A 448579-nucleotide genomic window follows, 5' to 3' on the forward strand; every position below is an offset into this window, starting at 1 on the left:
AGACGGTGCATCGTGCACGACCGGACGTGGAAACCATTTCCTGGGCGGTCCCCGAACTTGATACCGACACGAATTGAACGGCTGCTGCCTTACCTCTTCCTGCTGGCCCTGCTTTGCATCGCGCTCGCTTTTCGTCCGCTACTGCCGGTCGATGAGACGCGCTATCTCAGCGTCGCCTGGGAGATGTATCTCGGTGGACATGTCTTCGTACCGACGATGAACTTTGCGCCCTATCTGCAGAAGCCGCCGCTGTTGTTCTGGCTCATCGATCTCTCTTGGAACATCTTCGGTGTGAGCCGCGCGGCGGCGATGCTCGTCATCTTCGCCGCCTCGTCGCTGGTCATCTGGCTGACGACGCTTCTGGCCAAAACCCTGTTTCCCGAGCGCCCGGACATCGCCAGCCGCATCCCCTGGCTGGTGGCCGGCAGCACCGTCTTTGTCATCTATTCGACCCTGATCCTGTTCGACATGCTTTTGACGGCCTGCGTGGTCGCCGCACTGCTGTCGTTGCTGGTCTTCGCCAGGACCGGCAACCGGTGGCAGGCGGTGCTGGCGGGTCTGTTCATCGGGCTCGGCGTGCTGGCCAAAGGCCCGGTCGTGCTCATTCACATCGGCACGCCCGTCCTGCTCTATCCCCTCTGGCGTGACCGGCGAGCCGGCCTTGCCCCTTTGCAGTTCTTTGCCGGAGCCGGCCTGGCAATTCTCGCCGCCCTTGTCCCGGTCGCCATATGGCTGGCGCCCGCGACCATCCTGACCAAGGGCAGTTTCGTCTACGACCTCGTCTGGAACCAGTCGGCGGGTCGGGTTACCGGAAGCCTGCACAATTCGCATGGCCGGCCGTTTTACTTTTACCTGATGCTGTTGCCGCTCATGTTCGTGCCCTGGGCCTTTATCCCCCCGGTGTGGCGGCTGAGGCCGGTTGCCCGGATACGCAGCCTGATCGACACCAAATCCCCGGATCTGCGTGCCCTGCGCCTGCTGTCGTTCTCGTTCATTGCGGTGCTGCTGGTCTTCAGCGCCATATCCGGCAAGCAGCCGCACTATGTCGTGCCGGCACTACCGTTCGCGACCATTCTGCTGGGCTACTTCATGGCCGAGATTTCAGTCGCCAGGCTGAGGGCGACGGCCTTTGTCATGCTTGCCCTTTTCGCCATCGGCCACGCCGCCGCCTCGGCGACCGTGTTCAAACGCTACGATCTCACGTCGCTGGCGAGCTTCATCGACGAACGAAAGGACGCGGACTGGGCCGTCGCTTACGATTATCAGGGCGAGGTCGGTTTCCTTGGGCGAATAGAGAAGCCATTCGAGAACGCCGACAAGCCTGAGGAATGGCTCAAGTCTCATCCCGGCGGCTACGTCATCGAAAAGCAATCGAAAGATCCGGGCACATCCGAACAGATCGCCTTCCGGCAGCCGGTGGAACGCGGCTATCTGGTCGTCCTGAAGGGACAGCACTGAACGTTTCGTCGGACGCCTATCCCAGCGGCTTCTCGAAGATCAGCGCCGGCAACCCCGAACCGCCGCCGCAATCGGCGGTGCTGCCGGCCGGCAAAAATCCCTTCGAACGGTAGAAGGCGATGGCCGGCACGTTGGCCTCTTCCACCTCGACGCGCAACCTGTTCGCCTCGGGAAAGCTGGCTTCGACCTCGTCCAGCAAGGCCTGGCCGATGCCTTGCCGCTGGCAGGCCGGCAGTACATAGAGCTGGTTCAGCAGCACGATCTTCGTATCCGTCGTTGCGGCGGCAAAAGCCATGCCGCCGATACGCTTGCCGTCATCGGCGACCAGGAATTCCGAGTTCGGCCTTGTCAGCCGCGCCTTGAGCGAGGCGATCGAATGCCAGTCGTCGGTAATTTCGGTCACCCGCTCGGCGCCATAGATCGTGTCGTACGTTGCGTGCCAGGTTTCGACCAGCAGCGCGCGGACAGCGGCAAGGTCACGTTCGCTGGCGGTGCGGACGAACATTGTTCTATTCGATACCGAGCTTGGCCTTGACCAGATCGTTAACCGCTTGCGGGTTGGCCTTGCCGCCGGTGGCCTTCATCACCTGGCCGACGAACCAGCCGGCCATGGTCGGCTTGGCGCGAGCCTGCTCGACCTTGTCGGGGTTGGCGGCGATGACTTCGTCGACCGCCTTCTCGATGGCGCCGGTGTCGGTGACCTGCTTCATGCCGCGGCTTTCCACCAGCTGGCGCGGATCGCCGCCCTCGTTCCAAACGATCTCGAACAGATCCTTGGCGATCTTGCCGGAGATGGTGCCTTCCTTGATCAGGTCGATCACGGCACCGAGCTGCTCCGGTGTTACAGGAGCATTTTCAATGTCCTTGCCGGCCTTGTTAAGCTGGCCGAGCAGGTCATTGATGACCCAGTTGGCGGCAAGCTTGCCGTCGCGGCCCGAGGCCACCTGCTCGAAATAGTCGGCGATCGGCTTTTCCGACACCAGGATCGAGGCGTCGTATGTCGACAGGCCAAGTGAGGAGATCAGGCGCGCCTTCTTGTCGTCGGGCAGTTCCGGCAACTCCTTGGCCAGCGCGTCGACATAGGCCTGGTCGAACTCCAGCGGCAAAAGGTCGGGATCGGGGAAGTAGCGGTAGTCATGCGCCTCTTCCTTGCTGCGCATCGAGCGCGTCTCGCCTTTGACGGCGTCGAACAGCCTGGTTTCCTGGTCGATCTTGCCGCCATCCTCGAGGATGGCGATCTGGCGGCGCGCCTCGAACTCGATGGCCTGGCCGATGAAGCGGATCGAGTTGACGTTCTTGATCTCACAGCGCGTACCGAATTCGCCGCCGGGCCTGCGAACGGAGACGTTGACGTCGGCGCGCATCGAACCTTCGTCCATGTTGCCGTCGCAAGTGCCGAGATAGCGCACGATGGTGCGCAGCTTGGTGACATACGCCTTGGCCTCGTCGGCCGAGCGCATGTCGGGCTTGGAGACAATCTCCATCAGCGCCACGCCGGAGCGGTTGAGATCGACATAGGACATGGTGGGATGCTGATCGTGCATCGACTTGCCGGCGTCCTGCTCCAGGTGCAGGCGCTCGATGCCGATCTCGATGTCCTCGAACTCGCCCTGCCGGTCGGGACCGACCGAAATGACGATCGTGCCTTCGCCTACGATCGGCTGCTTGAACTGCGATATCTGGTAGCCCTGCGGCAGGTCGGGATAGAAATAGTTTTTCCGGTCGAACACCGACTTGTGGTTGATCTGCGCCTTCAATCCGAGGCCGGTGCGGATCGCCTGCTTGACGCATTCCTCATTGATGACCGGCAGCATGCCGGGCATGGCCGCGTCGACCAGGCTGACATTGGCGTTGGGCGCCGCGCCGAAAGTCGTCGACGCCCCGGAAAACAGCTTTGCTTCCGAGGTCACCTGCGCGTGAACCTCGAGGCCGATGATGATCTCCCAATCGCCGGTGGCGCCGGGGATAAAACGTTTGGCGTCGGGCGTGCGGGTATCGATAAGGGTCATGGTGGCCTGCGCTTTTGGCTCGCGAAAACTTCGATTTTCGTGATTTGGGTAATCGGTCTTCGCTAGTGCAAACCGCTTCGCGAGACAAGCGCCCAAAGCAGCGCAGAGCAGCGGGCTGGCCTTTTCAGCCGCTTTCGGCCGCTCGGCACCGATAGAATGAACGCCGCCGGCCGGTATTCCGGTCGGCGGTCTTTTCGTCAGGTCAGGCCGTTGCGATATAGGCCCTGATTTCGTCGGCCTCGCGCTCGACATCCTCGATGCGGCGCTTGACCACGTCGCCGATCGACACGATGCCGTCGAGCAGCCCATCCTTTTCCACCGGCAGATGGCGGAAACGGCCTTTGGTCATGATCTCCATCACCTCGTTGACCGTGTGGTTCTCGTTGCAGATCTTCACTTTCGGCGTCATCGCCGAGCGTACCGTTATATCAAGTGCGGCAGCGCCTTCCCTGGCAACGACCCGCACGATGTCACGCTCGGAAAGGATGCCGACGATCTTGCGATCGCCATTGGTGATGACCAGTGCACCGATCTTGTGGTCGGCCAGGATTCGAATGGCTTCGCTGAGCTTTACATTCGGCCCGAGCGTGAACACGTCATGGCCTTTTCTCTCGAGAATTGCCTTAACCGTCATGGCGTCCTCCTCCTCCTGCTTGGCTAGCCAGCTCCCGCCCTGACCGGCTTCACATAAGAGTGAACATCGTGCGCCGTGATCGGTTGCTTTTCAAGTGTGCCAGTGGGGTGTGCCAGTGGGGTGCGCCAATAGAGTGCGCTAGTCGGGGGTGCGCTGGTCGTCGGGGATCTCCCATTCAGGCGCCCGCCAACGCCGGTCGAACCAGCGCAACCCGAAGAAGCCTGCGACGAGGCCGCCAATGTGCGCTTCCCAGGCGATCTGGCCGGGTTCTCCGAGCCCGAGACCGTAAAGGCCGGTGGCGAGATTGATGACCATCCAGGCGCCGAGAAAATTGACGACGCCGCGCATGCGCAAAACGATTGCGATCGGCAGCACGGGGCCGGCAAAGGCCGCCCTGCCGGAGGAGCGGTCGGTACGGAACCCGAAACGCGCCGCAGCACCCATCATGCCCGATATCGCTCCGGAAGCGCCGACCAGCGGCGCTTCGCCGTATGGATGGACCGCCCAGAACAGCACCACCGCGGCCAGCCCGGTGGCGGCGAAAAACAAGGCGAACCAGAACCAGCCGAGACGGTTGGCCAGCGGCGACCCGAAGGCGGCCAGCGCAACCATGTTGATGGCAATGTGGGCAACGCCGCCATGCATGAAGGCATAGGTGAAAGGACGGGTGAAGAGGAACCAGTCGAAACCGTATTGGCCGGTGTAGAGGACCGGAATGAAGGCGCCATCGGTGAGCAATGTTATCTGCTGCTCTTCGGTCAGCACATATTGCTGCAGCAGGAAGACGGCGACGCAGATGCCGATCACCGCCAGCACCACCGGTGGCAGGTTGAACACCGGCTCGCGGCGCGGCGGCGGCGCCTCCGCGGTCTGTTCGGTCTCCAGGGGGCCGGCCGGTTCGCTCATATGCACTGATCCAGGGATTTGCGTGTGGCGAGCATCTAGGCCATGCCCGGACAAATCACAAACTACGAATCACAAAGCGCGAATCACAAACCGCGAATCAAAAAGAAGCCGTCCAAGGTTTCCCTTGAACGGCTGGTCGAGCCCCCTGCTCCCCTAAAACTATTGACCGAAGTGCTGTTGGTCGTCGCGAAACGACCGCTTCTGGAGTGGTTTTGGTGTGCCATGGCGAGCCTGTGCGCGCAACGTAAACCACTTGTTAACCTTAACGTCCCCGACCCGTGAACAAGTCTTAACGACGCTGGCACGCATCCTGCTCCGGAACGCATGTAGGTCATCGGAGGGCGCCCTTTCTGTTCACCGATGGGACCATCAGACGGCAGAATGCGCGGAGTTTCATAGCATGAACCAGAACGGATCAATCGCGCTGTTCCATTATTGGAATCGCCTGCGTCATGGACGTCCTGCCCCAAAGCGTTCGGAAGTCGAACCGGCCGACATCAAGGCGCTTTTGGCCGACACCTTCATCCTGGAAAGGGATACGCGCGGCGAAGCGGTGTTCCGGCTCGCCGGCACCAGGCTTTGCGCCGGCTACGGCCGCGAGCTCAAGGGATTTTCGTTCCCCTCGCTTTGGCGTGACAAGGACCAGCGGCTGGTGTCGCGCCTCATTCATGGCGTTTTCGAGCAGAAATCCGTTGTGCTGATCACTTACGAGGGGTTCAGCCGCAGCGGCCGGTCCAACCACTTCGAACTGCTTGCGCTGCCGCTCGATGGCGGCGTCGAGAACCCGCGCTGCCTCGGCGTCATCAGCGCCGTGGAAAAGCCGTTCTGGCTGGGCGCCGATCCGATCACCGACGCGCTGATCGACGCCATCCGCGTCATCGCTCCCGACAAGGAACCGATGTTCCTGAAAAACCGTCCGGAAATATCCGTTCCTTCGCTGGCTCCCACCGAACTCGAAGCGGCGGAGACCATCTCGGCGCTCGGTCGGTCGCGCCGTATCCGCCACCTCGTCGTGTTCGACGGCGGGCGCGAGCAATAGTCTCCAAGCCGGCGCTAATCTTAACTATCGGCGACCCACTTTTCTCCTTTGTTAACCTGCTTGGCTGTAGTTTTGGCCGAGATTCCACGCACGACGCGGGAATGCCAACGGGGTGTAGGCAGTCATGAGGTCAGCGGCGGTCGAATACGCACCGTCCCGCGCCGAAAGGCGTAATTTTCAGCGCGTCCGGGTCAAGATCTACGGGCGCTTCATGCTGGAGGACCGCACCGAGCACCCCTGCCAGGTCGTCGATATGTCGCCGGGCAATGTCGCGTTGCGCACCGAGCGCGTCGGCATGCCGGGCGAAAAAATCATTGCCTATATCGATCATATCGGCCGCATCGAGGGCGTGGTGACGCGCACCTCGCAGGACGGCTTCGCCATGACCGTCATTGCTTCGGATCGCAAGAAGGACAAGCTTGCCGCGCAGTTGACCTGGCTCGCCAACAAGCATGAACTCGACCTGCCGGAAGACCGCCGCCACGAACGCGTGGCGCCGCGCAATCCGACAAGCGTGCTGCAGCTCACCGACGGGCGCCAGTATCAGTGCCGCATCATCGACCTGTCGCTGTCGGGCGCGGCGGTCGAGATCGACGTCAAGCCGGCGCTCGGCATCCAGGTGATGCTGGGCACCATGCGTGGCCAGGTGGTGCGTCATTTCGAGGATGGCGTCGCCATCGAATTCGCCGTCATCCAGCGCCCGGAAACGCTCGATTCCGAGTTCAACGCCCCGCGCGCCTGAACGATCGGCAACAGGCAGCAAAAACGAACCGGCCCTGCGCGGCCGGTTTTTTGTTGCCGGCGTTCCGCCTGCCTCTCCAGCTTGTAGCGGCACGCAGCAAATCCACGGCTCCACCCGGAAATCCGCGCCCCGACACCGCGGTTTTACGCCGAGACCTGAACGATTTTATTTTAAAATAGGTCAAATTTTACGCGTATTCTATTGAGCTTTTACTCAATGTCTACTTCGGGTTTTTGCGTCAAATAAATCCAGCGCTGTCATTGTCTCCTCAAACGGGAGACTGACCAATGGCGAAGATTTGGGGCAAGCTGTTGCTCTTGGCAATGGCGATGCAGCTTTCCGCTTGGGGAACGGCGCAAGCAGCAGGACCGGCCTACATGCACACTGGCGGCCGCACGACACAGCCGGTCGGTCACTACGAATTCTGCCAGAAGCTGCCGCAGGAGTGCGCTCAGCGCACGCCGAAGCAGGCACCGGTCGAACTGACCCGCAAGCTGTGGGCGGCGATCGTCGACGTCAACAATTCTGTCAACACCCGGATCGTGCCGCGCACCGATATGGAAATGTGGGGCAAGGAAGAGGTCTGGTCCTATCCCGACAGCGGCTTCGGCGACTGCGAGGACTATGCGCTGGAGAAGCGCCGCGAATTGATGGCGCTTGGCGTTCCCGCCGGCAATCTCTTGATGACCGTAGCGCGCCAACAAAATGGCGACGGCCATGCGGTGCTGACCGTGCGCACCAGCCTCGGCGAGTTCATCCTCGACAATCTGGAGTCCAAGGTGCTGTCCTGGACCGACACCGACTACACCTACCTGAAGCGCCAGTCCGACCAGAATTCCGGCGTGTGGGTGACGATCAACGACGGCCGCGCCGACGCGGTTGCCAGCGTCCGCTAAAACGCCATCACAGAGGTCAAGCACATCGAATAATGCGACGTGCCTAACGAGAAAGCCCGGTCGAGTCCCCACCCTCCCCGTCCCCAACGACCGGGTTTTAAGGAGCCGGCCCCGTCCCCGGGCCGGCTCCACCATTTCAGACCATGATCCCGAGCCGAAGGACCGCGTCAGCGAAAGCGAGAAACGATTTTTGCTGCGCTGACCTGCCGTTCGGAAAAGATCAACGTCAAACATTAATAGAGTTCAGGCCTTCTTCAGCCCGGCCTTGAAGCGCTTGCCATTGGCGACATAGTGCGCGGCCGAGACGCGCAGCCTGGCAACCGCGGCATCGTCCAGCGTCCTGATCACCCGCGCGGGCGAGCCGACGATCAGGCAATTGTTGGGGAACTCCTTGCCCTCGGTGACCAGTGCGCCGGCGCCGACCAGCGAGTTCTTGCCGATCCTGGCGCCGTTGAGCACTATGGCGCCCATGCCGATCAGGCTGTTGTCGCCGATCGTGCAGCCATGCAGCAAGGCGCGGTGGCCGATCGTGCAGCCCTGCCCGATCGTCAGGGGAAAACCGGGATCGGTGTGCATCACCGTATGTTCCTGGACATTGCTGTCGGCGCCGATGACGATCGCCTCGTTGTCGCCGCGGATGACCACGCCAAACCAGAAGCCGGCATTGCGACCGACGCTGATGTCGCCGATCAACGTAGCGTCCGGCGCGATCCAGTTGCTGTCGGGATCCTCGAAACGGGGCGCTTTTCCGTCGATTGCATAGGTCGGCATTTGCAGTCTCCGATTCGTCGCAGGCCGGGACAAACCCTAGAACAATCCTAGGAAAACCGCGTAGCGGTTTCCCCCAGCAATTGCCTCAAGGCAAATACCGCGCCAGCGATTCCACCAAAAGCTGAAGCGCACCAGGAGAGCCAATGCCCCAGGAGGCAATGGCGATCAGCACGATGCCCAGCGTCAGCGCCCAGGCGATCACCGTGCAGCCGCAGGACATCAGCATCAGCGTGGAAATGCGGCCCTCGCGCCGCGCATCGAGCGCATCGTTGGCGAGCATGAACGGCCCGGCGCAAGCGGTCGTGGCCAGCGAGCGCAGGATGTACGCCGGCGACACATAAGGCTCGGCAAAGGCAAGCCGGCGGCCCGCCGCCAGTTCCATCACGGACCCAGCGAGCCCGCAGGCGGTGAGCCCGACGGCAAAAGCGAAGAGAACGGGTAGCAGCAGGCTCATCTTTACCTTCCGTTTACCATGAAATCGCACAGTCGCGTCCAGCGCAGCAAGAGCCATGCCGCGGCATGTGTGCCGCCTAGGGACAGAGGGCGGCCACTATGGGGATTGCGATGAAGCAGGCAGGGACCGCAGAAGAGTTCAACGTCGTCGATTCCGTGCTGATGAAGCGGGTGTTCTATGCTTTTGCCGCACTGGCGCTGCTGTCGCTGGCGATCAGCCTTGGCGGAAAATGGTTCGGCCGCTCGATCGCCATGGCCGGCTACACCGACGACATCACGGTCCACAGGGTAGTGATCGGCAACAATGTCATTGCCGTGCCGGCCAACGCCATCCGCTTCCTGCAGGCGCGGCGCGACGGCATCGCTTCGCGCCTCGACCTCTATCTGCGCTATCCCCAGATGGACGGCTACAGCGAAGCCGCCCGCGACGATTTCAACCACACGGGGGCCGCCAAAAACATCATCTTCCTGTCGTTTGAACCGCAGATGATGTCGCGCGACATGAGCGGCCGTTTCGCGCCGATCTATAGCGCGCTCATCAGCCAGCCCGGCGCGCCCGGCCCCGGCGGCACGACGATTTACGGTTTTACGGAAAAATCAGGCTATCTCAACGAGGTGCTCGCGGTCGCCGGCCGGGCCGGCAAGGACCCGTTCGTCGCCCGCTGCCTGAGCGGACCGAGCGCCGAGGAATCGCTGGCGCCCTGCGAGCGGGACATCCAGGTCGGCGACAGCCTCAGCCTGACCTACCGCTTTCCCCGGGAGTTGCTGGGCAACTGGCCGGCGCTTGACGCCGCTATCGTCGCCGAGGCCACGCGCGTCCTGAAGACCGGGCGCTAGCCTGCCTCTGTTCGGGCGAAGCGAAGCGGCGCAGAAATTTACGAACGTTGGCGGGACAGCACCCCCCTCTGTCCTGCCGGACATCTCCCCCGCAAGGGGGAGATTACGCCCCCATCACTGCTTTCGCCAATTATCGAGGTTGCAGAAGAAGAGCCGAGGAACTGCCGATCTCCCCCCCTTGCGGGGGAGATGTCCGGCAGGACAGAGGGGGGTGGGAAGGATCGCCGAGGCTTGCTCTTCATCTCCCCACTTCGTTGGAGATAGGCAACTCCGATCCCCAGTTCCGCGATCAGGCCAGATCGATGTCGAGGATCGCCATCGAGAAATTATAGTCGCCGTCGTCCTCGTCCTTGAAGACGATGCCGAGGAACTCGTCGCCGACATAGACCTCGGCCGAATCTTCCTTGCGCGGCCGCGCCTTCACCTCGAGTTTGGGATTCTGGAAGACGCGCTTGAAATAGGCGTCCAGCTTTCTGATTTCGTCCGGCTTCAAAAGTCTTCTCCGATCGTCGGGCTTGCTCGTTGGAACGCGCTTCTGGCACGTCGACAATGGCGATGTAAAGGCAAGCCGGCTGGATAGAACGCGAACCCTGGGGCCGGATGATTTCAGGTCGAATCCAAATCCGCCTCTAAATCAAGGAGGTAGAGCATGATGTCGTCCGAAAACCGCCTCACACTTTTCGGCATCATGCTCCAGAGGCAATGGCGCCGGCAACCGGACTTCAGTCCGGCGCGCCGGGTGTTGCAAATCAGATGTCGAAGCTGACGACCTGATCCATCGACTGCGACGGCAAAAGCTGGTCCATCTGCCGCGAAGGCTGGTCGCAGCCGGTCTCGCCGACGACGCGGGCCGGTACGCCGGCAACCGTCTTGTTGTGCGGCACCGGCGACAGCACGACCGAGCCTGCCGCGATCTTCGAGCAATGGCCGATCTCGATATTGCCGAGAATCTTGGCGCCGGCGCCGATCAGCACGCCGTAACGGATCTTGGGGTGACGGTCGCCGCCGGCTTTGCCGGTGCCGCCCAGCGTCACGCCATGGAGGATCGACACATCGTCCTCGATCACCGCCGTCTCGCCCACGACGAGGCCGGTGGCGTGGTCGATGAAGATGCCCTTGCCGATGCGGGCGGCCGGGTTGATGTCGGTCTGGAACACCGAGGACGAGCGGCTCTGCAGATAGAGCGCGAAATCCTTGCGGCCCTGATTCCACAGCCAATGGGCCAGCCTGTGCGTCTGGATCGCATGGAAACCCTTGAAATAGAGCACCGGCATGATGAAGCGGTCGCAGGCCGGATCGCGGTCGTAATAGGCCTGGATGTCGACACGCACGATCGACGACCATTCCTTGTCGTCGGCCAGCATCGACTTGAACGTCTGGCGGATGAGGTCGGAGCCGATGTCCTGATGCGCGAGCCGCTCGGCGAGCCGATGGATGACAGCTTCCTCCAGGCTCTCCTGGTTGAGGATGGTCGAATAGAGGAACGCCGCCAGAAGCGGGTCGCGGTTGACCGCTTCCATCGCCTCGTCGCGGACCGAACGCCAGATCGGATCGACCGGCTGGACCATTGTGGGGCGGGAAATGCTGATGCTGTTCATCGACGTCTTGTCCTGCGTCCTGGCCGCTTGCCTATTCTCCGGCGGCACATATAAGCCAGATCATAGCACGATTGAACTCAATTTTCCTTAGTGCTCGGTGAAATGGATTTGGTTCACGGAAATTCAAGCCGCCATGGAAAACGAACCCTTGATCGACGCTCCGCTGAAACGCGCGCTCTCCGCGCTCTATCAAGCTCCGGATCGCCACTATCACAACCTCGCCCATATCGAGGCGTTGCTGGCGCTGGCGGACGAATATCGAGCATCGCTGCATGATTCCGGCGCCGTCGAAGCCGCAATCTGGTTCCATGACGCCATCTATGACAGCCGCGCCAAGGACAACGAGGCCAGGAGTGCGGCACTTGCGCAGGACAAACTTGCCGCCCGCACCGATCCGGAGCGCCTCGGCCGCATAGCGGCGATGATCGTCGCCACCGCCACGCATGAACTGCCCAGCCTTCAACCACGGTGCCTTGCCGATGAGAACGCCCTCCGCGACGCAGCGCTTTTCCTCGACATGGACCTGGCGATACTGGGTGCGTCAGCCGACGCTTTCGACGCCTATGAACAAGCGGTCCGCCGCGAATATGGCTGGGTCGAGGAGCCGATGTGGCGCGCCGGCCGCGGCGCGATTCTCAAGACTTTCCTCGCGCGCCAGCATATTTTTCACACGCAGGAATTCCGCCAGAGGTTCGAGCCCCAGGCCAGGCAAAACCTGGCGCGGTCTCTAGAAACGCTCAAATCCTAATCCGGAAATGTCTCCATGCGCTGCGCATAGGCTTTGAACCCGGCGCGCCTGTAGACCGATTGCGCAGCCGGATGGTCGTATGTGTCGGTATGAAGCCAGACCCTTTGCGGCGCGTGCGACCAGATGGCGCGAAGCGCCTGGTCGAGCAGGAACGGCCCAAGCCTGCGACCCTGGAAGACGGGGACCAGCCCGAAATGGGTTAGCTCGACCTCAGGCTGGCCGACGCCGTTGAATTCGCACAGACCAGCCGCTTCGCCCTCGACGCGCAGCACATGGATATGTGTCGAGGGCAGCGCCAGCAGGCGCTCGAGGTCTTCCGCCGGCATGCGCAGCCGCTGGTCCCACTGCACCGGCTCGCCGACAGCGCGGTAGAGGCTGATAGGCGGCCACATCAAGTGTTTCACGCGCCACCGTGGCGCCCGATAGCGGGCAGTCGAAAGCCGGCGCCGAATTCGGTTCGCGCATGTCCATATAGGTGACGAGAAGGTCAACCAAAGCGGCACCGCCTCCGGCTGCAAGCCAGACGAAGATCGATCACCTGAAGGCGCCAACGGACTTGGTGGCCGCCCAAACAAAGAACAGGCCGATCACCAACGACAGCCCGTTGAGGATGATACCGACGATGCCGAGGACACGATTGTCGTTTGAACGTCCCAGTGCCATCAAGCCAAAAACCACGCCGGTGATGTGCGCCAGCGGCGCCGCAACGAGAAACACCAGCAGAAAAACCCCGCCGAGGACGTTTTGAGCGGCCAGCGACGCCTCGCCTGGCATCAACGCCAGCGTGACCACCGCCGCAAAATCCATTGCGAACGCCAGCAGGGCCAGGATCACCGAGCGTTTGCCCAAGCTGCTCCGCCCCGCCACGCCGGGCATTGCTATCGTGCTTCTTCCCCATCCGGCCATTACTCGTCCCCGATCAGGTGAAAGCGCCGATCGTCGATGCCATTGCCACAAGCAGCAGGAAGCCAACCGCCAGGGAGCCGCCGTTGAGCAGGATGCCGACGACCCCAAGCACGCGGCTATCGTTCGAACGCACCAGCGCCATCAGTCCGAAAATCAATCCGGCAATATGCGCCAACGGCCCTGCCAGCAGGAAAACCGCCATGAAGAAACCCGTGGCGATGTTCTGGGCACGCTCGGATGCGTGGGTCGGAAGCGCCACCATTGTGGTCAGCGCCATCACACCGGCACCGAAGGCGAGCAGCGCCAGGATGACGGAACGCTTGCCGAACTTGCTTGTCACGACGGCGCCCGGCAGAGCGTCGGCGCTTCTTCCCCATTGTGCCATTGTTTGCCACCCCTCGCCGGCCGCCCAATCCATATCGCCCGAAAATCGCTTACCGGTTAAAGCGGATTTTCGGCATAAAACTCCAAAACCCGCTGCTTGAAGGTCTTGTCGCCCACAGCCAGCATATGGTCGCGGCCGTCTATGTGAAACACCTTGGCGTTCGGCATCAGCGCGGCGAGCTCGTCGGGCGAGCCGCCGATATCGTCTGTCGTCCCGACCGCAATCAGCGTTGGTTGGGCGATGCGCGTCATGTCGTCTTCGCTGAGCAGTTCGCGCGACGTGGCGATGCAGGCGGCCAGCGCGCGGCGGTCGCTGCGCGTCTGATCGGCAAAGGCGCGAAACGAGCGACCGCGCGGATGGCTGGTGGCGGCCGGATCGTTGGCCAGCAGCGCCTCGGCGATCGGATCCCAGTCGCCGACGCCGTCGACCATGCCGATCCCGAGCCCGCCGAAGACAAGCGTCGCCACCTTGTCGGGATCCGACAGTGCCAGGAACGCCGCGATGCGCGCGCCCATCGAATAGCCCATGACATGCGCGCGGCCGATGCCAAGATGGTCGAGCAGGGCCGCCGCGTCCGAGCCCATCTTGGCCGGGGTGTAGTCGGCCTCGTCATAGCTTTTCGACGACGAGCCGTGGCCGCGATTGTCGAAGGCGATGGCGCGATAGCCGGCATCGTTCAGCGTCTTGAACCAGCCGGGCGATACCCAGTTGACATAGTGGCTGGAGGCAAAGCCGTGGATCATCAGCACCGGATCGCCCGCCCCCGACGCCGGCTGGCGGTCGAGGAAGGCGAAGTCGAACCCGTCATGGGAGAAGAATTGCATCGGGAGCGGCTCAGCCGGCGCCGGGCGTGGGCGCGTTGCCCTTGTCCGATGGCGGCATGCCGGGGCCGGACACCGTGCCGACGGCCGGATGGCGCAGCAGATCGCCATAGTCGATGCCGTTTTTGGCGGCGGTGCCGGCCTTGAGCTCCAGCACGAAGCGCACTGGCACACCCGGCGAGATGACTGCATCGGACAATGGAGTGCCGTGCTTGACGGCCCGGACCTTGCCGTCCTGTCCAACAAAGATCAGGTCGAGCGGCATCGGCGTGTTGTGCATCCAGAAGCCGACCTGCTTCTGCATCTCGAAGACGAACAGCATGCCATGATTGTCGGCCATATCCTGGCGATACATCAGGCCGGCCTCGCGTTCCGAGTCGGTGTCGGCGACTTCGATCGAAAAGGATTTATCGCCCCCTTTCGTCGCCACGACCAAGGGTGTCGGATCGACGGGAAGGATCATCGCCTGACCGCCGGCGATCGTCTGCTGGGATGCGGTCGGCTGCCCGGAATAGAAGTAAGCGCCTGCGGCTACCGCAACGATGACGCAGAGCGCGCCCGCTGTCAGCCAGTTCCTGTACGCCATTGGAAATCCTCGACCAAAGACCATGATCCCTAAAAGTGGTCTCAGGTATTCGGATAAGATCGTGGTGAAACCAAGAAAAACGCCGTCCTGACTTCCTCAGGAAGGCTCGCGTCCTAATGCGCGACCGGCAAGGTGCCCATATCAGGGTGAATCTCGGCAGCCATGAGGCCCTTGTCACCGCGTCCGAAACGCACCAGCACGACCTGTCCGGGCCTGAGCTCGGTGATGCCATAGCGGCGCAGCGTCTCCATATGGACGAAGATATCCTCGGTGCCCTCGCCGCGCGTCAGAAAGCCGAAGCCCTTGGTGCGGTTGAACCACTTAACCAGCGCCCGCTCGAGCCCGCTTTCCGGCGTCACCGCCACATGGGTGCGCTGTTCCTGCATCTCGGCCGGATGGACCGCGGTGGCGGTGTCCATGGACAGCACCCGGAAAGCCTGCAAACCACGGTCGCCATGCTTGACAAGGCACACGACACGCGCGCCCTCCAATGCCGTCTGAAAACCGTCCTTTCGAAGGCAGGTGACATGGAGGAGGATGTCGCCCGAGGAACCGTCATCGGGTAGTATGAAACCGTAGCCCTTGGCCACGTCGAACCATTTGATGGCGCCGGCGATTTCGACAAGGTCGGCGCTATCGCCGCCACTGTCGCGCTTCAGGGCGTCGTCAAGGTTCTCATCCCGCCTCGTGAAAGAGGCCTTATCCCCCATAAGAACGCCCCCTTTTTTTCAAGAAAACCGCAAGTGATTCTTGACATTAGATTAACACCGCCGCTTCCGGGGTGTGCAAGACCTGCCGTGCCTTTTTTCACGGTTGAATACAGGAATAGCTGACTTGTTGTTTGCCGGCGTCGCTGCCGGCTGCAATGGCGATCCGTCAAGGCCGTCAACCGGTCGGCAATTTGCATCGGATTTTGCCGAAATCGGCAACCACTTGTGGTCGGACGCTTTTGTCAGAGCAACCTGATTTTCCAAAAACCGGTGATCACTTTTCCAGTCCGATGCTCGTTGCCCTCCGACGGGGTGGACCTTATGTTGCCTCGCAACCCAAACATCCCCGAGGAAATCCCATGCGCTACCTCCACACAATGGTCCGTGTCGCCGACGTCGATGTCTCGCTCGATTTCTACTGCAACAAGCTCGGCCTGAAGGAAGTGCGCCGCTACGAAAACGAGCAGGGCCGCTTCACGCTGATCTTCCTCGCCGCCTCCGAGGATGTAGAAAGCGGCATCACTGAGAAGGCGCCGCTGATCGAACTGACCTACAATTGGGATCCGGAGGAGTACAAGGGCGGCCGCAATTTCGGCCATCTCGCCTATGAGGTCGACGACATCTACGCCACCTGCCAGCATCTGATGGACAATGGCGTCGTCATCAACCGGCCGCCGCGCGACGGCAACATGGCCTTCGTCAAGTCGCCGGACGGCATCTCCTTCGAACTGCTGCAGAAGGGCCCGGCCAAACCCAAGGCCGAGCCGTGGGCATCGATGCCGAACACCGGCACCTGGTAGCGATCACGCCATCTTGAGCGAGGCGGCCGCGCCGACAAGCCGGCCGCCTTTGCCATTTCGAGCAACGGCACCTATTTACCTGCCTGTCGCGCCAGCCAAACAGAGCCAGTGCCTCATCCAGGAGAATTCATTTATGCCGACCAGCCGTGCCGATGTCACCACCGCATATGCCAGCCGCTATTTGCAGCAGCTATGCAAGCACTGGGCGCACAAATTTCCCGTCGAGTTCGATCCAAACCACGGCACCATCGATCTGTCGCTCGGCCGCACGGTTCTCGATGCCGATGCGGCAGCGCTGCATATCACGGTGTCGACGGATGAAAGTGGATCGCTGGAGCGCATGGAGAGCGTCGTTGCCGATCACATCAAGCGCTTCGCCTTCCGCGAGGAGCTGACTTTCGAGTGGAAGCAGGCTCCGGCGACCTGATCTGCTGTCAGCCGCAACGCCGAACGCCGGAAGCTGCCAGCCCCGGACAACGTTATGGCGTCACTTGGTTGCGACGCCATCTGAATTGTCGGAACGACGGATCGATCAGAACTTGTAGTTCAGGCCGATCTTGATCGTATGGGCGTCGATCTTCACCCTTGCGTCGTTGCCCTCGATATCTGTCAAACGGACCTTGCCGAAGTCGAAGTACTGGTATTCCAGCTTCGTGGTCCATTTGTCGGCGAAGGCCCATTCGACACCGCCACCGATCGTATAGCCGAAGCGGCCTCCGCTCCTCGATGCGCTGCTGTCCGGGTCGGGCACCCCGTCAAAATCGAAAGTATCGCCATAACTCAATTTGTAGTGAGTCGCCGCCGCGCCGCCCCTGGCGTAGATCAGCAGCCTGTCGGTGGCGTAGCCCAGACGTGCCGTCAGATCGCCATAGCCGCCCAGTTTCGCCGATCCGAAATTGTCCGGCTCTTCGACGATAGTCCTGTCGCCCTCGATGCCGAGATAGCCCAGATCGGCTTCGACGCCATAGACGAATGCTCCGGACTGCCAGTTGTAACCGGCCTGAACGCCGCCGAGGAAGCCGTCGGTATCGACGTCATGGGTCTGACCAAGCTCCTCGTCGAAGAAGGAATCCGTCTGGTCGACCGCGTCACCGCGTCCCCAGCCATAGCCGGCGTTGATGCCGACATAGCCACCCGACCAGACAAACCCTGCCGGTACGGTCTCAATCACGTCGGCGGCGAACGTCGCGCCGCAAGCCGAAATCAGGAAAGTGGATGCGAGAAGCAGACGTTTCATGAAACTCCCCAATGCAGTCGGAAAGAGCATAGCACAGACATGCAATATTCATTAAGCTGCCCAGGCCGGAAAATCGGAAATTGTTGCAGAAAACAACTGTTTAGCCGAGACTTAATTAGCATCGCAACCGCAACGCAGATCTAAGCGATTCAAAGCGAACGCGCCATCTGCAGCAGCGCCAGCACCGACCGCCAGTTGCGCGCGGTGCCGGGCACTTTCAGCACGCGCGGGATGAGATTGGCGAACACCGATTTGCCGAGCCCGTCCGGCGCCTTGAGGTAGAGCACGTCGTCCCTGACCTCGAAGCTTTCCGGGCCGGTGCATTTTTCGGCAAGCCTGGCGATCTCGTCCGCCGTCGGCTGGCGCTCCAGCGTGTAGGCGTGAAGCTTGGTCGGATCGCCGGCGACTTCCGGATAAGGATTCTCCTTCACCAACCGTTCGAACCAGGAGAGATCGCGCACCATGATGCACGAGTGAAAGCCCCATTTTTTCTCGAACGCCATTTCGATCTGTTTCGCCAGCGTGGCGGCGTCGCCCTTCTTGGTCCGGAACACGACATTGCCGCTCTGCACATAACTGGCGACATCGGTGAAGCCTAGCGCCTCGAATAACGCCCGCAACTCCGCCATCTGGACGATGCGGTTGCCGCCGACATTGATGCCGGAAAACAGCGCGACGAAGACCACCCTTCGCTCTTCGAGCTTCGGGTGGCAGGCTGTACCGCTCATATGATGAACCCGGCCAGGGTCTCGTTGTCGGTGATGTCCTGATAGTGGACGCCCTCGGCCTCGAAATTCGCCTTCAGCAAATCGAAGTTTCGCCGATCCCTGGTTTCGATGCCAATAAGCACAGAGCCGAAATTGCGCGCCGATTTCTTCAGATATTCGAAGCGGGCAATGTCGTCGTCGGGACCGAGCAGTTCCAGGAAGTCGCGCAGCGCGCCCGGCCGCTGCGGAAAGCGGATGATAAAATATTTCTTCAGCCCCTCGAAGCGCAGCGCCCGCTCCTTCACGTCGGGCAGCCGCTCGAAATCGAAATTGCCGCCCGACACCACCGCGACGATGGTCTTGCCGCGGATTTCCTTGCGCGAAAAATCCTTCAACGCGTCGATCGCCAAGGCACCGGCCGGCTCCAGCACCACACCTTCGATGTTGAGCATCTCGATCATGGTGGCGCAGAGCCGGTTCTCAGGGATCAGCCGCACCGCCTGAGCGGCGAACTCCTTGAGGTGGCGCAACGGCTCGCGGCCGATCTCGGCCACCGCCGCGCCGTCGACGAAATTGTCGACATTGGCGAGCCGGACGCGCTTGCCGCTGGCGAGGCTCTGATGCAGGCTCGGCGCACCGGCCGGTTCGCAAAAGACGTAGCGCGCGTCACGTTGCTGATCGGCGAAATAGTGCGTCACCCCCGCGGCCAGGCCACCGCCGCCGACCGGCAGCATGATGATGTCGGGCATGCGCGCGCCTGGCATCTGGTCGGCGATCTCATAGGCGACCGTCGCCTGCCCCTCGATAATATCCTTGTGGTCGAAGGGCGGCACCATATGCGCGCCGGAACTTTCGGTGAATTCGAAGGCGGCGCGGTAGCAGTCGTCGAAGAAGTCGCCGACCAGCCTGATCTCGACGAAATCGCCGCCGAACAGCCGCGTCTTGTCGATCTTTTGCTGCGGCGTCGTCACCGGCATGAAGACCACGCCCTTCTTGCCGAAATGGCGGCAGACGAAGGCAAAGCCTTGCGCATGGTTGCCGGCCGAGGCGCAGACAAACAGCTCGGCCTCGTTGCCTGCGGCCAGTGCCTTGCGGAAAAAGTTGAAGGCGCCGCGGATCTTGTAGGAGCGCACCGGCGAAAGATCCTCGCGCTTCAAGAGCACCCGAGCCCCCGTCTTCTTCGACAAATAGTCGTTTTCCTGCAGCGGCGTTTCGGGAAAGATCTCGCGGATCGCGGCTGCGGCGGTGGCGACACGGGAGGAGAAACTGTTCATGGCGCCGTCACCTCTGGATCGAATGGTTCGAAGGCGAAGCCTATTGCACAATTCGCCGTTTGCAGCCACCGATGCGGCGCGGCCGCTTTGGCGCGCCAGCAGGAAATCCATTGGAGCCATCTTCATGCCTGTTTCGGCTGTCGCCCTGAAGACCGTAGACCTTCCTGAATTCGGCGAGCCAACAGTGATGCCGCTAGTTCAGCGGCGGACCTACGAAGCGCGCATCGAGGCTCTGCTGGCGCGCGGCGCCGAGGCCGGGCTCGACGCCTTTGCCGTCTATGGCGACCGCGAGCACGCGGCCAATGTCGCCTATCTCAGTGGTTACGATCCGCGTTTCGAGGAGACGCTGCTGGTCATCGTTCCCGGCAGCCAGCCAAAGCTTCTCGTCGGCAATGAGGGTTGGGGCTATGCCGAAATCTGCGACGGGCCTTACGAGCGCGTCCTTTACCAGACCTTCTCGCTGCCGGCGCAGCCACGCGACCGCTCGGCCTCTCTATCCGACACGCTTGCCGCCTGCGGCCTGAAGGCCGGCCAGAAGATCGGCGCAATCGGCTGGAAGCCGTTCGGCCCCGGCGATGGCGGCTTTGGCGAGACGACGCTCGACCTGCCGTCCTTCATCGCCGATACGCTGCGCACACTGGCCGGCGACAGAGGCGCGGTGGTCAACGCCGCCAACCTGTTGATGAACCCGTCCGACGGCCTACGCGCCATCAACGAGGCAGACCAATTGGCGTCCTTCGAATTCGCCGCGACCTTTTCCTCGCAGGGCCTGCGCAACGTGCTTAGGAATATCGAGCCCGGCATGAGCGAATTGCAGGCCGCGCGGCTGATGGGGATCAACGGCCTGCCCCTGTGCTGCCACCCGATGCTGTCCGCCGGCAGGCGTGCGCCCTACGGCTTGCCTAGCCCGCGCCTCGACATCATCAAGCGCGGCGATCCCGTCACCATGGCCTATGGCATCCAGGGCTCGCTCAACGCCCGCGCCGGCTTCCTGGTCGAGAGCGCGGCCGAACTGCCGCGCGAGATAAGCGACTATGTCGAACAGCTGGTAGCGCCCTATTTCGCCGCCGTCGTCGACTGGTACGAGACCATCGGCATAGGCGTTGCCGGCGGAGCGCTTTGGAAAGCCGTGCATGACCGCATAGGCGACCCGTTCTTCGGCGTCTCGCTCAATCCCGGCCATCTCGTCCATATCGACGAATGGATGCATTCGCCGGTGTTTTCCGGCTCGGACATCAAGCTGCAATCGGGCATGGCGCTGCAGGTCGACATCATTCCGGCGACCGGAACCAGCTATTTCACCACCAACATCGAAGACGGTATCGCGCTTGCCGATGAGTCCCTGCGCGAGGAGATCGCGGCCCGCTATCCCGAGGCATGGCGCCGCATCGAGGCGCGCCGCGCCTTCATGGGCGATGTGCTCGGCATCAGGCTCAAGCCCGAGGTATTGCCCTTCTCCAACATCCCTGCGTTCCTGCCGCCATTCTGGCTTTCGCGCAACAGTGCGATGACCGTGGCTCGACGCTGACCACATTTCGGCTGGACACGACTTACTTCTGCCGCACTCTCACTGTCCGGGAGGTGCCGCGGGGGTATATGGGCCTTTTGGCCGGAGTGGAATTTTTGACGTGCGTTTGAAGACGATTTGCATTCTTGCACTTGCCCTGTTGATCGCCGGCTGCGGCGGCCGCAAAACCGAGGAACTGCTCGGCAGCGCCGTCATGTCCACGCCGGTGACCGAAATCTCAGGCAATCACTCGATCTTCATTGCCACCACACGCAAGAAATCCGACGATCCCAACAAAGTTTTCGACGGCGAACGCTCGGCGACGCTGAACTACGCCCGCGTCACCGTCACCGTTCCCGGCACCCACCAGACCGGCCAGATCGAGCGCCGCTCGCGCGGCAGGTCCAACGACCCGGCGAAGTACTTCATGGCCTCCGAGGTCGTCGGCTACGATGCGCAGCCGAAATTCTCCAGTGCGCTCAATGCCGACATCGCCGCGCGCGGCGGCCGCGTCATGGTCTTCGTGCATGGCTACAACACCGGCTTCGACGACGCGGTCTACCGCCTGACCCAGATCGTCCACGATTCCGGCTATCCCGGCACGCCGGTGCTGTTTTCCTGGGCATCGGGCGCCAGAACCACCGACTATGTCTATGACAAGGAAAGCGCCAGCGCCGCCCGCGATCAGCTGGAGGTGACATTGCGCATGCTGCAGCAGTCCGGCGCGCGGCGCATCGACATCGTCGCCCACTCGCTCGGAACCTGGGTGACCATGGAAACGCTGCGCCAGATGGCCATCACCGGCGACCGCGATCTCGGCGGCAAGCTCGGCGATGTCGTGCTGGCCTCTCCCGACATCGACGTCGACGTCTTCAAGAGCCAGATGCGCCGCTACGGCAAGCCGGACAAGCCGTTCATCCTGCTGCTCTCCGACGACGACCGGGCGCTGCGGCTCTCAGGCCTGATCGCCGGCTCGCGGCCACGCGTCGGCGACTACAAGGATGCCGCCGACCTCGCCGCTTATGGCGTCACCGTGGTCGACCTCTCCAAGGTCAAGGGAGGCGACAGCTTCAACCACACCAAATTCGCCGACAATCCCGAACTGGTGAAGATGATCGGCCAGCGGCTGCGCGAGGATGACGGCTTTGCCAGCGACCAGACGGTGACCGACCGTATCAGCGCGCTCGGACAATAAGGCTGTCGCCTTGCGGCGACCGTCGCTGCGTGAGGTCGCGAATGCCGCTCGGCCCGATCACTTTCAACTGGACCGGGCCGGTCTCTGCCTCTACGACATTGAAATCGGCGCCAATGCGCCAGCGGGAGCCCGCGTGAACGAGCGTTGGAAGACTGTCCTGGTCCTTGCGTTCGCGCTCGCTGCCGCCGGCTGCGTCGGCCCGAACACCCATGACCTGTTGAACGAGACGACGGTTTCGGTGCCTGCCTCCGACATCGCGGCCACCCACGAAATCTTCGTCGCCACCACCCGCAAGCAGGCGACCAAGGACCCACGCCAGGTGTTCGATGGCGATCGCTCGCTGACCACCAGCTACGCCCGCGTCGACGTCACCGTGCCGAAGGTCCACCAGGTCGGCGCCATCGAGCGCGCCAAGGGCTCGGCAAATTCGAACCCGGCCAAGCAATTCACCGCCACCGACGTCGTCCACTATGGCGACGCCTCGCAATTCGCCAAGGCCGTCGGCGCCAACATCGCCATGAATGGCGACCGCGCGCTGGTCTTCGTCCACGGCTTCAACAACGGCTTCGACGATGGGGTCTACCGGCTGACGCAGATCGCCCACGACACCGAATATCCGGGTACGCCGATCTTGTTTTCGTGGGCTTCGAGCGGCAAGACCACGGGCTATATCTACGACAAGGACAGCGCCAACGCCGCGCGCGACGACCTCGAGGCGACGCTCAGGATGCTCGCCAAGACACGGGTCAAGAGCATCGACATCATCGCGCATTCGATGGGAACCTGGGTGACGATGGAAGCGCTGCGCCAGCTGGCGATCACCGGCGACCGCGATCTCGACGGCAAGCTCGGCCGTGTCGTCCTGGCATCGCCCGATATCGATGTCGACGTCTTTAAGAAGCAGATGATCCGCTACGGCAAGCCCGACAGGCCGTTCGTCATCCTGCTTTCCGCCGACGACCGTGCTCTGCGATTGTCCAGCCTGATATCCGGCGACAAGCCGCGCGTCGGCGACTACGGCAACGCCGCCGACATCGCCAGCTACGGCGTCGTCGTGGCCGACCTCAGCCAGATCAAGGGCGGCGACCGCCTGAACCACGCCAAATTCGCCGACAACCCGTTCCTGGTGCAATTGCTCGGTGACCGTCTGCGCGCTCCAGCCGGCCTGGCATCGGACGAACCCACGCAGGGCCAGATCGACAATCTCGGCCGAGGCCTCGGCAAGGCAGTCGGATCCGTCGCCGAGATCATCATCACCACGCCATTCAAGGTGCTGACCATCGCCACCGGCGGATGAGAGCCAAGCACCGGGGCTGATCTCAGATAAAAAGATCGACCTTCTGGAACGTCGTCACGTCGATCAGGCCGACATCGGAAATCCTGAGCTCCGGAATGACGACCAGCGCCAGCAGCGAGTGCTGCATATAGGCGTTGTTGAGCGAGCAGCCCATCTTGCGCATTGCTTCGGTCAGTTTCTCGGCCTTGGCCGCCACGATTTCGGCGCGCTCGTCCGACATCAGCCCGGCGATCGGCATTTCGACCAGCGCAAGCTCCTTGCCCTTCGAAAACAGCACCACGCCGCCACCGACCTCGCCCAGCCGGTTGACGGCCAGCGCCATGTCTTCCTTGTTGGTGCCGACGCAGATGATGTGGTGGGCATCATGTGCGACGCTCGACGCCATGGCGCAGTCGCCCATATAGCCGAAGCCGGAGACGAAGGCATTGGTGACGCCTCCGGTGCCGCGGTGGCGCTCGACCAGCGCGATCTGGCAGATGTCGTTGCGGCGGTCCATGGCGACCAGCCCGTCCTCGACCGGCAGGTCGGCCTCCAGCGCCCGCGTCGGCGCCTGGTTTTCGATCACGCCGATGACCCGCACCCGCACCTCGTTGGCGCCCTTGGGCGCCGCAATGTCGAAATCGCCTGGCTTCAGCTTCTTGCCGAGCTTGACGGTGTTCTTCGCCGATTTGGGGTAATCGTAGGCCGGAATGTCGATCTCGAGCTTGCCGCCCTTGGCCAGCCTGATACCGCGGCCATAGACCTCGTCGATGGTCATGGCGGCAAGATCGGAGACGATCAGCAGATCGGCCAGCCGTCCCGGCGCGATCGAGCCGATCTCGCGCTCCAGCTTGAAATGCTGGGCGGTATTCAGCGTCGCCATCTGGATCGCCGTCACCGGCTTCAATCCCTGTTGGATGGCGTGGCGGACCACCCGGTCCATATGGCCTTCATGCACCAGCGTGCCGGAATGGCTGTCGTCGGTGCACAGGATGAAGTTGCGCGGGTCGAGACCGCTCTCGGTCACCGCCTTGATCTGCGAGGCAACATCGTACCAGGCCGAGCCCAGCCGCAGCATTGCCTTCATGCCCTGGCGCACACGGGCGATTGCGTCCTCGGCGCGCGTGCCTTCATGGTCGTCCTCCGGCCCGCCGGCGACATAGCCATGGAACGGCAGGCCGAGATCGCGCGACGCATAGTGGCCGCCGACCGTCTTGCCGGCCTTGATCGTTGCGGCGATCTCGCCCGACATGACCGGATCATTGGCGATGACGCCGGGGAAATTCATGACTTCGCCGAGCCCGATGATGTTTTCCCAGGTCATCGCTTCCGCGACATCGGCGACCGTCAGTTCTGCCCCGGCATGCTCCAGCCCCGGCGCGGACGGCACGCAGGACGGCATCTGGACATGGATGTTGATCGGCATGGCGACGGCCTCGTCATGCATCAGCCGCACGCCGGGCAGACCCAGCACATTGGCGATCTCGTGCGGATCGATGAACATGGAGGTGGTGCCGTGCGGGATGACGGCGCGGCAGAACTCGGTCACCGTCACCATGCCGCTCTCGACATGCATATGCGCGTCGCACAGGCCGGGCACGAGATAGCGGCCGCCGGCATCGACCACCTTGGTGCCCTGGCCGATCGCATGGCTGGCATTCGGCCCGCAATAGGCGAAGCGGCCGCCTGAGATTGCGATGTCGGTGCCGGCTATGATTTCGCCGGAATGCACGTTCACCCAGCGGCCGTTTCGGATGACGAGGTCGGCCGGCTTGCGCCCCGTTGCGACGTCGACCAGATGCGTCGCCATCTCGGTCCAGGGCTTGGGTTTCGTCGCCGACGGCTGCTTGGCCATGAAAGACTCCTGTTTGCCCGACTGTGCCAAGCCGGCAAGGTTTTGGCCAGCGATCACGGACGAAATCCGCTTGATGAGAATTCGCCCGGGCGGATGCGCCGCACCTGCTCACCCCGAGGGCAGGCATCAGCGGTGCGGTCATTCAGTTTGGCTTGTGCCGCCACTTATGCTATCATTCTGGCTATGGTGCTGATTTGCGCCGACGACCCGCCGCGAGGCGGGTTTTTGTTGTGATGAGCCCGAAACTCCTGAGGTGAAGTCATGATCCGGTTCCTGAAAGCATTCGCCTTCGTCACCCTGTTCCTGATCTCGTCCGGCTTTGCATCCGCCGAGGAGCGTTGGCAGACCTTGCCGGAGCCGGCGGCGATGCCCAAACCGGATCAGAGCGGATATGCGCCGGTCAACGGCATTCAGATGTACTATGCCGTTTTCGGCGCCGGTGATCCGATTCTCCTGATCCATGGGGGCCTTGGCCATGGCGACATCTGGGCAAGCCAGGTGGCGACGATGTCCAAGACGCACATGGTGATCATTGCCGACAGCCGCGGCCATGGCCGTTCTACCCGCACCGAGCAAGCTTACGGCTATGACCTCATGGCGTCGGACTATCTTGCGCTGCTCGACTATCTCAAGATCGACAAGACCGCTCTTGTCGGCTGGAGCGACGGCGGCATTATCGGCATCGACATCGCGCTGCATCATCCGGAGCGGCTGACACGGCTCTTTGCGCAGGCCGCCAACGTCACCACCGATGGCGTCGATCCGGGTGTGCTGACCAACAAGACCTTTGCCGCCTACATCGACCGCTCGGGCCGCGACTACAAGAAACTGGCGAAGACTCCCGACCAGTACGGTGCCTTCGTGGCGCAGATCAGCCACATGTGGGAGTCGGAGCCGGCCTGGACCAAGGAACAGCTCGGCAAGATAACCACGCCGACCGCGATCGTTGCCGGCGACCATGACGAGGCGATCAAGCGCGAACACACCGAATACATGGCCTCCGTCATTCCGGGCGCCAAGCTCATCATCCTGCCCAACGCCAGTCATTTCGCCATGCTGCAGGCGCCGGACGAATATAGCCAGGCGGCGCTGGACTTCATCGACGCCAAATAGCGCCCCCAGCTGAGCACCCAGCGCAGCAACGGGTACATTCCGATTGTTGAACAATGGGTTCCGTTTTGCGGCGAATAGGATTACCTTCCGGCAAGACGCCTTCTGAACCGCCTTTTCGGAGAACTCGATGCGCTGTCTGACCATTGCCAGTGCCGGATTTCTGATTGCTCTGGCCGGGCCGGCATTCGCCGCCGACCCGATGGCGGTGCCGATGACCGAACCAGGCTTCGACTGGACCGGCTACTATGCCGGCCTGCAGGCCGGCTACGGCTGGGGCCAGTCCGACATATCAGTGACGGAAGGCGCGCCGTTTTCCATCGCGCCCGACATTGACGGCGGTTTCGTCGGGGGCCATGTCGCCGGCCTGTGGCAGTTCGACCAGGCAGTGCTCGGCGCCGAGGCGGAGCTCAATTATTCCGCCGTCGACGGTACGGCCGTATCAGGCCTTGGAAGCACATTCCGCACGGACATCAAGTGGTTCGGATCTGTCGACGCCAAAGCGGGCTTCGCCATGGACCGCGTGCTGGTCTACGGCGTCGGCGGCGTCGCCTTTGCCGGCATCGAAACTTCGCAAGTCGCGGGCGCGTCGTTCGCCGGCACACGCACGAATGTCGGCTGGACCTTGGGCGCCGGCGTCGACTATGCGCTGACCGACAAATTCATCGTCGGCGCGCAATATCGCTATTATGATTTCGGCTCCGAGCACTATGACGTAGCGGAACCCTTCAACGATCGCGATCAGGATGTGAAGCTGAACGCGGTCGGTATCAATCTCAGCTACAAATTCTGAGCCTTCTCGGCGACTGAGATTTTGGCAACAACCAACTGTTTTGCCATCACGAACCACCTTTCATGAGTCCGACACTCGGCAAAAGATGGCTTGACGGGTTTTCGCTGGCGTCTGAAAAGGGCTGGCCTGCGGACGTGGCGGAATTGGTAGACGCAAGGGACTTAAAATCCCTCGATCTCTGATCGTACGGGTTCGATTCCCGTCGTCCGCACCATTTGAAATGCTTAGGATTTGTTCTGTAAGAACTCACTGGCTACCATAGAAAAGGCTGACGCGGGTAGCAACTGAAGAGGTTTAACACTCTTGCTGGAATACCTGCTGCAACACTCCTGTCGGTAGCGACCGACCGCGCGGGCCAGGTCAAGGCACTCCCTTAGGAGCCGGCTGGGGCCGCAGCGGCCTTAACCCGGTGGGCATGCTCCGTCGCGATTTTAAGAAGAGTTGCGGCCGTTTCCTGTGGCGTCCAACCTTGCGCTTCTGACGCAGTCACCAAGGCCGCAAACGCGGCTTCTAATGCGACTTCACAGTTCACCCCACGGTCTGGGCTATCCTCTGGCAATATCGGGGGTTCGACGGATTGGGACATGGTGACTTCTTTCAAAGGGGAAAACCCGCCGCCCCAGCCTTTGCCACTTGAAAATTTCAGCAAAGGATCATTCCAGCTATCAGCAGCGTGATTAGAACTGACAACGGCACGGCCAGAAGACCGACCAACTCAACATTTCTTGTGTTTTGTCGCTTGTCCATCTTCGTCGCCCGCATGTCGTTGGCTTTGGCATCTTGCCGTCAACGTGCAGCTGTTGGAACCAACCACAAGTGCCGCTGATCGGAGATTCAGTCGGTGCTGCATATTAGCAACACATTGTGGAACGATCGGGCGGCATCAGCCAATTGCTTTTGAATGCGCTTGCACTTGCTTCGTACGATTCCGTACAGTTTCCCCCATAGGGGAGGCGGCCGATGGACCATGACGAGGAAGGCTACAGCATTGACGCCTTCGATTTCGATGTGGTGTGCGAGACCTTCAGGAGATCCGTTCGGGAGTTGAACCTGGCTGAAGAGCATTGGGTAGACCACGCGAAGGCGCTGCTACGGGAATTCACCGACAGCGCACCTGATGACGACATGATTAGCCGGATCGTCGGGCGCTAGTGGCCTATACAGCGGTAGTTGGTTAGAATCGTACCCCGGTCCTGCCACGGAAACCTTTTCCAAGGTTTGCCGCGTCATAGAGGCATCACAGAAGCTCCTGGAACAGATTGCCCAGCGCGGAGGGCCCTATAACGAAAAAGCTCGCCACCGTGAGGCAGCGGGCAGTTTTGGGAGAAACAGAAATGGGAACAATGGACCCCCGAATTGCCAACGGGCCATCGCCAATGCCGTCAGAGAGCCCTGCCTGGACGTGTGGCGTCCTGTCCGGCCCTCGCCATTGATTTCGTCGGCAAGCTTGTCTTTGGCCTCGTGATAGGTCTTGAAGTTGGCATCGGGATGGCAATCGCCGGCTGCCAAGGAGGCCGGCCGCTGGCCGACCCATCAGTTAGGCGTCCGTAGCCAGAGCGTTATAAAGCAGCAAACACGCCAGGATAGGAACGGCGCTGCCTAGCAGCTGGTCTGCCGTGAGGCCGGAAAAATAGACAAGATGAAACGTCACCATCGCTCTACCAATCACGGTTCGGAACACTGCCGAATTAACCGTTGGCCGACGCTAATGTTCCGCTCTGGACTCACTACCGCTTTGGAAGAATCCTGCATCAGCGCCCCGCCGACCTTGATCTCAACGTCCGTGCCACAAGGCTTTCCTTCGTTCGCATGGTTCGCAGAGATTAGCACGATCGCATACTCTCATCTCATCCGGCGTCGTCTCCCTCACAAAGCAGCGCCGGTAAGGCTCGGCGACCTTCTTGTTTGTCCGTGTGCCAAAGGAGGTCGCCGGGCCTGCCGCTGCTCATCTTTGCTGGTGGTTGCTCCTGATGGCTGCGCTTGGCGCCGTCGCCCTACTGCTACCTGCGGGGTAAGGCCGGCGAGCCCTCTTGTCAGGCAGTCCGGCATGTAGGATTATAGTCCTCGTTGCGGCGACCCCTCAATGGAGAGCGCCAATGGCCAGAACCAAACCTTCGGAACAACTTTCCCGGGCTGAAATCGAGCGCTTCCTGGCGGCAGCCGAAGCGCTGCACAAGAGCATCGTCGGGCCGCTCCTGGCGTACCACGGCGAGCACTACAAGCTCTACGTAAGGTCCATGGACCCCTGTTGAAGTCGATCGAGACCATCACCGGCCAGAGGGCGAAGTTCATCCAGTGGAACGGGACAGGACCGGCACAGCCCCGGGACAAGCCTCCGGGCTAAGTCTCCTCCCGGAAATCCAGCAGCTTGGCATGGCGAAGCTTCTCCTCGCCCTTTAGGAACCGCACGCGGCCGACCAGGCCCGGCTTTAGCCATTCGGCCTTGTCACTCTTGAGCCCTTTCGGCGCCGGCCCGCCAATCTTGCCTTGCACGCGGTCCCATAGGCGCTGGCGCTTGTCCGCCTTGAAGGTGACGAAGGCGCCGCCGGCATAGTGGCCTTTGTCGGCCATCAGCACCATGGCAGGCTTGCCGGCCTCGCGCTGCACGCCGATGATGTCCATCTCCTTTTCGGCATAGCACTTGATCTTGCGCCAGTTCGTCGTCGGACCCGACCGATACTTGCTGCCCTTCCGCTTTGAAACGATACCTTCAAGCCCAGCCTGGTCGACCAGGTGAAAGACGGCGTCGCCAGTGCCCGGCATCGCTTCGCTGAACTGAATTCGGCCGCCGTCCGGGATCAACGCCCGGAGTATCTCGCGACGGTCTTCCACCGGCGTGTTCCGCAAGTCATGCCCGTTCAGGTGCAAGAGGTCGAATGCTAGCAGATACAGATCGCGCGAAGGCTTGCGGCTGGTCGCGGCTGATTGATGCGCATGGAAGTCGGATAGGCCAGCCTCATTGATCGTAATGGTCTCGCCGTCGATGATGAAGTCTTTCGCCTCGATCGCTTCCGCCTCACCGGCAAGTTGGATGTAGCGGCCCGTCCAATCATAACCGTTCTTGGTGATCAGCCGAATCCCGTCATCATCCTTGATGACCTGGGTGCGGTAGCCATCGAATTTGATCTCATGAATCCAATCATCGCCCATCGGCGGCGTGTCGACCAGTTCGGGTTCCATGGGCTTGATGAATTTCAGACGCATGCACTGACTCTCAGAACTGCGACTTCAATTAGCAATTGCTAAATTAGTTCCGGAACATTTTAGACGAATTGGATGTTTGAAGGGCTATGAAGATCGAAGCCGACCAATGCCGGGCAGCGCTGACGCTCATCCGGCGCACAATGGAAGAGCACTGTCCTCCTGGCGTGCTGCCGAGCGAAGAGATGGTCAATGGGCTCTATGGTCCGGAACTGATCCATGAGGCGGAAGCCATTGCCGCCGGCATCGTCGCAACCATTGACCAGCTGCAATTGCCCGTGATGAAACCGCCGTCCCCTAGTATCAAATAGAGACCGACACAGGGAAGGTCGCTTGGCCGCGCGATCGTGGGCTCGCAACGACCGGCGAGGCGATGCCGGCCTCACCAAGGGTTACAGCCCCTCGACCAGCAGCGAAGGCGGCTCGCGGCAGTGCAACGCCCGAAGTGTTTCGAGACGACGATGTCCACCGAGCGTAGCCAGCGCGCGTTGTGCTGCACAAGGACCGAGGCAGCGGCACGGCCGCCCGGGCTACTCCAAAGGCGGCTCTTCGCTCTGTGGAGCCAAAACGGTGATATCCATCCTGGCGATTGTCGATGCGGCGCGCCCCTGGGCGCCAGAATCCGTGTCGCCACTTTCTGCCGCCATTGCCTTGGCGCGATGTCCTACGCTGTCTGCGCTTTTGCCTGGCGCAAATCCTTCGCCCGGTTCTGTCTTTGCGGGTTTCGGTCGAGTTTCAGCTGCCTGCCGATGTTGGTTTCCAATCGCCGAGACCATTGATACCTCCCCTTGATGAGGCCGCGACTGTACCTGTCAAGGCTGTAGCGAGGCTGATCACTTAAGTGGTCGGGTTGCGCCCGCTCGTAGTGGCCCTCCGATCACTGGGCTCTCGATGCCTTGGCGCTCGCGGACGTCTGGTCGGGTGGGAAGTTCAAACTCAGCCGCCCTTTGCGGCACCGGTTTCGCCCGACAACTAGGAACGATTTCGGCCGCCATGTGTTACGCAATCATGAATCTCGCGGATCCCGGATCAACAATGGCAACCGATCTTTTCACGATGCAACTCGCTGATGCTCAGCAGCGCATCAAACAGACCGAGTTCGCGCTGGTACTCAGCGAGAAAATGGTGGCTGAGAACCTCGCTTTATCCAGCAGGATACGATCGGCGAGGCGCCGAGTCCTGAAGACCGGAGGGCCTCTGGCGACAGTCGACTCAACAAGCTGAAAGAGTTCTTCAAATGATCTCGACCCAGTCCGGACGTGGGAGAGCTTGCCGGTAACCTTAGCGGTAATCGGCCGAGTCGCAGCAGGAAGCGCGCTGAAAACTTGCTCCATGAAGACTGCGGCGTCGCTATGAATCTCGCCTTTGTGTTGCCGAATCCGATCTGCGCAAAGGCGCGTGGTCGAGACCAGGCAGCGGCTCACGAAGATTGATCCCAGCAGGGCAAATTGACCGCTACGGCTCAGTTGAGGCAGCACTTCGAAATCACGGCTATTGACCTGCTGAGCTATCAGTTTCCCTCGATCTCTAATCGTATGGGTTCTCCGCACCATCCTTCGCTCTTCGAGCTTCGGGGTGGCAGGCCACCCAGTAGCCGTCAAACGTCGAGATAGCCGGCGGCGACCAGCGTTGCCTTATATCGCCGGGCAAATCGGCTGGGCAAACGACTGAGGTAAGCTGACGCGCCAATATCCCAATGCGCGCCCAGTTCGCGGTCGAAGGCAGCCGGGTCGAATTGCAGCAAGCCGCTGCGTGGGTAGACCGTGAATTCTCCGAAGATCGGCTCCCCCTCCTCCTCGTAGAAATCGACACGCACCATGTCGAACTCGCTGCCGAGCGCCTCGGCTGCCTCGATCATCCGCGCCAGGCTCTTGGGAGGGGGAATTTCCAGGCTCGAGTCGATCGCGCCCTGGGCAATGTTCAGCGGGCGCCAATCGCGATCCAGGTGGGCGGTATTCTTGACCGTGGAACGGAAGGCGACGACGACGATGTAGGCGACGCGGCCAGCCAGCACACAGAATTTGTAGTCGACCGGGTCATAGCCCTGGTCCTTGCCCACAAGTGCTTCGACGAAAACCCGCCGCTCTATGTGCGCATAGCTGCGCTCCAGCTTCCGGGCGCCATAGGTTTGGCCAAGGTATTCCGTCATCTCGGCAATGATCGCCTCCCGGTCGGCGTTGGCCGGATCGCGAACGATGACATTCATGGCGCAACCGTGGTTGCATTTGACGGCGTAGGGGATTTTTAGGTCATCGAAGGGGATCTGGCGCGGATCGTCGCCCTGCCACAGCACCTCAGGGATGGCGAGCCCGGGAAGCCGCTCCCTGACGATTTCCTTGGACTTGAGCTTGTCGAGAAGACCGGTAAAGCGAGGATCGTCATCGAAAATCTTGCGCCAGTGGATCTTTTCCGTGAACGTCACCGGGGCTGCAAAATTCGGCAGATGCCGCATCCGCTCAAGGAAACGCTGGGTCAACCGGCGGTAGCGGACAAGCAGCGCGGCGTTCAGCAACAGGAGAGATGCCCGCGCGCTGTTTCGCTTCAGCCATGCCTTTGCGCCACGCGCCATTCCGGTGTCCTTGCAACCTGCGCAACTTCATCCGCGAAGTGGACGTGCCACCCTGCCCGCAGCAGTGAGGCACGTCGAGCTTCGCCGAGCTAGCCCTTCATCGGGTACAGTTTCAAATGCTGGATCAGGATGATCGTCTTGGCGTCGATGATGCGGCCGTCTGAAATGCCGGCCAGCGCTTCATCAAGAGGCATTTCCAGAACCTCGATGTCCTCGCCCTCGTCGGCCGCGCCGCCGCCGGCCGAGATGCGGTCGGCGGGTGAATAGCGCGCCACAAAGAACCACAGCCGTTCGGTGACGCTGCCTGGGCTCATATAGGGGGAAAACAGCCGCTCGATGTTCTGTAAGCGATAGCCGAGCTCTTCCTCGGCCTCCTTGAGGATGGCGGTTTCGGGATCGTTTTTGTCGAGCAGGCCGGCGCAGGCCTCGATCAGCGGTTCGCGGTGGCCGGTGACGTAGGCGGGGTAGCGGAACTGCCGCACCAGAAGCACCGTCTGACGCTCGGGATCGAAAGGCAGGATCACCGCGCCGTCGCCACGGTCGTAGGTCTGGCGAATCTGCGTCTCCCACTGCCCGTCGCGCCGGCGATAATCGAGGACGGTCTTCTTCAGAACCGCCCAGTCGTCGGACAGGACTTCCTCCGAGCGGATGCGGATACGATCTTCCATGATGAGCTCCAAGCTGTCGGCGCCATGGCGTAACCGCGAACGGTTTTGCGCGCAACCGAAACGGCGAAGCTTTCACCGCCTCGTGTCTGGTGCCGGCAACTGCCATCGCCTAAATAGCTGCAGTCCCTCTCCGGAGTTTTTTGATGACCGCAGCGCTTTTCCAGCCGATCGCCCTCGATGGCCTGACCTTTCCGAATCGTATCGCGGTGGCGCCGATGTGCCAGTATTCCGCCGAAGACGGCTCGGCCAGCGACTGGCATCTCTATCACTGGATGAACCTGGCGATGTCGGGCGCCGGCATGGTCACCGTCGAGATGACCGACGTCGAACGGCGCGGCCGCATCACCCATGGCTGCCTCGGCCTCTATTCCGACGACAACGAGGCGGCCGCCCGGCGCACGCTGGATGCAGCAAGGCGCGTCGCCGCGCCGGAAACGAAATTCGGTATTCAGCTTGCCCATGCCGGCCGCAAGGCATCCAACCGAAAGCCCTGGGAGGGCGGCGGCCCATTGCAGCCGGGCGAGGATCCCTGGCAGACCGTCTCAGCCTCGGCCATCGCCTATGACACCGGCTGGAATGTGCCGCATGCGCTGGAGGAAGATGAAATCCTGCAGCTTGTCGAGCGCTTCACTCAAGCCGCGAGGCGGGCCGAGCGCGCCGGCTTCGACTTCCTCGAGCTGCACGCCGCGCACGGCTATCTGATCTTCCAGTTCCTGTCGCCGCTTTCCAACCAGCGCACCGACCGCTGGGGCGGCTCGCTGGAAAACCGCATGCGTTTCCTCATCGAGATCGCCAAATCGGTGAGGAAGGCAGTTCCAAACCTGATGCTTGGCGCCCGCCTGTCGGTGAAGGACTGGGTCGATGGCGGTTTCGAGGTCGACGAGGCGATCGAGGTGGCCAAAGCCTTGAAGGCGCTTAATGTTGCCTATATCTGCTGTTCGAGCGGCGGCAATTCGCCGTTGCAGAAGCTGCCGACCGGCGCCGGCTATCAGGTGCATCTGGCCGAAGCGGTGCGCAAGGGCGCCGGCATCCCGACACGGGCTGTCGGCCTGATCGACGATCCCTCGCAGGCAGAGGCGATCGTCGCCGACGGCCGCGCCGACATGGTGGCGCTGGCCCGCGCCTTCCTCGCCGATCCGCGCTGGGGCTGGCGCGCCGCCGCCACCTTCAGCGAAAAAATCCATCCCGCGCCGCAGCTTGCCCGCTCGGTGACGACGATGCAGCATTGGACGAAGGGCTGAACAGGCAGCGCCGACGGATGCGCCAAACGCATCTGCTGGACAGATTGCCGCAGCTTCGCTTTAATCCGCCCGCTATAGTCCCTGGGGGCAGGCCGCCTTGGCGGCCGGATTGGGAGCAAAGTCCATGGCATCAAGGGCAATCTATCCGGCGGCAGCCGCTCTGGTGGTCGCACTGTCGTTCGCCGCGTCGTCTCCGGTCGGCGCGCAATATTGCGAAGGCACGGTGCACGGCCTGTCCAGGCACTACGATCTGGATTCCGGCAGCGGGTTTCTCGCCGTGCGCGCACGGCCGAACTCGTCGTCGCGCATGATCGGGCAGTTGTTCAACGGCGACCACACGGAGATTTTCGACCGCCGGGGCAACTGGTACCAGGTCGAAATCGGCGGACGGACCGGCTGGGCCAACGCCCACTGGCTGCGCAACGACTGCGGTTACTGAGACCAACGATTGCGGTTGGTGAGACGTTTGGGCGCAGGCTGACGGCCACTTTTGCAACCATATTGGCTGCTTTGCGTTGCGGCCATCATGGATAACAAACCTTTTGAAACCCCGGTCGTGGTCGAACTCGGCCATGTCGGCAAATATCGCCAGATCCGCAGCACCCAGGAAGCGGCGGAGTGTCTGATGACGGTGTGGCCGCTCAATCGCGGCCCGCGCCATCGTGATGCTCTCGACACTTGCCTCAAAGTGCTGGAAGGTTATCGTTCGACGGCCGATGCACGCAGGGCCTTGATCGAAGCGGCCAAGGAATCGGAAGTGCTGGTTCCCGAAGACCGGCTGCCAGACGCCAAGTTGCATTGAAGCCCAAATTGCAATGAAAAACGGGCCGCATTGAGCGGACGGACGAACCGGAGGATTTCATGGCGAAGCTGACTTACAAGATCGTCGAGCATGACGGGGGCTGGGCCTACAAGGTCGGTTCGACATTCTCGGAGACATTCCCGACCCACCAGGATGCGCTGCGCGCCGCCGAGATCGCCTCGGCCGAACAGCAGATCGCCGGCGCCACGGACGGCATCCAGTATGAGGATGCCGAAGGCAAGTGGCACGACGAACTGGCCGACGGCCGCGACCGGCCGCAGACTGAAGTTTCCGACTGATCCTTGCCCCTCAGCTTTCGCTGCCGGCCGTGGATGCTCGCCTAAGCAATTCCCTTGGGAATTGCGTCAAAACAAACAGGCGGGACATCCTGCCGGTCAGTCGAAGCCGTGGCTTGATCACTTGCCGCAATATTGATCGTTCACGTTGGGCCTCACATTTCCGAAGGGTCCTGACGGGTCGGAGGCGCACGGCCCCGTAGCGCCGCCATAGCCTTGGCTGCCGTCGGCATTGATGCTGCCGGTGGTGGTCTGGTCGACGGTCGATGACTGGTCGTTCCCGAACGGCCACCAGCTGTGATGGTTGGAATACGTGCCGTCCGATGACTGCGCCATCGCCGATGTGGCAAGACCGATCGTCAGCACGGATGCTGCAAAGACTTTCCTGTACATTGAATTACTGCGTATCCGCCGCCTTGGGTGCGACACGGGGTAAACCGGATATCAGCCGAATGGTTCAGTGAAATTGTTGTGAGGCTGTGGTGAGGTCTTGGCGGCGAATGCCCGCTCGGCAATGCGCTTGATGAAGGCGATGACGCGGTCCGGCTCGACGAATTGCGGCATGTGGCCGAGGCCTTCGACCGCCTCGAAATCGAGGCCTTCGATCCTGTCCTTCATCGGCTCCCCATGTATGCGCATGGCGATGACGCGATCGGCTGTCCCGAAGAAAATCCCGGCCGGCATGGCGATCTCTTCATAGCGCTCTTCGATGCGGCCAAGATCCTGTTCGACCGCTACGAAATCGGTGGAGGTTGCATGGAAATGGCTTGGCCTCAGCCCGAGCCATCCGCCGCCATCGATCATGTAGTCGGCGGGAACGGCCTGCGGCGCGAAGATGAACTCCAGTGTCTGCCGCGCATATCTGAGGCTTGTCGGTATCGCGACGGTGTAGGCCATGATCCAGCGCCAAAGCCGCGAACGGATATAGAGCAGGCCCGCTTTCTCGCGGGCGCCGGCTTCCAGATGCGTCAGCGGCGCCAGCAAAGCGATGCCGGAAATCGCGCCGGGATGCTCCAAGGCCAGGGTCAGCGCGACGGCGCCCCCCAGCGAGTGCCCGACCACGAGCGGCCTTTCCAGCCCGAGTGTTTCGATGAAGCGCCTGATGATCTCGACCTGTTCAGGCAGACGGCCGGTGGCTCCTCGCGCGCGAACAGAATAGCCCGATCCCGGCCGGTCGAGTGCAATGAGGCGGTAGCCAGGGCCAAAGCGCTCAAACAGCGTGTGGCGAAACTGGTGGAGTTGCGCGCCAAGTCCGTGCACGAACAGGATCGGCCGTCCCTCGCCCGTTTCGACATAATGGATGCGGCTGCCGTCGATCTCGACGAAGTTTCCGCTGGCCGGCACCAGCCTTTCGGCCTTGGCGGCAATCCAGAGCGTAGCGGCCACCAGACAGGCCACGATGACGAGAGCCAGCACGGACAGGCCGGCGACAAGCCAAAGCAGAATCGATACCAGCATGTTTTCACCCGGGAAGCGGACCGGCGCGCACCATCACCCACTGACGAACGCTCGGCAAGGCAGATGGCGGCTTGTGTCGGCATTGCCGCCAGTTCGATGGCGCGCTATCTCAGGCGACCTTCTTTCTGCCTCAGGCGACCTTGTCTGCCAACGGGCCTGTTTGCCGGAGCCTTCCATGCCTGAAATCGTCACTGCCGCCATGCTTGTCATCGGCGACGAGATTCTGTCCGGCCGCACCAAGGATAAAAATATCGGCCACCTCGCCGACATCATGACGGCCATCGGCATCGACCTGAAGGAAGTGCGCATCGTTCCCGACGAGGAGGACGAGATTGTCGCTGCGGTGAATGCCGTACGCGCCCGCTACACCTATGTCTTTACCACCGGTGGCATCGGCCCGACGCATGACGACATCACCGCCGATTCCGTTTCCAAGGCTTTTGGGGTGCCGTGCGAATACGACGCCAAGGCCTATGCCATGCTGGGCGAGAGCTATGCCGCGCGCGGCATCGAATACACCGAGGCCCGCAAGCGCATGGCGCGCATGCCGCGCGGCGCCGACCATATCGACAATCCGGTCTCCGTCGCGCCCGGCTTTCGCATCGGCAACGTCCATGTCATGGCCGGCGTGCCGGCGATTTTCCAGGCCATGCTCGACAATGTCGTGCCGACGCTGAAGGCCGGCACCAAGATGCTGTCGGCCACCGTCCATTGCCCGTTCGGCGAAGGCCTGATCGGCGGTCCCCTGGGCGACATCCAGAAGGCGCATCCCGACACCATCATCGGCTCCTATCCGAAATATGGCGACGGCAAATTCTGGACGGAGCTGGTGGTCCGCGCCCGCAGCCAGGAGGCGCTGGATTCGGCACGCAAGGACGTCGAGGCGATGGTGGCCGGCTTCACCGCCGCCAATTGACCCTGGGTTCGCGGACCATCGCCGGGCCGGAACCAAGCACCGCACTCCCACGTTTTCCCTCGGGCGCAGCACGCGCTGGCAGATTTGAGGGATTTCGCATGCGCTTCAAGACCATCGTCGCCATATTGCAGAACGAACAGGACGCCGAACGCGTGCTCGACTGCGCCATCCCGCTTGCCGACCGGTTCGAGAGCCATCTCATCGGCATCCATGCCGAAGCGCTGCCCGTTCCCTACACCTCGGCAACCGGCTTCCCCGACACTGAGTTCCTGCAGGTCTCCGCCGACATGAACCGCGAGCGCGCCGAGAAATTGCAGGCGCTTTTCGTTGGGCGGATCGAGAATTCCGGCCTTTCCTTCGAATGGCGCAGCCTCGAGAGCTTTTCCGGCGACAGCGCGCTGACGGGTATTTCCAGCGTGCGCGCCGCCGATCTGATTATTGCCGCGCAGCGCGAGACCGGGGGCGACACGAGCGCCGATGTCGACACGCTGGTTTACGATGCCGGCCGGCCAGTGCTGGTGGTGCCGCATGAGGGGCCGTTGGTCACCACATTCAAACATGTGCTGCTGGCCTGGAACGGCAGCAAGGAGGCGGCGCGTGCCGCCTTCGACGCGCTGCCCTTCATCATCGAGGCCGAGAAAACCGACATTCTGGTCATCGATCCGCCGGATACGCTGGATGACAACCCGGAAGCCGCCGGCGCCGAGATCGCCGCGGCACTCTCCAGGCATGGCGCAACGGTCAGCGTGTCGGTGCAAAAATCGGGTAATGCTTCGGTCGATGACGTCATCCAGACCCGGATCGCCGAGACCGGAGCCGACCTTCTGGTGCTCGGCGCCTACAGCCATTCCTGGCTGCGTCAGCTTTTGTTCGGCGGCGTCACGCGCACCGTGTTGCGCAGCGTGCCGGTTGCGGCCTTTTTGTCGCGGTAACTCCACAGACTGGCCCCGCCCTTGCCAATGCCCTGACTTTCCAGTTAATTCCGCGCGCATTCCACAATGGTGCGCGCGGAGTGCAGAATGTCCCTTCCCGAAAAAGCCTTTCCGGTCTCCTGGGACCAGTTCCACCGCGATGCCCGGGCGCTCGCCTGGCGGCTTGCCGGCGCCAACAAGGGACAGTGGAAGGCCATCGTCTGCATCACCCGTGGCGGCCTGGTTCCCGCCGCCATCATCTCGCGCGAACTCGGAATACGCGTCATCGAGACGGTCTGCGTCGCCTCTTATCACGACTACACCAGCCAGGGGCAGTTGCAGGTGCTGAAGGAGATCACCCCGGCGCTGCTCGCCGATGATGGCGCGGGCGTGCTGATCATCGACGACCTCACCGACACCGGCAAGACGGCAGGCATCGTGCGCGCCATGATGCCCAAGGCGCATTTCGCCACCGTCTACGCCAAGCCGAAAGGCAGGCCGCTGGTCGACACCTTTATCACCGAAGTCAGTCAGGACACCTGGATCTACTTTCCCTGGGACATGGGTTTTACCTACCAGAAGCCGATCGCCGACGATCACGCAGGCTGATTCGCGCCAGCCCCATTTCTGCCCAGACGGCCAAACCCGCCCCGTTTGCTATGAAAACAGGCACTGGAAGGGACAATATTCTGTCGAATCGACAGCTGTTGGCGGAGTTTGACGGGTCGGTGTGAGGTTTTTTACTTTTAAGACTTACACTTGTCGGTAAGATTCATACGGCGGCTAACGATTCTGAGGGCTGGGGTAGCTTTCACTGATGCTGACGACACCGGCGACACACGACCATCTGGCTGAAAGGGTCCGCAAGCTCTTCGGCACTTCGCCTTGTCGCCTGCAGGTTGCCGCTTTGCCATGGCGCAATAACGAAGACGGCGTCGAGATCATGCTGATCACCAGCCGAGACACCGGGCGTTGGGTGCTGCCGAAGGGCTGGCCCGAGGCCAGGGAGCCGCTCTGCGAGGCAGCGGCGCGCGAGGCGGGCGAGGAAGCCGGATTGCGTGGCAAGATTTCGCTTTTCGAGGCCGGTCGTTACTTCTACGCCAAGGCCCTCGCGTCCGGCGAGGAAGTCCCTTGCGAAGTGCTGGTGTTTCCGCTGCAGGTCGAGCACGTTGCCGACCGCTGGAAGGAAAAGCGCGCGCGCACCCGCAAATGGGTCAATGGGGCCGAGGCCGTACGCATGGTCAACGAGCCGGACCTCTGCCAGATCATCGCCCATTTCTGCGCCGATCCCGACAAGTTCGTCGTTAGAGCCTAGCTCACAGCCACCGCTGCATAGTCCTGCGCGCCCGCACCGGTTCTTGCCCCGATTCCGGGCTCGGTGCTTCGCTCCGCGCGCCAGCAATCCGACACTATAAATCCCTCCCCTTCAGGCCAAGCTTAGCCACAGCTTGACATGCAGGCATTTACCTGCATATTGTGTCTTCAAGATGAGTGAGACCGATGGACGCCGACAAGGTTTTCAAAGCGCTGGGCGACCCGACCCGCAGAATGCTGCTCGATCTTCTGTGTGAGAAGAACGGCCAGACGCTCGGCGAGCTTTGCGAAAATCTCGACATGGCGAGGCAATCCGCCACGCAGCACATCGATCTGCTGGAAGCGGCCAATCTGATCAGCACGGTCAAGCGTGGCCGCGAGAAGCTGCATTTCATCAACCCCGTGCCGCTGCACGAAGTCTACGAGCGGTGGGTGCGAAAATTCGAACGGCAGCGGCTGAGCCTGCTGCACGACCTGAAACAAGAACTCGAAGGAGACGACCAATGACCCGGGAAACCACCAGTTTTGTCTACGTGACCTACATCAGATCGACGCCACAAAAGGTGTTCGAAGCCATCACCAGGCCCGATATCGCCAAGCGCTACTGGGGCCACGAAAACGTCTCCGACTGGAAGCCCGGCTCGAAATGGGAACACATCCGCGCCAATGACGAACGGACCGTCGAACTCGTTGGCAAGGTCGTCGAAATCTCGCCGCCGACCCGCCTGGTCATGAGCTGGGCCAACGCCTCGCAGGCCGACGATCCCACCAAGCACAGCCGGGTGACGTTCGCCATCGAGGAATACGACACCATGGTCAAGCTGACCGTCAGCCATGACGAGCTCGAAGCCGGCAGCGGCATGGCCAAGGGCATCAGCCAGGGCTGGCCGGCCGTGCTGTCCAGCATGAAATCCTTCCTCGAAACCGGCACAGGCATCGACCTGTTCGCCAAGCCGAAATCGGCCTGAAGCAATCTGACAGCGGGAGAACGACAATGACCAGGCACTATACCGGCGGCTGCGCCTGCGGCGCGATCCGCTATGAGGCCAGCGGCGAGCCGATCTTTCAGAACCACTGCCAATGCCTCGATTGCCAGAAGCGCAGCGGTACTGGCCATTGTTCCTATGTGACCTTCGGCCGGCGCGCTGACGTAAAGATCACCGGCGAGCCGAGCACATGGCGGATGATCGCCGACAGCGGCAATGAAAAAGCCCAGGCCTTTTGCCCGACCTGCGGCACGCCGGTCTACGTAACGTTCGTCGCCATGCCGGAGGTGACGGCGATCCAGGCCACGAGCCTCGACGATCCCGGCCAGTTCGACCCGCAGGCGGTCACCTACACCGTGCGCGGCCACGTCTGGGACACGATCGACCCAGCGCTTCAGCCATTCGAGCGAATGCCTGGATGAACCAAGCAGAGCCCTATCCCTCGGATAGGGCTCTGCGTTCAGCTCAGATCACCAGGCCCTTGGTCAGTTCCAGCGCCTGCCGCTCGAACAGGCGGCGGTAGATGCCGCCCTTCAGCCGGATCAGCTCGTCATGCGAGCCTTCCTCGACGATCTTGCCACGGTCGAACACGAGCAGCCTGTCCAGCGCCCGCACCGTCGACAGACGGTGCGCGATGACCAGCGTCGTGCGGCCAACCATCAGCCGCTCCATCGCCTGCTGGATCAGCACTTCCGATTCCGAATCGAGGCTCGATGTCGCCTCGTCCAGGATCAGGATGCGCGCATCCGCCAGGAAGGCGCGCGCGATCGCCACCCGCTGGCGCTCGCCGCCCGACAGTTTCACGCCCCGTTCACCGACCAGCGTGCCGTAGCCCTTCGGCAGGCCGGTGATGAAGTCGTGCGCGCTGGCGAGCTTGGCGGCATGCTCGATCTCGGCCTGCGTGGCGTCCGGTCGGGCATAGGCGATGTTTTCCGCCAGCGAGCGGTGGAACAGGATGGGCTCCTGCTGGACGATGGCAATCTGCGCGCGCAGCGACGCCTGTGCAACCTGCGAGATGTCTTGGCCATCGATAAGGATCCTGCCGCCGCTGACATCATAGAGACGCTGGATCAGCTTCACGAAGGTCGTCTTGCCCGAGCCGGAATGACCGACCAGTCCGACCCGCTCGCCCGCCGCTATCTCCACCGAAAAGTCGCGGTAGAGCGGCAGGCGATGGCTGCCATAGTGGAAGGTGACGTTATCGAAGGCGATGTGGCCATGCGTGATCCGGATCGGCTTGGCGCCGGGCCGGTCCTCGATGCCGAGCGGTTGCGACTGGAAATCGACCAGTTCCTCCATGTCGTTGACCGAACGCTGCAAATTGCGGATATGCGTGCCGATGTCCCTGAGGTAGCCCTGCAGCACGAAGAACGAGGTCAGCACGAAGGCGACATCGCCCGCACTTGCCTGGCCCCAGGCCCACAGCATCAGCGACAGGCCGATTACTGCCGTCCGCAGCACCAGCAACATGGCGCCTTGCGTCGTGCCGTTGATGGTGCCGCGCACCCAGGTGCGGCTGGTCCGCGCGCGCCATTTGGCGACGACCTTGGCAAGACGCGTCTCCTCGCGCGTCTCGGCACCGAAACCCTTGACCACGGCATTGCAGCTCACCGCATCGGCAAGCGAGCCGCCAAGCCGCGTATCCCAGCTGTTGGCGAGCCGTGCCGCGGGCGCGACATAGCCGAGCGACAGCAGCGCCGTCACCGTGATGAACAGCAGCGAGCCGACTGCCACGACCAGCCCCATCAGTGGCCAGAACCAGCCGAGCAGCAACGTCGAGCCGACCAGCATGGCGACCGACGGCAACAACGCAATCAGGATGGTGTCATTGAGCAGGTCGAGAGCCCACATGCCGCGCGTGACCTTGCGCACCGTCGATCCGGCAAAGCTATTGGCGTGCCAGTCGGTTGAGAAGCGTTGCACGCGATGGAACGCGTCGGCGGCGATGTCGGCCATCATCTTCAGCGTCAGCTCGACAATGCCCATGAAAGCCAGGTTGCGCAGCACCACGCCGGTCATCGCCAAAGCGATGAGCGCGAAGAACGCCGCCATTGCCGCATTCCACGCGACATCGTCAGCCAACGCACTGCTGGCGACGGCGTCGACCAGCCGGCCGGAATAGAGCGGCGTCAACACGTCCGCTATGGTCGACAGCAGGAAGCTGCCCATGATCAGCGAAAGCCGCCACGGCTGGCGCCGCCAGTGGCTGAGCGTGAAGCCAAGAACGCTGCGAAAGGCGCTTGCACGCAGATCGATTCGAAAACGAGCCATGATGTCATCCGGGCGCAAATCTGCCCGGTCCCGGTAAGGTCTGAAAATTGAAAACCGCGCTGGGCAATTCGCCCGGGGCTGCGGAGGTTCGGCATGGGTGGCGGCGCGCCCCGGGTTGTCGGGTGGCGACCGGCATCGGCAGAAGCCTGTACTCGACCCGGCATCGGTGCGAAGGGCAAACCTTCGCCGGACGCCAGGTGAGACCTAGGCTTCGCGGCCTCGCATTACCATGTGAAATACTGCCATTCAGACCTCCCGCAAGACACTTGCGGAGCGGTCCTTATAGAGACGCCATGAAGGATCGCCAAGGCCGGGCACGTGGCAAAGCGTAACTGGTCCAACCAGTGAGGTTATTTTGCAACAACAGCGGGTCAACCCCTCGCTATGCCTCATTCCGGGTTGCGATCGAGGCGCATGTAGCGGCCGTCGGTCGATGCCTTGAAGCCCAGCTTCTCATAAAGGCCATGCGCGTCACTGGTCGACAGGCTCCAGTGCGAGACCGTGTTGAGTTCAGGGTGGTTGATGAGCGCCCGCACCAGTTGCGTGCCAATGCCTTGGCCGCGATGCTGCGGCCAGATGATGATGTCGGCGAGATAGGCAAACACCGTACGGTCGGTGATGGCCCGGCCAAAACCGACTTGGTTCCTATCGATATAGGCCGCGGTGCAGAACGAGTTGCCAAAGGCGCGGCGATGAAAGTCATCGCTGCGGCCGGCGCCCCAATAACTCGCCATCAACAGATCGGAGGTCGCCCGGAAATCGATCCGTGACATGTCGAAGCTGATTTCACAGTCGGGCATGGTGCCTCGCAAAGAATGGAGGGCGGCCGAATTCAGTCCGGCCGGTGATTTGGCTGCCCACGTGGCGCGCTTATGGCACCACGAGATAGGCCTTCTGGTCGGCGATCGCGATGGTCACGTCGGTGCCGGAATTGAACTCGACGAAATCGAGCTCCATCCCGTCGCTGAAGATGACGCCGCCCCTGCTCTGCCGCGAAGAAACCACCAGCGGCCGGTCGCGGGTGATGACGCCATGCACAAGCGACACGCCGGTCGTGTTGCTCGGAAACGGTTCGCGCACCGAAAAGAACAGCTGTTCGGCTTCGCGGTCATAGCCTTGCGGCGGCACGGTCGGCACGGAGTTGTCACCATAGGCCGCGGCCAGTCCCGCGGCGCCCGCCATCACCGAGCGCAGCCAGCCGGTAGAGCCGGCGCCCGTGGAGATGATAATGCCGCTCGACGACTGGCGCTCGGTCCTGCCGCCATAGGTCAATTCGTAGCGCGCCGAGACATGCGTCGAGGCGCCAACGAACAGATCGTTGAAGGCGATCAGCCGGCGTCCGTCATTGGAGCGCGCTTCGGCCATCACCACCGCCTGGCGCTTCGCCTTGCCGGCGATCGTCAGGCCGAGGACCTTTTCGGTATCGTCGGCATTCCACGGCAGCAACACGCCGTCGAAAAGCGCCGGGTCCGGGTTGATGCCGATCAGCGGCTGGTACGGGAGGTACTTCGCGGTGTTGGACACCAGCCCGTCCTGACCGAGCGCGATCACCGCGTCGGAGCCGAATTCGAACTGCGGTACCAGTTCGCGGTCGAGCCGCAACTGTTTGAGGCCTTGGGGAAGCGAACCCATCACCCGGTCGAGCGCCTGGTGATAGACGTCATGCGCCGCCTTGACCGGGTCGAAATCCATGCCGGCCTGCCGGAGATAAAAGCGCGCCTGTCCCTGCGTGTTGAAGCGCGTCGTCAGCTCCTCCAGCTCGCTCTTGCGGGTGACGACGATCACCCGGTCGATCGGCCTGCCGCTCTGGTCGCTTGCCACCCGTGCTTGCCTTTCAGGACCCGGCTTTCGGCGTGGGAAGCTGGCTGAGCGCGCTGGTGAGCATGTCAGGCGTGATCGACAGATTGCCGACCGAACCGCCCTTTTCCGCCCAGGCCTTGAAGGCCATCGCCGTCAGCACGTGGGCGGGCGCCGACGAATAGACGGTCAGTTCCAGCTGCTGCGCCTTGGCTTGCGCCTCGGCAAGCGTCAGCTTGTTGCGCGCTTCGGTGTCGACCAGCAGCTTGTTGCGTTCGGCAAGCTCGATTTCGGTCGCCAGTTCGCTCTGCTTGATCTCGCGCTCCTTCTCCACGCCCCAGGCACGGCGCCCATAGATCGCCGCATCGGCCTGGCGCTGCAGCGCCTCGCGATATTCGGTCTGGAGCGCCTTGCGGATCTCCGGCGTCGGCTGGACCGAGGTGATGTGGACCTCCTCGATCGACAGGCCGGCGGTTGCCGCAATCGGATCGTTGCGCAGGAGTTCGGCGAGATTGCCGCCGAGCTTGGTCACCTCGGCCAGCGCCTGCTCCAGCGTCATGCTCGAAACCACCGCGCGGGCGCGGCTCTGTATCGCAAGCACCAGGCGCTCGGCGATCTTCTCCCGGCCGTCGCCGACGACGTCGGCACGGCTGAGCTTGGCGCTGAAATCAAAACCTTCGGCTGCCTTGAGTGGATCGATGATGCGGTAGCTGACCGACCCCTGGATTGCCAGATCCTGGAAATTCGCCGTCGTCTCGGTGGAGATGAAAGGGTTGTCGAGCGACGTCACCGGCACCATGGCGATGGTGGTGCCGAACGTCCCGTACCAGAAGGAGATGCCGCGCCCCTGCTCACGGACCTTGCCGTTCTTGAAGCGCAGGATGTGATATTCAGGCGTTCCCTTGAAATAGCTGAAAAACATGAAAGCCCCAAGGTTCTCTAATTAAACGAAGTTCAGCCGCGATCCCTGAAACGGTTGGTGATGGGATAGCGGCGGTCGCGGCCAAAATTCTTCCGGGTGATCTTCACACCCGGCGCCGCTTGCCGGCGTTTGTACTCGGCAATGTAGAGCAAATGTTCGACGCGCGTCACCGTCGCCCGGTCGTGGCCGCGCGCGACGATGTCGTCGACGCCCATTTCGTTCTCGACCAGGCATTCCAGAATGTCGTCCAGCACCGGATAGGGCGGCAGCGAATCCTGGTCGGTCTGGTTCTCGCGCAATTCCGCCGACGGCGCCTTGTCGATGATATTCCTGGGGATCACCTCGCCTGAGGGACCGAGCGCGCCCGGCGGCACATGGCTGTTGCGCCAGCGCGACAGCGCATAGACCTGCATCTTGTAGAGGTCTTTTATCGGGTTGAAGCCGCCATTCATGTCGCCATAAAGCGTGGCGTAGCCCACCGACATCTCGCTCTTGTTGCCCGTGGTGACGACCATCGAGCCGAACTTGTTGGAAATCGCCATCAGGATCGTGCCGCGCGCGCGGCTCTGTAGATTCTCTTCGGTGATGCCTTCCTTGGTGCCTTCAAAAAGCTGCGCCAGCGTGTGTAGGAAACCCTCGACCGGTTCGAAGATCGGCACGATGTCATAGCGGCAGCCAAGCGCACGGGCGCAATCCTCGGCATCCTTCAGCGAATCCTCCGAGGTATAGCGGTAGGGCATCATCACCGCCCGCAGCCGCTCCTCGCCGAGCGCATCGACGGCCAATGCGGCGCAGATCGCCGAATCGATGCCGCCGGAGAGACCCAGCACGACGTTCTTGAAGCCGTTTTTATTGACGTAGTCGCGCAGGCCGAGCATGCAGGCGCGGTAGTCCGCCTCCTCGCGCTCGGGGATTTTCGACATCGGCCCTTCCGAGCAGACCCAGCCGTCGAACTCTTCTGCGTTTTGCGCGCCTGCGGCGACGCGGTTGCGCTTCCAGGTGGTGACGTCGACAGTTTCCTCGAACTGGCTCATCTGGAAGGCGAGCGTCTTGTCGGCGCCGATGGCAAAAGAGGCGCCGTCGAAGATCAGCTCGTCCTGGCCGCCGATCTGATTGGCATAGATCATCGGCAAACCGGTCTCGATGACCTGGCGGATAACGACCTGATGGCGCACGTCCATCTTGGCGCGGTAGTAGGGCGAGCCGTTCGGCACCAGCAGGATTTCCGCGCCGCTCTCGGCCAAGGTTTCACAGATGCCGACGTCGCCCCAGATGTCCTCGCAGATCGGAATTCCGATGCGCACACCACGGAAGTTGACGGGTCCCTGAGCCTCGGGCCCGGCCTGGAAGACGCGCTTCTCGTCGAACTCGCCATAGTTTGGCAAATCGAGCTTGTAGCGCTCGGCGAGGATCTTGCCGCCATCGGCGACGATGATCGAATTGTGGGTGCCGCTCTTGCGCTTCAGCGGCGTGCCGATGATGACGCCCGGCCCGCCATCGGAGGTATCCGCGGCGAAATCCTGAGCGGCCTTCTCGCAAACCTTGAGGAAGGCCGGCTTCAGCACCAGATCCTCCGGCGGATAACCGGCAAGGAAAAGCTCGGTGTAGAGCACGATGTCGGCGCCCTGGCGGGCGGCATCCGCCCTCGCCTCGCGCGCCTTGGCAAGGTTGCCGGCGACATCGCCGACCGTCGGGTTGAGCTGGGCAACGGCGATGCGCAGAATATCGGGTGCGGTCTTCTGGGTCATCTGTGCGGTTTAGCGCGGCAAATTTGCCCGAGCAATGGCGTTCGTTTGGACCAATTCGGTGATCAGTCGTCGCCCATATATTCGCGCAGCGATTGCGGCGAATGGTTCTCTCCGATCGACATCGCCAGAATGCGCGAAATGTGCCGGCGCGGCAGGCCGGTTTCCTGCGCCCATTTGTTGATCTGCGCCTGAATCCTGTCGAGATCCCTCTTCGACGTCGGGCTTTCCGCAATGTCGAGGCCGGCGTCACGCAAAGCCGCAACCATATCGGCCGAGATGACGAAGGCGTCCCATTGCAGCCAGCGCAGGAAATACTGGCCGGTGTTGCCGCCAAGCCGGCTGCCATGCTTGCCGAGATACGCCATCAGCCCGACCTGGTCGTCGTCAGGCCACTCCGCGAGGAATTTGCCGAAACCGCCATGTTCCTTCGACACACGCTCAACGAAGGCGGCGTTGTCGCGGACGGATTTGATCTTCTGCGGGTTGCGCACAATGCGTTGATCAGCCGTCAGGTCGTACCAGAAGTCATCAGGTTGAAACAACAGCCGTTTCGGCTCGAAATGGAGAAAGGCTTCCTCGAAGCCCGGCCATTTCTGTTCGATGACGCGCCAGACGAAGCCGGCGGCAAACACCCGCTCGGCCATCGTCGACAGGATGCGATCGTCCGTAATGTCGGCAACGGCAGCATTGTCAGGCGCCGGCCCGAGCAGCGAGGTCAGCACCGCGTCGCCGCCTTTGCGTTTTGCAGCACGGGCGCGAATCTTCGCGAAATCGGGCATCCTGCATCCTCGCGCCGCGCTTTTGACGAAACGCCATCTTCCTATATGCAAACGAGGCTGCCAAGCCGACGCTTTTCCTATGGAGACATCCATGCACAAAACCGTGCCAGAACTGGCCAACCGCTGGCTGAAGCGAACGCCGGAGGGCCTCAGCGAGCTCGAGCGGCGGGTGTTGCAGAGCACTGTCGACCGCAAGCCCATCTCGCAGGATATCAACGACAGCCTCACCGGCCTTCAGGGCGCCGGCGACCGGATCGCCGATGCCATTGCCCGCATCGGCGGCTCGTGGACGTTCATCCTGTCCTTCATTGCTTTCCTGGTGCTGTGGATCGGCGCCAATTGGTGGCTGCTCGGGCGAGACTCGTTCGACCCCTACCCCTTCATCTTCCTCAACCTGGTGCTGTCGATGATCGCCGCCTTGCAGGCGCCGGTGATCATGATGTCGCAGAACCGACAGGCCGCGCGCGACCGCATCGACGCCGCGCATGACTATGAGGTCAACCTCAAGGCCGAGATCGAGATCATGGCTCTGCATGAAAAGCTGGACGAACTGCGCCACAGCCAGATCATCTGCGTGCGCGAGGACATCGCGCGCCTGGCCGAACAGGTGAACCGCATAGACGAAAAACTGTCGGGCCGGCAAACCTCTCAATGACCGGGATCGTCCATCACCTCATCAAGCAATATGGGTTGATCGCGGTTTTCCTGGGCTGTGTCGCCGAAGGCGAAAGTGCGGCCATCCTCGGCGGCTTCTTCGCCCATCAGCATGTCTTCATCCTCTGGAAGGCTTTCCTCGCGGCCGCCATTGGCGCCTTCGTCGGCGACACGTTTTTCTTCATTCTCGGCCGCAGCTTTGCCGACCATCCCAGGGTGCTGAAACTGAAGGCGAGGCCCGGCTTCAACCACGCCTACCGTCTCGTCTCGTCCCATCCCAACATCTTCGTCCTGTCCAACCGCTACATCTATGGCCTGCGCCTGGTCGGCGGCATCGCGGCCGGTTTCGCCAGCATTTCGGTAGCGCGCTTCGTTATCCTCAACGCGGTGTCGTCGCTGGTCTGGGCGGCTTTGTTCTGCGGCGTCGGCTACGTCTTCGGCCTCGGGGCCGAGCAGATGATCGGCAAGGCACTGCTCCATCACGAACGGCTGCTGATCGCGCTTGCCATAGGTCTGGCTTTCGCCATCCTTGCCTGGCTCATCGCCCGCACCGTCGCCGGCAAGGAGCGCGCCAAGGACGCCCGCGACAGCGAAACCACATCGTAAGGTTCAGTCGTCGTCCTCGACCAGAGCCCGGTCGCCGCGATCGAGGATCAGCGGGATGATGAGATCTTCCTCGTCGGCCAGATGCCGCTTCAGCGTGGCGATCAGCCGGCTGTTCTCGTCCGCATAGGCGTCGGCGGCGAAGCGCTGCCTGTCCTCGCTCTCCTCGAGCGTGCGGATGAAGGCGTTCGCCGTCTCGGCGTTGCGCTCCAGCCCCTCATGAATGGTGTGATGGTCGGCATCGAGGATTTCGAAGCCGCGCTTCAGGCGCGGCTCCGCCTTGGCGAAAGCCGGGAAATATTGGTAGTCCTCGACATTGTGGTGGCCGTCGAGATTGCCGAGAAAGTGGTTCAGCCGCGGCGCGAACCAGCGCGCGAAATCCGGCGCCGTCAGCCTGCCTTCGCGATAGTCGCCAATGCCGGTGGTGAGCATGCCGCCCAGCTCTCGGAACATGTCGTGCCGCTGCAGCCACATGTTTGCCATGCCGTGGATGTTGGCGTGGCCCTGCCATGTCTCGCGCGGATATTTTTCCGCCAGCCAGCGCAGGTCTTCCGGCAGGCCGGCTCTTTCAAGCAGCAGAAAATTGGCTTCCACGACGTCAGTCTCCTTTGGTGACTAACATATGGGAGCGTTCAGATCAGATCGGTAGTCCCGTGATGCGCTCGATGAGGGCGATTCCCCAGACGCCGGCGACGATAATAACCGAAATCAGCACCGCCAGCGAGCCGCAGTCCTTGGCGAGCTGGATGTCGACGTTGAACTCGCGACTGAAGGCATCGCAGGCTGCCTCGATGCCGGTGTTCAGCACTTCGACCATGATGAGCAGCAGCACCGCGCCGATCAACAGCGCGTAGCCGCGCCACGAGACCGAGACGAACCAGCCGAGCGGCAGCGCCAGCACCAGCAGCATCAGTTCCTGCTGAAATGCCCTTTCGCTGGCGGCGAGCTTGCGAAAGGCTCGCACAGAATTGAAGTAAGCACCGATCAGCCGCTGCATGCCGCATCCCCTTCGAATCACCGGCAGGGGATATCGCAATGGCTGGATCAAGGGAATAAGGCAGCCGCCGCAAAATCACTCCTCCGCAACCTTGATCGGCGGCGTCGACTTCTCGAACTGCGGCAGTCCATCGTCGATCGTATAGTAATCGCCCTTGTCGCCGACAAAGATGTGGCATTGGCCTTCGAGCCCGGTCGGGTTGTCGAACGATCCGGCCAGAACCGAGACATAGGCATCCTGACCCGGCTTCCAGAACAGCACCGAGCCGCAGATCTTGCAAAAGCCGCGCTTGGCAAAGGAAGACGATTCGTACCAGCTGATGTTGTCGGCGCCGGTTATCGTGATGTCGCCGTCGGCGACGTTGGTCGCGGCGTAAAAATGCCCGCTCTGCTTGCGGCACTGCGAACAGTGGCAATAAATGACTCCGCGCAACGGCCCTCGCGTCTGGAAACGCACGGCTCCACACAGGCAAGATCCGCTGTGGTTGTTGCTCATCCCTGCCTCCACCAGCCATCGTTCACGGCTTCGCCGCTGGCCGAGAGGATTTCAGTTTTGCCGCAGCCGGGCACCGGCAAATGCGACATGGGGTGGGCGTGTTCGGACCTGACCTCAGGATCTTTGCAAACCATTTCTGCAGCCTGCGGTAGAACGGACGCGTTACCTGGCGGCACATTAAGGAAACTTTAGCGCCGGCGCATCTATGGTCGTTGCCAAGCGAATGTCGCGATTGGGGACGTGTCTTTCGCAGGATGATCCGAAATACGGCTGGCACTCTCCGGTCGGCGGCATCTCGCACGGTCTGCGATGGTTCCCAGAGGCAGAGTGAACAGAACATGCAGCCGGCAGCCGTCCAGACCGACCGAAACAGCGACATTGCAACAGCCGTTGTGGCGACCATGCGTCAGCTCGGTGTGCTTGGCCTGCCGCGCAATTACGAAATCTTCTACGAAGCACTGAAAGGCACCAACCGCGAACTCGGCCTGGCCGTCGTCGCGCTCGGCAACCAGCCGACGCAGGACGATCTCGACCGCATCGGCCGCGCTTTCTTTGCACAGCATCACGGTCCCGGCATTGTCGAGCAGGCGCGCGACGTGCTGGCCAGGGAACTCGAGGACATCGCCTTGCTGCTGCGCAGCGAACGTAGCCATATCGAGAAATACGGCAAGATCCTCGATGAGACATCGAGTGGCCTCGCCAACCGCAGCCTGCTTTCGCAGGATCTGCTGCAGAAGGTCGCCAGCGCCATGGCGGCGGCCACCAACTCGACCCTCGACCACGGCAAGCAGGTTGCAACCACGCTGAGCGACAAGACGGCGGAACTGGAGAGCGTCAAGTCGAAGCTTGAGGAGTACAAGCGGCTCGCCGACACCGACCCCTTGACCCATATCTGGAACCGCCGCGCCTTCGACAAGCAAATCACGGCGATTTACACCTCCAACAAGGGGATCCTGTTCAACGCCCTGATCCTTGCCGACATCGACCATTTCAAGGGTGTCAACGATCGCTACGGCCACCCGGTCGGCGACAAGATCATCCAGATCGTCGCTGAAATCTTCCAGACCAGCATCCGTGAAGACATGTTCGTTGCCCGCACCGGCGGCGAGGAATTCGCGCTGATCGTCGAGGGCGCCAGCGAGGATACCACTTACGAGATCGCCGAACGCATCCGCGTGCTGATCGAACAGACGCCGTTCACCAGCAGCCAGACCGGCGCCAATTACGGCACGGTGACCGTTTCCATGGGCATCTGCATGGCTTCCGAAGCGGAAAGCCCGGAGGATCTTTACACCAAGGCGGACCGGGCGCTCTACCGCTCCAAGGTTGGCGGGCGCAACCGCGTCACCCGGCACTCGACAATGGCCGGCCGCACCGGCAAGAACTGGCTGCTATACAAGAAAGACTGACGCTTCGGCGTGCAGCCAATTCCCGGGCACAGGCAAATTTATCGGATCCCGCCTCTTTCCATATGAATTTCAGTGGACTATATTTTCCATGGAAAGAGAGAGGCCATGTCTGTTACACAACCCAATGCTGCCGCCCCTGATCTGACCGCGAAGGCGGCCGAAAACGCGGTTCTGACCAAGGCCACGCTGCGCGCCGCCGAACTCTTGGATATAACCGCCAGGGTGCTTGCGTCGATCATCGGCGTCTCGGAAGCCACGGTTTCACGCATGCGCAGGCAGGAATTCCTGCTGGAGCGCGGCACCAAGCCGTTCGAACTCGCGGTGCTGTTCGTGCGGCTGTTCCGTTCGCTCGATGCCATTGTCGGCGGTGACGAGACGATAGCCCGGGCATGGCTGAAGAACGCCAACACGGCTTTCGATGGCAGCCCGCTTGAAAAGATCCTCACCATTACCGGGCTTGTCGATGTCATTGCCTATCTGGACTCCCGACGCGCTCTCGTCTGAAGCCGTCCGGCTCGACGGCAAATACTGGCGCATGGTCGAGGCGCAGCACAGGGTCTCGACGCTGAAAGTCGTCGACACGCTGGATGAACAGGCGCTGCTTGAGGATCTGATCGAGGAAACCAAGCCGCAAATCCCCATGGAGTGCCGGCATCTCCACTACCTCCTGGCGACGCCGTTCCGCTACGGGTCGATCTATCCGTACGGCTCGCGCTTCCGCCGCGCTGGCCGCACCCTGGGTGTCTACTATGCCGCGGAGACGATCATGGCGGCGGTCGCCGAAATGACCTTCTACCGCTTGTTGTTCTTCGCCGATTCGCCCGACACGCCATGGCCGCATGACGCCGCGGAATACACCGCTTTCGCTGCAGCGATCCGCACCGACAAAGCTGTCGACCTGACGCGGCCGCCGCTCGACCGCGATGAGGCTGAGTGGACGCATCCGACCGACTACGCCGCCTGCCAGGCGATTGCCGATGTCGCTCGCGAGGTCGGGCTGGCGGCGATCCGCTACCGCTCGGCGCGCGATCCGAAGGGCACCAATGTAGCGCTGCTGACATGCCGCGGTTTTGCCAAGGCCAAGCCGCTGGAGCCGCATACCTGGCGCATCCGGCTCGGCTCGTTCGGCGTCCAGGCCATCTCAGAATTTCCGGAGAAGCGGATCGAGTTTTCCAGAACTGCCTTTGCCAACGATCCCCGGCTCAACGGATTGCGCTGGGAACGCGGGCGTTGATCAAAACGAAAAAGCGCCGGATTTCTCCGGCGCTTATTATTTCAGTTTCTGAAAACAGGCTCTCAGCCGTTCACGGCCTGCTTGTGCTGGATCGGATGGGTTTTCTTCAAGAGGTCGGACACCAGGAACGCCAGCTCGATCGCCTGGTCGGCGTTAAGGCGTGGGTCGCAATGGGTGTGGTAGCGATCCTGCAGTTCCTCTGCGGTGATGGCACGGGCGCCGCCGGTGCATTCGGTGACGTTCTTGCCGGTCATCTCGACATGGATGCCGCCCGGATGCGTGCCTTCGGCGCGATGCACCTCGAAGAAGGTCTGCACTTCCTTGAGGATGCGGTCGAACGGCCGCGTCTTGTAGCCGGCGGCCTCGATCGTGTTGCCGTGCATCGGATCGGACGACCAGACGACGCTGCGGCCTTCCTTCTGCACCGCGCGCACCAGCTTCGGCAGATGGTCGGCGACCTTGTCGGAGCCGAAGCGGGCGATCAGCGTCAGCCGGCCCGGCTCGTTCTCCGGATTGAGCAGGTCGATCAGCTCCAGCAAGCCGTCCGCCGTCAGCGACGGACCGCATTTGAGGCCGAGCGGGTTCTTGATGCCGCGGCAATATTCGACATGCGCATGGTCGGGCTGGCGGGTACGGTCGCCGATCCAGATCATGTGGCCCGACGTTGCGTACCAGTCGCCCGAGGTCGAATCGACGCGGGTCAGTGCTTCTTCATAGCCAAGCAGCAGCGCTTCGTGGCTGGTGTAGAAGTCGGTCTCGCGCAGCGCGTAATTGGTCTCGGAGGTGATGCCGACGGCCTTCATGAAGTCCATCGTCTCGGTGATGCGGTTGGCGAGCATGCCATACTTCTCGCCTTGCGGGCTGTCGGAGACGAAGCCCAGCATCCAGCGATGCACATTCTCCAGGCTGGCGTAGCCGCCTTGGGCGAAGGCACGCAGCAGGTTAAGCGTCGCCGCCGACTGGCGGTAGGCCATTTCCTGGCGGGCCGGGTCGGGAATGCGCGACTTCGGGTCGAACTCGATGCCGTTGATGATGTCGCCACGGTAGCTTGGCAGCGTCACCTCGCCCTTGGTCTCATTGTCAGACGAGCGCGGTTTGGCGAACTGGCCGGCGACACGGCCGACCTTCACCACCGGCTGCGCGCCGGCAAAGGTCAGCACCACCGACATCTGCAGGAAGACGCGGAAGAAGTCGCGGATGTTGTCGGCGCCATGTTCGGCGAAACTCTCGGCGCAATCACCGCCCTGCAGAAGGAATGCGTCGCCGGCAGCGACAGCCGCAAGCTGCTTCTTCAGCTTGCGCGCCTCACCGGCAAAAACCAGCGGCGGAAAGGTGGCGAGCTGGGCTTCCGTGTTCTTCAGCGCGGCAAGGTCCGGATAAGCAGGAACCTGCTTGATCGGCTTTGCTCTCCAAGAATTCGGCGACCATTTCGTCATCGCTGCACCCAAACGCTCTTTCCAGCAGGCTTTTGCCCGCCATTCCCGCCCCATATGGGGATGGCGGCTCCATACACGAAGCCGATTTCCTATTCTAGACCGGAATTCAAGCGCTGGCGAATGATGGGGAGCGCCATGCCGCGACCCACTTTGGCTTCTTATCTTCGCGACGGCTGTGCAATATCGCTTGGTGCCAGAATCGATCCTCACCGATCTAGTCGCGCCGGTCATCGTCCGCTGCGCAACAATTCTCCATGGAGTCCCTATGTCCGTGTCCGCCTACCTTGACCGCGTGCGCCGCGAGCAAGGCCTGTTTACGATCGAAGAGGTGGTTGGCCTGTCCGAGCGCGGCAACGTGATCTACGACCCCTACTCCACGCTGATTTCCGCAGGCGCCGTCATCGGGCGAGGCAACGTCTTCTTCCCCGGCGTCTACCTGTTCTGCACCGACGGTGGCGCGCTGGAGATCGGCGACGCCAACATTTTCCACGCCAACACACTGTTCGAAGCATCCGCCGGCGCAATCCGCGTCGGCTCACGCAACCAGTTTGGCGAAGGCGGTTTTACTGCAAAGGCCAACAGGCCGGGAGCCTCGATCGTGATCGGCGATCGAGGCCGCTATCTCAACGGCGCGGCGGTCTTCGGCGAAACGGTGCTGGGTTCAGGCAGCCAGCTTCTCGGTGCAATCACAGTCGACAGTTGCCGGCTGGAACCGGGCGGCAGTTTTCGTGAGCCCGACCCCGACCGCCGGGCCGGATTGCTGAAAGGCGCCGGCGCCGCGCGCGGCTTCACCGTGCCTGCCGGGCACGTCATCGTCGGCGCCGGCACGTTCTCGGCATCCGACCTGCAGTTGCAGTCGAATTTCCATCCGAAAGTCTAGGCGGCCACCAGCCGCGCCAGCTGGGTCATGACGACAGCCGAGCCCGCCAGACGCTTCTCGGCTGTCGGCCAGTCGCGGATGAAGACCACGCTGTGGTCGGCCCTGATCTTGGCCAGCGAGCCCTGTTCGCCGATGTACTTGACCAGCCCGACCGGGTTGGAAAACTCGCGCTTGCGGAAATGGATGACGACGCCCTTGGGGCCGGCATCGAGCTTTTCGACATTGGCCCTGCGGCAGAGTGCCTTGATGAAGACGATCTTGAGCAGATGCTTCACTTCCTCCGGCAGCGGGCCGAAGCGGTCGATCAGCTCGGCGCCGAAAGCATCGATCTCCTCGGTGTTTTCGAGATCGCCAAGGCGGCGGTAGAGCGCCAGCCTGAGCTGAAGGTCCGGCACGTAGCTTTCCGGGATCATGACAGCCGTGCCGACAGCGATCTGCGGCGACCAGCCGCCGTCCTGGACCTCGCCGGAGTCCTTCACCTCGGCCACCGCCTCTTCCAGCATCTGCTGGTAAAGCTCGAAGCCGACCTCCTTGATGTGTCCGGATTGTTCTTCGCCGAGTAGATTGCCGGCGCCCCTGATGTCGAGGTCGTGGCTGGCGAGCTGGAACCCGGCGCCAAGCGTGTCCAGCGACTGCAGCACCTTCAGCCGGCGCTCGGCCGTGTCGGTGAGCTTGCGGTTGGCCGGCAGCGTGAACAACGCATATGCCCGCACCTTGGAACGGCCGACGCGGCCGCGCAGCTGGTAGAGCTGCGACAGGCCGAACATATCGGCGCGATGGATGATCAGCGTGTTGGCGGTCGGAATGTCGAGCCCGGATTCGACGATGGTGGTCGACAACAGCACGTCGTACTGGCCGTCATAGAAGGCGTTCATGATGTCGTCGAGTTCGCCCGGCGGCATCTGGCCATGGGCCACCGCCACCTTCAGCTCGGGGACGGATTCGCGCAGGAAATCATGGATTTCGGCGAGATCGCTGATACGCGGCACGACATAGAAGGAATGGCCGCCGCGATAGCGTTCGCGCAGCAGCGTCTCGCGGATGACCAGCGGATCGAAGGGCGAGATGAAGGTGCGCACCGCCATGCGGTCGACCGGCGGCGTGGCGATCAGCGACAGTTCGCGCACGCCGGTCAAGGCAAGCTGCAGCGTGCGCGGGATCGGCGTCGCCGACAGCGTCAGCACGTGGACGTCGATCTTGAGGTCCTTCAGCCGTTCCTTGTGCTTGACGCCAAAATGCTGCTCCTCGTCGATGATCAGCAGGCCGAGATTCTTGAACGAGATCGCCGACCCGAGCAGTGCATGGGTGCCGATGACGATGTCGACCTGCCCCTCGGCGATGGCTTTCTTGGTTTCCGCCAGTTCCTTGGCGCCGACCAGCCGCGAGGCCTGGCCGACGCGGATCGGCAGGCCGGAGAAGCGCTGCGAAAAGGTCTTGAAATGCTGGCGCGACAACAGCGTCGTCGGCACCACGACCGCGACCTGGAACCCTTCCATCGCCGCGATGAAGGCGGCGCGCAACGCCACTTCGGTCTTGCCGAAGCCGACATCGCCGCAGATCAGCCGGTCCATCGGCTTGCCGGCGCCGAGATCGTCCACGACGGCATCGATCGCGCCCTGCTGGTCGTCGGTCTCCTCATAGGGAAAGCGCGCCGAGAATTCGCCGTAAAGCCCTTCCGCCGGCATCATGGGCGGCGCGGTACGCATCTGGCGCTCGGCGGCAATGCGGATCAACTGTCCGGCCATGTCGAGCAGGCGCTTCTTCAGCCGCGCCTTGCGCGACTGCCAGGCGCCGCCGCCGAGCTTGTCCAGCGTCGCCTCGGCTGTGTCAGAGCCGTAGCGCGACAGAAGCTCGATGTTTTCCACCGGCAGGAACAGCCGGTCGTCGCCGGCATAGTGGATTTCGAGGCAATCATGCGGCGCGCCGACCGCCTCGATGGTGCGCAGGCCGATGAAACGGCCAATGCCGTGATCAGCATGGACGACGATGTCGCCCGCCGACAACGACGACGCCTCGGCAATGAAATCCGACGCGCGCTTCTTGCGCTTCGAGCGCCGGATCAGCCGGTCGCCCAGAATATCCTGTTCGGCGACGACGACCAGTTGTTCGGTCTCGAAGCCGGATTCCAGCGGCAGCACCGCAAGCGCCGCCTGGCCCGGCTCGAGTTTTTCCGCCTCGGCCAACGTCGCCACCGGCACCAGATTGCCGAGATGATGCTCGGCCAGGATCTGGCCGAGCCGATCGAGCGATCCTTCGGTCCAACCGGCGACGATGACCCGCCGGCGTGCCGCGCGCTCGTCGGCAATATGCTTCACCACGACGTCGAAGACGTTGGCGTTGGGGTCGGCACGTTCCTCGGCGAAGCTGCGGCCGTGGCGCGAACCGCCATGGAACACCTTTTTGGCCCCGACATCGGGCGCGTCGAAGGCGGTGAAGTCGATGGCTTCGCGCGGTCCGAGGGACGCTACGAGGTTTTCCGGTGAGAGATAGAGCAGGTCCGGCGCCACCGGCTTGTAGGGCACGGCGTCCTTCAAGGCGGCGTCGGCCTGTTTGCGGCGCGCTTCGTAGTGGTCGAGGATCAGCGTGTGACGCTCAGCCAGCGCTTCGTGCGCCAGATGGTCGAAGATGACAGGCGCATCCGGCAGATAATCAAACACTGTCTCCAGCCGCTCGTAGAACAGCGGCAGCCAGTGCTCCATGCCGGCAAAGCGCCGCCCTTCGCTCACCGCCGCATAAAGGCCGTCGTCGCGCTGCGGCGCGCCAAAGGCTTCGATATAGGAGCGGCGGAAGCGGCTGATGGTTTCGGGGGTCAGCGCCACTTCACTCATCGCCTGCAGCGCCATCGACTTGCGCTGGCCGGTGGTGCGCTGCGTGGCGGCGTCGAAGACGCGGATCGATTCCAGCGTGTCGCCGAAGAAATCGAGCCGCAGTGCTTCCGTCCAGCCGGGTGCGTAGAGGTCGAGGATGCCGCCGCGCACGGCGAATTCGCCGATACCGCGCACCGTCGGCACCCGCTCGAAGCCGGAAATCTCCAGCCGGGACACCAGCGCGTTCATGTCGATCTGGTTGCCGGGCTTTGCGTGGAAAGTCTGCGCTTCGACCAGATCGGCCGGCGGAATGCGCTGCAGCAGCGCATTGGCAGTGGTCAGGATGACCGCGCGATGCGGCTTTTTTGCCAGCGCGATCATCGCCGTCAGGGCGTCGAGCCGCTTGGCAGCGGCATCGGAGCCTGGCGAAACGCGGTCATAGGGCAGGCAATCCCAGGCCGGCAACTCCAGCACCGGCAGGCCGGGGGCGGCAAAGGTCAGCGCCTCGATGATCGACGGCAGGCGCTGGCCGTCGCGCGCCACGAACAGCACCGGTTTGTCAGGCGCAATCTCATGGATCGCCTGCACCAGCGCAAAGGCTTCGTAGCCATCGGCAACGCCGTCGACGATGAACTGGCCGGCACGGCCTTTCGGCAGACCGATTTTGGGAATGAGGCTCATGGTTGCACGTTTAAAATGTCATGGTCCGGCGCGATGCCAGGATCTTTTGCAGGACGGCACAGTCGATATTCCTGGGAACCGGGCGTTCGCCGGTGACCATGGGCAGGAATTCGGTGTCGGGAATGTCGAGCAGCCTTTCATATTGGTCGATTTCATCGCCGGTCAAGGCGCCGATCTCGTTGTCGGCAAACGTACCGAGGATAAGGTCCATCTCGCGCATCCCGCGATGCCAGGAGCGGAACAACAGCTTGCGGCGCCTGATATCCAGCCCCTCGCTTGATCGTTTCGTCCCGGTCATCGTGCCGCATCCTTGCTTGGTGCGGCGCATATAGCGTGGATAGAGGGCGGTGTCAGCCTTGCAACGCACGGGTGGGCGGCTAAACATCCCGGGTGTGAAGAACACTCCTGACAACGCTGGTGCCGGACACCGCCCGCACTTCACCCTCCCCCTTGTGGGGAGGGTCGGCGAGCACGCTTCGCAAAGCGAAGCGGGTGAGACGGGGTGGGGGTGCGGCGCTGACCTACCGACTTCCTCGAAAGTTAGACGCGCACCTACCCCCACCCCGCTCCGCTTCGCGGATCGACCCTCCCCACAGGGGGGAGGGTAAAGGCATGCGCCCCTCCCTCCTCGACCCTCTCTTCGTCCCCATCACTTCGCTTGCCGGCGTCGGCCCCAAGGTTGGCGCTCTGATCGAGAAGGTGGTGGCGGCCGATCTCGGCGAACGGCCGGCGCGCGCGGGCGACCTGTTGTTCGTGCTGCCGCACACCGTCATCGACCGTCGCAATCGTCCCGGCATCGCGCTTGCGCCGGCCGGCGCCATCGTCACGCTCGACGTGCGCATCGACCGCCACCAGCCGCCGCCGCGCGGCAACCGGTCGGTGCCTTACCGCGTCTATGCCCATGACGACACCGGCGAGATCGGCCTGATCTTCTTCCACGCCCATGCCGCCTATCTCGAAAAGGCGATGCCGGTGGGCGAGCATGTCGTCGTCTCCGGCCGCATGGAGTGGTTCAACGGCCGCCCGACCATGGTCCATCCCGACCATATCGCCCTGGTGAGCGAGGCGGAAACACTGCCGCTGGTCGAACCGGTCTATCCGCTGACCGCCGGCCTGTCGGGCAAGGTGCTGCGCCGCGCCATCGGCCAGGCGCTCGGCCGGCTGCCGGAATTGCCGGAATGGCAGGACGGCGCCTTCATGCGCAAGCAGACTTTCCCCGCCTTCGCCGACGCGCTCGCCCGCATCCACTATCCCGCGGACCCGATCGATGTCGCCATCGAGGGGGTGGCATGGCGCCGCCTTGCCTATGACGAGCTTCTCGCCGGCCAGGTCTCGCTGGCATTGGTGCGGGCAAAAGTGCGCCGCCTGTCGGGCCGGCCGCTCATCGGCGACGGTCGCATCGTCGAGAAACTGCGCGCAGCCCTGCCGTATTCATTGACCGGCAGCCAGGAATTCGCGCTTGCCGAAATCAATGCCGATCTGGCCGACCCCGAGCGCATGCTGCGCCTGCTGCAAGGCGATGTCGGCTCCGGCAAGACGGTGGTGGCGCTGCTGGCCATGGGGCGCGCAGTCGAGGCCGGCGGCCAGGCGGCCTTGATGGCGCCGACCGAAATCCTGGCGCGCCAGCATCTGGCGACAATCACGCCGCTGGCCGAACAGGCCGGCCTGCGCGTCGCTATCCTGACCGGCCGCGAAAAGGGCCGCGAACGCACTGAAACGCTATCAGGTCTCGCCAGCGGCGAGATCGACATCGTCGTCGGCACCCATGCGCTGTTCCAGGAAACGGTGACCTATCACGACCTCGTCTTTGCCGTGGTCGACGAGCAACACCGCTTCGGCGTCCACCAGCGGCTTGCCATCACCGCCAAGGGCGACGCCCCCGACATGCTGGTGATGACGGCGACGCCGATCCCGCGCACTCTGGTGCTGACCGCCTTCGGCGACATGGACGTCTCCAAGCTGACGGAAAAGCCGGTTGGCCGCCAGCCGATCCGCACCGTCACGCTGCCACTGGAACGGCTGGACGAACTGGTCGGTCGCATGCTGGACGCGGTTGCCGACGGCCAGAAGATCTACTGGATCTGCCCGCTGGTCGAGGAATCCGAAGAGATCAAGTTGATGTCGGCCGAGGACCGTTTTGCCTCGCTGCAGCCCTTGTTCGGCGATCGAATCGGCCTCGTCCACGGCCGCATGAAGGGCGCCGAAAAGGACCAGGCGATGCGCGCGTTCAAGGCCGGCGAAACCTGCATCCTGATCGCCACCACCGTCATCGAGGTCGGCGTCGACGTGCCGGACGCCACCATCATGGTCATCGAGCATGCCGAACGTTTTGGCCTGGCGCAACTGCACCAGTTGCGCGGCCGCGTCGGCCGCGGCGACAAGCCTTCTTCCTGCGTGCTGCTCTACAAGGACCCGCTCGGCGAAACGGCCAAGCGCCGGCTGTCGGTGATGCGCGAGACCGAGGACGGGTTCCTGATCGCCGAAGAGGATCTGAAGCTGCGCGGCGAAGGCGAATTGCTCGGCACCCGCCAGTCCGGCACGCCGGGCTTCCAGGTGGCGCGCATCGAGGTGCACGCCGACTTGCTCGAAGCAGCCCGCGACGATGCAAGGCTGATCCTGTCGCGTGATCCGGAACTACAGTCTGAGCGCGGCGAGGCGCTGCGGCTGCTGCTCTATTTGTTCGGCCGCGACGAGGCCGTGCGGCTCTTGCGTGCCGGCTGAGCCAAAGCACCAAGCGGCGGGTTGGCGAGATCTCCGTCGATCGGCTGGCCGTTCATCGTCACCATCTTCGGCTTGACTTCGGGCGCCACCAGCCCGGCCGAGACGATCAGCCTGGCGCCGTCCTCAATCGTCATGTCGAGCAGCACGATGTCGGATTTCGGCACGTACATCAGGAAACCGGTGGTAGGGTTCGGCGTGCACGGCATGAACACGGCGATCATCGGGTCGCCTGCATGGTCGAGCTTCTGGTTGATCTCGGTTTCCTTTTCACTGGCGACGAACACCAGCGACCAGACGCCTTTTCGCGGATATTCGACCAGCCCGACCTGGCGGAACATATCACCCTTGTTCGACAGCACCGTCTGGAAAATCTGCTTCAGCGAACCGTAGATGCCGCGCACCAGCGGCATACGGCCAAGCAGCCGTTCGCCGAAATTGACGATCGCGCGGCCGACGATGTTGGCGGTCATGAAGCCGATCAGCGTGATCAGCACGAGCGCCACGATCAGGCCGAAGCCGGGCACCGGAAACGGCAAATAGGTGTCGGGGCTGTAGCGCGCCGGAATGTACGGCTTCACCCAGGAATCGACCCAGCCGACGAACGACCAGGCGATATAGGCGGTGATCGCCAGCGGCGCGCAGACGATAAAGCCTGTGAGGAAATAGTTCCTCAGCCGGGTCATGCCGGAAGTTCTGGGAGCATCGGACATGGTTCACCGGGGGCGCGGGTTGCAGCGCCACACTAGTGAAGCGGACGGCGCTTTGGAACTGCGAAGTTTTTTAGACCCCCGATGAGCGCCGACTACTCCACCGTCACCGATTTCGCCAGATTGCGCGGCTGGTCGACGTCTGTCCCCATAAAGACGGCGGCGTAGTAGGCCAGCATCTGGATCGGCAGCGCATAGATGATCGGCGAGATGATTTCCGGCACGTCGGGCAGGATGATCGTCTCCATCGTCTTGACGCTGACCTGCGCCGCGCCCTTGGCGTCGGTGATCAGGATGATCTTGCCGCCGCGCGCCGCCACTTCCTGCATGTTCGACACGGTCTTTTCGAAGATACGGTCATGCGGCGCGATGACGATGACCGGCATGTTCTCGTCGATCAGCGCGATAGGCCCATGCTTCAGCTCGCCCGCGGCGTAGCCCTCGGCGTGGATGTAGGAGATTTCCTTGAGTTTCAGTGCGCCTTCCATGGCCAGCGGGAAATTGGTGTCGCGGCCGAGATAGAGCACGTCCTTGTAGCGCGAGATTTCGCGCGCGATGCGCTCGATCTGCTCCTCGAGCTTGAGCACCTGGTTGGCGTAGCGAGGCGCCTCCGAAAGAGCGCGTACCAGCGTCTTTTCCTCGTCCTTCGAGATCGTGCCGCGGGCCACGCCGGCGCGCACCGCCAGCGAGGCCAGCACCGAAAGCTGGCAGGTGAAAGCCTTGGTCGAGGCTACACCGATCTCCGGGCCGGCCAAGGTCGGCAGCACGACATCGGATTCGCGCGCCATGGTCGATTCGCGCACATTGACGATGGCGCCGATCTTCATGCCCGCCTTGCGGCAATAGCGCAGCGAGGCCAGCGTGTCGGCGGTTTCGCCGGACTGCGAAATGAAGAAGGCCGCGTCATCAGCCGATAGCGGCATTTCGCGGTAGCGGAACTCCGAGGCGACATCGATGTCGACCGGCAGCCGCGCATAGCGCTCGAACCAGTATTTGCTGATCAACCCCGCGAGATAGGCGGTGCCGCAGGCCGAGATCGCCAGCCGGCCGATCTTGGCGAAGTCGAACGGCAGCTCCAGCGGCTTCGACACGCCGGAGACGAAATCGACATAATGCGCCAGCGTGTGCGAGATCACTTCCGGCTGTTCATGGATTTCCTTTTCCATGAAATGGCGGCGGTTGCCCTTGTCGACCATGAAGCTGGTCGACAGCGATTGCTGGCGCTTGCGGGCAACCTCTTTGCCGTCGATGTCGAAAATGGTGACGCCATCGCGGCGCACCACCGCCCAGTCGCCGTCTTCGAGATAGGTGATGGAATTGGTGAACGGGGCGAGCGCAATGGCGTCGGAGCCCAGAAACATCTCGCCATCGCCATGGCCGACGGCCAGAGGCGGACCATTGCGGGCGCCGACGATGAGGTCCTCGTCGCCGGTGAACATGATGGCCAGCGCAAAGGCGCCTTCCAGCCGCTTCAGCGCCTGATGCGCGGCCTCGATCGGCTTCAGCCCCTTGGCCAGTTCGCGCGCCACCAGATGCGCTACGACCTCGGTGTCGGTCTGCGACGAGAAGGAATAGCCGTCGCGGATCAGCTCATCGCGCAACTCGGCGAAATTCTCGATGATGCCGTTGTGAACGATGGCGACGCCGTTGGAAAAATGCGGATGGGCGTTGGTCTCGTTGGGCACGCCATGTGTGGCCCAGCGCGTGTGGCCGATGCCGATCGTGCCATCGAGCGGCTCGTCCTTCAGCCGGCGTTCGAGGTTGATCAGCTTGCCTTCGGCGCGGCGGCGGCCAAGCCGGCCATGCTCGATCGTGGCGACACCGGCCGAGTCATAGCCGCGATATTCCAGCCGCTTCAGCGCATCGACGATGAGCGGCGCGACCTGGCTCTGGCCGACAATTCCGACGATACCGCACATATGCCTGCCCCCAATTCCCGCTGGAAAACCAGTCCCGATGGAAAACCAGCGCTATCTAGGGATTGCCGGCCCGCCGCGAAAGTCACTTTGCGTTTCGTCTGCTGTAACGGAACGCTTCTCAACCCGATGCACTATGACACACCGCTCTTGCAATCCGGTTACCGCAATTCCTCGGTTCAATTGCTTCGGCGGTTAATGGTCGGTGCCGGCCTTTTTCTTCGCCGCTGCGGCAGACGCGAAGCGCTCGCGCAATTCCTTGCCCTTGCCGGGAATGGTCTTCTGGCGGGCGCGGCCGAAGGCCAGCGCATCGTCCGGCACGCTTTCGGTTATGACGCTACCCGAGGCGATGTAGCCGCCCTTGCCGATCGCAACCGGCGCCACCAGCGACGAGTTCGAACCGATGAAGGCGCCCTCGCCGATGTCGGTGAAAAACTTCGAGTAGCCGTCATAGTTGCAGGTAATGGTGCCGGCGCCGATATTGGCTCCCGCGCCCACACGGGCATCGCCGATATAAGTCAGATGATTGACCTTGGCGCCCTCCTCGATGACCGCCTGCTTGACCTCGCAGAAATTGCCGACCTTGGCCTTGTTGCGAAGATCGGCACCCGGCCGCAGCCGCGCGAACGGCCCGACAACGCAGTTGGAGGCAATGGTGGCGCCTTCGATGTGGCTGAAAGCGTGAATCTTGGCGCCGGTTGCAATTTTCACGCCCGGTCCGAACCAGACATTGGGCTCGACGATCGTATCGGCGCCGATTTCGGTGTCATGCGAGAAATACACGGTTTCCGGCGCGATCAGCGTTACGCCCGACCGCATGGCCTCGTAGCGCCGGCGCACCTGCCAGATGCCTTCGGCCTGCGCCAGTTCGGCTCGGTTGTTGATGCCGAGCGCACTCTCGAAGCTGGTTTCGGTGGCAACGACATCGAGCCCTTTCGCACTGGCGATCTCGACGATGTCGGTGAGATAGAACTCGCCCTTGGCGTTCTTGTTGCCAACCTGGTCGAGCAGGTCGAGCGCATGCTTGCCCGCCACCGCCATCATGCCGGCATTACAGAAGCCGATCTTCTTTTCCTCGGCGGAGCAGTCCTTCTCCTCGCGGATGGCGGTGAGCTTGCCGCCCTTTTCGATCAGCCGGCCATAGCCGGTCGGGCTGGGCGGGCGGAAGCCGATCACCACAACAGCCGCGCCATCGGCAAGCTTTTGCCGCGCGGTCACCAGGGCTTCAGCATCGATCAGCGGCGTGTCGCCGAACATCACGAGAATGTCGTCATAACCCGTTGATATTGCACCGCGTGCGGCCAGCACCGCATGCGCGGTGCCGAGCCGCTTCTCCTGCACGAACGTCTCGGCCTTGGGCGCGAACTTCGCCGCTGCCTTGCGCATATCCTCGGCGCCATGGCCGATCACCAGCGCCTGGCTGCGGGCGCCGGCGGCCTCTGCCGCCCTCACCACATGGGCGACCATCGGCAGTCCGGCGATCTGGTGCAGCACCTTCGGCGTCGCGCTCTTCATGCGCGTGCCTTCACCGGCGGCGAGGATGACGGACAGGCAGGATCTCTGGCTCATGGAAGGACAACCATCTGAAAAGGGATCAGGAATCCGAGAGTGGTAGCATCTGGCGCATGCTGCACCAATGCGGTTAAATTCCGGTGAGGTGATGAGGCAGTTCACTCTCGATCAGCGGATCGCTACCCCAGCCGGCCCAGCACCGGAAAATTCTCGAGCAGCCAGTAGGACACCGTCTGCACGCCGCCGGTGAGGAAGAACACGCCGGCGACGACCAGCAGCGCGCCGATGACTTTTTCGACGCGGCCGAGATGGACGCGGAACCTGCCGAGGAAGCGCATGAAGGCGCCGGAGAACAGGGCAGCAATCAGGAACGGAATGCCGAGGCCAAGCGAATAGGCGGCAAGCAGAAGAGCGCCTTCGCCCACCGTCTCGCGGCCGCCGGCCAAGGTCAGGATCGGCCCCAGCACCGGGCCGATGCACGGCGTCCAGCCAAAGGCGAAGGCCAGCCCCATGACATAGGCGGCGACCATGCTGGCAGGCTTGCCCTGCGATTGAAAGCGCGCCTCGCGCGACAAAAGCGGGATGCGCAAGATGCCGAGGAAATTCAGCCCCATCAGGATGATCAGCACGCCGGCAGCCATCGCCAGCGGTTCCTGCCAGACGCGCAGCCAGTGGCCGATGGTCGAGGCGCCGGCGCCGAGCGCCACGAATACGGTGGAGAAACCGAGTACGAAGGCGAGCGAGGAATAGATGAGCGCGCCGCGGGCGCCGGCCTTGGCCGTGACGCCGGCATCGCCACCCCGAAAGTCGTCAACCGACACACCGGCCATGTAGCAGAGATAGGGCGGCACCAGCGGCAGCACGCAAGGCGACAGGAACGAGATCGCCCCCGCCCCGACCGCGCTGACATAGCCGATGTCCAATGGCATTCCAGAACTCCAGATTCCCTAGCGCCGATATAGCGGTGCAAAACCGTGTTCGCCAATCACCATCGTGTGGCATTTGGCTACAGATACGGTTCGGCGGACGGATTGTTACCGGCCAATCCCAAGTTGACCAAGCGGGGGAAGAAATGCCCCTCGCCGAGCGTTCACACAGCGAAGCCGCGATTTCTGCGCGCTTCGTCGGATCACCAGGGAGATTTCCATGAAAAGCATCACTGTCGGCCTGGCCGCCCTTCTGCTCAGCACCGCCGCATCCTTCGCCGCCGAAGCGTGGAAGGAAGCCGAAGTCGGTGGCACCAAGATCTACACCGATGCCAATGGCATGACGCTCTATACCTATGACAAGGACGAGAAGGGCAAGACCAACTGCTATGACAAATGCGCCACCAACTGGCCGCCGCTGAAGGCCGAGGATGGCGCCAAGGCGGACGACGAATGGACCATCGTCGAACGCACCGACGGCACCAAGATGTGGGCCTATGACGGCAAGCCGGTCTACACCTTCATCAAGGACAAGAAGGCCGGTGACATCACCGGCGACGGCGTCGGCGAAGTCTGGCACATCGTCAAGGCCGACTGATCGTCCGAACCTCTATCCCGCACCCCATCGGCGGGACTCGGCTGGCCGCCGGCTCCAAGCGACCCGGCGACCAGTTCGGCATTTACGGGCAGCACGAACTGGTCGCGGCGCCTTTCCCGGTGGCTCGAAACACGAACCCTCCCAGACAAAAATTTTGTGATCTTCTCCATACACTCTAAGAGTGTATTGCGGCACACGCCTCCGCATTTTGGCCGCTTGCCCTTGACCGATCGCAAAAGCGCGGCCATGTGAGCGACCAATTGAATGCGTCACGCAGCGGAATTCTTCTGCCGCCCCACAGCTGATATGAGACCTCATGGACGTCGTCGTCGTCGAATCGCCGGCCAAGGCAAAGACAATCAACAAGTATCTCGGCAAGAACTTCAAGGTTCTGGCCTCGTTCGGCCATGTCCGCGATCTGCCGGCCAAGGATGGTTCGGTGCGTCCCGACGAGGATTTCGCCATGTCCTGGGCGGTCGACACCGCGTCCGGAAAGCGTCTCACCGACATCGCCAACGCGGTCAAGGATGCCGATGGCCTGATCCTCGCCACCGATCCGGATCGCGAGGGCGAAGCCATTTCCTGGCACGTGCTGGAGGTGCTCAAGCAGAAGCGCGTGTTGAAGGACAAGCCGGTCAGCCGCGTCGTCTTCAATGCCATAACCAAGTCGTCGGTGCTGGAAGCGATGGCCAATCCGCGCCAGATCGATGCACCATTGGTCGATGCCTATCTGGCTCGCCGCGCACTCGATTATCTCGTCGGCTTCACGCTGTCGCCGGTGCTGTGGCGCAAATTGCCGGGCGCCCGTTCGGCCGGCCGCGTCCAGTCGGTGGCGCTGCGCCTGGTCTGCGACCGCGAATCCGAGATCGAGCGCTTCATCCGCGAGGAATACTGGCAGATCGCTGCCCTCCTCGGCACGCCACGTAACGACAGCTTCGAGGCGCGGCTGACCGCGTTCGAGCGCAAGAAGCTGCAGAAGCTCGACATCGCCAGCAAGGCGCAGGCCGACGATATCAAGGGCATGCTCGAAGGCGCGACCTTCAAGGCTCTGTCGGTGGAAGCCAAGCCGACGCGGCGCAATCCTGGCCCGCCCTTCACCACTTCGACGCTGCAGCAGGCGGCATCGTCGGGCCTCGGCTTTTCGGCGACGCGCACCATGCAAGTGGCGCAGCGCCTCTATGAAGGCATGGAGATCGGCGGCGAGACCACCGGCCTGATCACCTATATGCGAACCGACGGCGTGCAGATGGCGCCGGAGGCGATCGACGCCGCCCGCGACACCATCGCCAAGGAATTCGGCCCACGATACCTCCCGGAAAAGCCGCGCCAGTACACAGCCAAGGCTAAGAATGCCCAGGAAGCGCACGAGGCGGTCCGCCCGACCGATTTCATGCGCACGCCGGCTTCGGTCAGGCAGTATCTCGATTCCGACCAGCTGCGGCTTTACGAATTGATCTGGAAGCGCGCCATCGCCAGCCAGATGCAGTCGGCCGAGATCGAGCGTACCACGGTCGAAATCGAGGCGGTCAATGGCGCTCGCACCGCGGAGCTTCGCGCCGTCGGTTCCGTCGTTCGCTTCGACGGCTTCATCGCCGCCTACACCGACCAGAAGGACGACGACGCCGAAGACGAGGAAAACCGTCGTCTGCCCGAGATCCGTGCCGGCGAGCAGCTGGCCCGTCAGGCGATCAATGCCACCCAGCACACCACCGAGCCGCCGCCGCGCTACTCCGAGGCGTCGCTGATCAAGAAGCTGGAAGAGCTCGGCATCGGCCGTCCGTCGACCTACACCGCGATCCTGAAGACGTTGGAAGACCGTGACTACGTCACCATCGACAAGCGCCGGCTGGTGCCGCAGGCCAAGGGCCGGCTGCTGTCGGCTTTCCTCGAAAGCTTCTTCGAGCGCTATGTCGAATATGACTTCACGGCCTCACTCGAGGAAAAGCTTGACGAGATTTCCGACGGCAAGCTCGCCTGGAAGGACGTGCTGCGCGACTTCTGGAAAGATTTTTCCGGCGCCGTCGCCGACATCAAGGAACTGCGCGTCACCGACGTGCTCGATGCGCTGAACGAGGAACTGGCGCCGCTGGTGTTCCCCGCGCGGGAGGATGGCTCGAATCCCCGCATCTGCCCGAAATGCGGCTCCGGCAATCTGTCGCTGAAACTCGGCAAGTTCGGCGCCTTCGTCGGCTGCTCCAACTATCCGGAATGTTCCTTTACCCGCCAACTCGGCGACGCAGCCAACCCGAATGGCGAGAATGGCGGGGGCGAGGACGGCACCAAGGTGCTCGGCAAGGACCCCTACACGGCAGAGGAAATCACGCTGCGCTCAGGCCGCTTCGGTCCTTATATCCAGCGCGGCGACGGCAAGGAAGCCAAGCGCTCCAGCCTGCCCAAGGGCTGGACGCCTGATTCCATCGACCATGAGAAGGCCCTGGCGCTGCTGTCGCTGCCGCGCGACATCGGCAAGCATCCCGAGTCCGGCAAGATGATCTCCGCCGGGCTTGGCCGCTATGGTCCGTTCGTTTTGCACGATGGCACCTATGCCAATGTCGACAGCATAGAGGATGTGTTCTCGATCGGCCTCAACCGCGCTGTCACCGTGATCGCCGAGAAGCAGCTGAAGGGCAAGGGCGGCCGCAATGGCGGCACCGCGGCGGCGCTGAAGGAACTCGGCGACCATCCCGATGGCGGCGGCAAGATCGTCGTGCGCGATGGCAAATACGGGCCCTATGTCAACTACGGCAAGGTCAACGCGACACTGCCCAAGGGCAAGGATCCGCAGTCGGTGACCGTCGAGGACGCGGTGGCGCTGATTGCCGAGAAGGAAGCCAAGGGCGGCGGCAAGAAGCCGTTCCGCAAGGCGGCAGCCGCCAAGGCCCCCACAGCCAAGAAAACCACTGCCAAAACAACCACTGGCAAGAAAACCACAGCCAAGAAGTCGGCGACCAAGAAGCCGGCGGCGAAGAAAAAGGGATAGCAGAGTGGCGCGCAGGATCACCGGTAGAAGCCACGGCGATCCGCGCACCGCCGACACGAGGGCCAAGGTCAAGGACGACTACAGGCCGTCGCGTGACGAAATCCTGCGCTACATCGCCGAGAACCCCGACCGCGCGGGAAAACGCGACATCGCAAAGGCGTTTGCCTTGCGCGGCGACGACCGCATTTGGCTGAAGGACATCCTGCGCGACCTGCAGGACGAAGGCATCCTGACCAAGGAGCGCAAACGGCTGGCCCGTGTCGGCGCCTTGTCACATGTCGCCGTACTCGACATTTTTGGCCGCGATGGCGACGGCATCCTGCTGGCGCATCCTGCCGAGCCCGTAGGCACCGGCGAACCGCCCGTCGTCTCGATCCGCGTCTCGCGCGGCGGCAATGGCCCGCAGCCGGGCATCGGCGACCGTGTGCTGGCCAAGACCTTCCCGACCGACGAGGCGACCGGGCCTGCCTATACGGGCCGCGTAATGAAGATTTTCGAGAAGCGGACAGATGCCGTGCTGGGCGTCTTCCGTATCCTGAGGGACGGCACCTTCCGAATCGAGCCGGTCGAACGTCGCCAGCCCGAACTGATCGTCGACAAGGAATTCCAGAACGGCGCCAGGAACGGCGACCTTGTCGAGGTCGAGCCGGCGCGGGCCTCCCGGTATGGTTTGCCGCGCGCAAAAGTGCTGGCGGTGCTGGGCTCGCTGACCAGCGAAAAGGCGGTCTCGATGATCGCCATCCACGCGCACGACATTCCGCATATCTTCCCGGCCGACGTCATCGCCGAATCCGAGGCGGTAAAACCGGCGACGCTTGCTCACCGCGAGGACTGGCGCGACCTGCCGCTGGTGACCATCGACCCGGCCGACGCCAAGGACCATGACGACGCCGTCTTCGCCACGCCCGACCTCGACGAGAAGAACCCCGGCGGCGTGATCGCCACGGTGGCGATCGCCGATGTTGCAGCCTATGTCCGCTATGGCACCGCACTCGATCGCGAGGCGCTGAAACGCGGCAATTCTGTCTATTTCCCCGACCGCGTCGTGCCGATGCTGCCAGAGCGCATCTCCAACGACCTGTGCTCGCTGCGCGAAGGCCAGGACCGTCCCGCGCTTGCCGTGCGCATGATTTTTGCCGCCGATGGCCGCAAGCTGCGTCACACCTTCCACCGCGTCATGATGAAATCGGCGGCAAAGCTCGCCTATCCGCAGGCCCAGGCCGCGATAGACGGCCTTCCTGACGACAAGACCGGCCCGATCCTCGATACGGTGCTGAAGCCGCTGTGGGACGCCTACGCCATCCTCAAGCGCGGCCGCGATGGCCGCCAGCCGCTCGAGCTTGATCTGCCGGAGCGCAAGATCCTGCTCAAGCCGGACGGCACCGTCGACCGCGTCATCGTCCCGGAGCGGCTCGACGCCCACAAGCTGATCGAAGAATTCATGATCCAGGCCAATGTCGCCGCCGCCGAAACGCTGGAAGCGAAGAAGCAGGCGCTGGTCTACCGCGTCCACGATGCGCCGTCGCTGGCCAAGCAGGAATCGCTGCGCGAATTCCTGCAAACGCTCGGCCTGTCGCTGGCGCGCGGCGCGCAGATGCGGCCCGCCCAGTTCAACGGCATTCTCGAGCGCGTGCGTGGCGCCGACAATGAGGGGCTGGTCAACGAAGTGGTGCTGCGCTCGCAGAGTCAGGCCGAATATTCGCCCAAGAACATCGGCCATTTCGGGCTCAACCTGAAGCGCTACGCGCATTTCACCTCGCCGATCCGCCGTTATGCCGATCTGATTGTGCATCGCGGATTGATTGCCGCGTTGGGGCTTGGTCCCGGCGGCTTGACGCAGGATGAGGAGACGCGGCTGGAAGACGTGGCCGTGCTGATCTCCGGCACGGAGCGCCGCGCCATGGCCGCCGAGCGCGACACGGTCGACCGGCTGATCGCCGCCTATCTCGCCGAGCGCATCGACGACCGCTTCGACGCCCGCATTTCCGGCGTCACCAAATCCGGACTATTTGTCCAATTGCCGCAGTTTGGCGCAGATGGTTTCATCCCGGTGTCAAGTCTGGATGGCGATTACTATATATACGACGAAAGCGCGCGATCGCTATTCGGAGAACGCACCGGCAAGGGCTATCAGCTTGCCGACCGCGTCGAGGTTCGCCTGATCGAGGTGGCGCCTATGGCCGGCGCGATGCGTTTCGAGATGCTGACCGACCCGAAGCCCCTGCCCGGCTCCAAACGGTCGTTTCACAAGGCAAAAGGCCGCGCCCGCGCGTCGCAATCGCGCCCGGGGTCGCGCGGCAGGAGACGATAATGGCAAGCGAAATGGGAATCCAGAAGCAGGTTTTCGGCGGCGAACATCATTCGGGCCGAGTCGCCCGCCCGCTGTGGACGGCGATGAAGCGCGGCGCCCTTGGCCGCTGCCCGCATTGCGGCGAAGGCAGGTTGTTCGCCGGCTTCACCAAGAGCGTCGACAAATGCGCCGTGTGCGGTGAGGAGTTCCACCACCACCGTGCCGACGACTTGCCCGCTTATCTCGTCATCGTCATTGTCGGCCACATCGTTCTCGGCGCCTTCATGGGCGTCGAGGCGACGTCGACGCTCTCCATGTGGCAGCACATCGCCATTTGGGTGCCGTTGACCATCGTGCTGTCGGTCGCTCTGCTGCAACCGGTCAAGGGCGCCGTCATCGGACTGCAATGGGCGCTCTATATGCACGGCTTCGGCGGCGAAAAAGACGGCACCGAGCCGCATCCCGGAACCTAGTTTGCGTCAGGGCAATGTCGCCTGGCGCAACATGCCGACCGTGAAAGGCCACTTTCGTTTGCCAGAAGTTTCCGCTAGGTCCTGCGCATGGAAGGTATGACCAAGGCGGAAGTCAGCAGGATGGACCGTGGCGCGGCCGCCCACAGCGGCCTGCCCATACGCCCGCGCGATGCCGCCACCCTGATCCTGCTCGACCGCGAGGGCGACGAGATTCTGGTGCTGATGGGACGGCGCCATGCAGGCCACGCCTTCATGCCCGGCAAGTTCGTCTTTCCCGGCGGCCGCACCGATTCGGCCGACAGCCGCATTGCCGCTGCCACCCCATTGCTCCCGGAGGAAGAAGCCAGGCTGACCGCCGGCGTCGGCCGCATCAGCCCGTCGCGGGCCCGTGCCATCGCGCTCTCGGCCATCCGCGAGACTTATGAGGAAGCCGGCCTGCTCATCGGCCGCAAAGGCTCGTTCGCAACCGACAAGCGCGACTGGCAGGGCTTTGTCGAGCACGGCGTCCAGCCTTCGCTGGCGCCGCTGCGCTTCATCGCCCGCGCCATCACCCCGCCCAATCGCGTGCGTCGTTTCGACACCCGCTTCTTCAGCGCCTGGCGCAGCGATGTCGCCGTGGAACTGCCGGGTGGCGGCCCGACCAATGAGCTGGAAGAACTAGTCTGGCTGCCGCTCGCCAAGGCCAGAGAGGCCGATATCCCCGACATCACCCGAACGATCTTGCAGGAGCTGGAGACGCGGCTTGCCGGCGATCCACGCCTGCGACCCGGTGGGTCCGTGCCGTTCTACCGGCTTATCCGCAACCGCTTCGTTCGCGAAATTCTTTAGAACAATTCCAGGAAAAGTGTGACGCGGTTTTCCGTCCGGAATTACGCAATATCAAACAGACAGAGTATTCAGGCATCGCATGACGGTCGATACCCAGCAAGAGGGCGACGAGCGCGTACATTGGCTACCGATGATCGCCGCGATCTCGTCGATCAGCGTCGTCGGCATCGCCATAGGCCTCGGCATGCCGCTGCTCAGCGTTATTCTCGAGAGCCGCGGCCACTCGGCATCGATGATCGGCCTCAACACCGCGGTCGCCGGCCTTGCCTCGATCGCCGGCGCCCCGCTGGCCACGCCGCTGGCGATGCGCTTCGGCGTCGCATGGACGATGATCGCCATGATCGCCGCCGGCGCGCTCGCCTTTGTCGGCTTCCACTTCGCGCCGGACTTCTGGATGTGGTTCCCACTACGCGTCGTGCTGCACATCGCGCTGACGGTGCTGTTCATCCTGTCGGAATTCTGGATCAGCACCTCGGCGCCGCCGCGCCGGCGCGGCCTGGTGCTCGGCATCTACGCCACAGTGCTGTCGCTCGGCTTCGCCGCCGGGCCATGGATCTTCGCCCATATCGGCAGCACCGGCTTCTTGCCGTTTGGCGTCATCATCGTCCTGGTCGCGCTGGCCGCAATCCCGGTGCTGGCCGCACGGAATGAAAGTCCCACAATCGTGGTTGACGGCGAAACCAGCAACTTCCTGCGCTACATCTGGCTGGTGCCGACAGCGACCGCCGCCGTGCTGGTGTTCGGCGCCGTCGAGACCGGCGGCTTTGCGCTGTTCCCCGTCTATGGCAACCGCATCGGCTATTCCGAGGCGGATGCAGCCCTCCTGCTCACCATGATCGGCCTCGGCAACGTGCTGTTGCAGATCCCTATCGGCATGATCAGCGACCGCGTCTCAGACCGCCGCTATCTGCTTTTGGCCTGTGCCACGGTCGGACTTGCCGGCACCATCTTCATGCCGTTCTTCGCCGGCAATTGGCACCTGATGGCGGCGCTTCTGTTTGTCTGGGGCGGCGTGGTGGCCGCCATGTACACGATCGGCCTTGCCCATCTGGGCTCGCAGCTCTCCGGCCATGAACTGGCCTCGGCCAATGCCGCCTTCGTGCTCTGCTACGGCGTCGGCATGGTGCTTGGCCCGCAGGCGATCGGCATCGGCATGGATGCCTTCGGGCCCTCCGGCTTCGGCTGGTCGCTCGGCCTGTTCTTTGCCGCCTATATCGCCTTGGTCAGCGCCAGGCTGGTCCGCAAGATCTGGTAGCCTGTCCGTCGCCAGCCTGCGCAATCCTGACGGGATGTCGCCGCTGCTGACAGAACCGTGTCAGGAGACCTCAGCTAAAAGGGTGTCCCAAAAAACCCGAGTTTGAGGATACGGCGATGATCGACAGCGGCTTTGAAACCACATCTCTGCGCATGACGCTTCTGCTGCTTGTCAGCTTCCAGGCCCCGGCAGCCGATGTCGACCGCATCATGGACGCCGTGGTCGCGATCGCGCCGCTGGCGATGGGAAAATACGATCGCAACGCCTATCAAACGGCGCACGGCATCGAACGCTACCGGCCGCTGGAAGGTGCAGCCGCCGGCGTCGAAACCGAACTGCGCCGCCGCCCCGGCACCGTCGAGGTCTCGTTCGAGTTGCCCGACGACCAGGCGCTCGCCGCCCGCGTCGTCGAGGCGATTTTCCAGGCGCATTCCTACCAGGAGCCGGTGATCCGCATCCAGCCAATCCTCGCCAGCCGCTCCAAGGGCCTGGACGACCGCGCCAATCCGAATCGCCGGTGGAACACCACCGGGGACTGGAAGAAAGCGCTTCCAGTTAAGGAAGAAGCCTAGAAATCCGGCCCCGCAGAGGGCGAGCAACAGCGACCTTACCTTCTCTCCTTGTGGGGTGAGAAGCGGCCTCGTAGCGGACGAAAAGCCAATTGCTTGGCTTTTCAAGATTCGAACGCCCTGAGCCTCAGCCTCCATCGAGCCGGTGATAAAACCGGACAACCATGTGCTACCTAATCCGGACAACTCATGTGCTTACGACATGGCAAGGCGTCGGGCTTGACTTTCCGGGCACGTTCTTTATGTGTCGCGCCAAGTTTCCCGCGTCCGGGTGTTTTCCCCCGCTCCAGCGGCCAGAACCCCACGAACATAACGGACTGATACAATGGCCAAAGCCGCAAACATCAAGATCAAGCTTCTGTCGACCGCCGACACCGGTTTCTTCTACGTGACCAGCAAGAACAGCCGTACCAAGACCGACAAGCTGTCGTTCCGCAAATACGACCCGGTCGCCAAGAAGCATGTCGAGTTCAAGGAAACCAAGATCAAGTAATCTGGTTTTCATACGCTCTGTCAAAAGCGCCGCCCCTTCGGGCGGCGTTTTTGATTCAAGGTCCCGAAAGCCAGAACCCTCCGCTGTTTGGCGCGAAGTGCTCATCTCATTTTTTGGCAAAAAAGGGGGCCGGTCGGCGTATGGCAGCGGTACGAGGAGGCCACTATGTGCCAGCGCCGGCCGGCCGACCCCACGGACCCAGGAGATGCGGCGGACCTGAGCATCATGGGGTATTCGGCGAAGCGATGCGGCTGTCTACCCTCGTGCCCGCATCGCCCTTGTTCTTGCACCGCACATTTGCGCAACAATGTTTGAAAATCAATAGTTTCTTAACCAAGCCTGCCGAATCGCTTGGATTAAGGTAAATTCCTAACCGTGTCCGATTGACTGCATAATCGGTGGTCTAGCCTACGCTGCCTTGGCGACGACCCGGTTGCGGCCGCCACTTTTGGCTTCGTAGAGCGCCACATCGGCACGTTTCATCAACGCCGCGACCGTGTCCGCGCCCTTCAGAACCGATGACACGCCGACGCTGACCGTGACTTCGATCGCCTTGCCTTCAGGGCCGATGGCAAAGGGCAGCTGGGCGATTTCGGCGCGAATGCGCTCGGCAACCTTCTCCGCCACCGCGCCGTCCGTGTCCGGCATCACAACGACGAATTCCTCGCCGCCGAAGCGGCAGGCAAGGTCGATGCCCCTGACGTTCTTGCGCAGCCGCCTTGCGAACTCGCGCAGCACATCGTCGCCGCCATCATGGCCATGCGAGTCATTTACGGTCTTGAAGCGGTCGAGATCGGTGATCATCACCGACAGAGGCCGCCGCCGCGCCACGGCGCGGTCGAACAGCGTCTGCAGATGACTGTCGAGGTAGCGGCGGTTGTGCAGCCCGGTCAATGCGTCGGTCACCGCCATCTCGATGGTCTGGGCGACGCTGGCGCGCAGCTGATCGTTATAGCGCTTGCGCCGCACCTGGGTACGCAGCCGCGCCGTCAGCTCCTGCTGGTCGATCGGCCGCATCAGATAGTCGTTGATGCCGAGTTCGAGGCCTCTGATGATGCGGCCCTCCTCGCCTTCGTCAGCAATCAGGATGATCGGCAGGAAGCGGGTGCGGTCGAGCGAACGCAATTGCGAACACAACCGCAGCGGATCGAAATCGGTAAAACCGGTCGAGATCAGCACGCACTCATAGGGCGCCTCGGCGGCCTGGAAGAAGCCGGCATGCGGATCGGTGGCAATGTCGAGCTCGGCGCTGCCGCGCAGCATGTTCTGGATGCGCTCAACCGACGATTTGCGCTCGTCGATCAACAGCACCTTCGGCGTGGCGTCCTCCGACGCGAAGCTGCGGCTCAACAGCGCCTCGATGCCGATGTTGCGGGTGGTCGATGCGCGCAGCCGCAGTTCGTCGGTCAGCGACTTCAGCCTGACCAGGCTCTTCACCCGCGTCATCAGTTGCAGATCGTTGACCGGCTTGGTGAGAAAGTCGTCGGCGCCTGCCTCGAGGCCGCGCACCCGGTCGGCAACATGGCCCAGCGCGGTCACCATGACCACCGGTATATGCGCGGTCGCCGGATCGCTTTTCAGCCGCTTGCAGACCTCGAACCCGTCCATGCCGGGCATCATCACGTCGAGCAGCACGACATCGACCTTGCCGTTTTCGCAGGTCTCGATCGCGTCCGGCCCGTTGGAGGCCGTCAACACCTCGAAATATTCGGCCAGCAGCCGAACCTCGAGAAGTTTGACATTGGCAGGGATGTCGTCGACGACGAGGATCCGCGCGGTCATGTCACAAGGCTCCGGCTGAAGGCATCAGGCATCACCGAGATAGGATTTGATGGTCTCGATGAAACGCGGCACCGAGATCGGCTTGGAGATGTAGGCCTCGCAACCGCCCTGGCGAATGCGTTCCTCGTCGCCCTTCATGGCGAAGGCGGTGACGGCGATGACCGGAATGGAATGGAGGTCGTCGTCCTCCTTCAGCCATTTCGTCACTTCCAGCCCCGACACTTCGGGCAGCTGGATGTCCATCAGGATCAGGTCGGGCCTGTGCTGGCGCGCCAGATCGAGCGCCTCGAGCCCGTTGCGCGTGCGCACCGTTTCATAACCGCTGGCTTCGATGAGGTCGCGAAAGAGCTTCATATTGAGCTCGTTGTCCTCGACGATCATGACCTTCTTAGGCATCGATTTCCCGTCCCGGCCAGGCTTCTGCCCGAAGCCCTGCCGCTATGCGCCCTTGTCGAAGCACACCAAACCCTCGCCCACTCTTAAGGCAATATGATTGACGAAACGGAAACCCGAAGCGGCAAAAGCCATTCGGATTCCACCTCGAAAACCACATTGGATCGGGGCTGTGGCTTGCCGCAGGCGACGCTTGCGATTACTGCGGAAAAGAGACTCATTTCCGCAACGAGAAAGTAGTGATGGCAAACGCAGCGTCAATGCGCGAGGAAGCGGAAACCATTGCCGTGAAGGCACTGGGCTTCGTCGCCGCCGACCCCGAACTCCTGCCGCGCTTCCTGGCCCTCACCGGCATCGAGGCGTCCGCCATCCGCCGCGCCGCGGCCGAACCGGGATTCCTTGCCGGCGTGCTGCAGTTCATGCTTGCCCACGAGCCGACCTTGCTGCGCTTTGCCGAGGAAACCGACACGCCCCCGGCCGCCATCGGCAAGGCGTTGCGGGCGCTGCCTCTTGGCGGCGACGACCATGAGCATTCGATATGAGCGACGATCCCGAGACGGCACGCCAGATCGCCGAACTTGCAGCCGACGACCGGCCTCTGCTGATCCTCGATGTCGACGATGTCGTGCTCGAATTCATCCGGCCGTTTCCGCATTTCCTGAAATCGCGCGGCTTCGGCCTGACCCTGGCCTCCTTCCGTCTCACCGGCAACATTGCCGAAACGGCGAGCGGCCGGCTGATCGAACAGCCGGAGGTGACGGCACTTCTCGGAGATTTCTTCGATACGCAGGCCGACTGGCAGAGCGTTACCGACGGTGCCGAACAAGCGCTTGCCAGCCTCAGCGACCGCGTCGAGATCGTCCTTTTGACCGCCATGCCGCACCGGCATCGCGCCGCCCGCCGCGCCCATCTCGATGCGCTCGGTCTGCCCTATCCGCTATTGACCACCGAAATGGCCAAGGGACCAGCGGTGGCCAAATTGCGTGGTAGCAGAGGCCGGCCGGTAGCCTTTGTCGACGACCAGCCCGCCAACCTCATCTCGGCACGCAACTCGGTTGCCGACGCCCATCTCTTCCACCTGATGGCCGACAATTCGCTGCGCGCCTTCCTGCCGCCGGTGCCGGACGACATCATCTCCGTCGAGGACTGGCACGAGGCCGCGCCAAAGATTGCTAGCGCGCTGGGACTCTGAGTTAGCCGCCCCCGAGGTCAGTGCTCAAGGCTTCGTTGCTGTCCCAGGGATCGCATCCGGATCGGCGTTGTCTTCCCCGACCGGATCAGGCCCCTTCAGCATCGCGCCGTTGACCGTCACCGACCCATCATGCCTGGCGTTGATCACCCATTCGATACGGCCGTCCGGCAGCGTCTTGGCGAATCCCTTAATCGCAAGCGCCCCTGTGAAAGCCTGCGAGGCCTCCGGGTCAGATTTAGCCGCCGCCTGCAAGGTTTCAACGATCTTGTCGTAGCCGGTTACGTTGACGGTCACGCTCGCATCCGGCTTCTTGCCGGGGAACGTCATTTCGCCCTCCATGGCGACCTCGATGTCGCCGTTCTTCACCGTGCTGTGCCCGAGAACGAATTTTGGTATCTTGGCCAGGAAATTGGCGGAAATCTCGTCGCCGAAATCTGGCGGCAGCGGTGGATCCTTGCTGAAATCGAGGGTGTCGATGGTTTTCCTGGCCATACTGTCGAGATCGATGTTGGCGCCGCCGAAATTCAGGTCGAGATCCGTCGGCAGCAACGCAACGGTCCAACTGGGCAGCATCTGCTGCGGTATTGTCAGGCCGGAAACCTTGAATGCGTAGCTGATCTTGCCGTCCTTGCTGATGCCGTCCATGCCGACAACGGTGTTCAGCTGCGCCGCGCCGAAATTGCCGGCATATGTTTCAATGGCAAGGTTTTTGAATGCGTAGGTCCCATCGATCCGTTCCCATAGCGGCAGCGCACCGAGCAGAAGCGTTTTGAACTCTGCTTGATCGGCCTTCAGCCGGGCCTCGTCCTCATGGGCGACGGCGAACGCCAAAAGATCCAGAAGCGGCTTGGTCTGAATGGCCTTAGCGGTCACGTTCACAGCGAGCTCCGGTGCCCGGAGCGCTGCGATTGACCGGTCATCGATTTTGACCGTTTCGACGAAGTCCGCCATCGCCTGTGTGAAATTAAGATCGACGCCGCCGTTGGCCGACTTCCTGGCGTCAATTTTGGAAGAGCCCAGCCCCACGCTCAAATCGGTCAATTGACTGACTTGGCGCGACGTCATCGTCATGCCCGCAATCGAACTGGTGCCGCTGGTAAATGCCGCCAGTTCCGGGTCATAGACGCCCGTGAACTTGCCATCCTTGACAACGATTTGCCCGGTGTTCAGGCCATTTGGGCCATTTACCTCGATGGACCCAGTCGTAGAGAAATCCGAGGCGACATCCCAGCCTCCGTCGCTGCGCGGTTTGACCCGCAGCGTGACGGGCGGGAAATCGAACCGCTTCAGATCCTGCTTCGGCATCTTCGCCACAAGCGCCTTCACATCGAAGGTGATCTTGTAGGCACCCTCCTCGGCTGAGATCTTCAAAATGCCTTCATTGAGCGCCTGTTTGCCGACATAGCGAGAGAGCTCATCGGAAAGTTGCTTGGCACCTTGGGCATCGACAGCCTGGCCAAAGGCAGGAGCGCTGAGGGCGAGAAGGAAAGCAAGCGGCAAGACACGGTTCACAAAATTCTCCATTTGACCAAAAAGGAACGCTTCGTTCGTCTGCTATGACACCAACCTACAGCTTCCACAGGACATCAACAAACGCCGACGGGTAATTGACTACAACACCAGCCGCATCAGCGGCCGTCCGGCCTTGCGTTCGACAAGCCGCTCGAAGCCGGCCTTTTCAAACACACGCGACGAGCCGACGAACAGCCCGATCGAACGCGAATCGCGCGACACGTCGATCGGACACGCCTCGACCAGCCGCGCCTTGTTCTGGCGGGCAAAAGCGATGCCGCCCTCGACCAGGCGGTGGCTGACGCCCCGGCCGCGCGCGCTGGCGCGGATGAAGAAGCAGGAGATGGCCCAGACGCCGGGATCTACGGCGTCGGTTGGATCGACCGGCGCCGAGCCCCGGCCCCGATTGTTCCATTCGGGCACGTCGGCGCGTGGACCGATCTGCATCCAGCCGACCGCCTGGCCGTCCTCGAAGGCCAAAAGCCCCGGCGGCGGCCCGGCCTCGATACGCGCCTTGATATGATCCTTGTTGCGCTGCTTGTCGCTGGCCCGTCGGACCGCCGGCGCCATCCGGAAATGCGTGCACCAGCAGCCGTAACAGGCGCCCTGCTTGCCGAAAAGATCCTCGAAATCCGCCCATAGGTCAGGCGCCAGCGGCGCTATGGTGGTGCTCATGAGTTCTCTCCCGGCTAACCGCTTGTGGCGGCTTCCGTCCTGACGTACCATTGCATCTGTTCTCTTTATGTTCGCAGCGATGGCGGCCCCTGTCAACAATCCCGAGCACGGTTTTTGCCGCGACTGCCTGACCTTTCAGCGCAGCGATACCAGGCGCTGTGAGCGTTGCGGCAGCCCTCGACTCACCCGCCATCCCGAGCTCTACCAGCTGCATCTGGCGCATATCGATTGCGACGCCTTCTATGCGGCGATCGAAAAGCGCGACAATCCGGCGCTGAAGGACAAGCCGCTGATCATCGGCGGCGGCAAGCGCGGCGTCGTTTCCACCGCCTGCTACATCGCCCGCATCCAGGGGGTGCGCTCGGCAATGCCGATGTTCAAGGCGCTCGAAGCCTGTCCGGAAGCGGTCGTCATCCCGCCCAATATGGAGAAATACGTCCGCGTCGGCCGCGATGTCCGCGCCTTGATGCAGGCGCTCACGCCGCTGGTCGAACCGCTCTCCATCGATGAGGCGTTTCTCGACCTTGCCGGCACCGAGCGCCTGCACGGCATGCCGCCGGCGGTGGTGCTGGCGCGCTTTGCGCAGACCGTCGAAAAGGAAATCGGCATCACCGTTTCGGCCGGCCTTTCCTACTGCAAGTTCCTGGCCAAGGTTGCCTCCGATTTCCGCAAGCCGCGCGGCTTTTCGGTGATCGGCGAAGCCGAGGCGCTGGGTTTCCTGGCCGAACAGCCGGTGACGCTGATCTGGGGCGTCGGCAAGGCTTTTGCCGCAACGCTCGAACGCGACGGCATCCGCAGCATCGCCCAGTTGCAGCGCATGGAGCGCGCCGATCTTATGCGCCGCTATGGCGTGATGGGCACCCGGCTCTACCATCTCTCGCGCGGCCAGGACGACCGCCGTGTCGATCCCGACCAGGATGCGAAAAGTGTGTCGGCCGAAACCACTTTCGACACCGACATAGCTGAAATGGGCGAACTGGTTCCAGTGCTGAGGGGATTGTCGGAAAAGGTCTCGGCGCGGCTGAAGAAGTCAGGCATTGCCGGGCGCACCGTGGTGCTGAAGCTGAAGACGCAGGATTTCAAGCTGCGTACCCGCAACCGCCAGCTCGGCGACCCGACCCGGCTGGCCGACCGCATTTTCCAGACCGGGCTCGAGCTGTTGCGCAAGGAGGCGGACGGGACAAAGTACCGGCTGCTTGGCATCGGTGTCAGCGATCTCTCGGATGACGAGAAGGCCGATCCGCCCGATCTCGTCGACGTCGGCTCGCGCAAGCGCGCCATGGCCGAAAGCGCCATCGATACGCTGCGCGACAAGTTCGGCAAGAAGGCGGTGGAAACCGGCTACACCTTCGGTAAAGGACGCAACGCCAACCCGCCGGAGCCGATCGAGGAGTGAGACGGCTTAGATACGCTTGAGATCGATGCGGCTCGTCACCACGTTCTTGCCGGTTTTCGGATCGACGTCGGTAACGGTCAACCGCATTCCGTCGCCGCTGGTTTTCTCGACCGTCAACCGCGCCTTGCGATCGCCATTGACCTCCGCCGCCCAGCGAATGCCGAGACTGATCGCGTTGCCGGAACGGCTGCCGGCGAGCTGTGCCGGCCCGGTGCGCGACCCGACATAGACGCCTGTATACTTCGCCCCGCGGGCCTTCAGATTGGCGCTGATGGCGCGCGTCACCACGACAAGACCACGGCAATTGCCGTCAAGCGACAATGAGCTCGAGGTCGCGTCGGAATTGAAGGTGCAGGACACATTCACCGTCGGTGCGTCGGTGGTGACCTTGACTGTCCCCTTGCCGGAGAAATTCCCTTGCAAGGAGCTGAGAAAATTCGCCTCGTCGGCATGGGCCGCGGCGCTTGCAGTTAGCAGGCAGCCGGCTAGCAGAAACCGCGCGAATGATTTCATCGGAATCTCTTCCCCGTTGATGTTGAAGAAACGATGCGTCCAGCAATTGGCCAATACCGGGAACCAACGCCTGCCGTTTCGTCAGGTTCCACTTCCAGCATGGCTGTTTTCGCAACGGTCTGGCCCAGTCGAATGCGTCGCCTAACGGTTGCGATAGAAGTCCCGGCTTGCGACATAGCGCCTATGGCACCTTCCCCATCGATCCCCAAAGCCGCGTTCTGGATGGCGCTGTCGATCGCCTCGTTTCTGGCGATGTCAGTCGCCGGCCGCGCAACCACCGCCGAGCTCAACGTCTTCCAGGTGCTGGAACTGCGCTCGGTGATCGGCTTCTTCATCCTGTTGCCGCTGGTGATGATGAGCGGCGGATTCGCTGCAATGCGCACGCAGCGCCCGTTGGCCCATATCGCTCGCAATGTCATCCACTATACGGGCCAGGCCGCATGGCTCTATGCGCTGACGCTGATCCCGCTTGCGGTGCTCATATCGGTCGAATTCACCACGCCGATCTGGACCGCGATCCTGGCGGTGGCGTTTCTTGGCGAAAGGCTCTCCCGCCCGAAAATTGCGGCGGTCGTGCTTGGCCTGATCGGCGTGGTGGTCATCGTTCGCCCCGGCGTCGGCTCCATGGATCCGGGTCACCTCGTCGTTCTCGGCGCGGCCGTGTGCTTTGGCGTATCGGTGGTGTTGGTCAAGTCGCTGACCCGCACGGACAGCGTCGTGCGCATCATCTTCTGGATGCTGATCATCCAGTCGGTGGTCGGCCTGATCCCGGCGCTTTATGAATGGCGCAACCCACCGCTCGAACTCTGGCCATGGATTCTGCTGATTGCCTTCACCGGCATGTCGTCGCATTTCTGCATGGCGCGTGCCCTCACCTATGCCGACGCTACGGTGATTTCACCGATGGATTTCCTGCGCGTGCCACTGTCGGCGCTGATCGGCTGGCTGCTCTACAGCGAACAGATCGACATCTTTACAGCCGGCGGCGCCCTGCTGATCCTGATGGGCAACCTGCTCAACCTGCAGCGCAAGGCGCCAAAGCCGGCCGAGGTCGCGGCCTCGTAGCGGTCGGTCAATTCCCCTCATCTGGTATGTTGAGAAGATGCCCGCAGGCCTTGCAGTGCACGGCGTCCGGCTCGTGCCGTTGCAGTCCGCACTGCGGACAGGGAAAGAACACCTTGGCGGGTCGAAAAATCGCCGTCGCCAGTCTGACGAACAGCGAGATGCCGATGATCATGGTGGCGATCGCGGTCAGCTTGCCGGCGATCCCCGGCAGCACGATGTCGCCGAAACCGGTCGTCGTCACCGTGGCAACGGTGAAATACAGCGCATCAATGTAGTTTTCGAGGCCGGCGCCGGTGCGGAAGAAGAAGGTGTAGACGAAGCCGGTGATGACGAACAGGAACGTCAACAGGTTGATGACCGCGTGGCTCGCCTCGCGCCAGGGCCTTAAGCCACGCATTTCGAAATGCTGCCACAGCGACCCGCTGCGCGACAGCGACCACAGCCGCAGGATTCGCAGGAACGCCAGATTTGCCAGCGCCGTCGGCATCAGCAGCGTCAAAAGGATGAAGACATCGACCCAGGATGTCGGCTGTTTCATCAGCCGCAACATGTCGTTGGAGGCTAACAGTCGGGCAATCAGGTCGGCGGCGACCAGCGCCGCGACGGTATAGTCGAGCCACAGGAATGACGGCTTGTCCTGGAGCACCGGCGTGGCAACGAAGAAGGCGATGATGGCGAGGTCGATGATGACCGCCACCAGTTGAAACCGGAACGCCGCCGGCGTGCGTCCGTGATAGAGCTTGCGCAGCCTGTCACGCAGCCGCGCGATGGCAGAGCTTTGCTGCGATCCGTCCTTCTCGGCTGCTTTCATCACCAAGTGCGTAACGGTCCCAGGCGGGGCCGTCTAGAGCATGATCCCAAAAAGTGGGTGCCGGTTTTTGGAAAAGATCCCGTTCCAACAAAGGGTTAGATCATGATGAGATTTCAACCGAATCTCATCATGATCTAGTGGGCCCGGTGATCGTCAGCCCTCCACCACCTTGCCGTCCGGCCCGACGAGGCGCCAGGCCGAGGCGGTGTCGTAGACGAACCGCTCCTCCGCAATCCGGTCACCACGCCAGCGCTGCAGGGCCACCTCTTCCAGCCGGCGCACGGTGCCGGCCTTGTCGACACGGTCGAAGGTCCAGCGGATGGCGACATTGTCGCCATCGACCAGGAATGTCTGGACAGGATGGGTGTGCATCTTCTCGATCCGGTCGAGTGCTGCCTGCTCATGCGCCATCAGTGTTTCCTTGCCGCGCCGCGGGACGCCGAGATTTTCCTGCATGGTGGCATCGTCATGGTAGAAGTCGGCGATCGCTTTGACGTGGCTGCCTTCGACCACCTCCTTGAGGAAGGCTTCGACGCGTTCGCGGCTGGGCATGATTGTGCGTTCCTTTGAAGTTTCTGCTCAACGCATGTGGTTCAAAGGAAGGTCAGGTCAACCACGCCCCGCACGCTGGCCCTATCGGCTGCAATGTCAGGCCCAGAGCATCTTTATGCCGTCATGCACTGGCCGACGTCGATGCGATTGCCGTGTATATCAGCGCAGCCTAGACGAGCTCGACTTCGACCACACCCGGCACCGCGCGCATGGCCGACGCGATCTGCGGCGAGATGCGGTAGCGATTGGGCAATTCGATCTCGATCTCACCTTGCCCGGCTTCCTTGATCAGCACGAAGCTGACCTGGCCCTCGCCCTTTACCGCCAGTTGGCCGGCCAGCATGCCGATCGGAGCCGCATCGCGCACGAAGATGCGCAGCGCCTTCTGGATACGGCTGGCCTCATCCTCCAGCGACTGCACCGTCTGGATGCGCAGATTGACCCCTTCGGGCCTATCCTCGGCCGAAACGGTGATCACCACCGAACGTCCGGGCTCGAGCAGATCGCGATACTGCGCCAACCCTTCCGAAAACAGCACGGCTTCATATTGGCCAGATGTGTCGGAAAAGGCGATGACGCCCATCTTGTTGCCGGTTCGGGTCTTGCGCTCCTGCTTGGTGGTGACGGTGCCGGCGAGCCGGCCCGCGGCGGCACCGCGTTTGACCGCAGCCGAGAACTCGCCCCAGTTTTGCACGCGCATCTTCTGCAGGGCCGCCTTGTACTCGTCGAGCGGATGCGCCGAAAGATAGAAGCCGACGACCTGGAATTCGCGGTGCAGCCGGTCGGCGGCAAGCCACGGATCGGTCTGCGGCAAATTGAGCGCCTGCTGTTGCGCGCCGAGCGACGCGCCGAAAATGTCGTGCTGGCCCGAAATGGCATTCTGCTGCGCCAGAGAAGCCAGCCCCATCATCCGTTCGACGCCGGCCATCATCTGGGCGCGGTCGTGGCCGAAGCAGTCGAGCGCGCCGGCCATGATCAGGCTTTCGAAGACGCGCTTGCCGACGATCTTGGGATCGACCCTTTCACAGAAATCGGCGAGATTCTTGAACGGCTTTTCGCCGCGCATGGCGACGATGTGCTCGACCGCAGCGTCGCCGACGCCCTTGAGGGCCGCCAGCGAATAGTAAATGCGGTTCTCGCCGACCTCGAAATTGCGGAAGCTGGTCATCACCGACGGCGCCACCACCTCGATGCCGAGACGCAGCGCATCCTGGCGGAAATCGGCGAGTTTGTCGGTGTTGCCCATGTCGAGCGTCATCGACGCCGCCAGGAACTCGACGGGGTAATGCGCCTTGAGATAGGCGGTCTGGTAGGACACGACGGCGTAGGCGGCCGCGTGCGATTTGTTGAAGCCGTAGTCGGCGAACTTGGCCAGAAGGTCGAAGATGAAGTCGGCCTGCGGCTTGCCGACGCCGCGTTCGACCGCACCAGTGACGAAGCGCTCGCGCTGCTTGTCCATTTCGGCGCGGATCTTCTTGCCCATGGCGCGGCGCAGCAGGTCGGCTTCGCCGAGCGAATACCCCGACAGCTCCTGCGCGATCTGCATCACCTGTTCCTGGTAGACGATGACGCCTTGCGTCTCCTTCACCAGATGGTCGATTTTGGGATGGATCGAGGCCATCTCCTCTTCGCCATGCTTTCTGGCGTTGTAGGTCGGGATGTTCTCCATCGGGCCGGGGCGGTAGAGCGCCACCAGCGCGATGATGTCCTCGATACAGTCGGGCCGCATGCCGATCAGCGCCTTGCGCATACCGGCACTTTCCACCTGGAACACACCGACCACTTCGCCGCGCGACAGCATGGCGTAGGTTTCAGGGTCGTCGAGCGGGATCGTCGCCAGGTCGATCTCGATGCCGCGCCGGCGGATCAGCTTCACTGCCGTCTCCAGCACGGTCAGCGTCTTCAGGCCGAGGAAGTCGAACTTCACCAGCCCGGCCTGTTCGACATATTTCATGTTGAACTGGGTGACCGGCATGTCGGAGCGCGGATCGCGGTACATCGGCACCAGTTCCGACAAGGGCCGGTCGCCGATGACGATGCCGGCGGCGTGCGTCGAAGCGTGGCGGTAGAGCCCTTCCAGCTTTTGCGCCATATCGAGCAGCGTCTGCACGATTGGCTCCTTCTCGGCCTCCTCGGCAAAGCGCGGCTCGTTGGCGATGGCATCCGCCAGCTTGACCGGATTGGCGGGGTTCTGCGGCACCATTTTGGAGAGCTTGTCGACTTGGCCGTAAGGCATTTGCAGCACGCGGCCGACGTCGCGCAGCACCGCGCGCGCCTGCAGCGTACCGAAGGTGATGATCTGCCCAACCTGGTCGCGGCCATATTTCTGCTGGACGTAGCGGATGACCTCTTCGCGCCGGTCCTGGCAGAAGTCGATGTCGAAGTCGGGCATCGACACGCGGTCGGGGTTGAGGAAGCGCTCGAACAGCAGCGAGAAGCGCAGCGGATCGATGTCGGTGATGGTCGTGGAATAAGCGACCAGCGATCCGGCGCCCGAACCACGGCCCGGCCCGACCGGAATGCCTTGCGCCTTGGCCCATTTGATGAAGTCGGCGACGATCAGGAAATAGCCGGGAAACTTCATCTTCTCGATGATGGAGAGTTCGAAATCGAGCCGCTCGCGGTATTGTTCGACCGTGTAGCCGGAAGTGGGCCCATGCGCAGCCAGCCGCGCCTCCAGCCCCTCATGCGCCTGCCGGCGTAGCTCATCGGCCTCCGCTTTCAGCGCCACCTCATTGTCGGCGACATCGCCGCCGGTAAAGCGTGGCAGGATCGGATTGCGGGTCTTGGGATAATAGGAACAGCGCAGCGCGATCTCGACGGTGTTGTCGATCGCTTCCGGCAGGTCGGTGAACAGCCGCGCCATATCGGCCTGGCTGCGCAGGAAATTGTCCGATGTCAGGCGGCGGCGGTTGTCGGCGGCAACGACGGACCCTTCGGCAATGGCGATCAGCGCGTCATGCGCTTCATAGTCGTCGCGGGCGGCGAAGAACGCCTCATTGGTGGCGACCAGCGGCAGATCATGGATATAGGCAAGGTCGACCGATGATTTCTCGATGGCGCGGTCATAACCGGAAACACGGTCCAGTTCGACATAGAGCCGGTCGCCGAACAGCGCCTTGAGTGCCAGAAGCCGCGTCTCGGCAAGATCTCGGCGATCCTCCTTCAGCGCCCGGCCGATCGGGCCGCGCGGCCCGCCGCTGAGGCAGATCAGGCCATCGCTATGGCCTTCCAGCATTGCTGACGTCAGATGCACGGGCTCGCCCGGCGGCGTCTCCAGATAGACCTGGCTGACCAGCCTGACCAGGTTGCTATAGCCAACCTCGGTGGCGGCGAGCAGCACCACGGCGTTCATCTCCGGCCCGTGGCGGCGGCGGTCGCGCTGTGCGTCACTGGTCTCGCCGGAAAAGGCGAGATCGATCTGGCAGCCGATGATCGGCTGGATGCCCTCTTTCACCGCTTTCTGGGCAAATTCCAGCGCGCCGAACAGATTGTTGGTGTCGGTGACGGCGATTGCCGGGCACTCGTCCTTGACGGCATGGGCGACGACAGCGGCGACCTGCAAGGCTCCCTCGAGCAGCGAATACGCCGAATGCACGCGCAGATGGATGAACCGCCGCGCCGGTGCCTCAGGGCGCGCAGCAGCGAGCGCTGCTTCGCGCTTCAGGGGATCGCGTGGAAGTTTGTCATCCGCCATGATGTATCAAATTGCTCGAAGGGCTTTGAGTCGATGGAGATGTATTGTCCCGGACCGGGCGATGCCAGTCCAGCACAAATGACCACCGACCACAGGCTTCCGTACCCAGCCGCACGGCTCAGAGATTGTTCGAAATTCGCTCTGGCGAGTCATATGATGGTGGTTTCGAGAACCGGAGCGCAGCGGCCATTGGTCCGTGAGCACGGGAAGCGCAGAAACCGCCTTCAGATGGCCGCCGGAGTAGAATTTCCAAACAATCTCTAGGCGAACTCCATGATCACCGCATCCACAGCCAGGCTGTCACCCGGCTTGGCGTTGAGCTTCGACACGACAAGATCGCGGTCGGCGCGCAACACGTTTTCCATCTTCATCGCCTCGACCACGGCCAGCGTCTCGCCGGCCTTGACCTCCTGCCCCTCGGCAACCGCGATCGACACCACCAGGCCCGGCATCGGGCAAAGCAGCATCTTGGACGTGTCCGGCGCCACCTTTTCCGGCATCAGCCTTTCCAGTTCAGCCGTTCGCGGCAGCATGGCGCGCGCCGTCACCGACATGCCCTTCCAGGCGATGCGCAGGCCGTTCGGCAGCGGCCTGATCTGCGCCGTGACCTTGCGGGCACCGACAGTGCCGCGCCAGATGAGGTCGCCCGGCCGCCAGTCGGACGCCACGGTCAGCGCTTTGCCGCCATCGACCGACAGATCGATTTCCATCGGAATGGAGATCATGCCCTCGATGATCGAAGCCTGGAGATAGTCGTCGCCGAGCTTCACCACCCAATCGCGCTTGAGTGCGCCCGAATGCGGCGCCAGCCGCCCGCCCAGCCGGTCAAGCCGATCGCGGCGCAGAAGCTCGACCGCGGTGGCGATCGCCGCCAGCACTGCCTTTTCATCGCCATTGGGCACGATCGGCGCGAAGCCGTCAGGATATTCCTCGGCGATGAAGCCCGTCGATATCCGCCCCTCGCGCCAGCGCGGATGCTGCATCAGCGCCGCCAGGAACGGGATGTTGTGCTCGATGCCGTCGACGACGAAACTGTCCAGCGCTTCCGACATGGCATCGATGGCCTCGATACGCGTGGGCGCCCAGGTGCAGAGTTTTGCCACCATCGGATCATAGAACATCGAAATCTCGGAGCCTTCGGTGACGCCGGTGTCGTTGCGGATGAAGACATCGCCGAACTTGCCCTCCTCCGGCGGCCGGTAGCGCGTCAACCGGCCGATCGAGGGCAGGAAATTGCGATAGGGATCCTCGGCATAGAGCCGGCTTTCCACCGCCCAGCCGTTCAGCTTGACGTCGCTCTGCTCGATCGCCAGCTTCTCGCCGGCGGCGACACGGATCATCTGCTCGACCAGGTCGATGCCGGTAACAAGCTCCGTCACCGGATGCTCGACCTGCAATCGTGTATTCATTTCAAGGAAATAGAAGTTCTTTTCAGCATCGACGATGAACTCGACGGTGCCGGCGCTCTGGTAGTCGACCGCCTTGGCCAGCGCCACGGCCTGCTCGCCCATGGCCTTGCGCGTCCTGGCATCGAGGAATGGCGACGGCGCCTCTTCCGCAACCTTCTGGTTCCGGCGCTGGATCGAGCATTCGCGCTCGCCGAGATAGAGGGCGGTGCCATGCGCGTCGGCCAGCACCTGGATTTCGATATGACGCGGATCGACGACGAACTTTTCGATGAAGACGCGGTCGTCGCCGAACGAGCTTTTCGCCTCCGAGCGCGCCCGGTCGAAGCCGTCGCGCACTTCCGACTGGCTCCAGGCAATGCGCATGCCTTTACCGCCGCCGCCGGCCGAGGCCTTGATCATCACGGGATAGCCGATCTCGCCGGCGATCTTTTCGGCATGGTCGGCATTTTCGATGACACCAAGCCAGCCGGGAACCGTCGACACCTCAGCGGCCTTGGCGAACTTCTTCGATTCGATCTTGTCGCCCATCGCCTTGATAGCCTTGGGTTTCGGACCGATGAAGACAATGCCCTCAGCCTCAAGCGCTTCGCAGAAGGCGGCCCGCTCCGACAGAAATCCGTAGCCGGGATGCACGGCCTGCGCGCCCGTCTCCTTGCAGGCGGCGATGATCTTTTCAGGCAGAAGATAGCTTTGCGCGGCAGGCGATGGGCCGATATGCACGGCTTCGTCGGCCATTTCGACGTGCACGGCGTCGCGATCGGCGTCGGAATAGACCGCTACGGTGGCAATCCCCATCCTGCGCGCCGTCTTGATGACGCGGCAAGCAATCTCGCCGCGATTGGCGATCAGGATTTTCGTGAACATCGAAGGCGTTTCCTCGGTCTTTCGTCCTTCTTATGGGCTTCGGCAGCCGGGCTCAAGCACCGCCGGCAGCGCACCCATCAAGACACTCCCTGCCCGCCAGGGCCGTGCCGAGGGGCGAAGGTTGGGCTCGCCGACGACTGGGCCAAGATTTGCGCCATATTTGGTCGCCAAATCGGGTTGAAACAGTATAAAAACCCTGAAAGCCTGAAGACCAATCGCCTTGGGAGGAATTGCCTAATGAAAACCCGCGCCGCTGTCGCTGTCGCCGCCGGAAAGCCGTTGGAAATCATGGAGGTCGACCTCGACGGACCGCGCGAAGGCGAGGTGCTGGTCGAGATCAAGGCGACCGGCATCTGCCACACCGACGAGTTCACCCTGTCGGGCGCCGATCCCGAAGGCCTGTTTCCGGCAATCCTCGGCCATGAAGGCGCTGGCGTTGTCGTCGATGTCGGCAAGGGCGTCACCTCGGTCAAGAAGGGCGACCACGTCATCCCGCTCTACACGCCGGAATGCCGGCAGTGCCCATCCTGCCTGTCGCGCAAGACCAATTTGTGCACCGCCATCCGCGCCACGCAGGGCCAAGGCTTGATGCCCGATGGCTCCTCGCGCTTCTCGATCGGCAAGGACAAGATCTTCCACTATATGGGCTGCTCGACCTTCTCCAATTTCACCGTTTTGCCCGAGATCGCCGTCGCCAAGGTCAACCCGGACGCGCCCTTCGACAAAATCTGCTACATTGGTTGCGGCGTCACCACCGGCATCGGCGCGGTCATCAACACCGCGAAGGTCGAGCAAGGCGCGACTGCTGTCGTCTTTGGTCTCGGTGGCATCGGCCTCAACGTCATCCAGGGCCTGAAGCTCGCCGGCGCTGACATGATCATCGGTGTCGACCTCAACAACGACAAGAAGGCATGGGGCGAGCGCTTCGGCATGACGCATTTCGTCAATCCGAAGGAGATCGACGGCGACATCGTTCCTCACCTCGTCAACTTGACCAAGCGCGGCGCCGACCAGATCGGCGGCGCCGACTACACATTCGACTGCACCGGCAACACCAAGGTGATGCGCCAGGCGCTGGAAGCCTCGCATCGCGGCTGGGGCAAGTCGGTCGTCATCGGCGTGGCCGGCGCCGGCCAGGAGATTTCGACCCGGCCATTCCAGCTGGTCACCGGCCGCACCTGGATGGGCACCGCCTTCGGCGGCGCACGCGGCCGCACCGACGTGCCAAAAATCGTCGACTGGTACATGGACGGCAAGATCCAGATCGACCCGATGATCACCCATTTGCTGAAGCTGGAAGACATCAACAAGGGCTTCGACCTTATGCATGAGGGCAAGTCGATCAGGAGCGTCGTCGTTTATTGAGGAGAAGAAGCCGCCGACCGAAGGGCCAGCGACTGTAGTTGCATGGGTTCAACAAGGGAGGAAGATAATGCCTGAGAAACTGCATCCGAAAATCGACAATGGCCTGCCGAAGGAAAGCGCAAGCTTTGCCGGCGGCACGCTGGTCTGTGCCTGCACCAGCAAGCCGGTGAAGGTGAAGGTCAAGGGCCAGATCGCCCACAACCATGCCTGTGGCTGCACCAAATGCTGGAAGCCAGACGGCGCGGTGTTCTCGGTCGTGGCGGTCGCCGGCACCGGCGATGTCACCGTGACCGAGAATGGCGACAAGCTGAAGGTGGCCGACCCCTCGGCGCTGATCCAGCGCCATGCCTGCACCGGCTGCGGCGTCCACATGCACGGGCCGGTCGAACGCGACCATCCGTTCAAGGGCCTGTCCTTCATCCATCCCGAACGTTTCGAGGAAGACGGCTGGTCGCCGCCGGGCTTCACCGCTTTCGTCTCGTCGATCATCGAATCCGGCGTCGACCCGAAGCGGATGGACGGCATCCGCGGCCAGTTGAAGTCGATCGGCCTAGAACCCTATGACTGTCTCAACCCCGGCCTGATGGACTATATCGCCACCTGGACCGCGAAGAAGTCGGGCGCGCTGCCAGCCTGACAAGCCAAGATTTCTGGCATGGGGCCGGATAACATGCCGGCCCCATGTTCGTTTTGGAGAGACAATGCCCGCACCCGCCATATACGTCGACGCCGACGCCTGCCCGGTGAAAGCCGAGGTCGAGAAGGTCGCCGAGCGCCATGGTGTCGTCGTCACCTACGTCTCCAATGGCGGCCTGCGCCCGTCGCGCGATCCGATGATCCGCAACATCGTGGTGTCCAAGAGCGCCGACGCCGCCGACGACTGGATCGTCGACAATGCCAAGGCCAACGACATCGTGATCACAGCCGACATCCCGCTTGCCGCCCGCACAGTCGCGCTCGGCGCCCATGTGCTCGGGCCGACCGGACGCCCATTCACGCCGGAGACCATCGGCATGGCGGTGGCTATGCGCGATTTGAAACAGCATCTGCGCGAAACCGGCGAGAGCAAGGGCTACAATGCCAGCTTTGCGCCACAGGATCGCTCGCGTTTTCTCGGCGAACTCGACCGCATCTTGCGGCGGGCTCTGAAATCCGTCACACCCGACCAGACGTGAAGCATCATCCGAGGTCGGGCTATGGCCGACACATCGCCGAATAACCCCTTGCAGCGGCACAAGCAGTTCTTTGTGTCGCTAGCCGTCGGTCTGGTCGTATTTGCCGCGGTATTGCCTTTGATTGGATCGCTCCCCGTCTTCACGCGGCTTGCCTATTCGATCTCGATTGCCGCCGATTCCTTCTTCGTCGTCTTCATCGCGCTCGTCATCGCCAAGATGCCGCTGCTGTCCGGCCGCTATCTCAGCAAGAACGCGCGCGAACTGGACCTCCCAGTGCTGGGCATCTTTGCCATCACGCTCGGCATCGTCGCCATGGCCATTGTCCTGCTGTTCCTTTTGATCAATCACAAGGATCGCGACCCCATCGAACTCGGCTTCGCCATGCTGTCGATCCCGCTTGGCTGGTTCACCATCCATGCCATGGCCGCCCTCCACTATGCGCATGTCTACTGGATGGACGGCGACGCGATCGATGCCGAAACCAAGAAGAAGATACCGGTCGGCGGCCTCGATTTTCCCGGCAGCAAACGGCCGGACGGTTGGGACTTTCTCTATTTCGCGACGGTGATCGGCATGACCGCGCAGACCGCCGACACCGCGATCACGACCTCGCATATGCGCCGCGTGGTGCTTGTCCATTCGATCCTGTCGTTCTTCTTCAACGCCGTCATCGTCGCCGCCGTCGTCAATCTCGCGGTGAGCCTCGGCAATTGAGTATCCGTGCCCGCGATAAACCCGTGCCCGTAATAAAAACGTGACCGCATGAAACATCGCTTTCGATAGCGACGTATTGGGAGGACAAGGACGAGCGCGGCCATCCCAGGATCGCGCAGCCGGAGGCGAGGAAAAGATGGAAACCATTACCATGAGTCAGCCCGGCGCAGGCGTCGATGCCGCCTCAACGAAGGATGCGACGCTGATCTACCGGCAATCGCGCTGGACCCGCCTGACGCACTGGCTGTGGGCGATCTCGCTGTTCTTCATGCTTTTGTCCGGCCTGCAGATCTTCAATGCCCGGCCGCAGCTCTACATCGGCAAGCAATCCGGCTTCGAGTACAACAACACCGTCTTTGCCATCGGCGCCGAAAACACCGCCACCGGCCCGCGCGGCTATACCGAAATCTTCGGCCATCGCTTCGACACCACAGGCGTGCTCGGCTGGTCGGGCCCGGCCGGGCAGCAAACGTCGCGTGCCTTCCCGTCCTGGGCGACAATCCCGTCCTATTACGATCTCGGCACCGCCCGCGTCGTGCATTTCTTCTTCGCCTGGATACTGACAACCACCTTGGTCGTCTGGCTGGTCGCCAGCCTGGTCAACGGCCATCTGCGCCGCGATCTGGCGCCGCGCCTTGACGATCTCAAGCGGCTGCCGCAGGACATCATCGAGCACGCCAAGCTCAGGTTCCACCACACACGCGAATACAACACGCTGCAGAAAATGGCCTATGGCGGCGTACTGTTCGTGCTGTTGCCACTCATGATCATCACCGGCCTTGCCATGTCGCCGAGCATGAACTCGGTGCTGCCCTGGCTCAACGAACTGCTCGGCGGAAGGCAGACGGCGCGCACCATCCATTTCACGGTGATGGTGCTGCTGGTCGGCTTTTTCATCGTCCATATGATGATGATCCTCGCCGCCGGCCCGATCAACGAACTGCGCTCGATCATCACCGGCTGGTACCGCACCGATCCGCCAAGGCATGGCGACACCGAGAGGAGTGCGTGAGATGGCCAAATTCCAGATCAGCCGCCGAAAGTTCCTGACGGGCGCCGGCCTCGGCGTTTCCGGCATCATGTTGTCGGGCTGCGATGCCTTCGACAGCCAGCTCGGCATGGGCGACGGCCTGCGCAGTTTCCTCGAAAACGCCAATGGCCTGACCTACCGCGCGCAACGCTGGCTTGCCGGCCGCGATGCTCTGGCGCCGGAATTCACCGAGGCCGACATCCGCCAGCCGCAGCGGCCGAACGGCGTCACCGCGCCCGACGATGACACCTACAAGGGCCTGCTCGCCAACAATTTCGCCGACTGGCGGCTGGAGGTAACGGGCCTGGTCGAAAAGCCGCTGTCGCTCAGCCGCGAGCAGTTGGAGAACATGCCGAGCCGCACGCAGATCACCCGCCACGACTGTGTCGAAGGCTGGAGCTGCATCGCCAAATGGACCGGCACCCCGCTGTCGCTGGTGCTCGACCAGGCTGTGGTCAAGCCGCAGGCCCGCTATGTCATGTTCCACTGCCTCGATACGATCGATCGCAGCCTCTCCGGGGAAATCAAATATTACGGCACCATCGACCTGATCGATGCCCGCCACCCGCAGACGATCCTCGCCTACGGCCTCAACGGCAAGCCGCTGCCGGTCGAAAACGGCGCGCCGCTGCGCGTGCGCGTCGAACGACAGCTCGGCTACAAGATGCCGAAGTATCTCTACAAGATCGAGCTCGTCGACAGTTTTGCCAATATCGGCGGCGGCCGCGGCGGCTATTGGGAAGACAATGGCTATGACTGGTATGGCGGGATTTGATGGCCTCGCATTCTGACCGAGCACGATCTGACTCCGACCGAACCGAGCTTGCCTGAGGAAGCCGGTTTCGAGCGCGTGGCCGAACTTGGCGATTGGCCTGAAGACACTCCAATATCGTCCTCTGCAAAACGGTCGCAGAAAACGGCGCGGCTTAAGCAACCTTGTCGAGCAGCGGCTTGAGCGCCGGATGTATCTCGGGCGAGGCGAGTTTGATCAGCGTCAGCAGCGCGCGTTCATTGTCACGCAGCGGGCGGTCGGTGCCGATGCGATCGGCCAGCCATTTCGCCTCGCTGGCGTCGATCGTCTCGGCGCGGCGCGCGAGTGCCTCGGCGGCACGGTTCTTCGACTCCCATTCGGCCTCGATATCGCCGGGCGAACGATAGGCTTCCATGATGCCGGCCAGTCCGCCCGACACCATGCGGCTGAAGAAGCCACCAATTTCGGGCTCGGCCTGGTCCAAGAAACTGTCACGACGCAGCGCCACATCGCGCGTCGGCGCTTCGTAGCCGGCCGAACACATGACGAAATTGGCGAGCGCCTTGACGAACAGGTCGTTCCAGGACGGGTCGTTGTGGGCCGCTGCGGTCTGCTCGTTGATCTGGAACAGCACCTCGGCCTCAACCCGTGTGATGGCAATGTTACCGTCGCCGCCATAGGCATGGAGAATGCGGCGCAACAGATCGACCTCTGCCTTGGCGACCAGCCCGGGGACCAGCGCGCCGCCGAGCATCAGTGGTCCCTTGCCGTCGACCACCGCGTTGGCGACCTGCTCGAGCGCATAGGCGGAGAGCCGGCCGGGCGATGATTTCGCCCTTTCCAGCACATGCACCAGCAGCTCCAGTTCGGTCACACTGTCGACCATTCCGTTGCGCGAGATGGTCTGGATCAGCCAACCGGCATTGTCTTCAGAGATATAGCCTGCCGGCTTTTCCTGGTAGACGATGTAGTCGGTAACGGCCTCGACGAAGAATTCAGGCCATTGCGGGCATTTGTCCGTCGCTGTCGCATCGAGCGCGAACAGTGCTTCAGCCTCGCCGCGCGTCACCACGCCGTCAGCGAACACTTCGCGACGCAGCATGACCACATCTTCCGCCGTGATGCGGTCCTTCGAGGCCAGCCCCACCACCGGCGCGCTCCCGATCCGTTCGCCCATCTGTCAATCCCCATCCGCCGTGCCCAACGCAATTGCCGGCCAAACCGTCAGCCCAGAATATCGCCATTGTCTTGAAAAACCGGCAAACGGCGTGGTTAGCGAAGACTGTAAAGACGACGCGCTTTACGTGTCGCTGGCAGGTGACAAGGTGTCGCCGACAAGCTATGGATGGCGCGTCGAGGGCTTAAGTTTTGAGTCCTACCTGTTTGCGGGAGAGAGCAGCGCGAGCTGCCGCCGAAGGGGAAATCGCCCGAAATCTCTCAGGCAAAAGAACCGTAGACGGGAAAGACACTCTGGAAAGTCGGGGCTTGCCCCCGCGCCGAAGGTGTAAGCGTCGCCGACAGAGTTCCGGTTGCGCGAGTCTCTCAGGCTTCAGACAGAGGGGCACGGACTGGTCGCCAGCAGCGGCCGATTGCGTGCGACTCTGGAGATGACATGACGGGCGACGACACCAAACACCTTCCTCTCGAAGATCTGCACGCCGGCGCACGCTTTGGCGCCTTTGCGGGCTGGTCGATGCCGCTGACCTATCCGGCCGGCGTGATGAAGGAGCACCTTCACACCCGCGAACATGCCGGCCTGTTCGACATTTCGCATATGAAGCTGTTCGCTGTCAGCGGACCGGGCGCTGCGGCACTGCTCAACCGCGCCAGTCCGCTCGATGCCGGCGCGCTTGAGATTTCACAGTCCAAATATAGTTTCTTCCTCAACGAGGCCGCCGGGATCATCGACGATCTGATCGTCACCCGGCTCGGCGCCGAGCGCTTCATGGTGGTCGCCAACGCCGGGAATGCGGTCGAGGACGAGAAGCATTTGCGTGCGCTGGCCGCGGACTTCGACGTCAAAGTCGATGCGCTCGACCGCGTCTTCCTGGCGATCCAGGGGCCGGAAGCCTGGGCTGCCTTGTCCCGCGCCGGCATCGAGACCGGCTCGCTCTTGTTCATGCATGGCATCGAGCCGAAGCAAAACTGGTTCATGAGCCGCTCCGGCTACACCGGCGAGGACGGCTTCGAGATCGGCCTGCCGGAGGCGGATGCGCGCGCTCTGGTCACGAAACTGCTCGAGGACGAGCGTGTGTTGTGGATCGGCCTTGCTGCCCGCGACTCGCTGCGGTTGGAGGCCGGCCTGTGCCTGCACGGCCAGGACATCACGCCGGAGATCGATCCGGCGAGTGCCGGCCTGATGTGGGCGATCCCCAAAGATCTCCGCGCCGGCGGGTCCTTCATCGGCGCCGATGCGCTGCGGTCCATCCTGGAGCGCGGGCCGTCGCAAAAGCGCGTCGGCCTGAAGCCGGACGGCCGCCAGCCGGTGCGCGCCGGCGCTGCTTTGTTCGATGCCGACGGCGATCCGGCCGGCTACGTGACATCAGGCGGCTTCGGCCCGTCGGCCGGCCATCCCGTCGCCATGGGCTATGTGTCAACGGCCTTGGCCAAGCCGGGCACGAAACTGTTCGCCGACGTTCGCGGGACGAAAATCCCGGTCGATATCAGTTCCTTGCCCTTCACTCCTCATCGCTACCGCAAAGGATAATTCCGATGGCAAAAACCTATTTCACACAAGATCACGAATGGCTGAGCGTCGAGGGAGGCATCGCCACCGTCGGGATAACCGACTATGCGCAGGAACAGCTTGGCGATCTCGTCTTCGTCGAACTGCCTCAAATCGGCACCAAACTCAGTAAGGGCGACACCGCCGTGGTCGTCGAATCCGTCAAGGCGGCATCCGATGTTTATGCGCCGGTTGATGGCGAGATCACCGACGCCAACGGCGCGCTGTCCTCGGACCCGTCGCTGGTCAACTCCGCTGCGACCGGCGACGGCTGGCTGTGGAAGATGAAGCTCGCCGACGAAGGCCAACTCGCAGGCCTCATGAATGAGGCCGCCTACAAAGCCCATATCGGTTGACATCAGGACCTATTGCCATGAGCGCAGCACTTACCCCCTTCTCGGCCCGCCACATCGGTCCTGATGTAAACGACGTCAGAGCCATGCTTGCCGTGATCGGCGTTCCCTCCGTCGAGACGCTGATCAGCCAGGCCGTGCCGCAGTCGATCCGCCTCGATCTGCCGCTAGCCCTTCCCGCGCCGGCGAGCGAAGCCGAAGCGCTGGCCGAATTGGCTGCGACCATGGCAAAAAACAGGGTGCTGAAGAGCTTCATCGGCGCCGGCTATCACGGCGTCCATGTGCCGCCGGTCATCCAGCGCAACCTGTTCGAGAACCCGGCCTGGTACACCGCCTATACGCCCTACCAGGCCGAGATCAGCCAGGGCCGCCTGGAAATGCTGTTCAACTTCCAGACCTTGGTCACCGAATTGACCGGCCTGCCGGTGGCTTCGGCCTCCCTGCTCGACGAAGCGACGGCGGTGGCCGAAGCGGTCGGCATCGCGCTGCGCCATCACCGCGACAAGCGCACCAAGGTGGCGCTGGCCGGCACGCCGCATCCGCAGACGCTGGACGTCGTGCGCACCCGCGCCGAGCCGCTCGGCATCGAGATCGATGGCGAGACCATCGACGACAACACCGCCGCCCTGCTGGTCTCCTGGCCGGACACGTTTGGCGTCTACGGCGATCACAAGGCGGCGATCGAGAAGGCTCGCGCCACCGGCGCCGTGGTCGTCTTCATCGCCGATCCGCTTGCGCTCACGCTGACCGAAGCGCCGGCCAGGCTTGGCGCCGACATCGCCGTCGGCCCGATGCAGCGCTTTGGCGTGCCGATGGGCTTTGGCGGCCCGCACGCCGCCTATTGCGCCGTCTCCGACAAGCTGACCCGGCTGATGCCCGGCCGCCTCGTCGGCCAGTCGATCGACAGCAAGGGCCGTCCCGGCTATCGCCTCGCCCTGCAGACGCGCGAACAGCATATCCGCCGCGACAAGGCGACCTCCAACATCTGCACCGCGCAGGCGCTGCTTGCCAACATGGCGACCGCATACGCGATCTGGCACGGGCCTACTGGTTTGCAGGCGATCGCAGCCCGAATTCATGAGCTCGCCAACGGCCTCGCAGCAGGCCTGAAAACCGCTGGTGTTTCCGTGCTCGGCTCAAGCCGTTTCGACACGGTGACGGCCGAAGTGAAGGGCAAGGCAGCTTCGATCGCCGCTGCCGCTGAAAAAGGTGGCCGGCTGCTGCGCGTCATCGATGCCGACCGCATCAGCATCGCCTTCGACGAAACCTCGACCGAGGCGGATCTCGAGGCTATCGCCGCCCTGTTCGGCGCCAAGTCCGGCGCTACTGAGGCCGGCGCGATGCCCGGCAAGCCGCGCGGCAAGGAGTTTCTGACCCAGCCGGTTTTCCGCGAAAACCACTCCGAGACCGACATGATGCGCCTGCTGCGCAGGCTAGCCGACAAGGATTTGGCGCTCGACCGCACCATGATCCCGCTGGGCTCCTGCACCATGAAGCTGAACGCGGCGGCCGAAATGATGCCGGTCAGCTGGCCTGTTGTCGCCAACCTCCATCCCTTCGCGCCGGCCAGCCATTCGGCCGGCTATCGCGCCATGGTCGGCGAGCTGGAAGGCTGGCTGGCGCAGATCACCGGCTTCGACGCCGTCAGCCTGCAGCCCAATGCCGGCAGCCAAGGCGAATATGCCGGCCTGCTCGCCATCCGCGCCTATCACCGTTCGCGTGGCGAAGGCCATCGCACCATCTGCCTGATCCCCCAGTCCGCGCATGGCACCAATCCCGCGAGTGCGGCGATGGCCGGCATGAGCGTCGTCGTCGTGCGCTGTCTGGAGGACGGCAATATCGACATGGACGATATGCGAGCCAAGGCCAACGAGCATTCCAAGAATCTCGCAGCTCTGATGTTCACCTATCCCTCGACGCACGGCGTCTACGAGGAAGGCGCGCGCCACCTGTGCGCTCTCATCCACGAGCATGGCGGCCAGGTCTATTTCGACGGCGCCAACCTTAACGCGCTGGTCGCGCTGGCGCGGCCCGCCGATATCGGCGCCGATGTCTGCCACATGAACCTGCACAAGACCTTCTGCATCCCGCATGGCGGCGGCGGTCCGGGCGTCGGTCCGATCGGCGTCAGGGCGCATCTGAAACCCTATCTGCCGGGTCATGTCACCGAAGGTTCGGCGCATGCCGTGTCGGCCGCACCGTTCGGCAGCGCTTCCATCCTGCCGATCACCTGGATGTACATCCGCATGATGGGCGCCGCCGGCCTGAAGCAGGCGACGGAGACGGCGATCATCTCGGCCAATTATGTGGCGACGCGGCTCGCGCCGCACTTCCCGCTTCTCTACAAGGGCAGGCACGATCGCATCGCGCATGAATGCATCCTCGACACGCGCGTGCTCAAGGAGAGCGCCGGCATCAGCGTCGACGATATCGCCAAGCGGCTGATCGACTACGGTTTTCACGCGCCGACCATGTCGTTCCCTGTCGCCGGCACGCTGATGGTCGAGCCGACCGAATCCGAGCCCAAGCGCGAACTCGACCGGTTCTGCGAGGCGATGATCGCTATCGCCGGCGAGGCAGCGAAAGTGGCGAAGGGCGAATGGCCGCTCGAGGACAACCCGCTGGTCAATGCCCCGCACACGGCGGCCGAAACCCTTGCCGGCCAGTGGACTCACCCCTATTCGCGGCTGGAAGCGGCCTACCCCGCCGGCGATGTCGACAAAGCGGCCAAATACTGGCCGCCGGTCTCGCGCATCGACAATGTCGCCGGCGACCGCAACCTCGTCTGCTCCTGCCCGCCGCTGTCGGAATATCTCGGCGCCGCCGAATGACACTCTGGCCTGTCAGGCTGAACGCAAGGCCGGCCCATCGGCCTTGCTTACCCGGTTCAGCACAAGCACGCGGTTCCGCCCCGCGTGCTTGGCCGCGTAAAGCGCTTTGTCGGCCTCGGCCAGGACGTCCTCGAGGCTGCTGCCGTCTTCCTTGCCAAAGCCGATGCCGCCGCTGACGCTGCTGCGCAACGGCCCGCGCGGCGTCGGCACCACTTCCGTGCCGAAAGCGACGCCGATCTTGCTGGCGAGGTCATGGGCCTTGTCTTGCGGCATCCGCGACATGACCAGCGCGAACTCCTCGCCGCCCAGCCGAAAGGCGTCGACGCCAACCCGATCATATTTCTTGATGATTGCCGCGAAGCGGCACAGGACCCGGTCGCCGACCGGATGGCCGTAGACATCGTTGGTCCGTTTGAAATGATCGAGGTCGAACATGGCGATCGACATGAACGGACCGAAGACGCGCTCGCCATAGAGCGAGTTCAAGGCACGCCGGTTCATCAGCCCGGTCAACGGGTCGGTCAGAGTCTCGGCCTTCAGTTCGATCTGTGCCTGAAGATGATGCAGCGACAGCGTCAGCGCGCCGAGAGCCGTCATGCAGGCGACCGCCACGACCGAATTCAACCGCTCGGCCCAATTGTCGGGTGCGACGCCGAGCACCCACTGGCCCTTAACCAGAAGCACGGCGCCGCAGAGCCCGAAGGATACGCCGCAGACGCCGCTTAGCGCCGAAACGACCAGCAGAATGCCGCGATCCTGACCGCCCTTGATCCAGAACATCACCCCGATCGAGGCGAGCAGCACTGTTACCGTCGTATAGGTGAGGATGAAGCCGACACCATCGAAACCGAGATAGGTCACGCCGGCGCAGACAGCCATCGCAAGCAGGGCCGGCAGGACAGCGCGACTGTAGTTGCGCACACCGAGATATTGCATGGCCGAAAGTGAAAGCGCCAGGAAACCGAGGCTGAGCAGCGCCAACGCTGCCTGACAAAGCAACGGAGTGGGCTCCCTCGTGTAGCGCCAGAAGACGATGACGTGGGCGACAAGGACGAGAATGCCGCACGCCACCGTCAGCACGAAGCGTGCACGCGGCGCCGTGAACCAGATCACAAACATGGTGACGCTCAGGCATGTGCCCGACAGCGCAGCCGCCAGCAATAGCGAACTGAAATCCAGCATGGATGAGCGGCAACCTTTGGGATCCTCGATTTGTGGCGCATCATAGGCATGCAACCGGCCGGAGATACCGTTTTCGGCCGGTTTTCAAAGCAACCTGCCGACAGGGTTTACAAAGCGTCGACTGCCGTCCCCGCGAAGAGTCTCAGCCCTTGTTGAGCAGCGCCAGATTGGCGTTGATCACGCTCGGGTCGGCCATTCCGGCCCTTGCTTCCATGAGCAGCGCCCTCGCCTTCTTCTTGTTGCCGCGCAGCAGCTGCGAATAGCCCATATTGTTGACAATCTGCGGCTTGCGCCCGGCAACCTTCAAAAGCTGGTCGTAGGCGCGGTCGGCGAAGTCGAAGCGGCCGAGTTCGTCATAGGAGGCGGCAAGCCCCATCCATCCCTCGGCACTGTCGGCCTTCAGTTCCACGGCCTTGCGGAAATGCTGTTCGGCAAGGCCGTAATTGGCCTCGCGGAACTGCGCCTTGCCTTGCGCAAGGTCGGAGGTGCTGACGTCTTTTGCCACCGGTTGGATCGACGTGGTCTTGGTCTTATCGACGTTCTCAGTCGTACAGCCGCTGACCATCAAGACGGCCGCTAGCGCGGCCATTGCCGTGAAAATTCTGTGACGCATGCCCCTGGCCCCAATCGCCCGATTTACCGGGTCGTTCTTCAGGAGGCAGACTACAACAGGGCAATTAAACTTCAGTGCTGAAACGCCCCTAAAATTTGGTTTCGGGCACACCAGCCATTAACCAGCCGAGGGCTAGTCCGGCTCCATCGACTTGAGCCCCGCCGGAAACTGATAGCGGCTGCCGTCATAGCGCAGCCGGTAGGTTCGTTTCATGGACCTTCCGGGATGGGACTGGCACTCGCCGTTCTTGTCGACAGACGGATTGTCGGTGTCCAACCGCTCGAACACTGTGATGTCGTGATAGCCGTGATGTCTCGCCGGGCTCATCGCCAGGCTGACCCGGCTGGATTGAAAGGATCCTGCGCAATTGGTGTCGCCTTCGCCGCCAAAACCGGCCACGATGATGCCGTCGAGCACCAGGCGCAGATCACCGCCGTCAAGGGCATAGAGCCGCAGGTCGGTTTCGCTGAAGGGATTGGGCCGCGAATGGCTCGCCATTTGGATGCGCAGGCCAAAGCCGGTGACACCGGGCGCCAGGCCATAGCGGCCGGTATCGAATTCGACCTTGTTGATGGCGATGGCATCATCGGTCATCAGCCCGGGCTGGAGCAGGCGCTGGCGCACCTGCCTGGTCTTCCTGTCGACGACCAGAAGGTCGACATCGCCGACATGCCCGTCGTCGCTGGATTGGCTGCTGTCGATGAGCGGCACCGCGACCAGCAACAGATCGTCATGGGCAGGCCATATCTTGCAGACGAGGCCAAACGGCGTATCCGGGAGCGTCACGGCGATGCTGGTATGGGGTTCGAGCGTGAACGAGGCGCCGTCTGCGCTCTTTTGGGCCCTGGGATAGGCCTGTTGCACCAGGGCGGCAGCATCGCCGCAATCGTCGGCCGCGGCCGAGGCCGGCGACAGACTGGTGGCGGCCAGGCCGAGGAAAGCGGTGCACAAGACTATTCGCATGGACGGCTCACTCATTTTGCTTTGCGGATTTTGCCGAAGGAGAGCGACCGAACCGGCCGGGTTTCGACATCCAGATGAAGCGTAGTTGGAGTGAGTAACCGCAAGAAGCCGCCGGGCAATCCCCTAGGTATCTACTGAACCGCCGTCATTTTGACGATGATCGGGATGACGGCGATCATCAGCACCACCGGCAGGATGCACACCACCACCGGCACCGACATCTTGGCCGGCAAGGCATGTGCCTTCTCCTCGGCCAGCGACATGCGCTTGTGGCGCATTTCGTCGGAGAACACGCGCAGCGCCCCGGCAAGGCTGGTGCCGAGTTCCTTCGACTGCTGCAAAAGCGTGGCGAAGGAGCGCACCTCGTCCAAGCTGAGGCGGTCGGCGAGCGCCTTCAAGGCATCGTCGAGGCTGCGGCCGGCCCTGAGTTCCAGCGACACCAGCTGCAGGTTTTGGCTCAGCGACGGATAGGTCTTGGCCAGTTCCTTCGAGACCCGCTCGATGCCTGCCTCCATGCTCATGCCCGCATCGGAGCAGACGATCATCAAATCCATGAAGTCGGGAAAGCCGTTGCGGTATTCGCGCATCTTTTCCCGCACCTTCTGGCTGAGCACCAGGCCGGGCACGAAATAGCCGGCGGCTCCCGACAGGATGATGAAGGTCCAGCGGCTGGTCGCGGTGGAATCGGCGCTGCCCATCCAATGGTTGACCAGGAACGCGCCGATCGTTGCGCCCACCAGGCAGGCGAAGCGGATCAGGAAGAATGTGCCGATCGCGCGCGGCTCCATATAGCCCGCCTGGATCAGCTTCATACGCAACCGGGCGACATTTTCCGGATCGCTCTTGGCGTAGAATTCCTGCGCCCGCTTCACCGCCTTCTCGCGCACGACGCTCTGGTTCTTCTTCGGCGCCGCCTCGGCCTGTTGGGGAGTCTTGCTGTCGTCGATCTTGAGCCGGCGCTTGAGATCGTTGCGGTCGCCTTTGGCTACCACGAGCGGCCATGCCACCGCGCTGCCACCCAACACCAGCAGCAGCGCGGCTACCGGCATCAGCGACGTCGGCGCCAGCGATGCAAGAAACTGGATCATCTGCTCCATCTCAGAACCGGAAGTTCGACATCTTGAACATGATGATGTTGCCCAGCATCAGCCATGTCACGGAACCGCCCAGCAGATACCACGTCTTCGGTACATCCCAGACGCTCTGATAGAATTGCGGCATCATCACCATGATGGTGGCGAACAGCAGTGCCGGCACCGCCGTCAGGATATAGGCCGACATACGACCCTCAGTCGAAATGGCGCGCACCTTGCGGCGCAGCTTGCCGCGTTCGCGGATCGTCGTCGACAGCCCGTCGAGGATCTCGCGCAGATTGCCGCCCGAACTCGTCTGGATGGAAACCGCGGTGACGAACAGCGGCAGATCCTCTTGGCCGACGCGGTCGAACAGTGAATTCAGCGCAGAAACCAGGTCGGAACCATAAGTCACCTCGTCGGAGATAACGCCGAATTCGGTGCCGATCGGATCGGACATCTCGCGCGACACCATCGAGATCGCCACCGGAACCGGATGCCCGGCCTTCAAGCCGCGCGTGATCAATTCCAGCGCCTCCGGCAACTGCACGCCGAAACGCTTCACCCGCCGGGCACGCTTGGAACGCAGCACAATCACCGGCAGCAGCGCTGTCAGCACCACAAACAGCAAAATGGCGAGCAACAGCGGCAGCCCGTACCAGAGCGCGACGAGCATCATCGCGAGCGCGACGCCCGTCGTCATCGTCAGGAATTTCGGCAACGGCATCACCATGCCAGACTGCGTGCGCAGCGCGCGAAAACGGTCGGGCGAGAAGAATGACGTGCCGGAATCGAGGCCGCGTTCCTTGCGCAGCTGAATCAGCACCTGTTCCTGGCTGATCTTGTTTTCCTGCAGCTTCATGCGCCGGTTGATGGCCAGGCGCTTGTCGCTGCGGCCGGCATAGAGCAGATAGCAGCCTTCGGCGATCATGATGCCGGTCAGCGCTGCCGCGGCATAAACGACATAGATCGGGCTGAAATTCTCGAACACCCGGCTACTCCTGCGGCCGGCCGGGTTCGAAATATTTGCCGGGGAATTCAATGCCCATATTGCGCAGGTCCTCGAGGAAACGCGGGCGAATGCCGGTCGCCTCGTAGTGACCGAGGATCTTGCCGTCGGCCTCCATGCCAGTGCGCACGAAGCGGAATATCTCCTGCATCTGGATGACGTCCCCTTCCATGCCGGTCACCTCGGCGACGCTGGTCACCTTGCGCTTGCCGTCCGACAGTCGCGTCAGCTGGACGATAAGGTCGAGCGCGCTGGCGATCTGGCTGCGGATCGACTGCACCGTCATCGGCATGCCGGTCATGCCCAGCATCTGCTCGAGGCGCGAAATGGCGTCGCGCGGCGTGTTGGCGTGGATGGTCGCCATCGAGCCTTCATGGCCGGTGTTCATCGCCTGCAGCATGTCGAAGGCCTCCTCGCCGCGGCACTCGCCGAGGATGACGCGGTCAGGGCGCATGCGCAGCGCGTTCTTGACCAGGTCGCGCTGCTTCAGCTCGCCATGACCTTCGATGTTGGCGGGGCGCGTTTCCATGCGCGCGACATGCGGCTGCTGCAGCTGCAGTTCGGCCGCGTCCTCGATGGTGATCAACCGTTCGTCTTCCGGAATGAAGGCTGACAATGCGTTGAGCATCGTCGTCTTGCCGGTGCCGGTGCCGCCCGAGATGATGGTCGTCTTGCGGGCGTGGACTGCCGCCGCCAGCACCTCGGCCATATTCTGGGTGATGGCGCCGAACTCGACCAGCTTGTGCAGGCCGAGCTTGTTCTTTGAAAACTTGCGGATCGACACCAGCGGCCCGTCGACGGCGACCGGGCGAATGGCGGCGTTGAAGCGCGAGCCGTCGAGCATGCGGGCATCGACCATCGGTTGCGATTCGTCGACCCGGCGGCCGACGGCGGCGACGATCTTGTTGACGATGCGCAACAGATGCGCCTCGTCCTTGAACGGGATATGGACCTGCTGCAGCTTGCCCCGTTTTTCGACGAAGCAGTTCTGGTGGCCGTTGATCAGGATGTCGTTGATGTCGGGGTCCTTGAGCAGCGGTTCCAGCGGGCCGAGGCCGACCATCTCATCGACGATGTCATCGACCAGCGCTTCAAGTTCGACGGTGTTGATCGCCATACGCTCCTGGCGGGTCTTTTCCGACACGAACTCCTGCACCTGCCGGCGCATCTCATCCTTGGGCAGGCGCTCCAGCGCGACCAGGTTGATTTCCTCGAGCAGCAGCCGGTGGATGCGCACGCGGGCATCGAGCACCTTGTTGGCGCTTTTTCCCGGTGTTGTCTCCGGCTTCGGCGGCAAGGCCTTGCGGTTCGTCGGGATGACCACGGCGTGATGCGCGACCGGCGCCGCCTCGGCCGGTTTCAGCGCGCGGACGTCACGGTTCTGCAGGGTCGAGAAGCGGCTGGTCATCCGGCTTTCCTCTTCAGGAGGCCCCTGCCGATGCCGAACAGCGAGCGCGATTTCTCCGGCGTCACCACGGCTTCTTCCGGCAGGATGATCCTCTTCAGATCGTTGACGACATTGGCGTTCGGGTCGATCTCATGCAGCGGCACGCCGCGGTCGACCGCTTCACGCACAAGCCGGTAATTGTTGGAGATGCCGCCGACGAAATGCTCGCCCAGGATTTCCTGGACATCCGCCTGCTTGATGCCGTTGTCGAACATCTTCTGCTCGAAACGGTTGACGATCACGTTCGGCTTCACTTCCTTGCCTGCCGTCTCGTAGACCGCCTGGATCAGCCGCTGTGTATGGCGCAGGCATGGCACCGTCATTTCAGCGACGATGTAGAGCTTGTTGGAGCCGAGCAGCACCGTCTCCGTCCACGGAAACCAGGTGCGCGGCATGTCGATGACGACGTTGTCGAAATAGGCCGAGACGAGATCGAGCATGCGCACCACGACATCGGTCTTGAACGAGCGCATTTCCGACGGATGCGTTGGCGCCGCCAGCACGCAGAGCCCGCTCGCATGCTTGGACAGCATCACGTCCAGCAGCTGACGGTCGAGGCGCTCGGGCTGGTTCTCGATTTCGGTGATGTCGAAGCGCGGCTCGAGGTCGAGATATTCGGCGCAGGCGCCTTGCTGGAAGTTGAGGTCGACCACGCAGGTCGACGCGCCGCGCGTCACCGAATGATGCAGCTGGAAGGCGGTCTGCAGCGCCAGCGTCGTGGTGCCGACGCCGCCGGCGGCCGGCATGAAGGTATAGATCTGCGACTCGGTGTTTTCCTCGCGCCCCGGCCCTTGCAGCGCGCGCACGACCGACCGCACCAGATCGGCGGTGGTGATCGGCTTGACCAGGAAATCGGCGACCTGGAGCTGCACCAGGATACGCACCGCGGCTGCGTTGAATTCCTGGGTGACGACGACCACCGGAACGCGGCCTTCAAGCCGGCGCATGATGCGCTGCAGCGACTCGATCTCTTCCAGCTTTGCCGCATCCATGTCGACGATGAGCGCGCCGAAATCGGCTTCCTGGACCTCGCCGCGCAGTTCGGTAATGTTCTTCTCAACGGTAGAAAGCTGGATCACCTCCGAAGCCGCGAACGCGGTGCGCGTATCCTGCACAAAGGTCCGGTCGCTGGACACCAGCAGGATTTTCTTGGTCTTTATGCCGCTTGCCATTTTGTCAGCCTGTCAGGTCATTCCCGGTCAAATCACCGGGCAAATCAATCGGTTGTCGCTGTCGGTTGCACTGCCTTGGCGGCAGCAGCCTGGTCGGCGGCGTTGACCGCCGCCTCACTGCGCTGCGCCGGCACCAGCAGCCTGGTGTTCTGGACGCCGTATTTCCAGGGATCGACCATCTGCATGGCCGTATTGGCGGCCTGTGCGTTGCCGGCCGCCATCGTCGGTCCCTCGGAGCGGATATAGTCGTCGCTGGTGCAGCCGCTGGCGAGGCCGGCGAGCAGCAGGGCGATGCATGGTTCCACGCGCATGGCTTCAATCCTTCGGCAGGTCGAGGAAATGCCCGACGGTGGTGACCGCGGCCGGCTGTGCCGTACTGCCGCTGGCCATTGCCACTGCACGATTGGCGTCGGACGATTTCACTTCCTCGGTGTTGTTTAGGAAATAGTCGACATTGCTGGCCGGCTGCGTGCCGTCGGTCGGCTCGAGCAGCTTCTTCGACGGATCGACCGGCTTGACCAGATAGGGGGTGACGATGATCACCAGATCGGTCTCGCGCCGCTGATATGATTTGGAGGAGAACAGCGAGCCGAGCACCGGCAGCTTGCCGAGGCCGGGAAGACGCGACGTGGTGATGTCGTTCTGTGACTGCAGCAGGCCGGCGATCATGAAGCTCTGGCCGTTCTTCAGGTCGACCGATGTCCTGGCGCGGCGCACGATAAAGCCCGGCACCGAGATATTGCCGATATTGTAGGAGGCCGAAGCATCGATCGAGGACACTTCCGGCGCGATGTCAAGGCTGACCAGCCCGTCCTTGAGAACCGTCGGCGTGAAGTCGAGGCTGACGCCGTATTTCTTGTAGCTGACGGAAATCTTGCCATTGTCCTCGGAGACCGGGATCGGGAACTCGCCGCCGGCGAGGAAGCTTGCCGTCTGGCCCGAGCGGGCGATCAGGTTCGGCTCTGCCAGCCGCCGGGCAAGGCCACGTTCCTCCAGCGCCTTGATGGCGACGTCGATCGACAGGCCGTTGGACAGCAGCCGGCCGATGATCTCGCCATTGCCGGCTCCCGGCACCGAGCCCGGCTCGATGGTGACGTCGCGCCCGCCAATGCCGTAAGCAAAATTGGCGCTGTATTTGGCGCCGAGATCCTGTCCGGCCTGGCGATTGATCTCGACGAAGCGGACGTTGAGCTGAACCTGCTGCGAGGACGAGATGTTGACCGAATTGATCACTTCCTCATTGCCGGAGAAGCGGCTGGCGATCTTGCTTGCCTTCTCGGCGGCGACCGCGTCATCGGCCTCGCCCGACAGCACGACGCGGCCATTGGCCGAGCCGACCTTGATCTTGGCGTCCGGCACGCTGGCGCGAATGGTGCTGGCCAGCTGGTCGGTGTCCAGCGTCACCTCGATGTCTACGGTGCCGACCAGCTGCTTGTTCTCGTCGAACAGCGCGATGCCGGTGGTGCCGAGATTGTTGCCCAGCACATAGAAGGATTTGTCGGTCAGCGGATTGACGTTGGCGATCTCCGGATCGCCGATGACGATCTGGTAGAAGGCGGCATTGGTCATGACCGTCTTCGGCTTGCCCTTGGCCACCTTGATCGACGCATTCGTTGTCGACGAGACATGGACTATATCGTTGTCGGCCTTGGCTGGCGCGCTGAGGCCGAGCATTACGGCCGCGGCAAGGCAAGCCCCCACCGCAAGCGCCCGCATTGGGCGCAGCCCTTTCGTCGTCTGAAATGCATGAAGTCCCGACATCTGTCCCGTCCTTCGCCCGGTTCCCACCGGCAGTTATTGCTGGTCCCGCGCAGGAACCTGGTATTCTTCGACCTGCGTGCCGCGCGTCACGATGATCGTCTTGAATTTCGGCTTCTCAGGCTCCTTGGTCGCGGCAGTGAACAGCGCGCCGGCAGCGGCCTGGACGCCGGAGGCGACCGATCCGCCGAAGGACGAGATGGTGGTGACGCCGTCCTTGGCGGCACCACCGTCGGCGGCCGAGCGGAGCGACAGCGACAAGGTGCCGACGGTGCGGGCAAGCGCCACTTTCTGCGCGCCTTCGGTCGTCACCTCGATGGTCACGGAATTGGCGATCTGCGGTGTGGTCTGGCGCTCGTCGGCGCCCTGCCCCACGGTCAGCACCTTGGCGTCGGAGACGACGATCTCGGAGGTAACGGTCGATCCGGCAGCGCCCTGCGCGTTCTTGGCCACTTCCTGGATTTCGCCCGCATCGCGTGTCAGCACCACGTCGACCCGGTCGCCCGGCATGACGAAGCCGCCGACACCGGCGATCTCGTCGGTGCGGATTGTCACCGCCCGCATGCCGGGCGTCATCATGTTGGACAGCGTCGCGCGGCCGTTCGGCCCCGACAATTTGCTGATCAGCACCGGCTCGTTGATCTCGATCGGCGACAATACCACGCGGCTGCCTTCGGCGAGCAATGCATTGACTGTGGTGAACGCGCCCTGCGGCACCGAATCCTCGGACCATGGGATTTCGCTGAGCTGCGCCCGGTCAAGCTCCATGCCGTAACGCAGCGGCGCGTTGGCCACCACGATGGTCTTGAAGACAACCTTGGGGACGGCGGGCGCCGGGATCGACGCCGTTTTCTCTTCGGCATCGGCCTTGGCCTGGCTTTTCACCCAGAAATCCGCGGCAAAGATTGAAATCGCGCCGAAGACGGCAGCGATGCCAATCATCGTTATGGCCTTGCCCCTCACAACCAACCCCTGACTCTCGTGGTCTTTTGTTTTGTTGGGGCGACGCTAGGCCGCTTTGTTAAAGATTCAGGAATCCCAGCGGCTCCGCACGGACCTATTTCCGCCGGCTTGGTTATCGAAAGGTTTTAGGATAAGAAGGGGTTAAATCCCCGAACGTAACAGGAACTTCCGTCGCTTGGCGCCGAAAAGCGTGGCAGTATCGACGGGTGATTCGCGGCACCGGATTCTATGGCAGGCATGGACGACAACAACGATCTTTTCGGCAATCTGGAAAAGCAGCCCCAACCGGCTCGGACACCTTCGCGCCCGGCCGACCCGCTGGTGCAGGCCACGAAGCGTCCTGCCGCGACCAAGGACGGCAGCGAGGGCTATAGCGCCGCCGACATCGAGGTGCTGGAGGGGCTGGAGCCGGTGCGGCGCCGTCCCGGCATGTATATTGGCGGCACCGACGACAAGGCGATGCACCATCTGTTTGCCGAGGTCATCGATAATTCGATGGACGAGGCGGTCGCCGGCCATGCCACTTTCATCGATGTCGAGCTGTCGGCCGACGGGTTTCTGACCGTCACCGACAATGGCCGCGGCATTCCGGTCGATCCGCATCCGAAATTCAAGAAGCCGGCGCTCGAAGTCATTATGACGACGCTGCATTCGGGCGGCAAGTTCGATAGCAAGGTTTATGAGACCTCCGGCGGTCTGCACGGTGTCGGCGTCTCGGTCGTCAATGCGCTGTCGGACCATCTCGAAGTCGAGGTCGCGCGCGGTCGCCAGCTTTACCGCCAAAGGTTCTCGCGCGGCGTTCCGGTGAGCGGGCTGGAGCAGCTCGGCGAAGTGCACAACCGGCGCGGCACCAAAATCCGCTTCCATCCCGACGAGCAGATTTTCGGCAAGGGCGCCGCCTTCGAGCCGGCACGGCTCTATCGCATGACCCGCTCGAAAGCCTATCTGTTCGGCGGCGTCGAGATCCGCTGGAGCTGCGACCCATCGCTGATCAAGGAAAAGGACCAGACGCCGGCCAAGGCGGAGTTCCATTTCCCCGGCGGCTTGAAGGACTATCTCAAGGCATCGCTCGGCGATGATTTCCAGGTGACCCGCGAAATCTTCGCCGGCAAGAGCGAGAAGCAGGGCGGCCACGGCTCGCTGGAATGGGCGGTGACCTGGTTCGGCGGTGACGGCTTCGTCAACTCCTACTGCAACACCATCCCGACTGGCGAGGGCGGCACGCATGAGGCCGGCTTTCGCAATGTGCTGACGCGCGGGCTTCGCGCCTATGCCGACTTGGTCGGCAACAAGCGCGCCTCGATCGTCACCTCCGAAGACGTCATGATCTCGGCGGCCGGCATGCTGTCGGTTTTCATCCGCGAGCCGGAATTCGTCGGCCAGACCAAGGACAGGCTGGCAACGATTGAAGCCATTCGCATTGTCGAGACCGCCATCCGCGATCCCTTCGACCACTGGCTGGCCGACAATCCGCAGGAAGCCTCCAAGCTGCTGGAATGGGTGATTGCGCGCGCCGACGAGCGGGTGCGCCGGCGCCAGGAAAAGGAAGTGTCGCGCAAGAATGCGGTGCGCAAGCTGCGCCTTCCCGGCAAGCTCGCCGACTGCACGCAGAATGCCGCCGCGGGCGCCGAACTGTTCATCGTCGAAGGCGACTCGGCCGGCGGCTCGGCCAAGCAGGCGCGCGACCGCGCCAGCCAGGCGGTGCTGCCGCTGCGCGGAAAGATCCTCAACGTCGCCAGCGCCGGCAACGACAAGCTAGCCGCCAACCAGCAGATTTCGGACCTGATTCAGGCGCTCGGTTGCGGCACGCGCTCGAAATACCGCGACGAGGATTTGCGCTACGACCGCGTGATCATCATGACCGACGCCGACGTCGACGGCGCTCACATAGCCTCGCTGCTGATCACCTTCTTCTACCAGGAAATGCCGAACCTGGTGAACGGCGGCCATCTCTATCTGGCGGTGCCGCCGCTCTATTCGATCCGGCAAGGCGGCAAGGTTGCCTATGCTAGGGACGATGCGCACAAGGACGAGCTGTTGCGCACCGAATTCACCGGCCGCGCCAAGGTCGAGATCGGCCGCTTCAAGGGCCTGGGCGAGATGATGGCCGCGCAGCTCAAGGAAACCACCATGGACCCGAGGAAGCGCACGCTGCTCAGGGTCGATGTTATCGACGCCGTGGCGGCGACCAAGGATGCTGTCGACGCGCTGATGGGCACCAAGCCGGAAGCCCGCTTCCGCTTCATCCAGGAACGCGCCGAATTCGCCGCGACGGAAGTGCTGGATATCTGAGCGCCGGCCAACTCTTCGTTTTGACGCAGTTCCGGGCGGAAAACCGTTTCACACTTTTCCTGGAACTGCTCTAGCCTGCGCTTCCGATACGGAGACCAGCTTGTGATCTGGGCGCGGCTGAAGAGCGACTTCGAAACCAGTTTGGCGGGCCTGACGCAGCCGACGCGCTCGGATTGGATTTTCGCCCTGCGCACGGTTTCGGCCGGTCTGATCGCGCTTCTCGCCGCTTACGCGCTAAAACTCGACCACCCGCAATGGGCGATGATGACGGTCTTCATCGTCGCCCAGCCGGTCGCCGGCATGGTGCTGGCGAAAGGTTTTTACCGGCTGCTCGGCACGCTGGCCGGTGGACTTGCGGCGATCGGCATCACCTCGGTTTTCGGCACCAATCCTTGGCTGCTGGTCACGGCGCTGTCCGTCTGGATTGGGCTGTGCACGCTGGTTTCGTCGCTGCTGCGCAATCCGGAAGCCTATGGCGCCGCACTTGCCGGCTATACCGCGATGATCATTGGGCTGCCGGCTTTCGGCCAGCCGCACGTGGTCGTCGATCTCGCTGTCGCGCGCTGCGCCGAGATCGTGCTCGGCATCGTCTGCGCCGGCCTGACCAGCCGGCTGATCCTGCCCAAGCTGGCCGCTGATGCCATCATCTCCAGGTTGAAGCGCAGCATCCTCGACCTCGCAACCTATGCAGGCGGCGCTTTTTCCGGCGGCGACCCGGCGACGCTGGCCGGCCTGCACCGCAAGCTGATCAGCGACGCCCAGATGCTGGCCGAGATGCGCACCTATGCTCGGCTCGAAGCACCGAGCTTCGCCACCCGCGCCCATCCGGTCCGCCTCACCATCGGTCAGCTTCTGTCGGCGCTGTCGGCGGCACGCGCGCTGCATTCGCATGCCGCGCCGAAAAGCGCAGCCCTCATTCCGGTGCGCTCCGAACTGCAGTCGCTGGTCAGCGAGCTGGCAGCCACGCCGGAGGCGCTGGACGACACGTCGCCCTGGGTGACGCGGCTCGACGCCATCGCCGGCAAGGCCCGGCAAATGCCCGACGCCTCGACCGATCAGGGCGACGACAGGGTCGGCACCATAACCCGCCTCACCATCGCCGCCGATTTCGCCGAAGCCTTCAAGCAGGTGCTGCGCGGCCTCGACGCCCTGCGCGCACCGGTGACGCGCCCTATCCGGAGCAACAGGCAGCCGCCTGCGCTGGTGGTGCACCGCGATTATCCCGGGGCTTCGCGCAATGCCATACGCGCCGCCCTTGCCACGTTGGCGGTCGCCGCCTTCTGGCTGACGACGAAATGGTCCGATGCGGCCGGCACCGTCATCCTCGTTGCCGTCGTCTCCAGTCTTTTCGCCGCGCGGCCTGATCCGGTGCGGGTGTCCTGGGGCTTCTTCAAGGGAACGCTGCTGGCTTTGCCCTTTGCCTTCCTTGTCGGCCAGGTCGCGCTGCCTGCCCTGCCCGGCTTCGGCTGGTTCACGCTGTTTGTCGTGCCGATCCTGGTACCGACGGCGCTGGGCATGGCCAATCCACGCACCGTCGGCGTGGCGACGGCGTTTGCAATCAATTTCCTCGCCTTCCTCAGCCCGCATCAGGCGATGACCTATGCCCCAGGCCCGTTCTTCGCCGGCTCGGCGTCGGTGCTGGTCGGCATCCTGCTGGCCATCGGCGTCTTCATCGTGGTGCTGCCGGTGGATCCATGGCGCGCGGCCAACCGCATCGTGCGCGCCATGCGCGAGGATCTGGCGCGGCTGTGTCTGCACGAGCGCGTACCGCGGCGTTCGGCCTTCGAGAGTCTGGCCTATGACCGCATCAACCAGCTGATGCCGCTCTTGCAAAATGCCGGCAGGAAGGGCGATGCGATCTTGGGCGGCGGGGTCGCCGCCGTTGCCGTCGGCCTCGAAATCCTGCGCCTGCGCGCCGCGCAGCAGAGCCCGTCCACTCCTTCCGACACCGCGCTCTCGATTGCCAATTTCCTGCGCGGCCTGGCGCGTGAACTGCTCTTTCGCGCACCCGGCGATCCGCAGACAGCAACTGTCACTGTGGCCCGGCAATATGCAGCCGGCCTCTCAGAGCGCAGCGGTAGTGCCGACACGCTGCAGATCGCAGCCTCGCTGCGCATCATCGCCGCCGCGATCGAGGATTTCCCGGATTTCTTCACCAGGGACCGTGGCTAGGGCGTCAGGCCGCGGCTATCGCCAGCGCATGCCCGCGCGCGTTTTCCCGCAGCGCGTCGAGATGGATCGACTTGACCAGGCCGGCGAGATCGCCCTCAGTGGATTGACCTCCGAGTTCCTTCAGCATCAGCCAGCTGACTTCCTGCACGCCGGCGAGGCGCTTGCCGTTGGCGACTTCGCGCCAGATCTTGAGCGCGCGCAGGATGATGCCATGGGTGGAAGCGGCAAGGCCGGCGCTGCGGAACAGCGCCTGCAACGCAACGTCCTGGCCGCCGGCGAGCAAGGCCCGCACCCGCTGCTCCGACTGCTGGCTGAGCGCGACCAGGGCCGAGCCGAAAAAGTCGACCTTGCCGTGGGCAATGGCACGGATGATGAAACTTGCGGTCAGGTCGCCGCGCAGGCGCAGATGTTCGATGAGTGCCGCATGTTCCTCCGCGCGCGTGCCTTCGACCAGCCGCACCGAAGCCTTGACGCAAGCATCGCGCGTGACCCGCTCCGCTCTGGCCGCCCCCATCAGCGCCATCACCAGCGGCGAAGCCTTCAGCGTTTCGCCGAGCTTGACCAGTAGCATGTGCCGGCAGTCGGCCGGCAGCCGCACATCCGTGACCATTGCCTCGCGCAAATGAGCGATATGGCCATGCCGCTCGGCCATGCGGCGGAAGCTGAGCGACGCGATATCGGCGCCGTCATTGGCGAGCAGCGCCGCACACGCTTCCGGTTCGCCGATCTCGGCGATTGCCGCGGCAACCGCCATCGAAACGACCGGCCGGTCGGCGATCAGTTTTTGCGTCGCCTTGTGCCCGGCCGCGACGCGGTCGATCAGGTCGGCGTCCGTCAGCAGCGGGGAGCGCGCCAGCACCAGGGCTGCCACTTCCGGCTGATCGGAGGCAAGCGCGCTGATGATCTGCAGCGGCGCGTGATGGCTCATCGACAGCGCTTCGGCCATAGCCAGCCGCACCTTCGACGAGGCGTCGTCGAGCAGCAGCGTCAGCGCCGCTTCGGCCGCGCAACGGTCTTCGAAAGGCAGGTCGGAATTGACGTAGGCGCGGGCCAGCGCGCTCGCCGCCGCGGCGCGCTCCGAAACTCTCGCGGTGTAGATCCATTTGAGAAAATGCGAGACAACCATACTGCCTGCTACGCCCCTTGCCGGAAAGCTTCCGGCCCCAGGAATGACCCTAGGCAGAAATGGTTTACGAACGGTTCACCATGTTTATTAACTGGCTTGCGGGTGGCATGGGCAGCGCCTATCAACCGTCAGGCAGCGGAGGAGAAAAACGATGCCCGGGCTTTATCTCGAAGAGTTCGTCGTCGGACATGTCTTTCGGCACACGCTGCGCAAGACCGTCACCGAAAGCGATAACATGCTGTTCTCGGTGATGACGCTGAACCCGCAGCCGCTGCACATCGACTTCGACTTCGCCGCCAAGAGCGAATGGGGCAGACCGCTGGTCAATTCGCTGTTCACGCTCGGCCTGATGATCGGCATTTCCGTCAATGACATCACCGTCGGCACCACAATTGCCAATCTCGGCATGAGGGAGACGGTGTTTCCGCACCCGGTCTTCCACGGCGACACCATCCGTGTCGAAACGACGGTGCTCTCAGTCAGGGACTCGAAATCCAAGCCGGACCGCGGCATCGTCGAGTTCGAGCATCACGCCTACAATCAGAACGATGTGCTCGTTGCCAAATGCACCCGCCAGGCGATGATGATGAAAAAGGCGGCCTGATGCGCTCGCTGCTGTTTGTTCCCGGCGATTCCGAAAAGAAGCTGGACAAAGGCTTTGGCGCCGGCGCCGACGTGGTCATCGTCGATCTCGAGGATTCCGTGGCGCCACAAAACAAGGCGGCGGCACGCGACATCGCGGCACGCTTTATCACCGGCAATCGGCAGCAGACAAGCTCCGCCATCTATATCCGCGTCAACGATCTCTCGACCGGATTGACCGACGATGATCTGGCCGCGCTGGTTCCTGCAAAGCCCGACGGCATCATGCTGCCGAAGTCGAACAGCGGCCAGGATGTTCAGCAGCTATCCGTAAAGCTCCGCGTGCATGAGGCCGAAAACGGATTGCCGGATGGCGCGATCAAGATCCTGCCGATCATCACCGAGACGGCTGCCGGTTTGCTGGCCGCCGCGACCTACGCCGGGGCAAGCGCCCGGCTTGCCGGCCTCACCTGGGGTGCCGAAGATCTGTCCGCGGCGATCGGTGCGCGGGCTGCGCGCGACGACAACGGTCGATACACCGATGTCTTCCGCCTTGCCCGCACCATGACCATCCTCGCCGCCGGCGCGGCCGAAGTCGCGGCGATCGACACGGTCTTCCCCGCCTTTCGCGACATGGCCGTCTTCGAAGCCGAATGCACGGAGGCCGAGCGTGACGGCTTTACCGGCAAGATGGCGATCCATCCGGCGCAAGTGCCGGTCATCAACGCCGCCTTCACACCGTCGGCGGAGGCAGTGCAACGCTCGCAGGCCATCGTCGCGGCCTTCGAGGCGGCCGGAAATCCTGGCGTGGTCGGCATTGACGGCAAGATGTATGACCGGCCGCATCTCAGGCTCGCCGAGCGGCTTCTGGCTCGCGCCAAGGCAGCCGGGTTTTAGTCCCGCGCCAGCACGATGACCCGGTCCTCCGGCAGATAGGCCAGCGCTTGCGACTTCAACGGGTTGACGGTGATGCCGCCCAGAGCCCGCTCATCATTCTGCGCAGCGCGAACGCGCCTATGCCCGATGGCGATCTCGCCGCGCAGACGCGCCGATTCCGCGATCGTCCAGAACGTCACCGGATGGTCGATGGCGACATAGTCGCCGACCGGACGCATGTAGATTTCGGAGCCCTCCTCGTCGAGCAGATCATCGAAGATCGCGGCGAGATGCTGGTTCTCCGATGCCTGCGCCAGCATCAGGCTGACCAGCCGGTTGCTGACGACGAAATCATCGGCCTTAGTCACCGCCGCCAGCTCGCGGTTGCGCACGTCGATCATCTCGCTGACGATCGAGATGTGCGTGCCGGCATCGTCTGCGATTTTGCGCAGATGCAGCAGCGTCACCAGCGTGCGCGTATCGGCGGGCTGCGCTGCCATGGTCTCGCTGTAGCCGAGGACGAGCACGTGGTCGTAGGAAGGCACGTCCAGGCTTGCCAGTGCTGTGCTGCTCGACGTGTCGGTGATGCGGCAGGAAACCGACAGATTGTCGCCGACGACCGGCAGTCCGGCAACTTCCTGCTCGAGGCCCGGCGTATCGGCGGCGATGGTCAGGATTGACCCAGGTGCGACGTAGCGCGACAGTTCATAGGTTATGATCGGACCGCGCCGGTTCCAGCCAAGGATCAGCGTGCGCTCCGGCTTCGCCTCGATGGGCTGATGGCGAAGGATTGCCGCGGCATCGATCTTGGCTCCGGCGCTTCCCAGCTTGATGGCGGCATCGTCCTCGGCAATGATGATGGCGCGCATGTCCTTGCCGATTACCAGCTCCGACGGCGGGTTGAGATTGACGCGCCCCTGCTGGTCGCAGAGCCCGATCAGCGTGCAATGCTCATACGCCATCACTGCCTCGCCGAAGGTCTTGCCGGTGAGATCAGGCTGCTCGGTCGTGTAGATTTCGCAGCCGTCGAAATCGAGCAGCTCCGAATAAACGCCGCTGAGACCCGACTGCCGGCTCGAATGCACGACGATGCGTGAGATCAGCTGGTCGGCCAGGACAAGCTGCACCTCCGCCCCGCCGACGACGCGGGCGACCTCGGCGTTCTTTCCGTCGCGGATCTCGGCGGCGATGTTATAGGGCGCCGTGCGCCGGTTCGGGTCGTTGGCCAGCGCCAGCACCGTCTTGATCACCTGCGAATCCGGATCGTCGCCGTCCGGCGACAGCACGATGATCGAGCGCGAGGTCTGCGGGTTGACGATGGCCAGATCGTAGAGGTCGGTCGGGTCGCCGCTGCGGCAGATGATGCGTGTATTGCCCAGTCTGCCGACTTTGGCGGCGATCTCGTCCTCCATCGCCACCTTGTCCATATTGGCCATGACGACAATGCGCGGATGGCGGCGGCTGGCATTGGCAATGACGAGTTCGGAGATGACGTCGAAGATCGACGGCGACCAGTTGAGGATGATGGTGTGGTCGCTCTCCAGCACCCGCGAACGGCCCTTGCGCAATTCATCGAGCTTGCTGTCGACGCCGGCGCTGAGCACGCCGATGAGGGCCGACACGACGAAGATGCCGGCGAGCGTGACAAAGAGCATGACGAGACGAAAGGCCCAGCCGGTGTCGCCGCCCATCGTGCCGGAATCGAGCGTGCGCATCAGCGATTCCCAGAATGCTTCGAAGAAGTTCAGTGGTTCGCCGCCCTCCGGCGCGATGCGGGTCACCGCAAGAAAAGCCGCGGCGGCGATGATGATCAGCAGCGAAGCGACGGCGAGCCAGCCGATCAGCGCGATCGGCCCGGCCGCCATGCTCTTGTCAAACCCATAGCGCAGCCGGGTTCGCAGCGAGTCTCGTTTCTTCATGTCGCCGGCGACCCCCAAAAAAATCCCCATGGTCGATGCGCCAACCCCCAACGCATCGCCGAAGCCGCTGTCTTAGCCTGTGTTTAAATAAAGGGGAATCGCTTTCGGGTGTCAGCCGTTCCACGGCCCAGTATAATCGGCATAGAGCTTTGCCGGATCGGGCCGCGGCCGTTCCGGCGCCGGGCCCTGGTAGGAGCCGACATGGATGAAGCCGACGACGCGCTCCTGCGGCGCCAGCCCCAGGATCGCCCTGCCCTCCGCGACGTCGGAATACCAGTTGCTGATCATGTTGGTGCCATAGCCCAGCGCGTTGGCCGCGATCATCAGGTTCAGCGCCGCCATGCCGCCGGACAGGAACATTTCCCATTGCGGGATTTTTGGATTGTCCTTCGGAACCGACACCACGCCGATCACCAGCGGCGCGCGGGAAAACCGCGCAAGCTCCTGGTTGCGGCGGTTTTCCGGCAGCGGCCCTTCGCGCTGTTCGGCGAGCGCCGCCAGCTTCCTGCCGATCTCGAATCGCGCCTCGCCGCGATAAAGGATGAAGCGCCACGGCTCCAGTCGGCCGTGATCGGGCACACGGCTTGCAGCCGCGATCATGGTCGCGATATCGGCATCGCTGGGCGCCGGTTCCTTCAATTCAGGAATCGGTGCGGAGTTTCGGGTCAGCAGGAAGTCGATGATCGGCGACGCCATGGGGCCAGGTCTCCTAAAGCACTCGATTTTGAGCTGAAGCGCGCCATTGCGGGTGGGGCGGCTCGTGCATTGGCGCGGACGCGCCGAACGAAAGAGCCGTTGCCAAGGCGGATCGGACTCTTAAGCCTTGAAATTGCCACCGCCTTGGGCTTCAACGCAAGGCATGTTTGAGGGGACATCGCGCCTTTTCCTGATTTGGCTCGCCGTAGCGCTGTTTGCGCCGGCCTCGATGGCCATGGCGCAGAATGCCGACGGCATCGGCAATCTGAAACTTCCCGATATTTCGAGCTATGCGACGCCCAAGGGCGAGACGCCGCTGGCGCTCAGTGGCGGCGGCGCCATAACGCTGTCGGCGCAGTTGACCGACAAGGGCGCCGACATCACGCGCGGCATCGTCTGGCGCGTCTTCAAGCCCGAGGCCGCCGGCGACGGCAAGCTGCCGATGGTGGCTTCCGCGCGTGGCGGCAGCGCTGTGTTCCAGCTCGAGCCCGGCAGCTATCTGGTCCACGCCTCCTACGGACGCGCCGGCGCCACCAAGCGCATCACCGTCGGCAAGGACGCCAGGCGCGAAAGCCTGGTGCTCGATGCCGGCGGCCTCAAGCTCGACGCGGTGCTGTCGGGCGGCGTGCGTATTCCGCCGAAAAAACTGCGCTTCTCCATTTATGAGGGCACCGCCGAGGCCAATGGCGACCGCGCTTTGATCATTCCCGATGTCGAGCCGAACAGCGTCGTGCGGCTCAACGCCGGCGTTTATCATGTCGTCTCCACCTATGGCGCGGTCAATGCCGTCATTCGCTCCGACATCCGCGTCGAGGCCGGCAAGCTGACCGAAGCCACCGTCGAGCATCGCGCGGCGGAGGAGACCATGAAGCTGGTGCGCGAGACCGGCGGCGAGGCCATCGCCGATACATCCTGGTCGCTGCTCAACGAATCCGGCGACCCGATCAAGGAGGCCGTCGGCGCCTTCGCCTCGATGGTCTTGGCCGAAGGCCAATACACCATCATCGCCAAGAACCGCGACCGCATCTACCAGAAGGATTTCACCGTCGTTGCCGGACAGAACCAGGAGATCGAGGTCCTGGCCACCGAGGCGTCGGCCATCGATCCCGAGGAAGGCGCCGACTGACCGGCGCGCCCATTGGCTCGGTTTGGCTCTCAGTTGAAGTGGTAGTTCAGGGCTACGTCAGGCGGCCTTGTGCAGGCGGCGCTGCAGGAAGTGGACCCGGCCGCGCGGCGCGTCGGGCGCTAGATCGAAGACGCCGCGATGAAGGCGATCAAGCAAGGTCTTGCGGTCGCGCAATGGCTCCAACTCATCCCAGCTCAGCACATCGCCGACGCGCACGTCGATCGTCTTGCCGGACAGCCGCGCGAATTCGCGGATGAGCATTGAAAGGCGCAACGTCAGCGACGCCTTGCCGACGAATTTCGCCAGCCTTCCTTCGCGCTCCCCCATGTTCATCGGGCCGCTGACCAGATGGAACAGCCGGCCGTTCTGCCCGGAAAAATGCATTGGCACCACCGACGCCTTGGCGTCCTGCACGAGGCGCGCTGGAAACATCTTCCACGGCAGGTCGCGCGCCCGGCCAAAGCCTTTCGGCGCGGTGGCGACGCCGCCGGCCGGAAATACCACGATGGTGACGCCTTCCCTGAGCAGCCGCACCGCCTCGTGGCGTACCGCCAAGTTGTTCTTCACCGCGTCCTTGGTCTCGGAAAAGTCGATCGGCAGCGAGTACGGTTCCATTTCGCGGACCTTCAGCAGATCCTTGTGGATCATGACGCGGAACGGACGCCCGAGCTGCTCGACGAGCGACAGCACGGCAATGCCGTCGCCAATGCCGAACGGGTGGTTGGCGACGATCACCAGCGGGGTGTCCGGCAGCCCCGCCGGCGGCCACCGATCGGTGCTGCGCACCTCGACGTCGATCAGCTCCAGCATGCGGCTGAACACGCGCTCGCCGGTCGGCGCCACCTGGCGGCCCAGAAATCATAGAGCGCGGCATACCGGTCGCGCCCCGACAGACCTTCAATGGAATGGATGAACCAGCGCGTCAGCGCCGGCTGGCTCGCATTGGCGTAGGAGAGTTCGGGAAACGGCCTTTCCCGTATCTTCAGCTTGAGCATGGGGGCTCGTTACAAGGTTGGCGTGACAGGCATGTGAAAATGGCGGTGGATCGCTCCACCGCCATTTCTCCGAAATATTGATTGCTCAGGCCGCGCTGCGCCTTCGGTCGGGCGAAACAGCCTCGTCGGAAAGCAGCTTCAGCGCGTCGGCCAGCTTGAGCGATTCCTGATCGCGCGAGCCAAGCCGGCGGATGTTGACCGTCTCCTCCTCCGCCTCGCGCTTGCCGCAGACGAGGATCACAGGAACCTTGGCCAGCGAATGCTCACGCACCTTGTAGTTGATCTTCTCGTTGCGCAGATCCGGTTCGGCCAAATGTCCTGCCGCCTTCAACTGTGCGACAACCTTTCGCGCATAGTCGTCAGCATCCGAGGTGATCGTCGCCACAACCACCTGCAGCGGCGCGAACCACAGCGGGAAATGGCCGGAATAATGCTCGATCAGGATGCCGAGAAAGCGTTCCATCGAACCGCAGATGGCGCGATGCACCATCACCGGCTGCTTCTTTTCCGAATCCGAACCGATGTAGAAGGCGCCAAAGCGTTCCGGCAGATTGAAGTCGACCTGCGTGGTGCCGCACTGCCATTCGCGGCCGATCGCGTCCTTCAGCACATATTCGAATTTCGGCCCGTAGAAAGCGCCCTCGCCCGGATTGATCGAGGTCTTGATGCGGTTTCCCGAGCGCGTCCTGATTGTATCCAGCACGTTGCCCATGATCGCCTCGGCATGATCCCAGGCCTCGTCGGTGCCGACGCGCTTATCCGGCCGCGTCGACAGCTTCACGCTGACATCGTCGAAGCCGAAATCGGCGTACGTCGACAGGATTAGATCGTTGATGCGCAGGCATTCCGCGGCCAGCTGCTCCTCGGTGCAGAAGATGTGCGCATCGTCCTGCGTGAAGCCGCGCACGCGCATCAGCCCGTGCAAGGCGCCGGACGGTTCGTAACGATGCACATTGCCGAATTCCGCAAGCTTTACGGGCAGATCGCGATAGGATTTCAACCCATGCTTGAATATCTGCACGTGGCCCGGACAATTCATCGGCTTTAGCGCGAACACGCGGTCGTCGTCGGTGTCGTCGCCGGCCACCGTCACCTTGAACATGGCATCGCGATACCAGCCCCAGTGGCCCGACGTCTCCCACAGGCTCTTGTCGAGAACCTGCGGTGCGTTGACCTCCTGGTAGCCTTGCTCGTCGAGGCGGCGGCGCATGTAGTTGACCAGATTCTGGAACATCTTCCAGCCCTTGGCGTGCCAGAAGACGACGCCCGGCCCCTCTTCCTGGAAATGGAACAGGTCCATCTCGCGGCCGAGTTTGCGGTGGTCGCGCTTCTCTGCCTCTTCCAGCATCGTCTGGTAGGCATCGAGTTCAGCTTGCTCGGCCCAGGCCGTGCCGTAGATGCGGGTCAGCATCGGGTTGTTCGAATCGCCTCGCCAATAGGCGCCGGCCACCTTCATCAGCTTGAACGCGTTGCCGATCTGGCCGGTCGAGGCCATGTGTGGGCCGCGGCAGAGATCGAACCAGTCACCCTGGGAATAGATCTTGAGATCCTGGTCTTCGGGAATGGCGTCGATCAGCTCGAGCTTGTAGCGCTCGCCCTTCTCGGCAAAGACCTTTTTCGCCTTGTCGCGCGACCAGACTTCCTTGGTGAACGGCTTGTTACGCGCAATGATCTCGCGCATCTTCTTTTCGATCACCGGGAAATCGTCAGGCGTGAACGGCTCGTTGCGGGCGAAGTCGTAATAGAATCCGTTCTCGATCACCGGCCCGATGGTCACTTGCGTTCCCGGCCACAGTTCCTGCACGGCCTCCGCCAGCACGTGTGCTGCATCATGACGGATGAGCTCCAGCGCGCGCGGATCGCTGCGGGTGATGATCTCGACCTTGCCGGACTTGCCAAGCGGGTCGGAAAGATCGCGAACGGTGCCGTCGATGGCATAGGCGACAGCCTTCTTGGCCAGCGACTTCGAGATCGATTCGGCGAGGCCCGCACCGGTCATCGCCGCGTCATAGTCGCGGACGGAGCCATCGGGAAATGTCAGGGAAACGGAATTCAGCATCGGGTATCTCCTATCCAGTCCCGCAAACGAGCGCGGGTGGTCGTGGTGTGAAGCCGGAGGCATCCGGCAGCCGGCGGGTTTTAGAGGCAGCACGGTGTGAGGTAAAGAGCGCTGGTAGTGTGTCAGTTTGAATTCCAGTTGGAACGTTGCCATTGGCCTCCCCGATCGGAACGACCAAGGACCGCCACTTTGCAGCCGTTCAAGGCTAGCGCGAGCTTTCACTCACTCGCGCAGGCCTGCCTTGCGCAAGTTCTCGCGAAGATGTTCCAAGTCACCTGAGTTCTTGTATGGCGCCATGTCCGAGGTCGTTCTCATCGTGATTGTGGCTCGCGGCTCCAGCTGCAAAATGTGCTCGATGACCTGCTGCGCTTCGTCTTCGCTCCCTAAAGCCGCGTAGCTCGCTGCCAGGTATAAGTGTTGGTATACGGTGTCGAGGGTTCGTAGACCTTCCAACGCCGCGATCGCTTCACGATATCTGCGAACGTCGTAGTAAATCTGGCCAATCTGTAGGATGTACCACTCGGGGTAGTGAGGGTTGAGACGCATGGCTTTTTGCGCCGTCTCAAGGCCTTCCTGTGCCCTCCCACAATAGCTTAGGCAGGAACCGTAATCCAACAGCACGTCGGCGTCATTTGGATTAAGCTCAAGGGCGCGTTGATACTCAACGATAGCGCGTTCGTATTGTCCGCAAAATAGGCAGTGCCCTGCGAGCGCATAGTGCCCCCATGCCTCGGCGTCGTCCCGTTCGATCGCCAAATTGGCGTATTTCAGGCCACATGCCAGTGAAGCCTCGGGATTCGCGCTCCAACCGTCGCTTGCGTCGATCATGTGCGTCCAAGCGAGCTTCGCAAACGCCTTTCCGAACTTCGGATCGAGTTCGCCCGCCTTCTCAAAGAGTTCCCGAGCACGCAAGTTGTCTTGTTTTGTGTAGCGGTTGAGAGACTCCATGCCGCGCACGAAATAGTCCAGCGCCTCAAAATTCCGCGTCCCCGCGACTTCCGGGCGCTCTTGCCACGCCTTTAACAGTCGGCCTCCGTACGCTGTGGCTAAACTGCCGATTATTCTTTCAGTGACATCGTCCTGCACGGCAAAGATGTCCTCGATGCCTCGGTCGTAGCGCTCTGCCCAAAGGTGCCGCCCAGTCTTGCCGTCAATGAGCTGGGCGGTAATCCGGACCCGGTCCTTCGACCTCTGTACACTGCCCTCCAAGATATAGCGGGCACCCAGCTCTCGGCTGGCATCCTGTATCTTCGTGGCTTTGCCCTTGTAAGCAAACGTCGAATTACTGGCGATGACGGAAAGATCGCGAAACCGAGACAATCCGGTGATGACGTTCTCTGTGATCCCATCCGCAAAGTAGTCCTGCTGACGGTCGTCGCTCATATTGACGAACGGCAGCAAAGCGATGGATGGCTTATCAGCAAGCGACGCCGGCGAAGTGGGGGCCGCTTCGGGACCGTCGAGGCGCACCGCATAACCTCGCACGGGGCGTTCAATATTTTTAAGTATCTGCTCACCAATGTCGTCGAATTGCAGTTCAAGCCGGTTTCCGAGGTGATCTCGCACCGTGCCCGAAACCATAACACCTCCAACAGGAGCGATGCCTTCGAGCCTTGTCGCCACGTTCACGCCGTCACCCAACAGATCGTCATCCTCGACGATTACGTCACCGAGGTTGATCCCAACGCGGAATTGTATTCTTCGGTCCTCGGACAGTTTTGCGCTGCGACCCGACATGGCACGCTGCATAGCAACGGCACAAGCCACGGCGTTCACGACACTTGGAAACTCGGCGAGGATGCCGTCGCCAGTCGTTTTGAAGATGCGACCTTGGTGCTCGGCCATATTTGGGTCGATAAGGTGGGCCCGTATCTCCTTCAGTTGGGCAAGTGTGCCGGCCTCGTCGCTGCCCATCAGGCGCGTATACCCCACCACATCAGCGGCCAGAATTGCGGCAAGACGGCGTTGGACGCGTCCTTCGGTCATGTGGTGCATTGCTTTCAAGAGCAACAGGACCGGGATTGTAAGGGCGACGGCCGACAGAGTCCACGAGCCGGAACGTCGACTGATACATTTCCGCAGCGGTCATTGGCACAGCCGTTTGTCGCGGCAACTCACTTCACCAGCTGCGTCAAATCCTTCAGGAACGCCGCGCGTGTCGCCAAGCCCTTCGGTGTGTCGATCGGTTTGGTATCGACGACCAGCCGGGCGAAGACGATCCGCCGGCCGCCCTTTTCGGCCCAGCCGACGAACCAGCCCAGCGAGCGCTTGTCCTTGCTGTTCCCCAGCCTGGTGCTGCCGGTCTTGCCCTGCACCGTCCAGCCGTCGGCCTGAAAACTCGGCAGGATGGCTCGGGTCATCTCGTGCGCCTTGGCAGAAACCGCATCTTGCCGGCGAGCAGCTGGCGCAGGAAGGCTGTCTGTTCGATCGGCGATATCTCAAGCGAGCAATTTATCCAGGATTGCGTGAGCCCGTTGTCCTTGCCGACATCGCCCGAGACATCCATGTTGCCGTAGCCGAATTTCGAGACGTAGCCGGCAAAGCTTTTTGCGCCGAGCCGTCGCACGATTTCGCGCGAATACCACACGATCGAGTCTCGCTCCCAGATCGTCGGGTCGACGGTTTTGTGGTCGCGCTTCACAGCGTTGAACTCAGGCTTGTAGTCCCAACTCGGCGTATGCGCGTCGCTAAGAATACCGGCGTCGTAGCCGATCAGCGCCAACGGCACCTTGAAAGTAGACGCCGGGCTGAAGCGCTGGTCGCAAACACCATTCTGGTGGAGCGTCTGGCCGCTTGTCGCGTCCTGGATCAGCGTGCATTCGACATCGCCAAGCGGAGCCGATTGCGCCCGCATCGGAAATCCCAGAAACCAGGCCAGCAGGAAGAGGACCGCGGCAATGATGAAGGGGTGGGTTTCGATCCGACGCATGTGGGCTCTCCTGGGAATAACAGGAGGCGCTTAGCGAAGTGTCTTGGCTCGATTTTGACTCAAATGCGCAGTCTTTGTGCAGCCCGTTGTTAACCTTACCGGATTGTAAAGAATGCCGCGCTGGCGATCTGGATCAGGGACCAGCGCGCCCGCCGTCAGGCCTCGCCGCGCTTCCTGCCGATCTGCCAATAACGCCATGGCATGAACCAGACATAGCGCTGATCGAGTACCTCCGGCACGCGATCGATGCCATGCGAACCGAAAGGGCCGCAGCGCAGCACGCGGAACAGCCCCATGAAGCCGCCGGCCCACAGACCATGGCGGGCGATCGCCTCATGCGCGTATTCGGAACAGGTCGGCAGATGCCGGCAGGAATTGCCGACAAATCCGGACAGCGTCAGTTGATAGAGGCGCACCAGCGACGTGCCGAAAATGCGGCCGGGTGTTTTGCGCCAGGGACCGGGCCAGTTGCGCCCGCGCCGGGTCCGTCCGGCGGCATGCACATGCCGATGCTGGTCGCCCACCGCAGTCTCTTTCCGAACGCGACCCGAAACCGGCTTCCGGGTCAGCTTGCGTTTCCAAACCGATAGATGTGAGCTTCGGCCGGCAAACGCAATCCTCTTCACTCGCCTCTTTGTCGGCTTCGGGGTCGCGAGCGGCGAAAGGGATGCCGCTCCGCTGGAGCCGCCCAGCGGGTGGCCGGCCTTTGCTCGGTGCGCTGCACATGATGCCGCCTGTCGCCATGCCACTGAAATGTCGCGATCCGCATCACATCGCAAAAGATCTTCAGTAACTGGATCATGGCGCATCTCCTTTGAGGCGGATTAGACGCCCGCTGGCCTTCGCCTTCAAACGAGTATAATTTCCGGTTCGGATAACTTCGGGTTATGCGAAATGAAGCGCGGACGGTTGCCCCTGACGGCGTTGCGAAGTTTCGAGGCAGCCGGCCGGCAATTGAGCTTTAGCCGGGCCGCCGAGGAGCTGTTCGTCTCCCAGGCCGCCATCAGCCGGCAGATCCGCGAACTCGAGCAGTTCCTGCGCCAGCCCTTGTTCCACCGTCATCACCGTCGCGTCGAGTTGACCGAGGCCGGCCAGCGCCTGCTCGATCAGTTGGTCAGGAGTTTCGATGACATCGACAGGCTGGTTTCGGACCTGGTGGCTGCCCCGGCGCAGTCGGTGGTCCGCGTCAGTGTCGAGCCGTCGCTGGCCTCGGTATGGCTGTTGCCGCGGCTCAACCGCTTCAGCCAATTGCGGCCCGATATCGACGTTTCCCTCGAAGTCGACCCAAGGCCGATCGAGTTCCGCAGCGATCAGCCCGAACTCGCCTTGCGCTTCAGCGCGCGCGCCACCTCATGGCCGCGCAGCGAGGCCGAATGGCTCGCCTCGACCGTCGATTCACCGGTCCTGTCGCCGGCATTGCTGGCATCGGGCCCTGCCCTCGAAAAGCCGCTCGACCTTGCCCGCTACACGCTGTTGCACGAGGAGAATCGTCAAGGCTGGGCGCGCTGGTTCGAGGCAGCCGGCGTGGCAGCCGACACCATTCCGGCGCGCGGCCCTATGCTGGCGGATGTGTCGCTGTCGAAGCAGGCGGCCCTGCTCGGCCACGGCGTGGCGCTGGGCGACCTCTTGCAGATCGGCGAAGAGATTGCATCCGGCGCGCTGATCAAGCCGTTCGACATCGACGTCGCATCGGGCGCCTACTGGCTGGTGGCCAGGAGTTTGAAGGACCTGCCGGAGCCGGCTAAGGCGTTTGCAGACTGGGTGAGAAGCGAATTCGCCGAAAGCAGACGGGCGCAGCAAACCAAGGCATGAGCCCGGTTACGTGAGAAGCTCCTCGACGTGTTCAGCGCCCAATTTTGACAATTCACCGGCTGTTGGAGGAGCCGTCATGTACCAACATCACCGCTTGTTCGGCGCGTTTCTTCTCGATCTGACCGATGGCATCGACGACCGCATCGAAGGTCAGCATGGTCGAGGCATGGCGCGCCTTGTAGTCGCGCACCGGCTCCAGATATCTCAGATCGGCAAAGCGGCCTTGCGGCGGCGCGCCGTTTTCCTTGAGCATCTTCAGCATGGTGTCGCGCACCGCCCGCAATTCGTCGGCGCTGGCGCCGATGACATGTTGAGCCATGATCGAGGACGAGGCCTGGCCGAGGGCGCAGGCCTTCACGTCATGCGAGAAATCGGTGACGACGCCATTGTCCATCTTGAGGTCGATGGTCACCGTCGAGCCGCACAATTTGGAATGGGCCTTGGCCGTCGCATCCGGATGATCGAGCCGGCCTATGCGGGCGATGTTTCCGGCAAAACCCAGAATTTTCGCATTGTAGACGTCGTCAACCATATTTTTCCAATCCGTCGCCGCCAAGCGAACAGCGATTGCCGCTGTGGCGTCTTTCATTCGCTGCGCACGACCATATATAATGCTGGCAGTCGGGTATCGACAAGGCAACGCAAAGCCGCCGTCCTTGCCCGTTTCGTTCACGCCGCTTGCGGGCTGGAAACAGGGCGAGTTTTCAGCACCCGAAAGGTCGTGGTCCGTTCAACTCGTTCCTTCTGAGAGAGGAACTACGGGAGACGCCTTTATGGATGCCGTCATCAAGAAAATCATGCCCCCTTCCGACTATCTGGACAAGCCGGTCACCGACAGGCCGAGCGAAGCCGAGGTCGAGGCCGCCGTGCGCACGCTGTTGCGCTGGACCGGCGACAATCCGGACCGCGAGGGCCTGATCGACACGCCCAAGCGCGTCACCAAGGCCTTTCTCGAAATGTTCAACGGCTATGACATGTGCCCGGCCGAAGAACTCGGCCGCACCTTCGAGGAAGTCGCCGGCTATGACGATCTCGTCATCGTCAGGGACATCCAGTTCCACTCGCATTGCGAGCACCACATGGTGCCGATCATCGGCAAGGCGCATGTCGGCTACCTCCCGGACGGCAAGGTCGTCGGCCTGTCCAAGATTGCCCGTGTGGTCGATATCTTCGCCCATCGCCTGCAGACGCAGGAGGCCATGACTGCACAGATCGCCGGCGTCATCCAGGACGTGCTCAATCCGCGCGGTGTCGCAGTCATGATCGAGGCCGAGCATATGTGCATGGCCATGCGCGGCATCCGCAAGCAGGGCTCCACCACGCTGACCTCGACCTTCACCGGCGTATTCAAGGACACGCCCGAGGAACAGGTCCGTTTCGTCACCATGGTGCGCGGCCTCGGGGCGTAAGCCGCTCGCCGCCATCGCTAGATCAAGGACCGGCGATGTCGGCACTAACATTTCCCAAGGCTCCATCGGACAAGAAGGCTCTCGAAGAAGGCGCGGTGTTTTCCCCGCGCTTCGATGCTGCCGGGCTGGTCACCGTCGTCGTCACCGACGCCGCTGACGGTATGCTGCTGATGGTCGCGCATATGAATGCCGAGGCGCTGGCGCTGACGCTCGAAACCGGCATCGCGCACTACTGGTCGCGCTCGCGCAACGCGCTGTGGAAGAAGGGCGAAACATCAGGCAATTTTCAGACCGTCGTCGAGGTGCTCACGGATTGTGACCAGGACGCCATATGGTTGCGCGTCAAAGTGTTGGGCCACGACGCAACTTGTCACACCGGCCGGCGTTCATGTTTTTATCGGACGGTGGGGCTAATCGGCGGCAAGGCAACGCTTGCCGACGATGGCAGCACGCCGCTGTTCGATGCGGAAAAAACGTATCGGAAGCCCGCGTGAACCATTCAACAGTCGCAAACCACTCATATTCACTATTCTCAAACGTCCTTCCTGTAGAACGGACGCGGGACAAGGGAGATCATGATGCTCGAGTGGGCGTCATTGCGTAGCAGACCGGACGTGCGGGAGGCCAATGGCCCCTCATCGTCCGGCGGCGTGCCTGACCCGCAACCCGCGGGCAAGACAGGCATTTCGCTCGCGCTGGGCGGCGGCTGCGCACGCGGCTGGGCGCACATTGGCGTGCTGCGCGCGCTCGACGAAGCCGGCATCGAAGTCTCGATGATCGCCGGCACCTCGATCGGCGCGCTGGTTGGCGGCTGCTATCTCGCCGGCAAGCTGGACGAACTCGAGGAGTTCGCCCGCAGCCTGACCAAGCGGCGCATCTTCGGCCTGCTCGATCTCAATCTGCGCGGCAGCGGCCTGTTCGGCGGCATGAAACTGGACGTCAGGCTGCGCGAGCACATGGCAGGCATCCGCTTCGAGGATCTGACAAAACCCTTCGTCGCCGTTGGCGCCGAAATTCGCACCGGCCATGAGATCTGGCTGTCCAGCGGTTCCCTGATCACCGCGATGCGCGCTTCCTATGCGCTGCCCGGCGTGTTCGAACCGGTGAATTGCAACGGCCGCATCCTGGTCGACGGCGCGCTGGTCAACCCGGTTCCGGTTTCGGTCTGCCGCGCCTACGAGCAGCCGCTGGTCGTCGCGGTCAACCTTCACTACGATCTGTTCGGCCGCGCCGCCGTCATCAAGCACAGCGCCGGGGAACTGCTCATCGAGAAGGACGCGCCCCGTCCAGGCCAGGCCGACCCGAACCACCAGCCGCACCAGAGCCGTCTCGGCATCACCGGCGTCATGGTCGAAGCCTTCAACATCATCCAGGACCGGATTTCACGCGCAAGGCTGGCGGGCGATCCGCCCGACATGTCGCTGCAACCGAAACTCAGCCATATCGGCTTGACCGAATTCCACCGCGCGGATGAGGCGATCAGCGTCGGTTACCAGGCGACGATCGCGCAGATCAGCGAGTTGAAGCGGCTGCAGACGGTTCTGGCTTAAACCAATTCGGCAATGTCAGGCTTTGGCCGCATCGGTGATGCGGAACTGCACCGTACGGTTGCCGTTCCAATAATTCCCCGACAGCGAGCCGGCGACATGGATCGTGTTGCCCCTGTTCTTGAACAGGAATTCGCCCAGCGCGGTATCGACGGATCGAAAGGCGATGCCCTGGATGCGGCCGCCGCTTTCCGACTGCAGATCAGCCCGGATGTGGTTGGTGCCGACGGCCCGCGCGTCGGCCAGCCGATGGCGCGGCAGCGCGAACACCGGCGCGACATGGCCGGCGCCGAAAGGCCCGGCCTTTTCCAGTGCATCGAGCAAAGCAATCGTCGCGCCCTCGGCGGCGAGCGCGCCGTCGACGGCCAGACTTTCTTCGTCCTGCAGCCGGAACACTTCGGCCGCCGCGCGCTCCTCAAAGAAAGCACGGAGTTCGCCGAGCTTGGCGCGTTCCACCGTGATGCCGGCGGCCATGCCGTGGCCGCCGCCCTTGACGATCAGCCCGGCATCGGCGGCTGCGCGCACCAGCCGTCCGAGATCGAAGCCCGACACCGAACGGCCAGAGCCGGTGCCGATGCCATTGGCGTTGAAGGCGATGGCGAAGGCCGGCCGCCGCGCATGGTCCTTCAGCCGCGAGGCGATCAAGCCGACAATGCCAGGATGCCAATTGGTGCTGGCGGTGACGATGATGGCCGGCCCGTTGCCGCCGGCAAGTTCGGCGTCAGCCTCGGCGCGCGCCGCTGCCAGCATCTCCAGCTCCATCTGCTGGCGTTCCTGGTTGAGCCGGTCGAGTGTCTCGGCAATGGTCCCGGCCTCAACCGGATCGTCGGTGGCGAGCAGCCGGCTGCCAAGTGCTGCATCGCCGATGCGGCCGCCGGCATTGATGCGCGGCCCAATCAGATAGGCGAGATGAAAGGTGCTTATCGGCTCACCGATGCGGGACACCCGCGCCAGTGCGGCGAGCCCCTCATTCTTCTGCTGCCGCGCCATCTGTAGTCCCTTGACGACGAAAGCGCGGTTCACGCCGATGAGCGGCACCACATCGCAAACCGTGGCCAGCGCCGCCAAGTCGAGCAACGACAACAGGTCCGGTGGCGCTGCGTCGGGCAATCGGCTGCGCAGGACCCTCGCCGTCTGCACCAGAGTAAGGAAGACGACACCGGCGGCGCACAGATGGCCTTGCCCGGATAGGTCGTCCTCGCGATTGGGATTGACGACTGCGGTCGCCTCCGGCAGCGGGCCGCCGACCTGATGGTGGTCGAGCACCACCACATCGGCGCCTGCGGCCTTGGCGGCATCAATGGAGACAGCGCTGTTGGTGCCGCAATCGACGGTGACGATCAGCGTCGCGCCGCGCGAGACCAGTTCGCGCATAGCCTCCGGATTGGGGCCGTAGCCCTCGAAGATGCGGTCGGGAATGTAGATCTCCGAAGGCACCGAGAAATGCGTCAGGAAGCGCTTGAGCAACGCCGAAGAGGCGGCGCCGTCGACATCGTAGTCGCCGAAGATTGCCACCTTCTCCTTGGCCATGACCGCTTCGGCGATGCGGGTCGCAGCCTTGCCCATGTCGGTCAGCGAAGCCGGATCCGGCAACAGGTTGCGAATCGTCGGATCGAGGAAGCGCTCGGCCTGGTCGGCGGTGACGCCGCGCCCGGCGAGCACGCGAGCCACAATGTCGGGCACGCCGTGGCCCTGCGCTATGGCAAGCGCGGTCATGTCCTGCCGCTCGCTCAACCGGTGTTCCCAGGAAACACCGGTCGCCGACTGCCTGATATCGAGGAAGAGGCGTTTGTCGCCCGTCATAGGAGGCGTAATCTATAGATTGTCATTTCCGGCAATATGCGACGGCTAAACAGGAAAGTCTCAAAACTTTTCCACATCCTGGTGACGCGCCTTGATCTCGCGGCTCACGCCTCCGCCAGAGCCCGATGATGATTGGTGGGTTCGACCTGAAATCTCAATCCGGCTCCAAATCAAAGAGATAGAGCATTATGGCGTCTGAACCACTTTTCAGCAGGAATATCAAATCGGTTAAGGAGAAAAATGACTTGGCCTAACCAGCGCGCTCAATGCGGATAACCTGCGGCTTGTCTGTGAGGTGGCCGTCCTTGGTGATGCCGTCGACAGCCTTGCGCACCGCTGCTTCCGTCGTCTCGTGGGTGACCAGGATCACCGTCTTTTGCGCGTCCGTCTCGCCGCTGACGGCATGCTGGACGATCGATTCCAGCGAAATGTCGTTGTCCGCCATGCGCTTGGCGATCGCGGCGAAGACGCCGATGCGGTCGTGCACGGTCAGCCGGATGAAATAGCCGCCGGCATGGCTGCGCATCTGCGCCTTCTTGTAGGGGCGCAGTTCCTTGGCCGGCAGGCCGAACACCGGACCGTGCTGGAAGCCCGGCCGGCTCTTTGCGATGTCGGCGATATCGCCGACCACGGCGGACGCGGTGGCGTTGCCGCCGGCGCCCGGGCCGGAGAGCAGCAGTTCGCCCAAAATGTCGGTTTCGATGGCCACCGCATTGGTAACGCCATGCACCTGTGCGATCACCGACGCGGTCGGCACCATGGTCGGGTGCACGCGCTGCTCGATGCCGCTGTCGGTGCGCTGCGCGACACCGAGCAGTTTTATCCGGTAGCCGAGATCGGCGGCAGCGCGGATATCGGCCTGGCTGATATTGGAAATGCCTTCCATGTAGATGTCGTTGGCGGCGATCTTGGTGCCGAAGGCCAGGCTGGTCAGGATCGACAATTTATGCGCCGTGTCATGGCCCTCGATATCGAAAGTCGGATCGGCTTCGGCGTAGCCCAGCCGTTGCGCGTCCTTCAGGCACTCGTCGAAGGAGATGCCCTCGGCCTCCATGCGGGTCAGGATGTAGTTGCAGGTGCCGTTGAGGATGCCGAAAACGCGAGTGACCGAATTGCCGGCCATCGCCTCGCGCATCGTCTTGATGACCGGGATGCCGCCGGCAACTGCCGCCTCGTAGTTGAGCAGCACGCCCTTCTTCTCGGCGATTTCGGCAAGCGCCACGCCGTGCTTGGCCAACAGCGCCTTGTTGGCGGTGACGACATGACGTCCGGCTTCAAGTGCTGCCTTGACCGACGCGCGCGCTGCCCCTTCGTCGCCGCCGATCAGTTCGACGAAGACGTCGATATCGGCGGCCTGCGCCATCTTGATCGGATCGTCGAACCATTTGGCGGCGCTGAGGTCGACGCCACGGTCGCGCTTGGGATCGCGCGCGGAAACGGTCGTGACGATGACATCGCGTCCGCACTGGCGCGTCAGCTCCGCTGCCTTGTCGCGCAGCACGCGCGCCACCGAGGCGCCAACCGTACCCAGACCCGCAATTCCAACACGCAACGCTTCAGCCATGCCCGGCGACGCCCCTCAAAAAATCTACTCGAATAAGATGTGCGGCGACTTTAGCGATGCGCGGCGAGCGGCACCACATTGTTCGGCTGCTTGGCGCTGGACGCCAGGAAGCGCTTGATGTTGCGCGCCGCCTGCCGGATCCGGTGCTCGTTCTCGACCAGCGCGATGCGGACATGATCGTCGCCATGCTCGCCAAAGCCGATGCCCGGCGCCACCGCCACGTCGGCGTGCTCGATCAGGAGCTTGGAAAACTCAAGCGAGCCGAGATGCTTGAACGGCTCCGGGATCGGCGCCCAGGCGAACATCGAGGCAGCCGGTGCCGGAATGGTCCAGCCGGCGCGGCTGAAGGCGTCGACCATGACGTCGCGGCGCTTCAAATAGACCTCGCGCACTTCGGCGATGTCGGCGCCGTCGCCATTCAGCGCATGCGCCGCCGCCACCTGGATCGGCGTGAAGGCGCCGTAGTCGAGATAGGACTTCACCCGCGTCAACGCCGAGATCAGCCGCTCATTGCCGACGGCAAAGCCCATGCGCCAGCCGGGCATGGAGAAGGTCTTCGACATCGAGGTGAACTCGACGCAGACATCGATGGCGCCCGGCACTTGCAGCACCGAAGGCGGCGGATTGCCGTCGAAATAGATCTCCGAATAGGCAAGGTCCGACAGGATGATGATGTCGTTCTTCTTGGCGAAGGCGACCACGTCCTTGTAGAAATCGAGCGAGGCGACCAGCGCCGTCGGGTTCGACGGATAGTTGAGGATCAATGCCAGTGGCTTCGGGATCGAATGACGGACACCGCGCTCGAGCGCCGGGATGAAGCCGTCATCCGGCTCGACCTGCAGCGAACGGATGACGCCGCCCGACATGATGAAGCCGAAAGCATGGATCGGATAGGTCGGGTTGGGGCACAGGATCACGTCGCCCGGCGCGGTGATCGCCTGCGCCATATTGGCGAAGCCTTCCTTCGAACCGAGCGTCGCCACCACCTGCGTGTCGGGATTGAGCTTCACGCCGAAACGGCGCTGATAATAGGCGGCCTGGGCGCGGCGCAGACCTGGGATGCCGCGCGAGGAGGAATAGCGATGCGTGCGCGGATCGCGCACCACTTCGCACAATTTGTCGACGATCGCCTTCGGCGTCGGCAGGTCCGGATTGCCCATGCCAAGGTCGATAATGTCGGCGCCGCGCGAACGGGCGCTGGCCTTCAGCCGGTTGACCTGCTCGAACACGTAGGGCGGAAGCCGGCGGACCTTGTGAAATTCTTCCATGTCAGTTCCAGACGATTTAAGATTGGCTTCAGCACAGTTGGCTTGGCTAGGCGCCCTTGGCAAAGACCGCTTTCGGCGCGCGATATAGCCTTATTTGCAGGTAGGGTCGAGGGCGGGATCGCATTTGGCTTCGATCTGCTTCAGCGTGTCCTTGCCATGGTTCTTCGCCAGCGAATTCAGCGCCGCCGGGCTGGTGGACGGGGCACCGCCGCCGCCCTTGGCCACTTGCCCCTGCTGTTCGCCCTTCAACTGGGCAAGCTTGGCCTGCGTCTCCTCAGGGGTGAGCTGCTTTGCCGCCACCTGCGGCGGGATGTTGAGATTGGGATAAGAGCCGGTGTCCTGCGCGCCCTGGGTCAGGCCGACATTCATCCCGTTGCCGGTGTTGGCGCTCGTGCAGCCACTTGCCGCCAGCAGCCCTGGCGCCAGACAGGCGATTGCAACCGCGACGCGGCAAAAGCGGCCTGCCCCCGAAAAAATGGTCTTGCCGGTGTTAATCGTCATATTGTTTTCCTGGCAGCCGGGGTACAGCGCATTGGACCCGGTCAGATGTCCCATGATAATATGTCAAGAAAACGCCTCGGGAGGAACCCCGCGAGCCATGTCCAAAACACCTGATTCGAGCAAAGCGGAAGATGATCAATCTTCGACCGTCGAGCAATATCTGGTGAAAGACCCGGAACGCTTCGCGTTGAACATGGCGCGCATGGTCGAACAGGCCGGCAAAGCCGCCTCCGCCTGGGCCGAGCCGCGCGAAAAAGGCGAGGTGCGCGATCATGTCGCCGAACCCGTGGTCGACATGGTCAAAACCTTTTCCAAGCTCAGCGAATATTGGCTGGCCGACCCGCAACGCGCGCTGGAAGCGCAGACGCGACTGTTCGCCGGCTACATGACGGTCTGGGGCAACGCCATCCAGAAGGTTAGCCCGAATGCTGAAGCGCCGGACGATGCGGTCAAGCCCGAGCGCGGCGACAAGCGTTTTCAAGACCCCGAATGGGGTCGCAACGCTTTCTTCGATTTCCTCAAACAGGCCTATCTCGTCACCTCGCGCTGGGCAGCCGACCTGGTCGAGCACGCCGAAGGCCTCGACGACCACACCCGCCACAAGGCGAGCTTCTACGTCAAGCAGGTGTCCAATGCCATCTCGCCGTCGAACTTCATCCTGACCAATCCGGAGCTGTTTCGAGAAACCGTCGCCTCGAATGGAGAAAACCTGGTGCGCGGCATGAAGATGCTGGCCGAAGACATCGCCGCCGGCAAGGGCGACCTGAAGCTGAGACAAGCTGACTATTCGCCCTTCGAGATCGGCAAGAACGTCGCGACATCTCCCGGCAAGGTGGTCGGCCGCAGCGATGTCGCCGAAATCATCCAGTACGATCCGACGACGGAGACGGTGCTCAAGCGCCCGCTGCTGATCTGCCCGCCCTGGATCAACAAGTTCTACATCCTCGATCTCAACCCGCAAAAGTCCTTCATCCGCTGGGCGATCGAGCAAGGCCATACCGTGTTCGTCATCTCCTGGATCAATCCCGACGAGCGGCACGGCGCCAAGGGCTGGGAAGCTTACATACGGGAAGGCCTGCAATACGGCCTCGACATGATCGAGAAGGCGACCGGCGAGAAAGAGGTCAACGCCATCGGCTATTGCGTCGGCGGCACGCTGCTGGCGGCCGCACTCGCACTGCTGGCACAGGAAGGCGACAACCGCATCAAATCGGCGACCTTCTTCACCACGCAGGTCGACTTCACCCATGCCGGCGACCTGAAAGTCTTCGTCGATGAGGACCAGGTGGCAGCGGTCGAGAAATCGATGAACGAAAAGGGCTACCTCGACGGCACCAAGATGGCGACCGCCTTCAACATGCTGCGCTCGGGCGACCTGATCTGGCCTTATGTCATCAACAATTACATGCGCGGCAAGGATCCCCTGCCCTTCGACCTGCTCTACTGGAACGCCGATTCCACCCGCATGGCGGCTGCAAACCACTCCTTCTACCTGCGCAACTGTTATCTCGAGAACAATCTGACTCGTGGCGTGATGGAACTCGCCGGCCGCACTGTGTCGCTGGCCGACGTCACCATCCCGGTTTACAACCTGGCGTCGAAGGAAGATCACATCGCGCCGGCCCTTTCGGTGTTTCTCGGCTCGCAATATTTCGGCGGCGACGTCGAGTTTGTGATGGCTGGTTCCGGCCACATTGCCGGTGTGGTCAACCCGCCGGCAGCCAAGAAATACCAGTACTGGACCGGCGGCAAACCGACAGGCGATTTTGGCCAGTGGCTCGCCTCGGCGGTGGAGCATCCCGGCTCCTGGTGGACGCACTGGCAGCACTGGATCGAAACCCAGGACGACACCCTCGTTCCGGCCCGCAAACCGGGCAAGCATATGAAAACCCTGGGTGATGCCCCCGGCACCTATGTGAAGGTGCGCGTGTAACGGCCGGCCCTTTTGCAGGTGCCTGTGTGTAACGGAATGTAATGTCTGGTGAGTTGACTGGCCGGCAAAACGGGGCGAAATGGTGTCGTCAACCTTCAAGAAGCCTCAATTGGCCTCCAACGAGCAAATAATTCAGAGGCTTGCAGAATTGACACAAGTCTCGTTTCCGGTTTGGGAACACAAGGTTATTGGATGTGAACGTTTCGACGCCGCACCAATAGCAGGCCGACCGGACACCGAGGGGGAATTTAGTTTTGAAATCAGTAGGATCGCGTCTCGCGGGGAGAGAAGGTCGCACTATAGCGGCAGCGCTTTTCTCCGTGCTTCTGGCGTCCTGCACCTCCGCCAGCGACCCCACAATGTCCGTCGGCATGCCTGGCTACAACGCGACCGCTTCTGACATCGCCGCGGCTTCCGGCGCCAGCCCTGCGGCGCCGGGCGATTCGACCGTGCAGGTCACATCCACCGGGCCGCAGATGATGATGACGGCAGCGGGCGATGCGACACTGCCCGAGCAGGTCGCCTATGTGCCGGTGGCCAAGCCCGGCACCGGCTTCCCGGTCAATGTTCCCGCCGGCTCCGAAACCATTGTCGGCCAGACGCCGCAGTCGCTGCAGCAGTCAGCACAGACCGCGGCCGCAACGGACGCCGTGGCGCAGAAGATCGCCGCCGCCGATGCCGGCGTGATCGCACCGAAACCGACTGCCGCGGCACCCGCGCCCGGCGAGGTCTACGTGACCGCCGCGCCCCAGCAGATCGACACGCCGAAGAAGGGCTTCCTGGCCTCACTGTTCAGCACCACGCCAACCTCGGCGGCACCTGCTCCGCTGGTCAACTCGCGCTCGGGCGAACAGCCTGCGGTTGCTGCCCAGAAGGCCGCCCCGGCAAAGCCGATCATCACGTTGGCCTCAGCCAGTTCGGCCGACAAGCCCTTGCAGCTTGCCTCGCTTGGCAACGAGAGCAACCACATCACCGGCAGCGATGCCTTGCCCGGCGTGCGCCAGACGGCGTTGTTCGAGATCAAGCGCAAATCCGGCCTCGACGACGAAAGCGACGTCGATCTGAACGAGGACGAGGGTTCGGGCGGCGCCTATCAGGTGGCTTCCGCCGCCGGCCTCGCCCGGCTGGCGCCCAACGGCCTGTTGAAGCAAAACGAGAGCGTCGACGTCGCCTGCCTGAAGCCGTCGCTGGTGCGTGTGCTGAAGACCATCGAAGGCCATTACGGCCGCAAGATGATGGTCACATCAGGCTACCGCGACCCGGCACGCAACCGGCGCGCCAACGGCGCCAAGAATTCGCTGCACATGTATTGCGCCGCCGCCGACATCCAGGTTCCCGGCGTCTCCAAATGGGAACTGGCGAGCTACATCCGAACCATGCCCGGCCGCGGCGGCGTCGGCACCTACTGCCATACCGAATCCGTTCACGTCGACGTCGGCCCCGAGCGCGACTGGAACTGGCGCTGCCGCCGGCGGGGGTAGCATCCCCATTCGGCAAACGGGCCGAGGGGCTGTTAGCAGCCCGCCGTTTTTTCCGATTAGCTATCAGCGACGTTCGAGATTAGCCGAGGCACCCGCGACTTCGTCATCCTATGGCGAAGCAAGGACCGCAGCGACGCAGCGCAGACGCGAGGATGACGACTGCGCAGCGCATTCGTCCAAAGATGTGCAACGACGCGAGGCCAGAAAACCTGCGCTTGCTCACCAAACTGGCCGTTTTCGCCCCTCTTGAAAAAAGTTTCCGCATCTGGCGGCTGATGGGTTGCCGGTTGGCAACAACGCAATTATAAGCCGCTTCGTCTGAGCGCGCCCATCGTCTAGCGGTTAGGACACCGCCCTTTCACGGCGGTAACAGGGGTTCGATTCCCCTTGGGCGTACCAGATCTTTCAGGAAAACAATAAGCCTCGCGGCAGCCGCCGAACTAGCAGCGGCTGGAACGGTGGCGCGGCGAATCGGTTGAAACGGCGAACAGCGGCTGCCGTGCCGAGGTTTCCCTCGGCGCCTGCTCGCGGCAATCTCCGGCCACTCACCCCTGGTCGTGCGCTACCTGCGGCCAGCGCTGTAACGCCGCGTGACCACCCTCGGTCAGCGCGTAGACGCCGCGCTCGGCCCTGGCGAACCAGCCATAGACATTGTCCAATAGGATGCTGGGCGCGCGCGGCGAAATCGCTTTCAGATCGCGCGGGCGTTTCGGCCCGTCGGTCATGGCTGCGGCGCAGGCCAGCGCATCCTGCCGGTAGACGGTCATGATCGGGGCGCGCGAACCACCGCCGACCACCGGATCGCCGCGCCGGCGACGGTGTTCCTCCATCAGCCGCGAGCGCCGCTTCGGATCGCGACGCGGCGGCAGAGCCGCCGGGCTGAGCAGCACTTCGACCTCCCCCTTGCCGCTGACAGCCAGAAGCCCGAAGCCGAGCCGCCGGCACAGCGCGCGAAAACGGCGGTCGTGCTCGCGGCCTTTGCCACGCGCCGACATGCGCGCGGCCAGCCACACTTCGTCGCATGCCGCGGCGCGATCGACACCTTGCAGCACCAGTTCGAGGTTGAACTGCAATTTCAGTTCGCAGATGACCAGCACAGGCGGCTCGCCGTCGCGCACCGCCACGATATCGCAGTGCCCGACTTCGCCCTTGACCGTGAATTCCAGGCTCTCGAGAAACCGCTTCACCGGGATGTAGAGAGACGTTTCCTGCATCGCGCAGGCATAGCCGATTCGGATCGGGTCGGCACAGGGATCGCCGAGAGGCCGACGCCTTGCGCTAAACCGCGTCGATCCCACCATCTGCAAAAGCCATCCGTCAGGCAGGTCTCCGGCATGATAGTCCCGCCATAGCGCTCGACGATTTCCTTGGCGATGACCGACGTCGCCAGGGCCGAGCGCGACCAGTATTTCATCGCCTGTCTCGCGTTCAACAAGGCGCTCGCCGTGGCTGGGACGGCACGATCGACAGCGCAAGGCCCGAGATTCGTCGACGCCAAGACCGGTCCACGGTTGGCCACACAATGACGAGCGCGTGTGTGCTCTGTATGAGGCTAGGGGCGGGTGCGCGTCCGGCGCTGCCCCGGTGCGGCATCGTCCGCCTTGAAATGCATCTCGTCCTGGACCGCGGCAAAAAACCGGCGGACATCGTTGGCCGCCGAAGCCGCATCGCAGCCGGCCGCGACCGCCTTGTCGAGGAGTTCGCGCGCCGTGGCCTTCCAGAACGACGTGGCCGTGTCGCCGTGCAGTCTGCCCAGCCTTGCGGCGACCTCGCGCACCAGCACGGTCTGCCGATCTAGCGGGAAGGTACGCACATTGGCTGAAGACATGTTCTGCACCATGAAACCGACGCAACGAATCAGACGCTGCTCTATGGCTCATGCCTAGCTGTGAAGTCGGAAACGGAACCTTAACGCCGCGGAGTCCGCGCCGATTGGAACGAGTCGGTTGGCCGGCCTCCAGGCCAAGCAGAACTCTAGACCCTCAGGCCCCTCGCCTCGCCGGCGCGCTTGGCCGTAACCATCATATCCCTGGCCAGCAGGCCACTGACCCGGCAAAACGCCATGAAGGCGCGCCAGGCGTCCTCAGTCCTGACCACATCCACCGTGGCCCCGAAGCAGGCATTGAACGCCGCTTCATAGACCTTGCCCTGTCGCTTCCTTGGCCAGTCATGCAGGATATCCAGCGCCTGTTCGACGCTGTATATTTCCTCTACCGGCAGCCCGGGCGCGGGCGCGATGCGCACCGGCACCTCGAATTGCAATCTGTCCATTCTATATCTCCCGAACTGGCGTCGACCACAGCAACGCCGTTCGTCGTCAAAAGTTGCTTTGGCTGCTTTTGCGCGAAAATGTGTCGTCAGTGCGATCTCGGCATTCGGAGGAGATCGCGCACCTGGATGTCATCTGAGCGGTCGCGCAAGCCAGGAATATCGCCAGTATCAGTCCATTGCCGGCAGTTCTTCCTTGAACCTTGCGGCTTGCAGTGCCAAATCTGAGGAAATTTTCTAACGGGCTGATATGCGCCGCCCGCTTACAGGCAAACGGACACTATGGTAACCTATCTCGACGCCGCCACGGCACCCCTCAGGAACACCGGCCAGATCCGCCTCTACGGCGAAGAAGGATTTGCCGGCATGCGCAAGGCCTGCGATCTCACCGCGCGCTGCCTTGATGAACTGGTGCCGATGGTCCAGCCGGGTGTCACCACCGAGACCATCGACCGTTTCGTCTTCGAATTCGGCATGGACCAAGGCGCGCTACCGGCGACGCTCAACTACCGCGGCTACACCAAATCGTCCTGCACCTCGATCAACCACGTCGTCTGCCACGGCATTCCAGACAACAAGCCGTTGAAGGATGGCGACATCGTCAACATCGACGTCACCTACATCCTCGACGGCTGGCACGGCGATTCCTCGCGCATGTATCCCGTCGGCACCATCAAGCGCGCCGCCGAACGCCTGCTTGAAGTCACTCATGAGTGCCTGATGCGCGGAATCGCGGCGGTCCGGCCCGGCGCCCGCACCGGCGCCATCGGCGCCGCCATCCAGACCTATGCCGAGGCAGAGCGCTGCTCGGTGGTGCGCGATTTCTGCGGCCACGGCGTTGGCCAGCTGTTCCACGACGCACCCAACATCCTGCACTATGGCACCGCCTCGGAAGGCGTCGAGATGCGGCCGGGCATGATCTTCACCATCGAGCCCATGATCAATCTTGGCCGGCCGCATGTGAAAGTGCTGTCGGACGGCTGGACGGCGGTGACGCGCGACCGCTCGCTGTCGGCGCAGTACGAACACACGATCGGCGTCACCGAAACTGGCTGCGAGATTTTCACCCTGTCGCCAAACAAGCTCGACCGCCCCGGCCTGCCGCCGGTCAGCTGAAAACAAGATCGCCTCAAGCCGCAGCTTTGAGGCGCCGTCGCCGAAAAAACTCGACCGCGCGCTGCTTACCGCTCTAATCTGCCGTCGAAGCCTCGGGGAGTGTGGGGGATGGATGGGGAACAGCGGTGACGACGAACGGGGGTTCTTCTCCGAGCGGTGGCTTGAACCACCGGCGAAGGACAAGGCACCAAGAGACAAATCGACGGAGAAGCCACACTATCACGGCCATCGCGACCGTTTGCGCGAGCGCTTCGTTGCCGGCGGCGCAGACGCCCTGCCCGACTACGAACTTCTCGAACTGCTGCTGTTTCGCCTGATCCCGCGCGTCGACACCAAGCCGATCGCCAAGGCGCTCTTGGCGCGCTTCGGCACTTTTGGCGAAGTGCTTGGCGCACCGGTGGCGCTGCTGCAGGAGGTGAAGGGCATCGGCCCCGCCGTGGCGGTCGACCTGAAGGTGATTGCCGCTGCCGCGCAGCGCATGGCGCGGACCGAGGTTCGCGACCGCGAGGTGCTGTCCAACTGGACGCAGCTTCTTGCGTACTGCCGCTCGGCGATGGCGTTCGAGAACCGCGAACATTTCCGCATCCTGTTCCTCGACAAGAAGAACGTGCTGATCGCCGACGAGGTACAGCAGGTCGGCACCGTGGACCACACGCCGGTCTATCCGCGCGAAGTGATCAAGCGCGCGCTGGAACTATCGGCCAGCGCCGTCATCCTGGTGCATAATCACCCATCAGGTGATCCGACACCATCGCGTGCGGACATCGAAATGACCAAGCAGATCATCGACAGCGCCAAGCCGCTCGGCATCGCCGTCCACGACCACATCATCATCGGCAAGAAAGGCAACGCCTCGATGAAGGGCCTGCTGCTGATCTGAGCCTGATGGGCGCCGGTGCCGTCATCCCAAACGCCACCGCTCGCGAGCCAATCAGCAACATTCCGCTTTGGCTCAAATGCCCACGCTTGCGGTGTAGAAGTGATATTGCGACGGAAGCGCCCGCTTCGGCGACAATGTCGTAGACCCGCGAATACGAAGCAGCCACAGCCATTGCAGGAGATCTATTCAATGACGCTCGAATGCATAAATCCAAATGATCTGCCGATTCCGGAAATGTACTCCCAGGTCGTCGTTGCAACAGGAAGCAAGCTGGTGTTCGTCTCGGGCCAGCAGCCAGAAGACATACACGGCAAGCTCGTTGGCCATGGTGATTTCGCAGTCCAGGCGCGCCTGGCGTTCGGGAATCTCGGCCGAGCGCTTGCTGCCGCCGGCGCTCGGCCCGAGCAAGTCTGCAAGATCACGATCTACATCGTCGATTACAAACGCGACGAACACGTGCCGATCATCGAAGCGGCCCAGATCGAGCTGTTCGGCGATCACAAGCCGGCAAACGTAGTGGTCGGGATAGCGGTGATGTCTCCCGGCTACCTGATAGAGATCGATGCGATCGCGGTCATCGACCCGTAGGCCAAGCGAGGACGCGTCAAGTCGCCCAAACAAATCCCGGAACTCGCTGCGAGATTGCCACGACCTTGATCTCTCCATCCATCCACGATCACATCGTCATCGGCAGGAATTGCGATGTCTCGATGAAGAGCCTGCTGCTCACCTGATCAACGTCGGAAACAGGAAACACGCAATGCCCCAGCCCGGCGACGAACCATGGGCGTTCGACAAGCAACGCGCAGCCTCCTGGTCATCGACATGCAAAGCGACTTCGTCGATGAGGGCGCCGTCATGGAAGTGGCCATGGCCCGCCATCGCATTCCGGCGATGCGGCAGGTGGTCGAGCTTTGCCGCGCGCAAGGCGTCCGGTTATCTACACCCAGCATGTGCTCAGCGACCATTTCGATATCTCGCCGCTGGAAACCGGCTATCAGCCGAAGCTGAAAACCAAAGGAATGCGGGAAAGCAGCGCCGGCGCCGAAATCGTCGCCGCGCTTGCGCCCTTGCCTGGGGATGTCGTCATCAAGAAGCACCGCTACGATACCTTCCACAACACGCAGTTCGAGACGGTGTTGCGTAACATCCGTGGCGCAGGCCGGGTCGACACGGTGATCATCATCGGCACCGTGACCAGCATCTGCTGCGAATCCACCGCGCGGAGCGCCTTCATGCGCGACTACAAGGTGGCTTTCATCAGCGACGCCAATGGCGGACTGGACGAGCCATCGCACAATGCAACCCTCGACATCATAGGCAAGGTGTTCGGGCGCGTGATGACCGTCGCAGAGCTTGGGAGCTTGTTGCGGAGTTGAGCCCGCGCGTCAGCTGGCGTGCGTCTCGAGCCTACCGCCGCCGAGCCTGCCCTCAAGAAGGTCGCGCCGCTGCTGCAATTCGCCGGAGACGAATTTTGTGAAGGCGTGGACGCGCGCCGTGCGGCGCAAATCGTCGTGCACCAGCACCCACAGCGCCGAGCCAATCTCCTCGATCAGCCCTCCGACCCTTACAAGCCCGGGCAGGCTGTCGCCGAGATAACAGGGCAGCGCCGCAACCCCGATACCGGCGCCCGCCGCATACGACATCGTCACCAGGGAATCGGCGCGCATGGCGATCTCGACATCGGGCAGCGACGACCGCATCCAGCGGGCGACGCCGGTGTTGGCTAGGCTGTCGTCGGGCGCGATCCAGCGCAGCGCACCCAATCTCGGCTCCGGGGGTAGCGTTTCGGCATAGGAACGTGTCGCGTAGGCGGCGAAGGCGACGCCCGAAATGCGCCGGCCGACCAGGATTTCCTGCGGTTGCGACACCGGCCTGATCGCCACGTCTGCATCCCTTTGCGTCAGGTTGGCGATGGAATTCTGCGTCATCGCCTCGACCCGTATGCCGGGATGGAGCTTATGAAACGCCGCCAGGATCGGCGGCAGCACCGACGCCATCAGCGTATCGGTGGTGGTGACCCGCAACCTGCCTTCGAACCTGAGATCCTGCCCCGACAGTTTGCGCGCCAGTTCATTGACCGTCTCGGCCATTGTGCGTGCCGCGCCCAGCAGTTCCTCGCCGCCCGCGGTGAGGGCATAGCCAGTCGGCAGCCGATCGAAAAGGCGGATACCCAGCCGCGCCTCGAAGGCGTTGACGCGCCGCAGCACAGTCGTGTGGTTCACGCCCAGGATCCGAGCCGCCGCCGCCAGCGAAGCGCCATCGGCGACGGCCAGCACCATGCGCAGATCTTCCCAGTCGATATCGCGTGAGCTGTGCATTCTTGCAGAAAGATAAAAGAAAGCGCTGCGCTCTGCGAGTCAAAATGACCGCTTCGCTGTGCAAAAACGCAGAGCAAGCGGGCGAATCGGCATGTCGATCTGCGCATGCACGCACGCCATATGGAGTCCGACGACAAAAGAAACAGTCGCGGAGAAGAGCCATGGCGCCGATAGAACTCTACACCTGCCAGACACCCAACGGGCACAAGGCCTCGATCATGCTGGAAGAGGTCGGCCTGCCCTACTCGGTCCGCTTGGTCGACATCGAAAGGGGCGACCAGACCAAGCCTGATTTCCTGGCGCTCAATCCCAACAACAAGATCCCGGTGATCGTCGACCGGGACGCCGGCCGCACGGTCTTCGAATCCGGCGCCATCCTACACTACCTGGCGCGACGGTCGGGCAAGCTTCAGCCGGTGGGCGCGCAGGAGGCGGACGATACGCTGACCTGGACCTTGTTCCAGGCGGCCCATGTCGGCCCGACGCTTGGCCAATTGTGGAATTACAAAATCTTCGCGCCGGAAAAAATCCCTTACGTGATCGAGCGTTTTGAGCGCGAAACCGGACGTGTCTTCCGCGTTCTCGATAGCCGGCTAAAGCACCATGAGCACATTGTCGGCAAAAGCTACGGCATCGCCGATGTGATGACATGGCCATGGATCAACGCGGCCGTCACCAGGCTCAGCCTCAGCCTCGATGACGCGCCAGACCTGGCGCGTTGGTATGCCGCCATAGGCCGACGCTCCGCAGTTGTCAGAGGCATTGCCGTTCCCGCCCTGCCCGAAGCATCGGCTGCCGCTTAGATCATGATGAGATTTGGTTGAAATCTCATCATGATCTAACCCTTTGTTGGAGCATGATCTTTTCCAAAAACCGGCACCCACTTTTTGGGATCATGCCCTAGCCGCCGCACCCCGCATTCAAGGAATACGATCGTGGAAATCCTCTTCATCCCTCTGGCGCTTGCCGCCGGTGGCCTGCTCGCAGTGCAGGCTGGCGCCAACGCCCAACTTTCAAAGGCGGTCGGCTCACCCTTTGCCGCGACCACGCTTCAGCTCGCGGTCGGCGCCATCGTGCTGTTGTCGATCACGGCCCTCACCGGAACGACACCGGCTCTGCTTGCCGTTCGGCAAGCCGAATGGTGGCATGCGATCGGCGGCATGGCTTCGGCCTTCTACGTTGTTTCTACCATTCTTCTGTTCCCTCGCCTTGGCGCCGTCGTGTCCGTCGGGCTCTTCATCGCTGGGCAGATGCTTGCATCCTTCGCCCTCGACACGTTCGGCTGGCTCGGGATCCCCGAAGCCGGACTGCGAGCCGGGCCTGCCTTCGGCATGCTCGTCTTGCTTGCCGGGGCTGCCCTCATCGTTCTGGGACAGAAGGGCGCGGCCGACAATACCGCATCCTCAAGACCAGGGTGGATCGGACTGGCGCTGCTGGCAGGCGCCGTGCTTCCGGTGCAAGGCGCTGTAAACGCCTTGCTTCGGCACGACCTTGGCGGCGCGCCGTTTGCGGTCGGCACCATCTCGTTCCTGGTGGCGATGCTGGCCATGGCCGCGGTGCTTCTGATCGCGCTTGCCCTGACGAAGACGCCCCGCCCTCGCCTCGCCGGCTTGTCGTCGATGCCCTGGTGGGGCTGGCTCGGAGGTTTTGCCGGCGCCACCTATGTCACGACCGTGTTCACCGCCATCCCCGTCATCGGAGCGGCAGCTGCCGTCAGCCTGACGGTGGCCGGCCAGCAGGTCGCCGGCATCTTCGTCGACACCTTCGGCTGGTTCCGCCTGCCGCAGCGGCTTGTCTCCGGCATGCGGCTCGCCGGCGTCGTGCTGCTTTTGGCCGGCTGCATCATCATCAAGGCGCTTTGATCCCGCTGGAACAAGGCAAGCCGAATCAAACCAGCCCCTGCCCTCCCTGATTTGGGGGGTCAGGTGTCGCTCCGGCGTCACCAACGAAGCAAGGTCCGGGCGCCGCAGAAGCAATTTTTCGCTCCTTCCACAACCGGCTCTAGAATTTCGATCGCAAATCACGCATGATGCACTTGGTATTTTCCCGGGACGGCTTCGCGCCCCCTGAAATACCGGGAGGAACGGGACATGCCCATAGTGGTTGTACTCGTTTTGATCGTCGTGGGCTCGGTGTTGTTCCACTTCCTGAGCCCATGGTGGTGGACTCCGATTGCCTCGAATTGGGACTATATCGACAACACCATCATCATCACCTTTTGGATTACCGGCGTCGTCTTCGCCGCAGTCGTCCTATTCATGGCCTATTGCGTTTTCCGCTTCCGTCACCGCGAAGGCAACCAGGCGGCCTACGAACCGGAGAACAAGCGGCTCGAATGGTGGCTGACGATCGTCACCGGAGTGGGTGTTACCGCCATGCTGGTTCCCGGCCTGTTTGTCTGGAGCCGGTTCGTCAACGTTCCAAGCGACGCAACCGTGGTCGAAGTCGTCGGCCAGCAATGGCAGTGGAGCTTCCGCTTGCCCGGCAAGGACGGCAAACTCGGCACATCCGACACCCGCGACGTCACCGCTGAAAATCCGCTGGGCGTGATCGCCAAGGATCCCAGCGGCCAGGACGACGTCGTGGTCGAAGCGGCCGACCTGCATCTGCCGGTCGGCAAGCCGGTCAAGATGCTGCTGCGCTCGATCGATGTGTTGCACGATTTCTACGTTCCGGAATTCCGCGCCAAGATGGACATGATACCGGGCTCGGTCACCTATTTCTGGTTCACCCCCACCAAGACCGGGACCTTCCAGGTTCTGTGCGCCGAACTGTGCGGCCAGGGGCACCCGATGATGCATGGCATCGTCATGGTCGATACCGAGCAGGACTATGTGGCCTGGCTCGACCAGCAGCAGACGTTCGCGCAGTTGTCGGCGCCGCAGCAGACGGGCTCGGTGGAACAGGCGCCGGGCAACGCGACGGCGTCAGCTCTAGAAGTTGCGGCAAAACTCGAAACTGTCGGGTCCCGCTGAAGGGCACGGAGGTGCTCCGCCTATGGTCGATATCACGCCTGCAGATGCCGTCCCGCCCGCCGAAGTCGCGGAAATGGAGCTTTACCATCCGCACAGCTGGTGGACGAAGTATGTCTTCTCGCAGGACGCCAAGGTCATCGCCATCCAGTATTCGGCGACCGCAACGGCCATCGGCCTGGTCGCGCTGGTGCTGTCCTGGCTGATGCGGCTGCAGCTCGGCTTCCCCGGCACGTTCGATTTCATCACCCCCGAGGCCTACTACCAGTTCATCACCATGCACGGCATGATCATGGTGATCTACCTGCTCACGGCACTCTTCCTCGGCGGCTTCGGCAACTACCTGATCCCGCTGATGGTCGGCGCCCGCGACATGGTCTTTCCCTATGTCAACATGCTGAGCTACTGGATCTACCTCCTTGCCGTGCTGGTGCTGGTGTCGAGCTTCTTTGCGCCCGGCGGACCGACCGGCGCCGGGTGGACGCTCTATCCGCCGCAAGCCATCATGACCGGCACACCTGGCGGCCAGGAATGGGGCATCATCCTGATGCTCGTCTCGCTGATCCTGTTCATCATCGGCTTCACCATGGGCGGTCTGAACTATGTCGTGACGGTGCTGCAGGCCCGCACGCGCGGCATGACGATGATGCGCCTGCCGCTGACCGTCTGGGGCATCTTCACCGCCACCGTCATGGCGCTGCTCGCCTTTCCGGCGCTGTTCGTCGCCTGCGTGATGATGCTGCTTGACCGCGCGCTTGGAACCTCCTTCTTCATGCCCGCGGTCGTCGAGATGGGGGAACAACTACAGCACAATGGCGGCAGCCCGATCCTGTTCCAGCATCTGTTCTGGTTCTTCGGCCACCCGGAAGTCTACATCGTGGCGCTGCCGGCCTTCGGCATCGTCTCCGATCTGATCAGCACGCATGCGCGCAAGAACATTTTTGGCTACCGGATGATGGTCTGGGCCATCGTTGGCATCGGCGCGCTGAGCTTCGTGGTCTGGGCGCACCACATGTATGTCAGCGGCATGCACCCCTATTTCGGCTTCTTCTTCGCCACCACGACACTGATCATCGCCATCCCGACGGCGATCAAGGTCTACAATTGGGTGCTGACGCTGTGGCGGGGCGACATCCATCTCACCATACCGATGCTGTTTGCCATGGCTTTCATCGTCACCTTCGTCAATGGCGGGTTGACCGGGCTGTTTCTCGGCAACGTCGTCGTCGACGTCCCGCTGTCGGACACGATGTTCGTCGTCGCCCACTTCCATATGGTCATGGGTGTTGCTCCGATCGTCGTCATCTTCGGCGCGATCTACCACTGGTACCCGAAGGTCACCGGCCGGATGCTGAACGAGACGCTCGGCCGGTTCCATTTCTGGGTCACATTTCTCGGCGCCTACCTGATCTTCTTTCCCATGCATTACATCGGCCTGATGGGCGTGCCGCGGCGCTATGCCGAACTGACCGACGTGACGGTCATGACGGAGTCGGCGCATCACCTGAACTCGTTCATCAGCATCATGGCGTTTATCGTCGGCTTCGCCCAGATCGTTTTCCTGTTCAATCTTATCTGGAGCATCCGCCATGGGCGCGAGGCCGGTGGCAATCCATGGCGGGCCACGACACTCGAATGGCAAACGCCGCAGACACCACCCGCGCATGGCAATTTCGGCAAGGATCTGCCGATCGTCTATCGCTGGGCCTATGACTACAGCGTGCCGGGCGCCAAGGAGGACTTCATTCCGCAAAACATGCCGGGCACGTTCGGCCCCTCCAGGGAGCCAGCATGAGCGTCATCCTGGTCTTCCTTCTCGTGATCGCCGGCTTTGCCGGCTGGTGGCTCTCGCATCAGCGGCTGATGGCGAAACCATGGCTCGAGCAAGGTGTGGCAGGAGATTTTGTCGCCTTCGACCGATCGAGCCTGCCGACCGCCAAGATCGGCCTCGGTGTCTTCCTCGCCGTGGTCGGCTGCCTGTTTGCGCTGTTCACCAGCGCCTACTTCATGCGTATGGCGCTGTCGGACTGGCAGCCGCTGCCCATCCCACGCCTGCTCTGGCTCAACACCGGCATGCTGGTGCTGAGCAGCATCGCGCTGCAATGCGCCTCGATCGCGGCGCGCAAGCGCCAGATGGACACGGTCAGGCTCGGCCTTGCCGCGGCTGGGCTCACCGCGATCGCCTTCCTCATCGGGCAGCTCATGGCATGGCGGGACCTGACCGCCGATGGCTATTTTCTGGCCTCCAATCCGGCCAACAGTTTTTTCTACCTGATAACCGGGATGCACGGCCTGCATATCGTGGGAGGGCTGGTGGGCCTGGGCAGGACAACCGCCGGCGCCTGGAACGGGGCACGGCCGGAACGGCTTCGCCTCAGCGTCGAATTATGCGCCATGTACTGGCATTTCCTGCTTTTCGTCTGGCTCGCCATCTTCGCTCTTTTAGCCGGCTGGGCCGCGACGTTCATCGATATTTGCCGGCAGTTGCTGACCTAGGAGGTCGAGGAGCATGGCAGAAACGACACTGACGCATACCGGCCAAACGGAGACGCGGCCCGCAGGCTGGCAAGGCATCGCCGCCGATTGGTCCTCGGATCAGCGCGCGTTCAAGAACGTGTCCTGGGGCAAGGCCATGATGTGGATCTTCCTGCTCAGCGACACCTTCATCTTCGGCTGCTTCCTGCTCTCCTACATGACAGCGCGCGTTTCCACGCGCGTGCCGTGGCCCAATCCGAGCGAGGTCTTTGCGCTTCGCATCGGCGGTTCGGACATTCCACTGATCCTGATTGCCATCATGACCTTCGTGCTGATATCGAGCAGCGGAACGATGGCCATGGCGGTCAATTTCGGCTATCGCCGCGACCGCCGCAAAACCGCAATCCTCATGCTTCTGACGGCAGCGCTAGGAGCCACCTTCGTCGGCATGCAAGCCTTCGAATGGACCAAGCTGATCACCGAAGGGGTACGGCCGTGGGGCAATCCCTGGGGCGCGGCACAATTCGGCTCGACTTTCTTCATGATCACCGGCTTCCACGGCACGCATGTGACGATCGGGGTGATCTTCCTCATCATCGTGGCACGAAAGGTCTGGCGTGGAGACTACGACGTCGGTCGCCCCGGCTTCTTCACCAGCCGCAGGGGTCGCTACGAGAACGTCGAAATCATGGGGCTCTACTGGCATTTCGTCGACCTGGTCTGGGTGTTCATTTTCGCATTCTTCTATCTTTGGTGAGAGGCTGACATGGCTGAAGCAACCGCAAACGGCCTCGGGCAACACGCGCTGCACTCTGATCATGCGCATGAAGGGTCATCGACCGGCGTCGCGGAGATTCATCAGGAACATCCAATCAAGCTCTATCTGGTGGTCTGGGCATGGCTGTTCATCCTCAGCGCCTGCTCCTACATGGTCGATTATCTCGGCATCCACGGCTATCTCAGATGGTCTCTGATCCTGATCTTCATGATCCTCAAGGCCGGGCTGATCGTCGCCGTGTTCATGCACATGGCCTGGGAGCGGCTGGCGCTGACCTATGCGATCATCCTGCCGCCGCTTCTGATATTGGTGTTCGTGGCGATGATGCTCTTCGAAGCGGACTACACGCTTCTCACCCGGTTGTCCTTCTTCGGACCGGGGCCCTGACGCACAGTCTTCATCTCCGGTCAAAGACCGGAGATGAAGCTTCCCATCAGCTGATCTGCGGGGTCAGAGGCCGACCCGCGTCGGGGACGATGGCGGCTCCACAACCTTGCGGTAGACATGCCAGGTGGCGTGACCCAGGATCGGCAGCACGACCGCCAGCCCGGCAAACACCGGCAGCGAGCCTATGATCAGGGCGACGGCGACAATCAGTCCCCAGAAAGCCATGGGGATCGGGTTCGCCAGCACCGCTCGCACCGACGTGTGGATGGCTTCGTAGGCGCCGACATCGCGGTCGAGCAGCAATGGGAAGGCGACAACCGTCGTGCACAACACCACCGCGGCGAAGACGAAGCCGATGGCGTGCCCCAGGACAATTAGAGACCAGCCGCGTCCGGTGGCAAATATTTCATTGATGAAGCCCGAAATCGATGCAGGCGGAGCCGGGCCGAAGAGATATTCGTAGAACACCTGCGCCGCCAAAAGCCAGGCGATGAAGATTGCAACCAGCATGATCCCGACTGCGGCGATGGCTGGCAGGGCCGGAGAATTCCTGACCTCGAAAGCGTGCGTCCAGGAGGTGTCGAGCCCGGCTTCTCGTCTGCGGCTGATCTCGTAAAGGCCGATCGCCGCGAATGGACCGATAAGCGCAAAGCCGGACACCAGCGGAAACAACATCGGCAACGCATTGGCACCCGAAGTCCAGGCAGCGAGCACCACGCCGACAAGCGGATAGATCAGGCAGAGAAAGACGATGTGCGACGGTTTGACCATAAAATCGTCAACACCGCGCTTGAGCGCATCGAAAAGATCGGAAACACTGATTTTTCGGATTTTGGTGTGTTCCAGCGTTTCGCTGGCGCCTGCAATCACGTGAAAACTTGTCATGCCCGTTCCTCCAGACCAGGTCCGGCAAGGTCGCGGTTTCACGGTGCTGCCGTTCTGCATGACTGGCCACGCGAACCGCGACCTGCACCGCAATCAATATACTCCATTGACTGGAGCTTGTCGCCCGTTCTTACAAAAGGCTCCCGGAAGGCGAGGTTTCCGAACACAGCGTCATGCCGTCATCCTCCGGCTGACATGAACGCGCGTATCGCGATGGTATCGGCAAGCAGCACGGCAAAGATCGCGAAAAGATAGAAGATCGAATAGGCAAACAGCGCCTTGGCCGGCTTCATCTCCTTGTCGAGGATGACCAGGGCGTTCCAGGCATGCCAGATGAAACCCGCGCCCAATGCAGCCGAAACAATCCCATAGACCCCGCTCGTAAATCCGAACGCCCAGGGCAGCACTCCGATCGGTGCCAGGAGCAGTGAATAGGCGAAGATCTGCCTTCTGGTCGAGGCCTGGCCGGCCACGTTCGGCATCATCGGGATGCCGGCAGCGGCATAGTCGCCGGCCTTGAACAGTGCGAGCGCCCAGAAATGCGGCGGCGTCCACAGGAAAATGATCAGGAACAGGATGAGGCTTTCAATGCCGATGGCGCCGGTGGCCGCCGCCCAGCCGATCATCGGAGGAAGGGCACCCGCCGCGCCGCCGATGACGATGTTCTGCGGTGTCGAGCGCTTCAGCCACATCGTATAGATGACGACGTAGAAAAAGATGGTGAAGGCCAGCAGTGACGCGGCAAGCCAGCCCACCAGCACGCCGAGCGTCATGACCGAAAGTGCGGAAAGCACCAGGCCGAAGCCGAGCGCTTCGCCGGCCGTGACGCGGCCCGACGGAACCGGCCGCTTTGACGTGCGCGACATCAGCGCGTCGATGTCGGCGTCGTACCACATGTTGAGCGCGCCGGCCGCTCCCGCTCCAACCGCAATCGCACCTATGGCGATCACGGCGATGACCGGGTTCATCGCGCCGGGCGCCACCATCAGACCGACGAAGGCGGTAAACACGGCAAGGGCCATGACCCGAGGCTTCAAGAGCGCAAAGAAATCACTGGCCGTCGCTTCCGAGAGGCGGACGCCGGTATCCTTGAGGCTTTCCTTGACCGACATTTGAGACGACCATCGATGGAAACCGGGCAGCCTAGAGCAATTCCAGGAAAGTGTATGGGGTTTTCCGCCCGGAATTGCGTAAGAACAAAGAGATCGAGCGGATCGCCGTTTCCGTGAAACGGTGAAACGCTCTGGCCGGCCGAAGAGCCAGGTTACGGGGAAAATTGCTTCAGATAGGCGATGACGTTGGCGACGTCCTCGTCCTTCTTGAGGCCGGGAAACGCCATCTTCGTCCCTTTGACCATTGCCTTGGGGTCGTGAAGATACGTCGTCAGTGTCGGCTCATCCCATTTGACGCCGGATGTGCCGGCCGCGATCATGGCTTCGGAATATTTAAAATCCGGATGCGTGCCGGCCGTCCGGCCGATAACGCCATGCAACGAAGGGCCTATCTTGTTGGTGTCTTGGTCTGCGACGTGGCAGACCTTGCATTTAGTGAAGACCTTCTCGCCCGCCGCGGCGTCCTGTGCCCGCGATGGATTGGCGATGAAAGTTGCAACGGAAACGACGGCGAAAAACGCAACCAAGCGCATGGCATTCCTCCCTGATCGTCAAATTTTCCTCAGACGGTCTGCACATGCCGGTAGCACCAGCATGCGCCCTGCACGGCAGAATAGATTCTCCGCTCCTCCCCAGATGGAATTGCGCCACCTGTGTACCACAGAATCTGGCCGGTAGGTAGAACAGGTCGACCGTACAAAGGTTCAGGTGGGCTGCGGTGGCTCAAGGCACATCCGCCACAACGAAAAAGGCCGCCTCGAGGGCGGCCTTTTCTGATCTTGTCGTCAGACGCTTATTCGGCGTCCTTGGCGGCCTTCTTCTTCGGGGCTGCCTTCTTCTTCGGCTCTTCCGCGTCGTCGGCCTTTTCAGCCTTGTCGGCCTTCTTGGCAGCGGCCTTCTTCGCCGGCTTGGCCTTGGCGGTATCGCCCTCTTCGTCGTCAGCCATCAGCTCTTCCTTGCTGACCTTGACGTCGGTGACCGAGATCTGGCTGAGCAGATGGTCGACGACCTTCTCCTCGAACATCGGCGCGCGCAGCGTGTTCAGGGCTTCCGGATTGCTGCGATAGAACTCGAAGGCTTCCTGCTGCTGGTTGGCCGGGTAGCGGCGCACCTGCTCGAACAGGCCGCGCTGCAGTTCCTCGTCGGAAACGGTGACGCCGGCCTTCTCGCCGATCTCGGCCAAAACCAGGCCGAGACGCACGCGGCGCTCGGCAAGCCGCAGATATTCGGCGCGTGCCTCTTCTTCCGTCGTCTCCTCGTCGGCGAAGGTACGGCCGGCGGCTTCGAGATCGCGGTTGACCTGGGTCCAGATGTTGTTGAACTCGGCATCGACGAGCTTCGACGGCGCCTCGAACGAATAGGCCGCGTCAAGCTGGTCGAGCAGCTGGCGCTTGACCTTCTGGCGCGTCATCGAGCCGAACTGGTTCTCGATCTGGCCGCGCACCACGTCGCGCAGGCGCTCCAGCGATTCCAGGCCGAGGTTCTTGGCCATCTCGTCGTTGATTTCCAGCGCGCCGGGCTTGGACACTTCCTTGACGGTGACGTCGAAGGTGGCTTCCTTGCCGGCCAGATGCGCGGCCTGGTAGTTTTCCGGGAAAGTGACCGTGACCTGCTTCTCGTCGCCGGCCTTGGCGCCGATCAGTTGGTCCTCGAAGCCCGGAATGAATTCCTTGGACCCCAGAACCAGCGGCTGGTCGGTGCCGGCGCCGCCGGAAAAGGCCTCGCCGTCGATCTTGCCGACATAGTCGATCGAAACGCGATCGCCTTCGGCGGCCTTGCCGGTCTTCGGCTCGAAGCTTCGCGCCGATTCGGCAACGCGCTGGACCTGCTCGTCGATCTCGCTGTCCGGCACTTCGAATACCTGGCGCGTCACCTTGATGTCGGAGAAATCCTTGATCTCGATCGCCGGGATGACCTCGTAGTTGAGGCGGAATTCGAAGTCGGCGCCGCCCGCCAGGATCTTCTCGGCCTCCTTCTCGTCTTCCGTCATGATCACTTCAGGCTGCATGGCGGCCTTTTCGCCGCGCCCCGTGATGATCGAACGGGTCGAATCGTTGAGGATCTCGTTGACCACTTCGGCCATGAACGACTTGCCGTAGACCTTGCGCAAATGCTGCACAGGCACCTTGCCGGGACGGAAGCCGTTGATGCGGACCTTGTTCCTGGCGTCGGACAGCCGCGCCATCAGCTTGGCTTCCATATCACCGGCCGGCACGGTGATCTTGATCTCGCGCTTGAGACCGGAGTTGAGCGTTTCGGTGACCTGCATCGTAAAACCTTTATCTTCACCAAAGAGGCTGCCACGGCGTCTTGCCGTTCACAGCCTGCCGGTACAATCTTGCCGGGAATGGCTTTTGGTACGGAACCTGGCGATTTGACCGAAATTACGGCTCAAATTCTTCCAAACTGCGTTCCAAGATGTGAATAAGTTCTTGTTTTTCCTACTTCTTATCACATTCTGCAGAAGCGGATCGGCGCGTTCCCGTCACATTTGACACGCCTTTTGTCACAGGCGAGGCCAATTTTCAACCATCTTCGCGTTGCAGCGAATTGACGCCATTTTCGCTCCGACATTGACAGAATGATGGCTACATGGGATTGCCGACAAATGCGGATGTGGCGGAACTGGTAGACGCCCTGGATTTAGGTTCCAGTGCCGAAAGGCGTGGGGGTTCGAGTCCCTTCATCCGCACCACCCTTCGCTCTATCGAGCTTCGGGTGGCAGGCCACCCAGGAGCTTGATGTAGCGAAGAGTGTCCTCCGAAGCCGTGGCGTAGGAGGACTGGCGGCGACGGCCTACACTTCAAACACTTGACCGGTAAACCACTCCGCCAATTTCGCCAGCTCCGGCCCCAGCACCCGGTCGGCGTCGACCGGCGGCACGATCTTCCTGATATCCGCGACAAAATCCTGCAATGCCGGCGGCGCGGCGCGTTCAGTCACGTACAGGGCCTGCGAGGCGATCATGGCCAGCATGGCCATCGCCGCGTCGAGGCAGCGGCCGGCCGTCGCTTCCTTGGTCCAGGCGAAGAATGCGGTGGTGGCGACGTCATCCTGGCCGGCGCCGGCCGATTCGGTGCCCGGAATGAAGGTGCGCTGCGCCGCGAGTTTGGCCTGTTCGAGATAACCGGTGATCGCCATCGGCACATAGCCGACATTGCCATGACCATCGCTGTCGGCCCAATGCCGCCCGGTCATCAACAGGTCGGGCAGCAGCGAGACCTTGCCGTTCAGCAGCTTTGAGGCGTGGCGGTCGCAGAGCAGGCAGAGATCGGCCCAGATCGCCGCCAGATCGTCGAGCGCCGGCGTCGCTATGGCATTGTGATAGCCGCCGGTCGAGATGCAGCGCCCCAGCGGGTGCGCCGCGTCGGGCGGGATATAGACTGGATTGTCCGAGATCGAGGCCAGCGAGACGGTCGCCGCCTGCTCGGCGCCGGCCAGCGTCCTATGCGCATGGCCGAGTACGCGCGGCACGATGCGGTAGCTGACCGGCGCCTGATAATTGCGCCGTCCATCCCCGGCGCCGACCAGAAACTGCCGCAACCCTTGCAAGGCGGCCGCTTCGTGTTCGTCGCCCCAGAGCCCGTCGAGCGCGGCATCATAATGCTCGAGCGGCGCGCGAAACGCTTCGATCGACAGCGCGAACACCTTGTGCGCCATGGCGAGGCGACGACGCGCGGCAAGTGCTGCGTCCGCCACCAGTGCCGCCGCGCAAGGCGAGCCGTTGATCAGCGATCCCCGCTCCTTCACCTCAAGCTCAAGGCTGGCGGTAAGCGCAGCAAACAGCGGATAGAGCGCCAGGATCTCGCCGGCGCCACCCTGCCCTTGCGACGGCACCACCGGCATCAGGCCGCCGTCGAGCATCGCCGCAACGGCTAGCGCGATGCGCGGCGTGGTGGCGGCATTGCCTTCGATGAAATTGGTCAGCCGTGCCAGCACGATCGCCCGGACCACGCGCTCGGGCAACGGCTCCCCGAAGGATGTGGCGGCGGCATACGCTTTGATGCGCGCATGGCGGTCGCGCTCGTCAAGTTCGAGCTTGCGGCTTGCCAGCTCGCCCATCGCGGTGGTGACGCCGTAGATGACCGGCGGCGGATCGGACTCAATGAGTTTCAGGAACGAGGCGCGGCATTCGGCAATGCGTTGCAAGGCCTTGTCGCCGATTTCGACCGTGTCGTTTCTCCAGGCGACGCGCAAAACGGCATCGAGATTGATATCTTCGCGCGTCGTCACCGTAATCGGCATTGTCTTCGCCCGTCTGGTTTGCATGAGGGCGAAGCGATCGATCGTTGCCGAAATCCATGCCCTGGGGTAATGTCTTCTAGTAGAGCGGTTCCTCAAACAATGTCTTGTCGCCGTCCATCAGCGCTTTGATCTGTGCCTGGCCACTGGCGGCGAGCGCGATGCGCACGCCGAATGGCCGCACCCGCATGTCGTTCTGGATCGCCATGCCCTGGCCCTCAGGTAGGTAGAAGCGGTCGATGCCGTATTGCGGTGCGATCGTGGATTCAGGATCAAGCGTCCAGCCCGGCGCGACCTGGCCGACAATATCGGCTTCGTCGGCGGTCGCCGGCGTCGGAGCCCTGCCGAACCAGGCCGTGGTCGCATGCCAATAGCCGTCGGCGCCCGGCTTCAGCCGGACCACGATCGGCGTGTTCTCGCTCACGAGCTGGCCGGCAGGGATGTTGGCGATCAGCTTCACCGGCAAGCGCGATATTTCATAGCCGAGGATAATATAGTCGCCCCGCAGCAGATCGCGCGGATCGACCGGCTCGACTTTCAGCAAGACCTCCTTGCCGTTGCGCAGGATCGCCGCGCGGCCGGCGATGATCCAGCTCAGGAAGCCGATCTGGACGAGCGCCAGGACCAGCGCCGAGATGACAAGTTTCTTTCCCGACATCATGCTGCCGCTCCTTCCGGGGCCTTCATGCGTTTTTCCACACGGATGATGACGAGAGCCAGGATGCCGAACAGCACTGCGGCAGCCAGGAAGAAGCCGGCCGTGCCGAGCATCGTCTGCAAGGTCACGACATAGATAATGGCGAGCTCGAAGGCAAAGCCGGCATAGGCAACCCAGCGCAGCCCCCTGCTCTCGCGCCCGCCCAGCATGATCGCCGCGGCAATGCCGGCCAGTGCGATGACCGACGCAATGGCAAAGCCGTTGCTGAAGGCGTTGTCATCGCCCAGTTCGATCTGCATCATCGCCAGCCCGGTGAGAAAGCCGATCAAGGCGTGCAAAGGCAACCGCCCGCCGAGCTGCAAGATCCGGTCGGCCGGCCCAGCGGCGAAGATCGAAACCGCAAACAGCAGCGCCGACACCACGACGAGAGGAATAGCCAGGGCGAGCGTGTTCTGGTCCAGGCCGCGCACCGCGATATAGAAAATGACCGAGAGAATGATCAGGTGGCGTGCCGGCTGGCTGCGCGTCCACAACGAGACGACAAAAAGCACCGGCGCCATGATAACGAAGAAATCCGGAAATACGGGGCGGTCATAAAAGTCGAACGCGCGCACGAACAGCCAGGCAACGGATATGCCGACGGCAGCGACCGTCAGCAGGTTCGAGCGCAACGCCACCGCGGCTAATGCAGTGCCGATGCCCCAGGTGACGATGGCCGAGGCTTCGTCACCCGTGAGATGGTACATCTGGCCGATCAGCGCGATCGATCCGCCGAAGGCCGCGGCGGCCACGATCCACAACGCCTCGCCGATCGCCGCATGGTCGCGCATCTTCAACACCGCGCCGCCGACATAGCCGGCGAGAATGACGGCAAACAGCGCCGCGACCCGCACCAGCCGCGGGATCGCGTCCCAGTTGGCGGCGACGAAGAGCAGGATCGCGGCGCCGAACAGCAGCGCTGCCATCATGGCCAATATAGTGCCGAAGCTCAGCGATTTGCGCTCGTTTGCGTCGATGTCGCACTTAAGCGCATCGGCCGTCTTGGCGTCGATCAGGCCGGCCTGCAGCCACCGCCCGATATCGGCCCTCGCCCGCGACGAATAGCTCGCCATGCCGCTTCTCCCCCAGATTGGTCTTTCTGACAGCCGATCCGCTCAAATCGTTGACGCAACGTCATTTTCCGATTCGGGTCTCTTCATGACGAAGCGTGAATGCGCGTTAATGTTGCATTGCACAATTTGCATTGCTGCCATGCGCCAACAGCACTTTTAAATCGATATAACCCAGCCTATTTACTGTTCGTACACAAACGGAATGATCCGAAGAAAGACGAAACGAGCACTACCATGAACCTGATCCGCAACTACCGCAACTGGCGCCGCTACCGGGACACCGTCTCCGAGCTGAGCCGCCTGTCGAACCGTGAACTGACCGACCTCGGCATCAGCCGCAGCGACATCCACTACGTCGCCCGCAAGGCGGTCTAATCCTCTTCGGATCGCAAATGGTCCGAACCAGTTTTGAAAAAGAGAACGACAATGAACCTGATCCGCAACTATCGTAACTGGCGCGTTTACCGCGACACCGTTACCGAGCTGGGTCGCCTTTCGAACCGTCAGCTCCATGATCTCGGCATCGTCCGTGACGAGATCAAGATCATCGCCCGCAGGGCGACGATCTAACAAGAATTTCGCCAGGGTCGACCTCCTCCCCGACCCTGACGGATACGGTCAGCCTTCACCTCCTCCCGAGGGTTGACCACCAAAACGGCGCCCGCCGCACCTCCTCCCGCGGCGGGCGCTGTTTCCAAAGCGAACGCAGTTCGTCTTTCCGAAGCGAACGCTAGTTCGTCTTCAAAGTGAACGCAGTTCCTCTTCCAGGGATTTCGCCTCCCTCGATCCGGCGAAAAGAATTTCGTCAAAGCCGACCTCCTCCCCGGCGATGGCGAATACGGCCGATCCCCACCTCCTCCCGAGGATCGGCCCCAAAAACGACACCCGCCGCACCTCCTCCCGCGGCGGGTGTTGTTGTTTTTGGGGCAGGTTTGCGGCTGTGCTTGCGGTCGATCGAGGCGCTTTGCGCCGCCATCCAAGCGTCGCCGCGGACATAAGAAACTCGAGCTCCGTCGTTGCACGACAATGACCCACGCTCGCACCGGCCAATTGCAAACGGCGCGCCAAGCGATTATTCCGGCGCTCATGAGCAAAAATCCTATCCACATCGTCGGCGGCGGCCTCGCCGGCTCCGAAGCCGCCTGGCAGGCAGCACAAGCCGGTGTTCCCGTCATTTTGCATGAGATGCGCCCGGTGCGCGGCACCGATGCGCACAAGACCGATGGGCTTGCCGAACTTGTCTGTTCCAATTCCTTCCGCTCCGACGATGCCGAGAACAACGCCGTCGGCCTGCTGCATGCCGAAATGCGGCTGGCCGGCTCGCTGATCATGAGTGCCGGCGACGCCAACCAGGTGCCGGCAGGCGGCGCGCTGGCCGTGGATCGCGACGGTTTCTCCGACGCGGTGACGAAAAAGCTTGAAGCGCACCCGCTGATCACCATCGAGCGCGAGGAAGTGCCGGGCCTGCCGCCGGCGGAATGGGACCAGGCGATCATCGCCACGGGACCGCTGACCGCACCTTCGCTCGCCCAGTCGATCGCCGAGGCGACCGGCGCCGACGCACTGGCCTTCTTCGACGCGATTGCCCCGATCATCCATTTCGACACGATCGACATGGACACCTGCTGGTTCCAGTCGCGCTACGACAAGGTTGGGCCCGGCGGCACCGGCAAGGATTACATCAACTGCCCGATGGACAAGGACCAGTATCTCGCCTTCGTACAGGCGCTGGTCGACGGCCACAAGACCGAATTCAAGCAGTGGGAAGGCACGCCCTATTTCGACGGCTGCCTGCCGATCGAAATCATGGCCGAGCGCGGCGTTGAGACGCTGCGCTACGGGCCGATGAAGCCGATGGGGCTGACCAATGCCCACAATCCGACGGTAAAAGCCTATGCCGTGGTGCAGCTGCGCCAGGACAATGCGCTGGGCACGCTCTACAACATGGTCGGTTTCCAGACCAAGCTGAAGCATGCCGAGCAGGTGCGCGTGTTCCGCACCATTCCGGGCCTGGAAAACGCCGACTTCGCGCGCCTCGGCGGCCTGCACCGCAACACCTACATCAACTCGCCGACCTTGCTCGACGCTTCCCTGCAGCTGAAATCGCGGCCCGGCCTGCGCTTTGCCGGCCAGATCACCGGCTGCGAGGGCTATGTCGAGAGCGCGGCGATCGGCCTGCTCGCCGGCCGCTTCGCCGCCGCCGAGCGTCTCGGCCACGCGCCGTCCCTGCCGCCGCTCACCACCGCCTTCGGCGCCCTGCTCAACCACATCACCGGCGGCCACATCGTCTCAGACGACGAGCCGGGCAAACGCTCGTTCCAGCCGATGAACGTCAATTTCGGCCTGTTCCCGCCGGTGGAAGCACCGAAGACCGAAGGCAAACGCCTGCGCGGCAAGGACAAGACGGTGGCCAAGCGCCACGCGATCACCTCACGCGCGCGGGCAGATTGTCGGGAGTGGCTAGGGCTGCCGGCGCAAACAGCGGAAGCTGCTGAATAGCCAAGTCTCAGAGTCCTAACGCGATTGACGTTTACGTCAACTCGCTGGCCATCCCCGCGTTGCGCGCCTGAGCAACAGCCAATGCCGGCGCAGAGCCGAAAGCCGGGCTGCGCCACCAAGCGGCGAGCGGCCATTGCCCATCTTGCCGAGATAGGCGCTGGTCAGCGCCAGCGGCAGGAACGCCGGGCGCAGCGTTTCCGGAAGTGCGGACGCCCCTTGCTCGAAAGCGCGGAGATGCTCCTGCGCCAATGCAATCATCGCAGCCACCGCGCGCTGAGCGCCGGGGCCGCCGTCGCCGCTGACGAACTCCTCCGGCGACGAGCCGGCCGCGGCAAGGATATCCGCCGGCACGAAGCATTGCCCGCGTCGGCGATGCAGCGGCAACAGCAGCAACAGGCCGGTCATCGCCTGGGCGCAGCCGGCCCTGCCCGCCAGTTCGGCAAAGCGCGGCGCCTCATTGGGATCGAGCACCATCGCCGCCAGCTGGATCAGCGCGGCCGCCGTCTCGCCGCAATAGCCCTCGAGATCGGTGCGCGACGGCATCGGATCGTCATAGAGGTCGAAGATGCGGGCCTCGAGCATGTTGTCGAAGGCAGTTTTGGGCAGGCCATGGGCAGAAATCGTCGCCTTCAGCGCATCGGCGAGCGGGTTGCCTGTGGCTGCGGCTTCAGCAGCGATGACATCGCGCCACCATTGCAGCCTCACTTCGCCCGGCAATGCCTCGTGGATGCGGTCTCGGACAGACGCAATCTCGGCATTGAAGGCGTAAAGCGAAAACAGCGCCGCGCGCTTGTCGGCCGGTGCATAGAGTGCGCTGACATAGCGGTCATGGTCGCCGGCGCGCACCGCCTCCATGACGATGTCAGCTGTATCGGTCACGTCAGTCGACGGCGATGAGCGCCGCGGCCACGGCGCGGTCTTCGGCAAGCAGAACATTGTAGGTCCGCACCGCTGCCCCCGTCGACATCGGGTCGGAGCCAATGCCAGCCGCCTTCAGCGCCGCCCGAAGTGCTGCCGGCAAGGGCCGCAAATCCTTGCCTGTGCCGACCAGCAGGATCTCGACCTTGTCGGCCTCGGCCAGCAGCAGGTCGAAATCCGCCGCCGTCAGGGCCAGCGGATCGGCCGGCTCCCAGCCATGGATGCCGGAGGGCAGGCAAAGAAGCGAGCCGCGATGCGACATGTCGGCGAAGCGGAAGCCGCCATTGCCGTAGGCTTCGATCGGCGCCCGTCCGGGGAAATGCGCCTCGCGAATGACGATGCCTTTTGCCACCAGCGCGGCCGTCAGGTCGCCATGGCCTTGCCGCCACCAACCGGCTTCTCCTCATCGGCGCTCGCTCCCTGCGGCCTGAGCCTGAACAGGATCAGCAAGGGCGCTGCGATGAAGATCGACGAATAGGTGCCGAAGACGACGCCGAACAGCATCGCCATGGTGAACGAGCGGATCACCTCGCCGCCGAACAACACCAGCGCCAGCAGCGCCAGGATGGTCGTCACCGAAGTCAGCGTCGTTCTCGAAAGCGTCTCGTTGATGGCGTTGTTCAACAATTGCGGGAGCGGCATTCGTTTGTATTTTCGCAAATCTTCTCGAACACGGTCATAGACGACGATCGTGTCATTGAGCGAATAGCCGATAATGGTCAGGATCGCAGCCAGCGAAGACTGGTTGAATTCGAGCCCGGTGATGACGAAGAAGCCCAGCGTCATCACCACATCGTGCACCGTCGCCACGATCGCGCCGACCGCGAACTGCCATTCGAAGCGGAACCAGACATAGACCAGGATGCCGATCAGCGCGATGATCATGGCGATCGTGCCTTGCTTGGCCAGCTCGCCCGAAACCGTCGGGCCCACCACCTCGACGCGGCGAAAATCGTAATTGTCCTGGAGCTCGCCGCGCACCTTGTCGATGACGGTCTGCTCGGCGTTCTCGCCGCCATCCTGGGTGCCGACGCGGATCAGCACGTCGTTCGGCGCGCCGAATTGCTGGACCTGCACTTCACCGATGTTTAGCTCCGACAGCCGGCTTCTGATATCGCCAATATCGGCGTCGCCTTGCTTGGACTGCACCTCGATGATCGAGCCGCCCTTGAAGTCGATGCCGTAGTTGATGTCGATGGTCAGGAATCCGATAACCGACGCGATCGACAGCAGGCTGGACAGTGCGAAGGTCCAGCGGCGGATGCCCATGAACGGGATTTTCGTGCCGGCCGGAACGAAGGTCACCGGCGCACGCGGCAATTCCTTCGGACGCGCGCGGCGCAGCCAGATCGACACCAGCAGACGGGTGAAGGTGAAGGCGGTGAACACCGTGGTCAGGATGCCGATGGCATAGGTGATGGCGAAGCCCTTGACCGGTCCGGTGCCGAGATAGAACAGCACGACCGTGGCAATCAGCGACGTCACGTTGGAATCCACGATGGTCGCCAACGCCTTGGTGAAGCCGGTGTCGATCGACTGGATGACCGAACGGCCGGCCCGTCGCTCCTCGCGGATGCGCTCATAGATCAGCACGTTGGAATCGACCGCCATGCCGATGGTCAGCACGATACCGGCAATGCCGGGCAAGGTCAGCGTCGCGCCAAGCAGCGACAAGACCCCGACGATCATCGCCACGTGCACGGCGAGCGCAATGTTGGCGAGGAAGCCGAGAAGTCCGTACGCGACGAACATGAAGGCGACGACGAGAATGGAGCCGATGATGCCGGCGACCTTGCCGGCATGGATCGAATCCTGGCCGAGGCCCGGGCCCACCGTGCGTTCTTCGATCACGGTCAGCTTTGCCGGCAACGCACCGGCGCGCAGCAGCACGGCGAGGTCGTTGGCGCTTTCGGCGGTGAAATTGCCTGAAATCTGGCCGCTGCCGCCGAGGATCGGTTCGCGGATCACCGGCGCCGAAATCACCTGATTGTCGAGGATGATGGCGAACGGCTTGCCGACATTCTGCTGCGTCGCCTGGCCGAACCGTGTCGCACCGCGCGAGTTGAAGACGAACGAAACCACTGGCTCGTTGTTTCGGGAATCATAAGTTGCGGTGGCCTTGGCAAGATCCTCGCCGGACACGATGACGCGATTTTCCACCAGATACGGAACCGGCGGATCGTCCTGCGAATAAAGCACCGAGGAGCCTGCTGGCGGGCGGCCGTTCAGCGCATCCTGCACCGACATCGAGGTATCGACCATCTGGAAGGTCATCTTGGCGGTCTGGCCGATGATCTCCTTCAGCCTTTGCGGATCCTGCAGGCCCGGCACCTGGACGAGCACACGATCGTCGCCCTGGCGCTGCACGATCGGCTCGGTGGTGCCGAGTTCGTTGACGCGGCGCTCGACGACTTCGATCGACTGCGCCAATGCGGCCGAGGTGCGGTATTTGATGCCGGCGTCGGTGACGGTGAATTTGAGCAGCCCGGCTTCGGAATCATCCAGGGACATCTCCTGGATGGAGCCACCGGTGAACAGGCCGGCGGCGACCGGATCGGTCAGCGGCTTAAGCGCCGCCTTGGCGGCATTGATCTGGGTTGGATCGGTGATGCGCACTTGTACGGTCCTGCCGGTGCCGCCAAGGCCGGTATAGCCCACCTTGGCATCGCGCAGCAGCGTGCGGATCTCGTCGCGCGTCGTTTCCAGCTGCGCCTTGACGAGATCATTCTGGTCCATCTGCAAGAGGATGTGCGAACCGCCCTGCAGATCGAGACCAAGCGTCATCTGCCGCTTCGGCACCCAGTTGGGCAATTGCGCCAATGTGCTGGCCGGGAAGAGATTTGGCGCGGCAAGGATGAATGTGACGGCCACGGCGATCCAGATCAGGATCATCTTCAGGCGCGAAAAATACAGCATATGGCGTTGTCCGTCAGGGCGTACTGGCGGATCGTTCCGCCGACAATTCGGTTATTTCTTGGCGTTCTTATTTGCCACCGGCTCGCCCTTAACCCGCACTTCGCCGATTGTCGAGCGCGCTGAGGTCAATTTGGCGCTGCCGCCGGCAGCGGTTTCGGCGTCAATCGCCTCTGTCGGTTCCCATTCTAATTCTGATCACCGCCGGGCGCTATCGTGCGCTACTCGACTATTTTCAATTGTGCAGGCATCGGTCCGGAACGCAAAAGCAAGGCCAGATCATCGGCGTTCTCCTTTGTAAGGTTGCCCGATATCTGGCCGCGGCCGTTAAGAATTGGCTCGCGGACGACTGGCACCGAAAGCACTTGGTTGTCGAGGATCATCGCAAATAGCTTGCCGACATTCTGCGAGGTCGCCTGCGCAACGCGTGCCGTGGCCCTGGAATCGAAAGTGAACGAAACCGCCGGCTCATTTGTGACGGAGTTGGGAGTCGCCTGAGCATTGACAATGTCGTCACTGGAAACGATCGTTCGGCTCTCAACCAGATAGGGAACCGGTGGATCGTCCTTCGAATAAACCACCACCGAGCCAGCGGGCGTCCGGCCATTGATCGCATCAGCGACCGGCATCGACTCATCAACCCACTGAAAAGTCAGCATTCCGGTTCGGGTGAGAATTCTCCTCAGCCTTTGCAAATCCGCAACGCCCGAGGTCCGGACCAGCATACCGTCTTCGCCCTCTGGCCGCACTACTGGGTCGGCAATACCAAGATCACGCAGGCGATTCTTAATGACCACGATCGACTGCGCAAGCGCGATCGACATCCGATACTTGATGCCTGTGTCTGTTACCGTGAACTTGAGCAACGCTGCTCCGGTATCATCCAGGATCACTTCCTGAACCGGACCAGCGCTGCCAAGGACAGGATCAGTCACCGCCTCCAATGCCATCTTGGCCGCGCCGACCTGAGCGGCGTCGGTGATATGCACCTGAACGGCCCGACCCAACTTAGCAAGACCAGTATAGCCGATCCTTGCATCGCGCAGCAGCGTCCTGATTTCGTCACGCGTCGCCTCCAACCGGCGATCGATCACATCGGTCGCGTCCAATCGAAGCAGCACGTCCGCGCCGGCAGCGTGAAGACTGGGCGCGTCGACGAGCATTGTGGCCATAGCAAGCCAGATCAGGATCATTTTCAGGCGCGAAAAATGGACCATACGCCGTCTTTTGTCAGAGCTCTGCCCGCGGATCGCTCCGCTTGGGAAACTGGCTTACTTCTTGGTGTTCTGGTTGGCCACCGGCTCGCCCTTGACCCGAACATCGGCGATCGTCGAGCGCAGCGCCGTCACCTTGGTGCCGCCGCCAAGGTCGATCTCAAGCTCATTGTCGTCGATCACCTTGGTCACCTTGCCGACGAAGCCGCCGCCGGTGATGACCGTGTCGCCACGGCGCACGGCCGAGATCATCTCCTGGCGTTTCTTCAACTGGGCGCGCTGCGGCCGGATGATGAGGAAATACATGATCACGAAGATCAGAACGAACGGGAGTATCATGCCGATATCCCCGAACGGACCAAGCGGAGTTCCGGTAGCTTGGGCGTATGCCGGTGTGACGAACATCAAGAACTCCTGGTTACGAAGAAGGCCGTAGGGCGGCCTCGCCAAATTTGGCCGGAATATAGTGGGTAAAGTTACCAATGCAACTGCGCGGCCGGGCTTTCAGCTGCTTTTCCGGCCGGTTGACCCGTGTTAGAGCATGCTCCCGGAATACGGGCGTGGTTTTCGCAAAAGATCATGCCCAAACAAAAGCTTGGAACCCGTTTCTATCTCGCCCGGATCAAGACGATTTCGGCCCCTACGCACGTTCGTGCGGAAACATAAAAGACGAGACATGACCGACAGCACCATCGAAGCCCTGAACCAAAAGCTCGACCGCCTGATCGAGGCGGTCACCCGCCTCGCCCCGCCGCCGGTGCCGCAAACCGATCTTGCGGTTGCCGATTGCTTCGTCTGGCAGGCCGACCCCGGCTATCTCGAGCCGGTGCGCAAGGTCAACCGCGTCGACATCGGCCTGATCCGCGGCGTCGACCGCGTGCGCGACATTCTGGTCGAAAACACGGAACGCTTCGCCGCCGGCCATGCCGCCAACAATGTGTTGTTGTGGGGTGCGCGCGGCATGGGCAAATCCTCGCTGGTCAAGGCGGTGCATGCGCAGATCAACGCCCAGGCCAAATCCGACCTGCCGCTCAAGCTGATCGAGATCCATCGCGAGGATATCGACACGCTGCCCAGGCTGATGGGCCTGCTGAAGGCGGCGCCGTTTCGCTTCATCCTGTTTTGCGACGACCTCTCCTTCGACCATGACGACACCTCCTACAAGTCGCTGAAGGCAGCCCTTGAAGGCGGCGTCGAGGGCCGCCCGGCCAATGTCATCTTCTACGCCACGTCGAACCGCCGGCACCTGTTGCCGCGCGACATGATCGACAATGAGCGCTCGACCGCCATCAACCCGTCCGAGGCGGTCGAGGAAAAGGTTTCGCTGTCCGACCGTTTCGGCCTGTGGCTCGGCTTCCACAAATGTTCGCAGGACGAATATCTCGACATGGTCAACGGCTATGCCAGCCATCACGGGCTCACTATCGACCCGGAGCAGCTGCGCGCCGAGGCGCTGGAATGGGCAACGACGCGCGGCAGCCGCTCGGGCCGCGTCGCCTGGCAATTCACCCAGGATCTGGCCGGCCGGCTCGGCAAGCCGCTGAACGACTGATTGATTTCCGTCAGGTCACTGAAAAAGCCCGCCCCTTGCGGAGCGGGCTGAGCCGGCGGGCCGGACTGGAGGTCAGACGGCCTGCAAAACGTTTATTGTTCTATTCGCCCGACTATTCGAGATAGCCAGAGGGGTCGACCGGTGCCGAGTTCTTGCGCACTTCGAAGTGCAGTTTCGGGGAGTCGGTGGTGCCGCTCATGCCCGACAGCGCGATTTCCTGGCCGCGCTTGACCTTCTGGCCGCGCTGCACCTCGATCGACCTGGCGTGGCCATAGACGGTGACCAGCCCGTTTTCGTGGCGCACCAGCACCGTATTGCCGAATTCCTTGAGGCCGTCGCCGGCATAGATGACCACGCCGTTCTCGGCCGCCTTGACCGGCGTCCCCTCAGGCACGGCGATGTCGACACCATCCTTGCCGCCACCAAAATTGGAGATGACGCGGCCACGCACCGGCCAACGCATCTTGCCGATGCCGGTGGCATCGGGCGCAACAGCATCGTCGTCCTCGGCCTGCTGGATAACCTTGGCGTCCTTCTTCGGCGGCGTGTAGGTGGCGAGTGTCTCCGTCGGCTTTGCCGCCGGTTGGGTGGTCGCGGTCGTCACCGGATCAACTTTGGCCGGCTTGGCGCTGGCGACCGTTGCGGTGCCACCTGCCGGAACCTTCAGCGTCTGGCCGATCTTGAGCAGGCCGTCCTGCATGCCGTTCGCCTGCTTCAGCGCCACGACGCCAACGCCGGTCTTCCTGGCGATGGAGGACATGGTGTCGCCCGACTGGACCGTGTAGGTGCCCGCGCCGGCCTTTGGCGCGGCCGAGGCCGTCTGCGCCGGCTTGTCGGTCTTCGGCTTGTTCGCTGCCGAAGCGTCAACCTGCGCGGCGGACTTGCCGTCCTTGAGTTTCGGCTGCTGCGGCAGCACGGCGACCTTTTCCGGCGCCGGCGCCTTGGGGCTGTTTGCCGGCTTGCCGTCGGCAAGTTTCGGCTCTGTCCCCTTGCTTGAATAGGCATAGGCCGGGATGACCAGTTTCTGACCGGTCTTCAGCCCCTTGGTGGCGCTCAAGCCGTTGACCTTCATGATCACGTCGGCGGGCACATGATAGCGATGAGCGATGCCGGAAATGGTCTCGCCGTCGCTGACCACGATCTCGGTCCCATGCGGTGTACCAGCCGCAACTGGTTTCGGATCGGAGTCACCGGCATTCTTGAACGGCCTCGCCGGCTGGACGGTGCCGGTAGTCGTTCTGTCGACATGCGGTGCCGGTGCAAGCGCCGGCGCGGAAGCGGTGCGCATCGGAGCAGCTTTGGGCGCGCTCGGCGGCGGCAGCTGCTGGACGGTGACCGGCTCCAGGCTGGAGCGGCTGACCGACTGGTTATGGCTGCCATCGACAGGTGCCGCAGCGATCGGCTCGGCCGCCACATCGCCCGGATAGGGCTGCGCAGTGCTCTGCTTGTCGATGATGGCGCGCTGATTGTTGGTCGAGGAGGTGAAGACGTCGTCGACACCATTGAACCGCGAGACTTGGGAACTACACCCCGCCGCCACTCCGGCTAGCATGAGGACAGCGCAGCCCCGCGACAGAGTACGCCCGTTTGCCTTCAAAACACTGAATTGCATCGCACTAACCCGCACAGACCCGGTACACACTGGTCATGATTAAAGCGCGTTAATGTTACTGGCGGGTTAACCCCATAGAATCAGACGCAAATTTTCTTAAAACATTTTCGAATGCGCCGAAGCTGCGTTGATTCAGATCGGCCCGAGTCGAAAATGACAGGTTCTGAGAACCGGCCTACGCCGGCCGTAGCCTTCATAGAGCGGAGGCATTTATGACGGCTTCGGCCGGCGAAGGCCGGAGCGGAGCGTACTCAAACACGTGAGCACCGGAAGCGCAGGAACCTGGCATTTGCAGGCCGGCCTCACCTGAATATCAGTTCACCTAAATAACCGCCGCGACGCTGCGCAGGATCGGCTGCAGGCGCACGGTGCCGATATCCTCGCGCTCGAAGCGGCTGCCGACCTTGGTCAGCTTGGCCAGCACCTGCTCGCCCTCCTCCGGCCCGATCGGGGCAATGACGATGCCGCCGCTCGACAATTGGTCGAGCAGGAAGCGCGGCAGGCTGTCGAAAGCCGCCCAGGCTACGATGCGGTCGAACGGCGCTTCGTTGGCAAGGCCGGTGGAACCATCGGCCTGGCGCACGATGACATTGCCGATGCCGAGCGCCTCGAAGCGTTGCCTGGCCTGCTCGGCCAGCGTCTTGTAGCGGTCGACGCTGACGATGCGAGCCGCGAGCCGCGACATCACCGCTGCCGTGTAGCCCGAGCCGGTGCCGATCTCGAGCACCCGATTGCCGGGCTCTATTGCCAGGGCCGCAATCACCGCCGCCTGCAGGTCGGCGCCCTCGATCGCCTCGCCGCACTCGATCGGCAGCATCCCGTCCGACCAGGCGATCGAATGGAACTGGCCGTTGAGGAAGCCGCGCCGCGGCGTCGCCTCGAAGGCTGCGATCAGCGCCTTCGGCACCGCGCCTTGGCCGCGCAGGCGCAGCAGGAAAGCGGCAAAACCCTCGCGATCGTCGAGCGGCAAGTTCATGCCAGAACCTTCTTCATGCGAACACCTTATTCAGACAGCGCCTTGGTCAGTTGGTCACGGATTTCATGCGCGGTCAGGTCGAGCTGCAGCGGCGTCACCGACACGAGCCGGTTGCGCAGAGCATGGAGATCGGTGCCTTGCTTGCCCTCGACCGGCTCGCGGCCGAAGCGCAGCCAGTAATAAGGCAGGCCGCGCCCGTCGCGGCGCTCGTCGACCCACAGGCTGTGCACCAGCTTGCCTTGCGACGTCACGACGGTGCCGGCGACCTCGTCAGGCAGGCAGTTGGGAAAGTTGACGTTGAGCAGCACGCCGTCCGGCAGCGGCATGGCGACGAGCTTTTTCAGCAGCGCCGGCGCCAGCACCTCGGTGGTCTCATAGGGAACGACGCGGTCCTCGCCGACATAGGAATAACCCTGGCTGAGTGCGATCGAGCGGATGCCGAGCAGCGCGCCTTCCATGGCGCCGGCGACGGTGCCGGAATAGGTGACGTCGTCGGCGATGTTGGCGCCGGAATTGACACCGGACAGGATCAGGTCCGGCGCGCCAGGCAGGATCTTCTTGACGCCCATGATGACGCAGTCGGTCGGCGTGCCGCGCACGGCGTAGTGTTTCTCGCCGATCTTGCGCAGCCGGAGCGGCTCCGAGATCGACAGCGAGTGCGCGTAGCCGGACTGGTCCTGCTCCGGCGCCACGACCCAGACATCGTCCGACAGCGTGCGGGCGATGCGTTCGAGCGACGCCAGGCCCTCGGCATGGATGCCGTCATCATTGGTCAGAAGGATGCGCATTACTTCGATTCGATCTTCGCCAGACCGCCCATATAAGGCCGCAGCACTTCAGGAATGGTTACGCTGCCATCCTCATTCTGGTAGTTTTCGATGACGGCAATCAGCGCACGGCCGACAGCGGTGCCCGAACCGTTCAGCGTGTGCACAAAGCGGTTGCCCTTGCCATCCCGGTCCTTGTAGCGGGCATCCATGCGCCTGGCCTGGAAGTCGCCGCAGACCGAGCAGGACGAGATTTCGCGATAGGCGTTCTGGCCGGGCAGCCAGACCTCGATGTCGTAGGTCTTGCGCGCGCCAAACCCCATGTCGCCCGTGCACAGGACCATGGTGCGGAACGGCAGCTCCAGTCGCTTCAGCACCTCTTCCGCGCACTGCGTCATCCGCTCGTGCTCGGCGAGCGAAGACTCCTGGTCGGTGACCGAGACCAGCTCGACCTTGTAGAACTGGTGCTGGCGCAACATGCCGCGCGTGTCGCGGCCGGCGGAGCCCGCTTCCGAGCGGAAGCACGGCGTCAGCGCCGTATAGCGCAGCGGCAGCTTTTCATGGGCCGTGATTTCTTCGCGCACCAGGTTGGTGAGCGGGACCTCGGCGGTTGGAATCAACCCGAGCCGGCCATCGCCATGCTGCACGAAGAACAGGTCGTCCTCGAATTTCGGCAGCTGGTTGGTCCCGAAAAGCACTTCGTCGCGCACCATCAGTGGCGGGATGACTTCTTCATAGCCATGCTCGGTCGTGTGCAGATCGAGCATGAACTGGCCGATGGCGCGCTCCATCCGCGCCAGCCCGCTCTTCAGCACGGTGAAGCGTGATCCCGACAGCTTTGCCGCCCGCTCGAAATCCATCATGCCGAGCGCTTCGCCGATCTCGAAATGCTCCTTCACCCAGTTCGGCCGGGTCGGCACCTCGCCGACGATATGCTTGACGACATTGTCGTGCTCGTCCTTGCCGACCGGCACGTCGTCGAGCGGCACATTCGGCAGCACCGCCAGCGCATCGTTCAGCGTCTTGTCGAGCTCGCGCTCGCGCGCCTCGCCATTCTGGATGAAGGTCTTGATATCGCCGACTTCGGCCTTGAGCTTTTCGGCAAGTGCCGTGTCGCCCGAACGCATGGCGTTGCCGATCTCCTTCGAGGCGGCGTTGCGGCGTTCCTGCTTGGTCTGCAGCTCGGTGACGTGCTCGCGCCGCGCTTCGTCCTTCTTGATCAGCTCATCGACCGTGGACTGCGCCTCGTCAGCCGACCACGAGCGCTTGGCCAGCGCCTCGACAAGGGCCTTCGGGTTGTCGCGAATCCATTTGATATCAAGCATGGTTGGTCGTCCTCGAGCTAAGGCCTGAGGGCGTAAACCGCATCCTTCATCGATGCAAGATGGCGGCTGTCGCGTTTTTCCGCTAACGCGGATACCCGAACGCGACAGCCTATGAACGAGCCTGCTTTGAGGACGCGTCCGCCGCCTTTTCGGCCACGGCTTCGGCGGCTTCCTGCTTCTCGCGCGCCAGCTTCTGCTTGACCTGATCGCGCTCGATCAGCCGGGCCGCCCAGATCGACACCTCGTAGAGCAGGATGGTCGGGATGGCCAAACCGATCTGGCTCATCGGATCAGGCGGCGTCAGCACCGCCGCGACGACGAAGGCGATGACGATCGCCCATTTGCGCTTCTCGGCCAGCGCCTTCGACGACAGCATGCCGACGCGCGTCATCAGGCTGGTCACCACCGGCAGCTGGAACACCAGGCCGAAGGAGAAGATCAGCGTCATGATCAGGCTGAGATATTCCGACACTTTCGGCAGCAGCGAAATCTGCACCTGGTCGTCGGTGCCGGCCTGCTGCATGGCGAGGAAGAACCACATCACCATCGGCGTGAAGAAGAAATAGACCAGCGACGCTCCCATCAGGAACAGGATCGGCGATGCGATAAGGAACGGCAGGAAGGCGTTGCGTTCGTTCTTGTAGAGGCCTGGCGCGATGAATTTGTAGATCTGCGTGGCGATCAGCGGAAAGGCGATGACCATGCCGCCGAACATGGCGAGCTTGACCTGGGTGAAGAAGAATTCCTGCGGCGCCGTATAGATCAGCTCGACCTTGTGCGGATCGAGCCCGGCCCACTGCGTGGCCCACTTGAACGGAACGACCAAAAGATTGAACAGCTTCTTGGCAAAGAAGAAGCAGACGAGGAAGGCGACGAAGAAACCGCCGATCGACCAGATCAGCCGCCGGCGCAGTTCGATCAGATGCTCCATCAGCGGAGCCGACGACTTCTCGATCTCGTCCTTTTCGCTGTCCGTAATGCTCACTTGGCGGCCCCCGCCGTCTTCTTGGACGCGGGCTTCGTGGCCGGCGCAGGCTTCGGCTCAGCCTTTGCGACTGCCTTCGGTGCAGCAGCGTGCTTGGTGGCGGCTTTTCCAGGTGCAGCCTTGGCGGGCGCCGCTGACTGCTTGGCCGCAACCTTCGCCGCAGGCGCCGGCTTTGCCGGTGCTGCCTTGGCTGCCGCTGTTTTGGTTGCCGGGGCCTTTGATATCGCAGCCCCCTTGGCGCGCGCGTTTCGTGGCGCTGCTGTTGCTGCAGCCGGTGTCACCACCGCCTGATCGGTCATCGCCGGAAGGATCGGCGCCGCCGGCGCTGTTTCCGGTCCGTTGACACCCGGCATCACCGTCGCGCCGTTCTTGAGCGGCTCGGCCGGCTGTGGTGTTTCTGCCGCGGGCGTTGAGGGGTCGACGGCGGGCTTCGGCTTCATCACCGCATCGACGCCGGAGCGAACCTCGGCTGCCGCCTGTTCGAACGGATTGAGCTGCTTGCGGATTTCGGCCGCCGGATTGAGGCCGCGCAGCGTATCGACAGACTTCTTGACGTCGTCGAGCTCGGCTTCCTTCAACGCCTCGTTGAACTGCTTCTGGAAGTCGGAGGCCATGGCACGCAGCTTCGCCGTCGTGCGGCCGAAGGTGCGCAGCATATTGGGCAAATCCTTGGGTCCGACGACCACGATCATGACGATCGCGATCACCAGCATTTCGGTCCAGCCGACTTCAAACATGGCAATCAGTTCCGACTAGTGCTTGTCGCCCAAAAGTGCGAAGCGGTTTTGGGACAACGACTTGCACAAAAGCAACAACCTTCGGCTCAGCTCTTGCTGGCCTTTTCCTTCACTGCCGAAACGGTCTCGTCCGGGCGGTGCTCGACGGTGCGCTTGTCTTCGGCGGTATCGTCGTCGGCCATGCCCTTCTTGAAGCTTTTGATGCCCTTGGCCATGTCGCCCATCAGCTCGGGTATCTTGCCGCGGCCGAACACCAGCAGCACGATCACCAGCACGATCATCCAGTGCCAAATCGAAAATGAACCCATTGTAACTCTCTCTCGAATGTTTTCCCTGGCGATGATCTATGCGTTTTCGCGTTGGGATTCAAACACAACAGCGACAAAGTTTATGAAGGCGCGGTTTATGTCACGCATTTTCGGCAAAGCTGCCCGCTACCAATCGGCGCATCTACCGCAGCAATGCAGCTTTTTGACAGCGGCTTGCGGTCAATCTTCCGTGACGCGCGGCGTCAGCAGGCCGAGTTCCTCGAGATCGATGTCGGTCAACGCATCCTCGTCCTCGGTCAGCGCGTCCGGATCGGCCGGCGGCAACGGGATGGCGAAATTCGACGGCATGCGGCCGGAGAGCAGCCCTGCCCCCTTCAGTTCGTCCATCCCGGGAAGATCGCGGATCTCCTCCAGTGCGAAATGGTCGAGGAAAGTGTCTGTCGTGCCGTAGGTGACGGGACGGCCGGGCGTGCGGCGGCGGCCGCGCATGCGCACCCATTCCGTTTCGAGCAGCGTATCCAGCGTGCCCTTCGAGGTCTCGACGCCTCTGATGTCCTCGATCTCGGCGCGCGTCACCGGCTGGTGGTAGGCGATGATCGCCAGCACTTCGAGCGCCGCGCGCGACAGCTTGCGCTGCTGCACCGTATCGCGGCTCATCAGGAAGGCGAGATCGCCGGCGGTACGGAAAGCCCAGGCATCGCCGACCCGGACCAGATTGACGCCGCGCCGCGCATAGATCTGCTGCAGCTCAGCCATGGCAGCGGCAATGCTGATGCCGTCGGGCAATCTGGCTGCGAGCTGCTTTTCGCTGACCGGCTCGGCGCTGGCGAACACGATCGCCTCGGCCATGCGTATGGCTTCGGCCATGTGCAGCCGTTCGCCAGGATTCAGAAGCAGGGTATCAGTCGGGTCCTGGGCGATAATGCCCTCCTCGGTCTCTTCTTCAACCATGAACGGAATGACCGAAGCGTTGGCGCGTTCGCTCATGATGCTACCTCGACTGACTTAATTGGCTGCGCGCGGCCGCGCAGATAGAGCGGCGCGAACACCTGGTCCTGCCGCATCTCGATGCTGCCTTCGCGCACCAGTTCCAGCGACGCCGCAAACGAGCTGGCAATCGCGGTACGCCGTTCGTCCGGGCTGGTCAGGTAATTGATCAGATAGCTGTCCAGCGCCGTCCAGTCGCGCAGCGAGCCGATCAGCCGGGTCAGGATATCGCGCGCATCCTTGAGCGACCACACGCCACGCCGGGCAATTGTCACATTGGTGATCGCCTGTTTCTGGCGCTGCTGCGCATAGGCGGTGAGCAAATCGTAGAGCGAGGCCGAATAGGCGTTACGCTTCTCGACGATGACCATTTCAGGCATGCCGCGTGCAAACACGTCGCGGCCGAGCCGGTTGCGGTTGACCAGCCTTGCCGAGGCGTCGCGCATGGCCTCCAGACGCTTCAGCCGGAACTGCAGCACGGCGGCCAGTTCCTCGCCGCTTTCGCCTTCCTCGCCGGGCTGCTTGGGGATGAGGAGCTTCGACTTGAGGAAGGCCAGCCACGCCGCCATCACCAGGTAGTCGGCGGCAAGCTCAAGCCTTAGCGCCCTCGCCGTCTCGACGAAGGTCAGATACTGCTCGACCAGCGCCAAGATGGAAATCCGCGACAGATCGACCTTTTGGTTGCGGGCGAGATGCAGCAAGAGGTCGAGCGGACCTTCGAACCCGGCGACGTCGACGACAAGCGACGGGTCGCCGGTGACCCGTGAATCGTCGTTCTCGGCCCACAGACGGTCCATCGGTGCGGCCTTCGCAGCCTTGCTGTCCAATGTCTCCGCCACTTGTTCCTTTACCTCTGGTTAGAGCATGATGCCGAAAAGTGTGAAGCGGTTTTCGGACGACATCATGCTCTCTCTATCTAATTTAGAGACGGATTCAGATTTCAGGTCGAACAGACCTGAAATCATCCGTCTCTAGGCCACCGCATCGAAATAGGTGGCAAACTCGGCGCGTATCTCGGTTTCGTCGGCCCGGTCGCGATCCCTTATATAGGTCAGCGCCCGCTTGGCGCGCTCCAGCGATGTCCCTTCAAGTCCCGTGGTTCGCGATGCGATGCCCGCCATCTCCTCGAAAACGCCATTGCAGTGAAGGACCAGATCGCAGCCCGCCGCAAGGATCGAGGCCGCCTTTGTCGGGAAATCCCCAGAAAGTGCCTTCATCGAGGTGTCGTCGCTCATCAACAGCCCGTCGAAGCCGATCTCGCGGCGGATGATCTCGTCGATGACCTTACCTGACGTGGTCGCCGGGTTGTTCGGATCGATGGCGCTATAGACGACATGCGCCGTCATCGCCATCGGCAGATGGCTAAGCTCGCGGAAAGGGGCGAAATCATGCCGCTGCAGGTCGCTCAGCGAGGCATCGACCACAGGCAGTTCGAAATGCGTGTCGGCAAAGGCGCGCCCGTGACCCGGAATGTGCTTCATGACCGGCAGCACGCCGCCCGACATCAGCCCTTCCGCCGCCGCGCGGCCGAGTTCGATGACCGGGCGCGGCTCCTTGCCATAGGCGCGCGCGCCGATGACGTCGCTGGCGCCCTCGATCGGCACGTCCAGCACCGGCAGGCAATCGGCAGAGATACCGTAGCGTAACAGGTCGAAGGCGTGCAGCCGCGCCATCAGCCAGGCAGCGCGGGTGCCGGCATCATGGTCCTTGCGCCACAATGCACCGAGCGCGCCGCCGGCGGGATAGTTCGGCGCCAGCGGCGGCCGCAGGCGCTGCACCCGGCCACCTTCCTGGTCGATGAACACCAGCGCATCGGGGCGCCCGATACAGTCGCGCATTTCGGCGACCAGATCGCGGATCTGCTCGGTTTCGCCGATGTTGCGCGCAAACAGGATGAAGCCCCACGGGCATTCATTGCGATAGAAACGGATTTCCTCGCGGGTCAGCGATTTCCCGGCACAGCCGAGGATCATGGATTTTGATTCGGTCATTCCACCAGTTTAGGGCTTCGCGCCGGCAAAGGGAATCTCCCCGGACGGCAAGCGCCTCAACCTCTCGCCCATCCACATGAAAAAGCCGGCGCGACCCTTGGGAACGCACCGGCTCTGATAATTGGATCCGGCCTTATCGAGACACGAAGCAGTTGCCGCCGGCAGCCTTGTAGCTGGTGCACAGATTGATCGCATCGTTGCGCGATTGCGCAGGCACCCGGACACGGTAGAAGGTGCCCTTGCCGGCGATCTCCGCCTTGACGATGTTGGCGGTGCGACCGGCGAGCACATTTCCATAGCGGCGCTGCAGGTCGGCGTAGTTGGCCTGGGCGCTTTCGACCGTCGGCTGCGAAGCGATCTGCATCGACCACGAACCGCCCGATGTCGAAGCCGTCGCCGGGATGGAGGCAACCTGGTCGGGCTTGACCTCGCCGACCACGTCGACCGGCTGGTCGGACGGGCGCTGCGGCGCTACGGCAACCGTCTGCGGCGTGTTGGCGGACTGGGTCTCAGCCTTCGGCGTGACCGCCGGCTTTACCGGCTTGACCGGCTTGGCGGTCTCGGCACTTGCCTGGTCGCTATTTGCCTGATCGGCAGGCGCCACGGTGCCGGTCTGCTCGGCATCGGCCGAAGGGGCGACGTGCTGCGGCGCCGGGTCAAGCGGCTCAGTCGCCGCAACCTGTGGCGCGGCCGGCGTCGAGTCCTCGCGGGCCACCAACGAGCCGTCGGGCTTGACCACCATGGTCCGCACCTTGCGCGGGGCAACGGCGACCGTATCGGGGTTCTTGTCGGCTTCCTGCAGCACCTGCGCGATGCGGTCCTCGGACTTTGGCGCCGGCGCGACAGCCGCGTCGGGGTTGCCGGCAGCTTCGGGGTTGCCGGCAGCGTCGGGGCCTGGGGCAGCGCCGGTATCGTCGGGCGACAGATCGACGACGCGGCTTTCAGGCTCCTGCGCCTTCACATCGACCGGCTCTTCGGTGTTGGTGACCAGCTTCTCCTGAACCGGCTCGGCCGGCTTGGTGCCTTTGGCGACCGCATCATAAACCTTGTTGTCCTGGTTCGGCACCACGGCGCCGCCCGGATTTTCGGGCTTGACCTTGATCGGCCTGTTGTCGGCTTTGACAATGACGGGCGCATCGCTGCCGCCCTTGCCGCCGTACGACAAGGCGAAGGCGCCAAGACCGCCGGCAATCGCCACCGCAGCAACGACCCCCGCGACCAGCAGGCCGCTCCTGCGCGGCCGTGCGGCTTCCTGCTCGGCGAGGCCCGGCACCGCCATCGCCTCGTCCAGATCCGGATCGTAGTCGAGTTCATCGACCGCGAAATCGTCGGCCTGCGAAACCGGCTGACTGCCGGGCAGATCGTCCATGTCAAAGCCGCCGGCGGCATCGGCGTGGTGAGCTTGCGTGGCTGCAAGCACTTCGGCTGGCCGCGCTGCATAGGCGCGCTGGTCGAGCTCGTGGCCCGAGCTGAAGCCGGAACTGTAGGAATCGTCATCATAGCCGGCACTGCGTGCGGCAGTGGGCGATGCCACTTCCACCGCGTTCATCTCGTTGAGCATGCCGGCGAATTCGGCGTCGATGTCGTCATAGGCGGCCGGCTCGTCTTGCTCGAAGCTGAGTTCTGGAATGTCGAGATCGTCGGCAATCGCCACGACACGCTCCGGCACATCGACCGTCTCGACATCCGGCATCTCGTCATAGGCCTGAGGCGGCGCCTGGCGCGATGGCGTCGGCGCGACATAGGCAGCAGCTGCAACCGGCTGGTCGCGATAGCTTGGCGCTGCCGCCGGCGGCATGGACGGCTTTTCTGCAAAAGAAGGTTGCGGCTGCGCTGCAAAGGAAGGCTGGGCCGGGGTGGGAGTCACGCGGCTCCACGAACGCGCCGGCTCCGGCGGCGTCGAGCGCCAATCGCCAGCGACCGGTGCTGCCGTATCGTCATGACCGAGATCGATGCCCTTGGCCAGCGCCGCGTCGAAGGCGTGATCATCGAACTCGATCTCGGGCACATGGCCTTCAAGTTCGCCGGCAAGCAGATCGTCGAAATCGGCATCGTCCGCCTGGGCCTCCTGAGGAGCAGGCGCGTGTTCGTCTAGGTCCCAGTCGAGATTATCGACCGGAGCGACCGGCGTCGCGACGGACTGCTGCACCGGGGCAACCGGCTCATAAGTCCTGGTGGGCTCGATGGCGGCAGCCCTGGTGGGCTCGGTGACCACCGGAATCGGGGCGACTGGCGCCGGGCGTGGTGTGGTCATGGCGCCAAGCAGCGCGTTGAGTTCATCTTCCAACGTCCGTTCGTCAGCGACCGGAGCGGCCGGGGTCGCCATATTGGTAGGCGCCACATAGGCTGGTGCGACCGGAGCTAGCTGAACCGGAGCGGGTGCGGTCTCGGCCACCGGCTCGTGATCGGCAAGCGCATCATCGATGCTCAGATCGAAATCGTCGAATGCTTCGTGCGCAGTCTCATGAGAGGGGCTGGCCTCCACGGTCCAGGCCGGCGTCTCGTCCACTTCCGGCGCATCCATCTCAACCGGCGCGCTGGCCTGCAGATCGCTGACATCCAGATCGCGCTCTTCCGGATCCTCGGCCTCAACAGGCTGAGCCTCGAAAGCCTGAGGCTCGAAATGCTCGGCTGCAAAATCCTGGGCTGCAAAATCCTGAGCTGCAAAGTCCATGTCGACATCGGCCATCGCGTCATCGAAATGACCCGCAAAATCCTCGTCGGCAACAGTGTGGTCGGCGGCGCCGACGGCGTCGAAGGTATGGATCGGCGCCTCGGCTACTGGCGCGGCATACTGGTCCTGCGCCGGCGCAGGACCGTCCAGCGTCAGCTCGTCTTCCAGCGACATCGAGACGGCGACGGGCGCAGCAGCAACCTGCGCGACATCTGCGGCATGGGCGACGGTCGCGCCGTCATCGAGCAGCAACCCCTGCTCGAGCGAAGCGGCAAGGTCGTCATCCATCGGCAGGTCGTCTTCGAGCGGCGACACGTTTTCCAGCGAGCTGGCGACGGCATTGTCGAAATCATCGTCGAATGCAGCTTCGTCGAATGCGGGCTCGGCAAACGAAGGTTCGGCAAACGAGGGTTCAACGGGAGCAGCCGCAGCCTGCGGGGCAGCGCCGAAATCCAGATCGGCGGCATCGTCGAAGACGAAATCATATTCCAGCGAAGCAGCCAGCGCATCGTCCATCGCGGCATCGGTGGTTTCGAAAGCCGGCTCGCGAATCTCGGCAGCAGGTTCGTAGGGTTCAGCGGCAGGCTGGTGAACCTCGGGAGCTGGCTGGCTGGCCTCCATGGAACCGACTTCATCGCCGAATTCGCCCATCAACTCCTTCTCGAGGTCGATGTCGAAATCGCCCTCGTCCGCAGCCGTCTCGACGGCTGGCGCCTGCGGCTTGACCGGCTGGCGCGGATCGAAACCCATGATCCTGGTCAGTTCAGCGAACGGATCATCTTCGGCGATGTCGTTGTTGTCGGCTACTCTCAGCTGGGTTCTGTCTGCCATTATTGTTCCCGAACTCGCACTCATTCGGACGCCATGGACGTCGCGTAGGGTTGGCCCTTACCAGCGCAATGTGGGCAAATGGTGACAGGTGTTTTGGTTAAACCTAACGCATCTCAGTGGGCGCATCAGCCCCAATCAGCGTCAGGCCGGAGGTCAAAACATCCGAAACAGCCTGCACCAGCCCTAGTCTGGCATGAGTCAATTGTCGGTCGTTAACCTTAACAAAACGTAAGTCGGCATTCTCGGTGCCCCGATTCCAGTGTCCATGGAAGCTGGAAGCCAGATCGTAGAGGTAGAATGCCAGCCGGTGCGGCTCCAGCGCAAGGGCCGCAGATTCGACCAGCCGGGGATATTCAGCCAGCTTCCGGATCAGGCCGATCTCGCCCTCATCGGTGAGCGACGCCGAGGCCGCGGCCAGGCTGTTGCGGTCGAAATTGGCCTCGCCCAGTTGCTCGCTCGCCTGCCGGAACACCGAATGACAGCGCGCCGAAGCGTACTGCACGTAGAACACGGGATTGTCCTTGGACTGTTCGGTGACCTTGGCGAAATCGAAGTCGAGCGGCGCGTCGCTCTTGCGGTAGAGCATCATGAAGCGGATCGCATCGCGGCCCACCTCCTCCACCGCTTCGCGCAAGGTCACGAAGTCGCCCGACCGCTTCGACATCCGAACCGGTTCGCCATCGCGAAACAGCTTCACCAGATTGCACAGCAGCACCGTGAGTTGCAGCTTCAGATCATCGCCTGCAATCGCCCGCGCCAGCGCTTCCAGCCGCTTGACGTAGCCGCCATGGTCGGCGCCCAGCACATAGATCAGGCCGACGAAACCGCGGTCGACCTTGTCCTTGAGATAGGCGACGTCGGCGGCGAAATAGGTGAACGAGCCGTCGGACTTGACCAGCGCCCGGTCCATGTCGTCGCCGACCGCCGTCGAGCGAAACAGCGTCTGCTCGCGGTCTTCCCAGTCGTCCGGCTTCTCGCCCTTGGGCGGCGGTAGCTTGCCCTTGTAGATATGGCCTTTCAGCGTCAGATCGTTGATCGCCGAGCGGATTTTTTTGGCATTGTCGGCATGCAGCGTGCGCTCGGAGAAGAAAACGTCGTGATGCACATTGAGCAACGCCAGATCCTCGCGGATCATCACCATCATGGCGTCGATCGTGCGGTCCTTGACGATTGCCAGCGACTCATCGTCGGGCATCTGCAAGAGCTTGCGGCCAAATTCGGCAGCCAGCGCCTGACCGACCGGCACAAGGTAATCGCCGGGATAGAGGCCGGCCGGTATCTCGCCAATGTCGTCGCCCAGCGCTTCGCGGTAGCGCAGGAAGGCCGAACGCCCGAGCACGTCGATCTGCGCGCCGGCGTCGTTGATGATGTATTCCTTGGTGACGTCATAGCCGGCGAAGGCCATCAGATTGGCGAGCGTGTCGCCGACAACCGCGCCCCGGCAATGGCCGACATGCATCGGCCCGGTCGGATTGGCCGAGACATATTCGACATTGGTCTTCTTGCCGCCACCAATGGTCGAGCGGCCGTAGTTTTGCCCCTCGCCGAGCACCGCGGTCAGATGTGCCTGCCAGAAAGCGTCCTTGAGCCGGAGATTGACGAAGCCGGGACCGGCGACGTCGGCTTCGGCAACATCGGCGTCGCTGCGCAGCACTTCCACCAGCCGCTCGGCCAGCGCCCGCGGGTTGTGCCCTGTCGGCTTGGCCAGTACCATCGCCGCATTGGTGGCGAGATCGCCATGGCTGGCGTCGCGCGGCGGCTCGACGGCGATGCGCGACAGGTCGGGCGAAACGCCATTACTGTCTTTCAAATCAAGCGCTTCGACGGCTTTTGTGATTCGCGCGCTGAAATCGGCGAAGATGTTCATGGGTCTTGCTCTGGCGGACTGTGCAGGGGAACCGGCTCATTGGCCGGCAAATCGCGCCCGCCCTAGCTTAAATCGGGCGTATGGTCAAACAGACGGCGGTGTTCCTTCAAGGCGTAGGTATCCGTCATCCCCGCCAGGAAATCGGCGACGCTGCGCGCCTTGATGCGGTCCTCCGCCCGGTCGAGCCCCTCCCGCCAGCCGTCCGGCATGGCGCGCGGATCGGCGAAATAGACATCGAACAGGTCGCGCACGATCTGCTCGGCCTCAGTGCGAACGCGCATCACCTCGTCATGCCGGTAGAGATGCTTGTAAAGAAAGGTCTTCAAATCCTTCTCGGTCGCCGCCATGTCTGCGGAAAAGGTCACCATCGTCTCGCCCGCCGCCCGCACCGCTTCGGCGCTGTCAGGCTTGATGCGCTCCAGATTGGCGGTGGTGGAAACAATGACGTCCTCGACCATCATCGTGATCTGCCGGCGCATCAGCTCATGGCCGGTGCGCACATCGTCCAGGCCCGGATAGCGCGCGCGCACGCTTGCCAGGATCGATCCCGGCAGCGCCACCGTTTCCAGCATGTCCAAGGTCAGGAAGCCGGAGCGCAGGCCGTCGTCGATGTCATGGGTGTTGTAGGCGATATCGTCGGCGATCGCAGCACATTGCGCCTCGATGCCGGCGAAATGGTCGAGTTCGAGGTTGTGCAACTCGGAATAGTCGCGGATCGCCTGCGGCACCGGGCCTTTGAGCCCTTTTCCCTTGGCGTCGGTCAGCGGGCCATTGTGCTTCACCAGGCCTTCCAGCGTTTCCCAGGTCAGGTTCAGCCCGTCGAACTCGGCATAACGCCGCTCCAGCCGCGTCACCACGCGCAGCGACTGCGCATTGTGGTCGAAGCCGCCCCATTGGGCCATCCGCTCGTTCAGCGCGTCCTCGCCGGTATGGCCGAACGGCGTGTGACCGAAATCGTGCACCAAGGCGACCGCCTCGGCCAGATCCTCGTCGCCGCGCAACGCTCGCGCCAGAGCCCGCGCAATCTGCGCCACCTCGATCGAATGCGTCAGCCGGGTGCGATAGTGGTCGCCTTCATGGGCGACGAACACCTGCGTCTTGTGCTTCAGGCGGCGGAAGGCAGTCGAATGAATGATACGGTCGCGGTCGCGCTGGAATGGCGTGCGAGTCGGGCTCTCGACCTCGTCATAGAGCCGCCCGCGCGACCTGGCTGGGTCGCTGGCATAGGCCGCGCGCGGCCGATAGCCGAACCCAATGTCGCCAAGCTCATTTGTCATGGCTGATGCCGCCGCAGTTGACTTGCCCCTTCCCGCTTCATACCTATCATGTGAAACCGAAAGCAAGGTGACGCCCATGGGCGCTGATGCCAAGACTGCCATGAAAGTCGAGATGACCGAGTCCGCCGCCAGGCGGATCGCGAAAATCGTCTCTGGCGAGGCCGGCAAGACGGCGTTGCGCGTCTCCGTAGAGGGCGGCGGCTGCTCCGGCTTTTCCTACAAGTTCGACCTGGTCGATACGCGCAATGACGATGACGTCGCCATCGAAAAGGACGGCGCCACCGTGCTGATCGACGATTTGTCGCTGGTCTATATGGGCGGCTCGGTGATCGACTTCGTCGACGATCTGATGGGCCAGTCGTTCCAGATCCGCAACCCCAATGCAGTCGCCTCCTGCGGCTGCGGCACCAGTTTCTCCATCTAGGCAGATGTCCGGCGTCGGCGCGGTCCGTCAGGTCGCACTGTCGGCCGGGCGCGACCTCGACGTCACGCTAGCCTTCTGGCACGATGTGCTCGGCCTCAGCGTTCATGCCCGCTACGATCCGCCGGGCATCGCCTTCATCATGGCCGGTGATATCAGGTTGCTGTTCACCGATGGCGTTCCGGCCGGCACCGTCTATCTCGATATAGCCGGGCTCGAAGCCTTCCACGCCGAGGCGAAAGCGTCCGGCGTTCCCTTCACCGCACCGCCGGCGCTCGTCCACAACGACACCGAAGGCACGTTCGGAACGGCAGGGGAAAGCGAGTGGATGGCCTTTCTAAAGGACCCGGCAGGCAATACGATCGGGCTTGTCGAACGTCTTTCGCCCGAACATCCCTGAGGCCGCCCATGAAAATCGTCACCTGGAACATAAACGGCATTCGCGCCCGCATCGGCAACCTCACCCACTGGCTGAGCGAAAGCCAGCCCGACATCGTCTGCCTGCAGGAGATCAAGTCGGTCGACGAGCAGTTCCCGCGCGCCGAGATCGAGGCGCTTGGCTACAACGTGGAAACCCATGGCCAGAAGGGCTTTAACGGCGTCGCCCTGCTGTCGAAGCTTCCCTTCGACGAGGTTATCAGGGGCCTGCCCGGTGATGACACCGACGAGCAGGCGCGCTTCATCGAGGGCGTGTTCTCGACCGACCAGGGCGCGCTGCGCGTCGCCTCGCTCTATCTGCCCAACGGCAATCCCATCGATGACGAGAAGAAATTTCCCTACAAGCTGGCCTGGATGGAGCGGCTGCATCGCTGGGCCGAGCAGCGGCTGCTTCTGGAGGAGGCGCTGGTGCTGGCCGGCGACTACAATGTCATCCCCGAGCCGATCGATGCGCGCTTCCCCGAGAACTGGCTTGGCGATGCGCTGTTCCAGCCGCAGACCCGGCAAGCCTTCCGGCGACTGAAGAATCTCGGCTTTACCGAGGCGGTGCGCGCCGTCACCGATGCGGCCGACGTCTACACCTTCTGGGACTACCAGGCCGGCGCCTGGCAGAAGAACAACGGCATCCGCATCGACCATCTGCTGTTGTCGCCCGAAGCGGCCAACCGCTTTTCCTCGGCCTCGATCGAAAAGCATGTGCGCGCCTGGGAAAAGCCTTCCGATCATGTGCCGGTGGCGATCGATCTGGCGCTGCTGCCGGCCTGATATCAGCCGAAACCCTGATATCGCCACAATCGCGCCATTCAGTCAGAGATCAGCATGGCGGCTGGGGTTCCATGGCACTACGATTCCTCTTTTGCCCGATCGGCCTGGCATTTGCCATGGCCTCCCCTGCAGCGGCACTTGCCGACCAGCAGTGCCTGGCCAATGGCAAGTCCTACCAGGTCGGCCAGGTCACCTGCCTGACGGTTTCAGACAAGAGCCATATGGCCCGCTGCGACCTGGTGCTCAACAACACCTCATGGACCAAGATCGGCGACAGCTGCCCCGACAGCACGATGAAGCCGCATCTGCACGTCACGCCGATCTCGATGCCGGTACACAGAGCGGCGCCGGCGGAACTCACCGAGAACTGATGGATGTGAGCTAATCTCCCCCCTTGAGGGGGAGATGGCCGGCAAGCCAGAGGGGGGCGCGAAGAAACGCGACCTTTCGGTCAAACAAGCTCACCCTCTCAGTCCAACCCGGGCAAACTTTAGTCAACTGAAATGCCAGCGGGACAGCGCCCCCCTCTGTCCTGCCGGGCATCTCCCCCTCAAGGGGGGAGATTGGCAATTTCACTGGTCGCCGCCGCCCTTGGTCAGGATGTCGTCGGCAAGCGAAATGGCAGTGCGACGGTCGGCTTCGCCGGCGGCGGCAAATGCCTCTTCCTGCATGCCGCGGATCCACGGCTGGTCGCTCGGCGAGGCGCGTTCGAGCGCGGCGGTCATCATGGCCAGACCGCGCACGATCTTGCCGCTCTGGAACAGAAGATTGCCGAGCGTCGCCTGGGCGCCGGCATGGCCCTTTTCGGCAGCGAGTTGGAACCAGCGGCCGGCCTGCTTGACGCTGGCCTTGACGCCGCCCTCGCCCTTCAAAAACATCTGGCCCATCTCGAACTGGGCGTTCGGGTTGCGGTAATTGGCGGCCGCGCGCATGTAATATTCCTGCGCCGCGACCTCGTTTTCCTCGACCGGGCTGCCGGGGATACCTGTCCGGAGATAGTCGCCCAGCGCCACCAGCGCGTCGGAGACATAGCTTTCCTCCGGCGATCCCGGCTCGACATCCTGATCGACGATCTCGGAGAAGAATTTGAAGGCCGCATAGTCGTCGCGCGTCACGCCGTCGCCTTCGGCGTACATGCGCGCGAGCTTCCAGGTGGCGCCGATCTGGCCGTTCTCGGCGGCGTATTTATAGGCCTCGACCGCCTGTTCCTTGTGGCCGCTCTTGTAAGCGGAGAAGCCGAACTGGAACACGGCCCATGGGCTCGATTGCGGCTTCACGCCGGTCTTGTCGTCGAACACCTTGTCGTCGAAGGCCATGGCCTGGCCCACGGCGCCAAAGATCGCAACAGCGACCAGTGCCGGAAGGACAGACGACCTCAACAACTCAGATATCCGCATAGCAATGTGTTTCTTTGGCACCGCCCGGATGGGTGACCGCGCCGTCGCGGGCAGGCCCTACCGTCTGTGCGTATTTCCAGATCGCGCCCGACTGATAGTCGGTCGTGCGCGCCTTCCAGGCCTTCGCCCGCGTTGCCAGTTCGGCCTCGGACAAATCGACCTCGATCGTGCCTTTGGTTGCATCGATCGAAATCACATCGCCGTCTTTCAAGAGCCCGATCGGGCCGCCCACGGCAGCTTCGGGCCCGACATGGCCGATGCAGAAACCGCGCGTCGCGCCCGAAAAACGACCGTCGGTGATGAGGGCGACCTTGCCGCCCATGCCCTGGCCGTAGAGCGCCGCCGTCGTCGACAGCATCTCGCGCATGCCCGGGCCGCCGCGCGGACCTTCGTAACGGATGACGAGAACCTCGCCTTCCCGGTAGTTGCGGTGCGTGACCGCCTCGAAACATTCCTCTTCCGAATCGAAACAGCGTGCCGGACCTGAGAATTTCAGCTCCGTCATGCCCGCGACCTTCACGATCGCGCCTTCGGGGGCAAGGTTGCCCTTCAAGCCCACGACACCGCCGGTTTGGGTGATTGGTCGGTTGGCGGGACGGACCACATCCTGGCTATCATTCCAGGCAACATGCTCCATGTTTTCGGCCAAAGTACGGCCAGTCACGGTCATGCAGTCGCCATGGAGATAGCCGTGGTCGAGCAGCGTCTTCATCAACAGCGGAATGCCGCCGGCCTCGAACATGTCCTTGGCGACATATTTGCCGCCCGGCTTGAGGTCGGCGATGTAGGGCGTCTTCTCGAAAATCGCGGCAACGTCGAACAGGTCGAACTTGATGCCTGCCTCATGCGCGATCGCCGGCAGGTGCAAAGCCGCATTGGTCGAGCCGCCGGTGGCCGAAACCACGGTCGCCGCATTCTCCAGCGCCTTCAGCGTGACGACGTCGCGCGGCCGGATGTTCTTGGCGATCAGCTCCATGATCTTTTCGCCGGAGGCGAAATTGAAGCGGTCGCGCATCTCGTAAGGCGCCGGCGCGCCGCAGGAGTACGGCAGCGCCAGGCCGATCGCCTCGGCGACGGTGGCCATGGTGTTGGCTGTGAACTGGGCCCCGCAGGAGCCGGCGGACGGACACGCCGCCTGCTCGATCTCGAGCAGTTCGGCATCGCTGACCGTCCCGACCGAATGCTGGCCGACTGCTTCGAACACGTCCTGCACAGTGATCTGGCGGCCGCGATAGGAGCCCGGCAGGATCGAGCCGCCATAGATGAAGATCGACGGCACGTTGAGCCGCACCATGGCCATCATCATGCCGGGCAGCGACTTGTCGCAGCCGGCAAGGCCGACCAGCGCATCGTAGCAATGGCCGCGCATGGTGAGTTCGACCGAATCGGCAATGACATCGCGCGACACCAGCGACGACTTCATGCCCTGGTGCCCCATGGCGATGCCGTCGGTGACGGTGATGGTGCAGAATTCGCGCGGCGTGCCGTTTGCGGCCGCCACACCTTTCTTGACCACTTGCGCCTGGCGCATCAGCGAGATGTTGCAAGGCGCCGCCTCGTTCCAGCAGGAGGCAACGCCGACCAGCGGCTGCGCGATCTCGGCCGCAGACAGGCCCATGGCATAGAGATACGAACGGTGCGGCGCACGCGCCGGACCGACGGTCACATGGCGGCTAGGCAGCTTGGCCTTGGAAATGACTCTGGCGTCCATACTCTTCCTTGCCGCGGGCGGTGCGGCCTGCCCCATGGCCGAGCCTTCTGGCGCGTGTCCCGAGACGAATTCGAGGTGCGCCGGGTTTATGGCGGGAAATGGGCAATTTGGTCGAGCGGGACCGTAGCGCGGGGGTTGGCCGGGAACTGTTGCCAAAACGCCACAATCGCGAGAGGCGACGCCGGTGCGGCGTATCTGCAACGCCAACTCTCGCCGGCAAGGCTCGACGCGGTGCCCGCATAAGAAAAAGGCCGGGGAATGCCCGGCCTTTTTCTTTTCAACTTGAAAGGCTTACCACTTCACCTTCAACGAAGTCGAAATGGCCGACACAAGATCGTTGCCGAAGTCAGCGGTGTAGTCCGTACCATAGGTGACGCCATCGTCGCCCACGACTGGATGGATCGACCCGCTGGTAAGCACGCCCAGCGCCCCACCAAGACGAACCTCGATGTTCTGGGTCGCCGTGTAAGCCACGCCACCGCTAACCGTCCAGGTGTCCGTCTGGGCGCTCAGTCCGGTGGAGGTTCCGCGATCCCAGGTCAGAACGGCGGCGCCGCTCCACTGATCATTGAATTTGTGGCCGATACCGCCGGAGACCGTCCAGCCGTCCCGGTAGAGCAGATCAAGTGAAGTAGCGCGGGTCGGGCCGGTCGTGGTGCAAGCACCCGGGGCGGCGGTCGGGCAGAATGGAATGCTTTGCAATACGCTCCAATTGACCCACTTAATGGATCCAAACGCGAGCCAACCCGGAGCAATACCTGACTGGAGCTTGAGTTCCAGAGACTCAGGCACCTCCGAAGAACCGCTTACGTCGGTTATGCGACCCAAAATTGGATTGCTGGGGTCGAGGAATCCGGGAACCTGTGTCAGATCGAGCGTCCCCGAGAGGTTGTCGAGCTTGACGGCTGAATTGTAGACCAGGCTGGCGCGCAGCGCGATGTCAGGAATTTCATAGGCGGCACCGACGCGCCATCCCCAGCCGTCTCCTTCGAGGTCAAGGCGCCCAACGCCTGTACCCAAAAATGCGGGAAGCGGAGCGACCAGCTGCTCCTTGAAGCCCGAGACGTCCTCATGGAACACGCCGCCGATGAAACGAAACTGACCTTTGCCGAGGTTCACCTTGTACGAGCAGGTTCCGCCAACGGCCTCGCTCTCGACCTTGGTTACGATATTGCCGTTCGCGCCGGCCCAGTTGACGCCGGGATTGCTGTACGCACCGATCGGTTGGCCATAGTCGACAAGACAATCGACCGGGCCTATACCAGCCTTGATACCCACGCTCGGCACCCAATAGCTTTCGGTATCGCGGGCGCTGTTGGAAAGGCCCAGCGCGTTAAGGGGGCCGTCAGCCGGATTCGTGTCCACCACATTCTTGAGGTCGCGTTGCGGCATCACATAGGTGCCGGTAACCTCGCCGGCGACCTGCGCAGGATCGAACAGCAGATCGATGTCATAGCCGCCGCGCTCCAGGCCGCCGGCATGCACGGAACCGATCAGGCCCAGCGAAAAACACCCCGCCCCCAGCAGTGTTTTAAAACGCAGATTGTTCATGGATATCCTCCCCGAAATACTAGTGGGTCAAGCTAGAACCAATTCGGGTTAACGGCGCAACAATGAATTCACATAGCGTACATGTACACCTGAGCCGGCTGCCTTTCCGGCACAGCGGCTGGTTCCGAAGCAAGGCCGAAAAACGGCTTTCCGGGGGCAGATCAGCGAAAGAATTCTGTGAAATCCGTCACAAAAAGCTCAAAAACAAGCCCTTTCGGAGCTATTTGGCCCGATTGTTACATTATGGCAACAATGGGGCTGAAACTTTCCGTTTACGTCAATATTAACCTTACGGAATGCCTGTTGTTCGGGCAAAAGAACCGCCGCCAAGCACTTGCCGGCGCCTTGCGAATCCAGCGCTCAATCAGCGTCGCGCACCCTGGTCAACGCCACCGAAAGCTTCTCCTGCTGATCGCGGTATTCGTCGAGTTTTTCGCGCTCGGCCGCGACGATCTCTTCCGGCGCGCTGGCGACGAACCGTTCATTCGACAGCTTCTTGTGCAACCGCGCGATTTCCTCGGTCACCTTGGCCAGTTCTTTCTGCAGCCGCGCCGCCTCGGCGGAGAGATCGATCAGGCTGCCGAGCGGCAGGCAGATCGTCGCCTCGTTGACCACGATCTGGGCCGAGCCCTTGGGTGCCGCGTCCTGCAGCGAGATATCGCCGACCCGCGCCAGCCGCTTGATGGCGGACGCATGGCGGTCGAGCCTCTGCCGGGTCTCGACGCTGGCGCCAACCACCACCAACGGTGCGATCGCCGCCGGCGGCACGTTCATTTCGGAGCGCACTGAGCGGATGCCGGACACCAGATCGACCAGCCAGTTGATGTCGGCGGCCGCGTCCGCGTCCTCGAAGTCCGGCGACGGCCAGGCGGCGTGGCAAAGCAGCGTTGCGCGCGTCCGGCCCTCGCCCGCCGTCTGCGCCCACAACTCCTCGGTCATGAACGGCATCATCGGGTGAAGCAGCTTGTAGATCTCGTCGAGCACGAAGGCGACGCAGGCGCGGCTTTCGGCTTTGGCCGCCTCGTCAGTGCCCATGAACACCGGCTTGAGCAGTTCGAGATACCAGTCGCAAAACAGGTTCCAGACGAAGCGGTAGGCAGCCCCTGCCGCCTCGTTGAAGCGGTATGAGGTGATGCCCTCGGTGATCGCGTGCGACGCCCGGGTCAATTCGGTCAGGATCCAGCGGTTGACCGGCAACTTGGCGTCGTTCAGCCAAAAATCGTCATTGCGCGCGACCTCGTTCATCTCGGCAAAGCGTGTCGCGTTCCACAGCTTGGTACCGAAATTGCGGTAGCCGGCGATGCGCGCCGGATCGAGTTTCACGTCGCGCCCCTGCGCCGCCATGACCGTTAGCGTGAAGCGCAGTGCATCGGCGCCAAACTCGTCGATGAGGTCGAGCGGATCGATGACGTTGCCTTTCGACTTCGACATCTTCTGCCCGTTCTTGTCGCGCACCAGCGCATGCACATAGACGGTGTGGAACGGCTCCTCGTGCATGAAATGCAGGCCCATCATCATCATCCGGGCGACCCAGAAGAAGATGATGTCGAAACCGGTCACCAGCACGTCGGTCTGGTAATAGGTCTTCAGCTCCGGCGTGTGATCCGGCCAGCCCAGTGTCGAGAACGGCCACAGTGCGGACGAGAACCAGGTGTCGAGCACATCCTCGTCGCGGCTCAGGATTTCGCCCGGCTTGAAGGTCTCGAGCTTCTCCTCGACCCAGGCCTTCCACGGGCCTTCCAGCGCCAGATAATATTCAATCGCGGCGCCCAGCGCCTCTTCCTCGGTCTTCTCGACGAAGACGCGGCCGTCCGGCCCGTACCAGGCCGGGATCTGATGACCCCACCACAGCTGGCGTGAAATACACCAGGGCTGAATGTTCTCCATCCAGTCGAAATAGGTCTTTTCCCAGTTCTTCGGCACGAAGTTGGTACGGCCTTCGCGCACCGATGCGATCGCCGGCTTGGCCAGCTCGGCGGCGTTTGCATACCACTGCTCGGTCAGAAACGGCTCGATCGGCACGCCGCCGCGGTCGCCATGCGGCACGGCGTGGCGATGCGGCTCGATCTTGTCGAGGAAACCGCCGGCCTCCATCAGCTCGACGATTTTCTTGCGCGCGACGAAACGGTCGAGACCGTCGAGCTCATCCCAGACGGCCTGGCGCTCCGGCGTCACGTCGAGCCCGGCGAGGAAATCCTCATTATCCCTGAGCGTTATTGCCGCCTCGATGGTCAGGATGTTGATCGCCGGCAGCTTGTGGCGCTTGCCGACTTCGAAATCGTTGAAGTCGTGCGCCGGCGTGATCTTGACCGCGCCGGAGCCCTTTTCGGGATCGGAATACTCGTCAGCCACAACCGGAATTTTCCGGCCGACGATCGGCAACACGACATTCTTGCCGACCAGATGCCGGTAGCGCTCGTCGTCCGGGTGCACGGCGACTGCCGTATCGCCCAGCATCGTCTCGGGCCGTGTCGTCGCCACGGTGATGAATGTCCCAGGATTTTCCGGATCGAAAATCTCGCCCTCGATCGGATAGCGGAAGTGCCAGAGATTGCCATTGACCTCCTGCGGCTCGACCTCCAGGTCGGAGATCGCCGTCAACAGCTTCGGGTCCCAGTTCACAAGGCGCTTGTCCTTGTAGATCAGCCCTTCCTTGTAGAGGCTGACAAAAACTTCGAGCACGGCCTTGGACAGGCCTTCATCCATGGTGAAGCGTTCGCGCGACCAGTCCGCCGAGGCGCCGAGCCGCTTCAGCTGGTTGAAAATGGCGCCGCCGGACTCGGCCTTCCACTCCCAGACCTTCTCGATGAACTCCTCGCGGGTGAGATCGCGGCGATGGATCTGTTTCTCCATCAGCTGGCGCTCGACCACCATCTGCGTGGCGATGCCGGCATGGTCCATGCCCGGCTGCCACAGCACGTTCTTGCCGCGCATGCGCTCAAAGCGCACGAGTATGTCCTGCAGCGTGTTGTTGAGTGCGTGGCCCATATGCAGCGAGCCGGTGACGTTGGGCGGCGGGATGACGATGGTAAAGGCCTCGGCCCCCTCTTCCGCACCTGCGCCGGCGCGAAATGCGTCCGCCTCTTCCCAGATTTTGGCGATCTTGGGTTCGACGGTCTTGGCGTCGTAGGTCTTTTCAAGCATGGGAAAGTGGTCCGCGCGGTCGGGAGTTTTGCTGACCCGGTGTAAATCGGAAGGTTTTGGCCGAGTCAACCGCGAGGGCTGCCTCAGTCCTTCAACGCAGATAGGCGGGGCCCTGGTCATTTCAACGGGAAGGCCATGCCCGCACCTTCATCGTCAGCGATCCCGACGGGAAGCTGATCGCATTCGCGACATCAGCCGGACGCTGGCCTGCAGCGAGAAAGCGCCGCCCGAAGGCGGCGCTTTAATCAGGAACGGGCTGTGGTGATGCCTATTGCGCGCCGCGCGCGACGCGCTCGATTTCTTCGCGTACCAGGCGCTCGACCAGCGTCGGCAGGTTGTTGTCCAGCCAATCCTGCAGCATCGGCCGTAGCATCTCCTCGGCCATCTCGTCGAAGGTCTTCTTGCTGCGGCTGGCGAAGGCTTCGGAGAGCTCGCCGAAGGCGGCTGCGACTTGCCGTCCCGTATGTTCCGAAACGATCGCCGGCCGAACCGGAATTGTATCGGCCGGGCGCGCGTGCTCGCTGCGCGAAGGATGAGGCTCGAAAGCCGGCTCGGCAGCGAGATCGTCTTCGAAAGCCTCGACCTCCGCGATTGCTGCCTGCCGATTTTCAGTCTCTGGCTGCCTGATCTCGGGCCGCCGTACTGTCTCAGCCGGTTTTGCCTGATTGCCAACGGCCGCGATTTCGCGGCGCCAATCCGTGACGATCGAGTCGGTGGTTTCCGTCTTTGCCCGCACTGCAGCTTCTGCCCCGACGGCGGGGGCAGGTTCACTGGCTATCCTGGCGCTCACTTCCGCCAGGGTCATCGGAGCATGCGCGGGTGGCGCGGCGGTCGTGGCATTTGCCGCAATGGCCGGCTTCACTGGCGACGGCTCGGAGCGCGGCTCCAGCCGCGCAACCACCGGCTCGGCCAGTTGGGCCTGCACCTCGGCCAGCGTCACCGGCTTCTTGCTTTCGGTCGAGCTGTGCAATTCGCTGCGGAAGGCCTCGACATCCGAAACAGGCCCGGCGGCCGGCACAAGGTCCTGTCGCAACTCATCGGCGTCGCCCTTGCGGCCGGTGTCGCTGTCTTCGATGATCCTCCTGATGGAAGCCAGTATTTCTTCCATGGAAGGTTCGCGCTGTGCGCTGCTTGCCGTCGCCATCGTCACATCCGCCGCCCCCGCGCATGATCCCGAAAATCGATCTTCGATTTTCGAAGAGGATCAGGCGCAAAATCAAAGTTCTACAGCCTCCTTTGCGCATCCATCGGACGCGTGGCGCTGCAGTGACCCGTTCCTGGATTCCTGTCCGGCAAAGCCGGATACGAATCATGGCGACAGCGTAGCCGACGGATCGCCATCCGAGAATCCCCAATCTCGGAAGACGCCGGATTTCAACAATTTAGGCTACAAAAGACAAACGCCGCGCATCCTTGGGAAGCGCGGCGCTACGATACTTTCAATCTTTTGAGCCGCCCAGGTGGGCTCAACGACCGTCCGGCGTACGCAGCCCGATCCATTTGTCCTTGACGGCTCTGTAGTGCTCTTCAGGCTTGTACTTCACCACATTCAACGCCAGGCGATCGGCCGACAGGCGGCCCATTGCCGAAAGGATGGCGTAGCTCGCTACAACCACATCGCGCTCGGAGCTGGCGAGGTCGATCTTTGCCGAGATGACGGCGTTCTGGGCGTTCAACACGTCGAGCGTGGTGCGCTGTCCGACATTGCGCTCCTCGATGACGCCGTTGAGTGCCAACTGTGCGGCCGCGATCACCTGCCGATTAGCGTCGACGCTTTCCCGCGCTGCAATGTATTGCGTCCATGCCGAGGTCACGGCCTGGCGCACCGAGTCACGGCTGACATCCACCTCGATGCGAGCCTGGCTGAGCGATTCCTTCGACTGACGAACGAGTGCGGAGGTACGGCCGCCCGAATAGATCGGAACGGTCAGCGTCGCGCCGACGGTGGCGGCATTGGAGTCGCCGTCCGAATTCCCCGCGCCAGGTACGGTATTTTGATAGGCATGGGAAAGGCCGGCACTGGCAGTCAACTGCGGCAGCAACGCACCTTCCTGCGTCTTTACATCAAATCCCGCTGCATCGACGGAATGTAGGGCGGCCAGGATGGCCGGATGCTCGTTCGATGCAATACCGATCGCCGCCTCGAGACTCCTCGGCAACAGCTTCGCCAACGGCGACGCAGCCTTGAGCTTGCCCGGCTCGTCACCGACGATCTGATGATAGGTTGCTGCACTGGCCAGAGCCTGCGCACGGGCAGCACTCAATTGCGCCACCGCGGCCGAACGCGACGCGTCGGCCTGCGCCACATCGGTGCGCGTGCCCTCGCCGACCTCGAAGCGCGAGCGCGCCGCGCGTGCTTGCTCGGTCAGGAACTGAAGGTTCTGTTCGGTCAGCACCGCCACCTGGCGGTCGCGAATCACGTCCATATAGGCGCTCGCCGCGTTGAACAGCGTGTTCTCTTCGGTGTTGCGCAGGCCCTCGACCGAGGCCCTCACCTGCGCAGCGGCCGACGCGACCCTGTTCTTGGTCTGAAAGCCGTCGAACAGCGTCTGATCAATCCGAACGCCGAAGCTGCCGGTGGTCAATGCCAGGCTCGCGTTCCTGCCGTTTAGGTGCCTGGAGGTGTAATCGATATCAGCCGAACCAGTGATCACCGGGCGATAGCCCGACTTGGCGATCGCCACGCCCTCATCGGTGACGCGCACGCCGGCACGGGCCGAATTCAGCGAGGAATTGTTCTGGTAGGCCTTGGAAAGCGCGCCGAGAATGGTTTCCGCCGAGGCGGCTATCGGCGAAAGCGCTGTCGCGGAAATGAGGACGGTAACAAACAGACTCTTGGCTAAGGACGGCACTTTATATCCCTCATTCGTTTTGCACGGGAACCACGCCACGCCAGCCCATTCCTAGAGATGGGCCAGCGCCGCGTCGATGTATCGTTCCCCCGCTGACAGCCTCCCGAAACCCCGGTTAACCAATCAGCAACGATTGTTCAATCACAAGCCAACATGACAGAGTCTTTGCTGCAAGGCAAAATCACTTAGAACTCGAAGGCATGAATGCGTTCAAATCCGGGTAGTGGCTTAATTGCCGCATTAAATGCCCGTCTTCCGGTTACAACCCCCCCTGCATTGAAAAAGAGCCGGGCTACGCCCGCATTGCCCTGCCCTTCCACAGCCACCAGCCGGCCGCCTTCGGCAAGCTGGTCAAGCAGCGCCGCAGGCACTTTCTCGACGCTGCCGCCGATGACAATCACATTGTAGGGCGCCTTGGCGGCATGACCTTCCGGCAGTGGGCCGGTGACCACGGTGACGTTATCGCAGCCCTGCGCCGAAAGCGCCGCTTTGGCTGCTTCCGCCAGTGTGGTATCGCTTTCCAGCGCCACGACGGATTTGGCCAGCCTGGACAGCAGCGCCGCGGAATAACCGGTGCCGCAGCCGACATCGAGCACCGAATCGCCGGCGTCGATCTCGGCCAACTGCAAAAGCTTGGCCAGTGGCGACGGCTCCATGAGGTAGCGCGCACCGCTGCCATCGGCGCCGTCGGAGATGCGGATATCCTCGTCGATATAGGCGAGAGCCTGTTGGCCGGCCCCGACAAAGGCCTCGCGCGGCACGGCAAGCATGGCATCGAGCAATGCTGCGTCGGTCACATCGGTGGTGCGGACCTGGCCGTCGACCATCTTGACGCGAAGTTCGGAGAAATCAGCGCTCATGTCCCAACCAATCCGTCAAAAGCCAATGCGCTGAATGCGCTTGTCGCGCCGACACTGCGGCGCATTCGAACTCAAGCCCCCGGCATGCGGGAGTTGAAGCGATTGGAGGCCTCGCCCGGAATCGAACCGGGGTGCAAGGATTTGCAGTCCTCTGCGTAACCACTCCGCCACGAGGCCTCATCGCTCCCGGCGAGCGAACTCAATATGGTGGCAGCGAAAGGTCGTCAAGCGTCCGCGCGGCATTCCGGCGCGCTTTCCTCATCAGCCGCCGCAACGTGGTTCCCGAGCGATTTCAGCGCTTGGCGCACCGGCATATTGGCCGCTCCTCAAGCATGGCTGCGCGACCGGCGAAACTCGAACCCGCAGCTTTACGCAGCGGGTGCAAACTGGCTTTCACCGTAAACGCGCGGCTGACACCAGGGGCTGCCGTTCTCAAGGAGATATTCGAGGGGAAGGTCTGCGGGGGGGGTGGAAGCGAAGCGTCCACTGAACCGGGACCGCGCGCCATCGCTTTCAATTTGGCCGGCGACGCCGTTCCCACCAGACGACGAACCGGCGCCGCAGGCGGCGCACCGCGGCAAATTCGTAGGAAAGCACCAAAAGGCCGAGCGGAATCATCCAGAAGCCGAGAATCGGCAGGAAACCGAGAAGGCCGAAAAACACCAGCATGATACCGATGGCGATCCTCAGCCCGCGCGAGCGCGGCATGGTGAACTCGCGCCCGAACACCGAGATTTTCCGCGCCGGTGCCTGGTTTTCGTCTGCTGCAGTCATGTCGAAAGTCGATCCGGTTGCCTTCGATAAAGCCATATGCGCTAAAGGCTGCAATCGCCTTTCAGGTTCCGCCGACCAAGGTCCGACGGCGCCCAAGACGGCTCATATGTGGTGTCATCCGGCGATTGCCAGAAACCATTGGGTGAAAATGCGCTAAAAAATGCGAAATGCTTCTTTGCAAAGCCGAAAAGGGTTTGCTATAGGCTGCGCCACTCACATGAGAGCCTCTATTCCCCGGTAGCTCAGTGGTAGAGCAACCGGCTGTTAACCGGTTGGTCGCTGGTTCGAATCCGGCCCGGGGAGCCAATCTTCTCAAAGACTTAGTGATATTCGAGGCTCGGCAGATTTGCCGATTAAAGCGTCAGGGCAACGCCTGGGGCAACAACTCAATGCCTGTCCGCCGGGCAGAGGCCAATGACCGGTCATGTCTCAGAAGAATTCGGGCTCATTTATGCCGTTGCGGTCTGAGGCAATGCTGGCCGAGATCGGGAGAATTCTGGCGCTTTGGTCCTATGTTGAACAAAAGTTCGATTTGTTGGTCATGAGCGAGGGCGTGTTCAAAGGCGTGAGCTCGGGCAAGGTCGACGACCGGGTGTCCACAGCGATGAGGACCCGCATAGAAGACAAGGTGCGGGACGTTCGTGCCGCCTTGTCGCGGGGAAATCAAAGCGCGGGCTAACCGTCAGCATGGTCGAACGCACCTTTCAAATGATGAGCGATCTCAAAGAAACGCGCGACATGCTGGCGCATGGAGTTTTGAATTTTTCCCTGTCAGCAAACGGGCCAGTGGCGGACCGGATGCAAGTGCTGCACATGAGATTTAAGACACCCAAAAACATTCTAAATCCCGTCGAGAAAGAAATCGGCCTGGAGGCGCTTCGCAAAACCTCTGCCGAATTAGAGATACTTTTTTGGGCGTTTTTCGATCTCCACATGGGAACGAAGCCATTTGAAAAAGGCTCAGCATCATACGACGCAAGTCGGTCGCCACCCTCTACTCGCCCCAAGTAAAAGCCCGCCACCGTGCCAGCGGGCCCATATAAGCAGGGTGCTTAATTTCAGGCGCTTTCGCGCGCGCGTCCGCCACCTTCACCGCCGCCCCATATGAAGCCGGGCCAGTCACAGTCTACCGCGTCTTGCTCAAGCTCGTTACCGTCGTGCGGCTCGTCGTTGATGTCGCCGCCGTGCTCGTTCTCCTCCTCGCGCTCGCCGTCCTGGGCGTGCAATTCCAATTGGCTGCCATATCCCATCCGAGGCTTTCCTCGAGATCAGGATCCGGGCTCATGGCGTCGAGCAGGTCGATCAGTCGCTCTATCGTGGTTGCTATCCCCAGGCGGTCGTTTTCCGCCACGGTGAGGAAGATTGCCCCGTCTTCACGGCGCATTTCAGGTTGATGGATGGTCATGATGTAGGCTCTCTGGTTTCGGCTTCTCACGGCCGGTTGCCAGTGGACAGCACTGGCGCCGGGAGGGTGAGAACATGGCCAGAGACCATGCGCGAACGGCCTTTCCCTTTCGGGTCTTGTATAGCCGCCGCTCTCCCGGCATAGTGCTGCCGTTCGCTCCGACGGCTAAGTCGGCTCGTTCTACCCGTTGGCAATATCGATCCTTGGAGGGATCGCCCCGCCAACGCTCTGGGTGCAGATGGCCCGGCAGGGCCATTCGCGGGAGTTCTCACGCTCCGCCGGTGATGATGCGCCGACACCTTTAAAAACTCAAGCACACCCTTGCGGGGGCGAAGCTTGCGCGCGATGCTTCAGCCATGAAAGCGATGCTTTGTTTGTTGGTGATGGGTGCGACGATCTGCACCGCGGGCGCCGAAACTACTAAGCGGGAGGCGTTCGAAGCCTGCCTTGGCGCCGGGATCGACCGGTTCAAAGGCCTCTGCGAGCCGGCCGACCTACTGGCCAGGGCAATCCTCTTCGAGTGCAACCCGCAACTCACCGACCTCCTGATATCGATGCCGCTGGGGCCTAGCAATGATAGAGTCGCTTTGGCAGAGAAGCACCGGCGGGACAAAACCGAAGAGGTCTTAACCCTCTTGCTAGAGCACCGGCTACAACATCCCTGTCGGTAGCAACAGTCCGCGAAAAGGGGAATTATCCCATGGTCGATGATGTATATCTGCAAGCCTACCGAGACGGCGGCTTGAATGCCGTCAACGATCTTCTCAAGGAGCATTTCCCGACCGACCGCGATCGGGTGATGGTCATGGAGGGTCTTCAGGACACCGGCTATTGGGCGATCACCTGGCATGAGAAGAAACACCCGAACGGCGGAATGTACCGCGATTTCGGACGTGTGAAGGCGTACCTCGGCGACGGGGACGAATAGGATTATCCGGCCGCTTCATGCCCTTTGGCGCCGGCTCCTATCGGCCGATATGCCTTCGCAATTGCCTTAAAGGGGCAGTCCAACGCCAACTCTTCGAGCGCTTGAGCGCCTCCATCTCCATCTTCATAGCGTCCCTTTCAATCGCGAGAGCCTGTACTTCTACCGCAAGCGCCTCGGCTCGGCCGTCATCTGGGGCAGCGGGGGGAGGAGGTGGTGTGGGCGGCGAGTCGGGTGTAGCCAGGTTTTCGAGACGGTCGAGCGCAAGTCGGTTCACGGCGTCGGCTGCGGCTTCCCGAATGAGCGCGGTCCAGCCATCGGGATCGACACACATGATGTCCCAGAAGACCTTTTGTTCCAGGTGTCCTGTCGGAATGGCGACCCGTAGCGGCGCCGGAAACCAGATCGACGTCTCACACGCTTTGATGAAGCCCGTCAGCCTCGCGAATCCGGAGTCTCTGAGGTTTTTCCACTTAGCGGAGAAATGCAGGCACGTAGGAAGGCGAAGGTAGCGCACGGCGGCGAAGCCCTTTGTGAGCACGATCCGACGCCAGATCTCCCAGTCTCCCGCCCCGTTCACATCTTCTGGCCACACCGTCCGCTCTGCAAGAGCGCTGGCGCGATATACGACGCCTGAGGCCGCTATCGTGTTCCCTCTCGCCATGAATTGGCGCCGCTCTTCGGGAAAAAACAGGTTGGTAAGATCAGGACCGCAAATGCCGTCGGTCGAGACCCAGAGGACCTGGCCGTAGACAAGTGCCACCGACGGATCGACGAACTGGCCGCGCATGAGTGCAAGATGATCCGGCATCATCAGGTCATCGTCGGCGGCGAAGGCTATCAATTCCCCGCGTGACGATCGAAGCGCCAGATTTCGATTGGCATAGCCAAAGTGAGGCGCCTTGGGGAAATCAAACCAACGAATGCGCGGGTCGGAAAAGCTTTTCACGACCGCTTCGGTCTCCGGTGCTGCACCGTCGCCAACGACCAGAAGCTCGAACGATTGCTCCGTCTGCGCCAGCACCGACTGGATCGCATAGGCAAGAGAGTCGGGACGATTATGGGTCGGCATCAGAACGCTGAAGAGCGGCGGAGCGTCGTCTACCATCCCTTGAGGCCGCCAAAGTCGACCGGGATCAAATCGGTATCCAGCGGCAGCCGGTATTTGTCGGGATTGGCGTGGTCATATTGCATTGTAGGAAAATTGATTGCTCTAACGTCCCTCGCGCCGATGTTGTGGTCCGCGTGCCAGACGAATCTGGGGATGTTCATCAGGCGTGGTCGGGCTGAAGACAGAACAATCCGAAATACCTGTCCGCAGGTGCTCGACTCGGGCCTTGGGTCATACAGGACGACCTCCATCTCGCCATCGACAACGAAGTATCGATCCTCGTGAAGCTTATGCAGCGCCCAACCCTTCACCGTTCTCGGTCGTATGGTAAACATGTAGCAAAAAACAAGCGGATCGGGATGCCAATTCCAGCGAGGGTCGTAGACCTCGGTGACGCTTCCCCTGTCGTCGAGGTGAGCGGTCATGTCGTGAAACGTCACGCCGTCGGGGACCTTGCCGATCGGCTCGCCGGATCGAACCGTCTCCTGATCCTTCTGGGCCCCTGCCAATGTCTTATCGAGAATGCTCTGCGTCATAGGACTCATCCAATCTAACTAGCTTTGGCAGCGCTCCTCATGCCCTTCTTTTAACTGTCTTTCAACGGCAGCGTGGAAGGCCACGCAATCAAAGAGGACGGCACTGTAGCCAATTTCTCCGATTGGAGAGTGGAGCGGAACTGCCGTTTGACTTTCGGTTCGACGACATCACCCGGCTGCGCCAACCGCTACCGGCGTCTTGCTATACCGCAAGCGCAAGGCCCTTGCGCTTGCGGTAGCCGTCATAAACACGCTGGGTCACGCCCTTCATGGTCGGGCCGTCGGCAGGATGGTTGGAGTAGCCGCGTTCGTGCACCAGCACGAGGTCAAGGCTTTGCTTCTCGCTAGAAACAGCCATGCGAGTTCCTTTCCGCCAACTGGCGGGCTGGACGAAGCGCGCGCGAGCAAATATCAGACGGCCGGGCGGGGTATTACTTTGCGGAGGAAAGAGAAATATCGACAAAACCAGCATGTCGATAATTGAAATCGGGCCGTTCTTCAGCCCGATCGCTCCGAGGGCGGACGGCTGGGATACGACAATAGTGGACTTCCAGGACGGCGATGCTTTGCGCGAGATGGCCCGTGGTCACACGGCCGAAGTCATCCGCAACAAGGTTGACGAGATTGAAAATGTCGACATCGTCTGGACCGGCCAGCCCTTGGACGAAGCCGCCCTGGCCGTCCGGTCGGATGGTTTTGATTGCCTCATCGCCAGCCACGTGATCGAGCATACGCCGGACCTTATTCGCTTCCTGCAGCAATGCTCCCGCCTGTTGAAGCCGGACGGCATCATTTCGCTGGCCGTTCCCGATATGCGAAAATGCTTCGACCTGCTCAAGTCTCCCACCAGCCTGCGCGAAATTCTCACCGCCTACCGGGAAGGCCGCATCAGGCATTCACCGGAAGCGCTGTTTGAGGGGCGATGCTCGGCGGCGACACGCGGCGGAAAGTCGGCGTGGATCAAAGGCGATCACTCGCCGCTCGGCTACGCCCACAGCCTTGAAGCGGCATGGACGGAATATCAGGGCGACCTTAAAGGCGACATGTCCGACAGCAGGCCCTATGTCGACAACCACGCATGGTTCTTCACGCCGGCGATGTTCGAGCTGGCGATTTTCGAGTTGAACGCGCTCAAGCTTGTCAACTTTAAGATCGCCTTTCATCGAAGAGAATATCGGTTCGGAGTTCGTGGTGCAGCTGCGCCGCAGCGACACCCATGCGGCGCTTTCCAACGACGCCCTAAACGCCGTCCGCATCAAGCTCGCTCTGCGGCATCACGCGCAATTCGATGCCGAAGTCGGGCCGGATTATCGCGAAATCCAGCCGGTGAAGATCGAGCGGGAAATCGTCAAGGTGCCGGCCGCCAGAGACACCATCCCCACGCGGGAACTGCTTAGCCTGCTGGCAACACGCATCCGGCGCAGGGTCGGCCTGGACTAGTTGATCAGGCCGTGCGTCCGCAGAGCGTCTTCTAGCGTCTATTTCGGGTTCATCGGGAACCAGGCGTCGAGGTTTTCCCCGGCTGCCTTGCAAACCGGATGGCACGTTCCGGGTTCTCCCGGATCGCCTTCGAAATCGCGTCGACGCTTCGAATTTTGCCCTTCACTGGGGTCAGTGTGTCAGCACCGCCGAGCGCCTGGGCGAACATGTCGACAAGCTCCTGCCGGCGGCGCCACTCGCGCGTGCGGCGGTCCAGCATGCCTTGAGCAAGGCCGCCATACTTGCGGGCGATGTCAGGCGCTTGAGCGGGGTTGATGGCTAGCACTTTCGTTGCCTTTGCCTTGCCCCAGATGAATTATCGACGCAGACGATGCGGCAAGAATGGCTGGTTTGCAAGGGTTTCACGCGTGCGAACAACCGGTTTGAAGCCGGATGGGCGCTAGTGTGCGCTCTTTTCTGACGCTTAGCAGCGGGTGAGAAAAAGTCGCGTTCCGAGCAGGAGCATTGGGCGGTTTTCTCAGAACTCAGTTTCAATGCAAACAGGGGCAATGAGGAGCCTCGCGCGCGCGGCGTTTAGCGCTGACAGGAAGACGCGGGGCCTGAGGCCCCACACCCCCACTCGTTCCGCTTCGCGGACGGTTATGCTGCCGTTGGCGGCGGCGCTCCATGATTGGGCATGGAATGGTCGATAGTGCTGGCAACGGCTGCCGAGTATCGACGGATTTCCATATCGACTTGGCGGCAGGGAATACCGACAGCGCGAAGCTGGGCTCGCAGGCCTTTGACGTGCTCGCTCCAGAACTTGCGGCCGGCGATATAGTGGAGGGTGCAGAGTTCGTGGGCGGTGGCGCGGATAAGGACGGCGCGGCGATCGGCGGGGAATGCCACTATCTGGCCGGTCTTCCTTGCTGGCTGCTTGAAAAGGTCGAGTTGTGTCATGCGTCACCCGAGCAAGATGGCTGTATTAGCGGGACCACTGTGGTCTCGCCTGCGGAGGGGTGCGGGAAAGGTCCATGCGGGACCACTGTGGTCCAGGAGACCAGCGCCGGCATGCGGGACCACTGTGGTCCTCATGGCTCCTCACCTCTCGCTGTAAACTTTGGATTGAAGGGCGTCGGCAGCGCCAACCGAAGCGTCCGCACTTCGTTGATGCCACCACCCGGGATTTTGTGCCGCCACCGGCTCACGATGAACAGGCCGAGCCGCTCGTACAGGCCTATCTCGCGGGATGTCGTTTTGATTGAGCAGCCTCCTCCCATCTTGGCAAATTCGAAATTCGTGCCGCTGATGGTCCCGGCCTTCATGTTGAGGTGCTGTCGGACGAAGGCCAGCAACCGAAAGCTGATGTTCTCGGCGTGAACGATTTGCAGGGCGCAGTGGTGCCAGTCGGCGAAAGCCTCCTCGCATTCCTTGAACGTGGATCCCCACCTCATGTGGATGGCAGCGCTGCGCTGGATCTTCTTCCGCTAGCCGGTCCACCGCGGATTGCTGGCGTCGGCGCCGGGGATGAATGGGCTGGGCTGGACGGTCACGCATCCCCCCTCGGGGCCGGCAAGGCTGCAGTGATCAACTGCCGCTCGCGTGCCTGTATATCGCGGTCTTCATGGAACTGGTGAACGTCGAACAGGTCGATGATATGTGACCGCAAGATATGAGCGATGTTGTCGGGCGACAGCGCCTCGAGTTGGCATGTCTCACCCTCCCATCGCGCGGTGCGGCTGTCGGTCTTCTTGGGCGGCGGTAGGCAGCGAATAGCGAAACATTTGGTCAGCAGTCAGGGCGATGCGCTTGAGGTCGACTGTCACAGATTTGCCGCTCGGGTCATAGTCGCCCAGGTGCAGGATCACCGTCGGCTTTGCGATCTCGCATATTCGATCGGCCAGATCCTTCTTCGCGGTGAGACTGTCGAAGCCGCCTGAGGAATACGCTTGCACCGAGAATTCTCGGCTGACCTTGAAGAGCTGCGACAGCATGCCGCCGGCCTTGCACCAGACCTCGACGTGGAGGTTTTGATTGGCGAGCATGTTCCGATGGTAGTTTTCGCCGAGCACCGCACATGGCGCAGGAAATGGTTCTGGTCGTCAAAATGGTCCATGCGGTGCGTGACCACGCCATCGTCGCGGATCGCATTGAACGGGATCACCCGGCCGCGGCGCGCGTTGCCGATATGGTCGATCAGCTTCGAGTAAAACGACTCATCCTTCGGATAACCGTAGGCGCCGACCAGCCGATAAAAGACATGGCGGATCGTGAGCGGCCAGTGTTCCCGGTATTCGGTGAGAACCATGTCGACCGCATCGAGCAGCGCCAGCGTCTTGGTCTGCGGCTGGTAGTTGGCGATGTAGCCCTTCGGTCGGCCAGTTTTACGGCTAGGCGTAATTTCGCTCATGTGGCGCGGGCCCGCCGCAGGTTCGCTTCCCTGATCGCTTCGATCGCTTCAGCAGCGGTCAGGCCGAACGCCTGCTTCAGGTGGGGGATAATTGGCCGGCTGATGCGCTCCCGGCTGTCAGATCGCAGCCAGGCTGCAGCCTCATCGATAGCGGCGCTATGTTCGTGATCAGTGGTCATTAGGCCACCGCGTCTCGCTGGTCGACGCGGGCCTTCACCCAAGCATCTAACTCAGCCTCGACAAAGGCGCGCCGACGGGGCGAAAGGAACACCGGCTTAGGAAACCGGTGCTCCTTGATCATGCGGTCGATGTAATTTCGAGAGTACACGATCCCCTTGGAGGGGAGTTCACTGAAGGCGATAAGAGTTTGCATTGGAGTGCCTTACGTTGCTTACGAAGGCCTCCTAAGATATGCATTTTCTTCCGGACGGATACACCTAAATGTAGTGTTTCTTGGCGTTTAAATTGACGCGTCGTATTAGGCCTGGCCGACGGTGGCAAACGTCAGTGCTGACTCTCTTTGATCTTTTTCCGATATGCGATCACCTGCTTCTCGATAGTCTCTCGCTCCATCGGAGTGCCAAGGACCATCGACACGCCAGCCTCTATGAATTCATAGCGGGGCTGCCGGTGCTGGCCGATATTCTGATGTCCGATTGGGGAATTTTCATCGCTTGGCACCATAGCCGCACAAAACCCTGTACCGTCGCAATCCTCTCACGATGTTCGTTGGTCACCCGTCGGCCCTCAAGATAGCTGCGGTGCACACTGTCAAAAAGCTCGGCAAGATGTGCATGGACGCGCTTGGCGACGTCGATATCAGCTTGGGAAAACTCCGGCGGCATCAGAGCCGAAGCCAGTTCCTCGTCTGAATTGAGATGCCGAACGGGCATCTCGTCCCAAACTCCCTGATTGGTCACGACCTCAGGGTTGAGCCGGGGGGAGGTCATCCCGTCCGCCCACACGTCGAGGAGCCTGTCCGTCGTGATAATCGCTTCGCGATATTCAGCGAATCGGGAAGTGCGCTCGGCCACAAGTTTGGGGTCGAGACGTTCCGCCAATTCCTCGTAGCGGAAAACAATGTCCTGCAGACGCACCAGCAACCAGTCATCGTCGGGAGGGATGAAACCGCTTGAGGCAAGCAGTTCTGACAGCTTGCCGACCTGGCGCTGCGAAATGGTCGTGCCGGAAATCACACCCTTGATCGTCATTTGCCCACCTTCATAGCAACGACATTGCTGGCCGTCTCGCGGCCCGTCAGCGCCAGAAGGGCGCCCTCCCAACGCGTCAGGGCGTCTCGCTTCACCTTGAGGCGGTCAGACTGGTTGTACGTCCTGACGAGCGCCGTAGGCACATGCCCGATGACAGCCTCGGCAACCTCGTCCATCACGTCGAGCTCGGACAGCCGGGTGCGAACCGTCCGGCGGATGTCATGATTGACCCACGCCGGCAGCTTGGCCTCTTGATCGTCTTTCCGAAGCGCTGCGAGCATGGCGGCGTCAATCCGAAGCTTGACCTTATGGCCGATCGTCACCGGTCCCGCGCCGTCGAGAGAACAAAGCTTCTTCGGTGAGAGGCACAACGTGATCGCGGCCGGACTTGAAGCGCGCCGCCGGCACAGTCAGCGTCTTGCGGTCCACGTCGACTTCGGACCAAGACGCCTGGGCGATATCGTTGAGGCGCTGGCCGGTCAGCAGCAGCAGCCGATAGACGGCGCTGTAGACGTCGCCAGCGGCCGTGGCAGTCCAGAGCGCCCCAATCTCAGCATCGGTCAGGACGCGGTCCCTTGATCCCTTCTCGCCGATGGTGGTGCGCACCTTCTTTGCCCGGAAGGGTGAGGCGGTGATCAGGTCGTCATCGACACACCAGCCGAAGAACGTCCCGATCTTCTGGGCGATGTTGAGCGCCTGCCGCTGCGCGCCGCGCGCATAGATCGGTTCGACCACTTCCATGATGTCGGCATTGGTGAGGGTGGCGACGTCCCTGCCCTTCCACTTCGGCAGGCATTCCCGGTTGAGGTCGCGCTCGTCCTCGTCGGCCTTGCGGATGCCATCGCGGCGCCGGGCTTTGATGAACCGTTCAAGGATGGTTTCGAAAGACCGGTCACGGCTCTCTGTCGCTGCCCTCGCCGCCGCCTGCCGCTCCTCGTCAGCCTGGACCTTCGGGTCAATGCCGCGATCAATGAGCGCTGCCCACTGCCTCGCCTTGGTGCGTGCCGCTTCAAGCGACATGACGTCGTACTCTCCCAGCGCGCGGCGGCTGGCTGAGTTGCAACACCGAAACGGGCGATGTAGACAAAGCTGACTTGTCCGGCCTTAAGCTTTGAACCGTTGGACGGCTCCTTGTCGGTTACGCGGACGCCCATGCTCGGGACTTGGGCATCCATGATCACGTATCGCTTGCCAGGAGCAGCCGGCTTCAAAGCCTTCAGGCGGTTGTCGGTCAGGTTCTCGCGGGGCATTAGGGCTCTCCGGGGCAACGTCGGGGCAACAGGATGCAACTGCTGCCTATGTTGCCCTGTGTGCTCTAATGTGCAACAGGAAAGCTGAAACCGTTATGGAACAAGGGGTTTTTCAGGAGTGGAACAACCGGTATATGGCGCTGGTGGGCTATCCCGAGAGCGGCTGTTAACCGGTTGGTCTCTGGTTCGAATCCGGCCCCGGGAGCCACCGCCTTTTCTAAGCCGTGGTGCGATCTTGTACACTACAGCGCCATTGTCCGTGCACGTCGGTCCGCTTCGGTTCTGCCAGAACGGCTGGTAAACAGCTACGAAGCCGATCGAAGGCAGTTTTGTGGGCATCGCGCCCCTGCCCTCGCTCGAGGCAGCCTGATAACGCCCGATATCATCTATGAAAATACCAAATCGGGAGGACGTTGGTGCAAACCAAGAAGATCATCAATGACGGCAACCGCGCCGTCGACGAGATGCTGGAAGGCATCCTGGCAGCGCATCCCCGCCACCTTAAAGCCGTTGACGGCAGCCCGCGCTCGATCATCGCCCGCGATGGACCGCGCCAAGGCAAGGTAGGCCTCGTCATTGGTGGCGGCTCGGGCCACGAGCCGAGTTTTCTCGGCTTCGTCGGCAAGGGGCTGGCCGACGCGGCGGCCATCGGCAATGTCTTCGCCTCTCCGCCGCCCGACCCGATCCTCGAATGCGCCAAGGCGGCGAGCGGCGGCGCCGGTGTGCTGTTCATGTACGGCAACTATGCCGGCGACGTCATGAATTTCGACATGGCGGCCGAAATGGCAGCAATGGACGACATCGAGGTGCGCACGGTGCTGAGCACGGACGACGTCGCTTCCGCGCCCGTTGGCGACAGGCACAAGCGGCGCGGTGTCGCCGGCAACTTCTTCATCTTCAAGGCGGCAGGCGCTGCCTGCGACCGGATGTTGTCTTTCGATGAATGCGAACGCATTGCCGGGAAGGCCAACGACCACACATTCACCATGGGCGTCGCATTGGCGCCCTGTTCGTTGCCACAAACCCGCCGGCCGAATTTCGAAATCGGACCCGACGAGATGGAGATCGGCATGGGCATCCATGGTGAACCCGGCATCGCACGCGGAAAACTCAAAACGGCCGACGAGATCACTGACGAAATGCTGGACAGGATTCTGGCCGAGATGGCGCCGGCACGCGGCGAGAAGGTCGCCGTGCTGGTCAATTCGCTGGGTTCGACACCGCTGATGGAACTCTACATCATGAACCGGCGCGTGAAGCAGCGGCTTGACGATATCGGTGTATCCATTCACGCAAGCTGGGTCGGCAATTACTGCACCTCGCTCGAAATGGCCGGCGCTTCGATTACGCTGCACCACCTCGACGACGAGTTGCAAACGATGCTCGACCACCCTTGCGACTGCGCCATGTTTCGCGCCGGGTAAACTTGGCGAACGGCAAGGAACCAGAGATGACGACAATCGACACCACGCGCCTTGCCGCGATGTTCGCGGCCATCGCCGACGCTATGTCAGCCGACCGGGACCGGTTGTGCGCGCTCGACGGGGTGATCGGCGATGCCGACCACGGCATTGCGATGGAGCTTGGATTTTCCGCGGCACGCGATGCGGTGGCCGCATTGGATACCGGCACCACCGATCCGACCATCTTGCTGAACGCGGCGGCGAAGTCGTTCCTCAACGCCGTCGGCGCCTCCTCGGGCCCGCTCTATGCCACTGCGTTCATGCGCGGCGCGGCCGCCGTCAAGGGCAAGGCGACGCTCGACGACTCCGACGCGGTCGCTATGTTCCAAGCGATGGCCAGAGGCATTCAGGATCGCGGCAAGGCCGAGCCTGGTGAAAAGACGATGATCGATGCGTGGGCGCCGGCCGCGACGGCTGCGGGCGAGGCCCTGGCCGCCGGCAAGGGGCTGGCCGGCAGCCTCGCGGCTGCAGCCGAGGCGGCAAAGGCCGGCGCGGAGGCGACCAAGACGATGATCGCCACCAAGGGCCGGGCCTCCCGCCTCGGCGAACGCTCGCTTGGCCACATGGATCCAGGCGCGGCGTCCGCCGTAACCGTCATCGAGGCGATGCGGATCGCCTTGACCGGCTAGGTCGGGAGCGAATCCTCAGCGCTTCGCGTCGAGCTTGTCGACAGCCTGCACATTGGCGGCAGAGGGACCGTTCGGATCGAACTCCGAGGCCAGCCAGGCGTCGGCGATCGATTTGGCCAGTTCGGGGCCGATGACGCGCGCACCCATGGTGATGATCTGGGCATTGTTGGATTTCGCAGCGCGTTCCGCCGAATAGGTGTCGTGGGTTAGCGCGGCACGGATTCCGGGCACCTTGTTGGCCGAGATGCTGACGCCGATGCCGGTGCCGCAAAACAGGATGGCGCGGTCGTAATTGCCGTCGACAATTTCGTGGCCGACCGCAGCGGCAATATCGGCGTAGAATCCGGCCTGGCTGAGATCGACGACCTGCAGTTCTGGCTTGGTGGCGAGATGCTTGGCGATGACATCGAGCAGCGGCTTGCCGGCGCTGTCGGCTCCGAGTGCGATCTTCATGGCAATTAACTCCTTCGTTTTCGTGGTCAGCGCGCGATGGCGGCCGACGCCTTTTTGAGAATGTCGATATAGCCTTCCGCTTGCCATGCCGAGCGGCCGATGAACAGCCCATCGATATGCGGCTGGCCAATCAGTTCGGCCGCGTTGCCGGGATTGACGCTGCCGCCGTAGAGCACAAGCGGGGCGGTCGGCAACCGGGTTGCTGCGATCTGCTTGATCAGCGCCTGCTGCTTGTCGGCATAGTCGGCGCTGGCCGGAATGCCTTTCTCGCCGATCGCCCACACCGGTTCATAGGCAAAGAGTATCTCTGCCGACAACTCATTGTTTGCGAGACCCTGCAGCGCGCCCAAAACCTGCGCGGTCAGAATTGTGTCGGCGCGGCCGCCCTCGCGCTCCGCCAGCGTCTCGCCGACACAAATCAAGGGTACGAAGCCGTGCTTGACTGCCGCTGCGGTTTTCAGTCCCACGGTCTTGTCCGTTTCGCCAAAATGCTCACGACGCTCGCTATGGCCGAGTTCGATCAGGTCGAGCCCGCAATCCCTCAGCATCACCGGCGAAATCTCGCCCGTCCAGGCACCGGCATCGGCCCAATGCATGTTCTGGGCGCCAACCTTGACGCGGGTGTTGGCGAGCGCCGCCTTGACCTGCCGCACCGCGGTGAAGGGCGGAATGACGAAAGGCTGTATCGCCGGATCGAAGCCGGGCACGAAGGCAGCCAATGCCTCGGCGAACTGCAGCGCCTCCGCCAGCGTCTTGTTCATTTTCCAGCTCGTGCCGACCCAATATGGGGCCATTCTTCTCTCCTTCGATCCGAAATTCGGATGATGCGTGTTTCCGGCCAGCGCGCCGGCCTACGGGCCGGCGCTTTCCCTCAAGCGCGAGGCTTGAGACTGTCGCGGCCGCTGTCGATGTAAGGCGCCCAGAAATCCACCGACTCGCGGATCATGGCAATAACTTGATGATCGACCGGTTCCCTCTCCCGGAAGGAAAGTTCAAGGCAGATCTCATTGTCGGTTCCGCCACCCACCCGCACGGCGTCGAGCAGCTTCTGCGGGAGGATGCGGCCATCCTTGTTGTAGGCGGCGGTGAACGGCCAGTGTCCGCCCTTGTTCATCGACGACTGCTTGATGTGGATGATCGGCGATTGCAACGGGAACGCTTTCGCCCAGGCATAGGGATCAGTGTCGTCAGGATTGGGCGAGGTCACGTCGCCATGGTCGATGTCGACCATCATCTGCATCGGGATCGGCAGCTTGGCCGCATCGATGGCGCCCTGCAATTCGACGCAGCTTTCGATCGTGTGGCCAAACTCGCGGCCGACCGACATCGGTTCCCAGAAAAGGTAGGTCAGGCCCGCCGCCTTGGCGTGCTCGGCCACTTCGCGCCAGCATTCGAGCGCGATGTCGAGAAGCGCCGCGCGCCGCTGCGGATCGTCAAAATCCTTGTAGGTGAATATGGCGAACTGCGTGCCCATGCCCGACGCGCCGAGTTCGGCGGAGATGTCGGCGAAGGTCTTGAACCAATCGACATAATAGCGGCGCACATCCGCGTCCGGATGGCCGAAATGATTGAGCCGGCCATAGGGACCGGTCATACCCGAAGTGATCCGCACGCCGGTTCGCGCCAGGGCGCTGTTGAACAGGCGAACGAACTTGGCGATCGTTGCCGCCGGCCAGCCCGGATTGACGAATTCATGCGTCAGCTGCACGTCGCGGATGCCGATGCCATAGGCAATGGCGTCGATCAGATCGTCGGGATCGGCGAAGCGATTGACCAGCGGGTTGGTGTTCAGCGAAAGCGTGAAGGCCATCAGTTCACCGCCTCCATTGTCTTTGTGCACCAGTCTTCGAATGTTTTCCGCTCGGCCGCATTGATATGCAGCCCGTGTTTGGTCCGGCGTTCGAGAACGTCGGCGGCGGTCATCGCCCATTCGGTCTCGAACAGGAAGACAGCTTCGAGCTCATAGAAATCCGGGCCGAAACGCCGGCCGAGATCGGCTTCGCCTTTTACGCCTTTCAGCAAGGCGCGCGTGCGCGTGCCATAGCTGCGGGCATAGTGCTTCACCAGCGACGGGCTAAGCCACGAAAACTCGGCATGCAGATCGCCCAGGAACTGCTCGAAATCCGCATTCGGCAGGTCGCCTCCCGGCAGGGGAATTTTGGCCGTCCAGGCCTTCTTCATGGTCGGAAAGAAGGGCTGGATCTTTTCCAGCGCATGTTCGGACAGTTTGCGGAAGGTGGTGATCTTGCCGCCGAACACAGAAAGCAGCGGCGCGCCACCGTTCGGGGCGTCGAGTTCGAAGATGTAGTCGCGCGTCACCGCGCTTGGATTGTCGGCATTGTCGTCATAGAGCGGACGCACGCCCGAGAAGCTGTAGACCACGTCTTGCGCGGTGAGCTGTCGCTTGAAGTAGCGATTGACCACCTTGATCAGATAATCGATTTCGCTGGCCTCGGCCGCCACTTCTTCGGGCCGGCCCTCGTAGGGAAGGTCCGTCGTGCCGATCAGCGCCAGATCGTTCTCATACGGGTTGACGAAGATCACCCGCTTGTCATTGTTCTGGATCAGATAGGCTTGCCGTCCATCCCAGAATTTCGGCACGACGATATGGCTGCCTTTCACCAGGCGAACGTTGCGGGCGGAATTCTGCCCGGCCACGCGGCTGACGATGTCATTCACCCACGGCCCGGCCGCGTTGACCAGCCCGCGTGCGCGGACCCTCGTCACAGCACCGGTGCGGCCATCCTGCATGTCGATCGACCACAGGCCGCCTTCACGCCTGGCAGCAATACAGGCGGTGCGGGTGAACACCTTTGCGCCGCGCTGTTTGGCATCCAGCGCGTTGAGCAACACCAGCCGTGCATCATCGACCCAGCAGTCCGAATATTCGAAGCCGCGCTTGAATTCGTCCTTGATCGGCGCCCCTTCCGGCGCTGTTCTCAAATTCAGTGTCCTCGTTCCCGGCAGCCGCTTGCGGCCGCCAAGATGGTCGTAGAGAAACAGCCCGAGCCGCACCAGCCATGCCGGCCTGTCCTCGGGGCTGTGCGGCAGCACGAAGCGCATCGGCCAGATGATGTGCGGCGCCGCCACAAGCAGCACCTCGCGTTCGATCAGCGCTTCGCGCACCAGCCGGAACTCGTAATATTCGAGGTAGCGCAGGCCGCCATGCACTAGCTTGCCGGAACGCGAACTGGTGCCTTGCGCCAGATCGTCCTTCTCGCACAGGATAACCGACAGCCCGCGACCGGCCGCATCGCGCGCGATGCCGGCGCCGTTGACGCCGCCGCCGATGACGAAGAGATCGACAATATCCGACGTATCACTCAAGGCTTTGCTCCTCTGCGGTGCGCCATGCCCTTCCATACCGGCCGCAGCGCATGGCGCGCCGCGACGAAGGATGGAAACAGCGCATCGTAGGTTTGGGAAAGCGCCTCGTCATAGGCATCGCATTCGCCCAGAAGCGGTGTCACCCATTCGGCGCAGCAATCATCCATCGAGCGATAGACGCCAAGCCCGACCGCGGCCATCATCGCCGCACCCGCGGCGCCGGCTTCCTGGCGGCTGCTGGTCCTGACCTGCGCGCGGGTCGCCGCGGCGATGATGCGGCGCAGCGACGGGCTGCGCGCCGCACCGCCCGACAGACGGATTTCGCCGGGCATGCTGCCCATCGCCTGGTAGCAATCGCGTGCCGCAAACGCCAATCCCTCGAGAACCGCGCGCGCCAGATCGCCAAAACCGTGCTTGACCGAGAGGCCGATGAAGCCCGCGCGTGCGTCGGGGTCGACGAACGGTCCGCGTTCGCCGGCAAGCGAGATGTAGGGCTGATAGACCAGCGACCCCGGTTCCGATCCTTCGACCCAGACATCGAGCGCTTTCAGCAATTCGTCGCGCGAAGGCTTGGCGCCGCTGGCGGTCAGCACGTCGCGCACCAGGCCAAGCAGCCAGTCGATGTTGAGCGTCGCCGCCATGTTGGATTGCAGTTGCGCATACGCGCCAGGAACCGGCATGGCGATCGTGTAGCCTGATGCATCGTCGTTGAGAACGACGTCGTCGGCAGTGCGCGCCAGGCGTGTGTGGATGCCGGTCGAGCCGATGACCGTGCAGCCGACATTGCCGCTTGGATCATAGAGGCCGGCGCCAAGCGCGGTGCTGACCATGTCGACATAGCCCAGCACCACCGGCGTGCCCTCAAGCAGGCCGGTCTCATTTGCTGCCGACGCAGAAAGCGGATGATGGTCGGTCGTGCCTTCGAGCATGGGCGGCAGTAGGCGGCGGTGCGACGTCAGATCGAGAATGTCGAGCACCTCGTCGGAATAGCTGCGCAAGCGGAAATCGCCGAAGGTGAAGGTGCCTTCCGAGGGATCGGTGGCACGCTCGCCGGTCATCTTGAAATAGAGCCAGTCCTTGCAGTGAAAGGCAATGGCGGCCCGCTCAAGGATTTCTGGGCTGTTCCTCTTCAGCCAGCTTAACTGAGCGCCCTGCTGGCAGGCGTTGAGCCCGGTGGCGGTGATCTCGAACCGCGTGCGATCCCGGGGATCGCCGCGCATCTCGTCCACCAGATGTCCGGCGCGCGCATCGAGCCAGAGCCAGGCGCGCCCGACCGGCATGCCGTCGCCATCGATCAGCCAGGTACCGTCGCCCTGCCCGGTGATTGCGACGGCCGCGGTTCGCCGCGCGAGGTCGGGAACTTTCGTCGCCAGTTCGCGAACGGTCTGCGCCATGTCGCGCCAGGTCTGATCAAGGTCCTGTTCGGCGCCGCCGCCTTCCAGCGTGACGAAGCTGTTGGTCACCGACGCCATGGCAAGCTGCCGCCCCGACAGACCGAAAGCGACCGATTTGATCACGGACGTTCCCGCGTCGATCCCGATCAGCAGGTCTTTCATGCCGCAAGTTCCGGATGATTATGGAGGCAATTCACAGGAGCAGTCTTTGTTGTCTGGAGCCGTGGAAGAGGCAGGGAGTGTCCGCAAGGACACCCCCTGTGCAGGCTTTTATTCCGACAGCACGAAGGGTGCGGTGTACTTGTCCACATTGTCCTTGGTGATGAGCAGGCAATCGAACAGTTGCTTCTCGCTGGTGGCGCCGGTAGCGCCCGACTTGATGAACGAGTCGGCCTGCTGCACGGCCTTGGCCGAGAAGATGGCCACCGGCTGAAGCACGGTGTACTGCAGTTCGCCGGACTTGATGGCCGCAACCGCATCCGGGGAGCCGTCAAAGCCGCCGACCTTGATGCCGGCCAGCTTGCCGGCTTCCTTCAGCGCCGCAACCGCGCCAAGCGCCATTTCGTCGTTGCCGCTGATCACCGCGATGATGTCGGGATTGGCCTGCAGCATGCTCTGCATCTTGTCGTGTCCCTGGGTACGATCCCAGTTGGCGACCTGCGAAGCGGCCTTTTCGAGATCCGGATACTGGCTCAGCACAGTCGCGTAGCCGTTCGAGCGCGTGGCGGCGTTGTTGTCCGACGGGGCGCCGAGCAGTTCGACATACTTGCCCTTTTCACCGACCGCCTGCACCCACTGCTGGGCACCGAGAGCCGCACCCTGCGCGTTGTTGGAGACGAGCTGTCCCTTGGCGAGGCCTTCCTGGTTGATCTCGGCATTGACGAGGAAAACCGGGATGTTGGCGGCAATCGCCTTCTTCACCGCGCCGACCGAACCATCGGCATTGGCCGGGTCGAGGATGATCGCCACCGACTTGTTGGTGATGGCGGTGTCGATCAGATTGCTTTCGGTATTGGTGTCGCCCTTGTGGGCGGCGACGTTGGCTGTATAGCCAAGCTTTTCGGCTTCGGCCTTGGCGACGTTGCCTTCGGTCAGCCAGTAGGGGTTGGCCGGATCGTTGACGATGATCGAGATCAGGCCCGCGGCCGATGCGGCTGCGCTAAACCCGACCACCATCGCGGCGGCAAGCAAACTTCTAAGCACGATTTTCATGTACATTCCTCCAATGATTTTACGCGGTCTTGCTGCCAGTCAGCTGGCAGTCTTCCCTTGGGCAGGATTGGCCGGTTCGGCCTTCCCCCGTTTCTGAGAAGTCGGTTGGCCGCCCGTCGAAGCTGGAAGCTTGCTACGGCGGCGATACTGAACGGCATTGAGGAGCACGGCGAGCACGATGACGGCGCCGGTGAACACTGTCTGCCAGTAGGATGAGATGCCGATGATCACCAGACCATCGGACAGGAAGCCGATGACGAAGGCTCCGAGCAAGGTGCCGCGAATGTTGCCGCGCCCGCCGGTGAGTGCGGCGCCGCCGATGACCACGGCGGCGATGGCCGTCAGTTCGTAGGTGGTGCCGGCGGTCGGCCCGGCCGAGGTCAGCTGCGAGGACAGGATCAGGCCGGCAATGGCGGCGCAGATGCCCGACAGCACATAGACCGAAATCTGCACGGTCTTGACCGGAACGCCGGAGAGTTCGGCGGCGCGCTCATTGCCGCCCGAGGCGTAGAGCCAGCGTCCAAAGGCGGTGCGGTTCAGGACGATGCTGCCGATCAGCGCGATGACCGCCAGCACCACCACGCCGGTCGGCACGCCGAACAGGCGGTTGAAGCCGAGAGCATCGAAACCGGTGTTGCCCAACTCCGGCTTGCCGCCGAGATTGTTGTAGGTCAGGCCGCTGGTCATCAGCAGTGCCAGGCCGCGCGCCATGTACATGACGCCGAGCGTGGCGACGAAGGCCGGAACCTTGAACCGCGCGATCAGCACGCCGTTGATAAGCCCGACGGCCGCACCCAGCATGCAGGCCAGCACCGCGACCACCCAGACCGGCGGATAGAGAACGACGCCGAGCCAGGTCAGCGTCACGCCTTGCATCAGAAAACCGGCGACGACGCCGGCAAGCCCGAGCGTCGACCCCACCGACAGGTCGATGCCGCCATTGAGGATGACGAGCAGCATGCCGATGGCGAGAATCCCGAAGATGGCGACATGCGAAGCCATGGTCAGGAAATTCGCCACCGAGAGGTAGTAGGGCGACAGGATCGAGAAGACGACAATGATGACGATCAGGGCAAAGAAGGCCCGGCCTTCGAGCAGCAGCTTGGCCACGTCGAAGCCCTCTCCGCCCGCATTGGGGCTGGACTGTTTGCTGGCCTGGCTGACATCGCTCATGGGTCGGGGCTCCGGAAATTCTGTGGTCAGGCGACCACGGCTTCGCCGGAGGCGGCCATGATCTGCTCTTTGGTGGCGTTGGCGCCGAATTCGGCTGAAATCTTGCCGCGCCGCATGACGACGATGCGGTGGGCGATGCTGAGGCACTCATTGACCTCCGAGGTCGAGAAGACGACCGCCAGGCCTTGCGCGGCACGCTCGCTGAGCAAGCGAAAGACTTCGGCCTTCGCGCCGACGTCGATGCCGCGGCTCGGCTCGTCGAGAAGGATGACCTTGGGATTCGTCGTCAGCATCTTGCCTATGACGACCTTCTGCTGGTTGCCGCCCGACAGCGATCCGATCATGGCGTTGCCGCCCGCGGTCTTGATGGTCACCTTGCGGATCGAATCGTCGATCAGTGCGCGTTCCCTCGGCCGCGAAAGGAAGAGCCCCTTGGCGAATGCCTCGATGCTGGCAAGCGACAGGTTGCGGCCGACGGTCATGGTCTGAACCAGGCCATCGCGCTGGCGATCCTCGGGGACCAGAACCAGACCTCGGGCGATGCGCTGGGCAATGGTCAGTCCCGAAACGTCCTCACCCTCCAGCAGCGCCCGCCCGCCCGCCATGGGCACACGGCCGGCGACGGCCTCCAGCAATTCCGTGCGGCCCGCGCCCATCAGCCCGTAGATGCAGACGATCTCGCCCGCTTTGACATCCAGCGACAGATGATCGACGACGTAGCCTGAACCCGAAGCGTCGGTGACGCTGACATCCACGATCGACAGCGCCACCGCGCCGAACTCGTGGCCGGTCGGCGGCGAGCCGAGATCGAAATTCTCGCCCACCATGTTGCGGACGATCCATTCGAGGTCGATGTCCTTGGCCTCGGCCGTTGCCGTGATCGCCCCGTCACGCAGCACGACGGCGTAGTCGGTGATCTGCAGCGCCTCTTCGAGGTGATGCGAGATGTAGACGATGGAGACACCGCGGCTGGTCAGATCGCGGATCACCTTGAACAGCACCTCCACCTCGGTCGCACTGAGTGCGGAGGTCGGCTCGTCCATGATCAGGATGCGGGAATCGACCGACAGCGCGCGTGCGATCTCGACGATCTGTTGCTGCCCCAGGCGCAGGTCCTCGACCAGGGTCATCGGATCGATGTCTTCTTCGAGGTCGGCCATCAGCGCCCGCGCCTGGCGCGCCTCCTCGGCGAAGTCGAGGCCGGTTCTGGTGCGCAGTTCGCGGCCCATGAAGATGTTGTCGCGAACGCTCAGATTCGGCGCCAGGCTGAGCTCCTGGTGGATGATCGAAATGCCGCGATCGCGCGCGTCCGAAGACGAGGCAAAGCTGACGAGATTGCCGTCGAGCACGATGTCGCCGGATGTCGGCGTCACCACGCCGGACAGGATCTTCATCAGCGTCGATTTGCCGGCGCCATTCTCTCCGAACAGGGTGGTGACCTTGCCGCGATGGATGTCGAAGTTGACGCCCTTGAGCGCGTGGACGCCGCCATACGACATGACGACATTGCGCGCCGAAAGCACGGCATCGCCAGTCGCGGGTTCTGTGCCGGCAGCCATTGTCATTTGACGTCCAGCCTCACCGGTGTGACCAGCCAGCTCTTCGGATTGACCAGCTTGAAGACGCCGACCACCGCTATTGTCTTGCCGGTCAAGGCACTGGTATCGACTTTCGCCAGCACCTCCTTCTTCATCTCGTTGTTCAGCGCCGAGCCGGCGTCCTGATACTCGATCTGGTTGGTGAACTGACCAAAGGTGATCTTGCCGGTGGCGTCGCGAAGCTCGGTTCCGTTGATCGCCGGCCCAGTCTGTACGCGGACGGTCAACGTGTCCGGCAAACCGTCGACGGCGACCTTGTAGATGCCCGATTTTCCCTCGCCGACGACGCCGGTGAACTTGACCGAGATGACCGGTCCGACTCCCGCCGGCACGCCATATTCCTTTTCGGCCGTCGCCCTGTCCTTGGCGATCGCCGCCGCCACCGTCGCGGCGTCGGCGGCACGCGCTTCGACATCGGCCTGCACCTTGGGAAATTCAGACTTGCCGTAGTCGGCGGCCGAAAACACCGCGTTGCGAACATCGCCGGCAGAGCCGATCTTGATCACCTTGGTATCGAGCGCCATGGCGCCGAGCAGAACCACAACCGCAGCGCCGGCAAGCACCCGGCGCAGGCCGGGCGAAGCTTGCCGGGCGGTGGCCTTCGCGCTCATGATGCAACCACCAGCGGTGCGGATTGTCCGTTGTCACGCATTCGAAGTTCCTCCGTTCACGCAGCGCTTCGCGGTCCCGGCTGCATCGTCGAGCTCGACCAGCGCGCGGGCCGTGCATTCGTCGGTGATCAGGCCGCTGAGATAACGGCTTTCGAGTACTGCCTTGATGGCGCGCACCTTCACCTTGCCGCCGGCGACGGCAACGATCCTGCGGCCCTTCAACTGATCGCGCGGAAGCGCCAGTATTCTTTCCGACAGCGCCGTTTCGACCGGACGCCCCTTGTCGTCGAAGAAATGCGCCAGCAATTCACCAACGCCGCCGTCACGCTTGACCTCGTCGATTTCGGAAGGCTCGATCATGCCGGTGGCGACCAGCGACGCCTCCCGCTCGGCCGTGCCTATTCCGACGAACATCAGGTCGGACCGGCTGGCGAGAGCGAACACATCGCTGATGCCGCGCTGGCCAAGCAGCACTTCGCGGTCCTCGGCGGTATTGGCGACAAAAGGCACCGGCATGACGAAAGCCTGCGCGCCGGTCCGCTCTGCCAGGCGATGCATGACGTCGTGCGGGTTGGCGGCGAATTTGCGCGTCACGCCGCCAAGCAGCGAGACGAAACGGATGTGAGCAGCAGTTGCGCGCGTCAGATATTCGACGCTGGCGGCAAGCGTGCGGCCATGGCCGACGCCGATCAGCATGTCTTCGCCGCGATCGATTTCGCGCTTCAGGAACTGGGCGCCGGCAATGCCCAGCCCCTTGAGCGGCAGTTCGTCCTGATCGAGATCGGGAACCACCTCGCAATAGTGGAGCCCATAGGCGGCGATCAGGCGCTGTTCCAGGTCGACGCATTCGGCGACGTCGCCGTCGATGAAGACCCTGACCAGACCTTCATGGTTGGCCTTGGTGATCAGCCTATGCGCCTTGAGGCTGGTCAGGCCAAGCCGCTTGGCCACCTGGGCCTGGGTCAGACCACCGGCATAGTGCAGCCAGGCCGCGCGCGTGGCGAGGCTGGATTCATGGTCGCGGTTTGCGCTTCCGCCGGAATTCAAGCCATCCCCTCCCCAGGGTGATAATATTATCTTTGTGTGCAAAAATTTTCATACCTTTGCACCGCTGTCAATCCCTCCGCAGATGGTTGCCTCAGCCGACGTTCGGCAGCCAACGCGAGCCTATTAGAAGGTAAGCATACAATATGACCATACGGTAGTGTTAATTTAACGTCAATTTGTGTTACCGTATCCAGTGACGGCATGAGCCCGTAGGCGCCGGCAAATCCCAATCCGGGTGCAAAATGGGAAGGTTGATGCACAGGGCGCAACAAGGGCAAATCGATCGGATTGCCTCAGGAAAAGCTATCGGCGTCAGCGATCAAGCGATCAGTCCAGCCGCATCAGGTTCCTGCCCTCGAGCTCGACAACAGCGGCTTCGACCTCCCGCGTGAGGCGCTCGGTGCTCCACGCCAACGCCCGCCCCGCGATCGCGGCAATCTCCTGCAGGTCGCGGCTCGTCAACGAGCCGCCTATCGCCAACGTGCTGCGGCGCATAACGACATCGGCCAGATGTTCGACGAACTCGTTGCGCGCGATGTAGTCGATTTCCGCCTTGCCGTAGCCGCCGGAGTCCGGCAGGCAACCCTCATCATCCGACCCGTGCCTGGCGATCTCAACGGCTCTGGTCCCGTAGCGCGACAGCAATTGATCAAGGCGCCCTTCCCCGGCGCCCGTTGCCTGCTGTGCCTCAGCCAGCCAGTCCGCGCGCGCGGCGGCATTGGCCGGAAAATCCCGCCCACCGCCGATCGGCATCGACTGAGTCGACATCTTGCGGCTGCGCTGCAAGCGCTTGAGTACGGTATCAGTGACTTCCTCGGCAAAGCCGCGGAACGTCGTCCATTTGCCGCCGACCAGCGAAATGACTGCAAAGGGCCTGTTGCCGTCCGGCTCGGCAACGGGCGCCGAATGATCGCGGCTGATCAGTCCGGGCGTCGCTGCTTCAGACGTCGGCAGCGGCCGGATGCCGCTATAGGCGTAGACGATCTGGTCGCGCTCGAACGCCATGCCCGGCAGCAGCGTTCGCACGCTGTCGAGCAGATAGTCGACTTCTTCGGGTTCGCAGCGGACCGCGTCCGGATTGTCGGCCTTGATGTCGGTCGAGCCGACCAGCGCCAGGCCGAGATAGTCGTAGACCAGGCAGATGCGGCCGTCATCGGCCTCGAAATAGAGCATGCGCCCGGCGAGGCTTTTGACCAGTTCGTCATGCCTTAACAGGATATGCGAGCCCTTGGTGCCGCCGATCATCTTCGATGGAGCACCAAGCAGCGCGTTGACGTCGTCGATCCACGGACCGGCGGCGTTCACCACCAGCTTCGGCCGCACCGAAAAGGCCGCGCCGTTTTCCGGCTGGAAGGTGAGCACGCCATTGGCTGAAGCCGCCAGTGTCGTGTAGTTGGCACCGGCAGACGCCGCGTGAGCCTGCAAGCCGTCGAGGATCAGTTCCAGCACCAGCCTTTCCGGGTGACTTATCTTGGCGTCGTAGTAGGTGCCGGTGGCGACGATCGCCGGATTGAGCGCCGGCATCTCAACAAGCGCCTGCCGCCGCCCGACCATGCGGTGGCGCGGCATGACCTGGTTTCGTGAACCGTAGAAATCGTAGATCATCAAGCCGATCTTGATCAGTATGGCGCCGCGGCTGCGCGGCGCGCTGGTCGAGCCGAACAGCGTTCGCAACGCCGCGAGCATGCCCTTGCTCCACGAGAAGATCGGGATGACGGTCGGCAGCGGGCTGACATAGTGCGGCGCGTTTTGAAGAAGCAGATTGCGTTCGAGCGTCGACTGCGCCACCAGCCCGAACTCGCCGGTCTCGAGATATTTCAAGCCGCCGTGGATGAGCCTCGACGGCGCGGCACTGGTGCCCGAGCCGAAATCCGCCTTTTCGACGATCAGGCAGCTGACACCTTGCGCGCACAGATCGCGAAACAGCCCAGCCCCGTTGATGCCGGCGCCAAGAATGACGACGTCGACTTCGCCGGTCCCGGCCATCGCGGCGAGACGCCCTGCGGGATTGTCCGCCCCGGCTCCATCTGCTGGGTTCATGGCGCCTTCGTCTTGACGATGCGCAACTTCACCCCCGCCCGTTCGAGGCTCTGCGCCTGCGCATCGCCCAGGCCCTCGGTCACCAGCACGGCGTCGAAACTGGTCAGATCGTCGAAGACATGCAGCGCGATCCGGTCGAATTTTGCGTGGTCGACCAAAAGGATGCGCTTCACGGAGGCGGTCATCATCGCCTGCTTGACCCGCACGACATTCGGATCCTGGATGAAAGCAGTGGTTCCGGTGACGGCCGAAGCCGAACAGATCAGCACATTGGCGCGCAACTGCGCCACGGCGTTCTCGCAGACAATGCCGATATAGGCATTGTAAGTGGGATGATACTGGCCGCCGAGGCAGATGAAATCGATATCGTCCACATTGATCAATTGGCCCGCCGTCGAGACGCTGTTGGAAATGACGGTCAGCGGCTTGACGTCGAGCAGCAGCGTCGCGACCGCGTTTGCCGTCGATGAATCGTCCAGCATCACCACCTGGCCGGCCTCGATATAATCCAGTGCCGCCCGCGCCAGTGCATCCTTCTCGGCTCGATTGACGGTCACCCGGTAGCGGAAAGCGCTCTCGTAGAGGCCGGAAGGCTGGACCGTCACCGCACCGTGCAGCTTGCGCAGCACGCCCTGCTGCGCCAGCCGGTCGATATGCCGGTGGATGGTCATGCGCGACACGCCGAAATGCTCGACCAGATCATCGATGCGCACCTGGCCGAGCTTGATCACATAATCGGCGATCTCTTCGCGTCGTTCGTCGGCCTTGATCATGCGTTTACCCCCGCCAGCCTTTCGATATCAGGCCAATGCGACTTCAGCTGCTCGGCTATGCGGCAGTAGAGCGAAAACCGCTCATTGAACACAGCACTGGAGGCGGGCACGGTTTGGTACGTCCGCTCCGTCATGCCGACCTGCCTGGCGCCCTCTTGCGGCGTCTTGAACAAGCCGACCGCAGCACCTGCGCAAAGCGCGGCACCGAGGGCCGCGGTCTCATCCGTCGAGGTGACGGTGACCGGGGCGTTCAGCACGTCGGCAAACATCTGGACGAAAGCAGGATTGCGCGAACCGCCGCCGGTCAGGCGGATCTCGCTGACGGCAAAGCCGTCGCGCAAAGCCTCGACATGGGTGCGGTGATTGAAGGCGATGCCTTCCAGAACCGCCTTCAGCATGTCGCCGCGATTGTGCCAGCCATGCAGGCCGACAAAGCTGCCGCTGGCCAAATCGCCATAGGGAGAGCCGAACAGATAGGGATGAAACAGGATGGTCGAAGGCTTCTTCAACGCCGCGTCGATCTCTCCCGCCAGCAATTCGTGGAGCGAGCCGCCATCCGCGTTTGTCCTGTCTTGCTCCAAGCGACAGAAAGTGTCGAGAAACCAGTCGTAGTTCGCGGTCGAGGCCGGCGAGATCGACATGTTGTTCCAACGCCCCGCATCGATGGCGTTGCGGCAGAACCAACGTCGGTCGACGCGCGGTTGCGAAGAGACGACTTCGTTGATGGAATACGTGCCGGCGACGATGGCGAGCACGCCGTCTTCATGGCCGCCCATGCCAAGCGCCGAGGCGGCCACGTCGTGCAGGCCGCAGGCGACCGGTGTTCCCCTGCGAAGGCCGGTCCTTTCGGCGGCATCGGCTGTGACTTGACCGGCGATGTCAGCGGAATGCGCCACCGGCGGCAGCGCGTTGAACAGATCCTCCAACCCGAAGATGCGCATCGCTTCAGGCGCATAGGCTTGCGTGCGAAAATCCGTGAATGAAGTGCTGGCCTCCGTGCGGTCGGTCCCGATCGTGCCGGTCAGGCAAAAGCGCAGCCAGTCCTTGCAGGCCAGCACATGGCCGATGCGGCCATAGCGATCAGGATCGTTCTGCTTAAGCCACGCCAGCAGCGCCGACGGCGCCGAAACATGCGGCGTCTGGCCTGTCGTCGCCAGTGCATCGGTGAAAACGGTACCGGCGGACCACCTTTCGACAATGTCGCCGGCGCGGCTGTCGAGCGACAGGATGCCTGGTCCCAAAGGCTGACGATCATGATCGAGCAGATAGAGACCATCGCCATGCGCGGTCGCCGCCACCGCCTTGATGTCTTCCGCCGGCCTGCCGGAGAGCGCGATCGCCTCCTTGATGGCGTCGGCTGTTGCTTGCCACAGGCCTGACATGTCGCGCTCCACCCAGCGCGCGTGGGGCATCGATTGCGGCACCCGGCGACGGGCCACGGACAATTGCGTGCCGTCGGCATCGAAGATGACCGCCTTGGTGACCGTGAGGCCGTTATCGATTCCGAGCAGGCTGGGCATGATCACCGCCTCTTTCAGCAACTGGCGATTGCTACAGGGCGATCCTGCAGTCTGATGCAAGGGCGAAACACATGGCGACAACCCCGATTGAGCAAGGGGGACAAACGGCAAAAGCACCTCGCCGCAACAAAGAACTCATATCTTTATGTGAATTTAACGTCAACATACGCGACAAAAAGGCTTCGGCGCCAGGGAGCCACGGATGGATCTCGCGGTTGCCAGGCGACGCGTAATCAGCTGCTAAGGCCGTCACGGATGGCGCTGAAATAGCGGTCGGTTCCAACCTGCCCGCCCTTGAGTGCCACCTCCAGCCCATCGATCGCCTTGACGCGCGAGTGAGCGACGCAAAGCGGCGAGCCCGGCGACACCGGCAACGGCATCCGCACGGTCAGCGCATCGACACCCATCTGGCCGAGCGCGTGGCTCGACGTATCGCCGCCGGCAACGACCACGCGCTGCAACTTCTGCTCGATGGTCAGCGCGCGAAGCAGTTCGCCGAGGCCCCGCCCGAGCTTGTGGCGGGCGCCTTCCTGGCGGTCGATTTCGCCCCCCCTATCGGCCGCGGGTCCAAGGGCCGTGTAGAGAACGACGCTGCGCCCGGCTTCCAGACTGGCGCGACCGGCTGCCGTCGCGCGTGCGATCGCATCTCCGGAAGCTTCGGAGATCAGTTCGACGGGATCGACCTCGATGCCATCGAAGCCGTCGGTCAAAGCGTGCCGGATCTGTCGTTCGGTCGTCGGCGAACAACTGCCCGAGACGACCGCGATCCGGTCGGCGGCACCCGGCGGCGAAAATTCTGGTTCAGCTCTGACTGTCCCGTTCGACACCCATTCGGCCAGCAGCGCATATTCGATCCCCGACGAGCCGACGACGAACGAACCGCCCGGCTTGCGGGCGCGCCATATCTCCTTGCCGGCAAGCGCCTGCGTCTCGAGGCTGTCGACATCGACAAGTACGATGTCGGTGCCCTCGGCGAGCAAGCGATCGAAGGCCTCCGAGCGCGCCGCCGACTGCAACGTCGCGAGGTCGACCAGCCCCGATGTGAGCTCCGTCTGCCGCGACAGATGGATCAGCAGGTCGGATTCATCCATCGGCGTCGTCGGGTGGCGGCTCATCACCGGATGGCGGTCGATGCGGAAATACTTTTCACGATAGGCCGCGAACAAATGACCGAAGGCCGTGTAACGCTTGAGCTGCGGCGCCCCGACCAGCAGCGGCACGCTGTCCTGCGCGAAGACCGAACGGCCGATCTCGATGGCGCGACCGATGCTGCCGATGGTCGGGCTGGAATCGAAGGTGGAGCAGACCTTGTAGTGACAGATCGCGGCATTCAGCGTCTTCAGCCAAGCGAAGGCATCGCTCAGATGCGTGTTCATCCATTGCGGCGTCTCGCTGCGGCTGGTGCCGGCCAGGCCAATGGCGCGGCAATGGCTGAACTGCTCAACCATGGCCGCGTCCGGCTGGCGCATAAATAGCACGGTCGGCACGCCGCCGAGTTCGAGCGCTTCCATGACGTCGGTCGAGCCGGTGAGGTCGTCGCCATAATAGCTGAGAAGCAGGTCTTGCATTGCTTCAGGCCGCTTTGCCGTCGCCGAATTTTTCGATCGACCGCGCCAGCTCCGGATGGCTCAAGGCGAAATCCGCCAGCGGAATGCCGTCGACCGCCGCCTGCCAGGCTTGCTGCACGGCACGCACCCCGGCGCCCGGTCCATCCGGATGGCTGACGATGCCGCCGCCGCACAGATAGAGCAGATCGACCGTCCGGCCGGTCCGTTCATAGGTCTCGGGCGCTTGCCCGCCCCATTGGCCGGAGCCCGCCACAGGCAAGGCGCAATCCTCAGGGGCAAAAATCGGCGTCGTCACCGCCTTGAAGGACTCGACGAAAGACGCGTCCGGCTCCCAGTATTTCGATTGGATGCCGTTGATCTGGAACTGGTCGACGCCGAGCAGCCGCCAGAACTGTTGCCAGACCTTGAAGTTCATACCGAGGCCGGGATGGCGGGTGAGGATGTCCCAGCCGTTGCGATGAGCGTGAAGCACCAGGCTGGAGCGTTTTCTCAAGAAGGCCAGGCCACCGAAACCGACGGAGTTGATGTTGACCACGGCGCAATTTCCGCCGGCCTTGGCCACCAGATCGTGATTGCGCATCATCTCGTCCGGGTCGGCATGCGAGATGCCGAAGGCGTACATCACCTTCTTGCCGGTCCTCTGCTCGTGGTCGAGGATCAGCGGCATGATTGCCTTTACCCGCTCCGCCAGCGGCGAATAGGCTGGGCTCATCAGCTTCTCATCGTCCTTGATGAAATCGACACCGGCGGCGATCAGCTCGCCCACCATCGCGGCGGTTTCGGGGGGCCGCAGCCCCAGCGCCGGCTTGACGATGGTGCCGATGATCGGCCGATCCGTGACACCTGTCAGCCTGCGGCTGCCGGCGACGCCGAATTGCGGACCTGGATGCGCGCCGCGGAATTGCTCCGGCAGCTTCATGTCGACAACGCGAATGCCGGTTAGGCCCTTGATCGAATAGGCGCCGCCGATGGCAATGGTCATCAGAGCCGACAGGTCGTGGCCGATGGCATCGAATGGAAAGGCGATGTCGACATCCGCGCGCTTGAACGGCCCGTTACCGGCCTCGGGAATGGAGGGGCGAAGTGCGTCCGGCAGGTGCCGAATGGCCAGGACACGCGCGGCCACCCGGGCTTTCAGTTCCTCGGTCTCGCCGGGCAGCGCGACGAAGGTTCCAGACGACTGGTCGCTGGCGATCTTGGCTGCCAGCGTCTCGATGCTGCCTGATGTCTCGATGCGGTAGGTGAGCGTGATCATGGTTCGTTGTCTGAGGCCGCAGGGGGTTCGAAAAGAGTTCCTTGATCGTCGGAATCTGGTATAATGAGTACATAAGCTTTGCAAGCAATATCCTGTCTGGCGGCTATGGGCGATCGGGGCGACAGCCATTCCGGGAACAGCTGCGGCAGTGTTAGATAGACACAGGTCAAGGGAGTGATTCGCGACGATGAACCGTTCGGAGCCGATCGTCCGGCGCAAACTTTCCGACGAAGTGTTTTTGCGGCTGAAGCGCCTGATCACCAGCGGAGAATTGACGCCGGGCGACGACATGCCGTCGGAGCGCGAGTTGATGGAGCGCTTCGAGGTCGGCCGTCCCGCGATCCGCGAGGCGATGCAGGCGCTGAGCAATATGGGCCTCGTCGCGATCTCGCATGGGGAACGCGCCAAGGTGCTGCAGCTGACCGCCAAGTCGATCATCAAGCAGGTCGATGGCGCAGCCAAGATCATCCTGTCGTCGTCGAAGGACACGTTGGAACACCTGAAAACGGCGCGCATCTTCTTCGAGCGCGGTATGGTCAGGGAAGCCGCCGAAAACGCCACTGCCGAGGACGTTGAGCAGCTGCGGGCCACAATTGCCGAACAGCGTGGCTTTCGCGGCGATTCCGAGGCTTTCATTTCAGCCGACATGAAGTTTCACACCCAGATCGCGGCCATTTCAGGCAACCCGATCTATATCGCCGTCAGCGAGGCGATGCTCGGTTGGCTGAAGGAATATCACACCGAAATGCTGATCTGGACCGGCAAGGAACAGTTCACGCTGACCGAGCATGAAGAGATCATCGGCCGCATCGAGAAGAAGGATGCCGACGGCGCCGAGAAGGCGATGATCAAGCACCTCGAGCGCTCGCGCGCGCTTTATGTGATGAACTCCGGCAACTGATTTCAGCCGATCCGCGTGATCGCGTAAGGGGTCATCACCAGTTGGCCTCGGCCAAACGCTGAGATGTCGACCGTCACGTCGTCCGCCGTCAGGTTCGCCAGCCACGCCACGGTCTTGCCCGAAGCGGAGCGGCCGGCCAGCGCCAGCACCTTGGTCTCGTCGCTCGTTTTCGTCGCCACATACGTAAGGCCGGCCAGTTCGCAAAGCCCCTTGATGGCATCGAAGATCGGCCGAGGCGATCCTTCCGCGACGGGTTCGCCGGATGCTGCGAGCACGCCGAAAGGCCCGGCGAAGCCGGACAGCGTGAGCAGTTCCAGCCCGGCCGGCGCGACACGCGCGGCATAGCCGATCGCCCATGCGGCTGCGAACAGGCCGGCATGGCGAGGGTCGCGATCGGCCATGGCGATGCGCTGGCCCCCGGGATTGCCCTTGGTCGCGCCGCCATAGGGGTTCTGGCGCATGGCGATCGTCGATGGACCGATGCGGTAAGGCTTTTCCCCGAAGATCGCCCGCGCCGACGCGGTGATGAAGGGCAGCGCCTCCAGCGACTGCATGACGCTGAGATCGTCGGCGGCGTGCACGATCGGGCACGTGCAGTGGGTGACGAAATCGAGTTGGCCCGCCGGCACGCGCTTGCGGTTGAGCTCGGTGAAATAGCTGAACATGCCGCCGCCGAGCCGGATATCGGGAAAGGCGCGACAGGCCGCGGCATAGACGTCTTCGAGCGGCGGACAGTCCGGCCACGCGCTGCCCGGCGGTGTCGACTGCCGGTCAACCGAAGGCGAGACGGCAATGGCCGAAAGCTTCAACCCGGCTTGACGCACCATGTCGGCAACGCCTGACAGCTCGGCATCGAGGTCGCCCGCGCAGGCAACGACGCATTCCAGCGTCGTCTGCACCGGATAGGCGGCGGTGAGCCTTGCATAAGACTGCAATGCTTCGACGCCGTGACCGCGCGTCGGATCGTAGTGGAAGACAAGTTGCTGCGGGCCGAGCTCGGTCAATGTCGAAAGATTTGCGAGCGCTGCTTCGACCTCATCCGGGTAGATGATCACGCCGAGATCCGGCAGCCTCTGCCCGGTCTCGCCGAGTTCGACGCTGACCGGTTCGGCGGCAGATGCTGCGGCCGGCATTCCCCCCTCGCCGGTGATGCGCAGGCTGACCGTCTGGCTTACAGTTTGGCCGGCCGGCAGCACATAGGGCCAAGGCAACGCCAGTGGCCGCACATAGGTCTTGTAGGACGCGTCCGACCAGTTACGCTGGTCCTCCATCTCGAAAGTGTCGCCCCCCATCCGGCATTCGGCAGTGATGCCCGGCCGGACCTCATGGGTGATCGCGCGCAAATCCTTGAAAGGCTGCCAGGGATCGATCAGCAGTGGCAGTTTCGTCGCCACCACGCTGCCGTCGGTATGCTCGACCGTGACCGGGCTGCCGGCGAGGCCGGCGATCGGATGCAGGACGCAAAAACCGCAGCGATTGGTCTCGAAATCGCTTTCAGGGACCGCGCTGACGTCGAACACTAGGTGACCGTTGGCGGAGCCCTTGATCGTAGCGCGAAAGTCGAGCCGGCTTCCGCCCGGTGCTAAGCAAGTTGCGGAGTAGCTGACGGAGCAGCTGTCGGCGTCCTGATCGACGGCAAGTTCCGTCAGCGCCGGTTCATAGGTGCCCCAGTCGCGGTCGCGCACGATGTAGGCGATGGCGCGCAGCACTTCGATGCCGCCGTAACGGATGGTGCGCAGGCTGCCGTTGACAAAGTCGGCGCTGAGCAAGCCCGCACTCAGCCTAACCGGCTCGGCCTCGACCACGCGTGTGCCGTATAGGAGGAAGGCGTCGGCTGTCATGTCAGCAAGCCATCCAGGTGGACAGGTTCGTGGCTCGCGGCGCCCAGATAGGCCGCCTCGACCAGCGCGAATGTCTTGAGATTGTCGGCGCCCGAGGTCGCCGGCTCGGTTCCCTTTGCCAGGCAGTCGACCCAGTGCTGCTGGATGGCGACGACGCTCTCCTGGATGTTGTGCCATGGGCGCGATGCCCAGGCGAGTACGGGCGGCGAAACGTCGGTAATCTTCGTGCCGCTCCTGCCGGTGACGGTGAGCCGATATCCCTGCGCCAAGCGGATCGTGCCGTCGCTGCCGTCGATCTCGATCAGCGTTTCGGGAAACGGTTCGGTGGCGAGCTTCGTCGCGTAGCTACAGTCGACCACTGACGTCGCCCCGCTCTTGTGGTCCATCAGCATCGTCGCGACATCTTCGCCCGCGATGCCGGGGTTGATGCGCGCGGTTCGCGTCGTGATCGTCGACACGTCGCCCAGTAGAAAACGGGCGATGTCGAGACTGTGGATACCGAGATCCTCGATGATGAAGCGCTTTCCCTTGGCGAGATAGGGCTGGCCGGAAAACACGTCATAGGCAGAGCGGAAGGAGATGCGCCCGAAGAACGGCGTGCCGATCTCGCCGCTGTCGAGCACGGCACGCACCGCCTGGATCGCCGACTGCCAACGAAAATTCTCATGCACCATCAACGGTACGCCGGCTTCCACGCAGGCCCTCACCATCGCCTTGGCGTCGGCAAGCGTCGGCGCGAACGGCTTTTGGCAAATCACCGGCACACGGTGCAGCGCCGCCATCTCGACCAGCGGACGATGGCTGGGAACGGTGGTGGCGATATCGACGAAGTCGAGGCTTTCGCTTGCAAACATCTCTGCCGCGTCGGTGTAGCGCTTCGCAATGCCGAACTGGTCGCCGATGATGCGCAGCCGCTCCGGGTCGCGGTCGCAAATGGCGACCATCGCGGCGCCTTCAATGTCGCGCCAGGCATGCATCTGGTTGATGGCAAAGAAGCCGCAGCCGATGAGCCCTCCCCGCAACTCCGCCATGCTCAGCCTGCCTTTGCCATCTGCATCAGCGTCACCCGGCTCTGCAGCCGGCGCTGCGCTTGGTCGACGACGACGGCGACGATGATGACAAGGCCCTTGATCACCATCTGCCAGAAGGAACTCACGCCCATCATCACCAACCCGTCCGAAAGAATGCCGATGACGAAGGCGCCGACAATGGTGCCGCCGATCGTGCCGCGCCCACCCGACATCGAGGTGCCGCCGAGCACTGCCGCCGCGATGGCGTTGAGCTCGAAACTTTCGCCCGTTGCCGGGTGCGAGGCCATCAGTTCCGACGAGATGATCAGGCCGACGATCGCCGCGCAGAAGCCGGAGAACATGTAGACGAACATTTTCACCATGTTGACACGAACGCCCGAAATTCGCGACGCCCGCTCATTGCCGCCGACGGCGAAGATGTGGCGGCCGAGCGGCGTGTATTTGGCGAGATAGGCCGCAGCCAGCGCGACGACGATCAGGATCCAGATCGCCACAGGCAGGCCAAGCAGCCGCCCGGCGCCGAGGAAACCAAACCCGGTGGTGCCGAGCTCCGGCTTGCCGACCAGGTTGGGGAAGGTGCGGCCGTCCGACGACAGCAACGCCAGGCCGCGCGCGACATAGAGCACGCCGAGCGTGGCGATGAACGGCGCGACGTTCAGCCTGGTGATCAGCAGTCCGTTGACAGCGCCGATCAATATGCCGACCGCCAGCGTGATCAGCGCGATCTCGACGACGTTGAAATAGATGGTGTAGCCGAATTGCAGGTCGATGCCGTTCAGCACGAGGTAGCCGGCGACCATGCCACACAGACCGACGATCGAGCCGACCGACAGGTCGATGCCGCCGGTGATGATGACGAAGGTCATGCCCATGGCGAGGAAGGCGTTCAGCGCCACATGTTTCGACATCAGGATCAGGTTGGCGGTCGACAGGAAATTCGGCGCCGCGATCGAAAAGAAGATCAAGACGGCGATCAGCGCGATGAACGTCCTCGCCTTCATCAGCGTCAGCAGCAGCGAGCCGCTCGAGACGGAGGAGACAGCCGCCTTGGCCGGGATGTCAGTCATGGGCGCTTTTCTCCGTGTGCGGGGTCGGTCCGTGGCCAAGTGCCGAGGCGGCGACAAGGGCTGCCTCCGTCGCCTCGGAGCGATCGAACATGCCCGTCAGTTTTCCATTGCTCATCACCGCGATGCGATCGGACAGCGCCATCACCTCATCGAGATCCGAGGTGGCGAACAGAATACCGAGCCCATCGCGCGATAGTTTGCGCATGGTGCGGAAGACGTCGGCCTTGGCGCCGACATCGATGCCACGGCTGGGCTCATCCATCAGCAGCACCTTCGGCCCGGTGAGCAGCGCCTTGCCGATCACCACCTTTTGCTGGTTGCCGCCCGACAGCGATGAGACCTCCTGCGCCGGGTCGGCGACCTTGATCGCCAGTTCCCGCACCATCTGCGTCACCGCCTGCTTCTCGTGGCCGCCGCGAATGTGAAACAGGCGGACAAAACGCGACAGGCTGGCCAGTGTCAGATTGCTCGCGACGGACAGGATCGAGACTAGCCCTTCGCGTTGGCGGTCTTCGGGGATCAGCGCCAGCCCGCGCCGGATACGCCGCGTCGTGTCGCGCTCCTTGACCTTTTTGCCGGCGATGAAGATCGCGCCGGTAGCCTGGCCATGGCGGCCCATGATGCAGTCGAACAGCTCGCTCCGCCCGGCGCCCATCAGGCCGTATATGCCGAGGATCTCGCCGGCGCGCAGCGACAGCGAGACGTGATCGACCGCCAGCCCGCCGGTCGCGCGCGGCAGGCAGATGTCCTCGGCGCGGAATATCTCTTCGCCGGGAACATGGCCGTCGGCCTTGGCGAAATCCTTGGCGTCGGAGCCGATCATCTGCCGCACGATCCACCGGGTGTCGACGTTTTTCATCTCCTCCTGGCCGGTGATGTGCCCATCGCGCAGCACGGTGATGTAGTCGCCGATGCGGATCAGTTCTTCCAGCCGGTGCGAGATGTAGACGATCGCCACGCCGCGCGCCTTGAGGTCGGCGATCACCTTGAACAGGATCTCGACTTCCGCCGCACTGAGCGCCGAGGTCGGCTCGTCCATGATCAGGATGCGCGCATCGAGCGAAACCGCCTTGGCGATCTCGACCAGCTGCTGCTGGCCGATGCGCAGATCCTCGACCAGCATGTCGGGCCTTATCCCGGCCTGCAGGCGTTCGAGAAATTGCGCCGCGCGACGCTCCTGCTCCTTGCGGTCGATCTTGCGGAACCGGTTGGTGATCTCGCGCGTGGCGAAGATGTTCTCGGCGACGGTCATATTGCCAAACAGGTTCAGCTCCTGGAACACCATGCCGATGCCGCGGTTCACCGCGTCGCCCGATGACGAGAAGGAGACCTCCTCCCCTTCCAGGAGGATCCGGCCGAGCGTCGGCTGTTCGACGCCGGCGATAATCTTCATCAGCGTCGATTTGCCGGCGCCGTTTTCGCCGACCAGCACATTGACGGCGCCCTTGCGCACCTCGAAATTCGCGCGCTTGACCGCGACGGTGCCGGAATAGACCTTGGAGACGTCCTCCAGTTTCAGGATGACATCGTGAGCAACCGCAGCGCTCATGGCTTCCGCCCGATTTCTGCCTCCGCCGGCGTCACCAGCGGCAGGTCCTGGCCGCTCTCGAGCGTATAGGCGCCGAGAACCTTGGCGGTCCGGCCTTCCAGCGCGTCACGCGGCAGTTTGGCAAACAGGGCCTTGACGGCATAGGCGTTGAACGCCTTGCCGAACTGGGCAAAGTCGATCTGATTGGTAAAATCGTTGAACTGGATGAAATCGAGGCTGTCGCGCAGCGCGGTTCCCCGCATCGCCGGTCCGATTTGCACCCGCGCATCGGCCTTGCCGTCGCCGTCGACATCGACATCCATGGTCGCTGCCCGCGACTGCGTGTTGGCGGCGATGATCTTGCCCTCGACGCGAACCGCGAAGGTCCAGGGCGAATTCGCCTGCTTGTTCGGATTGCCATATTTGGCGCCGGCGGAAGCAGGATCGGTTTTTGCCAGAGCGTGGACTTGCACAAACGGCCCGGCTTTCTGCTGGAGGTAAGGCACGACCTTCGCCGCCCATATCTCCTCGACCATCTTGTCCGGGTTGAAGACGGCGGCATTGCCGCTGTCCCCCGAAGGGGTCGGGAGGATCTTGCAGGCGGTCAAGCTGATGCCGAGTATCACGGCAAGGATCGGCCAGATCGGCTTGTTGTTCAGCATGATGGCTTGTTGAGCATGTGATCAATACCCACGGAAAAGGGCGACGAGGGACGACCCTTGGGTCGCCCCTCGCTGTTCATGTCACGCCGGCTCAGTTGGTCAGCGCAAACGTTTCCAGCTTGGCAGCATTGTCGCCATTGACCAGAACGCAGTCCATCAGCTGCTTTTCCTTGGCCGGCGACTTCTTGTTCTTGATGAAGTCGTTGGCCTGCTCGACCGCCATCTGCGCCTGCGCATAAGCCGGCTGCAGCACGGTTGCCTTGATGCCGCCCGCGGTGATGGAGTCGCGCACGTCATTCGACCCGTCGAAGCCGACGACGATGACGTCCTTGCGGTTTGCCGCGACCAGCGCCGCATAGGCGCCCATCGCCATCGTGTCATTGCCGGAGATGACGCCCTTGATATCCGGGTTGGCCTGGAGGATCGATTCCATCTTGGAATACGCTTCCGTCTGGCTCCAGTTTGCCGACTGCTGGGCGACCATCTTCAGATCCGGATAATCGTCGATGACGTCGTGATAGCCCTTCGAGCGAATGCCGGCATTGGTATCGGATTCCTTGCCGACCAGCTCGACGAAATTGCCCTTCTCGCCCATCAGCTTGACGAATTCCTGCGCACCGAGCTGGGCGCCCTGGTAGTTGTTGGAGACGATCTGCGCCACGGCGACGCCGGTGGCATTGATCTCGCGATCGATCAGGAACGACGGCACGCCCGCGTCCTTGGCCTTCTGCACGGCAGCGACAGTGGCGTCGGCGCCGGCATTGTCGAGGATGATCGCCTTGGCGCCACGGCCGATCGCGGTGTCGATCAATTCGGATTGCTTGTTGGCATCGTCGTCATGGACGAGGACAAGCGCTTCGTAGCCGAGTTCCTTGGCCTTGGCTTCGGCGCCGACGGCTTCCGCCTTGAAGAACGGATTGTCGTGCGAGGGCGTGATGATGGCAATGAGGTCGGCTGCATAGGCGGGTACCGCCGTGCCAAGCGCCAGCATGCCGGCGAACGCCGCAAGTGTCATTCTGCGTGTGAGTTTCATGATGTCCTCCTGTTTGAAAAAATTGCCTTGATCGATCAAGGCCTCTGCATTCGAATTCGTCGCGCAACGCGGGCCGCCGATCGGTTCAGGCTGAATGCCGTTGCCGGCTTCCCAAACGATCTCCCCCGCCGTCCCTCCACTTGCCCAGGCTTCGTACTTCCCGCGAACCCTTGCCCAAGCCATCAACAGCTAAGCCAACTGGTATGATGAGTCAATCACTAATTGAGGTGACATGTGCCCACTGAGCAAAGTATCTGGGCGTCATGGCGGGTGTGTCGAGCCATCGAGGCGCTCCGGCAAGCGCCCGACTCGGCCTGTCTCAGGTAATGCGCCGAATGCTCGCGGCGATCTCTTCCGGCTCGAACACCCGCTTCCAGTCGTCGCGCATCAGCACCGGCTTGCCGAATTCGATCGCCTTGTTGCAGGCATCCGAGAATACGCCCTTGGTCTCGCCGAAAATCACGGCGCCGAGCACGTTCATGTGGCCGAGCAGGAAGTCGAGCGCCGCCTGTTGGTCGACGCCACGCGCGACGACCTCGTCGACGGCTTCCTTCATGACGACAAGCAGTGACGCGCACACCGTCTCCGATAGACCGGGCTCCAGCAGCGCCATCTGTTCGACAGTTACACGGTGCGAGCGCATGACCGGCGCCCAGATGATTTTCGCGACCGCCTCGCCCTTGGCGTAATCCGCTTCCGGTCCCTGCATCAGCGCGCTGACCATATGCTGCTTGGCCTTGACGCCGCCAAAATAGTCCTTCTTGGCCGCCATGTCGGTCTCGTCGTTGAAGATCGGCGGATGACAGGGATGGGTGACGAAATAGGTCAGGTCCGGCCGGTTGGGCAGATGGCCGGCGAAGGGTGCGGCCGCATCGAGCACTATCACCATTGTGCCCGGCGCCAGTTTGCTCTCGATATCAGCCGCCACCTTGCCGATATGCGTGTCGGGAACGGCCAGGATGACGATGTCCGCCCCGTCCAGCGCCGCATCGGCACTGACCGCGTCAAAGCCCAGTCCGGTCTTCAGCCGCTCGCGGCCGGCCTCGCTCACCTCGACATGGCGTACCGTGTAGGGCGATCCGCGAAAATTGGTCGATAGGCGGTACCCCATTTTGCCGCCGGCACCGAGTAGCGCAATCGTTGTCATCTATCCCTACTCCCGCTTTAAACGACGGCCGCGCCGATCGTCATGTTATTAACTGGTATAATCACCTTACCACGAATTAAGGAGTTGAACAGGGCTTTGATGAGGCCATGCGGTCGTCTGTTTGGCATTCCGCTCGCCGTGGCGGGCCTATAGCTGCCTGGGTCCCTGGTCTTCCCAGCCCGAAAACTATCCCTGCGCTGCGACTCCTGGTAGCGCCTTCAGGATCCAGTCACGCGCCGGCGTCCTTCTTCAACCAAATGAAACCGGTAGCGATCGCGTATGAACTCGTTGAAAAATTGCCCTTTCGAGAAGGCGGCCCGGAACGCCGCATAGGTCTCGGGCTCGACCTCCTCGTAGTCGTAGCGGGCTCCGCTCGGGACGAACCAGACCGAGAGGATTTTCGTCGACGGGTCGTAGTGGGTATTGCGGATGGCAGTGGACGGCATGTCGAAAATCCCGCTTCGTCCCCAAATCTTCTCCAAATCCTGCTTCGAACATGCGTAATGCCGCAACGATGCGGAGGTTCCGACAGGGAGGCGCACCACAACGCCGAAAATCTTGCCCGGGTGGCGAGGCTTCCTATCTCTCCGTCAGATGGCACAGACGAAATCCAGCACAACAGCATATGCCAGCCAGGGCGATCTCTTCGGCGCGGCCGACACGCTGCCGGAAGGATTTTCTTACCGGCCTAGCCTGATCACAACGGACGAAGAGGCGGAACTGGTCCGTCACCTCAATGAACTGTCCTTCAAGCCGTTCGATTTCCACGGCCACCTTGCCAACCGGCAGGTCGCCGGCTTCGGCTGGCGCTACGACTACGACCGGCGCCAGGTCGTCGAAGCGCCGCCCATCCCGAAATTCCTGCTGCCGCTTCGCGACAAGGTCGCGGATTTTGCCGGCAGGCAGGCCACGGAATTCGCGCAAGTGCTCATCAACGAGTATCGGCCGGGCGCGGGCATAGGTTGGCATCGCGACAAGCCGCATTTCGATCTCGTCGCCGGCGTCTCCCTGCTGGCGCCCTGCAGCTTTCGGCTGCGCCGAAAAAACGGCTCGAAATGGGATCGCAAGACGATCGAGGTTCAGCCGAGATCTGTCTATCTCATTGACGGCCCGGCGCGCCACGAGTGGGAGCACAGCATTCCTCCGGTCGCCGGGCACCGCTATTCGATCACGCTGCGCACTCTGAAATAGGCCACACTCCAAGCCACGCAGCAGCCGCTCTGGAAGACCGAGCGCAGTTGTGCTTCGACCGCACATGAGCGTGGATCGCAGCAGAGTTTTGGTTACCCGCGCAGCGCTCTTCCTGTGGGCATGCCTGTCCTGCGTTCTGGCTCTGCAGTGGCTCGTCGACCTTGGCATGGTCGGCTTTCCCGACGGATACATAACGCCCTATGCCCGAGCAACGAGCACGCTGTTGCATGTCCTTGTCTGGGCATGCCTGGCTCAAAGTCTCTACTTCGCTTGCCGAGCCTTGTTTGGCAAACGCTTCGAGCCTGCTCCTCTCTTCCTGCAAATCCTGATCGCCGCCGCACTGACTGTCGTGCCGGTATTCATCGTAAAACACTGTCCGCGGTCCCAGGTATGCAGCAACATCTATGAAGCGCTCACGAATACGATGATGGACGACGGCACCGGCGGATGACGTTGTGTCTCCAGTAACTGACGAGAGATAGAAGTTTGGCGTCGCGCCCGCGCGGTGGCGGTAAAACCTGGAGGAACCATGCGAAAGATCCTGGCATCGATGCTGCTGTTCGCGGCGGCGCTATCTGCAAACCCCGCTCGGGCGCTGGACAGTACCATCCCGCCGGTTGTCGTCACACCGCTTGCCGATCGCAGCCAGACGGCGTCCGGCCAGCCGATCGTGCTGCCGCAGAAAAATGTCCAGGTCCTGGTTTCAACCTATGACATTGCGGTCGGCGCCACTCTGCCGGTGCACAAGCACCCGTTTGCCCGCTACGCCTATGTCGAGGCCGGGACACTCAAAGTGACGAATGTCGAGACCGGCAACAGCAACACCTACAAGACGGGCGATTTCATCATCGAGATGATCGGCCAGTGGCACCAGGCCACCAACATCGGCGACGGCCCGGTCAAGCTGCTGGTCATCGACCAGGTCGAACAAGGCGCCAAGAACACGGTGCTGCGCCAGTAATTGCGGATCGGCCGGGTTGCCGGGCTGGCCCAAGCAGCGACTGGCTGTTCCGGCTTCCCCACCAACCGAGCCGATGCTAGGGCTGGCCGTCATGCAATCATGAAGGATCGCCCCTTGGCCGGAAATGCTCGCCCCCTGATCGAAATCTGCGTCGAAGGCATCGATGGACTGCTGGCTGCGCAGGCCGCCGGCGCCGACCGGGTCGAGCTCTGCGCCAGCCTGGTCGAAGGCGGCATCACGCCCAGCCTCGGCACGGTGCGCGCCGCACTCGAGAGCGCGACAATTCCCTTCCATGTCATCGTGCGGCCGCGCGGCGGCGATTTCCTCTACAGCGAGGCCGAATACAGCTCGATGCTCGCCGATGTCGCAGCGCTTCGTGACCTCGGCGTCGCCGGCGTCGTTGTCGGTTGCCTCAATGCCGACGGCACCATCGATGAAACCCGCATGGGCGCGCTGGTCCATGCCGCCGGTCCGCTCGCCGTCACCTGCCACCGCGCCTTCGACATGACCCGCGACCCGGCCGAGGCGCTGGAAGCGCTGATCCGCTGCAAGGTCGGCCGCGTGCTGACCAGCGGCCAGAGGGACACCGCGGTGGAAGGCGCCGGCCTGTTGGCGGATCTCGTCCGCCAGGCCGACGGCCGCATCATCATCCTCGGCTGCGGCGCGCTGGACCCCGAAAACATCGCCGGGGTGCTGGCATCAACCGGGCTGACGGAACTGCATTTCGCCGCGCTCAAGGACGTACCGAGCGCCATGGCCTACCGCAACCCGCAAGTCGGCATGGGCGGCGGCGATCTGGACCGCGAATACCGCACCACAATCACCGATGGGGCGCTGGTTGCCGCGACGATTGCGGCGGCCAGAGCATGATGAGCGAAGCCGTGACTGGGCCGTCGCCGATCAGCCGTGTCTCGCCTCAGGACGAAGCGGCCATCCTCGCACTCAACAACGAGCACGCCGCCGAACTGTCATGGCTCGAGCCCGAACGGCTGTCTTTCCTGCTTGGCGAAGCGTTTTACATCAGGCGCATCGGCACGCTCGAAGCCTTCATCATGACCTTCGACCAGAATGCGGCCTACGACAGCCCGAATTTCCTCTGGTTCCGCGAGCGCTATCCACGCTTCGTCTATGTCGACCGCGTCGTCGTCGCGGCGCAAGCGCGCGGCCGCGGCCATGCCCGCCGGCTCTACGAGGATCTGTTCGGGGAAGTCGCACGCGCGGGCCACAGCATCGTCACCTGCGAGGTCAATGTCGAACCGCCCAATCCGGCTTCGGACGCCTTCCATGCGGCGCTTGGCTTTGCCGAGGTCGGTGACGCGGTGATCCATGGCGGCAAGAAGGCGGTGCGCTACTACCTCAAGGAGATCGCCGGCTGATGGGTCGCTGGCTGATGATCGGCAAGCAGATCGCCACGGCGGCATAAGATTAGGAGTCCGTAGCCCTCACCAATTCCGGTTCAGCCAGGCCCGCGCGGGCTTCTCGACCAGATAGTAGCTGCATAATGCACAGGCGAAGACAGCCGCCAGCATCGGGATCGGCGCACTGCCCTGCTCGGCGACGAATTTGTAGAAGGGCTGTTGCCAGAGATAGAGCGAGTACGACCACAGCCCGATCATCACCATCGGCCTGGATGAAAGCAGGCCGGTCAGATGCCAGCTGCTGGTGTCCAGCGTATTGACGGCAAGCGCCAGCAAGGGCACCGCCAGGAGATAGTGGACCGGCGTCGGCACCGGATCGAGGAACAGCAGAATGGCGGCGGCCGCCGACACCAGACTGACATAGGGACCCTTCAGGAATGCCGGCAGCCGGTCATCGTGCCTGAGCAGGCAGATCGATGCCGACAGCAGGATCGAGGCGATATGCACGTCGGTGCGCCAATAGCTGTGCTCGTAATCCATGCCGAGCACCCAGTACGAAATGGCGCCATTGGCCATCGCCAGCAGCGACAGCGTCACCAGCAGCCGCACGACATTGCCCCGCCCGGTCACCGCCACGCTGATCAGCGCCAGGATGATGTAGGCGTGCTCTTCCACGCATAGCGACCACATGTGGTCGAGCGCGCCGGCGCGGGTGATGAGAATTCCGGCATAGTTGTAGGTGAATGTCAGCGCCGTCAGCGCCGCCTTCCATTTGAAGGCGATAAAGGTGCCGGAGAGCCCGATCATGGCTGATGTCACGAACACCAGCAGCGCGGGATAGATGCGCGAAAAGCGGCGCTTGAAGAATTTTTTCAGCGGAAAGCGTTCGATGAACAGTATCTCGCCCATCAGCCGGCCTGAGAGCACGAAGAAGAACTCGACGCCGAGCACGCCGAGATTGATCCCGGGAACGGGGAAGAAATGGCCGATCAGCACCAGTGCGATCGAAAGCCCGCGCCAGCCGTCGAGATAGGCCAGTCTTGCTCTAGCATTCTGGTCGGCTGCCGTCCGCGGCAAGGCAACGGACGCTGCGGAAATGTCGGCCATGCCGATCCTCTACGACGCAAGATCTTGGCGCAGCTCACACCGCCGCGCGCAGAATCCACCCCGTGTTCCGCCTAGCTATACATATTGCAGTGCAATATCAGATTGTGCAAGTGCGAGAATGGGGCTGGGCAATCCCTTGGGAAGTATGCGCCTGTTCTTGCACGGGAATTACCTGAAACAACGGATTTGCGCGTGGCAGCGAACCCGCCTGGGCAGTTACAGCCCGCCGCAGACGAACAAAGGGGCCGCGATGGCCCCTTTCCTCGTCAGTAGCTTTATGATGTCAGGCGTTGGCTGCCGCCACCGCGCGCTTGGCCATCACGGCGATCAAATTGGCACGGTATTCGGCCGAAGCGTGGAGGTCGGTCATCAAATTCTTCGCCGGCACTTTCACGCCGTCGAGCGCCGATGCGGCAAAATTCTTCGCCAGTGCGGCTTCGATCTCCTTCGAGCGGAACACGCCGTCATCGCCGGCACCGGTAACGGCAACGCTGACCCCGTCCTTGCCCTTGGCCACGAACACGCCGACGATCGCATAGCGCGAGGCCGGGTTGCGGAATTTTTCGTAAGCAGCCTTGGCCGGCGCGGTAAAACTCACCGCGGTGATGATCTCGCCTTCTTTCAGCGCCGTTTCGAACAGGCCGGTGAAGAATTTCGCGGCTGAAATCTCGCGCTTGTTGGTGACGATGGTGGCGCCCAGCGCCAAGAGCGCCGCCGGATAATCGGCGGCTGGGTCGTTGTTGGCGACCGAGCCGCCGATCGTGCCCTTGTGGCGCACCGCCGGATCGCCAATCAGCGACGCAAGGTGCGCAAGCGCCGGACAGGCCTTCCGCAGCTTCTCGTCATTGGCGACGTCGTAATGGGTTGTGGCGGCGCCGATGGTGACGGTCTTGCCCGACACCTTGACGCCTTGCAGCTCCTTGATCCGCGACAGGTCGATCAGGTCGGAGGGTGCGGCGAGCCGCGTCTTCATCGCCGGGATCAGCGTCATGCCGCCTGACAAAAGCCTGGCGTCGCCGCTCTTCACCAGCTTGGCGGCGTCGGCGACCGAGGCGGCGCGGTGGTAGTTGACTGCGTACATGGGATCCTCCCCTGAAGTGGTTAGGCACTAGTGAGTAGGGAATAGGGACGCTGTCATCTCCGGTAATGCCAATTCCCTACTCACTACTCCCTACTCACTCATTTCTTCGCCCTAATCGCCGCCCACACCGTCGACGGCGAGGCCGGCATGGCGATGTCCACAATCCCCAAAGCGTCGGTGATGGCGTTGATGACCGCCGGCGGCGAGCCGATGGCGCCGGCCTCGCCACAGCCCTTGATGCCGAGCGGATTGCTCGGACACGGCGTGTTCGACGTCGAGACCTTGAATGACGGCAGGTCGTCCGCGCGCGGCATGGTGTAGTCCATGTAGCTCGCCGTCAGCAGCTGCCCGCTATCGTCATAGTGCGCGCCTTCCAGCAGCGCCTGGCCGATGCCCTGGGCGATGCCGCCATGCACCTGACCCTCGACGATCATCGGGTTGATGATGTTGCCGAAATCGTCCGCCGCGACGAACTGGACGATCTCGGTCGTGCCGGTTTCCGGATCGATCTCGACCTCGCAGATGTAGCAGCCCGCCGGGAAAGTGAAGTTCGCCGGATCGTAGAAGGCTGTTTCCTTCAGTCCCGGCTCCATGCCTGCCGGCAGATTGTGAGCGGTGTAGGCGGCAAGCGCCACCTGGAACCAGGGCAGGCTCTTGTCGGTGCCGGCAACCTTGACCTCGCCATTCTCGATGACGATGTCGCCCTCGTCGGCCTCGAGCAGATGGGCGGCGATTTTCTTGGCCTTGGCCTCGACCTTGTCGAGCGCCTTGGCAATTGCCGACATGCCGACCGCACCCGAGCGCGAGCCGTAGGTGCCCATACCCATCTGCACCTTGTCGGTATCTCCATGGACGATCGAGACCGAGTCCAGTGGCACGCCAAAACGCTGGTTGACGAGTTGCGCGAAGGTCGTCTCATGGCCCTGGCCATGGCTGTGCGAGCCGGTCAGCACCTCGATCGTGCCGACGGCATTGACCCGCACTTCGGCCGATTCCCACAGACCGACGCCGGCGCCGAGCGAACCGACCGCCGCCGACGGCGCGATGCCGCAGGCCTCGATATAGCAGCTCATGCCGATGCCGCGCAGTCTGCCCTGGCTGGCGGCCGCCGCTTTGCGCTTGGCAAAGCCGGCATAGTCGGACGCCTGTGTCGCCGCATCGAGCGAAGCGCCGTAATCGCCGGCGTCATAATTCATGATGACCGGCGTCTGGTGCGGAAACTCGGTGATGAAATTGATGCGCCGCAACTCCGCCGGCGAGACCCCAAGTTCACGCGCGGCCGTCTCCATTGTCCGTTCGAGCAGATACGTGGCTTCTGGCCGCCCTGCCCCGCGATAGGCGTCGACGGGTGCCGTGTTGGTGTAGACGGTGCGCACATTGGCGTGGATCGTCGGGATGTTGTACTGGCCCGACAGCAGCGTCGCGTAGAGATAGGTCGGCACGCAAGACGAGAACAGCGACATGTAGGCGCCGAGATTGGCGATGGTGTCTACCTTGAAGCCGGTGATCTTGTTGTTCTTGTCGAACGCCATTTCGACCGTCGAGACATGGTCGCGGCCATGCGCGTCGGTGAGAAAGCTTTCGGTACGGTCGGCAACCCATTTGACCGGCACGCCGGTCTTCTTCGACGCCCAAAGGCAGACGATCTCTTCGGGATAGATGTAGATCTTCGAGCCGAAGCCGCCGCCGACATCGGGCGCAATGACGCGCAGCTTGTTTTCCGGAGCGACATTGTAGAAGGCGCTCATCACTAGCCGCGCGACATGCGGGTTCTGCGACGTCGTCCAGCAGGTAAAATGGTCCTCGGCCTTGTCGTAATGGCCAAGGGCCGCGCGCGGCTCCATGGCGTTGGGAACCAGCCGGTTGTTGACGATCTTCATGCGGGTGACATGGGCCGCCGCCTGGATCGCTGCGTCGGTCGCCTTGGCGTCGCCGATCTCCCAGTCGAAGATCAGATTGTCCTCGGCATCGGCATGGACCTGCGGCGCACCTTTTTGCAGCGCCTTGGTGGCATCGACCACCGCCTTCAATTCCTTGTAGGTGATCTCGACCGCTTCGGCCGCGTCGCGGGCCTGGCCCTTGGTTTCCGCCACCACGATGACGACCGCATCGCCGACATAGCGCACCTTGTCGACCGCCAGCGGCGACCACGCGCCCATCTTCATCGGCGAGCCGTCCTTGGAATGGATCATCCAGCCGCAGATCAGGTTGCCGATGCCGTCGGCCTTGAGCTCCTTGCCGGTCAAGACGCCGATGACGCCGGGCATCGCCTGCGCTCGTCTGACGTCGATCTTCCTGATCTGAGCATGCGCGTGCGGGCTGCGCACGAAAGCGGCATGCTTCATGCCGGGAACCACCATGTCGTCGACATAGCGGCCGGCGCCGGTGATGAAGCGTTTGTCTTCCTTGCGCAGGACCCGAGCGCCGATACCTTCAATGCCCATAGGAATTCCTCCGGAATAGCGAATAGTGAGTGGCGAATAGTGATTAGTGAGTAGGGAATTGTGCTCGGAGCGGTTCGGCTAAACCGACTACTCGCTACTCCCTATTCGCTACTCGCTTCTTTCTTACGCTGCCTGTTTCGCCCTGCCCTTCGGCACCTTCGCCATAGTCTGCGATGCGGCGAGGATCGCCTTGACGATGTTGTGGTAGCCGGTGCAGCGGCAGATGTTGCCTTCGAGCTCGGCGCGCACCGTCGCCTCGTCAAGGCCTTCGGGATGGCGCGCGATCATGTCGGTCGCCGTCATGATCATGCCCGGCGTGCAGAAGCCGCATTGCAGCCCATGATGTTCCTTGAACGCGGCCTGCATCGGATGCAGGTCGCCGCCATTGGCAAGCCCTTCGATCGTCACCACGGTCGACCCGGAGGCCTGCACGGCCAGCATCGAACAGGACTTCACCGCCTTGCCGTCGACATGCACGACGCAGGCGCCGCATTGAGAGGTGTCACAACCGACATGCGTTCCGGTGAGACCAAGATTTTCGCGCAGGAAATGAACCAGAAGCGTTCGGTCCTCGGCAGCGCCGCTGATCCGTTTTCCGTTCACGACAAACGAAACGTCCGACATGCATCCTCCCTGGGTATCGACCTTGGTAGTCATGCTGCCGATGCGGCTTTGGCGCTCGGCCATGCGCTATTGGTACACTGCAAAAAGCGCAAAAAACACACGGCGCTCATTGTACTTTCGGTCATGGAGAAAACGAAAATCATGGGCCTGTCCGCCCCATTGCCAAAGAGCGAATAGGGGGCAACAATGCCCTCGACGCCAACGCGCCGAGAGACATAAAACGGGCGCGCGCAGGAAGCGTCGGAGGATATCGGGAGGAAGCCTCTGGCCAGTTCACGGACGAGCTATGCATCCGGTCTGTCGGCGCTCACCACCGACGAGCCCGACGCCGATGCATTCGCCCTGGCGGTCGCCGTCGAGGCCGCATCCATCGATGCCGGCTTTGCCCTGCTGTTCTTCTCCCAGAGCCTGTTTGACGCGAGCGTCCTTTCGCAAGGGCTGAAGACCCACGCGCCGACGCTGGCCTACGCCGCCTGCTCGACCGCCGGCGAGATCACCCCCCAGGGCCTGGAGGAAGGCCATGTGCTGGCGCTGCTCTTTCCCTCCGCGTCGTTTTCGGCGGTCAGCACCATGGTCGACAATCTCTCCTCGTCGGGAATGGACAGGATCACTGATGAAGTCGAGGGCTTGCGGCGGTTGCTGCGCGGACGCACCGGCAGTTGCCATGCCAAAAGCACCTTCGCGCTCTGCTTCATCGACGGCCTGTCCTTTGCCGAGGAAGCTGTAACCTCGGCCATCCATTGGGGGCTGGACGACATCCCGCTGATCGGCGGTTCGGCGGGCGACGATTTGAAATTCGAAACCACCAGGCTGATTTCGAACGGCAAGGTTGCGTCCGACAGCGCCATCATTGTGCTGATCGCCACCGAGATCCCGTTCCATGTCTTCAAGACCGACAATTTCATCCCAACCGACGAGAAGCTGGTGGTGACGGCATCCGATCCGGACCACCGCACCGTGCGCGAATTCAACGCCACCAACGCGGCTGAGGAATATGCAGCCTCGGTCGGCATCGTTGCGCAGAACCTGACGCCGATGAGCTTCGCCTCGCACCCGGTGGTGGTGAAAGTGGGCGGCGAATATTACTGCCGCTCGATCCAGAAGATGCATGCCGACGGTTCCCTGTCTTTCTTTTGCGCCATAGACGACGGCGTCGTGCTGTCCATCGCCCAGCCCAAGGACATGGTGGAATCCACGCGCGCCGCACTGCGCGACGTCGAGCAACGGCTCGGCGGCATCGACATGATCCTCGGCTTCGATTGCGTGCTGCGCCGGCTCGACGCCCGCAACCGCCAGGTGTTCCGCGACATTTCGGAGCTCTACCGGGTCAACAATGTCATCGGCTTCGGCACCTATGGCGAACAGTACCGTTCGATGCATCTGAACCAAACCTTCACCGGCATCGCCTTCGGCGAACGCCAGGCGGCGGAATAGCGCATGCCGCTCAGGGACATCAACGACGTCGACAGGCTGAAGAAGATCAACGCCGCTCTGGTCAGCCGCGTCGAGCGCTCGATGGACCAGCAGGGCAACGCCTTCTCGCTGTTCCAGACCGCAATTTCACTGGAAAACCGCGTGCGCATGCGCACCGAGGAACTACACTCGACCTTGCGCCGGCTGGAACAGTCGAACATCGACCTCAGCGCCGCCAAGGAAAACGCCGAGCTGGCAAACCTGTCCAAGACCAGGTTCCTGGCCGCCGCCAGCCATGACGTGCTGCAGCCGCTGAACGCCGCCCACCTCTCGGTCTCGGCACTGGCCGAAGTGCAGACCAGCGACGAGGGCAAGAAACTCGTCCGTCAGGTCGAGCGCTCGCTGGAGACGATGGAAGACCTGTTGCGCACGCTGCTCGACATTTCCAAGCTCGACGCCGGCGTGGTCCAGCCCGACATTGGCGACGTCAATCTGGAGACGCTGTTTTCCTCGCTGCGATCGGATTTCCTGCCCGTGGCCGAGATGAAGGGGCTGGCGCTGAAGTTCCGCCCGGTCAGCGCCGTGGTGCGTTCGGACCGCACGCTCTTGCGCCGCATCCTGCAAAACATCCTGTCCAATGCGCTGCGCTATACCCCTTCGGGCGGCGTGCTTGTCGGCACAAGGCATCGCGGCGATAGCATCCGCATCGATGTCGCCGACACCGGCTGCGGCATTCCCGACGACCAGCGCGAGGCGGTGTTCGAGGAGTTCCATCGCGGCTCCGCCATTCCAGCCGACACCGGAATCTCCGGCGGCGGGCTGGGCCTGGGCCTTGCCATCGTGCGGCGCATGGCCGCCGCGCTCGGTCATCCCGTGACGTTCTCCTCGAGGGTTGGGCGCGGCACCATCTTCCACATCGACGTGCCGGTCGGCATCGGCGCCAGCGCCGACGCCATCGCCAGCCTTGCCGAAATGGAGCGGCCGCGCGGCTACGGCCTGTTCGGCACCAAGGTGCTGCTGGTCGAAAACGACGCCGACGTGCTGCAGGCGATGACTTTCCTGCTCGAGCGCTGGCAGTGCCTGGTGCGCGCCGCGACCTCGACCGAGGCTGCGCTCAGCCTGCTTGGCGACACCGACTGGGTGCCCGACATCGTCATTGCCGACCAGCATCTCGACGACGGCGACCTCGGCACCGCCACCATCGCCGAAGTCCGCGATTATCTCGGCCGCGCCGTGCCGGCGCTGATCGTCACCGCCGACGGATCGGAGGCCGTCGCCAAAGCCGCCCGCGCCGCCGGCATCGAACTGATGCGCAAGCCGCTGAAACCGGCGCAGCTAAGGGCGCTGCTGGCGCATTTGCTGGCTTAGAACCAACTGTGCAAATCGGAAAATCTGGACGCCGAGGCAGCTGGCGAAGGAGAAAGTGCACAGTCACCATAGCTCAAGTGCAGGTAGCTCAATGATAGTGATAAGACATATTTATAGCAGGGACCTTTTGGTTGAAGGAAAAATCTTGGACCTTTGGGATTTGCCAAGCCAGTCCAACATTCATGTGAACATTCGGGTAACTATCGGCTTTGAGGAAAACAATTTTGAGGAGGTTTTTGATTCTGCAATTATCACCGGAAGTCTAGTTAAAGAACTAATCGACGACTCTGCCATCGCGCCGTATGGCGGAAAGGTCTTTAAATACAAGGAATTCGAACCTGTTTCTATAAAATCGGATATCTATCGAAAGATATTTAGCCGCGACAGAATTGATTTTCGAGATAGTATCTCTGAGCTTTCAAAGATCATGGAATGGGATTTCGAAGGGATGTAAACTATCCCTCTGGTGTAAGAGTTTCGAATTACGGTGCGAACTACGGTGATTTTCTAGGCGCCCCTCAAAACCCCGCCTGATCCCGAAACAGCTCCGCATTGTCCAGCTTCGACACCTCGATCACCGCTTGCGTGCGGCTGTAGACGTTGAGCTTGCGCAGGATCTCCGAGACATGCGCCTTGACCGTGGTCTCGCCGACCTGCAGCTCATAGGCGATCTGCTTGTTGAGCAGGCCCTGGCGCAGCATCTGCAGCACGCGCAACTGCTGCGGCGTCAGTTTCGCCAGCCGCTGCACCATGTCGGCGCGGTCGGTGCTGTCGGCGTCCGGCGGCTGGCCTTCGTAGTTTTCCGGCACATAGATCGCGCCCTCCATCACCGAACGGATGGCGGCGGCGAGATCGCTCTTGCGCGCCGATTTCGGGATAAAGCCGGCCGCGCCATAGGACAGCGCCTCGGAGATGATCTTCGGCTCCTCATAACCCGACACGACGACCACCGGCAGCCGCGGATGGCGGGTCCTGAGCTGCAGCAGCCCGTCGAAACCATGGACATCGGGCATGTTGAGATCGAGCAGCGCCAGATCGAACGGTTTTATCCCACCCAGAAGATCGAGTGCCTCGGCGATCGAGCGCGCCTCCACCGTGTCGACTTCCGGATAGGCCATCTGCACGGCGCTGTGCAGCGCCTCGCGAAACAGCGGATGGTCGTCGATGATCAGAAACCGGGCGCGATCGTTGATTGCGGTCATGGTGTTCGTTTCAGTTCTCCGTGGGCACGATACTCCCGCTGGTATGGCCAGCTTATTGGCAAATAGTCTATCGCCATCTTAACCCCCGGAGGCGAAGCCGACTTTATCCGACAATCAAGGCGCAGCCGATGCTTTTGCTGGCGCTGACGCCTTGCCCGGCCGTCCAAATCGGTCGAATGTGCCGGCAACAACCCAGGCAGAGACCCCGCATGACAGACTTCGTCCTTCCCTTGCCCGCAACACCATCGGTCGCCATAGAAGGCTCTGCCGAGCGCTTTGCGGTGCGCCGCATCTTCTGCGTCGGCCGCAACTACGCCGCGCACGCCCGCGAACTCGGCAATGACGAACGCGACCCGCCCTTCTTCTTCACCAAGCCGGCCGATGCGGTGGTCGATAGCGGCACCACGGTCCCCTACCCGCCTTTGACCAAAAACCTGCACCATGAGATCGAGCTGGTGGCGGCGATCGGCAAGGCCGGCTTCCGCATCCCCCGCGCTGAAGCCCTCGAGCATGTCTGGGGCTACGGCGTCGGCATCGACCTCACCCGCCGCGACCTGCAGGACGAGGCCAAGAAAGCCGCGCGGCCCTGGGACTGGTCGAAGGCCTTCGACCGATCGGCGCCCTGCGGCCCGTTGGTATCAGCCGCCAAATCCGGCCACACGCAAAAGGGCCGCATCTGGCTCGCCGTCGACGGCACGGTGAAACAGGAGGGCGACCTCGCCGAACTGATCTGGCCGATCGCCGATATCGTTTCGATCTGCAGCAGTGCGGTTGTACTACAACCGGGCGACCTGATCTTCACCGGCACGCCGGCCGGCGTCGGCGCGGTGGCGCCGGGACAGATGATGACCGGCGGTGTCGACGGGATCGGCACCATCGAGATCACTGTCGGCCAAGATTCGATCAGCCAAAATTCCACCGGCAAGCCGTGATCCGATGAGCGACCTCGTCCTCCACAACTACTACCGCTCCTCCACTTCCTACCGCGTCCGCATTGCGCTCGAGATGAAGGGGCTGGGCTACGATTACGTGCCGCATCATCTGCGTCATGGCGACCATCTGGAGCCGGCTTACCTGGCGGTCAATCCGCAGGGGCTGGTGCCGGCGCTGATCCTGGGCGACGGCACGCTTTTGACGCAGTCGCTGGCGATCATCGAATATCTCGACGAGACCCACCCCGAACCGCCGCTGCTGCCGAAGGACGCGCTCGGCCGGGCGCGCGTGCGAATGCTGGCGCAGATGATCGCCTGCGACATCCACCCGGTGAACAATCTGCGCGTGCTGACCTCGCTGCGCACTTTGTTCGGCGCCGGCGACCAGGATGTCATCCACTGGTTTCGCCACTGGGTGAACGAAGGGTTCCAGCCGCTTGAAAAGATTCTGGCTTCATCGGATGAGACCGGCACATTTAGCCATGGCGACGCACCGGGCCTCGCCGACATCTGCCTGGTCGCCCAGATCGCCAGCAACGCCCGCTTCGGCGTCGACCTGACACCCTACCCCGAGATCTCGCGCATCCACGCCGCCTGCATGGCGCTGCCGGCCTTTCAGAAGGCGGCGCCGGAGAATCAGATAGATGCCGAATAGGCTCACAATGCCGGAGCAGAGCACGGGGAGTTGCCGATGAAAGCCGTCGTCTTCGAAAAATTCGGTGAGACGCCGAGAATCCTGACCGTGCCGGATCCGAAACCGGCTGCCGACGGCGTCGTCATCAAGGTCGAGGCGACCGGGCTCTGCCGTAGCGACTGGCATGGCTGGATGGGTCATGATGACGGCATCACGCTGCCGCATGTGCCGGGCCATGAACTGGCCGGCATCGTCGTCGCCGTCGGCAAGCAGGTGACCCGCTGGAAGGCCGGCGAACGCGTCACCGTGCCGTTCTGCGTCGGCTGCGGCCGCTGCTTCGAATGCAATTCGGGCAATCATCAGGTCTGCGAACAACAAACGCAGCCGGGATTCACCGCCTGGGGATCGTTTGCCGAATATGTCGCCATCGAGCATGCCGACACCAATCTCGTGCGCCTGCCCGAGGAGATGGAGTTCGCCACCGCCGCCAGCCTCGGCTGCCGCTTCGTCACCTCGTTTCGCGCCATTGTCGACCAGGGCCGGGTGACGCCGGGGGAATGGGTGGCGGTGCATGGCTGCGGCGGCGTCGGCCTGTCGGCGATCATGATCGCCAGTTCCATGGGCGCCAATGTCATCGCCATCGACCTCACCGACGAGAAACTGGACTTCGCCAAAAAGATCGGCTCCGTGGCGACCATCAACGCCTCGACCACGCCGAACGTGGTCAAGGCGGTCAAGCAGATCACCAATGGCGGGGCGCATATGTCTATGGACGCGCTCGGCCACCCCACGACATCCTTCAACTCGATTGCCAATCTGCGCCGGCGCGGCCGCCACGTGCAGGTCGGCCTGATGCTGGGCGAACATGCCCGCCCGCAAGTGCCGATGGACAAGGTGATCGCCTTCGAGCTGGAAATCCTCGGCAGCCACGGCATGCAGGCCTACCGCTACCCCGCCATGATGGAGATGATCCGCACCGGCAAGCTCAAGCCCGAACTGCTGGTCGGCAACAAGATCAGCCTTGACGAGGCGCCGGCGGCGCTGATGGCGATGGGCGGTTTCGAGGGGATTGGCATTGGGGTGGTGACGAAGTTTTAGGAGCGGAGTCGCCCTCCACCACCAAACTCCTAGCGTGCAAATTTCTTCGCCCCGAACACGCATGCCACCACGCCGAGCGTGACGACAATCATCAGCGGGCTGACCTGCTCGTGCAGCAGCGACGCTGCCAGCGCCAGGCCGAAAAAGGGCTGCAGTAGCTGCAACTGCCCGACGGCAGCGATGCCGCCTTGGGCGAGGCCGCGGTACCAGAACACGAAGCCGATCAGCATGCTGAACAGCGAGACATAGGCGAGACCCGCCCAGGCGCCGGAGCCGACGCCGGCGAAGGACGACGGCAGCGTCGCAAAGGTCAGCACCAGCATGATCGGCAGCGAGATCGCCAGCGCCCAGCAGATCACCTGCCAGCCGCCCAGCCTGCGCGACAATGCCGCCCCCTCGGCATAGCCCAGCCCGCAGACGATGATGGCAGCCAGCATCAAGCCGTCGCCGATCGGTGATGCTGTTACGCCTTGGGAGAAGGCAAAACCGCCGACAAGCGCGCTGCCGATGCAGGAGAACAGCCAGAAGGCCGGGCGCGGACGCTCGCCACCGCGCAGCACGCCGAAGATCGCGGTGGCCAGCGGCAGCAGGCCGACGAAGATGATGGAGTGGGCGGAGGTGACGTGCTTAAGCGCCAGCGCTGTCAGCAAGGGAAAGCCGACAACCACGCCAAGCGCCACGATGACCAGCGACAGAAAATCGCTGCGCTCCGGGCGCTTCTGCCGAAAAAGCATCAGCATGGCGAGACCGAGCAGTCCGGCAATCGCGGCGCGGGCCGAGGTCAGGAATATCGGATCGAAATCGGCCACGGCCACCCGCGTTGCCGGCAGCGAGCCTGAGAAGATCAGCACGCCGACGAATCCGTTCAGCCAGCCGCTCGCGGTCTTGTCCATTCCAGGCTCCATTGCTTTCGCCCTCTATCGGGCAAGTGCCTATGGTGCAGCCAGAGACAATGCAGTACAATTCCGCAAAACTGTAATGGCTGATTGAGCAATACAGATGACTGGTCTCGTTTTGGAAGTCGACACCGCACGCACTGTTGCCCCGACCACTCTGGTCGAAACTGTCATGGCGACCATCCGCCAGCGGATTGCCGCGCGCAGCCTGACGCCGGGCGCGCGGCTGCCTTCGATCCGCGCCTTCGCCAAAGCCATGCAGGTGTCCAAGTCGACCGTGGTCGAAGCCTATGAGCGGCTCGCTGCCGAAGGCGCGATACGCTCACGGCCGGGCTCGGGTTTCTATGCCGCCGGATCGCTGGCGCCACTGTCGCTGGCCGAGATCGGCCCGCGGCTCGACCGCGCTGTCGATCCGCTTTGGGTTTCGCGCCAGTCGCTGGAAGCCGGCGACGACATGCTGAAACCCGGCTGCGGCTGGATGCCGGCCTCATGGATGCCGCAGGCGGCCTTGCGCCGGGCGCTGCGCACCGTTGCGCGCGCCGACGATGTCGACCTTGCCGATTACGGCACGCCGCTCGGTCTGCCGCCGCTGCGGCAATTGCTGGCGCGGCGCATGGAAGGGCACGGCATCGAGGTCTCGCCCGAACAGATCATGCTGACGGAATCGGGCACGCAGGCCATCGATCTCCTGTGCCGCTTCCTGATCGGGCCCGGCGACACCGTGCTGGTCGACGACCCCTGCTATTTCAATTTTCACGCGCTGCTGCGCGCCCACCGCGCCAAGGTCGTCAGCGTGCCCTACACGCCATCCGGGCCGGATATCGAGCTGTTCGCCCAGGCACTGGCCGAGCACAAGCCGCGCCTCTACATCACCAATTCCGCCATCCACAACCCGACCGGCGCGATCCTGTCGCCGGTCACCGCGCACCGGCTGCTGAAGCTCGCCGACCAGTCGGACCTGACCATCATCGAGGACGATATCTTCGCCGATTTCGAGCACAGCCCAGCGCCTCGGCTGGCGGCGTTCGACGGCCTCAACCGCGTCGTCCATATCGGTAGCTTCTCCAAGACGCTATCGGCATCGGTGCGCTGCGGCTTCATCGCGGCACCGCGCGACTGGATCGAGCAACTCACCGACCTCAAGATTGCCACCACCTTCGGCGGCGGCCGGCTGGCGGCCGAACTGGTGCTGACGCTGCTTAGGGATGGCAGCTACCGCAAGCACATGGATCTGCTGCGCGCGCGCCTTTCCCGCGCCATGGGCGAGACGGGCGCGCGCCTGAAGGCGATCGGCATCGCGCCCTGGATCGACCAGCCCGCCGGACTGTTCCTGTGGTGCAGCCTGCCGGATGGCGTGGACGCAGCCGAAATCGCCCGCCGCGCGCTGGCCGACAACATCGTATTGGCGCCCGGCAACGCATTCAGCCTGTCGGGAACCGCCAGCCGCTTCCTGCGCTTCAACGTTGCCCAGTGCCAGGACGAGCGGATTTTCAGGGTGCTCAAGGGGGCAATGGCGCGCTGAGGGCTCAGCGGGAGGCCGCGCAGACCTCCCGAACGCAATCTCGCAGCCAGCGTTGCGCCGGATCGGCATCGAGCCGTGGATGCCAGAGCATCGAGATGGTGACCTCCACCGTGGCGACCGGCAGCAGAAAGCTGACCATGCCGGCGCGTGCGCCTTGCGTGTGCCGTTCGGGCACGCTGGCAATAAGGTCCGAAGCGCGCGCCATGGAGAGTGCAGCCGAAAAGCCGGAGACCATGCACGCCACGGTTCGCTGCAGGCCGAGCAGCGCCAAAGTCTGATCGATCGGCCCTCTTTCCCGACCCCGCCGTGAAACGCTGATGTGGCGGCCGGCCGCGTAGCGTTCAGGCGTTACCGCGCCTTCACTCAAAGGGTGGCCGGCTCGCACAGCACCGACGAAGCGGTCGCGAAACAGCGCCTGTATCAGCACTTCAGGTCCGGCCTCGCCGGCAACGCCGATTTCGAGGTCGATGTCCGCGTCGCGCAGCGAGGCGACATCCTTGTCGGATTTGGGCCTAAAGCGCAGCCGCGCGCCCGGCGCCTCGGCCTGGATGCGGGCGACAAGACGCGGCCCGAATTCCTCGACGAACCCTTCATTGGTGCGCAGCGTGAAGATCTGGTTCAGCTTCGCGAGATCGAGCAGCCTGGCGGGACGCAATAGCGTTTCCGCTTCCTGGACGACACGGCCGGCCTGCTGCCGCAATGCCTCCGCGCGCGGCGTCGGGACCAGGCCGCGGCCGGCGCGGACCAGCAGCGGGTCGCCGGTCGCTTCGCGCAGCCGCGCCAGGGTGCGACTCATCGCCGAAGGGCTGAGCCGCAGCCGGGTTGCCGCGCGAGCCACGCTACCTTCGGTCAGCAGGACGTCGAGAGCGAACAGCAGATTGAGGTCGGGCGATGCCATCGGCGGATTGTAGCACATGCCATGGCGTTTGGCGCACGAATAAGATGCAAATGCTGCGCCTTCCGCCATTCCGCCCCGACGACTAGATCTCGGTTGCGGGACTGACAAGGAGGAAATCGCCATGGCAACTGCCGAGCAGAACGAGTGCGCATCGGCGCCGCAGAAAACCCGGTCCGCAGGCCTGGCCCACTCTCCTGTCTTGGCATTGGCCAGCCTGTCGCTCGCCACGCTGCTGTCCTCGCTTGGAACCAGCATTGCCAGCGTTGGACTGCCTTCCCTCATGCAGGCGTTCGGTGCGTCCTTCCAGTCCGTGCAATGGGTGGTTCTCGCCTATCTGCTCGCCATCACCGCCCTGATCGTCAGCGCCGGGCGCCTGGCTGACATGGTCGGCCGCCGGCCGTTGCTGCTCGGGGGCATCGCGCTGTTCACACTGGCCTCGGTGCTCTGCGGCCTGGCGCCGACGCTCTGGCTGCTGATCGCGGCGCGCGCCGTGCAAGGGCTGGGTGCCGCGCTGATGATGGCGCTGACGCTGGCCTTTGTCGCGGAGACCGTGACCAGGGAGAGAACCGGCAGCGCCATGGGCCTGCTCGGCGCCATGTCGGCAATCGGCACGACGCTCGGCCCCTCGCTTGGCGGCTTGCTGATCGCCGGCTTCGGCTGGCGGGCGATCTTCCTCGTCAATGTGCCGCTCGGCCTCCCGACCTTTGCCCTCGCCTCGCTGGCCCTGCCTGCCCGCGGCAAGGCTGCGGGCGTTCAAGGCGGGTTCGACGCGATCGGGACGGTCTTGCTAGGCCTGACGCTGGCCGCCTATGCATTGGCCATGACGCTCGGCCGCGGCCATTTCGGCGCCCTCAACATCGGCCTCCTGGTGGCCGCCGGCATCGGCGTCGTTCTGTTCGGCGTTGCGCAGACGAAGGCGAAAAGTCCCTTGATCCGGCTTGCCCGGTTGTACGACATCCGGCTCAGCGCCAGCCTCGCCGCGAACCTCGTTGTCGCCACCGTGATGATGGCGACCCTGGTGGTCGCTCCGTTCTATTTGTCGCGAGGGCTGGGGCTCAATGCTGCGATGGTCGGCGTGGTCCTGTCGACAGGTCCGCTGGTCTCCGCGCTCTCGGCGCTCGTCGCCGGCCGCCTCACCGATCGCTTCGGCGCGCACAGGATGATGGTCGTCGGACTGTTCAGTCTTGCCGTCGGAACCTCATTGTTGTCGCTCGCCGCAACAAAACTCGGCATTGCCAGCTATATCGTGCCGATCGCCGTCACCTGCTTCGGGTACGCCCTGTTCCAGACATCCAACAATGCCGCCGCCATGAGCGGTGTCGCTGCCGGCGAGCGCGGCGTGGTGTCCGGCCTGCTCAATCTGTTGCGCAATCTCGGCCTGATCACCGGCGCATCGCTTATGGGCGCCATTTTTGCGGCTGCCTCGACGGGAGAACGGCAAAGCCAGGACATGCTGACCTCAGCGGCAGCCGCCCACGGGATGCAGGTTACCTTTCAGACGGCAACGGTCCTGGCGGTGGCTGCGCTGTTGCTGGCACTGCTCTCGACCCGCGCCGGCGGCATGGCTGTCGGTGCGGCAACAGCCATCATGACCGAAGATGGGGAGCTTACGCTCCCGCCCGCTTGCGCCGCTCATAAAGCATGACCAGCGTTTCGGCGGTCAGAGCCGGCCTCTGTTCGCCCTCGATCTCGACAGTGTTGGCGGCCTTCATCAGATACTGGCCCGGCCCCTTGTCCTCCACCGACAACAGCGTCGTGCGCAGCCGGATGCGTGCGCCGACCCTGACAGGCGCCAAGAACCGCACCTTGTCGAAGCCGTAATTGAAGGCGGCTTGCGTGTTTTCGGGGACGATGCCCATACCCAGCGCCAGCGCGCCGATGATCGACAGCGTCAGATAGCCATGCGCGATCGTGGTGCGAAATGGGCTCTGCCGCTTCGCCCGCTCCGGATCGACGTGGATCCACTGATGGTCGCCTGTGCATTCGGCAAACTGGTTGATGCGGTTCTGGTCGACGGTCGTCCATTCCGACACGCCGAGCTCCTGCCCGGCCATCGCCCTTAACTGCTCGAAGGTCGGCGGCGTTTTCGGCCGTAGTTCCGTCATTCCTGCTTTCCCGGTGGCTCCCAGTGCCTCGGACCACGAACGGACGGCTCCTGTCAATTCGCCCGTTGCGATTCCGTTCCGCCATTTTCCGCCAAACAGCGTCCCTCGTCCATGCTCATGCGCCGCAACCGGCCCACTCCTCTCATGGTTGCGTTGAGAGTCACTTCTTGTCATAGCCCGAGCGGATTTCCTCCATCGCTTCCTTGATGCGGCTGCGCAGGATTTCGATCGATTCGGTGCCGGATTTCTTGACCAGCTCGGCCACTTCGCCGGCATTTTTCAGGGCGGCTTCGAAGGATTTCCTGGCGAACTCCGCCTGTTTTGTCATCAGTTCCTGGGGATTGCCCGGCGCCTTGTAGCTCTGCGCCATGTCGCTGACTTCACGCAGCGTGTCCTGCAGCATCTCGCGCTGTCTGGACAACAATGAGGTCGCGCCGGCAGCTCCCGCCCGCGCCGATCTTTCCAGGGCCTCGAGGTTCTTGCGATGATGCGCGAGGATCGCCTCGACATTCGGCACCTTCAGGTCACGGCCGAACCGGCTGAACATGTCAAGGAACGAATCGGAGTCGGGTTGTTTGGCCATTGCTCGTGCTCCCCAGTTGTCGCAAATGCTGAACCTCGAGCAATTCCAGGAAAAGTGTGAAACGGTTTTCCGTCAGGAATTGCGTCAAAACAAAGAGTTAGAGCAGGTCGCCGTTTCCTTGAAACGGTGAACTGTTCTGTTCTGGACAATAGCACTCGCGCGCCGTGTGTCCATTCGGACGCCCAAGCAATTCAGCGGCAAATGCAGCATCAGCCAGCGAGAAACAGCCTCTCCGCCGTGTAGAGCACGAGACCGGCCAGGCCGCCAATAATCATGCCATTGAAGCGGATATATTGCAGGTCCCTGCCGATGTTCATCTCGATCAGCCTCGTCAGCTGGGCAAGGTCCCAGCGCTTGACCTGATCGGCGATGAACGTCGACACACCGCTCTTCTGGCTCTCCACGAACGACGACAGCGCCACGACAAAGCCCTGGTTCATGTCGGCCCTGATCTGCGGATCGCCTGAGAGATGGCGGCCGACCTCGACGAACATGTTGGCGAGATGCGCGCGAACAATCGAATTCTCCGCCTTGGCGTCCTGTTCGATGAACAGGCTGAGGCTCTGCCACATGTCGCCGGCGAGCGACTTCACTTCCGGCCGCGCCAGGAAATCGCGCTTCAGCTTCTCGGCCCGTTTGGCGTATTGCTTCGAGGTTCTGAGCCGCTCGATGAAGCTGTGCGCGAAACGGTCGAATTCGGCGCGCATCGGATGGTCGGGATCGGCCCGCACCTCGTCAAGCAGCGAACCGGCGGAAGCGACGATCTTTTTCAGCAGATAGGCGTCGGCTCTGAACAGGTTGAACAGCGACGGCAATTCCTCGCGGATTTTCTCGCGCATGGTCGCCAGCGCCTCTTCATCGTTCAGGAACCGGCCGATCACCCTGGTGAATTCGTCGAAGAGTTTCTGGTGGCGGCGGTCGTCGGTCAGTGCCGACAGCAATTCGGCCGCGAGCGGCGCCAGCGGCACCTTGTCGATCTGCTCCAGCATGCGGCTGGTGACGAAGCTCCGCAGGCCGGATTGCTCGATCGCCGCAAGCGTCTGCGGGACCAGCCGTACGACGAAGCGCGACAGGCCGGCAGAGCGTTCGGCGTCAGTCAGCCAGTCGGCGACGAGTGCTGCAAAATCGACCTCGGCCAGCTTTTCCCGCACCGGCCCGGGCGCCAGAAAATTGACCTCGATGAAGCGGCCCAGATTATCGGCGATGCGGTTCTGGTTCGCTGGGATGATGGCGGTGTGCGGGATCGGCAGGCCCAGCGGCCGCTTGAACAGCGCCACCACCGCGTACCAGTCGGCCAGGCCGCCAATGGTCGCCGCCTCGGCGAAGGCCGCCACGAAGCCCAGCCACGGATACTTGGCCTCGAACGATTTGGCCACGGCAAAAACCACGACGCAAAGCACCAGCGCAGCCGTGGCGAGGAACTTTGTCCGCCGCAACGCGAAAAGCTTGGCGCCCGTCTCGGCATCAAAACCGCCAGGCGCCAGGGACGAAGCCGATTGGGACATGATACGCCGCTCCTCATCGATCTCTTGGCTATCTGGCATGGGCTATTTAGGGGGTGTTTGGGCCCGTAGCATGATCGGATGGGCCGATTTCGTCCGGGAATTGCCGGTTTCGCACGCAAAGTTGACAAGAATGTTCATCTATCATGCAATCCCAGTCTGGAATTGTTCCAAGGTATAGGCCATATTCCGATCAGGCCAGTGTGGGCGAATCCGAAACTCCGGGTGAGAAAGCTGCACCAGCACAATCTAAAATCTGGTGCAGTTCCAGCGCGCCAGCACTCGGTGAGGAATGAAATGCGGCTGACGCGCCAGACCAACTACGCCATGCGCATCCTGATGTATTGCGCCGCCAACAACGATCGCCTGAGCCGCATCCCCGAGATTGCGGCCGCCTATTCGGTGTCGGAGCTTTTCCTGTTCAAGATCCTGCAGCCGCTGGTCGAGCATGGCCTGGTCGAGACAGTGCGCGGCAGGAATGGCGGCGTGAGGATCGGCCGCCCCGCCGAGCAGATCAGCCTGTTCGACGTCGTACGGGTGACAGAAGAGAGCTTTGCCATGGCCGAATGCTTCGAGAACGATGCCGCCGAATGCCCGCTGGTCGACAGCTGCCAGCTGAATTCGGCGCTGCGCGAGGCGCTCAACGCCTTCTTTGCCGTACTCTCCCGCTACACCATCGCCGATATGGTGGCGGCGCGCCCGAATGTGCGTCATTTGCTCGGCATCGACATGCTGGTCCAGCGAGCACCGGCCGCCTGAGTTTTCTAGTGCATGTCGCTCAAAAGTGGCCCCGGTTTTGAGACAACGACATGCATAAAGACAAAGACCTAAAGCGCGTCGCCTGAGTCCGTTCAAACGCGACGCGCTTTTAGGCGGCTGACTGCGGCAAGACGAACGGCATGCTCGCCGCCGGCAACACACCGACCCTTAGCCGACAATCGAACACCTTTTCGATCAGATCGTCGCTCAGCACCTCCTGCGGTGAACCGTCGGCGGCGAGCCGGCCGCGATGCATCACGAAAATCCGGTCGGCATACATGGCCGTCAGATTGAGGTCGTGCAGGATGGCGATCACACCGCCGCCGCGCCGGGCGAAATCGCGGGCGATGTTCATGATGATCAGCTGGTGCTTGATATCGAGGCTGGAGACCGGCTCGTCGAGATAGAGATAGCGCGGCTTGCCGTCGAGCACCGGCGCCCAGACCTGGCACAGCACGCGCGCCAGTTGCACGCGCTGTTGTTCGCCGCCCGAAAGCTCCTGATAGAAGCGGCCGGCAAAGCCGTCGAGGTCGACCCGCACCAGCGCCCGCTCGGGCAGACGATCATCTTCGCCCGGCAGAACGCCGGAACGGCCGCCGATAAGGCCGAGCCTGACCACTTCGTGCACGGTGAAGGGAAAGGACAGCGTCGCGGCCTGCGGCAGCACGGCACGCACGGTCGCGGCCTCCACCGGCTTCATCGCGGAGAGGTCGCGCCCGTTGACGGCCACTGTCCCCGCAAACGCCAGATCGCCCGACAACGCCTTCAAAAACGTCGTCTTGCCCGAGCCGTTGGGTCCGACGATTGCCGCAATTTCGCCCGGCCGCGCGACGAAATCGACATTGGCAACAATGCGCTTGCCGCCGATCGCCACCGAGACATCGCGTGCTTCGATCATGCCGCCTCACAAGTCGATTACGCCGCGCTTGCGCAGCAGGATCCAGAGGAAGAACGGCGCGCCGGCGATCGCCGTGACGATGCCGATTGGCAATTCGGCCGGCGCCACGATGACGCGGGCAACTGCGTCGGCAAGAAGCAGCATCGAGGCGCCGAGCAGCGCCGATGCGAGCAAAAGATAGCGATTGTCCGGACCGATCAGCAGCCGCAGCAGATGCGGCACGACGATGCCGACAAAACCGATGCCTCCGCTGACTGCGACAGAGGCGCCGACCGCTGCCGAGACGCCGACGATCGCGGTGTATTTCAGCCGCTGTACCGGGATGCCGAGATGTCCGGCCGTCGCCTCGCCGAGCGCCAGGGCGTTGAGGCCTTTGGCCAGGAACGGCATTGCCGCAAGCGCCAGGATGATAATCGGACCGACGGAAGCGATCTTCGGCCAGGTCGCGCCGCCCAGCGAGCCCAGTTGCCAGAAGGTCAGGTCGCGCAACTGCCGGTCGTCGGCCATGAAAATCAGGATACCGGTCAGCGCCATGGCAAGGGCTGCGAGCGCAATGCCGGCAAGCAGCATGGTAGCGACCGATGTGCGCCCCTGCCGCGTGGCGACGCGGTAGAGCACCAGCGTGACCGCAAGGCCGCCGCAGAAAGCGGCGAGCGGCAAGGCCAGCCCGCCGAGCGCCAGAGTGAGCGGCGCCAGCCACGTCGTGCCGAGCACGATGACGGCGACCGCGCCGAGGCTCGACCCGGCGGAAACGCCGATCAGGCCGGGATCGGCGAGCGGGTTGCGAAACAGGCCTTGCATGACCGCACCCGATACGGCCAGTGCCGCCCCGATGAGCACACCGAGCAGTACGCGCGGCATGCGGATATCGTAGACGATCAACCGGTCGCGGGCACCAAGCGCGGCGTCGTCCGGCGTGGCGCCGGTCAGCCAGTCACGAATGACACCAACGGCCGATGCATCGGAAGCGCCCGACCTCAGCGACAGGAACATCGAAAGGGCAAGCGCCACACACAGGAGCACAATAACCAGGCGAGCGCGCCCGGAACGATCGCCCTCGGCCACCTTGCCCGCCGCGCCGGCGATCGACTGATCCACCATCGGCTCAGTCCGTGACCTGGCTGCCATAGAGCGAGGCGGCCAGATCGTGGATGGCATCGGCCGTGCGCGGCCCGAAGCCGAGGAGATAGCTGCCATCCATCAGGGTCAGCTTGCGGCCTTCGCCCGCCGGCGTCGAAGTGATCGACGGGATGGCGAACAGCTCGGCCTCCGCAATCGGCGGGCCGGCATTCTTCATGGCCAGGATCACGTCCGGCCTGGCAGTGACGATCGCCTCGTCGGACATCTGCTTGTAGCCGGAAAAACCTTCGACCGCATTGACGGCACCGGCGAGCTTGATGATGCCGTCACCGGCGGTGTCGGTGCCGGCGGCCAGGATCTTGCCGCCCTGGATCGACAGCACGAACAGGATGCGCTTGCGCTGCTTGATCGACGCCGTCTGCTTCTCGGCCGCCTTCAGCTTGGCGTCGGTCTCAGCCACCAGCGTCTCGGCCTTGGCGTCGACGCCAAGCGCCTTGCCGACGATGCGGATCTTTTCCAGGATGCCGTCATGGCTGTAATGCTCGGGCACGTCGATGAACGGAACGCTCGACTTTTTCAGCACATCGACCGCTTCCTTCGGCCCACTGCCATGCAGCGCCAGAATGCCCGAAGGATTGACCGACAACACGCCTTCCGGCGACAGCTGGCGCATATAGCCGACGTCGGGCAGCGCGACCGCGGCGGCGGGGTAGCGGCTGGTCGAATCGCGGGCGACGAGATGACCTTCCTCGCCAAGCGCGTAGACGATCTCGGTGATCGAACCGCCGATCGCCACGATCCGCGACGTGTCGGCCAACACGGCCACGTTCTCGCTGGCCGGCACTGGGGCGGCAATAAACAGCGACAGGCCCATGGCCGCGGCAAGCGTCCTGAACAGTGAAATCATCGTCGTTTCCTCAGGCTGCGGTCGGGCTTGGAATGCGCGGCAGGTTCTCGGCAAGGAACCGCCAGTCGTCGCGCTCGCCCTCGCCTTCACGGCGCTTGCCGAAGAACTGGATGATCATCTTGCCGTCGGCGCCATAGGCTTCGAGCGAGGTGACATGACCGTCCTTGGTCGGTTTGCGCACCGCCCACACCTCCTGGATGTGGTCGGTGCGCAGATGCAAATGGAAGGTCTCGTCCATGACGTTGATCCACGGCCCCATCGGCTTGATCGACTTGACCGGGCCGGAATGGATCTGGATGCAGCCTCGGTTTCCGACAAAACACATGATCGGCATGCCGTCGGCGGCGGCATGGTGGAACATGGCGCCGATGGCGTCATTGTCGAGCAGCCAGGCATAGTCCTGGCCGACCATGCGCACGGCCTGGCGGCGGCTGAGCTTCAGCGCTTTCAACATGCCAAAGAACTGGTGGACGTCGGTCAGCCGGCTCCAGCGGTCGCGCAGATCATCGATGTCTGCGGCAATGCCCGACGTCTCCGCGTCGTCGTCGGCCAGGCCTGCGATAGACACGGTCGCCTCCTGGTTCGGCGATTCGAGTGCGGCCACGAGCTTCTGGTAGGCATAGAGATTGGACGCCGGCCGCAGATGCACCTTGTGCACCGCATCGCCGGCCGCGTCGAAGAATTGCAGGCTGCGGCGGATGTCGCCACCGTCGCGCTTTTCCACGGCAAAGCCATGCGCCCAGACCTTTGGAAAGATACGCAGGTCGATGTTTTCGCCCAGCACCATGGCATTGTGCGCGCCTGTGACAACCTTGTCGTAGACGCCGATCTTCTCGTGCACCGCGCTTTCGTTGCGGGTCAGCGCCATCACTTCGCCGACGGCGTCGAGGCCGGTCAGAAGATCGTTGACCCTGGGCTCGACGCGCACGACACCGTCGCCGCAATGCGCGGCCACCAGCTCGGCTTCGGAAATACCGAGCTCGGCGGCAAGATCGCGCTCGCGCGCTTTCGGATTGTCTGCCCGCGCTCGCCGGATTTCATGCGGTGCGGGTTTTACGCGCTGGTCCATGTCCTGCTTACCTGTCCTGCCTGGCGTTTTGGCCTGCCTGGCTGTTTCGTCACTTGTTGAGGATGAGCTTGCCCTGGCGGGTGATCTTCAGCCGATAGAGCGCCCCATGGTGCTCGATGCCGATCTCGTGCTCGCCCTGGAACAGCGTGTTGGAGGACAGCGTCCGCACCGCCAGCGGCACCCGGTCGAAGCGGGTCGGCGTCTCCTCGGAACGGCGGACGCGGTAACGGAAGTCGTTGGGATTGTGGGTGTTCATCTCTTTCGATCCCTTTCCTGTGCCGGGCAACTGGCTAGCGTTGTAAAAATGCCGATTCATTTCTTGACTCGAATAATCATGTTTATTAGTCAGTGCAATACCGGACAAACATTTAAGACGCCGGACAGAATGAAAAATGCCAGCGAGCACCAAGCCAGCCAGCATCGAACCTGGAATTTTGGAGTTGGGGCATGGGCTTGGGAAATTGTGGACGACTGGGTCTGGCGAACGCCGATCCGGTGCATCGGCCTATGGCAAAGGCAATGGCAGCCTTGCTTGCGGGGGCAGCGACGATCGCGCTGCTGACATCGCCGGCCAGCGCTCAGCAGGCTGCTCAGCCGGCCGCTGACCAGGCCGACCAGACCAGGAAAACCGAAGACACCAAGCCGGCGCCCGCCGGCGCGACCCTGCTGGACAAGATCCTCGTCATCAGCCGCACCGGCGACACGGCAATCGAATCGCTGGCCTCAGCCAGCCATGTCGACCAGGAACAGCTCGACCGCCGCATGGCGACGACGCCGAACGAAATGCTGCTCGGTGTGCCTGGTGTCGCCGTGCAGGCCGATGCGCGACGCGTCAGCTCCAGCATCAACATCCGCGGCCTGCAGGATTTCGGTCGCGTCGCCGTCATCGTCGACGGCGCCAGGCAGAATTTCCAGCGCTCAGACCACGGCACGCAGTCGACCTTCTATGTCGATCCCGAGCTCATCAAATCCGTTGACGTCATTCGCGGACCGACCGCCAACACCTACGGCTCCGGCGCCATTGGCGGCGTCGTCTTCTTCGACACCAAGGATGCGGTGGATTTCCTCAGACCGGGCGAAACCTGGGCCGGCTCCGTCACCGGGCGCTATGAAAGCAACGGCAAGGGCTGGACCGCCAGCGCCAGCGGCGCCTACAAATTCAACGACGATTTGGATGTGCTGGGCAACATCGTCTACCGCGACTACGGCGACTACAAGAATGGCAGCGGCGACACCGTCGCCGGTACCGGTTTCGACGTGCTGAGCGGCCTGCTCAAGACCACAATCCGCCCGAGCGAGAACAGCGAATTGAAGCTCGGCTGGGTCGGATCGAGCGACGGCTGGACGGAAACCAGCGGCGGCGTGCCGGCCAACGACGTCGACCTGAAGTCGAACACCTTCACCGCCCGCTACAACATCACTGACGACGCCAAGAGCTGGCTCGACCTCCACATCAACGCCTCCTACAACAAGACCAATCTCGACCTCACCACGCTGGTCCCGCAGAACCGCTTCGATCCGTCGACCGGCCTTCCCGTGCTGCTGCCCGTCGGTTCGACCTCGACCTTCGACGTTGGCACGGCCGGCGTCGACATCTGGAACACGTCGCGCTTCGAAACAGCCGGTGTTGCGCACGAATTGACCTATGGCGGCGACTGGGTGGGTGACGATGTCGAGACCGGCGGCACCGCCGGCGGCGACAGCTTCTACACCCCATCGGGCAAGCGTAGTGTTTCGGGCGCCTACATCCAGGACAAGCTCACCTGGGACTGGCTCGAGGTCATTGCCGGGCTGCGTTACGACAATTACAGCCTCGAAGACAGCACCCACGAAACGTCAGGTGATCGTCTGTCGCCGCGCATCACCGTTGGTGTCACGCCCTTCGAAAGCGCCAGCCTGGCGGGCCTGCAGTTCTATGGCACCTACGCGGAAGGCTACCGCTCGCCGTCGCTGACCGAAACGCTGATCAGCGGCAACCATCCGGCGGGCGTCACCTTCCCGTTCCTGCCCAATCCGAACCTGCGGCCAGAAACCGGCAAGACGACCGAGTTCGGCGTCAACTACAAGCTGAACGACCTTATCGAGGCCGGCGACGCGTTCCGGCTCAAGGCCGGCTACTTCCACAACGATGTCGACGACTACATCGAAGGCGTCACGCTGTCGGCATTCGACCCGACCAGCGGCTGCCCGTTCGGCCCCGGGATTCCGATCTGCTTCCAGTACCAGAACGTCGCCCAGGCCAAGATCAACGGCTTCGAACTGGAAAGCGTCTACGATGCCGCCTGGGGTTATGCCGGGCTGTCGGCCTCGATCATCAACGGCCACACCATCTCCGATGAAGGCGAGCGGGCCGACCTTGCCACCATCCCGTCGTCGCAGGTCACCGGGCAGCTCGGCTTCCGTTTCCTTCAGGACAAGCTGACCGTCGGCGGCGAGGTGCAGTACAACGGCAAGCCGAAGGGCAACCCCGTGGCCAAGGATTATACTCTGGTCAACGCCTTCGCCAGTTACCAGGCCACCGACAATCTGAAGGTGGACTTCCGCGCCGACAATTTGTTCGACGTCAAATACACCAACCCGCTGAACGGCGGCACCACCGCCGTCATCTATGAACCCGGCATCACGCTGAAGCTGGCCGCAACCATGCGCTTTGGAGGCTGACACCCATGACAAGTTTGACGGCATCGCTTCGGCTCCTGACCTCGACGTTGGCGATGTCGCTTGGCTTGGCGCCGGCGTGGGCTCAGTCCGCGCCGGCTCCGCAACTCAGCCTCGAGCTCAATGCCGTGCAGCCCTCGGACAAGGGTTGCCTGCTGACCTTCGTCGTCAACAATGCGCTCGGCGCCGATCTGTCCAAGGCGGCTTTCGAAATCGCGCTGTTCAACGAGGCCGGCGTGGTCGGCCGCCTGAGCGTGCTCGACTTCAAGGACCTGCCGGCCGGCAAGACCAAGGTGATCCGCTTCGACCTCGCCGGCACCGACTGCACCAAACTCAGCCGCGTGCTGATCAACAGCGCCACCGAATGCGCCGGCGTCGAACCGGGCGCCTGCATGCGCGGCCTGAAGACGCAGACCGAGACCGGTATCGCATTCGGCGTTTGAGGTGGGTCTGCATCCCGCCTTCCTGCACGACAATGCGACACGACCCGTCGCAGCTCCGCCGTCATGGCCGGCAACCGATCTTGATTTGACAATCCCACCCCGCTCGCGGCAGGTCTCGCCGCGAACCATGCAGGACATCACCCCCCTCCCCGACGCCGGCAACGAACCGGCGATTACGATGGACGAGCTCGCACAGCCGGCAGCCGCGGACCGCAAATGGACTGTGGCGATCGTCGCGTCCTGCCTGCTCCATGCCGCTGCCGCAGCGGCGTTCTTCATCGGACCCGCAGGGACATTCGATTCCAGTAACGCGATACAATCCGAAGGCACCGACCAATCGGGCGCCGAGGTGGTCGGCAGCGCCTTGGACAGCCAGGCTCCCGACGCGGTCGATGTTACCCTGGTAACCGATCCGCAGCCGGCCAAGCCCGAGGCCGTTCGACCCGTGCCGCCGACCGAGGCGCCTCAACCGGTAAAGGAGCCGGCGGCGCCCAAGCCTGCGCCGGAAGCCGCCGAACAGGCGACCGCCGCGCCAGATACACTGACGGCCGCCATCCCGAATGATCAAACTGTCGCCCCAAGCGCTGAGACGTCGACTCCGCCAGGGGTTCAAACGCAAAGTTCAGAGGCACCGCCCGCCGACGAGCCCGCCGTTGATTTGCCTGCTGCCAAACCACCAGTCCCGAGCCCGCGGCCGACCCCTCCAGCTGGATCTGGAGATACCCGCGGTGCGGCAGATGGCGAAGAACGCGACGCACCGGCGGTTGCCAGCAAGGGTAAAAACCAGGACGCGGCTGGCAATGCGATGGAATCTCGTTACGGCGGTGAAATTCAAAAGAAGCTTGCCCGCGCTAACCGGCGCGTTTCGAAGGAAATTCAAGCTAAGGCTCGCAACAATGCCAGGGTCTATTTCGTCGTCATGGCTGACGGCAGCGTCAGCGACTTGCAGCTTGTCGAAAGTTCAGGGTCTGCCGAACTAGACCAATTCGCTTTGAAACTGGTGCGCCAGCAAGCCCCGTTCCCGCCCATTCCACCCGAGATCGGATTATCAAGTTGGGTGTTCAGGGCGCGGATCGGTCCGTTTTAACCAGCTCGCAGACCTTCGCCAAATGTCATCGTCCACCAATTCAAGAGGAAGCCCAATGTACATCGCCATGAACCGCTTCAAGGTCCAGAACGGCTCCGAGACCGCCTTCGAGGATGTCTGGAAGAACCGCGATTCCAGCCTTTCGGAAATGAAAGGCTTCAGAGAGTTCCACTTGCTGCGCGGCCCGGTCAACGAGGCCGAGGGTTACACGCTGTTTGCCTCGCACACGGTGTGGGCAAGCCATGAGGATTTCGTCGCCTGGACCAAATCCGAGAATTTTCGCGCCGCCCACCGCAACACCGGCACCTCGAAGGTGCATTATCTCGGCCATCCGCAGTTCGAAGGCTTTTCGGTCGTCGAAGGGGCCTGATTGAGATTTCACCCGTCGACGAGATCTGACGACGGGCAGATGCCCTCATGTTCCGGTTGAATTCCGGCCGCCCAGTCGCCGAAGCCGCTGGGCAATGTGCAGGCGCAGCCGCCGCCAGGGCTGTCCGCGTGTCAGGTAGCGCGCCAACCGCGGATCACCGGCCAGCTCCGGGAACTGGCGCACATGCTGCGTCAGGAATGCAGGTATGAAATTGCGCCCGTTGAGATCGCTGAGCCAGGCAGAATTCGCCAGCAAATAGTCTGCGGCATCCGCCGCCAACACGCTCCTGTAGCTCCTGTATGCAGGCGTTTGCCGCACATTGCCGCCGGCAAAGGCAGTTCCGGTGGACAGGTTGGAGCCATGCAGGCGATAGAGGCCGAGACCTTCTGACAGGATGAGGCTGCCGCCGGCCTGGTGCGCGAGTGTCGCCGTCAGATAATCGGTCCCGACCTTGGCCTTGAACGGGAAGGACAATACCGGTTCCAGCGCGCCACGCCGGTACATGATCGCCGAGCATGGCGACCACAGCCAGCCCGTCACCGCAGGTGCGAAATAGGTTACCGGATGCTCCGATGCATAGGCGATCCCAGGCGCCATGCCGGCAAGCCGGCCACCGGGCGCGATGGCGACGCCACTCCGATCCGGTCCGGACCGCGGTTTGCGCAAGGCAAGGAAGGTGCCGCCCAGCAAGGTGCCGCCGCCATCGACAAGGAACACATCGGAACTCGACAGTGCGGCCGAATGCGTCGTGTTGAGGTGGGCGGACAGATGCGCCAGGAGAAAATCCGGCAGCCACACGTCATCGGAATCCAGAAACGCGACGAAAGGCGCGTCGGTTGCGGCAAAGCCGTCGCGGAATCCGGCGATCTGCCCGCCATTCTCCGTGCGCGCCATCAGGCGCAGGCGCGGGTCGTCTATATCCCTTAGGAGCTGGCGGACTTGGTCGGCCGAGCCGTCCGTCGAGGCATCGTCGACGATGACGCATTCCCAATTCCGGTAGGTCTGCGCAAGCACCGAGCGGATCGCCTGTTCGACGTACGGCCGATAGTTGAAGCAGGTGATGACCACCGCCACCCGCGGCAGCTCAAACGGCCGGGACGTGTCTTCCATCTGTTCCGCTGCCCCGCTCGAGTTGCTCTCTGTCCCTTGCGCATACCCTTGCAACCCGACGCAGGCAAGCGAGCCGCGAAAAGCCCCCTAGGCCGCCGCGAGCAGGCTGGCATTGCCGCCGGCAGCCGTGGTGTCGACGCAGACAGCGCCTTCATGCGCATAGGCCGCCGGGTTGAGCACCTCGCTGACCAGCGGCACGATCGGCCCGCTGCGGTCGGCAATGACCTTGCGCACGATCCGCGCCGCCTCGGGCCTGCCCGAGAAGGCGACGACATCGACGCGCAGCGAACGCGCTTCGACTGGGTCTGGCCGACCGTCTATGGCCGCCAGCGGCAACCCCTTGCCGGTCAGCGCCGACAGTGCTGCCGGCGCGCCCGGCGCCACGGCCAGCACCGCATTGCCGGCGGCCAGCGCCTGGATCGTCTGGGCAAGCAGCGTGTCGGCGTCCGGACCGAGGCACAGCACCCGGCCACGCGGCGACAGCGACAGCGTGTTGGCCTCGCCGGTCGGTCCGGGCAGGTCGACCTGGCCGAAATCGATGGCGGCTGCAGCGCCGATCGCTGCAGCGCCCTTGCCGCGCAAATGCTTTCTCAAAATGGCGATGCGGTCCGGCCTCGTCGACCAGCCGCCAAGCGTCGGATCGGGCAGATTGTCGGCGAGTTCGGTCGCAGTCACCTTGTGGCCCTCGGCAATCTCCGTGCCCGCCTCCGGCCCCTTGCGGAACCGCCGGAGATAGTGCGGCCCGCCGGCCTTCGGCCCGGTGCCCGAAAGCCCCTCGCCGCCAAAGGGCTGCGAGCCGACGACGGCGCCGATCTGGTTGCGGTTGACATAGATGTTGCCGGCATGGATGCCGTCGACGAAATGCTGGACGCGGCCTTCGATGCGGGTGTGCAGGCCGAAGGTCAGGCCATAGCCTTTGCGGTTGATGGCGGCGATGACGGCGTCGATCCCGTCGGCGTCGAAGCTGGCGACATGCAGCACCGGACCGAACACTTCGCGCTCCATCTCCTCGATGCCTTTGACCCGGAACACATGCGGCGCAACGAAGCGGCCATCTTTGGGTGCTTCGAGCTTGGCGATCAGCCGGCCCTGCAGCCCCATTTTGGTGCAATACTCGCGGATCGAGTTCTGCGCCTCGTCATCGATGACCGGCCCAACATCGGTCGAAATCTGCCAGGGATCGCCGATGGTGAGCGCTTCCATGGCGCCCTTCAGCATCTCCAGCATCTTCTTCTCGACATCCTTCTGCACGTAAAGCACGCGCAGCGCCGAGCAGCGCTGGCCCGCACTCTGGAAGGCGGACGCCAGGATGTCGCGCACCGCCTGTTCGGGCAGTGCTGTGGAATCGACAATCATGGCATTGAGACCGCCGGTCTCGGCGATCAGCATGGCGTCGGGCGCAGCTGTCTCGGCCAGTTGCTTCTCGATCAGCTTTGCAACCTCGGTCGAGCCGGTGAAGCAGACGCCGGCAATGCGCGGATCCGCGGTCAGCGGTCCGCCGACCGACGGGCCGTCGCCCGGCAGAAGCTGGATCACATCTTCCGGCACGCCGGCCTCGCGCAGCAGCTCGACGGCGCGGAAGGCGATCAGCGGCGTCTGTTCGGCTGGCTTGGCGATGACGGAATTGCCGGTGACGAGCGCTGCCGCGATCTGGCCGGTGAAGATGGCGAGCGGGAAATTCCACGGCGAAATGCACACGATCGCGCCGCGCGCCTCGGTGCCCGCTTCGTTGTTGGCCGCTTCGGCAGCGTAGTAACGCAGGAAGTCGACGGCTTCGCGCACTTCAGCCACGCCGTCGGCCAGCGACTTGCCGGCTTCCCTTGTAGCCAGCGCGAAAAACTCGACCGCATTGGCCTCATAGAGGTCGGCGGCGCGGTTGAGGATGGCGGCGCGCTCGGCGACGGGACGCTTCGCCCAGGCCGGCTGCGCTTCCACAGCAAAGCGCACCGCGGTCGCGACCTGCTTGGCAGCGGCTTCGGCGACCGTGCCGACGATCTCGGCAGGCTTTGCCGGATTGACCACCGGGCGCTGCTTGCCGTAGCCGGCGGCGCGCGTGATCGGCTTGGCATGCCAGCGCTCGGGCCCGGCAAAGGCCGCCTTGGCCTTGTCGATCGCCGCCAGCGTCACCGGATCGGTGATGTCGAACCCCTTCGAGTTGCGCCGACCAGCGCCGAAGATCGTCGCAGGACGAGCGATTGCCGGATTGGCGGCGGGGCCCTGGCTCTCGACCGTCTCGAGCGGATCGCGCGCAATATCCTCCGGCTCGACGTCCTCGTCGGTGAGCTGATGGACGAAGGAGGAGTTGGCGCCATTCTCCAGCAGGCGGCGAACCAGATAGGCCAAGAGGTCGGAGTGCGCGCCGACCGGCGCATAGATGCGGCAGCGCGTGCCTTCGGCCCGGCGCACCGTCTCATGCAGCGCTTCGCCCATGCCGTGCAGGCGCTGGAATTCGAAAGCGTCACGGTTGTCAGCCATCGACAGGATGGCGGCGACGGTATGGGCATTGTGCGTGGCGAATTGCGGATAGATGCGGTCGGTCATCGACAGCAACTTCCTGGCGCAGGCCATGTAGGAAACATCGGTGTTGGCCTTGCGGGTGAAGACGGGGTAGCCGGAAAGCCCGAGCGTCTGTGCCCGCTTGATCTCGGTGTCCCAATAGGCGCCCTTGACCAGCCGCACCATGATGTTGCGGTCGTACTTTTCCGCCAGCGCATAGAGCCAGTCGATGGTGAAGGCCGCGCGCGGGCCGTAGGCCTGGACGACGACGCCAAAGCCATTCCAGCCGGCAAGCTCCGGCTCGGACAACACACGCTCGATGACGTCGAGCGACAGGTCGAGCCGGTCGGCCTCCTCGGCGTCGATGTTGAGGCCCATGCGCGAATGGCGTGCGGCCAGCGCCAGCGACAGCAGGCGCTCGGCCATCACCGGCAGCATCTTTTCCTTCTGTGCCTCTTCGTAGCGCGGATGCAGCGCCGACAGTTTGACCGAGATGCCGTGGTTCTGGCGGATATCGGGACCGTTGGAGCCCGAATCGAGCGAGGAGATCGCATCGGCATAGGCCTTGAGGTAGCGCAGCGCGTCGGCCTCGGTGCGGGCCGCCTCGCCCAGCATGTCGAAGGAATAGAGATAACCTTTCTGGATCATCGACTTGCCGCGCTTGACGGCTTCCGCAATGGTGCGGCCGAGCACGAACTGCTCGCCCATTTCGCGCATGGCGGCGGCGACCGCCTTGCGGATCACCGGTTCGCCCAGTCGGCGAACCATCGAGCGCAGCGTGCCTTCAATGCCGCCCTCGCCTTCGTCGAGCACACGGCCGGTCAGCATCAGCGCCCAGGTCGAGGCGTTGACGAAGATCGAGCTCGAACCGCCCGAATGCGCCGACCAGTCATGCGGTGCGATCTTGTCGGCGATCAGGTCGTCCATAGTCTCGGTGTCAGGCACGCGCAGCAGTGCCTCGGCCAGGCACATCAGCGCCACTCCTTCCTTGGTGGAGAGGCCGTAGGCCGAGAGAAAAACCTCCATCAGCCGCGGGTCGGACGAGCCGCGCACCGCGCGCACCAGATCCGCGGCACGGGCCGAGACGGCTTTGCGGTCATCGGCCGAAAGTTCTGTCGCGGCAGCCAAGCGCTTCACAGCCGCGTCTTCGTCGGGCAGGTAGTTGGCGCGGATCTGCTGGCGGATGGTGTCGAGCGGCATGGCGGTCCTGCGGAGCAAGCATCTGGGAGCGGGCCGGCGGTCGCCGGACCGAATGGCGCAAGCTAGCACAGAGCCGCATTTTCGGCCGGTCCAAAGAAATCGACATGGCAGGCCGAATAATCTATCATTGCGGCTCAATTGTTATCAGATGGGCTGTGATATCCGTGACAGAAGACCAATTGGACCGCATCGACAGAAACATCCTGTCGGCGCTGGCGCGCGACGGGCGGCTGTCCATGTCGGAACTGGCCGGCAAGGTCGGCCTGTCGAAGACGCCCGTGCAGGCGCGGGTGAAGCGCCTGGAGAAGGACGGCTATATCAGGGGCTATCAGGCGATCATCGATCGCGAGCGCATGGGCGAAGGCCATGTCGCCTTCGTCCAGGTCAAACTGTCGGACACGCGCTCGGCCGCGCTCGATGCTTTCAACCGTGCGGTGCAGGCCGTGCCGGAGATCGAGCAGTGCCACATGATGGCGTCGAGCTTCGATTATCTCCTGAAAGTCCGTACCACCGACATCGCCGCCTATCGCCGCGTGCTCGGCGAGCGCATCTCGGCACTGCCGCATGTTGCGCAGACCTCGACCTTCGTGGCCATGGAGACGGTGAAGGATCGCTAGCTCACTCCGACAGCGTCTTCAAAAACGCCACCAGCGCCGCGCGTTCGCGATCCGACAGTTGCAACGGGTGCACTTCGGAGGTGCCTTCAACGGCCGCCTCCGCCTTCGCGTAGTGCGCCACCACCTCCTCCAGCGAGGAAAACTGTCCGGCATGCATATAGGGCGGCCGCGTTGCCGCGCCCCGCAGCGACGGCGTCTTGTAGGCGCGCATCAGTTCGGGTGCTGCCTTGACGATGAAGCGCAGCTCGCCGCAGGCGCCGGCGTCGCCATCGCGGAAGGCGCCGAAGCAGTTGAATGGGTCGGCCTGAACCTGGGCCACCGCATCGAAACGGCCGCGATCCAATGGCAAATCCCTGACCGGCGGCACGCCGGTGTTGTGGAAAGCGTTGTCGGTGAAGCGCGGGCCGTTATGGCAGGTGACGCAATTGGCCTTGCCGATGAACAGTTTCAGCCCGAGCATCTCCTCCTGCGAAAAGGCATCGTCGGCTTTCGGCTTGGCGCCTGACACAAGATCGATGGCAAAGCGGTCAAAGCGCGTCTGTGCCGGTTCGATCGACCGTTCGAAGGCGGCGATCGCCTTGCCGATGTTGGAAAAGACGCGGTTGACGTCGTCCATTTGGGCCGCGGTCATTGCCTTCCACGCCGCCTGCTCGGCCTCACTGCCGAGCGGGCTGGCGTTGGCCGGCACGGCGGAAAGATCCGGCAGTGGCCCGAAGATGCGCTCATAGCGCTCGCCGAACCGCTTCTGGATGTAATGCGCGAAGGCCGCGCGGTTCCCCGCCTGCTCAAGCGGGTTTTCCAGCGGCGTCAGCGCCTGCGCCCACAGGCTGTCGCGCCGTCCATCCCAGAAGAACCACGGATTGCGGGCAATGCCGGCCAGCGGCATCGAGCGCCTGTTGGTTCGGCCAACGCCGACGGATTGCGGCAGGTCATCCTGGAATTGCCGGTCGATCTTGTGGCAGGTCGAGCAGGATACGTTCCCGTCACGGCTCATGCCCTGGTCGAAGAACAGAGTGGAGCCCAGGGCGGCGGCGGCTGGCACGTCGGCGAAGCGGTTGGTGGTGTCGGGTTTGAGCGCCGGCAAGGTGTTCAGCGCCAGCGAGGCGATGGTCTTCTTCTCGGCATCGGAAAAATCCGGTTTGCCGCAGCCGGCAACGAGCACGACCGCCGCCAATGCCAGAAGGCGCAACAGGCGGCTCATTCGCTCACAGCACCACGTTGAAGACGACCGTGTCGGAACCGGCCGCCGCCGAAATGGCGAAGCGCAACTGCCACACGCCGCTCATGGTGAATTTGAGCCCCTCGATCCGGTAGCGCCCCTCGCCAAGATAGTCGGTCGCCTGCGGACTGGTCGGCAAGCCGTGATTGTGCTGCGGTATGCCGCCGGACACCGAGATCGCCGCACCTTCCACGGAATCGCCGTTGACCGTCTTCAGGGTCAGCAACCAGGATTGCAGTTCGCCTTGCCGGATAACGCCGCGTTCCGGCTGAATGCTGGCGACAAACAAGCCGTTCGCCGTCTTCTTCGAGCGCGAAATATCCGGGCCCGGCGCCGACTGCGGCGCGGTCAGATAGACGATCGCCAATATGCCAGCCAGCAAGGCGGCCAGACCAACGCCCGCAAGAAGATAACGCCATATCGATGCCAAACCGGTTCCTCTTCTGGGCATAACGTCTCGGGAAGCAATTCGCGTCCCCGCTTCTGTGGGAAAACGCTTCTGGCGCAAAAAACCGCCGCCGCCAAGCATGGCGCTGCCGGCCGCAAAAAGCTACAGCAGCGAACTGATCCGGAGACAGATACATGGCAGCAGACGGCGTCGCTTCGATCGGTGAATGCATGCTCGAACTGTCCGGCCAGGCCGGGCCGAACTGGCGCATGGGCTTTGCCGGCGACACGTTCAACACGCTGTGGGCGCTGCATGCGCTGAGCGGCGAGCGGCCGGCGACCTATGTCTCGGCCTTCGGCGACGATCCCTTCTCGCAGGGCCAGATTTCGTTCTTCGCCGAAAACGGCATCGGCATCGGCGCCAGCCCGGTCATCCCAGGCGCGCGGCCCGGCCTCTACGCCATCACCTTGACCGGCGCCGAACGCGCCTTCACCTATTGGCGCAGCGACGCGGCGGCCAGGCGGCTTGCCTCGGACCCGGCCGCCTTGGCAAAAAGCCTTGAAAACCAGGCGCTTGTGTATTTTTCCGGAATCACTTTGGCAATTCTGGATGCCGCCGCGCGCAAGACGTTGCTGGCGGAAGTGGCCAAGGCGCGGGCTGCCGGTTCGCTCGTCGCCTTCGACCCCAACTACCGGCCGCGCCTGTGGCAGAGCCGCGAGGAGGCGCAAGCCGCGATCCTCGACGCGCTTGCCGTCGCCGACATCGCGCTGCCGACCTTTCCCGACGAGCAGATGCTGTTTGGCGACTCGGCACCGCAAGCGACCGCCGAACGGTTCGGAAAACTCGTCGGCGAAGTCGTCGTCAAGAATGGCGAGAAGCCCGCGCTGATCGCCACTGGCGGAGCCCTGCAGCCGGTTCCGGCCCAGCATGTCGCCACCCCGGTCGACACCACCGGCGCCGGCGATTCCTTCAATGGCGGCTATCTCGCCGCCCGGCTGGCCGGCCATGCCCCGGCGGATGCCGTGCAGCGCGCGCATCGCGTCGCCGCCACAGTCGTCCAGGTGCGAGGCGCGCTGGCGCCGTTCGAGGTTCTAAGAACCGCTTTCGAGGGCTAAGACCTTAGGGAAGCCTGAAACGATATTCCGTCACCTGATGATAGATTTGGCCCGGCCACAGCGTGGCCTGTGGGAAATAGGGCCGGTTCGGCGCGTCGGGCCACGTCTGCGCTTCCAGGCAAAAGCCGGAAAACGCCTTGTAGCGCCGTCCGTCCAGGCCGCCCGAGGTCGGCGCGACGTACTGGCCAGTGTAAAGCTGCAGGCCCGGCTCGGTGGTCCAGACTTCCATCTCGACGCCGGAATTGGCGCCTTGCGCCCACGCCACCTGGTGAAGCGGGCCCCGGGCTGACGCCAGGCAGAAATTGACGTCGTAGGGAAGCTGCTCGCCTTCCGTTTCCATGCGCAGCGGCCGCGCCTGGCGGAAGTCGAAGGGCGTGCCGTCGACAGGTTTGACGACGCCGGTCGGGATCATCTCGCCATCGACAGGCGTATAGGCGCCGGCGTTCAGCATCAGCCGGTGGTCGAGAATGTCGCCGGCGCCGCCATCGTCGAGATTGAAATAGGAATGCTGCGCCAGATTGCACAGCGTCGGCTCCTCGCAAGTGGCGGTCAGTTCCATCGAGAGCGTGCCGGGGATCTTCAGCCGGTAGGTGCAGGTGACGTCGAGCGCGCCGGGAAAGCCCATCGTGCCCTCGGGATCGTGCAGGGTCAGCGTGACAAAATCCCGGCCGTGCAGCGAAACCGTCCACGGCCGGTGGAAGAAGCCCTCCGAGCCGCCATGCAGCGTGTGCTTGCCGAGGAAATTGCGCTCAGTCTGGTAGCGCTGGCCGGCAATGGTGAAGCGGCCGTCGCGGATGCGGTTGGCATAGCGGCCGACGACCGCGCCGAAGAAGGCCCGGTCGGTCTCGTAAGGTTCGAAGCGGTCGTAGCCCAGCACCAGCGGCGCATCGTGGCCGGCGAGCCGCAGATCCTGGATGATTGCGCCGAGCCCGATGATGTTGGCGCTGACGCCGCCGCCCCGGATGGTGAAACGGCGAACGGGTTCGCCTGCCTGCGTCGTGCCGAAGACTTCGCCGTCCTTCATCGCTATGTCCAAATGCTAATTCGTCGATCTATCGACTTAGAGCAATTCCAGGAAAAGTGTGAAACGGTTTTCCGTCCGGAATTGCAAAAACAAAGAACTGGAGCGGTTCGGCGTTTCCGTGAAACGCTGAACCGCTCCAGTCCGGCTGAATGTCGTCTGGCAAGGGCCGGCCCGCGCCCTGCCCTGCCCGTCAATGATTTAGAGGCCGAGACCCCCGATGCAGACATATTTGGTGTCGAGATAGTCCTCGATGCCCTGATGTCCGCCTTCCTTGCCGAGGCCCGATTCCTTGACGCCGCCGAACGGCGCTTCCGGCGTGGTGATCAGGCCTTCATTGACGCCGACCATGCCGTATTTCAGGCCTTCCATGACCCGGAAGGCGCGGCCGAGATCGCCGGTATAGAAATAGGCGGCCAGGCCGAACTCGGTGTCGTTGGCGAGTGCAATGGCTTCCTCCTCGGTCTCGAACTTGAACACCGGGGCGATCGGGCCAAAAATCTCTTCCTTCATGAAGCGCATGTCAGGCTTCGCATCGGCGATGACGGTCGGCTGGAAGAATGAGCCGCCAAGCGCGTGGCGCTTGCCGCCGGCAACGACCTTGCCGCCCTTCGACGTGGCGTCGGCGATGAATTCCTCTACCTTCTCGACCGCCTTCACGTCGATCAGCGGTCCCTGCTGCACGCCCTCTTCCAGGCCCGAGCCAACCTTCAGCGCATTGCTGGCAGCGGCCAGCTTCTCGACAAACTTGTCGTAGATGCCGGCCTGCACCAGGAAGCGGTTGGTGCACACGCAGGTCTGGCCTGAATTGCGGTATTTGGCGGTGATGGCGCCGGCGACGGCGCGATCGAGGTCGGCATCGTCGAAGACCAGGAACGGCGCATTGCCGCCGAGTTCCATCGAGACCTTCTTGACGGTGACGGACGACTTCTGAATCAGCAGCTTGCCGATCTCGGTCGAGCCGGTGAAGGTGATCTTCGACACCAGCGGATTGGCGCAGATCTCGTCGCCGATTTCGCCGGCAGCACCCGTCAGGATGTTGATGACGCCCTTGGGGAAGCCGACTTCCTCGGCGAGCGCGCCCCATGCAAGGCCGGAATACGGCGTCTGCGAGGCCGGCTTGACCACGGCGGTGCAGCCGGCGGCAAGCGCGGGGCCAAGCTTGCGGGCAAGCATTGAGGAGGGGAAATTCCACGGCGTGATGGCGGCAATGACGCCGACCGGCTCCTTGGTCACCAGGATGCGGCGATCGCCCCATGGCGATGGCACGACATCGCCATAGGTGCGGCGGCCTTCCTCGGCAAACCACATGATATAGGCGGCGGCCGAACCGATCTCGCCCTTGGATTCGGCGAGCGACTTGCCCTGCTCGATGGTGAGCAGTTCGGCCAGCACATCCTGATTGTCCATCATCGCGTCATGCAGCTTGCGCAACAGCTTCGAGCGCTCAAGCGCGGTCGTCTTGCGCCAGGTCTTGAAGGCTTCGCTTGCGGCTTCGATGGCGCGGCGGGTTTCCGCCTTGCCCGACTTCGGCACGGTGCCGATCTTGAGACCGGTGGCCGGGTTGTTGACGTCGACCGTCTGGCCGCTGTCGGCCTGCACCCATTCGCCGTTGATGAGATTGGCCTGGCGCATGAAATGGCTGGTTTTCTGCAGCATGGTCTAGCCTCCGTTCGGCGCACTGACGGGCCGGTTTCCTGGATCTCTTGAACGAGCGTGCACAATGGCGGCGGAGCCGACACGCTGAAGCCACTGCTCTTTACCTAGGGCAAGCCCGGCAAGCAATTGCAAGATGGCATATAGGCTTTGGGCCAGCCCAACGCCAGAGAAAATTCACATGTAAATTAGTTTGGGCCGCAGCCTTGTCAAAGACCAGCCTTGCCAAAGACCAGCCTTACAGAAGACCAAGCCTACCCAAAGACATGCACCACCACCGTCAGCCAAAAGGCGGTTGTAACAACCGCGCTTGCCGTGGCGATGGTCATCTGGTTCGACGCCAGCGCCTGGCCGGTGTTGAACTGCACGGCGATGAGATAGGAATTGATGCCGGACGGCAGCGCCGCCACCACGACCGCCACTTTGGCCGTCAAGGGCGGCAGGCCAAACAGCCAGACCAGGCCGAGCACCAGCGCCGGCATCAGGAACAGTTTCAGCGTCGACAGCGCCAGCGCCGGTCGGATGTTACCGGAAATGCCGAAACGGCGCAGGCTGAGCCCCATGGCGAACAGCGCCACCGGCCCGGCGGTGTTAGCCAGCGCATCGGCCAGTCGCATGGCAAGGTTCGGCAGCGGCGCGCCGGTGAGGCGCCATGCCAGCCCGGCCAGGATGCCGATGATCAACGGATTGGTGAACAGTCTTCTCAGAAAGCTCTGGATGATGCGCAGCGGGTGTACGGGCTCGCTGCCGCCGCGGCCAAATATCTCGAACATGATGATCGAAGCCATCATCATGGTCGGCAGATGCACGGAAACGAGCAGCGACAGCACTTCGAATCCGCTGGACCCGAATACGCCGAGAACGAAGGGAATGCCCAGCAACACCACATTCGAGAAGGATGACGACACTCCACCGACGATGCCGGTGCGCGCGTCCCGCCCAAAGATCCGTGTCGTCACCAGATGGCCGGCGGCCCATGTCATTGCAACCGCCGCGAAATAAGCACCCCACAGCGACCAGGGCGCCACGCCGTGGAAATCGGAATTCACCATCGTCCGAAACAGCAGCAGCGGCATCGCGACGTTGATGGCGAATTCGGAGATGCCGTCCCCGCTGGCCGGTTTCAGATAGCCGGTGAGCCCGGTGACATAGCCGAGCGCGACGAGGCTGAAGACGAAAAGAACGGTTTCGGTGAGCGGAGACATTTTTCAGGGATAGGCGAGCCCGGATTCCAGCGCAATCGCCATGATCTTCAGAAACCGCTCCTCGATCCGCCCGGCGCCTGAATTTGATCATGGTCGGGTGGCAGCGCTATACAGGTTTGGGATCATCAGGGCGGATAGACAGCGAATGGGTGCGACGCCGAAACAGCGTCATTTCAGACAGGGGTGGCTGGCGGGTTTCGTCGCTATGCTGCTTTGCCTTGCCGTATCTGTGGCTCAGGCCGCCGAGACCAAAAGCCTCAAGGGCGTTGCGCTGATCATCGGCCAGTCGAAATACGAACACATCGCAGCCCTTGCCAACCCGGCCAACGACGCCCGCGACATGGCCAAGATGCTGACCGATCTCGGCTTCGACGCCCGCAACGTCACCGATCGCGATGCCGCCAAGCTGAAGCGCGATCTCGATCGGTTTGTCGAGGATGCCGACGGCGCCGACGTCGCCTTCATCTATTATTCCGGTCACGGCATCGAGGCGGGCGGCGAGAACTATCTGGTGCCGGTCGACGCCGACGTCTCGTCGCTGAAAAATGCCGGTGAGGCGCTGGTGCCGATTTCAGCCGTCATGGACGAGCTGAAAAAGACCGTGCCGGTGACGATCGTGCTGCTTGACGCCTGCCGCACCAACCCGTTTCCGCCGGACGCGGTCGTGCGACGCGGGCCGACGGCTTCCGCCGAGCCTGTCGGCGCCGGCGGGCTGGAACCGGTCCGCGGCGCCAAGGCGCTTGCCAGTGCCTCAGTGGATGATGCCAGCCTGGGAACCGTGGTCGGCTTCGCCGCCGAGCCGGGCCGACCGGCGCTCGATGGCGCCGCCGGCGAAAACAGCCCCTACGCCGCCGCCCTGCTGCGCCACCTCACGGCGATGAAAGGCACCGAGTTCGGCTCGGTCATGCGCATGGTCACCGAGGAAGTCTATCTCGACACCAAGGCAAAGCAGCGCCCCTGGGTCAGCGAGAGCCTGCGCCGCCTGCTCTATTTCGGCGTCGCGCCGCCGGAACCGACCGGCGACGACGGGCTGATCACCGGTGAGAGGCGGCAATTGCTGCTGACCATTTCCGACCTGCCCGATCCCAAACGGGCTCAGGTGGAATTGGCTTCTCTGCAGGACGGCGTGCCCCTTGACGCTCTCTACGGCGTGCTCAAGGCGCTCGGCACGGAAAAGATCCCGGAGGATCCGAACGACCTGCAGAAGGTGCTGGACGGCCAGGCCGAGCGTTTGAAGAAGATGATGGCCGAACGCGCCGCATTACGCACCGACGATCCCGAGATCAGTCGCCTGGTCGCATCCGCCGACAAGGCCATAGGCCAGGGCGCGATGGTGACGGCGCGCAAATTCCTCGACGACGCGGTCGGCCGGATCGAGGAAAACAGCGGTGCGGTCGACGAGGCCGAGGACCTGCTCCGGCAAAAGCGCATCGCCGACGCCGCCATCTATGCCAAACGCGCCGACGCCGCCGCGCTGGTCTTCGACTACAAATCCGCCGCCAACGACTATGCCAAGGCGTATTCGCTGGTCGAGAAGTGGGACGAAAAGCTGCGCTGGAACTACAAGAACCAGGAGGCCGAGGCGTTGAACGCTCATGGCTACGCCACCGGCGACCTCGATGCGCTGCAGCACTCCATCGAGGCCTATCGCACCATCTTGAACTTCATCCCCAACGGCGAACAGAATCGCGACTGGGCAATCACCCGCAACAACATGGCGGTGGTGCTGCAGACCATTGGAGAGCGCGAAACCGAGACTGCGCATCTCGAAGAAGCAGCGGTGATTTTCCGCGATTCGCTGGTGGTGTTCGAGCGCGAGAAGGACGACCGCAACTGGGCCGCGGCGCAGAACAACCTGGCCAACGTGCTTCTGAAGATCGGCGAACGCGAGAGCGACCCGAAGCGTCTCAATGAAGCGGTGGCGGCGACGCGCGCCACCATTGAGAAGCGTCCGCGCGACAAGCTGCCGTTGGACTGGGCCGGTTCGCAGAACAATCTAGGCCTCGCGCTCTATGCACTCTCCGAGCGTGAGCCTGCCGGCGAGCATCTCACCCAGGCGGAAGCAGCCTACCGGCTGGCGCTTGAGGAATACACACGCGAGAAAGCACCCGTGGAATGGGCGATGGTCGAGAACAATCTCGGCAACACGCTTGTAACGCTTGGCATCCAGCTCAACGACAAGGCGAAGATCAACGAGGCGGCCGACGCGTTTCGCGCCGCGCTGGAAGTGCGAACCCGCGAAACTTTCCCGGTGTCCTGGGCGACCAGCCGCCTCAACCTGGGCAATGCGCTGAGCGGTATCGCCCGCTTCGATATGGGCACGGCTACGCTGGAAGAAGCTGCAGCTGCCTATAACGACGCTCTGACAGTGTTTACCCGCAAGCGCTTCCCGATGGACTGGGCGTCAGCCCAGAACAATCTTGGATCGATCTATCAGACCCTTGGTCAGCGCACCCGTGATGCGGCCAAGCTGGAACAGTCGGCGGCAGCCTTCCAGGCGGCACGGCAGGTCTATGTCAGGCGGAAGTTCCCGCAGGACTGGGCGATGAGCTACTACAATCTCGGCAACACGCTGCAGCTTCTCGGCGGCGTCACCGACAAGCCCGAGCATTACAGCGAGGCGGTCGACGCCTACGGCAATGCGTTGCGCGAGTACAAGCGCGAGACGAACCCGCGGCAATGGGCAATGGCCCAGGCCGGCCTGGGCTCGACGCTGCACTGGTTGAGCATGAGCAATGGCGATGCCAAGACGCTGCAGGATTCGATTGCGGCGCGGCGGGCAGCGCTCGAAATACTCACCATCGAGGCCGCGCCGGTCGACTGGGCCAACGCTCAAAATGGCATCGGTATGAGCCTGCTCAATCTCGGCAATCTCCAGCGGACCGACAAATATCTCAACGACGCCGAAGCGGCGTTCACGGCGGCGCTGAAGGTGTTTACGCGCGAAAGTCAGCCGCTGCAGTGGGCCTTCGAGCAGAACAATATCGGCGACGTCCACTGGAACCGCGCCAGCTATGGCGCGGGCAAGCCGGAATATCTCAAGGCGATCGAATTCTTCGAGAACGCCAAGCAGGGCTTCACCGAAGCCGGCTACACGATCCCTATCCCGCTCACCGATCAGAAGATCGAGCTGGCGAAGAAGCAAATGGCGAAAATGTGAAGCGAACCGAGGGTTCGCCTTTCGCTTGTCTTTGTGCCGGCTTTCCGATCCCTATATCAGAATGACCGGAGCGGCATCCGGCTCCCGGAAAAGGTTTCGATGATTCGATTTGTGCTGTCGCTGTTCCTGCTTGCTGTTCCCGCCGTCGCCCACGCGACCGACGCCGGCTGGGCGCTGCTGCGTGACGGCGGCCATGTCGTGCTGCTTCGCCACGCGCTGGTCACCGGTACCACCGACCCCGCCAATTTCGTCATCGACAACTGCGCCACCCAGGTCAATCTATCGGCGCGCGGCAAGCAGCAGGCGAGCAAGATCGGCGCGCTGTTCGGCGCCCGTGCCGCCCCCATCGAGCGGGTGCTGTCCAGCCGCTACTGCCGCTGCCTTGACACCGCCCGCATCGCCTTCGAGGCAGAGCCGGAGCTTTTTGCGCCGCTCGACCTCCTGAGGAGCGATCCGACCGAGAAGGCCGCGCAGCTCGACGCGGTGATGAAGGAAATCCGCGCCTACACCGGTTCCGACAATCTGGTCATGGTCACGCATCTCGAAAACATCGTCGCGCTGACCGGCGTCTCGCCGCGCGAGGGCGAAGCGGTGGTGGTCGAGCCGCAGGGCGATGGCTTGCGCGTGCTCGGCCGCGTCACGTTCTGAGAAAGCCAGTGGTCAAGCTCCGTGAAAACTAAGCTGACGTGACGTCAACTGGAAGGGCCGCCGGCTTGTCGGGCGGCCCTTCTTGTCTTCACGGGAGGGCCATCCCATCTGCGCCCCGCGCATCAGGCCTTTTCCTGCCGGGAAAAACCGATTAGACAGCGCCCAAACCAGATGCGGACAGATTCCGCCCGCAACCGAAGGAAGAGCCCTTGTCCACCACGTTCGACAAAGTCGCCAAGATCATTGCCGACACCAGCGAGATCGATATCGACACCATCACTCCCGAGAGCCACACGATCGACGATCTCGGCATCGACAGTCTCGATTTCCTCGATATCGTCTTTGCCATCGACAAGGAATTCGGCATCAAGGTGCCGCTGGAAAAGTGGACCCAGGAAGTCAATGACGGCAAGGCTTCGACCGACGATTACTTCGTCATGAAGAACCTGTGCGCCAAGATCGACGCGCTGGTCGCCGCCAAGACCGCCTGATATCGGCTGGCGCGCGGCCTTGACGGGCTGCGCCGCCTGACCCACAAAGCCGCTCATGAGCAGCCCTCGCGACGTCGTCATCACCGGTATCGGCCTTGTCTCCTCGCTGGGAGAGGGTCCGGATACCCACTGGCAGAAGCTGGCGCAGCCGGGCCTGCAGCCGGTGCTCGAATCCGCGCGCTTTGCGCCCTACACCGTGCATCCCCTGCCGGAGATCGACTGGAACCTGCAGATCGCCAAGCGCGGCGACCAGCGGCAGATGGAAACCTGGCAGAGGCTGGGCACCTATGCCGCCGGCATGGCGCTGGACGACGCCGGCATCAAGGGCAATGACGATCTCTGCACGACGATGGACATGGTGGTGGCCGCCGGCGGCGGCGAGCGGGACGAGGCGGTCGATGCCGCCATCCTCGCAGCGTCCGAGAGCCGCAACGACCGCGACGTGCTGCTCAACGAGAAACTGACCACCGAATTGCGGCCGACCCTTTTCCTGGCCCAGCTCTCCAATCTGCTCGCCGGCAACATCTCCATCGTCCACAAGGTGACGGGGTCGTCGAGGACCTTCATGGGCGAGGAAGGTGCCGGCGTCGCCGCCGTCGAGACCGCCGCCGCGCGCATCCGCTCCGGACAGTCGACGCACATACTGGTCGGCGGCGCCTTCCAGACCGAACATTCCGACATGCTGCTCGGCTATGAGCTGGCCGGTTATCTGCATCGCGGCCCATGGAAGCCCGTCTGGCAGAGACAGGGCGCCGAGGGCGGCGGCCTGGTCTCCGGCTCCGGTGGCGCCTTCCTGGTGCTGGAGCAGCGCGAACACGCGCAAAGCCGTGGACGGAAAATCTATGCCGAGCTCGGACCGGTCGTCTCAGGCCGCGCCCGGCGCTCGCGCGGCGAGCTTGACGCCGAGATCGCGGCATTGCTCAAACAGGCGGCTCTCCCGAACGGCAAGTTGCTGGCCCTGTCGGGCGCCTCCGGGGCGCATACCGCAACTTCAGCCGAAAAGTCAGCGCTGGATGCCAATCCGGCGATATCGGCGCGCGGCTTCGCCACGCTGACCGGGCATATGAAGGAAGCGCAGTTTCCATTCGCGGTCGCCCTCGCCGCCCTGGCCGTCGACCGCAAGGCCGCCTACCCCGTATTCGACGCCGCGGCCGAGAAGCCGTTCGAAGGCATTCCCGAAACCGTGCTCGCAACGGCGATCGGCTATCACCAATTCGAGGGCATGGCGCTGGTCAACGCTGCTTGAAGCAGCGCTGCGCGATCATGCTGCAAAGTTAAGAGGTTCCGGATGGCCAATCTCAGAGATCACATGGGCAGGCCGATCGTCGCCGTCACCGGCATCGGCGTGGTAACCTCGCTCGGCGTCGGCAAGGCAGACAATTGGGCGGCACTGACCTCCGGCAAATCGGGCATCCACCCGATCACCCGCTTTCCCGTCGACCACCTCAACACCCGCATCTCCGGCATGGTCGATTTCCTCGACTCAAGCTCGAAAGGCGCCAGCCTGCTGACCTACGAACTGGCCGAAACCGCCGCGAATGAGGCGGTGGCCGAATCCGGCCTCGATTCCTCTGATTTCGGTGGCCCGCTCTTCCTCGCCTCGCCGCCGGTCGAACTCGACTGGCAGGATCGCTTCGCGCTCTACAATTCCGACGGCGCCGGCGCCGGCGCCGAAAGGCTGCTCAGGGTGGCGCGCGGGCTGAAGGAAACAGATACGTTCGCAAGCACGCAGTTCGGCGCGATCGCCGACCGGCTGGCCGACCGCTTTGGCACGCGCGGCCTGCCGATCACGCTGTCGACGGCCTGCGCTTCGGGCGCCACCGCCATCCAGCTCGGCGTCGAAGCGATCCGCCGCGGCGAATGCGACCGGGCGCTGTCCATCGGCGCCGACGGTTCGGCAACCGCCGAGGCGCTGATCCGCTTTTCGTTGCTCTCGGCGCTGTCGACCCACAATGACATCCCTGAAAAGGCGTCAAAACCCTTCTCCAAGGACCGCGACGGCTTTGTGCTGGCCGAAGGCTCCGGCGCTCTTGTGCTGGAATCGCTTGAGGCAGCCCTTGCCCGGGGCGCCAGCGTTCTCGGCATCCTGCGCGGCTGCGGTGAAAAGGCCGACGATTTCCATCGCACCCGTTCCAAGCCCGACGGTTCCCCGGCGATCGCAGCAGTGCGCGCCGCCCTTGCGGATGCCGGCCTGAGCAAGGACGAGATCGACTACGTCAACGCTCACGGCACCTCGACGCCGGAAAACGACAAGATGGAGCATCTGTCGCTGTCGACCGTGTTCGGCGATCGCATCGGCTCGATGCCGGTCTCGTCCAACAAGTCGATGATCGGCCACACGCTGTCGGCGGCCGGCGCCGTCGAAGCAGCGTTTTCGCTGATGACCATGCGCGAAAGCGTCATTCCGCCGACCATCAACTACGACAATCCCGACCCGGCAATCGTGCTCGACGTGGTGCCCAACAAGAAGCGCAATGCCGAAGTCGGCACCGTGCTGTCGAACTCGTTCGGCTTCGGCGGCCAGAACACCTGCCTTGTCATGGCGCGGGAACCGGTCTAAGCGACCTTTTTCAGCCAGACTGAACTGACAGGCTCCATGCGCGCACTGCAACTTATCGAGGACCGCCGTCTTGAAACGGTGGACCTGCCGCCCCCGCCGCCCCCCGCATTGGGCGAAGTCACGCTGCGCATCAAGGCGGTGGCGCTGAACCATATCGACGTCTGGGGCTGGCGTGGCATGGCCTTCGCCAAGCGTAAGCTGCCGCTGGTCGTCGGCGCCGAAGCCTCCGGCGAGGTCGAAGCTGTCGGCCCCGGCGTCTCCAGCCTGCTGCCCGGACAATTGGTGTCGATCTACGGCGCGCGCACCTGCGGCCTTTGCCGCGCCTGCCGCGAAGGCCGTGACAATCTCTGCGAACATGTCTCGGGCGTCCACGGCTTCCATCTCGACGGCTTTGCGCAGGAGAAGATCAACCTGCCGGCGCGCCTGCTGGTCCCGGCCCCTCCAGGCGTGACCGATGTCGGCGCTGCCGTCGCCCCCGTTACCTTCGGCACCGTCGAGCACATGCTGTTCGACAATGCCAAGCTGCAGCCCGGCGAGACCATCCTCATCCATGCCGGCGGCTCCGGCATCGGCTCGGCGGCGATCCAGCTGGCCAGGCGCATGGGTTGCACCATCATCACCACGGTCGGTTCCAACGACAAGATCGACAAGGCCAAGGCCCTCGGCGCCGACCATGTCATCAACTACCGCGACGATCGTTTCGAAGGCGTCGTGCGCAAGCTCACCAGGAAGAAGGGCGTCGACGTCGTCTTCGAACATGTCGGCGCCGACACCTTTGCCGCCTCGATGCTGTGCCTCAAGCGCGGCGGCCGCCTGGTCACCTGCGGCTCGACCTCCGGCGTGTCGACGCAGATCAATCTGATGCAGCTGTTCCAGCAGCAGCTGAAGCTGCTTGGGTCCTTCGGCTGCCGCATGGAGAACATGGCCAACGCCATGCAGAAGATGGCGGCGGGACAGGTCGCACCTGTCATCGACACCGAAGTCGGCTTCGACGGCATCGACGCCGCGTTGAAGCGCATGGAAGGCCGCGACGTGTTCGGCAAGATCATCCTGCGCGTTTCCTAGGACTATGGTCGGCAAGGTGTTCAAGAAAGCCCGCCGGGACTTCATGTTCCGCTATGGCCGAAGACTGCGCCAGATGGAGCACTGGCTGGTGGCGCGCGTGGCGATGACGATCATCTCGCTGCTGCGCCTCTTACCCGCGGACAGGGCGCTCAATTTCGCGGACCGGGCGGCCCGGCGCATCGGTCCGTGGGTCGGGCGCCACCGTGTCGCCATCAACAATCTGCGCCTTGCCTATCCCGAGAAGAGCGATGGCGAGATCGAGGCCATCGCCTCCGACATGTGGGGCAACATGGCCCGGCTCGCCGCCGAATACATCTTTCTTGACGCCCTCTTCGACTATGATCCGAACGCAGCGACGCCCGGCCGCGTCGAAGTTGGCGGCGCCGATCATTTCCATCAGATTGCCGGCGAGGACAAACCGCATATCCTGTTCACCGGCCATCTCGGCAATTTTGAATTGCTGCCGGTCGCGGCCGCGACGTTCGGCATGAAGATCACGGCGCTGTTTCGTCCCCCGAACAATCCTTACCTCGCCGACTATATCCATTCGACGCGGCGTTCGAGCATGGGCGCCTTGCTGCCGTCTTCGACCGGCGCCTCCTTCGCGCTGGCGTCGATTCTGGAGAAAGGCGGCAATATCGGCGTTTTAGTCGACCAGAAATTCTCCAGCGGGCTGGAGACGATCTTCTTTAATCGCCCATGCCAGAGCAATCCGGTTCTGGGCATGCTCGCCCGTCACTATGATTGCGACGTCTATCCGGCGCGATGTGTGCGGCTGCCAGGCAACCGCTTCCGCCTCGAGATCGAGGACAAGCTGACCTTGCCGCGCAATGGAAGCGGCAGCGTCGATGTCGCGGCCACCACCCAACTGCTCGCCGACGTGGTCGAGCGCTGGGTGCGCGAGGATCCGGGACAGTGGATGTGGTTCCACAAAAGGTGGGAAATCTCGGGCCGGCGTCGGCGCCGGCGCGGACAGGCCAACGCCACCGGCCAGCGGCAGCGTCAATCCTAAGGCGTCGATAGCCTCAGTTCGTAACAACGATCCGCGTATTGCCGAAGCCGACTTCGCGCACCATCGCATAGAACATCGCGGCATTGGCGGTGTGCAGTCGCACGCAGCCATGCGATGCCGGACGCCCCAGCTGCCTGACCGCGCCGGTGCCGTGGATGGCGTAGCCGCCATGGAAGAACACCGAGTAAGGCATTGGCGACATGTGGTATTTCTTCGAATACCACATCCGCGCCGTGCGTTGCGGCCGATAGGTGCCGCGCGGCGTGAAATAGCCACTGCGGGCGGTCGACACGCTCCAGCGATAAAGCACCTGGCCGTATTGGCTGACGGTCATGGTCTGCGACGAGACGTCGATGCTGGCCACCAGCGAGGCAGCCCTGCTTTCGATGGACGTGCCGAACAGCATCGCAGCAAAAGCAGCTGCCATGAGAACGATTTTAGTCATGAGATCAAACCCCTTTGATGCCCCTTGCCTGCCCTGTCATCACGCGGTTTTTCATCTTTTTAACGACAGGTGAGTGATCTAACACACACTCCTTGATAAATTCGCCAATCTAAAGCAGCGAATTTGAACGATTTTCCCGCCATAGTTGCCGCTGCGACACGAAGTTTCGGCGCCAGTGCCGCGATGCTTGCAAAACCACCCCCTTGCCTGCTCAAATCCGGGAATGAACGAACGACTCTTCAAAGCGATAGACGCCCGTGTTGATAACCTGGTCGCACTGACCGTCGACCTGATCGGCTTCCCGACCATCAACCCACCTGGCGAAGCCTATCGCCCCTGCGCCGAATATATCGGGGCGCGCCTAGGCAGGCTTGGCTTCGAAACCGAATTCATCCGCGCCGAAGGCACGCCCGGCGATACCGACCGCTATCCCCGCGTCAATGTCGTCGCCCGCTTCGACGGCCGCTCGCCTGGGGCCTGTGTCCATTTCAACTCGCACATCGATGTGGTCGAAGCCGGCGAAGGCTGGAGCGTCGATCCCTTTGCCGGCGTGGTGAAGGACGGCAAGGTCTACGGCCGCGGCGCCTGCGACATGAAAGGGGGCATGGCCGCCTCGATCATCGCGGCGGAAGCCTTCATGGAGGTTTTCCCCGACTTTCCCGGCGCCATCGAAATTTCCGGCACCGTCGATGAAGAGTCCGGCGGCTTCGGCGGCGTCGCCCATCTGGCGAAGCTTGGCTATTTCTCGAAACCCAAGGTCGACCACGTCATCATCCCCGAGCCGCTGAACAAGGACCGCATCTGCCTTGGCCATCGCGGCGTCTGGTGGGCGGAGATCGAGACCAAGGGCGAGATCGCGCATGGCTCGATGCCGTTCCTCGGCGACAATGCCGTGCGCCACATGGGCGCCGTGCTGCAGGCCTTCGAGGATGAACTTTTTCCGGCGCTCGACCGCAAGGTGACGCGCATGCCTGTCGTGCCCGAAGGCGCAAAGCGCTCGACCATGAACATCAACTCGATCCATGGCGGCCAGACCGAGGATTTCCGCCCCGGCCTGCCCTCACCCAACGTGCCCGACGCTTGCCGGCTGACCATCGACCGCCGCTTCCTGCTCGAGGAGGACCTTGCCACGGTCAAGAGCGAGGTGACCGATATCCTCGACCGGCTGAAGCGCGAGCGCAAAAAGTTCGACTACGAGATTCGCGACCTGATGGAGGTGCTGCCGCTGATGACCGAGCGCGACGCGCCGGTGGTCAAGGCGGTGGCGCAAGGCATCATGGCGATCTTCGACCGTGAGCCGGATTATGTCATTTCACCAGGCACTTACGACCAGAAGCACATCGCCCGCATCGGCCACATCTATGATTGCATCGCCTATGGCCCGGGCATTTTGGACCTCGCCCACCGGCCCGACGAATGGGTCGGTATCTCTGATATGGTGGAGTCGGCCAAGGTGATGGCGATCGGGCTGAATGTGCTGCTCAGGGGCACGGCCGCGGACTGAACCATCGGCTTCGCTGAAAAAACATTCCTCCCCGCGCCGCTGCGGAGCACGAAACGCAATTTACTCCACCTCGAAATCACGCTTCTATCGCATCAGGGTTCGAGCATTTGGGAGTTGCACGATGAAATTGTGGAAAACCATTCTTGCCGCCACGGTGCTGGCACTGGCCGGCAGTCAGGCATTTGCCGCACGCACCGACCTGGTGATCGGCATTCCGCTCGAGCCGCCGCATCTCGATCCGACCGCCGGTGCTGCCGCGGCGATCGACGAAGTGCTCTACGCCAACGTCTTCGAGGGCCTGACCCGCATCGGCCCGAATGGCGAAGTGCTGCCCGACCTTGCCGAGAGCTGGGCCATTTCCGACGATGGCAAGGTCTACACCTTCAAGCTGCACACCGGCGTCAAATTCCATGACGGCAGCGATTTCGACGCCGGCGACGTGAAGTTCTCGCTCGACCGCGCCCGTGCCGACAATTCCGTGAACGCGCAAAAGGCCCTGTTCGCCGCCATCGATACGGCCGAAGTCGTCGATCCGACAACGGTCAAGGTGACGCTGAAGAACCCGCAGGGGTCGTTCCTCTACAATCTGGGCTGGGGCGACGCGGTGATCGTGGCGCCGGAGAGCGCCGACACCAACAAGGAAAAGCCCATCGGCACCGGCCCGTTCAAATTCCAGAGCTGGGCCAAGGGCTCGTCGATCACGCTGGTGAAATCGGACACTTACTGGGGCGCCCCGGTGTTCCTCGACAAGGCCGAGTTCCGCATCGTTCCCGACGCCGCTGCCGCCGTGCCGGCGCTGCTCTCCGGCGACATCCAGGCTTTCCCTTTCTTCGATCCCGACAGCGTCGCGCAGGTCAAGGACGATCCGCGCTTCAAGGTGGTGATCGGCTCGACTGAGGGCGAGACCATTCTGGCGATCAACAACAAGAAGCCGCCTTTCGACAAGCTCGAGGTGCGGCAGGCAATTGCCTTCGCGCTCGACCGCAAGGCGATCATCGACGGCGCCTCGGCCGGCCTCGGCGTGCCGATCGGCTCGCACATGTCGCCCGCCAGCAAGGCCTATGTCGACCTCACCGGCCTGTACCCGCACAATGTCGAGAAGGCCAAGGAGTTGCTGAAGCAGGCCGGCTTCGAAAACGGCATCAAGGCGACGCTGAAACTGCCGCCGCCCTCCTATGCCCGGCTTGGCGGCGAGATCATCGCCTCGCAGCTGCGCGATGTCGGCATCGACCTCGAAATCATCCCGGTCGAATGGGCGCAGTGGCTGGACCAGGTGTTCACCAAGAAGGATTACGACCTGACCATCGTCTCTCACACGGAGCCCAACGACATCGATATCTACTCGCGCAAGGATTATTACTTCAACTACGACAATCCGGCCTTCGACAAGATCATCGCCGAGCTGAACCTCACCTCCGACGACGCCAAGCGCAACACGCTGCTCGGCGAAGCACAGAAGATCCTGGCCGACGACGCCGTGGTGGGGTTCCTCTATGAACTGCCGAAGGTCGGCGTCTGGGACGCCAAGCTGCAGGGCCTGTGGGAAAACGCCCCGATCCAGGCGAATGACCTGACCAAGGTGAAGTGGGCGAATTGAGGCGGCGCCCGACAGGCAACAGTGTGCATTCCTTCACACCCCCCACTGTGCTACCGGACATCTCCCCCTCAAGGGGGGAGATTGCGCTCTCATCTCTGCTTTCGCCAATTGCCAGCGCCGCAAAGGAAAGCCCGGCGCTGAAACTGCTGATCTCCCCCCTTGCGGGGGGTGAGGAGTGGTCCGCGCAGCGGACGGAAAGCCAACTGCTTGGCTTTCCGAACAACGAACGCCCGAAGCGACAGCGAAGGGCCGGGTCCGGCAGGACAGAGGGGGGTGTGACAGAACGCTGCCTTTGCTCAGTCATCGCACTTGGCAACGCACCATTCCCTCCACCATGACCGCCTACCTCCTCCAACGCCTCTCCATTGCCGTCGCCACCTTGATCCTGGCCTCGATGGTCGTCTTCGCCGTGCTCGAAATCCTGCCCGGCGACCCGGCGCGGCTGATGCTGGGCCTCAACGCCAGCGCCGAGCAGGTCGAACTCCTGCGCAACCAGATGGGCCTCAACGCGCCGCTTCTCCTGCGCTACCTCCATTGGGTCGGCGGTCTGCTCAGCCTCGATTTCGGCCGCTCCTACACTTATTCGGTGCCGGTCATCGACCTTGTCCGCGAGCGCATGGCGGTTTCCCTGCCGCTGGCGCTAATCGCGCTGGCGCTGTCCACCATCATTGCCATCCCGGTCGGGCTCTATTCCGCCAGCCGGCGCGGCCGGGCCGGCGATACGATCGCTATGGGCGCCGCCCAGCTTGGCGTTGCCATCCCGAACTTCTGGTTCGCGCTGATGTTGATCTACCTCTTTGCCGTCTGGCTGCGGCTGGTGCCGGCCGGCGGGTTTCCCGGCTGGAGCGCCGGTGTCTGGCCGGCGCTGAAATCGCTGCTGCTGCCGGCCGTAGCACTTGCGCTGCCGCAGGCGGCGATCCTGGCGCGCGTTGCCCGCTCCGCGCTGCTCGAGGTGCTGAACGAGGATTATATCCGCACCGCCCGCGCCAAGGGCCTGCCCTATCGTGCCGTGCTGTGGCGGCACGCGCTGCGCAACGCGATGATCCCGGTTCTGACCATTCTGGGCCTGCAATTCGCCTTCCTGCTCGCCGGCACCATCATCATCGAGAACGTCTTTTATCTCCCCGGCCTCGGACGGCTGGTGTTCCAGGCGATCACTCAGCGCGACCTGATCGTCGTCGAAAGCATCGTCATGCTGCTGGTCGTCGCCGTCATTGCCGTTAACCTCGTCGTCGACGTCTCCTACGCCATCGTCGATCCGCGCCTTCGAGGCCGGCAATGACGCTGCACATCGACATCCCGCAGGAGACGTTGGGCAGCATTCTGGCCAAGGCCTTCCGCAACCGCTCCTTCCTCATCGGCTTCGCCATCACGGTGCTGGTGGCTGCAATCGCGATCATCTCCTACGTCTGGACGCCCTACGACGTGACCAAACTGGTGATCTCGGACAAGACGCTGGCGCCTTCTTCGGCGCACTGGTTCGGCACCGATCATTTCGGCCGCGACATCCTGTCGATGATCATGGTCGGCGCCCGCAACTCGATTGCCGTGGCGCTGGTCGCGGTCGGCATCGGCATGGGCGTCGGCGTGCCGCTCGGCGCCTTCGCCGCGGCGCGCGGCGGGTTTGTCGACGAGGCGCTGATGCGGCTGAACGACCTCGTCTTCGCCTTCCCGGCGCTGCTGTCGGCGATCATGATCACCGCCATCTTCGGACCGGGCGCAATCATCGCCATCATCGCCATCGGCATCTTCAACATCCCGGTGTTTGCGCGCGTCGCCCGCGCCGGCGCGCTGGCGATCTGGCCACGCGAGTTCATTCTCGCCGCGCGCGCCGCCGGCAAGAGCAAGACGCAGATTACAATCGAGCACGTGCTGCCCAACATCGCCACGCTGCTTCTGGTGCAAGGCACCATCCAGTTCGCGCTCGGCATTTTGGCCGAAGCCGGTCTCTCCTATGTCGGCCTCGGCGCCCAGCCGCCAATGCCGAGCTGGGGCCGCATGCTGTTCGACGCCCAGACGCGCATGGTGCTGGCGCCGTGGATGGCGATCTTCCCCGGCATGGCCATCGTCGTCACCGTGCTTGGGCTCAATCTGCTCGGCGACGGCATCGCCGACATACTCGACCCGAAATCGCGGCGGCAGCGATGAACCTGCTGCAGATCGAGAACCTGTCGCTGGCGATCGGCGACACGTCGATCCTCAAAGGGGTCGACCTCTCCGTCGCGCCCGGCGAGGTGATGGGCCTGGTCGGAGAATCCGGCTCGGGCAAATCGATGACGGCGCTGACCATCATGCAGCTTCTGCCGCATGCTGCGCGCGCCACCGGCCGCGTGACCTTCGACGGCATCGACATCCTCGCGGCCACAGAGGACCAGATGTGCGCGCTGCGCGGCGACGACATCGGCATGGTGTTCCAGGAACCGATGACGGCGCTCAATCCGGTAAAAACCATCGGCGAGCAGGTCGCCGAAGGCATACGCTGGCACACCAGGGCAAGCCGTGCCGACGCCGAAGACCGCGCGTGCAAAATGCTCGACCGCGTTGGCCTGCCGGAGGCCAAATTCCCGCTGTCGCGCTATCCGCACGAACTGTCGGGCGGCCAGCGCCAGCGCGTCGTCATCGCCATTGCCTGTGCATTGAAACCCAAGCTGCTCATCGCCGACGAACCGACCACGGCGCTCGACGTGGTGCTGCAGGCGCAGATCCTCGATCTGCTGCGCGGCCTTGTCAGCGAAAACCGCATGGGCCTGCTTCTGATCTCGCACGACCTCGCCGTCGTCACCGAGATGGCCGACCGCATCACCATCCTGCGCCACGGCGAGGTGATGGAAGCCGGCGACACCGCACGCACGCTGTCGGAACAGCTGCATCCCTACACGCGCCAGCTGGCGCTGGCCTCCATGCACGTGCCCGCGCGCGCCAAGGTTCACGCCACCGGCCAGGGCAAACCGCTGCTTGAGGTCGAAGGCGTGACACGGGACTATCCGGGCCGGCGCACCTCCCTGTTCAAGTCAGCGGCTCCGATCCGCGCCGTCGACGACGTGTCCTTGTCGCTGGCGCCGGGCCAATCGGTGGCGCTGGTCGGCCGCTCCGGCTGCGGCAAGTCAACGCTTGCCCGCATGATCCTGGCGCTCGACAAATCGACATCGGGAACGATCCGCTTTCGCGGCGAGACCATCACCGGCAAAAGCGAGGCGGAGCTCAAAGCCGCGCGGCGCGACATGCAGGTGGTTTTCCAGGATCCCTACGGCTCTTTCGACCCGCGCCAGAAGGTCGAGAAACTGGTCGCCGAGCCGCTGCATGTACTGGAAAAGAAGCCGACACCGGCTGAGCGGCGCGAGATGGTGGCGCATGCGCTGCACGAGGTCGGCCTCGGCACCAGCGACATGGACAAATATCCGCATGAGTTTTCCGGCGGCCAGCGCCAGCGCCTGTCGATCGCCCGCGCCATCATCACCAGGCCGAAGCTGGTCGTCGCCGACGAGCCGGTCTCGGCGCTCGACGTCTCGATCCGCGCCCAGATCCTCGATCTGTTCGCAGAGCTCAACCAGAAGCTCGGCATCGGCTACCTCTTCATCACCCACGATTTGACCGTCGCCCGCGCCATCACCGATGAGGTGCTGGTCATGCATGACGGCAGGATCGTCGAGCGCGGCAAGACCGGTGACGTGCTCGATCATCCGCAGTCGGAGGCGGCCAGGGCGCTGGTCGCGGCTGCGCCCGATCTGCATCGGGCGATCGCTCACCGTATGCAGGAACAGGGGTGAGTGACCGGTTCGCGCAGCGAATTCATCGTGCCAGTGGCACGATGAAAGGTCACGAACGCTGGGACGCTGCGAAGCAGCGGGGACCCGGCTGGGCGGCCGTTGCCCCTGGTCTGCCTCACTCCTCCGGCTTCACCACATCGACCGGGCTGATGTCGAGCAAATCGAGCGTGCGGCGCAACAGCCGCACTTCGCTCTCGGCCAGTTTGGAATCGGCTTTGGCGATCTCCGCCATGTGGAGCGCCAGCAACTTGCGCCGTTCGACATCGAGATCGCGGAACAGCGCCATGGCTTGCGAACCGTTGGTCTCGTAGCCGAAATCATTGAGATATTCGATGACCGCGTCGATGCTGGTTTCCGGGATGCCGAAGGCGTCCTTGCAGATACGCCGGAAGGCGACCATTTCGCTCTCCGAAACCGAGCCGTCGGCCAGGATCATGCGAAACAGCATCAAGAGTTCCGCCGACAGCACCGGGTCGTCGGCAACCTTGCGCACACCGGGGTCACCATCGAAGATCGAGCGTATCTGGTCGAGCAATGCCATCACCAACAGTGTCCCCTTTTCCGCGTCCGCCCAGCGCACATGACCCAAAACTGCGCAGCGGTACTGAGATAATGACATGCACCACAGGAAATCCAAGCGCAACGCGCTTGGATGGACGTAGCGCGGAATCGGCCTTGCGCAAACCGGATGGCCATGAGAAGGCGCGGCATCACCTTTCCCGCCGGAATGTTCAGAAATCCCGATGCTCGACCTCGCTACCCAGACCGTCATCATGCTTGCCTTCGCCGCCTTTGCAGCCGGCTTTGTCGATTCGATAGCCGGCGGCGGCGGGCTGATCACCATCCCGGCCCTGCTGCTTGCCGGCTTCCCGCCGGTCGCAGCACTTGGAACCAACAAGCTGCAGGGCATTTTCGGCACCGCTTCGGCGACCATCCACTACGCCATGAATGGCCATGTCGATCTGCGCCGACAGCTGCCATCGGCGCTTCTGGCCCTTGCCGGCAGTGCCGTCGGCGCCTTGCTGGCGGCATTCGTGCCGGGTGATCTCCTGCGGGCGCTGCTGCCGCTGCTTTTAATCGCCATCGCGATCTACTTCGCCGTGAAACCCAACATGAACGATGTCGACCGCGCCGAGCGCCTGTCGCCCTTCCTGTTCGGGCTGGTCATCGCCCCTTTGGTCGGCTTCTATGACGGGCTGTTCGGGCCGGGAGCCGGCTCCTTCTACATGCTGGCCTTCGTCAGCCTCGCCGGCTTCGGCGTGCTCAAGGCTACGGCACACACCAAGCTGCTCAATTTCGCCTCCAACATCGGCGGCTTCATCGTCTTTGCGGTCGCCGGCGTCGTCTACTGGAAGATCGGGCTGATGATGGGCGTCGCCCAGTTCCTCGGCGCCCGGCTCGGCGCCAGCCTTGCCATCCGCATCGGCGCCCGGCTGATCAAGCCGCTGCTGGTGATCATCTGCCTGGCTCTGGCGGTGAAGCTGCTGGCCGACCCGGCGAACCCATTGCGCCAGCTGATTGGTGTATAAGCCTCACGCCTGATAGAGTGCCGTTGTACGAATCATGTTGGAGGGACCACACATGAATCTTAGTGCACCCACTCAGCTTGTTTTCATCATATCCCTTGTCATCGCCATCATCGGCGTGCTCGCCGCGCTCGGCGTTCTTGCGTTCATTCCTCTGGCTGCGGTGTGGATTGTCCTCATCGCATACATCGTGCTTGCCGCCGCCTGCCTGATGCGCGGCGCCTAGGCGCCCGCGACTTCTGCAATTCGAAGCGCCCGGTCAAAAGCCGGGCGCTTTTGCTTTGGATGCATGGTCTGTTAGGCTCTTCCGAGCGGAAGGATGACCATGAAGCAACGGACGCGCAGACCCGAGGATGACGAAACGGTGGATGGTCCTACCTTGCTAACCCAAAAATCGCATCGCACTCAAGATGGCGCTCCAGCTCGGCGGCGATCTCATCCAGCGCTTTTTCCACCTCCGCGCGATAGTCGATGCCGCCGCCTTTCACGCCGAGGCTTTCCAGGAATCTCGCCCGGAAAGCGTCGGCGGAAAACAGGCCGTGCAGATAGGTGCCAAAAACCTTGCCGTCGGCGGAAATGGCACCGTCGTCAATGCCGTTGATCACAGCCGACGGCCGCGCCATGTCCGGCCCGGTGGTGCGGCCGAGATGGATTTCGTAGCCCTCGAGCGCGAGGCCGAACGGGACTGAGCGGGCGCTGACATTGCGCACCGTCTTTTCCGGCTCCATCACCGTCTCGATGTCGAGCAGGCCGAGTCCCTCGGCCTCGGTGACGCTGCCCTCGATGCCATCGGGATCGCGCACCAGGCGGCCGAGCATCTGGAAGCCGCCGCAAATGCCGACGATATGGCCGCCGCGTTTGCGGTGCGCGAGGAGATCGCGATCCCAGCCATTCTCGCGGAATTTCATGAGATCCCCGATCGTCGATTTGGAACCGGGAATGACCACCAGGCCGGCATCCTCCGGCAAGCGCTGCCCAGGCGGCACGAACACCACTTCGACCTGCGGCTCGGCCTTGAGCGGGTCGAGGTCGTCGAAATTGGCGATGCGGCCAAGCATCGGCACCGCGACCTTCAACGCCCGCTTCTCACCCGACGCTAGGCGTTCGAGCACGACCGAATCCTCCGAAGGCAATCGCGCCGCCGCCTTCAGCCACGGCACGACGCCAAAGCAGCGCCAGCCGGTGAAGCTTTCGATCGACCGGATGCCGTCGTGGAACAGCGAGACATCGCCGCGGAACTTATTGATGAGGTAGCCGACGATCATGCGCCTGTCTTCCTCCGGCAGGATCAGATGCGTGCCGGCGACCGAAGCGATGACGCCACCGCGGTCGATGTCGCCGACCAGGATGACCGGCACGTCGGCGCGTGTGGCAAAGCCCATATTGGCGATGTCGCGGCTGCGCAGGTTGATTTCGGCCGGCGATCCGGCGCCCTCGACGATGACCAGATCGGCGCCCTCACCGACCTTCGTCCAGGACTCCAGCACGGCGTCCATCAGCCCCGCTTTCATTGTCTGGTAGTCGCGCGCTCGCGCCTCGCCGAACACCTTGCCTTGCACGATCACCTGCGAACCGATGTCGCTCTGGGGTTTGAGCAGCACCGGATTCATATGCACGGTCGGCTGAACACCACATGCCAGCGCTTGCAGCCATTGCCCACGGCCAATCTCGCCGCCGCCGGGGCGGTTGTCGCCCGGAATGTCGGCGACGGCGGCATTGTTCGACATGTTCTGCGGCTTGAACGGCCTGACTTTCAGCCCGCGATTCCTGGCCGCGCGGCAGAGCCCCGCCACCAGCACCGTCTTGCCGACATCCGAACCCGTGCCTTGCAGCATGATCGCCTTGGCCATGCTCAGCCCCTGCCCTGCGCGCCGGAAACGGTCGACTTCTGCGACAGCGGCCCGCCGCGCCAGATGTAGAGCGCCAGCAACGGTTCGCTGCCGGTGCGCATGGCATGGCTGACATTGGAGGCGTGATGGATAATTTCGCCCGCCTGGCGGATGTGAAAGCCGCCCTCGCCCATGCGCCATTCGGTGCCGCCGGTCAGCGGAATGTAGATCTCCTCGGCAATGTGATGATGGTCGGGATAGGTGATGCCGGGTCCCAGGATCAGCAATCCGGCCGCGACCTCTTCATTGGCGAAATGGCCGCGCGTGCCAAACACCTCCAGCCAGCCGTATTTTTGCAAGAACGCTTCACCAAAATCGCTCGCGTTGTAGGTCTGCCCCCAGCACAGATCGTCACGACGCTCCGCCAGCAGTTGCACCAGAGGCTGCGGGTCCGGCGGCGCCAGTTCGACAATGCGGTCGAGCAGACCAAGGCAAGGCAGCGGATGCGCTTCGAGCACGCGCGCCGTCATATTCCAGCCGATCCGGGTCACGGCGTCCCGCACCAGCGCGTTGTCCACGCCCCGGAGATAGGCATGGAAGCGGTCGAGCAATTCGTCGAAATATGTCGGCACGCAATGCTCCGTTGATCCATTCATGCACAGCGGCTGCGCGGCGAGCCGGGTTGCGCGGCGGCATCATTGGTCTAGATTGAGCGGCGCGCAAAGCCAAAAACAACAGGCCAGCAAGCCAACCCCAGTTGGGGAACACAGGGAGCACGCCATGGACGCCGCGGTCGATGCGAGCACCAGCCAGTTCGAGCTCAACGAGGAACAGCGCGCCATCCAGGAGATGGCACAGGCCTTCGCCGCCGATCGCGTTGCGCCCAATGCGCTCGAATGGGACCGGGCAAGACACTTTCCCGCCGATGTAATCCGCGAGACCGGCCCGCTCGGCCTCGGCGGCATCTATGTCAGGGATGATGTCGGCGGCTCGGCGCTCGGCCGGCTCGACGCCGTGCTGATCTTCGAGGCACTGTCGCACGCCGATCCGGCGTTTTCCTCCTTCATCTCGATCCACAATATGGCGGCGTCGATGATCGACCGCTTCGGCGACGACGAGCAGCGCCAACGCTTCCTGCCGAAGCTGACCTCGATGGAATGGCTGGCGAGCTACTGCCTGACCGAGCCGGGTTCAGGCTCGGATGCCGCGGCGCTGAAGACGCGCGCGGTGAAGAACGGCAACGACTATGTGCTTAACGGCGCCAAGCAGTTCATCTCCGGGGCCGGCGACAGCGACCTCTATGTCGTCATGGCGCGCACCGGCGCCGACGGGCCGAAGGGCATTTCCACCTTCGTCGTGCCGAAGGATGCGCCCGGCCTCTCCTTCGGCGCCAACGAGCACAAGATGGGCTGGCACATGCAGTCGACCCGCCAAGTGATCTTCGAGGACTGCAAGGTGCCGGCTGCAAACCTGCTGTCGGGGGAAGGCGCAGGTTTCGGCATCGCCATGGCCGGCCTTGACGGCGGCCGCCTCAACATTGCGGCATGCTCGCTCGGCGGCGCGCAATCGGCGCTTGACAAGGCTTTGGCCTATACGGGCGAACGCAAAGCCTTCGGCTCGAAGATCAACCAGTTCCAGGCGCTGCAGTTCCGGCTGGCCGACATGGAAACCGAACTGCAGGCGGCACGCATTTTCCTCTATGCTGCCGCCTCGAAGCTAGACCGCAAGGCGCCGGACGCCGGCAAATGGTCGGCCATGGCCAAGCGCTTCGTCACCGACATCGGCTTCAACGTCGCCAACGAGGCGCTGCAGCTGCATGGCGGTTACGGCTATCTTCATGATTACGGTATCGAAAAACTGGTGCGCGACCTGCGCGTCCACCAAATCCTCGAAGGCACCAACGAGATCATGCGCGTCATCATCGCGCGGGCGTTGATCGGACGGCAGTAGGCAGTAGGCAGTAGGCAGTAGGCAGTAGGCAGTAGGCAAAGATGACCGGCAAGATCAACTCGTACAAGGATCTTATCGTATGGCAGCAGGCGATGGATCTGGCTGTCAGCACCTACTCATTGACCAAGACATGGCCCAAAGAGGAATATATGGGCTGACCAGCCAAATCCGCCGTTCAGCAACCTCTATCCCTGCAAACATCGCGGAAGGCTATGGCCGAGACAACCGAGGCTCCTATCAGCAATTTCTCAGGATAGCCCAAGGCTCGCTTAAGGAGTTCGAGACACACCTCCAAATCGCTCAACGCATTGGCGTTGCCACGCATGGGCAAGCTGAGCACCTGCTTCTGGCAGCCGAGGCCATCGGAAAAATGCTTCGCCAACTTATTCTCAAACTCGCACCCGAATAGGTCGCCCTACTGCCTACTGCCTACTGCCTACTGCCTACTGCCTACTGCCTACTCATCATGGAGCACCGCTATGACCACCATCGCCTTCATTGGTCTCGGCAATATGGGCAACCCGATGGCTGCCAATCTCGTCAAAGCGGGGCACACGGTGCACGGCTTTGACCTGATGCCGGAAAACCTCACCGTCGCCCACGAGCATGGCGTCATTGTCACGGCGAATGCCGTGGCGGCGGTGAAAGACGCTGATGTCGTGATCACCATGCTTCCCGCCGGCAAGCACGTGCTCTCGGTCTACGAGGACATCACACCCAAGGCCAAACCAGGCGCCCTGTTCATTGATTCCTCGACCATCGATGTCGAGTCGGCCCGCAAGGCGCATGCCGTAGCAAGGGAACACGGGCTGCATTCGATCGACGCCCCCGTCTCCGGCGGCACCGGCGGTGCTGCTGCGGGAACACTGACCTTCATGGCCGGCGGCGCCAAGGATGCCTTCGCCAAGGCCGAACCGGTCCTGAAGCCGATGGCAGGCCGCATCGTCCATTGCGGCGACGACGGCGCCGGTCAGGCAGCCAAAATCTGCAACAACATGATGCTCGGCATTTCGATGATCGGGGTTGCCGAGGCTTTCGTGCTGGCCGAAAAGCTCGGCCTCTCGCATCAGGCGCTGTTCGACGTTGCCTCGACCTCGTCGGGCCAGTGCTGGTCGCTGACCACCTACTGCCCGGTGCCGGGTCCCGTGCCGGCCTCACCCGCCAACCGCGACTACAAACCGGGCTTTGCCGCGGCACTCATGCTGAAGGACCTGAAACTGGCGCAGGAAGCCGCCCAAAGCGCCGGCGCGGTGACGCCGATGGGGGCCGTAGCGGCCCAGCTTTATGCGCTGTTCAACGCCCAGGGAAATGGCGGCGACGATTTTTCCGGCATCATAAATTTCCTTCGCGGCAGTTCTCTATAAGTTTCGAATTTGGCAGCGCTTTTCTCGATTTTTATTGCGCGGAAAAATTGCAAATTTAGATTTGCTTAAGCTCTCGATAACCCTGCGGTAACGATGTGCCTATATAACGGATGGCGAGGCGGACATATCGCATCCGCCCGGCGCTCCGGATCAGGTCTCGCGTACCGGAGCCCGTAAGTTTCGCAAGTGTATTGTTGGCGAAATGCCATGCGTATCTGGCAAAGCCGCGTTCCCATGGAGCGCGGTTTTTGCGTCTTGCAGTACTATACTGCTCGGTCTGAATTATATTCCGATTGCAGCGTTCGGAATTGCCTGATGGTCTTCATTGACCAGCACGATCGGTGCGCTGACCCCGTCGACCCTGACGATAAGCAGGCGCACAGTCCGGGCGCCCTGATTGCAAGGCGCCCGGCTGTCGTTCCATCTACTTCTTGCGCAAATCCGCTTGCGCCAGATCCAGCGCTTTGGCGATGCGATCGCAAGCCATGTCGATCGTCGCGCGGGTCCAGATCAGCGGCGGCGACAGGATCATCGTGTCGCCGGTGGCGCGCAGCATCAGGCCTTGCGCGATGGCGTGGTCGCGGACGGTGACGGCGGCACTGCCCGCCGGCAGGAAGCGCTCCTTGGTCGCCTTGTCCTTGACGATCTCGACCGCGCCCATCAGCCCGATCGATCGCACCTCGCCTACCAGTTCGTGGCCGGCAATGCGCTCCTGCAGCGCCTGGGCGAAGTAAGGTCCAGTGTCGTTCCTGACCCTGTCGACCAGGCCTTCTCGCTCCATGATCTCGAGATTCTTCAGCGCCACCGCGCAGGCCACCGGGTGACCCGAATAGGTATAGCCGTGGTAGAATTCGCCGCCCTTTTCGACCAGCGTCGCCGCGATACGGTCGCCGACCAGCAGCGCCGACAGCGGCTGATAGCCAGAGGTCAGTGCCTTAGCCGTGGTGATGGTGTCGGCTTCGACGCCGAAGGTCTGCGCCGCAAACCATTCGCCGGTGCGGCCATAGCCGGTGATGACCTCGTCCAGCATCAAAAGCACATCGTATTTGCGGCAGATTCGCTGCACTTCCGGCCAGTAGCTCATCGGCGGTATCTTCACCCCGCCCGCCCCCATCACCGGCTCGCCGATGAAGGCCGCGACCTTGTCGGCGCCGGCCTCCAGAATGGCATCCTCGAGCGCCTTGGCGGCGCGCAGGCCGAAATCATGGTCGCTTTCGCCGGGCAGCCCCAACTCATAGGCATAGGGCATCATCACATGGACGATGTTGGGAACCGCCCCGCCGAGTTGCTTGTGCATCAAATCCATGCCGCCGAGCGACGTGCCGGCGACGGTCGAGCCGTGATAGGCCGACTTGCGCGAGATGATGCGGTTCTTCTCCGGTTTGCCTTCCAGCACCCAATAGTGGCGCACGAGCCGCAGCGCCGTGTCGTTGGCCTCCGAGCCGGAGGAGCCGTAGAAAACCTGGCTGATGCCCTTGGGCGCCAGCTCGGCCAGCTTCTTCGACAGCAGCACGGGCGTCGGCGTCGAGCATTTGAAGAAGGAATTATAGTAGGGCAATTCCTTCATCTGCGCGTAAGCGGCGTCGGCCAGCTCGTCGCGGCCATAGCCGACATTGACGCACCACAGCCCGGCCATGCCGTCGAGTATTTCGGTGCCGTCGGCATCGTAGATGAACGGGCCGTTGGCGTGGGTGATGATGCGCGAGCCGGTCTCGCGCAATTCCCTGTGGTCGGTGAAGGGATGCAGATGATGCGCGGCGTCAATCTGCTGAAGCTGCTTCAGCGAATAGTTCTGGTAAGTCATGGGTTTGCTCTTTCCTCTGGAATCAAACCGGCAAGCTGCCGGGGCGACTTCGTCAGAGGACGGCGGGCGGCGAATAGCCGATGCGGGCGCACAGCCTGAGCAGTTCGGCGCGCAGCGTGCGCGGCGACGGTGTCACCGCGACCCCGAAGGCGCCGGATGTGCTCATGTAGACCATGGCGGCAGTCTATGCCGCCCGAGGCCCGGAATTCAAGCGGTGCCGCTCAATACCCTTTGCAGGAACACGTATTTCATGGCGGTTTGCGCCGCTTGCGGCCGGCGGTCGCCGCGCCCGCCATGGCCGCCTTCCGTCTCCTCGAAGAACAACGTCTTGCCGTGACCTGCTTCCTGCAGCTTCGCCGCCATCTTGCGGGCATGGCCGGGATGGACGCGGTCGTCGGCGGTTGATGTCGTGAGCAGCACCGGGGGATAGACGGCATCGGCCGAGACATGATGGTACGGCGAATAGGCGGCGAGCCAGTTGGCCTCTTCCGGTTTTGCCGGATCGCCATATTCGCCGATCCACGAGGCGCCTGGCGGCAGTTCGGTGTAGCGCAGCATGTCGAGCAGCGGCACCTCGATGATGACGGCGCCGAACAGTTCGGGATGCTGCGTCAGGGAAACGCCGGTAAGCAGGCCGCCATTCGAGCCGCCCTGGATGCCGAGGGAAGCAGCCGTGGCTATGCCGCGCCTGACGACGTCCTGCGCCACCGCGGCGAAATCGTCGAAGGCAGTCTGGCGATTGCCCTTCAGCGCGGCCTGATGCCAGGCCGGCCCGAACTCGCCGCCACCGCGGATGCAGGCCTGCACATAGGCGTTGCCCTTTTCCAGCCACAGCCTGCCGCGCACGCCGGCATAGCCGGGCAGCAGCGGTATTTCGAAGCCGCCATAGCCGTAGAGCAGCGTCGGCACCGGACCCTTCTGGTCGCGCCGCCTGACGACGAAATACGGGACCATTGTGCCGTCCTTCGAGCGCGCCTCGAACTGTTCGGAGACCAGCGGCGCGGCGTCGAACCGAGCCGGCTGCGATTTCACGGTGGCCAGCGTCGCCCCGTTATCATCCGACCAGATGATCGAACTCGGCGTCAGGAAATCGGTGAAGGAGAAGGAGACGCTGGAACCGAAATGCTCGGCATGCCCGATGCCGACATTGCCGTTCTCGGGCAGCGCCACCGGCTTCAGCGACCAGCGGTCGCCGCTGCGCTCGGCGACAACGACCTTGCCGCGCACATTGTCCATCAGATTGATGAACAGCCGGTCCTGAGTGCGGGCAATGCCGGCGACCGAAACACGGTGCGCTGGCGCGAGCATGGTTTCAACAGGGCCCAGGTCGCCGGTGTCGATCCAGTGTTCGAAATCGAAGGAATAGAGGCCGTCCGGCAAGCACTCAGTGCCGCCCGGCGCCGTCCATGGGCTGCGCACCCCGAACACCAACCGGCCCTTGAACAGCGCGGTGTCGGTGACATCGTCGGGCAACGGGATGCGGCGGTTTTCGCCCGACGGCAGGCGCAGAAAACTGTGCGAGGAGAAGAAGGCGATCGTGCGGGCCAGAAACAAATACTGCCTGTCGCCATCATGCTCGACCCCCGCGCCGGCCGCGAGATCCTGCTTCTCGGCCTCGAAGATCGGCGTCGCCTCCTCCAACCGGGTACCGCGCTTCCACAGCTTGACGACGCGCGGATAGCCGGACTGGGTCTTGTCGTCTTCATCGAAGGCAGCCGAGACAATGACCGTGTCCTTGTCCAGCCAGGAAAAACCGGATTTCGAGGCCGGAGCGCGGAAGCCGCCCTCGATGAATGATTTGGTCTCGATGTCGAATTCCCGCATCTCGCTGGCATCGCCGCCATCCGGCGACATCGCCACCAGGCAAAGGTTGAAATCGGGGTAAAGGCGGCTGGCGCCGCTGAACACCCACTTCACCCCCTCCTTGGCCGACAGCACGTCGAAGTCGATGATCGTCTCCCACACGGGCTTTTCGGTCTTGTAGGAGGCGACCGTCGTGCGGCGCCAGAGGCCGAGCACATTGGTCTTGTCCTGCCAGAAATTATAGACTTGGCCGTTGAGCGCGGCGCCCACAGCGATGTTGTCTTCGGCCGTCATCAGGTCGAGCGCCGTCTCGAACGCCGCCTGGTAGGACGGATCGCCCTGTAGTTCGGCCACGGTGATCTCGTTCTGGCGATGCACCCAGTCGAGCGATTCCTTGCTGGTCCGGTCCTCCAACCAGAGGAACTTGTCCTCCACGGTGGCATCCGTCTGGCGTTTTGTCGTCGATTGGGTCACGCATGGTCTCCAGGCTAGTGGCGGGCAGCCCTGCCTACATCGCGTTGCAAGCGGTTTTATTCAAGATGGTACGTCAGGTCATCGGGGGAATGCGGCCTCAAACCATCCGCCGGCGCAGGACCGTGGCCACAGCCAGTGCCAGACAAATCGTGCCCAGCGTGATCGGCAGGCCGGAGGCGCCGATCACATCCATGACGCCACCCGCCAGCGGCGGCACCACGATGCCGCCGACGCCCCACATCAGGGAGAAGGCGGCATTGCCGGCGACCAGCGCCGAGCCGGTAAAGCGGTCGCCGAGCTCGATGATCGACATGGTGTAGATGCCATAGGAGACCGCGCCCCAGATAAAGACGCAAGGCCAGATCAGCGGCGTCTCGATGAGCAGCGGCAACAGGGCGCAGCCCAGCACCGTCACCACGACGCAGATGAATCGCACCAGCCGCGCCGTCAGCCGTTCCGCCAGCAAGCCGAGCGGCACCTGCATGGCGATGTTGCCGGCGATCATCACCGACAGCAGCGCCGACATGCGCGCTTCCGCGATGCCATAGTGCGTGCCGTAGACCGGCAGCAGCGCCAGCACGCCCTGTTCGAAACCGGCGGCAACGACCACCGCCGACAGCAGTAGCCATGCCAGTGGCACGAAGCCCATGACCGAAACCCTGTGCCCGGCTTCGTCGACCTTCGGCAGTCGCGGCAGCACCAGCGCCAGGCAGGCGCCGCAGAAGATGAAGGCGGCGATCCCCACCAGGAATGGCGGCCATCCCACGGTGCCGACAGCGAGCAGGCAGAGCGGCCCGGCAGCGAAGCCGGCCGAGATGATGGTTGAATAGACACCCATGACGCGACCGCGGCGCGATGGCGGCGCCAGTGCAATGACCCAGATTTCGCTCAAGACATAGAGCGGATTGGTCACCACCCCGATCAAGAAGCGCAGAGGAAACCACAGATAGACATTCTGCGTCCAGCCGATCAGCGCAAGCACAATAGCCGAAAGCGCCGCGCAGGTAAGCGCGGTGCGCCCTGCCCCGAACCGGCGCGCCAGTGCCGGGATCAGCGGCGACGAGACAATGAAGCCGATCGGCGTCATTGCCGCCGAGAGCCCGATGATGGCCGGCGAAACGCCTTGGCGTTGCAGGATGAAGCTCAGCAGCGGATAGGACAGGCCTTGCGCGATGGCGAACACCGAGACGGTCGCGATCACGCCGCTGATCGCCGCCCACTGCATCTTCTCGTTGTCAGCTTCCGCCAGGTTCATCATTGGCACCTAAACCAGGTTCAGGACTAGCTTTTCTGTCCGACGCGGGTAAGCCCCGCCCCGCGAAAAACCGTTTGCTCCAGACAAGGCCTGTCAGGAGCTTTTGGGCCGTCAGGAGTTTTGGCGCTTGAACGATCGATAGAGCGCGAAGCTCACCAGCAGCGCGTCGAGTCCGGCGATCACCACCGGCAGACCGAGCGGACCGATGATCTGCATCAAGGCACCGGCGCCAGGCGGGCCGACAATGCCGCCGGCGCCCCACATCAATGCGAAGGCGGCGTTGCCGGCGACCAGCACGGTTCCCCTGAAGCGGCTGCCGAGTTCCACCAGCGCCATGGTGTAGACGCCGTAGCCGACAGCGCCCATGACGAGAAGGACGAGCCAGATCGCCGGCATCGTGATCAGCAACGGCAGCAAAACCGCGCAGGTCGTTGTCGCCAACGCACAGAAGATGATCATCGCCCGCCCGCCGAAACGCTCGGCCAGCAGGCCGAGCGGGATTTGCAGGAAGATGTTTCCCAGCGACAGTGCCATCACCAGGGCCGCCAGCGTCCTTTCGGGCAGGCCATAGGCGGCACCGAAGACCGGCATCAAAGCGTAGGTGCCCTGCTGGACCGCCGCCGAAACCAGCACGGCAAACAACAGCGCCGGCGCCAGCCTGGCGAAACCGAAAAAGCCGCCGGGCAATTGGCCGTCATCCTCGAAGCCGGCGAGGCTTGACGAAACAGCACGAAGGATCGCGGCGCACAGGATGAAGCCGGCCATGCCGACCAGGAAAGGAACCCAGCCCGATATCCCAACCGCGGTCAGGACCAAAGGCCCCGCAGCATAGCCAGCGCCCAGCACGGTGTTGAATGCCCCCATCACCCTGCCGCGGCGCGACGGCGGCGCCAGCGACAGCGCCCATACTTCGCCCAGTATATAGAGCGGGTTGATGACGATACCGATGATGAAGCGGATGACGAACCAGCCCACCCAGTCCTGCAGGTAGCCGATGCCGAGGAAGCACAGCGCCCCAATCAATGAGCAACCCACAGCCAGGTTGCGCGCGCCGACCAGCCGAACGGCTGCCGGCACGAACGAGGCCGAAAGGATCAGGCCAAGCGGCATCATCGCTGCCGACAAGCCGATCAGCGCCGGCGACATGCCTTGCTTCTGCATCAGCAGCGTAAACAGCGGCGAGCTCAGCCCTTGCGCCGCACCGAACATCGCGAGGGCGGCAGTTACGCCGGCAAGCGCCGCCCATTGCGTCCCCGCTTCGCCATCGCTCGAAGCGGTCGCAGCCATGATGCCTTCCACATGAATTGCCGGCCCGATCCAGCGGCAAACCATTGAGCTAGCGGTTCGATTTAGGGAAAGGAAGGGCCGCGCCTGAAATCCCCTTGCGCCAAGAGCCGCAGTGGGCGCGTCCTGTCCGCCAATCCCCGGCAAGGTTGTCAGCTATCGGACTGCCGTTCGGGCATGTCGCTTCCCTCGTCCTAGTGGTCGCCGCCTCCGCAATGGCCGGACAGCCGCCGGTCCATTATGCCGCCCGCTACCAGCATCGTACGAGGACCATCATGACCGCCGCCCTGCATCCAGCCGAACCGCCTTTGGCAGCCGACCGTGCCCGTCGCGGTGGCCGTGCGGGCAAGCGCGCCGGCGGCTCGGCCGCCTTCGAACAGCCGGCTTTTCGGCAACTGAGAAATCCGCTAACGCCGACCAAGCTGGTCTCTGACGACGAGCTGGAATCGATCCACCTCGCCTCGCTGCGCGTCTTGAGGGAAATAGGCGTCGACGTGCTGCATGACGAAGCGCGCCGCATGATGAAGGAAAACGGCGCCGATGTCCGCGAGGGCAGCGAGCGCGTGCGCTTCGACAGCGACATGATCCTCGATCTCATCTCCAACTGCCCGTCGGAATTCACGCTCCATGCCCGCAACCCGGCGCACAATGTGCGCTTCGGCGGCAACAATGTGATCCTGTCGATGATGGCGTCGGCACCGAACTGCTCCGACCTCGATCGCGGCCGCCGTCCGGGCAACCAGCAGGACTACCGCAACTTCCTGCGTCTGGCGCAGATGCACAACATCCTGAACTGCACCGGCGGTTATCCGGTCGAGCCGACCGACATCCACCCGTCGGTGCGCCACCTCGAATGCATCCGCGACCTCGCCACGCTGACCGACAAGGTGTTCCACATCTATTCGCTCGGCAAGGAGCGCAATGTCGACGGCATCGAGATCGCCAGGATCGCCCGCGGCATCAGCCATGAGCAGATGCTCGAAGAGCCGTCCGTCTTCACCATCATCAACACCAATTCGCCGCTGAAACTGGATGTGCCGATGATGGAAGGCATCATCCAGATGTCGAGCAAGGGTCAGGTCGTCGTCATCACGCCCTTCACCCTGTCCGGCGCGATGGCGCCGGTGACCATCGCCGGTGCGCTGGTGCAGCAAAATGCCGAGGCGCTGTCCGGCATCGCCTTTGCCCAGATGGTGAGAAAGGGCGCGCCGGTTGGCTATGGCGGCTTCACCTCGAATGTCGACATGAAGTCGGGCTCGCCGGCCTTCGGCACGCCTGAATATATGAAGGCGCAGCTTGTCGGCGGCCAGCTTGCCCGCCGTTACAAGATCCCCTACCGCACCTCCAATACCTGCGCCGCCAACACCGTCGACGCGCAGGCAGCCTATGAAAGTGTGTTCTCGCTGTGGGGCGCCATCCAGGGCGGCGGCAATCTGATGATGCACGGCGCCGGCTGGCTCGAAGGCGGCCTGCGCTGCTCCTATGAGAAGACCATTCTCGACATCGACTTGTTGCAGATGGTGGCCGAATTCCTCACCCCGCTCGACCTGTCCGACGAAGCGCTCGGCTTCGACGCCATCCAGTCGGTCGGCCCCGGCGGCCATTTCTTCGGCACCCAGCACACGCAGGACCGCTACAAGACAGCCTTCTACTCGCCCATCCTCTCCGACTGGCGCAATTTCGAGACCTGGGCCGAAGCCGGATCGCCGACCGCGCTGGAAAAGGCCAACAAGGTCTGGAAGGAGCGGCTGGCATCCTACGAGGAACCCTATATGGACCCGGCGATCCGTGAAGAGCTCAACGACTTCGTCGAAAAGCGCACGGCCGAAGGCGGCGCGCCGACCGATTTTTGATCGGCAAGCAACTGGCGGCATCCTGCCAACCGACACACCTGATTCAATTTACGCAAAAACGGACCTATCTCTCATGAAATCTCATGTAAAAGCGGTTGTCATTGGCGGCGGCGTCGTTGGCTGCTCGGTGCTCTATCACCTGGCCAAGGCCGGCTGGACCGACATCATGCTGATCGAGCGGTCCGAGCTCACCTCCGGCTCGTCCTGGCACGCAGCCGGCGGCTTCCACACGCTGAACGGCGATCCCAATGTCGCCAAGCTGCAGGCCTATACGGTGCAGCTCTACAAGGAGATCGAGGAAATCTCCGGCCAGTCCTGCTCGCTGCATCTGACCGGCGGCGTGATGATGGCCGATACGCCCGAGCGCATGGATTTTCTGCGCCTGGCCCACGCCAAGGGCCGCTATCTCGGCATGGACACCGAGCTGATCACGCCATCCGAAGCCAAGGCGATGTTCCCGCTGATGGACGAGACCAATTTCGTCGGCGCCATGTGGGATCCGGTCGAAGGCCATCTCGATCCCTCCGGCACGACGATCGCCTACTCCAAAGCGGCCAAGAAGCTGGGCGCCGAGATCGTGCTGCGCAACCGCGTCGTCGAACTGACGCAGGAAGTTGACGGCACCTGGAACGTCGTCACCGAACAGGGCACCGTCCACGCCGAGCATGTCGTCAACTGCGGCGGCCTGTGGGCGCGCGAGATCGGCCGCATGGTCGGCGTCGAACTGCCGGTGCTGGCCATGGAGCACATGTACCTGCTCACCGAGCCGATGCCCGAGGTCGAGGAATTCAACAAATCGACCGGCCGCGAGATGATCGGCGTGCTCGACTTCAAGGGCGAGATCTACACCCGCCAAGAGCGCAACGGCATCCTGCTCGGCACCTATGAAAAAGCCTGCAAACCCTGGTCGCCGGTCAATACGCCGTGGGATTTCGGCCATGAACTGCTGCCGCCCGACCTCGACCGCATCGCGCCGTCGCTGGAGATCGGCTTCAAGCATTTCCCCGGCATCGAGAAAGCCGGCATCAAGCAGATCATCAACGGCCCCTTCACCTTCGCGCTCGACGGAAATCCGCTGGTCGGGCCGGTGCAGGGCCTGACCAATTTCTGGTGCGCCTGCGCCGTCATGGCCGGCTTCAGCCAGGGCGGCGGCGTCGGCCTCGCGCTGTCCAACTGGATGGTGCATGGCGATCCCGGCTTCGACGTCTGGGGCATGGATGTCGCCCGCTTCGGCGAGTGGGCCGGCCTGCGCTACACCAACGCAAAGGTGCGCGAAAACTATTCGCGCCGCTTCTCCATCCGCTTCCCCAATGAAGAGCTGCCGGCTGCTCGCCCTGCACAAACCACCCCGCTCTATGACACGATGCTCGCCAACAACGCCGTCATGGGCGATAGCTGGGGCCTGGAGACCCCGCTGTGGTTCGCGCCGAAGGGCAAGGAGCCGAAGGACGTCGTCTCCTTCCACCGCTCAAACGATTTCGGTCCTATCGGCGAGGAAGTGCGCGCCACGCGCGAACGCGTCGGCGTCACCGAAATCGCCAACTTCGCCAAATACGAAGTGTCGGGACCTGCGGCTGAGGATTTCCTCAACCGGCTGATGACCAACCGCATGCCGAAGATCGGCCGCATCGTGCTGACGCCAATGATCAACGAATTCGGCAAGCTGATCGGCGACTTCACCATCGCCAAGGCAGGCGAAGACAGATTTATGATCTGGGGCTCTTCCGCCGCGCAGAAATACCACATGCGCTGGTTCGAAAAGCACCTGCCGAAGGATGGTTCGGTGCGCATCCACCGCTTCGATCAGACGCTCGTCGGCCTGTCGATCGCCGGGCCGAAATCGCGCGACCTCTTGCAGAACCTGGTCGATGTCGACATCTCGACGAAAGCTTTCCGCTTCATGGATTTCCGCGAAATGGCGGTCGGCGGCGCGCCCTGCATGGTCAACCGCATCACCTATACCGGCGATCTCGGCTATGAAATCTGGATGGCGCCGGCCTATGAGCGTCTGGTCTACAAGGCGATCAAGGACGCCGGCGAGGAGTTCGGCCTCGTCGATTTCGGCATGCGCGCTTTGCTCTCCATGCGCCTGGAGAAGAACTTCCCGACCTGGTACCGCGAACTGCGGCCGATCTACGGCCCGTTCGAAGGCGGGATGGACCGCTTCATCAAGCTGGAGAAGAACGACTTCATCGGCCGCGAGGCCGCTGCCAAGGAACAGGCGGAAGGGCCGAAACTGCGCCGTGTCTCCTTCATCGTCGATGCGGCCGACGCCGATGTCATGGGCGACGAGCCGATCTGGGCCAAGGTGGTCGGCAAGGACTATGGCACGGTGGAAAAGCCGCATGGTTATGGCGCGCCGCGCTTCGACATGGCGGGCAAGGAAGTGCGTGGCTCGAAGGCTGCCGAAGGCGCTTCCGCCGTGCGCGGCATCGTCGACGGCGACTGGCGCGTGGTCGGCTGGGTCACCTCGGGCGGTTATGCGCACTATGTGCAGAAGTCGATGGCGCAGGGCTATGTGCCGGCGGCACTCGCCGAGGACGAAAGTGCCGGACTGTTCGAGATCGAGATCCTCGGCCACCGGCGTCCGGCGCGCATCAATGTCGAGGCGCCCTTCGACCCCAGCGGCGAGAAGATGCGGACCTGAAAAGGCGACAGGGAGCGTGAGATCGTGTAAGGGGCCTTCGGCAGTTGGCCGCAGGCATTTTCCCTCGATGAGAAGACGATCCCCTTGCAGTATCTAGAGAAATGGACGGACTGGCTCGGCGAAGGCAAGGTCGGTCCCTTCAACGCCGCACTGGTCTGCGTCGCGGTCTATTGCGTCGTCCAGATCGTGGTGATGGCGCTGCTGTCCCATGTCCTGGGAACCGGTGTCGGCGTCGACGATTCCGAACAGCTGATGTACATGCACTACCTGTGGGCTGGCTATGGCGGCTCGCAGCCGCCGCTCTACACCTGGCTTGCCCGCCTCGTCGCCGTCGTGGTCGGAACGAACATCCTGGCGCTCAAGATCGTGAAGTACCTGCTGATCGGAGCGGCGCTGGCGTCGGTTTTCATCGCTGTCCGCCGCCTGGGCTATTCCAGCCGCGCTGGCGCCGCCGCATTGTTCGGCCTGCTGTTGTTTCCGCAGATGGTGTGGGAGATGCAGCACGCCCTCACCCACTCGATCGCCGCTTTCTGTTTTTCAGTGGTGCTGTTTCTTGCGCTCGTTGAACTGGTGCAGCGGCGTTCGCTGGCCACCTATGTGCTGTTTGGCGTGGCGATGGCCGCCGCCATCCTGTCGAAATACAACAACGCGATCTTTCTCGGCGCGCTGATGCTGTCCACCCTGTCGCTGCGCGAAACGCGCGGCGTCATCCTCAACCGCCGGTTTTCGATCAGCCTTGTCGTGGCGGTGCTGCTTTGCCTGCCGACGCTCTACTGGAACCTGACCTACACCGACCAGTTGCTGTCGCACAGCGGCGGCTTCGGCATGGGCAGAGGAGAAAGCGCCACACAAACCGCATTCTACGGAATGCGCGGACTGGGCAAGGCTATCCTGTATTTCGCCGTGTTGCCGGCCGGCATATTCGTCGCGGCTTTGCTCATCGCATGGAAAAAGCCGGCGCCGGCTCTGCAACCGGCGCCATGGACCGAGAAACTGGTGTGGCGCACCATCGCTTTTGCCCTGGCGATGACCATCGTGCTCGTCCTGGCGAGCGGGACGACGCAATTTCGCGATCGCTGGATGCTTCCCATCCTTGTGTTGCTGCCGGTCGCGCTGGCCTTGCGGATGGATGCCAGAGGCGACAAGGGAAGGAAGGTGCAGGACGTCGTCGTCTTTGTCGGCGCAACGCTTGCCATCCTCGTGCTGCCGGTGACCTGGTACACGCACCTCAATGGCGGCGACAGCCGCGGCAGCATCGTGCGTGTCGACTACCAGTCGCTCTATGGCCAGCTGACGGCAAACGGTCCGGTTCGCACGGCGATATCGAGCTGGCACTGGGTGGGAAATCTGCGTCTTGTCGATCCCGATCTGGTCGTGCTCGACGACGAGATGCCGGACTTCGGCCATTTGCTGATCGAGCCGGCGGTGCTCGTGATGGCCAATGACAAGGAACCTCCCGAGGGCATCCTGCGGGCCTTGAGCGAGGCCGGCTATGTCGCTGACGGCTCGCCGCAGCAGTTGGTCGTTCCGATGCTGTTCGACAGCGAGCCGCCCACCCGCACGCTGACGGTCACGCGGCTGAAGAAAGCGGCCGCGGGCGCAGCGCCACAGTAAGTCGGCAGGGAGGCGTCGGGTGGAGAAACAAGGGTTCGGCCGTCACCGCAAGATCATGCCGTTCGAGCCGGGCTCCGTCGAAGCCTTGCGCGACGCCTCGCGCCAGAAAGCGGCGTCGCTGAACCAGCATGTGCTGGGCTATGGCGCGCTGGCTGAAACCGAATGGCAAGCGGCAGGCATCGCCGCGCCCGATCTTGCCGCTATGCGCCAATACCGGCTCGAGCGCATCCGAGCCGAACTGAGGCGCCGAAACTACGCCGGCGCGCTGCTCTACGACCCCGTCAACATCCGCTACGCCACCGATTCGACCAACATGCAGCTGTGGGTCGCGCACAATCCGACCCGCCACTGCTTCATCGCCACTGAGGGACCCGTGGTGCTGTTCGACTATTTCTCCTGCGAGCATCTGTCCGACCATTCCGGCGTCGTTGACGAGGTGCGGCCGGCAGTGTCGTGGATGTACCTCTATGGCGGTGAGCTGACCGAGCACAAAGTCCGCCGCTGGGCGGCCGGCATCGCCGATCTGGTCAAGGAGCATGGCGGCGGCAACAGCCGCATTGCGGTCGACCACATCAACCCGGAAGGCGTCGAGGAACTCGCCCGGCTCGGCATCTCGATTGGCAATGGCGAAGCGGTGATGGAAAATGCGCGGCTGATCAAATCGCCGGACGAGATCCTCGCCATGCGCCGCGCAATCGTCGCTTGCGAAGCGGCGATGGGTGAAATGGAGAAGGCGCTGACGCCGGGCATTTCCGAAAACGAATTGTGGGCCGAACTCCACCGCGGCAACATTGCGCGCGGCGGCGAATGGATCGAAACCCGGCTGCTTGCCTCGGGGCCGCGCACCAATCCGTGGTTCCAGGAATGCTCGTCGCGGGTGATCGAGGAAGGCGACCTCGTCGCCTTCGACACCGACCTGATCGGTCCCTACGGCTTCTGCGCCGATCTCTCGCGCACCTGGCTTTGCGGCGATGCGAGGCCATCGAACGAGCAGCGCGACCTGTTCCGCATCGCCGCCGACCAGATCGCCCACAACACGCAATTGATGCAGCCCGGCATGTCCTTTCGCGACCTGGTCGAACGCTCCGTGGTGCCGCCGGGAGATTGCTTCCCGGCGCGCTACGGCGTGCTCTATCACGGCGTCGGCCTCGCCGACGAGTATCCAACCCTGCCACATGCCAGCGACTGGACGCCGGACACGCCCGATGGCGTGCTGGAGCCGGGAATGGTGCTGTGCGTGGAAAGCTATATCGGCCGTCTCGGCGGCCATGAGGGCGTCAAGATCGAGGAACAGATCCTGATCACCGAGACCGGTAACGAGCAGCTTTCAACCTACCCGTTGGATGCGAGGCTGCTCGGCTGATCCGGCAAGCGCCTCGCGCAGAGCCTTGAGCGTCTTTTCCGGCGTCGTCCTGGCGGTGATGTAGGGCAGGCCTTTGCGCCTTGCCGTCCAGCCGACGACCTTCACGGCGTTTGCCGCAGGTTCGAAACGCTGCGCCAGCGCCCAGCTCTCACAGTCGATGGCAGCTATATCCGCCTTGCCCTCGGCGACCGCGACGATCGAGCCGCGATGGCCACCGCTTTCGCTGCGCGAGGAAAAGATATCCAGGCTTTCGCCGGCGGCCTGCAGATCGCGCGTCAGCGCGATGATGCCCGACATCGAATCGAGGCTGTTGTAGGTAAAACACTTGCCACGCATCAGATCGAGCGGCAGCAAGGCTTTGCCATCCGCGGGCGAGCGAACCTCCGGTCCCTCGCCCGTCCGCATCACCAGCGCGCTCGAATAGAGTTCGCCTTCGCCGCCCTCGTAAGCGTCGTAGCTCGGCTGGCCGACCACCTGCACATGCTTGCTCAGGCCGAGTTCCATCGGCCCCCAGCAGGTCTGCGCGAACAGCAGCGCCGGATGCAGCCAAAGCTGGTGATGGTCGAGTTCGTCCGGCGGCAGTGTCGCCGGATCGGGCGCGATCAGTCTGCCCTCGGCGTCGTGGATACCGCCCGGCACCGGCGGCAGGTCGCCATTGCGGCGCACGATTGTCTGCGGCCCATCGACGCCCTTGTGCCGAAAAGCATCGCGCAACGCTGCCCATTGCGCGTCGACCTCGCCGCGCACTTCGGGCCAGTCGTACATCGGCAATGCCGCAACCAAATCACTCATGCCGACACTCAATCATCATGGCTCGGGGAAGGATCGCAAAAACGCGGCGTCCAATCAGAATTGGCCGACACGGGTTCGGGAAGTCCGGGGATTATTCCTTCGGCGGCTCGGCCGGAACCGGCGCGCTGCCAAGCCCGCTGATGCTGCGCGCCCTGATGCGCGGCTTGAACGCCCTGCCCGGCTCGGGCTGGCGGCGCAGCACCGGGTGCACGATCGGCTCCTTGGCCTTGAAGGCGTAGGCTTTGATCAGTGCGAAATAGTTCGGATAGGCGTAGCCATTGTTCATCCGCAGCCACTCGTCGCGGCGGTCGGCAAACAGTTTTGGCAGCCTGTACCAGGCAACGGTCGGGGTCTTGTGGTGAACGAAGTGCAGATTGTTGTTGAGGAACAGGAACGACAGCGGCGAGCGCTCGATGATCACCGTGCGTCCTTCAGGGTGCTCGGACCACTGATGTTCGGCGAAAGTCCGGACCGCGATCAGCGACTGGCCGAGCCAGACCGGCACCAGAATGTAGAGCCATACCGGAATGCCGAAGCCGAACTGCACGATCGGCACCACGATGGCGAGGCCGATCGCATGCAGCAGCCATGCCTTGCCGATCACCTTGTCGCCGGCAATCACATGCCTGGCGTCGTCGACGAAGAAACCGATGCAGGACAGCCAGGGGCCGAGAAAGAAACGGCCGGCCATGGTGTTGTTGATCTTGAGCAGGAATTTCATCGTCGGCGGCAGATCGTCATGCATCCACAACGCCTGGTAATAGCTCTCGGGATCGTCGAGCGGATCGGTCAGGCGCTCGTCGGCGTGGTGGCGCAAATGGAGCGTCTTGAAGCGACGGAACGGCCAGACCAGGCCGATCGGCAGGAAGACGAAGGCTTCGTTGATGAGCGCGCTGCGCGTCGGATGGCCATGCAGCACTTCGTGCATGATCGACGACTGCAAGGCCAGGATGAAGCCGAGGAGAAGAAGTGCCGGGGTCGGATAAGAGGGCCAGAGCAGGAGCCCGGCAGCGAGCCACATTCCGTAACAGAAGAAAGCGAGGACCACGGTCGGCCACTCGATGGCCGCTGCGTCGCGTCGCTTGATGCGCTTGCCTGTCATGCTATCGACCACTGTCCCTCAGTCGCCGGAATTGTTCCTGACAGCATAGTGTCAGGAGAAGCGATTCCGCTCAACGAGACAAAGTGTACAAAATGTTGCGATTGCGCATTTTTGACCGCAGATGTTATGCATTGTAAACAACCCTACGGATTCATTTACGCTGGAAGTGCTGATTCGACGGCTCGGGCGCAAATTTTTCCTAAGAGAGTGCGGAGAACGAACAGTGGACAAACGGGACCTTTCGGCAATCTTCCGGGAGCGCCTGAAGCTGCTCCTGACACGGTCCGATCTCAACCAGTCGGCTTTCGCGTCAGCAGTCGGCATCGACCGGTCGGCGCTGTCGCAACTGATGTCCGGCGCCTCGACGCGCCTGCCACGTGCCGAAACGCTGCTCAACATCGCCGCCGAATTCAAGATCTCGCTGGACTGGCTGCTCGGCCTCTCCCAGGATGAAGGCGTCACCGGCGAAATCCGCGAAAGCCTGGAGATCGAAGAGGCGCCCGACGGCTTCGACCGCACGCTGCTCGCCAAATGGTTCGCCGAGGCCGCAGGCACCAAGATCCGCTATGTGCCGGCCGGCATTCCCGATCTCCTGCGCACACGCCAGCTGGTCGACTACGAAGCCAACATCACCAACCGCAGCCGTCTGGCGCAGGCCAGCGAGACGCAGTACCGCATCGAGTACAACCGGCGCCCTGAGACCGACATGGAGGTCTGCATGCCGCGCCATACGCTTGAGATCTTTGCCCGCGGCCTGGGCGTCTGGGACCGCTTTCCCGAGGCTGACCGCCGGCAGCAGCTTGCCCATATGGCGACGCTGCTTGACGATCTCTACCCCACCTTCCGCCTGTTCCTCTATGACGGCCGCATGCGCTATTCCATCCCGCTGACCATCTTCGGCCCTTATCGCGCCGCCATCTATGTCGGCGACATGTATGTCGTGCTGAACGCCACCCAGCCGGTCCAAGCGCTGACCCAGCATTTCGACAATCTGATCCGGGCCGCCGACATCAACCCGCATGAGGCCGCCGCCTACGCGCGCAATCTGGCCGGCGCGTCATTTCCATCGGGTTCTGCCTGATCGCCAACGCCCCGGAAAGGTGCGCCGCGCGGCATTGCAGGTTGCAAACACATTGACTGGACATAAAGACTTCTTTATATCCTTATTCCATTCAAATATCTGAAAGTCGATCCGATGACCGCGAACAATCCCATCGATGCTCTGCTGGCCGAAAAGGGCGTGCTGCTCGCCGATGGCGCCACCGGCACCAATTTGTTCGCCATGGGTCTGGAGGCCGGCGAAGCGCCGGAGTTGCTGAACGAGACAGCGCCCGATACCATCACCAGCCTGCACCAGAATTTCGTCGACGCTGGCGCCGATATCATTCTCACCAACTCGTTCGGCGGCACGCGCCACCGGCTGAAGCTGCACCATGCGCAGGACCGCGTGCATGCGCTGAACAAGCGCGCCGCAGAGATTGCCCGGGCGGTCGCCGACAAGGCCGGCAGGAAAGTCATCGTCGCCGGCTCGGTCGGGCCGACCGGCGAGTTGCTGGTGCCGCTCGGCGCCATGACCTATGACGAGGCGGTCGAGGCCTTCGCCGAACAGATCGAAGGCTTGAAGGAAGGCGGCGCCGAAGTCGCCTGGATCGAGACCATGTCGGCGCCGGACGAGATCCGCGCCGCGGCGCAAGCCGCTATCCGCGTCGGCCTGCCCTACACCTATACCGGCTCCTTCGACACTGCCGGCCGCACCATGATGGGCCTGCTGCCCAGGGATATCCACGGCGTCGCCGACGGACTTTCAGAGACGCCGCTCGGTGTCGGCGCCAATTGCGGTGTCGGCGCCTCCGACATCCTGGCCTCGCTGCTCGACATGACCGAGGCGAAGCCGGAAGCGACGGTGATCGTCAAGGGCAATTGCGGCATTCCCGAATTTCGTGGCACCGAGATCCATTATTCCGGCACGCCGGAGCTGATGGCCGACTATGTCCGGCTGGCGGTGGATGGCGGCGCGAAGATCATCGGCGGCTGCTGCGGCACCTCGTTCCAGCACCTTGCCGCCATGCGCAAGGCGCTCGACGCGCACACCAAATCCGAACGCCCGACCGTCGCGGGGATCATCGAGCGCATCGGTCCGATGCGCAACAAGGTGGCGACGGAAAACACCGCCGAGACCAGCGAAGCCCGCCGCGAACGCCGCCGCAGCCGGGCCTGATATCGAACTTATTCGCTGTTTTCAGCGTAACGCGATAGCGCCGTCGTGAAATCCAGGGCGGTGCTGTCGGCGCTTTCATTCATCGTCACCAGGTCACCCGACGACTGCGGATTGCCGATCTGCTCCAGCATGACGCGAAAGCGGTCATTGGTCAGCGCCGACTTTGCGGTATTCCGGGCTGCGTCGACGTCATCCATGATGCGCCTGGATTCTGGCGACAGCGTTCCCGACGCCTGCGTGTGTCTCACCGCCGGCGTCGTGTTTCCAATGTTCATGATCTGCAATTCCCGGCTCCCCAAGCCCAGTCCCGACCCCATGCAATAATAGCAGGGCATTGCGATGACGTTCCGGAAAAGCCGCGCAATTTAACGATCAGGCGGATCATCTGTGCGCTTCGGATCAATCGATCCGAAAAAAGGCCGGCAGGGTTTCCCCCGCCGGCCTGCCTCACCCGCCCGTAGCCGGTTCCCCGTATCAGAACGACCCCCGTCTGAAAGGAACCGGCTGTATTGCCACTACCGGTTACCGCCGAGCGCCGAGGCAAGGCGCACAAGCGAAAGGAACTCGGACCTGTACCCAAACGGGTCGGCTCCTCGGGCGGCGGTGGCAATCTCCATGATCTTGTCGTAGCCGAACTTCGCGGTCGCATCCTCGTCGCGCAGCTTCTGGCCGAAGGCGGCGACAGCGATGGAGAAACGCTGGTCGGTGCTGGCCTGGTCGAAGGACGCGACCTCGTTGGCCGACGTCACCGGCGTGGTGATCAGCTTCGAGACGTCTTCGTTCGGCAGCTTGTAGCGGATTTTCACGAAGGCATATTCGTCGGCATTGGCGACACCGCCATTGTTGACCGTCGCCTGGCCGTAGCGCAGCGGATCCATCTGCTCGCCGCCACTGCCCTTCGGCGTGATCTCGTAGATGGCGGTCACCGAATGACCGGAGCCGATATCGCCGGCATCGACGCGATCATTGTTGAAGTCCTCGCGGTTCAAGGCGCGGGTTTCATAGCCGATCAGCCGGTACTCCGAGACCTTGTCCGGATTGAACTCGACCTGGACCTTGACGTCCTTGGCGATGGTGAACAGCGTCGAGGAAGCATCCTCGACCAGAACCTTCTCGGCCTCGGCCAGCGTGTCGATATAGGCGGCGGTGCCGTTGCCGTTCTGGGCGATGGTCTGCATCATCTGGTCGTTCAGATTGCCGCGTCCAAAGCCGAACACCGACAGGAAGACGCCGGTCTTGCGCTCCTGCTCGATCAGTCGCTTCAGATCGTCGTCATCGGTCTGGCCGACATTGAAGTCGCCGTCCGTGGCCAGCATCACACGGTTGATGCCGTCCTTGACGAAGGACTGCTGGGCAAGCTTGTAGGCTTCCTTGATACCCGCCTCGCCGGCCGTCGAGCCGCCCGGCTGCAGATTGTCGATAGCGTTGAGGATCTTGTCCTTCTCGGTGACCTTGGTCGGCATCAGCACGGTGCCGGCATCACCGGCATAGGTGACGATCGAGATGGTGTCGTCCGCCTTGAGCTTGCTGACCAGCAGCCGGAAAGCCGACTTGAGCAGCGGCAGCTTGTCCGGCTCATCCATCGAACCCGAGACGTCGATCAGGAACACCAGATTGGCCTTCGGCTGCTCGACCGGCTTGATGTCGAAGCCCTTGATGGCGACGTGCATCAGCTTGGTGTGCCCGTTCCACGGCGTCGGCATGACGCTTACGGTCGAGTTGAACGGCGTCGAAGCCGAGTCCGGACCCTTCCAGTCATAGGGGAAGTAATTGACCATCTCCTCGACGCGCACCGTGTCGGCCTGCGGCAGGTAGCCCTGCTTCAGCGAGCCGCGGACGAAGGAATAGGAAGCGGTGTCGACGTCGATCGAGAAGGTCGAGACCGGATCCTGAAGGGCTGCATGCACCGGATTGGTCTTGAAATCCTCGACGCGGTCGCGGTTTGGCTCCTGCGGCGCTATTTGGTCGGCCGGCATCGTCGAAGGCTGCGCCAGGTACTTGGACTCGGTCGCGCCGGCCATGCGGTCGACCCGCGCGCCGCCGGCCGGAGCAGCGGTGCCGTCAAGCGAAAACTCGCGGCTCTCAACTGGCGCAGGCTCGGCCAACACGCCGCGCCCCAGCGCATCCTGCTGCGCAGGGGCGACAGCAACGGTCGATTCGGGCTTCGGCGGCGCGGGCGGCGTAAGCGTCGTAGTGGTGTCGCGGCTTCGCACATCGGCGTCGGTCTTCTTGTCGCCTTCAGGCGCCTGCTTTTCTTTTACCGGCGCGTTGGTTGCCGGCCCATTGGTTGCCGGCTTGTCGGCCAGCGTCTCAGTGATCTTCTCGTCGCTACCGAACGGCAACGGCTGTTCCCTCAGCATGTGGAAGGTGGCGTATCCGGCGATCGGCAGGGCGACGAGCCCGGCGATGGCTGGCGTGGCGATGAGTTTCTTTTGCATGATCTCGCTCCAGAGCTTTTGTGCTCGCTCTGTGAGACGAAGCCCGCCGACCGAACCTTGGGTGACGGCAGAAATATTTTCCTGATCATAGGCGCGCATGGCGGCTTCGAAGGCGCGTGTCTTCGCGCTCTCGCCCGGCGCCGGTACTGCTGCGTCGCGCAGCCTGTTGAGTTCGTTGTCGTCGACCATGGTCACACTTCCCCGGCTGAACGCATGAGCGTTTTCAGCCGTTTCTTCGCTTCATGGATGTGCCAGGAAACCGTCGTCTCCGAGATTGCCATCGCCTCGGCGGCGGCCGCATGGCTCAACCCTTCGCCATAGACCAGAAGTACTGCATCGCGCTGCTTGTCCGGCAGTTGCCGCACCGCTGCCCAGAGCGCCTCAGTCGGATCTTCGGGCTCGGCCGAGGCCTCTTCCGAAATCATACTGTAGGCGCCGAAAGCCTCGGTCTTGACGTTTTCGCGCGTGGTCTTGCGCATCATGTCGCGCGCCGCGTTCAGCGTCACGGAATAGAGCCATGTCGTGAACGCGCCGCCGCCGCGGTAGTCGCGGATCGCCTTGCCGAGACGGACACAGACCTCCTGGGCGATGTCTTCGGCATCGGCCTTCTTTCCGCACCAGCGATAGGCGGCGCGATAGACGAAGTCGTAGTGCCGCTCCAGCAATTTGCCGAAGGCACCCCTGTCTCCGCCCTTCGCCCGCCCGATCAATTCGGCGTCGGAGGCTTCGCTTTCATCCAGCATCATCGCCATCATTTGCCTGTTGGACGAAGGCTAATGGCCAATCCTTGGGGTTATGGAAAGATTTTTTTCCGAGGCGACGGATGCACGCGCAACAGGTGCGCTGAGATTCAGGTCAGGCCGAGCCGAAAACGATGGATTTCGAGAACCGGAGCGGAGCGTACTTTTGGCACGCGAGCACCGGAATCACAGAAAGCCGTCGTTTGCAGGCCGGCCTCACCTGAATATCAGCACACCTGGCCCGAGGCCCAGCCGGACGACCAAGCCCACTGAAAATTATAGCCGCCCAGCCAGCCCGTGACATCGACGACTTCGCCGATGAAAAACAGCCCCGGCACGGATTTCGCCTGCATCGTCTTCTGATCGAGCCCGTTGGTATCGACACCGCCAAGCGTCACTTCCGCCGTGCGGTAACCCTCGGAACCCGCCGGCTTGATGCGCCAGTCGTTGACGGCGGCTTCGACGGTTTTCATTTGCAGGTCTGTCAAATCGGCGAGATTGCCATCGATCCCGCTACGCTCGGCGACCGCTTGCGCAAGGCGCTTCGGCAAATGGTTTGCCAGCACCGTCTGCACCGCTTGCCTGCCGTTGACGCGCCGGGCGGCGCGAAGCAGTTCCGCCACATCCATCCCCGGCAGCATGGCAATGCGGATCTCGTCGCCCTCGCGCCAGTAGGACGATATTTGCAGGATGGAAGGCCCGCTCAAGCCGCGATGCGTAAACAGCATCGCCTCCGAAAACCGCGTCTTGCCGCAAGCGATTTCTGCATCGACGGCATTGCCGGCCAAGGGCGCCAGCCGCTCCAGCGTTCTTGCGTCGAAGGTAAGCGGCACCAGCGCCGGCCGTGTTTCCACCACCGCAAGGCCGAATTGCGCAGCAAGCTCGTAGCCGAAACCGGACGCGCCCATTTTGGGGATCGACTTGCCCCCGCAAGCCACGACCAGCGAATTGCAGGCGACGCTGCCAGTGGAGAGCGTCAGCACAAAACCGTCCGCGGCCTTGCTGACGTTCCTCACCTCGGTCGACAGCGCAAGTTCCACGCCCCCATCCTGCATTTCGGAGATCAGCATGTCGATAATCAGCCGCGCCGAGCCATCGCAAAACAGCTGTCCCAGCGTCTTCTCGTGATAGGCGACGCCGTGGCGTTCGACGAGCCCGATGAAATCGCGCTGCGTGTAGCGGCTGAGCGCCGAAATGCAGAAATGCGGATTGCCCGAGATGAAATTCTTCGGGCTCGCATGGATGTTGGTGAAGTTGCAGCGGCCGCCGCCGGAGATGCGGATCTTTTCGCCGGGCTTTGTCGCGTGATCGAGCACTAGGACCGAGCGGCCGCGCTTGCCCGCCTCGATGGCGCACATCATTCCGGCCGCACCGGCGCCGATCACCACGACATCATAGGATTGCATCAGGCTGTTCGTTCCCGCTCGACTGGCGCTGTTTTAACAGGCCGCGCCAATCGTGCAGTCTCTACCCGTTCGTTGCGACTTCAGGCAACGCCTCGTTAGATCAGCGTCTCGGCGAACAGCGTCGTCAGTCGCTTCCAGTGGCGCTCGGCGCCGGCCGCGTTGAAGACGCTGTGATCCGACACGCACCAGCCATGCGCCATGCTGGCATAGTTCTCCAACAAATGGTCAACCTCCGCCGCGCGCAGCGCCTCGGCCAGTCGCGCCGACTGCTCCGGCGGAAAACTGCGGTCCACCCCAGACGTTCCGACATAGACCCGCGCCTTGATCATTGCAGCCTTGCGGTGCGGGCTGTCGGCGGCATCGCTGGCCAGATTGCCGCCATGGAAGCTTGCCGCCGCCAGGATGCGATCGGGATAGGTTGCAGCCGCATTCAAAGCCCGCGCCCCGCCCATGCAGTAACCGACGACACCGACCGGTCCGGTGACACCTTCAGCGGTAAACGTGTCGAGGAACGCCCTGCTGTCGCGGATGGTCATGTCCTGTGTCGTGCCGTGGACCAACGCCGTCAGCGCGACCTTGGTCTCCTCGACGACGAAAGCGGTCTTGGGCTCGAACGGCCCGTAGGGTGCGTTGCGATAGAAAAGATCCGGCACCAGCACCGCACAGCCCTCGCCGGCCAGCCGCTCCGCCATTGCGTCGAGCGCCGGTCGCGGACCGAAGGCGTCCATATAGAGAATGACACCGGCCCTGGACGGGGAAGCGGTCGCCGAACGGAACAGCCCGGCTTTCGCTACGCCGTCCTCGGTTTTTATCTCAATGTCCTGCTTCGCCATGGCGCGCCCCGTTGATTGTCGTGCGATACATATAAGCAGGCATTGTCAGGGCAAGCCGTTCCCTGACAATCCCGTTCAACACTTTGTGCGGGCTTTCGACCCGGCTACAGGCCGGCAAACGCCGTCATGTGAAAGGCCTGAACCTCAGGCGGATAGCGATGGGCCGTGCCATACGGACAGGCGTTGCGGTCGAGGCAGCCGCCGCCGCGGCATGGTTCGCCCTTCGATCCCCGCACATGCGCCAGGCAAGCCTGATGAGCGAAACCATCCGCGGAATAGGCGTCAACCGGACAGGATTTCAGGCAAGGTTTTGCAACACAGGCGTCGCAAAGGTGAATCGCTTCGCGACGTTCAGGAAGCGCGATCTCATCCTCGAACAGCAACGCGCCGCGATAGGCATGCCAGAGCCCGTACTGCGGATGCATCAGGATGCCCAGCGGCGACGGTCTCAGCCTCTCCGCTCGCATCGCCCATTGCTGGAACGGCAGATAAGGTCTGTCCGAAGGCGAAACGGCGCGCGCGCCGAATTTCTCCGCCACCGCACCGATCACTGCGCGCGACCATGTGTCGAGCGGATTAGCAATGGTTTGCGGTTGCCGGTCGCGCCAGCGCAGGAAATGCGGCCAGGGTGCCGCTCCCGCCTGCCCCACCAACAGCACGGATTTGGCGGGGGCAACTGAAGGGCCATGCGGCGGCGTTTCGCTTGTTGCGAAATTGAAGCCGCCGCGCAGGATGAGGCCGTCGGCGGAAAGCGCGGCCGCTATCTCGTCAGCCCGGCGCCGCGCAATCATCCCTTCTTGTCCGGGTCGGAGAAAGCGCTCCGCCAGACTTCCTTGTGGATGATGTTGGCGACTTTAGCCCCGCCTGACTCGGGCTCCTTTCAGGTGAAGGCGTCAGCCATCGACGCCTTCTTCGTCGCGATGTAGTCCTTCAGCCCGTCGTCGATGCCCGGATCGAGATACGGCGCCTCATAGGTCTCCAGCCAGCGGCGGGCGAGTTCGTTGGCGCGCTGCGGCGCTGTCTTCTCGCCCTCGGCCAGCCACTGCTCGTAGGAATTGTTGTCGGCGATGCTGGAGCGGTAGAAGGCGGTCTGGAAATTGGCCTGGGTGTGGTCGCAGCCGAGATAGTGGCTGCCCGGGCCAACCTGGCGGATGGCGTCCATCGCCTGGCCGTTTTCCGAGAGGTCGACGCCTTCGGAAAACTTTTGCGTCATGCCGAGCTGGTCGATGTCCATCATGAATTTTTCGTAGCAGGACGCCAGTCCGCCTTCGAGCCAGCCTGCCGAATGCAGGACGAAATTGGTGCCGGCAAGAATGGTCGAGTTCAGCGTGTTGGCGCTCTCATAGGCGGCCTGCGCGTCCGGAACCTTGGAGGCGCAGAGCGATCCGCCGGTGCGGAACGGCAGGCCGAGCCGGCGGGCAAGCTGTGCGGCGCCGTAGGAAACCAGCGACGGCTCCGGTGTGCCGAAGGTCGGCGCACCAGACTGCATGGAGATCGACGAGGCGAAGGTGCCGAACAGTACCGGCGCGCCGGGGCGGATCAACTGCGTGAAAGAGGCACCGGCCAGCACCTCGGCCAGAACCTGTGTCAGCGTGCCGGCCACCGTGACCGGGCTCATCGCGCCGGCAAGGATGAACGGCGTGACGATGCAAGCCTGGTTGTGACGCGAATAAACCTTCAGCGCGCCCAGCATGGTTTCGTCGAACACCATCGGCGAATTGGCGTTGATCAGGCTGGTCAGCACGGTGTTGTTTTCGACGAAATCGTCGCCGAACACGATCTTGGCCATGGCGACGGTGTCTTCGGCCCGCTCTGGCGCCGTCACCGAACCCATGAACGGTTTGTCCGAATATTTGATGTGGCTGTAGATCATGTCGAGATGGCGTTTGTTGACCGGCACATCGACCGGCTCGCACACCGTGCCGCCCGAATGGTGGATCGACGGCGCCATATAGGCGAGCTTCACGAAATTCCGGAAATCCTCGATCGTCGCGTAGCGCCTGACACCGTCGAGATCGCGCACGAAGGGCGGACCATAGACCGGCGCGAAGACGGTGGCGTTGCCGCCGATCTGCACCGAACGTTCGGCGTTGCGCGCATGCTGGGTGTAGATGGGCGGCGCGGTCTTCAGCAGCGAGCGGCAGAGGCCCTTGGGAAAATGCACGCGCTCGCCCTTGACGTCGGCGCCCGCCTCTTTCCAAAGCTGCAGCGCCTCGGCGTCGTCGCGAAAGATGATGCCGATCTCTTCCAGCACCGTATCGGTGTTGTTTTCGATAATCGCCAGGCCTTCCTCGTTGAGGACCTCATAGATGTTGATCTTGCGCTTGATATAGGTGAGCTGGGTGCCCGGTCCGCCGCCCGAGCGCGCCGCCCGCCTTGCAGCCGCGCCGCCGCTGGCAGCACGTCCACGTCGCGCATTGGACGCTTCCTGGTCGACTGACGCGTTTTCACTCATGATCGTTTTTTCCCTAAAAACCGTTTGCGGCCGCGTATGGCGGCTTCTCGCCCGGATCGTAGTCATGCACCCTATTCGAAACGGCCCGCCAGCGCCAACGCCTGTCGCAAAATCGACAAGAATTCCAATAGATTTGCGGTCGCTTTCCTTTTGCGGGAAGTCGCAAATCAGCTATGGATACCTGCCCCCGCCGGGTTAGGTATTGACGCGATTATTTTAAGCCGCCGTGATCGCATCCCGTGCGGCAAGGAGCCCGAGAAAAATGGCCGACGACGAGATCATCCTCTCCGAGCTTTCCGACGACGAGTTGGTGCAGCAGATGCACGACGATCTCTATGACGGACTGAAGGAAGAGATCGAGGAAGGCACCAACATCCTGCTCGAGCGCGGCTGGGTGCCCTACAAGGTGCTGACCGAAGCTCTGGTCGAAGGCATGCGCATCGTCGGCGAGGACTTTCGCGACGGCATCCTGTTCGTTCCCGAGGTGCTGCTGTCGGCCAACGCCATGAAGGCCGGCATGTTCATCCTGCGCCCGCTGCTGGCCGCCACCGGCGCGCCGAAGCAGGGCAAGATGGTGATCGGCACCGTCAAGGGCGACATCCACGACATCGGCAAGAACCTCGTCGGCATGATGATGGAAGGTGCCGGCTTCGACGTCATCGATCTCGGCATCAACAATGCGGTGGAAAAATACCTCGACGCCATCGAGCAGCACCAGCCCGACATTATCGGCATGTCGGCGCTTTTGACCACGACCATGCCCTACATGAAGGTCGTCATCGACACGATGAAGGAAAAGGGCATCCGCGACGACTATGTCGTCCTGGTCGGCGGCGCGCCGCTAAACGAGGAATTCGGCAAGGCCGTCGGCGCCGATGCCTATTGCCGCGACGCGGCTGTGGCGGTCGAGACCGCCAAGGACTTCATGAAGCGCAAGCATAATATGCGCGCTTCAGCCTGATCTCTTCCGCAAGGCGTCTGGCCCACAATCGAAAGCCGCGCCTTGCAGCGCGGCTTTTTTGTTCCCAGCTATTGGAACGGATGGCTGCGTCAGGGTTTGGTGACGGTGTCGTCGACGGCTTTCGCGGTCGATTTGATATCCCGGCCGACACCACGGACGGTGTTGGCACAGGCCGTAAGCGCCAGGACGCAGGCAAGGATTGCAATCGGCGCAACGCGTAACAGTTTCATGGACGGTTTATCCCTCTCTCGATAGATTCGCCCCACAGCAACGAAGGCCGCTTCGACCGGGTTCCATGGCCAGAATGCAAAAAACGAAACCGAATCAAGACGACAGGCTGCTGGTCATCGCCTGTGGAATGATTGCGCGCGAAGTTTTGGCCGTCAAGGAGCAGCTCAAGCTCGACCATCTCGACCTGACCTGCCTGCCGGCGGAGTTCCATTTCTACCCCGACCGCATCGCACCGGCGATGGACAAGGCGATCGAAGAGGCCAAGGCGGAAGGCTATAGCAACATCTTCGTTGGCTATGCCGATTGCGGTACCGGCGGCATGCTCGACCGGGTCCTGGAGAAGCACGGCGTCGAGCGCATGGCCGGGCCGCACTGCTTTGCCTTCTACCAAGGCATGGACGCCTATGCGAAGGTCGCCGACGACGACATGATGTCGTTCTACATGACCGATTTCCTGTGCCGCCAGTTCGACGCCTTCTTCATGAAGCCGCTCGGCCTCGACAAGCACCCGGAGCTGATCAAGGACTATTTCGGCAACTACCAGAAGCTGATCTACATCGCCCAGACCGACGATCCGGAACTCGACAAGGTCGCCGAGCAGGCCGCGAAGATGCTTGGCCTCGCCTATGAGCGCCGCTCGACGGGCTATGGCGACCTGACGGCCGGGCTGGCGCAGGCCGCCGCCCACGCCTGAAGCGGTTCTTGAGCCGGGACGCTGTCGAGAACAGATGACAGGCAGCCGCGGATGGTTAAGTTGTGAGCAACAAGCAAACAGGCTGATTCAGCCATCCGAACACGGAACGTCCCGATGACCCCTCGCGTCCTGCTCTCCGCCCTTGGCCTCCTCTGCCTCGTCTTGCCCGCTCGCGCCGACGGCGAGGTGCAGAAGATCATCACGCCTGCCGACAAGGTGCGGCTCCACAAATATGGCGAGACCCGCAAGGCGGCGCTGGCCGAGGCAAAAGCGGGAGACCCGGCTGAGGTCAGCCAACTCGACGCGCTGCTGGCAAAGCCGATAGTGGCCTTTTCCGACAAGGACCTGAGCGGCAACTGGCAATGCCGAACCATCAAGGTGGGCCTGACCGGCCCGCTGGTCATCTATGGCTGGTTCAAGTGCAAGGTCACGGACGATGGCTCCGGCTGGCAGCTGGAAAAGGTCAGCGGCTCGCAACGCACTAAGGGCCGTTTCTTCGACGATAGCGAAAAACGCGCGATCTATCTCGGCTCCGGTTATGTCAATGACAACAAGCCAAAACCCTATGGCAGCGGCCCGGAAAGCGACCAGGTCGGCTATGCCTTCCGCACCAGCGCCAATGAATGGCGCATCGAATTCCCGGCGCCCTACTACGAATCGAAACTCGACATCATCGAGTTCAAGCGCTGATCCGTTGGTCTCTCGCTGGCCGGGCGGTCATCAAGATTTAACCTCGCCCGGCACAGAATTGAGCCGGGCAGCGCACGGCAAATGGTTGCGCGCCGGCAAGAAAGCGCGCCATGGCATCAGCGGTTGAAAAAAGTGCTGCGATCGTCATCGTCACCGAAGGCGGGCCGCACATCTGGGCCATCGTCAACGCCATCGCCGACCAGCTCGACCCTGTCAGCGTCATCCTCGAAAGCCCTGAATCCAAAAAACAATTGCTGCTCGGCCGGGCGCGCCGCCAGGGCTGGTTTTCGGCCATCGGTCAACTCGGCACGATGGTGTTGACGAGGCTCGGCAAGCGCTTCTTCGCTGGCCACGCAGAGCGGCTCATCGCCGATCAGAAGCTTGAGACCGAGCCGAAGCCGGGACAAAAGATCATCCACGTCTCCTCCGCCAACGCAGCCGATTGCCTGCAGGCGATCGCCGACATCCGCCCGGGCGTGGTGCTGCTCGCCGGCTGCCGGCTCTTGTCCCGGCAGACGCTGGCGCAAATGCCCTGCCCGGTGCTCAACTACCACGCCGGCATCGCGCCGAAATACCGCGGCATGAATGGCGGCTACTGGGCGCTGGCCTGCGGCGATCTCCAGAATTTCGGCACCACCGTGCATCTGGTCGACGCCGGCGTCGACACCGGCGGCGTGTTGAAACAGGCGCGCGGCAAGCCGGAGCCCGGCGACACTATTTCGAGCTATGCGTTGCGCCAGGCGGCGTTCTCGCGTGACATCTGCGTCGAGGCGGTCCGCGGGGCCTTGGACGGAAAGTTGGCCACGATCAAGCCGGACCTGCCCTCAAAACAATGGTACCACCCGACGATCTGGTTCTATCTCTGGACCGGCCTGACCAAGCGGGTTTGGTAGCCAGCCTTCCCTCGGAATCTCGCCTTTCTTTTTGCGACGTCCAATAGCGTCGCTTTTGAATGCGCGCGCGTCGTCCCATAACAAGCAGCCCCACTGCGCATCCGGCAATGCTCGCACCTGCTGGACAAAGTGGTGGAGCGTCGTTTCCCTCATGGACGCACGGCGCTCTACAGGGAGTGAGAGAATTCATGGCCGATCTGATCGTCGTCTATTGGCGCGACATCCCCGCCCAGGTCATCGTCAAGAAGGGCCGGCAGAACGCCAAGCGCGAACTGCCGCTGCGCTTCACCGAGGCGATCGATATGTGCGCCATGCGCACCGGCGCCGGCGGCACCGACGATTACCTCGCCGAATGGCGCAAGGCCGATCCGATCCCGGTCGGCGACGACCTCGAAGCCGAGGTCGAGAAGGCATTCAGCGACATCGACGCGAAATACGACCGCGAGCGGCTGGTCGCTCTAGTCAAGGCAGGCGGGAAAGAAAATGTCTGAAACCACTCCTGCCAAAGAAGGGCCAAGGGTTACCCAGCCGTTTACCCAGGCCACGCAGGTCAAGAAGGCAGCGCCGAAATCCGACTACAAGCCGGCCGACGTGTCGCCGCAGCGGCGCGTGCAGCGGTCGTTTGCCATCAGGCTGTGGTCCATTCGGCACTCGCGATTGCTCGAATGGTTCTACTCCAGGTTCGCCGACATGTTCCTGCTTCTTCATCCGCTTTGGAAAGGCCTCGGCTATGGGCGCGTCGAGGCGCCGATCAAGTTTGTCGAAAGGCGCGTCAAGGGCTTCATGTTCGACTGCCGCATGTGCGGCCAGTGCATCCTGTCCTCGACCGGCATGTCGTGCCCGATGAACTGCCCCAAGCAGCTGCGCAACGGCCCTTGCGGCGGTGTGCGCGCCAACGGCAATTGCGAGGTCGAGCCCGATATGCCTTGCGTCTGGGTTAAGGCCTGGGAAGGCTCGCGGAACATGGAGCATGGCGACAGGATCCTGACCGTGCAGAAGCCGGTCGACCAGTCGCTGCGCGAAACCTCGGCCTGGCTGCGGGTGACGGCCCAGTCGGCAGCGGCCCGTGAAGCAGCGGCCAAAGCCAACACTGGAGCGGCCGCGTGATCGGCCGCCAGCGCGATGAAAACCCGGCCGGCATCCATCTGCCGCTCGATCCGCTGCCCGGCCACTCCTCGCGTGGCCGGCTGGAGCGTGTGCTGCGGCGCGGCGAATTCGCGGTCACCACCGAGCTCAACCCGCCCGACAGCGCCGATCCCGAAGACGTCTATAACCGCGCGAAAATCTTCGACGGCTGGGTCGACGCCATCAATGCCGTCGATGCCTCCGGCGCCAACTGCCACATGTCGTCGGTCGGCATCTGCGCGCTTTTGACCCGCATGGGTTACGCGCCGATCATGCAGATCGCCTGCCGCGACAGGAACCGCATCGCGATCCAGGGCGACGTGCTGGGCGGTGCCGCCATGGGCGTCGCCAACATGCTGTGCCTCACCGGCGACGGCGTCCAGGCCGGCGACCAGCCCGGCGCCAAGCCTGTCTTCGACCTCGATTCCATGTCGTTGCTCGAAACCTGCCGCATCATGCGCGACAACGGCAAGTTCCTGTCCGGCCGCAAGTTGACGACGCCGCCGCAAATTTTCCTCGGCGCCGCCGTCAACCCCTTCGCGCCACCCTTCGATTTCCGCCCGATCCATCTCGGCAAGAAGATCGCCGCCGGCGCGCAGTTCGTGCAGACGCAATACTGCTTCGACGTGCCGATGTTCAGAACCTTCATGCAGAGGGCGCGGGACTTGGGGCATACGGAAAAAGTTTTCATCCTGTGCGGCGTCGGCCCGCTGGCTTCGGCCAAGACGGCCAAATGGATCCGCTCCAACGTGCCGGGCATTCATATTCCCGACGCCATCATCAAGCGGCTGGAAGGTGCGCAGGACCAGAAGAAGGAAGGCAAGCAGCTCTGCACCGACATCATCAACGAGGTGAAGGAAATTCCTGGTGTCTCCGGCATCCATGTGATGGCCTACCGCCAGGAGGAATATGTCGCCGAGATCGTCGATGAATCGGGTGTGCTGAAAGGCCGCCAGCCATGGAAACGCGAGATCCGCCACGACGATCAGATGGTCGCCGACCGGCTCGAGAGCATACTGCACGACGACATTACCGAAACGCAGGTGGATATGGTGAAGACCGCGCACTGACAGCGCGGACGGCCAGCCATTCGCTTGAATGAAACCAGACAACGATATAAAGAAATCTTTATATCAGGCGGAGAGACTTCATGACCCGGACCATCGTCGCCTCGGCGACACGAGAGATCATCATCGGCTTCGACCAGCCTTTCTGCGTCATCGGCGAGCGCATCAACCCGACCGGCCGCAAGAAGCTGGCCGCCGAGATGATCGCCGGCAATTTCGAGACCGTCGTCAAGGATGCGCTGGAACAGGCCGCCTGCGGCGCCACCATGCTCGACGTCAATGCCGGCGTCACCTCCGTTAATCCGAACGAAACCGAACCCGGCCTGCTCGTGCAGACGCTGGAGATCGTCCAGGGCCTTGTCGACTTGCCGTTGTCGATCGACTCGTCGGTGACCGCCGCCATCGAGGCAGCGCTCAAGGTCGCCAAGGGCCGGCCGCTGGTCAACTCCGTGACCGGCGAAGAGGAAAAGCTCGAAGCCATCCTGCCGCTGGTCAAGAAGTACAACGTTCCGGTCGTCGCCATCTCCAACGACGAGACCGGCATTTCGATGGATCCGGATGTGCGCTTCGCCGTCGCCAAGAAGATCGTGCAGCGCTGCGCCGATTTCGGCATTCCTGCGCATGACGTCGTCGTTGACCCGCTGGTGATGCCGATCGGCGCGCTCGGCGATGCCGGCCGCCAGGTCTTCGCGTTGCTGCGCCGTCTGCGCGAAGAGCTCAAGGTCAACACCACTTGCGGCCTGTCCAACATTTCGTTCGGCCTGCCGCACCGCCACGGCATCAACGCCGCCTTCATCCCGATGGTGATCGGCGCCGGCATGACTAGCGCTATCATGAACCCGGTTCGCCCGCAGGAAATGGAAGCCGTGCGCGGCGCCAATGTGCTCAACGGCACCGACGAGAACTGCACCAACTGGATCCGCACCTACAAGGATTACAAACCGGCCGAAGGCGGCCAGGCGGTCGCAGCGCCCACCGCCGTTAACGCTCCGGGCGAAGGCGGCGGCAATGGCGGTCGCCGGCGCGGCGGCCGTGAAGCCCGCATGGCCAGGGGATAAGCGCGCAATCGTGAACTCGCCTGCAAACATTACTGATCCGCTCGTGCTGTTCATGCCGTCAGGCAAGCGCGGGCGCTTTCCCGTCGGCACACCGGTGCTCGATGCCGCGCGTCAGCTCGGCGTCTATGTCGAGAGCGTCTGCGGTGGCCGCGCCACCTGCGGTCGCTGCCAGATCGAAGTGCAGGAAGGCAATTTCGCCAAGCACAAGATCGTCTCGTCCAACGACCACATCTCGCCCAAGGGCGCCAAGGAAGAGCGATATGAGCGCGTCCGCGGCCTGCCCGAGCGGCGGCGCCTGTCCTGCTCGGCGCAGATCCTCGGCGACCTCGTCATCGACGTGCCGCAGGACACGGTCATCAATGCACAGACCATCCGCAAGGATGCCGACACGCGCGTCATCGCCCGCGATGCGGCAATCCGCATGTGCTATGTCGAGATCGAAGAGCCCGACATGCACAAGCCGCTGGGCGATCTCGACCGCCTCAAGATCGCCTTGATGAAGGATTGGGGCTTTAAAAACCTCGAATTCGACTTCTACCTGATGCCGCAGGTGCAAGGCATACTGCGCAAGGGTAACTGGACCGCGACCGCGGCCATCCACAAGGATGCCGAAAGCGACATCGCCCGCGTCATAGCACTCTGGCCCGGCCTCAAGAACGAGGCCTATGGACTGGCCTGCGACATCGGCTCGACCACCATCGCCATGCATCTGGTGTCGTTGCTGTCGGGCCGCGTCGCCGCTTCGTCGGGCACCTCCAACCCGCAGATCCGCTTCGGCGAGGATCTGATGAGCCGCGTCTCCTATGTGATGATGAACCCGGACGGCCGCGAAGGCATGACGGTCGCCGTACGCGAGGCGATCTCGGGCCTGGTCGACAAGGTCTGCGCGGAAGGCAATGTCCAGCGCAACGACATCCTGGATTCCGTCTTTGTCGGCAATCCGATCATGCACCATCTGTTCCTCGGCATCGATCCGACCGAACTCGGCGGCGCGCCCTTCGCACTCGCCGTCTCGGGCGCGGTGCGCATCAAGGCCTCCGATATCGGCCTGAAGCTCAACCAGGGCGCCCGCCTCTATATGCTGCCTTGCATTGCCGGCCATGTCGGCGCCGACGCCGCAGCCGTGACGCTGTCGGAAGGCCCGCATCGCCAGGACGAGATGATGCTGATCGTCGACGTCGGCACCAATGCCGAGATCGTGCTTGGCAACCGCAAGCGGGTGGTCGCAGCCTCCTCGCCCACCGGTCCCGCCTTCGAGGGCGCGGAAATCTCCGGCGGCCAGCGCGCTGCCCCCGGCGCAATCGAGCGCGTGCGCATCGACCCCGATACGCTGGAGCCGAAATACCGCGTCATCGGCTCTGAACTCTGGTCCGACGACCCCGGCTTCCTGGATAGCGTGCAGGCGACCGGCGTCACCGGCATTTGCGGCTCCGGCATCATCGAGATCGTGGCCGAAATGTACCTCGCCGGCATCATCTCCGAGGATGGCGTCATCGACGGGTCGCTGGCCGAGCGGTCGCCGCGCGTCACGGTCAACGGCCGCACCTTCTCTTATGTCTTGAAGGAAGGCGAACCCAAGATCACCATCACGCAGACCGACGTGCGCGCCATCCAGCTTGCCAAGGCGGCGCTCTATGCCGGCACCAAGCTTCTGATGGAAAAGCAGAACACCGAACACGTCGACCGCATCCATTTCGCCGGCGCCTTCGGCTCGTTCATCGATCCGAAATACGCCATGGTGCTCGGCCTGATCCCGGACTGCGACCTCGACAAGGTCTCGGCCGTCGGCAACGCCGCCGGCGCCGGTGCGCGGATGGCGCTGCTCAACCGCGGCTATCGCCGCGAGATCGAGGACACGGTCAGCCACATCGAGAAGATCGAGACCGCACTGGAGCCGAAATTCCAGGAGCATTTCGTCTACGCCATGGCGCTTCCCAACAAGGTCGATCCGTTCCCGAAACTGTCGGCGGCGGTGAAATTGCCGCCACGCAAGACCGTCAGCGAGGATGGCGTCGCCGGCGACGCCGCCCCGCGCCGGCGTTCGCGCGAAGGCCATGCCGCCAGGCGCAGCCGGGAATAAGCCGCCTTACGAAGGCCGCCAATTCGCCCAATTTCATTTGTATGCAAATGTTTCCAGATCGCACCGATCTGGAAACCGAAACGCTGTTTTGGCGCAATCCGTCCGATACAGACGTGAAGCATTTAACGGACATCGAATGGCGGACCGGACTATTCCGCCGCCACAACGCTCCAAAGGAGAATAGAGATGTTCGAGACCCTGGGCCGTTTTCGTGCGGCCATGAAGAATGCACAGGCCGTGCGCGCCATGAACAACCTGCCACCCGAAATCCAGAAGGACATCGGCTGGCCCGTGTCGCCGCGCATCGACGCCCAGACCAACCTGTCGCGTCTGATCCTGGGCTCGGGCCGCTGATGACCTTCGCCGACAAGTGCAAATTGCTGACCAAGCGCCGGGGCCGCCGCATGGTCCCGGCTGCGACCGACGTCAAGCTGCGCGCCGCGCTGCTGCCCCGGCGCTGAGCCGCGCTGCGCAAAACAGCGGACCTGGCTGATCAAACAACCGTGTTGGCTTGGGCCAGAATCTTGACATTTCGGCTGGAGGTACGATCTTCGAGACAGTGGGGGAATTCTCTTAGTCGGCTGCGGCCGAGCTTGTGTACGCGAATGCCCAGTTTCAAAAGCCACCTCGTTTCCTTCATCCTCCGGCACAGCCGCAAGAAGGCATTTGCCAGCCCGGAAAACCTGCAGCGCTGGATCGCCTATGCCCGCAAGACCGAGGATCATCATCCCCCGGCATTGCTGCGGGAGCAGCTCGATATCACCGAGCGCAGCGTCGATGGCTTCCCTGTCTATGAAATCGCGCCGAAGGCCGGCGAACGCAGGCGCATCCTCTACATGCATGGCGGCGCCTATGTCTTCCAGATCACATCCTATCATTGGGGGTTGATCGCCGAGGTGGCCGAGCGCTTGGGTTTCGGCATCACCGTGCCGATCTATCCCATCGCGCCGGAGCATGATTTCCACGCCATGTTCGGCATGGTCGGCGACGTCTACCGGCAGATGCTGGATGAGACCGACGCTGAAGACATCGTCTTCATGGGCGATTCCGCGGGCGGCAACATGGCCGTCGTGCTGACCATGATGGCGGCTGAGGAAGGCCTGCCCTTGCCGTCGCGCCACGTGCTGATTTCACCCGGCCTCGACATGTCGCTGTCCAACCCCGAAGTGTTCGAGGCGGAACGCAACGATCCGTGGCTCGGCATTTCCGGCGGGCTGGAAGCGATCCGCATGTACAGTGCCGGCATCGATCGCAGGGACTGGCATATCAGTCCGCTCTATGGCGACCTCTCGGTGCTGCCGCAGACCCTGCTTCTGACCGGCTCGCACGACCTGCTCAGCCCCGACAATCTGATCTTCGCCAAAAAGGCACGCGCTGCCGGCGTCGATATCGACGTCGTCTATGAGGAAGGCATGTTCCACGTCTGGCCGCTGATCGAGATGCCGGAGGCGCGTCGCGCCAGGGACAGCATCGTCGCCTTCCTTGAAGGTGAGCCCACCAAGCGGCGCGCAACTGCGCGGCGCACGGCGCGACCCGCTCTCGCGGCGCGCCCCGCCCAAGCAGCGGAATAGCAGAGCAATTCCAGGAAAAGTGTAAAACGGTTTTCCCGGGAAAGCGTGTAGCGCTTTCCCTTGGGAATTGAGTCAAAACAAGGAGTTAGAGCGGCTCGCCGTTTCCGTGAAACGGTGAACCGCTCTAGAACTTGCCGGTTTCGCGGAAAAGCTCGAACGTCGCACGGATATGGTCGGCGACGGCCTTGACCGGCGCGCTGGCATCCGGCGACACCACCATCGCCAGATTGTAGGTGCCGATATCGGGCATGCCGTCCTTCGGGCAAAGCTCGACCATGTCGTTGCCCAGGAACGACTTCGGCAACGGTGCAACCGCGAGATCCGACATGATGGCGGCGCGCTGGCCTGCCGTGTGGGCGCTCATATAGGCGATGCGGTAATTGCGGCCTTCACGGCTCAGCGCATCGAGCGCGCCGGCCCGCCAGGCGCAGCCCTCTTCCCACAGCGACACCGGCAAAGGCTCGCGCAGATGCGCGCTGCCGCCCTTGGCGCCGGCCCAGACGATCGGCTCGGTGAGCAGCACCTCGGCGCCGAGTGCGCTGGTCTTGTAGGAATTGGTCAGCAGCGTGATGTCGAGCGCCCGGTCGTCCATGCGGCGGCGCAGATTGCTGCTCTGGTCGATGGTGACGTCGACGGCAATCGACGGATGCGACTGCGCGAAACGCTTCAGCACATGCGGCAACACGCGCTCGCCATAGTCGTCCGGCGAGCCGAGCCGCACCACGCCGACGATCTCGGGGATGATGAACTTCGACACCACCTCGCGGTTGATCGACAACAGCCGGCGGGCATAACCGAGCAGCATCTCGCCATCCGTGGTCAGCGTCACCGAGCGCGCATCCCGCGCGAAAACAGAGCGCCCGAGAATGTCCTCGAGCTTCTTGATCTGCATGGAGACCGCCGACGGCGTGCGGAACACCGCATTGGCCGCCGTGGTGAAACTGCCGGTCTCTGCAATGGCCACGAAGGTGCGCAAAACGTCGAGATCGAGCAGCGGCAGCGGATGATTGAGTGGGGCGTTCATCGGGATCGACCTTCAATTTTTCTGATGTGAAGCATCATTCCATTTCGTTTGATTGAACATCAGATTGGGAGGATAGTCAACTCCATCGAAGGCAGGACGTGCCATGGCTCCAACGCTCCTGACACGGAATTGCACTCGATGCGGAATATCCAGGCGACGGAACGCGTTCATGCGGGACGTGCCACAACCAAAGGAGAATGAAATGTCTATCCTGTCATCCATCGGTCGGCTTGCGACCGAATTGAGCGCGGCCCGCGCCCGCTTCCAGACCGAACGTGCGATCCGCTCGCTGCCGATCGAACTGCAGAAGGATATCGGCTGGCCTGAAGCTGCCGACACCAAGACCGGTGCACGCCACGGCGTCGGATCCTGGGCTGGAGCAAAGTAAACCATTGTGTACCTTGTGCTGAAGGCCTGCCGCGCAGACCAGCCCGGCAGGCCTTCTCTATTGGCCCTGCAGGCTTTCTCCAACTTATTTGCACTCAAATGATTTTCAGAGCCGTGTCGCCGCTGCATGGCGCATATGCGTCACTTGCATGGCGCCTCAATGTCGCCGGTAACACACTGTAAGTAATCGTAAATTTTGGGCACCATGCCCAATAATGTCGCAAACGATGTCGCATTTCCATTCAAGCGCTTCGCATTTGCGATTTAGTTTCTGCTCACGCAGGCCTATATCACCGTCAGCAAACGAGCTGCCCCACTCCATCAAGCGAAGGCGACCCGTCTGAGCAACCGATAGGAGATGATGATGAAGCTTTTTGCCCGCCTCTTTGCCCGCCGCGAAATGAACCTGACGACCGCTCTCGAGCGCCAGCGCCTTGCCAATACCATGCCCGGCCAGACCGGTGCCATGAATGCGGTGCGCCTCGGTTTCGTTGCCTGAGATAACGGCTAGCGCTCAGCGCTTCCCTGCCGCTGCCGATAGTCGATAACAGCGCCGCTTCGGCTTGACCGAAGCGGCGTTTCTCATTTTTGGCACCTATGCCGCCGCCACCATGCCCAATCCGTCGGCAGCCCGTGCCTGTCATCCCGGACGATTGCTCATTTGCGACCCATGTCGCAAATATAGTTTCCGCTTAGCCCCCTAGCCGATTGACAGGAATGGTTTTTCCTGATGTCGCTGTGCTGTTCGCGACATCCTGTTCGCGCCATGGCCGCGTGAGGTTCCCTTGAACGCCGTAAAGCATCCGATCAAGCGATCGTTTGTATTCTTCCTTGTCCCGGACTTCACCATGATCGCCTTTGCGACGGCGCTCGACCCGCTGCGCTCGGCCAACCGCATGCTCGGCTATGAGGCCTATCGCTGGCGCCTCGCCAGCATCGACGGCAAGCCGGTGCGCGCCTCCAACGGCGTCGAATGCGCCGTCAACACCTCGCTCGAGGAAGAGCGCAAGAAAATGGCCGGGCCGGATCGGCCGAACATGGCCATCGTCTGCAGCGGCATGAATGTCGAGCGCTACCAGAATAGGTCGGCCTTCGCCTGGCTGCGCGAGGAATACAACAGAGGCGTCGCCGTCGGCGGCCTGTGCACCGGCGCGCATATCCTTGCCGCCGCCGGCCTGCTCTCCAACAAGCGCTGCGCCATCCATTGGGAAAACCTGCCGGGCTTTTCCGAGGCCTTTCCCAAGGCCAACGTCTTTGCCGACCTCTTCGAGATCGACCAGAACATCTACACCTGCGCCGGCGGCACCGCCGCCCTCGACATGATGCTCAAGCTGATCGGCGACGATTTCGACGACAATCTGGTCAACCGCGTGTGCGAGCAGGTGCTGACCGACCGCGTGCGCAGCCCCACCGACCGCCAGCGCCTGCCGCTGCGCGCCCGCCTCGGCGTGCAGAATTCCAAGGTGCTGACCATCATCGAACTGATGGAAGGCAATCTTTCCGAACCGCTGTCGCTGATCGAGATCGCCGACCATGTCGACCTGTCGCGCCGCCAGATCGAGCGCCTGTTCCGCACCGAGATGGGCAGATCCCCTGCCCGCTACTACTTGGAAATCCGCCTCGACCGCGCCCGGCACCTGCTGATCCAGTCCTCGATGCCGGTGGTCGAGGTAGCGGTCGCCTGCGGCTTCGTCTCGGCGTCGCATTTCTCCAAATGCTACCGCGAACTCTATGCCCGCTCGCCGCAGCAGGAGCGCGTCGACCGCAAGCAGCTGCTGGCGGCCTGAGAGTCACATGACCGCGCGAACGGCACTCTCCAAAGAACTCGCCGACCGGCAGAGTTTCCGCCTCGACGTCGAAAAATGGCAGCATTCAAGGCGACGTTGGAAACTCCTGCGCGTGACCTCCCACGCTTGAAGCGATTGCTGAGCGAACCGAGCATCTTTTCCGTAGGCGACCCAGCTTGGGTCACTGCGCCTGCGCCGTCCGCATCGCCTCCACGCGGATATCCTCGGTCAGCTGCGCCTTGAGCGCCGAGAATTCCGGGCTGGTCTTCAGCGTGTAGTGGCGTGGATGCGGCAGGTCGATGGCGACATCCGACTTGATGCGGCCTGGCCGCGCGCTCATCACGATTACCCGCGAAGCCATGAAGATCGCCTCCTCGATGTCGTGGGTGACGAATAGCACTGTCTTCTTGCGCCGCTCCCAGATGCCGAGCAGCAGTTCCTGCATCAGTCCGCGCGTCTGGTTGTCGAGCGCACCGAACGGCTCGTCCAGCAACAGGATTTCGGGGTCGTTGGCCAGCGCCCGGGCGATCGCCGTGCGCTGCTGCATGCCGCCGGACAGCTGCTTTGGCCAATGGTTCTCGAAGCCCTTGAGCCGGACGAGGTCGACATAGGAAGCGACGATCCCGTCTCGCTCCTTTTCGGCCATGCCGCGTTCGCGCAGGCCGAAGGCGATATTCTGCGCCACCGTCAGCCACGGAAACAGCGTGTAGGACTGGAACACCATGCCGCGATCCGGTCCCGGCCGCGTCACCGCGTTGCCGTCAAGCAGCACACGGCCTTCGCTCGGCGCTTCCAGTCCGGCAACGATCCTGAGCAGCGTCGACTTCCCGCAGCCGGACGGCCCCAGAATGGTGATGAAGTCGTTGGCCGCGACCGCAAGGTCGACCGGCATCAGCGCCTTGACCGGCTGCCCGCCGCGCACGCCGACGAAGGTTCGCGAGACGCCTTCGATAAGCAACTTGCTCATGCCAAGCTCCAGGGGAAGAGCCAGCGATTGAACGCTTTGAAGGCGAAGTCGGACAACAGTCCGATCAGCCCGATGACGATGATGCCGAAGATGATCTGCCCTGTCGCCAGCCGCGACTGGCTGTTGATGATCATGTAGCCGATGCCTGAGGACGAACCGATCAGCTCGGCGACGATAACATAGGTCCAGGCCCAGCCGAGCACCAGCCGCAGCGTTTCGGCAATCTCGGGCGCATTGGCCGGCATGATGACCCGTTTGACGATACCGTTGTTGGTCGAGCCCAGCGTATAGGCCGCCTCGACCAGATCGCGCCGCGTCGAGCCCACCTTGACCGCGACGATCAGGATGATCTGGAACACCGAGCCGACGAAGATGACCAGCAGCTTTTCCAGCTCGCCAATGCCGGCCCACAGGATGAGCAGCGGAATGAAGGCCGAAGCCGGGAGGTAGCGGGCGAAGGAGACGAACGGCTCCAGAAACGCCTCTATTGGCTTCCAGGCGCCCATGGCGATGCCGATCGGCACGGCGACGATCGACGCCAGCAGGAACCCGCCGAAGACCCGCCAGATGGTGATCAATATGTCGAGCCAGAAGCGATCCTCGACCAGCAGCCGCCAGCCATCCCGCAGCATTGACAGCGGATCGGCGAGGAAGATGCGGTTGACGTGGCCGCCAAGCGTGATCCACGCCCAGAAGGCGACGAACAGCACGAAGAAGGAAATGCCAAGCACGGTTCGAATGCCCGGCGACACCGGATGCAAGGGGCGCATCTTCAGATCGTCCGCATCGTCAGATCGTCCCCATGCTCAGTCGCGTTGCCCGGTAGAAAGCGGCGGCGCGCTGGCACCGCCGCATGATGGTCAAAGGCCGGACTATCAGTTCGCCACCGCGCTGGGATCGGCAAGCGCTGCAACATCTGGCGCTTCCTTGATCAACCCCATCTGCAGCAGAAGCTCGCCGGCGGTCTTGGAAAAGTCCTGGAATTCCTTGGTAAAGAACTGCTTGTTCTCCGCCTTGTCGGCCCATTTCAGGTATTTCGCCGAATCCTCGAATTCTTTCGCAGACTGCTTCACGTCGGCGCCCATGATTTCGTAGGATCTCTGCGGATCGCTCTTGATCAGGTCGAGCGCTTCGAAATAGCTGTCGGCCAGCGCCTTGGCGGCGTCGGGATTGGCGGTGAGGAATTCAGGCGTGCAGCCGACCGTGTCGAGCACCATCGGGTAGTCGAGCGTGGTCGCCAATATGTGGCCCTGATCGGACTTGTCGCGCACCGCCGAGATGAACGGCTCATAGGTGACCGCCGCATCGTTCTGGCCGGCCAGGAAGGCTTGCGCCGCCGCATCCGGTTCCAGGTTGACGACGGTCACATCCTTGGTCGACAGGCCGTTCTTGTTCAGCACCCAGGCCAGCATGAAATAGGGCGACGTGCCCGGCGCCGAAGACGCGACATTCTTGCCCTTGAGGTCGGCGACGGTCTTGATGTCGTTGCGCACGACAATGCCGTCGGCGCCATAGGATTTGTCGAGCTGGAAGATCTGCTTGGTGGTGACGCCGCTGGCGTTCCACACCAGCCAGGTCTCGACCGTGGTGGCGGCGCATTGCAGATCGCCGCTGGCGATGGCGAGCGGCCGGCTGGCCTGCGGCACCTTCTTCAGGGTCACGTCGAGGCCATGCTTCTCGAAGATGCCGGCCTGCTTGGCGAGCGTCAGCGGCGCAAAGCCGGTCCATCCGCTGATGCCGATGGTGACCGATGTGGCAGCCTCGGCCGGCACGGATATTGCAGCCGCAAGCGCCAATGCCGCGGCAGCGACGATGGTCTTGTTCATGTCGGTTCCCCTTGTTTTTTCGGATGCCGAATTGTGTCACAGACGCCCATGGGCTTGTCAATGAAACCGGCCCTTCACGGCAGCGTGATGATGCGAACGCTAACGCGCATCGAACATCCAGCTGCGGTCGCGCCACATCTTTTCGCCGACCTGGCAGTCGGTCGGCCGGTCCTGCGCCAGCACCACCGGCGGATGCCCGGCCTCCTCGCGCGCCCGTTGCGGCGAAGCGGCGCCGGCCAGCTCCAGCACCAGCTTGCGGCGGATGGCTTCGGGAAACTGCGTCCAGTCATTGACCGGGATCATGAAGGATCCGGGACCGCCGATGACGCAGTCGCTGTAGTAGCGGTCGAGATTGTTGACGTCATAGGCGCCGCCGAACCCGCCGCGCGTCATCAGCGGCAGGCCGTTGATGATGATGCCTTGCTTGACCACCGCGTCTCGGGTGATGTCAACGGGCGCGCCCTGGTTGTTGGGTCCGTCGCCGGAAATATCGATGACGCGCTTTGTCCCCTGAAAACCGCTTTCGGCGAAGAGATCGCTGCCGAATTCCAGCGCGCCGGAAATCGAGGTGCGCCGGGCGCTGGCCGGCGCATGGGCGGAAAGCTGCGCGGCCACCCGCTCGGCATCGGCCCGGCTGGCGATCACCGTCCACGGCACGACGACCTGCTGCGTGGTCGCACCCGCCCATTCGACATAGGTGACGGCGACCTTGCCGTAGGCGCCATCGGCGATAGCCTGCAGCACATTGTCGTGCGTCAGCGCCGCCGCATAGCCGTGACGCTGGATTTCGAGTTCGCCCGGCGACATCGACAGCGACACATCGACCGCCAGCACCAGCTCGACGTCGACCGGCTCGGCGGCTTGAACCGGCGGCACCAGCCAGAGCCCCAGCGCCAGTGCGGCGCTGCCTGAAAGGAAATGTCGTGCGCAAGAAAAAGCAGACATGCCCGAAGGTAAGCGAGAATCGGTTGTTGACAAAGCGAAAAGCCCGGCGAGGTGCCGGGCTTTTCGATGTGTTGGTTGGAACCTATGACGCTCAACTCCTCGGCTTCAAATTCTCTGGATCGTAGAGCGGCTTGTAGCCGACGGCAGCCACTTCGACCGGATAGGTCTCGCCGAAATATTCGATGCCGAACTTGCGGCCTTCCTGGGCATGGGCCCAGGGCAGATAGGCGAGGCCGATGTTCTTGCCGATGGTCGGGCCGTAGGCCATCGACGTGGTGAAGGAGCGGCGGCCGAGTTCGTCGACCAGCGTCTCGCCCGTCTTCGGATCCATCACCGGCATGGTGCCCACGGGATAGCGGGCAATGCCTTTCGCATCGACGTTCTCGGTCATCACCAGCGTGCACAGGATCGCCGGCTGGTGTTCGCGGGCGCGGTATTCGACATGTTTGGCCTTGCCGCAGAAGTCGTTCTCCTTGACCTTCGGTCGGGCAAGGTCGGCCTCGAGCAGATTGTACTCGGTCAGAAGGTCGGCGTTCTGCAGGCGCAGGCTCTTTTCCATGCGCCGGGTGTTGGCATAGGTCTCGACGCCGAACGGCATGACCCCCGATGAGCGCAGCGCGTCCCAAACGGCCAGGCCGTCTTCGTAACGCATATGCAGTTCCCAGCCCTGCTCGCCGACATAAGAGATGCGGAAGGCGGTGACGTCCTTGCCGCCGATCCTGACCGGCTTGATCGCCGCGAACGGGAAGTTCTCGAGCGAGAGACCATCCGGATTTTCGACCACTTTCTGCAGCGTCGCCCGCGCGTTCGGTCCCCAGATGCCGATAGTGACGTATTTTTCCGTCACGTCGGTGATGGTGACGTCAAAGCCTTTGTCCTGCGCGGTGCGCTGCATGTAGCGGAAGTCGCGCGGGCCGGCGTCGGCGCCGTCGATCAGGCGGCAGCGGTCGGCCATGCGGATGACGGTGAAGTCGGCGCGCACCATGCCTTCCTCGTCGAGGAAGTGGGTGTAGATACCCTTGCCGATGTTGTTGTCGCCACCGATCTTGGCCGCGCACAGCCATTCCAGCAGCGCGACATGATCCGGCCCTTCGATGTCGTACATCGAGAAATGCGAGAGGTTGACGATGCCGCAATCCTCGCTCATCGCCAGGTGCTCGGCATTGGACACCCGCCAGAAATGGCGATTGTCCCACTCGTTCTCACGTATGGGAACCCGGTTGCCATACTTCTCCAGCAGATGCTCGTTGGCGGCATAGCCATGCGCGCGCTCCCAGCCGCCCAACTCCATGAAGTAGCCGCCGAGTTCCTTCTCACGCTCCCAGAACGGCGAGCGGCGGATGTTGCGACCTTTGGAGAACGGCTCGCGCGGATGCACCGCTGGATTGTAGACCTTCATCGCCGTCTCGGTGCAGCGATCCCAGATGAACTGCTCTTTCGTCTGGTGCGGATAGAATCGGGCATAGTCGATGGCGTGATGGTCGATTTCCGTGCGGCCGTCCGTCATCCAGTCGGCGATCAGCTTGCCCATGCCGGGGCCGTCCTTGACCCAGATGGCGACGGCGTACCAGAGGCCCCTCACCTTCTGGCTCTCGCCCATGGACGGGCCGCCATCGGCGGTCACCTGCAACAGGCCGTTGAAGGAATGGCTTTCATTGTAGCCGAGTTCGCCCAGGATCGGCGTCAGCTCCATGGCGCGCTCAAGCGGCGCCAGGATCTGCTCCATGTCGAGATCGCGCTGCGACGGTGACAGCCGCGCCTGATCCTTTTCCAGCAAATCGCGCGGATGGCAGAGGCGCGGATTGGTCTCTTCGTAATAACCCCATTCGATCTGCCCGCCCTCGGCGGTCCTGGGGTCGCCGGTGTCGCGCATATAGGCCGAATTGCCTTGGTCGCGCAGCAGCGGCCAGCCGATCTCCTTGCCGGTACCGGCAAACTCATTGTAAGGCCCGAAGAAGGTCAGCGGATGGTCGATCGGCATCACCGGCAGGTCTTCGCCGACCATTTCGGCGATCAGCCGGCCCCAGATGCCGGCGCAGACGATGACATAATCGGCCATGATCGTGCCGCGGTCGGTGACCACGCCCTTGATGCGGCCTTCCTCGACAATGAGGGATTTGGCCGGCGTGTTGGCGAACGACTTCAACTTGCCCGACGCTTCCGCCTGGTCGACCAGCTTGCCGGCGACGGTCTGCGAGCGCGGGATGACCAAGCCGGCGTCCGGATCCCACAGGCCGCCCTGCACCATAGACTCTTCGATCAGCGGGAATTTTTCCTTGATCTCGGCCGGTTCGATCAGCCGGGCGCGGGTGCCGAAGGATTTTGCCGAGGCGATCTTGCGCTTGATCTCGTCCATGCGGCTTTCGTCGCCGACGCGCGCCACTTCGAGGCCGCCAATGCGGGCGTAGTGGCCCATCTTCTCGTAGAAATCGATGGAGTAGAGCGTCGTCCAGCAGGACAGGAAATCATGGCTGGTGGTGTAGCAGAAGTCCGAGGCGTGCGCGGTCGAGCCGATGTCGGTCGGAATGCCCGATTTGTCGATGCCGACAATGTCGGTCCAGCCGCGTTCGATCAGATGATGGGCGATCGATGCGCCGACAATGCCACCCAGGCCGACGATGACGACCTTCGCCTGTTTCGGAAACTCTGCCATTGCCGCGACTCCAAGGGATAAAGCAGGCGTGTCCGCGCCCGTTCGAATGGCGCACAATATGCAGAGGACGTGGATGGAGCTACCGCCTGTTTGCGACACGTCGCGGATGCGACGCGACCCGGCGCGCCGGCGTGCCGCCAGTGGCGATCTATCTCAGGCGAAGGCCCAGATGTCCTCGGCCTGGAAGCCGACCTGATAGCCTGATGTCTTCAGCTTGACCACGACCTGGCCGATTTCGGCGGCCGGCAGCGCGCCGACCTCGACCTTGATCATGCCCGGACGATAGCGCTTGAGATCGAGCTGTTCGAAGACGATCCAGTCGGCGCCCTCGCAATCGACCAGGAAGGCGTCGATATGCGTGATGCCGTTGCGGTCGAGCAGCGTCTGCAGCGTTTCCGACGGCACCTCGATATCCCTCACGTGCGGCGCGAACTTGTTGAAATTGGCGTCGTCCTCGCCCCAGGCATTCTTGCCCGACATCAGATTGGTGTCGGTGACCGACGAGCAGCCGATGAACTCGATCGGCAGCGTGCCGGCCTCGAGTGCCGCGGCATCGAAAGTGTGGACGGTGATCGTGCCCTTGGTCTTCGTCACCGCGACCGGTTCGATGACGAAGCGTTCCGTGTCGGGATAGTTGGCGCGCAACCGCTTCTGATTGTACGGGATCGGCTCGACCAGCACGGCCCGCGCCCGCGGAATGCGGTGCAGCCACGGCGTGACGTCGTCGAACAGCGCGCCGTCGCAAGCGCCGACATTGACCATCTGGAAGGCTTGCCCACCGCCAAACCGCGCCTTCAGCGCCGCCTTGGCCAGGAATTTCGTGCCACGCAACGCGGGCCCGCGATCGAGCAGGCCGGCGGGCAGGCCGAGCGAAAGGGCGATGCGCGCCAGGCCGGAAATGGAACTCATGGCTTATCTCCAGGTATGGCCTGCAAGGCGATGGGTCGCCTTCCATTCAGGCTTGCCGACGCCCACAGCGCCATGATCGGGCCGACGAGCAAAAGGTAGGGCGGCAGAAGGTTCGGGAAGTAGATGCGGGTGTCGTGGATCGGAAAGACGGTGAATTTCGCCAGCACGCCAAGCACCAGTGCTGCAAGCAGGATGCCGGCGCGACGATCGAGCCGGAAGCCGGCGCGGCCGAGCGCAAACCACGCGGCCAGCGCCAGAACCGAGACCCCGACCCAGCTGTTGATGCTGATGGCGCGAATGAAGGATGCGGTAAACGCCTTGAGATAGGCGCCAAGCGAGAACGGCGGCTCGAAGCCATCCATATTGTAGTGCTGCTCGATGCTGGAGAACCACAGATGCGGCCACCAGCCGGGATGTTGGGCCCAGTGCGAAATCGCGAAATAGGCGACGAAGGACGCGGCAAAGCCGGCCAGCGCGCCCCATGCCCGCTGCCGGAAGACCAGCAGCAGCACGGCGAAAATGGCCAGGAACACGATGTTGTCCGGCCGCGCCATGAAGGCCATGAAAAGCAGGACAGCGGTCGCTGCCTCGCGGCCGCGCACATAAGCAAGCAGCCCGCCGAGGAACAGGGCCGAGCACATCAGATCCGGAGTCGAGGCGCGCGCCGCGTCGCCGAAATCGGCCATGATCAGTACCGCGCCGGCCACCGGCGCCAGCGCCAGCGCACCTTCGGTTCGCAGCCACAGCAGCGTGATCATCCCGAACAGCAGCACCGAGACCACCTGCAGCACCCGCATCGCCTCGACCGGCGACATCACCGAACTCATCGTCGAAAGAATCTCGGCGTAGAGGAACTTGATCCGGTACATGCCAAGCAGCGAGTGAAAGTCGGCGGCATTTTGCGCCATATGGCTGCGGAAACCGCCACCATCGTCGGTCAGCGTCTTGTAGTCGGCGGCCGACACGCCGGCCTGGACCGTGCTGTAGGCGTAGTCATGCAATGCCTGCGCATCGGGATAAGCGCCCTCCCCGGCGATTGCGAGATAAGGCAGCATGTCCCAATTGGCGTCGGGCATCGTCCAGGCCATGAACGCCGTCAGCAGGATATAGAGCGAAAACGCGATCGCGCCGATTGGCGCGGCCCATCGCGCATAAGTCCCCTCGCCCCACGCCAGAGCGGCCGCGGTCAGCCGGTCGAGTGTGTTTTGCGGGGCGGGAGACTTGCTCAGCATTGTCGGACTCGGGACTTCGCTCAACGGACTTCTTTTAACGGACTTGGCTTTTGACGAAATGCTTCACGATTCCCACAATGCCGCGCGACAGCAGGCTATCGAAAGCATCGACGAAACGGTCGACATGCTCGCGCTGACAGATCAGCGGCGGCTCGAGACGGATGACGTTGCGGTTGTATTCGGTGAAGGCGACGAGCACGTCATAGTCGCGCAGCAACAGCGCGCCGACGAAGCCCGACAGCGAGCCCTTCAGCTTGTCGTCGAGGACGCTGACGATCGGACGCAGCACCATCGGCAAGGTCTGCGAGAAGTCGTGGAACTCGAGCCCGACCATAAAGCCCTTGCCGCGCACATCCTTGATGATCTTCGGGTACTTCTCCTTCAGCGCCTGCAGACGCTGCAGCAGATAGTCGCCGGTCGTGGCGGCGTTGTCGATCAGCCCCTCATCATAGAGCACGTTGATGCCCTCGATCGCGGTGACGCAGGCCTCGCCCATGCCGCCAAAGGTGGCCATGGCATGGATCATCGCCGTCTTCGGCGTGCCATAGGCCTTCATATAGACCTCGCGCCGGGCGATCATCGCGCCGACCGCCGCCTTGCCGGCGCCGAGCGATTTCGCCAGCGCCGTCACATCGGGCACGACGCCATAATGCTCGAAGGCATAGAAGCGTCCCGAACGGCCATAGCCGCACTGCACTTCGTCCGCCACCCACAACACGCCATACTGGTCGCAGAGCACGCGCAATTTCTGCCAGTATTGCGCCTCTGCCTGGATGATGCCGCCGCCGCCCTGGATTGTCTCAAGCACTATGACGCCGACCTCCGGGTCGGAGCGGAACAGCCGCTCGACCGCTTCGATATCGGCGAACGGAATGCGAACGGTGTTCTCAGCCATCTTGAAGTCCGCGCGGTAGAGCTGGCCATCGGTAATGCCGAGCACGCCCTTGGTCTTGCCGTGGAAGGAATTCTCGGCATAGACGATTTTTGGCCTCTTCGGCCCGGCGGCGCGCTCGGCGAGCTTCACCGCCGCTTCCATCGCTTCCGAACCCGACGAGCCCAGAAACACCATGTCGAGATCGCCGGGCGAGCATTTGGCGATGTTGTGCGCAAGGGCCGATGCATATTGCGACATGAAGGCGATGGCGATTTCCTGGCGCTTCTCCTCCTGGAATTTGCGCCGGGCCTCCAGGATGCGCGGATGGTTGTGGCCGAAGGCCAGCGAACCGAAGCCGCCGAAGAAGTCGAGAATCTTGCGGCCGTTCTGGTCGATGTAGAACATGCCTTCGGCACGCTCGATCTTGATCTTGTGGAAGCCGAGCAGCTTCATGAAATGCAGCTGGCCCGGATTGAGATGCGCCTTGAACAGGTCGGTCATGCGCGCAACATCCATCGCCTTCGCCTGCTCGACGCTGATCAGGTCGGGCTTGGCGATGGCGGTAGGCGACAACGCCGGCGCGCCGACCATGGTGCGCGCGTTCGTCTGCTCAGGCTTGGCCATGACGGTCATTTCGGAGTTCTCCTGGTCGTCCCACCTATTCGGCGGGGACATGATTTGCGGTGACGGCAAGCCCGTCTTTCTTGGCGCGGTATTCGCTGTAGGCGGCGATCAGCATGTCCTCGTCGCGATATTGCGGCACCCAGCCGAGCTGGCGCTCGGCCTTGGATACGTCGAGCACGCACTCCTCATCGGCGATCAGATATTGTTCGGGATCCATGATCGGCATGTTCATGAGATCGAGCAGGTCGAGGGTGCGCTTGACCGCCCAGCCCGGCGTCGGGATCAGCAGCGACTTCGAGCCGGCATGCTTGATCAGGTCGCCCAGCAATTTCTTCACCGGCGGCGGATTGAGGGAGCCCAGATTATAGGCCTGGTTGGGCACGCCTGCCTTCCAGGCCGCGCGGGCAGCTTCCGCGCAATCGAACACCGAGATGAACTGATAGGGGTTCTTGCCCGAGCCGATCATCGGCACAGGAAAATTCCAGTCGATCAGTTTGAACAGCTTTTCCAGGATCCCGAGCCGGCCGGGACCGATGATCAGACGCGGGCGAAACAGCGAGATCGACATGCCGCGCTTGCGCCATTGAGCGGCGAGCTCCTCGGTCTTCTGCTTCGACCAGCCATATTCGCCGAGCGGTGCGACCGGGTGCTCCTCGGTCATCGGCTGGGTGACCGTGTGGCCGTAGATCATGTCGGTGGTGTAGTGGACGAGCTTGGACGCGCCGGCCTTGTCCATCGCCTGCATGATGTGTTCGGTGCCATGGAAATTCACCGGAAAGAAGAAGTCGTGACGCTTGGCCCGCACCTGGATCGGCGACAGCATTTTGGCCGACAGGTTGTAGATCATGTCGTCGGCCTTCAATCCGATGTTAGCCACCGAGGCCGTATCCGTGACATCGCAGGTGACGAAGCGAACGTTGCGATAGTGCGTCAGGTCGCTCTTGACGATGTCGGCAACGACAACCTCTTCACCATCGGCCACAAGCTTCGGGGCAAGATGACGGCCGACGAAGCCGTCGCCGCCGAAAATAACATGTCTCATCGAACGATCTCGTTTGTCTGGATCTTGTCGGGGATGATGGAAGCGGTTTGGTCGTCATGCCCGCGCCCGCCCAAGTCTCGACCGCTTTGCGCGATCAGCACGGTGCCAACGCAGATGAAGGCGATGCCGGCAATGCGCCAGGCATTGAGGTCCTCGCGGAAGATGAAATAGGCGAAGATCGCAACCGCGACATAGGCAAGGCTGAGGAACGGATACGCAAAGCTGAGCTCGACCTTGGACAGCACGTAGAGATGCGAAGCCATCGAGATGACGAAGGTGCACAGGCCGAGAAACACCCATGGGCTGAAAACGACCTGCAACAGCCTCAACAGCGGATTGGTGCCTTCGAACGAAATGGGACCGAGCGACATCATGCCTTGCTTCAGCATCAGCTGCGCGGCGGCATTGGTCATGACCGTGAACAGAATGAAGACGATGTATTTCATATTTTGCACCCGCCACTCGCAACGGTCCTATTACTAACCTGCAAACATTTCGTGAAGTCACGACAATGCTTTGAGTAAACTACGGAACTTACGATCTATTCACCATGACTTATTCGGATTGTACCTATTCAGCTGCCTCGACACGCCTTGGCCGGACGTTGAGCATTTTCGCCGTCCGCAGCCAGAAACTGGACACGAAAGCCGGGTCGCGCAGCGCTTCAAGCCGCTGCCAATTCGGGAAGGAGGCCGCGAAAGTATCAGCGCCCATGCGCGCATCCTTGTACGGGTTGACCGCGCCGCCGGCCGCGACCGTGATGCGGTCGAGTTCGCTGAGCAGGGCCAGCGTCCTGTCGCCGCGATTGGGGAAATCCAGCGTCAACGTGAAGCCTGGCCGCGGAAAGGACAGCAGCCCCGGCGAGCGGATCGAGCCGAAGCGCTTCAACACGGTGAGGAAAGAGCCCTGCCCGGCCCGTCGCGCCGCATCGAGCAGCGCCGGCACGGTCTGACGCGCGACATTTTCCGGCACCAAGCTCTGGTGCTGGTAGAGACCTTTCGGGCCATACAGCCGATTCCAGTCGCCGACACCATCAAGCGGAAAGAAAAAGCCCTGGTAGCCGGTTTGGCTCGGCCCCGGCGAGCGCCCCTTCTTCCACCGATAGGCGGCGTTGAAGGCGGTGAGGAACGGCCGGTTGAGCACATTGAACGGCGGCTGGAACGGCACTGAAAAACGGGAGCCGGCGCGAGACGCCGCATGCGAGCCATACTCGGCATGATTGCCTGTCAACAACAGGCCGCGCCCGCGGCCATGGCCGCCGGCAAGCTGGTCGATCCAGGCGACGGCATATTCATTGGCCTGGTCGGCGGCCTCGGCCAGTTCGAAGAATTCGCCGAGATCGGCAAACCGCGTTACCTTCTCGGCGATGTCGAGCGAATGCACCCGCATCAGCCGGATCGAGGCCGACAGGATCAGGCCGGTCAGCCCCATGCCGCCGATCGTCGCCGCAAACAGCCTTGCATTGTCGGTTGCCGAGCAGGTGTAGGTCCGCCCGTCCGAGCGCAGCAGCGTGAACGACTCGACATGGCAGCCAAAGGTGCCGCGCCGGTGATGGTTCTTGCCATGGACGTCATTGGCGATCGCGCCGCCAAGGGTGACGAACTGGGTGCCTGGGACGACAGTCGGAAAGAAACCGTAAGGTGCAGTGTGCGCAATGATATCGGAGAGGAACACGCCGGCCTCCGCCTCGAGCAGGCCGGTCTCGGCATTGAAGGCGCCGATGCGGTTCAGCGGCCGCATGTCCACGACCGCACCTGGCCCGTTCTGGCAGGAATCACCGTAGGAGCGGCCATTGCCATAGGCGAGCAGAGCGTTCTTTGTCGCCTTGCCGCTTCGCATCAGCGCGATGGCATCGTCGGCCGCGATGGCTCGCTTTGCGGCCGGCGTGGCGAGGCCAAAACTCCGGTACCGTTCGCCGGCCATCCCCTACCAGCCTCCCGCGACCAGAAGGGCGGCGCCGATCACCACGACGATCTGGCTTCGCCAGTCGCGAATGATGAAGATGACCGGATCGTCATTCATCTCGTTGCGGCGCGCCAGGATCCAGACCCGCATGGTCAAATACAGCACGATCGGCGCCAGCGGCCAGACCAGCCAGGGATGCGGATAGAGTTCGCGTACCGCGACGCTGTCCATGTACAGCGCCAGCACCAGCGCCGAGGAGAAGGCCGACGCCATTCCTGCCTGGGCGACGATCTCCTGGTCTTCGATGCGGTAGCCGCGGCCGGCAATGCGCTCGCCCACCGGAATGGCTGTGGTGCGCAGTTCGACATAGCGCTTCACCAGCGCCAGCGACAGGAAGAAGAAAATCGAGAAGGCGAGCAGCCAGAACGAGACTTCGACCCCGGTCGCCGCAGCACCTGCCAGCACACGCACAGTGTATAGCCCCGCCAGCGTCAGTACGTCGGCCAGGAGCATGCGCTTGAACGACAGCGAATAGGCTGTGGTCACCACCAGATAGCCGGCGAGCACGCCCAGGAACTCGATCGGCAACAGAAGCCCGGCGGCAATGCCGATCGCCAGCAGCACCGCCATCGCGCCGAGACCGAACGGGATCGACAAAGCGCCGCTGGCGAAAGGTCGGTTGCGTTTGGTCGGATGCTTGCGGTCGAGCGCAAGGTCGAAGAAATCGTTGAGAATGTAGATGGCGGAAGCCACGGCGCTGAAGGAGACGAACGCCAGCAGGCATTGCCAGATCATGTTGATGTTGAAGTATTCATGCGACAGCACCATCGGCACCGCGATCAGCGAATTCTTCAGCCACTGATGCACGCGCAGCATCTTGACGAATGTCTTCAATGTCCTTTTCGGCGCCGGCATCCTTTCGGCGCTATGCGCGGCCTGCCAGCGCTTCGCATGGCGGTCGGGCGCCACGACGATGGCCTTGCGTGCGGCTCCGAAAACCTTGACGTCGTGCCGGCTGTTGCCGGCATAGTCGAAACCGCCGTCGCCATAGGCGGCGATGAGCGCGTCGCGCTTGCGGCCCGAGGTCATGTTGTGGGGACCGTCGGTCGCCAGCACATAGTCGAAGACGCCCAGATGCGCCGCGATCGCCTCGGCGAACTTGCGTGGCGTACCGGTCGCCAGCACGATCTTGCGTCCGTCGCTATGGTCGGCGAGCAGCCGCTGCAGCAGCGCTTCGCGATAGGGCAGCGAGGCCGGATCGATATCGATGCGGTCGGCGATGGCTTGTTTCAGCCGCGCCGGGCCGGCGGCCAGCCAGTACGGGACCAGGAAAACATAGAGCGGATTCTTCTTGAGCAGGATGAACAGGCCTTCCCAAAGAAGATCGGTCGCAATCAGCGTGCCGTCGAGGTCGACCGCAAGCGGGATTGCGTTCTTGTCCGACCGCGCATCCATGTCCGTTCTGCCCTATTCATAACCGGTTGCGCCGTGTTTCGGCGTCTTCGCACCGGTATAGCGGCGGAACGGCGTATTGAACGTTAAAACGCACGGTTGCAGCCGGTAGGCGCCACGATATTTCCCGCGTCATTGTTAAGCAATCGCTACCGCGAACAATAAAAGGCCGGGCATTGCCCGGCCTTTACTACATCTGCTTGCCGACTTTACTTGATGCGGGCAACGCCACCTGAGATTTCGACCGTTTCCGAGCCGGTCAGGGCCTCGAGGTCACCATTGGGCAAGGTGACGAAACAGCCGTTCGGGCAGAATTCCACGGTTTCGCCGGCGGCCAGCGCCAGCTCCGTCTTGCCGCCGCCTTCCGTCACGATCAGCGTACGGGTCTCAGCATCCTTGTTGACCGCGCTGGCGGCAAAGGCCGAGCCACTCGCTGCGGTAAGAGCGATGGCGACGACGAGCGACTTCCACATTTTGCAATATCGGTGTTTCCACACCGCCTCTGTTGCATTTCGCAAGGCATTCTCGCCTTTGCATGTGAGCTTATAGGAGATGCAAGCTGAACCGCAACTGAATGCCGCATTCATGCCGCAATTGGTTTGGGAGGAGCTTGGGGCCTTAGCTGGGATCGGGTTTGCGGGCCTTGCGACCAGTTTTGGCCAGCCGCTTCGCCTCGGCGGCGGCTCTGGCCTCCGCCTGCTCCTTCTCGGCGAACTCGACCTCGATCTTGTCGTCGTCGATCGGCCATGCGTCGGTCTGCTTGACCTTGACCTCGGCGCGCGGCGTCGAGGGGATTTCTATGTGCTCGGCGTCAAAAGCATCGAGAACGGCAAAGCGGATATCGTTCTGAACGATGGCGCCGTTCAGCACATCGGCCAGGAACACGCGGATCTCGAACTCGAGTGCTGCCGGCCCGAAATTGGTGAACAGGACGAAGGGTTCCGGGTTCTTCAGCACCAGCGCATGGCCGCGCGCAATCTCAAGCAGGACCGCGTGTACCCGCTTGACGTCGCTGCCATATGCGACCCCGACCTTGATCTCCACACGTCCGAGCTTGTTGCGGTGCGTCCAGTTGCCGACGGCGTTGTTGATGAGGTTCGAATTGGGCAGGATCACCGATTGCCGCTGGAAGGTCTCGATTTCGGTGGCGCGCACGCTGATCTTCTTGACCGTGCCTGATGTGTCGCCGGCGACGATCCAGTCGCCGACCTTGAACGGCCGCTCGGCGAGCAGGATCAGGCCGGACACGAAGTTGGACACGACATTCTGCAGGCCAAAGCCGATACCCAGCGAAAGTGCGCCGGCAACAAGCGCCAGGTTGGAGAGATCGATGCCCGCCGCCGAGATGCCGACGAGCCCAGCGAGCGCGACGCCGGCATAGCCGACCGCCAGCCGGATCGAGTTGCGCACGCCGGTATCGACCTTGCCGCGCGCCATTACCGAGCCGTCGAGCCAGCCCTGGAACCAGCGGGTCAGGAAATAGCCGATGATGAAAACGACGATGCCGGTGAGGATGCCGGTGACCGAAATCGTCACCGAACCGACGGTGACGCCTGTCGCCAATTTATAGCCCCAGGCCTGGATATCGCCGGGCTGGAAGCCCCACATCAACAGGATCAGCGGCAGGAACACCAGCACGATCATCAGGTTGATGGCGACGCTGACGACGAGGCCGAGTTGGTCGAGCGCGGTGTCCTCATAGCTGGAATTGGTCTTCAGCCAGCGCCCGATGGACGTGCCGGCGAAACCACCCTCCTCGCCGATCTCGCGCGCCGACAGGAAGCCGATATAGGCGGTGAGCAGGATGGTGCCGGTGACCACGACCTGCAACGAGACGAAGATGGCAAGACCGATATAGCCGAACAGTGCCGCCGCAATCGTGAACAGGCCGAGCGCGACACAGGTGTAGCGCAGCCAGGCCGGCCAGGGGCGCCAGCGCCCGTCGGCGTCCTTGTAAGGCTTCAGCAGCGCCATAAGGATCAGGATGACGCCCACGATGACGGTGGCGACAAAACTCCTGGCCACCGTCAGCGACAGGGGCGAGCCCATCTTGTCGTTGACGATCGACAGGAAATTGTTGATGCCGATGACGACTGCCATGGCCGTCGTCAGCCGCACCAGCCAACGCGCCGGGCCGGTCTCGACCTGGATCAGGCGCCAGTTCGGCATGCTGGGCGACAGAGCCGCATTGGTCAGGCGGTTGACACAGAACACTATGGCGATGACGGCTGCCAGCGCGTTGAGGAAAACGCCTATGTCGCCGCGCAGCACATTGTAGTAGTTGTACAGGAACACCGTCGAGGCGAGGAAGGCGCTGACCGCCAGCGTCGGCAGCAAAGTCGACCAGAACGCCACCGACAGGCGACTGAGATATGTCGGATCTTCAACCGACGCGTCGGGCTCGAAGATGCGCCCAAACAGGCGGCGCCCACCGACCAGAAGCACCACCGCCAAAGCAAGCGCCATGAGGGTCGCCGCGAGCATCGCCTGGAACTTGAACTTGAAGGCAAAGCTCAGCCACGATGACACCGCCCTGTAGAAGTTGGCGTATTCGTCCCTTGCGTCGGAAAACACCTGGGGGCTCAGTGCATCGGACAGCACATAGCGCTTGGTTAGGCCGCTGCGAAACAGCTCGCTGCGCATATTACCGATCTTCTCGATCAGCGAATTGATGCGAATCGACAGGTTCTGCGCCCCGGCGATGACGGCGTTGATCTCCGCCTTTTCCGACGCCAGCGCCTGGCGCTCGCCGGTCACGATGTCCGGTTCAGGGGGCTGTCCGGCAGCCGGCGGGGCGCCAAGCTGCTCGAGCCTCGAATTGATCTCTCCCAGCCGCGAACGAAACGCCAGCGCGCTGTTCAGCGCAGCGCGCGACAGCTCTTCCAACTGCAGGCGGATCTCGACGAGGGTGGTGTCGTCGACGCCGTCCTCCTGGACTTTCTTCTCCAGAGCGTCGGTTTTCGTCGTCAAACCCTGCAGGATTTTCTGCTGGTCGGCGACCAGCCCGGCAGGCGCCTGGCCCAGCCCCTGCGCCATCGCGCCGAACGAATGCGGCGCCAAGGCAACGAGCGCGAGGACCAGGATCAGGCGAAAGAAGCGAAAAAGCATAATGGTGGCGACTCAAAGGGCGGCAAGGCCGCTTCTAAAGCGGTCCTTGATAGAGACGCTCATCCCGTGGAGCAAGTCGTGGCGAAGTCATGACAGTTGGGCGCCTTGCGGGAGTCGGCCAGTCGAAAAGCCATGGCGCAATCTTGGCTTTGCGCCCGCCGCCTGCTCTATAGTCTGCCGCATCGCACCCGAGCCGGATGGCTTCAGGTCTGTTGGACCTGAAATCATCCGGCTCTACAAATCAAAGATATAGAGCATGATGTCGTCCGAAAACCGCTTCACACTTTTCGGCATCATGCTCTAGGGATGACATGAAGAATGGCGGAATATTCAGCCCTTTCGCTTCTCACGAACGCGCTCAAGGGAAACAAGGACTGGAAGCCGGCCTGGCGCAAGCCCGACCCCAAGGCTTCCTATGACGTCATCATCATCGGTGGCGGCGGCCACGGCCTGTCGACGGCGTACTATCTGGCCAAGGAGCACGGCATCACCAATGTCGCGGTGCTGGAAAAGGGCTGGCTGGGTTCCGGCAATGTCGGCCGTAACACCACGGCGGTGCGCTCCAACTACCTTTTGCCGTCCAACACCCGCTTCTACGAACATTCGATGAAGATGTGGGAGAACCTTTCGCACGACCTCAACTACAACGTCATGTTCTCGCAGCGCGGCTGCCTGAATCTGGCTCACACGCCGGGCCAGTTCGACGACTTGGCAAGGCGCGGCAACGCCATGCGCCATCTCGGCGTCGATGCCGAGCTGATGAGCACCGCCGAGATCGCGCGCCTGGTCCCGGCGCTGGACATGTCGGCCTCCGCGCGCTTTCCCATCGTCGGCGGCCTGATGCAGCCGCGCGCCGGCACCGCCCGTCACGATGCGGTTGCCTGGGGCTATGCCCGCGGCGCCGACCGACGCGGCGTCGACATCGTCGAGAATTGCGAGGTCACCGGCTTCCTGCGCGACGGCGACCGCATCACCGGCGTGCAAACGACGCGCGGAGAGATCCGCGGCAAGAAAGTTGCCGTGGCCGTTGCCGGCAGCACCGGACGGGTGATGCAGCTTGCCGGCATCGACAGGATGCCGATCGAGAGCCATGTGCTGCAGGCCTTCGTCACCGAATCGCTGAAACCTTTCGTCGACACGGTGCTGACCTTCGGCATGGGTCATTTCTACATGTCGCAGTCCGACAAGGGCGGCCTCGTCTACGGCGGTGACATCGACGGCTACAACAGCTACGCTCAGCGCGGCAACCTGCCCATCGTCGATGAGGTGATGAGCGAGATGCTGGCGCTGTTTCCCGGCCTTGCGCGTGTACGCATGCTGCGCTCATGGGGCGGCGTCTGCGACATGTCGATGGACGGTTCGCCGATCATCACCACCGGCCCGCTGCCGGGCATGTATCTCAATTGCGGCTGGTGCTATGGCGGCTTCAAGGCGACGCCGGCCTCGGGCTGGTGCTTCGCATACACCATCGCCAAGGACGAACCGCACGCGTTCAACGCGCCGTTCACGCTCGACCGTTTTTATCGTGGCCTAGTGATTGACGACAAGGGCCAGGGCGCAACGCCCCGGCTGCATTAGGGTTCAAACAAATGCTTATCACTTGTCCCTATTGCGGCCCGCGCGACGTCATCGAGTTCACCTATCAGGGCGACGGCAACCGCGAGCGCCCGCAGCCCAACTCGCAGGACCTCGACGCCTGGAACGCCTATGTCTACGATCGGCTGAACCCGGCCGGCGACCACAATGAGATCTGGCAGCATTCGGGCGGCTGCCGCACCCATCTGAGGATGGTGCGCAACACGGTCACGCATGAGATTTCCAGCACCGGTTTCGCCCGCGGCGACCACAATGCCGCCGCCCGGCACAAAGCCGGAGGCAAGTCGTGAGCCCGCGCCGCACCGAGACCGGCGGCCGCGTCGACCGGCTGCGCACCATCCGCTTCACCTTCGACGGCACGCCCTACACCGGCCATGCCGGCGACACGCTGGCCTCGGCGCTGCTTGCTAACGGCGTCACGCTTTTCGGCCGCTCATTCAAATACCACCGCCCGCGCGGCCTGCTCTCGGCCGGCGTCGAGGAACCGAACGCGCTGGTGACGGTGCTGCGCGGCGAAGTGCGCGAGCCCAACATCGCCGCAACCATGGTCGAGATCTATGACGGGCTGGTGGCCGTCAGCCAGAACCGCTTTCCCTCGCTCGCCTGGGACATCAACGCCGTCAACCAGCTCGGCGGCAAGATCCTGGCCGCCGGCTTCTACTACAAGACCTTCATGGGCCCTGTCTTCGGCCCCCTGAAAGGCACCCGCTTCTGGATGTTCTGCGAGCATTTCATCCGCCGCGCCGCCGGCCTGGGCCGCGCCGGTATTGCCGCCGACACCTCGCGCTACGAGCGCATGAACGCGTTTTGCGACGTGCTGGTGGTCGGCTCCGGCCCGGCCGGCCTGTCAGCCGCCAAGGCCGCTGCCGACCAGGGCGCGCGCGTCATCCTGGCCGAACTCGAGCCGCGTTTCGGCGGCTCGGCCAACTGGTCCGGCGAGGCCATCGACGGCGCGCCGGCCGCCGACTGGGCGGCGCGCGCCGTCAGCCAGCTCGAAGGCCATGACACGGTCCGCCTGCTGCCGCGCACCACGGTGTGGGGCTATTACGACGGCAACACGCTAGCCGCGCTCGAGCGCGTCACCGACCACAAGGAAACGCCCGGCAAGGGCGAGCCGCGCCATCGCTACTGGGCGATCCGCGCCAAGACGGTGGTGCTGGCCACCGGCTCTTTCGAGCGGCCGCTTGTGTTCCCCGGCAATGACCGGCCGGGCGTCATGCTGGCGCATGCCGCCGAGCGCTATGCTAACGATTATGGCGTGCTGCCCGGCGACAGGATCGCGCTGTTCACCAACAATGACAGCGCCTATCGCTCGGCGCTGGCGCTGAGGAAGGCCGGGGCGGCTATTGTCGCCATCGTCGATGTGCGCCCCGAGCTTTCGGCCGAAATGCGCAGCCTCGCCACCGAGGCCGAAGCCGAAATCCTCTCCGGCCATGCCGTGGTCGCCACCGAAGGCGGCAAGGCGCTCTCCGGCCTCAAGGTGCAGCGCTTCGACATGACCTCGGGCGCGCTCAGCGGTGACGCCCGCAGCATCCACGCCGATTGCCTGCTGATGTCGGGTGGCTGGTCGCCGACCATCCATCTCGCCAGCCAGGCCGGTGCCAGAGCCGAATGGAACCCTGCCCGCCAGGCCTTCCTGCCGCCGAAACCGACTCGGCAATGGATTGGCGCCGGCGCTTTCAACGGCAGCTTTTCGACCGTCGAAGCCATCACTGAGGGCCGTGCAGCCGGCCTGTCCGCCGCGGGCGGAGCGGCTGCGCCGGCAGCTTTGCCGGATGTCGAAGCAGCCCCGGGAAACCCCGATCCGGCGCCGGTGTTCGAGATCAAAGCCAAGGGAAAAAGCTTCGTCGACTTCCAGCATGACGTGACTGCTGAAGACGTGCGGCTGGCGCATCGCGAAGGTTTTGTCTCCGTCGAGCATCTGAAGCGCTACACCACGCTCGGCATGGCGACCGACCAGGGCAAGAACTCCAACGTTCCGGGCCTCGCCATCATGGCCGAGGCGTTGGGCAAACCGATCCCCGAAGTCGGAACGACGCGCTTCCGCCCGCCCTATTCCGCGGTGTCGATCGGCTCGCTTGCCGCCGAACGCTTCGGCGATCTGAAACCCGAGCGCCTGACGCCCATGCATGACTGGCACCTCGCCAATGGCGCAACGATGTATTCCGCTGGCCTCTGGTATCGACCAATGATCTACGGCCTTGCCGGCGAGACGGTCGAGCAGGCCTATGTCCGTGAAGCCAGGGCGACGCGCGAAAGCGCCGGCATCGTCGACGTCTCGACGCTGGGCAAGATCGCCGTTCAGGGGCCGGATGCGGGCGAATTCCTCGACCGGGTCTACACCAACATGTTTTCCACCCTCCCCGTCGGCAAGGCCCGCTACGGCCTGATGCTGCGCGAGGACGGGCTGGCCTTCGACGACGGCACCACATGGCGGCTCGGCGAACAGGATTTCCTGATGACGACCACCACGGCCAACGCCGGCAAGGTGATGCAGCATCTGGAATATTTCCTCGACGTCATCTGGCCGGAGCTCAAAGTGCACGTCACCTCGGTAACCGACGAATGGGCGGGCGCGGCCATCGGCGGGCCGAAGGCGCGGGCCATCCTCGCCGCCTGTGTCACCGGCACCGCGGTCGACAACACAGCCCTGCCGTTCATGGGCATCGTGCGCGGCGAGATATCAGGCGTGCCGGTGATGATTTGCCGGCTGTCCTTCTCCGGAGAAATGGCCTTCGAGGTCTATTGCGGCGCCGGCTACGGCACCCATGTCTGGGAAGCCCTTATCGAAGCCGGCAAGCCGTTCGGCCTGGTCACCTACGGGCTGGAGGCGTTGGGCACGATGCGCATCGAAAAGGGCCATGTCACCGGCGCGGAGATCGACGGGCGCACTACGGCGCGCGACCTGCATCTCGACTGGATGCTGTCGAAGAAGAAGCCGTTCATCGGCTCGGCGATGATGGACCGCGAAGGCCTGATCGCGCCCGAGCGGCTGCAGCTGGTCGGCCTAGTCTCGCTCGACAATCGGCCGTTCAATGGCGGAGCCCACCTCGTCGAGGAACTGGACGAAGCCAATCCGCACGACTCCATCGGCCATATCACCGCCTGCTGCTACTCGCCGGCGCTGGGCAAGCACATCGCGCTGGCTTTGGTCGAGGGCGGCAAGGCGCGCCATGGCACCCGGGCATTCGTCTCCGATCCGCTGCGCAAGCGGTTCGGGCCGGTCGAGATCGTCTCCAACCATTTCTACGACCCGGACGGGAGCCGCATGCATGGCTGAGCGCCAATCACCCGAACGCCAATCACCCGAGCGCCTCTCGCCGCTCGAGCCGGTGTCCCATCCGGGTTCGCACGGCAATTTCGAGCATGGCGTTGAAGTCATCCTGACCGAGACCCGGCCGGGCTCGATCCTGCAGCTGGCCGCGTGGCCGGGCGCGGAAAAGCAACTGATCGACGTGATCGGCAAGGTCACCGGCCTCGATTTGCCCGATGGCGCCGGCGGCGGTCTCGCCAAGGACGGCAAGGCCGTGTTCGGTTTCGCGCCTGGAAAATTCACAGTCGTCGACGAGGCCGAGGGCCTGGCGGCGAGTTTTGCCGGGGACGTAACCCCGGCAATCGGCACGATCACCGACCTGTCGCATGGCCGCACCGCTATCCGCATCGCCGGCCCTAAGGCCGAATGGGTGCTGGCGAAATTCTTCGCCATCGACTTTGCGCTGCCCGCCTTCCCGATCGGCTCCGGCCGTTCGACCACCCATCACGACGTCTTTGCGCAGATCCAGCGCACCGGCACCGACCAGTTCGACATCTATGTCTTCCGCTCCTTCGCCCGCTCGTTCTGGAAGGCGCTCTGCCATGCCAGCGAGGAGGTCGGCTACGAGGTTCAGTAGGGCCGACAGCCGTTCTGGCCTCAAGGCCAGCCGGTTCTGCCGCTAGAGAATGCTCCAATGGAAGCCCATGGTGGGGAACGTGGCCCAACCGGCCCAGGGGATCAAAAAGCTCCCGTCTCAGAGTCGGCATCGTCGTTTGGTTCGAACATCCCCATGACCGCAGAACTATCCGCCGGCGCCACGGATCGCGCCGATGTGTCGGCCAGAGCCTTGCTCCTGCTGCCGCTGACGGTCGCCTGCGGTGTGTTCATGACGAGCCTCGACCAGAATGTCGTGGTCACCGCCCTGCCCGGCATCAGCGACAGCCTCGGCCGGCCGCCGAGCCAGCTCGGCCTGTTGATCACCGTCTATGTCGCCAGCCTGATCATCTCGATGCCGCTCGGCGGCTGGGCCGCCGACCGCTTCGGCTTGCGCAACGTTTACTGCTTCGCCTTGCTGGTGTTCGCCGCGTCATCGGCGCTGTGCGGATTGTCCAACGACATCTGGACGCTGGTCGGCGCCCGCGCGCTGCAAGGCTTCGGCGGCGCCTTGATGGGGACGCTCGGCCAGGTCGTCATCCTGTCGACCTTCCCGCGCAGCCGCACGCTGACGATCAACCTGTATATTTCGCTGGCCGGCCAGTCCGGACCGCTGGTCGGCCCGCTGGTCGGCGGCGCGCTGACGACTTATATCTCCTGGCGCTGGATCTTCTTCATCAACGTGCCGTTCGCGCTGGCGGCGGCCGTTCTTGCCGCCTCGCTGTTTCCGACTGTTACCAAACCGGTGCGCACGCCGTTCGATTTCCCGGGCTTCCTGCTGGTCGGCAGCGGCATGGTCCTGCTGGTCTTCGGCATGGATTCGCTTGCGGCCAAAGACGCCGCCGGCAGCATGATTGCGGCTGAGCTGGCGCTGGCGATCATCATCCTGACGCTTGCTTCCTTCTACTGCCTGCGCGCCCGCAACCCTTTGCTTGACCTGAAGCTCCTGCGCATCCGCACCTTTCGCATCTCCTTCCTCACCGGCGGCGGACTGGACACGATCGGCCTGAGCTCTGTCGTCTTCCTTTTGCCGCTGATGTTCCAGCTCGGCTTCGGCATGAGCGCGGTGCAGGCGGGGTCGCTGACCTTCGTCGCCGCGATCGGCTCGCTGATCATGCGTGTCTTCATGCCGCGCCTGCTCAACCGCTTCGGCTTTCGCCGCGTGCTGGTCGTCAACACGCCGATCGTTGCTGCCATGGTAGCCGGCTTCGCCTTGATAGAGGCAACCACGCCGGTCTGGATCGTGCTTGCCTATATCTTTGCCTTCGGTGTCCTGCGCTCGGCGCAGTGGGCGTCGACCGGCAACCTCGCCTATTCCGACATCGCGCCCGACCAGCTCGCCCGCTTCAGCGCGCTCTACTACATACTGTGGCAGTTGGGGGTGGCGATCAGCGTCGGCCTGGCGGCGGCGCTGTTGTCGTTCCTGGCCGGCGGCTGGCCGGCGGTGACCAACGATTTCCGCATCCTGTTCGTGGTCGAGGGCGTCATCACGCTGTGCGCGCTGATTGCCTATCTCAAGCTGACACCGCAGGACGGCGCCCATGTCAGCGGCCATGGCGCGCAGATGAACGTGGAATAGGATGGGCGAGTGTAAGGCTCGCTTTATTCGCTGAACGTCACCCACTCTTCCAGCGGCACGCGGTCGGTGCGGAAATCGTTTTCGGGTTTCGACGTATCCTCGAGGCCGAGCGCCATGCCGCAGACGACGATCTCCTCGTCGGGAATGTTGAGCACTGGCCTTATCTGCCGGTGATAGGGCGCGAAGGCTGCCTGCGGGCAGGTGTGCAGGCCCCTGCCCCGCGCCGCCACCATGATGTTCTGCAGAAACATGCCGTAGTCGATCCACGAGCCCTGGTTCAGCCGCCGGTCGATGGTGAAGATCATGCCGACCGGCGCATCGAAGAAGACGAAGTTGCGGTCGTGCTGGGCGCGCATCTTGTCGACCTCGCGGCGGCCGATGCCGAGTGCCCCATAGAGCCCGAAACCGTTGGCGCGGCGGCGGGTGAGATACGGCTCGAAGAACTGGGTGGGGTAATAGCGATACTCGTCCCAATCGGCCTTTTCGGCGCGGATACCGGAATTCAGGATGGCATCGGTGATCTGCTGCTTGACGTCGCCCTTGACGACATAGACCCGCCAGGGCTGCATATTAGTGCCCGAAGGCGCGCGCGCGGCGACGCCAAGAATGGCTCGGATCGTCTCGTCATCGACCATGTCGGGCAGGAAGGCGCGCACTGAACGGCGCGAGATGATCGCCTCGTCGACAACAGCCGCGTTTTGCGCTGCCAGGCCATTTTTTTCCAGCATGGGCCGTCCCTTTGCGCACACTTCGAAAGCCGAACCGGCTATCGGAGAAGACCTTGCGCAGATTTCAATCCTTGGTCGCCGACCCGCATTCCCACACCCGCCGCTCGTGCCAGAGCCTTTGCATGAACCTCCAAAATCGCGCAAGCAAATCTTGTGTGCCCATGAAAATTCTCTTGATTTTTTCACGGACATGAGCTCTCATGAAATTCATTTCCAGTTTTTCATCAAGTGAGCGTTTTGCCCCCAGCTATCCCCAAAACATTGCAGGGACCCGACGAGCGCCTGTTGGCAAGCGACATCCGTGCGCTGCGCAAGGCGCGTGGGCTGACGCTAGCTGAGATCGCGCTGAAGCTTGGCCGCTCTGTCGGCTGGGTCAGCCAGGTCGAGCGCGGCCTGTCGATTCCTTCGCTCGGCGACCTCAGGGCCTTCGCCGATTTGTTCGACGTGCCGCTCAGCCTGTTCTTCAGCCACGACGTGCCGATCGAAAAGGAGCGCGGCGTTGTCGTGCGCGCCGGCAGCCGGCGCACGCTTGGCACAAGCGAATCCGGCCTGGTGGAGGAGCTTCTGTCGCCCGATCTCGGCGGTAGTTTCGAGATGGTGCGTTCGATCTTCGCGCCGGGCGCCGAGATGAAGAGCGAGCAGCGGCGGCCGACCGAGGAAGCCGGCTACATCGCCTCTGGCATTTTCGAGATCGAGATCGCCGGCGTCTGGCACCGTCTTGTCGAAGGCGATTCCTTCCGCTTCGAGCGCAAGCCGTACCGCTGGCGCAATCCCGGCAGCGAGCCGGCCGTGGTCATCTGGGTGGTTTCGCCGCCTGTCTACTGAACGAGGGGTTTCTAATATGGCCGGTTTGCCGACCACGGCACGCGTGGTGATCATCGGAGGCGGTGTCGTCGGCACCTCCTCGCTCTACCACCTTTGCAAGGCGGGCTGGACCGATTGCGTGCTTTTGGAAAAGAACGAGCTGACATCGGGCTCGACCTGGCATGCCGCCGGCAATGTGCCGACCTTCTCGTCGTCCTGGTCGCTGATGAACATGCAGCGCTATTCGACCGAGCTCTATCGCAGCTTGGCTGATGCCGTCGACTATCCCATGAACTACCACATTACCGGCTCGCTGCGGCTCGCCCACACCAAGGAGCGCATGCAGGAGTTCCAGCGCGCCAAGGGCATGGGCCGCTACCAGGGCATGGACATCGACATTGTCGGCCCTGATGAGATCAAGCGCCGCTATCCCTTCATCGAGACGCATGAATTGAAAGGCGCGCTCTATGATCCAAACGACGGCGACATCGACCCCGCGCAGCTGACGCAGGCACTTGCCAAGGGTGCGCGCGACATGGGGGCAAAGATCATCCGCTTCTGCCCGACCACGGGCGTGCGCCGTGAGAACGACGGATGGGTGGTTGTCACCCCGCAAGGCGAAATCCGCTGCGAGATCGTCGTCAACGCCGCCGGCTACCGAGCCGCGGAAGTCGGCAAAATGTTCGGCCGCGACGTCCCGATGATGGTGATGAGCCATCAGTACATCTTGTTCGAGGAAATCCCCGAACTGGTGGCCTGGTCGAAGGAGCAGGGCAAGAAACTGCCGCTGCTGCGCGACGTCGACACCTCCTACTATCTGCGCCAGGAAAAGAACGGCATGAATCTCGGCCCCTATGAGCGGAATTGCCGCGCGCATTGGGCGACCCACAACGACCCGATGCCGGAGGATTTTTCCTTCCAGCTATTCCCCGACGATCTCGACCGTCTCGAGCACTACCTTGCCGATGCCGTCGCCCGCGTGCCGATCCTGGGCACTGCCGGCCTGTCCAAGGTGATCAACGGGCCGATCCCTTACGCGCCGGACGGCAATCCGCTGATCGGTCCGATGCCCGGCGTTCCCAACGCGTTCGAGGCCTGTGTCTTCACCTTCGGCATCGCCCAGGGCGGCGGCGCCGGCAAGGTGCTGGCCGAATGGGTTACGCAGGGCCAGACCGAATGGGACATGTGGTCTTGCGATCCGCGCCGTTTCACCAGCTTTGCGGCCGCCCCCGACTATAGCGTCGCCAAGGGCATGGAGATCTACGGCAACGAATACGCCATCCAGTTCCCGCGCCATGCCTGGCCGGCCGGGCGCGACCGCAAGCTGTCGCCGATCCACGATCGCATCAAGGCGCTCGGCGCCCAGTTCGACGCCTATAATGGCTGGGAGCGTGCCACCTGGTATGCGCAACCCGGTGACGACACGTCGGAAGAAGCAACACTCACCTTCCGCCGCGACGGGCCGTGGCAGCACCGCGTGCGCGAAGAATGCCTGGCGGTGCGCGACGCCGCCGGCATTCTGGACCTGCCCGGCTTCTCGCGCTTCAACCTCGAAGGTCCTGGCGCAGCCGAATGGCTGGCGCTGCAGGTCACCGGCCTGGTGCCCAAGCCGGGCCGCATCGGCCTCGCCTATTTCGCCGACGACAAAGGCCGCATCGTTACCGAGATGTCGGTGGTGCGCCATGGCGAAGAGCAGATGACTCTGATCACCGCGGCGGTAGCGCAGTGGCACGATTTCGAATGGCTGAAGTCGCGCCTGCCGAAGGACGCAGCTTTCACCCTCACCGACAGGACCGAAGACTATTCGACGCAAATCCTCGCCGGCCCCAATTCGCGCAAGATCCTGGCCGAGGTCTGTGGCGCGGATCTCTCGCTGCCCTGGCTGACGCATCAGGAAACCACCATCGCCGGCCGCTGGGCGAAGCTGGTGCGGGTATCCTTCGCCGGCGAACTCGGCTGGGAAATCCACACCAAGGTGGGAGACACCGCCGCCATCTTCGACGCCGTCTGGACGGCGGGACAAAAACACGGTCTGAAACCGTTCGGCATGTATGCGCTGGATTCGCTGCGCCTCGAAAAGGGCTACCGGACCTGGAAGGGCGACCTGTCGACCGACTATACGGTCCTGCAGGGCGGGCTCGAGCGCTTCGTAAAATGGGACAAGCCCGACTTCCGCGGCAAGGCAGCCCTGCAGAACGAAAAGCAGCAAGGCGTAAAGAAGCGCTTCGTCACGCTGGTGGTCGAAAACCCCGGCGATTGCGACGCGCCGTCGGTGTCGACGCTCTGGCATGACGGCAAGATCGTCGGCGAGACGACGTCCGGCGGCTGGGGGCATCGCATCGACAAATCGATCGCGCTCGGCATGCTGCGCGCCGACCTGGCTGAACCCGATACCGCGATCGAGATTGAAATTTTTGGCGATCGTTTCAGGGCGGTCGTGCAGAAAGACGAGCCGCTGTGGGATCCGAAAAACGAAAGACTGAGAGCATGAAGAAAGTCATTCTCACCGATGGCGGCATGGGCCAGGAACTGGTCCGCCGCAGCAGCTCCGAGCCGACGCCGCTCTGGTCGGCCAGGGTGCTGATCGACGAGCCGGATCTGGTGCGTGGCCTGCATGCCGAATTCATCCGGGCCGGCGCTCGCGTCATCACCATCAACACCTATTCGGCAACGCCGGAGCGGCTCGCGCGGGAAGGAGCAGAAGATCTCTTCAAGCCCTTGCAGAAGCGCGGCATCGAATTGGCAAGACAGGCACGCGACGAGGCAGGCGATGCAGCGATCGCCGGCTGCCTGTCACCGCTGTTCGGCAGCTATGCGCCGGCGCTGGCCATATCGTTCCAGGAGACGCTGGACATCTATCGCCGCATCGTCGCCGAGCAGGCCGATGGCGTCGACCTGTTCCTGTGCGAGACCATGGCCTCAGCCGAGGAAGGCCGTGCGGCCGTTACCGCTGCGTCGGAAAGCGGCAAACCTGTCTGGGTGTCTTGGACTCTCGCCGATCACGGCGCGCCGCGGCTGCGCAGCGGCGAAACAATAGCGGCAGCGGCGGACGCCCTCGACGGCCTGACGGTTGCAGCGCGCCTGGTGAATTGCTGCCGGCCAGAAGCTATCGCCGCGGCACTGCCCGAATTGATTGCTCTCGGCGGCCCGGTCGGCGCCTATGCCAATGGCTTCACCTCTGTCGAAGCGCTCAAGCATGGCGGAACGGTCGAAGTGCTGCACGCACGCCACGACCTTGATCCGGATGCCTATGCCGACCAGGCGCTCGGCTGGGTCGCCGCTGGCGCCACCATCGTCGGCGGCTGCTGCGAAGTCGGCCCTGCCCACATCGCCGCCTTGCGCGACTGGCTCGAACAGGCCGGCCACGAAATCTCGGGAGTATCCTGATGCCCAGACCGTCATCGCGCATTTCCGGCATCGTGCCTTCGGGCAAGGATGGCTGGGAGGTCCACACCGAGGCATGGGCCCGCAAGGAGGCGGGCCAGGACATCATCATGCTGTCGGTCGGCGACCATGATTTCGATACGCCGAGCCAGACCATCGAAGCCTGCGTGACGGCGGTTCGCGGCAGCAACCACCACTACACCCCGCTTCCCGGCGTTCCGCGCCTGCGCAGGGCGATGGCGGCGGCCTCGACCGCCTGCACCGGGGTCGAGACGAGCCCCGACCAGGTGATCGCCACGCCGGGCGGTCAGGCCGCCCTTTACGCGGCGGTGCAGGCCGTTCTCGACCAGGGCGACCACGCTATCGTGGTGGCGCCCTACTACGCGACTTATCCCAACACCTTCAGCGCCGCCGGCGCCAGCTTCACCGTCGTCGAGACGCCGGCCGGAGACGGTTTCCAGCCGCACGCCGAGATGATCCGCGCGGCGCTCAAGCCCAACACGCGCGCCATTTTGATCAACACGCCGAACAACCCGACCGGCGCCGTCTATTCGCGTGAGCGTCTGGAAGAGCTGGCCGAGATCTGCCGCGAGCACGATCTCTGGCTGCTGTCGGACGAGGTCTACTGGACGCTCGGCGGCGGCGAGCACATCTCGCCGCGCGGCCTGCCCGGCATGGCGGAGCGCACGCTGGTCATCAATTCGATGTCCAAGAGCCATGGCATGACCGGCTGGCGCATGGGCTGGCTGACCGGCCCAGCGCAGATGATCACGCTGTTGACCAATCTCAATCTGGTGACGACCTACGGCCTGCCGGCCTTCATCTCGATCGCCTGCGCCGAGGCGCTGGAGAACCGCTTTGGCGTCAGGGAGATCGCCGAACGCTATGCGGCGCGCCGCACCGTCCTGCTCGACGCCGTGCGCGGCATGAACAATATCAGCGTGCACGGCTCCGAGGGCGGCATGTATGTCATGCTCGACATCTCCGCAGTCGAGCCCGACGACGAGAAATTCGCCTGGGCCTTTCTCGACCAGGAGAGTGTCGGCGTCATGCCGGGTTCCAGCTTCGGCAAGGCCGCTGCCGGCCACATCCGCATCAGCCTCTGCCAACCGGAGCCGGTGCTTCAGGAAGCCGCAAAACGCCTGCGCCGCTTCGCATCCGGCTATCGCCGCGAGGCCGCATGACCAGAAGCATTCCCACCAAGGCCCGCGCGGTTATTATCGGCGGCGGTGTCTCCGGCTGTTCGGTCGCCTACCACCTGGCCAAGCTCGGCTGGACCGACATCGTGCTGCTCGAACGCAAGCAGCTGACCTCGGGTACGACCTGGCACGCCGCCGGCCTGATCGGCCAGCTGCGCGGCTCGCAGAACATGACGCGGCTGGCCAAATATTCGGCCGACCTCTACGTCAAGCTGGAAGCCGAAACGGAAGTCGGCACCGGCATGCGCCAGGTCGGCTCGATCACCGTGGCGCTGACTGAGGAGCGCAAGCACGAGATTTATCGGCAGGCCTCGCTCGCCCGCGCCTTCGATGTCGATGTGCGCGAGATTTCGCCTGGTGAAGTCAAGGAGATGTACCCGCATCTCAACGTGTCCGATGTGGTCGGCGCCGTGCATCTGCCGCTCGACGGCCAGTGCGATCCGGCCAACATCGCCATGGCGCTGGCCAAGGGCGCCCGCCAGCGTGGCGCCGCCATCGTCGAGAATGTGAAGGTCACCAAGGTCCATACCAAGGCCGGTCGCGTCACCGGTGTGTCGTGGGCGCAAGGCGACGACCAGGGCACGATCGAGGCCGACATCGTCGTCAACTGCGCCGGCATGTGGGCGCGCGAGCTCGGCGCCCAGAACGGCGTCACCATCCCGCTGCATGCCTGCGAACATTTTTATCTCGTCACCGAGCCGATCCCCGGGCTCGGTCGTCTACCGGTGCTGCGCGTTCCCGATGAATGCGCCTACTACAAGGAAGACGCCGGCAAGATGATGCTCGGCGCCTTCGAGCCGGTGGCCAAGCCCTGGGGCATGGACGGCATAAGCGAGGATTTCTGCTTCGACCAGTTGCCGGAGGACATGGAGCATTTCGAGCCGATCCTCGAAATGGGCGTCAATCGCATGCCGATGCTGGCAACCGCCGGCATTCACACCTTCTTCAACGGCCCCGAAAGCTTTACCCCCGACGACCGCTACTATCTCGGCGAAGCGCCGGAGCTGTCGGGCTACTGGATGGCGACCGGCTACAATTCCATCGGCATCGTCTCGTCCGGCGGCGCCGGCATGGCGCTGGCGCAGTGGATCAATGACGGCGAAGCGCCCTTCGACCTCTGGGAAGTCGACATCCGCCGCGCCCAGCCATTCCAGAAGAACCGTAGGTATCTCAAGGAGCGGGTCTCCGAGACGCTCGGCCTGCTCTATGCCGACCATTTCCCCTACCGGCAGATGGCAACGTCCAGGAATGTCAGGCGATCGCCCCTGCATGAACACCTGAGGGCGCGCGGCGCGGTCTTCGGCGAAGTCGCCGGCTGGGAGCGCGCCAACTGGTTCGCCCGCGAAGGGCAAGAGCGCGAATACCGCTATTCCTGGAAGCGGCAGAACTGGTTCGACAACCAGCGCGAGGAACACCTGGCGGTCCGCAACAAGGTCGGCCTGTTCGACATGACCTCGTTCGGCAAGATCCGTGTCGAGGGCCGCGATGCCTGCGCGTTCCTGCAAAGGCTCTGCGCCAACGACATGGACGTGGCGCCGGGCAAGATCGTCTACACTCAGATGCTCAACCAGCGCGGCGGCATCGAGAGCGATCTTACCGTGTCGCGGCTGTCGGACACGGCCTATTTCCTCGTCGTACCGGGCGCGACGTTGCAACGCGATCTCGCCTGGCTGCGGCGGCATGTCGGCGAGGAATTCGTTGTCATCACCGATGTGACGGCGGCAGAAAGCGTGCTCTGCCTGATGGGTCCGGATGCGCGAAAGCTGATCCAGAAAGTCAGCCCCAACGATTTCTCCAACGACAACAATCCATTCGGCACCTTCCAGGAGATCGAGATCGGCATGGGCCTCGCCCGCGCCCACCGCGTCACCTATGTCGGCGAACTCGGCTGGGAGCTTTATGTCTCTACCGACCAGGCTGCCCATGTTTTCGAGGCGATCGATGAGGCGGGGGCGGATGTCGGCCTGAAACTTTGCGGCCTGCATACGCTCGATTCCTGTCGCATCGAAAAGGCGTTTCGGCATTTCGGCCACGACATCACCGACGAGGACAATGTGCTGGAGGCCGGCCTCGGCTTTGCGGTCAAAACCGCCAAGGGCGAGTTCATCGGCCGCGATGCGGTGCTGAAGAAAAAAGAAGCCGGCCTGTCGCGCCGGCTGGTGCAGTTCCGGCTGAAGGACCCGCAGCCTCTGCTCTTCCACAACGAGGCGATCCTGCGCGACGGCAAGATCGTCGGCCCGATCACATCGGGGAATTACGGCCACCATCTCGGCGGCGCGATCGGACTGGGCTATGTGCCCTGCCAGGGCGAGAGCGAGGCGGATGTGCTGGCCTCGTCCTACGAGATAGAGATCGCCGGCGAGCGTTTTGCGGCGGAAGCATCGCTGAAGCCGATGTACGATCCCAAGGCGGAACGGACGAGGATGTAGCACCTTTTTACCCTCCCCCTTGTGGGGAGGGTCGGCTCGCAGTCGGAGCGAAGCGGCGATTGCGAGACGGGGTGGGGGTGCGCCCTACGAGACCCCCCACCCCGCTTCGCAAAAGCCGCCTTGCGGCATTTGCTGCGCGACCCTCCCCACAAGGGGGAGGGTGAAGAAGCTCAAAACCGCTCCAGCTTCGCCCGCACCTTCACCAGAAACGCCGCCCTCGTCCTTGGCGTCGAGGCGTCCATCAGGTAGTGCGCCAGGAAAAACGTCCGGCAGCGGCGGGCGCACAGCGCGCGCATACCGCGCAGCAAGGTCTTGCGGCCGGGCTGGCCGACGACGACGCTCCACCAGGTCGGCGCGCCGCAGGGGGTGATGACGCCGACCCTGGTGACATGTGTCATCAGCGACATGATGCGCCCCTTGCCCAGCTTGAAGGCGACATCGGTCGCCCAGACCCGGTCGAGCCAGCCCTTCAGCATGGCCGGCAGCCCGTACCACCAGGTCGGATAGATGAACAGGATCGCCTCAGCCCAGGCGAGATGCTCGAAATGCGGTTTTAGGGCCGGATCCTCCGGCGCCCGCTCATTGTAGGCGCGCCGCTCCTCGCTACCCATCACCGGGTCGAATTTTTCGGCATAGAGGTCGAGCAGCCGTACCTCCCAACCCCGCGCCTTCAGCACGTCGACGGCGGTATCTCTGATCGCGGCGCAAAAACTTTCGGGCACCGGATGGCAATAGACCACCAGCACGCGCATCAGAAGGTATCCATCCCGGCCGCGACCTTGGCCATGAAGGCTGCCCGCGTCTCGTCGGTCGACAGGTTCATCGAATAATGAGCGAGGTAGGACACCGAGGCGCCGGGCCTGATCGTCGCGCGCAGCATCCGCTTGACCAGCCGGCGCGGCGGATCGCCCATCAGCATGGCGCGGAACCGGCTGCCGCCATAGGTGGTGACGGCGGTCAGCTTGCGGATGTTGTGGAGCGAAGGCTGCGCCTTGCCGTCGACCAATTTGAACGACACGCCGGGCAGAAACACGCGGTCGAAAAAGCCTTTCAGGATAGCCGGAAAGCCGTAGTTCCAGACGGGATATGACAGCACCAGCGCCTCGGCCTTGAGCAGCCGCTCGACATAGGGCGCGGCCGGGTCCGCAGGGCTGCGTTGGTTGTGATAATCCAGCCTCTCCCCGCGCGTCAGCCTGGGGTCGAAATCCTCGGCATAGAGATCGCAATCGTCGACCTCATGGCCGGCCGCCGTCAGCCGCTCGACGATCGTGCGGTGCAGGCTGGCATTGAAGCTGGTCTCCACCGGGTGTGCGTAAAGGACGAGGACTTTCATGGGAAATTGCTGGGGTCGGCGCGAGGCACCCCCCTCTGCCCTGCCGGGCATCTCCCCCTCAAGGGGGGAGATCGGACTGCCGCATCGCTTTCACTAATTGTCAGCGTGTCAGATTGGCTGCGGCGTTCAGGCTGCCAATCTCCCCCCTTGCGGGGGGTGAGAAGTGGTCGGCGAAGCCGATGGGAAGCCAATTGCTTGGCTTTCCAAACAACGAACGCCCGAAGCGGCAGCGTAGGGCCTGTGCCGGCAGGACAGAGGGGGGTGCTCAAGCTCAAACCTCTGCTCATTCTGCTTTCTGCAAACCCTTGAACAAAAAAGTCCGGCCGGAGCGATAGTCGTAATCCGGATTTTCCCAGGCGATCATCTTGCCGGGATTGAGCAGGCCTTGCGGATCGGTCTCGCGCTTGAAGGCGAGCTGGATTTCATCCGTCTGCTTCATGCCGCCCTCTTCCAGCGTGTAGCGGTGCGGGTTGAAGATCGGGCAGCCATTCTCCTCATGCAGCCGGATGATTTCGTTGAGCCGCGCCTCGGTGGTGAATTTCACCAGCGGCAGGCCGAAGCAGGTGATGTTGCCGTCGAGGCGCACGAATTCGAGATGCGAAAAGACCTCGTTCGGAAACATCGCGTCCATCTTCTCCACCAGCGCCAGCTGGTTGGGAAACGGATAGAGCGATTGCAGATAGGTGATCGCGGGATCGACCCGCAGTGCCCTGAGCGTGGTGTGGTTCCACGCCAGCTCGAAGCCCGGCGGCAGGCCCTTCTTCTCTTCGTCCGTTGCCGTCGCGGCATTGAAGATGACCTCGCCGCCGGCGCGGCGGGTGAAGGCGAGGAATGCGTCTAGCCCATGCCGGGCAACCATGACGACGCAGATGCTTTGCCCGTCCCGGAAGAACTTCTGGTGTCGCTTGAAATAGAGCTGCGGCACCGGCGCGGCGATCGGCGTGATCAGCTTGGTCAGGATGCCGTCCTGGCGTGCCAGCGCGTTGCCGTAGCGGGCTGCCGGCATGAAAGCGTCGAAGCCGACGATCACGTCGATCCATTCATAGGCTGCAGTCAGCGGCATCTCGACCTCGGTGATGATGCCGTTGGTGCCATAGGCGTGCGTGACTTTGTGCAAATCCTCGCCGGTGAGTTCGAGCGCCTTCGGTTCGGTTTCCATGGTGACGACGCGCAGCCGCAGCACATTGCCGAAATCACGCAGACCGCCGAAATTGATCGAGCCGACGCCGCCCGAGCCGCCAGCGATGAAGCCGCCGATCGAGGCGGTGTTGTAGGTCGACGGCGACAGCCGCAGTTCCTGCCCGGAATGCGCGCGCGTCGCTCTGTCGATGTCGGCGAGGATCGCGCCCGGCCCGGTGACGACGCGGCCCGGCGCTATGGCCTTGATCTCGTTCATCTCGGCAAGGTTCAAAACCACGCCGCCCGATAGCGGCATCGCCTGACCGTAATTGCCGGTGCCGCTGCCGCGCGGCGTCACCGGAACGCCATGACGGTGGCAAGCGGCAAGCACGCGGATCAGTTCGGCCTCGTTCCTGGGCGTCACGATCAGGTCGCCGGTGACGTGGTCGAGCTGCTGCTTCAGCACCGGGCTGTACCAGTAGAAGTCGCGGCTCTTCTGCTGGATGATGGCCGGATTGTCGTCGAGCTTTATCCCGTCGAGATCGCGTTTGAGCGCCGAAACATCCATCATTCCACCATCAGTCCGTCGAGCTCGGCGTAATCGGGCAATTGTCTGTCGATCGCTCGTCCCGCGCGCACGACGATGCGATCCGATTCGGGCCGCGAGAGCAATTCCGTCCAGCTCCGCCCTTTGAAGACGATGAAATCGGCGCTGCCACCGGCTGCCAGTGTCCCGACACCGTCGAGCCGCATCACCTTGGCCGGCGTCGCCGCCACCGTCTGCGGCCAGTCGCCGACCGGATGGTCGAAATGCAGGATGCGCGTCGCCATGCGGTAGACCTCCAGCATGTCGAGATCGCCATAGGCATAGAAAGGATCGCGGGTGTTGTCGGAGGCGACCGCGACCGCAATGCCCCTCGCCTTCATCTCGTGCAGCAAGGTCACGCCGCGCCAGCGTGGCGTGGTCTGGTCGGCGCGCCGGTCCTGCAGATAGAGATTGCACATCGGCAGCGACACCACGGCAAGTTTGGCCTTGGCGACCTTGTCCAGCGTGTCGAGCACGTCGAGGTCCGGCTGGCGCGCCAGCGAGCAGCAATGTCCCACCAGGATGTTGCCCTCAAAACCGTTCCAGAGTGCGGCCTCGGCAATCTTCTTCAGCGAGATCGCCGCGATATCGTCGGTCTCGTCGGCGTGGAAATCGAGATCGAGCCCGTGCTTGTTCGCCTCGGCGAACACCTTGTCGAGAAGCTCTTCGAGATCCGGCACCATATAGGTGACGACGCCGAGCACGCCCTTGGCCGCAGCCACACGCTTGGCCAGCCTCTCGAACCACTTTCTGTCGCGCACGCCTTCGATGCCGAGCAGGCAGGCTGCCTGCAATTCGATGCGGCCGCGCCATTTCTCCCGCATCGCCTCGAACACCGGCCAGGAGATTTCCTCCTGTGGCGGCACGCTGTCGAGATGAGTGCGCAAGGCCTTGGTGCCGTGCGCGTAGGCCGAGCGCAAAGAGAAATCCATGCGCCGCGCCACGTCCTCGGCGCTCCAGCGCGCTGCACGGTCGGCGCTGGTGGCATTGAGCGCGCCCATGAAACTGCCGTCGGGATTGGGTTTGCGCGGCCAGATATGGCCCTTGTCGATGTGGGTGTGGCAATCGACGAAGCACGGCAGGATGATGCGGCCGGCAAGGTCGATGGCGGTGGCTGGCGCTTTTGATTTCTTGTGCGCGGCGATGCTGGAGAGCTTACCGTCGGCGACGGCGATGTCGGCCAGCGCGAAGCCGTCAGTATCGTAAGTGGTGGCAAGACCTGATGTCAGCGACCGGTGAAGGCGGACGTTGGTGAGATGGTACGAGCCAGAGGTCGGTATCAAGGACCGCCCCCCTCTGCCCTGCCGGGCATCTCCCCCTCAAGGGGGGAGATTGGCAGCTTTGCCGGCAGCACCCGTCTTCCAACGTCGATAATTGGCGAAATCCCGGATGACGTCCAATCTCCACTCTTGAGGGGGAGATGGCCGGCAGGCCAGAGGGGGGTGCTTCGCGCCAACGTCTCGCTCACCTCGTCACCCTACCGCTCCTGCTTCAGCGCGCTCTCGTGCCAGCGGCGCAGGATGAGATGCGACACCAGCGACAGCACCAGGAAGATCAATATGCCGGTGAGCGAGATCAGGATCAGCGCCGCGAAAAGCCTTGGCGCGTTGAGGCGGTAGCCGGCCTCGATGATGCGCGAGGCGAGCCCTGAGGATTGTCCCTGCGCGCCGGCGACGAACTCGGCCACCACGGCGCCGATCAGCGACAGACCGCCGGCGATCTTCAAGCCTCCTAGAAAATACGGCATGGCCGCCGGCAGTCTGAGATAGCGCAATTGCTGCCAGCGCGTCGCGCCGTTGAGCTTGAACATGTCGCGAAGATTGCGGTCGACCGAATTGAGGCCGAGCGTGGTGTTGGACAGGATCGGGAAGAACGCGACGATCCAGGCGCAAAGCAAAAGCTTCACCGTCTGGTTGTCCACATAGATGTTGATGAGCGGGAAGACCGCCACGATCGGTGTTACCTGCAGCACGATGGCGAAGGGAAAGAACGACATCTCCACCCATTTCGATTGCGCAAACAGCACCGCCAGTCCGACGCCGCCGACGACCGCGAGCAGCAGGCTGAGAAAGGTTATGCGCAACGTGACCAGCAGCGCGGAGAACAGGAGCCCGGCATCGCTATAGAGCGTCCACAGCACCACGCCGGGGCGCGGCAGAATATATTGCGGGATCGCGTTCCACACGCAAATGCGGTCCCACAGCCAGATCGCCAGGATCATGATCGCCAAAGGCAAGACCCACCGGCCGATCCGCTCCAGCCGCTCCTGGCGTACGCGGCCCGCCTCTTCCGCGTCGAGCGTTGCGGCATTCTGGTCAATGGCCGTCATGGTGCGGTCCGGCTGATGTGTTGATGGCGTTGACCAGGATGTCCGAGGCCTGGCGGCAGAGCGCGGCATAATCGGGCGAAGTGCGGAAAACCTCGTCTCGCGGATAGGAGGCGTCGATGGCAAGCTCGGCATGGACGCGGCCCGGCCGCGCCGCCATGACGACGACGCGGTTGGACAGGAACACGCTTTCGAAGACGCTGTGGGTGACGAAGACGACGGTGAAGCGCTCGTCCTGCCACAGCTCCAGAAGGTCGTTGTTAAGCTTGAAGCGGGTGATCTCGTCGAGTGCGGCGAACGGCTCGTCCATCAGCAGAATGCGCGGCTTCGTCACCATGGCGCGTGCGATCGAGACGCGCATCTTCATCCCGCCGGAAAGCTCGCGCGGCACGGCGTTCTCGAAGCCGGTCAGGTGCACCCGCTCCAGCATCTCCGTCACCGCCGGCGCCGCCTTGGCGCGCGACACGCCTTTCAGCCTGAGCGGCAGCCAGACATTGTCGAATACATTGGCCCAGGGCAGCAGCGTCGGTTCTTGGAAGACGAAGCCGATATTGGCGCGGTCGATCGAACCGCCCCAGTCGAGCTGACCGGATGTCGGCGTCGACAGGCCCGCGATCAGCCTCAACGCCGTTGACTTGCCGCAGCCGGACGGCCCGAGAAGGCTGACAAAATCGCCCTCGCGGATGGCGAGATCGACGTCGCTCAATGCAGTCACGCCATTGGAAAACACCTTGCCGACATGGCGCAGCGTCAGCAGCATCGGGCCTTCACCCGATGCCGTCATGGGCGCCTGCGCCATCTTTTCCAGCTTCACGACTACTTCTTCAGCTCGATCCCGACACCTTTGTTGATGAAGGCCAGCGTGTAGGCCTTCTTGATATCGATGCCCTCGGGCGTGACCTTGGCCTTGACCATCTTGTCATAGAAGCTCTTGATCCGGTCTTCGTTCATGGCGCCGATGCCGAGCTTTTCGGTGTCGCCGGAATCGGCCAGGCCGAACTTCTTCATCTGCTCGATCGAGAAGGCAATCTGCTCGTCGCTCATGTCGGGGTTGTCTTTCTTGATCATCTCGTTGGCGGCCTTGTTGTCGCCGTAGAGGTAGTTGTACCAGCCCTTGGCCGAGCCATCGACGAAGCACTGGACCACCTCCGGCCGCTTGTCGATCGTGTCCTGCATCACCTCGATCGTCGTCGAATAGGTGTCCCAGCCATAGTCGGCGAGCAGGAACTGGTTGGGCACGAAGCCGCCTTCCTTCTTGACCGCAAAAGGCTCCGAGGTGACGTAACCCTGCTGGATCGACTTCTTGTTGGCCAGGAATGGAGCGGTGTTGTAGGTGTACGGCACGCGCTTGGCGGCATCGAAACCGAGTTCGATGACCATCCACTGGAAGAAGGTCTGGACGCCCTCGTCGCCGAGAATGTACTGGTCGGCGTTCTTCAAATCCTCCCACTTGTCCAGCCCCTGCCCCGGGTGGGACATGATGACTTGAGGGTCCTTCTGGAAATCGGCTGCGACGACGCGCATCGGGATGCCCTGCTGGACGGCGTCGAAGGCCGACAGCAGATTGCCGCCCATGTAGAAATCGAGCTTGCCGGCCAGCAGCAGCGGCCGCCCGCTGACCTGCGGACCTCCCTGCGAAATCGTCACGTCGAGGCCACATGCAGCGTAGGTGCCGTCGGCGACGGCCTGGTAGTAGCCGCCATGCTCGGGCTCGGCCAGCCAGTTGGTGCCGAAGGTGACCTTCTCGTTTGCTGCCGCGCCGAACGTGCCGGCTCCAAGCAGCGCGACCGCAAGCGCTGAAATCTTCTGTTTTCCGTACATCGACACCACCCTTTGTTGGCTCCGGAGCGTCACGCGCCGGGCTCGACACCATTGATCCAAGAAGCAAGACACATGCCACCGCCCGGGCCGCCTGCTTGCGCGGCAGTCACTGCCAACACCGGACGGGTCATGCTGTGCGGGAGGCATCGTGCCTATTTTTTGGACGCCTGTCCACAATCGCCCTCGTGCCATGCACCACATCTTGAACGTACTATCGGTCACGTCTTAGGCTGGTCTCGCAGACAGGAGATTGCCATGTTCAGATACCTCGCGCCGAAGTCGATCAAGCCGCCTTTCGCCCGCTATAGCCACGGCGTCGAGGTGCCGCCAGGCAAGCGGCTGGTTCTGTGCTCCGGTCAGGTCGCCATCACGGCGGACGACCAGATCCCCGAGGATGCCGGCGCGCAGGCCGAGCTCTGCTTTCAAAACATAGCGGCGATTCTGGCTGAAGCCGGGCTGGGGCTAGGCGACATCGTGCGCATAAACGCCTACGTCACCGACCGCGCCTTTCTGCGGCCCTATATGGACGTCCGCGACCGCTTGTTTGCCAGCCCCGCGCCCGCCTCGACGCTGATGATCGTGTCAGGCTTTGCGCGGCCGGAGTTCAAGGTCGAGGTCGAGGCGATTGCGGCTGGGTGATCGACAGGCGACGTTTGGCGCGCTAGGTCTCCCTCACAGTCAAGAGGCATGACATGACCGTTGCAAACAGACGCGTTTGGTGGGGCGACTACCGGACCACCGAATACGCCGCGATCGATCCGGAGGCGACGATTGCCGTGCTGCCGGTGGCGGCGATCGAGCAGCACGGCCCGCATCTGCCTGTATCAACCGATACCTCGATCATGAACGGCATGCTGGAGACGGTCATCGCCCGCCTGCCCGGCGATCTCGACATCCGCATCCTGCCGGTCCAAACGGTCGGCAAGTCGAACGAGCATCTGCAGGCGCCGGGCACGCTCACCCTGCCGGCGGCCACCCTGGTCGATGCCTGGACCGAGCTTGGCCTGTCCGTTGCCCGCGCAGGCGTAAGGAAACTGATCGTCGTCAACTCGCATGGCGGCAATGAAGAGATCATGGGCATCGTCGCGCGCGAGCTGCGCGTGCGTGAGAGGATGCTGGCGGTGAAGACCAGCTGGCAGCGCTTCGGCCGCCCCGCCGGCATGTACACCGAGCTGGAAGACCGCCATGGCATCCATGGCGGCGACGTCGAGACCTCGTTGATGCTGCATTTTCGCCCGGAGTTAGTCGACATGGCCAAGGCCGACAATTTCGCCTCCAAGGTCGCCCGCGCCGAAACCGAATTTGCGCTGCTGCGCCACACCGGAACGCACGCTTTCGCCTGGATCGCTGGGGATCTCAACCCCAACGGCGTGGTCGGCGATGCCAGCATTGCCGCGGCCGAGAAAGGCCGACTGACGGCGGAGCATCAGGCCGACGGCTTCATCACCCTGTTGAAGGATGTGCGCAAGGCGAAGCTTGCCGACTGGCTGGCATAGCGGGCCGCCTTAGCCGTCGATCTTCAACACGAAAGGCGTACCCTCAAAAGCATCGGCGCCGCGTCCGATCGCCTCGATCGCTTCGATCATGCGGCCTTGTCGTGAGAGAAGAGCATCCGCGACGGCGATCAACCGTGGATTGGGTGTCGCCGAGGGCGAAAGCTTCCGCAATGTCTGCGCAAGTTCGACTTCGTCGCGCTTCGGGGCGAGCGCCGCCGCAATGATATAGGCCGAGGCGGTCGAGCGGCTGATGCCGGCATAGCAATGGACGACCATGGGTTTGGCGCGGTCCCATTTCCGGGCGAAATCGAGCAGATTGCGCACATGGCCTTCGCCGGGCATGGTCATGCCGTCCTGCGCCACCGCGATGTCGTGCATGACCAGATGCAGGTGGTTCTCCCTCGATATCGAGGCCGGCCGCGTCACCTCGGTGCCGGCAGCGAGCAGCGACAGCACGCGCTCGGCGCCGCTTTTGGCCACCGTCTCCTCAAGCTTTGCCAGCGAACAGATATGGATCATGGCGCGATCTCCTTCGACCCATCGTCGCGCCGTGCGCGCCAGTCGGCAAGCGCCGATTCGAGCCGCTGCCATTCCTCCTGACGTCCAGGCAGCCCCGCGCGGAGCACCTGGGGACGCTCGAAAAAATGCCTGAGCAATATGCCGCGCTCGCCGAGCGTCGAAAACAGCCCCGGTGCATCGGCAAGCCGGAGATAGCGAAACAGCGTCGTGCCGCCGGCGACAGCAACGCCAAAGCGCGAAAGCAGCGCATCGAGCCGCGCCGCATCCTGCGCCAGCCGCCGCCGCATGTCGGCCTGCCAGCCGCTGTCGGCAAGCGCGCGGATGCCGTATTCGAGCGCTGGGCCGGCGACCGCCCAAGGGCCGAATTGCGTTTCAAGCCTTTCGACCGTCACCGCACCGGAAAGTGCGAAGCCGAGCCGCAGGCCGGCGAGACCGAAGAATTTGCCAAACGAGCGCAGCACGACGATGCCGCCCCGCCCGACATCGCCGGCCAGGCTTTCCGCGTGCGGGCCGACATCCATGAAGGCTTCGTCGACGACCAGCAGACCGCCTATGGCGCGCAATGTCTCGGCAAGCCGAAGCAGCCTTTCCCGCGACACGACTCGCCCGTCGGGATTGTTGGGATTGACGACGATGGCAATTTCGGCTCCGGCAAGCGCCTCGAAATCGTCGACCTCCGCCACCGCATGGCCGGCAATCGCGGCGGCCCTGGCATGCTCGGCATAGGTCGGCCCGAGCACCAGCGCCTTGCCGGGGCTGACCAGCGAGGCGACGCGCGGCAGCAGGATCTGCGTGCCCGGGGCGACCGCCACATTCTCGTCCGAAGGCGCGCCATAGGCGCCGGCCGCGACCCTGGCCAGCTCACGCAGGCGCGCGGCTTCCGGCAATCGTGACAGGGCGGTGGCGGGCAGCTCGAAAAGCGGGTAGGAGTGCGGATTGATACCTGTCGAGAGATCGACGAAAGGTTGTGGCGCGTGAGGGAAGAGCGCCCTCGCCCGGCCAAGGGATCCACCGTGATCCACCACAGTAATCGCTCCATCAGAAAGCTTCATGTCGATCCTGATCGCTTTCCTGTCGCTGGCCATCGAACGCATCCTGGGTTACCCGGACTGGCTGTTCCGTGCCGTCGGCCATCCCGTCACCTGGTTCGGCAGGCTGATAGCCTTTCTCGACCTCAGGCTCAACCGCGACACTGATTCCGACGCGCTGCGTCGCCGCCGCGGCGTGCAGGCGCTGCTGGTGATCGTGCTGGTGCCGGCGGCAATCGCCTTCATCGTGCAAATCCTGCTCTGGCAGCTCTTTCCTGCCGGCATGATCATCACGGCAATCCTGGCCTCGTCGCTGCTGTCGCAAAAGAGCCTTACCGAACATGTCGAGGCGGTGGCCGATTCGCTGGATACCGGCGGGCTGGCGCTCGGCCGCATTGCGGTTGCGCGCATCGTCGGCCGCGACCCAGAGAAGCTCGACCATGCCGGCGTCAGCCGCGCCGCCATCGAAAGCCTGGCCGAGAATTTCTCCGACGGCATCGTTGCGCCCGCCTTCTGGACAGGTGTCTGCGGTCTGGCCGGCGGCGTCGCCTACAAGGCCGCCAACACCGCCGATTCGATGATCGGCCACCGCACCCCGCACCACGAGGCCTTCGGCCGCGCGGCGGCACTCTTCGACGACTGGATCAACCTGCCGGCGTCCCGGCTGACCGCGTTGCTGATCGTTGCCGCCGCCTTTCTCGTTGACGGCGCCGATCCCCGCAACGCCTGGCAAGCAATGCGGCGCGACGCCAAAAAGCACCGCTCGCCCAATGCCGGCTGGCCGGAGGCGGCGATGGCTGGCGCGCTCGGCTTGGCGCTCGCCGGCCCGCGCAGCTATGGCGGCGTCATCGTCGAGGACGCCTATATGGGCGAAGGCGGCCGCCGCGAGGCCGACAGCACCGACATCCGGCGGGCGCTGAAACTTTACCAGATAGCAGACTATCTGCTGATCGCGCTGTTTGGATTGCTCTCCGCGGTCGTCATCTACCTGGATGTTTTGATCTCGCAGTAGATGCGCCGCCTGACTCACCAAGAGACACGGACTTCCTTGGCGTTTGAATCCACCGCCGCGCCAAATCTTTTGATCGCGTAACCGCCGGCGGCCACTGCCGAGGATTTCAGCACAGGCTCAATCACAAGGAAAAGCTTCTCGGCGTCTGGCCCGTACAGATAGAGGGTGCATTTGCCCTCGCCAAACTCGTCGCCATCAAATTCGCCGACATGCGCATTCGAAACAGCTTGTTCCAACCGATCCTCCAGAACTTGGACCGATTGCCGCTCTTCCGGCGCCCCGAACTGACCGCCGCTCAGAAGAAGATAGACAATTACCGCTTGTTCCAACGGTCATCTCCCGAAGTTAGACCCTCAAAACTCGATTCCCTGCTGCGCCTTAACGCCTGCGGAAAAATGGTGTTTGGTCACGCCCATCTCGGTGACGAGGTCGGCCGCCTCGACCAGCGCCGGCTTGGCATTGCGGCCGGTGACGACGACATGCAGGCCTTCGCGCCGCGCCTTCAGCGCCGCGACCACCTTGTCGAGATCGAGATAGTCGTAGCGCAGCGCAATGTTGAGCTCATCGAGGACGACAAGGCTGACAGAGGGGTCGGCGATCAGCTCCAGCGCCTTGGCCCAGGCGGCTTCGGCCGCCGCAATGTCGCGCTTCAGATCCTGCGTCTCCCAGGTGAAACCCTCGCCCATCGTGTGCCAGACGACACGGTCGCCGAACGCCGCGAAGGCGTCCTTTTCGCCGGTGTGCCATTTGCCCTTGATGAACTGGACGACGCCGACGCGCTTGCCATAGCCGAGCATGCGCAGCGCCAGCCCGAAGGCGGCCGTGGTCTTGCCCTTGCCGGGTCCGGTGTTGACGATCAGCAGCCCCTTCTCGACCGTCTTTTCCGCGACCTCGGCGTCCTGCACCGCCTTGCGTTTGGCCATCTTGGCGCGGTGGCGTTCTTCGTCTTTTGCGTCGATATCGGTCATCATTTCACCTTGAGCGGCAGCCCCGCCACCATCAGTAGCACCGTATCGGCAACCGCCGCGACCTGCTGGTTGAGACGGCCGGCGGCATCACGAAACCGGCGTGCGAGCGCATTGTCGGGCACGATGCCTTGCCCGACTTCGTTCGAGACAACGAGCCAGGGCCCGCGCGGCCGCGACAGCATGTCGGCTAGCCGCCGGCATTCCGCCTCGAGATCATGGTCGGAAAGCATATGATTGGTCAGCCACAGCGTCAGGCAATCGACGAGCACCGGCTGGTTGTCGGGCAAGGCTTCGAGCGCTCCGACAAGATCGAGCGGCGCGTCGATGGTCGCCCAGCCTTCGCCGCGCCGCGAGCGATGCAGCGCGATGCGCTCGCGCATCTCATCGTCATAGGCTTCGGCGGTGGCGATATAGGCCCATGGCGGCGGCAACGCCGTCGCCAGGGTTTCGGCATGCGCGCTCTTGCCGGAGCGCGCACCGCCGATGATAAAGGTCAAACTGCGATCAGGCAAAGCTGTCGCGCAGGCTGGTCGCGGTGCCGGCGAAGCGCGAGTGCACTATGCCGACAACTGCGCCGAGCACCAGCCAGAACACCAGATTGGTCAGCGTCACCGCCACCACGAACTGATGATGCAGGCCCTCCGGGATCGGCGTTACGAAACTGTCAGGCTGCGGCGCGCCGACAATATGCGGGGCGACGATCAGGAGGACGGCGAGCACGGTCAGGGGCGCCGACGTGCGGAAGGTAATAAGGGCAAGGCCGATCGCGGTTGCCATCACCGTTGCCCACCACCAGATCTGGCGCTGTATGAGATCGGCCGCCGGCATTGCCGGCAGTTCCGGCGGCAGGCCGAGTCCCGGCGCCAGCGTGAACACGGCAAAGCCCGCCAGACCCCAGAACACGCCCTGGCGCCAGCTGCCGATGCCGCCGGCGAACTCGGAAACCGCCACCAGGACCAGCGCGAAGCCGATGCCGGTGACGATATTGGCGACGACACTGAAGGCGAAACGCTCGAAGCCGTCGGCCGGCGCCCAGCCTTCGTCCTCCGCCGGCGCGGCTGCTTCAGCCGGTGCTGCGCTGCTCACCGCATTTTCCGCCGGCGCGGCGGTGCTCATGGCATTGGGGTCCGCAGCGTTGGCGGCGGGCGCCGCGGCATGCTGATGCTCATGGCCGCCACCAGCCTTTTCGTAGACCTCCGCCTTGAGGATCAGCGGCACGGTGGCGTAGGCCTGCATGCAGGCGAGAGCGACACCGGCCACGAGCCCTGCGATCGCCGCGATGAACACGACGTTGCGAAACAGGTTCATGATGTCAGATCCTCGTCAGTGGCAGGGAAACGCCATCGAATGGCGATAGTCGTGCGCCGCATTGTGGACCGCATCGATGTGCGAGAAACCGACAACGCCGACGACGAAAATGCCCAGAAACGCGCTAAGCACGAGCTGCATGAAGCGCGACTGCGAGGAGACGGAAGCGCCGAGGGAGACGGAAGCGGTATTCATATCTTGTCCTTTCGCCCTCCACCCGAGGGCATCGAAGTCAGTTCCCTGTCGCCGGCAGGTCTCCTGGCTCGCGGATCAGCGCCCTTCCCCACCTTCCCGAAGAAAAAATCCCCAGTGGCTTGGAGAGGACTACCGCACACAGTTGCGGGGGCAGCCACGGCATTGGGCAACAAGTCAGCCCTCACCGCATTCCCTCTTGGTCCCTAACGGAACCGACGACATGCATGACTATAGGCTGAAACGGTCGCATCCGGCAAACCAAATTCCGCCGGCCAACAGCGCGAATGCGCCATGCGGCGTTACGGGTTCAACGCGGTGATCCGCTCGGCAACCAGCCGCTGCAGCCGCCACAGATGGCGATCGTGAATGCCGCGCTCTTCAAGGTTTTTCACCGTGTTGTAGAGATAGTCGGCGCCCGACCCGCAGGACGTTGCCAGCCTTTCGACGACCTTGCCCTCGTCGAGCGGTCCGGAATAGGTCAGGCCGTTGCGGTTGATGACGAAGGCCAATGCCCTGAGCGGTCGGCCTCGCTTGCAAGCTTGAGCATGCGCGGCCGGTAGCTTGTCGGCTTCAGCGTGACTTCGCGCCGGAAAAGCCGGCCCAACTGCTCGCGCCGGTTATTGCCGGTCAGCCGAAAGGCGACGCCCTTGCATTGTCCGCCACGGTCCAGCGCCATCATCAGGCCGGGGCTGTCCTTGGTGCCGCGCCAGCGCGTCATGTTCATGCAAAAGGACCGATGCCAGCCGCGCGCCAGCGCAACGCGGTCCTCGACATAATCTATTTCCGGTTTCCAGATCAGCGATCCATAGCCGAACAGCCATAGCGGTTCGCTGTCCGGGAGTTCGACCTGCAATTCATCCAGCAGCGCGTCATAGTCGGCTTCATCGAGATGCATCGCGTCCGGATCCGGCCCGGGGTCCCTGATCTCGCGCCAGCAGCGCGCGACCAGCTCCGGCGTAAGCGACATCTGTCGTGCGGCCACTTCCGAATCCCCCCAATTTCCGAATGTCCCGTGTCCACGACATGATTATGCGCCGCGCCTGCAACCGGCAATGCGGCACTCTGATTGACAAACGATTTGCCGGGGTGTCGGCTGACGCTTCATAGGAAGCCAGCCATGCATCCCAGCCCGAGCGAGCGCGACCCCTATAACGGCCTGAGCCGGGCCGAACCGACGCTACCGTCGTCGGCCTATTGGGATAGCGAGGCTTACCAGCGCGATCTCGACGCCATCTGGCACAAAAGCTGGCTGCTCGTCTGCCGCGAGGCCGACCTCGCCCAGCCGCTGGCGTTCCGGACATTCCGCGTCGGCACGCAGGAAATCGTCATTCTGCGGGACGAGACCGGCGAGTTGCGCGCCTTCCACAACACTTGCCGGCATCGCGGCTCGCAGCTTTGCCAGGAAAGCGAGGGCCGGCTGAAAGCGCGGCTCATCACTTGCCCCTACCACGCCTGGTCCTACTCGCTGCGCGGCGATCTCGTGCGCGTTCCCTCGAAATCGCTGCCAGATGGTTTCGACAAGGCCGATCATCCGCTCTACCGGGTGGCGCTGTCGGTGTGGCGCGGTTTTGTCTTTGTGAACCTTCAGCAGGCTGCGGCCGGCTCCGCCGGGACCTCCTTCGATCCCGCATCCGGCGACCTCGCCAACTGGCCGCTGGAAACGCTGGTATCAGGCCATGTCCTGCGCAAGGTGATGAACTGCAACTGGAAGATCTTCTGGGAGAACTTCAACGAGTGCCTGCATTGCCCGGGCGTCCACAAGGACCTGTCTCGGCTGGTGCCGATATACGGCCGCGGCCTGATGAGCCGGCACGACGACCCCGACTGGGTCCGCCATGCCGACAATGACGCGCCGGAGTTTTCGGGTGGCCTGCGCGCCGGCGCCGAGACCTGGTCGCGCGACGGACATGCCCATGGCCCGGTCTTCCCGGGCCTGACGCCAGCCGAGCGTGCGGCCGGACAGACCTATGCCACCAGCCTGCCCTCGATGTTCATCGTCGGCCATGTCGATTATGTCAGGACGGTGCGACTGATGCCGCTCGGTCCCGAACAGACCGAACTCACCGCCGAATGGCTGTTCGCGCCCGAGGCGCTGGCTGAGACGGACATCGACAATGTCGTCGCCTTCGGCACCCAGGTGCTGGAGGAGGATGCCGCGATCTGCGAGATCAACCAGAAAGGCCTGCGCTCCATGCGTCACGCGGCCGGCGTGCTGATGCCGGAGGAGTATGATCTGCACCGCTTCCACAACTGGGTGCGCGAGCGGCATGCAGCGCTTGAGGCAACCGCCTGATCGGCGACTAAAGCGACTTCGGCAGATAGCGCCAGGTGATAAAGCCGCAAACCGCGGCCAGAATGCCCAGCGTCACGAACACCGAGCCGAGGCCGAAAAACGCCAGCACCACCGAATAAACCAGCGGCGGCGTCAGCTCGGAAAAGTCGAGATAGGTGCGGTAGACCGCGGCCATCTGCGCCCGCTCATAGGACCGCACCGAGCGCATGAAGGCGGTCGAGCCCAGTGCATCGAGCGCGATGGTGAACAAGGCGCCGCAGAGCAGGAAAAAGCCCGTAAGCAGCGGCGCGGTAGTGCCGACCGCGCCCGCCGCAAGCAGCGTCGCCGACATCGCGAAATAGGCGAAGGTCATGGTGCGCCGGCCGCCGAAGCGTTTTCCAGCCTTGCCCCAGAAGATCGCCATGAACAACAGCGCATTGCCGGCCGAAACCAGCAGGCCGCCGGCAAGCTCGCCCTCGCCGGTAATCACCATGAACAGCGGCCCATAGACGAAGAACGTCGTCCAGAAGCAGGACCGGCCGAAGGCGATCAGCCAAGCCAGCTTGAGCCTGGGTTGTGCCACGAAGCGGCCGATATTGGCCAGCGGATTGGCCGGCCGCGTCTTGCCAGGCCGGATCGACTGGTTGTCGCCCAGCCTGTAGGTCCAGAACAGCGCCAGCAAGGCCAACGCAAACACCGCCACCGCGCCATGCGCGGCATAGATGCCGTAGCGTGTGTAGAGGAAGATGCCGAGTGTCGGCCCGCCGGTCCAGGCAAGCATCGACCACGCCATGCGCAGCGATTCGGCCTGCATGAAATCGGTCTTGCGGATGTGATCCATGATGTAGAGGTTGAGCGTGATCGACAGCGCGCTCGCCCCCATGACGCGGCACAGCATGCCTGCCAGTTGCCCGGCAAGCGTGTGGGTGACGAAGAACAGCGAGCCCATCGCCAGCAGGCAGGCGCCGGCGGTATAGACCCAGCGCCGGGCAAACCTGCGGATCAAGATCGGCATGAACAAGGTCACCGACAGGCCGAGCAGCGCCACGATGGTGTATAGGATCGAGACGATCTGCTCGTTGTGCAGAATCTCATAGGCCTGGATCGGGATGACGCTCGATACCGTGGCGCGGGCGAAGGATTCGACCGCATAGAGCGAGGCAAAGGTGCGGGCATCCGCCGGACGCAGGGCCGGAAGCCAGATCGGATGGCGCACATGGGTGGACATTTGATCCCCAAATCAGACTCGCAGCCCAAATCTGCGCTGGCGCTTCCTCCGCCGGTAACAGGAAACCGACCCCTTCCCGGCAAAAGCGAATTCGGCCAAAGGCTTTCCGGCTCTGGCCTAAAGCGCCGCCCGATGCAGCCGCACGGCGCGACCCGGAGCGTAGAGGGCGGCCTTCTTTTGTCCGGTGCAACCGTGATAGTCGTCTTTGGGGCTGAATCAGATCGCGAGACCATGAGCATCAATACCGCACCCTCTGGAGATCAACTGAAGCGAGATCAACCGAAGCGTATCGTCGCCATCGATGTCGTACGCGGTATCGCGCTGATCGCCATGGCGAGCTACCACTTCACCTGGGATCTCGAAAATTTCCACTACACCGACCCCGGCCTCACCGCCGTCGGCTGGTGGAAGATCTATGCGCGCTGCATCGCCTCGACCTTCCTGTTCCTGGTCGGCGTCAGCCTGTTTCTCGCTCATGGCAGGCAGATCCGCTGGACCGGCTTCTGGAAACGTTTTGCCATGGTCGCCGTCGCGGCCGCCGCCATATCGGCGGTCACGTACTTCATCACGCCGGACAGCTTCATCTTCTTCGGCATCCTGCATCAGATCGCGCTGGCCAGCCTGCTCGGCCTTTTGTTCTTGCGGCTGCCGTCCTTGCTGACGCTTGTCGTGGCGGCGGTGGTGATCGCCGGGCCGATCTATTTCCGATCCGAAGCCTTCGATCATCCGGCGCTGTGGTGGGTCGGCCTGTCGGCGATCAACCCGCGCTCCAACGATTACGTGCCGCTGTTTCCCTGGTTCGGCGCCGTGCTTCTCGGCATCGCCGCGGCAAAGTTTGCGTCCACCACCGGCCTGCTGGCGCGGCTGGCCACGCTGGCATCGGGAAGCTGGACCAGGCCGCTCACCTTCATCGGCCGCCACAGCCTGGCTTTCTACCTGATCCACCAGCCGCTGCTGTTCGGGTGCGTCTGGCTGTTCTCGCAGATCGCGCCGGCGCCGGTCGAGACACGGGAAGTGGTCTTCCTCAAGGAATGCCAGGTATCCTGCGAACAGCAGCGCGACACGGAGTTCTGCACCAGCTATTGTGTGTGCATGCTGGACACGCTGCAAAGCGAAGCGGCATTCGACCGGCTCTACAATGGTGACCAGACCCCGGAGTTCAAAGCGCATCTCGGTGAACTCGCCGGCATCTGCACCGCAAGGACGGAGGAGAGTCCGATGACGCAGGGAGGGCAACAATGACCGACAAGCTAGCAAAACCCGGGCTGGCAAAACCCGATCTACCGAGACCACGGCTGATCCCGTGGCCGCCGCTGATCTACATCGCCGCCATCGCCATCAGCATCGTGCTCGGCCTGTTCTATCCCCTGCCCTGGATCGGCGACCTCTTGGGCGACCTTTTGTTTGCCGCCGGCTTTGTGGTGCTGTTTGCCGTCGCAGCCCTCTGGTTCACCGCTATCCGCACCATGATCCGGGCCAAAACGACGATGAACCCCAATGGCGTGCCGGAGCATCTGGTGACGTCTGGCCCGTTCGGCATCACGCGCAACCCGATGTATCTGGCCAACACGCTGCTTTTGATCGGCGTCGCCTTCGTCTCGGGGATCGTATGGTTCCTGCCGCTGGCCCTGATCGCGGCTTTTGCAACGCAGAAGGTCGCCATCGAGAGCGAGGAGAAGGTGCTGTTCGCCAAATTCGGCAAGAAGTACCGCGACTATGCGAAGCGGGTCAGGCGCTGGATCTGAGGCGGGTGTGATCGCTGGCAGGGTTCGCATGCCTTGGCGACTAGCCGAAACGCCCATCTCTTCGTCATCCACGGGCGAAGCAAGGAGCGTAGCGGCGCAGCGCAGACCCGAGGATCCATGCCGCGACGTACAGGCGTTGCCACGTCCAGAATTCTGCACCGCTGCACTCCACGGCCAATGTCACGGAATGGATTCTAGGGTCTCCGCGACGGAGCCTCGCTCCTGCTTCGCCCTAGAATGACGAAGTGTGGAAGGGCTCCGCTAATCGCGAACGTTTGCGACGGGCGCGCAAACGCTCGACGATCCGCTCAGGTATTTACCCCCAACTCCACCAGCCGCTCGACGCAAGACTCCTCCGCCTGGTCGAGCTCCGCCAGCGTCTCCTCGAGATCGCGGCGCTTCTGGCGCAAATCCTCGCGCTTTTCCTCGATGCGCTTGATCATCAGGTTGAGTTGACCGACCTCGCCGGGCGGTTCCTTGTACATCTGGATGATTTCGCGGATCTCGTTGATCGAGAAGCCGAGCCGTTTTCCGCGCATGATCTGACGGATCAGATGCCGGTCAGATGGGCGAAACAGCCTTGTGCGGCCCCGCCGGACCGGTTGCACCAGCCCCTCGTCCTCATAGAAGCGCAGCGTCCGCGTCGACACGTCGAATTCGCGGGTCAGTTCGGTGATCGAATAATATTCCCGCATCTTTGCTCCAAATGTCGGAACATCGGAAAACGCCCGGTCGCCCGGGATTTCCAACGCATTCCGATCAACCCCGTTCCAAGCCGGACTCGGCATGAAACCCCGCGCAAGCCTCGCACCACATTTACGTAAAAGTCAATTGAACCCGCAACGCCTCTTTCTCAAGGGATAGCGAACCACCAGGTGGCCAGCCCGAGGAAGGCAAAGAAGCCAACGACGTCGGTGACCGTAGTGACGAAAACCGCCGACGCCACCGCCGGGTCGATCTTGAACCGGTCGAGCAATAGCGGGATCAGGATACCGGCAAGGGCTGCCACGAACATGTTGATGATCATCGCCGCCGCTATGATGCCGCCCAGATTGGCATCGCGGAACCAGACGGCCGCGACGATGCCGATCAGCACGGCGAAGATGATGCCGTTGATGGAACCCACGCCCATTTCGCGGCGGATGATGCGGCCGGCATTGTAGATGTCGAGATCCCTGGTCGCCAGCGCGCGTACCGTGACGGTCATGGTCTGCGAACCGGCATTGCCGCCCATGCCGGCCACGATCGGCATCAACACGGCCAGTGCCACAATGTGCTCGATGGTGCGGTCGAACAGGCCGATCACCGATGCCGCCAGGAACGCCGTCAACAGGTTGACCAGCAGCCAGGGCACGCGCGAGCGCGAGGTCGAAAGAATGCTGTCGGACAACTCTTCGTCGCCGACGCCGCCCATGCGCAGCAGATCTTCCTCGGCCTCCTGCTGGATGACGTCGACGACGTCGTCGATGGTCAGCACGCCGACCAGCCGCTCGTTCTCGTCGACGACGGCGGCGGACAGAAGATCGTATTGCTCGAAGTCCCGCGCCGCCTCTTCCTGGTCCATGGTGGCCGGAATGGCGTGCCTCGTCTCGTGCATCACGTCTCCGACCTTGGTCGTGCGCTTGGTGCGCAGGATCTGGTCGAGGTCGATGGCGCCGAGCAACTTGAAGCTTGGATCGATGACGAAGATCTGGCTGAAGCGCTCGGGCAGGTTCTTGTCTTCGCGCATGTAGTCGATGGTCTGTCCTATGGTCCAGAACGGCGGCACGGCGACAAACTCGGTCTGCATGCGGCGACCGGCGGTCTCTTCCGGGTAGTCGAGCGAGCGGCGCAGCCTGATCCGCTCGGTGAACGGCAACTGCGACAGGATCTCGTCCTGGTCTTCCTTTTCAAGGTCTTCGAGAATGTAGACCGCGTCGTCGGAATCGAGGTCCTGCATGCCCTGGGCAATTTGCTCATTGGGCATATTGTCGACGATATCGCGGCGGATCGCCTCGTCGACCTCGGTCAGCGACGAGAAGTCGAAATCGGCGCCGAGCAGTTCGACAAGGGCGCGACGCTGTTCGGGGTGCAGGGCCTCCAGCAGATCGCCAAGTTCCGACTGGTGCAGGTCGTCGACTTCGCGCTTCAGCGTCAGCGTATCGCGATCGGCGATCGCCGCCCCGATCTGGGCCAGGAATGATGACAGGACGGCGCCGTCCTCGCCATAGATGTCGGCGTGGGCGTCGTCAGCGGCTTTGGCGCCGGTCGTGTGGTCGTCCTGGCGTTCCACCAGCGGCTCCCGCCATGGGAATTTCGGAAAAGGTGCCTGTCAGGTCTAGCGCGCAACGCACGGGAATATCAAACGAAATGCGCCCCGCCCGGCATATGGGGAGAGAGCGATTTCATCAGGATATGACGCCGCCCAGGATTCAGGCGGCGCGACAGCACATGTCGCTGGGGAAAGAGCACCCGAGCACGGTTGGGGCAGAATTGTCATGATGCAGGTCCTGCCATCTGCCGGACCCGCCCAGGCCAGGAACCAGAACAGCCGGAAGCCCTTGAAGATCAGGTCGCAGACGCAGAAAGCAATCGAGGAACGGCGCGTGCGCGTGGTCGTGGCCGAACGCAATCCGCTCGTGATATCGGCGCTGCGCGACATGCTGGACTGCGACGGGCGCTTCGAGCTCCTGGCCTGCGTGCAAAGCGGCAGGCATTTTCTTGAGTTGGCAGCGGAAGGCGAATTCGACGTCGCAATCATCGGGTGGAAGCTTGCCGACATGGACGGCGCCGATGTGCTGGCCGAGGTTCACAGCCGCAAGCTCGGCGTGCGCATCGCGGTGTTTTCCAACGACCACGACATCGGCATCCTGAAGCAGTGCGTGCGCCTCGGCGCCCAGGGCTACTGCTTCCAGTTCGACGATCCAGCGATCATCTTCGAGACCATCCTGGCCGTCGCGCATGGACGCATCTGCATCCCCTACATCGACATCAATAAGGTCAACGACACGCCCTTGTCGCTGCTCACCGTGCGCGAGCGCGAACTGCTGGCCGTGCTGTCCGACGGCTGGACCAATTTGCAGATCGCGACGCGTACGGGGATTTCCGAGAACACGGTGAAGTATCACCTCAAGAATCTCTACGACAAGCTCGACGTCCGCAACCGGGCGATGGCCGTCGCTCTATGCGCGCGAGCGGCGTACCCAGAAGCAGCCGTTCGGGTAGGAAAGCGATGAGCCGCGGGTAGGTCACCCGGGTAGGCAACCCCCACCCGCGCGCGGCAAGATGTTACCTCTTGAGGTGTTGTTGCCATTAGCCGTCGAAACGAAACTCCCCATCACCGCTTTGCTGGATCAGGAGGAGTTCGCGACATGGCCGGTTTCACCCATCTTTTCATTCCCGGACCGACCAACATTCCCGAACAGGTCCGCCAGGCGATGAACCTGCCGATGGAGGACATGCGTGCAGCATCCTTCCCCGATCTCACGCTACCGCTGTTCGAAGACATCAAGACGGTGTTCAAGAACGAGACCGGCCGCGTCTTCATCTATCCCTCCTCCGGCACCGGCGCCTGGGAAGCGGCGATGACCAATGTGCTCAGCCCCGGTGACCGCGTGCTGATGTCGCGCTTCGGCCAGTTCTCGCATCTGTGGGTCGACATGGCCGAACGGCTCGGCTTCGAGGTCGATGTCATCGACTGCGAATGGGGAACCGGCGTGCCGCTCGAGCTCTATGCCGAGCGGCTCAGGGCCGACAAGGCGCACCGCATCAAGGCAGTCTTCTGCACCCAAAACGAGACCGCGACCGGCGTGACCAGCGACGTCGCCGGCTGCCGCGCCGCGCTCGATGACGCCAACCACCCTGCTTTGCTCTTCGTCGACGGCGTCTCGTCGATCGGCTCGATCGACTTTCGCCAGGAGGAATGGGGCGTCGATTGCGCGGTCAGCGGCTCGCAGAAGGGTTTCATGCTGCCCGCCGGCCTCGGTTTCCTCTCCGTCAGCAAGAAGGCGCTGGTGGCCTCGCGGAGCGCCACCCACCGCCGCTGTTTCTTCTCCTTCGAAGATATGATCCGCGCCAACGACGCCGGCTATTTCCCTTATACGCCGGCTACTCAGCTGCTGCGCGGCCTGCGCGCCTCGCTCGACCTGATCGCCGAGGAAGGGCTGGAAAACATCTTCGCCCGTCACCATCGCCTCGCCGAAGGCGTGCGCAAGGCGGTCGACGCCTGGGGCCTGAAGCTCTGCGCCAAGACGCCTAAATGGCACTCCGACACCGTCAGCGCCATCCTGGTGCCGGACGGCGTCGACAGCGGCGATGTGGTCAAGCGCGCCTACCAGAAATACCAGACCTCGCTCGGCGGCGGCCTCAACAAGGTGATCGGCAAGGTCTTCCGCATCGGCCATCTCGGCTGGCTGAACGAGGTGATGGTGCTGGCCTCGCTCTCGGCCGCCGAAATGGCGCTGCTCGACTGCGGCGTACGGCTGGCGCCCGGCTCCGGCGTCGGCGCCGCCATCCAGCACTTCCGCGCCTCGGCCGCCGTGCCGGTCGCCGAAGCCGCCTGAGGAGCCGACAATGAGCCACACCATCAACCACCTCAAGAAATTACGGCTGCAGCGCAGCGAGCTGGCGGTTCCAGGCTCCAGCCCGGAAATGATCGACAAGGCGGCCAACAGCGCCGCCGACTTCATCTTCCTCGACATCGAGGATGCGATCGCCCCGCCCGACAAGGAACGCGCCCGCAAGAACATCATCCAGGCGCTCAACGACATCGACTGGCGCGCCAAGGGCAAGACCGTCTCGGTGCGCATCAACGGCCTCGACACGCACTACATGTACCGCGACGTGGTTGACGTCATGGAGCAGGCCGGTGACCGGCTGGACACCATTTTGGTGCCGAAGGTCGGCGTGCCGGCCGACCTCTACATGGTCGAGGCCATGGTCAACCAGATCGAGATGGCAAAGGGTTTCAGGACCCGCGTCGGCCTCGAAGCGCTGATCGAGACCGCGCTCGGCATGGCCAATGTCGAGGCGATTGCCGCGACACCCGGCCGGCTGGAAGCCATGCATTTCGGCGTCGCCGACTATGCGGCAAGCTGCAAGGCGCGCACGGTCAACATTGGCGGCCTCAACCCCGACTATCCCGGCGATCAGTGGCATTTCGCTCTGTCGCGCATGACCGTCGCCTGCCGCGCCTATGGCTTGCGCGCCATTGACGGGCCGTTCGGCGACTTCTCCGATCCGGAGGGCTACATCGCTGGCGCCAGGCGCGCGGCGGCGCTGGGCATCGAAGGCAAGTGGGCGATCCACCCCTCGCAGATCGCGCTTGCCAACGACGTCTTCTCTCCACCGGAAAAAGAGGTCACCCGCGCCCGGCGCATCCTCGAAGTGCTGAAGGAGGCGGAGGCGCAGGGCAAGGGAGCGGCCGCACTCGACGGCAAGATGATCGACGCAGCGTCGGAACGCATGGCGCGCAATGTTCTGGTGGTCAACGAGGCAATCGAACGGGCCAGCCAATTCTCTAGCGAGCCGCGCGTCGCCACGCATTGACTGTTCAGGGAGGACAAAATGGACATCCACGAATATCAGGCCAAGGAACTGCTGGCACGCCACGGCGTGCATGTGCCGCGCGGCGGGCTGGCCTACAGCCCCGAGCAGGCGACCTACAGGGCCCGCGAGATCGGCGGCGCCAAATGGGTGCTGAAGGCGCAGGTGCATTCCGGCGCCCGCGGCAAGGCCGGCGGCATCAAACTGTGCGCCAATGACGAGGAGATTTCCAGCGCGGCCGAGGGCATGCTCGGCCGCAAGCTGGTGACACAGCAGACCGACCCGCGCGGCAAGCTGATTTCGCGCCTGTATCTCGAGGAAGCCGTCGATATCGCGCAGGAGCTCTATGTCGGCTTCGTGCTCGACCGCAAGGAAGAGCGCGTCATGATCGTGGCGTCCGCTGCCGGCGGCATGGAGATCGAGGACATCGTCGAGAAGGCACCGAACTCCATCCTGCGCACATCGGTCGATCCCGGCGTCGGCATGCAGCGTTTCCAGGCGCGCGAGATCGCCTTCGGGCTCGGCCTCGACCACAATCTGATCGGCAAGGCGACCGAAACCATCTTCGCCTGCTATCAGGTGTTCCGCGACTACGACGCCTCGATGCTGGAGATCAATCCGCTGGTGGTGACCCGCGACGGCAATCTGATCGCGCTCGACGCCAAAATGTCGTTCGACGAGAACGCGTTGTTCCGCCGGCCGGAAATCTCCGAGCTGCGCGACAAAAGCCAGGAAGATCCGCGCGAAACTTTTGCCAGCGACCGTGGCCTCTCCTATGTCGGCCTCGACGGCAACATCGGCTGCATCATCAATGGCGCAGGGCTCGCCATGGCGACCATGGACATGATCAAGATCGCCGGCGGCGAACCGGCCAACTTCCTCGACATCGGTGGCGGCGCCTCGCCGGAGCGGGTGGCGAAATCCTTCCGCGCCGTGCTCGGCGACAAGGATGTCGAGACCATCCTGGTCAACATCTTCGCCGGCATCAACCGCTGCGACTGGGTCGCCGAAGGCATCATCAAGGCGATACGCGAGGTCGGCGTCAACGTGCCGCTGGTGGTCCGTCTCTCCGGCACCAAGGCCGAGGAAGGCCGCCGCATCCTGGCCGATTCCGGCGAGGCGGTAATCGTTGCCGACACGCTGGCCGAAGCCGCCGAAAAAGCCGTCGCTGCCTGGCGCGCGGCCACCAAGAAAAAAGCAGCCTAGAGCCGGATGATTTCAGGTCGAATCGACCTGAAATCTGAATCCGTCTCTAAAATCAAACAGATGGAGCATGATGTCGTCCGAAAACCGCTTCACACTTTTCGGCATCATGCTCTAGGGAGGTCGAGAAAATGGCAATCCTGCTCAACCGCAGCACCCGCGTCATCGTCCAGGGGTTCACCGGCAAGATCGGCAGCTTCCATGCCGAGGACATGAAGCGCTACGGCACCAAGCTGGTCGGCGGCGTTACGCCCGGCAAAGGCGGCCAGAAGCATCTTGGCCTGCCCGTCTTCAACACGGTCAAGGGCGCGGTGCGCGAGACCCGCGCGGAGGCCAGCATCGTCTTCGTGCCGCCGCCTTTTGCCGCCGATTCGATCATGGAAGCGGCCGACGCCGGCATAAAACTCTGCGTCTGCATCACCGACGGCATCCCGTCGCAGGACATGATGCAGGTCAAGCGCTACATGCTGCGCTACCGCTACGAGGACCGCATGCGGCTGATCGGGCCGAACTGCGCCGGCGTCATCACGCCCGGACAGGCGCTGATGGGCATCATGCCCGGCAGCATCTATCTGCCTGGCCGCGTCGGCATTGTCGGCCGCTCGGGAACCCTGGGCTACGAGGCGGCGTCGCAGATGAAGTCGCTCGGCATCGGCGTCTCGACCAGCGTCGGCATTGGCGGCGACCCGATCAACGGCTCGTCCTTCAAGGACATGCTGAAACTGTTCGAACAGGATGACGACACCGACGCGGTGGTGATGATCGGCGAGATCGGCGGACCGCAGGAAGCCGAAGCCGCGATCTGGGCGCGCGATAATATGCGCAAGCCCCTGATCGCCTACATCGCCGGCCTCTCCGCCCCCAAAGGCCGCCGCATGGGCCACGCCGGCGCCATCATCTCGGCCTTCGGCGAGTCGGCGCAGGAAAAGGTCGAAATCCTGAAGGAGGCCGGTGTGATCATCGTGCCGACGCCGTCCTCGTTTGGTGAGGTGGTCGCCGATACGCTGTCACGTATGAAGAAGGCCGCCTGAACAGCGGCCTTCGCGTTCGACCGCGCCTCATGCCGCCTTGTCGGCTGCCGGCTTCGCGACCTTGGTGCGGGTGGCGCTGCGGCGGCCGTCGACGCTGACCGGAATGTCGCCGTCGACCGTGGCGCGACGGACCACCCGGTGCTGGTCGCCGTAATCGTTGACGGCGTAGTGCTGCGTCGCGCGGTTATCCCAGATCGCCACATCGCCGGCCTTCCAGCGCCAGCGCACGGTGTTCTCCGGCGCCGTGACATAGGACTGGAACACCTCGTAGAGCTTCGCCGAATCGCTTTTGGAAAGACCGATCAGCCGTTGCACGAAATTGCCGAGCAGCAGCGAGCGCTCGCCTGTTTCGGGATGGACGCGGACAACGGGATGCTCGGTCTCGTAGATCGTCGAGGTGAAGATTTCCTCGAAGTGCTTCTTTTCCGCGGCGCTCGCACGCGGCCGCACCGCGGCGTAATCGTAGGCGTTGCTGTGCACCGCCCAGAGATTGTCGGCCAGCAGCTTCAACGGCTCGGGCAGGTCCTGATAGGCGGCCGCGGTGTTCGACCAGATGGTGTCGCCGCCGGCCGGCGGTATGACGACGCCGCGAAGAACGGAGAATTTCGGATAGGCGTCGACGAAGGTGACATCGGTATGCCATTGGTCGGCGCGACCGCCGCCACGGCTGGAATCGAGTTCGAGAATGGACGCCGTTCCCTTGACGGGACCTTGGGTCGGATGCGGGACGAGGTCGCCGAGACGCTGGGCAAAGCGCTCCTGCTCGGCATCGTCGAGATGCGCCTGGTCGCGGAAGAACACCACCTTGTGCCGCAACAGGATCTGGTTGATCGCCGCGACCGTCTGCTGCGGCAGGTCGCCGGAGAGCCGAATGTTCCTGATCTCTGCGCCGACGCGTCCGGTAAGCGGGACAATATCGGCATCCGGGATGATCTGCTCTACGGGGGTAAGTCTGGTCATGGGAACCTCTTCCTCTAAAGCCGCGGGCTGGTGGCAATGCTCCGCCGTCTGCCGGCCGCATAGCGATCGGCGGAGCAACTCCCTCATCGGGAGCCGACTTGCTTGGCAACGAGAGCACTGATCTCAACTCAGGAGGCGAAGGCCGCCAAGGCTTGCGAGCAGTACCGAGATCCCATTCAAAGCGTAATTCTACAAATTCCATAGACATTTCTTTTCAAAGTTCGGCGGCCCTGAGAAAAATGCCTTCTGTCCAATTCGTTCGTGAGCGGCAGGCGGTGGAGCGCTGCGCGACGCGGCCCGCACCAGTAGTGACGCTGTCGTATCCCCTTCGATATTGGAGATGGCGGGTGAATTGCATGCCTGATATTGATGGCTTCCACGCATCACGCAGGCGCCGAGATGACAGACTCCGATAAGGCTGACGCTGTCGAGCAATTGCTCGATACGCCTGACCTCGCCACCGCGCTGGAAAGCGACCAGTTCAAGAAATTTCTCGACCAGATGCCGATCGCGATCGCCGTCTCGGAATTGATCGCGAAGGAACGTGTCGTCTACGCCAATCCCGAATTCGAGAAGCTCTCGGACCTCAAGGCGCCGAAGCTTGCGCGGGAAAACTGGGCGGCCCTTTCCGGCAGGGGGCTTCATCGGCAGAAGGACAGGCCGCTCGCCGAGGCTGTCGTTGAAGACACCGATTTCGTCGGCACGTTTCGCCTCGAGCGCGGCGAGGACAAGCCGGCAATCGTCGACGTTTATTCCAACGTTATCGAGGACGACAACGGCAAGCTCTGCTTCCGGCTGGTGGCGCTTGTCGACGTCACGGCACACGGTGAGACCGAGGACGCGCGACCCGCGGAGGAGCTCATCCGGGAGAAGGACACCCTGTTGCGCGAACTGCAGCATCGGGTGAAAAACAATCTGCAGATGATCACCGCTTTGATCCGGATGGAAACCCGCAACGCCACCGAACCGGACCAGAAGCGTTTCGAAAGGCTTGCCGGCCGGGTAGACGCATTGGCAATCCTTTACCAGACCTTGTCGGCTGACCAGCAGAAGGATGAGGTGGATCTTGGTGTGTATCTTAGCCAGATCGCGTCCGCCGTCATGGCGTCGCACGCAGTCGAAGGTATCCGCCTCGACCTTAAGGTGGATACCTATCCGGTATCCATCAACGTTGCCATGCCGACAGGCCTGGTCGTCAATGAGTTGCTGACCAACGCTCTCAAGCATGCATTCGTCGGGCGCGACGGCGGCACGATCACGCTGCACAGCGTCGTCAGCGGCGATGGTTGCCGGGTGACTGTCGCCGATGATGGGATCGGTCTGCCGACGGGTGAGACCTGGCCCAGGCCCGGCAAGCTCGGCTCCCTGATCGCGCGGTCGCTGACCGAAAATGCCAAGGCGCAATTCGACGTCAAGTCGAGTGCCGGCGAGGGAACCAGGGTCACCATCGTCTTCAAGCGATCGGCGGCGACGGACTGAGGCTATGCAACGGCGCGCCGGGAAATCCCGGCCGGACAGGTGCTTCGGGCGCTCGCGGGTGTGGCCTTAAGTCGCAAACGATTTGGCTGCAGAAGCGGGGCGCCGGGCTTCTTTGACGGTGCGATCAGCACCATATGTGGTCCACAGCCCTCCAAAACGAGAGAAGCTCGCTCCGGCGGGTCGCACCGCGGCCGTCAGCCGGCAATGGCTATGAACCAGGAAACTGAAAACCATCATGCATGAAAATATCAGACCAGCGTCGAGAGACGTCCCCCTCATTCAGCTAGGCCTCAACCAGTGCCGCTTCCCGGTGAGCGAAGACCGGTTGGTACCCGGTGGTTACCGTTTTTGTGCCGGGCCGACGTCGCCGGATCGCGTCTATTGCGATCACCACCACACCGTCGTGACGGCCGTTGATCCTCGTCGAGCCCGTCCGGGTCTCCATTTCCCGCAACGACGCGCCGCTTAGGTCACCCACATCCCCTGCCCCGCCACCGGCAAAGCCGGGGACTCGGGTGCAGGAGGCTGGCCGGTGCGAGCCAAGCGGCGTTCGCGTGCGGCTCTGCGACCTCTTGTTGCAACTCTGCTGCGGCCGGTTCAAGCGCCAAAGGCGATGATTTGGCGTCGACGGCCTGAGAAGCCGCAATGATTTCAATGGCCGAAAAATTATGGTGCGGTCGAGAAGACTCGAACTTCCACGGGTTGCCCCACAGCGACCTCAACGCTGCGCGTCTACCAATTCCGCCACGACCGCCCGTGGTAGGAGCCGGAACGAACCGGCTCGCGGCGTGTAGCAAATCGTTTCCTGCGAAACAAGGGCGCGGCGCGCAATAATCGCCGCGAATTGGCATATCGGCCTCTACAGCGCCGCGCGTCCTGTGGGACGCGCAAAGGACGGCGAACTGGACGTTTCAGCCGGATACCGCCATATGAAGGGCAAATGCATTTGACCCCAGAGCGCAAGGCGGTTTCGCCAAGCCGGTGTGCATCACGCGAAAAACGAAAAAGCCATGACCGAACGCAGCCAGATCGCCACGTCGTTCCTGCCCTTGCCGGGTTCGGCGCCGGTCGAATGGCGCATCGAGCCCGGCCTGACCGGCTACACCGATGCGCTGGCCCTGATGGAAGCGCGCGCCGAGGCAATCCGCGCGGGTGCAGCTGCCGAGATGGTCTGGCTGGTCGAGCATCCGCCGCTTTACACCGCCGGGACCAGCGCCCGCATCGAGGACCTGATCGACCCCGACCGTTTCCCGGTCTTTGCCGCGGGGCGCGGCGGCGAATACACCTATCACGGGCCGGGGCAGCGGGTTGCCTATGTCATGCTTGACCTGAAGCGCCGGCGTGAGGATGTGCGCGCCTTCGTCGCCGCGCTCGAGCAGTGGATCATCGGCACGCTTGCCGCCTTTAATGTACGCGGCGAACGCCGCGAGGACCGCGTCGGAGTCTGGGTGGTGCGGCCCGAGCGCCCGTCCCTGCCCGACGGCTCGCCGGCTGAAGACAAGATCGCGGCCATCGGCATCCGGCTGCGGCGCTGGGTGAGCTTTCATGGCATTGCCGTCAATGTCGAGCCGGATCTCAGCCATTTCAGCGGCATCGTGCCATGCGGCGTGCCGGATCACGGCGTCACCAGCCTCGTCGACCTCGGCCTGCCCGTGACCATGGGCGATTTCGACCTGGCGCTGAAATCCGCCTTCGAGGATGTTTTCGGGGCAGCGGAGTCAACTTCTGCAGAACCGGCTCGCAAGGCCGGCTGAGTCTCGCCTCGACCAACGCTCAAAGCAACCGCGCCGAGGCCCACAACAGCCCGAAACCGTGAACGGCGAAGACGGCCAGCAGCGCGCCGGCGATGGCGAAACGATCGAAGGTGCGGATCGGTTTCAGTTCGTAGCGCGGTTTTACCCCGCTACCCACTGTCATCAGGCTGAGGATGGCAAAGACGGCGCCCGCCACCAGCAGAAAGGTTTGGGAAAAGCCGGCCAGCCAGCCAAGCCACAGCAAGGCCGAGAGCAGCGAAAACGAGGCGAGCGCCAGGGCGACCGGCCCCGGGCAGATCTGGCGCAGTACCTGGCCGCCGTCGAATTTCCAAACCGGCACCAGATTGGCGATGTTGAACAATGCGGCAAAGCCGGCAAGCGTCGCCAGAAAGGCCGCGGCGAGCCGATGTCCCTCGCCGGATGCGAGCCCGCTGGCGACGATCAGCAGCGGTACCAGGAACGCGGAAAAACCAGCGCCCATCAGCGCCACGAAGGCGACCTCGAAGCGGCTGTCATAAGGCCGGCCGCCAATGGCGATGCCGCCGAGCAGCGGGATAAAGATCATCCGCGCCTTGCGATGACCGGTTAGCCGAAAGGCCGCCATGTGGCCGAGCTCATGCAGGGCAACCACCGAGGTCAGGATCGCGGCCAGCGCCAGGCCGCCGAGATTGAGCCCGAAGAACGGCCAAAGGATGAAAGCCGACAGAACGGCGAAACCGACCTGGCTCAGCGGATGCTCGAACCAGCCGCCCTTGCGATACTGTCCGGTCCTCGCCCAGATCTCCAGCTTGCCGAGCTCGCGGCGCATGGCGAAGTAGCGGAACACCAGGAAGGCGACGCCGCGATAGCGATCGGTCTGACTGAGCGTCACCCGCGTGCCGGCACCTTCCGAGGTGAGTTCGGTGGTCTCGTAAAAATCCTTCCAGAACGACGCGTCGAGCGCGGTATCCTCGATGACCCGCATCGAAAAACGACTGCCTTCGACCACGTCCTCGAAGCGCGACCTTCGCTCGATCGGCTGGCCGTCCCGGCCCTCCCAGGACAGCAGGATGCGGGCCGTGCCCTGCCCGTCCAGCGGCTGGGCCGAGAGTATCTCGCCGGACCAGCCGGCATCGCTGCCGAGCGGCCACAGCGCCTGCCAGAGGCGCTGCCGGTCCACGGCAACCACGCGGCTCAGCCGCACCGTGCGCAAACCGAGAGGCGCGGTCATCAGAAGGAAAATTAGTCCGAGATTACCGGCCACGAGAAGGGCCGTCACGATCGGCGACACCTGAGGTTTTTGCTCCCTGTCTTGGCGGGGCAGCATAGCGTCATGGCGGCAAGAAAGGCTTAACAGCACAGCGCCTTCCTGCCCGCCTAAAACAGTGCGGCGAACCGCAGTTGCATCACATGGCGCCGATCCAGACGGCCATGGAAACGAGAAACGCACTCATGCACACCAACGAAACGACGTCCTGAACAAGATCGCTCATAACTCTCTCCTGTTGTTGCTATGTTCGTATTTTGTTCTAATTTTGTTCGAATGTCAACGATCTGCCGACGAATCCTGACAGCTGGTTTGAGCAGGGTTAAGGAAAGGTTGACGGGGTGACGACAGTGTTGACGGAGGGCGCATCGCATGGCCGACACGCCCCAATCACTTCGTCATCCTAGCGTCTTCGCGACGGAGCTCCGCTCCTGCTTCGCCCTAGGATGACGAAGTTGGGGCCTACAACGGAACGACCTTGCCGTCCGCCAGCGTCACCCGGCGGTCCATGCGCGAGGCGAGCTCGTGATTGTGGGTGGCGATCAGCGCGGCAAGGCCGGACTGCTTGACCAGCGCGCCAAGCGCCTCGAACACATAGGACGCGGTGACCGGGTCGAGATTGCCGGTCGGCTCGTCGGCCAAAAGCAGCAAGGGCGCGTTGGCGACGGCACGGGCGATGGCGACGCGCTGCTGTTCGCCGCCGGACAGCTCCGACGGCCGGTGCGACGCGCGCTTGCCGATCTGCATATAGTCGAGCAGCTGTGCTGCGCGCTCCGACGCCTCCTTGCGCGAAAGCCCTTTGATCAGCTGCGGCATCATGATGTTTTCCAGTGCCGAAAACTCCGGCAGCAGATGATGGAACTGATAGACGAAGCCGACATCGTTGCGGCGGATCGCCGTGCGTTCGTCGTCGGAGAGCCGTCCGCAGGCGCGGCCGGCCAGAATGACGTCACCGGCGTCGGGGCGCTCGAGCAGGCCCGCCGTATGGAGCAGCGTCGACTTGCCGGTGCCCGACGGCGCCACCAGCGCCACCATCTCGCCGCGCTTCAGCGAAAAGTCGGCGCCGTTCAAAATGGTGAGCTTGCGCGGCCCCTGGACATAGTGCCGCTCGACGCTCTTCAGCTCGATAATGATCTCGGACTTCATTCGTATCTCAAGGCCTCGACCGGATCGAGCCGTGCGGCGCGCCATGCCGGAAACACCGTTGCTAGGAAGGACAGGCCGAGCGCCATCAGGATGACATAGGTGGTCTCGCGCGGGTCCATCTTTGCCGGCAGTTGGCTGAGGAAATAGAGTTCCGGATTGAACAGCACCTTGCCGGTCATCCAGGAGAAGAACTGGCGGATCGATTCGATGTTGGTGCAGATGAGCACCCCGAGCAGCACGCCGGCGAGCGTGCCGGTTACGCCGATCGCAGCACCCGTCATCAGGAAGATGCGCAGGATGGCGCCGCGCGAGGCGCCCATTGTGCGCAGGATGGCGATATCGTGGCCCTTGTCCTTCACCAGCATGATCAGGCCGGAGATGATGTTGAGCGCCGCCACCAGCACGATCAGCGTCAGGATCATGAACATGACGTTGCGCTCGACCTGCAGTGCTGAAAAGAACGTCTCGTTGCGCTGGCGCCAGTCGACCATGTCGATCGGCCGTTGCGCCGCCGCATCCACCAGCGGTTTCAGCGCGTCGACATTGTCGGGATTGTCGACATAGATCTCGATCGTCTGCGCCCTGCCGTCCATGTTGAAATAGAGCTGCGCTTCGGAAAACGGCATGTAGACGATGGAGCTGTCATACTCCGACATGCCGACCTCGAAGATCGCCGCCACCTTGTAGCCCTTCAGCCGCGGCGTCGTGCCCATCGGCGTGACGTCGCCCTCCGGCGAGATCAGCGTGATGGTGTCGCCGAGCACAAGGCCGAGATTCTCCGCCATGCGCTTGCCGATGGCGACGCCCTCGCCGGAGTCGAAGCCGTCAAGCGTGCCTTGCTTGACGTTTTGGGCGACGATGGCGATCTTGCCGAGGTCTTCGGCCCTGATACCGCGCACCAGCGCGCCCATGCCGCCGCCGACATTGCCTTGCGCCAGCACCTGGCCGTCGATCAGCGGGATCGCGTATTTGACGCCGGCCACGCCGTTGATGCGGGCTGCGACCTGCGCATAATCCTCAAGCGGCGAATCCAGCGGCTGCACGATCAGATGGCCGTTGACGCCGAGGATGCGGGTCAGAAGTTCGGCTCGAAACCCGTTCATGACAGCCATGACGACGATCAGCGTGGCGACGCCCAGCATGATGCCGAGGAAGGAGATCGAGGCGATGACCGAGATCACCGTCTCCTTGCGGCGCGACCGCAAATAACGCCAGGCGACCATGCGTTCGAACATGGAGAACGGGCCGGCGACCGGAGACTTGGTGACCGGAGACTTGGCGACCGGAGACTTGCCAACCGGAGACTGGGCTACCGAAGACTTCGCTGCCGCGGCTTCGCTCATGCGGTTGCACCGAAGCGTTTCCTGGCCTCCGCGACCGGCAGCGTCTCGCGCTCGCCGGTCCGGCGGTTCTTGATCTCGATCTCGCCGGCGGCCACGCCGCGCGGCCCGACGACCACCTGCCAGGGCAGGCCGATCAGGTCGGCGGTGGCGAACTTGCCGCCCGGCCGCTGGTCGGTGTCGTCGTAAAGCACATCCTTGCCGGCGCCGGTGAAGGCGGCGTAGAGCTCGCCGCAGACGCGGTCGCACTCGGCGTCGCCGGCCTTCATGTTGATCAGGCCGATGTCGAACGGCGTCACCGCTTCCGGCCAGATGATGCCGTTGTCGTCATGGCTGGCCTCGATGATCGCCGCCACCAGCCGCGACGGACCGATACCGTAGGAGCCGCCGGAAACGAAATGATCCTTGCCGTCGGGCCCGGTCACCTTGGCGCCCATGGGCTTGGAATATTTGTCGCCGAAATGGAAGATGTGGCCGACCTCGATGCCGCGTGCCGAGACCCGGTCGGCCTCGCCAAGCTTGTCCCAGGCCGCCTCGTCATGCATCTCGTCGGTGGCGGCGTAAGGCGTCGTCCACGTCTTGACGATGTCGGCGATCTCGCCGTCATTGCCGAAGTCGGTTTTCTCGCCGGGCACCTGGAGCGACAGATATTCGCGGTCGCAATAGACCTGGCTCTCGCCGGTGTCGGCCAGGATGATGAATTCATGGCTGAGATCGCCGCCGATCGGCCCGGTGTCGGCCCGCATCGGAATGGCCTGCAGCCCCATGCGCGTGAACGTTCGGAGATAGGATACGAACATGCGGTTATAGGCGGCCTTCGCGCCCTTGAAATCGAGGTCGAAGGAATAGGCGTCCTTCATCAGGAATTCGCGTGAACGCATGACGCCAAAGCGCGGACGCACCTCGTCGCGGAACTTCCACTGGATGTGGTAGAGGTTTAGCGGCAAGTCCTTGTAGGACTTGACGTAGGCGCGCACGATTTCGGTGACCACTTCCTCATTGGTCGGACCGTAAAGCATGTCGCGGTCCTGCCGGTCCTTGATGCGCAGCATCTCCTTGCCGTAATCGTCATAGCGGCCGCTTTCGCGCCACAGATCGGCCGACTGGATGGTCGGCATCAGGATTTCCAGCGCGCCGGCGCGGTTCTGCTCCTCGCGGATGATGCGGCAAACCTTGTCCAGCACCAGCTTGCCTAGCGGCAGCCAGGAAAAGCTGCCCTGCCCCTGCTGGCGGATCATGCCGGCGCGCAGCATCAGCCGGTGCGAGACGATCTCGGCCTCGCGCGGATTTTCTTTCAGGATGGGCAGGAAAAACTGCGACAAACGCATGGACAGGTCCGTGAGAGAGGAGGCTGCACCGGAATCGGCGCGGCTGGCTTGCTTGCCCCGGCTTCATAGCTATTTCGTGACGGAATGGAAACCCGACCGGTCGCATCGGTCCGAAATCGCAAAAATCGATTCTTCTTCCAAAAACCTTCGCACCGAAAACGATAATGCTTCTGACGCAAAGTGATCGCCTGACTGCAAAGTCCTCACACACGCTTTGCGCGTCCGGGCTACGCGGCACACCTGGCCCCATTAATGCGGCAGCCCCGGCGTTGTTCGTTTCGCAAGCAAAGCCTGCCGCACTATTGTGCACTGCAGCACAGATTGCCCGATTGCGGGCAAAATTCTGCGTGACAATTTCATCAGGGTTAGGCTAGTGTGCCCCGATAACCGAGAGGGTGGAGAAAAATCTGCTCTCCTACGCGGTCAAAGTCTTGGGAGGATGCGATCTAGGCGCGGTTACCCGCTGCCGCCGGAAACCGGAAAACAGATCGGAACGCGTTTAAATTGCAAGGCCTTGTGCCTTGCATTTTTTTTGCCCGATCATCTGGTTAGATCAACCTGTTCCCAAATCACGTGAGCTTGCGTCAGCCTGACACCAAGGCGTGATTCTAATGCGGGTGGGCCATGCCTGGCCGCCTATTGCGCATCGCAGGCTGGCGAGACAAAATCTGAGTTTGGCGCTCCGAAACAAACACAAACATCCCAGCCGATCTGCCGGCGGGAAAGTGGTTAGTTAGCCGGTGCCTGGCTGGCTTCGGGGATGATGTGCGGGACTTCGTCGAGGCTGTAGCCCAGCCCGTGCGTCAGGCTGTAGAAAACCCCCATGACGACAGCAGTGACGATGGTGGTGCGGATCACGGCGCGCAGCATATGCGGTCCGCGCGGCGCGCTCGCAACCGTGCCCAGCGTCACGTCCTGGTCGTCATCCTGCGTCTTGACGCTGAACGGTAGCACGATGAACAGCATCAGCCACCACGTGATGAAGAACAGCGCGGCAAACGAAATCCAGCTCATGCCTGCTCCAGTTCGACCAGCGTGCCGAAGAAATCCTTGGGATGCAGGAACAGCACCGGCTTGCCGTGGGCGCCGGTTTTGGGATTGCCGTCGCCCAGCACGCGGGCGCCGCTCGCTTTGAGGTGATCGCGCGCGACAAGGATGTCATCGACCTCGTAGCAGACATGATGCATGCCACCCGAGGGGTTCTTCGCCAGAAAGGCCGCGATCGGCGACCGTTCGCCCAGCGGCTCCAGGAGTTCGATCTTGGTGTTGCCGACATCGACGAACACCACGGTAACGCCATGCTCGGGCAGCGCTTGCGGCGCGGTGACCTTCGCGCCAAGCGTATCGCGATAGGCCGCAATCGCCGCGGCCAGGTCCGGCACGGCAAGTGCTACATGGTTCAGGCGTCCCAGCATGAAGTGCTCCACAAGTTAAGGGAGTAGGGAATGGGCAGTAGGCAGTAGTGATACATCTGCATTTTTCTCCACTGCCTACCGCCTACTGCCTATTCCCTCACCTCGTCACAAACACCGTCACCAGCGGCTTCTTGCCCCAGGCCTCGTTGGCGGCGCCGCGCACGGCGCGGCGCACCGCTTCCTGTACCAGATCGAGGTCCTTGCGGCGCTGGCGAGGGATCGAGTCGACCGCGCCGACGGCCGCGTCGAGCATCAGATCTTCCATGTTTTCGCCACGGGCATCGGCCTCGGCGACGCCGATGGCGACCAGATCGGGATCGCCGGCGAGCTCATATTTGTCGTCGAGCACGACATTGACCGCGACATGGCCGGCGAAGGATAGCTTGCGCCGGTCGCGTATGCCCATCGCCTGGTCGGTGCCGATCAGCCTGCCGTCCTTGTAGATGCGGCCGAACGGCACCTGGTCGATGATCGTGGCCGGACCCGGCGCCAGCCGCAGCATGTCGCCGTCGCGCACCTGCGCCACCTGGCCGATGCCGGAGGTCGACATCAGCGACCCCTGCGCCACCAGATGCGCGGCTTCGCCATGCACGGGAACGCCGATCTGCGGCCGCACCCACTCATACATCCTGCGCAATTCGCTGCGGCGGGGATGGCCGGAGACATGCACAAGCGCGTCGCCATCCTCGATGATCTTGATGCCGAGGTCGATGAGGCGGTTCTTGATCTCGAGGATCGCCTTCTCGTTGCCGGGAATGGTGCGTGAGGAAAACACCACCGTGTCGCCGGCCGTCAGCGACACCGATTTCATCTCGTCGCGCGAAAGTTTTGCCAGTGCCGCCAGCGCCTCGCCCTGGCTGCCGGTGCAGATGATGACCAGGTTCTCGCGCGGGATGAAGCCGAAATCCTCCTCGGCGATGAACTCCGGCAGCCCGTCCATGTAGCCGAGTTCGCCGGCGACATCGATGACCCGCTTCAGCGAGCGGCCGAGCACCAGGCACTGGCGGCCGGCATCGCGCGCCGCCTTGGCGATGGAGACGATGCGTCCGACATTGGAGGAGAAGGTGGTGACGGCGACACGGCCGACAGCGCTCTGGATGACGCCCCTGAGGCCTTCGCCCACCGCCACTTCCGACGGCGATTCGCCTTCGCGCAGCGCATTGGTGGAATCGCAGATCAGCGCCAGCACACCCTTGTCGCCATAGGCGCGAAACCGCGCCTCGTCGGTTTTCGGACCGATCGTCGGTTCCGGATCGATCTTCCAGTCGCCGGTATGGATGACGGTGCCGGCCGGCGAGGTGATCGCCAGCGACATCGGCTCGGGGATCGAGTGCGCCACCGGAATGGCCTCGATCGAGAACGGGCCGACAGTGAATGTTTCGCCTGCCCGGTAGATCGTCACCGGAATTTTCTTCGGCGCGCCCTGCTCGCCCTGGCGCTTGGCGTCCAGCAGTCCGGCGCTGAACGGGGTCATCCACACCGGCGCCTTCAGCTTCGGCCAGATGTCGAGCAGCGCCCCGTAATGGTCTTCATGCGCGTGGGTGATGATGACGCCGCGCAGGCCGGCGAGGTTCTCCTCGATGAAGCGCGTATCGGGCAGGATCAGGTCGACGCCAGGATGCGCCGCATCGGGAAAAGTCACGCCGACATCGACGACGATCCACTCGCGCGCGCTAGGCGGCCCATAGCCGTAAAGGGCGAAGTTCATGCCGATCTCGCCGACGCCGCCGAGCGGCACGAAGACGAGTTCGGCGTTTTGCGCTTTCGCCATCAATTTTCCCTTCCCGGCCCTTGCGGCCAGCCCCTAAATCTTTGCCGACGCGACGGCGCCGAAATGCACGTCGCCGGCGGCTACCGTCACGACCGACCCCTCATCATCGCGGATCACGAAACGGCAGTCCGCGTCAATGGTCTCGAAGGTACCGCGCACCACATTCCCGTCAATCCTGACAGCAACCTCGCCGCCAAGCCCCGCCGCGCGCGATAGCCAGCGACGCCGGATGGCGTCGAGCCCGCGTCCGTCATCCCACAGCCGGGCATTGTCGGTCCAGGCATCGGACAGCGCCAAGAACAGCGTTTCGGCGTCGCATGTCGCGCCCAGCGCCTGAAGCGATGTCGCCGGATACGGCAAATCCGGCGGATGCGCCACCACATTGACGCCGATGCCCACCGCCACCGCGAAACGGCCGCCATCGAGAATGGCCGATTCCAGCAGGATGCCGGCCAGCTTGGCGCCGGAGGCCAGCACATCGTTCGGCCATTTCAGCTCGAAGCGGTTCTGCCCCTGGCTGGCGCCGTCGAGGCCGATAGCGATCCTGCCCTTCGGCACCACGGCGTCGAGCGCATCGGCCAGCGACAGGCCGGCGACGAAGCCCAGCGTCGCCGCCAGACGCAACTCACCGCCGGTGATGACCAGCAATGTCGCCGCCAGATTGCCCTCGGGCGATACCCAGGCCCTGCCGCGGCGGCCACGGCCGCTTTCCTGCTTCTTGGAAACGACCCACAATTTGCCGGGGTCGCCTGCCCTTGCATGGTCCAGCGCAAGCGTGTTGGTGGAACCCACACTGTCATGGGCCTCGAGCCGGAACCCTTCCGTCTCAGAGGTCGGAGCCAGCCGAAATGCCATCCGTTCAGAAAAATGTCTTGGCGGCGGCTTCGGCGTAGGTCGCGATCGGACCGCCGATCAGCACATAGAACAGCACGAAAGCGCCGGAGATGCCAAGCACGAGGCGCAGCTCAACCGCCATCGGCACGAAGCCGCCGGCCGGTTCGTCGAACCACATGATCTTGATGATGCGCAGATAGTAGAACGCGCCCACGACGGAGGCCAGCACGCCGATGATCGCCAGCGCATAGAGGTTGGCGTTGATGGCGGCGAGGAACACGTACCATTTCCCCCAGAAGCCGGCGAGCGGCGGGATGCCGGCCAGCGAGAACATCAGGATGGTCAGGATCGTCGCCATGATCGGGTTGGTCGACGACAGACCGGCGAGATCGCTGATCTGCTCGACATTGCCTTCCTTGCGCCGCATGGCGAGGATGAAGGCGAAGGTGCCGAGCGTCATGACGAGATAGATCAGCATGTAGATGGCGACGCCGCGCACGCCGGCCTGGCTGTTGGAGGCAAGGCCGACCAGCGCATAGCCCATATGGCCGATCGAGGAGTACGCCATCAGCCGCTTGATGTTGGTCTGGCCGATCGCAGCAAAGGAGCCGAGCGCCATCGAGGCGATCGAGATGAAGACGATGATCTGCTGCCAGTCGGAAGCGATCGGCTTGAAGGCGCCCATGGTGACGCGCACGATCAGCGCCATTGCCGCCATTTTGGGAGCGGCCGCCAGGAAAGCGGTGACCGGCGTCGGTGCGCCCTCGTAGACATCGGGCGTCCACATATGGAACGGCACCGCGGAAATCTTAAAGGCAAGGCCGGCCAAAACGAAGACCAGGCCGACGACGAGACCCAACTGGCGCTCGCCGCTGCCAAGCGCGGAGGCAATTTCCTGGAAGCCTACATTGCCGGTGTAGCCGTAAATGAGGCTGATTCCGTAAAGCAGCATGCCCGACGACAGCGCGCCCAGCACAAAATACTTCAAACCGGCCTCGGTCGAACGCAGATTGTCGCGGTTGATCGCCGCCAGCACGTAGATCGCCAGCGACTGCAGTTCGAGGCCGAGATAGAGCCCGATCATGCCGTTGGCCGAGATCATCAGCATCATACCGAGCGTGCAGAGCAGGATCAGCACCGGGTATTCGAACTTATCGAAATGCTCCTGCCTGGCGAAGCGCATCGACATCACCAGCGTCACCGCCGAACCGATCAGCGACAGCACCTTCATGAAGCGGGAGAACGGATCCTGGATGAAGGCGTTGCCGTAGGCGCTCCCCTGCCCCGTGGGAAAGATCAGCCATAGACCTGCGATCACCAGCACGGCGACGGCAAGGCCGGTCACCAGAATGGCAGTGTTGGCGCGCGAATAGGCGCCCACCATCAACAGCGCCAGCGCGCCGATGGCGAGGATCAGCTCCGGCGTCGAGAGCGAAAGGCTGGAGTAAAGGTCCGGCGTCATGGTTCGCAAAACCTCTGGTCAGTTCGCCGCCGCGGTCTGCGCGGCGCCGATGGATGCGGTGACATTGGTGACGAGCGCCTTGACCGACTGGGCCGTGGCATCGAAGACGGGGGCGGGATAGACGCCGAAGAAGATGACCAGCACGACCAGCGGGTAGATGATCGCCTTCTCGCGCGTCGACAGATCGAGCAGGCCCTTCAGGCTTTCCTTGGTCAGCGCGCCGAAGATCACCCGGCGGTAGAGCCAGAGCGCGTAGGCCGCCGACAGGATGACGCCGGTGGCGGCGAAGAAAGCCACCCAGGTGTTGACCCGGAACACGCCGAGCATGGTCAGGAACTCGCCAACGAAACCTGACGTGCCCGGCAAGCCGACATTGGCCATGGTGAAGATCAGGAACACCGTGGCGTATTTCGGCATGTTGTTGACCAAGCCGCCATAGGCGTCGATCTCGCGCGTGTGCATGCGGTCGTAAATGACGCCGACGCACAGGAACAGCGCGCCCGAGACGAGGCCGTGGCTCAGCATCTGGAAGATCGCGCCCTGCACGCCTTCCTGGTTCATGGCGAAGATGCCCATGGTGACGAAGCCCATATGGGCGACGGAGGAATAGGCGATCAGCTTCTTCATGTCCTCCTGCATCAGCGCCACCAGCGAGGTGTAGATGATGGCGACGACCGACAGCGTGAACACCAGCGGTGCGAACATTTCCGACGCCAGCGGGAACATCGGCAGGGAGAAGCGCAGGAAGCCGTACCCGCCCATTTTCAACAGTATGCCCGCCAGGATCACCGAGCCCGCCGTCGGCGCTTCGACGTGCGCATCGGGCAGCCAGGTGTGCACCGGCCACATCGGCATCTTCACCGCGAAGGAGGCGAAGAAGGCCAGAAATAGCCATGTCTGCATGTGGGCCGGGAAGTTGTGGGTCAACAGCGTCGGGATGTCGGTGGTGCCCGCCTGGAAGAACATCGCCATGATGGCGAGCAGCATCAGCACCGAGCCGGCCAACGTGTAGAGGAAGAACTTGAACGAGGCATAGACGCGGCGCTTGCCGCCCCAGACGCCGATGATGATGAACATCGGGATCAAGCCGGCCTCGAAGAAGACGTAGAACAGCACGATGTCGAGCGCGCAGAACACGCCGATCATCAGCGTTTCCAAGAGCAGGAAGGCAATCATGTAGGCCTTGACGCGCTTGTCGATCGCTTCCCACGACGCCAGGATGCAGAGCGGCATCAGGAACGTCGTCAGGATGACGAACAGCATCGAAATGCCGTCGACCCCCATATGGTAGGAGATGCCGGAATCCAGCCAGGCAAACTTCTCGACGAACTGGAAGCCGGCCTGCGAATTGTCGAAGCCGGTCCAGATGAACAGCGAGATGATGAAGGTGGCCGCTGTCGTCGTGAACGCGATGGCGCGGATGTTGCGACGCGCATTCGGGCTGTCATCCCTGATGAACAGGATCAGCAGCACACCTACGAGCGGCAGGAAGGTGACCAGCGAGAGGATTGGCCAGGCGGTCATCAGAGCATCATCCAGGTGACGAGTGCGGCCACGCCGATCAGCATGGCGAATGCATAGTGATAGAGATAGCCGGTCTGCAGCTTGACGACGCGGTCGGTGACATCGACGACGCGCGCCGAAATGCCGTCAGGACCGAGCCCGTCGATGATGGTGCCGTCGCCGGTCTTCCACAGGAACCGGCCCAGCGCCTTTGCTGGCCGCACGAACAGGACGTCGTAGAGCTCGTCGAAGTACCATTTGTTGAGCAGGAAGGCATAGAGCAGCCGATGGTTGGCGGCGACACTCCGGGGCAGTTCCGGCGAGCGGATGTAGAACTTCCAGGCGACGGCAAAGCCGATGACCATGGCGACGAACGGTGCCAGCTCGACCCACAGCGGCAATTCATGGATGTCGTGCAGAATGTGGTTGTCCGGCAGCGTGAACAGCGACGCCTTCCAGAATTCGGCATAGGCTTCGCCGATGAAGGCGCCATGAAAGATAACGCCGGCAAACAGCGCGCCCGCAGCCAGGATGAACAGCGGCACCAGCATCACCGGCGGCGATTCATGGACATGGTGCATGACGTCGTGGCTCGCCCGCGGCTCGCCGTGGAAGGTCATGAAGATAAGCCGCCAGGAGTAGAAGGAGGTGAAGCAGGCAGCGATGACCAGCAGGACGAAAGCGAGGCCGGCGACCGAATTGTGGCCGGCAAAGGCAGCCTCGATGATGGCATCCTTGGAGAAGAAGCCGGCTGTGCCGATGACGGTCACCGGAATGCCGACGCCGGTCAGCGCCAGCGTGCCGATCACCATCATCCAGTAGGTCTTCGGGATGAGCTTCCGCAGGCCGCCCATCTTGCGCATGTCCTGCTCGTCGGAGACGGCATGGATGACCGAGCCGGAGCCCAGGAACAGCAGCGCCTTGAAGAAGGCATGCGTGAACAAATGGAAGATCGCCGCGCCATAGGCGCCGACGCCGAGCGCGACGAACATGTAGCCGAGCTGCGAGCAGGTCGAATAGGCGATGACGCGCTTGATGTCGTTCTGAACCAGGCCGACGGTCGCCGCGAAGAAGGCGGTGAAGGCGCCGATGAAGGTCACCACCGTGAGCGCCGAATGCGACAGTTCGAAGAGCGGCGACAGCCGCGCCAGCATGAACACGCCGGCGGTCACCATGGTGGCGGCATGGATCAGCGCGGAAACCGGCGTCGGGCCTTCCATCGCGTCCGGCAGCCAGGTGTGCAGCGGCACCTGCGCCGACTTGCCCATGGCGCCCATGAACAGCAGCAGGCAGACGATGGTCATGGCCGCCTGCTTGTCCAGCGCATAGCCGAGGAAGGTCAGCACGGCGGCCCCTTGCGGCGCGCCTTCAGCCGGAATGAACGTCGCGGCATTGGCGAAGATGGTGCCGAGATTGACCGAGCCGAACAAAACGAAGACGCCGAAAATGCCGAGCGCGAAGCCAAAATCGCCGACGCGGTTGACGACGAAGGCCTTGATGGCAGCAGCATTGGCCGACGGCTTCTTGTACCAGAAGCCGATCAGCAAATAGGAGGCGAGACCCACCCCTTCCCAGCCGAAGAACATCTGCACGAGGTTGTCCGCCGTCACCAGCATCAGCATGGCGAAGGTGAACAATGACAGATAGGCGAAGAAGCGCGGCCGGTTCGGATCGTGGTGCATGTAGCCGATCGAATAGATGTGGACCAGCGCCGACACCGTGTTGACCACCACCAGCATGACCACCGTCAGCGTATCGATCCTGAGCGCCCAGGACGCGTCCAAGCCGCCGGATTGGATCCAGCGCAGTACCGGCACGGTGAACACCTCGCCTTCGCCGAAGCCGACGGAGAAGAAGGCGACCCAGGACAGCACGGCCGAGATCACCAGGAAGCCTGAGGTGATATATTCCGATGCCTTGGCGCCGAGCGCATTGCCGAACAGGCCGACAATCAGGAAGCCGAGCAGCGGAAGGAAGACGATCGCTTGATACATGTTAGCCCCGTCAACCCTTCATCTGGTTCACGTCTTCGACCGCGATCGAGCCGCGGTTGCGGAAGAAGACGACGAGAATGGCAAGACCGATGGCCGCTTCGGCGGCCGCGACCGTCAGCACGAACAGGGCAAACACCTGGCCGACGAGATCGCCCAATGCCGCCGAGAAGGCGACGAAATTGATGTTGACCGCCAAAAGGATCAGCTCGATCGACATCAGGATGACGATGATGTTCCTGCGGTTCAGGAAGATGCCGAACACGCCGAGCGTGAACAGGATCGCCGATACGGTCAGGTAATGTGCGATGCCGACGACCATCTCAGAGCCCCTCGCCCGACTTGACCTTGCGGATTTCCATGCCTGTCGCCGGCGTGCGGCCGACCTGGGCTGCGATCGACTGCCGCTTGATCCCTTCCTTGTGGCGCAGCGTCAGCACGATGGCGCCGATCATGGCGACCAGCAGGATGAGGCCCGAAATCTGGAAGTAGTAGAGGTAGTCGGTATAGAGGATGTCGCCGAGTGCTGCGGTGTTTGTCCGCGCGGCAAGATCCGGGATGGGTTTGGAGACCGTCGAGGCCAGTTGCGGCGCGAAGGTGTAGCCGCCGAGCACCACGATCAGCTCGGCCGCCAGGATCAGCCCGACCAGCGCGCCGATCGGCGCATATTGCAGGGCGCCTTCCTTCATCTCGGCGAAGTCGACATCGAGCATCATGACGACGAACAGGAACAGCACCATGACCGCGCCGACATAGACGACAAGCAGGATCATCGCCAGGAACTCGGCGCCGGTCAGCATGAACAGGCCGGCGGCGTTGAAGAAGGTCAGGATCAGGAACAGCACGGAATGCACGGGGTTGCGCGACGAAATGACCATGAAGGCCGACGCCACCGCGACAAAGGCGAAGAGGTAGAAAAAGGCCGCCTCTAGTCCACTCAGCATTGGGGATCCCCCGGGTTCCTGTCCAAACAGGACATCCGTCCTGTTTGATTTCTGCGACCGCCTCCGGCCGGCAAGTTGCGTTGTCCTTAGACGAGGCCCCTCGCCCCGTCCATGCGTCAAATGTCAGCGGTAGGGCGAGTCCAGCGAGATGTTGCGCGCCAGTTCGCGCTCCCAGCGGTCGCCATTCGCCAGCAGCCTGTCCTTGTCGTAGTAAAGCTCTTCGCGCGTCTCCGTCGCGAACTCGAAATTCGGCCCCTCGACGATGGCGTCGACCGGGCAGGCTTCCTGGCAGAAGCCGCAATAGATGCACTTCACCATGTCGATATCGTAGCGCACCGTGCGGCGCGTGCCGTCATTGCGGCGCGGGCCGGCCTCGATGGTGATCGCCTGCGCCGGGCAGATCGCTTCGCACAGCTTGCACGCAATGCAGCGTTCCTCGCCATTGGGATAGCGGCGCAGCGCATGCTCGCCACGGAAGCGCGGGCTGGTCGGCCCTTTCTCGTGCGGATAGTTGATCGTCTCCTTCGGCGCGAAGAACTGGCGCATCGACAGGAAAAAGGCGCTGACGAAATCCTGCAGCAGCAGCGATTTGGCGGCCTGGCCAAAAGCGGACATCATGCAAACCCCGTGATCTTGAGGAAGGCCGCGGTGGCAACGACCATGAACAGGGAGATCGGCAGGAACACTTTCCAGCCCAGCCGCATCAGCTGGTCGTAGCGGTAGCGCGGCACGAAGGCCTTCACCATCGAGAACATGAAGAACATCAGGCAGATCTTGAGCACGAACCAGATCACGCCGGGCACCCAGGTGAAGGGGGCGAAGTCGAAGGGCGGCAGCCAGCCGCCGAGGAACAGGATGGTGGCCAGCGCGCACATCATCACCACGGCGACGTATTCGCCGAGGAAGAACAACAGGAACGGCGTCGAGGAGTATTCGACCATATGGCCGGCGACGAGTTCCGACTCGGCTTCCACCAGGTCGAAGGGCGGGCGGTTGGTCTCGGCCAGCGCCGAGATGAAGAAAATGACGAACATCGGGAACAGCGCCAGCCAGTGCCAGTCGAGGAAGCTGTTGGGCAGGCCAAGCTTGGTGCCCAGCCCATCCTGCTGCGACAGCACGATGTCCGACAGGTTGAGCGAGCCGACGCAGAGCAGCACGGTGACGATGACGAAGCCGATCGAGACTTCGTAGGACACCATCTGCGCCGCCGAGCGCAGCGCGCCGAGGAACGGGTATTTCGAGTTGGACGCCCAGCCGCCCATGATCACGCCATAGACCTCGAGCGAGGAGATGGCGAAGACGTAGAGGATGCCGACATTGACGTTGGCGATCCCCCAGCCCGCATTGACGGGAATGACCGCCCAGGCCGAGATTGCCAGCACGGCCGACACCAGCGGCGCCAGCAGGAACACGCCCTTGTTGGCGCCGGACGGAATGACCGGTTCCTTGAAGACGAATTTCAGCAGATCGGCGAAAGCCTGCAGCGTGCCCCACGGGCCGACGACGTTCGGGCCGCGGCGCAATTGCACCGCCGCCCAGATCTTGCGGTCGGCGTAAAGCAGGTAGGCAACCCCGATCAGCAAAACGACGATCAGCACGACCGACTTTAAAAGGATGATCAGCGTCGGCAGCACGTAGAAGGAGAAGAAGGTGTCCATGTCTACTCTGCCGCCTGCCTGAAGCCGTTTTTCGCCAGCGCCGAGCATTCCGCCATGACGGCGGAGGCCCGCGCAATCGGGTTGGTCAGATAGAAATCCGTGACCGGCGAGGTGAAAGTGCCCTTGTTCAGCCGCCCGCCGAGCTTCGCCACCCTGGCGATGTCGTCGGGGTTGCCTGAGACAACATGGTCGATACGGGCGAGATGCGGATATTCGTCATAGAGTTTGGCGCGCAGTTGCTGCAGCGAATCGAATGGCAGTTTCTTGCCGAGCACATCGGACAATGCCCTCAGGATGGCCCAGTCTTCGCGCGCGTCGCCCGGCGCGAAGCCCGCGCGGTTGGTCTGCTGCACGCGTCCCTCGGTGTTGACATAGGTGCCGGACTTTTCGGTGTAGGCGGCTCCCGGCAGGATGACATTGGCGCGGTGCGCACCGGCGTCGCCATGCGTTCCGACATAGACGACGAAGGCGCCGCCGGTCTTAGACATGTCGATCTCGTCGGCGCCGAGCAGGAACAGAACCTCGCTCTCCCCCAGCATGCCGGCAACGTTCTTGCCGCCCTTGCCAGGCACGAAGCCGACATCGAGACCGCCGACGCGCGCGGCCGCAGTGTGCAGCACGGCAAAGCCGTTCCAGTCGGCGCGGGCAGCGTTGACGGCCGTGGCGAGTTTCGCCGCCTGGCCGAGCACCGCCGCGCCGTCGGCACGCGACAGCGCGCCCTGGCCGACGATGATCAGCGGATGCGTCGCCTTCTTCAGCACCTGGAAGAACTTGCCATTGCCGTCGGCCAGGTCTTTCAGCGACTCCGGGCCGGCGCCGAGCTGTTCGTAGTCGTAACGCGTGTCGCCGACCTCGCCGATGACGCCGACCGGCAGATTGCCGATCCGCCAGCGCTTGCGGATGCGGGCATTGAGCACCGAGGCCTCGAAGCGCGGATTGGCGCCGATGATCAGCACCGCGTCGGCCTGCTCGATGCCCTCGATGGTGGGGTTGAAGATGTAGCTGGCGCGGCCGAGCGCGGGATCGAGTGCGGCGCCGTCCTGGCGGCAATCGGTGTTCTTCGAGCCCAACGCAGCCATAAGCTGCTTCAGCGCGTAGATTTCCTCGACGGCGGCAAGATCGCCCGCAATCGCGCCGATTTTCTCGGGCGCAGCATTCGACACCGCATCCCTGATCGCAACGAACGCTTCGGCCCAGCTGGCCGGCGCCAACTTTCCGTCCTTGCGGACATAGGGGCGGTCGAGGCGCTGCGTGCGCAATCCGTCCCATATGAAGCGGGTCTTGTCGGAAATCCACTCCTCGTTCACCGCTTCATTGACGCGCGGCAGGATGCGCATCACCTCGCGGCCGCGGCTGTCGACGCGGATTGCCGAGCCGACGGCGTCCATGACGTCGATGGATTCTGTCTTGGTCAGCTCCCACGGCCGTGCCTGGAAGGCGAAAGGCTTGGAGGTCAGCGCGCCGACCGGGCAGAGGTCGATGACATTGCCCTGCAGCTCCGAGGTCATGGCGCTTTCGAGATAGGTGGTGATCTCGGCATCCTCGCCGCGGCCGATCAGGCCAAGCTCGGAAATGCCCGCAACTTCCGTGGTGAAGCGAACGCAGCGCGTGCAGTGGATGCAGCGGTTCATAACCGTCTTGACCAGTGGGCCGATATACTTGTCTTCGACCGCGCGCTTGTTCTCGTGATAGCGCGAGGAATCGACGCCGAAGGCCATCGCCTGGTCCTGCAGGTCGCATTCGCCGCCCTGGTCGCAGATCGGGCAATCCAGCGGATGGTTGATCAGCAGGAATTCCATCACGCCTTCGCGGGCCTTCTTGACCATCGGCGTGTTGGTGAAGATTTCAGGCGCCTCGCCATTGGGTCCCGGACGCAGGTCGCGCACATTCATGGCGCAGGAGGCCTGCGGCTTGGGCGGCCCGCCCTTCACCTCGATCAGGCACATGCGGCAATTGCCGGCAATCGACAGCCGCTCATGGAAGCAGAAGCGCGGCACTTCCGCGCCGGCGTCCTCGGCCGCCTGCAGCAGCGTGTAGTGGTCGGGTACAGTGATCTCTTTCCCGTCGACCTTGAGCTTTGCCATCAATTGCCCCCGGCGGTCTGCGCCGTCTCATATGCCTGAAACAGATCGCTCAGCCTGATGCCATTGATCATCATGCCGGCGACTTCAGCGTTTTCTATCTTCAGATTGCTCATATTCACATTGCTGAAAAACGCGTTCGAGAGGTTCGCGTCGTCCACCACGGCCGCCGACAGGTCGACGTTGTGAAACTGCGTGTTCGACAAGTTCACATCGTCAAATCTGGAGTTGCTGACGATGGCATTGCGCACATCGAGAACATCGCTCCTGTCGTGGATCTCCATGCCTGCCACCCCTACTTCTTCGCCTTGGCAGCCAGCGTCAGCGCCGCGGCCTGGCGGGTCCACTCGTCGCGGCCGATGCGGCCGGTGAGCGACAGGTAGTCCTCGACCCAGGCGATCTCTTCCGGCGTCCACGCCGCGATCTGGGCAAAGGTCCAGATGCCGAGGCCGTTCAGCACCTTTTCCAGCTTCGGCCCAACGCCGGTGATCGCCTTGAGATCCGACGGCTTGGCCGGACGCGCCATGGCCTTGGGCTGTCTGAAATCCTCCGGCATCAATCCGATCGTCGCGCCTTCGGCGACGGCATCGGTCTTCTCCGGCTCGGCATCGACGGTGCGAGCGGCAATATCGGTCACATCCTGGGCAAAACTCTGCGCCTCGGCGATCAGGGTTCTGGTCGCCGCGCGCGCCTTGGTGGCCGGCGCGGTCTCGGAGAACTCTTGGGTGCGCTGCTCGAAATCGTCGATGATCGGCTGGAAAATCCGCTGCGATGCCTCGGCAGCACCCGACAAGGCGCCGAGCCACACGCCAAATGCATGGTTGGCAAGGCCGAAGCCCAGCGCCGACATCGCGGCGGCACCAGCGACAGGATGCGCGAGAAGGTTGACGGCGCTGGCCATCTCCTTCGGCATCATCCTGGTCAAATCCTGGTTCATCTTTTCAAGCTGGTCCAAATTGGGCATCAAAGGGTTCGAATACTGCGCCATAGACATCTCCTGGTCGTTTCTTCGCTTGCCCCGCCCCGCTGTGTCAGTCCCGGGCTTGCGCCCGTATTTCAAATCTACTCAGCCGCCACCATCACCGGTTCGGCCCGGTGCGCGTTGCGCGAAAACTCGTCGATGCGCCGCTCCACCTCGCCGCGGAAATGCCGCATCAGGCCCTGGATCGGCCATGCCGCGGCATCGCCCAGCGCGCAGATCGTATGACCCTCCACCTGTTTGGTGACGTCGAGCAGCATGTCGATCTCGCGCTTCTGCGCCTCGCCGCGCACCAGCCGCTCCATCACCCGCCACATCCAGCCGGTGCCTTCGCGGCATGGCGTGCACTGGCCGCAGCTCTCATGCTTGTAGAAATAGGAAAGCCTGGCGATCGCCTTCACGATATCGGTCGATTTGTCCATGACGATGACAGCCGCCGTGCCGAGGCCGGATTTCAGGTCGCGCAAAGCATCGAAATCCATCGGCGCATCGATGATCTGCTCGGCCGGCACCAGCGGCACCGAAGCGCCGCCCGGAATGACCGCGAGGAGATTGTCCCAGCCGCCGCGAATGCCACCGCAATGCGTCTCGATCAGCTCGCGGAACGGGATCGACATCGCCTCTTCGACGGTGCACGGATTGTTGACATGGCCCGAGATGCAAAACAGCTTGGTGCCGACATTGTTGGGGCCGCCGAAGGACGAGAACCAGGCGGCGCCACGGCGCAAAATGGTCGGCGCGACCGCGATTGACTCGACATTGTTCACGGTAGTCGGACAACCGTACAAGCCGACATTGGCTGGGAATGGCGGCTTCAGCCGGGGCTGGCCCTTCTTGCCTTCGAGGCTTTCGAGAAGTGCTGTTTCCTCGCCACATATATAGGCGCCGGCGCCGTGATGCATGTAGATGTCGAAATCGTATCCGGACGTGTTGTTCTTGCCGATCAGCCTGGCCTCGTAGGCCTCGTCGATGGCGCGCTGCAGCGCCTCGCGCTCACGGATGAACTCGCCGCGCACATAGATGTAGGCGGCGACCGCGCCCATGGCGAAGCCGGCGATGAACGAGCCCTCGACCAGGGTGTGCGGATCGTTGCGCAGGATATCGCGGTCCTTGCACGTGCCGGGCTCGGACTCGTCGGCGTTGACAACGAGATAACTCGGCCTTCCATCGCTCTGCTTGGGCATGAACGACCATTTCAGCCCGGTCGGGAAGCCGGCGCCGCCACGGCCGCGCAGGCCGGACGCCTTCATCTCATTGACGATCCACTCTCGCCCCTTGGCGATGATGCCGGGCGTGTTGTCCCAGGCGCCGCGCGCCATCGCGCCGGCCAGTGACTTGTCGAAGAGCCCGTAGATGTTGTTGAAGATGCGGTCTTTGTCAGCCAGCATGACTTACCTCTTTCCCCGCAAGACGATCGAGACCCACACCAGCACGCCTATGCCGGTCGCGGCCATCGATTCCAGGGTATCCGAAAACGGCAATTCGACGAGGCGCCGAAGCCCCTCCAGAAGGATGTTGGCAGCAGCGATGCAGACAACGCCGATGACAATGCTGCGCAGCGACAGCAAAGATCCGGTGCTTTGCGCTTCAGCCATCAACGTGGCTCCTTGCCGAAGACGCGGATGTATTCGGCGACGCCGCCCTTGGCGAGCGCCTTGGCCTGCTTGCCCCAGTCGTCGCGCTCGATGCGGCCCTGGAAAGCGAGATATCCATCCACCCAGTCGCGCTCGGCCTTATTCCAGGATGCGACCTGTGTGAAGGTGAAGATGCCAAGCGAATGAAGGATGCCCTCGATCTTCGGGCCAATGCCCGAGATCAGCTTGAGATCGTCGACCGCAGCCGGCCTGTCGATTCCGGCCGGACGGTTCTTGTCCTCGAGCGACGGCTTTGCGGGTCTGGCTGTCGGCGCCTTGACGGTCGGGGCCACCGGGGCGTTGGCCGCTGGCGCCTTGAATTCCGGAGCGATGAAGGCAGCTGCCGGCGTGGAGGTGGTCTTCGGGCCATTACGCTGCTTGGCGACCTTCTCGACTTCAGGCGCCGCGGTGTTGGCGTTGGCGGCCGAATGCAGGGGCGCCGGGACGCTCGCCGCTTTTTCCGCCGCCGGTGCAACCTTGGCCCTGGAGGGCGACTTCAACGCCGAGCTGGTTTCCGGCGCATCGGTTTTCGGTTTGCCGGCGTTGGATGGCGCGACCGGGGCGGCCGCTGCAGGAGCGGCAGGAGCCGGAACAGGCGCCGCAATGATTGCGTCGGGCGCCGCGTGGGCAGCCTTGCTCGCCGCCCTGGCTTCCTTGTCGCGCGTTGCTTTGAGGATCGCCTTTTCGCTCTTCAGCGTCGTCAGGCCAGGCGCCGGCTCCGAGCCGGTTCTGCCGTTTTGCGGTCCCGTGGGAACCGAGGCGCCCTTGCCCGCATCGTAAAGATCGATGATTTCGGCCAGCCGCTCGGGGGTGAGATCCTCGAACGTATCCTTGAAGACCATCACCATCGGCGCGTTGACGCAGGCGCCGAGGCATTCGACTTCCTCCCACGACAGTGTGCCCTTGTCGTTGGTGTGGAATTGGTCGTGATGGATTTTCGAGCGGCACACATCCATCAGCGCTTCCGAGCCGCGCAGCATGCAGGGCGTGGTGCCGCAGACCTGGATATGTGCGCGCGTGCCGACCGGATTGAGCTGGTACTGCGTGTAGAAGGTCGCGACTTCGAGGCCGCGAATGCGCGGCATGCCGAGCATGTCCGAAATCGTCTCGATCGCCGCCTTGGTGACCCAGCCTTCCTGCTCCTGCGCAATCATCAGCAAGGGAATGATCGCCGACTGCTCGCGGCCCTTCGGATATTTCTTGATCCATTGCTTCGCAACCGCCGCATTCGCCCGGTTGAAGGCGAAGGAGGCTGGCTGGACGCTTGCTTCTGCGAGACGGCGGACTGACATTTAGCGATCGGGCCCCTGCTCTGCTACGAGAGCTATTGCGGTTTCACATTCTTTCTGATGAGAAAACGGAATGCGTTCGGCAGATCGAGCAACACTCGCAAATCGCTCTGCGGGCAACATGTATTGCCACAGCCCCAGAACAGTTTGCCTTACTTGAGGCGAGATCCATGCCATGACCGCATCAGCGTCGATGTCATCGTCGAACAAGTGCTCGTAAAAAGCGACACCAGCCGCATTCCAAATCTGTTTGTTCGGGTGAACGGCAGCCCATTGGGCGAACCCGTGCATTCTACCCAGCTTGTCGACGTCATTGTCGCGGTGGGCAAGGCGCGTCTTGGGTAGCAGGGTAAAAAAGAAGTCATAGATCGAACAGTGCTGAGTCGAGTTGTAAGAAGCCTCTGCGAACTCGACCGGCAGCATGGCTTTTGCCAATTCGCGCCACCGCGGTAGGGCAGCGTCGGCATTCCCTCGAACACCGACCTGAGAGCGCACTGTAGGATTGGCTGCCGCCATCACCGATCAACCTCCCCGAAGACGATATCGAGGGAACCCAGGACGGCAGTGACGTCGGCCAGCATGTGGCCGCGGCAGAGGAAATCCATGGCTTGCAGATGCGCGAAGCCGGGCGCGCGCAGCTTGCAGCGATAGGGCTTGTTGGTGCCGTCGGAGACGAGATAGACACCGAACTCGCCCTTCGGCGCCTCGACGGCAGCATAGACCTCGCCGGCCGGCACGCGATAGCCCTCGGTGTAGAGCTTGAAATGATGGATCAGCGCTTCCATCGAGCGCTTCATCGCCTGGCGCTTCGGCGGCACCACCTTGCCGTCGAGGTTCGACACCGGCCCGGTGCTCTCCTTGCCGAGCAGAAGGTCGACGCACTGGCGCATGATTTTCGCCGACTGGCGCATCTCTTCCATGCGCACGAGATAACGGTCGTAGCAGTCGCCGTTCTTGCCGATCGGGATGTCGAAATCCATCTCGGAATAGCATTCATAAGGCTGCGACTTGCGCAAATCCCAGGCCGCACCCGAGCCGCGCACCATGACGCCGGAAAAGCCCCAGGCCCAGGCGTCGGCAAGCGACACGATACCGATATCGACATTGCGTTGCTTGAAGATGCGGTTGCCGGTAAGCAGCCTGTCGAGGTCGTCAAGCGACTTCAGGAACGGGTCGATCCACTTGCCGATGTCCTCGACCAGCTTCGCCGGCAGATCCTGGTGCACGCCGCCGGGACGGAAATAGGCCGCATGCATGCGCGAACCGGAAGCGCGCTCATAAAACACCATCAGCTTTTCGCGTTCGACGAAACCCCACAGCGGCGGCGTCAGCGCGCCGATATCCAGCGCCTGCGTCGTCACATTGAGGATGTGCGACATGATGCGGCTGAGCTCGGAATAGAGCACGCGGATCAACTGGCCGCGCTTCGGCACTTCGATGCCGAGCAACCGCTCGGTGGCGAGCGCGAAGGCATGCTCCTGGTTCATCGGTGCGCAATAGTCGAGCCGGTCGAGATAGGGCACTGCCTGCAGATAGGTTTTGTGCTCGATCAGCTTTTCGGTGCCGCGATGCAGCAAGCCGATATGCGGATCGACGCGGTCGACCACCTCGCCGTCAAGCTCCAGCACAAGACGCAAAACACCGTGCGCCGCAGGGTGCTGCGGTCCGAAGTTGATGTTAAAGTTGCGGACGGAGGTTTCAGCCATTCTGGCGCCTCTGGCGAAGAGTCAGTAGTGAGTAGTGAGTAGTGATCATCAATCTCAATGCCTGCTTCATTCCGCCTGCTTGGCCTGCACCGTTCGGATAAGAGATCTCATCATTTTTCCAATCTCTTCGCATCGCAGCGGCAGCTCAATCTCATTGTCTTTTCGCAGCAGGCCAACCCGACATGCCAGCAGTATGTGTGTCTCCAGTTCCTTCAACGAGCCTTGCGCCATGCGCAAAAATTGAACGAACGACCCTCTGTTCTCCCGACCGTATCCCTCCGCGACGTTCGCTGCGACCGAAACCGCCGATCGGCGCATCTGAGAGGTCATGCCGTAAATCTCATCCCTCGGAAACTCTTTGGTGAAACGGTAGCAATCCTCAGCAAGCGTCATCGCCGATTGCCACACCTTCAAGTCGCGATAAGATTCGATCCGTTGCTCCAAATCTTTTGCTACTGACTACTCACTACTTCCTACTCACTGTTTCGCCTTCTCATCGCCCGGCAGGACGTAGTCCGTCCCTTCCCATGGCGAGAGAAAATCGAAGTTCCTGAATTCCTGCTTCAATTCCACCGGCTCGTAGATCACGCGCTTGGCTTCGTCGTCGTAGCGCACCTCGACGAAACCGGTCAGCGGGAAGTCCTTGCGCAGGGGATGGCCCTCGAAACCGTAGTCCGTGAGGATGCGGCGCAGGTCCGGATGGCCGGAGAACAGCACGCCATAGAGATCGTAGGCCTCGCGCTCATACCAGTCGGCGCCGGGATAGACAGCGGTGAGCGACGGCACCAGCGTCTCTTCGTCGGCCTGCACCTTGATGCGGATGCGCAAATTCTGCTTCGGCGAAAGCAAATGATAGACGACATCGAAACGCTTGACGCGCGACGGGTAGTCGGCGCCGCAGATATCGATGATCGAAATGAACTGGCAGCCCGAATTGTCACGCAGGAAGCTTGTCACCTCGATCAGATTGTCTGTAGCAACCGAGATCGTCAGTTCGCCATAGGCAAGCACCGCATCGGTGACGCGGCCCGGCAGCTTTTCGCCGAGATAGGTCGACAGTTCGCTCAGGGATGCGGCCATGGGTCTACCGTTCGATCGTGCCGGTGCGGCGGATCTTCTTCTGCAGGAGAAGAATGCCGTAGAGCAGCGCTTCGGCGCTCGGCGGGCAGCCGGGCACATAGATGTCGACCGGCACGATGCGGTCGCAGCCGCGCACCACCGAATAGGAATAGTGATAATAGCCGCCGCCATTGGCGCAGGAGCCCATCGAGATGACGTAGCGCGGCTCCGGCATCTGGTCGTAGACCTTGCGCAAAGCGGGGGCCATCTTGTTGGTCAGCGTTCCCGCCACGATCATTATGTCCGACTGGCGCGGCGACGCGCGAGGAGCCACGCCAAACCGCTCCGAATCATAGCGCGGCATCGAGGTGTGGATCATCTCGACGGCACAGCAGGCGAGACCGAAGGTCATGAACATCAGCGAGCCGCTGCGTGCCCAGGTGATCAGCGCCTCGGTCGAGGTGACCAGAAAACCCTTGTCGGCCAGTTCATTGTTGATCTCGAGGAAGAACGGATCGTCGGAACCGACCGGACGTCCGGTATTGGGGTCGATCAGGCCTTTGGGCTTCGGCGCGACGAGCGTTCCGGAACTGTCGTTCAATCCCATTCCAGCGCTCCTTTTTTCCACTCATAGGCAAAGCCGATGGTCAGCACCGCCAAAAACACCATCATCGACCAGAAACCGAGCATGCCGATCTTCGAGAACGACACCGCCCACGGAAACAGGAAGGCCACTTCCAGATCGAAGATGATGAACAGGATCGACACCAGGTAGAAGCGGATGTCGAATTTCATCCGGGCATCGTCGAACGAGTTGAACCCGCACTCGTAGGCGGAAAGCTTCTCCGGATCGGGATTGCGATAAGCCACCAGGAACGGCGCGATGATAAGCGCCAGGCCTACAACTGCGGCCACGGCGATGAAGAGGACGATGGGCAGGTATGAACTGAGGAGTACGTTCATGCTCGGCTTTCCGTTGGCGGCCAATCCACTTTGATTACAGCAACCAACCCTAATGCGGAAGCGCGACAGTTTAACCGCTGAACCGTTTTAGGTGCCTTTGCTGCAACGCGGCGAGGGTTAGCGCACGGCTTTCAGCGAAGCAAGTCAAACCTTGTTCAAAAGACAGTGCTGGACGGCAGGCCGGGAAAAACTGGTCCGATCTCCTCCTGTTTGATTTCCTTCATCTTTCACTCCACTTTTGTCTCCTGACACATCTCCCGCCATTTGCCTGCTAGCATGACCGGAATCGCCGGCTAAAGTCGGGAAAATGGTTCGAGGCAAGACACTTTGACGAAGGACAAAATCTCACTCCCCGCGGCCAGGCGCATCGCGCTCGCCGCGCAAGGATTTCTCGATCCCCGCCCGGTCGGCACGCCCGATCGCCGCCACCTCGCCCGCGTGCTGTCGCGCACCGGCTTGCTGCAGATCGATTCCGTCAGCGCGGTGGTGCGCGCCCACTATATGCCGCTCTATTCGCGGCTTGGCCCCTACCCGCTGGCTTTGCTCGACAATGCGGCCATCACCCGCAAACGCACGGTGTTCGAATACTGGGCGCATGAGGCCTCGTTCCTGCCGGTCGAGACCTACCCGCTGATGCGCTGGCGCATGCAGCGGGCCGAGCAAGGCGACGAAATGTATCTCGGCCTCGCCAAATGGGGCCGCGAGCACGCCGCCTATATCGAAGAGATCTACCGCGCGGTCGCCGAGCGCGGCCCGATTGCCGCTTCGGCACTGGAAGGCCAGAAAGGTTCGGGCGGCTGGTGGGGCTGGAGCCACGCCAAGCACGCCTTCGAATGGCTCTTCTGGGCCGGACGCATCACCACGGCGCACCGCCGTGGCTTCGAACGCTTCTATGACCTGCCCGAGCGCGTGCTGCCGCAGGCGATCCTCGATCTGCCGGTGCCGACCGCCGAGGACGCGCACCGCGAATTGCTGCGCATTTCTGCCCGCGCCCACGGCATCGCGACGTCGGGTGACCTGCGCGATTATTTCCGCTTGTCGCCGGCCGACATGAAGGGCCGGTTGGAGGAACTGGTCGAGATGGGCGAGTTGCTGCCGGTAAACGTCGAAGGTTGGGACAAGCCGGCTTACCTCTATAGGGACGCCCGCCTGCCGCGAAAGATCGAGGCCCGCGCCTTGCTGGCCCCCTTCGATCCGGTGGTCTTCGAGCGCGCGCGCACCGAGCGTCTCTTCGATTTCCGCTACCGCATCGAGATCTACACCCCGGCCGACAAGCGGCAATATGGCTATTACGTGCTGCCTTTCTTGCTCGGCGACAAGATCGTCGCCCGCGTCGACCTCAAGGCCGACCGGCCTGCGAGTGTCTTACGCGTCCACGCCGCCTATGCCGAAGCAGGCGCACCGCCTGAGACCACCGCACAGCTTTTCGAGGAACTAAAGGAGATGCAGGGCTGGCTTGGCCTTGAGCGCATCGAAGTGACGCCGGCCGGCAATCTGGGGCCGGCATTGGCTAGCGAGAGAGATGGCCAACCCTTGCAGCGTCTGTCATAGACGCCTCAATAAGCCTCGTAGGTTGTGCAATGGCATCGGACAAAGTGCTCGACATGATCCATGGCGCCCTCATTGCGCATGGAATAGATGCAGTCCGCAGAGATAGGGACGTCATGCTCCAATCGAAGCAGCTTCGGTTTGAGGCTGAGGTGTTCGAGACGAGTTCTGACGGCTGGTCCTGGAAATCTACATTTTTTCTCCGCTGCTTGATGTTCAGCCGGTCATTGAATCCTTTGCTGGCTTCGGCGACACGCGCGAACAGGAACTGAACCAGGCGTTTGAAAAGTTTCTCCGTGGTGTTTTCCATGTGGCCATTGAGGGACTGGCCGATCACGTCTGCGAGAACATGCAGGCCGAAATAGAGCTTTGGCAGCGAAGCAGCGCCAGTTGGAAGATCTGGCGAAAAGATGCCCGCTGGAAAATCTATAGCGGCCCGGTCATTTCCCAGGCCACAACCGAGCTATGCTCGCTGACACCAGGCTATCCAGCATTCTATGCCAAGCTGGAAAAGCTGTTCACAGCTTCGGTACCCCCCGGAAGCCATTTTGTCCGGACCTTTCTGGCAGGCTTGAAGGGCACGCTGATTAGTGCCGAAGTCCTTCTGGACAACGCGGTTTGGCATGAGGGACAGAATCTGGCTGTCGGTCATGACTGGGACTATAGCGATGGCTATCAAGCTATCCGACAGGTCATCCTGGCACTGCCGGAAGCCGGGACATGACAGCCCCTGCCGACATCGCCATGTCGTAGCCGTGCGTTGACACCGCTGCCTGCAAAAGCCTAAAATCCGCTCCAGACGGTCCCCTGCCCGCAACGGCAAGGGCCAAGAGGGAATGCGGTGCGGGACGAAAAAATCCCAAATCCGCGGCTGTCCCCGCAACTGTAAGCGAAGAGCCAAGGCCGAAAGCCACTGGGTAACACCGGGAAGGCGGCTAACCAAGGCAATGACTCGCGAGCCAGGAGACCTGCCGTCTGAGACAAAGTATCCGATCGCCTGGCGGGTTTCCGGGCAAGGAGCACGGTTTTTGGACCAGAACAGCAGTTTTTCGGCTGGCACAACGGACATTGCGTCCGGCGACAACGACGCCCTGACCGGCGTGACCGTCATCGTCTGCGCCTCCTGCCGCGATGAGACCGGTTCCGACGCCCATCCGCGCGCCGGCGAATTGCTGGCTGAGGACACAGGCCGCGCCGCTGCCGGCGATATCCGGGTCCGCACCGCCGAATGTCTCGGCAATTGCAAGCGCCGCCTCAGCGCCGCGATCCTGCGCGATGGCTGCTGGAGCTATGTCTTCGGCGATCTGACCGCAACCAGCGGCGCCGACCTCGTTACCGGCGCAAAGCTCTTCGCGACTTCGGCCGACGGCCTCATCCCGTGGCGCGGCCGGCCCGATAGCCTCAAGCGCGGCCTCGTTGCCCGCATCCCACCCCTCGACATGCTGAAGGACTGACGATGAACGCTTCAAACCCGGCCGCCAACCTCTCCCGTGTTCCCTGCACTGTCGTTACAGGCTTCCTCGGCGCCGGCAAGACGACGCTGGTCCGCCATCTCCTGGAAAATGCCGGCGGCAAGCGCATCGCCATCATCGTCAACGAGTTCGGCGACATCGGCATCGACGGGGAAATCCTGAAAGGCTGCGGCATCGACACCTGCCCCGAGGAAAACATCGTCGAACTGGCCAATGGCTGCATCTGCTGTACAGTCGCCGACGATTTCGTGCCCGCCCTCGACAAGATCCTCGCGCTGACACCGAAGGTTGACCACATCCTGATCGAGACCTCGGGCCTGGCTCTGCCCAAGCCGCTGGTCCAGGCGTTCCAGTGGCCGAGCGTGAAGAGCCGGGTAACCGTCGACGGTGTCATCGCCGTGGTAGACGGCCCGGCGCTGGCCGAAGGCCGCGTCGCCAACGACATGGACGCTTTGCAGGCACAGCGCGCTCAGGACGAGACGCTCGACCATGACGATCCTGTCGAAGAAGTGTTCGAGGACCAGATCGCCTGCGCCGATTTGATCATCCTGTCGAAGAGCGATCTGATGGACGCCCCCGGTTCGGCCCGCGCCAACGCCATCATCAATGAACATTCCGCCCGCGCGGTAAAAATCGTGCCGACTGCGCATGGCAAGGTCGACCCGTCGGTGCTGCTTGGCCTCGGTCTCACCGTCGAAGACGACATCGAGAACCGCAAGTCGCATCACGACGGCGCTTTCGATCATGAGCATGACGATTTCGACACCTTCATCGTCGACATCCCCTCGATCGCCAATCCCGACGACCTGGCCAAGCGCGTCGCCACCGCCGCCGAACAGGAAAACGTGTTGCGTGTAAAAGGCTTCGTCGATGTCGGCGGCAAGCCGATGCGACTTTTGCTGCAGGCCGTCGGCCCGCGCGTCAATCATTACTATGACCGCGCCTGGGCGGCTGAGGACGACCGCCGCTCGCGTCTTGTCGTCATTGGCCTGAAAGGACTGAACCGCCCGGCGATCGAGCGTATACTCGCCGGCTGATCCAAACCACGAGCCGAAATGCATATACTCACCACCACATCCGCCTCGCTCGACGATCTCGCCGAGCCCGTCGATCTCGGGCAGACGCCGGCGGATATCGTGGCGCTGTCCTTCACCGACAGCGACCTCGCCGGCCTCGCGGCGGCGTGGAAGGCCGATGCCGCCCGCCTGCCGTCGATGCGGCTGGCGGCGCTGCGCGACCTGCGCCATCCCATGTCCGTGGACCTCTGGATCGACAGCGTCGCCCGCCACGCCAAGGTGATTTTGGTGCGCATCCTCGGCGGCTACGACTGGTGGCGCTATGGCTGCGACCAGCTTGCCGCGACTGCCCGTGCGAACGGCATCAAGCTGGCGCTGCTGCCGGGCGAGAGCCACGACGAGGATCTCAGGCTGATCGAAGCCTCGACGCTGCCCCGCGCGGAGCTGGACGGCCTGCTGGGCTATTTCCGCGAGGGCGGGCCGGAGAATATGGCAGCGCTGATGCAGCGGCTGGCGGGGTTGGCTGGGCAGGATGCGGCGGCGGCTGAGCCGGTCAGCGTGCCGAAAGCCGGGTTTTATGAGCCTGGCTGCGGCGTGGTCGAATTTGCCGATGTCGGCGTTCCGTCACACCCCCCTCTGTCCTGCCGGACATCTCCCCCTCAAGGGGGGAGATCAGCCGTCACCACAGCCGGCTCCTCTTCGGCCCCGTTGAACAGGAAGCTGTCTGGGTCATCTAAGATTGGCGAAACCGTTGACGACAGATCAATCTCCCCCCTTGCGGGGGAGATGTCCGGCAGGACAGAGGGGGGTGGGCGGGAACTCGGCGCAGACAACATCAACTCTCCCATCATCCCCATCCTCTTCTACCGCTCGATGCTGCTGGCCGCCGATGTCGCGCCAATCGATGCTCTCTTTGATGCACTCCGCCAGCGCGGCATGAGACCGGTCCCGATCTTCGTCTCCAGCCTCAAAGACCCGACCTCCCTGGCCTTCGTCGAAACTGCTCTGGCCGCGCTCAACCCCGCCGCCATCATCACCGCAACCGCCTTCGCATCCGGCGCCGAACCGGGCGTCGAAACCTTGTTCGACCGCGCCGGCGTGCCCGTCTTCCAGGTCATCGTCGCCACCACCCGCCGCGACGTCTGGGACAACAACCAGCGCGGCCTGGCGCCCGCCGACCTCGCCATGCATGTCGTGCTGCCCGAACTCGACGGCCGCATCCTCGCCGGCGCGATTTCCTTCAAGGGCGAGAGCGAGACCGACCCGGCGCTCGGCCACCGCGCCTTCGCCAACCGCCCGGAACCGGATCGCGTGGCGCAAGTGGCGGACAGGCTAGCGGCGTTCACACGGTTGCAGCAGACGCCCCGCGCGACGCGTAAGTTGGCGATCCTCATTCCGGACTATCCGAGCGCGCCCGGCCGCACTGGCTATGCAGTGGGCCTGGATGTGCCGTCCAGCGTGCTGGCCATGCTGCATGACCTGAAGGAGCAGGGCTATCGCGTTGACGGGATTCCAGAAACGCCGCGTGCGCTGCTGGACGCGTTGGAGCGGAGCGATGGTGGGCTGGGGCTGGATGAGTATCTGGACTTCTCAAAGGATTTGCCGGCTGAGGCACTGGCTGCAGTCGAGGCGGCATGGGGCGTCCCTTCACCCTCCCCCTTGTGGGGAGGGTCGGTTCGCGACATTCGCGAAGCGGATGGCGCGAAACGGGGTGGGGGTAGCGGTGCACCACCCCCACCCGGCCCTGCGGGCCACCCTCCCCACAAGGGGGAGGGCAAGAGCGGCTTCCCCTTCCGCGCCGCCGCCTTCGGCAACATCACTGTCGCTCTCGCCCCCGACCGTGGCCGCTCGGCCGACCGCCGCGCCGATTACCACGACCCGACGCTCCCTCCCCGCCACGACCTCATCGCCTTCGGCCTGTGGCTGCGCAAATCGCTCCGCATCCATGCTCTCATCCATGTCGGCGCTCATGGCACGCTGGAATGGCTGCCCGGCAAGACGGTAGCGCTCTCACAAAACTGCTTCCCCGAGATCGTCACCGGCTCGTTGCCCGTCATTTACCCCTTCATCGTCTCCAATCCCGGCGAAGCGGCGCAGGCGAAGCGGCGTATCGCCGCCGTCACGCTTGGCCATCTGCCGCCGCCGCTGACCGGTGCCGGCCTAGACGAAGGGCAGCACAAGCTCGAACGCCTCGTCGACGAATATGTCCAGGCCGACGGCCTCGACCGCCGCCGCCGCGATCGTCTGGCCAAGCTGATCGTCGACACGGCGCAAAAGACCGGCTTCGCCTCCGAAGCCGGCGTCGCCGGAACCGATGCGCCCGACGAGGCGCTGCGCCGCATCGACGCCTGGCTCTGCGACCTCAAGGATTTCGCCATCAAGGACGGCCTGCATATTTACGGCCGCGCGCCAGACGACGAACCCGACGCCATGCGCCGGCAAAGCGCCGAAGCCGAGAAGGCCGCGCTGCTGGCGGCGCTCGACGGCCGCCACGTCAAGGCCGGCCCGGCCGGGGCGCCTGCGCGTGGCCGCTCCGACGTGCTGCCCACCGGCCGCAATCTCTTCACCTCCGATCCGCGCACCATGCCGACGCCGACCGCCTATGATCTGGGCCGAT

429 protein-coding genes, 6 tRNA genes, 3 pseudogenes and 3 riboswitches (1 of these 441 only partly in view) are annotated in these 448579 nt (G+C 63.0%); of the genes and pseudogenes, 186 read left to right on the forward strand and 252 right to left on the reverse strand.

What is annotated here, in order from left to right; translation table 11 throughout:
• Positions 1-57: 57 nt before the first annotated feature.
• Positions 58-1458 (forward strand): ArnT family glycosyltransferase, encoded by a 1401-nt coding sequence (locus NKK52_RS11280; protein WP_023681504.1) that lies wholly within the window; start codon positions 58-60, stop codon positions 1456-1458.
• A gap of 16 nt (positions 1459-1474) precedes the next feature.
• Here the strand turns inward: NKK52_RS11280 and NKK52_RS11285 are convergent, their stop codons facing one another.
• From NKK52_RS11285 to NKK52_RS11300, 4 genes are all read right to left on the reverse strand, one after another.
• A complete protein-coding gene (locus NKK52_RS11285; RefSeq protein ID WP_352628935.1) occupies positions 1475-1963 on the reverse strand; it encodes a GNAT family N-acetyltransferase in 489 nt (162 codons plus the stop codon).
• Positions 1964-1967: 4 nt separating this feature from the next.
• Positions 1968-3467, reverse strand: coding sequence for an Asp-tRNA(Asn)/Glu-tRNA(Gln) amidotransferase subunit GatB (gene gatB / locus NKK52_RS11290; RefSeq protein WP_023681506.1), 1500 nt, complete (start codon positions 3465-3467; stop codon positions 1968-1970).
• Positions 3468-3669: 202 nt separating this feature from the next.
• Positions 3670-4101 carry a CBS domain-containing protein gene (locus NKK52_RS11295; protein WP_023667498.1) on the reverse strand — a complete coding sequence of 144 codons (432 nt, stop codon included), beginning with the start codon at positions 4099-4101 and terminating at the stop codon, positions 3670-3672.
• A gap of 138 nt (positions 4102-4239) precedes the next feature.
• Positions 4240-5007: a rhomboid family intramembrane serine protease gene (locus tag NKK52_RS11300; protein ID WP_023681507.1), complete on the reverse strand. Its 768-nt coding sequence runs from the start codon at positions 5005-5007 to the stop codon at positions 4240-4242.
• A 400-nt stretch (positions 5008-5407) separates the two neighbouring features.
• On the opposite strand from NKK52_RS11300, the gene NKK52_RS11305 reads away from it, so the two are divergent.
• The 3 genes from NKK52_RS11305 to NKK52_RS11315 all read left to right on the forward strand — a co-directional run bounded on the left by NKK52_RS11305 (position 5408) and on the right by NKK52_RS11315 (position 7684).
• Positions 5408-6046: a PAS domain-containing protein gene (locus tag NKK52_RS11305; protein ID WP_023681508.1), complete on the forward strand. Its 639-nt coding sequence runs from the start codon at positions 5408-5410 to the stop codon at positions 6044-6046.
• A gap of 124 nt (positions 6047-6170) precedes the next feature.
• The gene (locus NKK52_RS11310) at positions 6171-6788 is read left to right on the forward strand and encodes a PilZ domain-containing protein (RefSeq protein ID WP_023667501.1); all 618 of its coding nucleotides are present in this window, start codon (positions 6171-6173) and stop codon (positions 6786-6788) included.
• Positions 6789-7075: 287 nt separating this feature from the next.
• Positions 7076-7684 carry a transglutaminase-like cysteine peptidase gene (locus tag NKK52_RS11315; RefSeq protein ID WP_023681509.1) on the forward strand — a complete coding sequence of 203 codons (609 nt, stop codon included), beginning with the start codon at positions 7076-7078 and terminating at the stop codon, positions 7682-7684.
• Between the two features lie 243 nt (positions 7685-7927).
• On the opposite strand, the gene NKK52_RS11320 is transcribed toward NKK52_RS11315, so the two are convergent.
• On the reverse strand, positions 7928-8455 hold the full coding sequence (locus NKK52_RS11320) for a gamma carbonic anhydrase family protein (protein ID WP_023681510.1): 528 nt from the start codon (positions 8453-8455) through the stop codon (positions 7928-7930).
• Positions 8456-8540: 85 nt separating this feature from the next.
• Positions 8541-8909, reverse strand: coding sequence for a DUF6949 family protein (locus NKK52_RS11325; RefSeq protein ID WP_023681511.1), 369 nt, complete (start codon positions 8907-8909; stop codon positions 8541-8543).
• 110 nt (positions 8910-9019) lie between these two features.
• On the opposite strand from NKK52_RS11325, the gene NKK52_RS11330 reads away from it, so the two are divergent.
• A complete protein-coding gene (locus NKK52_RS11330; protein WP_023681512.1) occupies positions 9020-9745 on the forward strand; it encodes a hypothetical protein in 726 nt (241 codons plus the stop codon).
• 289 nt (positions 9746-10034) lie between these two features.
• On the opposite strand, the gene NKK52_RS11335 is transcribed toward NKK52_RS11330, so the two are convergent.
• A complete protein-coding gene (locus tag NKK52_RS11335; RefSeq protein WP_006200852.1) occupies positions 10035-10238 on the reverse strand; it encodes a DUF3126 family protein in 204 nt (67 codons plus the stop codon).
• A 256-nt stretch (positions 10239-10494) separates the two neighbouring features.
• Entirely contained in the window at positions 10495-11343 is an 849-nt protein-coding gene (gene cysE / locus NKK52_RS11340; protein WP_023667506.1) for a serine O-acetyltransferase, read from the reverse strand.
• A gap of 133 nt (positions 11344-11476) precedes the next feature.
• Here cysE and NKK52_RS11345 point away from each other — a divergent pair, with 133 nt between their 5' ends.
• Entirely contained in the window at positions 11477-12091 is a 615-nt protein-coding gene (locus NKK52_RS11345) for an HD domain-containing protein (protein ID WP_023681513.1), read from the forward strand.
• Here NKK52_RS11345 and NKK52_RS11350 read toward each other — a convergent pair.
• From NKK52_RS11350 to NKK52_RS11375, 6 genes are all read right to left on the reverse strand, one after another.
• Positions 12088-12483, reverse strand: a complete 396-nt coding sequence (locus NKK52_RS11350) for a GNAT family N-acetyltransferase (RefSeq protein ID WP_245263040.1) — start codon at positions 12481-12483, stop codon at positions 12088-12090. The genes NKK52_RS11345 and NKK52_RS11350 overlap by 4 nt on opposite strands.
• A gap of 142 nt (positions 12484-12625) precedes the next feature.
• On the reverse strand, positions 12626-12940 hold the full coding sequence (locus NKK52_RS11355; protein ID WP_023667509.1) for a hypothetical protein: 315 nt from the start codon (positions 12938-12940) through the stop codon (positions 12626-12628).
• Positions 12941-13010: 70 nt separating this feature from the next.
• Entirely contained in the window at positions 13011-13382 is a 372-nt protein-coding gene (locus NKK52_RS11360) for a hypothetical protein (RefSeq protein WP_023741428.1), read from the reverse strand.
• A gap of 56 nt (positions 13383-13438) precedes the next feature.
• The gene (locus NKK52_RS11365; RefSeq protein WP_023681517.1) at positions 13439-14206 is read right to left on the reverse strand and encodes an alpha/beta fold hydrolase; all 768 of its coding nucleotides are present in this window, start codon (positions 14204-14206) and stop codon (positions 13439-13441) included.
• Between the two features lie 10 nt (positions 14207-14216).
• Complete coding sequence (locus NKK52_RS11370) at positions 14217-14789, reverse strand: DUF192 domain-containing protein (RefSeq protein ID WP_023681518.1); 573 nt, start codon at positions 14787-14789, stop codon at positions 14217-14219.
• A gap of 113 nt (positions 14790-14902) precedes the next feature.
• Positions 14903-15499, reverse strand: a complete 597-nt coding sequence (locus NKK52_RS11375) for a cold-shock protein (RefSeq protein ID WP_027050415.1) — start codon at positions 15497-15499, stop codon at positions 14903-14905.
• A 359-nt stretch (positions 15500-15858) separates the two neighbouring features.
• Between NKK52_RS11375 and NKK52_RS11380 the strand changes: the two genes are divergently transcribed.
• Positions 15859-16299, forward strand: a complete 441-nt coding sequence (locus NKK52_RS11380) for a VOC family protein (RefSeq protein ID WP_023681520.1) — start codon at positions 15859-15861, stop codon at positions 16297-16299.
• Between the two features lie 133 nt (positions 16300-16432).
• Positions 16433-16726, forward strand: a complete 294-nt coding sequence (locus NKK52_RS11385) for a DUF2218 domain-containing protein (RefSeq protein WP_023681521.1) — start codon at positions 16433-16435, stop codon at positions 16724-16726.
• Between the two features lie 105 nt (positions 16727-16831).
• Here NKK52_RS11385 and NKK52_RS11390 read toward each other — a convergent pair whose 3' ends face one another.
• The 3 genes from NKK52_RS11390 to ilvA all read right to left on the reverse strand — a co-directional run bounded on the left by NKK52_RS11390 (position 16832) and on the right by ilvA (position 19517).
• The gene (locus NKK52_RS11390) at positions 16832-17536 is read right to left on the reverse strand and encodes an outer membrane protein (protein WP_023681522.1); all 705 of its coding nucleotides are present in this window, start codon (positions 17534-17536) and stop codon (positions 16832-16834) included.
• A 149-nt stretch (positions 17537-17685) separates the two neighbouring features.
• Positions 17686-18264: a DUF1697 domain-containing protein gene (locus NKK52_RS11395; protein ID WP_023681523.1), complete on the reverse strand. Its 579-nt coding sequence runs from the start codon at positions 18262-18264 to the stop codon at positions 17686-17688.
• Positions 18261-19517: a threonine ammonia-lyase IlvA gene (gene ilvA / locus NKK52_RS11400; RefSeq protein WP_023681524.1), complete on the reverse strand. Its 1257-nt coding sequence runs from the start codon at positions 19515-19517 to the stop codon at positions 18261-18263. The genes NKK52_RS11395 and ilvA overlap by 4 nt, the downstream gene beginning before the upstream one ends.
• A 124-nt stretch (positions 19518-19641) precedes the next feature.
• On the opposite strand from ilvA, the gene NKK52_RS11405 reads away from it, so the two are divergent.
• The 3 genes from NKK52_RS11405 (at position 19642) to NKK52_RS11415 (ending at position 23516) form a co-directional block, all read left to right on the forward strand.
• Positions 19642-21045: an aminopeptidase P family N-terminal domain-containing protein gene (locus NKK52_RS11405; RefSeq protein WP_031203691.1), complete on the forward strand. Its 1404-nt coding sequence runs from the start codon at positions 19642-19644 to the stop codon at positions 21043-21045.
• Positions 21046-21145: 100 nt separating this feature from the next.
• On the forward strand, positions 21146-22219 hold the full coding sequence (locus NKK52_RS11410; RefSeq protein WP_023681526.1) for an alpha/beta hydrolase: 1074 nt from the start codon (positions 21146-21148) through the stop codon (positions 22217-22219).
• A 133-nt stretch (positions 22220-22352) separates the two neighbouring features.
• Positions 22353-23516, forward strand: a complete 1164-nt coding sequence (locus NKK52_RS11415) for an alpha/beta hydrolase (protein WP_023714234.1) — start codon at positions 22353-22355, stop codon at positions 23514-23516.
• A 22-nt stretch (positions 23517-23538) separates the two neighbouring features.
• Here NKK52_RS11415 and ade read toward each other — a convergent pair whose 3' ends face one another.
• Positions 23539-25350, reverse strand: a complete 1812-nt coding sequence (gene ade / locus NKK52_RS11420; RefSeq protein ID WP_023681528.1) for an adenine deaminase — start codon at positions 25348-25350, stop codon at positions 23539-23541.
• Between the two features lie 261 nt (positions 25351-25611).
• On the opposite strand from ade, the gene NKK52_RS11425 reads away from it, so the two are divergent.
• The 5 genes from NKK52_RS11425 (at position 25612) to NKK52_RS11445 (ending at position 29505) form a co-directional block, all read left to right on the forward strand.
• Positions 25612-26463 carry an alpha/beta fold hydrolase gene (locus NKK52_RS11425; RefSeq protein WP_023681529.1) on the forward strand — a complete coding sequence of 284 codons (852 nt, stop codon included), beginning with the start codon at positions 25612-25614 and terminating at the stop codon, positions 26461-26463.
• Positions 26464-26590: 127 nt separating this feature from the next.
• Positions 26591-27253 carry an outer membrane protein gene (locus NKK52_RS11430; protein ID WP_023681530.1) on the forward strand — a complete coding sequence of 221 codons (663 nt, stop codon included), beginning with the start codon at positions 26591-26593 and terminating at the stop codon, positions 27251-27253.
• 128 nt (positions 27254-27381) lie between these two features.
• Positions 27382-27467, forward strand: a tRNA-Leu gene (locus NKK52_RS11435).
• Positions 27468-28213: 746 nt separating this feature from the next.
• The gene (locus NKK52_RS11440) at positions 28214-28405 is read left to right on the forward strand and encodes a hypothetical protein (protein WP_023667524.1); all 192 of its coding nucleotides are present in this window, start codon (positions 28214-28216) and stop codon (positions 28403-28405) included.
• A 944-nt stretch (positions 28406-29349) separates the two neighbouring features.
• Positions 29350-29505 (forward strand): hypothetical protein, encoded by a 156-nt coding sequence (locus NKK52_RS11445; protein WP_348625711.1) that lies wholly within the window; start codon positions 29350-29352, stop codon positions 29503-29505.
• 88 nt (positions 29506-29593) lie between these two features.
• Here NKK52_RS11445 and NKK52_RS11450 read toward each other — a convergent pair whose 3' ends face one another.
• Positions 29594-30457 (reverse strand): ATP-dependent DNA ligase, encoded by an 864-nt coding sequence (locus NKK52_RS11450; protein WP_023667527.1) that lies wholly within the window; start codon positions 30455-30457, stop codon positions 29594-29596.
• Between the two features lie 86 nt (positions 30458-30543).
• Here NKK52_RS11450 and NKK52_RS11455 point away from each other — a divergent pair, with 86 nt between their 5' ends.
• On the forward strand, positions 30544-30765 hold the full coding sequence (locus NKK52_RS11455; RefSeq protein WP_023681532.1) for a hypothetical protein: 222 nt from the start codon (positions 30544-30546) through the stop codon (positions 30763-30765).
• A 1286-nt stretch (positions 30766-32051) separates the two neighbouring features.
• Here NKK52_RS11455 and NKK52_RS11460 read toward each other — a convergent pair.
• Positions 32052-33023 carry an ATP-grasp fold amidoligase family protein gene (locus tag NKK52_RS11460; protein WP_023681534.1) on the reverse strand — a complete coding sequence of 324 codons (972 nt, stop codon included), beginning with the start codon at positions 33021-33023 and terminating at the stop codon, positions 32052-32054.
• 89 nt (positions 33024-33112) lie between these two features.
• Positions 33113-33691 carry an NUDIX domain-containing protein gene (locus tag NKK52_RS11465; RefSeq protein ID WP_023667531.1) on the reverse strand — a complete coding sequence of 193 codons (579 nt, stop codon included), beginning with the start codon at positions 33689-33691 and terminating at the stop codon, positions 33113-33115.
• Positions 33692-33834: 143 nt separating this feature from the next.
• Between NKK52_RS11465 and NKK52_RS11470 the strand changes: the two genes are divergently transcribed.
• From NKK52_RS11470 to NKK52_RS11485, 4 genes are all read left to right on the forward strand, one after another.
• Positions 33835-34932, forward strand: a complete 1098-nt coding sequence (locus tag NKK52_RS11470) for an NADH:flavin oxidoreductase/NADH oxidase (RefSeq protein WP_023681535.1) — start codon at positions 33835-33837, stop codon at positions 34930-34932.
• A gap of 124 nt (positions 34933-35056) precedes the next feature.
• Positions 35057-35371: an SH3 domain-containing protein gene (locus tag NKK52_RS11475; RefSeq protein WP_023681536.1), complete on the forward strand. Its 315-nt coding sequence runs from the start codon at positions 35057-35059 to the stop codon at positions 35369-35371.
• 84 nt (positions 35372-35455) lie between these two features.
• Positions 35456-35734, forward strand: coding sequence for a DUF982 domain-containing protein (locus NKK52_RS11480; RefSeq protein WP_032891817.1), 279 nt, complete (start codon positions 35456-35458; stop codon positions 35732-35734).
• Between the two features lie 59 nt (positions 35735-35793).
• Complete coding sequence (locus NKK52_RS11485) at positions 35794-36033, forward strand: DUF2188 domain-containing protein (protein ID WP_023667535.1); 240 nt, start codon at positions 35794-35796, stop codon at positions 36031-36033.
• Positions 36034-36150: 117 nt separating this feature from the next.
• Here the strand turns inward: NKK52_RS11485 and NKK52_RS11490 are convergent, their stop codons facing one another.
• On the reverse strand, positions 36151-36423 hold the full coding sequence (locus tag NKK52_RS11490) for a hypothetical protein (RefSeq protein WP_023681537.1): 273 nt from the start codon (positions 36421-36423) through the stop codon (positions 36151-36153).
• Between the two features lie 51 nt (positions 36424-36474).
• Entirely contained in the window at positions 36475-37488 is a 1014-nt protein-coding gene (locus NKK52_RS11495) for an alpha/beta fold hydrolase (RefSeq protein ID WP_023681538.1), read from the reverse strand.
• Between the two features lie 175 nt (positions 37489-37663).
• On the opposite strand from NKK52_RS11495, the gene NKK52_RS11500 reads away from it, so the two are divergent.
• The 7 genes from NKK52_RS11500 (at position 37664) to NKK52_RS11530 (ending at position 42037) form a co-directional block, all read left to right on the forward strand.
• A complete protein-coding gene (locus tag NKK52_RS11500) occupies positions 37664-38404 on the forward strand; it encodes a competence/damage-inducible protein A (protein WP_023681539.1) in 741 nt (246 codons plus the stop codon).
• Positions 38405-38502: 98 nt separating this feature from the next.
• Positions 38503-39336: a universal stress protein gene (locus NKK52_RS11505; RefSeq protein ID WP_023681540.1), complete on the forward strand. Its 834-nt coding sequence runs from the start codon at positions 38503-38505 to the stop codon at positions 39334-39336.
• Between the two features lie 87 nt (positions 39337-39423).
• The gene (gpt, locus tag NKK52_RS11510) at positions 39424-39924 is read left to right on the forward strand and encodes a xanthine phosphoribosyltransferase (RefSeq protein ID WP_023667540.1); all 501 of its coding nucleotides are present in this window, start codon (positions 39424-39426) and stop codon (positions 39922-39924) included.
• A 208-nt stretch (positions 39925-40132) separates the two neighbouring features.
• Complete coding sequence (locus NKK52_RS11515) at positions 40133-40630, forward strand: NUDIX hydrolase (protein ID WP_023667541.1); 498 nt, start codon at positions 40133-40135, stop codon at positions 40628-40630.
• A 185-nt stretch (positions 40631-40815) separates the two neighbouring features.
• Positions 40816-41136 (forward strand): ArsR/SmtB family transcription factor, encoded by a 321-nt coding sequence (locus NKK52_RS11520; protein ID WP_023681541.1) that lies wholly within the window; start codon positions 40816-40818, stop codon positions 41134-41136.
• Complete coding sequence (locus NKK52_RS11525; protein WP_023681542.1) at positions 41133-41597, forward strand: SRPBCC family protein; 465 nt, start codon at positions 41133-41135, stop codon at positions 41595-41597. Before NKK52_RS11520 ends, NKK52_RS11525 begins: the two co-directional genes overlap by 4 nt.
• A gap of 26 nt (positions 41598-41623) precedes the next feature.
• Positions 41624-42037 (forward strand): GFA family protein, encoded by a 414-nt coding sequence (locus NKK52_RS11530; protein ID WP_023681543.1) that lies wholly within the window; start codon positions 41624-41626, stop codon positions 42035-42037.
• Between the two features lie 43 nt (positions 42038-42080).
• Here the strand turns inward: NKK52_RS11530 and NKK52_RS11535 are convergent, their stop codons facing one another.
• The 6 genes from NKK52_RS11535 to NKK52_RS11560 all read right to left on the reverse strand — a co-directional run bounded on the left by NKK52_RS11535 (position 42081) and on the right by NKK52_RS11560 (position 49132).
• On the reverse strand, positions 42081-43886 hold the full coding sequence (locus NKK52_RS11535) for an ABC transporter ATP-binding protein (protein WP_023681544.1): 1806 nt from the start codon (positions 43884-43886) through the stop codon (positions 42081-42083).
• 389 nt (positions 43887-44275) lie between these two features.
• Positions 44276-44686 (reverse strand): GNAT family N-acetyltransferase, encoded by a 411-nt coding sequence (locus tag NKK52_RS11540; protein WP_023681545.1) that lies wholly within the window; start codon positions 44684-44686, stop codon positions 44276-44278.
• Positions 44687-44756: 70 nt separating this feature from the next.
• Entirely contained in the window at positions 44757-45707 is a 951-nt protein-coding gene (locus tag NKK52_RS11545) for a diacylglycerol kinase catalytic domain-containing protein (RefSeq protein WP_084627176.1), read from the reverse strand.
• A 13-nt stretch (positions 45708-45720) separates the two neighbouring features.
• Positions 45721-46605, reverse strand: a complete 885-nt coding sequence (locus NKK52_RS11550) for an SPFH domain-containing protein (protein ID WP_023681547.1) — start codon at positions 46603-46605, stop codon at positions 45721-45723.
• Positions 46606-46637: 32 nt separating this feature from the next.
• Complete coding sequence (locus tag NKK52_RS11555; RefSeq protein ID WP_023681548.1) at positions 46638-48353, reverse strand: NAD+ synthase; 1716 nt, start codon at positions 48351-48353, stop codon at positions 46638-46640.
• Positions 48354-48415: 62 nt separating this feature from the next.
• Positions 48416-49132, reverse strand: a complete 717-nt coding sequence (locus NKK52_RS11560; protein WP_023681549.1) for a DNA-3-methyladenine glycosylase I — start codon at positions 49130-49132, stop codon at positions 48416-48418.
• A 91-nt stretch (positions 49133-49223) separates the two neighbouring features.
• On the opposite strand from NKK52_RS11560, the gene NKK52_RS11565 reads away from it, so the two are divergent.
• Positions 49224-49787 (forward strand): DUF1003 domain-containing protein, encoded by a 564-nt coding sequence (locus tag NKK52_RS11565; protein ID WP_023681550.1) that lies wholly within the window; start codon positions 49224-49226, stop codon positions 49785-49787.
• The gene (locus NKK52_RS11570; RefSeq protein ID WP_023681551.1) at positions 49784-50392 is read left to right on the forward strand and encodes a DedA family protein; all 609 of its coding nucleotides are present in this window, start codon (positions 49784-49786) and stop codon (positions 50390-50392) included. Before NKK52_RS11565 ends, NKK52_RS11570 begins: the two co-directional genes overlap by 4 nt.
• Positions 50393-50395: 3 nt before the next feature.
• Here NKK52_RS11570 and NKK52_RS11575 read toward each other — a convergent pair whose 3' ends face one another.
• The 3 genes from NKK52_RS11575 to NKK52_RS11585 all read right to left on the reverse strand — a co-directional run bounded on the left by NKK52_RS11575 (position 50396) and on the right by NKK52_RS11585 (position 51881).
• Complete coding sequence (locus NKK52_RS11575) at positions 50396-50983, reverse strand: hemerythrin domain-containing protein (protein WP_023681552.1); 588 nt, start codon at positions 50981-50983, stop codon at positions 50396-50398.
• A 43-nt stretch (positions 50984-51026) separates the two neighbouring features.
• Positions 51027-51386 carry a diacylglycerol kinase gene (locus NKK52_RS11580; RefSeq protein ID WP_023681553.1) on the reverse strand — a complete coding sequence of 120 codons (360 nt, stop codon included), beginning with the start codon at positions 51384-51386 and terminating at the stop codon, positions 51027-51029.
• 75 nt (positions 51387-51461) lie between these two features.
• Positions 51462-51881: a GFA family protein gene (locus tag NKK52_RS11585; protein ID WP_023681554.1), complete on the reverse strand. Its 420-nt coding sequence runs from the start codon at positions 51879-51881 to the stop codon at positions 51462-51464.
• A gap of 338 nt (positions 51882-52219) precedes the next feature.
• Here NKK52_RS11585 and NKK52_RS11590 point away from each other — a divergent pair, with 338 nt between their 5' ends.
• From NKK52_RS11590 to NKK52_RS11600, 3 genes are all read left to right on the forward strand, one after another.
• Positions 52220-53290, forward strand: a complete 1071-nt coding sequence (locus tag NKK52_RS11590; protein ID WP_023681555.1) for a GGDEF domain-containing protein — start codon at positions 52220-52222, stop codon at positions 53288-53290.
• Positions 53291-53395: 105 nt separating this feature from the next.
• On the forward strand, positions 53396-53794 hold the full coding sequence (locus NKK52_RS11595; protein WP_023681556.1) for an MbcA/ParS/Xre antitoxin family protein: 399 nt from the start codon (positions 53396-53398) through the stop codon (positions 53792-53794).
• On the forward strand, positions 53754-54524 hold the full coding sequence (locus NKK52_RS11600) for an RES family NAD+ phosphorylase (RefSeq protein WP_023681557.1): 771 nt from the start codon (positions 53754-53756) through the stop codon (positions 54522-54524). The genes NKK52_RS11595 and NKK52_RS11600 overlap by 41 nt, the downstream gene beginning before the upstream one ends.
• A 62-nt stretch (positions 54525-54586) precedes the next feature.
• On the opposite strand, the gene NKK52_RS11605 is transcribed toward NKK52_RS11600, so the two are convergent.
• The gene (locus NKK52_RS11605) at positions 54587-55960 is read right to left on the reverse strand and encodes a class II 3-deoxy-7-phosphoheptulonate synthase (protein WP_023681558.1); all 1374 of its coding nucleotides are present in this window, start codon (positions 55958-55960) and stop codon (positions 54587-54589) included.
• 271 nt (positions 55961-56231) lie between these two features.
• Here NKK52_RS11605 and NKK52_RS11610 point away from each other — a divergent pair, with 271 nt between their 5' ends.
• Positions 56232-56840, forward strand: a complete 609-nt coding sequence (locus tag NKK52_RS11610; RefSeq protein WP_196815042.1) for a hypothetical protein — start codon at positions 56232-56234, stop codon at positions 56838-56840.
• On the opposite strand, the gene mfd is transcribed toward NKK52_RS11610, so the two are convergent.
• Together mfd and NKK52_RS11620 are read right to left on the reverse strand one after the other, a co-directional pair.
• Entirely contained in the window at positions 56837-60328 is a 3492-nt protein-coding gene (gene mfd / locus NKK52_RS11615) for a transcription-repair coupling factor (RefSeq protein WP_023681560.1), read from the reverse strand. The two genes, NKK52_RS11610 and mfd, sit on opposite strands and share 4 nt — an antisense overlap.
• Positions 60329-60338: 10 nt before the next feature.
• Positions 60339-60626 (reverse strand): FAD assembly factor SdhE, encoded by a 288-nt coding sequence (locus tag NKK52_RS11620; RefSeq protein WP_023681561.1) that lies wholly within the window; start codon positions 60624-60626, stop codon positions 60339-60341.
• Between the two features lie 314 nt (positions 60627-60940).
• Here NKK52_RS11620 and recG point away from each other — a divergent pair, with 314 nt between their 5' ends.
• A complete protein-coding gene (gene recG / locus NKK52_RS11625; RefSeq protein WP_023681562.1) occupies positions 60941-63049 on the forward strand; it encodes an ATP-dependent DNA helicase RecG in 2109 nt (702 codons plus the stop codon).
• Here the strand turns inward: recG and NKK52_RS11630 are convergent.
• The 4 genes from NKK52_RS11630 to NKK52_RS11645 form a co-directional block, all read right to left on the reverse strand.
• Positions 63001-63759 carry a DUF502 domain-containing protein gene (locus NKK52_RS11630; RefSeq protein ID WP_027050381.1) on the reverse strand — a complete coding sequence of 253 codons (759 nt, stop codon included), beginning with the start codon at positions 63757-63759 and terminating at the stop codon, positions 63001-63003. The two genes, recG and NKK52_RS11630, sit on opposite strands and share 49 nt — an antisense overlap.
• A 92-nt stretch (positions 63760-63851) precedes the next feature.
• Positions 63852-65675 (reverse strand): glutamine--fructose-6-phosphate transaminase (isomerizing), encoded by a 1824-nt coding sequence (glmS, locus tag NKK52_RS11635; RefSeq protein WP_023681564.1) that lies wholly within the window; start codon positions 65673-65675, stop codon positions 63852-63854.
• A 192-nt stretch (positions 65676-65867) separates the two neighbouring features.
• The gene (glmU, locus tag NKK52_RS11640; protein ID WP_023681565.1) at positions 65868-67241 is read right to left on the reverse strand and encodes a bifunctional UDP-N-acetylglucosamine diphosphorylase/glucosamine-1-phosphate N-acetyltransferase GlmU; all 1374 of its coding nucleotides are present in this window, start codon (positions 67239-67241) and stop codon (positions 65868-65870) included.
• Between the two features lie 122 nt (positions 67242-67363).
• Positions 67364-68113, reverse strand: coding sequence for a cytochrome c biogenesis CcdA family protein (locus NKK52_RS11645; RefSeq protein ID WP_023667565.1), 750 nt, complete (start codon positions 68111-68113; stop codon positions 67364-67366).
• Positions 68114-68330: 217 nt separating this feature from the next.
• Here NKK52_RS11645 and NKK52_RS11650 point away from each other — a divergent pair, with 217 nt between their 5' ends.
• From NKK52_RS11650 to rpmG, 8 genes are all read left to right on the forward strand, one after another.
• Positions 68331-68708 (forward strand): COG4315 family predicted lipoprotein, encoded by a 378-nt coding sequence (locus tag NKK52_RS11650; protein WP_023667566.1) that lies wholly within the window; start codon positions 68331-68333, stop codon positions 68706-68708.
• 316 nt (positions 68709-69024) lie between these two features.
• On the forward strand, positions 69025-71688 hold the full coding sequence (gene topA / locus NKK52_RS11655) for a type I DNA topoisomerase (protein WP_023681566.1): 2664 nt from the start codon (positions 69025-69027) through the stop codon (positions 71686-71688).
• A 4-nt stretch (positions 71689-71692) separates the two neighbouring features.
• Positions 71693-73999, forward strand: coding sequence for a ribonuclease R (rnr, locus tag NKK52_RS11660; protein WP_023681567.1), 2307 nt, complete (start codon positions 71693-71695; stop codon positions 73997-73999).
• The gene (locus NKK52_RS11665) at positions 73999-74451 is read left to right on the forward strand and encodes a DUF983 domain-containing protein (protein ID WP_031194788.1); all 453 of its coding nucleotides are present in this window, start codon (positions 73999-74001) and stop codon (positions 74449-74451) included. The genes rnr and NKK52_RS11665 overlap by 1 nt, the downstream gene beginning before the upstream one ends.
• A gap of 87 nt (positions 74452-74538) precedes the next feature.
• Complete coding sequence (locus tag NKK52_RS11670) at positions 74539-75279, forward strand: NUDIX hydrolase (RefSeq protein WP_023681569.1); 741 nt, start codon at positions 74539-74541, stop codon at positions 75277-75279.
• Between the two features lie 79 nt (positions 75280-75358).
• Complete coding sequence (locus tag NKK52_RS11675) at positions 75359-76534, forward strand: MFS transporter (protein WP_023681570.1); 1176 nt, start codon at positions 75359-75361, stop codon at positions 76532-76534.
• Between the two features lie 116 nt (positions 76535-76650).
• Entirely contained in the window at positions 76651-77106 is a 456-nt protein-coding gene (locus NKK52_RS11680; protein ID WP_023681571.1) for a YqfO family protein, read from the forward strand.
• A 322-nt stretch (positions 77107-77428) separates the two neighbouring features.
• Entirely contained in the window at positions 77429-77596 is a 168-nt protein-coding gene (rpmG, locus tag NKK52_RS11685; RefSeq protein ID WP_006201775.1) for a 50S ribosomal protein L33, read from the forward strand.
• A 408-nt stretch (positions 77597-78004) separates the two neighbouring features.
• Here rpmG and NKK52_RS11690 read toward each other — a convergent pair whose 3' ends face one another.
• Both NKK52_RS11690 and NKK52_RS11695 read right to left on the reverse strand, forming a co-directional pair.
• Positions 78005-79378: a PleD family two-component system response regulator gene (locus NKK52_RS11690; RefSeq protein ID WP_023681572.1), complete on the reverse strand. Its 1374-nt coding sequence runs from the start codon at positions 79376-79378 to the stop codon at positions 78005-78007.
• Between the two features lie 24 nt (positions 79379-79402).
• Complete coding sequence (locus NKK52_RS11695) at positions 79403-79774, reverse strand: response regulator (protein ID WP_023667574.1); 372 nt, start codon at positions 79772-79774, stop codon at positions 79403-79405.
• Between the two features lie 239 nt (positions 79775-80013).
• On the opposite strand from NKK52_RS11695, the gene NKK52_RS11700 reads away from it, so the two are divergent.
• Complete coding sequence (locus NKK52_RS11700; RefSeq protein ID WP_023681573.1) at positions 80014-80313, forward strand: DUF3572 domain-containing protein; 300 nt, start codon at positions 80014-80016, stop codon at positions 80311-80313.
• Positions 80310-80963 carry a hypothetical protein gene (locus NKK52_RS11705; protein WP_023681574.1) on the forward strand — a complete coding sequence of 218 codons (654 nt, stop codon included), beginning with the start codon at positions 80310-80312 and terminating at the stop codon, positions 80961-80963. Before NKK52_RS11700 ends, NKK52_RS11705 begins: the two co-directional genes overlap by 4 nt.
• Positions 80964-80987: 24 nt before the next feature.
• On the opposite strand, the gene NKK52_RS11710 is transcribed toward NKK52_RS11705, so the two are convergent.
• Together NKK52_RS11710 and NKK52_RS11715 are read right to left on the reverse strand one after the other, a co-directional pair.
• Positions 80988-82475: a hypothetical protein gene (locus NKK52_RS11710; RefSeq protein ID WP_023681575.1), complete on the reverse strand. Its 1488-nt coding sequence runs from the start codon at positions 82473-82475 to the stop codon at positions 80988-80990.
• A 99-nt stretch (positions 82476-82574) separates the two neighbouring features.
• Positions 82575-83150, reverse strand: a complete 576-nt coding sequence (locus NKK52_RS11715) for a GNAT family N-acetyltransferase (protein ID WP_023681576.1) — start codon at positions 83148-83150, stop codon at positions 82575-82577.
• Between the two features lie 67 nt (positions 83151-83217).
• Here NKK52_RS11715 and NKK52_RS11720 point away from each other — a divergent pair, with 67 nt between their 5' ends.
• Positions 83218-84546 carry a DNA polymerase IV gene (locus NKK52_RS11720; RefSeq protein WP_023681577.1) on the forward strand — a complete coding sequence of 443 codons (1329 nt, stop codon included), beginning with the start codon at positions 83218-83220 and terminating at the stop codon, positions 84544-84546.
• Positions 84547-84552: 6 nt separating this feature from the next.
• Here NKK52_RS11720 and NKK52_RS11725 read toward each other — a convergent pair whose 3' ends face one another.
• Positions 84553-85059 carry a hypothetical protein gene (locus NKK52_RS11725; RefSeq protein WP_023681578.1) on the reverse strand — a complete coding sequence of 169 codons (507 nt, stop codon included), beginning with the start codon at positions 85057-85059 and terminating at the stop codon, positions 84553-84555.
• A gap of 183 nt (positions 85060-85242) precedes the next feature.
• On the opposite strand from NKK52_RS11725, the gene NKK52_RS11730 reads away from it, so the two are divergent.
• Positions 85243-86124 (forward strand): DMT family transporter, encoded by an 882-nt coding sequence (locus tag NKK52_RS11730; protein ID WP_023681579.1) that lies wholly within the window; start codon positions 85243-85245, stop codon positions 86122-86124.
• 7 nt (positions 86125-86131) lie between these two features.
• Here NKK52_RS11730 and NKK52_RS11735 read toward each other — a convergent pair whose 3' ends face one another.
• From NKK52_RS11735 to NKK52_RS11750, 4 genes are all read right to left on the reverse strand, one after another.
• A complete protein-coding gene (locus tag NKK52_RS11735; protein ID WP_023681580.1) occupies positions 86132-86935 on the reverse strand; it encodes a potassium channel family protein in 804 nt (267 codons plus the stop codon).
• Positions 86936-87088: 153 nt separating this feature from the next.
• A complete protein-coding gene (locus NKK52_RS11740) occupies positions 87089-87487 on the reverse strand; it encodes a nuclear transport factor 2 family protein (RefSeq protein ID WP_023667583.1) in 399 nt (132 codons plus the stop codon).
• 169 nt (positions 87488-87656) lie between these two features.
• On the reverse strand, positions 87657-91184 hold the full coding sequence (dnaE, locus tag NKK52_RS11745) for a DNA polymerase III subunit alpha (RefSeq protein ID WP_023681581.1): 3528 nt from the start codon (positions 91182-91184) through the stop codon (positions 87657-87659).
• A 260-nt stretch (positions 91185-91444) separates the two neighbouring features.
• A complete protein-coding gene (locus tag NKK52_RS11750; RefSeq protein WP_023681582.1) occupies positions 91445-93457 on the reverse strand; it encodes an acetyl-CoA carboxylase biotin carboxylase subunit in 2013 nt (670 codons plus the stop codon).
• A gap of 237 nt (positions 93458-93694) precedes the next feature.
• On the opposite strand from NKK52_RS11750, the gene NKK52_RS11755 reads away from it, so the two are divergent.
• From NKK52_RS11755 to NKK52_RS11780, 6 genes are all read left to right on the forward strand, one after another.
• A complete protein-coding gene (locus NKK52_RS11755) occupies positions 93695-94822 on the forward strand; it encodes an S-(hydroxymethyl)glutathione dehydrogenase/class III alcohol dehydrogenase (protein WP_023681583.1) in 1128 nt (375 codons plus the stop codon).
• Positions 94823-94889: 67 nt separating this feature from the next.
• Positions 94890-95459: an S-(hydroxymethyl)glutathione synthase gene (gfa, locus tag NKK52_RS11760; RefSeq protein ID WP_023681584.1), complete on the forward strand. Its 570-nt coding sequence runs from the start codon at positions 94890-94892 to the stop codon at positions 95457-95459.
• A gap of 64 nt (positions 95460-95523) precedes the next feature.
• Positions 95524-95997, forward strand: a complete 474-nt coding sequence (locus tag NKK52_RS11765; RefSeq protein ID WP_023681585.1) for a YaiI/YqxD family protein — start codon at positions 95524-95526, stop codon at positions 95995-95997.
• A 21-nt stretch (positions 95998-96018) separates the two neighbouring features.
• Positions 96019-96711, forward strand: coding sequence for a DUF1345 domain-containing protein (locus tag NKK52_RS11770; RefSeq protein WP_023681586.1), 693 nt, complete (start codon positions 96019-96021; stop codon positions 96709-96711).
• A 136-nt stretch (positions 96712-96847) separates the two neighbouring features.
• Positions 96848-97723, forward strand: a complete 876-nt coding sequence (locus NKK52_RS11775; RefSeq protein ID WP_023681587.1) for a cytochrome b/b6 domain-containing protein — start codon at positions 96848-96850, stop codon at positions 97721-97723.
• 1 nt (position 97724) lies between these two features.
• Complete coding sequence (locus NKK52_RS11780) at positions 97725-98516, forward strand: molybdopterin-binding protein (RefSeq protein ID WP_023681588.1); 792 nt, start codon at positions 97725-97727, stop codon at positions 98514-98516.
• Between the two features lie 151 nt (positions 98517-98667).
• Here NKK52_RS11780 and NKK52_RS11785 read toward each other — a convergent pair whose 3' ends face one another.
• Positions 98668-99669: a hypothetical protein gene (locus NKK52_RS11785; protein ID WP_023681589.1), complete on the reverse strand. Its 1002-nt coding sequence runs from the start codon at positions 99667-99669 to the stop codon at positions 98668-98670.
• Positions 99670-99868: 199 nt separating this feature from the next.
• A riboswitch (glycine riboswitch) is annotated at positions 99869-99955 on the forward strand.
• Between the two features lie 149 nt (positions 99956-100104).
• Between NKK52_RS11785 and gcvT the strand changes: the two genes are divergently transcribed.
• The 3 genes from gcvT to gcvP are packed head-to-tail and all read left to right on the forward strand — an operon-like array spanning position 100105 to position 104401.
• Complete coding sequence (gcvT, locus tag NKK52_RS11790) at positions 100105-101199, forward strand: glycine cleavage system aminomethyltransferase GcvT (protein WP_023681590.1); 1095 nt, start codon at positions 100105-100107, stop codon at positions 101197-101199.
• Positions 101200-101204: 5 nt separating this feature from the next.
• On the forward strand, positions 101205-101573 hold the full coding sequence (gcvH, locus tag NKK52_RS11795) for a glycine cleavage system protein GcvH (RefSeq protein ID WP_023681591.1): 369 nt from the start codon (positions 101205-101207) through the stop codon (positions 101571-101573).
• A gap of 17 nt (positions 101574-101590) precedes the next feature.
• Positions 101591-104401 carry an aminomethyl-transferring glycine dehydrogenase gene (gene gcvP, locus NKK52_RS11800; RefSeq protein ID WP_023681592.1) on the forward strand — a complete coding sequence of 937 codons (2811 nt, stop codon included), beginning with the start codon at positions 101591-101593 and terminating at the stop codon, positions 104399-104401.
• Positions 104402-104413: 12 nt separating this feature from the next.
• Here gcvP and NKK52_RS11805 read toward each other — a convergent pair whose 3' ends face one another.
• The 10 genes from NKK52_RS11805 to cpaB form a co-directional block, all read right to left on the reverse strand.
• On the reverse strand, positions 104414-105583 hold the full coding sequence (locus NKK52_RS11805; protein WP_023681593.1) for a GGDEF domain-containing protein: 1170 nt from the start codon (positions 105581-105583) through the stop codon (positions 104414-104416).
• A 142-nt stretch (positions 105584-105725) separates the two neighbouring features.
• Entirely contained in the window at positions 105726-106196 is a 471-nt protein-coding gene (locus tag NKK52_RS11810) for a hypothetical protein (protein WP_023681594.1), read from the reverse strand.
• Between the two features lie 132 nt (positions 106197-106328).
• The gene (locus NKK52_RS11815; RefSeq protein WP_031193122.1) at positions 106329-107159 is read right to left on the reverse strand and encodes a PA3715 family protein; all 831 of its coding nucleotides are present in this window, start codon (positions 107157-107159) and stop codon (positions 106329-106331) included.
• Between the two features lie 131 nt (positions 107160-107290).
• A complete protein-coding gene (locus tag NKK52_RS11820; protein WP_023681595.1) occupies positions 107291-108256 on the reverse strand; it encodes a type II secretion system F family protein in 966 nt (321 codons plus the stop codon).
• 1 nt (position 108257) lies between these two features.
• The gene (locus tag NKK52_RS11825; protein WP_023681596.1) at positions 108258-109223 is read right to left on the reverse strand and encodes a type II secretion system F family protein; all 966 of its coding nucleotides are present in this window, start codon (positions 109221-109223) and stop codon (positions 108258-108260) included.
• 4 nt (positions 109224-109227) lie between these two features.
• Positions 109228-110649, reverse strand: a complete 1422-nt coding sequence (locus NKK52_RS11830; RefSeq protein WP_023667600.1) for a TadA family conjugal transfer-associated ATPase — start codon at positions 110647-110649, stop codon at positions 109228-109230.
• Complete coding sequence (locus tag NKK52_RS11835) at positions 110646-111860, reverse strand: CpaE/TadZ family protein (protein ID WP_023681597.1); 1215 nt, start codon at positions 111858-111860, stop codon at positions 110646-110648. Before NKK52_RS11835 ends, NKK52_RS11830 begins: the two co-directional genes overlap by 4 nt.
• A gap of 44 nt (positions 111861-111904) precedes the next feature.
• Positions 111905-112171: a hypothetical protein gene (locus NKK52_RS11840; protein ID WP_023681598.1), complete on the reverse strand. Its 267-nt coding sequence runs from the start codon at positions 112169-112171 to the stop codon at positions 111905-111907.
• Between the two features lie 4 nt (positions 112172-112175).
• A complete protein-coding gene (locus NKK52_RS11845) occupies positions 112176-113576 on the reverse strand; it encodes a type II and III secretion system protein family protein (RefSeq protein ID WP_031193121.1) in 1401 nt (466 codons plus the stop codon).
• Positions 113577-113654: 78 nt separating this feature from the next.
• Positions 113655-114560 (reverse strand): Flp pilus assembly protein CpaB, encoded by a 906-nt coding sequence (gene cpaB, locus NKK52_RS11850; RefSeq protein WP_023681601.1) that lies wholly within the window; start codon positions 114558-114560, stop codon positions 113655-113657.
• Between the two features lie 258 nt (positions 114561-114818).
• Here cpaB and parE point away from each other — a divergent pair, with 258 nt between their 5' ends.
• A complete protein-coding gene (gene parE / locus NKK52_RS11855; protein ID WP_023681602.1) occupies positions 114819-116873 on the forward strand; it encodes a DNA topoisomerase IV subunit B in 2055 nt (684 codons plus the stop codon).
• Between the two features lie 102 nt (positions 116874-116975).
• Complete coding sequence (locus tag NKK52_RS11860; RefSeq protein WP_023681603.1) at positions 116976-119045, forward strand: FUSC family protein; 2070 nt, start codon at positions 116976-116978, stop codon at positions 119043-119045.
• 4 nt (positions 119046-119049) lie between these two features.
• On the opposite strand, the gene NKK52_RS11865 is transcribed toward NKK52_RS11860, so the two are convergent.
• Entirely contained in the window at positions 119050-120171 is a 1122-nt protein-coding gene (locus tag NKK52_RS11865; protein WP_023681604.1) for a DUF2336 domain-containing protein, read from the reverse strand.
• 91 nt (positions 120172-120262) lie between these two features.
• On the opposite strand from NKK52_RS11865, the gene NKK52_RS11870 reads away from it, so the two are divergent.
• Together NKK52_RS11870 and NKK52_RS11875 are read left to right on the forward strand one after the other, a co-directional pair.
• Complete coding sequence (locus NKK52_RS11870; RefSeq protein ID WP_502903002.1) at positions 120263-120775, forward strand: MaoC family dehydratase; 513 nt, start codon at positions 120263-120265, stop codon at positions 120773-120775.
• Positions 120775-121650 carry an HpcH/HpaI aldolase/citrate lyase family protein gene (locus NKK52_RS11875; protein WP_023681606.1) on the forward strand — a complete coding sequence of 292 codons (876 nt, stop codon included), beginning with the start codon at positions 120775-120777 and terminating at the stop codon, positions 121648-121650. Before NKK52_RS11870 ends, NKK52_RS11875 begins: the two co-directional genes overlap by 1 nt.
• On the opposite strand, the gene NKK52_RS11880 is transcribed toward NKK52_RS11875, so the two are convergent.
• Both NKK52_RS11880 and NKK52_RS11885 read right to left on the reverse strand, forming a co-directional pair.
• Positions 121647-123578: a CASTOR/POLLUX-related putative ion channel gene (locus NKK52_RS11880; RefSeq protein WP_245263041.1), complete on the reverse strand. Its 1932-nt coding sequence runs from the start codon at positions 123576-123578 to the stop codon at positions 121647-121649. The genes NKK52_RS11875 and NKK52_RS11880 overlap by 4 nt on opposite strands.
• A gap of 81 nt (positions 123579-123659) precedes the next feature.
• The gene (locus tag NKK52_RS11885; RefSeq protein WP_023667611.1) at positions 123660-124244 is read right to left on the reverse strand and encodes a nitroreductase family protein; all 585 of its coding nucleotides are present in this window, start codon (positions 124242-124244) and stop codon (positions 123660-123662) included.
• A 163-nt stretch (positions 124245-124407) separates the two neighbouring features.
• On the opposite strand from NKK52_RS11885, the gene NKK52_RS11890 reads away from it, so the two are divergent.
• The gene (locus NKK52_RS11890) at positions 124408-125370 is read left to right on the forward strand and encodes an RgsD C-terminal domain-containing protein (RefSeq protein WP_023667612.1); all 963 of its coding nucleotides are present in this window, start codon (positions 124408-124410) and stop codon (positions 125368-125370) included.
• Between the two features lie 57 nt (positions 125371-125427).
• On the opposite strand, the pseudogene NKK52_RS11895 reads toward NKK52_RS11890, so the two are convergent.
• From NKK52_RS11895 to yidD, 5 genes and pseudogenes are all read right to left on the reverse strand, one after another.
• Positions 125428-126365: pseudogene (locus tag NKK52_RS11895) on the reverse strand (lysophospholipid acyltransferase family protein).
• 85 nt (positions 126366-126450) lie between these two features.
• Positions 126451-128424, reverse strand: coding sequence for a threonine--tRNA ligase (gene thrS / locus NKK52_RS11900; RefSeq protein ID WP_023681608.1), 1974 nt, complete (start codon positions 128422-128424; stop codon positions 126451-126453).
• A 222-nt stretch (positions 128425-128646) separates the two neighbouring features.
• A complete protein-coding gene (locus tag NKK52_RS11905; RefSeq protein WP_023681609.1) occupies positions 128647-130410 on the reverse strand; it encodes an adenylate/guanylate cyclase domain-containing protein in 1764 nt (587 codons plus the stop codon).
• A 128-nt stretch (positions 130411-130538) separates the two neighbouring features.
• Positions 130539-131353: pseudogene (gene blaOXA, locus NKK52_RS11910) on the reverse strand (class D beta-lactamase).
• A 155-nt stretch (positions 131354-131508) separates the two neighbouring features.
• Positions 131509-131877, reverse strand: coding sequence for a membrane protein insertion efficiency factor YidD (gene yidD / locus NKK52_RS11915; protein ID WP_023667617.1), 369 nt, complete (start codon positions 131875-131877; stop codon positions 131509-131511).
• A gap of 370 nt (positions 131878-132247) precedes the next feature.
• Here yidD and NKK52_RS11920 point away from each other — a divergent pair, with 370 nt between their 5' ends.
• The gene (locus NKK52_RS11920; RefSeq protein ID WP_023681610.1) at positions 132248-133165 is read left to right on the forward strand and encodes a LysR substrate-binding domain-containing protein; all 918 of its coding nucleotides are present in this window, start codon (positions 132248-132250) and stop codon (positions 133163-133165) included.
• Between the two features lie 52 nt (positions 133166-133217).
• Here the strand turns inward: NKK52_RS11920 and NKK52_RS11925 are convergent, their stop codons facing one another.
• The gene (locus NKK52_RS11925; protein WP_023681611.1) at positions 133218-133697 is read right to left on the reverse strand and encodes an iron-sulfur cluster assembly scaffold protein; all 480 of its coding nucleotides are present in this window, start codon (positions 133695-133697) and stop codon (positions 133218-133220) included.
• A gap of 241 nt (positions 133698-133938) precedes the next feature.
• Between NKK52_RS11925 and folE the strand changes: the two genes are divergently transcribed.
• From folE to NKK52_RS11940, 3 genes are all read left to right on the forward strand, one after another.
• Complete coding sequence (folE, locus tag NKK52_RS11930; protein WP_023667622.1) at positions 133939-134574, forward strand: GTP cyclohydrolase I FolE; 636 nt, start codon at positions 133939-133941, stop codon at positions 134572-134574.
• Between the two features lie 35 nt (positions 134575-134609).
• Positions 134610-135068 (forward strand): phosphoribosyl-AMP cyclohydrolase, encoded by a 459-nt coding sequence (gene hisI, locus NKK52_RS11935; RefSeq protein ID WP_023681612.1) that lies wholly within the window; start codon positions 134610-134612, stop codon positions 135066-135068.
• Positions 135069-135152: 84 nt separating this feature from the next.
• The gene (locus NKK52_RS11940; protein ID WP_023681613.1) at positions 135153-136124 is read left to right on the forward strand and encodes a patatin family protein; all 972 of its coding nucleotides are present in this window, start codon (positions 135153-135155) and stop codon (positions 136122-136124) included.
• Between the two features lie 15 nt (positions 136125-136139).
• Here the strand turns inward: NKK52_RS11940 and recJ are convergent, their stop codons facing one another.
• The 4 genes from recJ to NKK52_RS11960 all read right to left on the reverse strand — a co-directional run bounded on the left by recJ (position 136140) and on the right by NKK52_RS11960 (position 141257).
• Complete coding sequence (gene recJ, locus NKK52_RS11945) at positions 136140-137924, reverse strand: single-stranded-DNA-specific exonuclease RecJ (RefSeq protein WP_023714253.1); 1785 nt, start codon at positions 137922-137924, stop codon at positions 136140-136142.
• A gap of 250 nt (positions 137925-138174) precedes the next feature.
• Positions 138175-139488, reverse strand: coding sequence for a homoserine dehydrogenase (locus NKK52_RS11950; RefSeq protein ID WP_023681614.1), 1314 nt, complete (start codon positions 139486-139488; stop codon positions 138175-138177).
• 50 nt (positions 139489-139538) lie between these two features.
• Positions 139539-140756, reverse strand: coding sequence for an LL-diaminopimelate aminotransferase (locus tag NKK52_RS11955; RefSeq protein ID WP_023681615.1), 1218 nt, complete (start codon positions 140754-140756; stop codon positions 139539-139541).
• Positions 140757-140846: 90 nt separating this feature from the next.
• Positions 140847-141257 (reverse strand): hypothetical protein, encoded by a 411-nt coding sequence (locus tag NKK52_RS11960; RefSeq protein ID WP_023681616.1) that lies wholly within the window; start codon positions 141255-141257, stop codon positions 140847-140849.
• 97 nt (positions 141258-141354) lie between these two features.
• On the opposite strand from NKK52_RS11960, the gene phaC reads away from it, so the two are divergent.
• From phaC to NKK52_RS11975, 3 genes are all read left to right on the forward strand, one after another.
• Positions 141355-143190, forward strand: coding sequence for a class I poly(R)-hydroxyalkanoic acid synthase (gene phaC, locus NKK52_RS11965; protein ID WP_023681617.1), 1836 nt, complete (start codon positions 141355-141357; stop codon positions 143188-143190).
• Positions 143191-143549: 359 nt separating this feature from the next.
• On the forward strand, positions 143550-144671 hold the full coding sequence (locus NKK52_RS11970) for a YcbK family protein (protein WP_023681618.1): 1122 nt from the start codon (positions 143550-143552) through the stop codon (positions 144669-144671).
• A 324-nt stretch (positions 144672-144995) separates the two neighbouring features.
• Positions 144996-145070, forward strand: a tRNA-Glu gene (locus NKK52_RS11975).
• A 146-nt stretch (positions 145071-145216) separates the two neighbouring features.
• Here NKK52_RS11975 and NKK52_RS11980 read toward each other — a convergent pair.
• Positions 145217-145885 (reverse strand): DUF2161 domain-containing phosphodiesterase, encoded by a 669-nt coding sequence (locus tag NKK52_RS11980; protein ID WP_023714255.1) that lies wholly within the window; start codon positions 145883-145885, stop codon positions 145217-145219.
• A gap of 159 nt (positions 145886-146044) precedes the next feature.
• Between NKK52_RS11980 and NKK52_RS11985 the strand changes: the two genes are divergently transcribed.
• Positions 146045-146197, forward strand: coding sequence for a hypothetical protein (locus NKK52_RS11985; protein WP_023681620.1), 153 nt, complete (start codon positions 146045-146047; stop codon positions 146195-146197).
• A 26-nt stretch (positions 146198-146223) separates the two neighbouring features.
• On the opposite strand, the gene NKK52_RS11990 is transcribed toward NKK52_RS11985, so the two are convergent.
• Positions 146224-146499 carry a DUF6074 family protein gene (locus NKK52_RS11990; RefSeq protein ID WP_023681621.1) on the reverse strand — a complete coding sequence of 92 codons (276 nt, stop codon included), beginning with the start codon at positions 146497-146499 and terminating at the stop codon, positions 146224-146226.
• 146 nt (positions 146500-146645) lie between these two features.
• Positions 146646-146942, reverse strand: a complete 297-nt coding sequence (locus tag NKK52_RS11995; protein ID WP_023681622.1) for a DUF982 domain-containing protein — start codon at positions 146940-146942, stop codon at positions 146646-146648.
• A gap of 279 nt (positions 146943-147221) precedes the next feature.
• Here NKK52_RS11995 and map point away from each other — a divergent pair, with 279 nt between their 5' ends.
• From map to NKK52_RS12010, 3 genes are all read left to right on the forward strand, one after another.
• On the forward strand, positions 147222-148055 hold the full coding sequence (gene map, locus NKK52_RS12000; RefSeq protein WP_023681623.1) for a type I methionyl aminopeptidase: 834 nt from the start codon (positions 147222-147224) through the stop codon (positions 148053-148055).
• Positions 148056-148167: 112 nt separating this feature from the next.
• A complete protein-coding gene (radC, locus tag NKK52_RS12005) occupies positions 148168-148935 on the forward strand; it encodes a RadC family protein (RefSeq protein WP_023681624.1) in 768 nt (255 codons plus the stop codon).
• Between the two features lie 189 nt (positions 148936-149124).
• Entirely contained in the window at positions 149125-149523 is a 399-nt protein-coding gene (locus NKK52_RS12010) for a RidA family protein (RefSeq protein ID WP_023681625.1), read from the forward strand.
• 88 nt (positions 149524-149611) lie between these two features.
• Here NKK52_RS12010 and NKK52_RS12015 read toward each other — a convergent pair whose 3' ends face one another.
• Complete coding sequence (locus tag NKK52_RS12015; RefSeq protein WP_280940303.1) at positions 149612-149737, reverse strand: hypothetical protein; 126 nt, start codon at positions 149735-149737, stop codon at positions 149612-149614.
• Positions 149738-149849: 112 nt separating this feature from the next.
• On the opposite strand from NKK52_RS12015, the gene NKK52_RS12020 reads away from it, so the two are divergent.
• On the forward strand, positions 149850-150314 hold the full coding sequence (locus NKK52_RS12020) for a cysteine hydrolase family protein (RefSeq protein WP_023681627.1): 465 nt from the start codon (positions 149850-149852) through the stop codon (positions 150312-150314).
• 9 nt (positions 150315-150323) lie between these two features.
• On the opposite strand, the gene NKK52_RS12025 is transcribed toward NKK52_RS12020, so the two are convergent.
• Positions 150324-151256 carry a LysR family transcriptional regulator gene (locus NKK52_RS12025; RefSeq protein ID WP_023681628.1) on the reverse strand — a complete coding sequence of 311 codons (933 nt, stop codon included), beginning with the start codon at positions 151254-151256 and terminating at the stop codon, positions 150324-150326.
• A gap of 161 nt (positions 151257-151417) precedes the next feature.
• Between NKK52_RS12025 and NKK52_RS12030 the strand changes: the two genes are divergently transcribed.
• From NKK52_RS12030 to NKK52_RS12060, 7 genes are all read left to right on the forward strand, one after another.
• A complete protein-coding gene (locus NKK52_RS12030) occupies positions 151418-152059 on the forward strand; it encodes a glutathione S-transferase family protein (protein WP_031203694.1) in 642 nt (213 codons plus the stop codon).
• Positions 152060-152191: 132 nt separating this feature from the next.
• The gene (locus NKK52_RS12035; RefSeq protein WP_023681630.1) at positions 152192-153118 is read left to right on the forward strand and encodes a DMT family transporter; all 927 of its coding nucleotides are present in this window, start codon (positions 152192-152194) and stop codon (positions 153116-153118) included.
• A 228-nt stretch (positions 153119-153346) separates the two neighbouring features.
• Positions 153347-154231, forward strand: coding sequence for a cytochrome c oxidase subunit II (locus NKK52_RS12040; RefSeq protein WP_023667661.1), 885 nt, complete (start codon positions 153347-153349; stop codon positions 154229-154231).
• A 22-nt stretch (positions 154232-154253) separates the two neighbouring features.
• Positions 154254-156023 (forward strand): cytochrome c oxidase subunit I, encoded by a 1770-nt coding sequence (ctaD, locus tag NKK52_RS12045; RefSeq protein ID WP_023681631.1) that lies wholly within the window; start codon positions 154254-154256, stop codon positions 156021-156023.
• Positions 156020-156724 carry a cytochrome c oxidase subunit 3 gene (locus NKK52_RS12050; protein WP_023681632.1) on the forward strand — a complete coding sequence of 235 codons (705 nt, stop codon included), beginning with the start codon at positions 156020-156022 and terminating at the stop codon, positions 156722-156724. Before ctaD ends, NKK52_RS12050 begins: the two co-directional genes overlap by 4 nt.
• Positions 156725-156737: 13 nt before the next feature.
• Positions 156738-157460 carry a heme-copper oxidase subunit III family protein gene (locus NKK52_RS12055; RefSeq protein ID WP_023667664.1) on the forward strand — a complete coding sequence of 241 codons (723 nt, stop codon included), beginning with the start codon at positions 156738-156740 and terminating at the stop codon, positions 157458-157460.
• A 9-nt stretch (positions 157461-157469) separates the two neighbouring features.
• Entirely contained in the window at positions 157470-157868 is a 399-nt protein-coding gene (locus NKK52_RS12060) for a cytochrome C oxidase subunit IV family protein (RefSeq protein WP_023681633.1), read from the forward strand.
• A gap of 63 nt (positions 157869-157931) precedes the next feature.
• Here NKK52_RS12060 and NKK52_RS12065 read toward each other — a convergent pair whose 3' ends face one another.
• The 4 genes from NKK52_RS12065 to tig all read right to left on the reverse strand — a co-directional run bounded on the left by NKK52_RS12065 (position 157932) and on the right by tig (position 162134).
• Complete coding sequence (locus NKK52_RS12065) at positions 157932-158753, reverse strand: DUF2189 domain-containing protein (protein WP_023681634.1); 822 nt, start codon at positions 158751-158753, stop codon at positions 157932-157934.
• Positions 158754-158932: 179 nt separating this feature from the next.
• Entirely contained in the window at positions 158933-159865 is a 933-nt protein-coding gene (locus tag NKK52_RS12070) for a heme o synthase (RefSeq protein WP_023688232.1), read from the reverse strand.
• A gap of 152 nt (positions 159866-160017) precedes the next feature.
• Positions 160018-160398, reverse strand: a complete 381-nt coding sequence (locus tag NKK52_RS12075) for a c-type cytochrome (protein WP_023667668.1) — start codon at positions 160396-160398, stop codon at positions 160018-160020.
• Between the two features lie 260 nt (positions 160399-160658).
• Positions 160659-162134: a trigger factor gene (gene tig, locus NKK52_RS12080; protein WP_023681635.1), complete on the reverse strand. Its 1476-nt coding sequence runs from the start codon at positions 162132-162134 to the stop codon at positions 160659-160661.
• A 341-nt stretch (positions 162135-162475) separates the two neighbouring features.
• Between tig and NKK52_RS12085 the strand changes: the two genes are divergently transcribed.
• Positions 162476-162560: transfer RNA gene (locus tag NKK52_RS12085), tRNA-Leu, on the forward strand.
• 101 nt (positions 162561-162661) lie between these two features.
• Here the strand turns inward: NKK52_RS12085 and NKK52_RS12090 are convergent.
• From NKK52_RS12090 to NKK52_RS12100, 3 genes are all read right to left on the reverse strand, one after another.
• Positions 162662-164110, reverse strand: coding sequence for an aromatic amino acid lyase (locus NKK52_RS12090; protein ID WP_031203696.1), 1449 nt, complete (start codon positions 164108-164110; stop codon positions 162662-162664).
• Between the two features lie 76 nt (positions 164111-164186).
• Positions 164187-164768 (reverse strand): GDYXXLXY domain-containing protein, encoded by a 582-nt coding sequence (locus NKK52_RS12095; RefSeq protein WP_023681637.1) that lies wholly within the window; start codon positions 164766-164768, stop codon positions 164187-164189.
• Positions 164765-165877, reverse strand: a complete 1113-nt coding sequence (locus NKK52_RS12100; RefSeq protein WP_023681638.1) for a DUF2157 domain-containing protein — start codon at positions 165875-165877, stop codon at positions 164765-164767. Before NKK52_RS12100 ends, NKK52_RS12095 begins: the two co-directional genes overlap by 4 nt.
• Positions 165878-166111: 234 nt before the next feature.
• On the opposite strand from NKK52_RS12100, the gene NKK52_RS12105 reads away from it, so the two are divergent.
• Together NKK52_RS12105 and NKK52_RS12110 are read left to right on the forward strand one after the other, a co-directional pair.
• Complete coding sequence (locus tag NKK52_RS12105) at positions 166112-166252, forward strand: DUF1127 domain-containing protein (RefSeq protein WP_006335194.1); 141 nt, start codon at positions 166112-166114, stop codon at positions 166250-166252.
• Between the two features lie 51 nt (positions 166253-166303).
• Positions 166304-166447 (forward strand): DUF1127 domain-containing protein, encoded by a 144-nt coding sequence (locus NKK52_RS12110; RefSeq protein WP_023667673.1) that lies wholly within the window; start codon positions 166304-166306, stop codon positions 166445-166447.
• A gap of 171 nt (positions 166448-166618) precedes the next feature.
• On the opposite strand, the gene NKK52_RS12115 is transcribed toward NKK52_RS12110, so the two are convergent.
• Positions 166619-166945: a hypothetical protein gene (locus NKK52_RS12115; RefSeq protein WP_156935994.1), complete on the reverse strand. Its 327-nt coding sequence runs from the start codon at positions 166943-166945 to the stop codon at positions 166619-166621.
• Between the two features lie 18 nt (positions 166946-166963).
• Between NKK52_RS12115 and trmFO the strand changes: the two genes are divergently transcribed.
• Positions 166964-168376: a methylenetetrahydrofolate--tRNA-(uracil(54)-C(5))-methyltransferase (FADH(2)-oxidizing) TrmFO gene (trmFO, locus tag NKK52_RS12120; RefSeq protein WP_023681640.1), complete on the forward strand. Its 1413-nt coding sequence runs from the start codon at positions 166964-166966 to the stop codon at positions 168374-168376.
• A gap of 36 nt (positions 168377-168412) precedes the next feature.
• On the opposite strand, the gene NKK52_RS12125 is transcribed toward trmFO, so the two are convergent.
• The 5 genes from NKK52_RS12125 to yajC form a co-directional block, all read right to left on the reverse strand.
• Entirely contained in the window at positions 168413-169231 is an 819-nt protein-coding gene (locus NKK52_RS12125) for a phytoene/squalene synthase family protein (protein WP_023681641.1), read from the reverse strand.
• A gap of 25 nt (positions 169232-169256) precedes the next feature.
• On the reverse strand, positions 169257-169646 hold the full coding sequence (locus NKK52_RS12130) for an Mth938-like domain-containing protein (protein WP_023667676.1): 390 nt from the start codon (positions 169644-169646) through the stop codon (positions 169257-169259).
• A gap of 11 nt (positions 169647-169657) precedes the next feature.
• Positions 169658-172210, reverse strand: a complete 2553-nt coding sequence (gene secDF / locus NKK52_RS12135; protein WP_023681642.1) for a protein translocase subunit SecDF — start codon at positions 172208-172210, stop codon at positions 169658-169660.
• A gap of 218 nt (positions 172211-172428) precedes the next feature.
• Complete coding sequence (locus tag NKK52_RS12140) at positions 172429-173424, reverse strand: SecDF P1 head subdomain-containing protein (RefSeq protein ID WP_031203698.1); 996 nt, start codon at positions 173422-173424, stop codon at positions 172429-172431.
• Between the two features lie 54 nt (positions 173425-173478).
• Positions 173479-173826 carry a preprotein translocase subunit YajC gene (gene yajC, locus NKK52_RS12145; protein ID WP_023681644.1) on the reverse strand — a complete coding sequence of 116 codons (348 nt, stop codon included), beginning with the start codon at positions 173824-173826 and terminating at the stop codon, positions 173479-173481.
• Between the two features lie 271 nt (positions 173827-174097).
• Between yajC and NKK52_RS12150 the strand changes: the two genes are divergently transcribed.
• Positions 174098-174973, forward strand: coding sequence for an ATP-binding protein (locus NKK52_RS12150; RefSeq protein WP_023681645.1), 876 nt, complete (start codon positions 174098-174100; stop codon positions 174971-174973).
• A gap of 112 nt (positions 174974-175085) precedes the next feature.
• Here the strand turns inward: NKK52_RS12150 and NKK52_RS12155 are convergent, their stop codons facing one another.
• The 13 genes from NKK52_RS12155 to NKK52_RS12215 all read right to left on the reverse strand — a co-directional run bounded on the left by NKK52_RS12155 (position 175086) and on the right by NKK52_RS12215 (position 191271).
• A complete protein-coding gene (locus NKK52_RS12155; protein WP_023681646.1) occupies positions 175086-176585 on the reverse strand; it encodes a peptidoglycan DD-metalloendopeptidase family protein in 1500 nt (499 codons plus the stop codon).
• 322 nt (positions 176586-176907) lie between these two features.
• Entirely contained in the window at positions 176908-177561 is a 654-nt protein-coding gene (locus tag NKK52_RS12160; RefSeq protein WP_023681647.1) for a protein-L-isoaspartate(D-aspartate) O-methyltransferase, read from the reverse strand.
• A 26-nt stretch (positions 177562-177587) separates the two neighbouring features.
• Complete coding sequence (gene surE, locus NKK52_RS12165) at positions 177588-178349, reverse strand: 5'/3'-nucleotidase SurE (protein WP_023681648.1); 762 nt, start codon at positions 178347-178349, stop codon at positions 177588-177590.
• Positions 178349-179653 carry a serine--tRNA ligase gene (gene serS / locus NKK52_RS12170; RefSeq protein ID WP_023667685.1) on the reverse strand — a complete coding sequence of 435 codons (1305 nt, stop codon included), beginning with the start codon at positions 179651-179653 and terminating at the stop codon, positions 178349-178351. The genes surE and serS overlap by 1 nt, the downstream gene beginning before the upstream one ends.
• A gap of 109 nt (positions 179654-179762) precedes the next feature.
• On the reverse strand, positions 179763-180638 hold the full coding sequence (tatC, locus tag NKK52_RS12175; RefSeq protein ID WP_023667686.1) for a twin-arginine translocase subunit TatC: 876 nt from the start codon (positions 180636-180638) through the stop codon (positions 179763-179765).
• Positions 180635-181375, reverse strand: a complete 741-nt coding sequence (gene tatB / locus NKK52_RS12180) for a Sec-independent protein translocase protein TatB (RefSeq protein WP_023681649.1) — start codon at positions 181373-181375, stop codon at positions 180635-180637. The genes tatC and tatB overlap by 4 nt, the downstream gene beginning before the upstream one ends.
• Before the next feature lie 86 nt (positions 181376-181461).
• Positions 181462-181683, reverse strand: coding sequence for a twin-arginine translocase TatA/TatE family subunit (locus tag NKK52_RS12185; RefSeq protein WP_023681650.1), 222 nt, complete (start codon positions 181681-181683; stop codon positions 181462-181464).
• A gap of 180 nt (positions 181684-181863) precedes the next feature.
• Positions 181864-182631, reverse strand: a complete 768-nt coding sequence (scpB, locus tag NKK52_RS12190) for an SMC-Scp complex subunit ScpB (RefSeq protein ID WP_023681651.1) — start codon at positions 182629-182631, stop codon at positions 181864-181866.
• Entirely contained in the window at positions 182628-183428 is an 801-nt protein-coding gene (locus tag NKK52_RS12195; protein WP_023681652.1) for a segregation and condensation protein A, read from the reverse strand. Before NKK52_RS12195 ends, scpB begins: the two co-directional genes overlap by 4 nt.
• Positions 183429-183602: 174 nt before the next feature.
• A complete protein-coding gene (gene nagZ, locus NKK52_RS12200) occupies positions 183603-184622 on the reverse strand; it encodes a beta-N-acetylhexosaminidase (protein ID WP_023681654.1) in 1020 nt (339 codons plus the stop codon).
• A gap of 133 nt (positions 184623-184755) precedes the next feature.
• Positions 184756-188127, reverse strand: coding sequence for an SPOR domain-containing protein (locus tag NKK52_RS12205; protein ID WP_023716243.1), 3372 nt, complete (start codon positions 188125-188127; stop codon positions 184756-184758).
• Between the two features lie 103 nt (positions 188128-188230).
• Positions 188231-189994, reverse strand: a complete 1764-nt coding sequence (gene argS / locus NKK52_RS12210; RefSeq protein ID WP_023681655.1) for an arginine--tRNA ligase — start codon at positions 189992-189994, stop codon at positions 188231-188233.
• Positions 189995-190056: 62 nt separating this feature from the next.
• A complete protein-coding gene (locus NKK52_RS12215; RefSeq protein WP_023681656.1) occupies positions 190057-191271 on the reverse strand; it encodes a deoxyguanosinetriphosphate triphosphohydrolase in 1215 nt (404 codons plus the stop codon).
• 76 nt (positions 191272-191347) lie between these two features.
• Between NKK52_RS12215 and erpA the strand changes: the two genes are divergently transcribed.
• From erpA to NKK52_RS12235, 4 genes are all read left to right on the forward strand, one after another.
• Positions 191348-191695: an iron-sulfur cluster insertion protein ErpA gene (erpA, locus tag NKK52_RS12220; protein ID WP_027050337.1), complete on the forward strand. Its 348-nt coding sequence runs from the start codon at positions 191348-191350 to the stop codon at positions 191693-191695.
• Between the two features lie 4 nt (positions 191696-191699).
• A complete protein-coding gene (locus NKK52_RS12225) occupies positions 191700-192092 on the forward strand; it encodes a VOC family protein (protein WP_023681658.1) in 393 nt (130 codons plus the stop codon).
• A gap of 8 nt (positions 192093-192100) precedes the next feature.
• Positions 192101-192895, forward strand: coding sequence for an exodeoxyribonuclease III (xth, locus tag NKK52_RS12230; protein ID WP_023681659.1), 795 nt, complete (start codon positions 192101-192103; stop codon positions 192893-192895).
• Between the two features lie 71 nt (positions 192896-192966).
• Positions 192967-193266: a hypothetical protein gene (locus NKK52_RS12235; RefSeq protein WP_031203699.1), complete on the forward strand. Its 300-nt coding sequence runs from the start codon at positions 192967-192969 to the stop codon at positions 193264-193266.
• A gap of 201 nt (positions 193267-193467) precedes the next feature.
• Here NKK52_RS12235 and NKK52_RS12240 read toward each other — a convergent pair whose 3' ends face one another.
• The 5 genes from NKK52_RS12240 to NKK52_RS12260 form a co-directional block, all read right to left on the reverse strand.
• On the reverse strand, positions 193468-194292 hold the full coding sequence (locus tag NKK52_RS12240) for a tetratricopeptide repeat protein (protein WP_023667701.1): 825 nt from the start codon (positions 194290-194292) through the stop codon (positions 193468-193470).
• The gene (gene ilvD / locus NKK52_RS12245; RefSeq protein WP_023681661.1) at positions 194279-196003 is read right to left on the reverse strand and encodes a dihydroxy-acid dehydratase; all 1725 of its coding nucleotides are present in this window, start codon (positions 196001-196003) and stop codon (positions 194279-194281) included. The genes NKK52_RS12240 and ilvD overlap by 14 nt, the downstream gene beginning before the upstream one ends.
• 291 nt (positions 196004-196294) lie before the next feature.
• The gene (locus NKK52_RS12250) at positions 196295-197554 is read right to left on the reverse strand and encodes an OmpP1/FadL family transporter (RefSeq protein WP_023681662.1); all 1260 of its coding nucleotides are present in this window, start codon (positions 197552-197554) and stop codon (positions 196295-196297) included.
• 360 nt (positions 197555-197914) lie between these two features.
• Positions 197915-200698 carry a valine--tRNA ligase gene (locus NKK52_RS12255; protein WP_023681663.1) on the reverse strand — a complete coding sequence of 928 codons (2784 nt, stop codon included), beginning with the start codon at positions 200696-200698 and terminating at the stop codon, positions 197915-197917.
• Positions 200699-200966: 268 nt separating this feature from the next.
• Positions 200967-201842: a PopZ family protein gene (locus tag NKK52_RS12260; protein WP_023681664.1), complete on the reverse strand. Its 876-nt coding sequence runs from the start codon at positions 201840-201842 to the stop codon at positions 200967-200969.
• Here NKK52_RS12260 and NKK52_RS12265 point away from each other — a divergent pair.
• A complete protein-coding gene (locus NKK52_RS12265; RefSeq protein WP_198029317.1) occupies positions 201784-202149 on the forward strand; it encodes a hypothetical protein in 366 nt (121 codons plus the stop codon). The two genes, NKK52_RS12260 and NKK52_RS12265, sit on opposite strands and share 59 nt — an antisense overlap.
• Positions 202150-202164: 15 nt before the next feature.
• On the opposite strand, the gene NKK52_RS12270 is transcribed toward NKK52_RS12265, so the two are convergent.
• The 4 genes from NKK52_RS12270 to NKK52_RS12285 all read right to left on the reverse strand — a co-directional run bounded on the left by NKK52_RS12270 (position 202165) and on the right by NKK52_RS12285 (position 205184).
• Positions 202165-203550 (reverse strand): TolC family outer membrane protein, encoded by a 1386-nt coding sequence (locus NKK52_RS12270; RefSeq protein WP_023667706.1) that lies wholly within the window; start codon positions 203548-203550, stop codon positions 202165-202167.
• Between the two features lie 185 nt (positions 203551-203735).
• Positions 203736-204410, reverse strand: coding sequence for a protein-L-isoaspartate O-methyltransferase family protein (locus NKK52_RS12275; RefSeq protein WP_023681665.1), 675 nt, complete (start codon positions 204408-204410; stop codon positions 203736-203738).
• A 103-nt stretch (positions 204411-204513) separates the two neighbouring features.
• A tRNA-Cys gene (locus NKK52_RS12280) sits at positions 204514-204587 on the reverse strand.
• A gap of 336 nt (positions 204588-204923) precedes the next feature.
• Positions 204924-205184 carry a PGPGW domain-containing protein gene (locus NKK52_RS12285; protein WP_023667708.1) on the reverse strand — a complete coding sequence of 87 codons (261 nt, stop codon included), beginning with the start codon at positions 205182-205184 and terminating at the stop codon, positions 204924-204926.
• Between the two features lie 231 nt (positions 205185-205415).
• Between NKK52_RS12285 and NKK52_RS12290 the strand changes: the two genes are divergently transcribed.
• The 3 genes from NKK52_RS12290 to NKK52_RS12300 all read left to right on the forward strand — a co-directional run bounded on the left by NKK52_RS12290 (position 205416) and on the right by NKK52_RS12300 (position 206195).
• A tRNA-Asn gene (locus NKK52_RS12290) sits at positions 205416-205490 on the forward strand.
• Between the two features lie 166 nt (positions 205491-205656).
• On the forward strand, positions 205657-205863 hold the full coding sequence (locus NKK52_RS12295; RefSeq protein ID WP_023741514.1) for a hypothetical protein: 207 nt from the start codon (positions 205657-205659) through the stop codon (positions 205861-205863).
• An 8-nt stretch (positions 205864-205871) separates the two neighbouring features.
• Positions 205872-206195 (forward strand): hypothetical protein, encoded by a 324-nt coding sequence (locus tag NKK52_RS12300; protein ID WP_023681667.1) that lies wholly within the window; start codon positions 205872-205874, stop codon positions 206193-206195.
• Between the two features lie 47 nt (positions 206196-206242).
• On the opposite strand, the gene NKK52_RS12305 is transcribed toward NKK52_RS12300, so the two are convergent.
• Entirely contained in the window at positions 206243-206434 is a 192-nt protein-coding gene (locus NKK52_RS12305) for a hypothetical protein (RefSeq protein WP_023681668.1), read from the reverse strand.
• 511 nt (positions 206435-206945) lie between these two features.
• Between NKK52_RS12305 and NKK52_RS12310 the strand changes: the two genes are divergently transcribed.
• Together NKK52_RS12310 and NKK52_RS12315 are read left to right on the forward strand one after the other, a co-directional pair.
• Positions 206946-207260, forward strand: a complete 315-nt coding sequence (locus tag NKK52_RS12310; RefSeq protein ID WP_023681669.1) for a hypothetical protein — start codon at positions 206946-206948, stop codon at positions 207258-207260.
• 29 nt (positions 207261-207289) lie between these two features.
• Positions 207290-207517 (forward strand): hypothetical protein, encoded by a 228-nt coding sequence (locus NKK52_RS12315; RefSeq protein ID WP_023681670.1) that lies wholly within the window; start codon positions 207290-207292, stop codon positions 207515-207517.
• 37 nt (positions 207518-207554) lie between these two features.
• Here the strand turns inward: NKK52_RS12315 and NKK52_RS12320 are convergent, their stop codons facing one another.
• From NKK52_RS12320 to NKK52_RS12330, 3 genes are all read right to left on the reverse strand, one after another.
• Positions 207555-208622 (reverse strand): glycosyltransferase family 2 protein, encoded by a 1068-nt coding sequence (locus NKK52_RS12320; RefSeq protein ID WP_023681671.1) that lies wholly within the window; start codon positions 208620-208622, stop codon positions 207555-207557.
• Entirely contained in the window at positions 208616-209161 is a 546-nt protein-coding gene (locus tag NKK52_RS12325) for a cupin domain-containing protein (RefSeq protein WP_023681672.1), read from the reverse strand. Before NKK52_RS12325 ends, NKK52_RS12320 begins: the two co-directional genes overlap by 7 nt.
• A 202-nt stretch (positions 209162-209363) precedes the next feature.
• The gene (locus tag NKK52_RS12330; RefSeq protein WP_023681673.1) at positions 209364-209519 is read right to left on the reverse strand and encodes a glycosyl hydrolase 108 family protein; all 156 of its coding nucleotides are present in this window, start codon (positions 209517-209519) and stop codon (positions 209364-209366) included.
• On the opposite strand from NKK52_RS12330, the gene NKK52_RS12335 reads away from it, so the two are divergent.
• A complete protein-coding gene (locus tag NKK52_RS12335; protein ID WP_084558939.1) occupies positions 209518-210558 on the forward strand; it encodes a class I SAM-dependent methyltransferase in 1041 nt (346 codons plus the stop codon). The genes NKK52_RS12330 and NKK52_RS12335 overlap by 2 nt on opposite strands.
• Positions 210559-210650: 92 nt before the next feature.
• On the opposite strand, the gene NKK52_RS12340 is transcribed toward NKK52_RS12335, so the two are convergent.
• The 4 genes from NKK52_RS12340 to NKK52_RS32235 all read right to left on the reverse strand — a co-directional run bounded on the left by NKK52_RS12340 (position 210651) and on the right by NKK52_RS32235 (position 212625).
• A complete protein-coding gene (locus tag NKK52_RS12340; RefSeq protein ID WP_023681676.1) occupies positions 210651-210926 on the reverse strand; it encodes a hypothetical protein in 276 nt (91 codons plus the stop codon).
• Positions 210927-211240: 314 nt separating this feature from the next.
• The gene (locus NKK52_RS12345; protein ID WP_023681677.1) at positions 211241-211540 is read right to left on the reverse strand and encodes a DUF6074 family protein; all 300 of its coding nucleotides are present in this window, start codon (positions 211538-211540) and stop codon (positions 211241-211243) included.
• A 131-nt stretch (positions 211541-211671) separates the two neighbouring features.
• Positions 211672-212034: a hypothetical protein gene (locus NKK52_RS12350; protein ID WP_023681678.1), complete on the reverse strand. Its 363-nt coding sequence runs from the start codon at positions 212032-212034 to the stop codon at positions 211672-211674.
• A 261-nt stretch (positions 212035-212295) separates the two neighbouring features.
• Positions 212296-212625 carry a hypothetical protein gene (locus NKK52_RS32235; RefSeq protein ID WP_023714407.1) on the reverse strand — a complete coding sequence of 110 codons (330 nt, stop codon included), beginning with the start codon at positions 212623-212625 and terminating at the stop codon, positions 212296-212298.
• A 32-nt stretch (positions 212626-212657) separates the two neighbouring features.
• On the opposite strand from NKK52_RS32235, the gene NKK52_RS32240 reads away from it, so the two are divergent.
• Entirely contained in the window at positions 212658-213158 is a 501-nt protein-coding gene (locus tag NKK52_RS32240) for a hypothetical protein (protein WP_023681680.1), read from the forward strand.
• Between the two features lie 10 nt (positions 213159-213168).
• Here NKK52_RS32240 and NKK52_RS12365 read toward each other — a convergent pair whose 3' ends face one another.
• The 4 genes from NKK52_RS12365 to NKK52_RS12380 form a co-directional block, all read right to left on the reverse strand.
• Positions 213169-213363 carry a helix-turn-helix transcriptional regulator gene (locus NKK52_RS12365; protein ID WP_023681681.1) on the reverse strand — a complete coding sequence of 65 codons (195 nt, stop codon included), beginning with the start codon at positions 213361-213363 and terminating at the stop codon, positions 213169-213171.
• A gap of 232 nt (positions 213364-213595) precedes the next feature.
• Complete coding sequence (locus NKK52_RS12370; protein ID WP_023681682.1) at positions 213596-214201, reverse strand: hypothetical protein; 606 nt, start codon at positions 214199-214201, stop codon at positions 213596-213598.
• Positions 214198-214524 (reverse strand): site-specific integrase, encoded by a 327-nt coding sequence (locus NKK52_RS12375; protein ID WP_023681683.1) that lies wholly within the window; start codon positions 214522-214524, stop codon positions 214198-214200. The genes NKK52_RS12370 and NKK52_RS12375 overlap by 4 nt, the downstream gene beginning before the upstream one ends.
• A complete protein-coding gene (locus NKK52_RS12380; protein ID WP_280938688.1) occupies positions 214508-215239 on the reverse strand; it encodes a tyrosine-type recombinase/integrase in 732 nt (243 codons plus the stop codon). The genes NKK52_RS12375 and NKK52_RS12380 overlap by 17 nt, the downstream gene beginning before the upstream one ends.
• Before the next feature lie 628 nt (positions 215240-215867).
• Between NKK52_RS12380 and NKK52_RS12385 the strand changes: the two genes are divergently transcribed.
• Entirely contained in the window at positions 215868-216875 is a 1008-nt protein-coding gene (locus NKK52_RS12385; protein WP_023667709.1) for a dihydroxyacetone kinase subunit DhaK, read from the forward strand.
• A 26-nt stretch (positions 216876-216901) separates the two neighbouring features.
• On the forward strand, positions 216902-217543 hold the full coding sequence (gene dhaL / locus NKK52_RS12390) for a dihydroxyacetone kinase subunit DhaL (protein WP_023681685.1): 642 nt from the start codon (positions 216902-216904) through the stop codon (positions 217541-217543).
• Positions 217544-217558: 15 nt separating this feature from the next.
• Here the strand turns inward: dhaL and derI are convergent, their stop codons facing one another.
• From derI to oiaX, 15 genes are all read right to left on the reverse strand, one after another.
• On the reverse strand, positions 217559-217996 hold the full coding sequence (gene derI / locus NKK52_RS12395; protein ID WP_023672592.1) for a D-erythrulose-4-phosphate isomerase: 438 nt from the start codon (positions 217994-217996) through the stop codon (positions 217559-217561).
• 26 nt (positions 217997-218022) lie between these two features.
• Positions 218023-218790 (reverse strand): triose-phosphate isomerase, encoded by a 768-nt coding sequence (locus NKK52_RS12400; protein WP_023681686.1) that lies wholly within the window; start codon positions 218788-218790, stop codon positions 218023-218025.
• 77 nt (positions 218791-218867) lie between these two features.
• On the reverse strand, positions 218868-219806 hold the full coding sequence (locus tag NKK52_RS12405; protein ID WP_023681687.1) for a sugar phosphate isomerase/epimerase family protein: 939 nt from the start codon (positions 219804-219806) through the stop codon (positions 218868-218870).
• Positions 219806-221323: a glycerol-3-phosphate dehydrogenase gene (locus NKK52_RS12410; RefSeq protein ID WP_023681688.1), complete on the reverse strand. Its 1518-nt coding sequence runs from the start codon at positions 221321-221323 to the stop codon at positions 219806-219808. The genes NKK52_RS12405 and NKK52_RS12410 overlap by 1 nt, the downstream gene beginning before the upstream one ends.
• Positions 221320-222879: an FGGY-family carbohydrate kinase gene (locus tag NKK52_RS12415; protein WP_023681689.1), complete on the reverse strand. Its 1560-nt coding sequence runs from the start codon at positions 222877-222879 to the stop codon at positions 221320-221322. The genes NKK52_RS12410 and NKK52_RS12415 overlap by 4 nt, the downstream gene beginning before the upstream one ends.
• Positions 222880-222987: 108 nt before the next feature.
• A complete protein-coding gene (locus NKK52_RS12420; protein WP_081725422.1) occupies positions 222988-223929 on the reverse strand; it encodes a D-ribose ABC transporter substrate-binding protein in 942 nt (313 codons plus the stop codon).
• A gap of 39 nt (positions 223930-223968) precedes the next feature.
• Positions 223969-225102, reverse strand: coding sequence for an ABC transporter permease (locus NKK52_RS12425; RefSeq protein WP_023681691.1), 1134 nt, complete (start codon positions 225100-225102; stop codon positions 223969-223971).
• A gap of 26 nt (positions 225103-225128) precedes the next feature.
• A complete protein-coding gene (locus NKK52_RS12430) occupies positions 225129-226667 on the reverse strand; it encodes a sugar ABC transporter ATP-binding protein (RefSeq protein WP_023681692.1) in 1539 nt (512 codons plus the stop codon).
• Positions 226664-227311 carry a DUF2291 family protein gene (locus NKK52_RS12435; protein WP_023681693.1) on the reverse strand — a complete coding sequence of 216 codons (648 nt, stop codon included), beginning with the start codon at positions 227309-227311 and terminating at the stop codon, positions 226664-226666. Before NKK52_RS12435 ends, NKK52_RS12430 begins: the two co-directional genes overlap by 4 nt.
• A 33-nt stretch (positions 227312-227344) precedes the next feature.
• Complete coding sequence (locus NKK52_RS12440; RefSeq protein ID WP_023681694.1) at positions 227345-228358, reverse strand: sugar-binding transcriptional regulator; 1014 nt, start codon at positions 228356-228358, stop codon at positions 227345-227347.
• A gap of 327 nt (positions 228359-228685) precedes the next feature.
• Complete coding sequence (locus tag NKK52_RS12445) at positions 228686-230398, reverse strand: glycerol-3-phosphate dehydrogenase/oxidase (RefSeq protein WP_023714400.1); 1713 nt, start codon at positions 230396-230398, stop codon at positions 228686-228688.
• Positions 230395-231171, reverse strand: a complete 777-nt coding sequence (locus NKK52_RS12450) for a DeoR/GlpR family DNA-binding transcription regulator (RefSeq protein WP_023672603.1) — start codon at positions 231169-231171, stop codon at positions 230395-230397. Before NKK52_RS12450 ends, NKK52_RS12445 begins: the two co-directional genes overlap by 4 nt.
• The gene (locus NKK52_RS12455) at positions 231168-232691 is read right to left on the reverse strand and encodes an FGGY-family carbohydrate kinase (RefSeq protein ID WP_023681696.1); all 1524 of its coding nucleotides are present in this window, start codon (positions 232689-232691) and stop codon (positions 231168-231170) included. Before NKK52_RS12455 ends, NKK52_RS12450 begins: the two co-directional genes overlap by 4 nt.
• Positions 232692-232924: 233 nt before the next feature.
• Positions 232925-234259: a four-carbon acid sugar kinase family protein gene (locus NKK52_RS12460; RefSeq protein WP_023681697.1), complete on the reverse strand. Its 1335-nt coding sequence runs from the start codon at positions 234257-234259 to the stop codon at positions 232925-232927.
• A 4-nt stretch (positions 234260-234263) separates the two neighbouring features.
• The gene (gene oiaX / locus NKK52_RS12465) at positions 234264-235514 is read right to left on the reverse strand and encodes a 3-oxo-isoapionate-4-phosphate decarboxylase OiaX (protein ID WP_023681698.1); all 1251 of its coding nucleotides are present in this window, start codon (positions 235512-235514) and stop codon (positions 234264-234266) included.
• A gap of 187 nt (positions 235515-235701) precedes the next feature.
• Here oiaX and NKK52_RS12470 point away from each other — a divergent pair, with 187 nt between their 5' ends.
• The gene (locus tag NKK52_RS12470; RefSeq protein WP_023672607.1) at positions 235702-236415 is read left to right on the forward strand and encodes a transcriptional regulator NanR; all 714 of its coding nucleotides are present in this window, start codon (positions 235702-235704) and stop codon (positions 236413-236415) included.
• Positions 236416-236417: 2 nt separating this feature from the next.
• On the opposite strand, the gene apnL is transcribed toward NKK52_RS12470, so the two are convergent.
• From apnL to NKK52_RS12510, 8 genes are all read right to left on the reverse strand, one after another.
• Entirely contained in the window at positions 236418-238256 is a 1839-nt protein-coding gene (gene apnL / locus NKK52_RS12475) for a D-apionate lactonase (RefSeq protein ID WP_023681699.1), read from the reverse strand.
• On the reverse strand, positions 238253-239287 hold the full coding sequence (locus NKK52_RS12480) for a Gfo/Idh/MocA family protein (RefSeq protein ID WP_023681700.1): 1035 nt from the start codon (positions 239285-239287) through the stop codon (positions 238253-238255). Before NKK52_RS12480 ends, apnL begins: the two co-directional genes overlap by 4 nt.
• 2 nt (positions 239288-239289) lie before the next feature.
• Positions 239290-240354: an ABC transporter permease gene (locus NKK52_RS12485; RefSeq protein WP_023681701.1), complete on the reverse strand. Its 1065-nt coding sequence runs from the start codon at positions 240352-240354 to the stop codon at positions 239290-239292.
• Positions 240347-241903 carry a sugar ABC transporter ATP-binding protein gene (locus NKK52_RS12490; protein ID WP_023681702.1) on the reverse strand — a complete coding sequence of 519 codons (1557 nt, stop codon included), beginning with the start codon at positions 241901-241903 and terminating at the stop codon, positions 240347-240349. The genes NKK52_RS12485 and NKK52_RS12490 overlap by 8 nt, the downstream gene beginning before the upstream one ends.
• Positions 241900-242544 (reverse strand): DUF2291 family protein, encoded by a 645-nt coding sequence (locus tag NKK52_RS12495; RefSeq protein ID WP_023681703.1) that lies wholly within the window; start codon positions 242542-242544, stop codon positions 241900-241902. Before NKK52_RS12495 ends, NKK52_RS12490 begins: the two co-directional genes overlap by 4 nt.
• A 91-nt stretch (positions 242545-242635) precedes the next feature.
• Positions 242636-243577, reverse strand: a complete 942-nt coding sequence (locus NKK52_RS12500) for a D-ribose ABC transporter substrate-binding protein (RefSeq protein ID WP_023681704.1) — start codon at positions 243575-243577, stop codon at positions 242636-242638.
• A 319-nt stretch (positions 243578-243896) separates the two neighbouring features.
• The gene (locus tag NKK52_RS12505) at positions 243897-244724 is read right to left on the reverse strand and encodes a phosphogluconate dehydrogenase C-terminal domain-containing protein (RefSeq protein ID WP_023681705.1); all 828 of its coding nucleotides are present in this window, start codon (positions 244722-244724) and stop codon (positions 243897-243899) included.
• A 218-nt stretch (positions 244725-244942) separates the two neighbouring features.
• Entirely contained in the window at positions 244943-245170 is a 228-nt protein-coding gene (locus tag NKK52_RS12510; RefSeq protein ID WP_023681706.1) for a KTSC domain-containing protein, read from the reverse strand.
• A gap of 148 nt (positions 245171-245318) precedes the next feature.
• Between NKK52_RS12510 and NKK52_RS12515 the strand changes: the two genes are divergently transcribed.
• The 5 genes from NKK52_RS12515 to NKK52_RS12535 all read left to right on the forward strand — a co-directional run bounded on the left by NKK52_RS12515 (position 245319) and on the right by NKK52_RS12535 (position 248252).
• Positions 245319-245915, forward strand: coding sequence for an alpha-ketoglutarate-dependent dioxygenase AlkB (locus NKK52_RS12515; protein WP_023672616.1), 597 nt, complete (start codon positions 245319-245321; stop codon positions 245913-245915).
• Between the two features lie 64 nt (positions 245916-245979).
• A complete protein-coding gene (locus NKK52_RS12520; RefSeq protein ID WP_023681707.1) occupies positions 245980-246366 on the forward strand; it encodes a hypothetical protein in 387 nt (128 codons plus the stop codon).
• 78 nt (positions 246367-246444) lie between these two features.
• Positions 246445-246876, forward strand: a complete 432-nt coding sequence (locus NKK52_RS12525) for a cupin domain-containing protein (RefSeq protein WP_023681708.1) — start codon at positions 246445-246447, stop codon at positions 246874-246876.
• Positions 246877-246975: 99 nt separating this feature from the next.
• A complete protein-coding gene (locus tag NKK52_RS12530; protein ID WP_023681709.1) occupies positions 246976-247746 on the forward strand; it encodes a copper homeostasis protein CutC in 771 nt (256 codons plus the stop codon).
• Positions 247746-248252: a GNAT family N-acetyltransferase gene (locus NKK52_RS12535; protein ID WP_023681710.1), complete on the forward strand. Its 507-nt coding sequence runs from the start codon at positions 247746-247748 to the stop codon at positions 248250-248252. The genes NKK52_RS12530 and NKK52_RS12535 overlap by 1 nt, the downstream gene beginning before the upstream one ends.
• Positions 248253-248318: 66 nt before the next feature.
• Here the strand turns inward: NKK52_RS12535 and NKK52_RS12540 are convergent, their stop codons facing one another.
• The 4 genes from NKK52_RS12540 to NKK52_RS12555 form a co-directional block, all read right to left on the reverse strand.
• Positions 248319-249341 (reverse strand): acyltransferase family protein, encoded by a 1023-nt coding sequence (locus NKK52_RS12540; protein WP_023681711.1) that lies wholly within the window; start codon positions 249339-249341, stop codon positions 248319-248321.
• 283 nt (positions 249342-249624) lie between these two features.
• Positions 249625-250422, reverse strand: coding sequence for an FAD binding domain-containing protein (locus NKK52_RS12545; RefSeq protein ID WP_023672622.1), 798 nt, complete (start codon positions 250420-250422; stop codon positions 249625-249627).
• Positions 250423-250520: 98 nt separating this feature from the next.
• Positions 250521-252866 carry a xanthine dehydrogenase family protein molybdopterin-binding subunit gene (locus NKK52_RS12550; protein WP_352629044.1) on the reverse strand — a complete coding sequence of 782 codons (2346 nt, stop codon included), beginning with the start codon at positions 252864-252866 and terminating at the stop codon, positions 250521-250523.
• Positions 252867-252989: 123 nt separating this feature from the next.
• Complete coding sequence (locus tag NKK52_RS12555) at positions 252990-253490, reverse strand: (2Fe-2S)-binding protein (RefSeq protein WP_023681712.1); 501 nt, start codon at positions 253488-253490, stop codon at positions 252990-252992.
• Between the two features lie 342 nt (positions 253491-253832).
• Here NKK52_RS12555 and NKK52_RS12560 point away from each other — a divergent pair, with 342 nt between their 5' ends.
• From NKK52_RS12560 to NKK52_RS12570, 3 genes are all read left to right on the forward strand, one after another.
• A complete protein-coding gene (locus tag NKK52_RS12560; protein ID WP_245263043.1) occupies positions 253833-254924 on the forward strand; it encodes an FIST signal transduction protein in 1092 nt (363 codons plus the stop codon).
• 3 nt (positions 254925-254927) lie between these two features.
• Positions 254928-256271 carry a hybrid sensor histidine kinase/response regulator gene (locus NKK52_RS12565; protein WP_023681715.1) on the forward strand — a complete coding sequence of 448 codons (1344 nt, stop codon included), beginning with the start codon at positions 254928-254930 and terminating at the stop codon, positions 256269-256271.
• A gap of 145 nt (positions 256272-256416) precedes the next feature.
• Positions 256417-256725, forward strand: coding sequence for an Imm8 family immunity protein (locus NKK52_RS12570; protein ID WP_198031474.1), 309 nt, complete (start codon positions 256417-256419; stop codon positions 256723-256725).
• 64 nt (positions 256726-256789) lie between these two features.
• Here NKK52_RS12570 and NKK52_RS12575 read toward each other — a convergent pair whose 3' ends face one another.
• Positions 256790-257473: a response regulator gene (locus NKK52_RS12575; RefSeq protein WP_023681717.1), complete on the reverse strand. Its 684-nt coding sequence runs from the start codon at positions 257471-257473 to the stop codon at positions 256790-256792.
• Positions 257474-257682: 209 nt separating this feature from the next.
• Here NKK52_RS12575 and NKK52_RS12580 point away from each other — a divergent pair, with 209 nt between their 5' ends.
• Genes NKK52_RS12580 through NKK52_RS12590 form a run of 3 tightly spaced genes read left to right on the forward strand, consistent with a single transcriptional unit; the run spans position 257683 to position 260137 of the window.
• The gene (locus NKK52_RS12580) at positions 257683-258405 is read left to right on the forward strand and encodes a fumarylacetoacetate hydrolase family protein (RefSeq protein ID WP_023681718.1); all 723 of its coding nucleotides are present in this window, start codon (positions 257683-257685) and stop codon (positions 258403-258405) included.
• A 4-nt stretch (positions 258406-258409) separates the two neighbouring features.
• The gene (gene maiA / locus NKK52_RS12585) at positions 258410-259060 is read left to right on the forward strand and encodes a maleylacetoacetate isomerase (protein ID WP_023681719.1); all 651 of its coding nucleotides are present in this window, start codon (positions 258410-258412) and stop codon (positions 259058-259060) included.
• Between the two features lie 36 nt (positions 259061-259096).
• Positions 259097-260137 carry a zinc-dependent alcohol dehydrogenase family protein gene (locus NKK52_RS12590; protein WP_023681720.1) on the forward strand — a complete coding sequence of 347 codons (1041 nt, stop codon included), beginning with the start codon at positions 259097-259099 and terminating at the stop codon, positions 260135-260137.
• 29 nt (positions 260138-260166) lie between these two features.
• Here the strand turns inward: NKK52_RS12590 and NKK52_RS12595 are convergent, their stop codons facing one another.
• On the reverse strand, positions 260167-261030 hold the full coding sequence (locus tag NKK52_RS12595) for a DMT family transporter (RefSeq protein ID WP_023681721.1): 864 nt from the start codon (positions 261028-261030) through the stop codon (positions 260167-260169).
• Between the two features lie 106 nt (positions 261031-261136).
• Here NKK52_RS12595 and NKK52_RS12600 point away from each other — a divergent pair, with 106 nt between their 5' ends.
• A complete protein-coding gene (locus tag NKK52_RS12600) occupies positions 261137-262555 on the forward strand; it encodes an aminotransferase-like domain-containing protein (RefSeq protein ID WP_031203702.1) in 1419 nt (472 codons plus the stop codon).
• Between the two features lie 4 nt (positions 262556-262559).
• Here the strand turns inward: NKK52_RS12600 and NKK52_RS12605 are convergent, their stop codons facing one another.
• Positions 262560-263453, reverse strand: coding sequence for a LysR family transcriptional regulator (locus NKK52_RS12605; RefSeq protein WP_023681723.1), 894 nt, complete (start codon positions 263451-263453; stop codon positions 262560-262562).
• A 121-nt stretch (positions 263454-263574) separates the two neighbouring features.
• Between NKK52_RS12605 and NKK52_RS12610 the strand changes: the two genes are divergently transcribed.
• The gene (locus NKK52_RS12610) at positions 263575-265098 is read left to right on the forward strand and encodes an MFS transporter (protein WP_023681724.1); all 1524 of its coding nucleotides are present in this window, start codon (positions 263575-263577) and stop codon (positions 265096-265098) included.
• Here NKK52_RS12610 and NKK52_RS12615 read toward each other — a convergent pair.
• The 3 genes from NKK52_RS12615 to NKK52_RS12625 all read right to left on the reverse strand — a co-directional run bounded on the left by NKK52_RS12615 (position 265061) and on the right by NKK52_RS12625 (position 267646).
• Positions 265061-265558, reverse strand: a complete 498-nt coding sequence (locus tag NKK52_RS12615; protein ID WP_023681725.1) for a MaoC family dehydratase — start codon at positions 265556-265558, stop codon at positions 265061-265063. The two genes, NKK52_RS12610 and NKK52_RS12615, sit on opposite strands and share 38 nt — an antisense overlap.
• Positions 265559-265718: 160 nt before the next feature.
• The gene (locus tag NKK52_RS12620; RefSeq protein WP_023672638.1) at positions 265719-266141 is read right to left on the reverse strand and encodes a phasin family protein; all 423 of its coding nucleotides are present in this window, start codon (positions 266139-266141) and stop codon (positions 265719-265721) included.
• Positions 266142-266350: 209 nt separating this feature from the next.
• On the reverse strand, positions 266351-267646 hold the full coding sequence (locus tag NKK52_RS12625; RefSeq protein ID WP_023681727.1) for a DUF445 domain-containing protein: 1296 nt from the start codon (positions 267644-267646) through the stop codon (positions 266351-266353).
• A gap of 294 nt (positions 267647-267940) precedes the next feature.
• On the opposite strand from NKK52_RS12625, the gene rirA reads away from it, so the two are divergent.
• Complete coding sequence (rirA, locus tag NKK52_RS12630; RefSeq protein WP_023672640.1) at positions 267941-268402, forward strand: iron-responsive transcriptional regulator RirA; 462 nt, start codon at positions 267941-267943, stop codon at positions 268400-268402.
• Positions 268403-268511: 109 nt separating this feature from the next.
• Here the strand turns inward: rirA and NKK52_RS12635 are convergent, their stop codons facing one another.
• Genes NKK52_RS12635 through hemP form a run of 5 tightly spaced genes read right to left on the reverse strand, consistent with a single transcriptional unit; the run spans position 268512 to position 272612 of the window.
• Positions 268512-269300, reverse strand: a complete 789-nt coding sequence (locus NKK52_RS12635) for a heme ABC transporter ATP-binding protein (RefSeq protein WP_023681728.1) — start codon at positions 269298-269300, stop codon at positions 268512-268514.
• A gap of 6 nt (positions 269301-269306) precedes the next feature.
• Positions 269307-270401 (reverse strand): FecCD family ABC transporter permease, encoded by a 1095-nt coding sequence (locus NKK52_RS12640; protein WP_286461669.1) that lies wholly within the window; start codon positions 270399-270401, stop codon positions 269307-269309.
• A 4-nt stretch (positions 270402-270405) separates the two neighbouring features.
• On the reverse strand, positions 270406-271287 hold the full coding sequence (locus NKK52_RS12645) for a heme/hemin ABC transporter substrate-binding protein (RefSeq protein ID WP_031194752.1): 882 nt from the start codon (positions 271285-271287) through the stop codon (positions 270406-270408).
• 10 nt (positions 271288-271297) lie between these two features.
• Positions 271298-272356 carry a hemin-degrading factor gene (locus NKK52_RS12650; RefSeq protein WP_023681730.1) on the reverse strand — a complete coding sequence of 353 codons (1059 nt, stop codon included), beginning with the start codon at positions 272354-272356 and terminating at the stop codon, positions 271298-271300.
• A 49-nt stretch (positions 272357-272405) separates the two neighbouring features.
• Positions 272406-272612 carry a hemin uptake protein HemP gene (gene hemP, locus NKK52_RS12655; RefSeq protein WP_023673860.1) on the reverse strand — a complete coding sequence of 69 codons (207 nt, stop codon included), beginning with the start codon at positions 272610-272612 and terminating at the stop codon, positions 272406-272408.
• 263 nt (positions 272613-272875) lie between these two features.
• Here hemP and NKK52_RS12660 point away from each other — a divergent pair, with 263 nt between their 5' ends.
• The 4 genes from NKK52_RS12660 to hmuQ all read left to right on the forward strand — a co-directional run bounded on the left by NKK52_RS12660 (position 272876) and on the right by hmuQ (position 276914).
• Positions 272876-275017, forward strand: a complete 2142-nt coding sequence (locus NKK52_RS12660) for a TonB-dependent hemoglobin/transferrin/lactoferrin family receptor (RefSeq protein WP_031203704.1) — start codon at positions 272876-272878, stop codon at positions 275015-275017.
• Between the two features lie 5 nt (positions 275018-275022).
• Complete coding sequence (locus tag NKK52_RS12665; RefSeq protein ID WP_023681732.1) at positions 275023-275457, forward strand: hypothetical protein; 435 nt, start codon at positions 275023-275025, stop codon at positions 275455-275457.
• 127 nt (positions 275458-275584) lie between these two features.
• Positions 275585-276544 carry an energy transducer TonB family protein gene (locus NKK52_RS12670; RefSeq protein WP_023681733.1) on the forward strand — a complete coding sequence of 320 codons (960 nt, stop codon included), beginning with the start codon at positions 275585-275587 and terminating at the stop codon, positions 276542-276544.
• A 55-nt stretch (positions 276545-276599) separates the two neighbouring features.
• Positions 276600-276914, forward strand: coding sequence for a heme-degrading protein HmuQ (hmuQ, locus tag NKK52_RS12675; RefSeq protein ID WP_023681734.1), 315 nt, complete (start codon positions 276600-276602; stop codon positions 276912-276914).
• Positions 276915-276959: 45 nt separating this feature from the next.
• Here the strand turns inward: hmuQ and NKK52_RS12680 are convergent, their stop codons facing one another.
• Positions 276960-278024, reverse strand: coding sequence for a glycosyltransferase (locus NKK52_RS12680; protein WP_023681735.1), 1065 nt, complete (start codon positions 278022-278024; stop codon positions 276960-276962).
• Positions 278025-278111: 87 nt separating this feature from the next.
• Positions 278112-281720 carry a bifunctional proline dehydrogenase/L-glutamate gamma-semialdehyde dehydrogenase PutA gene (putA, locus tag NKK52_RS12685; protein WP_023681736.1) on the reverse strand — a complete coding sequence of 1203 codons (3609 nt, stop codon included), beginning with the start codon at positions 281718-281720 and terminating at the stop codon, positions 278112-278114.
• Between the two features lie 164 nt (positions 281721-281884).
• Between putA and NKK52_RS12690 the strand changes: the two genes are divergently transcribed.
• Positions 281885-282337 (forward strand): Lrp/AsnC family transcriptional regulator, encoded by a 453-nt coding sequence (locus tag NKK52_RS12690; protein ID WP_023681737.1) that lies wholly within the window; start codon positions 281885-281887, stop codon positions 282335-282337.
• Between the two features lies 1 nt (position 282338).
• Here the strand turns inward: NKK52_RS12690 and NKK52_RS12695 are convergent, their stop codons facing one another.
• Positions 282339-283538 carry a cytochrome-c peroxidase gene (locus tag NKK52_RS12695; RefSeq protein WP_023681738.1) on the reverse strand — a complete coding sequence of 400 codons (1200 nt, stop codon included), beginning with the start codon at positions 283536-283538 and terminating at the stop codon, positions 282339-282341.
• A 4-nt stretch (positions 283539-283542) separates the two neighbouring features.
• On the reverse strand, positions 283543-283986 hold the full coding sequence (locus tag NKK52_RS12700) for a FixH family protein (RefSeq protein ID WP_023681739.1): 444 nt from the start codon (positions 283984-283986) through the stop codon (positions 283543-283545).
• 152 nt (positions 283987-284138) lie between these two features.
• Here NKK52_RS12700 and NKK52_RS12705 point away from each other — a divergent pair, with 152 nt between their 5' ends.
• On the forward strand, positions 284139-285059 hold the full coding sequence (locus tag NKK52_RS12705) for a sugar kinase (RefSeq protein WP_352518701.1): 921 nt from the start codon (positions 284139-284141) through the stop codon (positions 285057-285059).
• A 4-nt stretch (positions 285060-285063) separates the two neighbouring features.
• On the opposite strand, the gene NKK52_RS12710 is transcribed toward NKK52_RS12705, so the two are convergent.
• From NKK52_RS12710 to NKK52_RS12720, 3 genes are all read right to left on the reverse strand, one after another.
• Complete coding sequence (locus NKK52_RS12710; protein ID WP_023681740.1) at positions 285064-286089, reverse strand: aldose epimerase family protein; 1026 nt, start codon at positions 286087-286089, stop codon at positions 285064-285066.
• Positions 286090-286281: 192 nt separating this feature from the next.
• Entirely contained in the window at positions 286282-287739 is a 1458-nt protein-coding gene (locus NKK52_RS12715) for an NAD-dependent succinate-semialdehyde dehydrogenase (RefSeq protein WP_023670445.1), read from the reverse strand.
• Between the two features lie 251 nt (positions 287740-287990).
• Positions 287991-288941 (reverse strand): AEC family transporter, encoded by a 951-nt coding sequence (locus NKK52_RS12720; protein WP_023681741.1) that lies wholly within the window; start codon positions 288939-288941, stop codon positions 287991-287993.
• Positions 288942-289086: 145 nt separating this feature from the next.
• Here NKK52_RS12720 and NKK52_RS12725 point away from each other — a divergent pair, with 145 nt between their 5' ends.
• The 7 genes from NKK52_RS12725 (at position 289087) to NKK52_RS12755 (ending at position 297877) form a co-directional block, all read left to right on the forward strand.
• Positions 289087-292101, forward strand: a complete 3015-nt coding sequence (locus NKK52_RS12725) for a caspase family protein (protein WP_031203707.1) — start codon at positions 289087-289089, stop codon at positions 292099-292101.
• Between the two features lie 99 nt (positions 292102-292200).
• A complete protein-coding gene (locus tag NKK52_RS12730) occupies positions 292201-292749 on the forward strand; it encodes a histidine phosphatase family protein (RefSeq protein WP_023670442.1) in 549 nt (182 codons plus the stop codon).
• Between the two features lie 209 nt (positions 292750-292958).
• On the forward strand, positions 292959-293240 hold the full coding sequence (locus tag NKK52_RS12735; protein ID WP_010909964.1) for an acyl carrier protein: 282 nt from the start codon (positions 292959-292961) through the stop codon (positions 293238-293240).
• 55 nt (positions 293241-293295) lie between these two features.
• Complete coding sequence (locus NKK52_RS12740; RefSeq protein WP_023681743.1) at positions 293296-294486, forward strand: beta-ketoacyl-ACP synthase; 1191 nt, start codon at positions 293296-293298, stop codon at positions 294484-294486.
• Between the two features lie 42 nt (positions 294487-294528).
• Positions 294529-295800 (forward strand): beta-ketoacyl-ACP synthase, encoded by a 1272-nt coding sequence (locus NKK52_RS12745; RefSeq protein ID WP_023681744.1) that lies wholly within the window; start codon positions 294529-294531, stop codon positions 295798-295800.
• Between the two features lie 36 nt (positions 295801-295836).
• Positions 295837-296865 (forward strand): zinc-binding dehydrogenase, encoded by a 1029-nt coding sequence (locus NKK52_RS12750; protein ID WP_023681745.1) that lies wholly within the window; start codon positions 295837-295839, stop codon positions 296863-296865.
• A 4-nt stretch (positions 296866-296869) separates the two neighbouring features.
• Entirely contained in the window at positions 296870-297877 is a 1008-nt protein-coding gene (locus NKK52_RS12755; protein WP_031203708.1) for a lipid A biosynthesis lauroyl acyltransferase, read from the forward strand.
• Positions 297878-297890: 13 nt separating this feature from the next.
• On the opposite strand, the gene NKK52_RS12760 is transcribed toward NKK52_RS12755, so the two are convergent.
• Positions 297891-298322 (reverse strand): L,D-transpeptidase, encoded by a 432-nt coding sequence (locus tag NKK52_RS12760; RefSeq protein ID WP_023681747.1) that lies wholly within the window; start codon positions 298320-298322, stop codon positions 297891-297893.
• A 223-nt stretch (positions 298323-298545) separates the two neighbouring features.
• On the opposite strand from NKK52_RS12760, the gene NKK52_RS12765 reads away from it, so the two are divergent.
• The 5 genes from NKK52_RS12765 (at position 298546) to NKK52_RS12785 (ending at position 305190) form a co-directional block, all read left to right on the forward strand.
• Positions 298546-299826: an acetylornithine deacetylase/succinyl-diaminopimelate desuccinylase family protein gene (locus NKK52_RS12765; RefSeq protein ID WP_023681748.1), complete on the forward strand. Its 1281-nt coding sequence runs from the start codon at positions 298546-298548 to the stop codon at positions 299824-299826.
• A 121-nt stretch (positions 299827-299947) separates the two neighbouring features.
• Positions 299948-301423 (forward strand): ABC transporter substrate-binding protein, encoded by a 1476-nt coding sequence (locus NKK52_RS12770; RefSeq protein WP_023681749.1) that lies wholly within the window; start codon positions 299948-299950, stop codon positions 301421-301423.
• 334 nt (positions 301424-301757) lie between these two features.
• A complete protein-coding gene (locus tag NKK52_RS12775) occupies positions 301758-302705 on the forward strand; it encodes an ABC transporter permease (protein ID WP_023681750.1) in 948 nt (315 codons plus the stop codon).
• Positions 302702-303571 (forward strand): ABC transporter permease, encoded by an 870-nt coding sequence (locus NKK52_RS12780; RefSeq protein WP_023681751.1) that lies wholly within the window; start codon positions 302702-302704, stop codon positions 303569-303571. The genes NKK52_RS12775 and NKK52_RS12780 overlap by 4 nt, the downstream gene beginning before the upstream one ends.
• The gene (locus NKK52_RS12785) at positions 303568-305190 is read left to right on the forward strand and encodes an ABC transporter ATP-binding protein (protein WP_023681752.1); all 1623 of its coding nucleotides are present in this window, start codon (positions 303568-303570) and stop codon (positions 305188-305190) included. Before NKK52_RS12780 ends, NKK52_RS12785 begins: the two co-directional genes overlap by 4 nt.
• A 115-nt stretch (positions 305191-305305) precedes the next feature.
• On the opposite strand, the gene NKK52_RS12790 is transcribed toward NKK52_RS12785, so the two are convergent.
• Complete coding sequence (locus NKK52_RS12790) at positions 305306-305737, reverse strand: TerB family tellurite resistance protein (protein ID WP_156939226.1); 432 nt, start codon at positions 305735-305737, stop codon at positions 305306-305308.
• A gap of 196 nt (positions 305738-305933) precedes the next feature.
• Here NKK52_RS12790 and NKK52_RS12795 point away from each other — a divergent pair, with 196 nt between their 5' ends.
• Together NKK52_RS12795 and NKK52_RS12800 are read left to right on the forward strand one after the other, a co-directional pair.
• Positions 305934-306719 carry a TSUP family transporter gene (locus NKK52_RS12795; RefSeq protein ID WP_023681754.1) on the forward strand — a complete coding sequence of 262 codons (786 nt, stop codon included), beginning with the start codon at positions 305934-305936 and terminating at the stop codon, positions 306717-306719.
• Positions 306720-306771: 52 nt separating this feature from the next.
• A complete protein-coding gene (locus NKK52_RS12800; RefSeq protein ID WP_023670429.1) occupies positions 306772-306942 on the forward strand; it encodes a hypothetical protein in 171 nt (56 codons plus the stop codon).
• Between the two features lie 148 nt (positions 306943-307090).
• On the opposite strand, the gene NKK52_RS12805 is transcribed toward NKK52_RS12800, so the two are convergent.
• Positions 307091-308566: a cobyric acid synthase gene (locus NKK52_RS12805; RefSeq protein ID WP_352629066.1), complete on the reverse strand. Its 1476-nt coding sequence runs from the start codon at positions 308564-308566 to the stop codon at positions 307091-307093.
• Between the two features lie 2 nt (positions 308567-308568).
• Positions 308569-309177: a dimethylsulfonioproprionate lyase family protein gene (locus NKK52_RS12810; protein ID WP_352459147.1), complete on the reverse strand. Its 609-nt coding sequence runs from the start codon at positions 309175-309177 to the stop codon at positions 308569-308571.
• A 148-nt stretch (positions 309178-309325) separates the two neighbouring features.
• On the opposite strand from NKK52_RS12810, the gene NKK52_RS12815 reads away from it, so the two are divergent.
• The 3 genes and pseudogenes from NKK52_RS12815 to mmsB all read left to right on the forward strand — a co-directional run bounded on the left by NKK52_RS12815 (position 309326) and on the right by mmsB (position 311859).
• Positions 309326-310495, forward strand: a complete 1170-nt coding sequence (locus NKK52_RS12815) for an isobutyryl-CoA dehydrogenase (protein ID WP_023681757.1) — start codon at positions 309326-309328, stop codon at positions 310493-310495.
• A 41-nt stretch (positions 310496-310536) separates the two neighbouring features.
• Positions 310537-310904 (forward strand): annotated as a pseudogene (locus tag NKK52_RS12820) (four helix bundle protein).
• A 70-nt stretch (positions 310905-310974) separates the two neighbouring features.
• The gene (gene mmsB / locus NKK52_RS12825; RefSeq protein WP_023681758.1) at positions 310975-311859 is read left to right on the forward strand and encodes a 3-hydroxyisobutyrate dehydrogenase; all 885 of its coding nucleotides are present in this window, start codon (positions 310975-310977) and stop codon (positions 311857-311859) included.
• Positions 311860-312283: 424 nt separating this feature from the next.
• Here the strand turns inward: mmsB and NKK52_RS12830 are convergent, their stop codons facing one another.
• The 5 genes from NKK52_RS12830 to NKK52_RS12850 all read right to left on the reverse strand — a co-directional run bounded on the left by NKK52_RS12830 (position 312284) and on the right by NKK52_RS12850 (position 318482).
• A complete protein-coding gene (locus NKK52_RS12830; RefSeq protein WP_023681759.1) occupies positions 312284-313663 on the reverse strand; it encodes an aspartate aminotransferase family protein in 1380 nt (459 codons plus the stop codon).
• Positions 313664-313715: 52 nt separating this feature from the next.
• Positions 313716-313838: a hypothetical protein gene (locus NKK52_RS12835; RefSeq protein WP_023670422.1), complete on the reverse strand. Its 123-nt coding sequence runs from the start codon at positions 313836-313838 to the stop codon at positions 313716-313718.
• A 32-nt stretch (positions 313839-313870) separates the two neighbouring features.
• Positions 313871-315940, reverse strand: a complete 2070-nt coding sequence (locus NKK52_RS12840; protein WP_023681760.1) for a prolyl oligopeptidase family serine peptidase — start codon at positions 315938-315940, stop codon at positions 313871-313873.
• A gap of 97 nt (positions 315941-316037) precedes the next feature.
• The gene (locus NKK52_RS12845; protein ID WP_352445985.1) at positions 316038-317195 is read right to left on the reverse strand and encodes an MFS transporter; all 1158 of its coding nucleotides are present in this window, start codon (positions 317193-317195) and stop codon (positions 316038-316040) included.
• A 111-nt stretch (positions 317196-317306) separates the two neighbouring features.
• Positions 317307-318482, reverse strand: a complete 1176-nt coding sequence (locus NKK52_RS12850; RefSeq protein ID WP_023681761.1) for an MFS transporter — start codon at positions 318480-318482, stop codon at positions 317307-317309.
• 272 nt (positions 318483-318754) lie between these two features.
• Here NKK52_RS12850 and NKK52_RS12855 point away from each other — a divergent pair, with 272 nt between their 5' ends.
• From NKK52_RS12855 to NKK52_RS12870, 4 genes are all read left to right on the forward strand, one after another.
• On the forward strand, positions 318755-320332 hold the full coding sequence (locus tag NKK52_RS12855; protein WP_023681762.1) for a trimethylamine methyltransferase family protein: 1578 nt from the start codon (positions 318755-318757) through the stop codon (positions 320330-320332).
• A gap of 73 nt (positions 320333-320405) precedes the next feature.
• A complete protein-coding gene (locus tag NKK52_RS12860) occupies positions 320406-322979 on the forward strand; it encodes a GcvT family protein (protein ID WP_023681763.1) in 2574 nt (857 codons plus the stop codon).
• Positions 322980-323063: 84 nt separating this feature from the next.
• On the forward strand, positions 323064-324593 hold the full coding sequence (locus NKK52_RS12865; protein ID WP_023681764.1) for an ArnT family glycosyltransferase: 1530 nt from the start codon (positions 323064-323066) through the stop codon (positions 324591-324593).
• Positions 324594-324648: 55 nt separating this feature from the next.
• The gene (locus NKK52_RS12870) at positions 324649-325956 is read left to right on the forward strand and encodes a M24 family metallopeptidase (protein WP_023696460.1); all 1308 of its coding nucleotides are present in this window, start codon (positions 324649-324651) and stop codon (positions 325954-325956) included.
• On the opposite strand, the gene NKK52_RS12875 is transcribed toward NKK52_RS12870, so the two are convergent.
• The gene (locus NKK52_RS12875) at positions 325921-326748 is read right to left on the reverse strand and encodes a phosphate/phosphite/phosphonate ABC transporter substrate-binding protein (protein ID WP_023681766.1); all 828 of its coding nucleotides are present in this window, start codon (positions 326746-326748) and stop codon (positions 325921-325923) included. The genes NKK52_RS12870 and NKK52_RS12875 overlap by 36 nt on opposite strands.
• Before the next feature lie 91 nt (positions 326749-326839).
• Positions 326840-327850, reverse strand: coding sequence for a fatty acid desaturase (locus NKK52_RS12880; protein ID WP_031197693.1), 1011 nt, complete (start codon positions 327848-327850; stop codon positions 326840-326842).
• A gap of 223 nt (positions 327851-328073) precedes the next feature.
• Here NKK52_RS12880 and NKK52_RS12885 point away from each other — a divergent pair, with 223 nt between their 5' ends.
• Together NKK52_RS12885 and bmt are read left to right on the forward strand one after the other, a co-directional pair.
• On the forward strand, positions 328074-328931 hold the full coding sequence (locus tag NKK52_RS12885; RefSeq protein WP_023681768.1) for a helix-turn-helix domain-containing protein: 858 nt from the start codon (positions 328074-328076) through the stop codon (positions 328929-328931).
• A 114-nt stretch (positions 328932-329045) separates the two neighbouring features.
• The gene (bmt, locus tag NKK52_RS12890) at positions 329046-330068 is read left to right on the forward strand and encodes a betaine--homocysteine S-methyltransferase (protein WP_023681769.1); all 1023 of its coding nucleotides are present in this window, start codon (positions 329046-329048) and stop codon (positions 330066-330068) included.
• Positions 330069-330076: 8 nt separating this feature from the next.
• Here the strand turns inward: bmt and NKK52_RS12895 are convergent, their stop codons facing one another.
• The 7 genes from NKK52_RS12895 to NKK52_RS12925 all read right to left on the reverse strand — a co-directional run bounded on the left by NKK52_RS12895 (position 330077) and on the right by NKK52_RS12925 (position 337940).
• Positions 330077-330343, reverse strand: a complete 267-nt coding sequence (locus NKK52_RS12895) for a hypothetical protein (protein WP_023724232.1) — start codon at positions 330341-330343, stop codon at positions 330077-330079.
• 240 nt (positions 330344-330583) lie between these two features.
• On the reverse strand, positions 330584-332695 hold the full coding sequence (locus NKK52_RS12900; protein ID WP_023681771.1) for a vWA domain-containing protein: 2112 nt from the start codon (positions 332693-332695) through the stop codon (positions 330584-330586).
• 2 nt (positions 332696-332697) lie between these two features.
• Positions 332698-333258 carry an RNA polymerase sigma factor gene (locus tag NKK52_RS12905; protein WP_023681772.1) on the reverse strand — a complete coding sequence of 187 codons (561 nt, stop codon included), beginning with the start codon at positions 333256-333258 and terminating at the stop codon, positions 332698-332700.
• Between the two features lie 215 nt (positions 333259-333473).
• A complete protein-coding gene (locus tag NKK52_RS12910; RefSeq protein WP_023681773.1) occupies positions 333474-334652 on the reverse strand; it encodes a BaiN/RdsA family NAD(P)/FAD-dependent oxidoreductase in 1179 nt (392 codons plus the stop codon).
• A 95-nt stretch (positions 334653-334747) separates the two neighbouring features.
• On the reverse strand, positions 334748-335485 hold the full coding sequence (locus NKK52_RS12915) for a dienelactone hydrolase family protein (protein ID WP_023681774.1): 738 nt from the start codon (positions 335483-335485) through the stop codon (positions 334748-334750).
• Positions 335486-335589: 104 nt separating this feature from the next.
• A complete protein-coding gene (locus NKK52_RS12920) occupies positions 335590-336276 on the reverse strand; it encodes a hypothetical protein (RefSeq protein WP_023681775.1) in 687 nt (228 codons plus the stop codon).
• 89 nt (positions 336277-336365) lie between these two features.
• Positions 336366-337940, reverse strand: a complete 1575-nt coding sequence (locus NKK52_RS12925) for a trimethylamine methyltransferase family protein (RefSeq protein WP_023670403.1) — start codon at positions 337938-337940, stop codon at positions 336366-336368.
• Between the two features lie 262 nt (positions 337941-338202).
• Here NKK52_RS12925 and NKK52_RS12930 point away from each other — a divergent pair, with 262 nt between their 5' ends.
• Entirely contained in the window at positions 338203-338901 is a 699-nt protein-coding gene (locus NKK52_RS12930; protein ID WP_023670402.1) for a cobalamin B12-binding domain-containing protein, read from the forward strand.
• 89 nt (positions 338902-338990) lie between these two features.
• Here the strand turns inward: NKK52_RS12930 and NKK52_RS12935 are convergent, their stop codons facing one another.
• Positions 338991-339131 (reverse strand): entericidin A/B family lipoprotein, encoded by a 141-nt coding sequence (locus NKK52_RS12935; protein WP_023670401.1) that lies wholly within the window; start codon positions 339129-339131, stop codon positions 338991-338993.
• Between the two features lie 65 nt (positions 339132-339196).
• On the opposite strand from NKK52_RS12935, the gene NKK52_RS12940 reads away from it, so the two are divergent.
• The 10 genes from NKK52_RS12940 (at position 339197) to NKK52_RS12985 (ending at position 348310) form a co-directional block, all read left to right on the forward strand.
• Positions 339197-339826 carry a DUF1638 domain-containing protein gene (locus NKK52_RS12940; protein WP_023681776.1) on the forward strand — a complete coding sequence of 210 codons (630 nt, stop codon included), beginning with the start codon at positions 339197-339199 and terminating at the stop codon, positions 339824-339826.
• 114 nt (positions 339827-339940) lie between these two features.
• Entirely contained in the window at positions 339941-340516 is a 576-nt protein-coding gene (locus tag NKK52_RS12945; RefSeq protein WP_023681777.1) for a DUF4893 domain-containing protein, read from the forward strand.
• Positions 340517-340626: 110 nt separating this feature from the next.
• Entirely contained in the window at positions 340627-341409 is a 783-nt protein-coding gene (locus tag NKK52_RS12950; RefSeq protein ID WP_023681778.1) for a formyl transferase, read from the forward strand.
• A gap of 188 nt (positions 341410-341597) precedes the next feature.
• Entirely contained in the window at positions 341598-341900 is a 303-nt protein-coding gene (locus NKK52_RS12955; RefSeq protein ID WP_023670397.1) for a virulence factor, read from the forward strand.
• Positions 341893-342516, forward strand: a complete 624-nt coding sequence (locus NKK52_RS12960) for a methylenetetrahydrofolate reductase C-terminal domain-containing protein (RefSeq protein WP_023681779.1) — start codon at positions 341893-341895, stop codon at positions 342514-342516. Before NKK52_RS12955 ends, NKK52_RS12960 begins: the two co-directional genes overlap by 8 nt.
• Positions 342513-343604, forward strand: coding sequence for a methylenetetrahydrofolate reductase (locus NKK52_RS12965; RefSeq protein WP_023681780.1), 1092 nt, complete (start codon positions 342513-342515; stop codon positions 343602-343604). The genes NKK52_RS12960 and NKK52_RS12965 overlap by 4 nt, the downstream gene beginning before the upstream one ends.
• 80 nt (positions 343605-343684) lie before the next feature.
• The gene (locus NKK52_RS12970; RefSeq protein ID WP_023681781.1) at positions 343685-344659 is read left to right on the forward strand and encodes a methyltetrahydrofolate cobalamin methyltransferase; all 975 of its coding nucleotides are present in this window, start codon (positions 343685-343687) and stop codon (positions 344657-344659) included.
• A complete protein-coding gene (locus NKK52_RS12975) occupies positions 344610-346739 on the forward strand; it encodes an ASKHA domain-containing protein (RefSeq protein ID WP_032905612.1) in 2130 nt (709 codons plus the stop codon). The genes NKK52_RS12970 and NKK52_RS12975 overlap by 50 nt, the downstream gene beginning before the upstream one ends.
• Positions 346740-346925: 186 nt before the next feature.
• Positions 346926-347093, forward strand: coding sequence for a hypothetical protein (locus NKK52_RS12980; protein WP_196813564.1), 168 nt, complete (start codon positions 346926-346928; stop codon positions 347091-347093).
• Between the two features lie 251 nt (positions 347094-347344).
• Positions 347345-348310 carry an alpha/beta hydrolase gene (locus tag NKK52_RS12985; RefSeq protein WP_023688109.1) on the forward strand — a complete coding sequence of 322 codons (966 nt, stop codon included), beginning with the start codon at positions 347345-347347 and terminating at the stop codon, positions 348308-348310.
• Between the two features lie 124 nt (positions 348311-348434).
• Here the strand turns inward: NKK52_RS12985 and NKK52_RS12990 are convergent, their stop codons facing one another.
• Complete coding sequence (locus NKK52_RS12990; RefSeq protein ID WP_023670389.1) at positions 348435-349334, reverse strand: LysR substrate-binding domain-containing protein; 900 nt, start codon at positions 349332-349334, stop codon at positions 348435-348437.
• 202 nt (positions 349335-349536) lie between these two features.
• On the opposite strand from NKK52_RS12990, the gene NKK52_RS12995 reads away from it, so the two are divergent.
• From NKK52_RS12995 to NKK52_RS13005, 3 genes are all read left to right on the forward strand, one after another.
• Positions 349537-349722 (forward strand): hypothetical protein, encoded by a 186-nt coding sequence (locus NKK52_RS12995; RefSeq protein WP_023681786.1) that lies wholly within the window; start codon positions 349537-349539, stop codon positions 349720-349722.
• Between the two features lie 363 nt (positions 349723-350085).
• Positions 350086-350220 carry a hypothetical protein gene (locus tag NKK52_RS13000; RefSeq protein WP_023681787.1) on the forward strand — a complete coding sequence of 45 codons (135 nt, stop codon included), beginning with the start codon at positions 350086-350088 and terminating at the stop codon, positions 350218-350220.
• A gap of 349 nt (positions 350221-350569) precedes the next feature.
• Positions 350570-351508, forward strand: a complete 939-nt coding sequence (locus NKK52_RS13005) for a GlxA family transcriptional regulator (protein ID WP_348524244.1) — start codon at positions 350570-350572, stop codon at positions 351506-351508.
• A gap of 181 nt (positions 351509-351689) precedes the next feature.
• Here NKK52_RS13005 and NKK52_RS13010 read toward each other — a convergent pair whose 3' ends face one another.
• The 14 genes from NKK52_RS13010 to NKK52_RS13075 form a co-directional block, all read right to left on the reverse strand.
• The gene (locus NKK52_RS13010; RefSeq protein ID WP_023681788.1) at positions 351690-352475 is read right to left on the reverse strand and encodes an ABC transporter ATP-binding protein; all 786 of its coding nucleotides are present in this window, start codon (positions 352473-352475) and stop codon (positions 351690-351692) included.
• On the reverse strand, positions 352472-353245 hold the full coding sequence (locus NKK52_RS13015) for an ABC transporter permease (protein ID WP_023670383.1): 774 nt from the start codon (positions 353243-353245) through the stop codon (positions 352472-352474). The genes NKK52_RS13010 and NKK52_RS13015 overlap by 4 nt, the downstream gene beginning before the upstream one ends.
• Positions 353246-353350: 105 nt before the next feature.
• Positions 353351-354301, reverse strand: a complete 951-nt coding sequence (locus NKK52_RS13020) for an ABC transporter substrate-binding protein (RefSeq protein WP_023681789.1) — start codon at positions 354299-354301, stop codon at positions 353351-353353.
• 99 nt (positions 354302-354400) lie between these two features.
• Entirely contained in the window at positions 354401-355246 is an 846-nt protein-coding gene (locus NKK52_RS13025) for a DUF1194 domain-containing protein (protein ID WP_023681790.1), read from the reverse strand.
• Between the two features lie 91 nt (positions 355247-355337).
• Positions 355338-357899, reverse strand: a complete 2562-nt coding sequence (locus NKK52_RS13030; protein ID WP_023681791.1) for a GcvT family protein — start codon at positions 357897-357899, stop codon at positions 355338-355340.
• Between the two features lie 153 nt (positions 357900-358052).
• Positions 358053-358808, reverse strand: coding sequence for an FkbM family methyltransferase (locus tag NKK52_RS13035; protein ID WP_023670377.1), 756 nt, complete (start codon positions 358806-358808; stop codon positions 358053-358055).
• Positions 358805-360040, reverse strand: coding sequence for a hypothetical protein (locus NKK52_RS13040; RefSeq protein WP_023681792.1), 1236 nt, complete (start codon positions 360038-360040; stop codon positions 358805-358807). The genes NKK52_RS13035 and NKK52_RS13040 overlap by 4 nt, the downstream gene beginning before the upstream one ends.
• 34 nt (positions 360041-360074) lie before the next feature.
• Positions 360075-361505 (reverse strand): aspartate aminotransferase family protein, encoded by a 1431-nt coding sequence (locus NKK52_RS13045; RefSeq protein WP_245260818.1) that lies wholly within the window; start codon positions 361503-361505, stop codon positions 360075-360077.
• A gap of 67 nt (positions 361506-361572) precedes the next feature.
• A complete protein-coding gene (locus NKK52_RS13050) occupies positions 361573-362580 on the reverse strand; it encodes an NAD-dependent epimerase/dehydratase family protein (protein WP_023681794.1) in 1008 nt (335 codons plus the stop codon).
• Positions 362577-363026: an EamA family transporter gene (locus tag NKK52_RS13055; RefSeq protein WP_023670373.1), complete on the reverse strand. Its 450-nt coding sequence runs from the start codon at positions 363024-363026 to the stop codon at positions 362577-362579. Before NKK52_RS13055 ends, NKK52_RS13050 begins: the two co-directional genes overlap by 4 nt.
• A 124-nt stretch (positions 363027-363150) precedes the next feature.
• Entirely contained in the window at positions 363151-364503 is a 1353-nt protein-coding gene (locus NKK52_RS13060; protein ID WP_023681795.1) for an FAD-binding oxidoreductase, read from the reverse strand.
• A gap of 3 nt (positions 364504-364506) precedes the next feature.
• On the reverse strand, positions 364507-365940 hold the full coding sequence (locus tag NKK52_RS13065; protein ID WP_023681796.1) for a UbiA family prenyltransferase: 1434 nt from the start codon (positions 365938-365940) through the stop codon (positions 364507-364509).
• Between the two features lie 206 nt (positions 365941-366146).
• A complete protein-coding gene (locus tag NKK52_RS13070; RefSeq protein ID WP_023670370.1) occupies positions 366147-366410 on the reverse strand; it encodes a hypothetical protein in 264 nt (87 codons plus the stop codon).
• A 145-nt stretch (positions 366411-366555) separates the two neighbouring features.
• Entirely contained in the window at positions 366556-369045 is a 2490-nt protein-coding gene (locus tag NKK52_RS13075; protein ID WP_023681797.1) for a mechanosensitive ion channel family protein, read from the reverse strand.
• Between the two features lie 318 nt (positions 369046-369363).
• Here NKK52_RS13075 and NKK52_RS13080 point away from each other — a divergent pair, with 318 nt between their 5' ends.
• From NKK52_RS13080 to NKK52_RS13100, 5 genes are all read left to right on the forward strand, one after another.
• Entirely contained in the window at positions 369364-370623 is a 1260-nt protein-coding gene (locus tag NKK52_RS13080) for a sarcosine oxidase subunit beta family protein (RefSeq protein WP_023670368.1), read from the forward strand.
• An 11-nt stretch (positions 370624-370634) separates the two neighbouring features.
• Positions 370635-370931, forward strand: a complete 297-nt coding sequence (locus tag NKK52_RS13085) for a sarcosine oxidase subunit delta (protein ID WP_023670367.1) — start codon at positions 370635-370637, stop codon at positions 370929-370931.
• Positions 370928-373921 carry a sarcosine oxidase subunit alpha gene (locus NKK52_RS13090; protein WP_023815505.1) on the forward strand — a complete coding sequence of 998 codons (2994 nt, stop codon included), beginning with the start codon at positions 370928-370930 and terminating at the stop codon, positions 373919-373921. Before NKK52_RS13085 ends, NKK52_RS13090 begins: the two co-directional genes overlap by 4 nt.
• Positions 373914-374531, forward strand: a complete 618-nt coding sequence (locus tag NKK52_RS13095; protein WP_050592012.1) for a sarcosine oxidase subunit gamma — start codon at positions 373914-373916, stop codon at positions 374529-374531. Before NKK52_RS13090 ends, NKK52_RS13095 begins: the two co-directional genes overlap by 8 nt.
• Before the next feature lie 153 nt (positions 374532-374684).
• Entirely contained in the window at positions 374685-376127 is a 1443-nt protein-coding gene (locus tag NKK52_RS13100; RefSeq protein WP_023685243.1) for an MFS transporter, read from the forward strand.
• A 23-nt stretch (positions 376128-376150) separates the two neighbouring features.
• Here NKK52_RS13100 and NKK52_RS13105 read toward each other — a convergent pair whose 3' ends face one another.
• Positions 376151-376855, reverse strand: coding sequence for a nitroreductase (locus tag NKK52_RS13105; RefSeq protein ID WP_023685242.1), 705 nt, complete (start codon positions 376853-376855; stop codon positions 376151-376153).
• Between the two features lie 282 nt (positions 376856-377137).
• Here NKK52_RS13105 and NKK52_RS13110 point away from each other — a divergent pair, with 282 nt between their 5' ends.
• From NKK52_RS13110 to NKK52_RS13130, 5 genes are read left to right on the forward strand one after another with little or no spacing between them, the layout of a single operon-like run.
• Positions 377138-377680, forward strand: coding sequence for a helix-turn-helix domain-containing protein (locus NKK52_RS13110; protein ID WP_023685241.1), 543 nt, complete (start codon positions 377138-377140; stop codon positions 377678-377680).
• A gap of 16 nt (positions 377681-377696) precedes the next feature.
• Positions 377697-380150, forward strand: coding sequence for a GcvT family protein (locus tag NKK52_RS13115; protein WP_023685240.1), 2454 nt, complete (start codon positions 377697-377699; stop codon positions 380148-380150).
• A complete protein-coding gene (locus NKK52_RS13120) occupies positions 380147-381046 on the forward strand; it encodes a homocysteine S-methyltransferase family protein (protein ID WP_023685239.1) in 900 nt (299 codons plus the stop codon). Before NKK52_RS13115 ends, NKK52_RS13120 begins: the two co-directional genes overlap by 4 nt.
• The gene (locus NKK52_RS13125) at positions 381046-382227 is read left to right on the forward strand and encodes a pyridoxal phosphate-dependent aminotransferase (RefSeq protein WP_023670766.1); all 1182 of its coding nucleotides are present in this window, start codon (positions 381046-381048) and stop codon (positions 382225-382227) included. The genes NKK52_RS13120 and NKK52_RS13125 overlap by 1 nt, the downstream gene beginning before the upstream one ends.
• The gene (locus NKK52_RS13130) at positions 382224-384671 is read left to right on the forward strand and encodes a GcvT family protein (RefSeq protein WP_023685238.1); all 2448 of its coding nucleotides are present in this window, start codon (positions 382224-382226) and stop codon (positions 384669-384671) included. The genes NKK52_RS13125 and NKK52_RS13130 overlap by 4 nt, the downstream gene beginning before the upstream one ends.
• A gap of 170 nt (positions 384672-384841) precedes the next feature.
• On the opposite strand, the gene NKK52_RS13135 is transcribed toward NKK52_RS13130, so the two are convergent.
• The 7 genes from NKK52_RS13135 to NKK52_RS13165 all read right to left on the reverse strand — a co-directional run bounded on the left by NKK52_RS13135 (position 384842) and on the right by NKK52_RS13165 (position 391856).
• A complete protein-coding gene (locus NKK52_RS13135; RefSeq protein WP_023685237.1) occupies positions 384842-385423 on the reverse strand; it encodes an NAD(P)H-dependent oxidoreductase in 582 nt (193 codons plus the stop codon).
• On the reverse strand, positions 385423-386004 hold the full coding sequence (locus NKK52_RS13140; protein WP_023685236.1) for an NAD(P)H-dependent oxidoreductase: 582 nt from the start codon (positions 386002-386004) through the stop codon (positions 385423-385425). Before NKK52_RS13140 ends, NKK52_RS13135 begins: the two co-directional genes overlap by 1 nt.
• Before the next feature lie 283 nt (positions 386005-386287).
• Positions 386288-387691 (reverse strand): FAD-binding oxidoreductase, encoded by a 1404-nt coding sequence (locus NKK52_RS13145; RefSeq protein ID WP_031197684.1) that lies wholly within the window; start codon positions 387689-387691, stop codon positions 386288-386290.
• A complete protein-coding gene (locus tag NKK52_RS13150; RefSeq protein ID WP_023685234.1) occupies positions 387691-388992 on the reverse strand; it encodes a cytosine deaminase in 1302 nt (433 codons plus the stop codon). The genes NKK52_RS13145 and NKK52_RS13150 overlap by 1 nt, the downstream gene beginning before the upstream one ends.
• 194 nt (positions 388993-389186) lie before the next feature.
• The gene (locus NKK52_RS13155) at positions 389187-390038 is read right to left on the reverse strand and encodes an ABC transporter permease (protein ID WP_023670772.1); all 852 of its coding nucleotides are present in this window, start codon (positions 390036-390038) and stop codon (positions 389187-389189) included.
• Positions 390025-390849 (reverse strand): ABC transporter ATP-binding protein, encoded by an 825-nt coding sequence (locus tag NKK52_RS13160; RefSeq protein ID WP_023685233.1) that lies wholly within the window; start codon positions 390847-390849, stop codon positions 390025-390027. The genes NKK52_RS13155 and NKK52_RS13160 overlap by 14 nt, the downstream gene beginning before the upstream one ends.
• A 2-nt stretch (positions 390850-390851) precedes the next feature.
• Complete coding sequence (locus tag NKK52_RS13165; RefSeq protein WP_023670774.1) at positions 390852-391856, reverse strand: ABC transporter substrate-binding protein; 1005 nt, start codon at positions 391854-391856, stop codon at positions 390852-390854.
• A gap of 255 nt (positions 391857-392111) precedes the next feature.
• Here NKK52_RS13165 and NKK52_RS13170 point away from each other — a divergent pair, with 255 nt between their 5' ends.
• Positions 392112-392495, forward strand: coding sequence for a RidA family protein (locus tag NKK52_RS13170; protein ID WP_023670775.1), 384 nt, complete (start codon positions 392112-392114; stop codon positions 392493-392495).
• A gap of 53 nt (positions 392496-392548) precedes the next feature.
• The gene (locus tag NKK52_RS13175; protein ID WP_023685232.1) at positions 392549-393352 is read left to right on the forward strand and encodes a creatininase family protein; all 804 of its coding nucleotides are present in this window, start codon (positions 392549-392551) and stop codon (positions 393350-393352) included.
• 9 nt (positions 393353-393361) lie between these two features.
• Here the strand turns inward: NKK52_RS13175 and NKK52_RS13180 are convergent, their stop codons facing one another.
• A complete protein-coding gene (locus NKK52_RS13180; RefSeq protein ID WP_023685231.1) occupies positions 393362-393871 on the reverse strand; it encodes a tyrosine phosphatase family protein in 510 nt (169 codons plus the stop codon).
• The gene (gene cobD / locus NKK52_RS13185; RefSeq protein WP_023685230.1) at positions 393868-394923 is read right to left on the reverse strand and encodes a threonine-phosphate decarboxylase CobD; all 1056 of its coding nucleotides are present in this window, start codon (positions 394921-394923) and stop codon (positions 393868-393870) included. The genes NKK52_RS13180 and cobD overlap by 4 nt, the downstream gene beginning before the upstream one ends.
• Between cobD and cbiB the strand changes: the two genes are divergently transcribed.
• The gene (cbiB, locus tag NKK52_RS13190; RefSeq protein WP_023685229.1) at positions 394922-395911 is read left to right on the forward strand and encodes an adenosylcobinamide-phosphate synthase CbiB; all 990 of its coding nucleotides are present in this window, start codon (positions 394922-394924) and stop codon (positions 395909-395911) included. The two genes, cobD and cbiB, sit on opposite strands and share 2 nt — an antisense overlap.
• 14 nt (positions 395912-395925) lie before the next feature.
• On the opposite strand, the gene NKK52_RS13195 is transcribed toward cbiB, so the two are convergent.
• The 7 genes from NKK52_RS13195 to NKK52_RS13225 form a co-directional block, all read right to left on the reverse strand.
• Positions 395926-396240, reverse strand: a complete 315-nt coding sequence (locus NKK52_RS13195; RefSeq protein WP_023670780.1) for a hypothetical protein — start codon at positions 396238-396240, stop codon at positions 395926-395928.
• Positions 396241-396264: 24 nt separating this feature from the next.
• A complete protein-coding gene (gene cobO / locus NKK52_RS13200; RefSeq protein ID WP_023685228.1) occupies positions 396265-396879 on the reverse strand; it encodes a cob(I)yrinic acid a,c-diamide adenosyltransferase in 615 nt (204 codons plus the stop codon).
• The gene (gene cobU / locus NKK52_RS13205; RefSeq protein ID WP_023690284.1) at positions 396879-397391 is read right to left on the reverse strand and encodes a bifunctional adenosylcobinamide kinase/adenosylcobinamide-phosphate guanylyltransferase; all 513 of its coding nucleotides are present in this window, start codon (positions 397389-397391) and stop codon (positions 396879-396881) included. Before cobU ends, cobO begins: the two co-directional genes overlap by 1 nt.
• Positions 397384-398187 carry a CbtA family protein gene (locus NKK52_RS13210; protein ID WP_023685226.1) on the reverse strand — a complete coding sequence of 268 codons (804 nt, stop codon included), beginning with the start codon at positions 398185-398187 and terminating at the stop codon, positions 397384-397386. The genes cobU and NKK52_RS13210 overlap by 8 nt, the downstream gene beginning before the upstream one ends.
• Positions 398188-398202: 15 nt before the next feature.
• Positions 398203-398382, reverse strand: a complete 180-nt coding sequence (locus NKK52_RS13215) for a CbtB domain-containing protein (protein WP_023670784.1) — start codon at positions 398380-398382, stop codon at positions 398203-398205.
• 36 nt (positions 398383-398418) lie between these two features.
• Positions 398419-398614: riboswitch (cobalamin riboswitch) on the reverse strand.
• A gap of 67 nt (positions 398615-398681) precedes the next feature.
• Complete coding sequence (locus NKK52_RS13220) at positions 398682-398891, reverse strand: hypothetical protein (RefSeq protein WP_348625731.1); 210 nt, start codon at positions 398889-398891, stop codon at positions 398682-398684.
• A complete protein-coding gene (locus NKK52_RS13225; RefSeq protein WP_348625730.1) occupies positions 398861-399364 on the reverse strand; it encodes a gamma-glutamylcyclotransferase in 504 nt (167 codons plus the stop codon). The genes NKK52_RS13220 and NKK52_RS13225 overlap by 31 nt, the downstream gene beginning before the upstream one ends.
• Positions 399365-399499: 135 nt before the next feature.
• Here NKK52_RS13225 and NKK52_RS13230 point away from each other — a divergent pair, with 135 nt between their 5' ends.
• Positions 399500-400675: an aromatic ring-hydroxylating oxygenase subunit alpha gene (locus NKK52_RS13230; RefSeq protein ID WP_023685225.1), complete on the forward strand. Its 1176-nt coding sequence runs from the start codon at positions 399500-399502 to the stop codon at positions 400673-400675.
• Between the two features lie 7 nt (positions 400676-400682).
• On the opposite strand, the gene NKK52_RS13235 is transcribed toward NKK52_RS13230, so the two are convergent.
• Complete coding sequence (locus NKK52_RS13235; protein ID WP_023685224.1) at positions 400683-401882, reverse strand: MFS transporter; 1200 nt, start codon at positions 401880-401882, stop codon at positions 400683-400685.
• 231 nt (positions 401883-402113) lie between these two features.
• Between NKK52_RS13235 and NKK52_RS13240 the strand changes: the two genes are divergently transcribed.
• Positions 402114-403124, forward strand: a complete 1011-nt coding sequence (locus NKK52_RS13240; protein ID WP_023685223.1) for an acetyltransferase domain-containing protein — start codon at positions 402114-402116, stop codon at positions 403122-403124.
• A complete protein-coding gene (locus NKK52_RS13245) occupies positions 403121-403627 on the forward strand; it encodes a methyltransferase family protein (protein WP_031246111.1) in 507 nt (168 codons plus the stop codon). The genes NKK52_RS13240 and NKK52_RS13245 overlap by 4 nt, the downstream gene beginning before the upstream one ends.
• 308 nt (positions 403628-403935) lie before the next feature.
• Here NKK52_RS13245 and NKK52_RS13250 read toward each other — a convergent pair whose 3' ends face one another.
• Positions 403936-404322 (reverse strand): MerR family transcriptional regulator, encoded by a 387-nt coding sequence (locus tag NKK52_RS13250; RefSeq protein WP_023685221.1) that lies wholly within the window; start codon positions 404320-404322, stop codon positions 403936-403938.
• Positions 404323-404480: 158 nt separating this feature from the next.
• Positions 404481-405899 carry a magnesium transporter gene (mgtE, locus tag NKK52_RS13255; protein ID WP_023670790.1) on the reverse strand — a complete coding sequence of 473 codons (1419 nt, stop codon included), beginning with the start codon at positions 405897-405899 and terminating at the stop codon, positions 404481-404483.
• A gap of 205 nt (positions 405900-406104) precedes the next feature.
• Between mgtE and NKK52_RS13260 the strand changes: the two genes are divergently transcribed.
• The 5 genes from NKK52_RS13260 (at position 406105) to sucD (ending at position 411384) form a co-directional block, all read left to right on the forward strand.
• Complete coding sequence (locus NKK52_RS13260; RefSeq protein WP_348625729.1) at positions 406105-406842, forward strand: LuxR C-terminal-related transcriptional regulator; 738 nt, start codon at positions 406105-406107, stop codon at positions 406840-406842.
• A 135-nt stretch (positions 406843-406977) separates the two neighbouring features.
• Positions 406978-408168, forward strand: a complete 1191-nt coding sequence (locus NKK52_RS13265; RefSeq protein ID WP_023685219.1) for an aminotransferase class V-fold PLP-dependent enzyme — start codon at positions 406978-406980, stop codon at positions 408166-408168.
• 10 nt (positions 408169-408178) lie between these two features.
• Positions 408179-409153, forward strand: coding sequence for an HpcH/HpaI aldolase/citrate lyase family protein (locus tag NKK52_RS13270; RefSeq protein ID WP_023685218.1), 975 nt, complete (start codon positions 408179-408181; stop codon positions 409151-409153).
• Positions 409154-409171: 18 nt separating this feature from the next.
• Positions 409172-410356 (forward strand): malate--CoA ligase subunit beta, encoded by a 1185-nt coding sequence (locus tag NKK52_RS13275; protein ID WP_023685217.1) that lies wholly within the window; start codon positions 409172-409174, stop codon positions 410354-410356.
• Between the two features lie 128 nt (positions 410357-410484).
• Positions 410485-411384, forward strand: a complete 900-nt coding sequence (gene sucD / locus NKK52_RS13280; protein ID WP_023670795.1) for a succinate--CoA ligase subunit alpha — start codon at positions 410485-410487, stop codon at positions 411382-411384.
• A 27-nt stretch (positions 411385-411411) separates the two neighbouring features.
• On the opposite strand, the gene NKK52_RS13285 is transcribed toward sucD, so the two are convergent.
• Positions 411412-412344 (reverse strand): TauD/TfdA dioxygenase family protein, encoded by a 933-nt coding sequence (locus NKK52_RS13285; RefSeq protein ID WP_023685215.1) that lies wholly within the window; start codon positions 412342-412344, stop codon positions 411412-411414.
• A 399-nt stretch (positions 412345-412743) separates the two neighbouring features.
• Between NKK52_RS13285 and NKK52_RS13290 the strand changes: the two genes are divergently transcribed.
• Together NKK52_RS13290 and NKK52_RS13295 are read left to right on the forward strand one after the other, a co-directional pair.
• Positions 412744-413823, forward strand: a complete 1080-nt coding sequence (locus NKK52_RS13290) for a sensor histidine kinase (protein WP_023685214.1) — start codon at positions 412744-412746, stop codon at positions 413821-413823.
• Positions 413824-414058: 235 nt separating this feature from the next.
• Positions 414059-414292 (forward strand): GcrA family cell cycle regulator, encoded by a 234-nt coding sequence (locus tag NKK52_RS13295; RefSeq protein WP_084558265.1) that lies wholly within the window; start codon positions 414059-414061, stop codon positions 414290-414292.
• A gap of 200 nt (positions 414293-414492) precedes the next feature.
• Here NKK52_RS13295 and NKK52_RS13300 read toward each other — a convergent pair.
• Positions 414493-414577, reverse strand: a tRNA-Leu gene (locus NKK52_RS13300).
• A gap of 256 nt (positions 414578-414833) precedes the next feature.
• Here NKK52_RS13300 and lipB point away from each other — a divergent pair.
• Positions 414834-415577: a lipoyl(octanoyl) transferase LipB gene (lipB, locus tag NKK52_RS13305; protein WP_023685213.1), complete on the forward strand. Its 744-nt coding sequence runs from the start codon at positions 414834-414836 to the stop codon at positions 415575-415577.
• Between the two features lie 19 nt (positions 415578-415596).
• On the opposite strand, the gene NKK52_RS13310 is transcribed toward lipB, so the two are convergent.
• From NKK52_RS13310 to NKK52_RS13440, 27 genes are all read right to left on the reverse strand, one after another.
• Entirely contained in the window at positions 415597-416847 is a 1251-nt protein-coding gene (locus NKK52_RS13310; protein ID WP_023685212.1) for a peptidase M50, read from the reverse strand.
• Positions 416848-417285: 438 nt separating this feature from the next.
• Positions 417286-417969 carry an ABC transporter ATP-binding protein gene (locus NKK52_RS13315; protein ID WP_023685211.1) on the reverse strand — a complete coding sequence of 228 codons (684 nt, stop codon included), beginning with the start codon at positions 417967-417969 and terminating at the stop codon, positions 417286-417288.
• Complete coding sequence (locus NKK52_RS13320; RefSeq protein WP_031203238.1) at positions 417966-419204, reverse strand: lipoprotein-releasing ABC transporter permease subunit; 1239 nt, start codon at positions 419202-419204, stop codon at positions 417966-417968. Before NKK52_RS13320 ends, NKK52_RS13315 begins: the two co-directional genes overlap by 4 nt.
• Before the next feature lie 104 nt (positions 419205-419308).
• The gene (gene proS, locus NKK52_RS13325) at positions 419309-420637 is read right to left on the reverse strand and encodes a proline--tRNA ligase (RefSeq protein ID WP_023685209.1); all 1329 of its coding nucleotides are present in this window, start codon (positions 420635-420637) and stop codon (positions 419309-419311) included.
• 729 nt (positions 420638-421366) lie between these two features.
• On the reverse strand, positions 421367-421651 hold the full coding sequence (locus NKK52_RS13330) for a DUF1467 family protein (protein WP_023670803.1): 285 nt from the start codon (positions 421649-421651) through the stop codon (positions 421367-421369).
• Entirely contained in the window at positions 421648-422052 is a 405-nt protein-coding gene (gene mce, locus NKK52_RS13335; protein WP_023685207.1) for a methylmalonyl-CoA epimerase, read from the reverse strand. The genes NKK52_RS13330 and mce overlap by 4 nt, the downstream gene beginning before the upstream one ends.
• A 97-nt stretch (positions 422053-422149) precedes the next feature.
• Positions 422150-423823, reverse strand: a complete 1674-nt coding sequence (locus NKK52_RS13340) for a ribonuclease J (RefSeq protein WP_023685206.1) — start codon at positions 423821-423823, stop codon at positions 422150-422152.
• A gap of 33 nt (positions 423824-423856) precedes the next feature.
• On the reverse strand, positions 423857-424678 hold the full coding sequence (locus NKK52_RS13345; protein ID WP_023709242.1) for a biotin--[acetyl-CoA-carboxylase] ligase: 822 nt from the start codon (positions 424676-424678) through the stop codon (positions 423857-423859).
• A gap of 4 nt (positions 424679-424682) precedes the next feature.
• Positions 424683-426119 (reverse strand): NADH-quinone oxidoreductase subunit NuoN, encoded by a 1437-nt coding sequence (gene nuoN / locus NKK52_RS13350; protein ID WP_023685205.1) that lies wholly within the window; start codon positions 426117-426119, stop codon positions 424683-424685.
• Positions 426120-426137: 18 nt separating this feature from the next.
• Positions 426138-427643: an NADH-quinone oxidoreductase subunit M gene (locus NKK52_RS13355; protein WP_023670808.1), complete on the reverse strand. Its 1506-nt coding sequence runs from the start codon at positions 427641-427643 to the stop codon at positions 426138-426140.
• The gene (gene nuoL, locus NKK52_RS13360) at positions 427643-429616 is read right to left on the reverse strand and encodes an NADH-quinone oxidoreductase subunit L (protein WP_023685204.1); all 1974 of its coding nucleotides are present in this window, start codon (positions 429614-429616) and stop codon (positions 427643-427645) included. Before nuoL ends, NKK52_RS13355 begins: the two co-directional genes overlap by 1 nt.
• A 10-nt stretch (positions 429617-429626) precedes the next feature.
• Positions 429627-429935 carry an NADH-quinone oxidoreductase subunit NuoK gene (nuoK, locus tag NKK52_RS13365; protein WP_023670810.1) on the reverse strand — a complete coding sequence of 103 codons (309 nt, stop codon included), beginning with the start codon at positions 429933-429935 and terminating at the stop codon, positions 429627-429629.
• Position 429936: 1 nt separating this feature from the next.
• The gene (locus NKK52_RS13370; protein WP_023670812.1) at positions 429937-430557 is read right to left on the reverse strand and encodes an NADH-quinone oxidoreductase subunit J; all 621 of its coding nucleotides are present in this window, start codon (positions 430555-430557) and stop codon (positions 429937-429939) included.
• A gap of 123 nt (positions 430558-430680) precedes the next feature.
• A complete protein-coding gene (gene nuoI, locus NKK52_RS13375) occupies positions 430681-431172 on the reverse strand; it encodes an NADH-quinone oxidoreductase subunit NuoI (RefSeq protein WP_023685203.1) in 492 nt (163 codons plus the stop codon).
• Positions 431172-432215, reverse strand: a complete 1044-nt coding sequence (gene nuoH / locus NKK52_RS13380; RefSeq protein WP_023685202.1) for an NADH-quinone oxidoreductase subunit NuoH — start codon at positions 432213-432215, stop codon at positions 431172-431174. The genes nuoI and nuoH overlap by 1 nt, the downstream gene beginning before the upstream one ends.
• Positions 432216-432217: 2 nt before the next feature.
• A complete protein-coding gene (gene nuoG / locus NKK52_RS13385; protein WP_023685201.1) occupies positions 432218-434299 on the reverse strand; it encodes an NADH-quinone oxidoreductase subunit NuoG in 2082 nt (693 codons plus the stop codon).
• Positions 434299-434580: a pentapeptide repeat-containing protein gene (locus tag NKK52_RS13390; protein WP_023685200.1), complete on the reverse strand. Its 282-nt coding sequence runs from the start codon at positions 434578-434580 to the stop codon at positions 434299-434301. Before NKK52_RS13390 ends, nuoG begins: the two co-directional genes overlap by 1 nt.
• 11 nt (positions 434581-434591) lie before the next feature.
• Complete coding sequence (locus NKK52_RS13395) at positions 434592-435284, reverse strand: helix-hairpin-helix domain-containing protein (protein ID WP_023685199.1); 693 nt, start codon at positions 435282-435284, stop codon at positions 434592-434594.
• A gap of 74 nt (positions 435285-435358) precedes the next feature.
• A complete protein-coding gene (gene nuoF / locus NKK52_RS13400) occupies positions 435359-436663 on the reverse strand; it encodes an NADH-quinone oxidoreductase subunit NuoF (protein WP_023685198.1) in 1305 nt (434 codons plus the stop codon).
• Between the two features lie 3 nt (positions 436664-436666).
• The gene (locus NKK52_RS13405) at positions 436667-436870 is read right to left on the reverse strand and encodes a hypothetical protein (protein ID WP_023670820.1); all 204 of its coding nucleotides are present in this window, start codon (positions 436868-436870) and stop codon (positions 436667-436669) included.
• A complete protein-coding gene (locus NKK52_RS13410; protein WP_023670821.1) occupies positions 436870-438201 on the reverse strand; it encodes an NADH-quinone oxidoreductase subunit E in 1332 nt (443 codons plus the stop codon). Before NKK52_RS13410 ends, NKK52_RS13405 begins: the two co-directional genes overlap by 1 nt.
• Positions 438202-438714 (reverse strand): DUF7674 family protein, encoded by a 513-nt coding sequence (locus NKK52_RS13415; RefSeq protein WP_023700376.1) that lies wholly within the window; start codon positions 438712-438714, stop codon positions 438202-438204.
• Positions 438714-439904 carry an NADH-quinone oxidoreductase subunit D gene (locus NKK52_RS13420; protein WP_023685196.1) on the reverse strand — a complete coding sequence of 397 codons (1191 nt, stop codon included), beginning with the start codon at positions 439902-439904 and terminating at the stop codon, positions 438714-438716. Before NKK52_RS13420 ends, NKK52_RS13415 begins: the two co-directional genes overlap by 1 nt.
• A gap of 66 nt (positions 439905-439970) precedes the next feature.
• Positions 439971-440348 carry a four helix bundle protein gene (locus tag NKK52_RS13425; protein WP_031196361.1) on the reverse strand — a complete coding sequence of 126 codons (378 nt, stop codon included), beginning with the start codon at positions 440346-440348 and terminating at the stop codon, positions 439971-439973.
• Between the two features lie 33 nt (positions 440349-440381).
• Positions 440382-440984: an NADH-quinone oxidoreductase subunit C gene (locus tag NKK52_RS13430; protein ID WP_023685194.1), complete on the reverse strand. Its 603-nt coding sequence runs from the start codon at positions 440982-440984 to the stop codon at positions 440382-440384.
• A 4-nt stretch (positions 440985-440988) separates the two neighbouring features.
• Complete coding sequence (locus NKK52_RS13435; protein ID WP_023670824.1) at positions 440989-441570, reverse strand: NuoB/complex I 20 kDa subunit family protein; 582 nt, start codon at positions 441568-441570, stop codon at positions 440989-440991.
• Positions 441561-441926: an NADH-quinone oxidoreductase subunit A gene (locus NKK52_RS13440; RefSeq protein ID WP_023670825.1), complete on the reverse strand. Its 366-nt coding sequence runs from the start codon at positions 441924-441926 to the stop codon at positions 441561-441563. Before NKK52_RS13440 ends, NKK52_RS13435 begins: the two co-directional genes overlap by 10 nt.
• A 327-nt stretch (positions 441927-442253) precedes the next feature.
• On the opposite strand from NKK52_RS13440, the gene NKK52_RS13445 reads away from it, so the two are divergent.
• The 5 genes from NKK52_RS13445 to cobN all read left to right on the forward strand — a co-directional run.
• Positions 442254-443477: a winged helix-turn-helix domain-containing protein gene (locus tag NKK52_RS13445; protein ID WP_352629119.1), complete on the forward strand. Its 1224-nt coding sequence runs from the start codon at positions 442254-442256 to the stop codon at positions 443475-443477.
• Positions 443478-443667: 190 nt separating this feature from the next.
• Positions 443668-444198 (forward strand): DUF6348 family protein, encoded by a 531-nt coding sequence (locus NKK52_RS13450; RefSeq protein ID WP_352630508.1) that lies wholly within the window; start codon positions 443668-443670, stop codon positions 444196-444198.
• A gap of 59 nt (positions 444199-444257) precedes the next feature.
• A riboswitch (cobalamin riboswitch) is annotated at positions 444258-444464 on the forward strand.
• Positions 444465-444502: 38 nt separating this feature from the next.
• A complete protein-coding gene (locus NKK52_RS13455; RefSeq protein WP_023685191.1) occupies positions 444503-444928 on the forward strand; it encodes a DUF1636 family protein in 426 nt (141 codons plus the stop codon).
• A 2-nt stretch (positions 444929-444930) separates the two neighbouring features.
• Positions 444931-445983, forward strand: coding sequence for a cobalamin biosynthesis protein CobW (gene cobW, locus NKK52_RS13460; RefSeq protein ID WP_023685190.1), 1053 nt, complete (start codon positions 444931-444933; stop codon positions 445981-445983).
• Positions 445984-446001: 18 nt separating this feature from the next.
• Positions 446002-448579, forward strand: partial view of a cobaltochelatase subunit CobN gene (gene cobN, locus NKK52_RS13465; protein WP_352629122.1) — the 5' portion only. Its footprint extends 1094 nt past the window's final position; the window shows 2578 of its 3672 coding nt (coding positions 1-2578); its start codon is at positions 446002-446004; its stop codon lies beyond the right edge, outside the window.

The organism is Mesorhizobium sp. C277A, from assembly GCF_040324395.1.
Taxonomy (GTDB): Bacteria; Pseudomonadota; Alphaproteobacteria; order Rhizobiales; family Rhizobiaceae; genus Mesorhizobium.

What these genes read in the sequence shown, in the direction of transcription:
- rpmG (WP_006201775.1), top strand. Translation starts at nt 77,429, where the DNA reads ATGGCCAAAGCCGCAAACATCAAGATCAAGCTTCTGTCGACCGCCGAC.
- NKK52_RS12485 (WP_023681701.1), bottom strand. Translation starts at nt 240,354, where the DNA reads ATGACTGACATCCCGGCCAAGGCGGCTGTCTCCTCCGTCTCGAGCGGC.
- NKK52_RS12155 (WP_023681646.1), bottom strand. Translation starts at nt 176,585, where the DNA reads ATGCAATTCAGTGTTTTGAAGGCAAACGGGCGTACTCTGTCGCGGGGC.
- NKK52_RS11470 (WP_023681535.1), top strand. Translation starts at nt 33,835, where the DNA reads ATGACCGCAGCGCTTTTCCAGCCGATCGCCCTCGATGGCCTGACCTTT.
- NKK52_RS12855 (WP_023681762.1), top strand. Translation starts at nt 318,755, where the DNA reads ATGACCGCCGCCCTGCATCCAGCCGAACCGCCTTTGGCAGCCGACCGT.
- NKK52_RS12980 (WP_196813564.1), top strand. Translation starts at nt 346,926, where the DNA reads ATGTTCGAGACCCTGGGCCGTTTTCGTGCGGCCATGAAGAATGCACAG.
- NKK52_RS11485 (WP_023667535.1), top strand. Translation starts at nt 35,794, where the DNA reads ATGGCGAAGCTGACTTACAAGATCGTCGAGCATGACGGGGGCTGGGCC.
- NKK52_RS13235 (WP_023685224.1), bottom strand. Translation starts at nt 401,882, where the DNA reads ATGTCCACCCATGTGCGCCATCCGATCTGGCTTCCGGCCCTGCGTCCG.
- trmFO (WP_023681640.1), top strand. Translation starts at nt 166,964, where the DNA reads ATGAGCAAAAATCCTATCCACATCGTCGGCGGCGGCCTCGCCGGCTCC.
- apnL (WP_023681699.1), bottom strand. Translation starts at nt 238,256, where the DNA reads ATGACAGCCGACGCCTTCCTCCTATACGGCACACGCGTGGTCGAGGCC.
- NKK52_RS12405 (WP_023681687.1), bottom strand. Translation starts at nt 219,806, where the DNA reads ATGGCCTTCACGCTTTCGCTGAACACCAACCCGCTGGTCAATCGCTTC.
- NKK52_RS12650 (WP_023681730.1), bottom strand. Translation starts at nt 272,356, where the DNA reads ATGGACCAGCGCGTAAAACCCGCACCGCATGAAATCCGGCGAGCGCGG.
- NKK52_RS13340 (WP_023685206.1), bottom strand. Translation starts at nt 423,823, where the DNA reads ATGGCGAAAGCGCAAAACGCCGAACTCGTCTTCGTGCCGCTCGGCGGC.
- NKK52_RS12420 (WP_081725422.1), bottom strand. Translation starts at nt 223,929, where the DNA reads ATGAAAATCGTGCTTAGAAGTTTGCTTGCCGCCGCGATGGTGGTCGGG.
- NKK52_RS11970 (WP_023681618.1), top strand. Translation starts at nt 143,550, where the DNA reads ATGTCCGTCGGCATGCCTGGCTACAACGCGACCGCTTCTGACATCGCC.
- NKK52_RS11345 (WP_023681513.1), top strand. Translation starts at nt 11,477, where the DNA reads ATGGAAAACGAACCCTTGATCGACGCTCCGCTGAAACGCGCGCTCTCC.
- glmS (WP_023681564.1), bottom strand. Translation starts at nt 65,675, where the DNA reads ATGTGCGGTATCGTCGGAATTGTCGGCCAGAGCCAGGTCGCGCCGCTC.
- NKK52_RS12250 (WP_023681662.1), bottom strand. Translation starts at nt 197,554, where the DNA reads ATGAACAATCTGCGTTTTAAAACACTGCTGGGGGCGGGGTGTTTTTCG.
- NKK52_RS13260 (WP_348625729.1), top strand. Translation starts at nt 406,105, where the DNA reads ATGATGCAGGTCCTGCCATCTGCCGGACCCGCCCAGGCCAGGAACCAG.
- NKK52_RS12940 (WP_023681776.1), top strand. Translation starts at nt 339,197, where the DNA reads ATGGCCAGAATGCAAAAAACGAAACCGAATCAAGACGACAGGCTGCTG.
- NKK52_RS12160 (WP_023681647.1), bottom strand. Translation starts at nt 177,561, where the DNA reads ATGAACTTGCCGCTCGACGATCGCGAGGGTTTTGCCGCTTTCCTGCTG.
- NKK52_RS12430 (WP_023681692.1), bottom strand. Translation starts at nt 226,667, where the DNA reads ATGACAATGGCTGCCGGCACAGAACCCGCGACTGGCGATGCCGTGCTT.
- NKK52_RS12105 (WP_006335194.1), top strand. Translation starts at nt 166,112, where the DNA reads ATGAACCTGATCCGCAACTACCGCAACTGGCGCCGCTACCGGGACACC.
- NKK52_RS13065 (WP_023681796.1), bottom strand. Translation starts at nt 365,940, where the DNA reads ATGGATGCGCGGTCGGACAAGAACGCAATCCCGCTTGCGGTCGACCTC.
- NKK52_RS11650 (WP_023667566.1), top strand. Translation starts at nt 68,331, where the DNA reads ATGAAAAGCATCACTGTCGGCCTGGCCGCCCTTCTGCTCAGCACCGCC.
- NKK52_RS12640 (WP_286461669.1), bottom strand. Translation starts at nt 270,401, where the DNA reads ATGGTGGATCAGTCGATCGCCGGCGCGGCGGGCAAGGTGGCCGAGGGC.
- NKK52_RS12665 (WP_023681732.1), top strand. Translation starts at nt 275,023, where the DNA reads ATGACAAGTTTGACGGCATCGCTTCGGCTCCTGACCTCGACGTTGGCG.
- NKK52_RS13075 (WP_023681797.1), bottom strand. Translation starts at nt 369,045, where the DNA reads ATGCTTTTTCGCTTCTTTCGCCTGATCCTGGTCCTCGCGCTCGTTGCC.
- folE (WP_023667622.1), top strand. Translation starts at nt 133,939, where the DNA reads ATGGATGCCGTCATCAAGAAAATCATGCCCCCTTCCGACTATCTGGAC.
- nuoL (WP_023685204.1), bottom strand. Translation starts at nt 429,616, where the DNA reads ATGTATCAAGCGATCGTCTTCCTTCCGCTGCTCGGCTTCCTGATTGTC.
- NKK52_RS13155 (WP_023670772.1), bottom strand. Translation starts at nt 390,038, where the DNA reads ATGACGGCCATTGACCAGAATGCCGCAACGCTCGACGCGGAAGAGGCG.
- NKK52_RS13265 (WP_023685219.1), top strand. Translation starts at nt 406,978, where the DNA reads ATGGCCGGTTTCACCCATCTTTTCATTCCCGGACCGACCAACATTCCC.
- NKK52_RS11700 (WP_023681573.1), top strand. Translation starts at nt 80,014, where the DNA reads ATGGCAAACGCAGCGTCAATGCGCGAGGAAGCGGAAACCATTGCCGTG.
- NKK52_RS12740 (WP_023681743.1), top strand. Translation starts at nt 293,296, where the DNA reads ATGAGCAGCCCTCGCGACGTCGTCATCACCGGTATCGGCCTTGTCTCC.
- hisI (WP_023681612.1), top strand. Translation starts at nt 134,610, where the DNA reads ATGTCGGCACTAACATTTCCCAAGGCTCCATCGGACAAGAAGGCTCTC.
- NKK52_RS11540 (WP_023681545.1), bottom strand. Translation starts at nt 44,686, where the DNA reads ATGCCCGACTGTGAAATCAGCTTCGACATGTCACGGATCGATTTCCGG.
- NKK52_RS13370 (WP_023670812.1), bottom strand. Translation starts at nt 430,557, where the DNA reads ATGCTGAGTGGACTAGAGGCGGCCTTTTTCTACCTCTTCGCCTTTGTC.
- NKK52_RS11305 (WP_023681508.1), top strand. Translation starts at nt 5,408, where the DNA reads ATGAACCAGAACGGATCAATCGCGCTGTTCCATTATTGGAATCGCCTG.
- NKK52_RS13245 (WP_031246111.1), top strand. Translation starts at nt 403,121, where the DNA reads ATGACCGACAAGCTAGCAAAACCCGGGCTGGCAAAACCCGATCTACCG.
- gcvT (WP_023681590.1), top strand. Translation starts at nt 100,105, where the DNA reads ATGACGGGCGACGACACCAAACACCTTCCTCTCGAAGATCTGCACGCC.
- mmsB (WP_023681758.1), top strand. Translation starts at nt 310,975, where the DNA reads ATGACCACCATCGCCTTCATTGGTCTCGGCAATATGGGCAACCCGATG.
- NKK52_RS11595 (WP_023681556.1), top strand. Translation starts at nt 53,396, where the DNA reads ATGTCTGTTACACAACCCAATGCTGCCGCCCCTGATCTGACCGCGAAG.
- NKK52_RS11405 (WP_031203691.1), top strand. Translation starts at nt 19,642, where the DNA reads ATGCCTGTTTCGGCTGTCGCCCTGAAGACCGTAGACCTTCCTGAATTC.
- NKK52_RS13060 (WP_023681795.1), bottom strand. Translation starts at nt 364,503, where the DNA reads ATGGCCGGCGAACGGTACCGGAGTTTTGGCCTCGCCACGCCGGCCGCA.
- topA (WP_023681566.1), top strand. Translation starts at nt 69,025, where the DNA reads ATGGACGTCGTCGTCGTCGAATCGCCGGCCAAGGCAAAGACAATCAAC.
- NKK52_RS12660 (WP_031203704.1), top strand. Translation starts at nt 272,876, where the DNA reads ATGGCAGCCTTGCTTGCGGGGGCAGCGACGATCGCGCTGCTGACATCG.
- NKK52_RS11505 (WP_023681540.1), top strand. Translation starts at nt 38,503, where the DNA reads ATGCGCTTCAAGACCATCGTCGCCATATTGCAGAACGAACAGGACGCC.
- cpaB (WP_023681601.1), bottom strand. Translation starts at nt 114,560, where the DNA reads ATGATTGGCATCGCTGCCGTCTTCGGCGCGATTTCAATCTTTGCCGCG.
- NKK52_RS12580 (WP_023681718.1), top strand. Translation starts at nt 257,683, where the DNA reads ATGACAGACTTCGTCCTTCCCTTGCCCGCAACACCATCGGTCGCCATA.
- NKK52_RS11780 (WP_023681588.1), top strand. Translation starts at nt 97,725, where the DNA reads ATGGCCAAATTCCAGATCAGCCGCCGAAAGTTCCTGACGGGCGCCGGC.
- NKK52_RS12300 (WP_023681667.1), top strand. Translation starts at nt 205,872, where the DNA reads ATGGTCGAACGCACCTTTCAAATGATGAGCGATCTCAAAGAAACGCGC.
- ilvD (WP_023681661.1), bottom strand. Translation starts at nt 196,003, where the DNA reads ATGGACGCCAGAGTCATTTCCAAGGCCAAGCTGCCTAGCCGCCATGTG.
- cbiB (WP_023685229.1), top strand. Translation starts at nt 394,922, where the DNA reads ATGTCGATCCTGATCGCTTTCCTGTCGCTGGCCATCGAACGCATCCTG.
- NKK52_RS12725 (WP_031203707.1), top strand. Translation starts at nt 289,087, where the DNA reads ATGGGTGCGACGCCGAAACAGCGTCATTTCAGACAGGGGTGGCTGGCG.
- NKK52_RS11515 (WP_023667541.1), top strand. Translation starts at nt 40,133, where the DNA reads ATGCTGACGACACCGGCGACACACGACCATCTGGCTGAAAGGGTCCGC.
- NKK52_RS11295 (WP_023667498.1), bottom strand. Translation starts at nt 4,101, where the DNA reads ATGACGGTTAAGGCAATTCTCGAGAGAAAAGGCCATGACGTGTTCACG.
- NKK52_RS12945 (WP_023681777.1), top strand. Translation starts at nt 339,941, where the DNA reads ATGACCCCTCGCGTCCTGCTCTCCGCCCTTGGCCTCCTCTGCCTCGTC.
- oiaX (WP_023681698.1), bottom strand. Translation starts at nt 235,514, where the DNA reads ATGATCACGCTCACCTACCGCATCGAGACATCAGGCAGCATCGAGACG.
- NKK52_RS13355 (WP_023670808.1), bottom strand. Translation starts at nt 427,643, where the DNA reads ATGACCGCCTGGCCAATCCTCTCGCTGGTCACCTTCCTGCCGCTCGTA.
- NKK52_RS11875 (WP_023681606.1), top strand. Translation starts at nt 120,775, where the DNA reads ATGCGCTCGCTGCTGTTTGTTCCCGGCGATTCCGAAAAGAAGCTGGAC.
- NKK52_RS12460 (WP_023681697.1), bottom strand. Translation starts at nt 234,259, where the DNA reads ATGCAAGACCTGCTTCTCAGCTATTATGGCGACGACCTCACCGGCTCG.
- NKK52_RS11605 (WP_023681558.1), bottom strand. Translation starts at nt 55,960, where the DNA reads ATGACGAAATGGTCGCCGAATTCTTGGAGAGCAAAGCCGATCAAGCAG.
- NKK52_RS11820 (WP_023681595.1), bottom strand. Translation starts at nt 108,256, where the DNA reads ATGGAGCAGATGATCCAGTTTCTTGCATCGCTGGCGCCGACGTCGCTG.
- NKK52_RS11755 (WP_023681583.1), top strand. Translation starts at nt 93,695, where the DNA reads ATGAAAACCCGCGCCGCTGTCGCTGTCGCCGCCGGAAAGCCGTTGGAA.
- NKK52_RS13045 (WP_245260818.1), bottom strand. Translation starts at nt 361,505, where the DNA reads ATGGTCGGCGCGCCGGCGTTGTCGCCTACCGCCATCGCCAAGCCCGAC.
- NKK52_RS13030 (WP_023681791.1), bottom strand. Translation starts at nt 357,899, where the DNA reads ATGGCAGAGTTTCCGAAACAGGCGAAGGTCGTCATCGTCGGCCTGGGT.
- NKK52_RS11495 (WP_023681538.1), bottom strand. Translation starts at nt 37,488, where the DNA reads ATGCTGGTATCGATTCTGCTTTGGCTTGTCGCCGGCCTGTCCGTGCTG.
- NKK52_RS13000 (WP_023681787.1), top strand. Translation starts at nt 350,086, where the DNA reads ATGAAGCTTTTTGCCCGCCTCTTTGCCCGCCGCGAAATGAACCTGACG.
- argS (WP_023681655.1), bottom strand. Translation starts at nt 189,994, where the DNA reads ATGAACATCTTCGCCGATTTCAGCGCGCGAATCACAAAAGCCGTCGAA.
- NKK52_RS12930 (WP_023670402.1), top strand. Translation starts at nt 338,203, where the DNA reads ATGGCCGACGACGAGATCATCCTCTCCGAGCTTTCCGACGACGAGTTG.
- NKK52_RS11885 (WP_023667611.1), bottom strand. Translation starts at nt 124,244, where the DNA reads ATGGCGTCGCCGATCATCGACTTCCTGCTGACCCGAAACTCCGCACCG.
- NKK52_RS11525 (WP_023681542.1), top strand. Translation starts at nt 41,133, where the DNA reads ATGACCCGGGAAACCACCAGTTTTGTCTACGTGACCTACATCAGATCG.
- NKK52_RS11520 (WP_023681541.1), top strand. Translation starts at nt 40,816, where the DNA reads ATGGACGCCGACAAGGTTTTCAAAGCGCTGGGCGACCCGACCCGCAGA.
- NKK52_RS11550 (WP_023681547.1), bottom strand. Translation starts at nt 46,605, where the DNA reads ATGTTTTTCAGCTATTTCAAGGGAACGCCTGAATATCACATCCTGCGC.
- NKK52_RS12310 (WP_023681669.1), top strand. Translation starts at nt 206,946, where the DNA reads ATGAAAGCGATGCTTTGTTTGTTGGTGATGGGTGCGACGATCTGCACC.
- NKK52_RS13125 (WP_023670766.1), top strand. Translation starts at nt 381,046, where the DNA reads ATGCCCAGACCGTCATCGCGCATTTCCGGCATCGTGCCTTCGGGCAAG.
- NKK52_RS13005 (WP_348524244.1), top strand. Translation starts at nt 350,570, where the DNA reads ATGATCGCCTTTGCGACGGCGCTCGACCCGCTGCGCTCGGCCAACCGC.
- NKK52_RS12400 (WP_023681686.1), bottom strand. Translation starts at nt 218,790, where the DNA reads ATGGCCCCATATTGGGTCGGCACGAGCTGGAAAATGAACAAGACGCTG.
- NKK52_RS12125 (WP_023681641.1), bottom strand. Translation starts at nt 169,231, where the DNA reads ATGGAGGCGGTGCGCGCCGGCGACCATGACCGCTATGTCAGCGCACTC.
- NKK52_RS12745 (WP_023681744.1), top strand. Translation starts at nt 294,529, where the DNA reads ATGGCCAATCTCAGAGATCACATGGGCAGGCCGATCGTCGCCGTCACC.
- NKK52_RS12495 (WP_023681703.1), bottom strand. Translation starts at nt 242,544, where the DNA reads ATGCTGAACAACAAGCCGATCTGGCCGATCCTTGCCGTGATACTCGGC.
- NKK52_RS12350 (WP_023681678.1), bottom strand. Translation starts at nt 212,034, where the DNA reads ATGAGGTGGGGATCCACGTTCAAGGAATGCGAGGAGGCTTTCGCCGAC.
- nuoH (WP_023685202.1), bottom strand. Translation starts at nt 432,215, where the DNA reads ATGGACACCTTCTTCTCCTTCTACGTGCTGCCGACGCTGATCATCCTT.
- surE (WP_023681648.1), bottom strand. Translation starts at nt 178,349, where the DNA reads ATGCGCATCCTTCTGACCAATGATGACGGCATCCATGCCGAGGGCCTG.
- NKK52_RS12805 (WP_352629066.1), bottom strand. Translation starts at nt 308,566, where the DNA reads ATGGCCAAGGCGATCATGCTGCAAGGCACGGGTTCGGATGTCGGCAAG.
- NKK52_RS11370 (WP_023681518.1), bottom strand. Translation starts at nt 14,789, where the DNA reads ATGGCGTACAGGAACTGGCTGACAGCGGGCGCGCTCTGCGTCATCGTT.
- NKK52_RS13170 (WP_023670775.1), top strand. Translation starts at nt 392,112, where the DNA reads ATGTTCAGATACCTCGCGCCGAAGTCGATCAAGCCGCCTTTCGCCCGC.
- NKK52_RS12525 (WP_023681708.1), top strand. Translation starts at nt 246,445, where the DNA reads ATGCGAAAGATCCTGGCATCGATGCTGCTGTTCGCGGCGGCGCTATCT.
- NKK52_RS11535 (WP_023681544.1), bottom strand. Translation starts at nt 43,886, where the DNA reads ATGGCTCGTTTTCGAATCGATCTGCGTGCAAGCGCCTTTCGCAGCGTT.
- NKK52_RS12215 (WP_023681656.1), bottom strand. Translation starts at nt 191,271, where the DNA reads ATGACAAATGAGCTTGGCGACATTGGGTTCGGCTATCGGCCGCGCGCG.
- NKK52_RS11705 (WP_023681574.1), top strand. Translation starts at nt 80,310, where the DNA reads ATGAGCGACGATCCCGAGACGGCACGCCAGATCGCCGAACTTGCAGCC.
- NKK52_RS12415 (WP_023681689.1), bottom strand. Translation starts at nt 222,879, where the DNA reads ATGAAAGACCTGCTGATCGGGATCGACGCGGGAACGTCCGTGATCAAA.
- NKK52_RS12025 (WP_023681628.1), bottom strand. Translation starts at nt 151,256, where the DNA reads ATGCACAGCTCACGCGATATCGACTGGGAAGATCTGCGCATGGTGCTG.
- derI (WP_023672592.1), bottom strand. Translation starts at nt 217,996, where the DNA reads ATGAAGATCGCACTCGGAGCCGACAGCGCCGGCAAGCCGCTGCTCGAT.
- NKK52_RS12055 (WP_023667664.1), top strand. Translation starts at nt 156,738, where the DNA reads ATGGCAGAAACGACACTGACGCATACCGGCCAAACGGAGACGCGGCCC.
- putA (WP_023681736.1), bottom strand. Translation starts at nt 281,720, where the DNA reads ATGCCGCTCGACACCATCCGCCAGCAGATCCGCGCCAACTACCTGCCC.
- cobW (WP_023685190.1), top strand. Translation starts at nt 444,931, where the DNA reads ATGAACGCTTCAAACCCGGCCGCCAACCTCTCCCGTGTTCCCTGCACT.
- NKK52_RS12490 (WP_023681702.1), bottom strand. Translation starts at nt 241,903, where the DNA reads ATGAGCGCTGCGGTTGCTCACGATGTCATCCTGAAACTGGAGGACGTC.
- NKK52_RS12960 (WP_023681779.1), top strand. Translation starts at nt 341,893, where the DNA reads ATGTCTGAAACCACTCCTGCCAAAGAAGGGCCAAGGGTTACCCAGCCG.
- NKK52_RS11600 (WP_023681557.1), top strand. Translation starts at nt 53,754, where the DNA reads ATGTCATTGCCTATCTGGACTCCCGACGCGCTCTCGTCTGAAGCCGTC.
- NKK52_RS12285 (WP_023667708.1), bottom strand. Translation starts at nt 205,184, where the DNA reads ATGACTGCAGCAGACGAAAACCAGGCACCGGCGCGGAAAATCTCGGTG.
- NKK52_RS12880 (WP_031197693.1), bottom strand. Translation starts at nt 327,850, where the DNA reads ATGACAGGCAAGCGCATCAAGCGACGCGACGCAGCGGCCATCGAGTGG.
- NKK52_RS11390 (WP_023681522.1), bottom strand. Translation starts at nt 17,536, where the DNA reads ATGAAACGTCTGCTTCTCGCATCCACTTTCCTGATTTCGGCTTGCGGC.
- NKK52_RS12075 (WP_023667668.1), bottom strand. Translation starts at nt 160,398, where the DNA reads ATGCGCTTGGTTGCGTTTTTCGCCGTCGTTTCCGTTGCAACTTTCATC.
- NKK52_RS12205 (WP_023716243.1), bottom strand. Translation starts at nt 188,127, where the DNA reads ATGGCAGACAGAACCCAGCTGAGAGTAGCCGACAACAACGACATCGCC.
- NKK52_RS11580 (WP_023681553.1), bottom strand. Translation starts at nt 51,386, where the DNA reads ATGCAGCGGCTGATCGGTGCTTACTTCAATTCTGTGCGAGCCTTTCGC.
- NKK52_RS12975 (WP_032905612.1), top strand. Translation starts at nt 344,610, where the DNA reads ATGGCGGTCGCCGGCGCGGCGGCCGTGAAGCCCGCATGGCCAGGGGAT.
- NKK52_RS12505 (WP_023681705.1), bottom strand. Translation starts at nt 244,724, where the DNA reads ATGACAACGATTGCGCTACTCGGTGCCGGCGGCAAAATGGGGTACCGC.
- NKK52_RS12070 (WP_023688232.1), bottom strand. Translation starts at nt 159,865, where the DNA reads ATGTCGGTCAAGGAAAGCCTCAAGGATACCGGCGTCCGCCTCTCGGAA.
- NKK52_RS12275 (WP_023681665.1), bottom strand. Translation starts at nt 204,410, where the DNA reads ATGAGCGCTGATTTCTCCGAACTTCGCGTCAAGATGGTCGACGGCCAG.
- NKK52_RS11805 (WP_023681593.1), bottom strand. Translation starts at nt 105,583, where the DNA reads ATGCTGGATTTCAGTTCGCTATTGCTGGCGGCTGCGCTGTCGGGCACA.
- NKK52_RS13145 (WP_031197684.1), bottom strand. Translation starts at nt 387,691, where the DNA reads ATGGATGTTTCGGCGCTCAAACGCGATCTCGACGGGATAAAGCTCGAC.
- NKK52_RS12760 (WP_023681747.1), bottom strand. Translation starts at nt 298,322, where the DNA reads ATGACTAAAATCGTTCTCATGGCAGCTGCTTTTGCTGCGATGCTGTTC.
- NKK52_RS12450 (WP_023672603.1), bottom strand. Translation starts at nt 231,171, where the DNA reads ATGATCAAGGCCGACGAACGACGCGAAGAGATCGCCGATTATGTGATC.
- NKK52_RS11450 (WP_023667527.1), bottom strand. Translation starts at nt 30,457, where the DNA reads ATGCGTCTGAAATTCATCAAGCCCATGGAACCCGAACTGGTCGACACG.
- NKK52_RS11460 (WP_023681534.1), bottom strand. Translation starts at nt 33,023, where the DNA reads ATGGCGCGTGGCGCAAAGGCATGGCTGAAGCGAAACAGCGCGCGGGCA.
- dhaL (WP_023681685.1), top strand. Translation starts at nt 216,902, where the DNA reads ATGACGACAATCGACACCACGCGCCTTGCCGCGATGTTCGCGGCCATC.
- NKK52_RS12705 (WP_352518701.1), top strand. Translation starts at nt 284,139, where the DNA reads ATGGCAGCAGACGGCGTCGCTTCGATCGGTGAATGCATGCTCGAACTG.
- NKK52_RS12815 (WP_023681757.1), top strand. Translation starts at nt 309,326, where the DNA reads ATGGACGCCGCGGTCGATGCGAGCACCAGCCAGTTCGAGCTCAACGAG.
- NKK52_RS11630 (WP_027050381.1), bottom strand. Translation starts at nt 63,759, where the DNA reads ATGTCCGATGCTCCCAGAACTTCCGGCATGACCCGGCTGAGGAACTAT.
- recJ (WP_023714253.1), bottom strand. Translation starts at nt 137,924, where the DNA reads ATGACGGGCGACAAACGCCTCTTCCTCGATATCAGGCAGTCGGCGACC.
- NKK52_RS13165 (WP_023670774.1), bottom strand. Translation starts at nt 391,856, where the DNA reads ATGTACGGAAAACAGAAGATTTCAGCGCTTGCGGTCGCGCTGCTTGGA.
- NKK52_RS12800 (WP_023670429.1), top strand. Translation starts at nt 306,772, where the DNA reads ATGAATCTTAGTGCACCCACTCAGCTTGTTTTCATCATATCCCTTGTC.
- NKK52_RS12240 (WP_023667701.1), bottom strand. Translation starts at nt 194,292, where the DNA reads ATGCGGATATCTGAGTTGTTGAGGTCGTCTGTCCTTCCGGCACTGGTC.
- nuoI (WP_023685203.1), bottom strand. Translation starts at nt 431,172, where the DNA reads ATGTCCGCTTTTGGCCAGGCCGCCAAATCGCTGCTGCTGCAGGATTTC.
- NKK52_RS11360 (WP_023741428.1), bottom strand. Translation starts at nt 13,382, where the DNA reads ATGGCACAATGGGGAAGAAGCGCCGACGCTCTGCCGGGCGCCGTCGTG.
- NKK52_RS13120 (WP_023685239.1), top strand. Translation starts at nt 380,147, where the DNA reads ATGAAGAAAGTCATTCTCACCGATGGCGGCATGGGCCAGGAACTGGTC.
- NKK52_RS11585 (WP_023681554.1), bottom strand. Translation starts at nt 51,881, where the DNA reads ATGAGCAACAACCACAGCGGATCTTGCCTGTGTGGAGCCGTGCGTTTC.
- NKK52_RS12985 (WP_023688109.1), top strand. Translation starts at nt 347,345, where the DNA reads ATGCCCAGTTTCAAAAGCCACCTCGTTTCCTTCATCCTCCGGCACAGC.
- mfd (WP_023681560.1), bottom strand. Translation starts at nt 60,328, where the DNA reads ATGAGCCTCATTCCCAAAATCGGTCTGCCGAAAGGCCGTGCCGGCCAG.
- NKK52_RS12050 (WP_023681632.1), top strand. Translation starts at nt 156,020, where the DNA reads ATGAGCGTCATCCTGGTCTTCCTTCTCGTGATCGCCGGCTTTGCCGGC.
- NKK52_RS11865 (WP_023681604.1), bottom strand. Translation starts at nt 120,171, where the DNA reads ATGGTTGTCTCGCATTTTCTCAAATGGATCTACACCGCGAGAGTTTCG.
- NKK52_RS11740 (WP_023667583.1), bottom strand. Translation starts at nt 87,487, where the DNA reads ATGCCCAGCCGCGAACGCGTCGAAGCCTTCCTCAAGGAGGTGGTCGAA.
- lipB (WP_023685213.1), top strand. Translation starts at nt 414,834, where the DNA reads ATGACCGAACGCAGCCAGATCGCCACGTCGTTCCTGCCCTTGCCGGGT.
- NKK52_RS12315 (WP_023681670.1), top strand. Translation starts at nt 207,290, where the DNA reads ATGGTCGATGATGTATATCTGCAAGCCTACCGAGACGGCGGCTTGAAT.
- NKK52_RS13345 (WP_023709242.1), bottom strand. Translation starts at nt 424,678, where the DNA reads ATGGCATTTCGGCTGGCTCCGACCTCTGAGACGGAAGGGTTCCGGCTC.
- NKK52_RS11375 (WP_027050415.1), bottom strand. Translation starts at nt 15,499, where the DNA reads ATGGGGGATAAGGCCTCTTTCACGAGGCGGGATGAGAACCTTGACGAC.
- NKK52_RS12435 (WP_023681693.1), bottom strand. Translation starts at nt 227,311, where the DNA reads ATGAGCGCGAAGGCCACCGCCCGGCAAGCTTCGCCCGGCCTGCGCCGG.
- NKK52_RS13140 (WP_023685236.1), bottom strand. Translation starts at nt 386,004, where the DNA reads ATGAAAGTCCTCGTCCTTTACGCACACCCGGTGGAGACCAGCTTCAAT.
- ilvA (WP_023681524.1), bottom strand. Translation starts at nt 19,517, where the DNA reads ATGAACAGTTTCTCCTCCCGTGTCGCCACCGCCGCAGCCGCGATCCGC.
- NKK52_RS12775 (WP_023681750.1), top strand. Translation starts at nt 301,758, where the DNA reads ATGACCGCCTACCTCCTCCAACGCCTCTCCATTGCCGTCGCCACCTTG.
- NKK52_RS13070 (WP_023670370.1), bottom strand. Translation starts at nt 366,410, where the DNA reads ATGTGGAAGTCGCTCGTCGTCGCCATCGCTCTTACCGCAGCGAGTGGC.
- NKK52_RS12255 (WP_023681663.1), bottom strand. Translation starts at nt 200,698, where the DNA reads ATGCTTGAAAAGACCTACGACGCCAAGACCGTCGAACCCAAGATCGCC.
- NKK52_RS11880 (WP_245263041.1), bottom strand. Translation starts at nt 123,578, where the DNA reads ATGGGGATTTTTTTGGGGGTCGCCGGCGACATGAAGAAACGAGACTCG.
- NKK52_RS12325 (WP_023681672.1), bottom strand. Translation starts at nt 209,161, where the DNA reads ATGACGCAGAGCATTCTCGATAAGACATTGGCAGGGGCCCAGAAGGAT.
- NKK52_RS13130 (WP_023685238.1), top strand. Translation starts at nt 382,224, where the DNA reads ATGACCAGAAGCATTCCCACCAAGGCCCGCGCGGTTATTATCGGCGGC.
- NKK52_RS12835 (WP_023670422.1), bottom strand. Translation starts at nt 313,838, where the DNA reads ATGGTCTACATGAGCACATCCGGCGCCTTCGGGGTCGCGGTGACACCG.
- NKK52_RS12920 (WP_023681775.1), bottom strand. Translation starts at nt 336,276, where the DNA reads ATGATTGCGCGGCGCCGGGCTGACGAGATAGCGGCCGCGCTTTCCGCC.
- NKK52_RS12370 (WP_023681682.1), bottom strand. Translation starts at nt 214,201, where the DNA reads ATGACGATCAAGGGTGTGATTTCCGGCACGACCATTTCGCAGCGCCAG.
- NKK52_RS12530 (WP_023681709.1), top strand. Translation starts at nt 246,976, where the DNA reads ATGAAGGATCGCCCCTTGGCCGGAAATGCTCGCCCCCTGATCGAAATC.
- NKK52_RS11380 (WP_023681520.1), top strand. Translation starts at nt 15,859, where the DNA reads ATGCGCTACCTCCACACAATGGTCCGTGTCGCCGACGTCGATGTCTCG.
- NKK52_RS11925 (WP_023681611.1), bottom strand. Translation starts at nt 133,697, where the DNA reads ATGGTTGACGACGTCTACAATGCGAAAATTCTGGGTTTTGCCGGAAAC.
- NKK52_RS13290 (WP_023685214.1), top strand. Translation starts at nt 412,744, where the DNA reads ATGACAGACTCCGATAAGGCTGACGCTGTCGAGCAATTGCTCGATACG.
- NKK52_RS12500 (WP_023681704.1), bottom strand. Translation starts at nt 243,577, where the DNA reads ATGAAACTCACACGCAGAATGACACTTGCGGCGTTCGCCGGCATGCTG.
- NKK52_RS11330 (WP_023681512.1), top strand. Translation starts at nt 9,020, where the DNA reads ATGAAGCAGGCAGGGACCGCAGAAGAGTTCAACGTCGTCGATTCCGTG.
- NKK52_RS12295 (WP_023741514.1), top strand. Translation starts at nt 205,657, where the DNA reads ATGCTGGCCGAGATCGGGAGAATTCTGGCGCTTTGGTCCTATGTTGAA.
- NKK52_RS13100 (WP_023685243.1), top strand. Translation starts at nt 374,685, where the DNA reads ATGACCGCAGAACTATCCGCCGGCGCCACGGATCGCGCCGATGTGTCG.
- nuoK (WP_023670810.1), bottom strand. Translation starts at nt 429,935, where the DNA reads ATGGTCGTCGGCATCGCACATTACCTGACCGTATCGGCGATCCTGTTC.
- NKK52_RS11995 (WP_023681622.1), bottom strand. Translation starts at nt 146,942, where the DNA reads ATGGACAGATTGCAATTCGAGGTGCCGGTGCGCATCGCGCCCGCGCCC.
- NKK52_RS11320 (WP_023681510.1), bottom strand. Translation starts at nt 8,455, where the DNA reads ATGCCGACCTATGCAATCGACGGAAAAGCGCCCCGTTTCGAGGATCCC.
- NKK52_RS12040 (WP_023667661.1), top strand. Translation starts at nt 153,347, where the DNA reads ATGCCCATAGTGGTTGTACTCGTTTTGATCGTCGTGGGCTCGGTGTTG.
- NKK52_RS11285 (WP_352628935.1), bottom strand. Translation starts at nt 1,963, where the DNA reads ATGTTCGTCCGCACCGCCAGCGAACGTGACCTTGCCGCTGTCCGCGCG.
- tatB (WP_023681649.1), bottom strand. Translation starts at nt 181,375, where the DNA reads ATGTTTGAAGTCGGCTGGACCGAAATGCTGGTGATCGCGATCGTCATG.
- NKK52_RS12895 (WP_023724232.1), bottom strand. Translation starts at nt 330,343, where the DNA reads ATGAACATTGGAAACACGACGCCGGCGGTGAGACACACGCAGGCGTCG.
- NKK52_RS13240 (WP_023685223.1), top strand. Translation starts at nt 402,114, where the DNA reads ATGAGCATCAATACCGCACCCTCTGGAGATCAACTGAAGCGAGATCAA.
- NKK52_RS13040 (WP_023681792.1), bottom strand. Translation starts at nt 360,040, where the DNA reads ATGCTGAGCAAGTCTCCCGCCCCGCAAAACACACTCGACCGGCTGACC.
- NKK52_RS11920 (WP_023681610.1), top strand. Translation starts at nt 132,248, where the DNA reads ATGAAGCGCGGACGGTTGCCCCTGACGGCGTTGCGAAGTTTCGAGGCA.
- NKK52_RS12915 (WP_023681774.1), bottom strand. Translation starts at nt 335,485, where the DNA reads ATGGCGAAGCAGGACATTGAGATAAAAACCGAGGACGGCGTAGCGAAA.
- NKK52_RS12140 (WP_031203698.1), bottom strand. Translation starts at nt 173,424, where the DNA reads ATGGTCCATTTTTCGCGCCTGAAAATGATCCTGATCTGGCTTGCTATG.
- NKK52_RS12900 (WP_023681771.1), bottom strand. Translation starts at nt 332,695, where the DNA reads ATGGTCGACGACAACGAACTCAACAGGCTGCGCGACGCAGCAGTACCG.
- NKK52_RS12235 (WP_031203699.1), top strand. Translation starts at nt 192,967, where the DNA reads ATGGCACTACGATTCCTCTTTTGCCCGATCGGCCTGGCATTTGCCATG.
- yajC (WP_023681644.1), bottom strand. Translation starts at nt 173,826, where the DNA reads ATGTTCGTCACACCGGCATACGCCCAAGCTACCGGAACTCCGCTTGGT.
- NKK52_RS12455 (WP_023681696.1), bottom strand. Translation starts at nt 232,691, where the DNA reads ATGCCCAGCCTGCTCGGAATCGATAACGGCCTCACGGTCACCAAGGCG.
- bmt (WP_023681769.1), top strand. Translation starts at nt 329,046, where the DNA reads ATGACCGCGAACAATCCCATCGATGCTCTGCTGGCCGAAAAGGGCGTG.
- NKK52_RS11440 (WP_023667524.1), top strand. Translation starts at nt 28,214, where the DNA reads ATGGACCATGACGAGGAAGGCTACAGCATTGACGCCTTCGATTTCGAT.
- NKK52_RS12605 (WP_023681723.1), bottom strand. Translation starts at nt 263,453, where the DNA reads ATGGCATCGCCCGACCTCAATCTGCTGTTCGCTCTCGACGTCCTGCTG.
- NKK52_RS12680 (WP_023681735.1), bottom strand. Translation starts at nt 278,024, where the DNA reads ATGGAAGACACGTCCCGGCCGTTTGAGCTGCCGCGGGTGGCGGTGGTC.
- NKK52_RS12620 (WP_023672638.1), bottom strand. Translation starts at nt 266,141, where the DNA reads ATGGCCAAACAACCCGACTCCGATTCGTTCCTTGACATGTTCAGCCGG.
- NKK52_RS11365 (WP_023681517.1), bottom strand. Translation starts at nt 14,206, where the DNA reads ATGCAATTCTTCTCCCATGACGGGTTCGACTTCGCCTTCCTCGACCGC.
- NKK52_RS11465 (WP_023667531.1), bottom strand. Translation starts at nt 33,691, where the DNA reads ATGGAAGATCGTATCCGCATCCGCTCGGAGGAAGTCCTGTCCGACGAC.
- NKK52_RS11960 (WP_023681616.1), bottom strand. Translation starts at nt 141,257, where the DNA reads ATGACGATTAACACCGGCAAGACCATTTTTTCGGGGGCAGGCCGCTTT.
- NKK52_RS11490 (WP_023681537.1), bottom strand. Translation starts at nt 36,423, where the DNA reads ATGTACAGGAAAGTCTTTGCAGCATCCGTGCTGACGATCGGTCTTGCC.
- NKK52_RS12695 (WP_023681738.1), bottom strand. Translation starts at nt 283,538, where the DNA reads ATGAGCCGCCTGTTGCGCCTTCTGGCATTGGCGGCGGTCGTGCTCGTT.
- NKK52_RS12565 (WP_023681715.1), top strand. Translation starts at nt 254,928, where the DNA reads ATGCCGCTCAGGGACATCAACGACGTCGACAGGCTGAAGAAGATCAAC.
- NKK52_RS12925 (WP_023670403.1), bottom strand. Translation starts at nt 337,940, where the DNA reads ATGAGTGAAAACGCGTCAGTCGACCAGGAAGCGTCCAATGCGCGACGT.
- NKK52_RS11590 (WP_023681555.1), top strand. Translation starts at nt 52,220, where the DNA reads ATGCAGCCGGCAGCCGTCCAGACCGACCGAAACAGCGACATTGCAACA.
- NKK52_RS12645 (WP_031194752.1), bottom strand. Translation starts at nt 271,287, where the DNA reads ATGATTTCACTGTTCAGGACGCTTGCCGCGGCCATGGGCCTGTCGCTG.
- NKK52_RS11785 (WP_023681589.1), bottom strand. Translation starts at nt 99,669, where the DNA reads ATGGGCGAACGGATCGGGAGCGCGCCGGTGGTGGGGCTGGCCTCGAAG.
- hemP (WP_023673860.1), bottom strand. Translation starts at nt 272,612, where the DNA reads ATGAACACCCACAATCCCAACGACTTCCGTTACCGCGTCCGCCGTTCC.
- NKK52_RS11445 (WP_348625711.1), top strand. Translation starts at nt 29,350, where the DNA reads ATGGCCAGAACCAAACCTTCGGAACAACTTTCCCGGGCTGAAATCGAG.
- NKK52_RS12750 (WP_023681745.1), top strand. Translation starts at nt 295,837, where the DNA reads ATGCGCGCACTGCAACTTATCGAGGACCGCCGTCTTGAAACGGTGGAC.
- NKK52_RS12590 (WP_023681720.1), top strand. Translation starts at nt 259,097, where the DNA reads ATGAAAGCCGTCGTCTTCGAAAAATTCGGTGAGACGCCGAGAATCCTG.
- NKK52_RS11990 (WP_023681621.1), bottom strand. Translation starts at nt 146,499, where the DNA reads ATGTCTTCAGCCAATGTGCGTACCTTCCCGCTAGATCGGCAGACCGTG.
- tig (WP_023681635.1), bottom strand. Translation starts at nt 162,134, where the DNA reads ATGCAGGTCACCGAAACGCTCAACTCCGGTCTCAAGCGCGAGATCAAG.
- NKK52_RS12830 (WP_023681759.1), bottom strand. Translation starts at nt 313,663, where the DNA reads ATGACTTACCAGAACTATTCGCTGAAGCAGCTTCAGCAGATTGACGCC.
- NKK52_RS11300 (WP_023681507.1), bottom strand. Translation starts at nt 5,007, where the DNA reads ATGAGCGAACCGGCCGGCCCCCTGGAGACCGAACAGACCGCGGAGGCG.
- NKK52_RS12345 (WP_023681677.1), bottom strand. Translation starts at nt 211,540, where the DNA reads ATGACACAACTCGACCTTTTCAAGCAGCCAGCAAGGAAGACCGGCCAG.
- NKK52_RS13430 (WP_023685194.1), bottom strand. Translation starts at nt 440,984, where the DNA reads ATGGCCGCATCCCTGAGCGAACTGTCGACCTATCTCGGCGAAAAGCTG.
- NKK52_RS12265 (WP_198029317.1), top strand. Translation starts at nt 201,784, where the DNA reads ATGGAAGCCAGTATTTCTTCCATGGAAGGTTCGCGCTGTGCGCTGCTT.
- NKK52_RS12195 (WP_023681652.1), bottom strand. Translation starts at nt 183,428, where the DNA reads ATGGACCGTCTGTGGGCCGAGAACGACGATTCACGGGTCACCGGCGAC.
- NKK52_RS12535 (WP_023681710.1), top strand. Translation starts at nt 247,746, where the DNA reads ATGAGCGAAGCCGTGACTGGGCCGTCGCCGATCAGCCGTGTCTCGCCT.
- NKK52_RS11430 (WP_023681530.1), top strand. Translation starts at nt 26,591, where the DNA reads ATGCGCTGTCTGACCATTGCCAGTGCCGGATTTCTGATTGCTCTGGCC.
- gatB (WP_023681506.1), bottom strand. Translation starts at nt 3,467, where the DNA reads ATGACCCTTATCGATACCCGCACGCCCGACGCCAAACGTTTTATCCCC.
- NKK52_RS13115 (WP_023685240.1), top strand. Translation starts at nt 377,697, where the DNA reads ATGGCCGGTTTGCCGACCACGGCACGCGTGGTGATCATCGGAGGCGGT.
- NKK52_RS11690 (WP_023681572.1), bottom strand. Translation starts at nt 79,378, where the DNA reads ATGACCGCGCGGATCCTCGTCGTCGACGACATCCCTGCCAATGTCAAA.
- NKK52_RS11725 (WP_023681578.1), bottom strand. Translation starts at nt 85,059, where the DNA reads ATGAAATCATTCGCGCGGTTTCTGCTAGCCGGCTGCCTGCTAACTGCA.
- NKK52_RS12970 (WP_023681781.1), top strand. Translation starts at nt 343,685, where the DNA reads ATGACCCGGACCATCGTCGCCTCGGCGACACGAGAGATCATCATCGGC.
- NKK52_RS12715 (WP_023670445.1), bottom strand. Translation starts at nt 287,739, where the DNA reads ATGCTGCAGAAAACCAGCCATTTCATGCGCCAGGCCAATCTCATCAAC.
- NKK52_RS11570 (WP_023681551.1), top strand. Translation starts at nt 49,784, where the DNA reads ATGACCGGGATCGTCCATCACCTCATCAAGCAATATGGGTTGATCGCG.
- NKK52_RS11770 (WP_023681586.1), top strand. Translation starts at nt 96,019, where the DNA reads ATGGCCGACACATCGCCGAATAACCCCTTGCAGCGGCACAAGCAGTTC.
- NKK52_RS12225 (WP_023681658.1), top strand. Translation starts at nt 191,700, where the DNA reads ATGTCCGGCGTCGGCGCGGTCCGTCAGGTCGCACTGTCGGCCGGGCGC.
- NKK52_RS13210 (WP_023685226.1), bottom strand. Translation starts at nt 398,187, where the DNA reads ATGAACCTGTTTCGCAACGTCGTGTTCATCGCGGCGATCGCAGGGCTC.
- NKK52_RS32240 (WP_023681680.1), top strand. Translation starts at nt 212,658, where the DNA reads ATGGCGCAGGAAATGGTTCTGGTCGTCAAAATGGTCCATGCGGTGCGT.
- NKK52_RS13015 (WP_023670383.1), bottom strand. Translation starts at nt 353,245, where the DNA reads ATGCGCCCCTTGCATCCGGTGTCGCCGGGCATTCGAACCGTGCTTGGC.
- NKK52_RS12320 (WP_023681671.1), bottom strand. Translation starts at nt 208,622, where the DNA reads ATGGTAGACGACGCTCCGCCGCTCTTCAGCGTTCTGATGCCGACCCAT.
- xth (WP_023681659.1), top strand. Translation starts at nt 192,101, where the DNA reads ATGAAAATCGTCACCTGGAACATAAACGGCATTCGCGCCCGCATCGGC.
- NKK52_RS12860 (WP_023681763.1), top strand. Translation starts at nt 320,406, where the DNA reads ATGAAATCTCATGTAAAAGCGGTTGTCATTGGCGGCGGCGTCGTTGGC.
- NKK52_RS12510 (WP_023681706.1), bottom strand. Translation starts at nt 245,170, where the DNA reads ATGCCGTCCACTGCCATCCGCAATACCCACTACGACCCGTCGACGAAA.
- NKK52_RS12850 (WP_023681761.1), bottom strand. Translation starts at nt 318,482, where the DNA reads ATGGCTGCGACCGCTTCGAGCGATGGCGAAGCGGGGACGCAATGGGCG.
- NKK52_RS12600 (WP_031203702.1), top strand. Translation starts at nt 261,137, where the DNA reads ATGACTGGTCTCGTTTTGGAAGTCGACACCGCACGCACTGTTGCCCCG.
- NKK52_RS12875 (WP_023681766.1), bottom strand. Translation starts at nt 326,748, where the DNA reads ATGAGTGATTTGGTTGCGGCATTGCCGATGTACGACTGGCCCGAAGTG.
- parE (WP_023681602.1), top strand. Translation starts at nt 114,819, where the DNA reads ATGGACGACAACAACGATCTTTTCGGCAATCTGGAAAAGCAGCCCCAA.
- thrS (WP_023681608.1), bottom strand. Translation starts at nt 128,424, where the DNA reads ATGCTGAATTCCGTTTCCCTGACATTTCCCGATGGCTCCGTCCGCGAC.
- NKK52_RS11500 (WP_023681539.1), top strand. Translation starts at nt 37,664, where the DNA reads ATGCCTGAAATCGTCACTGCCGCCATGCTTGTCATCGGCGACGAGATT.
- NKK52_RS11530 (WP_023681543.1), top strand. Translation starts at nt 41,624, where the DNA reads ATGACCAGGCACTATACCGGCGGCTGCGCCTGCGGCGCGATCCGCTAT.
- phaC (WP_023681617.1), top strand. Translation starts at nt 141,355, where the DNA reads ATGTCCAAAACACCTGATTCGAGCAAAGCGGAAGATGATCAATCTTCG.
- NKK52_RS11310 (WP_023667501.1), top strand. Translation starts at nt 6,171, where the DNA reads ATGAGGTCAGCGGCGGTCGAATACGCACCGTCCCGCGCCGAAAGGCGT.
- NKK52_RS12785 (WP_023681752.1), top strand. Translation starts at nt 303,568, where the DNA reads ATGAACCTGCTGCAGATCGAGAACCTGTCGCTGGCGATCGGCGACACG.
- NKK52_RS11950 (WP_023681614.1), bottom strand. Translation starts at nt 139,488, where the DNA reads ATGGCTGAAGCGTTGCGTGTTGGAATTGCGGGTCTGGGTACGGTTGGC.
- NKK52_RS11665 (WP_031194788.1), top strand. Translation starts at nt 73,999, where the DNA reads ATGGCAAGCGAAATGGGAATCCAGAAGCAGGTTTTCGGCGGCGAACAT.
- NKK52_RS13095 (WP_050592012.1), top strand. Translation starts at nt 373,914, where the DNA reads ATGGCTGAGCGCCAATCACCCGAACGCCAATCACCCGAGCGCCTCTCG.
- NKK52_RS12065 (WP_023681634.1), bottom strand. Translation starts at nt 158,753, where the DNA reads ATGACAAGTTTTCACGTGATTGCAGGCGCCAGCGAAACGCTGGAACAC.
- NKK52_RS13435 (WP_023670824.1), bottom strand. Translation starts at nt 441,570, where the DNA reads ATGGGATTGAACGACAGTTCCGGAACGCTCGTCGCGCCGAAGCCCAAA.
- NKK52_RS11315 (WP_023681509.1), top strand. Translation starts at nt 7,076, where the DNA reads ATGGCGAAGATTTGGGGCAAGCTGTTGCTCTTGGCAATGGCGATGCAG.
- nuoG (WP_023685201.1), bottom strand. Translation starts at nt 434,299, where the DNA reads ATGGCAAAGCTCAAGGTCGACGGGAAAGAGATCACTGTACCCGACCAC.
- NKK52_RS11675 (WP_023681570.1), top strand. Translation starts at nt 75,359, where the DNA reads ATGACGGTCGATACCCAGCAAGAGGGCGACGAGCGCGTACATTGGCTA.
- NKK52_RS11325 (WP_023681511.1), bottom strand. Translation starts at nt 8,909, where the DNA reads ATGAGCCTGCTGCTACCCGTTCTCTTCGCTTTTGCCGTCGGGCTCACC.
- NKK52_RS11730 (WP_023681579.1), top strand. Translation starts at nt 85,243, where the DNA reads ATGGCACCTTCCCCATCGATCCCCAAAGCCGCGTTCTGGATGGCGCTG.
- glmU (WP_023681565.1), bottom strand. Translation starts at nt 67,241, where the DNA reads ATGAGCCAGAGATCCTGCCTGTCCGTCATCCTCGCCGCCGGTGAAGGC.
- NKK52_RS12515 (WP_023672616.1), top strand. Translation starts at nt 245,319, where the DNA reads ATGGCACAGACGAAATCCAGCACAACAGCATATGCCAGCCAGGGCGAT.
- NKK52_RS11385 (WP_023681521.1), top strand. Translation starts at nt 16,433, where the DNA reads ATGCCGACCAGCCGTGCCGATGTCACCACCGCATATGCCAGCCGCTAT.
- NKK52_RS13055 (WP_023670373.1), bottom strand. Translation starts at nt 363,026, where the DNA reads ATGAAATACATCGTCTTCATTCTGTTCACGGTCATGACCAATGCCGCC.
- NKK52_RS12610 (WP_023681724.1), top strand. Translation starts at nt 263,575, where the DNA reads ATGGCAACTGCCGAGCAGAACGAGTGCGCATCGGCGCCGCAGAAAACC.
- NKK52_RS13410 (WP_023670821.1), bottom strand. Translation starts at nt 438,201, where the DNA reads ATGTCAGTCCGCCGTCTCGCAGAAGCAAGCGTCCAGCCAGCCTCCTTC.
- rirA (WP_023672640.1), top strand. Translation starts at nt 267,941, where the DNA reads ATGCGGCTGACGCGCCAGACCAACTACGCCATGCGCATCCTGATGTAT.
- NKK52_RS13440 (WP_023670825.1), bottom strand. Translation starts at nt 441,926, where the DNA reads ATGAACGTACTCCTCAGTTCATACCTGCCCATCGTCCTCTTCATCGCC.
- NKK52_RS11830 (WP_023667600.1), bottom strand. Translation starts at nt 110,649, where the DNA reads ATGACCAGCCGCTTCTCGACCCTGCAGAACCGTGACGTCCGCGCGCTG.
- secDF (WP_023681642.1), bottom strand. Translation starts at nt 172,210, where the DNA reads ATGCTGTATTTTTCGCGCCTGAAGATGATCCTGATCTGGATCGCCGTG.
- NKK52_RS11940 (WP_023681613.1), top strand. Translation starts at nt 135,153, where the DNA reads ATGCTCGAGTGGGCGTCATTGCGTAGCAGACCGGACGTGCGGGAGGCC.
- NKK52_RS13250 (WP_023685221.1), bottom strand. Translation starts at nt 404,322, where the DNA reads ATGCGGGAATATTATTCGATCACCGAACTGACCCGCGAATTCGACGTG.
- NKK52_RS12110 (WP_023667673.1), top strand. Translation starts at nt 166,304, where the DNA reads ATGAACCTGATCCGCAACTATCGTAACTGGCGCGTTTACCGCGACACC.
- NKK52_RS12305 (WP_023681668.1), bottom strand. Translation starts at nt 206,434, where the DNA reads ATGGGATATGGCAGCCAATTGGAATTGCACGCCCAGGACGGCGAGCGC.
- NKK52_RS12795 (WP_023681754.1), top strand. Translation starts at nt 305,934, where the DNA reads ATGCTCGACCTCGCTACCCAGACCGTCATCATGCTTGCCTTCGCCGCC.
- ade (WP_023681528.1), bottom strand. Translation starts at nt 25,350, where the DNA reads ATGGCCAAGCAGCCGTCGGCGACGAAACCCAAGCCCTGGACCGAGATG.
- NKK52_RS32235 (WP_023714407.1), bottom strand. Translation starts at nt 212,625, where the DNA reads ATGCTCGCCAATCAAAACCTCCACGTCGAGGTCTGGTGCAAGGCCGGC.
- NKK52_RS12010 (WP_023681625.1), top strand. Translation starts at nt 149,125, where the DNA reads ATGACGCTCGAATGCATAAATCCAAATGATCTGCCGATTCCGGAAATG.
- NKK52_RS11350 (WP_245263040.1), bottom strand. Translation starts at nt 12,483, where the DNA reads ATGTGGCCGCCTATCAGCCTCTACCGCGCTGTCGGCGAGCCGGTGCAG.
- NKK52_RS12670 (WP_023681733.1), top strand. Translation starts at nt 275,585, where the DNA reads ATGCAGGACATCACCCCCCTCCCCGACGCCGGCAACGAACCGGCGATT.
- NKK52_RS13105 (WP_023685242.1), bottom strand. Translation starts at nt 376,855, where the DNA reads ATGCTGGAAAAAAATGGCCTGGCAGCGCAAAACGCGGCTGTTGTCGAC.
- NKK52_RS11695 (WP_023667574.1), bottom strand. Translation starts at nt 79,774, where the DNA reads ATGCCTAAGAAGGTCATGATCGTCGAGGACAACGAGCTCAATATGAAG.
- NKK52_RS11955 (WP_023681615.1), bottom strand. Translation starts at nt 140,756, where the DNA reads ATGGAAGAATTTCACAAGGTCCGCCGGCTTCCGCCCTACGTGTTCGAG.
- gpt (WP_023667540.1), top strand. Translation starts at nt 39,424, where the DNA reads ATGTCCCTTCCCGAAAAAGCCTTTCCGGTCTCCTGGGACCAGTTCCAC.
- NKK52_RS12575 (WP_023681717.1), bottom strand. Translation starts at nt 257,473, where the DNA reads ATGACCGCAATCAACGATCGCGCCCGGTTTCTGATCATCGACGACCAT.
- NKK52_RS12910 (WP_023681773.1), bottom strand. Translation starts at nt 334,652, where the DNA reads ATGCAATCCTATGATGTCGTGGTGATCGGCGCCGGTGCGGCCGGAATG.
- hmuQ (WP_023681734.1), top strand. Translation starts at nt 276,600, where the DNA reads ATGTACATCGCCATGAACCGCTTCAAGGTCCAGAACGGCTCCGAGACC.
- NKK52_RS12625 (WP_023681727.1), bottom strand. Translation starts at nt 267,646, where the DNA reads ATGTCCCAATCGGCTTCGTCCCTGGCGCCTGGCGGTTTTGATGCCGAG.
- NKK52_RS13320 (WP_031203238.1), bottom strand. Translation starts at nt 419,204, where the DNA reads ATGTTCGAACGCATGGTCGCCTGGCGTTATTTGCGGTCGCGCCGCAAG.
- NKK52_RS12090 (WP_031203696.1), bottom strand. Translation starts at nt 164,110, where the DNA reads ATGCCGATTACGGTGACGACGCGCGAAGATATCAATCTCGATGCCGTT.
- NKK52_RS12545 (WP_023672622.1), bottom strand. Translation starts at nt 250,422, where the DNA reads ATGTACGCAGTCAACTACCACCGCGCCGCCTCGGTCGCCGACGCCGCC.
- cobD (WP_023685230.1), bottom strand. Translation starts at nt 394,923, where the DNA reads ATGAAGCTTTCTGATGGAGCGATTACTGTGGTGGATCACGGTGGATCC.
- NKK52_RS12060 (WP_023681633.1), top strand. Translation starts at nt 157,470, where the DNA reads ATGGCTGAAGCAACCGCAAACGGCCTCGGGCAACACGCGCTGCACTCT.
- NKK52_RS13080 (WP_023670368.1), top strand. Translation starts at nt 369,364, where the DNA reads ATGGCGGAATATTCAGCCCTTTCGCTTCTCACGAACGCGCTCAAGGGA.
- NKK52_RS11835 (WP_023681597.1), bottom strand. Translation starts at nt 111,860, where the DNA reads ATGGCAAGCGGCATAAAGACCAAGAAAATCCTGCTGGTGTCCAGCGAC.
- NKK52_RS11475 (WP_023681536.1), top strand. Translation starts at nt 35,057, where the DNA reads ATGGCATCAAGGGCAATCTATCCGGCGGCAGCCGCTCTGGTGGTCGCA.
- NKK52_RS12905 (WP_023681772.1), bottom strand. Translation starts at nt 333,258, where the DNA reads ATGGCGATGATGCTGGATGAAAGCGAAGCCTCCGACGCCGAATTGATC.
- nagZ (WP_023681654.1), bottom strand. Translation starts at nt 184,622, where the DNA reads ATGACCGAATCAAAATCCATGATCCTCGGCTGTGCCGGGAAATCGCTG.
- NKK52_RS13415 (WP_023700376.1), bottom strand. Translation starts at nt 438,714, where the DNA reads ATGGCGGCAGCCAATCCTACAGTGCGCTCTCAGGTCGGTGTTCGAGGG.
- NKK52_RS13270 (WP_023685218.1), top strand. Translation starts at nt 408,179, where the DNA reads ATGAGCCACACCATCAACCACCTCAAGAAATTACGGCTGCAGCGCAGC.
- NKK52_RS13405 (WP_023670820.1), bottom strand. Translation starts at nt 436,870, where the DNA reads ATGGCTGAAGCGCAAAGCACCGGATCTTTGCTGTCGCTGCGCAGCATT.
- map (WP_023681623.1), top strand. Translation starts at nt 147,222, where the DNA reads ATGGTAACCTATCTCGACGCCGCCACGGCACCCCTCAGGAACACCGGC.
- NKK52_RS13020 (WP_023681789.1), bottom strand. Translation starts at nt 354,301, where the DNA reads ATGAACAAGACCATCGTCGCTGCCGCGGCATTGGCGCTTGCGGCTGCA.
- NKK52_RS11425 (WP_023681529.1), top strand. Translation starts at nt 25,612, where the DNA reads ATGATCCGGTTCCTGAAAGCATTCGCCTTCGTCACCCTGTTCCTGATC.
- NKK52_RS12780 (WP_023681751.1), top strand. Translation starts at nt 302,702, where the DNA reads ATGACGCTGCACATCGACATCCCGCAGGAGACGTTGGGCAGCATTCTG.
- NKK52_RS11645 (WP_023667565.1), bottom strand. Translation starts at nt 68,113, where the DNA reads ATGCCATTGGACATCGGCTATGTCAGCGCGGTCGGGGCGGGGGCGATC.
- NKK52_RS11455 (WP_023681532.1), top strand. Translation starts at nt 30,544, where the DNA reads ATGAAGATCGAAGCCGACCAATGCCGGGCAGCGCTGACGCTCATCCGG.
- NKK52_RS11980 (WP_023714255.1), bottom strand. Translation starts at nt 145,885, where the DNA reads ATGCAGGAAACGTCTCTCTACATCCCGGTGAAGCGGTTTCTCGAGAGC.
- NKK52_RS11775 (WP_023681587.1), top strand. Translation starts at nt 96,848, where the DNA reads ATGGAAACCATTACCATGAGTCAGCCCGGCGCAGGCGTCGATGCCGCC.
- cysE (WP_023667506.1), bottom strand. Translation starts at nt 11,343, where the DNA reads ATGAACAGCATCAGCATTTCCCGCCCCACAATGGTCCAGCCGGTCGAT.
- serS (WP_023667685.1), bottom strand. Translation starts at nt 179,653, where the DNA reads ATGCTTGATATCAAATGGATTCGCGACAACCCGAAGGCCCTTGTCGAG.
- NKK52_RS12615 (WP_023681725.1), bottom strand. Translation starts at nt 265,558, where the DNA reads ATGACGGAACTACGGCCGAAAACGCCGCCGACCTTCGAGCAGTTAAGG.
- NKK52_RS11845 (WP_031193121.1), bottom strand. Translation starts at nt 113,576, where the DNA reads ATGCGGGCGCTTGCGGTGGGGGCTTGCCTTGCCGCGGCCGTAATGCTC.
- proS (WP_023685209.1), bottom strand. Translation starts at nt 420,637, where the DNA reads ATGCGTTTGTCGCAGTTTTTCCTGCCCATCCTGAAAGAAAATCCGCGC.
- NKK52_RS13420 (WP_023685196.1), bottom strand. Translation starts at nt 439,904, where the DNA reads ATGGCTGAAACCTCCGTCCGCAACTTTAACATCAACTTCGGACCGCAG.
- NKK52_RS12990 (WP_023670389.1), bottom strand. Translation starts at nt 349,334, where the DNA reads ATGAACGCCCCACTCAATCATCCGCTGCCGCTGCTCGATCTCGACGTT.
- NKK52_RS12995 (WP_023681786.1), top strand. Translation starts at nt 349,537, where the DNA reads ATGTCTATCCTGTCATCCATCGGTCGGCTTGCGACCGAATTGAGCGCG.
- NKK52_RS13025 (WP_023681790.1), bottom strand. Translation starts at nt 355,246, where the DNA reads ATGTCTGCTTTTTCTTGCGCACGACATTTCCTTTCAGGCAGCGCCGCA.
- NKK52_RS12030 (WP_031203694.1), top strand. Translation starts at nt 151,418, where the DNA reads ATGGCGCCGATAGAACTCTACACCTGCCAGACACCCAACGGGCACAAG.
- NKK52_RS12755 (WP_031203708.1), top strand. Translation starts at nt 296,870, where the DNA reads ATGGTCGGCAAGGTGTTCAAGAAAGCCCGCCGGGACTTCATGTTCCGC.
- NKK52_RS13135 (WP_023685237.1), bottom strand. Translation starts at nt 385,423, where the DNA reads ATGCGCGTGCTGGTGGTCTATTGCCATCCGGTGCCCGAAAGTTTTTGC.
- NKK52_RS11670 (WP_023681569.1), top strand. Translation starts at nt 74,539, where the DNA reads ATGGAAGGTATGACCAAGGCGGAAGTCAGCAGGATGGACCGTGGCGCG.
- nuoN (WP_023685205.1), bottom strand. Translation starts at nt 426,119, where the DNA reads ATGACGCCGGACCTTTACTCCAGCCTTTCGCTCTCGACGCCGGAGCTG.
- NKK52_RS12765 (WP_023681748.1), top strand. Translation starts at nt 298,546, where the DNA reads ATGAACGAACGACTCTTCAAAGCGATAGACGCCCGTGTTGATAACCTG.
- NKK52_RS12260 (WP_023681664.1), bottom strand. Translation starts at nt 201,842, where the DNA reads ATGGCGACGGCAAGCAGCGCACAGCGCGAACCTTCCATGGAAGAAATA.
- NKK52_RS13215 (WP_023670784.1), bottom strand. Translation starts at nt 398,382, where the DNA reads ATGAATACCGCTTCCGTCTCCCTCGGCGCTTCCGTCTCCTCGCAGTCG.
- NKK52_RS12520 (WP_023681707.1), top strand. Translation starts at nt 245,980, where the DNA reads ATGAGCGTGGATCGCAGCAGAGTTTTGGTTACCCGCGCAGCGCTCTTC.
- NKK52_RS11765 (WP_023681585.1), top strand. Translation starts at nt 95,524, where the DNA reads ATGCCCGCACCCGCCATATACGTCGACGCCGACGCCTGCCCGGTGAAA.
- mce (WP_023685207.1), bottom strand. Translation starts at nt 422,052, where the DNA reads ATGCTGGGACGCCTGAACCATGTAGCACTTGCCGTGCCGGACCTGGCC.
- NKK52_RS13285 (WP_023685215.1), bottom strand. Translation starts at nt 412,344, where the DNA reads ATGACCAGACTTACCCCCGTAGAGCAGATCATCCCGGATGCCGATATT.
- NKK52_RS13315 (WP_023685211.1), bottom strand. Translation starts at nt 417,969, where the DNA reads ATGAAGTCCGAGATCATTATCGAGCTGAAGAGCGTCGAGCGGCACTAT.
- NKK52_RS12445 (WP_023714400.1), bottom strand. Translation starts at nt 230,398, where the DNA reads ATGAACCCAGCAGATGGAGCCGGGGCGGACAATCCCGCAGGGCGTCTC.
- NKK52_RS12550 (WP_352629044.1), bottom strand. Translation starts at nt 252,866, where the DNA reads ATGGGCATTGAAGGTATCGGCGCTCGGGTCCTGCGCAAGGAAGACAAA.
- maiA (WP_023681719.1), top strand. Translation starts at nt 258,410, where the DNA reads ATGAGCGACCTCGTCCTCCACAACTACTACCGCTCCTCCACTTCCTAC.
- NKK52_RS12365 (WP_023681681.1), bottom strand. Translation starts at nt 213,363, where the DNA reads ATGCAAACTCTTATCGCCTTCAGTGAACTCCCCTCCAAGGGGATCGTG.
- NKK52_RS11395 (WP_023681523.1), bottom strand. Translation starts at nt 18,264, where the DNA reads ATGAGCGGTACAGCCTGCCACCCGAAGCTCGAAGAGCGAAGGGTGGTC.
- NKK52_RS12720 (WP_023681741.1), bottom strand. Translation starts at nt 288,941, where the DNA reads ATGTCTCCGCTCACCGAAACCGTTCTTTTCGTCTTCAGCCTCGTCGCG.
- NKK52_RS11620 (WP_023681561.1), bottom strand. Translation starts at nt 60,626, where the DNA reads ATGACCGGGACGAAACGATCAAGCGAGGGGCTGGATATCAGGCGCCGC.
- NKK52_RS11905 (WP_023681609.1), bottom strand. Translation starts at nt 130,410, where the DNA reads ATGACCGAAGGACGCGTCCAACGCCGTCTTGCCGCAATTCTGGCCGCT.
- NKK52_RS11715 (WP_023681576.1), bottom strand. Translation starts at nt 83,150, where the DNA reads ATGAGCACCACCATAGCGCCGCTGGCGCCTGACCTATGGGCGGATTTC.
- gcvH (WP_023681591.1), top strand. Translation starts at nt 101,205, where the DNA reads ATGGCAAAAACCTATTTCACACAAGATCACGAATGGCTGAGCGTCGAG.
- NKK52_RS13085 (WP_023670367.1), top strand. Translation starts at nt 370,635, where the DNA reads ATGCTTATCACTTGTCCCTATTGCGGCCCGCGCGACGTCATCGAGTTC.
- NKK52_RS12950 (WP_023681778.1), top strand. Translation starts at nt 340,627, where the DNA reads ATGGCATCAGCGGTTGAAAAAAGTGCTGCGATCGTCATCGTCACCGAA.
- NKK52_RS11750 (WP_023681582.1), bottom strand. Translation starts at nt 93,457, where the DNA reads ATGTTCACGAAAATCCTGATCGCCAATCGCGGCGAGATTGCTTGCCGC.
- NKK52_RS12100 (WP_023681638.1), bottom strand. Translation starts at nt 165,877, where the DNA reads ATGGCGAGCTATTCGTCGCGGGCGAGGGCCGATATCGGGCGGTGGCTG.
- gcvP (WP_023681592.1), top strand. Translation starts at nt 101,591, where the DNA reads ATGAGCGCAGCACTTACCCCCTTCTCGGCCCGCCACATCGGTCCTGAT.
- NKK52_RS11555 (WP_023681548.1), bottom strand. Translation starts at nt 48,353, where the DNA reads ATGACCCAGAAGACCGCACCCGATATTCTGCGCATCGCCGTTGCCCAG.
- dnaE (WP_023681581.1), bottom strand. Translation starts at nt 91,184, where the DNA reads ATGGCGGATGACAAACTTCCACGCGATCCCCTGAAGCGCGAAGCAGCG.
- NKK52_RS12540 (WP_023681711.1), bottom strand. Translation starts at nt 249,341, where the DNA reads ATGGCCGACATTTCCGCAGCGTCCGTTGCCTTGCCGCGGACGGCAGCC.
- NKK52_RS13230 (WP_023685225.1), top strand. Translation starts at nt 399,500, where the DNA reads ATGCATCCCAGCCCGAGCGAGCGCGACCCCTATAACGGCCTGAGCCGG.
- NKK52_RS12730 (WP_023670442.1), top strand. Translation starts at nt 292,201, where the DNA reads ATGATTCGATTTGTGCTGTCGCTGTTCCTGCTTGCTGTTCCCGCCGTC.
- NKK52_RS11560 (WP_023681549.1), bottom strand. Translation starts at nt 49,132, where the DNA reads ATGCCCGATTTCGCGAAGATTCGCGCCCGTGCTGCAAAACGCAAAGGC.
- NKK52_RS12845 (WP_352445985.1), bottom strand. Translation starts at nt 317,195, where the DNA reads ATGAACCTGGCGGAAGCTGACAACGAGAAGATGCAGTGGGCGGCGATC.
- NKK52_RS11680 (WP_023681571.1), top strand. Translation starts at nt 76,651, where the DNA reads ATGATCGACAGCGGCTTTGAAACCACATCTCTGCGCATGACGCTTCTG.
- NKK52_RS12330 (WP_023681673.1), bottom strand. Translation starts at nt 209,519, where the DNA reads ATGGCTGTTTCTAGCGAGAAGCAAAGCCTTGACCTCGTGCTGGTGCAC.
- NKK52_RS12595 (WP_023681721.1), bottom strand. Translation starts at nt 261,030, where the DNA reads ATGGACAAGACCGCGAGCGGCTGGCTGAACGGATTCGTCGGCGTGCTG.
- NKK52_RS12935 (WP_023670401.1), bottom strand. Translation starts at nt 339,131, where the DNA reads ATGAAACTGTTACGCGTTGCGCCGATTGCAATCCTTGCCTGCGTCCTG.
- NKK52_RS13275 (WP_023685217.1), top strand. Translation starts at nt 409,172, where the DNA reads ATGGACATCCACGAATATCAGGCCAAGGAACTGCTGGCACGCCACGGC.
- NKK52_RS13180 (WP_023685231.1), bottom strand. Translation starts at nt 393,871, where the DNA reads ATGATCCATATCTGTTCGCTGGCAAAGCTTGAGGAGACGGTGGCCAAA.
- sucD (WP_023670795.1), top strand. Translation starts at nt 410,485, where the DNA reads ATGGCAATCCTGCTCAACCGCAGCACCCGCGTCATCGTCCAGGGGTTC.
- NKK52_RS11840 (WP_023681598.1), bottom strand. Translation starts at nt 112,171, where the DNA reads ATGCGCGTGGAACCATGCATCGCCCTGCTGCTCGCCGGCCTCGCCAGC.
- NKK52_RS13175 (WP_023685232.1), top strand. Translation starts at nt 392,549, where the DNA reads ATGACCGTTGCAAACAGACGCGTTTGGTGGGGCGACTACCGGACCACC.
- NKK52_RS13295 (WP_084558265.1), top strand. Translation starts at nt 414,059, where the DNA reads ATGCATGAAAATATCAGACCAGCGTCGAGAGACGTCCCCCTCATTCAG.
- NKK52_RS11735 (WP_023681580.1), bottom strand. Translation starts at nt 86,935, where the DNA reads ATGAAAGCAGCCGAGAAGGACGGATCGCAGCAAAGCTCTGCCATCGCG.
- NKK52_RS12955 (WP_023670397.1), top strand. Translation starts at nt 341,598, where the DNA reads ATGGCCGATCTGATCGTCGTCTATTGGCGCGACATCCCCGCCCAGGTC.
- NKK52_RS12095 (WP_023681637.1), bottom strand. Translation starts at nt 164,768, where the DNA reads ATGATGTCGGGAAAGAAACTTGTCATCTCGGCGCTGGTCCTGGCGCTC.
- NKK52_RS13395 (WP_023685199.1), bottom strand. Translation starts at nt 435,284, where the DNA reads ATGGCGCAGTATTCGAACCCTTTGATGCCCAATTTGGACCAGCTTGAA.
- NKK52_RS12185 (WP_023681650.1), bottom strand. Translation starts at nt 181,683, where the DNA reads ATGGGTTCATTTTCGATTTGGCACTGGATGATCGTGCTGGTGATCGTG.
- NKK52_RS13035 (WP_023670377.1), bottom strand. Translation starts at nt 358,808, where the DNA reads ATGAGTTCCATTTCCGGCCTGGCGCGCATCGCCCTTTCGCTCGGCCTG.
- scpB (WP_023681651.1), bottom strand. Translation starts at nt 182,631, where the DNA reads ATGAGCGAACGCGCCAACGCTTCGGTCATTCCGTTCATGGTTGAAGAA.
- NKK52_RS12480 (WP_023681700.1), bottom strand. Translation starts at nt 239,287, where the DNA reads ATGGCGGAGTTGCGGGGAGGGCTCATCGGCTGCGGCTTCTTTGCCATC.
- NKK52_RS12770 (WP_023681749.1), top strand. Translation starts at nt 299,948, where the DNA reads ATGAAATTGTGGAAAACCATTCTTGCCGCCACGGTGCTGGCACTGGCC.
- gfa (WP_023681584.1), top strand. Translation starts at nt 94,890, where the DNA reads ATGCCTGAGAAACTGCATCCGAAAATCGACAATGGCCTGCCGAAGGAA.
- NKK52_RS11720 (WP_023681577.1), top strand. Translation starts at nt 83,218, where the DNA reads ATGTTCGCAGCGATGGCGGCCCCTGTCAACAATCCCGAGCACGGTTTT.
- erpA (WP_027050337.1), top strand. Translation starts at nt 191,348, where the DNA reads ATGGGCGCTGATGCCAAGACTGCCATGAAAGTCGAGATGACCGAGTCC.
- radC (WP_023681624.1), top strand. Translation starts at nt 148,168, where the DNA reads ATGGGGAACAGCGGTGACGACGAACGGGGGTTCTTCTCCGAGCGGTGG.
- NKK52_RS11565 (WP_023681550.1), top strand. Translation starts at nt 49,224, where the DNA reads ATGCACAAAACCGTGCCAGAACTGGCCAACCGCTGGCTGAAGCGAACG.
- cobO (WP_023685228.1), bottom strand. Translation starts at nt 396,879, where the DNA reads ATGACCGATATCGACGCAAAAGACGAAGAACGCCACCGCGCCAAGATG.
- NKK52_RS11985 (WP_023681620.1), top strand. Translation starts at nt 146,045, where the DNA reads ATGACCGACGTCGCCAGGGCCGAGCGCGACCAGTATTTCATCGCCTGT.
- NKK52_RS13010 (WP_023681788.1), bottom strand. Translation starts at nt 352,475, where the DNA reads ATGAGCAAGTTGCTTATCGAAGGCGTCTCGCGAACCTTCGTCGGCGTG.
- NKK52_RS11815 (WP_031193122.1), bottom strand. Translation starts at nt 107,159, where the DNA reads ATGCGAATAGTCTTGTGCACCGCTTTCCTCGGCCTGGCCGCCACCAGT.
- nuoF (WP_023685198.1), bottom strand. Translation starts at nt 436,663, where the DNA reads ATGCTGGCTGACAAAGACCGCATCTTCAACAACATCTACGGGCTCTTC.
- NKK52_RS13050 (WP_023681794.1), bottom strand. Translation starts at nt 362,580, where the DNA reads ATGAGACATGTTATTTTCGGCGGCGACGGCTTCGTCGGCCGTCATCTT.
- NKK52_RS11890 (WP_023667612.1), top strand. Translation starts at nt 124,408, where the DNA reads ATGTTTGAGGGGACATCGCGCCTTTTCCTGATTTGGCTCGCCGTAGCG.
- NKK52_RS12870 (WP_023696460.1), top strand. Translation starts at nt 324,649, where the DNA reads ATGCCGTTCGAGCCGGGCTCCGTCGAAGCCTTGCGCGACGCCTCGCGC.
- recG (WP_023681562.1), top strand. Translation starts at nt 60,941, where the DNA reads ATGCGCCCCTCCCTCCTCGACCCTCTCTTCGTCCCCATCACTTCGCTT.
- NKK52_RS12335 (WP_084558939.1), top strand. Translation starts at nt 209,518, where the DNA reads ATGCGAGTTCCTTTCCGCCAACTGGCGGGCTGGACGAAGCGCGCGCGA.
- NKK52_RS12470 (WP_023672607.1), top strand. Translation starts at nt 235,702, where the DNA reads ATGAACCGTTCGGAGCCGATCGTCCGGCGCAAACTTTCCGACGAAGTG.
- NKK52_RS12635 (WP_023681728.1), bottom strand. Translation starts at nt 269,300, where the DNA reads ATGATCGAAGCACGCGATGTCTCGGTGGCGATCGGCGGCAAGCGCATT.
- NKK52_RS12425 (WP_023681691.1), bottom strand. Translation starts at nt 225,102, where the DNA reads ATGAGCGATGTCAGCCAGGCCAGCAAACAGTCCAGCCCCAATGCGGGC.
- NKK52_RS12555 (WP_023681712.1), bottom strand. Translation starts at nt 253,490, where the DNA reads ATGTCGGACGTTTCGTTTGTCGTGAACGGAAAACGGATCAGCGGCGCT.
- NKK52_RS13390 (WP_023685200.1), bottom strand. Translation starts at nt 434,580, where the DNA reads ATGGAGATCCACGACAGGAGCGATGTTCTCGATGTGCGCAATGCCATC.
- NKK52_RS13330 (WP_023670803.1), bottom strand. Translation starts at nt 421,651, where the DNA reads ATGAGCTGGATTTCGTTTGCCGCGCTGTTCTTCATCACGTGGTGGCTG.
- NKK52_RS12150 (WP_023681645.1), top strand. Translation starts at nt 174,098, where the DNA reads ATGACCGACAGCACCATCGAAGCCCTGAACCAAAAGCTCGACCGCCTG.
- NKK52_RS11810 (WP_023681594.1), bottom strand. Translation starts at nt 106,196, where the DNA reads ATGCGTCACAGAATTTTCACGGCAATGGCCGCGCTAGCGGCCGTCTTG.
- ctaD (WP_023681631.1), top strand. Translation starts at nt 154,254, where the DNA reads ATGGTCGATATCACGCCTGCAGATGCCGTCCCGCCCGCCGAAGTCGCG.